406 protein-coding genes and 11 pseudogenes (1 of these 417 cut by a window edge) are annotated in these 456,565 nt (G+C 71.9%); 241 read left to right on the forward strand and 176 right to left on the reverse strand.

Annotated features, from left to right (window positions below):
- Positions 1-491 (forward strand): hypothetical protein (locus ACFYPS_RS00005; RefSeq protein ID WP_387321908.1); only part of this gene is annotated, 491 nt, incomplete at its 5' end.
- A gap of 152 nt (positions 492-643) precedes the next feature.
- Complete coding sequence (locus ACFYPS_RS00010) at positions 644-919, forward strand: hypothetical protein (RefSeq protein WP_387321909.1); 276 nt, start codon at positions 644-646, stop codon at positions 917-919.
- A gap of 62 nt (positions 920-981) precedes the next feature.
- On the opposite strand, the gene ACFYPS_RS00015 is transcribed toward ACFYPS_RS00010, so the two are convergent.
- The 3 genes from ACFYPS_RS00015 to ACFYPS_RS00025 form a co-directional block, all read right to left on the reverse strand.
- On the reverse strand, positions 982-1,116 hold the full coding sequence (locus tag ACFYPS_RS00015; protein ID WP_387321911.1) for a hypothetical protein: 135 nt from the start codon (positions 1,114-1,116) through the stop codon (positions 982-984).
- Positions 1,117-1,238: 122 nt separating this feature from the next.
- Positions 1,239-2,168: a hypothetical protein gene (locus tag ACFYPS_RS00020; protein WP_387321913.1), complete on the reverse strand. Its 930-nt coding sequence runs from the start codon at positions 2,166-2,168 to the stop codon at positions 1,239-1,241.
- A 118-nt stretch (positions 2,169-2,286) separates the two neighbouring features.
- The gene (locus ACFYPS_RS00025; RefSeq protein ID WP_387321916.1) at positions 2,287-4,815 is read right to left on the reverse strand and encodes a DUF262 domain-containing protein; all 2,529 of its coding nucleotides are present in this window, start codon (positions 4,813-4,815) and stop codon (positions 2,287-2,289) included.
- Positions 4,816-5,073: 258 nt separating this feature from the next.
- Here ACFYPS_RS00025 and ACFYPS_RS00030 point away from each other — a divergent pair, with 258 nt between their 5' ends.
- From ACFYPS_RS00030 to ACFYPS_RS00040, 3 genes are read left to right on the forward strand one after another with little or no spacing between them, the layout of a single operon-like run.
- The gene (locus ACFYPS_RS00030) at positions 5,074-11,502 is read left to right on the forward strand and encodes a DEAD/DEAH box helicase (RefSeq protein ID WP_387321919.1); all 6,429 of its coding nucleotides are present in this window, start codon (positions 5,074-5,076) and stop codon (positions 11,500-11,502) included.
- Positions 11,499-13,682: a UvrD-helicase domain-containing protein gene (locus ACFYPS_RS00035; protein WP_387321921.1), complete on the forward strand. Its 2,184-nt coding sequence runs from the start codon at positions 11,499-11,501 to the stop codon at positions 13,680-13,682. Before ACFYPS_RS00030 ends, ACFYPS_RS00035 begins: the two co-directional genes overlap by 4 nt.
- Before the next feature lie 51 nt (positions 13,683-13,733).
- Complete coding sequence (locus ACFYPS_RS00040) at positions 13,734-15,008, forward strand: protein kinase (protein WP_387321923.1); 1,275 nt, start codon at positions 13,734-13,736, stop codon at positions 15,006-15,008.
- 127 nt (positions 15,009-15,135) lie between these two features.
- On the opposite strand, the gene ACFYPS_RS00045 is transcribed toward ACFYPS_RS00040, so the two are convergent.
- Both ACFYPS_RS00045 and ACFYPS_RS00050 read right to left on the reverse strand, forming a co-directional pair.
- A complete protein-coding gene (locus ACFYPS_RS00045) occupies positions 15,136-15,333 on the reverse strand; it encodes a DUF397 domain-containing protein (protein ID WP_387321925.1) in 198 nt (65 codons plus the stop codon).
- Positions 15,326-16,216: a helix-turn-helix domain-containing protein gene (locus ACFYPS_RS00050; protein ID WP_387321927.1), complete on the reverse strand. Its 891-nt coding sequence runs from the start codon at positions 16,214-16,216 to the stop codon at positions 15,326-15,328. Before ACFYPS_RS00050 ends, ACFYPS_RS00045 begins: the two co-directional genes overlap by 8 nt.
- 296 nt (positions 16,217-16,512) lie before the next feature.
- Here ACFYPS_RS00050 and ACFYPS_RS00055 point away from each other — a divergent pair, with 296 nt between their 5' ends.
- From ACFYPS_RS00055 to ACFYPS_RS00065, 3 genes are all read left to right on the forward strand, one after another.
- Positions 16,513-16,815 (forward strand): DivIVA domain-containing protein, encoded by a 303-nt coding sequence (locus ACFYPS_RS00055; protein ID WP_387321929.1) that lies wholly within the window; start codon positions 16,513-16,515, stop codon positions 16,813-16,815.
- Complete coding sequence (locus tag ACFYPS_RS00060; protein ID WP_387321931.1) at positions 16,812-17,063, forward strand: hypothetical protein; 252 nt, start codon at positions 16,812-16,814, stop codon at positions 17,061-17,063. The genes ACFYPS_RS00055 and ACFYPS_RS00060 overlap by 4 nt, the downstream gene beginning before the upstream one ends.
- A gap of 95 nt (positions 17,064-17,158) precedes the next feature.
- Entirely contained in the window at positions 17,159-18,001 is an 843-nt protein-coding gene (locus ACFYPS_RS00065; RefSeq protein WP_387321934.1) for a hypothetical protein, read from the forward strand.
- Positions 18,002-18,088: 87 nt separating this feature from the next.
- On the opposite strand, the gene ACFYPS_RS00070 is transcribed toward ACFYPS_RS00065, so the two are convergent.
- Complete coding sequence (locus tag ACFYPS_RS00070; protein ID WP_387321936.1) at positions 18,089-18,568, reverse strand: hypothetical protein; 480 nt, start codon at positions 18,566-18,568, stop codon at positions 18,089-18,091.
- 183 nt (positions 18,569-18,751) lie between these two features.
- Between ACFYPS_RS00070 and ACFYPS_RS00075 the strand changes: the two genes are divergently transcribed.
- Positions 18,752-19,222 carry a hypothetical protein gene (locus ACFYPS_RS00075; RefSeq protein ID WP_387321938.1) on the forward strand — a complete coding sequence of 157 codons (471 nt, stop codon included), beginning with the start codon at positions 18,752-18,754 and terminating at the stop codon, positions 19,220-19,222.
- A 6-nt stretch (positions 19,223-19,228) separates the two neighbouring features.
- On the opposite strand, the gene ACFYPS_RS00080 is transcribed toward ACFYPS_RS00075, so the two are convergent.
- Positions 19,229-19,408, reverse strand: coding sequence for a hypothetical protein (locus tag ACFYPS_RS00080; protein ID WP_387321940.1), 180 nt, complete (start codon positions 19,406-19,408; stop codon positions 19,229-19,231).
- Positions 19,409-19,608: 200 nt separating this feature from the next.
- Here ACFYPS_RS00080 and ACFYPS_RS00085 point away from each other — a divergent pair, with 200 nt between their 5' ends.
- Genes ACFYPS_RS00085 through ACFYPS_RS00095 form a run of 3 tightly spaced genes read left to right on the forward strand, consistent with a single transcriptional unit; the run spans position 19,609 to position 21,415 of the window.
- The gene (locus ACFYPS_RS00085) at positions 19,609-20,022 is read left to right on the forward strand and encodes a DUF2267 domain-containing protein (RefSeq protein WP_387321942.1); all 414 of its coding nucleotides are present in this window, start codon (positions 19,609-19,611) and stop codon (positions 20,020-20,022) included.
- Between the two features lie 48 nt (positions 20,023-20,070).
- Positions 20,071-20,463, forward strand: a complete 393-nt coding sequence (locus ACFYPS_RS00090) for a DUF2267 domain-containing protein (protein ID WP_387321944.1) — start codon at positions 20,071-20,073, stop codon at positions 20,461-20,463.
- Positions 20,464-20,503: 40 nt separating this feature from the next.
- A complete protein-coding gene (locus ACFYPS_RS00095; RefSeq protein WP_387321946.1) occupies positions 20,504-21,415 on the forward strand; it encodes a TIGR03619 family F420-dependent LLM class oxidoreductase in 912 nt (303 codons plus the stop codon).
- 8 nt (positions 21,416-21,423) lie between these two features.
- Here ACFYPS_RS00095 and ACFYPS_RS00100 read toward each other — a convergent pair whose 3' ends face one another.
- Positions 21,424-21,858: a TIGR03668 family PPOX class F420-dependent oxidoreductase gene (locus ACFYPS_RS00100; protein WP_387321948.1), complete on the reverse strand. Its 435-nt coding sequence runs from the start codon at positions 21,856-21,858 to the stop codon at positions 21,424-21,426.
- 126 nt (positions 21,859-21,984) lie between these two features.
- On the opposite strand from ACFYPS_RS00100, the gene ACFYPS_RS00105 reads away from it, so the two are divergent.
- Positions 21,985-22,434, forward strand: coding sequence for a VOC family protein (locus tag ACFYPS_RS00105; RefSeq protein ID WP_387321951.1), 450 nt, complete (start codon positions 21,985-21,987; stop codon positions 22,432-22,434).
- A 70-nt stretch (positions 22,435-22,504) separates the two neighbouring features.
- Here ACFYPS_RS00105 and ACFYPS_RS00110 read toward each other — a convergent pair whose 3' ends face one another.
- The 7 genes from ACFYPS_RS00110 to ACFYPS_RS00140 form a co-directional block, all read right to left on the reverse strand.
- Positions 22,505-23,650, reverse strand: a complete 1,146-nt coding sequence (locus ACFYPS_RS00110) for a hypothetical protein (RefSeq protein WP_387321953.1) — start codon at positions 23,648-23,650, stop codon at positions 22,505-22,507.
- A gap of 153 nt (positions 23,651-23,803) precedes the next feature.
- Positions 23,804-24,049 (reverse strand): hypothetical protein, encoded by a 246-nt coding sequence (locus ACFYPS_RS00115; RefSeq protein WP_387321955.1) that lies wholly within the window; start codon positions 24,047-24,049, stop codon positions 23,804-23,806.
- 63 nt (positions 24,050-24,112) lie between these two features.
- The gene (locus ACFYPS_RS00120) at positions 24,113-25,105 is read right to left on the reverse strand and encodes a TIGR03842 family LLM class F420-dependent oxidoreductase (RefSeq protein ID WP_387321958.1); all 993 of its coding nucleotides are present in this window, start codon (positions 25,103-25,105) and stop codon (positions 24,113-24,115) included.
- A gap of 12 nt (positions 25,106-25,117) precedes the next feature.
- The gene (gene hydA / locus ACFYPS_RS00125) at positions 25,118-26,521 is read right to left on the reverse strand and encodes a dihydropyrimidinase (RefSeq protein ID WP_387321960.1); all 1,404 of its coding nucleotides are present in this window, start codon (positions 26,519-26,521) and stop codon (positions 25,118-25,120) included.
- A complete protein-coding gene (locus ACFYPS_RS00130; RefSeq protein WP_387321963.1) occupies positions 26,518-27,360 on the reverse strand; it encodes a nitrilase-related carbon-nitrogen hydrolase in 843 nt (280 codons plus the stop codon). Before ACFYPS_RS00130 ends, hydA begins: the two co-directional genes overlap by 4 nt.
- A complete protein-coding gene (locus ACFYPS_RS00135; RefSeq protein WP_387321965.1) occupies positions 27,357-28,913 on the reverse strand; it encodes an NCS1 family nucleobase:cation symporter-1 in 1,557 nt (518 codons plus the stop codon). The genes ACFYPS_RS00130 and ACFYPS_RS00135 overlap by 4 nt, the downstream gene beginning before the upstream one ends.
- A 240-nt stretch (positions 28,914-29,153) precedes the next feature.
- Positions 29,154-30,758, reverse strand: coding sequence for a PucR family transcriptional regulator (locus ACFYPS_RS00140; RefSeq protein WP_387321967.1), 1,605 nt, complete (start codon positions 30,756-30,758; stop codon positions 29,154-29,156).
- Positions 30,759-30,886: 128 nt separating this feature from the next.
- Here ACFYPS_RS00140 and ACFYPS_RS00145 point away from each other — a divergent pair, with 128 nt between their 5' ends.
- Positions 30,887-32,191, forward strand: a complete 1,305-nt coding sequence (locus ACFYPS_RS00145; RefSeq protein WP_387321969.1) for an aspartate aminotransferase family protein — start codon at positions 30,887-30,889, stop codon at positions 32,189-32,191.
- The gene (locus ACFYPS_RS00150) at positions 32,188-33,678 is read left to right on the forward strand and encodes a CoA-acylating methylmalonate-semialdehyde dehydrogenase (protein ID WP_387321971.1); all 1,491 of its coding nucleotides are present in this window, start codon (positions 32,188-32,190) and stop codon (positions 33,676-33,678) included. Before ACFYPS_RS00145 ends, ACFYPS_RS00150 begins: the two co-directional genes overlap by 4 nt.
- Here ACFYPS_RS00150 and ACFYPS_RS00155 read toward each other — a convergent pair.
- From ACFYPS_RS00155 to ccsA, 6 genes are read right to left on the reverse strand one after another with little or no spacing between them, the layout of a single operon-like run.
- Positions 33,564-33,929, reverse strand: coding sequence for a hypothetical protein (locus tag ACFYPS_RS00155; RefSeq protein WP_387321973.1), 366 nt, complete (start codon positions 33,927-33,929; stop codon positions 33,564-33,566). The two genes, ACFYPS_RS00150 and ACFYPS_RS00155, sit on opposite strands and share 115 nt — an antisense overlap.
- A gap of 27 nt (positions 33,930-33,956) precedes the next feature.
- The gene (locus ACFYPS_RS00160; protein ID WP_387321975.1) at positions 33,957-34,853 is read right to left on the reverse strand and encodes a cytochrome c-type biogenesis protein CcmH; all 897 of its coding nucleotides are present in this window, start codon (positions 34,851-34,853) and stop codon (positions 33,957-33,959) included.
- On the reverse strand, positions 34,850-35,401 hold the full coding sequence (locus tag ACFYPS_RS00165) for a TlpA family protein disulfide reductase (RefSeq protein ID WP_387321977.1): 552 nt from the start codon (positions 35,399-35,401) through the stop codon (positions 34,850-34,852). Before ACFYPS_RS00165 ends, ACFYPS_RS00160 begins: the two co-directional genes overlap by 4 nt.
- Entirely contained in the window at positions 35,401-37,332 is a 1,932-nt protein-coding gene (locus tag ACFYPS_RS00170) for a heme lyase CcmF/NrfE family subunit (protein WP_387321979.1), read from the reverse strand. Before ACFYPS_RS00170 ends, ACFYPS_RS00165 begins: the two co-directional genes overlap by 1 nt.
- Positions 37,322-37,732 carry a cytochrome c maturation protein CcmE gene (locus ACFYPS_RS00175; RefSeq protein ID WP_387321981.1) on the reverse strand — a complete coding sequence of 137 codons (411 nt, stop codon included), beginning with the start codon at positions 37,730-37,732 and terminating at the stop codon, positions 37,322-37,324. Before ACFYPS_RS00175 ends, ACFYPS_RS00170 begins: the two co-directional genes overlap by 11 nt.
- The gene (gene ccsA / locus ACFYPS_RS00180; RefSeq protein WP_387321984.1) at positions 37,729-38,481 is read right to left on the reverse strand and encodes a cytochrome c biogenesis protein CcsA; all 753 of its coding nucleotides are present in this window, start codon (positions 38,479-38,481) and stop codon (positions 37,729-37,731) included. The genes ACFYPS_RS00175 and ccsA overlap by 4 nt, the downstream gene beginning before the upstream one ends.
- Positions 38,482-38,617: 136 nt before the next feature.
- Between ccsA and coxB the strand changes: the two genes are divergently transcribed.
- The 9 genes from coxB to ACFYPS_RS00225 are packed head-to-tail and all read left to right on the forward strand — an operon-like array spanning position 38,618 to position 47,343.
- Positions 38,618-39,661 (forward strand): cytochrome c oxidase subunit II, encoded by a 1,044-nt coding sequence (gene coxB / locus ACFYPS_RS00185; protein WP_387321986.1) that lies wholly within the window; start codon positions 38,618-38,620, stop codon positions 39,659-39,661.
- Between the two features lie 17 nt (positions 39,662-39,678).
- A complete protein-coding gene (ctaD, locus tag ACFYPS_RS00190; protein WP_387321988.1) occupies positions 39,679-41,604 on the forward strand; it encodes a cytochrome c oxidase subunit I in 1,926 nt (641 codons plus the stop codon).
- On the forward strand, positions 41,601-42,227 hold the full coding sequence (locus ACFYPS_RS00195; protein ID WP_387321990.1) for a heme-copper oxidase subunit III: 627 nt from the start codon (positions 41,601-41,603) through the stop codon (positions 42,225-42,227). The genes ctaD and ACFYPS_RS00195 overlap by 4 nt, the downstream gene beginning before the upstream one ends.
- Positions 42,224-42,628, forward strand: coding sequence for a hypothetical protein (locus ACFYPS_RS00200; protein WP_354967398.1), 405 nt, complete (start codon positions 42,224-42,226; stop codon positions 42,626-42,628). The genes ACFYPS_RS00195 and ACFYPS_RS00200 overlap by 4 nt, the downstream gene beginning before the upstream one ends.
- Entirely contained in the window at positions 42,616-43,530 is a 915-nt protein-coding gene (locus ACFYPS_RS00205; protein ID WP_387321992.1) for a cytochrome c oxidase assembly protein, read from the forward strand. The genes ACFYPS_RS00200 and ACFYPS_RS00205 overlap by 13 nt, the downstream gene beginning before the upstream one ends.
- The gene (locus ACFYPS_RS00210; RefSeq protein ID WP_387321994.1) at positions 43,527-43,919 is read left to right on the forward strand and encodes a c-type cytochrome; all 393 of its coding nucleotides are present in this window, start codon (positions 43,527-43,529) and stop codon (positions 43,917-43,919) included. The genes ACFYPS_RS00205 and ACFYPS_RS00210 overlap by 4 nt, the downstream gene beginning before the upstream one ends.
- A gap of 3 nt (positions 43,920-43,922) precedes the next feature.
- Positions 43,923-44,723, forward strand: a complete 801-nt coding sequence (locus tag ACFYPS_RS00215; RefSeq protein ID WP_387321996.1) for a c-type cytochrome — start codon at positions 43,923-43,925, stop codon at positions 44,721-44,723.
- Positions 44,720-45,583 (forward strand): ubiquinol-cytochrome c reductase iron-sulfur subunit, encoded by an 864-nt coding sequence (locus tag ACFYPS_RS00220; protein WP_387321998.1) that lies wholly within the window; start codon positions 44,720-44,722, stop codon positions 45,581-45,583. The genes ACFYPS_RS00215 and ACFYPS_RS00220 overlap by 4 nt, the downstream gene beginning before the upstream one ends.
- The gene (locus ACFYPS_RS00225) at positions 45,580-47,343 is read left to right on the forward strand and encodes a cytochrome bc complex cytochrome b subunit (RefSeq protein ID WP_387322000.1); all 1,764 of its coding nucleotides are present in this window, start codon (positions 45,580-45,582) and stop codon (positions 47,341-47,343) included. Before ACFYPS_RS00220 ends, ACFYPS_RS00225 begins: the two co-directional genes overlap by 4 nt.
- Positions 47,344-47,433: 90 nt before the next feature.
- Here the strand turns inward: ACFYPS_RS00225 and ACFYPS_RS00230 are convergent, their stop codons facing one another.
- Entirely contained in the window at positions 47,434-47,940 is a 507-nt protein-coding gene (locus ACFYPS_RS00230) for a hypothetical protein (RefSeq protein WP_387322002.1), read from the reverse strand.
- A gap of 224 nt (positions 47,941-48,164) precedes the next feature.
- On the opposite strand from ACFYPS_RS00230, the pseudogene ACFYPS_RS00235 reads away from it, so the two are divergent.
- From ACFYPS_RS00235 to ACFYPS_RS00245, 3 genes and pseudogenes are all read left to right on the forward strand, one after another.
- Positions 48,165-48,944 (forward strand): annotated as a pseudogene (locus ACFYPS_RS00235) (aldehyde dehydrogenase family protein); the annotation flags it as partial.
- Positions 48,945-48,963: 19 nt separating this feature from the next.
- The gene (locus ACFYPS_RS00240; protein WP_387322004.1) at positions 48,964-50,139 is read left to right on the forward strand and encodes an RNA-guided endonuclease InsQ/TnpB family protein; all 1,176 of its coding nucleotides are present in this window, start codon (positions 48,964-48,966) and stop codon (positions 50,137-50,139) included.
- Positions 50,140-50,239: 100 nt separating this feature from the next.
- On the forward strand, positions 50,240-51,430 hold the full coding sequence (locus tag ACFYPS_RS00245; protein ID WP_387322006.1) for an MFS transporter: 1,191 nt from the start codon (positions 50,240-50,242) through the stop codon (positions 51,428-51,430).
- Positions 51,431-51,541: 111 nt separating this feature from the next.
- Here ACFYPS_RS00245 and ACFYPS_RS00250 read toward each other — a convergent pair whose 3' ends face one another.
- Together ACFYPS_RS00250 and ACFYPS_RS00255 are read right to left on the reverse strand one after the other, a co-directional pair.
- Positions 51,542-53,170 carry an isovaleryl-CoA dehydrogenase gene (locus tag ACFYPS_RS00250; protein WP_387322008.1) on the reverse strand — a complete coding sequence of 543 codons (1,629 nt, stop codon included), beginning with the start codon at positions 53,168-53,170 and terminating at the stop codon, positions 51,542-51,544.
- Positions 53,167-53,766 carry a TetR/AcrR family transcriptional regulator gene (locus ACFYPS_RS00255; protein ID WP_354967408.1) on the reverse strand — a complete coding sequence of 200 codons (600 nt, stop codon included), beginning with the start codon at positions 53,764-53,766 and terminating at the stop codon, positions 53,167-53,169. The genes ACFYPS_RS00250 and ACFYPS_RS00255 overlap by 4 nt, the downstream gene beginning before the upstream one ends.
- A 248-nt stretch (positions 53,767-54,014) precedes the next feature.
- On the opposite strand from ACFYPS_RS00255, the gene ACFYPS_RS00260 reads away from it, so the two are divergent.
- Together ACFYPS_RS00260 and ACFYPS_RS00265 are read left to right on the forward strand one after the other, a co-directional pair.
- Positions 54,015-55,961, forward strand: coding sequence for a beta-propeller domain-containing protein (locus tag ACFYPS_RS00260; RefSeq protein ID WP_387322010.1), 1,947 nt, complete (start codon positions 54,015-54,017; stop codon positions 55,959-55,961).
- Between the two features lie 99 nt (positions 55,962-56,060).
- On the forward strand, positions 56,061-56,411 hold the full coding sequence (locus ACFYPS_RS00265) for a hypothetical protein (RefSeq protein WP_387322012.1): 351 nt from the start codon (positions 56,061-56,063) through the stop codon (positions 56,409-56,411).
- Between the two features lie 79 nt (positions 56,412-56,490).
- Here ACFYPS_RS00265 and ACFYPS_RS00270 read toward each other — a convergent pair whose 3' ends face one another.
- Together ACFYPS_RS00270 and ACFYPS_RS00275 are read right to left on the reverse strand one after the other, a co-directional pair.
- On the reverse strand, positions 56,491-57,360 hold the full coding sequence (locus tag ACFYPS_RS00270) for an NAD(P)-dependent oxidoreductase (RefSeq protein WP_387322014.1): 870 nt from the start codon (positions 57,358-57,360) through the stop codon (positions 56,491-56,493).
- A gap of 166 nt (positions 57,361-57,526) precedes the next feature.
- A complete protein-coding gene (locus ACFYPS_RS00275) occupies positions 57,527-58,021 on the reverse strand; it encodes a hypothetical protein (protein WP_387322016.1) in 495 nt (164 codons plus the stop codon).
- Positions 58,022-58,632: 611 nt separating this feature from the next.
- Here ACFYPS_RS00275 and ACFYPS_RS00280 point away from each other — a divergent pair.
- From ACFYPS_RS00280 to ACFYPS_RS00305, 6 genes are all read left to right on the forward strand, one after another.
- The gene (locus tag ACFYPS_RS00280) at positions 58,633-59,610 is read left to right on the forward strand and encodes a Fic family protein (RefSeq protein WP_387322017.1); all 978 of its coding nucleotides are present in this window, start codon (positions 58,633-58,635) and stop codon (positions 59,608-59,610) included.
- 186 nt (positions 59,611-59,796) lie between these two features.
- Positions 59,797-61,377, forward strand: coding sequence for a TIGR02677 family protein (locus ACFYPS_RS00285; RefSeq protein WP_387322019.1), 1,581 nt, complete (start codon positions 59,797-59,799; stop codon positions 61,375-61,377).
- Entirely contained in the window at positions 61,374-62,597 is a 1,224-nt protein-coding gene (locus ACFYPS_RS00290; RefSeq protein ID WP_387322020.1) for a TIGR02678 family protein, read from the forward strand. The genes ACFYPS_RS00285 and ACFYPS_RS00290 overlap by 4 nt, the downstream gene beginning before the upstream one ends.
- Positions 62,594-66,634 (forward strand): TIGR02680 family protein, encoded by a 4,041-nt coding sequence (locus tag ACFYPS_RS00295; protein ID WP_387322022.1) that lies wholly within the window; start codon positions 62,594-62,596, stop codon positions 66,632-66,634. The genes ACFYPS_RS00290 and ACFYPS_RS00295 overlap by 4 nt, the downstream gene beginning before the upstream one ends.
- Positions 66,631-67,860: a TIGR02679 family protein gene (locus tag ACFYPS_RS00300; protein ID WP_354967417.1), complete on the forward strand. Its 1,230-nt coding sequence runs from the start codon at positions 66,631-66,633 to the stop codon at positions 67,858-67,860. The genes ACFYPS_RS00295 and ACFYPS_RS00300 overlap by 4 nt, the downstream gene beginning before the upstream one ends.
- A gap of 85 nt (positions 67,861-67,945) precedes the next feature.
- Positions 67,946-68,845 (forward strand): NAD(P)-dependent oxidoreductase, encoded by a 900-nt coding sequence (locus tag ACFYPS_RS00305; RefSeq protein WP_354967418.1) that lies wholly within the window; start codon positions 67,946-67,948, stop codon positions 68,843-68,845.
- Here the strand turns inward: ACFYPS_RS00305 and ACFYPS_RS00310 are convergent.
- Positions 68,810-69,178 (reverse strand): hypothetical protein, encoded by a 369-nt coding sequence (locus ACFYPS_RS00310; protein WP_354967419.1) that lies wholly within the window; start codon positions 69,176-69,178, stop codon positions 68,810-68,812. The genes ACFYPS_RS00305 and ACFYPS_RS00310 overlap by 36 nt on opposite strands.
- A gap of 101 nt (positions 69,179-69,279) precedes the next feature.
- On the opposite strand from ACFYPS_RS00310, the gene ACFYPS_RS00315 reads away from it, so the two are divergent.
- A complete protein-coding gene (locus ACFYPS_RS00315; protein ID WP_354967420.1) occupies positions 69,280-70,392 on the forward strand; it encodes an RNA-guided endonuclease TnpB family protein in 1,113 nt (370 codons plus the stop codon).
- A 302-nt stretch (positions 70,393-70,694) separates the two neighbouring features.
- On the opposite strand, the pseudogene ACFYPS_RS00320 reads toward ACFYPS_RS00315, so the two are convergent.
- Positions 70,695-71,021, reverse strand: a pseudogene (locus ACFYPS_RS00320) (NAD(P)-binding domain-containing protein); the annotation flags it as partial.
- Between the two features lie 198 nt (positions 71,022-71,219).
- Positions 71,220-73,103: a sigma-70 family RNA polymerase sigma factor gene (locus ACFYPS_RS00325; protein ID WP_354967421.1), complete on the reverse strand. Its 1,884-nt coding sequence runs from the start codon at positions 73,101-73,103 to the stop codon at positions 71,220-71,222.
- Between the two features lie 251 nt (positions 73,104-73,354).
- On the opposite strand from ACFYPS_RS00325, the gene ACFYPS_RS00330 reads away from it, so the two are divergent.
- Together ACFYPS_RS00330 and ACFYPS_RS00335 are read left to right on the forward strand one after the other, a co-directional pair.
- Positions 73,355-76,165, forward strand: coding sequence for a family 78 glycoside hydrolase catalytic domain (locus tag ACFYPS_RS00330; protein WP_387322026.1), 2,811 nt, complete (start codon positions 73,355-73,357; stop codon positions 76,163-76,165).
- Between the two features lie 65 nt (positions 76,166-76,230).
- Positions 76,231-80,871: a family 78 glycoside hydrolase catalytic domain gene (locus ACFYPS_RS00335; protein ID WP_387322028.1), complete on the forward strand. Its 4,641-nt coding sequence runs from the start codon at positions 76,231-76,233 to the stop codon at positions 80,869-80,871.
- Between the two features lie 258 nt (positions 80,872-81,129).
- Here the strand turns inward: ACFYPS_RS00335 and ACFYPS_RS00340 are convergent, their stop codons facing one another.
- Positions 81,130-82,161 (reverse strand): LacI family DNA-binding transcriptional regulator, encoded by a 1,032-nt coding sequence (locus tag ACFYPS_RS00340; RefSeq protein ID WP_387322031.1) that lies wholly within the window; start codon positions 82,159-82,161, stop codon positions 81,130-81,132.
- 309 nt (positions 82,162-82,470) lie between these two features.
- Here ACFYPS_RS00340 and ACFYPS_RS00345 point away from each other — a divergent pair, with 309 nt between their 5' ends.
- The 19 genes and pseudogenes from ACFYPS_RS00345 to ACFYPS_RS00435 all read left to right on the forward strand — a co-directional run bounded on the left by ACFYPS_RS00345 (position 82,471) and on the right by ACFYPS_RS00435 (position 103,200).
- Complete coding sequence (locus tag ACFYPS_RS00345) at positions 82,471-83,994, forward strand: sugar ABC transporter ATP-binding protein (RefSeq protein ID WP_387322033.1); 1,524 nt, start codon at positions 82,471-82,473, stop codon at positions 83,992-83,994.
- Positions 83,991-85,052: an ABC transporter permease gene (locus ACFYPS_RS00350; RefSeq protein WP_354967426.1), complete on the forward strand. Its 1,062-nt coding sequence runs from the start codon at positions 83,991-83,993 to the stop codon at positions 85,050-85,052. The genes ACFYPS_RS00345 and ACFYPS_RS00350 overlap by 4 nt, the downstream gene beginning before the upstream one ends.
- Positions 85,042-86,097, forward strand: a complete 1,056-nt coding sequence (locus ACFYPS_RS00355; protein ID WP_354967427.1) for an ABC transporter permease — start codon at positions 85,042-85,044, stop codon at positions 86,095-86,097. Before ACFYPS_RS00350 ends, ACFYPS_RS00355 begins: the two co-directional genes overlap by 11 nt.
- A gap of 31 nt (positions 86,098-86,128) precedes the next feature.
- Positions 86,129-87,220, forward strand: a complete 1,092-nt coding sequence (gene rhaS / locus ACFYPS_RS00360) for a rhamnose ABC transporter substrate-binding protein (protein WP_387322036.1) — start codon at positions 86,129-86,131, stop codon at positions 87,218-87,220.
- A gap of 64 nt (positions 87,221-87,284) precedes the next feature.
- Entirely contained in the window at positions 87,285-87,662 is a 378-nt protein-coding gene (locus ACFYPS_RS00365) for an L-rhamnose mutarotase (protein ID WP_354967429.1), read from the forward strand.
- Positions 87,659-88,840 (forward strand): L-rhamnose isomerase, encoded by a 1,182-nt coding sequence (rhaI, locus tag ACFYPS_RS00370; protein WP_354967430.1) that lies wholly within the window; start codon positions 87,659-87,661, stop codon positions 88,838-88,840. Before ACFYPS_RS00365 ends, rhaI begins: the two co-directional genes overlap by 4 nt.
- Positions 88,841-88,877: 37 nt before the next feature.
- A complete protein-coding gene (locus ACFYPS_RS00375) occupies positions 88,878-90,911 on the forward strand; it encodes a bifunctional aldolase/short-chain dehydrogenase (protein WP_354967478.1) in 2,034 nt (677 codons plus the stop codon).
- 34 nt (positions 90,912-90,945) lie between these two features.
- Positions 90,946-91,146 (forward strand): helix-turn-helix domain-containing protein, encoded by a 201-nt coding sequence (locus ACFYPS_RS00380; protein ID WP_354967431.1) that lies wholly within the window; start codon positions 90,946-90,948, stop codon positions 91,144-91,146.
- Positions 91,143-92,573: a rhamnulokinase family protein gene (locus ACFYPS_RS00385; protein ID WP_354967432.1), complete on the forward strand. Its 1,431-nt coding sequence runs from the start codon at positions 91,143-91,145 to the stop codon at positions 92,571-92,573. The genes ACFYPS_RS00380 and ACFYPS_RS00385 overlap by 4 nt, the downstream gene beginning before the upstream one ends.
- A gap of 2 nt (positions 92,574-92,575) precedes the next feature.
- Positions 92,576-92,830: pseudogene (locus ACFYPS_RS00390) on the forward strand (heterodisulfide reductase-related iron-sulfur binding cluster); the annotation flags it as partial.
- Between the two features lie 877 nt (positions 92,831-93,707).
- A complete protein-coding gene (locus ACFYPS_RS00395) occupies positions 93,708-93,896 on the forward strand; it encodes a hypothetical protein (RefSeq protein ID WP_354967433.1) in 189 nt (62 codons plus the stop codon).
- A gap of 124 nt (positions 93,897-94,020) precedes the next feature.
- Positions 94,021-97,092, forward strand: coding sequence for an alpha-L-rhamnosidase C-terminal domain-containing protein (locus tag ACFYPS_RS00400; protein WP_387322039.1), 3,072 nt, complete (start codon positions 94,021-94,023; stop codon positions 97,090-97,092).
- Between the two features lie 84 nt (positions 97,093-97,176).
- The gene (locus ACFYPS_RS00405; RefSeq protein WP_354967435.1) at positions 97,177-97,626 is read left to right on the forward strand and encodes an FGGY-family carbohydrate kinase; all 450 of its coding nucleotides are present in this window, start codon (positions 97,177-97,179) and stop codon (positions 97,624-97,626) included.
- Positions 97,627-97,628: 2 nt separating this feature from the next.
- Complete coding sequence (locus ACFYPS_RS00410) at positions 97,629-98,405, forward strand: (Fe-S)-binding protein (RefSeq protein WP_387322041.1); 777 nt, start codon at positions 97,629-97,631, stop codon at positions 98,403-98,405.
- 17 nt (positions 98,406-98,422) lie between these two features.
- On the forward strand, positions 98,423-99,856 hold the full coding sequence (locus tag ACFYPS_RS00415) for a lactate utilization protein B (RefSeq protein ID WP_354967479.1): 1,434 nt from the start codon (positions 98,423-98,425) through the stop codon (positions 99,854-99,856).
- On the forward strand, positions 99,853-100,455 hold the full coding sequence (locus ACFYPS_RS00420; RefSeq protein WP_387322043.1) for a lactate utilization protein C: 603 nt from the start codon (positions 99,853-99,855) through the stop codon (positions 100,453-100,455). Before ACFYPS_RS00415 ends, ACFYPS_RS00420 begins: the two co-directional genes overlap by 4 nt.
- A gap of 210 nt (positions 100,456-100,665) precedes the next feature.
- Entirely contained in the window at positions 100,666-101,484 is an 819-nt protein-coding gene (locus ACFYPS_RS00425) for a basic amino acid ABC transporter substrate-binding protein (protein WP_354967438.1), read from the forward strand.
- 76 nt (positions 101,485-101,560) lie between these two features.
- The gene (locus ACFYPS_RS00430) at positions 101,561-102,355 is read left to right on the forward strand and encodes an amino acid ABC transporter permease (RefSeq protein WP_074311141.1); all 795 of its coding nucleotides are present in this window, start codon (positions 101,561-101,563) and stop codon (positions 102,353-102,355) included.
- A 5-nt stretch (positions 102,356-102,360) separates the two neighbouring features.
- A complete protein-coding gene (locus ACFYPS_RS00435) occupies positions 102,361-103,200 on the forward strand; it encodes an amino acid ABC transporter ATP-binding protein (RefSeq protein WP_354967439.1) in 840 nt (279 codons plus the stop codon).
- 35 nt (positions 103,201-103,235) lie between these two features.
- On the opposite strand, the gene ACFYPS_RS00440 is transcribed toward ACFYPS_RS00435, so the two are convergent.
- The 3 genes from ACFYPS_RS00440 to shbA form a co-directional block, all read right to left on the reverse strand.
- Positions 103,236-104,402: a D-alanyl-D-alanine carboxypeptidase family protein gene (locus tag ACFYPS_RS00440; protein WP_387322794.1), complete on the reverse strand. Its 1,167-nt coding sequence runs from the start codon at positions 104,400-104,402 to the stop codon at positions 103,236-103,238.
- Between the two features lie 356 nt (positions 104,403-104,758).
- Positions 104,759-105,643: an anti-sigma-D factor RsdA gene (locus tag ACFYPS_RS00445; RefSeq protein WP_387322046.1), complete on the reverse strand. Its 885-nt coding sequence runs from the start codon at positions 105,641-105,643 to the stop codon at positions 104,759-104,761.
- Positions 105,640-106,212, reverse strand: a complete 573-nt coding sequence (gene shbA / locus ACFYPS_RS00450; protein WP_387322048.1) for an RNA polymerase sigma factor ShbA — start codon at positions 106,210-106,212, stop codon at positions 105,640-105,642. Before shbA ends, ACFYPS_RS00445 begins: the two co-directional genes overlap by 4 nt.
- Before the next feature lie 163 nt (positions 106,213-106,375).
- On the opposite strand from shbA, the gene ACFYPS_RS00455 reads away from it, so the two are divergent.
- From ACFYPS_RS00455 to ACFYPS_RS00515, 13 genes are all read left to right on the forward strand, one after another.
- Positions 106,376-107,362 carry an ABC transporter ATP-binding protein gene (locus ACFYPS_RS00455; protein WP_354967442.1) on the forward strand — a complete coding sequence of 329 codons (987 nt, stop codon included), beginning with the start codon at positions 106,376-106,378 and terminating at the stop codon, positions 107,360-107,362.
- A gap of 5 nt (positions 107,363-107,367) precedes the next feature.
- Positions 107,368-108,138, forward strand: coding sequence for an ABC transporter permease (locus ACFYPS_RS00460; protein ID WP_354967443.1), 771 nt, complete (start codon positions 107,368-107,370; stop codon positions 108,136-108,138).
- Between the two features lie 10 nt (positions 108,139-108,148).
- Positions 108,149-108,943, forward strand: coding sequence for an MlaE family ABC transporter permease (locus ACFYPS_RS00465; RefSeq protein WP_387322796.1), 795 nt, complete (start codon positions 108,149-108,151; stop codon positions 108,941-108,943).
- 2 nt (positions 108,944-108,945) lie between these two features.
- On the forward strand, positions 108,946-110,229 hold the full coding sequence (locus ACFYPS_RS00470) for an MCE family protein (RefSeq protein WP_387322051.1): 1,284 nt from the start codon (positions 108,946-108,948) through the stop codon (positions 110,227-110,229).
- The gene (locus ACFYPS_RS00475; protein ID WP_354967446.1) at positions 110,226-111,257 is read left to right on the forward strand and encodes an MCE family protein; all 1,032 of its coding nucleotides are present in this window, start codon (positions 110,226-110,228) and stop codon (positions 111,255-111,257) included. Before ACFYPS_RS00470 ends, ACFYPS_RS00475 begins: the two co-directional genes overlap by 4 nt.
- Positions 111,254-112,234 carry an MCE family protein gene (locus tag ACFYPS_RS00480; protein ID WP_387322053.1) on the forward strand — a complete coding sequence of 327 codons (981 nt, stop codon included), beginning with the start codon at positions 111,254-111,256 and terminating at the stop codon, positions 112,232-112,234. Before ACFYPS_RS00475 ends, ACFYPS_RS00480 begins: the two co-directional genes overlap by 4 nt.
- Positions 112,234-113,484 (forward strand): MCE family protein, encoded by a 1,251-nt coding sequence (locus tag ACFYPS_RS00485; RefSeq protein ID WP_387322055.1) that lies wholly within the window; start codon positions 112,234-112,236, stop codon positions 113,482-113,484. The genes ACFYPS_RS00480 and ACFYPS_RS00485 overlap by 1 nt, the downstream gene beginning before the upstream one ends.
- The gene (locus tag ACFYPS_RS00490) at positions 113,481-114,899 is read left to right on the forward strand and encodes an MCE family protein (RefSeq protein ID WP_354967449.1); all 1,419 of its coding nucleotides are present in this window, start codon (positions 113,481-113,483) and stop codon (positions 114,897-114,899) included. The genes ACFYPS_RS00485 and ACFYPS_RS00490 overlap by 4 nt, the downstream gene beginning before the upstream one ends.
- Entirely contained in the window at positions 114,896-116,149 is a 1,254-nt protein-coding gene (locus tag ACFYPS_RS00495; RefSeq protein ID WP_387322058.1) for an MCE family protein, read from the forward strand. The genes ACFYPS_RS00490 and ACFYPS_RS00495 overlap by 4 nt, the downstream gene beginning before the upstream one ends.
- Complete coding sequence (locus ACFYPS_RS00500) at positions 116,146-116,928, forward strand: hypothetical protein (RefSeq protein ID WP_387322060.1); 783 nt, start codon at positions 116,146-116,148, stop codon at positions 116,926-116,928. The genes ACFYPS_RS00495 and ACFYPS_RS00500 overlap by 4 nt, the downstream gene beginning before the upstream one ends.
- A gap of 14 nt (positions 116,929-116,942) precedes the next feature.
- The gene (locus ACFYPS_RS00505; protein ID WP_387322061.1) at positions 116,943-117,470 is read left to right on the forward strand and encodes a hypothetical protein; all 528 of its coding nucleotides are present in this window, start codon (positions 116,943-116,945) and stop codon (positions 117,468-117,470) included.
- Positions 117,471-117,679: 209 nt separating this feature from the next.
- Positions 117,680-118,897, forward strand: coding sequence for a GAF domain-containing SpoIIE family protein phosphatase (locus ACFYPS_RS00510; protein WP_354967453.1), 1,218 nt, complete (start codon positions 117,680-117,682; stop codon positions 118,895-118,897).
- A 127-nt stretch (positions 118,898-119,024) separates the two neighbouring features.
- On the forward strand, positions 119,025-119,966 hold the full coding sequence (locus ACFYPS_RS00515; RefSeq protein WP_354967454.1) for a sensor histidine kinase: 942 nt from the start codon (positions 119,025-119,027) through the stop codon (positions 119,964-119,966).
- A gap of 28 nt (positions 119,967-119,994) precedes the next feature.
- Here the strand turns inward: ACFYPS_RS00515 and ACFYPS_RS00520 are convergent, their stop codons facing one another.
- On the reverse strand, positions 119,995-120,948 hold the full coding sequence (locus tag ACFYPS_RS00520) for an AraC family transcriptional regulator (RefSeq protein WP_354967455.1): 954 nt from the start codon (positions 120,946-120,948) through the stop codon (positions 119,995-119,997).
- Positions 120,949-121,193: 245 nt separating this feature from the next.
- On the opposite strand from ACFYPS_RS00520, the gene ACFYPS_RS00525 reads away from it, so the two are divergent.
- The 4 genes from ACFYPS_RS00525 to ACFYPS_RS00540 all read left to right on the forward strand — a co-directional run bounded on the left by ACFYPS_RS00525 (position 121,194) and on the right by ACFYPS_RS00540 (position 126,423).
- Complete coding sequence (locus tag ACFYPS_RS00525; RefSeq protein ID WP_387322064.1) at positions 121,194-122,729, forward strand: flavin-containing monooxygenase; 1,536 nt, start codon at positions 121,194-121,196, stop codon at positions 122,727-122,729.
- Between the two features lie 216 nt (positions 122,730-122,945).
- Entirely contained in the window at positions 122,946-124,145 is a 1,200-nt protein-coding gene (locus ACFYPS_RS00530; RefSeq protein WP_354967457.1) for a low temperature requirement protein A, read from the forward strand.
- Positions 124,146-124,344: 199 nt separating this feature from the next.
- On the forward strand, positions 124,345-125,277 hold the full coding sequence (locus ACFYPS_RS00535) for an acetyltransferase (protein ID WP_354967458.1): 933 nt from the start codon (positions 124,345-124,347) through the stop codon (positions 125,275-125,277).
- Between the two features lie 129 nt (positions 125,278-125,406).
- A complete protein-coding gene (locus tag ACFYPS_RS00540; RefSeq protein WP_387322067.1) occupies positions 125,407-126,423 on the forward strand; it encodes an alpha/beta hydrolase in 1,017 nt (338 codons plus the stop codon).
- Between the two features lie 93 nt (positions 126,424-126,516).
- Here ACFYPS_RS00540 and ACFYPS_RS00545 read toward each other — a convergent pair whose 3' ends face one another.
- A complete protein-coding gene (locus ACFYPS_RS00545; protein ID WP_354967460.1) occupies positions 126,517-127,194 on the reverse strand; it encodes a TetR/AcrR family transcriptional regulator C-terminal domain-containing protein in 678 nt (225 codons plus the stop codon).
- Positions 127,195-127,316: 122 nt separating this feature from the next.
- Between ACFYPS_RS00545 and ACFYPS_RS00550 the strand changes: the two genes are divergently transcribed.
- Positions 127,317-127,835: a hypothetical protein gene (locus ACFYPS_RS00550; protein ID WP_387322069.1), complete on the forward strand. Its 519-nt coding sequence runs from the start codon at positions 127,317-127,319 to the stop codon at positions 127,833-127,835.
- Between the two features lie 103 nt (positions 127,836-127,938).
- Here the strand turns inward: ACFYPS_RS00550 and ACFYPS_RS00555 are convergent, their stop codons facing one another.
- On the reverse strand, positions 127,939-129,042 hold the full coding sequence (locus ACFYPS_RS00555) for an aldo/keto reductase (RefSeq protein ID WP_387322071.1): 1,104 nt from the start codon (positions 129,040-129,042) through the stop codon (positions 127,939-127,941).
- Positions 129,043-129,185: 143 nt separating this feature from the next.
- On the opposite strand from ACFYPS_RS00555, the gene ACFYPS_RS00560 reads away from it, so the two are divergent.
- From ACFYPS_RS00560 to ACFYPS_RS00620, 13 genes are all read left to right on the forward strand, one after another.
- Positions 129,186-129,791: a TetR/AcrR family transcriptional regulator gene (locus ACFYPS_RS00560; RefSeq protein ID WP_354967463.1), complete on the forward strand. Its 606-nt coding sequence runs from the start codon at positions 129,186-129,188 to the stop codon at positions 129,789-129,791.
- Positions 129,792-129,850: 59 nt separating this feature from the next.
- Positions 129,851-130,030: a hypothetical protein gene (locus ACFYPS_RS00565; protein WP_387322073.1), complete on the forward strand. Its 180-nt coding sequence runs from the start codon at positions 129,851-129,853 to the stop codon at positions 130,028-130,030.
- 231 nt (positions 130,031-130,261) lie between these two features.
- A complete protein-coding gene (locus ACFYPS_RS00570; protein ID WP_387322075.1) occupies positions 130,262-131,896 on the forward strand; it encodes an ABC-F family ATP-binding cassette domain-containing protein in 1,635 nt (544 codons plus the stop codon).
- Between the two features lie 173 nt (positions 131,897-132,069).
- Positions 132,070-133,161, forward strand: a complete 1,092-nt coding sequence (locus ACFYPS_RS00575; RefSeq protein ID WP_387322078.1) for a LacI family DNA-binding transcriptional regulator — start codon at positions 132,070-132,072, stop codon at positions 133,159-133,161.
- Complete coding sequence (locus ACFYPS_RS00580; RefSeq protein WP_387322080.1) at positions 133,158-134,093, forward strand: carbohydrate ABC transporter permease; 936 nt, start codon at positions 133,158-133,160, stop codon at positions 134,091-134,093. The genes ACFYPS_RS00575 and ACFYPS_RS00580 overlap by 4 nt, the downstream gene beginning before the upstream one ends.
- Position 134,094: 1 nt before the next feature.
- On the forward strand, positions 134,095-134,934 hold the full coding sequence (locus tag ACFYPS_RS00585) for a carbohydrate ABC transporter permease (protein WP_387322082.1): 840 nt from the start codon (positions 134,095-134,097) through the stop codon (positions 134,932-134,934).
- A 34-nt stretch (positions 134,935-134,968) separates the two neighbouring features.
- A complete protein-coding gene (locus ACFYPS_RS00590) occupies positions 134,969-136,261 on the forward strand; it encodes an ABC transporter substrate-binding protein (RefSeq protein WP_387322084.1) in 1,293 nt (430 codons plus the stop codon).
- Positions 136,262-136,263: 2 nt separating this feature from the next.
- On the forward strand, positions 136,264-137,448 hold the full coding sequence (locus ACFYPS_RS00595) for an ADP-ribosylglycohydrolase family protein (protein WP_387322086.1): 1,185 nt from the start codon (positions 136,264-136,266) through the stop codon (positions 137,446-137,448).
- Complete coding sequence (locus ACFYPS_RS00600) at positions 137,445-138,803, forward strand: ADP-ribosylglycohydrolase family protein (RefSeq protein ID WP_387322088.1); 1,359 nt, start codon at positions 137,445-137,447, stop codon at positions 138,801-138,803. The genes ACFYPS_RS00595 and ACFYPS_RS00600 overlap by 4 nt, the downstream gene beginning before the upstream one ends.
- 31 nt (positions 138,804-138,834) lie before the next feature.
- Positions 138,835-139,773 (forward strand): ribokinase, encoded by a 939-nt coding sequence (locus ACFYPS_RS00605; protein WP_387322090.1) that lies wholly within the window; start codon positions 138,835-138,837, stop codon positions 139,771-139,773.
- Positions 139,770-141,749, forward strand: a complete 1,980-nt coding sequence (locus ACFYPS_RS00610) for a formylglycine-generating enzyme family protein (RefSeq protein WP_387322092.1) — start codon at positions 139,770-139,772, stop codon at positions 141,747-141,749. Before ACFYPS_RS00605 ends, ACFYPS_RS00610 begins: the two co-directional genes overlap by 4 nt.
- Positions 141,746-142,933: a CaiB/BaiF CoA transferase family protein gene (locus ACFYPS_RS00615; RefSeq protein WP_387322094.1), complete on the forward strand. Its 1,188-nt coding sequence runs from the start codon at positions 141,746-141,748 to the stop codon at positions 142,931-142,933. Before ACFYPS_RS00610 ends, ACFYPS_RS00615 begins: the two co-directional genes overlap by 4 nt.
- The gene (locus ACFYPS_RS00620) at positions 142,933-143,754 is read left to right on the forward strand and encodes an HpcH/HpaI aldolase/citrate lyase family protein (protein ID WP_387322095.1); all 822 of its coding nucleotides are present in this window, start codon (positions 142,933-142,935) and stop codon (positions 143,752-143,754) included. Before ACFYPS_RS00615 ends, ACFYPS_RS00620 begins: the two co-directional genes overlap by 1 nt.
- Here the strand turns inward: ACFYPS_RS00620 and ACFYPS_RS00625 are convergent.
- The 3 genes from ACFYPS_RS00625 to ACFYPS_RS00635 form a co-directional block, all read right to left on the reverse strand.
- Entirely contained in the window at positions 143,742-144,389 is a 648-nt protein-coding gene (locus tag ACFYPS_RS00625) for a DUF305 domain-containing protein (protein ID WP_387322098.1), read from the reverse strand. The genes ACFYPS_RS00620 and ACFYPS_RS00625 overlap by 13 nt on opposite strands.
- A gap of 70 nt (positions 144,390-144,459) precedes the next feature.
- A complete protein-coding gene (locus ACFYPS_RS00630) occupies positions 144,460-145,263 on the reverse strand; it encodes a DUF1996 domain-containing protein (RefSeq protein ID WP_387322100.1) in 804 nt (267 codons plus the stop codon).
- Positions 145,264-145,594: 331 nt separating this feature from the next.
- Positions 145,595-146,254, reverse strand: a complete 660-nt coding sequence (locus ACFYPS_RS00635; protein ID WP_387322102.1) for a C39 family peptidase — start codon at positions 146,252-146,254, stop codon at positions 145,595-145,597.
- An 866-nt stretch (positions 146,255-147,120) separates the two neighbouring features.
- Here ACFYPS_RS00635 and ACFYPS_RS00640 point away from each other — a divergent pair.
- Positions 147,121-148,053 carry a diacylglycerol/lipid kinase family protein gene (locus tag ACFYPS_RS00640; RefSeq protein ID WP_387322104.1) on the forward strand — a complete coding sequence of 311 codons (933 nt, stop codon included), beginning with the start codon at positions 147,121-147,123 and terminating at the stop codon, positions 148,051-148,053.
- Between the two features lie 40 nt (positions 148,054-148,093).
- On the opposite strand, the gene ACFYPS_RS00645 is transcribed toward ACFYPS_RS00640, so the two are convergent.
- Positions 148,094-148,501, reverse strand: coding sequence for a hypothetical protein (locus ACFYPS_RS00645; protein ID WP_387322106.1), 408 nt, complete (start codon positions 148,499-148,501; stop codon positions 148,094-148,096).
- 141 nt (positions 148,502-148,642) lie between these two features.
- Positions 148,643-150,523 carry a Xaa-Pro dipeptidyl-peptidase gene (locus tag ACFYPS_RS00650; RefSeq protein WP_387322108.1) on the reverse strand — a complete coding sequence of 627 codons (1,881 nt, stop codon included), beginning with the start codon at positions 150,521-150,523 and terminating at the stop codon, positions 148,643-148,645.
- Between the two features lie 162 nt (positions 150,524-150,685).
- On the opposite strand from ACFYPS_RS00650, the gene ACFYPS_RS00655 reads away from it, so the two are divergent.
- From ACFYPS_RS00655 to ACFYPS_RS00665, 3 genes are all read left to right on the forward strand, one after another.
- On the forward strand, positions 150,686-154,039 hold the full coding sequence (locus ACFYPS_RS00655; protein ID WP_387322110.1) for a S8 family serine peptidase: 3,354 nt from the start codon (positions 150,686-150,688) through the stop codon (positions 154,037-154,039).
- A 139-nt stretch (positions 154,040-154,178) separates the two neighbouring features.
- On the forward strand, positions 154,179-154,844 hold the full coding sequence (locus ACFYPS_RS00660) for a DUF998 domain-containing protein (RefSeq protein ID WP_354962573.1): 666 nt from the start codon (positions 154,179-154,181) through the stop codon (positions 154,842-154,844).
- Positions 154,845-154,889: 45 nt separating this feature from the next.
- Complete coding sequence (locus tag ACFYPS_RS00665) at positions 154,890-155,330, forward strand: DUF1801 domain-containing protein (RefSeq protein ID WP_354962572.1); 441 nt, start codon at positions 154,890-154,892, stop codon at positions 155,328-155,330.
- A gap of 20 nt (positions 155,331-155,350) precedes the next feature.
- On the opposite strand, the gene ACFYPS_RS00670 is transcribed toward ACFYPS_RS00665, so the two are convergent.
- The gene (locus tag ACFYPS_RS00670) at positions 155,351-155,848 is read right to left on the reverse strand and encodes a DUF2231 domain-containing protein (RefSeq protein WP_354962571.1); all 498 of its coding nucleotides are present in this window, start codon (positions 155,846-155,848) and stop codon (positions 155,351-155,353) included.
- Positions 155,849-155,970: 122 nt separating this feature from the next.
- On the opposite strand from ACFYPS_RS00670, the gene ACFYPS_RS00675 reads away from it, so the two are divergent.
- Positions 155,971-156,438 (forward strand): HAD family hydrolase, encoded by a 468-nt coding sequence (locus ACFYPS_RS00675; RefSeq protein WP_387322115.1) that lies wholly within the window; start codon positions 155,971-155,973, stop codon positions 156,436-156,438.
- A gap of 66 nt (positions 156,439-156,504) precedes the next feature.
- Here ACFYPS_RS00675 and ACFYPS_RS00680 read toward each other — a convergent pair whose 3' ends face one another.
- Positions 156,505-157,197 (reverse strand): LysE family translocator, encoded by a 693-nt coding sequence (locus ACFYPS_RS00680; protein ID WP_354962569.1) that lies wholly within the window; start codon positions 157,195-157,197, stop codon positions 156,505-156,507.
- A complete protein-coding gene (locus ACFYPS_RS00685) occupies positions 157,194-157,940 on the reverse strand; it encodes a metallophosphoesterase (RefSeq protein ID WP_354962568.1) in 747 nt (248 codons plus the stop codon). The genes ACFYPS_RS00680 and ACFYPS_RS00685 overlap by 4 nt, the downstream gene beginning before the upstream one ends.
- Before the next feature lie 89 nt (positions 157,941-158,029).
- On the opposite strand from ACFYPS_RS00685, the gene ACFYPS_RS00690 reads away from it, so the two are divergent.
- The gene (locus ACFYPS_RS00690) at positions 158,030-158,635 is read left to right on the forward strand and encodes an ABATE domain-containing protein (RefSeq protein WP_354962567.1); all 606 of its coding nucleotides are present in this window, start codon (positions 158,030-158,032) and stop codon (positions 158,633-158,635) included.
- 9 nt (positions 158,636-158,644) lie between these two features.
- Here the strand turns inward: ACFYPS_RS00690 and ACFYPS_RS00695 are convergent, their stop codons facing one another.
- From ACFYPS_RS00695 to ACFYPS_RS00705, 3 genes are all read right to left on the reverse strand, one after another.
- Positions 158,645-159,694 carry an SEC-C domain-containing protein gene (locus ACFYPS_RS00695; protein WP_354962566.1) on the reverse strand — a complete coding sequence of 350 codons (1,050 nt, stop codon included), beginning with the start codon at positions 159,692-159,694 and terminating at the stop codon, positions 158,645-158,647.
- A gap of 79 nt (positions 159,695-159,773) precedes the next feature.
- A complete protein-coding gene (locus tag ACFYPS_RS00700; protein ID WP_354962565.1) occupies positions 159,774-160,178 on the reverse strand; it encodes a hypothetical protein in 405 nt (134 codons plus the stop codon).
- A gap of 101 nt (positions 160,179-160,279) precedes the next feature.
- On the reverse strand, positions 160,280-160,723 hold the full coding sequence (locus ACFYPS_RS00705) for a GNAT family N-acetyltransferase (protein WP_354962564.1): 444 nt from the start codon (positions 160,721-160,723) through the stop codon (positions 160,280-160,282).
- Between the two features lie 98 nt (positions 160,724-160,821).
- On the opposite strand from ACFYPS_RS00705, the gene ACFYPS_RS00710 reads away from it, so the two are divergent.
- Complete coding sequence (locus ACFYPS_RS00710; RefSeq protein ID WP_387322120.1) at positions 160,822-162,759, forward strand: Na+/H+ antiporter NhaA; 1,938 nt, start codon at positions 160,822-160,824, stop codon at positions 162,757-162,759.
- 196 nt (positions 162,760-162,955) lie between these two features.
- A complete protein-coding gene (locus tag ACFYPS_RS00715) occupies positions 162,956-163,648 on the forward strand; it encodes a glycoside hydrolase family 2 protein (protein WP_354962563.1) in 693 nt (230 codons plus the stop codon).
- Positions 163,649-163,846: 198 nt separating this feature from the next.
- Here ACFYPS_RS00715 and ACFYPS_RS00720 read toward each other — a convergent pair whose 3' ends face one another.
- The gene (locus ACFYPS_RS00720) at positions 163,847-164,599 is read right to left on the reverse strand and encodes an NAD(P)H-binding protein (protein WP_354962562.1); all 753 of its coding nucleotides are present in this window, start codon (positions 164,597-164,599) and stop codon (positions 163,847-163,849) included.
- Between the two features lie 9 nt (positions 164,600-164,608).
- On the opposite strand from ACFYPS_RS00720, the gene ACFYPS_RS00725 reads away from it, so the two are divergent.
- The 7 genes from ACFYPS_RS00725 to ACFYPS_RS00755 all read left to right on the forward strand — a co-directional run bounded on the left by ACFYPS_RS00725 (position 164,609) and on the right by ACFYPS_RS00755 (position 172,632).
- Positions 164,609-165,193, forward strand: a complete 585-nt coding sequence (locus ACFYPS_RS00725; RefSeq protein WP_354962561.1) for a TetR family transcriptional regulator — start codon at positions 164,609-164,611, stop codon at positions 165,191-165,193.
- An 87-nt stretch (positions 165,194-165,280) separates the two neighbouring features.
- The gene (locus ACFYPS_RS00730) at positions 165,281-166,957 is read left to right on the forward strand and encodes an ABC transporter substrate-binding protein (protein ID WP_354962560.1); all 1,677 of its coding nucleotides are present in this window, start codon (positions 165,281-165,283) and stop codon (positions 166,955-166,957) included.
- Positions 166,958-166,963: 6 nt separating this feature from the next.
- Positions 166,964-167,920, forward strand: a complete 957-nt coding sequence (locus ACFYPS_RS00735; RefSeq protein WP_354962559.1) for an ABC transporter permease — start codon at positions 166,964-166,966, stop codon at positions 167,918-167,920.
- Positions 167,917-168,804 carry an ABC transporter permease gene (locus ACFYPS_RS00740; RefSeq protein ID WP_354962558.1) on the forward strand — a complete coding sequence of 296 codons (888 nt, stop codon included), beginning with the start codon at positions 167,917-167,919 and terminating at the stop codon, positions 168,802-168,804. The genes ACFYPS_RS00735 and ACFYPS_RS00740 overlap by 4 nt, the downstream gene beginning before the upstream one ends.
- On the forward strand, positions 168,801-169,847 hold the full coding sequence (locus ACFYPS_RS00745; RefSeq protein WP_354962557.1) for an ABC transporter ATP-binding protein: 1,047 nt from the start codon (positions 168,801-168,803) through the stop codon (positions 169,845-169,847). Before ACFYPS_RS00740 ends, ACFYPS_RS00745 begins: the two co-directional genes overlap by 4 nt.
- Complete coding sequence (locus ACFYPS_RS00750) at positions 169,844-170,845, forward strand: oligopeptide/dipeptide ABC transporter ATP-binding protein (RefSeq protein ID WP_354962556.1); 1,002 nt, start codon at positions 169,844-169,846, stop codon at positions 170,843-170,845. Before ACFYPS_RS00745 ends, ACFYPS_RS00750 begins: the two co-directional genes overlap by 4 nt.
- Positions 170,842-172,632 carry a gamma-glutamyltransferase family protein gene (locus tag ACFYPS_RS00755; RefSeq protein WP_354962555.1) on the forward strand — a complete coding sequence of 597 codons (1,791 nt, stop codon included), beginning with the start codon at positions 170,842-170,844 and terminating at the stop codon, positions 172,630-172,632. Before ACFYPS_RS00750 ends, ACFYPS_RS00755 begins: the two co-directional genes overlap by 4 nt.
- Here the strand turns inward: ACFYPS_RS00755 and ACFYPS_RS00760 are convergent.
- Complete coding sequence (locus tag ACFYPS_RS00760) at positions 172,629-173,339, reverse strand: GntR family transcriptional regulator (protein ID WP_354962554.1); 711 nt, start codon at positions 173,337-173,339, stop codon at positions 172,629-172,631. The two genes, ACFYPS_RS00755 and ACFYPS_RS00760, sit on opposite strands and share 4 nt — an antisense overlap.
- A gap of 46 nt (positions 173,340-173,385) precedes the next feature.
- Here ACFYPS_RS00760 and ACFYPS_RS00765 point away from each other — a divergent pair, with 46 nt between their 5' ends.
- The gene (locus ACFYPS_RS00765) at positions 173,386-174,102 is read left to right on the forward strand and encodes a YoaK family protein (RefSeq protein WP_354962553.1); all 717 of its coding nucleotides are present in this window, start codon (positions 173,386-173,388) and stop codon (positions 174,100-174,102) included.
- 177 nt (positions 174,103-174,279) lie between these two features.
- Complete coding sequence (locus tag ACFYPS_RS00770) at positions 174,280-178,152, forward strand: S8 family serine peptidase (protein WP_387322127.1); 3,873 nt, start codon at positions 174,280-174,282, stop codon at positions 178,150-178,152.
- Positions 178,153-178,201: 49 nt separating this feature from the next.
- Here ACFYPS_RS00770 and ACFYPS_RS00775 read toward each other — a convergent pair whose 3' ends face one another.
- From ACFYPS_RS00775 to ACFYPS_RS00800, 6 genes are all read right to left on the reverse strand, one after another.
- Positions 178,202-178,462 carry a helix-turn-helix transcriptional regulator gene (locus ACFYPS_RS00775; RefSeq protein ID WP_387322130.1) on the reverse strand — a complete coding sequence of 87 codons (261 nt, stop codon included), beginning with the start codon at positions 178,460-178,462 and terminating at the stop codon, positions 178,202-178,204.
- Positions 178,414-179,169 carry a TrmB family transcriptional regulator gene (locus tag ACFYPS_RS00780; protein ID WP_387322132.1) on the reverse strand — a complete coding sequence of 252 codons (756 nt, stop codon included), beginning with the start codon at positions 179,167-179,169 and terminating at the stop codon, positions 178,414-178,416. Before ACFYPS_RS00780 ends, ACFYPS_RS00775 begins: the two co-directional genes overlap by 49 nt.
- Positions 179,170-179,292: 123 nt before the next feature.
- Positions 179,293-179,919: a response regulator transcription factor gene (locus tag ACFYPS_RS00785; protein ID WP_354962550.1), complete on the reverse strand. Its 627-nt coding sequence runs from the start codon at positions 179,917-179,919 to the stop codon at positions 179,293-179,295.
- Positions 179,916-181,121 carry a histidine kinase gene (locus ACFYPS_RS00790; RefSeq protein WP_354962549.1) on the reverse strand — a complete coding sequence of 402 codons (1,206 nt, stop codon included), beginning with the start codon at positions 181,119-181,121 and terminating at the stop codon, positions 179,916-179,918. The genes ACFYPS_RS00785 and ACFYPS_RS00790 overlap by 4 nt, the downstream gene beginning before the upstream one ends.
- Before the next feature lie 53 nt (positions 181,122-181,174).
- The gene (locus ACFYPS_RS00795) at positions 181,175-181,630 is read right to left on the reverse strand and encodes an ABA4-like family protein (RefSeq protein WP_354962548.1); all 456 of its coding nucleotides are present in this window, start codon (positions 181,628-181,630) and stop codon (positions 181,175-181,177) included.
- The gene (locus tag ACFYPS_RS00800; RefSeq protein ID WP_387322135.1) at positions 181,627-182,556 is read right to left on the reverse strand and encodes a hypothetical protein; all 930 of its coding nucleotides are present in this window, start codon (positions 182,554-182,556) and stop codon (positions 181,627-181,629) included. Before ACFYPS_RS00800 ends, ACFYPS_RS00795 begins: the two co-directional genes overlap by 4 nt.
- 168 nt (positions 182,557-182,724) lie before the next feature.
- Here ACFYPS_RS00800 and ACFYPS_RS00805 point away from each other — a divergent pair, with 168 nt between their 5' ends.
- Positions 182,725-183,474: a glyoxalase gene (locus tag ACFYPS_RS00805; RefSeq protein WP_354962546.1), complete on the forward strand. Its 750-nt coding sequence runs from the start codon at positions 182,725-182,727 to the stop codon at positions 183,472-183,474.
- Positions 183,475-183,508: 34 nt separating this feature from the next.
- Here ACFYPS_RS00805 and ACFYPS_RS00810 read toward each other — a convergent pair whose 3' ends face one another.
- Positions 183,509-184,162 carry a hypothetical protein gene (locus tag ACFYPS_RS00810; protein ID WP_354962545.1) on the reverse strand — a complete coding sequence of 218 codons (654 nt, stop codon included), beginning with the start codon at positions 184,160-184,162 and terminating at the stop codon, positions 183,509-183,511.
- A gap of 92 nt (positions 184,163-184,254) precedes the next feature.
- Between ACFYPS_RS00810 and ACFYPS_RS00815 the strand changes: the two genes are divergently transcribed.
- Positions 184,255-185,022 carry a hypothetical protein gene (locus ACFYPS_RS00815; RefSeq protein WP_354962544.1) on the forward strand — a complete coding sequence of 256 codons (768 nt, stop codon included), beginning with the start codon at positions 184,255-184,257 and terminating at the stop codon, positions 185,020-185,022.
- 49 nt (positions 185,023-185,071) lie between these two features.
- Here the strand turns inward: ACFYPS_RS00815 and ACFYPS_RS00820 are convergent, their stop codons facing one another.
- Entirely contained in the window at positions 185,072-185,779 is a 708-nt protein-coding gene (locus tag ACFYPS_RS00820) for a permease-like cell division protein FtsX (protein WP_354962543.1), read from the reverse strand.
- Between the two features lie 87 nt (positions 185,780-185,866).
- Between ACFYPS_RS00820 and ACFYPS_RS00825 the strand changes: the two genes are divergently transcribed.
- Positions 185,867-186,289 (forward strand): ASCH domain-containing protein, encoded by a 423-nt coding sequence (locus ACFYPS_RS00825; RefSeq protein WP_354962542.1) that lies wholly within the window; start codon positions 185,867-185,869, stop codon positions 186,287-186,289.
- 272 nt (positions 186,290-186,561) lie between these two features.
- Here ACFYPS_RS00825 and ACFYPS_RS00830 read toward each other — a convergent pair whose 3' ends face one another.
- From ACFYPS_RS00830 to ACFYPS_RS00840, 3 genes are all read right to left on the reverse strand, one after another.
- Positions 186,562-188,124: a TROVE domain-containing protein gene (locus tag ACFYPS_RS00830; protein ID WP_387322139.1), complete on the reverse strand. Its 1,563-nt coding sequence runs from the start codon at positions 188,122-188,124 to the stop codon at positions 186,562-186,564.
- A 649-nt stretch (positions 188,125-188,773) separates the two neighbouring features.
- Positions 188,774-189,355, reverse strand: a complete 582-nt coding sequence (locus ACFYPS_RS00835; RefSeq protein ID WP_354962540.1) for an HD domain-containing protein — start codon at positions 189,353-189,355, stop codon at positions 188,774-188,776.
- On the reverse strand, positions 189,352-190,482 hold the full coding sequence (locus tag ACFYPS_RS00840) for a helix-turn-helix transcriptional regulator (RefSeq protein ID WP_387322142.1): 1,131 nt from the start codon (positions 190,480-190,482) through the stop codon (positions 189,352-189,354). The genes ACFYPS_RS00835 and ACFYPS_RS00840 overlap by 4 nt, the downstream gene beginning before the upstream one ends.
- 579 nt (positions 190,483-191,061) lie before the next feature.
- Between ACFYPS_RS00840 and ACFYPS_RS00845 the strand changes: the two genes are divergently transcribed.
- The 3 genes from ACFYPS_RS00845 (at position 191,062) to ACFYPS_RS00855 (ending at position 192,539) form a co-directional block, all read left to right on the forward strand.
- A complete protein-coding gene (locus ACFYPS_RS00845; protein WP_354962538.1) occupies positions 191,062-191,280 on the forward strand; it encodes a hypothetical protein in 219 nt (72 codons plus the stop codon).
- The gene (locus ACFYPS_RS00850) at positions 191,277-191,450 is read left to right on the forward strand and encodes a hypothetical protein (RefSeq protein ID WP_354962537.1); all 174 of its coding nucleotides are present in this window, start codon (positions 191,277-191,279) and stop codon (positions 191,448-191,450) included. Before ACFYPS_RS00845 ends, ACFYPS_RS00850 begins: the two co-directional genes overlap by 4 nt.
- A gap of 132 nt (positions 191,451-191,582) precedes the next feature.
- Entirely contained in the window at positions 191,583-192,539 is a 957-nt protein-coding gene (locus ACFYPS_RS00855; protein WP_354962536.1) for a LysR family transcriptional regulator, read from the forward strand.
- On the opposite strand, the gene ACFYPS_RS00860 is transcribed toward ACFYPS_RS00855, so the two are convergent.
- The 8 genes from ACFYPS_RS00860 to ACFYPS_RS00895 are packed head-to-tail and all read right to left on the reverse strand — an operon-like array spanning position 192,500 to position 200,642.
- Positions 192,500-193,702 (reverse strand): VWA domain-containing protein, encoded by a 1,203-nt coding sequence (locus ACFYPS_RS00860; RefSeq protein ID WP_354962535.1) that lies wholly within the window; start codon positions 193,700-193,702, stop codon positions 192,500-192,502. The genes ACFYPS_RS00855 and ACFYPS_RS00860 overlap by 40 nt on opposite strands.
- Positions 193,699-194,514, reverse strand: coding sequence for an SRPBCC family protein (locus tag ACFYPS_RS00865; RefSeq protein ID WP_354962534.1), 816 nt, complete (start codon positions 194,512-194,514; stop codon positions 193,699-193,701). Before ACFYPS_RS00865 ends, ACFYPS_RS00860 begins: the two co-directional genes overlap by 4 nt.
- Complete coding sequence (locus ACFYPS_RS00870) at positions 194,511-195,380, reverse strand: MoxR family ATPase (RefSeq protein ID WP_354962533.1); 870 nt, start codon at positions 195,378-195,380, stop codon at positions 194,511-194,513. Before ACFYPS_RS00870 ends, ACFYPS_RS00865 begins: the two co-directional genes overlap by 4 nt.
- Positions 195,377-195,952: a nucleotidyltransferase family protein gene (locus ACFYPS_RS00875; RefSeq protein ID WP_354962532.1), complete on the reverse strand. Its 576-nt coding sequence runs from the start codon at positions 195,950-195,952 to the stop codon at positions 195,377-195,379. Before ACFYPS_RS00875 ends, ACFYPS_RS00870 begins: the two co-directional genes overlap by 4 nt.
- A gap of 3 nt (positions 195,953-195,955) precedes the next feature.
- Positions 195,956-196,822 (reverse strand): XdhC family protein, encoded by an 867-nt coding sequence (locus tag ACFYPS_RS00880; protein ID WP_354962531.1) that lies wholly within the window; start codon positions 196,820-196,822, stop codon positions 195,956-195,958.
- A gap of 9 nt (positions 196,823-196,831) precedes the next feature.
- Positions 196,832-199,222 (reverse strand): aerobic carbon-monoxide dehydrogenase large subunit, encoded by a 2,391-nt coding sequence (locus ACFYPS_RS00885; RefSeq protein ID WP_354962530.1) that lies wholly within the window; start codon positions 199,220-199,222, stop codon positions 196,832-196,834.
- Positions 199,219-199,767 (reverse strand): (2Fe-2S)-binding protein, encoded by a 549-nt coding sequence (locus ACFYPS_RS00890; RefSeq protein ID WP_354962529.1) that lies wholly within the window; start codon positions 199,765-199,767, stop codon positions 199,219-199,221. Before ACFYPS_RS00890 ends, ACFYPS_RS00885 begins: the two co-directional genes overlap by 4 nt.
- A gap of 2 nt (positions 199,768-199,769) precedes the next feature.
- Positions 199,770-200,642 carry a xanthine dehydrogenase family protein subunit M gene (locus ACFYPS_RS00895; RefSeq protein WP_354962528.1) on the reverse strand — a complete coding sequence of 291 codons (873 nt, stop codon included), beginning with the start codon at positions 200,640-200,642 and terminating at the stop codon, positions 199,770-199,772.
- 118 nt (positions 200,643-200,760) lie between these two features.
- Between ACFYPS_RS00895 and ACFYPS_RS00900 the strand changes: the two genes are divergently transcribed.
- The 4 genes from ACFYPS_RS00900 to nrfD all read left to right on the forward strand — a co-directional run bounded on the left by ACFYPS_RS00900 (position 200,761) and on the right by nrfD (position 207,238).
- Positions 200,761-201,834, forward strand: a complete 1,074-nt coding sequence (locus tag ACFYPS_RS00900) for an XdhC/CoxI family protein (protein ID WP_354962527.1) — start codon at positions 200,761-200,763, stop codon at positions 201,832-201,834.
- A gap of 90 nt (positions 201,835-201,924) precedes the next feature.
- Positions 201,925-205,200, forward strand: a complete 3,276-nt coding sequence (gene fdh, locus ACFYPS_RS00905; protein WP_354962526.1) for a formate dehydrogenase — start codon at positions 201,925-201,927, stop codon at positions 205,198-205,200.
- Positions 205,201-205,202: 2 nt separating this feature from the next.
- Positions 205,203-206,246, forward strand: a complete 1,044-nt coding sequence (locus ACFYPS_RS00910; RefSeq protein WP_354962525.1) for a 4Fe-4S dicluster domain-containing protein — start codon at positions 205,203-205,205, stop codon at positions 206,244-206,246.
- Positions 206,243-207,238 (forward strand): NrfD/PsrC family molybdoenzyme membrane anchor subunit, encoded by a 996-nt coding sequence (gene nrfD, locus ACFYPS_RS00915; protein ID WP_354962524.1) that lies wholly within the window; start codon positions 206,243-206,245, stop codon positions 207,236-207,238. Before ACFYPS_RS00910 ends, nrfD begins: the two co-directional genes overlap by 4 nt.
- Before the next feature lie 131 nt (positions 207,239-207,369).
- Here nrfD and ACFYPS_RS00920 read toward each other — a convergent pair whose 3' ends face one another.
- From ACFYPS_RS00920 to ACFYPS_RS00945, 6 genes are all read right to left on the reverse strand, one after another.
- Complete coding sequence (locus ACFYPS_RS00920; RefSeq protein WP_354962594.1) at positions 207,370-208,926, reverse strand: OFA family MFS transporter; 1,557 nt, start codon at positions 208,924-208,926, stop codon at positions 207,370-207,372.
- 703 nt (positions 208,927-209,629) lie between these two features.
- Positions 209,630-211,207, reverse strand: a complete 1,578-nt coding sequence (locus ACFYPS_RS00925; protein ID WP_354962523.1) for an MDR family MFS transporter — start codon at positions 211,205-211,207, stop codon at positions 209,630-209,632.
- Positions 211,208-211,277: 70 nt separating this feature from the next.
- Complete coding sequence (locus tag ACFYPS_RS00930; protein ID WP_354962522.1) at positions 211,278-211,895, reverse strand: TetR family transcriptional regulator; 618 nt, start codon at positions 211,893-211,895, stop codon at positions 211,278-211,280.
- A gap of 40 nt (positions 211,896-211,935) precedes the next feature.
- On the reverse strand, positions 211,936-212,778 hold the full coding sequence (locus tag ACFYPS_RS00935) for an alpha/beta fold hydrolase (protein ID WP_354962521.1): 843 nt from the start codon (positions 212,776-212,778) through the stop codon (positions 211,936-211,938).
- Positions 212,744-213,106, reverse strand: a complete 363-nt coding sequence (locus ACFYPS_RS00940) for a DUF4873 domain-containing protein (protein ID WP_354962520.1) — start codon at positions 213,104-213,106, stop codon at positions 212,744-212,746. The genes ACFYPS_RS00935 and ACFYPS_RS00940 overlap by 35 nt, the downstream gene beginning before the upstream one ends.
- A 40-nt stretch (positions 213,107-213,146) precedes the next feature.
- A complete protein-coding gene (locus ACFYPS_RS00945) occupies positions 213,147-213,875 on the reverse strand; it encodes a TetR family transcriptional regulator (RefSeq protein ID WP_387322150.1) in 729 nt (242 codons plus the stop codon).
- A gap of 48 nt (positions 213,876-213,923) precedes the next feature.
- Between ACFYPS_RS00945 and ACFYPS_RS00950 the strand changes: the two genes are divergently transcribed.
- Positions 213,924-214,820, forward strand: coding sequence for a diiron oxygenase (locus ACFYPS_RS00950; protein WP_354962518.1), 897 nt, complete (start codon positions 213,924-213,926; stop codon positions 214,818-214,820).
- A 51-nt stretch (positions 214,821-214,871) separates the two neighbouring features.
- Here the strand turns inward: ACFYPS_RS00950 and ACFYPS_RS00955 are convergent, their stop codons facing one another.
- A complete protein-coding gene (locus ACFYPS_RS00955) occupies positions 214,872-215,423 on the reverse strand; it encodes a winged helix-turn-helix domain-containing protein (protein WP_354962517.1) in 552 nt (183 codons plus the stop codon).
- 324 nt (positions 215,424-215,747) lie between these two features.
- Between ACFYPS_RS00955 and ACFYPS_RS00960 the strand changes: the two genes are divergently transcribed.
- Entirely contained in the window at positions 215,748-220,118 is a 4,371-nt protein-coding gene (locus ACFYPS_RS00960) for a S8 family serine peptidase (RefSeq protein WP_387322152.1), read from the forward strand.
- Positions 220,119-220,192: 74 nt separating this feature from the next.
- On the opposite strand, the gene ACFYPS_RS00965 is transcribed toward ACFYPS_RS00960, so the two are convergent.
- A complete protein-coding gene (locus ACFYPS_RS00965) occupies positions 220,193-220,708 on the reverse strand; it encodes a winged helix-turn-helix domain-containing protein (protein ID WP_387322154.1) in 516 nt (171 codons plus the stop codon).
- A 348-nt stretch (positions 220,709-221,056) separates the two neighbouring features.
- Here ACFYPS_RS00965 and ACFYPS_RS00970 point away from each other — a divergent pair, with 348 nt between their 5' ends.
- The 4 genes from ACFYPS_RS00970 (at position 221,057) to ACFYPS_RS00985 (ending at position 224,784) form a co-directional block, all read left to right on the forward strand.
- Entirely contained in the window at positions 221,057-222,058 is a 1,002-nt protein-coding gene (locus ACFYPS_RS00970; RefSeq protein ID WP_387322156.1) for a phosphatase PAP2 family protein, read from the forward strand.
- Positions 222,059-222,119: 61 nt separating this feature from the next.
- Positions 222,120-222,815, forward strand: coding sequence for a response regulator transcription factor (locus ACFYPS_RS00975; protein ID WP_354962513.1), 696 nt, complete (start codon positions 222,120-222,122; stop codon positions 222,813-222,815).
- Positions 222,812-224,278: an ATP-binding protein gene (locus ACFYPS_RS00980; protein ID WP_387322159.1), complete on the forward strand. Its 1,467-nt coding sequence runs from the start codon at positions 222,812-222,814 to the stop codon at positions 224,276-224,278. The genes ACFYPS_RS00975 and ACFYPS_RS00980 overlap by 4 nt, the downstream gene beginning before the upstream one ends.
- Entirely contained in the window at positions 224,275-224,784 is a 510-nt protein-coding gene (locus ACFYPS_RS00985; RefSeq protein ID WP_387322161.1) for a hypothetical protein, read from the forward strand. Before ACFYPS_RS00980 ends, ACFYPS_RS00985 begins: the two co-directional genes overlap by 4 nt.
- A 16-nt stretch (positions 224,785-224,800) precedes the next feature.
- Here ACFYPS_RS00985 and ACFYPS_RS00990 read toward each other — a convergent pair whose 3' ends face one another.
- From ACFYPS_RS00990 to ACFYPS_RS01000, 3 genes are read right to left on the reverse strand one after another with little or no spacing between them, the layout of a single operon-like run.
- Positions 224,801-225,823: a D-alanine--D-alanine ligase family protein gene (locus ACFYPS_RS00990; RefSeq protein WP_387322163.1), complete on the reverse strand. Its 1,023-nt coding sequence runs from the start codon at positions 225,821-225,823 to the stop codon at positions 224,801-224,803.
- Positions 225,820-226,962 (reverse strand): alanine racemase, encoded by a 1,143-nt coding sequence (alr, locus tag ACFYPS_RS00995; RefSeq protein ID WP_387322165.1) that lies wholly within the window; start codon positions 226,960-226,962, stop codon positions 225,820-225,822. Before alr ends, ACFYPS_RS00990 begins: the two co-directional genes overlap by 4 nt.
- A complete protein-coding gene (locus tag ACFYPS_RS01000; protein ID WP_387322167.1) occupies positions 226,959-228,110 on the reverse strand; it encodes an acyltransferase family protein in 1,152 nt (383 codons plus the stop codon). The genes alr and ACFYPS_RS01000 overlap by 4 nt, the downstream gene beginning before the upstream one ends.
- Positions 228,111-228,297: 187 nt before the next feature.
- Here ACFYPS_RS01000 and ACFYPS_RS01005 point away from each other — a divergent pair, with 187 nt between their 5' ends.
- Complete coding sequence (locus ACFYPS_RS01005; RefSeq protein ID WP_354962507.1) at positions 228,298-229,173, forward strand: LLM class F420-dependent oxidoreductase; 876 nt, start codon at positions 228,298-228,300, stop codon at positions 229,171-229,173.
- A gap of 119 nt (positions 229,174-229,292) precedes the next feature.
- Here the strand turns inward: ACFYPS_RS01005 and ACFYPS_RS01010 are convergent.
- Positions 229,293-230,429 (reverse strand): annotated as a pseudogene (locus ACFYPS_RS01010) (catalase); the annotation flags it as partial.
- A gap of 186 nt (positions 230,430-230,615) precedes the next feature.
- Positions 230,616-230,894 (reverse strand): hypothetical protein, encoded by a 279-nt coding sequence (locus ACFYPS_RS01015; RefSeq protein ID WP_387322841.1) that lies wholly within the window; start codon positions 230,892-230,894, stop codon positions 230,616-230,618.
- On the opposite strand from ACFYPS_RS01015, the pseudogene ACFYPS_RS01020 reads away from it, so the two are divergent.
- From ACFYPS_RS01020 to ACFYPS_RS01080, 13 genes and pseudogenes are all read left to right on the forward strand, one after another.
- Positions 230,839-231,547 (forward strand): annotated as a pseudogene (locus tag ACFYPS_RS01020) (alpha/beta hydrolase family protein). The gene ACFYPS_RS01015 and the pseudogene ACFYPS_RS01020 overlap by 56 nt on opposite strands.
- A gap of 139 nt (positions 231,548-231,686) precedes the next feature.
- Positions 231,687-232,472 carry an ATP-binding cassette domain-containing protein gene (locus ACFYPS_RS01025; protein WP_354962506.1) on the forward strand — a complete coding sequence of 262 codons (786 nt, stop codon included), beginning with the start codon at positions 231,687-231,689 and terminating at the stop codon, positions 232,470-232,472.
- Positions 232,473-232,543: 71 nt separating this feature from the next.
- Complete coding sequence (locus ACFYPS_RS01030) at positions 232,544-233,251, forward strand: ABC transporter ATP-binding protein (protein WP_387322798.1); 708 nt, start codon at positions 232,544-232,546, stop codon at positions 233,249-233,251.
- A gap of 30 nt (positions 233,252-233,281) precedes the next feature.
- Positions 233,282-234,160: a branched-chain amino acid ABC transporter permease gene (locus ACFYPS_RS01035; RefSeq protein ID WP_354962505.1), complete on the forward strand. Its 879-nt coding sequence runs from the start codon at positions 233,282-233,284 to the stop codon at positions 234,158-234,160.
- The gene (locus tag ACFYPS_RS01040) at positions 234,157-235,269 is read left to right on the forward strand and encodes a branched-chain amino acid ABC transporter permease (RefSeq protein ID WP_387322170.1); all 1,113 of its coding nucleotides are present in this window, start codon (positions 234,157-234,159) and stop codon (positions 235,267-235,269) included. The genes ACFYPS_RS01035 and ACFYPS_RS01040 overlap by 4 nt, the downstream gene beginning before the upstream one ends.
- 84 nt (positions 235,270-235,353) lie before the next feature.
- Positions 235,354-236,640, forward strand: coding sequence for an ABC transporter substrate-binding protein (locus ACFYPS_RS01045; protein WP_387322172.1), 1,287 nt, complete (start codon positions 235,354-235,356; stop codon positions 236,638-236,640).
- A gap of 199 nt (positions 236,641-236,839) precedes the next feature.
- On the forward strand, positions 236,840-237,607 hold the full coding sequence (locus tag ACFYPS_RS01050) for an SDR family oxidoreductase (RefSeq protein ID WP_387322174.1): 768 nt from the start codon (positions 236,840-236,842) through the stop codon (positions 237,605-237,607).
- Positions 237,608-237,692: 85 nt separating this feature from the next.
- Entirely contained in the window at positions 237,693-238,304 is a 612-nt protein-coding gene (locus ACFYPS_RS01055; RefSeq protein WP_387322800.1) for a TetR/AcrR family transcriptional regulator, read from the forward strand.
- Between the two features lie 64 nt (positions 238,305-238,368).
- Positions 238,369-238,623 (forward strand): annotated as a pseudogene (locus ACFYPS_RS01060) (AAA family ATPase); the annotation flags it as partial.
- 10 nt (positions 238,624-238,633) lie between these two features.
- Positions 238,634-238,807, forward strand: coding sequence for a Beta-galactosidase C-terminal domain (locus ACFYPS_RS01065; RefSeq protein ID WP_354962500.1), 174 nt, complete (start codon positions 238,634-238,636; stop codon positions 238,805-238,807).
- The gene (locus ACFYPS_RS01070) at positions 238,804-240,888 is read left to right on the forward strand and encodes an alpha-glucuronidase (protein ID WP_387322176.1); all 2,085 of its coding nucleotides are present in this window, start codon (positions 238,804-238,806) and stop codon (positions 240,886-240,888) included. The genes ACFYPS_RS01065 and ACFYPS_RS01070 overlap by 4 nt, the downstream gene beginning before the upstream one ends.
- Before the next feature lie 245 nt (positions 240,889-241,133).
- Positions 241,134-242,442 (forward strand): annotated as a pseudogene (locus tag ACFYPS_RS01075) (PHB depolymerase family esterase).
- A gap of 38 nt (positions 242,443-242,480) precedes the next feature.
- Positions 242,481-243,866, forward strand: coding sequence for an endo-1,4-beta-xylanase (locus ACFYPS_RS01080; protein ID WP_387322178.1), 1,386 nt, complete (start codon positions 242,481-242,483; stop codon positions 243,864-243,866).
- A 55-nt stretch (positions 243,867-243,921) separates the two neighbouring features.
- Here the strand turns inward: ACFYPS_RS01080 and ACFYPS_RS01085 are convergent, their stop codons facing one another.
- From ACFYPS_RS01085 to ACFYPS_RS01135, 11 genes and pseudogenes are all read right to left on the reverse strand, one after another.
- On the reverse strand, positions 243,922-245,358 hold the full coding sequence (locus ACFYPS_RS01085) for a hypothetical protein (RefSeq protein ID WP_387322180.1): 1,437 nt from the start codon (positions 245,356-245,358) through the stop codon (positions 243,922-243,924).
- 17 nt (positions 245,359-245,375) lie between these two features.
- A complete protein-coding gene (locus ACFYPS_RS01090) occupies positions 245,376-245,942 on the reverse strand; it encodes a hypothetical protein (RefSeq protein WP_387322182.1) in 567 nt (188 codons plus the stop codon).
- Between the two features lie 14 nt (positions 245,943-245,956).
- Positions 245,957-246,217, reverse strand: coding sequence for a hypothetical protein (locus ACFYPS_RS01095; protein ID WP_387322184.1), 261 nt, complete (start codon positions 246,215-246,217; stop codon positions 245,957-245,959).
- A 47-nt stretch (positions 246,218-246,264) separates the two neighbouring features.
- Entirely contained in the window at positions 246,265-249,015 is a 2,751-nt protein-coding gene (locus ACFYPS_RS01100; RefSeq protein ID WP_387322186.1) for an AAA family ATPase, read from the reverse strand.
- Between the two features lie 515 nt (positions 249,016-249,530).
- Complete coding sequence (locus ACFYPS_RS01105; protein WP_334624357.1) at positions 249,531-249,986, reverse strand: NUDIX domain-containing protein; 456 nt, start codon at positions 249,984-249,986, stop codon at positions 249,531-249,533.
- A 63-nt stretch (positions 249,987-250,049) separates the two neighbouring features.
- Positions 250,050-250,202: pseudogene (locus tag ACFYPS_RS01110) on the reverse strand (GNAT family N-acetyltransferase); the annotation flags it as partial.
- A 140-nt stretch (positions 250,203-250,342) separates the two neighbouring features.
- On the reverse strand, positions 250,343-251,017 hold the full coding sequence (locus tag ACFYPS_RS01115; RefSeq protein WP_387322188.1) for a cytidylate kinase family protein: 675 nt from the start codon (positions 251,015-251,017) through the stop codon (positions 250,343-250,345).
- A gap of 442 nt (positions 251,018-251,459) precedes the next feature.
- Positions 251,460-251,999 (reverse strand): GNAT family protein, encoded by a 540-nt coding sequence (locus ACFYPS_RS01120; protein ID WP_354962492.1) that lies wholly within the window; start codon positions 251,997-251,999, stop codon positions 251,460-251,462.
- A gap of 136 nt (positions 252,000-252,135) precedes the next feature.
- A complete protein-coding gene (locus tag ACFYPS_RS01125) occupies positions 252,136-253,131 on the reverse strand; it encodes a WGR domain-containing protein (RefSeq protein ID WP_387322190.1) in 996 nt (331 codons plus the stop codon).
- A 91-nt stretch (positions 253,132-253,222) separates the two neighbouring features.
- Positions 253,223-254,467, reverse strand: a complete 1,245-nt coding sequence (locus ACFYPS_RS01130) for an RNA polymerase sigma factor (protein WP_387322192.1) — start codon at positions 254,465-254,467, stop codon at positions 253,223-253,225.
- Positions 254,468-254,522: 55 nt separating this feature from the next.
- Positions 254,523-254,903: a YciI family protein gene (locus ACFYPS_RS01135; RefSeq protein WP_387322194.1), complete on the reverse strand. Its 381-nt coding sequence runs from the start codon at positions 254,901-254,903 to the stop codon at positions 254,523-254,525.
- A 200-nt stretch (positions 254,904-255,103) separates the two neighbouring features.
- Between ACFYPS_RS01135 and ACFYPS_RS01140 the strand changes: the two genes are divergently transcribed.
- Positions 255,104-255,496 (forward strand): MmcQ/YjbR family DNA-binding protein, encoded by a 393-nt coding sequence (locus ACFYPS_RS01140; RefSeq protein ID WP_387322196.1) that lies wholly within the window; start codon positions 255,104-255,106, stop codon positions 255,494-255,496.
- Here the strand turns inward: ACFYPS_RS01140 and ACFYPS_RS01145 are convergent.
- The 4 genes from ACFYPS_RS01145 to ACFYPS_RS01160 are packed head-to-tail and all read right to left on the reverse strand — an operon-like array spanning position 255,452 to position 258,970.
- Positions 255,452-256,012 carry a hypothetical protein gene (locus tag ACFYPS_RS01145; RefSeq protein ID WP_387322198.1) on the reverse strand — a complete coding sequence of 187 codons (561 nt, stop codon included), beginning with the start codon at positions 256,010-256,012 and terminating at the stop codon, positions 255,452-255,454. The two genes, ACFYPS_RS01140 and ACFYPS_RS01145, sit on opposite strands and share 45 nt — an antisense overlap.
- A 23-nt stretch (positions 256,013-256,035) precedes the next feature.
- Positions 256,036-257,439, reverse strand: coding sequence for a Si-specific NAD(P)(+) transhydrogenase (gene sthA / locus ACFYPS_RS01150; RefSeq protein ID WP_387322200.1), 1,404 nt, complete (start codon positions 257,437-257,439; stop codon positions 256,036-256,038).
- A 44-nt stretch (positions 257,440-257,483) separates the two neighbouring features.
- A complete protein-coding gene (locus tag ACFYPS_RS01155) occupies positions 257,484-258,122 on the reverse strand; it encodes a response regulator (protein ID WP_387322202.1) in 639 nt (212 codons plus the stop codon).
- Positions 258,119-258,970, reverse strand: a complete 852-nt coding sequence (locus ACFYPS_RS01160) for a sensor histidine kinase (RefSeq protein ID WP_387322204.1) — start codon at positions 258,968-258,970, stop codon at positions 258,119-258,121. Before ACFYPS_RS01160 ends, ACFYPS_RS01155 begins: the two co-directional genes overlap by 4 nt.
- Before the next feature lie 8 nt (positions 258,971-258,978).
- Here ACFYPS_RS01160 and ACFYPS_RS01165 point away from each other — a divergent pair.
- Positions 258,979-259,464 (forward strand): annotated as a pseudogene (locus ACFYPS_RS01165) (ABC transporter ATP-binding protein); the annotation flags it as partial.
- Positions 259,461-261,983, forward strand: coding sequence for an ABC transporter permease (locus ACFYPS_RS01170; RefSeq protein ID WP_387322206.1), 2,523 nt, complete (start codon positions 259,461-259,463; stop codon positions 261,981-261,983). The pseudogene ACFYPS_RS01165 and the gene ACFYPS_RS01170, both read left to right, overlap by 4 nt.
- A gap of 52 nt (positions 261,984-262,035) precedes the next feature.
- Here ACFYPS_RS01170 and ACFYPS_RS01175 read toward each other — a convergent pair whose 3' ends face one another.
- Positions 262,036-262,458, reverse strand: coding sequence for a DUF2000 family protein (locus ACFYPS_RS01175; RefSeq protein ID WP_387322208.1), 423 nt, complete (start codon positions 262,456-262,458; stop codon positions 262,036-262,038).
- Between the two features lie 50 nt (positions 262,459-262,508).
- On the opposite strand from ACFYPS_RS01175, the gene ACFYPS_RS01180 reads away from it, so the two are divergent.
- On the forward strand, positions 262,509-263,366 hold the full coding sequence (locus tag ACFYPS_RS01180; protein ID WP_354962480.1) for an AraC family transcriptional regulator: 858 nt from the start codon (positions 262,509-262,511) through the stop codon (positions 263,364-263,366).
- Between the two features lie 117 nt (positions 263,367-263,483).
- On the forward strand, positions 263,484-264,305 hold the full coding sequence (locus ACFYPS_RS01185; protein ID WP_354962479.1) for an alpha/beta hydrolase: 822 nt from the start codon (positions 263,484-263,486) through the stop codon (positions 264,303-264,305).
- A gap of 6 nt (positions 264,306-264,311) precedes the next feature.
- Here ACFYPS_RS01185 and ACFYPS_RS01190 read toward each other — a convergent pair whose 3' ends face one another.
- From ACFYPS_RS01190 to ACFYPS_RS01220, 7 genes are all read right to left on the reverse strand, one after another.
- On the reverse strand, positions 264,312-265,145 hold the full coding sequence (locus ACFYPS_RS01190; protein WP_387322211.1) for a helix-turn-helix transcriptional regulator: 834 nt from the start codon (positions 265,143-265,145) through the stop codon (positions 264,312-264,314).
- 292 nt (positions 265,146-265,437) lie between these two features.
- Positions 265,438-266,862 carry an aldehyde dehydrogenase family protein gene (locus ACFYPS_RS01195; RefSeq protein WP_354962477.1) on the reverse strand — a complete coding sequence of 475 codons (1,425 nt, stop codon included), beginning with the start codon at positions 266,860-266,862 and terminating at the stop codon, positions 265,438-265,440.
- Positions 266,863-266,946: 84 nt separating this feature from the next.
- A complete protein-coding gene (locus ACFYPS_RS01200) occupies positions 266,947-267,912 on the reverse strand; it encodes a zinc-binding dehydrogenase (RefSeq protein ID WP_354962476.1) in 966 nt (321 codons plus the stop codon).
- Entirely contained in the window at positions 267,909-268,271 is a 363-nt protein-coding gene (locus ACFYPS_RS01205; RefSeq protein ID WP_354962475.1) for a hypothetical protein, read from the reverse strand. The genes ACFYPS_RS01200 and ACFYPS_RS01205 overlap by 4 nt, the downstream gene beginning before the upstream one ends.
- Positions 268,268-269,134: an extradiol ring-cleavage dioxygenase gene (locus ACFYPS_RS01210; protein ID WP_354962474.1), complete on the reverse strand. Its 867-nt coding sequence runs from the start codon at positions 269,132-269,134 to the stop codon at positions 268,268-268,270. The genes ACFYPS_RS01205 and ACFYPS_RS01210 overlap by 4 nt, the downstream gene beginning before the upstream one ends.
- 31 nt (positions 269,135-269,165) lie before the next feature.
- Positions 269,166-269,936, reverse strand: coding sequence for a citryl-CoA lyase (locus tag ACFYPS_RS01215; RefSeq protein ID WP_354962473.1), 771 nt, complete (start codon positions 269,934-269,936; stop codon positions 269,166-269,168).
- Positions 269,921-271,057, reverse strand: a complete 1,137-nt coding sequence (locus ACFYPS_RS01220) for a CoA transferase (RefSeq protein WP_354962472.1) — start codon at positions 271,055-271,057, stop codon at positions 269,921-269,923. The genes ACFYPS_RS01215 and ACFYPS_RS01220 overlap by 16 nt, the downstream gene beginning before the upstream one ends.
- A gap of 198 nt (positions 271,058-271,255) precedes the next feature.
- Between ACFYPS_RS01220 and ACFYPS_RS01225 the strand changes: the two genes are divergently transcribed.
- The 3 genes from ACFYPS_RS01225 to ACFYPS_RS01235 all read left to right on the forward strand — a co-directional run bounded on the left by ACFYPS_RS01225 (position 271,256) and on the right by ACFYPS_RS01235 (position 275,379).
- Complete coding sequence (locus ACFYPS_RS01225) at positions 271,256-272,692, forward strand: amidohydrolase family protein (protein ID WP_387322214.1); 1,437 nt, start codon at positions 271,256-271,258, stop codon at positions 272,690-272,692.
- Between the two features lie 3 nt (positions 272,693-272,695).
- Positions 272,696-273,499 (forward strand): IclR family transcriptional regulator C-terminal domain-containing protein, encoded by an 804-nt coding sequence (locus tag ACFYPS_RS01230; protein WP_354962470.1) that lies wholly within the window; start codon positions 272,696-272,698, stop codon positions 273,497-273,499.
- A gap of 299 nt (positions 273,500-273,798) precedes the next feature.
- Positions 273,799-275,379 carry a DHA2 family efflux MFS transporter permease subunit gene (locus ACFYPS_RS01235; protein ID WP_354962469.1) on the forward strand — a complete coding sequence of 527 codons (1,581 nt, stop codon included), beginning with the start codon at positions 273,799-273,801 and terminating at the stop codon, positions 275,377-275,379.
- A gap of 57 nt (positions 275,380-275,436) precedes the next feature.
- On the opposite strand, the gene ACFYPS_RS01240 is transcribed toward ACFYPS_RS01235, so the two are convergent.
- From ACFYPS_RS01240 to ACFYPS_RS01255, 4 genes are all read right to left on the reverse strand, one after another.
- Positions 275,437-275,898 carry a DUF5709 domain-containing protein gene (locus ACFYPS_RS01240; RefSeq protein WP_354962468.1) on the reverse strand — a complete coding sequence of 154 codons (462 nt, stop codon included), beginning with the start codon at positions 275,896-275,898 and terminating at the stop codon, positions 275,437-275,439.
- A gap of 120 nt (positions 275,899-276,018) precedes the next feature.
- Positions 276,019-276,903: an alpha/beta fold hydrolase gene (locus ACFYPS_RS01245; protein ID WP_387322217.1), complete on the reverse strand. Its 885-nt coding sequence runs from the start codon at positions 276,901-276,903 to the stop codon at positions 276,019-276,021.
- A 113-nt stretch (positions 276,904-277,016) separates the two neighbouring features.
- Positions 277,017-277,940, reverse strand: a complete 924-nt coding sequence (locus tag ACFYPS_RS01250; RefSeq protein WP_387322219.1) for an RNA polymerase sigma factor — start codon at positions 277,938-277,940, stop codon at positions 277,017-277,019.
- Between the two features lie 96 nt (positions 277,941-278,036).
- The gene (locus ACFYPS_RS01255) at positions 278,037-279,005 is read right to left on the reverse strand and encodes a YafY family protein (protein WP_354962465.1); all 969 of its coding nucleotides are present in this window, start codon (positions 279,003-279,005) and stop codon (positions 278,037-278,039) included.
- 62 nt (positions 279,006-279,067) lie between these two features.
- On the opposite strand from ACFYPS_RS01255, the gene ACFYPS_RS01260 reads away from it, so the two are divergent.
- The 3 genes from ACFYPS_RS01260 to ACFYPS_RS01270 are packed head-to-tail and all read left to right on the forward strand — an operon-like array spanning position 279,068 to position 282,121.
- Positions 279,068-280,201, forward strand: coding sequence for an epoxide hydrolase (locus ACFYPS_RS01260; protein ID WP_354962464.1), 1,134 nt, complete (start codon positions 279,068-279,070; stop codon positions 280,199-280,201).
- Positions 280,198-281,358, forward strand: a complete 1,161-nt coding sequence (locus ACFYPS_RS01265; RefSeq protein ID WP_354962463.1) for a winged helix DNA-binding domain-containing protein — start codon at positions 280,198-280,200, stop codon at positions 281,356-281,358. Before ACFYPS_RS01260 ends, ACFYPS_RS01265 begins: the two co-directional genes overlap by 4 nt.
- 19 nt (positions 281,359-281,377) lie before the next feature.
- On the forward strand, positions 281,378-282,121 hold the full coding sequence (locus tag ACFYPS_RS01270) for a DUF2071 domain-containing protein (RefSeq protein ID WP_354962462.1): 744 nt from the start codon (positions 281,378-281,380) through the stop codon (positions 282,119-282,121).
- Positions 282,122-282,167: 46 nt separating this feature from the next.
- On the opposite strand, the gene ACFYPS_RS01275 is transcribed toward ACFYPS_RS01270, so the two are convergent.
- Entirely contained in the window at positions 282,168-283,145 is a 978-nt protein-coding gene (locus tag ACFYPS_RS01275) for an aldo/keto reductase (protein ID WP_354962461.1), read from the reverse strand.
- Between the two features lie 85 nt (positions 283,146-283,230).
- Between ACFYPS_RS01275 and ACFYPS_RS01280 the strand changes: the two genes are divergently transcribed.
- The 5 genes from ACFYPS_RS01280 (at position 283,231) to ACFYPS_RS01300 (ending at position 287,752) form a co-directional block, all read left to right on the forward strand.
- Positions 283,231-283,992 (forward strand): maleylpyruvate isomerase family mycothiol-dependent enzyme, encoded by a 762-nt coding sequence (locus ACFYPS_RS01280; protein ID WP_387322222.1) that lies wholly within the window; start codon positions 283,231-283,233, stop codon positions 283,990-283,992.
- Between the two features lie 102 nt (positions 283,993-284,094).
- Positions 284,095-284,958 (forward strand): hypothetical protein, encoded by an 864-nt coding sequence (locus ACFYPS_RS01285; protein WP_354962459.1) that lies wholly within the window; start codon positions 284,095-284,097, stop codon positions 284,956-284,958.
- Positions 284,959-285,080: 122 nt separating this feature from the next.
- Positions 285,081-286,445 carry a cellulase family glycosylhydrolase gene (locus tag ACFYPS_RS01290; protein ID WP_387322224.1) on the forward strand — a complete coding sequence of 455 codons (1,365 nt, stop codon included), beginning with the start codon at positions 285,081-285,083 and terminating at the stop codon, positions 286,443-286,445.
- An 83-nt stretch (positions 286,446-286,528) separates the two neighbouring features.
- Entirely contained in the window at positions 286,529-287,071 is a 543-nt protein-coding gene (locus ACFYPS_RS01295) for a hypothetical protein (RefSeq protein WP_354962457.1), read from the forward strand.
- A gap of 126 nt (positions 287,072-287,197) precedes the next feature.
- Positions 287,198-287,752, forward strand: a complete 555-nt coding sequence (locus ACFYPS_RS01300; protein WP_354962456.1) for a dihydrofolate reductase family protein — start codon at positions 287,198-287,200, stop codon at positions 287,750-287,752.
- 7 nt (positions 287,753-287,759) lie between these two features.
- Here the strand turns inward: ACFYPS_RS01300 and ACFYPS_RS01305 are convergent, their stop codons facing one another.
- Positions 287,760-290,801 carry a BTAD domain-containing putative transcriptional regulator gene (locus ACFYPS_RS01305; protein ID WP_387322227.1) on the reverse strand — a complete coding sequence of 1,014 codons (3,042 nt, stop codon included), beginning with the start codon at positions 290,799-290,801 and terminating at the stop codon, positions 287,760-287,762.
- Positions 290,802-290,867: 66 nt separating this feature from the next.
- Here ACFYPS_RS01305 and ACFYPS_RS01310 point away from each other — a divergent pair, with 66 nt between their 5' ends.
- Entirely contained in the window at positions 290,868-291,623 is a 756-nt protein-coding gene (locus ACFYPS_RS01310) for an alpha/beta fold hydrolase (protein ID WP_354962454.1), read from the forward strand.
- A 10-nt stretch (positions 291,624-291,633) separates the two neighbouring features.
- On the opposite strand, the gene ACFYPS_RS01315 is transcribed toward ACFYPS_RS01310, so the two are convergent.
- The gene (locus ACFYPS_RS01315) at positions 291,634-292,083 is read right to left on the reverse strand and encodes a hypothetical protein (protein WP_354962453.1); all 450 of its coding nucleotides are present in this window, start codon (positions 292,081-292,083) and stop codon (positions 291,634-291,636) included.
- A 205-nt stretch (positions 292,084-292,288) separates the two neighbouring features.
- On the opposite strand from ACFYPS_RS01315, the gene ACFYPS_RS01320 reads away from it, so the two are divergent.
- Positions 292,289-294,163, forward strand: coding sequence for an adenylyl cyclase (locus ACFYPS_RS01320; RefSeq protein ID WP_354962452.1), 1,875 nt, complete (start codon positions 292,289-292,291; stop codon positions 294,161-294,163).
- 201 nt (positions 294,164-294,364) lie between these two features.
- Positions 294,365-296,752 carry a discoidin domain-containing protein gene (locus ACFYPS_RS01325; RefSeq protein ID WP_387322230.1) on the forward strand — a complete coding sequence of 796 codons (2,388 nt, stop codon included), beginning with the start codon at positions 294,365-294,367 and terminating at the stop codon, positions 296,750-296,752.
- A gap of 56 nt (positions 296,753-296,808) precedes the next feature.
- Here the strand turns inward: ACFYPS_RS01325 and ACFYPS_RS01330 are convergent, their stop codons facing one another.
- Positions 296,809-297,675 (reverse strand): metallophosphoesterase family protein, encoded by an 867-nt coding sequence (locus tag ACFYPS_RS01330; protein ID WP_387322232.1) that lies wholly within the window; start codon positions 297,673-297,675, stop codon positions 296,809-296,811.
- 124 nt (positions 297,676-297,799) lie between these two features.
- On the opposite strand from ACFYPS_RS01330, the gene ACFYPS_RS01335 reads away from it, so the two are divergent.
- Complete coding sequence (locus ACFYPS_RS01335; RefSeq protein ID WP_354962449.1) at positions 297,800-298,651, forward strand: alpha/beta hydrolase; 852 nt, start codon at positions 297,800-297,802, stop codon at positions 298,649-298,651.
- Between the two features lie 99 nt (positions 298,652-298,750).
- On the opposite strand, the pseudogene ACFYPS_RS01340 reads toward ACFYPS_RS01335, so the two are convergent.
- The 3 genes and pseudogenes from ACFYPS_RS01340 to ACFYPS_RS01350 form a co-directional block, all read right to left on the reverse strand.
- Positions 298,751-299,596, reverse strand: a pseudogene (locus tag ACFYPS_RS01340) (methyltransferase); the annotation flags it as partial.
- A gap of 16 nt (positions 299,597-299,612) precedes the next feature.
- Positions 299,613-300,017, reverse strand: a complete 405-nt coding sequence (locus tag ACFYPS_RS01345; protein WP_354962448.1) for a hypothetical protein — start codon at positions 300,015-300,017, stop codon at positions 299,613-299,615.
- Between the two features lie 63 nt (positions 300,018-300,080).
- Positions 300,081-301,115 carry a LacI family DNA-binding transcriptional regulator gene (locus ACFYPS_RS01350; RefSeq protein ID WP_387322235.1) on the reverse strand — a complete coding sequence of 345 codons (1,035 nt, stop codon included), beginning with the start codon at positions 301,113-301,115 and terminating at the stop codon, positions 300,081-300,083.
- A gap of 131 nt (positions 301,116-301,246) precedes the next feature.
- Between ACFYPS_RS01350 and ACFYPS_RS01355 the strand changes: the two genes are divergently transcribed.
- From ACFYPS_RS01355 to ACFYPS_RS01405, 11 genes are all read left to right on the forward strand, one after another.
- A complete protein-coding gene (locus tag ACFYPS_RS01355; RefSeq protein WP_354962446.1) occupies positions 301,247-302,203 on the forward strand; it encodes a LamG-like jellyroll fold domain-containing protein in 957 nt (318 codons plus the stop codon).
- 37 nt (positions 302,204-302,240) lie between these two features.
- Positions 302,241-304,346: a PQQ-dependent sugar dehydrogenase gene (locus ACFYPS_RS01360; protein ID WP_387322237.1), complete on the forward strand. Its 2,106-nt coding sequence runs from the start codon at positions 302,241-302,243 to the stop codon at positions 304,344-304,346.
- Positions 304,347-304,470: 124 nt separating this feature from the next.
- The gene (locus tag ACFYPS_RS01365) at positions 304,471-304,941 is read left to right on the forward strand and encodes a molybdenum cofactor biosysynthesis protein (RefSeq protein ID WP_354962444.1); all 471 of its coding nucleotides are present in this window, start codon (positions 304,471-304,473) and stop codon (positions 304,939-304,941) included.
- 95 nt (positions 304,942-305,036) lie between these two features.
- Positions 305,037-305,735 carry a DNA polymerase beta superfamily protein gene (locus ACFYPS_RS01370; protein WP_354962443.1) on the forward strand — a complete coding sequence of 233 codons (699 nt, stop codon included), beginning with the start codon at positions 305,037-305,039 and terminating at the stop codon, positions 305,733-305,735.
- Between the two features lie 20 nt (positions 305,736-305,755).
- Positions 305,756-306,562, forward strand: coding sequence for a DNA polymerase beta superfamily protein (locus ACFYPS_RS01375; protein ID WP_354962591.1), 807 nt, complete (start codon positions 305,756-305,758; stop codon positions 306,560-306,562).
- 30 nt (positions 306,563-306,592) lie between these two features.
- Positions 306,593-307,015 carry a YbaB/EbfC family nucleoid-associated protein gene (locus ACFYPS_RS01380; RefSeq protein WP_354962442.1) on the forward strand — a complete coding sequence of 141 codons (423 nt, stop codon included), beginning with the start codon at positions 306,593-306,595 and terminating at the stop codon, positions 307,013-307,015.
- The gene (locus ACFYPS_RS01385; RefSeq protein WP_354962441.1) at positions 307,012-307,341 is read left to right on the forward strand and encodes a hypothetical protein; all 330 of its coding nucleotides are present in this window, start codon (positions 307,012-307,014) and stop codon (positions 307,339-307,341) included. The genes ACFYPS_RS01380 and ACFYPS_RS01385 overlap by 4 nt, the downstream gene beginning before the upstream one ends.
- Positions 307,342-307,345: 4 nt before the next feature.
- A complete protein-coding gene (locus ACFYPS_RS01390) occupies positions 307,346-307,840 on the forward strand; it encodes a hypothetical protein (RefSeq protein ID WP_354962440.1) in 495 nt (164 codons plus the stop codon).
- Complete coding sequence (locus ACFYPS_RS01395; protein WP_354962439.1) at positions 307,833-308,363, forward strand: endonuclease; 531 nt, start codon at positions 307,833-307,835, stop codon at positions 308,361-308,363. The genes ACFYPS_RS01390 and ACFYPS_RS01395 overlap by 8 nt, the downstream gene beginning before the upstream one ends.
- On the forward strand, positions 308,360-308,920 hold the full coding sequence (locus tag ACFYPS_RS01400) for an SUKH-4 family immunity protein (protein WP_354962438.1): 561 nt from the start codon (positions 308,360-308,362) through the stop codon (positions 308,918-308,920). The genes ACFYPS_RS01395 and ACFYPS_RS01400 overlap by 4 nt, the downstream gene beginning before the upstream one ends.
- Positions 308,917-309,453, forward strand: a complete 537-nt coding sequence (locus tag ACFYPS_RS01405) for an SUKH-4 family immunity protein (RefSeq protein WP_354962437.1) — start codon at positions 308,917-308,919, stop codon at positions 309,451-309,453. The genes ACFYPS_RS01400 and ACFYPS_RS01405 overlap by 4 nt, the downstream gene beginning before the upstream one ends.
- A gap of 33 nt (positions 309,454-309,486) precedes the next feature.
- Here the strand turns inward: ACFYPS_RS01405 and ACFYPS_RS01410 are convergent, their stop codons facing one another.
- Positions 309,487-309,891: a nuclear transport factor 2 family protein gene (locus ACFYPS_RS01410; RefSeq protein WP_354962436.1), complete on the reverse strand. Its 405-nt coding sequence runs from the start codon at positions 309,889-309,891 to the stop codon at positions 309,487-309,489.
- A gap of 158 nt (positions 309,892-310,049) precedes the next feature.
- On the opposite strand from ACFYPS_RS01410, the gene ACFYPS_RS01415 reads away from it, so the two are divergent.
- Both ACFYPS_RS01415 and ACFYPS_RS01420 read left to right on the forward strand, forming a co-directional pair.
- Positions 310,050-311,030, forward strand: a complete 981-nt coding sequence (locus ACFYPS_RS01415; RefSeq protein WP_387322241.1) for a hypothetical protein — start codon at positions 310,050-310,052, stop codon at positions 311,028-311,030.
- A gap of 3 nt (positions 311,031-311,033) precedes the next feature.
- Positions 311,034-311,594: a PP2C family protein-serine/threonine phosphatase gene (locus tag ACFYPS_RS01420; RefSeq protein ID WP_387322803.1), complete on the forward strand. Its 561-nt coding sequence runs from the start codon at positions 311,034-311,036 to the stop codon at positions 311,592-311,594.
- A gap of 10 nt (positions 311,595-311,604) precedes the next feature.
- Here ACFYPS_RS01420 and ACFYPS_RS01425 read toward each other — a convergent pair whose 3' ends face one another.
- Positions 311,605-312,003 carry an ATP-binding protein gene (locus ACFYPS_RS01425; protein WP_354962433.1) on the reverse strand — a complete coding sequence of 133 codons (399 nt, stop codon included), beginning with the start codon at positions 312,001-312,003 and terminating at the stop codon, positions 311,605-311,607.
- Between the two features lie 29 nt (positions 312,004-312,032).
- Complete coding sequence (locus tag ACFYPS_RS01430) at positions 312,033-312,365, reverse strand: STAS domain-containing protein (RefSeq protein ID WP_354962432.1); 333 nt, start codon at positions 312,363-312,365, stop codon at positions 312,033-312,035.
- A gap of 197 nt (positions 312,366-312,562) precedes the next feature.
- Between ACFYPS_RS01430 and ACFYPS_RS01435 the strand changes: the two genes are divergently transcribed.
- Complete coding sequence (locus tag ACFYPS_RS01435) at positions 312,563-313,198, forward strand: fasciclin domain-containing protein (protein ID WP_387322243.1); 636 nt, start codon at positions 312,563-312,565, stop codon at positions 313,196-313,198.
- 30 nt (positions 313,199-313,228) lie between these two features.
- Positions 313,229-314,779: a molybdopterin-dependent oxidoreductase gene (locus tag ACFYPS_RS01440; RefSeq protein ID WP_354962590.1), complete on the forward strand. Its 1,551-nt coding sequence runs from the start codon at positions 313,229-313,231 to the stop codon at positions 314,777-314,779.
- A gap of 96 nt (positions 314,780-314,875) precedes the next feature.
- On the opposite strand, the gene ACFYPS_RS01445 is transcribed toward ACFYPS_RS01440, so the two are convergent.
- From ACFYPS_RS01445 to ACFYPS_RS01455, 3 genes are all read right to left on the reverse strand, one after another.
- Entirely contained in the window at positions 314,876-315,712 is an 837-nt protein-coding gene (locus ACFYPS_RS01445; RefSeq protein WP_354962430.1) for an oxidoreductase, read from the reverse strand.
- A gap of 34 nt (positions 315,713-315,746) precedes the next feature.
- On the reverse strand, positions 315,747-316,079 hold the full coding sequence (locus tag ACFYPS_RS01450) for a nuclear transport factor 2 family protein (protein WP_354962429.1): 333 nt from the start codon (positions 316,077-316,079) through the stop codon (positions 315,747-315,749).
- A gap of 173 nt (positions 316,080-316,252) precedes the next feature.
- Positions 316,253-317,059 (reverse strand): SAM-dependent methyltransferase, encoded by an 807-nt coding sequence (locus ACFYPS_RS01455; RefSeq protein WP_387322246.1) that lies wholly within the window; start codon positions 317,057-317,059, stop codon positions 316,253-316,255.
- A 170-nt stretch (positions 317,060-317,229) separates the two neighbouring features.
- Here ACFYPS_RS01455 and ACFYPS_RS01460 point away from each other — a divergent pair, with 170 nt between their 5' ends.
- Positions 317,230-317,616 (forward strand): DUF2267 domain-containing protein, encoded by a 387-nt coding sequence (locus tag ACFYPS_RS01460; RefSeq protein ID WP_354962427.1) that lies wholly within the window; start codon positions 317,230-317,232, stop codon positions 317,614-317,616.
- Positions 317,617-317,693: 77 nt separating this feature from the next.
- Here the strand turns inward: ACFYPS_RS01460 and ACFYPS_RS01465 are convergent, their stop codons facing one another.
- Entirely contained in the window at positions 317,694-319,823 is a 2,130-nt protein-coding gene (locus tag ACFYPS_RS01465) for a ricin-type beta-trefoil lectin domain protein (RefSeq protein ID WP_387322248.1), read from the reverse strand.
- Positions 319,824-319,903: 80 nt separating this feature from the next.
- A complete protein-coding gene (locus ACFYPS_RS01470) occupies positions 319,904-320,755 on the reverse strand; it encodes a copper resistance protein CopC (protein WP_354962425.1) in 852 nt (283 codons plus the stop codon).
- Positions 320,756-320,856: 101 nt separating this feature from the next.
- Between ACFYPS_RS01470 and ACFYPS_RS01475 the strand changes: the two genes are divergently transcribed.
- The 3 genes from ACFYPS_RS01475 to ACFYPS_RS01485 are packed head-to-tail and all read left to right on the forward strand — an operon-like array spanning position 320,857 to position 323,508.
- Positions 320,857-321,330: a hypothetical protein gene (locus ACFYPS_RS01475; protein ID WP_354962424.1), complete on the forward strand. Its 474-nt coding sequence runs from the start codon at positions 320,857-320,859 to the stop codon at positions 321,328-321,330.
- Positions 321,331-321,335: 5 nt separating this feature from the next.
- A complete protein-coding gene (locus ACFYPS_RS01480) occupies positions 321,336-322,676 on the forward strand; it encodes a hypothetical protein (RefSeq protein WP_354962423.1) in 1,341 nt (446 codons plus the stop codon).
- Positions 322,677-322,731: 55 nt separating this feature from the next.
- A complete protein-coding gene (locus ACFYPS_RS01485) occupies positions 322,732-323,508 on the forward strand; it encodes a nucleotidyltransferase domain-containing protein (protein ID WP_354962422.1) in 777 nt (258 codons plus the stop codon).
- Here ACFYPS_RS01485 and ACFYPS_RS01490 read toward each other — a convergent pair.
- The 3 genes from ACFYPS_RS01490 to ACFYPS_RS01500 form a co-directional block, all read right to left on the reverse strand.
- Positions 323,505-324,899, reverse strand: coding sequence for an FAD-dependent oxidoreductase (locus ACFYPS_RS01490; protein WP_354962421.1), 1,395 nt, complete (start codon positions 324,897-324,899; stop codon positions 323,505-323,507). The two genes, ACFYPS_RS01485 and ACFYPS_RS01490, sit on opposite strands and share 4 nt — an antisense overlap.
- A 132-nt stretch (positions 324,900-325,031) precedes the next feature.
- Positions 325,032-326,648, reverse strand: coding sequence for a hypothetical protein (locus ACFYPS_RS01495; RefSeq protein WP_354962420.1), 1,617 nt, complete (start codon positions 326,646-326,648; stop codon positions 325,032-325,034).
- 229 nt (positions 326,649-326,877) lie between these two features.
- The gene (locus tag ACFYPS_RS01500; RefSeq protein WP_354962419.1) at positions 326,878-328,452 is read right to left on the reverse strand and encodes an FAD-dependent oxidoreductase; all 1,575 of its coding nucleotides are present in this window, start codon (positions 328,450-328,452) and stop codon (positions 326,878-326,880) included.
- 73 nt (positions 328,453-328,525) lie between these two features.
- On the opposite strand from ACFYPS_RS01500, the gene ACFYPS_RS01505 reads away from it, so the two are divergent.
- The 5 genes from ACFYPS_RS01505 to ACFYPS_RS01525 all read left to right on the forward strand — a co-directional run bounded on the left by ACFYPS_RS01505 (position 328,526) and on the right by ACFYPS_RS01525 (position 331,525).
- Positions 328,526-329,119: an XRE family transcriptional regulator gene (locus ACFYPS_RS01505; RefSeq protein ID WP_354962418.1), complete on the forward strand. Its 594-nt coding sequence runs from the start codon at positions 328,526-328,528 to the stop codon at positions 329,117-329,119.
- Between the two features lie 71 nt (positions 329,120-329,190).
- The gene (locus tag ACFYPS_RS01510; RefSeq protein WP_354962417.1) at positions 329,191-329,712 is read left to right on the forward strand and encodes a hypothetical protein; all 522 of its coding nucleotides are present in this window, start codon (positions 329,191-329,193) and stop codon (positions 329,710-329,712) included.
- Between the two features lie 81 nt (positions 329,713-329,793).
- On the forward strand, positions 329,794-330,342 hold the full coding sequence (locus tag ACFYPS_RS01515) for a nucleotidyltransferase family protein (RefSeq protein WP_387322252.1): 549 nt from the start codon (positions 329,794-329,796) through the stop codon (positions 330,340-330,342).
- Between the two features lie 146 nt (positions 330,343-330,488).
- Positions 330,489-331,181 carry a hypothetical protein gene (locus ACFYPS_RS01520; RefSeq protein ID WP_354962415.1) on the forward strand — a complete coding sequence of 231 codons (693 nt, stop codon included), beginning with the start codon at positions 330,489-330,491 and terminating at the stop codon, positions 331,179-331,181.
- Between the two features lie 2 nt (positions 331,182-331,183).
- Positions 331,184-331,525 (forward strand): nuclear transport factor 2 family protein, encoded by a 342-nt coding sequence (locus ACFYPS_RS01525; protein WP_354962414.1) that lies wholly within the window; start codon positions 331,184-331,186, stop codon positions 331,523-331,525.
- Positions 331,526-331,853: 328 nt separating this feature from the next.
- Here the strand turns inward: ACFYPS_RS01525 and ACFYPS_RS01530 are convergent, their stop codons facing one another.
- Both ACFYPS_RS01530 and ACFYPS_RS01535 read right to left on the reverse strand, forming a co-directional pair.
- A complete protein-coding gene (locus tag ACFYPS_RS01530; RefSeq protein ID WP_354962413.1) occupies positions 331,854-332,024 on the reverse strand; it encodes a hypothetical protein in 171 nt (56 codons plus the stop codon).
- Positions 332,025-332,183: 159 nt separating this feature from the next.
- A complete protein-coding gene (locus tag ACFYPS_RS01535; protein WP_354962412.1) occupies positions 332,184-332,606 on the reverse strand; it encodes an ATP-binding protein in 423 nt (140 codons plus the stop codon).
- 244 nt (positions 332,607-332,850) lie between these two features.
- On the opposite strand from ACFYPS_RS01535, the gene ACFYPS_RS01540 reads away from it, so the two are divergent.
- Positions 332,851-333,174, forward strand: coding sequence for an STAS domain-containing protein (locus ACFYPS_RS01540; RefSeq protein WP_354962411.1), 324 nt, complete (start codon positions 332,851-332,853; stop codon positions 333,172-333,174).
- Here the strand turns inward: ACFYPS_RS01540 and ACFYPS_RS01545 are convergent, their stop codons facing one another.
- The 3 genes from ACFYPS_RS01545 to ACFYPS_RS01555 form a co-directional block, all read right to left on the reverse strand.
- Positions 333,175-334,398: a PP2C family protein-serine/threonine phosphatase gene (locus tag ACFYPS_RS01545; protein ID WP_354962410.1), complete on the reverse strand. Its 1,224-nt coding sequence runs from the start codon at positions 334,396-334,398 to the stop codon at positions 333,175-333,177.
- A 76-nt stretch (positions 334,399-334,474) separates the two neighbouring features.
- Positions 334,475-336,223, reverse strand: a complete 1,749-nt coding sequence (locus tag ACFYPS_RS01550) for a sulfatase-like hydrolase/transferase (protein ID WP_354962409.1) — start codon at positions 336,221-336,223, stop codon at positions 334,475-334,477.
- Positions 336,223-337,104 carry a CDP-alcohol phosphatidyltransferase family protein gene (locus ACFYPS_RS01555; RefSeq protein WP_387322256.1) on the reverse strand — a complete coding sequence of 294 codons (882 nt, stop codon included), beginning with the start codon at positions 337,102-337,104 and terminating at the stop codon, positions 336,223-336,225. The genes ACFYPS_RS01550 and ACFYPS_RS01555 overlap by 1 nt, the downstream gene beginning before the upstream one ends.
- 117 nt (positions 337,105-337,221) lie before the next feature.
- Between ACFYPS_RS01555 and ACFYPS_RS01560 the strand changes: the two genes are divergently transcribed.
- The 9 genes from ACFYPS_RS01560 (at position 337,222) to ACFYPS_RS01600 (ending at position 346,676) form a co-directional block, all read left to right on the forward strand.
- Positions 337,222-338,205: a dehydrogenase gene (locus tag ACFYPS_RS01560; protein WP_354962408.1), complete on the forward strand. Its 984-nt coding sequence runs from the start codon at positions 337,222-337,224 to the stop codon at positions 338,203-338,205.
- Between the two features lie 2 nt (positions 338,206-338,207).
- Positions 338,208-338,606: a 6-carboxytetrahydropterin synthase gene (locus ACFYPS_RS01565; RefSeq protein ID WP_354962407.1), complete on the forward strand. Its 399-nt coding sequence runs from the start codon at positions 338,208-338,210 to the stop codon at positions 338,604-338,606.
- Positions 338,606-339,685, forward strand: a complete 1,080-nt coding sequence (locus ACFYPS_RS01570) for a glycosyltransferase family 4 protein (RefSeq protein WP_387322806.1) — start codon at positions 338,606-338,608, stop codon at positions 339,683-339,685. Before ACFYPS_RS01565 ends, ACFYPS_RS01570 begins: the two co-directional genes overlap by 1 nt.
- A complete protein-coding gene (locus ACFYPS_RS01575) occupies positions 339,682-340,506 on the forward strand; it encodes a class I SAM-dependent methyltransferase (protein ID WP_354962405.1) in 825 nt (274 codons plus the stop codon). The genes ACFYPS_RS01570 and ACFYPS_RS01575 overlap by 4 nt, the downstream gene beginning before the upstream one ends.
- 64 nt (positions 340,507-340,570) lie before the next feature.
- Positions 340,571-341,509 carry a lysylphosphatidylglycerol synthase transmembrane domain-containing protein gene (locus ACFYPS_RS01580; protein ID WP_354962589.1) on the forward strand — a complete coding sequence of 313 codons (939 nt, stop codon included), beginning with the start codon at positions 340,571-340,573 and terminating at the stop codon, positions 341,507-341,509.
- 58 nt (positions 341,510-341,567) lie between these two features.
- Positions 341,568-342,251 carry a GTP cyclohydrolase II gene (ribA, locus tag ACFYPS_RS01585; protein WP_354962404.1) on the forward strand — a complete coding sequence of 228 codons (684 nt, stop codon included), beginning with the start codon at positions 341,568-341,570 and terminating at the stop codon, positions 342,249-342,251.
- Positions 342,248-342,955 carry a dihydrofolate reductase family protein gene (locus ACFYPS_RS01590; protein WP_354962403.1) on the forward strand — a complete coding sequence of 236 codons (708 nt, stop codon included), beginning with the start codon at positions 342,248-342,250 and terminating at the stop codon, positions 342,953-342,955. The genes ribA and ACFYPS_RS01590 overlap by 4 nt, the downstream gene beginning before the upstream one ends.
- Before the next feature lie 79 nt (positions 342,956-343,034).
- Positions 343,035-343,658, forward strand: coding sequence for a hypothetical protein (locus ACFYPS_RS01595; RefSeq protein ID WP_354962402.1), 624 nt, complete (start codon positions 343,035-343,037; stop codon positions 343,656-343,658).
- Between the two features lie 126 nt (positions 343,659-343,784).
- Entirely contained in the window at positions 343,785-346,676 is a 2,892-nt protein-coding gene (locus tag ACFYPS_RS01600; RefSeq protein WP_354962401.1) for an Hsp70 family protein, read from the forward strand.
- 12 nt (positions 346,677-346,688) lie between these two features.
- On the opposite strand, the gene ACFYPS_RS01605 is transcribed toward ACFYPS_RS01600, so the two are convergent.
- Complete coding sequence (locus ACFYPS_RS01605; protein ID WP_387322258.1) at positions 346,689-347,120, reverse strand: Rieske (2Fe-2S) protein; 432 nt, start codon at positions 347,118-347,120, stop codon at positions 346,689-346,691.
- Positions 347,121-347,332: 212 nt separating this feature from the next.
- Between ACFYPS_RS01605 and ACFYPS_RS01610 the strand changes: the two genes are divergently transcribed.
- The gene (locus ACFYPS_RS01610; RefSeq protein ID WP_354962399.1) at positions 347,333-347,905 is read left to right on the forward strand and encodes a nucleosidase; all 573 of its coding nucleotides are present in this window, start codon (positions 347,333-347,335) and stop codon (positions 347,903-347,905) included.
- A 10-nt stretch (positions 347,906-347,915) separates the two neighbouring features.
- On the opposite strand, the gene ACFYPS_RS01615 is transcribed toward ACFYPS_RS01610, so the two are convergent.
- Positions 347,916-349,094 carry a low temperature requirement protein A gene (locus ACFYPS_RS01615; RefSeq protein ID WP_354962398.1) on the reverse strand — a complete coding sequence of 393 codons (1,179 nt, stop codon included), beginning with the start codon at positions 349,092-349,094 and terminating at the stop codon, positions 347,916-347,918.
- 177 nt (positions 349,095-349,271) lie between these two features.
- Here ACFYPS_RS01615 and ACFYPS_RS01620 point away from each other — a divergent pair, with 177 nt between their 5' ends.
- From ACFYPS_RS01620 to ACFYPS_RS01630, 3 genes are all read left to right on the forward strand, one after another.
- Entirely contained in the window at positions 349,272-350,141 is an 870-nt protein-coding gene (locus ACFYPS_RS01620; protein ID WP_354962397.1) for a S1 family peptidase, read from the forward strand.
- A 77-nt stretch (positions 350,142-350,218) separates the two neighbouring features.
- Positions 350,219-351,262, forward strand: a complete 1,044-nt coding sequence (locus ACFYPS_RS01625) for a sugar kinase (protein ID WP_387322260.1) — start codon at positions 350,219-350,221, stop codon at positions 351,260-351,262.
- On the forward strand, positions 351,259-351,876 hold the full coding sequence (locus ACFYPS_RS01630; RefSeq protein ID WP_354962395.1) for a bifunctional 4-hydroxy-2-oxoglutarate aldolase/2-dehydro-3-deoxy-phosphogluconate aldolase: 618 nt from the start codon (positions 351,259-351,261) through the stop codon (positions 351,874-351,876). Before ACFYPS_RS01625 ends, ACFYPS_RS01630 begins: the two co-directional genes overlap by 4 nt.
- A 20-nt stretch (positions 351,877-351,896) precedes the next feature.
- On the opposite strand, the gene ACFYPS_RS01635 is transcribed toward ACFYPS_RS01630, so the two are convergent.
- From ACFYPS_RS01635 to ACFYPS_RS01655, 5 genes are read right to left on the reverse strand one after another with little or no spacing between them, the layout of a single operon-like run.
- Positions 351,897-352,469 carry a GNAT family N-acetyltransferase gene (locus ACFYPS_RS01635; RefSeq protein ID WP_354962393.1) on the reverse strand — a complete coding sequence of 191 codons (573 nt, stop codon included), beginning with the start codon at positions 352,467-352,469 and terminating at the stop codon, positions 351,897-351,899.
- Positions 352,459-354,513 carry a penicillin acylase family protein gene (locus ACFYPS_RS01640; RefSeq protein ID WP_387322262.1) on the reverse strand — a complete coding sequence of 685 codons (2,055 nt, stop codon included), beginning with the start codon at positions 354,511-354,513 and terminating at the stop codon, positions 352,459-352,461. Before ACFYPS_RS01640 ends, ACFYPS_RS01635 begins: the two co-directional genes overlap by 11 nt.
- Positions 354,510-355,334, reverse strand: coding sequence for an ABC transporter ATP-binding protein (locus ACFYPS_RS01645; RefSeq protein WP_354962390.1), 825 nt, complete (start codon positions 355,332-355,334; stop codon positions 354,510-354,512). Before ACFYPS_RS01645 ends, ACFYPS_RS01640 begins: the two co-directional genes overlap by 4 nt.
- Positions 355,335-355,363: 29 nt before the next feature.
- The gene (locus ACFYPS_RS01650; protein WP_354962389.1) at positions 355,364-356,392 is read right to left on the reverse strand and encodes an iron chelate uptake ABC transporter family permease subunit; all 1,029 of its coding nucleotides are present in this window, start codon (positions 356,390-356,392) and stop codon (positions 355,364-355,366) included.
- Complete coding sequence (locus tag ACFYPS_RS01655) at positions 356,389-357,339, reverse strand: iron chelate uptake ABC transporter family permease subunit (RefSeq protein WP_354962588.1); 951 nt, start codon at positions 357,337-357,339, stop codon at positions 356,389-356,391. Before ACFYPS_RS01655 ends, ACFYPS_RS01650 begins: the two co-directional genes overlap by 4 nt.
- 246 nt (positions 357,340-357,585) lie before the next feature.
- Between ACFYPS_RS01655 and ACFYPS_RS01660 the strand changes: the two genes are divergently transcribed.
- From ACFYPS_RS01660 to ACFYPS_RS01700, 9 genes are all read left to right on the forward strand, one after another.
- Entirely contained in the window at positions 357,586-358,617 is a 1,032-nt protein-coding gene (locus ACFYPS_RS01660; RefSeq protein ID WP_354962388.1) for an ABC transporter substrate-binding protein, read from the forward strand.
- 110 nt (positions 358,618-358,727) lie between these two features.
- Entirely contained in the window at positions 358,728-360,278 is a 1,551-nt protein-coding gene (locus ACFYPS_RS01665) for a pyridoxal phosphate-dependent decarboxylase family protein (protein ID WP_387322265.1), read from the forward strand.
- A gap of 29 nt (positions 360,279-360,307) precedes the next feature.
- Positions 360,308-361,597, forward strand: a complete 1,290-nt coding sequence (locus ACFYPS_RS01670) for a lysine N(6)-hydroxylase/L-ornithine N(5)-oxygenase family protein (protein WP_354962387.1) — start codon at positions 360,308-360,310, stop codon at positions 361,595-361,597.
- A complete protein-coding gene (locus ACFYPS_RS01675) occupies positions 361,594-362,217 on the forward strand; it encodes a GNAT family N-acetyltransferase (RefSeq protein WP_354962386.1) in 624 nt (207 codons plus the stop codon). The genes ACFYPS_RS01670 and ACFYPS_RS01675 overlap by 4 nt, the downstream gene beginning before the upstream one ends.
- A complete protein-coding gene (locus ACFYPS_RS01680) occupies positions 362,214-364,061 on the forward strand; it encodes an IucA/IucC family siderophore biosynthesis protein (protein WP_354962385.1) in 1,848 nt (615 codons plus the stop codon). The genes ACFYPS_RS01675 and ACFYPS_RS01680 overlap by 4 nt, the downstream gene beginning before the upstream one ends.
- A 127-nt stretch (positions 364,062-364,188) precedes the next feature.
- Positions 364,189-365,028 (forward strand): NmrA family transcriptional regulator, encoded by an 840-nt coding sequence (locus ACFYPS_RS01685; protein ID WP_354962384.1) that lies wholly within the window; start codon positions 364,189-364,191, stop codon positions 365,026-365,028.
- A 1-nt stretch (position 365,029) separates the two neighbouring features.
- On the forward strand, positions 365,030-365,530 hold the full coding sequence (locus tag ACFYPS_RS01690) for an anthrone oxygenase family protein (RefSeq protein WP_354962383.1): 501 nt from the start codon (positions 365,030-365,032) through the stop codon (positions 365,528-365,530).
- A gap of 126 nt (positions 365,531-365,656) precedes the next feature.
- A complete protein-coding gene (locus ACFYPS_RS01695) occupies positions 365,657-366,754 on the forward strand; it encodes an LLM class flavin-dependent oxidoreductase (RefSeq protein WP_387322268.1) in 1,098 nt (365 codons plus the stop codon).
- Positions 366,751-367,362, forward strand: a complete 612-nt coding sequence (locus ACFYPS_RS01700; RefSeq protein ID WP_387322270.1) for an FMN reductase — start codon at positions 366,751-366,753, stop codon at positions 367,360-367,362. Before ACFYPS_RS01695 ends, ACFYPS_RS01700 begins: the two co-directional genes overlap by 4 nt.
- Before the next feature lie 11 nt (positions 367,363-367,373).
- Here the strand turns inward: ACFYPS_RS01700 and ACFYPS_RS01705 are convergent, their stop codons facing one another.
- Positions 367,374-367,838 carry a MarR family transcriptional regulator gene (locus ACFYPS_RS01705; protein WP_354962380.1) on the reverse strand — a complete coding sequence of 155 codons (465 nt, stop codon included), beginning with the start codon at positions 367,836-367,838 and terminating at the stop codon, positions 367,374-367,376.
- Positions 367,839-367,974: 136 nt separating this feature from the next.
- Here ACFYPS_RS01705 and ACFYPS_RS01710 point away from each other — a divergent pair, with 136 nt between their 5' ends.
- Complete coding sequence (locus ACFYPS_RS01710) at positions 367,975-368,535, forward strand: NAD(P)H-dependent oxidoreductase (protein ID WP_354962379.1); 561 nt, start codon at positions 367,975-367,977, stop codon at positions 368,533-368,535.
- Positions 368,536-368,588: 53 nt separating this feature from the next.
- Here ACFYPS_RS01710 and ACFYPS_RS01715 read toward each other — a convergent pair whose 3' ends face one another.
- Both ACFYPS_RS01715 and ACFYPS_RS01720 read right to left on the reverse strand, forming a co-directional pair.
- Complete coding sequence (locus ACFYPS_RS01715) at positions 368,589-369,509, reverse strand: RNA polymerase sigma-70 factor (RefSeq protein WP_354962378.1); 921 nt, start codon at positions 369,507-369,509, stop codon at positions 368,589-368,591.
- Positions 369,506-370,711 carry an FAD-dependent oxidoreductase gene (locus tag ACFYPS_RS01720; protein ID WP_354962376.1) on the reverse strand — a complete coding sequence of 402 codons (1,206 nt, stop codon included), beginning with the start codon at positions 370,709-370,711 and terminating at the stop codon, positions 369,506-369,508. The genes ACFYPS_RS01715 and ACFYPS_RS01720 overlap by 4 nt, the downstream gene beginning before the upstream one ends.
- A 122-nt stretch (positions 370,712-370,833) precedes the next feature.
- Between ACFYPS_RS01720 and ACFYPS_RS01725 the strand changes: the two genes are divergently transcribed.
- Positions 370,834-372,108 carry an MFS transporter gene (locus ACFYPS_RS01725; protein ID WP_354962375.1) on the forward strand — a complete coding sequence of 425 codons (1,275 nt, stop codon included), beginning with the start codon at positions 370,834-370,836 and terminating at the stop codon, positions 372,106-372,108.
- A gap of 143 nt (positions 372,109-372,251) precedes the next feature.
- On the opposite strand, the gene ACFYPS_RS01730 is transcribed toward ACFYPS_RS01725, so the two are convergent.
- The 3 genes from ACFYPS_RS01730 to ACFYPS_RS01740 form a co-directional block, all read right to left on the reverse strand.
- A complete protein-coding gene (locus tag ACFYPS_RS01730; protein ID WP_354962374.1) occupies positions 372,252-372,737 on the reverse strand; it encodes a GNAT family N-acetyltransferase in 486 nt (161 codons plus the stop codon).
- 104 nt (positions 372,738-372,841) lie between these two features.
- Positions 372,842-373,825, reverse strand: coding sequence for a phosphotransferase family protein (locus tag ACFYPS_RS01735; RefSeq protein ID WP_387322274.1), 984 nt, complete (start codon positions 373,823-373,825; stop codon positions 372,842-372,844).
- Between the two features lie 32 nt (positions 373,826-373,857).
- Complete coding sequence (locus ACFYPS_RS01740; RefSeq protein ID WP_354962372.1) at positions 373,858-374,931, reverse strand: LacI family DNA-binding transcriptional regulator; 1,074 nt, start codon at positions 374,929-374,931, stop codon at positions 373,858-373,860.
- Positions 374,932-375,023: 92 nt separating this feature from the next.
- Between ACFYPS_RS01740 and ACFYPS_RS01745 the strand changes: the two genes are divergently transcribed.
- The 9 genes from ACFYPS_RS01745 to ACFYPS_RS01785 all read left to right on the forward strand — a co-directional run bounded on the left by ACFYPS_RS01745 (position 375,024) and on the right by ACFYPS_RS01785 (position 386,434).
- Complete coding sequence (locus ACFYPS_RS01745) at positions 375,024-375,746, forward strand: cupin (protein ID WP_354962371.1); 723 nt, start codon at positions 375,024-375,026, stop codon at positions 375,744-375,746.
- 293 nt (positions 375,747-376,039) lie between these two features.
- The gene (locus ACFYPS_RS01750; RefSeq protein ID WP_354962370.1) at positions 376,040-377,020 is read left to right on the forward strand and encodes an ABC transporter permease; all 981 of its coding nucleotides are present in this window, start codon (positions 376,040-376,042) and stop codon (positions 377,018-377,020) included.
- A gap of 23 nt (positions 377,021-377,043) precedes the next feature.
- Entirely contained in the window at positions 377,044-378,045 is a 1,002-nt protein-coding gene (locus ACFYPS_RS01755) for an ABC transporter substrate-binding protein (protein WP_354962369.1), read from the forward strand.
- A gap of 43 nt (positions 378,046-378,088) precedes the next feature.
- On the forward strand, positions 378,089-378,844 hold the full coding sequence (locus tag ACFYPS_RS01760; protein WP_387322808.1) for an ABC transporter ATP-binding protein: 756 nt from the start codon (positions 378,089-378,091) through the stop codon (positions 378,842-378,844).
- 38 nt (positions 378,845-378,882) lie between these two features.
- Positions 378,883-380,034, forward strand: a complete 1,152-nt coding sequence (locus ACFYPS_RS01765) for a Gfo/Idh/MocA family oxidoreductase (RefSeq protein WP_354962367.1) — start codon at positions 378,883-378,885, stop codon at positions 380,032-380,034.
- Positions 380,031-381,182 (forward strand): dihydrodipicolinate synthase family protein, encoded by a 1,152-nt coding sequence (locus tag ACFYPS_RS01770; protein ID WP_354962366.1) that lies wholly within the window; start codon positions 380,031-380,033, stop codon positions 381,180-381,182. Before ACFYPS_RS01765 ends, ACFYPS_RS01770 begins: the two co-directional genes overlap by 4 nt.
- Before the next feature lie 65 nt (positions 381,183-381,247).
- A complete protein-coding gene (locus ACFYPS_RS01775) occupies positions 381,248-382,045 on the forward strand; it encodes a sugar phosphate isomerase/epimerase (protein WP_354962587.1) in 798 nt (265 codons plus the stop codon).
- The gene (locus ACFYPS_RS01780) at positions 382,038-383,222 is read left to right on the forward strand and encodes a hypothetical protein (protein WP_354962365.1); all 1,185 of its coding nucleotides are present in this window, start codon (positions 382,038-382,040) and stop codon (positions 383,220-383,222) included. Before ACFYPS_RS01775 ends, ACFYPS_RS01780 begins: the two co-directional genes overlap by 8 nt.
- A 134-nt stretch (positions 383,223-383,356) precedes the next feature.
- Positions 383,357-386,434 carry a S8 family serine peptidase gene (locus ACFYPS_RS01785; protein ID WP_387322278.1) on the forward strand — a complete coding sequence of 1,026 codons (3,078 nt, stop codon included), beginning with the start codon at positions 383,357-383,359 and terminating at the stop codon, positions 386,432-386,434.
- A gap of 62 nt (positions 386,435-386,496) precedes the next feature.
- On the opposite strand, the gene ACFYPS_RS01790 is transcribed toward ACFYPS_RS01785, so the two are convergent.
- Positions 386,497-389,961: a ThuA domain-containing protein gene (locus ACFYPS_RS01790; protein ID WP_387322280.1), complete on the reverse strand. Its 3,465-nt coding sequence runs from the start codon at positions 389,959-389,961 to the stop codon at positions 386,497-386,499.
- Between the two features lie 217 nt (positions 389,962-390,178).
- Here ACFYPS_RS01790 and ACFYPS_RS01795 point away from each other — a divergent pair, with 217 nt between their 5' ends.
- Positions 390,179-392,425, forward strand: coding sequence for a hypothetical protein (locus ACFYPS_RS01795; RefSeq protein WP_354962362.1), 2,247 nt, complete (start codon positions 390,179-390,181; stop codon positions 392,423-392,425).
- A 15-nt stretch (positions 392,426-392,440) separates the two neighbouring features.
- Here the strand turns inward: ACFYPS_RS01795 and ACFYPS_RS01800 are convergent, their stop codons facing one another.
- Complete coding sequence (locus tag ACFYPS_RS01800) at positions 392,441-394,000, reverse strand: NAD(P)/FAD-dependent oxidoreductase (protein ID WP_354962361.1); 1,560 nt, start codon at positions 393,998-394,000, stop codon at positions 392,441-392,443.
- Positions 394,001-394,189: 189 nt separating this feature from the next.
- On the opposite strand from ACFYPS_RS01800, the gene ACFYPS_RS01805 reads away from it, so the two are divergent.
- The 3 genes from ACFYPS_RS01805 (at position 394,190) to ACFYPS_RS01815 (ending at position 396,547) form a co-directional block, all read left to right on the forward strand.
- Positions 394,190-395,425: a hypothetical protein gene (locus ACFYPS_RS01805; protein WP_354962360.1), complete on the forward strand. Its 1,236-nt coding sequence runs from the start codon at positions 394,190-394,192 to the stop codon at positions 395,423-395,425.
- Between the two features lie 94 nt (positions 395,426-395,519).
- On the forward strand, positions 395,520-396,092 hold the full coding sequence (locus tag ACFYPS_RS01810) for a GNAT family protein (protein ID WP_354962359.1): 573 nt from the start codon (positions 395,520-395,522) through the stop codon (positions 396,090-396,092).
- A 41-nt stretch (positions 396,093-396,133) separates the two neighbouring features.
- Positions 396,134-396,547, forward strand: coding sequence for a type II toxin-antitoxin system Phd/YefM family antitoxin (locus ACFYPS_RS01815; protein WP_354962358.1), 414 nt, complete (start codon positions 396,134-396,136; stop codon positions 396,545-396,547).
- Positions 396,548-396,597: 50 nt separating this feature from the next.
- On the opposite strand, the gene ACFYPS_RS01820 is transcribed toward ACFYPS_RS01815, so the two are convergent.
- The 8 genes from ACFYPS_RS01820 to ACFYPS_RS01855 form a co-directional block, all read right to left on the reverse strand.
- Positions 396,598-397,665 carry an ABC transporter ATP-binding protein gene (locus ACFYPS_RS01820; RefSeq protein ID WP_354962357.1) on the reverse strand — a complete coding sequence of 356 codons (1,068 nt, stop codon included), beginning with the start codon at positions 397,663-397,665 and terminating at the stop codon, positions 396,598-396,600.
- Positions 397,662-398,477 carry an ABC transporter permease gene (locus ACFYPS_RS01825; protein WP_172899115.1) on the reverse strand — a complete coding sequence of 272 codons (816 nt, stop codon included), beginning with the start codon at positions 398,475-398,477 and terminating at the stop codon, positions 397,662-397,664. The genes ACFYPS_RS01820 and ACFYPS_RS01825 overlap by 4 nt, the downstream gene beginning before the upstream one ends.
- Positions 398,474-399,271, reverse strand: a complete 798-nt coding sequence (gene modA, locus ACFYPS_RS01830; RefSeq protein ID WP_354962356.1) for a molybdate ABC transporter substrate-binding protein — start codon at positions 399,269-399,271, stop codon at positions 398,474-398,476. The genes ACFYPS_RS01825 and modA overlap by 4 nt, the downstream gene beginning before the upstream one ends.
- Positions 399,268-399,690, reverse strand: coding sequence for a TOBE domain-containing protein (locus tag ACFYPS_RS01835; RefSeq protein ID WP_354962355.1), 423 nt, complete (start codon positions 399,688-399,690; stop codon positions 399,268-399,270). The genes modA and ACFYPS_RS01835 overlap by 4 nt, the downstream gene beginning before the upstream one ends.
- Before the next feature lie 109 nt (positions 399,691-399,799).
- The gene (locus ACFYPS_RS01840) at positions 399,800-400,729 is read right to left on the reverse strand and encodes an expansin EXLX1 family cellulose-binding protein (protein WP_354962354.1); all 930 of its coding nucleotides are present in this window, start codon (positions 400,727-400,729) and stop codon (positions 399,800-399,802) included.
- Between the two features lie 62 nt (positions 400,730-400,791).
- Positions 400,792-401,637 carry an MOSC N-terminal beta barrel domain-containing protein gene (locus ACFYPS_RS01845; RefSeq protein ID WP_354962353.1) on the reverse strand — a complete coding sequence of 282 codons (846 nt, stop codon included), beginning with the start codon at positions 401,635-401,637 and terminating at the stop codon, positions 400,792-400,794.
- Between the two features lie 62 nt (positions 401,638-401,699).
- Positions 401,700-402,191: an SsrA-binding protein SmpB gene (gene smpB / locus ACFYPS_RS01850; RefSeq protein WP_354962352.1), complete on the reverse strand. Its 492-nt coding sequence runs from the start codon at positions 402,189-402,191 to the stop codon at positions 401,700-401,702.
- 25 nt (positions 402,192-402,216) lie between these two features.
- Entirely contained in the window at positions 402,217-404,457 is a 2,241-nt protein-coding gene (locus tag ACFYPS_RS01855) for a hypothetical protein (protein ID WP_354962351.1), read from the reverse strand.
- 152 nt (positions 404,458-404,609) lie between these two features.
- On the opposite strand from ACFYPS_RS01855, the gene ACFYPS_RS01860 reads away from it, so the two are divergent.
- The 4 genes from ACFYPS_RS01860 (at position 404,610) to ACFYPS_RS01875 (ending at position 410,545) form a co-directional block, all read left to right on the forward strand.
- Complete coding sequence (locus ACFYPS_RS01860) at positions 404,610-406,277, forward strand: FAD-dependent oxidoreductase (protein ID WP_354962350.1); 1,668 nt, start codon at positions 404,610-404,612, stop codon at positions 406,275-406,277.
- Positions 406,278-406,332: 55 nt separating this feature from the next.
- Positions 406,333-407,769 (forward strand): ATP-binding protein, encoded by a 1,437-nt coding sequence (locus ACFYPS_RS01865; RefSeq protein WP_354962349.1) that lies wholly within the window; start codon positions 406,333-406,335, stop codon positions 407,767-407,769.
- Positions 407,770-407,827: 58 nt separating this feature from the next.
- Positions 407,828-408,460 (forward strand): flavin reductase family protein, encoded by a 633-nt coding sequence (locus ACFYPS_RS01870; protein ID WP_354962348.1) that lies wholly within the window; start codon positions 407,828-407,830, stop codon positions 408,458-408,460.
- Positions 408,461-408,610: 150 nt separating this feature from the next.
- Positions 408,611-410,545 carry an ABC transporter ATP-binding protein gene (locus ACFYPS_RS01875; RefSeq protein WP_354962586.1) on the forward strand — a complete coding sequence of 645 codons (1,935 nt, stop codon included), beginning with the start codon at positions 408,611-408,613 and terminating at the stop codon, positions 410,543-410,545.
- An 80-nt stretch (positions 410,546-410,625) separates the two neighbouring features.
- Here ACFYPS_RS01875 and ACFYPS_RS01880 read toward each other — a convergent pair whose 3' ends face one another.
- The 7 genes from ACFYPS_RS01880 to ACFYPS_RS01910 all read right to left on the reverse strand — a co-directional run bounded on the left by ACFYPS_RS01880 (position 410,626) and on the right by ACFYPS_RS01910 (position 416,626).
- Positions 410,626-411,138 (reverse strand): NUDIX domain-containing protein, encoded by a 513-nt coding sequence (locus ACFYPS_RS01880; RefSeq protein WP_387322287.1) that lies wholly within the window; start codon positions 411,136-411,138, stop codon positions 410,626-410,628.
- Between the two features lie 67 nt (positions 411,139-411,205).
- Positions 411,206-411,847: an SRPBCC family protein gene (locus ACFYPS_RS01885; RefSeq protein WP_354962346.1), complete on the reverse strand. Its 642-nt coding sequence runs from the start codon at positions 411,845-411,847 to the stop codon at positions 411,206-411,208.
- Entirely contained in the window at positions 411,844-412,212 is a 369-nt protein-coding gene (locus ACFYPS_RS01890) for a metalloregulator ArsR/SmtB family transcription factor (protein WP_354962345.1), read from the reverse strand. The genes ACFYPS_RS01885 and ACFYPS_RS01890 overlap by 4 nt, the downstream gene beginning before the upstream one ends.
- A 28-nt stretch (positions 412,213-412,240) precedes the next feature.
- The gene (locus ACFYPS_RS01895) at positions 412,241-414,340 is read right to left on the reverse strand and encodes a xanthine dehydrogenase family protein molybdopterin-binding subunit (protein ID WP_354962344.1); all 2,100 of its coding nucleotides are present in this window, start codon (positions 414,338-414,340) and stop codon (positions 412,241-412,243) included.
- Complete coding sequence (locus ACFYPS_RS01900; protein ID WP_354962343.1) at positions 414,337-415,332, reverse strand: xanthine dehydrogenase family protein subunit M; 996 nt, start codon at positions 415,330-415,332, stop codon at positions 414,337-414,339. The genes ACFYPS_RS01895 and ACFYPS_RS01900 overlap by 4 nt, the downstream gene beginning before the upstream one ends.
- Positions 415,329-415,826, reverse strand: a complete 498-nt coding sequence (locus tag ACFYPS_RS01905) for a 2Fe-2S iron-sulfur cluster-binding protein (protein ID WP_354962585.1) — start codon at positions 415,824-415,826, stop codon at positions 415,329-415,331. The genes ACFYPS_RS01900 and ACFYPS_RS01905 overlap by 4 nt, the downstream gene beginning before the upstream one ends.
- 128 nt (positions 415,827-415,954) lie before the next feature.
- A complete protein-coding gene (locus tag ACFYPS_RS01910) occupies positions 415,955-416,626 on the reverse strand; it encodes a TMEM175 family protein (RefSeq protein ID WP_354962342.1) in 672 nt (223 codons plus the stop codon).
- 93 nt (positions 416,627-416,719) lie between these two features.
- On the opposite strand from ACFYPS_RS01910, the gene ACFYPS_RS01915 reads away from it, so the two are divergent.
- From ACFYPS_RS01915 to ACFYPS_RS01925, 3 genes are read left to right on the forward strand one after another with little or no spacing between them, the layout of a single operon-like run.
- The gene (locus ACFYPS_RS01915; RefSeq protein ID WP_354962341.1) at positions 416,720-417,334 is read left to right on the forward strand and encodes a PadR family transcriptional regulator; all 615 of its coding nucleotides are present in this window, start codon (positions 416,720-416,722) and stop codon (positions 417,332-417,334) included.
- Positions 417,331-418,056: an ABC transporter ATP-binding protein gene (locus ACFYPS_RS01920; RefSeq protein WP_354962340.1), complete on the forward strand. Its 726-nt coding sequence runs from the start codon at positions 417,331-417,333 to the stop codon at positions 418,054-418,056. Before ACFYPS_RS01915 ends, ACFYPS_RS01920 begins: the two co-directional genes overlap by 4 nt.
- A complete protein-coding gene (locus tag ACFYPS_RS01925; protein ID WP_354962339.1) occupies positions 418,053-420,512 on the forward strand; it encodes an FtsX-like permease family protein in 2,460 nt (819 codons plus the stop codon). Before ACFYPS_RS01920 ends, ACFYPS_RS01925 begins: the two co-directional genes overlap by 4 nt.
- A 77-nt stretch (positions 420,513-420,589) precedes the next feature.
- Here ACFYPS_RS01925 and ACFYPS_RS01930 read toward each other — a convergent pair.
- Positions 420,590-421,228, reverse strand: a pseudogene (locus tag ACFYPS_RS01930) (family 1 glycosylhydrolase); the annotation flags it as partial.
- Between the two features lie 201 nt (positions 421,229-421,429).
- Between ACFYPS_RS01930 and ACFYPS_RS01935 the strand changes: the two are divergent.
- From ACFYPS_RS01935 to ACFYPS_RS01945, 3 genes are read left to right on the forward strand one after another with little or no spacing between them, the layout of a single operon-like run.
- Positions 421,430-422,671, forward strand: a complete 1,242-nt coding sequence (locus ACFYPS_RS01935) for a TIR-like protein FxsC (protein ID WP_354962338.1) — start codon at positions 421,430-421,432, stop codon at positions 422,669-422,671.
- 12 nt (positions 422,672-422,683) lie between these two features.
- Positions 422,684-426,595, forward strand: coding sequence for an FxSxx-COOH system tetratricopeptide repeat protein (fxsT, locus tag ACFYPS_RS01940; protein ID WP_354962337.1), 3,912 nt, complete (start codon positions 422,684-422,686; stop codon positions 426,593-426,595).
- Positions 426,596-426,642: 47 nt separating this feature from the next.
- Entirely contained in the window at positions 426,643-427,749 is a 1,107-nt protein-coding gene (locus tag ACFYPS_RS01945; RefSeq protein WP_354962336.1) for an IS630 family transposase, read from the forward strand.
- On the opposite strand, the gene ACFYPS_RS01950 is transcribed toward ACFYPS_RS01945, so the two are convergent.
- A complete protein-coding gene (locus ACFYPS_RS01950; RefSeq protein WP_354962335.1) occupies positions 427,746-428,231 on the reverse strand; it encodes an Lrp/AsnC family transcriptional regulator in 486 nt (161 codons plus the stop codon). The genes ACFYPS_RS01945 and ACFYPS_RS01950 overlap by 4 nt on opposite strands.
- A 110-nt stretch (positions 428,232-428,341) precedes the next feature.
- Between ACFYPS_RS01950 and ACFYPS_RS01955 the strand changes: the two genes are divergently transcribed.
- Positions 428,342-429,274 (forward strand): SMP-30/gluconolactonase/LRE family protein, encoded by a 933-nt coding sequence (locus ACFYPS_RS01955; RefSeq protein WP_354962584.1) that lies wholly within the window; start codon positions 428,342-428,344, stop codon positions 429,272-429,274.
- A 24-nt stretch (positions 429,275-429,298) separates the two neighbouring features.
- Here ACFYPS_RS01955 and ACFYPS_RS01960 read toward each other — a convergent pair whose 3' ends face one another.
- The 3 genes from ACFYPS_RS01960 to fxsA are packed head-to-tail and all read right to left on the reverse strand — an operon-like array spanning position 429,299 to position 432,471.
- Positions 429,299-430,945, reverse strand: coding sequence for an aKG-HExxH-type peptide beta-hydroxylase (locus ACFYPS_RS01960; RefSeq protein ID WP_387322293.1), 1,647 nt, complete (start codon positions 430,943-430,945; stop codon positions 429,299-429,301).
- 3 nt (positions 430,946-430,948) lie between these two features.
- Positions 430,949-432,277 (reverse strand): FxsB family cyclophane-forming radical SAM/SPASM peptide maturase, encoded by a 1,329-nt coding sequence (locus ACFYPS_RS01965; RefSeq protein ID WP_354962333.1) that lies wholly within the window; start codon positions 432,275-432,277, stop codon positions 430,949-430,951.
- A 2-nt stretch (positions 432,278-432,279) separates the two neighbouring features.
- Positions 432,280-432,471, reverse strand: a complete 192-nt coding sequence (fxsA, locus tag ACFYPS_RS01970; RefSeq protein WP_387322295.1) for an FxSxx-COOH cyclophane-containing RiPP peptide — start codon at positions 432,469-432,471, stop codon at positions 432,280-432,282.
- Positions 432,472-432,757: 286 nt separating this feature from the next.
- Here fxsA and ACFYPS_RS01975 point away from each other — a divergent pair, with 286 nt between their 5' ends.
- Together ACFYPS_RS01975 and ACFYPS_RS01980 are read left to right on the forward strand one after the other, a co-directional pair.
- Complete coding sequence (locus ACFYPS_RS01975; protein WP_354962332.1) at positions 432,758-433,114, forward strand: YciI family protein; 357 nt, start codon at positions 432,758-432,760, stop codon at positions 433,112-433,114.
- 2 nt (positions 433,115-433,116) lie between these two features.
- Positions 433,117-434,325, forward strand: coding sequence for a sigma-70 family RNA polymerase sigma factor (locus tag ACFYPS_RS01980; RefSeq protein WP_354962331.1), 1,209 nt, complete (start codon positions 433,117-433,119; stop codon positions 434,323-434,325).
- A 22-nt stretch (positions 434,326-434,347) separates the two neighbouring features.
- Here the strand turns inward: ACFYPS_RS01980 and ACFYPS_RS01985 are convergent, their stop codons facing one another.
- Entirely contained in the window at positions 434,348-436,132 is a 1,785-nt protein-coding gene (locus ACFYPS_RS01985) for an N-acetylglutaminylglutamine amidotransferase (protein ID WP_354962330.1), read from the reverse strand.
- Positions 436,133-436,331: 199 nt separating this feature from the next.
- Entirely contained in the window at positions 436,332-436,760 is a 429-nt protein-coding gene (locus tag ACFYPS_RS01990) for a MarR family winged helix-turn-helix transcriptional regulator (protein WP_354962329.1), read from the reverse strand.
- 82 nt (positions 436,761-436,842) lie between these two features.
- On the opposite strand from ACFYPS_RS01990, the gene ACFYPS_RS01995 reads away from it, so the two are divergent.
- Positions 436,843-438,636 (forward strand): ABC transporter ATP-binding protein, encoded by a 1,794-nt coding sequence (locus ACFYPS_RS01995; protein ID WP_354962328.1) that lies wholly within the window; start codon positions 436,843-436,845, stop codon positions 438,634-438,636.
- Between the two features lie 38 nt (positions 438,637-438,674).
- Here the strand turns inward: ACFYPS_RS01995 and ACFYPS_RS02000 are convergent, their stop codons facing one another.
- The gene (locus ACFYPS_RS02000; RefSeq protein ID WP_354962327.1) at positions 438,675-439,457 is read right to left on the reverse strand and encodes a TetR family transcriptional regulator; all 783 of its coding nucleotides are present in this window, start codon (positions 439,455-439,457) and stop codon (positions 438,675-438,677) included.
- Positions 439,458-439,568: 111 nt separating this feature from the next.
- On the opposite strand from ACFYPS_RS02000, the gene ACFYPS_RS02005 reads away from it, so the two are divergent.
- From ACFYPS_RS02005 to ACFYPS_RS02030, 6 genes are all read left to right on the forward strand, one after another.
- Positions 439,569-440,501, forward strand: coding sequence for an ABC transporter ATP-binding protein (locus ACFYPS_RS02005; protein ID WP_354962326.1), 933 nt, complete (start codon positions 439,569-439,571; stop codon positions 440,499-440,501).
- Positions 440,498-442,123, forward strand: coding sequence for an anibiotic ABC transporter (locus tag ACFYPS_RS02010; RefSeq protein WP_354962325.1), 1,626 nt, complete (start codon positions 440,498-440,500; stop codon positions 442,121-442,123). The genes ACFYPS_RS02005 and ACFYPS_RS02010 overlap by 4 nt, the downstream gene beginning before the upstream one ends.
- Before the next feature lie 188 nt (positions 442,124-442,311).
- Positions 442,312-443,259, forward strand: coding sequence for a DUF559 domain-containing protein (locus ACFYPS_RS02015; RefSeq protein ID WP_354962324.1), 948 nt, complete (start codon positions 442,312-442,314; stop codon positions 443,257-443,259).
- Between the two features lie 94 nt (positions 443,260-443,353).
- The gene (locus ACFYPS_RS02020; RefSeq protein WP_387322299.1) at positions 443,354-443,803 is read left to right on the forward strand and encodes a hypothetical protein; all 450 of its coding nucleotides are present in this window, start codon (positions 443,354-443,356) and stop codon (positions 443,801-443,803) included.
- Positions 443,800-444,087 carry a transcriptional regulator gene (locus tag ACFYPS_RS02025; protein WP_354962322.1) on the forward strand — a complete coding sequence of 96 codons (288 nt, stop codon included), beginning with the start codon at positions 443,800-443,802 and terminating at the stop codon, positions 444,085-444,087. The genes ACFYPS_RS02020 and ACFYPS_RS02025 overlap by 4 nt, the downstream gene beginning before the upstream one ends.
- A 65-nt stretch (positions 444,088-444,152) precedes the next feature.
- Positions 444,153-444,719 (forward strand): hypothetical protein, encoded by a 567-nt coding sequence (locus ACFYPS_RS02030; RefSeq protein WP_354962321.1) that lies wholly within the window; start codon positions 444,153-444,155, stop codon positions 444,717-444,719.
- A 122-nt stretch (positions 444,720-444,841) separates the two neighbouring features.
- Here ACFYPS_RS02030 and ACFYPS_RS02035 read toward each other — a convergent pair whose 3' ends face one another.
- Positions 444,842-445,669 carry a hypothetical protein gene (locus tag ACFYPS_RS02035; RefSeq protein WP_354962320.1) on the reverse strand — a complete coding sequence of 276 codons (828 nt, stop codon included), beginning with the start codon at positions 445,667-445,669 and terminating at the stop codon, positions 444,842-444,844.
- A gap of 243 nt (positions 445,670-445,912) precedes the next feature.
- Between ACFYPS_RS02035 and ACFYPS_RS02040 the strand changes: the two genes are divergently transcribed.
- The 4 genes from ACFYPS_RS02040 (at position 445,913) to ACFYPS_RS02055 (ending at position 449,298) form a co-directional block, all read left to right on the forward strand.
- Positions 445,913-446,362, forward strand: coding sequence for a ribonuclease domain-containing protein (locus tag ACFYPS_RS02040; protein ID WP_354962319.1), 450 nt, complete (start codon positions 445,913-445,915; stop codon positions 446,360-446,362).
- Between the two features lie 71 nt (positions 446,363-446,433).
- The gene (locus tag ACFYPS_RS02045; protein ID WP_354962318.1) at positions 446,434-446,799 is read left to right on the forward strand and encodes a barstar family protein; all 366 of its coding nucleotides are present in this window, start codon (positions 446,434-446,436) and stop codon (positions 446,797-446,799) included.
- Between the two features lie 219 nt (positions 446,800-447,018).
- Positions 447,019-448,011, forward strand: a complete 993-nt coding sequence (locus ACFYPS_RS02050; RefSeq protein ID WP_354962316.1) for a hypothetical protein — start codon at positions 447,019-447,021, stop codon at positions 448,009-448,011.
- A 483-nt stretch (positions 448,012-448,494) separates the two neighbouring features.
- Positions 448,495-449,298 (forward strand): BTAD domain-containing putative transcriptional regulator, encoded by an 804-nt coding sequence (locus ACFYPS_RS02055; protein WP_354962315.1) that lies wholly within the window; start codon positions 448,495-448,497, stop codon positions 449,296-449,298.
- Between the two features lie 197 nt (positions 449,299-449,495).
- On the opposite strand, the gene ACFYPS_RS02060 is transcribed toward ACFYPS_RS02055, so the two are convergent.
- The 6 genes from ACFYPS_RS02060 to ACFYPS_RS02085 all read right to left on the reverse strand — a co-directional run.
- Positions 449,496-450,218, reverse strand: a complete 723-nt coding sequence (locus ACFYPS_RS02060) for an HD domain-containing protein (RefSeq protein WP_354962314.1) — start codon at positions 450,216-450,218, stop codon at positions 449,496-449,498.
- Positions 450,219-450,333: 115 nt separating this feature from the next.
- Entirely contained in the window at positions 450,334-451,944 is a 1,611-nt protein-coding gene (locus ACFYPS_RS02065) for a polysaccharide lyase family 1 protein (RefSeq protein ID WP_387322302.1), read from the reverse strand.
- Positions 451,945-451,988: 44 nt separating this feature from the next.
- Entirely contained in the window at positions 451,989-453,347 is a 1,359-nt protein-coding gene (locus ACFYPS_RS02070) for a polysaccharide lyase family 1 protein (protein WP_387322304.1), read from the reverse strand.
- A 213-nt stretch (positions 453,348-453,560) separates the two neighbouring features.
- Positions 453,561-454,739 carry a Gfo/Idh/MocA family oxidoreductase gene (locus ACFYPS_RS02075; RefSeq protein WP_354962311.1) on the reverse strand — a complete coding sequence of 393 codons (1,179 nt, stop codon included), beginning with the start codon at positions 454,737-454,739 and terminating at the stop codon, positions 453,561-453,563.
- Positions 454,740-454,793: 54 nt separating this feature from the next.
- Complete coding sequence (locus ACFYPS_RS02080; protein ID WP_354962310.1) at positions 454,794-456,287, reverse strand: mannitol dehydrogenase family protein; 1,494 nt, start codon at positions 456,285-456,287, stop codon at positions 454,794-454,796.
- Positions 456,278-456,565 carry the final stretch of an enolase C-terminal domain-like protein gene (locus ACFYPS_RS02085; RefSeq protein ID WP_354962309.1) on the reverse strand. The gene runs 1,017 nt beyond the window's last position, so only the last 288 of its 1,305 coding nucleotides appear in the window; its start codon lies off the right edge, out of view; it ends in the stop codon at positions 456,278-456,280. The genes ACFYPS_RS02080 and ACFYPS_RS02085 overlap by 10 nt, the downstream gene beginning before the upstream one ends.

The raw sequence follows: 456,565 nt of genomic DNA on the forward strand, positions 1-456,565 counted from the left end.
TCGATGGCTCCACGTCCATATCCAACACCGTCCGGTATGGACGTTACGCCCGTGTCATCCCCACTCGGCCGCCGAACCTTGCTGAGATCACCTCACTGATCGTAATTGCCCTGCAGGGTGTCGCGCTTCGGCGAATGAGCCGCCCCGCCGAAGCGCGACACGCGTTCGATGACCTCCTGAGGCAAGCCGACATCCGAACGAGACGTTACAAACAAGACTTCGCCGCCTGGGCGCTTCTGGGAATCGCCCAGTGTGCCCGGGCCCTGGAGGCCGGCACGGAATCGACCGCCGCTGCGATCGCTGCCTTCGCGCATGCGCGGCATCCCCAAGCCGAACCAGCGCCCGCCCTCACGAGGCTTATGCTCTTTCTGCTCGAAACCATGGCAGCGGACGATGATGATCGCCAGACATTGCATCCCGCTCTTGACGATCTCCGGGGCGGTCTCGAACAGCAGTTGACCGGCGGTCCAACGAAGACTACCGACGACTAGCGTCGTGTAGAGGCTGTGTCGGGCGTCGCCTCAGCGGTCGCAGCGGCAGTCGGACCAGTGCTGGGCCTGGAGGGTTCCCGTAAGGCAGTGCAAGGCGCGCAGGGGGAACGGAGCGGGGCGCCCAGCCGGTGCCAGCTGTTAAAGATGCCGCGATGCGTTCGCGAAGCGCGACAGCGCGCGTCGTCGAACTCGGAAAGCAGGGAGTGAGCCTCCCGCTGGTGCTGTCCGGCCTCCTCGGAGCGGCCCGCCGCCGCCAGCGCGGCGGCCAGGTGGTCCAGCGTCAGGGCGAGTTGGCAATCGTCCCCGAGCTGCCGGTGAACCGCCGCCGGGCGCAGGTGGAGGACTATCGCCTCGTCCGCCTGCCCAAGCTCCCGGTATGCCTCACCGGCGCCATCGCCTCGCGGCTAGGGTCGCCGAGCTGGCGCTGAATCGTGGCCGCCCGGTGCACGGCCTCCAGCGCCTCGACCTGTCGACCGGAGGCGCGCAGCACTCACCCGTACTCCACCAGCCAGTGCTCCAGCCACAGCTGGCTCTCGCCCTCGGCGATGGCGATGGCCGACGACGGCAGCATCCACCCCGACCAGTGGCTGCTGCTCAGCACCGACGGCAGCAGCGGCTGGGTCATGAGTGACGAGGACGCCGCTGCCGAAGGGGACCTGCGGGTCGTGCACGCTCTCGAACCGATCAGCGGTGAGCTGCAGCTCGCGGTCGTACCGCCACCGGAGTGGGCCCGCGATTGGTGACCAGCTAAGCGCTTGCCGCGCGCCGCCGCAATCGTTCGACGATCGACGCAGTGCGATACCCCGGCAACTCGACCCGCACCACCTGCATGAACTCCTGCCGCAGCGCACCGAGGTCGACAGGGCGCTGGGCGAGTTCTGCGCACAGTTCGGCCAGCGGCCACGCCCTGTAGTGCCCGAAGCGAACGGCGTAGATGGCTACCGAGTGCAGGACGAAGGCATCTGAGTAGTCCAGGAGTACGTATCCCAACAGCTGGTCCAGATCCTCCCGGCGCAGCACCGCCGCCCGACTGCCGTCCGCCCGCGGCCTGGCGCCCTGCCCGGCCTTGAAGTCCACCAGCGTCCCACCGACAATCAGATCCGCGTCGGCGTGGATGTCCGCGCTGCCGTCGAACGTAGATCCAGTCGCGACCGGCCCGCCGGGCAATGCCGGCAGCAGACACTCTAAGGCGACATTTCGCATCGCAACCAGGTCGGCGACCTCGTCGACGTTAGCCAGCGCGAGCAGGTCCGCCGCGCTGCTGTGTGGACCCAGTCGCATCAGACGGGAGCCGTCGACGTGACGCGCCCGGTACAGCTCCGCCAGCAGAGCCAGCGCATACGACACTCGTGCCCACCACTCGTCCGACCGGTCACCGAACCCGGACGGGCGGATCGGCCCGAGGTGATTGCCGCTGTTGTCGACCGCGCCCAGATCGTGCAGCAGTTCCAGGCCAGCCCGTCCGCACGGCGCTCGCCCTGAGCGCAGCCCGGCCACCGCGAGCCTGACCGAAGGGGCCGGGTCGATCAGGAACCGCAACCACCAGTCGATAGCGGCGCCCTGCGTCCCCATCTCTACCGCCGAAGACGGCAGCACCCGGGCCGGGCCGGCCGCCTCCCGGTAATCGGCCTGTACGTCGTGGTGATGCGGGAACGTCGCGCGGAGCCAGCGGGCCACCGGGCTCCTGGCGTTCTTCACCTCATTGGTTAGCGCGGACACGGTGCTACCACCTCAACTGTTGGGAGGGCAGATTGACATATCGGTGAACACGCCACCTCTGCCGTCCCGCTGGCCGCTAGACCGTGAGAGTTTCGTCCTCATCCTCGGACAGATGGGCCTGCTCGTAGAACCACTGCAGGTGCTCCACTAGGCCCGCAGCGGCGGTGCTATCGGCGAGAACGGTCAGGGGGAAGCTCGGGCGCAGGGTGAGCTTCGCGGCGGCGATGCTCACGCCGGGAAGCTGGTTGAGTCGTTGCCGGAGCTGTTCGCGCAGCGTGACGTCGTCGAACGGCAAACGACTGGTCAGGTGTTGGAAGACCACTTCGGCTTTTCCGCTAGGATAGAGCGTCACGGGCCAGATGTCGCCGTCGCGGTGGCCGCGCTCGCGGGCCATGAGGAAGCAGGATGTCTCCGCTCCACCGCCGTAGAGGAGCGTGCCGCCCATCTCGGTCCATCGGTCGAGCAGCGTCAGCGTGGCTCCGGCGACGACCGGGCCCTGCAGCACCCCGAGCTGCTCGGTGAAGCGTTCGGCGCGGGACTGCCCCTCACCGGGTCGAGGTTGGGGCAGCCGTCGTGGCAACTCATCGGGGGCCAGCCCGGTCAGTTGTGCCAGCTCGTCGAGGTCGATGCGTTGGGTCCGGTCGGCCCGACCGTGCTGGTCGAACTCAACCCCTTCGGCACGCAGCGTCGCGACCGGGTCGTCCGTACGTCCATCCGGCCACCGAAAACCGGCAGCCATCGTTCCCTCGGCCTGCAGGACCCGATGGGTGTTCGGTACCGGAACGGCCCGCAGCCGGTTACCGACCGGCTGAGGCGCGGTGCCGATCAAGGCGGCGAGGTCCCCGTAGGTCGTCCAAGACCCGGCGGGCAACGCGGCGAGTGCCGCAGCCATCAGATCCCATCGCACCTCGGACTGATCAAGCGCCGGCCCGGTGGGGCCCGGCCAGAGGTTGATGATCCGCTCGGCGAGGGCGTCTGCGCGGGCGTGGATCTGCGGTCGTCCCCATCGTTCGCAGGCGACGATGTCCCGAGTTAGCCGGACTCCGCTCTTGGCGAGGTCGACCCGCTTGACGGCAAACGGGCTGTTGCCCAGCTCGACGTTGTACCCGGTCAGGGTGAGGTTGCCCAGGGTGTGTTTCAGGGCGTCATGCACCTCGACGACGTTCTCGTGCGGCTCAAGGTCCGCGGCGAGCATGTGCTGCCACTCCGGGCCCATGCTCTGTGGCAGCACGTGTTCGATGGTCAACTTCGCTGGCGAGACCGGCTCCTTACTGCCGTACGACTCCTCCAACCAGCGCAGCACCAGCGAACGCTGCGACGCCCGCCCGTTGGTGTAGAACGGCAGCGACCGGACCGCGTGGCACACGTCGGCGTCCGTCGCGTAGTACTTGCGTCCGTCTGACAGGTAGGCGTGTACCGCCTGGTCGACCGGCAGCTCCTTGTTCATCTCGGTGACGATGGATATCAAGTTGCGGTTGATGTTCGCTGTGGCACGGCCAATCAGCAGCCGCCGGACCAGGAAGCTCTCCAGGTAGCGCATCGCGGACGCGACCTGCTCACTGGTCGCGGTGCCCAGGCTGCGGCGGTCCAACAGGTGCAGCAGCACCGGGTACACGGTGGTGGTGCCCCAGGAATGCAATCGTTCCAGCCGGAACCGGACGTCCTTGTCCTGCTCCTTGTCGGGATGCAGGATTGCGTCCAGCAGCGCGCCGAGGCGGGCGAAGCGGCGCACCTCGGCCTCGATGTCGTCCTCAGTGTCCAGCGAGTCGAGCCGCGCCTGCTGCCGCGCGTACGTCTCGCTTTGCGTTATCCGAGGATCTCGGTGCACCAGGTCCAGCCAGAACAGGGTCTCCAGCTCTGCGGAATTGAGCCGCTTCTGCAACGGCAGCCAGTGCGCGTCGTAGACGGTCTTGCTGCGGTTCGGCAGGCGCATGAACAGGTAGTTGCGCAGCAGGTCGGCCTGGGTCAGCTTGAGGCCGGTGTTGTTCAGCGACTCGAAGATCCGGTAGACGTTGTCCTCGGCATGCGCGATGACCGAGACCAGCGCCAGACCAAAGATCACCGCGTCTTCCAGGCGTTGCACCTGCGCTGCGACCTTCGGTTCCGCCAGCCGGCCCCGGAAGAACTCGTACGCGGCGCCGACCTCGCCGCCGCCGGCCTGCGCCGAGGAATCCACGCAGGCCAGATACGCGTCGAGGTCTGCCTGGGTGGGGACGAGCTTCAACCGCCGCGTGGGCTTGTACCGGTTGATCAGATACTGGTCGTTTAGCCGGTCACGGTGCTCGTCGCCTTCGGTGGACACCCGGTGATCCCGGATGGCGCAGAGCAGGATGGACAACGTCGTCAACCGCTGTTGGCCGTCGACCACCAAGAACTCGCCGACACCGGCGGGACCGTTGTTGGGACTGGGAGCCAGCACCAGCGACCCGATGAAATGGGTCGTCTTTGGGTTTTCGGCCCGGTCCTCGGCGAGCCGGACGATGTCGTCCCACAGCCGTTCCAGCTGATGGTCCTGCCAGGAGTACGTGCGCTGGTAGAGGGGCACCTGGTATTGCTTCGCACCTTCGAGCAGGCCTTGCAGGGTCGTTTCTGCCGCTGCAACCATCGGAAAGCTGTCACCTCATCCGTTCCGGATCCGTTCCGGCACGCGATCATAAGACGGATCACAAAGAGTCGTACACCCTTTCACTGCTGTGCACAGGAGTGGTAAGGGATGCCTGGCCGCAACGTAGGTCGTGGTGGGGCCGCGTTCGGCGCTCGATCCGGCGCGTGTTTGTCGCGAATCTGACTCACCCCGCTGGCGGCGCTGTTGAGCAGGTCAGCGTAGGTAAGGGGTGAAGTAGCATGCGGCAGTGATCCGTTCATGAGGCCGACCATCGCCGCCGACACCCTGCGTCGGACCCTCACCCAGTACCTGACCACCACCTTCGGCCTGACCGAGGACGGCGTACGCCAGGGTCTGGAAGGCTTCCTCTCCCACCCCGAGCAAGGCATCTTCCGCGGCCCTTACCTGCGGATCCGCACCCCCTTCCGCCCGGCGGAGGGGGACTGGCGGGCGAACCTGGACTGGGCGCCGGCCGACTTCACCCCCTACCTGCACCAGGCGAACGCGTTCGCTCGGCTGTCGACGAAGGGCAAGGCCGCCGAGCCGACGCTGATCACCACCGGCACCGGCTCGGGTAAGACGGAGTCGTTCCTGATCCCGGTGCTCGACCACTGCCGGCGGCAGAAGCAGCAGGGCAAGGCCGGGGTCAAGGCGATCCTGCTCTACCCGATGAACGCCCTGGCGACGGACCAGACGCAGCGCATCAACGAGCTGCTCTCCGATCCGGCGCTCAGCCAGGTCACCGCCGGTCTCTACATCGGCGACGTCGCGGCCATCGAGTACCCGCATGTGTTCACCAAGCGGTCGGAGATGCGGCGCACGCCGCCGGACATCCTGATCACCAACTACAAGATGCTGGACCTGCTGCTCCAGCGCGCCGACGACCTGCCGCTCTGGGAGGGGGCCGAGCCGGCGTACGTGGTGCTGGACGAATTCCATACGTACGACGGCGCGCAGGGCACGGACGTGGCGATGCTGCTGCGCCGGCTCGCCGCCGCGCTCGACCTCGACGAGCCGGAGCGGCCGCTCGGGCCGATCTGTCCGGTGGCGACCTCGGCCACGCTCGGGGAGGGCGGCGGCCGGGACGGTCGTACCGCGATCCGTGAGGTCGCCGAGCAGGTCTTCGGCGTCGCCTTCGACGCCGGGTCCCTGGTGGGGGAGGACCGGTACGAGGCCGGCGAGTTCATCGCCCGCCAGGACTTCAGCCTGCCGCTTCCCACCCCGGAGCAGCTCGCGGCCGTCGACGACCGCGACCCCGAGCAGATGATGGCCGAAGTCGCCGAGCTGGTCCTCGGCGAGCAGTGTCTCGATGACCCGACGCGCCTCGGCGATCTGCTCCGCCAGCATCCGTTGACGAAGGCGGTGCTCGACTCGCTCCAGGCGAGGCCGTGCACCCTCGACGAGATCATCGATGTGCTGCCTCGCAAGAACGCCACCGGCTGGGGCAGCGTGATGAAGACCCCGCCCGAGATCACGGCGAAGGCTCTCGCCCGTTTCGTCGGCCTGCTCTCCGTGGCGCAGAACCCGGAGGCCCCCGGCCGCCCGCTACTGAACATTGAAACCCACCTGTGGGTACGCGCCGTCTCCCGCCTGCTGCGCGGCACCTCTCACCAGGCCGCCTTCGGCTGGTACGGCGAAGCGCCGCGTGAGCTGGACCCGTACGCCACCGACGCCGACGTGGTCGTGGCCGACAACCGCTACCCCCGGCTACCGGCCATCTACTGCCGGCACTGCGGCCGCTCCGGCTGGATGGCGTTGTCGCCGGAGAAGGACCCGCAGGAGCTGGAGACCGACCCGGACAAGATTTACCGAGCCAGCGTCGGTCGGGACAAGCGCCGGGTTCGCGCGCTGATCGCCGCGACCGAGGATGAGGTACGCCAGCGCTCCCGTGGCCTGTTGGTTCTGGAGTACGGCCGTCGGGTGCGCCCCTTCGACGAGCAGCGCGACCGAGAGCCCACCGACGACGCGATCGTCGTGCTCGGCGACGTTCTCGACATCGACGGTGCCGAGAAGGACCGCTGCCCGTCCTGCGAGCTGGACCACGGCATCCGCTTCCTCGGCGCCGGGCTGGCCACCCTCGCCTCGGTGGCGATCACGCAGCTCTTCACCGGTGGGGAGCTCGACGAGGCCGAGAAGAAGACGCTGCTCTTCAACGACTCGGTCCAGGACGCCGCGCACCGCGCCGGTTTCGTCGCCAACCGGTCCTACTCGTTCTCGCTGCGCTCCCTGCTCGCCAGCCGGCTGGAGGCCGGTGAGTCGATCGGGCTCGACGACCTCTTCGCCAGGATGATCGAGGCGGCGGCGCAGCCGGAGATCCTCTCCACGGTCGTGCCGCCGGACCTGCACGACCAGCCTGGTGTCGACAGCCTGCTCGCCGGCGAGCACACCGGCAGTCGGCAGACCTGGGAGCTCATCAGCGAGCGGCTTGTCTTCGCCACCGTGATGGAGACCGGGCTGCGCTCCCGCCAGGGCCGCACCCTGGAGTTGACCCGCAGTGTCGCCGTCGAGGTTGCCCTCGACGACCCGGCGCGAGCCGCCGCGATCTGCCGGGACGTTCACCTGACCGGCCCCGGCCACCTCGCCGGGACGCCGCCGGATGACGCCCGCTACCTAGCTTTCCTCCGTGGTCTGCTGGAACGGCTGCGTACTCGTGGTGCGGTTTACCACGAGTGGCTGGTGCCGTACCTGAAGCGCGGTGGAACCCGGTGGCAGGTCTGGGGCGGTCGCCCCGCCGGCATGCCCGCGTTCCCGAAGGGTCTGTCCGCGCCTGCATTCCTGCTCGCGACGCCGAAGTCCCGCTCGGAGTTCGACGTGATCACCGCGCGTGGCAACTGGTACCAGGACTGGACGTCCCGCTGTCTTGGCCTCGACCACGGCGACGCCGCCGGCTTCCTCACTCGCCTGCTGCCGGCACTCGCCGCCGCCGATGTGGTCGCCGTCGGCGACACCGAGGACGGCAACACGGTGTACGGGCTGATGCCCGGCCACCTGCGGGTGACCCGACTCGACGACGCGTCCGCCGCGGCGGCCGGGGTCGGCTGCGACACCTGCCACTGGCAGCAGACGGAGCACCCCGACCGGGTGGCGGACTGGATCGGCCAGCCGTGCCGGCAGTACCGCTGCCGCGGTCAGCTCCAGGCCGCCCACGACGACACCGCTGCCGACGACTACTACCGGCGGCTCTACCTCGACAGCCCGGTGTTCCGGGTAGTCACCGGCGAACACACCGGCATGCTCACCCGCGCCCAGCGGGAGACGGTGGAGAAGCAGTTCCGCGACGGCGAGCGCTACACCGACCCGAACGTCCTCTCCTGCACGCCCACCCTAGAAATGGGCATCGACATCGGAGCCCTCTCGGCTGTCGTACTCGCGTCGCTACCGCACGGCCCGGCCAACTACGTCCAGCGGGCGGGCCGCGCCGGCCGTAAGAGCGGCAACGCGCTCGTGCTGACCCTGGTCGGGCGGTCCGAGCGTGACCGCTACTACCTCACCGACCCGCGGGACATGATCGCCGGACAGATCGTCCCGCCCGGTTGTTTCCTCTCCGCCGTGGAGATCCTCCGTCGCCAGTACCTCGCCCACCTGATCGACCTGGCCGCCCGCGGCCGCCTGACCGGAGTGCTGCCGATGCCACGGCGGGCGCACGTGCTGTTCGGCCCGACCGGGTGGCTGACCGGCCTCGCTGAGGCTGGCCGACGCGACGGTGGCCGGCTGGTGGAGGAGTTCCTGACCCTCTTCGGGGACAAGGTCCTGCGGGCTGCCGCCGACCAGCTGCGTGAGTTCGCGGTGGACGGCATCGTCCACCGGGTCAAGGAAGCCGACGAGGTCTGGGAGTCTCGGCTGGCCGACCTGCGTCGCCGGATGCAGGAACTCGCCACGGCCCGGGGCACGCTGGTGCCCAGCGACCCGGACCACGCCCGCGAGATCAAGATGTTGAAGGCGGAGGAGAGTGCGGTCCGTCGCCGTCTCCGGGAGGTCAGCGCGGCCGCCGCGCACGGCACCCTGGTCGAGTTCGGTCTGCTGCCGAACTACGCGCTCATCGACACCCGGACCGACCTGGAAGCCACCCTGACCTGGGAGGACAAGACCGACGGCGACCGCCGGTTCCACAGCGAACTCCGCGAGTACGCGCGCCCCGCCCGCCAGGCGCTGGTCGAGATCGCCCCTGGCAACAGCTACTACGTGCGGGGCTACAAGCATGAGATCTCAGGGCTCGACGTCGGCCCGGCGGACCGGCCGGCGTACGAACAGTGGCGCGTCTGCGCCCAGTGCGGCTACGTCCGCACCCACCTGGCCAAGGAGGACACCAGCGCCTGCCCGCGTTGCGCGGACCCGGGCATCGCCGATCACGGGCGACTGTTCCAGGTCCTCCAACCGACCCGGGTGCTCAGCCGGGACAAGCGCGACGACGCCCGCATCCGTGACGACAGCGACGACCGGGACCGGCGCTTCTACGCCACCACAGTCGCCGTCGACGTCGACCCGGCGAAGGTCGATTCGTCCTGGCGACACGCCCATGACACCTTCGGTGTCGACTACAGCCGGCACGCAATGGTCCGTCACTTCAACCTGGGTGCGCAGCGCTACGACCGGGCAGCTGAACTCTTCGCGGGCGAAGAGGTGCGGATCAACCGGTTCCACGCCTGTACCTCCTGCGGCGGGACCACTGTTGATGGTGCCCCCGCGGTGAGCCAACAACTCGCCGCGCAGGCCTCCGGTTCGACCGTCGTGCAGGGCGCCGAACACCACCGCCCCTGGTGCCCGTACCGACGATCGCCGGCTGTCCCGGACACCCACGTGGATCTGATCCTGGCCCACGAGTTGGAGACCGAGGCCTTGCGCATCCTGATCCCCGCGGCGACCGCCGTGGTGCAGGAGCGCGTCGCGTCGTTCGCCGCCGCGATCCGCCTCGGTATCGCCGCACAGTACGGCGGCGACCCCGCGCACCTTCAGGCTGTGTCGGCGACCATGCCGGACGGGCAGAGCGACGGGACGCGCAACTTCGTGGTCGTCTACGACACCCAGCCGCAAGGCACCGGCTATCTGCACCGCCTGGCCAAGCCGGAGGAGTTCCGCGCGATCCTGGAGCTGGCGCGCCAGCGGATCGCCGACTGCGTCTGTCGACACGAAGGCAAGGCGGTGTGTCACCGCTGCCTCCTGCGTCACGCGCGCAACGAACACTTCGCCCTGATGAGCCGTGACGAGGCGTTGGGCATGCTGGACAAGCTCCTCGACAGCTGGGACGTCCAGGAGGGCACCCGCACGGACGAGATCTCGCTGATCCACCAGGTGGAGAGCGAGCTGGAGATGCGTTTCCTCACCAAGCTGCTGGCGCTTGGCGAGGCACCCAACTCAGGTCTGCGAATCGACCGGCGCACCGACCATGACGGTGCACGCATCGCCGACCTGCGGTTCGTCCGCGACAACGGTCAGAGCGTCACCCACTGGCAGATGAAGCTGCAGAACACGGTGCGAGGCACCCGGCCCGACGTGCACTTCAAACGCCTCGACGCGCCGTCCCCCGAGGTAGCGGTCTATCTCGACGGTTTCAAGTACCACGCCTCGTCCCAGTACAACCGGCTCGCCGACGACGCCGAGAAGCGTGCCCGACTGCGCGCCCACGGCTACCTGGTCTTCGCCGCCACCTGGGATGACGTCAAGACCTGGGGCAGCACCGACGGGCAGGGGCGGTGGACCCCGTACGGCGGGGTGAGCACGCAGTTCGCCCGAGACAAATACCGGCAGTCTCTGCCCGGCGTCGACCCGGATGAGCTCAAGGAGACCATCTGGGTCAACCCCATCGAACAGCTCATGCGCTTCCTCGCCGATCCGGATCTCACCCGCTGGCAGCGGCGGGCGGAAGCGGCTCTGTGGGGCATGCTCAAGCAGGCGCGGGACAACAGCACCACCGATTCCGCTGGCGTCGCGGAAAGGTTGACCGCCGCTCTGCGTGGAGGATCTCTGCCCCCGCCGACCGCGCGGCACATCATGGTCGCCCGAGCTCAGGACAACGCGGACTGTCCGGTGACAATCGTCCTCGATGCGCGCCCTAAGCCGTTGCCGGTCATGTCGGCCGTCGCCGTCGTCAACGATCTGCCGGCCGCGATCGCCGAGGAGGGGCACAAGGACCGCTGGGCCGCATGGCTTACCTGGGGCAATGTCATCCAGTTCCTCACCAACGGCGGCGGTGACGCCGGTCAGCTCGCCGTGTCCGCCCTCGACGAATTCGAGCCGGCCTCGATGGCGGTCACCGAGGGCACCGGACTCGTGCTGGCTCAACGCGCGCTGCCGCTCGATGAGGAGACGGCAACGTGGCTCGGCGTCGTGGCGCAGCCGGCAGCCGCCGAGCCCGAAACGCTCGACAAGGAATCCCCGTGGCGGGACATTCTGCGCTACCTGGACCCGGACGAGAACACCCTGGACCAGCTCGTCCAGCAACTTGCCCGGCAGGATCTGCCCGCACCGGTCGTCGGCTACGAGCTGGGTGATCAGGGCTGGCAGGCCGAACTCGCCTGGCCCGATCGACGAATCGCCATTGTGCTCACCGGCCGGTCCGACGACCCGGAGACGGAAGACCGCGATCGGGCTTACGCGGAGGCGGGCTGGCACGCCCGTACCGCTCGGGAATGGTCGGTTGACAAGTTGGTGGCAGAGATCAGGGCGACGAGCGGGGGAGAACGTCGATGAGCACCGGAGCAACAACCCTGCGGATGCTGGACCGCGCCGACAAGGAGGTCATGAAGCTCACCCGCGCCGACATCGGAGCGGTCTACGAGTTCATGCACAAGTTCCGGCACAATCCGGAGAATCCCGGGCTCAATCTCAAGGCGCTCAACAGGGAATCCCGGCTGATGTCCGCTCGGGTCAACAAGGACTACCGCGCCCTGCTGCTGCACATCGCCGAGCGCGACTACCTGCTCGTCGCGGTCAAGCACCGCGGCGAGGTGTACGACGACCTGACCCGATACGCGTACCGCATCAACCGGGTCACCGGCGGCATCGAGGTCATCGACATGGCACCCGTCGGTGACAGCATCATCGGCCGGGTCGTGCCGCCCGAGCCTGAGCCCGAGCCTGCGCAGAAGCCGCTTTTCGACGCGTACACCGACGCCCAGTTGCTGGAACTCGGCGTCTCCGAGCCGTTGCTGCCGCAGATCCGGGAGTTGACGACCGAGGCGCAACTTCTGGAACTGCTCGACCGGGCGCCGCAGCTCACCACCGATGTGCTCTTCGCGCTCTTCGACGGCACTCCCTACGACGAAGTACTCCAACAGGTCACCGACCCGGTCCGCGCCGATGAGCCGGTCGATCCCGAGGACTTCGAGGCGGCGGTGGAACGCCCCGCCACGCAGGTGACCTCTGACGACGAGGCGTTGCAGGCGATGCTCGGCGAGGCTTTCGAGCGGTGGCAGATCTTCCTGCACCCCACCCAGCGGAAGCTGGTCGAACGCCGTTACAACGGCCCTGCGCGGGTCGGAGGCGGTCCGGGTACCGGTAAGACGATCGTCGCCCTGCATCGGGTGGCGCACCTCGCCCGGCAGCTACCACCGGGGGTCGACAAGCCGATCCTGCTCACCACATTCAACCGGAACCTGGCAGCCGACCTGCGTACCCGACTGATGGCGTTGGGCGGGCAGGAGTTGGTGTCGCGCGTCGACATCGTCAACATCGACCGGTTGGCCAGCCGGGTCGTGGCCGAAGCCAAGGCAGGCGGCAGCCGTCGCGTCGTGGACGACAATCGCGTCCTTGAGCTCTGGGACGAGTTCCTCATCGAGACCGGGGAGACCGCCTGGGAGGCTGAGTTCCTTGCCGCTGAGTGGACCCAGGTGATCCTCGGTCAGGTACTCAACTCGCGGACCGACTACTTCAAGGCCCGCCGCCCCAACCGTGGCCGCACTCTCTCCCGGATCGAGCGGGACCAGATCTGGCAGCTGACCGAGCGCTTCACCACCTGGCTGGAAAACCGCGGCGTCTGGACCTGGCGCCAGGTGGCGCAACGGGCTGCCCGCCTCGAGATGGACCGCACAGCCCAGAACACCGGCGTCGCCGCCGAATCGTCCGGCGGGTTCTACCGCCCGCGCTACCGCCACGTCGTGGTCGACGAGGCGCAGGACCTCAGCGCCGCGCACTGGAAGATGCTGCGCGCCATGGTCGCGCCAGGCTCGGACGACATGTTCCTCACCGGCGACACCCACCAGCGCATCTACGACAACCACGTCACGTTGAGCAGCCTCGGCGTCAACATCCGCGGTCGATCGTCCCGGCTCACCCTGAGCTATCGCACCACCCGGCAGATCCTCGCCGATGCTCTGCAGATCATGACCGGCGAGGTGTACGACGACCTCGACGGCGGTGAGGAGGACCTGGCGGGCTACCGGTCGCTGCTACGTGGCGGCCGCCCGATCTTCCATGGTGCCCCGACCTGGGCGCAGGAACGGGACCTGATCGTCGAGCAGCTCCGCAGTTGGGGCAACCCGACCGACGGCTCGGTGGCCATCTGCGTACCGACCAAGGACCTGGCGGCGGACGTCATCAGCCGGTTGGAGGCTGACGGGTTGTCGGTGGTCGAGATTGGCCCTGACGGCCCGAAGCGGCCTGACGGCGTGCACATCGGCACGATGCACCGGTTCAAGGGGCTCGAGTACCAGCGCATGATTATCGCTGGGGTCAGCGACGGCTTGATGCCTCGACAGATGATCAACAGGTACCGGGACACTGACCCGAAACGCTACCAGCGTGAACGTCAGCGCGACCGTTCGCTGCTCTTCGTCGCCGCCACCCGTTCGCGCGACGAGCTTGCGGTGTTCTGGCACGGCACACCCAGCCCGTTCCTGACCGGGCGACTCGTACAGCGACAGCTAACCTGATGGCCGGCCCGTGCTCAGGCGGGGTCGACGCGCGATTCGTGGAGGCTGTGGGTGCAGGCGGGGGAGCGTATCGGTGACCGGTACGAGTTGACGTATCCGGTCGGTCGCGGAGGAATGGGTCAGGTCTGGGCCGGCTTCGACGAGCGACTCGACCGGCCGGTGGCGATCAAGTTTCTCCGGCAGTTGGACGTGCCGGAGGAGGAGCGCGAGACGGCGGGCAAGCGTTTCCGGCGGGAGGCGAGAGCGACCGCCAGGCTCGACCATCCCGGCGTGCCGGCCGTACACGACCTGGGCGTACACGGTGAGGATCTTTACCTTGTCATGCAGCTCGTGCCGGGGATCGTCCTCGCCGATCACATCGCCGAGCAGGAACAACTGCCTGTCGGCGAGGCGGCTTCCATCGCCGTGCAGGTCTGTTCGGTGCTCATGGCCGCCCACGCAGCCTCCCTCGTGCACCGTGACCTCAAGCCCCAGAACCTCATGATCACCCCATCCGGGGTAGTCAAGGTGCTCGACTTCGGCGTTGCCGCGCTGCTCGGGCCGGCCGAAGCGTCACGCCTCACCGCGACCGGCCGAACGCTCGGCACCCCCGCCTACATCGCACCCGAACAAGCCCAGGGTGGCCCGGTAGGGCCTGCGGCCGATCTCTACGCCCTGGGCTGCATCTTTTTCGAGATGCTCGGCGGTAACCCTCCCTATGAAGCGGCGAACGCCCCAGACCTGATGCGCCGTCATATCGATTCGCCAATCCCCATCATCACTGAGTATCGATCGGACGTGCCCGACGACCTGGCCCACCTCATCTACTGCCTGCTAGCCAAGGACCCAGCGGAACGGCCAGCGTCGGCTGACGAGGTTCGCCAGCTCGTCACGCCCTTCCTCGATAGCGGCGAATCTCCAGGGCTGGTGGCCGCCCGAACGGACATCAGGTTCTCCAGCGTTGCACCGCTCACCGCTCCCGTCTCGGTGCCGCCGCAGAGATCCCCGCAGAACCTGGTGGAGGTGCGGGCGCAGGCAAGGGAACTCGCCGAGAGCGAGCGTTTCGTGCAGGCTGCCGAGATGTTGGAGCGGGCTCTCCACGTGGTGCCGCAAGGCGGTGAGCGGCTCACCACCGAGATTGTGGCGCTACGAGTGGATCTCGCGAACCTCTTGATGCTCGCAGGTGACTTCCGGCAGGCCCGTCACGCCTTCGAGGCATTGGCCCGAGACCTGGACCAGCCCGGCGGGGAGCAGGATCTTGTCGAGGAGTGCCGACATCAGGCGATCGCCTGCCAGCTTGAGATGGGCGAGGCCACCGACGCCATCGATCCGCTCTCGATCCGCTAATTCATCCGAGACAGGCTATGCCCCTAGCCTGAAATCCTCCGCCACCTGCTGCTTACCAGCTCGCCCGCATCGGTGGTGTCGGTGTTGACCGGATGCACGCCCAACCCAAACCAAACCGGGGGCAGCCTCAACGTCCCTCGCGCTTGGCAGCCCCGATAAAGTCGGTCCATTCCTGAGCGGTGAAGGTAAGTAGCGGTCCCGTGACGTCCTTGGAATCGCGGACGGCAACGACGCCGGGGATGTTGGTGGCAACCTCGACACAGTTGCCGCCGTTGCCGCCGCTGCGGGTGCTCTTGCGCCAGACGGCGCCGGTCAGGTCAGTCATGCCGCATCTCCGCTATGACGCTTTTGATCATGTCCGTCGATTGTGCCTCATCGAGAGCCAGCCGCTCCAGACCACGCCATACGTCCCGGTAAGCAGCCAGTTCGTCAGGCTTGTCGAGGTAGAGCCCGCCAGTCAACGATTCGCTGTACGCCACCGACGGCTCTGGCGCAGTTCGTCCGCCGTTGGTCGCCGGGAAGTCGAGGATCACGAACGAGCCCGCGACCGCGCCGGAGTGTGGTCCGGCGGCGAAGGGCAGCACCCGCACGGACATGTTCGGCATCTCTCCGGCGTCCAGGAGCCGAGTGAGCTGCTCGACCATGACGTTCCGGCTGCCGACGGCCCGACGCAGCACCGCCTCTGAGAGCACGGCATCCAACCGGGGTGGCTGCGGCAGCCGCCGACTCAGCAAGCCCTGTCGTTGCAGCCGCACCTCCACCGACCTCTCGCGATCCTCTTCACCAACAGACGGTTGATCCAGTCGAGCGAGGCTGAGCGCATACTCCCGTGTCTGCAGCAGGCCGGGGATCAGCGTTTCCTCGTACTCCCGGAGGTGGGCGGCGGCAGACTCCAGCCCCACGTACAGCTCAAACCAGCTCGGCACCGCGTCCCCGTACGCGTGCCACCAGCCCTTCGACTTCGTCTCCGCGGCCAGCCCGCGCATCGCCTCGGTCATCTCGGGCGACACCCCGTACAGCTCGCACATCGCCTTGACGTCGAGCACCCGGACCGAGCCTTGGCCGCATTCGAGGCGCCAGATCTTCTGCCGGCTGTATTCGAGGGCCTCGGCGGCGGCGTCGAGCGTCACCCCGGCCTCGTTGCGGAACTGTCGCAGCAGCCGGCCGAGTTGCCGGCGCGGCACGGTCGATCCGATGTCTTCGGGCATCCGCACACTCCCTGGTTCCATCACGCAACACTGCGCGACCCGCTCCTGCAACTCCTACGGGTTTCAAAAAAGAAAGTCAATGCACAACGGCGAAATTGCGGTCTGGAACGTTGCGCTTCCACTGCGGACTGTCGCAGGCTAATCACAACGCGGCGGCCGGCCGGTCCCCCCGAGCGGCCGCCGTGCTCTCCCGAACACAACAGCCCCGATGCCGTACCGCTGATTGGAGCTGCGGTGCCAAGGCGCCACGGGATGGGTGGGCAAGCCCGCCTCCACGATCAGGAAGGCCGACGGACATGAACGCTCGCAACCAGCGACCAACCCCAGTTGGCGGTGGCGTGACCTACCGCTCCGCCGCGTACACCAGCCTGCTGCCGTGGCAGGTCCGCGAGCGCCGCTTCTCACCGACCGGGCTCGGGCGCCGCGGTCTGAACCCCGACGACGTGTACGCCTTCCTCGACCGGGTCGCCGTCGACATGGCCGCCGTCTACGCCGCTCTCGCCGAGAGTCGCCTCGAGACTGCCCGGATCAAGAACGCGCTGCGCCATTGGCAGACCGACCAGGCCCGTGCCCGCAACGAACGGGACAACACCCGATGAGCCAGCGGTACGTCATCCACCTGCCCGTCGTTGCCAGTGACCTGTCTGCCGCACAACGCCTGGCCCGGGTCATCGGCCGTTGGATGCTGGTGCTGCCGATGGTTGACACAGGGGAGACCACCGTCTCCGAAGAGGACCAGCAGTTCCTCCGGCACCGGGTCTTCTGCGACCTGCCGCTGCCTGCTGGCCGGCGCTGCGTCCTCCGCGACGGCCACGACGGCCCCTGCGCCCGCCGCCTGCACCGCTGACAGAGCCAGATGATCCGTCATCTCAACTGCCCGTTGAGCCGCGTGCGGTCGTGATCATCAGGCCGCTAACGTGCGCAGCACGGGAGGTGACGGGGATGGTCGTTCAGCGTTGGGACGCCTGGTTCGAGGAGGAGCACCTTGTCCTCCGGCGATGGCGGTTGCTGCCGTGGCCGAGGACCTACGTCAGGCGGATACCGCTGGCCGCGATCCTCGATATCGGGTCACTCACCGCGGCCGACCATGCGAAGCGACGCGCGCAACTCACCGTTCAGGACACGTCGGCACCACACCTGACCGAGGCCATCCCGGTCCGGTTCACGTCGGAGCAGTGGGCATTCGCCGGCTGGTTCGTGGGGGAACGGCAAGCGGTCCCGACCGAGCCGCCGCAACCCGGCGCGGGGATGTCGTCGCGAGGGGCGACCTCGCCCAGCCCGACTGTCGACGTGCCGGCACAGTCGCGGCGACGAGTGCAGCCGCCGGCCGCTCTGCAAGCCCATCTCTCTGCCAAGCCGGCGTCGTTCACGCCGTCGTCTAGACCAGCTACCCCGTCGACAACTCCAGTGATGCGAGCCGGCGATGGCAAGCGGCCGGTGTGGCTGTGGTCCCAGAACGGGAAGATCCACGCCTCCCTCGTGCCGGTAGCCAACGCCTCGCAACACCGGCTGGGCCCCGCCGATGTCGCCCATCTCCTGCTTGCTGACCCATTCAGGGCTATGCCGGCCATCCGTGCGTTGACCGGCGCGGCCGACAGCCAGCAAGCTCTGGCTCACCTAAGGAGCTGGCAGCGGTCAGACCGGGTCGTGGTTGACCTGAGTGCGTCCGACGTCGCGGGGCGGCGGGTCACGGAGGCGCTGCAAAAGCCGGGCCGGAGCAACCCGGACGGCAGCGTGCGGACCGTGTCCGGCGGCCTTCCGAGTCTGAACAAGCGCCGCCGATGAGCCTGAGCCAATGAGACGCCGGTCGCACATGGATAGCGGAGCCGGTCCTCGGAAGCGATGCCGGCGTCTCCGTCGTTCCTCAGGCGGTCACCAGCCGACGCCGATGCCGTCGAGGAGGTTGACGAGTTCGTCGTCGCGGGTCACCTCGTAACCACGCTCGCGCAGCTCCGCGACCAGTTCAGCCTCGCCGTCGAGCGGAACCTTCAGGTACTCACCGTCGTGAACCGTGAGCACGACTTCGCCGTACCTGTCCTGCAGGTCCTGCGGCAGTACGTCGAGCGCCCGCACCGTGACCATCTTGGGCCAGTCCCCGTCAACGATCGCACCCAGCTCGGTGATGTCGAAGGGCTTGTCGTCGGCGTGGTCGTCCTTAGGCTCGTAGTAGTCAGGGCCGGCCGGGTTCCACAGGTGGGTCATCTGAACCTGCCGGGCCTCGCCCCAGGTCCGCGCTGAGGCAAGCGCCCTGATCTCCGCGGCCTCCCCGGCGGCGGTAGGGGCGTCGATGAAGGCGAGGCAGTCGTGATTGGTGGCGTGGCCGTAGACCAGGTGCTGGTGGTGCGTTGTCATGGCGCACATCCTGCCTCAGGCGTACGACAACCAAGATCGTCTTACGGCCGGGGCCCTCTCCGCCGGTCGGGTGACCGCTAGGCTGGCCCTCCCTGGTCTCCCCACCTGGAGAAACGCCCATGTCCGACAGCGTCTTCGCGCAGTTCACCGCCGCCGACGACCAACTCGCCGTCGCGTTGCCTGATGCGAAACGCGCTCCGCGAGATCATCGACGTTGAGGGACCAGTGGAACAGCACAGGTTCGCACGCCTCGCCCTCGCGCGGTTCGGCTTCCTCCGAACACGCGAGGACCGACGTACCGCCGTGCTCGCGCTCGTGGTCTCCCGCCGCCTGTACACACACACGACCCTGGGCCGGTACGCCTGGCCCGATGGCGTCGACCCGCAGACGTACCGGGCGTACCGGGTCACTCAGGCAAGCAACGACCGGGCGTTCGAGGAGGTGCCACCCGAGGAGGTGGCCAACGCCTTCGTACACGTGCTGGAGAGCATGTCGAGCATGGACGAGGAGCGGCTGCTGCGCGCCGACCTGGAGCGGCTCGGCTACCGTCGGCGCACCGACAAGATCGACAAGCTGCTCCGGTACGGGCTGCACGTCGCCGTGACCAGCGGTCGCCTTCGCTTCGACCAGGAGGGGCGCCTGACCCTCGGCTGATGAGCATCACCAGGCGATGGCGTCGCGGACCAGCAGCCTGACGGCGGCCACCAGACCCGCCGATCCCTCGGTGATCGCGGCCAGCGTGCCCGCGCCCTGGGCGAGGCCGGTAAAGGCCTGCTGTTGCTCGCCCGCCCAAGCCCGACAGGCGGGGCCAACGCTGCCGCGCCCGCTGGTGCCGTCCATCGGAATGTCGAGGATGTCGCCGGAACGCCCTTGGTGATTCGCCCGATGGGGATGAGGCAGCCTCACCCCCTGTCCCGGGAGGCTGTCGAGGTACCAGTTCGCTCGGCACTCGAGACGCGATGTGTGCGATCGCGGCGCCTTGAGGTCAGGGGCTCGTAACCGGCAGTTCGACGGCGATCGGGCCGGAGAGGAGAATTCAGGTGGAATACGAGGATTTCATCAACGCAGTGGCCACGCGGGCGAAGGTGTCGACCGATCAGGCGGCGACACTCAGCCGCGCGACGTTGGAGACGTTGGCAGACCGGATCAGCGCCGGCCAGGCTGAGAACCTTGCCTATCAGCTTCCCGGAGGGCTTGACGATTCCCTGCGTAATCCGCCACCACGTAGAGCGGAACATGCCAAGCCGTTCGGGCTCGACGAGTTCGTGCGGCGGGTGGCGGACCGCCCGTCCGTCGACCGTGCGCTCGCCGCTGCCGGCGTCGGCGCGGTGCTCACCACGCTCCGTGAGGCTGTTTCCCGTGACCAGTTCGAGGACGCGGTGGCCCAACTTCCGAAGGAGTTCCAGCAGGTGATCGAACCGGTGGGAGCCGGTGGCGGGCAGCGCCCCGGGTAGCACGGACGGACGCCGCGACGCACCCCGACTGGTCCGGAAGGAGAACTGGTGAACTACGCCGAGTTTCTCGAAGCGGTGGGGAAGCGGGCGCGAATGCCGGCGACGGAGGCGGCGAACGTCGTCGGAGCCACCCTGACGACCTTGGCGGAAGGGGTCAGTGGCGGCGAGGCGCGGCACCTGGCCACGCAGCTCCCCGAGGAGTTGCGGGGGTACCTGCACAAGGACGTGGACTTCGCCGAACGGATCGACCTCGTGGAGTTCCTCAATGAGGTGGGGGCGCGCGCGGGAACGGATGGCGACCGGACCGCTGAGGTTGCCCGCGCCGTGTTGACGACCCTGCGCGAGGTGGTGAGTGCGGAAGACCTTGGGAACCTGGAATCCGAGCTGCCAATGGACTTCCGGCGGCTGCTGCGTCCGGTGGATCGCAGCGTCGGGGCCTGAACCGAGCCACTTCCTGGCCCGATCCGGGTACGGTGCGCGGGTGGAGGTTGGATTCGCCCCGCCCGTCTCCGGCTCGTGGGCCACACCAGAGTGCATGATCCACGTCGCCCGCCGCGCCGAGCAGCTCGGATACCACTCGCTCTGGACGTTCCAGCGCCTCCTGGTCCCCGCCGACCTCGGCTGGAGCGAGACCTACCACAGCGTCCAGGATCCGCTGACCACGCTGGCGTTCCTGGCGGCCCACACCACGCGGGTGAGGCTCGGCGTCGCGGTGCTCAACATGCCGTTCATCTCTCCGGTGCTGCTGGCCAAGCAGACCGCGACCCTCGACATCCTCGCCGGCGGACGGCTCGACGTGGGACTGGGCCTCGGCTGGGCGGATGAGGAGTATCAGGCGACGGGGGTGAGCAAGCATCGGCGGGGCCAGCGGGCCGAGGAGTTCCTCGCCGTTCTTCGTACCCTCTGGCAGGACGACGTCGCCGAGCATCGCGGCGAGTTCTACCAGGTCCCGCCGACGCGCCTGGAGCCGAAACCGGTGCAGCGGCCACACCCGCCGATTCTGCTCGGCGGCCAGGCGCCCGCCGCGCTGCGCCGGGCCGGCCGGCTCGCTGACGGCTGGGTCAGTGGCAGCCAGGCGGACCTGACGGGCATCGGCGAGGCGGTCGCGACCGTCAAGGCCGCCGCCGCGGAGGCCGGCCGCGATCCCGGCTCACTGCGATTCGTCTGCCGCGGCGCGGTCCGCGTACGCCCGACTGGCCTGCCCGATCGTGAGCCGCTCACCGGCACGCTCGAGCAGATCCGGTCGGATTTGGGCAGGCTTGCCGAAGCCGGCATCACGGAAGTGTTCGTCGATCTCAACTTCGATCCGGAGATCGGCTCACCTCGCGCTGACGCGCAGGCGTCGCTTCGTCGGGCCGACGAGGTGCTCGACGCCCTCGCTCCGACCCGCTGATCGGGCGCTCACCCGGCCGGGTTGGCTGCCGCGTCCGCCGCGGACCACGCCGACCAGCCGGTCACCTGGATCGCGATCATCGGTCCGGCTGGTGGCTGCTGGACGTACTGCGGGTACTTGTCGGCCAGCGCCGCGCGGGCCGCGGCCTCCTCCGCGCGGTCCTGCACCAGACGGCCGTGCCCGTCCAGCCGGACCCACCACAGCCGCGACCAGTCCTCGTCGTACTCGTCGACCAGCAGGCAGGCGTGCCCCGTCGCCCGGATGTTCTCCAGCCGGCGTAGCCGCCGGTGGCGCTTGGGCTTCTCATCCACCGCGTGGTAGACGACCTCGTCGAGCAGCACGAAGCACACGGGCACCAGATGGGGACGCCCATCCGCTGCGACGGTGGCCAGCCGGGCCACCCTGGCCGACCGGACCCGATGCCGGATCTCGTCGGCAGGCACAGGCCCGACGGTAACAGCCGACACCGGTCGTGATGACTCGTTGTGGTCACCGGGCGTCGTCGAGCCGGTGGGTGTGCCGGCGCCGCACGTGGGTACGCCCTGCCGATCGGACCCGGAGGAGGCGTGATGGCGAGCGAGGCGCCCGACTACTTCCAGCCTGAGGCTGGGCTGGTGCTAACGCATCTCCTGATCGTGCGGGATGTGGACCGGTCACGGGAGTTCTACCAGCGGGTGCTGGGAGCGACGGTGGTGCGGGAACGCCAGCCGGCGATCCTGCGGTTCCACAACAGCTACATCGTGATCAACGACGAGGGTGGTCCGACCGACGACAAGCCGGGTGTGCAGGCGCAGGCGCCGCCGGATTCGCGGACGCTCAGCAGCGCGATGAACATCCGGGTCACCGACGTCCGGGCGGTCTATGAGCAGTGGCGGTCACGGGGTGGGGAGTTCCTGACCGAGCCGAAGGACCATGGCGTCGAGATCCGGTGCTACCTGCGTGATCCGGACGGCTACCTGATCGAGCTCGGCCAGGGCACCGGGATCCTCGCCGAGATGGGTCGCGCAGCCACTGCCTGAGCCTGACGACAGGCGCCGCCGGCACCCCTGGTCACGGCCAGACCAACCATCGTGATCGGGCCCCCGGTGATCAGGGCGAGACTCGTACCTCTACCGAGCTGATGAACCACCGGAAGTCGGACGTGCTGTCAATGGACACGTCGTTTGTGCCGCTGATGTCGAACGAACGCGTCCCGGCGCACACGATGACGGACTGACCCGCGGGCACCGGTCCCGCGCTGAACAGCTGCGCGAAGTAGTGGGCGCCACGGGTCAACTTCACCTGCAGGAAGCTCTCGTCATCGTCGGTCTCCTCGTCGAGGACCGACATCTGGGCATATGAGGGCTCGGACACGTTGGGATGCAGGACGTCGAGCATCAGGAAGTTCCGCTGGCCTGTGCTGGAGTTCGACCATCCCCATTCGTCTTCTGTTTCCAAGCGGTGCGTTGCCTCGACGCACTGCGCGTCGATGAGGACCTCGACCAGGCCGGTGGTGGGCGGCACGAAGGCGAACGCGATGGCGCTGAATGCGTCACCGGACGCGTAGTCGAAGTCGCCGGCGTCGCTGTTGTCCATCGTGATCGAGATGCCCACGTCTCCGACCGACGGGTTCAGCGTGTGAATCCGATCAACGACGAAGTTGTCGTTGTGCACCGGGATGAAGCCGAAGTTGAACCCGAAGAACGGCGGCCGGAACACTTCCCACCGGTGCGGGTCCTGGCTGTCGTCGGGTTCGAAGACTCCCCAGGGGAGCGCGCGATCGTGGAACGGAGACAGGCTCAACCATTTGTCGAGGTTGTTCGAGAGGTGGAATCCGTTGCTGATGTTGTCGTCGACCGTGAAGGCGTCGGTTAGTGAATCGTGGTATTCCGTCGCTATTGCGGCAATGGCCTCGCGCCTGACGTCTCGACTTCGCAGGAATGCGTCGGCCTTGTGTTTCCTGGCTTTGTTGAGTTTCGCGTAGGGCGACCTCAACCCTTGGGGCGGCTGAAGCAGGTCACGAAAAGTCAACCGTTCCTGCCGCATCAGTTGCCTCAAGTCCGCCCAGTTGTCGTCTCCGAGCAGGCGCTGCAGCCGCTGGCTTGCCTGAGCCGACAGTTTCGCGGCCTTGCTACTGCGCTTTTTGGTGATCGTCTGGAGGCGCTGCTCACGCTCCTGCGTTGCCCCGTCCGCCGATCGCTGGGCTTCCACGGGAAACTGGCGAAAATTGCGAACTATTTTATAGGTACTGACCACGTGAACCACCCCACTAAAACGTTGCCTACATGCTGCGTCACATTTGTCTGGCTGGCCATACGGGTTCTGCTATGTATGCAACGCCGCATATGCTGCCAATGGCATTAATCGGTCTATTGCTCCTGATGGCCCTGCGTCGCCGCTGGCCTCGCGTCACCTGCGCGACGAGGGATCCGCGCGACGCGCCCGTCGAACCGCCCAGAGGATGCCTTGGCAGGCCACGACACCGGAGCCGGCGTTCAGCACGGCCAGCCCGGACGCGGCAGCGATCGAGCCCGGCTCGATGGTCATCGTGCCCGTGACGACGAGCAGTATCGGCCAACCAACGGCGGCGATCAGGAGCGGCAGCCACCACCAGCGCCCGAGGAGCAGGCCAACGAGGACCAGGGTCGGGATCATGGCACGGCCCCCTCCACCGATCACGCTCAGGGAACGTGCGAGGCGTACGTCGACTGGCCCGGATCAGACCTGCGTGATGACGTTCTTGCCGTACGAGGAGAGGGTCTTCTCCTTGTCGTCATGCATGAGGTAGAGGGCGAAGTTGTGCACCCCGATCTCCTTGAGCTCCTGCAGCCGGTCGACATGGGCTGACTCGGGGCCGACGAGGCAGAACCGGTCGACGATCTCGTCGGGCACGAAGTCGGTGGACGGATTGCCGGCGCGGCCGTGGTGCGCGTAGTCGTAGCCCTCGCGCCCCCTGATGTAGTCGGTGAGCGCCTTCGGCACGACCCCGGAGTCACCGTAGCGGGCGACCAAGTCGGCCACGTGGTTGCCGACCATGCCGCCGAACCAGCGCAGCTGATCCCGCTGGTGCGCGAGGTTGGTGCCCACGTAAGCCGGCGCGGCCACGCACATCGTGATCGAGTCGGGATCTCGACCTGCTGCGGTGGCCGCGTCGCGTACCGAGCCGATCGTCCAGCGGGCGATGTCGGGGTCGGCCGTCTGCAGGATGAAGCCGTCGGCCTGTTCGCCGACCAGCCGCAGCGCTTTCGGGCCGTAGGCGGCCATCCAGATCTCCAGCCTGCCGTTACGCACCCATGGGATGCGTACCGGCGTGCCGTGGTGTTCGACGTCGCGTCCCTCGGCCAGTTCCTTGATCACGCGCATGGCGCTTGCGAGGGTGGCCAGGCTCGCCGGCGGTTGGCCGATGACTCGGCGGGCCGAATCGCCGCGGCCGATCCCGCAGACGGTGCGGTTGCCGAACATGTCGTTGAGCGTGGCGAAGAGCGACGCGGTGACCGACCAGTCGCGGGTGCTCGGGTTTGTCACCATCGGCCCGACGATCAGGTGTTTGGTTGCGGCGAGGACCTGCGAGTAGATGACGAAGGGCTCCTGCCACAGCACGCAGGAGTCGAACGTCCACCCGTAGCGGAACCCGTTGTCCTCGGCGGCGGTGAGGCCGGCCACGACGTCGCGCGCCGGCGGGTCGGTCTGGAGTACGACACCGAAGTCCACGGCTTCTCCTTTTCAGACCAGGTATTGACTGAGATCGCGCTTCAGGAACCTGCCGTGCCCGGCCGCGCCGTGGAAGGCGTTGTCGTCGACCACGACTCGACCACGGGACAGCACGGTGGAGACCTTCCCGGTCAGCTCCATGCCCTCGTACGCGGAATAGTCCACGTTCATGTGGTGCGTGCTGGCCGAGATGGTCTGCTGGGCCGTCGGGTCGTACACCGTGATGTCCGCGTCGGCGCCCGGTGCGATGACGCCCTTACGCGGGTAGAGCCCGAACATCCTGGCGGGCGTGGTCGAGCTGATCTCCACCCAGCGCGCCAGGGTGATCTCGCCTTTCACGACGCCCTGATAGAGCAGGTCCATCCGGTGCTCGACGCCGGGCATCCCGTTCGGGATCTTGGAGAAGTCTCCCCGGCCCAGCTCCTTCTGGTCCTTGAAGCAGAAGGGGCAGTGGTCGGTGGACACCAGCGACAGGTCGTTGGTGCGCAGGCCCCGCCACAGTTCCGCCTGGTGCTCCTTGGGGCGCAGCGGGGGAGAGGCGACGTACTTCGCGCCCTCGAAGTCGGGCTTGGCCAGATCCTCCAGCGACAGGAACAGGTACTGCGGGCAGGTCTCGGCGAACACGTTCTGCCCGGTGTCACGCGCCTGGGTGACCGCGTCCAGGGCGTGCGCGGCGGAGAGGTGCACGATGTACAGCGGCGAGCCGGTGACCTTGGCCAGCGCGATCGCCCGCGAGGTTGCCTCGCCCTCCAGCTCGGGCGGCCGGGTCAGGCCGTGCTGCACCGGGTCCGTCTGACCGTTAGCCAGCGCCTGGAGGACGAGCTGGTCGATGGCGATGCCGTTCTCCGCGTGCATCATGATCATCGACCCAGTGTCCCGGGCCTTCTGCATCGCCCGCAGGATCTCCCCGTCGGTGGCGTAGAAGACCCCCGGATAGGCCATGAACATCTTGAACGTGTTGACGCCCGCGTCGATGCAGGCCTCCATCTCCTTCAGAGACGTGTCGTTGACGTCTGAGACGATCATGTGGAACCCGTAGTCGATCGCGCAGTTGCCGTCGGCCTTGCCGTGCCACTTGTCCAGCGCGGACAGCACGGACGTGCCCTTGCCCTGTACGGCGAAGTCGACGATGGTCGTCGTGCCGCCCCAGGCTGCCGCGATTGTCCCGGTCTCGAAATTGTCCGCCGAGAACGTGCCACCGAACGGCATCTCCATGTGGGTGTGGCCGTCGATGCCGCCCGGCACCACGTACTTCCCGGTGGCGTCGATCACGCGCTCGGCACCGGACGCCCACTGCTCGGCCAGACCCGAGTCGGGCGCGGCGAGCGCCGCTATCCGTTCACCCTCTACCAGCACGTCCGCCGGGGACGCCCCGGTGGCGTTGACGATGGTTCCGTTGCGGATGACGATGCTCACGGCTGCACCAGCGATTCGTACGTCTCGGGACGCCGGTCGCGGTAGAAGGCCCACAGGTCACGGACCTCGGCCAGCTTGTCCATGTCCAGGTCGCGGACGACGACCTCCTCCTCGGTGTCCGACGCCGCGTCGCCGACGAGCTGCCCGCGCGGGTCCACGAAGTACGACTGGCCGTAGAAGTCGTTGTCGCCCAAGGGTTCCACGCCGACCCGGTTGATCGCGCCGACGTAGTACTCGTTGGCGACCGCGGCTGCGGGCTGCTCGAGGCGCCACAGGTACTCCGACAGGCCGCGGCTCGTCGCCGACGGGTTGAAAACGATCTTCGCGCCGGCCAGGCCGAGCGCCCGCCAGCCCTCGGGGAAGTGCCGCTCGTAGCAGATGTAGACGCCGATGCGCCCCACGGCGGTGTCGAACACCGGATAGCCGAGGTTCCCCGGCCGGAAGTAAAACTTTTCCCAGAACCCCTTCACCTGCGGAATGTGGTTCTTCCGGTGCTTACCGAGGTAGGTGCCGTCGGCGTCGATCACCGCGGCGGTGTTGTAGTAGACACCGGGCTGCTCCTGCTCGTACATCGGCACGATCAGCACCACGCCGTGCTGCTCGGCGACCTCGCGCATCAGCGCGGTCGTCGGCCCGTCCGGGATGGCCTCGGTGTACGAGTAGTAGTCCGCGTCCTGGATCTGGCAGAAGTACGGGCCGTAGAACAACTCCTGCAGGCAGACCACCTGTGCGCCCTGCGAGGCGGCGCTGCGGATGGCCTCGACCGCGTTGGCGATCATCGACTCCTTGTCGCCGGTCCACTTCTGCTGCACCAGCCCGGCTCGGATGATGGTGCTCATTTCTTCCCCTTCGCGTGCGCGGTGCGCGGCATCGACAGCGCCAGGTAGACGAGGAACCCGGCGACCAGCCCGACCACCCAGCTGTAGTCGTAGAGCGGCTTGAGGAACGGGATGAGCCCGTCGGACGGGAACGGCCCCTTGCCGGGTGCGGAGTAGGCGCCACCCACCGCGAGGACCGCGCCGACGACGGTGGCGACGATGGCGGGCCAGTTCCACCCGCCGGAGAACCAGTACCTGCCCTCGGGGCGGTAGAGGGCCGGCAGTTGGAGCCTGGTGCGGTTGCGGACCCAGTACCCGGCGACGAGTACGCCGGCGACCGCGCCGAGCAGGCCGCCGTAGAACCCGAGCCAGACGAAGATGTAGATGTTGGGGTCCTGCACCAGGCGCCACGGCTGGATCAGGATGCCGAGCACGCCGGTGATCAGCCCTCCGGTCCGGAAGCTCACCAGTCGGGGCGCGGCGTTGGAGAAGTCGTACGCCGGGCTGACCGTGTTCGCCGCGACGTTCACCGACAGCGTGGCGACCACGACGGTGAACAGGCCGAGCGCGACGACCAGCGGGTTCTCGAACTTGGCCGCGAGCTGGATGGGGTCCCAGATGGCCTCGCCGTAGATCACGGCCGTGCCCGAGGTGATCAGGATGGACAGGATGGCGAAGAACGACATCGTGGTCGGCAGGCCGAGGACCTGGCCGGTCGCCTGCTGACGCTGGCTGCCGCCGAACCGGGTGAAGTCGGGGATGTTCAGCGACAGCGTCGCCCAGAAGGCGATCATCCCCATCAGTGACGGCGCGAACAGCTTCCAGAAGTCGGCGCCCCAGCCCAGCTTCGACGGCTGGGACAGGATCGGGCCGAGGCCGCCCGCCTCGACCAGCACCCAGATCAGCAGGGCGACGGCGACCACGATGACGAACGGCGCGGCCCAGTTCTCGAAGCGCCGCAGGGTGTCCATGCCCCGCCAGATGATCGCCATCTCGATCGCCCAGAACAGGAAGAACGAGGCCCACAGCGTCCACGGGTAGTCCATCACCGTCGCCGCGTCGACCCACCAGGAGCCGAGCAGCTTGCCGGCGATCGCGTAGATCGCCTCGCCGCCGATCCAGGTCTGGATGCCGAACCAGCCGCACGCGATGAAGGCGCGGAGCAGGGCCGGGAGGTTCGCGCCGCGGACTCCGTAGAACGCGCGGGCGAAGACCGGGAACGGGATCCCGTACTTCGTGCCCGCGTGGCTGTTCAACAGCATCGGGATCAGGACGAGCAGATTGCCCAGCGTGATCGTGAGGAACGCCTGCACCCAGTTCATGCCGAGCTGGATGAGCCCGGCGGCGAGCAGGTAGGTGGGGATGTTGTGCGCCATGCCGATCCACAGCGCCGCGAAGTTGTACGTGGTCCAGGTGCGCTTCTCGATGGGCACCGGGGCGAGCTCTTCGTTGAAGTACGGGCTGTCGGCGATCGTGGAGAAGTCACGCAGCTCGACTCGGCCATCCGGATGCGTGATCTGTGTGCCCGGCTCGACCGCGGTGGTTTCGGCGGGGGGCAGGGGTTCAACGGCCATCGCTCACCTCGCTGTTACGCTGCCGCAACAGTGGCCGGCCAACCGGCGCGGGTGCTGCGGGTGGGGGCGGATCAGCTCGATCTTTATCTCGGAATGGTGGGTGTCCCGGACCCGCCACGGGCAGCGGCAAAGTGTCCACGCTTGGCATGATCGGGGCACACTCTGTCCACGGCATGCCCACGCCGGGCTGTCAATCGGCGCGGCGGATGGATTGGGGCCTCCTGCTGGCCCCTTGACCCGTCAGGCGTCGTCGAGTTCGTGCACCAGCAGCGCGACGTACAGCGACAGCATCGATTCCGGGTCTTCCAGCGACACCCCGAGCACCTGCGCGATCCGCGACAGCTGTTGGTAGTAGGCCGTACGCGACAGATGCGCGGCGGCGGCCGCCGCCGACTTGTTCCCGCCCTGCTCGCAGAAGCAGCGCAGCAGCTCCACGAGCCGGGTGCGCTGGTTGGCGTCCCGCGCCAACAGCGGACCCAACTCGCGGTCCGCGAATGCCCGGACCCGCTCGTCCTCCCGCAACAGATGTAGGAGGCCGCGCAGGCGCACGTTGTCGAGCTTGTGGTAGAGCTGCGTGCCGGGGGAGCGTAGGGCCGCCCCCGCGACGTGGGCGGCCTCGCTCAGGCTGCGGCGCACCTCGGCGACGTGTGAAACTGTGGTGCCGACCGCCACAAGCACCGGACCGGACGCGGAGCGGTGCACCTCTCTTGCCAACCGGCGCAGTACCCCTTCCACTCCAGTCTGCGCGGGCAGTGACAACAACGCGCGAACGCTCGTGTCGTCCACGATGCCCACCAGGGCGGGCACGGCCAGCCGCCGCGCGGCCAACGCGGTCGCCTCCGCGAGGTCGCGCAACACCTCCTGCGTGGCCAGTGCAGGGGCGCGTGGCGTCACGGTCGCGGGCCGGATCGCGACCCCGATCAGCTGCCGCCGATCGAGGCCGACGCCCAGCGCGGCCGCCCGGGCGGCGAGATCCGGGGGCGGTACTGCCTGACCGAGCAGTTGCGCGAGCAACATGCGGTGCGTCTGCCGCTCCAGACTCTCCCGATCGCGCGCCACGAGCCGATGCACCGCCAGCGCCGACGCGGCCCGCTCGGCAACCACGACGTGCCGATGCGGTGGAGGATCCGGCGAGAGCAGGACCAGGCGCCCCCAGTCGGCGCCCTGCGCGCCGACCATCGTGACCAGCCAGCCGGCCTCCTCGTCGTGGGCGGTCCGCTCGGGCGCCGCCACGGACCGGGACCGCTGACCCCAGTCGGCCAGCAGCTCGGCGGGATCCTGCCCGGCCGCGTCGTAGGCGAGCACCTCGTGCCCCAGCGTCTCCAGCACGACCGGCAGTCCGGAGATCCTGGCCACCTCGCGCAGCACTTCCGCCGGCTCCGCTCCGGCCACGGTGAGCGAGGTGAACGTCTCGTGCACCTGCTCGGCAGCCCGCAGCTCGGCGAGCTGCGCGTCGACGATCAACGCCACCACCGCCTCGGTGACGGACACGAACCGCGTCTCCTCCGCCAGCGTGATCAGGGGGAGTCGGTGCCGGTCGGCCGCTGTCACGAGCGCCTCTGGTATCCCGTCACTCCAGCGCCGGACCAACTCGATCACTAGTCCCGCCGCGCGGACCGCCGCCAGGTCGTCGACGTACCGGGTGAGCGCCGCCGCGTCGTCCGGCAGCGCGATTCCGGTGGTCAGCACCAGTTCTCCGCCGCGCAGCAGGTGCGCGATGTCGGCGACCTCCGCCACGTGGACCCAGCGGACTCGGTCCTGCATGCCGGCCGATCCGGCCACGACGTGCGGCTTCGCGCGCCGGATCACCGGTAGCGCGATGGCTTCTGCGACGGAGGGATACATCGCAGCCTCTCCTCGGGCGGGAATGCACACAACGTAGTGCCCTAGCGACCAGGGCGGTACAGGTTGTGCATAGCGGTTGGACAACGAATGCGTCCACACTCGCCGTAGGGACGAGATAGGGGGACGAGATGGCGCACCGCGAGCTGCTGGCCAGGCACCGGTCCGTGATGCCGAGATGGCTGGCGCTGTACTACGAGCAGCCGATCGAGATCGCCACCGCGCAGGGCCGCCGGGTGACCGATCGCGAGGGACGGACCTACCTCGACTTCTTCGCCGGCATCCTCACGAACGCGATCGGCTACGACGTGGCCGAGATCAGCGACGCCATCCGCTCGCAGCTCGACACCGGCGTGCTGCACTCCTCCACGCTGTACCTGATCAAGTCGCAGGTCGAGCTCGCCGAGAAGATCGCGCAACTGTCCGGCATCCCGGACGCCCGGGTGTTCTTCACCAACTCGGGCACCGAGGCGAACGAGACCGCCCTGATGCTCGCCACCCAGTACCGCCGCAGCGAGCAGGTGCTCGCCCTGCGCAACTCCTACCACGGCCGCGCATTCGCCACGGTCGCGATCACCGGCATCCGCGGCTGGTCGGCCAGCGCCCTCAGCCCGATCAAGGTGAGCTGGGTGCACGGCGGCTACCGCTACCGCAGCCCGTTCCGGGATCTGTCCGACCCGGACTACATCAAGGCCTGCGTCGCCGACCTGCGCGAGATCATTGAAACGACGACGGCGGGAGACGTCGCATGCATGATCGTTGAGCCGATCCAAGGCGTCGGTGGCTTCACCACCCCACCCGACGGGCTGTTCGGCGAGTTCAAGAAGGTGCTCGACGAGTACGGCATCCTCCTCGTCTCCGACGAGGTGCAGACCGGCTGGGGCCGCACCGGCGAGCACTTCTGGGGCATCCAGGCGCACGACGTCGTGCCCGATGCGATCACCTTCGCCAAGGGTCTGGGCAACGGCCTGGCGATCGGGGGCGTGGTCGCCCGTCCTGACCTCATGGACTGCCTGCGGGCCAACTCGATCTCCACTTTCGGTGGCAACCCGCTCGCCACCGCCGGCGCTCTCGCCTCGCTGAACTATCTGCTGGAGCACGACCTCCAGGCCAACGCCGCGAAGCTGGGCAGCCGCCTGCTCGACGGCCTGCGCGCCGTCGCCGCGGCGCACCCCGTGGTCGGCGACGTCCGCGGCAAGGGCCTGATGATCGCGCTGGAGCTCGTCGGACCCGACGGCGCAGCCGACCCGGCGGCCGCTGCCGCCCTGCTCGAGGAAACGCGGGAACGTGGGTTGCTCGTCGGCAAGGGCGGCCTGTACGGCAACGTCATCCGCCTGGCACCGCCGATGACCCTGACCCAGGCCGAGGCCGAGGAAGCCCTCGAGATCCTCACCTCGTCGATCGAGGCCGTGGCCAAAGAGGTGCAGCAGCGATGACGACCACGCACTGGATCGGCGGCAAGCCATGGAACGGTGTCGCCGAGCGCACCGGTGACATCTACGACCCCGCCACCGGCCAGGTCTCCGGACAGGTCGACTTCGCAACCGCCTCGGTCGTCGATGAGGCGGTCGCCGCCGCCGACGAGGCGTTCACCCGATGGCGTAGCGCATCCCTCGCTCGGCGGATGAGCGTCATGTTCTCCCTCCGGGAACTGCTCAACGCCCGAAAGTCCGACCTCGCCCAGATCATCACCGCCGAGCATGGCAAGGTGCTCTCCGACGCCGCGGGGGAGATCCAGCGTGCGCTGGAGGCGGTCGAGTTCGCCTGCGGGATCCCGCAACTGCTGAAGGGCGGGTTCAGCGAGAACGCCTCGGCCCAGGTGGACGTGTACTCCATCCGGCAGCCGCTCGGCGTGGTCGGGGTGATCACCCCCTTCAACTTCCCGGCCATGGTCCCGCTGTGGTTCGTGCCGAACGCCATCGCGTGCGGCAACACGGTGGTGCTCAAGCCGAGCGAGAAGGACCCCTCCGCGTCGAACTTCCTGGCGGAGCTGTTCGCGGAGGCCGGGCTGCCGGACGGCGTTCTCAACGTCGTGCACGGCGACAAGGAGGCGGTCGACCGGATTCTCGAACACCCGACGGTCAAGGCCATCTCGTTTGTCGGCTCCACTCCGGTCGCCCGCTACGTCTATGAAACGGGCACCCGTAACGGCAAGCGGGTGCAGGCGCTCGGCGGCGCGAAGAACCACATGGTCGTACTGCCCGACGCCGACCTCGACCTCGCCGCCGACGCCGCCGTCTCGGCCGGCTTCGGCTCGGCCGGCGAGCGCTGCATGGCCATCTCCGTCGTCGTGGCCGTCGACCCGGTCGGTGACGAGCTCGTCGGCAAGATCAGCGAACGGATCGCGGCACTCCACGTCGGCGACGGCCGTCGCCCGGGCTGCGAGATGGGGCCGCTGGTCACCGGCGCTCACCGCGACCGGGTGATGTCATACCTGGACGCTGGTCGGTCCGCGGGGGCGCAGCTGGTGGTCGACGGGCGGAGCCACCCGATCGACGGTGAGCAAGCCGGCTTCTGGCTCGGACCGACTCTCTTCGACCATGTCGACAGCGACATGTCCATATACACCGACGAGATCTTCGGACCGGTCCTCTCGGTGCTCCGGCTGCCCAGCTACGACGCCGCCGTCGAACTCGTCAACGCCAACCGGTACGGCAACGGTACGGCGATCTTCACCAACGACGGTGGCGCAGCTCGCCGGTTCCAGAATGAGGTCGAAATCGGCATGATCGGGGTGAACGTCCCGATCCCGGTCCCGGTCTCGTACTACTCCTTCGGGGGTTGGAAGGACTCACTGTTCGGTGACACTCACGCGTACGGGCCAGAGGGAGTGAACTTCTTCGTCAGATCCAAGGTCGTCACCAGCCGGTGGCTCGACCCGTCCCACGGTGGCGTGAACCTCGGCTTCCCACAGAACAGCTGAGCGCCGGCCTGAATCAACTGCGCCAGGGGACGGCCATCTCGCCGGCATCGGGGCGGCCTGCTGACCTCCAGGCCGGTGTAGCAGCGTTGCAGGATGTCCAGCGTTCCGGCAGTGGCGCCGAGGTGTATGCCGTTCCGCGTCGAGCTGTGCTCCGGATTCGCGAGGTCGGTGCCGAGTGCGGTCAGCAGCATCTCGAAGGATCGGCCGCGATCGGTGCGGGCCAGCACCCTGGCGTGCGCGACCCGGCTCAACGTGGATCCATGGGGTTCGGGTGGGTGTCACGGGCCGGTGGCCAACAGCCGGCTGATCTCTCCGGCGGCCGGATGCTCCGGAGCGATGGTCAGGAAGCGTCGCAGGGTGCGCGCCGCCTCGGCGGACCGGCTGTCGCGCTGCGCCAGCCCGAGCACGAGCAGGCCGTCCGGGGAGTCTGGGGAGCGGGTCAGCACCTCCCGCGCCGACTGCTCCGCGCCGGCGTTGTCGCCGGCCCGCAGCAGCGCGAAGGCGAGCCGCAGCTGGATCGCATCGTCGGGGCGGTCCCGCAGGGCCTCCCGGTACATCCCCGCTGCGGCGTCGTAGCGGGCCTGCCCCTCGAGGTCGCGGGCCAGCTGCACGGCGACCGTCACGGGATCGGCCGGTTCCGGATCCTGGCCCGGCCGGTCCAGACGGCTGGCGGCCACCGTGACCGACGCGACGAGGCTCACCATTCCCACCGACACCGCGCGCCACGCCCGGCGCGCGGCCCGACCGGTGGGCGCCGCCCGCACCGCCGTGGCCCGCGCGGACGGGGTCGGGCGGGGACGCAGCGTGCGCAGGGCCGCGTAGCCGCCGGCCAGCAAGGTCAGCGCGGGTACGGCCCAGAGCAGCAGCTCCGCCCGGCGGGTCGGCGGGTCGGTCAGCACCTCCGGGCCGTAGCGCTGGACGAACCAGCGGCGGATCTCGTCGCGGTCCCGCCCCTGGGCCAGCTGGTCCGCCACCACCTGCCGCATGGCCGCCGCGATCGGCGACCGGGAGTCCGCCACCGACTCACCCTGGCAGGCCGGGCAGCGTAGACCCACTGCCACGGCGCGTACGGGGTCCTCCCGACCGATGCCGCCGGTCGACCGGACCAACCCCGCGCCCGCTGCGGCGATCAGCGCCGTGAGGACGAGTGCCCCAACGGCCGCGCGCCACCTCATCGGGCCAGCAACGGCGCCACCCGCTGCTCAAGCCACTGCCGGGTGACCACACCCGGCTGCCGGTCGACGATCCGGCCGTCCCGGTCCACCACGAACGTCTCCGGCACTGCCCGGACGCCCCAGTCGACCGCCCGGGTGCCCTCCGGGTCTGGCAGCACGGTCAACTCCCGTGCGCCGGTCTCGTCAAGTAGCGCCCGGACCGCCTCGGCGCCGTCCCGGACGTTCAACCCCACCAGCCGCAGCCCACGGGGCGACCACTGCCGTTCCGTCTCGACCAGTAGCGGCAGCTCGTCCCGGCACGGGCCGCACCAGGAGGCGAACACGTTGACCAGCAGCACGTGACCACGGGCTTCGGTCAGGTCGAACCGGCCACCATCCAGGGTGGCGCCCGTGAGCGCCGGGGCCGGCGCGGGGGTGACGCCGTTGGCGGCGCCGGCGTCGAGCGGCGTCAACGGTGACCGCAGGCCGAGGGCGACCACGGTGCCAACGGCGACGATGAGCACCAGCACCAGCGCCGGGCCAGGTCGCAGCAGGCGGCGGGCGGTCATCACCGGGCCCCGGCGGCGACCGGGTCAGGCGACGCCGCGACGACGTCCGGGCGTCGCGGACGGGCGGTGCGGATCGCCGCCAGGAGTCCCCCCGCGGCCGTCAGCGTGCCGCCGGCCCAGAGCAGCCCGACGAGCGGGTTCACCGCGAGCCGTACGGTCGCGCTGCCGCTGTCCGGGGCGACCGCGATCAGGGTGACGTACGTGTCCCGCAGCAGTCCGGTCTGGATCGCCGGCACCGTGACAGCGGTGTCCCGGGCGGGGTTGTAGCGTAGGGCGGGCCGGACCGTTCGTTCCCCGCCGCCCGCCTCGGTGAGCCGGAGCCGCGCCCGTACGGTCATACCCCCGCTGGCGCCGCTGCGGTCCACGCCGACCAGGCGCACGGACACGTCGCCCACCCGCAGCGCCTCCCCGGTGTGGATGGTTCGCTCCGCGTCGCGGCCGTACGCGGAGGATCCCGCGACACCCACCGCAACCAGGGCGATCCCGGCGTGCGCGACCAGTCCGGCAGCCCTGCCCGGTCTCCGGTTCCGGCCGGAGCGCGGCCGCCGGTCGGCCAGCTCTCCGGCCACGCCGGTGAGCACGAACGCCGCCGCTCCGAACGCGGTGAGCGCGGGCAGGCCGGGCCGGCTGAGCAGCCCCACCACGGCGACGGTGGCGAGCGCCACGGCGCCGGGTAGGGCGAGTCGCCGCAGCGCCTGCGCCCGGTCGCGGACCCGCAGGGCCGGCGTCACGCCCATCATCAGCAGCACCGCGATCGCCAGCGGTACCGCCGTCCGCTGGTAGTAGCCGGGTCCGACCGAGGTGCGCACCCCGCCGAGCGGTTCGGAGAGCAGCGGGAAGATCGTGCCGATCAGCACCACCGCCGCGATCGTCACCAGAAGCACGCCGTTGACCAGCACGGCCGTCATCCGGGACAGCAGCGGTGTGCTCCTGCCGTGGGCGGGTTCGGGATCGCGCCATCCGGTCAGGACCGTCGACACGACGACCGTCAGCAGCACGAAGCCGAGCAGCATCGGCCCCAACGGTGAGTCGGTGAAGGCGTGCACGCTGGCCACCGCGCCGGACCGGGTAAGGAACGTGCCGAGCAGCACCAGCACGAAGCTCGCGCATGCCAGGGCCAGGTTCCAGCCGGCCCGGCCGGCGGCGCGGCCCAGGGTGGCGTGCAGGAAGGCGGTGGCGGTCAGCCAGGGCAGCAGCGACGCGTTCTCCACCGGGTCCCACGCCCAGTAGCCGCCCCAGCCCAGCACCGCGTACGACCACCAGGCCCCGAGCCCGATGCCGGCGGTCAGCGCCGCCCACGCCGCCAGGGCCCAGGGTCGGGCGGACCGTAGCCAGCCCCGCCCCTGCTGGCCGGCCAGTGGTGCGGCGATCGCGAAGGCGAACGGCACGACCAGGCCGATGTAGCCGGCGTAGAGCAGGGGAGGGTGCACGCCCATCGCCGGGTGCTGCTGCAGCAGCGGGTTCGGCCCCGGGCCGTCGGCGGGTACCGGGTTCACCTCGCGGAACGGGTTCGCGGCGAAGGCGGACAGCGCGAAGAAGAACATGGTTACCGTGCTGACGACCACCATCGCGTAGGCGTGCAGCCGAGGCGGGTGCCTGCGGTGGGCCAGCAGTGCCGCGTACCCGGCGAGGATCAGCAGCCAGAGCAGCAGCGACCCGTCCAGGGCGGACCAGAGGCTCGTCAGCGTGTAGTACAACGGCACCTGGCGTCCGCCGTTTTCCGCCACGAATCGGACGCTGAAGTCGTGCCGGAGCAGGGCCGCCTCCAGCAGCGCGCAGGCGAGGGCGGCGGTCGTCAGGGTCGCGGCGGTCCCGAGGCGGGCCGCTCGGGTGGGCGTGGCGAACAGGGCCACCCGCAGCCAGAGCAGGGCGGTCAGGGTGGCGCAGAGCAGACCGACCGTGAGGTTGGCGGTGCCGAGGTCAGCGAGCATCGACCGACCCCGGCGGGGCGGTGGACGGGCGGTATTCGTTGCCGTGCCGGACCACGACGTGGTCGGAGCGGAACACCCCGTCCGCCGAGAGCGTGCCCTCGACGACCGCTCCCTCGCCCTCCCGGAAGGTCTCCGGCGGCACGCCCCGCTGCTCGACGGTGATCTCGCGACCGTCTTCGGTGAGGCGGAACACCACGAGGTCGCCGGTGCGCCGCAGCGACCCGGGCACCACGTCGCCGCCAAGGCGTACCCGTTCCCAGGTCGCGTCCGGATCGCCGAGCACCTCGCCCGGAGTGCGGTAATAGGTCAGGGTCTCCCGGAGCGCGCTGGTGACCAGCAGCGCGCCGGCGGCGAGGAGCACGGCGACGACGGCGGTCCGGCCCGCCCGGCGACGGATCATCCGACCCGGACCGGGACGCGGTCGGGGGCCGTGTCGGGGGTCAGTCGGCGTTCCAGCCGGACCACCCGGTGCAGCAGGACGCAGAGCGCGGCGAGCGTCGCGGCGGCGACGGCGAGCAGCAGGGCGGCGCCCATCCTGGGGTCGATGGGCGGGCGCTGCGGGGCGAGCACGGTCGCCTGCTGGTGCAGCGACCGCCACCAGACGACGGAGAAGTGCACCACCGGGACGAGCAGGAAGCTGGCCATCCCGACGACCGCGGCGGGCCGCGCCACCCGGTGGTCGCCTCCGTCTCGGGCGCCGGTCCGCTCTGCCAGCGAGCGGCGCAGGGCCAGGTAGCCGGTGTACGCCAGCAGCAGCAGGACGGTGCTGACCAGCCGGGGGTCCCACGCCCACCAGGCACCCCAGGCCAGCTTCCCCCACAGTGACCCGGTGGCGATCGCGACGGCGGTCAGGGCCGCGCCGATCTCGGCGCCCGCCCGCGCGAACCGGTCCCAGCGAAGGTCGCCCCCGATCAGGTACGCCCCGCTGGCGGTCAGCACGACGGCGAACGCAGCGTAGGCAACCCAGGCCGCGGGGACGTGGAGGTACATCAGTCGCTGCGCCTGGCCCTGCACCTCGTCGGGGGGTGCCAGCCATCCGCCGGCCACCGTCGCCGCCGCGGTGAGCCCGCCGGCGAGCCAGGCCATGGTCCGGCGGCCGGCGGCCGCTCTGCCGGTGTCCGCGACAAGGTCCACGGTGGAGGCTCGCATGATCTCCCTGTCCGCGCCCCCGGGGCGCTTGCGGATCGAGTTGCGACATCACCATAAATCGGTCCGGTCGTACTCGTCGGGTTATCAGCCGCAAACGGGGACGAACGGGGTCCGGAAGGGCCTAGTGTCGCTCTCGGTGGACACGACAGCAGGGATGACCATGAGCGCCGCCGGACCGGCCGGGCGGCGCCGGCAACCGCGCCCGCTCCCGGTGCTGACGGCCCTGTGCGGCCTGGCCCTGCTCGCCGGATGCGGTGGTGACCCGCCGTCCACCCTCAACCCCGCCGGCACGGGCGCCGCCCGGGTCGCCAACCTGTGGTGGCTGCTCTTCTGGATCTCGCTGGCGGTGGTCGCCGAGGTCATGGCGCTGCTGATCTGGGCGCTGGTGTTCCGGCGGGGCAACGTCCGGGTGCGCCACGGGCAGCCGCTCCGCTTCGTCGCGATCGCCGGAGCCGGGCTGCCGTTCGTCATTCTCGTCGCCGTCTACGGGGTGGGGCTGCGGGACCTCGCCGCGCTCGCCGCCGATCCCGACCCCGACGCCCCGACGGTGGAGGTGACCGGCCACAAGTGGTGGTGGGAGGTGCGCTATCCGGGGGCGTCCGGGGCGACCGCGAACGAGATCCACATTCCGGTGGGCGAGCGGGTGAAGGTCCGGCTGCGCACGGACGACGTGCTGCACAGCTTCTGGGTGCCGCAGCTCATGCCGAAGACGGACCTGATCGCCGGTGAGACCCGTGAGACCTGGTTGCGGGCGGAGCGGGCCGGCCGCTACCGCGGCCAGTGCGCCGAGTACTGCGGCACCCAGCACGCTCACATGGCCTTCCTGGTCGTGGCGGAACCCCGCGCCGACTTCGACACGTGGCTGACCCGCCTGAACGCCCCGGCCCGTCAGCCGCGCACGGAGGCCGAGCGCCGCGGCCAGCAGGCGTTCGTGCAGGGCACCTGCGCCGCCTGCCACGCGGTGCGGGGCACCGGCGCCCAGGGCCAGGTGGGGCCCGACCTGTCGAACGTGGGCTCCCGATGGAGCCTCGGCGCCGGGGCGGTACCGAATGACGCCGGACACCTCGGCGGCTGGATCGTCAACTCCCAGACGGTCAAGCCCGGCAACGCGATGCCCCCACAGCCGGTCGGCGCGGCCGCGCTGCCCGACCTGATCACGTACCTGCGGTCGCTCGAGTAGGTCGGGGAGGGGGAACTATGTCCACGACCAGCACGCCGCCCGGAGTCAGCCGGGTGGACCTGGCCCGGCTGACGGAACACTGGGCGGAGTCGCGCTCGCTACGCGGCTGGTTCAGCACGGTCGACCACAAGAGGATCGGCCGGCGCTACCTGGTCACCGCCGGGGTCTTCTTCGTCCTCGCCGGACTCAGCGCCCTGGCCATGCGCACCCAGCTCGCCCGACCCGAGGCGGGACTGCTGTCGCCCGAGGAGTACAACCAGCTCTTCACCATGCACGGCACGGCGATGATCTTCCTGTTCGCCACACCGATGCTCTTCGGCTTCGGGAACTACCTCGTACCCCTGATGATCGGCGCCCGGGACATGGCGTTCCCGAGACTGAACGCCTTCGGCTACTGGGTCTTCCTGTTCGCCGGCCTGTTCATGTGGGCGAGCCTGCCCTTCGGCGCCGCCCCCAACAACGGCTGGTTCGCGTACGCGCCGCTGAGCTCCGAGCAGCACAACCCCGGCCTGCACATGGACGTCTACGCCCTCGGTCTGCTCTTCCTCGGCATATCCACGACCGCCGCCTCGATCAACTTCATCGTCACCGCGCTCAAGCTGCGCGCACCGGGAATGTCGCTCAACCGGGTACCGCTGTTCGTCTGGGCGATCGTCGCTACCGCGTTCATGGTGATCTTCGCGCTGCCGGCGCTGAACCTCGACAACGCGATGCTGTTTTTCGACCGCCGGTTCGACACCCACTTCTTCGACCCGTCGGCCGGCGGAAACGTCCTGCTCTGGCAGCACCTGTTCTGGATCTTCGGACACCCCGACGTGTACATCATCGTCATGCCGGGGCTGGGCATCGTTTCGGCGGTGCTACCCGCATTCACCCGGCGGGGCGTGGTCGGCTACCCGCTGATCGTGCTGTCCATCGTGGCGATCGCGATCATCTCGTTCGGGGTCTGGGTGCACCACATGTTCGCCACCGGGCTGCCGCAACTGTCGTACAGCTTCTTCAGCGCGGCCAGCACGATCATCACCATTCCGTCCGGGCTGCAGATCTTCGCCTGGCTGGCCACCATGCTGCTCGGCCGGCTGGTCATCCGGGTGCCGCTACTGTTCGTCGTCGGTTTCATCGTGACCTTCGTGCTCGGCGGCGTCACTGGCACGATGTTCGCCCTGACCGCGTTCGACCAGCAGGTCACCGACACCTACTTCGTGGTGGCGCACTTCCACTACGTGCTGATCGGCGGCGCGGTCTTCCCGATGCTCGCCGGCATCTACTACTGGCTGCCCAAGATCACCGGGCGGATGTACCACGAAGGGCTGGGGCGCTGGGCGTTCTGGCTGATCTTCGCGGGCATGCACGTCACCTTCTTCCCCATGCACCTCTACGGGCTGTTCGGGATGCCCCGCCGGGTCTACACCTACGCCAGCGAGCCGGGCTGGGGCGGATGGAACCTGGTCAGCACCATCGGCTCCTACGTGCTCGCTCTCGGACTGCTGCTCGTGCTCGTCGGCGTGGTGCACGCCGTCCGACGGGGTCGGCCCGCCCCGCCGGACCCCTGGGGCGCCGACACCCTGGAATGGGCCACCACGTCACCGCCCGAGCCGTACAACTTCCCCGTCCTGCCTCGCGTGCACAGCCTGCACCCGGTGTGGGACGAACGGACCGCCGACTCGATTGGCGAGGGGGCGACCGCGGACCGCATCCTCAGCGAGGGACGCGACACACTGCTCACCAGCGAACTGGACGCCCGCGTCGAACGCCCGGTGCCGATGCCGGAGTCAACGCTCAAGCCCCTCGTGCTCGCCGCCGCGTTGCTGGTCTTCTTCGCCGCTCTGCTCGTCGCCTGGTACCCGGTGGCGGCCGTCGCCGCGGTGGTGGTGGCCGCGACGATCGCGGTCTGGCTCTGGCCAGCTGGACCGAGCCGGACGAGCGGGGTGGCGACACCATGACGGATCGGGGCGGGATCATGGCGGCCACCGGCGCTGAGGCGCTGAGCACCGAGCTGCCAGCCGGTCGATCGACCGGCTGGTGGGGCATGGTGATGTTCGTGGCCACCGAGGCCACCCTCTTCGCCTGCCTGCTCGGCAGCTACTTCTACCTCCGCTTCCAGTACGGCCCCCAGTGGCCGCCGGGCGCCATCGGGGCCCCGGAGCTGCTCAAGCCGTTGATCATGACCGCCGTGCTGCTGCCCAGCAGTCTGCCCATGGTGTGGGCCGAACGCGGCAGCCGGCACGGCCGGCGGTGGCAGCTGCGGTGCGGCCTGGGCGCCACCATGGTGCTCGGGCTGACCTTCCTGGCCCTGCAGGCCACCGAGTACGCCGAGAAGCTCCGGCACTTCACCCTGACCACCGACGTGTACGGGTCGCTGTTCTACCTGATCACCGGTTTCCACGGGCTGCACGTCCTGGTCGGCCTGACCATGATCGGCTGGCTGCTCGCCGCCGCCCTGAGCGGCGGCACCATCGACGCCCACCGGCGCGAGCGGGTCCGCAACACCGCCATCTACTGGCACTTCGTCGACGCGGTGTGGGCCGCCATCCTGTTCACCATCTACCTCTCCCCACGACTATGACCACCACACCACCCGGGCCACGGGCCCGTCTGACCGGCGGGGTGCTGCTCTGGTACGGCGTCCTCGGCGGCGGCGTCGCTTGGGCCGTACACGTGCTCGCCGCCTGGGGCCTCGACGAACTCGCCTGCGCCGCCGGCTCCGACCGCGTCCTCGCCATGCCGCTCGGGCGGGTCGTCGGGCTCGCGGTGATCGTCCCGGCCCTGGTCACCGCGGGCTCGCTGGCGGTCGCCGCCCTGGCGTGGCGACGCACCGCCCGCGCGCAGGCCACGGGCACCCAGGACCGGGCGTACGGCCGGTCCCGGATGCTCGCCGTGGTGGGCGTCTGGGTCAACCTGCTGTTCCTGACGATCATCGTGCTCGGCGGGGTCGCCGTGCTGGTGCTGCCGCCATGTCAGCTCTGAGCATCCACCAGGCACACGGGCCCGGCCAGAGCCCGCTGGCCGAGAGCCTGCTGGCGATGCTCGTCGTCGTCACGGTCTGCCTGCTGGCAGCCGGCTACGGGCGGGGCGTCCAGGAGCTGTGGTCGCGCCGCGGCGCGGGGCACGTGGTCCCCCGCTGGCGGGTGGCCGCGTTCGGCGCCGGACTGCTGGTGGTGCTCGGCACTGAGCACGGGCCGGCGCACGAGATGGCGGAGTCCTCGTTGGCCGGGCACATGGCTCAGCACATGCTGCTCCTGCTGGTGGCCGGGCCGTTGCTCGCGGCCGGCGCGGCGGGGCTGCCGCTGAACATGGCCGTGCCGCTCCCGCTGCGCCGGCTGCTCGCCCGCTGCCGGGTGGCGCCGCCGATGCGCCGGCTGCGCCACCCGGGCACGTACGCCCTGCTGGCCGGTGGCGGGCAGACCGTCGTGCTCTGGTTCTGGCACCTGCCCGGGCCGTACGCGGCCGCGGTCGACCGTCCCGTCGTGCACGCCACCGAGCATCTGTGCTTCCTGGCCACGGCCTGGCTGTTCTGGGCCCCGGTGCTCGGCTCGCCACGGCACCGCGCCCCCGCCCCGGTGACGGTGCTGCTGCTGGCCGGCACCATGCTGCCCGCCTCGGCCCTCGGCGCCGTGCTCACCTTCGCCCCGCAACCGATCTATCCGCGGCGGGTGTTCGGCGCCGACCCGCTGGCCGACCAGCAACTCGCCGGCCTGTTGATGTGGGCGCCGATGGACCTGGCCGTGCTGGTCGTGACGCTGACCGTGTTCCTGGGCTGGCTGCTGCGGATGGACCGCGACCGGCCCGACGGCCTGCGCGGGGGGCCGCCAGCCGGAGGGACCCGCCCGATGGTGACCACAGCTGAAGCGGAAGGGATGGTGCCATGATGCTGCCTCGCCGGCTCGGGGCACTCGGTGCGGCCCTCATGATCCTGCCGATGGTCGCGGTCACCGCTTGCGCCTCGACGGCCCCACCGCCACCACCGGAGTCGCTCAACGGACGGCCCGACCGCGGCGCGGAGCTGATCGCCCAGTACGGCTGCGGGTCGTGCCACACCATCCCCGGCATCAACCGCGCCGAAGGCCTGGTCGGCCCGCCCCTGACCCGGTTCGGCGCCCGCTCCTACATCGCCGGTCAACTGCCCAACAACGCCGACAACCTCCGGCGCTGGATCGCCGATCCCCAGGCCGTGGAGCCCGGGACCGCCATGCCGAACCTCGGTATCAGTGCCATTGACGCCCAGGACATCGCCGCCTACCTCTACACGCTGGACTGACCGATGCGGCACTCACGAGCCGCGGCCCGGCGGCTCACCCTGCATCCCCGCCGGATGCTCGCGGTCGGAGCCGTGCTGGTGCTCGCCGCCGGTCCGGTGGCGCTCGCCCCCGAGCCGACCCCCGGGGCGACGACCCCGGCCGTGTCCGCGCCGTCGTCCAACCCGGCGGACCGGGGCACCGAGCTCTACCTGCAGCAGTGCGCGAGTTGCCACGGTGAGCAGGGGCGGGGCACGCAGCGGGGCCCGTCGCTGATCGGCGTCGGCCCCGCCTCGGTCGACTTCCAGGTCTCCACCGGACGGATGCCGCTGTCGCGGGAGCAGCAGCAGGCCCGGCGCGCGGAACCGGTGTTCTCGGCCGACGACATCCGCGCACTGGTGGGCCACGTCGGCAGCTTCGGCGGGGGTGGTCCGCAGATACCCCGGGTCGCCCCGGGCAACCTGGCCTCCGGTCAGGAGATCTTCGCCGCCAACTGCGCACCCTGCCATGGGGCCACCGGCGCGGGCACCGCGCTGACCGACGGCTTGACCGCCCCGCCGCTGTACGACGCCACAGCGACGGAGGTCGCCGAGGCGGTCCGGGTCGGCCCCGGGCTGATGCCGGTCTTTCCCAGCCAGGTGCTCGACGACCAGCAGGTCAACGACCTCACCGCGTACGTGCAGCGGCTCCGCGGCGAGCGGCTGGACCGGGGCGGCAACCCCCTCGGTCGGCTCGGCCCGCTGGCCGAGGGACTGGTCGCCTGGGTGGCCGTCCTGGGTCTGCTGGTGGCAGCCGCGCGGTGGCTGGGCAGGAGGGCGGGGGAGTGAGCGCGCGGCGTCCCTCGGCGAGCGAGCGGGCGGCCAGTCGCCGGACCGTCGTCGCGTTTCTGGTTAGCGCCGCCGGGGCGGTGGGCTTCGCGGTGACGTACGCGGTGGGCGGCGACACCCGCTGGGAGGGGGTCTGTCTCGCGGTGGCCTTCGCCGGGCTGGCCGTGGGCCTCGCCATCTGGGGCCGGCGGCTCGTGCCGGTCGACGGGTACGTCGAGGAGCACGAGGGCTTCGCGCCGCCTCCGACCGAGCAGGCGATGACCGCCGCGGTGCTCGCCGCGCCGGACAGCCCGGTGCGGCGGCGGGGCCTGCTCGCCGCGCTCGGGCTCGCGCTGAGCGCGCTCGGCGCCGCCGCGCTGTTCCCGCTGCGCTCCCTGCTGCCCTCCGGACGGGCCCACCCGCTCCAGGCACGTAGAGACACCCCGTGGGGACCCGGCGTGCGGCTGGTCACCGCGGACGGACGGCCACTGCGGCTGCAGGACGTGCCCGCCGGCACCGCGGTCGGGATCTTTCCCGAGGGCCACCTCGACACCGGGGACGGCCCCGCTTTCGCGGTCCGCCTTGATCCGGAACGCTTCTCCCGCCCGCCCTCCGCCGGTCACCTGAACGGGCTGGTCGTCCACTCGCTGCTCTGCACGCACGCAGGGTGCCCGGTCCGGATCTACCTCAAGGGCACCGGGCAGGTGCTCTGTCCCTGCCATCAGTCCTCCTTCGACCTGCTGGCAGATGCCCGGCCGGTGGCCGGTCCGGCGGCCCGGGCGCTACCAGGGCTGCCGATCGAGGTCGGACCGGACGGCTTCCTCCGCGCGACCGGTGACTTCACCGTGCCGCCCGGCGCGGGCTTCTGGAGCTCACCATGATCACCGACCGGCTGGCCCGGGCCCTGGACGACCGGCTACGGCTCTCGCCGATCACCCGCCGGGCGCTGGTGAAGGTCTTTCCCGACCACTGGTCGTTCATGCTCGGCGAGATCGCGCTCTACTCGTTCATCGCGCTGATCCTCACCGGCGTCTACCTGACCTTCTTCTTCGACGCCAGCTCCGCCGACCGGGTCTACCGCGGTGCGTACGCCCCGCTGGACGGCGCCACCACCTCCGCGGCGTACGCCTCGACCGTGCGGCTCAGCTGGGACGTCCGGGCCGGCCTGCTGATCCGGCAGACCCACCACTGGGCCGCGCTGGTCTTCGTCGCGGCCATCGTGCTGCACCTGGCGCGGATCTTCTTCACCGGAGCGTTCCGCAAACCCCGTGAGGTCAACTGGCTGATCGGCGTGACCATGCTGACCCTCGCCCTCGCCAACGGCTTCACCGGCTACTCCCTGCCAGACGACCTGCTCTCCGGGCTGGGCCTGCGGATCATCACCTCGGTGGTGGAGTCGATCCCCCTGGTCGGGGCGTGGCTGGTTTCCCTGGCCCTGGGCGGGGAGTTCCCCTCCGACGAGATGATCCCCCGGATGTTCGTCGCCCACGTGCTGCTGGTGCCGGCCGTCCTCGTCGCCCTCGTGTCGCTGCACATGGGCATCCTGGTGCGGCAGAAGCACACCCAGTTCCCCGGTCCGGGGCGGACCGAGCACAACGTCGTCGGCTCCCGGCTGTGGCCGAGCTACACCCTGCGCACGCTCGCCCTGTTCGCCTGGGTGCTGGCGGTACTGTTCGCCCTCGGCGGCCTGATCCAGATCAACCCGGTCTGGCTCTACGGGCCCTTCGAACCGGCCCAGTCCACCGCGCCGGCCCAGCCCGACTGGTACGTCGCCTGGGGTGATGGGGCCCTGCGGCTGTTCCCGCCGCTCGAGTTCCGCGTCGCCGGGCATCTGGTGCCCGCGCCGTTCTTCCCCGGCGTGGTGCTCGGCGGGTTGACCTTCCTCGTCCTCTACGCGTGGCCGTTCGTCGAACGGCTGCGTACCGGCGATCGCCGGCAGCACCACCTGCTCGACCGGCCCCGCGACCATCCCTTCCGGATGGGCATCGGCGTGGCCGCGCTGACCTTCTACGCGGTACTCACGGTGGCGGCCGGCGACGACATCATCGCCCGCCTGCTGCGGGTGCCGATCTACGACCTGCTGTCGGTGTTCCAGGTGCTGGTGCTCGTCCTACCGATCCTGGCCGGGGCGCTCGCCTTCCTGACCGCGCGGGCGCTGCACCGCGGCGGAGCAGCCGGCGTCGGCGAACTCACCCGCGCGGACCTGCGGCGGGCCGCCCACCGCTCGCCTCACCCGCCCGAAGGCGAGGGTGAACCGGAAACACCCGCCCTGGACAGGCCGGGGGAGCGAATCGAGCTGTGGCCGGAGGGCGATCTGTGGCATTGGCGTTACCGCGACGAGGCCCGGCACCTCGTCATCGGCGGGAACCGGGCCCTGCGCTCGGAGGAGGAAGCGATCTCGGCCTCCCGGCTCGCGTACCCGGGGGTCGACCGGGTGGTGGTGCCCGGACCGCCGCCGGCGCCACCGCCCGGGCCGATCCGCGCCGCCCTGCGCCGTTGGGGCCGGGCGGCGGCCGTCGGGTCGCTGCTGCTCGCAGCCCTCGTCGAGAAACGGCGGGACCGCCGGGAGCGGGAACGGGTGGACGGCCCGACGCCGCCGGAGCCGGCGGAAGAGGCGCCGACCGGGGATGGGCGGACATGACACACCTGGTGGGGCGCGTGGAGGGAAAGGGCCGATGAAGGCTCCGCCGTCGCCGAGGGTGGCGCGACCGGTGATGTATCACCGATGGAGCTAGACGCTAGCCTCGGCGACGGTGCCGATCGCCTCGTCGCCGAGGAGCGCCCGAACCGCCGCCAGGACCTCCTGCGGATCGTTGGCCATCGCCATACCCGCCTGGGCGAGCAGCGCCGCGGTATCGGCCTGCCGCTGCCGGTCGAGGTCGGCCAGCAACTGGTCCACCTCCGGCACCGACCGCTCTCCGGACAGCGCGCGGGTGGGCGGCTGGAGGTCCATGAAGTGGCAGAGCAGCCGCAACGGCCGGTGACCGTATACCCGGGTGCCGCTCGGCAGGGTGGACCAACCGTAGGTGAGCAGCCGCGCCACGGCGCCGTCGAGCAGCGGCGTGGCCCAGTGGGCGTTGTCGAACAGGCTGTTCGAGGACGCCTCAGGCAGCCCGAGCCCGGCGACGACCCGGTCGACCTCCTTCGCGGCGTCCTCGGCGACGACGAACACGTAGGGCGAGATGCGGCTGCGGCGAAAGACCTCCGACCAGGCCCGGCGCGGCTTCGATGATGTCACGCGGGAAGTATCCGAACCGGTGGTCGGGGCGTTCACGCGGGCGGCGAACCCAATCCCGCGGCCGCAGCCGCCCTGCTGGAGGAAGCGCGCAGTCGCGGACTGCTGGTCGGCAAGGGCGGCCCGCACGGCAACGTGATCCGGCTGGCGCCGCCGATGACGCTCACCGAGGACGAGGCCGACGAGGCGCTGGGCATCCTCGCTGAGGCAATTGAGGCGGTGTCGGCATGAGGATCACGCACTGGATCGGCGGCAAGGCATGGACCGGCATCGCCCAGCGCACGGGTGACGTGTACGACCCCGCGACGGGTCAGGTCGGCGGGAAGGTCGATTTCGCCAGCGCCTCGGACGTCGACGAGGCGGTCACCGCCGCCCGCGAAGCCTTCTCCCGGTGACGCAACGCCTCCCTCGCCCAACGCGCGAACGTGATGTTCGCGTTCCGCGAACTGCTCAACGCCCGGAAGTCCGACCTCGCCGAGATCATCACCGCCGAGCACGGCAAGGTGCTCTCCGACGCGGCGGGCGAGATACAGCGTGCGCTGGAGGCGGTGGAGTTCGCCTGCGGCAGCCCGCAGTTGCTCAAGGGCGGGTTCAGCGAGAACGCCTCGACCAAGGTGGACGTGCACTCGATCCAGCAGCCGCTCGGCGTGGTCGGGGTGATCTCCCCATTCAATTTCCCGGCGATGGTGCCGCTGTGGTTCGTGCCCAACGCCATCGCCTGCGGCAACACCGTGGTGCTGAAGCCGAGCGAGAAGGACCCCTCCGCGGCGAACTTCCTGGCGGAGCTCTTCGCCGAGGCCGGGCTACCGGATGGCGTGTTCAACGTCGTGCACGGCGACAAGGAGGCGGTTGACCGGATCCTCGAGCATCCGGAGGTCAAGGCGGTCTCGTTCGTCGGGTCGACGCCGATCGCCCGGTACATCTACGAAACCGGAACGCACAACGGCAAGCGGGTGCAGGCGCTCGGCGGCGCGAAGAACCACATGGTCCATCGAGGTGACATGGACCAGTTGCTACTGTGATCGCATGAAGCTGGTTGTGCAGGTGAAACTCCTGCCGACGCCCGGGCATGCGGCAGCGCTGGGGGCGACCCTGCGCGCGTGTAACCAGGCGGCCAGCGACGTGGCGATCGTGGCCCGCGAGTCGGCCGTGTACCGCAACTACGACCTGCGCAAGCACGTCTACGCCGGGATCAAGGCCGACTACGGGTTGGGTGCCCAGGCGGCACAGCACGTCATCAAGAAGGTCGCCGACGCCTACACCACCCTGACGGCGAACCTCAAGGCCGGGCGGTACGGCAAGCCCGGCTCGAATCGGCGCAGGCGGGTCGAGGCCAACCCGATCCGGTTTCGGTGGGACGCCGCCCAGCCTTACGACGCCCGGATGCTGTCCTGGCAGCACGACGCTCGGACGGTGTCCATCTGGACCACCACCGGCCGGCTCAGAGGCATGGCATACACCGGCTCGCCGGCCCAGCTCAAGGCTGTCGCCACCAGCGTGATCGGCGAGTCCGACCTGGTGCACCGCGACGGGATGTGGTTCCTGTACGCCTCGATCGAGGTGCCCGAGGCGCCGCCGTACGAACCGGACGGCTTCCTCGGCGTGGACATGGGCATCGTCAACATCGCCTACAACTCCGACGGCACCCGCTACGCCGGCACCCGGCTCAACGGCTACCGCCGCCGCCAGATGCGGCTGCGGGCTCGGCTGCAACAGAAGGGCAGCACTTCGGCCAAGCGGCTTCTGGCCCGACGTAACAAGAAGGAAGCGCGGCACGCCGCGAACGTCAACCATCGCATCGCCAAGACCATTGTGACCGAGGCTGCACGCACCGGTCGCGGTATCGCCGTCGAAGAACTGACGGGGATCCGTGAGCGGGTCCGGCTGAGAAAGCCCCAACGGGTCACGCTCCACTCGTGGTCGTTTCACCAGCTCGGCGGGTTCCTTACCTACAAGGCCCGCCGAGCTGGTGTACCGCTGGTCCAGGTCGACCCGCGGTATACCTCCCAGACCTGCCACGGCTGCAAGCACCGCGACAAGCGGAACCGGCCTAACCAGGAAACCTTCACCTGTCGGTCGTGCGGGGTCGTTGCCCACGCCGATCACAATGCGGCTCTCAACATCGCCGAGCGCGGTGTCGAGGGCTGGGGCGCAGTCAACCGCCCGCACGTGGCATCACCTCGCAGCCAGCGAGAGGCTTGATCTACAAGCCCGCCCATTCATGGGCGGGTAGTTGACTATGGCGCGGGTCGGCGTTGCAGATCCACGCCCGGCCAGCTTGCCGGTAGGCCAGACTGCACGGGTGAGAGTCACCGCGCTCACCATCAGGTGGACGCCGTGGCGGTTCGTGACCGCCTTCGGTGTTGTCAGCCTGCTGTCGGACGTGGTGTACGAGGGCGCCCGGTCGGTCATCGGCCCCTACCTGGCCACCGTCGGCGCATCCGCGACCGTCGTCGGGCTGGTCACCGGCGCTGGCGAGGCGACCGCCCTGACCGGGCGGCTGGCCACCGGACCCCTCGCGGACCGGACCCGCGCCTACTGGCCGCTCGTCCTGGTCGGCTATGCCGTGACCATGGTCGCCGTGCCCGCTCTCGGGCTGACCACCGCACTGTGGCTGGCTGCGGCGCTGTTCGTCGCGGAGCGCGCCGGCAAGGCGATCCGCGGCCCGGCGAGAGATGTCATGCTCTCGCACGCCGCTGCGGCAGTCGGCCGCGGCAAGGGCTTCGCCGTCCATGAGGCGCTCGACCAGGCCGGCGGCGTGGCGGGGCCGCTGCTGGTCGCCGCCGTACTGGCCGCGACCGCTCACAACTACCGGCCCGCGTTCCTCGCCTTGGCCGTACCCGCTGTGGCGGCGATGCTCGTGCTGCTGTGGCTACGCGCCGGCGTGCCCGATCCGCGTCGCTTCGAACCGGAACCTCGACCCGGCGCGCCGCCCGCCCCGCCGGGCGGCCGGCTACCCCGCGTGTTCTGGACCTATCTGGCGTTCACGGCGGTGACCACGGCCGGCTACGCCACCTTCGGGGTGCTCAGCTTCCACCTCGCCACCCGGCACGTCGTACCCGTGGCGGTGGTCCCGGTCGTGTACGCCGCCGCGATGGGCGTCGACGCGCTCGCCGCGCTGGCCTCCGGGTGGCTGTACGACCGGGCCGGCGTCCGGGTACTGGCCGCCGTACCTGTGCTGACCGCCCTGATCCCGCTGGCTGCCTTCACGACCACCCCGGCGACCGCGGTCGCCGGGGTCCTGGCCTGGGGCGCCGTGCTCGGCATTCAGGAATCGACCATGCGTGCGACCATCGCCGACATCGTCCCCGCCGCTCGGCGGGGCACCGCCTACGGCATCTTCGCCGCCGGGTTGGGCGGGGCGACCCTGGTCGGTGGGCTGCTCACCGGCGCCCTCTACGACTACTCGATCACCGCGTTGATCATCACCGTGGCCGGCATCCAGGCCGTCGCCCTGGCCCTGTTCCTTGCCATCGTTCGACCGGCGACCTGACGTTGGGTACCGAGAGCCGGCGGCGGACGTCCGGCTGACCAGCCGGCACCCCGCCGCGTCTGGTGTGGCCGACACCGGTCCGGACGGTGGTGGCCACCGGGGAGGTTTCTGTCAGCTCACCTTCGGGGTGGCGCGGGAGATGATCGCGGCGAAGTCGACGCCGCTCGGCAGGGTGCCGTACGCCTGGCCGTGGTCGCCGCCGAGCCGGGACGCGCAGAAGGCGTCGGCGACGGCGGGGTGGCCGTGCCGCACCAGCAGGGAGCCCTGCAGCACCAGGGCGAGCCGTTCGACGACGCGCCGCGCCCGCAGTTCGAGGTCGTCGAGGTCGGACAGGTCGGCCCGCACCTGGCGGACCGCGGCGTCGAGCCGTGCGTCGGTGCCGGCAGCGGCGCTCAGCTCGGCCTGGAACGCCTCCATGACCTGGGGTTCCTTGACGAGAACGCGCAGGACGTCCAGTGCGGCGACGTTGCCGGAGCCCTCCCAGATCGAGTTCAGCGGCGACTCGCGGAACAGCCGCGGCATGCCCGACTCCTCGATGTAGCCGTTGCCGCCCAGGCATTCGAGGGCCTCTGCGGCGTGTGCCGGCCAGCGCTTGCAGACCCAGTACTTGCCGACGGCGAGGGCGAGCCGTTTGAACGCGGTCTCGCTGGCGTCGCCGCGCGCGGATCGGTCGGTCGCTCCGGCGAGGCGCATCATGAGGACGGTGGCGGCCTCGGACTCGACCGCGAGGTCGGCGAGCACGTTGCGCATCAGTGGCTGGTCGATGAGGTACCGGCCGAAGGTCTGCCGGTGGGTGGCGTGGTGGACGGCGGTGATCACGCCTTGGCGCATCCCGGCCGCCGCGCCGATCACGCAGTCGAGGCGGGTCAGGTTGACCATGTCGATGATCGTGCGCACGCCACGGCCCTCGTCTCCGACGCGCCAGGCGACCGCCTGCTCGTATTCGACCTCCGCCGAGGCGTTGGACCGGTTGCCGAGCTTGTCCTTCAGGCGCATCAGCCGCATCGGGTTGCGGGTGCCGTCGGGAAGGACACGCGGGACGAGGAAGCAGGTGATTCCGTCCGGTGCCTGGGCGAGGGTGAGGAAGATGTCGCACATCGGCGCCGACGTGAACCACTTGTGCCCGACGAGCCGGTAGGTTCCGTCCGGCTCAGGGCGGGCGGTGGTGGTGTTGGCGCGCACGTCCGAGCCGCCCTGCTTCTCCGTCATCGACATGCCCGCCAGCAGCCCCTGCTTGGCCAGCGGCGGACGCAGCCCGAAGTCGTACGTCGTGGCGGTGAGCAGCGGCTCGTACCGCGCGGCCAGCTCCGGGTTGTGCCGCAGCGCCGGCACTGCCGCGTAGGTCATCGAGATCGGGCAGCCGTGGCCGGCGTCGGGCCGCCATGTGTAGAACTTGGCGGCCCGGGCCACGTGTGCGCCCGGTCGGGCATCCGCCCACGGTGCGGCGTGCAGGCCGTGCGTGACCGCGGTGCGCATCAGCTCGTGCCAGGCGGGATGGAACTCCACCTCGTCGATGCGATGGCCGTAGCGGTCGTGGGTGCGTAGGACCGGCGGATGCTCGTTGGCCAGCCGCCCGTACTCGCTGGCCTGCTCGGCGCCGCCCAGGCGGCCGAGCTCGTGCAGCTCGGCGGTGGCCCAGCCGGCGCCCTCCCGCTCGAGCCCGTCGAGCAGTGCCGGGTCGTCCGCCGCGTCGTAGCCGGCGAGCGGGGGAACCTGGTTGAAGACCTCGTGTGTCGTCACGGCGATACTCCCAGCGCGCGGTGGATGAAGGCGATCAGGGCGGGGATGGTCTCCGGGCCGGCGACCCCGGCGGCCAGCGGACCGACCATGGCCTCGGCCAGGGCGCCGACCAGCGCGGTCGCGGTCAGCTCTGGATCTTGTGGAGGTAGTTCGCCGCTCGCCACACCGGCCGCGACGTACCCGGCGATCAGTTCGGCGTACGCGCGGCGGAAGACGAGCCGCTCGGCGTCGACCGCCGGGTCGACCGGCTCGGCGAGCAGGGCATACGCCAACCGTGGGGACTGCAGGGCGCGGCCGGAGAACGTCTCGACGACGGCGGCCATCTGCTCGGCGGCGGAGGTCTCCAGCGCTGCGGCGCGCGCGACCGCGTCCACCTCGCGCTGGGAGGCCGTGCGGAACACCTCGGCGAACAGGTCGGCCTTGGTCGGGAAGTGGCGGTAGACGCTGCCGGTCGCCACGCCGGCCCGCTCGGCGACGGCGGCGACCGAGCAGCCGGCGTACCCGTGCTCGGCCATGATTCCCAATGCCGCGGCGATGATCCGTTCCCGGGAGGCGCTCAGCCGAGCCTTCACCCGCTCGGTGCTTCGGTACGCCACGCAAGGATTGAACCATCATTCAATCCTTCGCGACAAGGTGCCGTGCCGGCCGGGCCGGCCTCGCCGGGCCCACGCGGTGGTGCGACCGACACTCGCACCCCCGGGTCAATTGCTCGGCGTGAGGTCTGCATGCCGGGAACCCAGGCCGGGGCGACCACGTCGTAGGGGGCATGACGCGTAGCAGCGCCCACGTACCCCAGCCAACGGCCGTCACCGGCGTCCCCCGAGTCATGACCCCAGCTCGTGTCATGGGACTGGCCCTGGTCGCCGGCCTGGCGCTGGTCACCGGCTGTACGGCGGAGCCGGTCCCCGTGCCGCCACGTGACCGGCCGGCGCCGGCCGGCGGGTTCCGGCTCGTCGCGTTCGACTCCTGCCCGGAGGCGCTGCGGCAGCTGAAGACGGCTGCCAGGGCGTCCGTCGGGCCCTGGGGGTTCGGGCCGAACGGGCACATCCGTACCCTCGGCGGCGCCGAACAGGCTGCTGGGCCCGCCGCGGCGGGGCGGGCGGATGCGACGTCCAAAGCTGCTGCCCCCGGCTACTCAGGCACCAACACGCACGAGGCCGGGGCCGATGAACCGGACCTGGTCAAGACCGACGGCAAGCGGATCGTCACCGTGCAGCACGGCAAGCTGTACGTGGTCGACCCGGCCACCCGCCGGCTGACCGGAGAGCTGGAACTGGCACCGGGTGCCGACGGGTTCCGCGGGGCCGAAGACGGCCTGCTGCTGCACGGCGACCGGGCGCTGGTGCTGCTCCGCGACGGGTGGGCCGGGATCGCGAAACCGGCCGTCAGCGGGGGAGACGGGCGCGTCGCGGACGCCCCGACGCCGGACGGCATCGTCGGCCCCCGGCTGATCATGGTCGATCTGTCCGGCGAGCCGAAGATCCTCGGCGAGTACCGGATCGACGGCAATCTGGTGGATGCCCGCCAGGTGGGCACGACGGTCCGGGTCGTGGTCCGATCCGCGCCCCGGCTGAACTTCCCGTACCGGCAACGGGCCACCGATGAGCAGCGCACCGCCGCCAACCGCGAGATCATCGACAATGCCACCGTCGACGACTGGCTGCCCCGGTACGAGGTCACCTCCGACGGGCGAACCAGCGCCGGAAGGGTCGGCTGCGAACGGGTGAGCCGGCCGACCGCCTACTCCGGCGCGTCGCTGGTGACCGTGCTCAGCTTTGACATCGGTGCGGCAGCGCTCGGTGCCGGCGACCCGGTCACCATGATCGCCGACGGCGACACCGTCTACAGCAACGGACCCCGGCTGTACGTCGCCAACGACCAGCGCTGGCGGGTGCTGCCGATGCTGACCGCGCGGAACATCGCCCCCGATCCCGAAGACGAGACCACCGAGATCTACCAGTTCGACATCTCGGGCGCGGGTGCCCCGCGGTACGTCGCCGCCGCGTCCGTACCGGGCTGGCTCATCAACCACTACGCCATGTCCGAGTGGGACGGTCACCTGAGAGTGGCCACCACCAGTGGCCGTACCTGGGGCAACAAGCCGAAGTCGACGTCCAGCGTGTACGTCTTGCGCGCCGACGGCACGGCCCTGACCCAGGTCGGCAAGGTCACCGGGCTGGGCAAGGGGGAGCGGATATACGCGGTACGGTTCGTCGGCGGCACCGGGTACGTCGTCACCTTCCGGCGGACCGACCCGCTCTACACCGTCGATCTGCGTAATCCGAGGGCGCCGAAGGTGACCGGCGAACTGAAGATCAACGGGTATTCGGCGTACCTGCACCCGGCCGGTGAAGGACGGCTGCTCGGCGTCGGTCAGGAGGCGTCCGACCAGGGCCGTGTCCAGGGGACCCAGCTCTCACTCTTCGACGTCGCCGATCCGGCCAGGCCGACCCGGATCGCCCAGTATCACGTCAAGCAGGGACACTCCGAGGTGGAGTTCGACCCGCATGCGTTCCTCTACTGGCCGGCCGAACGCCTGGTCGTGGTCCCACTGACCGTCTACGGCACGGGCCTACCGAGCAATGTGGCGCTGGCCCTGCGAGCCGGCGACGGCGGGTTCACCGAGGTCGGCACGGTCGACCACACGCTGGGCACGGGGCGTCCCGAGGACCGGACGCCCATCCGCCGGTCACTGGTGGTCGACGGAGTGCTCTGGACCGTCTCCGACGCTGGCCTCAAGGCGACCAGCCTCTCCACCATGAAGACCCTCGACTGGCTGCGTACGACGTGAACGGGACGGTGGTGTGGGCCGGCCGCGCATTGCCCTGGCGTCCGCTCGACTACGAGTGATCAGGCCCGTGGTGATCAGGCGGCGGGTACCGTGAACGCCGTGGAGGATCTCGGCGCGAAGGTCTCGTACCTTGCGCTCGCCGTCGGCACCCGGGTCTACGACGTCGACTCGGCACCCGTTGGCGTGGTCGAGCACGTGCTCGCCGACGAACGCTCCGACATCTTCCACGGCGTGATCGTGGCGCCGCCACAGCCGTCCGGTTCCCACCGCTTCGCCGAGCGGGAGCAGATCGCTGACCTGTACGAGCGGGGGGTCGTGCTGTCGGTGCCCGGTGGCGAGATGCACGAGCCGGGCGAGGACACGCCGGCCAGAGAGGTCGAGGGCGCGGGTGACGACCCGGTGCAGGTGGGCCTCCGCCGCGCCTGGGAGTGGCTGAGTCGACCACGCTGAACCTGGCGGCTCGATCTGGCATTGCCTGCTGCCCCGCGAGTTCAACGGTCACCGGACGGGCCTGCCGCACGGCCAGGTCTCAGGCTGATCGGGCAGCGTCGGTGATGTGCGCGATCACGGCCGAGTAGTCCCGGTCGCCAAGGCCGGCCTCCTGGGCTGACGCGACCCACTGCCGCGCGGCCGCCGCGACCGGCATTTCGACTCCTGCCGACTCGGCGGCCGACACGACCAGGTTGGCGTCCTTACGGGCGAGTGACAGCGCGAACCGGAGTGGAAACTGGTCGGACTCGATTGCCGGTCGTCGCCGATCCGCTTGCGAGCCGACGGGGGTCGCGGACAAGACCTCGAACGCCGTGTCACGCGGCAGTCCAAGCCCATCGGCGAGGGCGAGCGCCTCACCGAGAACAGCGAGCACTCCGAAGAGCGTCGAATTGGCGACCAGTTTGGCCGCAGCGCCGGCACCGAGCGGCCCGACATGTATCGGCGAGCCAAGCGCGCCCAACACGGGCATCCACCGTTGGGCGAGCGGCTCCGGCCCACCGACGAAGATCCGCAGTGAACCCGACTCGGCCTCCGAGACGCTGCCCAGCACCGGCGCATCGAGCAGGCCAACGCCATCCGGCAGCATCGCGGCCAACCGTCGCACCGCGGACGGCCCGACCGTGGACATCTCAGCGAGCGTCGTCCACGCGGTAGCACCGGCGAGGATGCCCTGCGGGCCCTCGGCCACCTCTTGCAGCGCGGCCGGGTCGGACAGCATGGTGATGACCAAATCGGCCCGGCGGGCAGCTTGTTCCGGACTGTCGGCAGCGACCGCGCCACGCGCCACAAGATCGCTGGTCCTCTGCGGCGTGCGGTTCCAGACAACGAGGTCATGGCCGGCATCGAGCAGCCGGCCCGCCATCCGGGTACCCATCTCACCCAGACCGATCACAGCGACCGTGGCCATGGCGCCATCCTGCCAATTCCCCCAGGGCAATGCCCACAAAGCGCCGACTCGTCTACATTCGATCATCAGCTCCGTGGCCCTGAGGCGCCGCAGCCCGGCCGAGGTCGAAACTGCCTCGACCGGGCGCAGGGTGCCTGGCCGCTGCGGTGTCCCTGCCTGGGCCGCTTCAGCCGAGGGGGCTGAAGCTGCGGCCGTCGAGGACGTTGATGAGATCGTCGTCGCGGGTCACCTCGTAGCCGCGCTGGCGCAAGTCGGCCACCAGCTCGGCTTCGTGGTCGAGCGGGATCTCGAGGATGTCGCCGTTGAGGGCCGTGAACTCGCGTCCTCCGAACCGGGCCTGCAGGTCCTGCGGTAGCAGCTCGAACGCCCGCTCCGTGACCATCGGGGGCCAGTCTCCCTCCGCAACCGCACCAACTTCGTTGATGCTGAAGGGCTTGTCGTCGGCGAACCCGTCCTCGGGGTCGTGGTACTCCGGGCCCGCGGGGTTCCACAGGTGGGTGGTCTGAACCTGCCGGGCTTCGCCCCAGGTGCGGGCGGAGGCCAGCGCCTTGATCTCCTCGGCCTCCGCGGGGGCAGTGTCGGCGTCGGCGAAGGCGAGGCAGTCGTGCATCTGTGCGTGGCCGTACACCAGGCGCCGGGGGTTCGGGTGGTGCGTCGTCATGGCGCACATCGTGCCGCAGGGGTACGACATTCAAGATCAAGGGGGTCAGGGCCCAGCCTGAAGATCGAATGGGTAGAGCGTCGGCGCCTGCGGCGGTGACGATTCCGCCGCTTGACCGGTGCCCGTTCCCCTCCGAAGCGGATCCAGGTGGTCCCGTCACCCCGTCTAAAGTCTCAGTCGTGGAGCGAGCCCACTGGATCCTCAGATCATCGGGCTCCGGCTGGACCTGGCCAACCTCCACGAGATGGCCGGCGCCTACCGCGAGGCCCTGGCCGAGTTCATCGCGTTGACCCGAGACCTTGAGCAACCGGGCGGCGACCGCGAGCTGGCACGACACTGCCGCCGGCAGATTGCTGTCTGCAAGGCAGAGCTGGGTCAGTCTGCGAGAACTTGAATCGATGACCTTGGCGAAGTGGGTGGGGGAAAGGTCCACTCCTGCTGCGCGCCTTCGCTCACCGACTCGCAGAACTTGATAAGTTTAATTAGCCGCCGAAATCCTATGACAAGTTTCGTTCATCGATATCGGAACGGCGGATAGCTGAGAAGAGGTGTGCGTGGTCGGTAGAGGGCGTCCAAGCCGGTCCACCGTCTACCTGCGTCTCGATCAGGCGTTGGGCGAACTGAACCAGCGTCTCGGTGGCCTCCCGAGCCCGAAGGAGGCCCAGACGATCTGGGAAGACATCTGGCACCAGGAGGCCCACCACTCCACCGCACTGGAGGGCAACACGCTCGTGTTGCGTGAGGTGCAGGCGCTGCTCGAACGGGGCCGGGCCGTCGGGTCGAAGCCGCTGAGGGAGTACAACGAGGTCCGCGGCTATGCGGACGCCGCCCGTTGGGTCTACAGCCAGGCGCTCGAACCCGACGGATGGCACGATGGTCGCCTGGTCAGCGTCACAGAGGTCCGCCAGGTCCATCACACCGCCATGACTCCCGTCTGGGACGTTGAACCTCACCCCGAGGCTACCGGCAGCGAAGGGCCGGGAAGCTTCAGGCAGCACGATATCCATCCGTTCTCCGCCGGGATGGCCCCGCCAGCATGGCCCCTGGTGCCGGCGCAGGTCGACCAATGGGTCGAGGACGCCTGCACGACCGGGGAGCGTCTCGCGGCCGGCGGTCCGCTGCATCGGCCGTTGCCGGAGGAACTCGCCCGGCTGCACAACGACTTCGAGCGGGCGCACCCCTTCATCGACGGAAACGGGCGTGCGGGGCGGCTGCTGCTCAACCTGATCCTCGTACGCCTCGGCTACCCGCCCGTGATCATCTTCAAGCGCCAGCGTGACGCCTACCTCGCCGCGATGCAGAGGGCAGACGTCGGAGACTACGGTGCGCTGGGAGAACTCATCGCTCGTGCCATGTATGACAACCTGAACCGCTTCATCGTGCCGAACGTCGCCGGCCCTGCCCGCCTCGTGCCGCTCGCGGCCCTGGTCACAAAGGAGTTCAGCCTTCCGGCGTTGCGACAGGCTGCGCAGCGCGGGCGTCTGGACGCAGTACAGGGATCGGACGGCATCTGGCGAAGTTCCCGCAAGGCGGTCGAGGCGTACCGGGCGACGAAGAACCAGAAGCGGCAGCGCTCCGAGGGAACCTGACCCAGTTGCCTCGCATCGCTTCGATGGCAACCGCCGGCAGCAGCTCGGTGGCGACCTGGGGGGCGACAATCACCTCCGCTGGCCGCTGTAGGTCTCCCTTGGAGCGGCCGGTGACGTGCGGTGGTTTGTCGGCGGCGCCGGGTAGCCTGCGAGGGGCGTCCGCAAGCGTGAGCACGGGAGGGGTAAGTGGTCGACGATCCGCGCCCACGGCCGGTCTTCCGCCAAGTGCCGGCGGACATGTTCGCCTTCACCACCACCGACCGGGCCGAGCTGCACACCGCGGTCATGCAGGTCTTCGGCGACGCCCACGAGCGGCTGGTCGCCGCGCTGACGTTCGACGAGGTCCTCGCCGCGCTGCCCGGCGTCGGTTGGTACGAGCCGGTCACTGACAGCTCGCTGGACTACACGCTCGGTGCGCTGCACAAGTACGGGCTGGTCGAGCGCACCCAGAACCACACCGCCCACTACGCCTCGGCGGAGGAGTACGAGCGACGCAACCTGCACTACTCGTTGAGCCGCAAGGGTGAGGCGGCCTACGAGGGTGTGCTGCACGCCGTTCAGCTGTTGTCGTCGACCGGGGCGCTGCAGACCGCGGTGCTCGACGCGATCCTCGACCGCCTCGGCGAGCTGCACGATCTGCTCGTCGCCGACGACAGCGCCGACCGGCGGGTCTACGCAGCCCTGATGGAGCTGGAGGGCCACCTCGCCGGGCTGCGCGCCAGCACCAAGCAGTTCAACGGCCAGTTGCAGCGGCTGTTGCGCGCGGAGGGCGCCGATCCCGCGACGTTCGCCGAGGTCAAGCAGGCGACGATCGCCTATTTGTCGGAGTTCGTGACGAACCTCGACGCCCGCCGGCAGAGGATCGCGCAGGGCGTGGCCCGGGTGGAGGCGCGGGGGGTCACCGTCCTGCACCATCGGGCGCTGCGTGGCGCCGACCTGCCGGCGCTGCCAGGTGAGGCTGACCCGGCCCCGCGCTGGCTGCAGCAGCGTGCCGCCCGGTGGGACGGTCTGTGCGCCTGGTTCCGGCCCGCCGATGGCGGCCGTCCGCGCATCGACCAGCTCGCCGACGTGGCGCGGCGGGCCATCATCGCCCTGATGCGGGCGCTGGAGCGGCTCAGCGACAGCCGGCGCCGGGGCACCAGCACGGCGGCCGACTTCCGCGTCCTCGCCCGTTGGTTCTCCGCCTGCGAATCGGACGACGCGGCGCACGAGTTGTGGTCGGCGGCGTTCGGGCTGTGGCCGGCCCGGCACACCCACCTCGCGCCGGACGACCCGACCGCGGTGCCGGCCACCACATCCTGGTGGCAGGCACCGGCGGTGCCCGTGTCACCGCTGCTGCGGACCAGTGGCCAGGTGGACAAGGTCGCCCGCACCGCCCGGGTGCGGGACACCGGAGAGGTGCGGCGGCTGCGGCGCGAACGGGTGCTCGCCGAGCGGGCCGAGCTGGAGCGGGCGTGGCGCCGTCTGGCCACCCCCGGCCCGGTGCGGCTGTCGGCCTTCGGCACCCTGGACCCGGGCAGCTTCGGTCGGCTGCTGGAGCTGCTGTCGCGGGCACTGTCCGCCGTGCCGCAGGATGGAGTACGGCGGGCGGCGACGGCTGACGGCCGCCTGATCGTGGCGCTCACCGGCCCGCAGGGTGCCGGCCGGGCCTGGTTGCGGACACCGCACGGCGTTCTCTCGGCACCGGACTTCCTGGTGTCGATCACCGAGGCCCGACCGCACGACCTCGAGGCCCGAGCGGCCGATGCCCGGGAGGCCAGCGCATGAGTGACCTGCGTAGCGAACTCGACCGTCAGCGGGCCACCGAGCGTGCCCAGGCGATCCGGGCGCTGCTCGTGCGTCCTCTGCTCACCCGGGACGCCGGGCCGGACGACTTCGCCCTCGTGGTGCGACACCGCGGTGAGCTGATCACCTGGTTCGACACGCACACCGGCTGGCGGTTGGTCATCGAACCCCGCGCCGGGTACGCCCGGCTGCTGAAGTCCTCGCCGCAGCCGCCAGCCGACCGCCCCGCCCGCCGCCCGCGCGGGGCGCGGGTCCCGTTCGACCGCCGCCGTTACGCCCTGTTCTGCCTGGTCGCCGCCGAGCTGCTCGCCGGGCCGGTGACCACCATCGGCATCATCGCCGAGCGGCTGGCGCAGGCGTCCGCGGTCGAACCCGACATCCTCGGGTTCGACAGCACCCGGCACGACGACCGCCGCGCCTACGTCGACGCCCTGCTCGTTCTCGAGGAGTTGGGCGTGCTCACCGCCGTGGACGGCAGCACCGACGCCTTCCTGCAGCAGACCGATGCCAAGGTGCTCTACCGGGTCGACAGCGGTCGTTTGGTCCGGTTGCTCGCCGCGCGGCAGGCGCCGTCGCGGCTGCCGGCCTTCGACCTGGGTGCCCTGGTGTACGAGCCGCGCTACGGCGGCGCCGACGACCCGGGCGCCGACGTCTCCGACGAGCAACGCAACCGCTGGCTGCGGCACTCCATCGTGCGTCGGCTCCTGGACGATCCGGTCGTCTACCTCGCCGACCTGTCGGACGCGCAGCGGGGCTACGCCGCCAGTATCACCGGCCGGCGGATGCTGCGCACCGCGGTGGCCGAGGCTGGGATGCTGCTGGAGGAGCGGGCCGAGGGCCTGCTCGCGGTCGACCCGGATGCTGCAGCAACGGACGAGAAGTTCCCGGCCGGTGGCAGCGTCGCCGGGCAGGCGGCGCTGCTGCTGCTCGACACCCTCCTCGCGGCCCATCCCGCCCCGGTCGCCGAGGAGCAGCTCATCCGGCAGCTCGCCGACCGGTTCGCGGCGGTGCCAGCGTGGGCGCGTACCTACCGCTCCGACGGCGGGCCGGAGCGGCTCACCGGCGAGGCGCTGGCGCTGCTCGGCCGCTTCGGTCTGATCGAGCGCGCGGGCGGCAGCGTGCGCGCGCTGCCCGCCGCGGCCCGGTACACCGTCGGCGCGGCCACCGTCACCACCCCACGAGCAGCCAGGAGCAACCGGTGACCGTCCTGTCCCTACCCGGCGCGGCCACCGTCGCCGCCGCGCTGCGCGTCGACCGGTGGCAGCCCACCCGAGCCGGCGTGCTCAACGTCTGGCGCTACTACGACGAGGAGTTCGGCTTCCACCGAGGTCGGCTGCTGCTGCGCGGGCCCAACGGCACCGGCAAGTCCAAGGCCCTGGAGCTGCTGCTGCCGTACCTGCTCGACGCCAACCTGCGCCCGTCGCGACTGTCGACCTTCGGCGGCTCCGAGCGCACCATGCACTGGAATTTGATGGGCGACGGCTACCCACACACCACCCGGGTGGGCTATGTGTGGCTGGAGTTCGGCCACGGCGGCGACGATGCGCCGCGCTGGTTCACCTGCGGTGCCCGACTCGCCGCGTCCACCAACACCCGCACCGTCGACGCCACCTACTTCACCACCGAGCTGCGCGTCGGCGGCGCCGATGGCCTGTCGCTGGTCAAGGACGGCAATGTGCCCTTGACCCGTCAGGATCTGGTCCAGGCGCTCGGCGACCGGGGCGTCGTGCATCCGGCAGCCGAGTCCTACCGGCGCACGGTGCGCGAGACGCTGTTCCGGGGGTTGAGCGAGACGCAGTACGAGGCGTTGATCGCGACGCTGCTGCAACTGCGTACCCCGAAGCTGTCCGAGCACCTGAATCCCGACGCGCTCTCGGAGGTGCTGTCCAAAGCGCTCCCCCCGCTGGACGCGGCCGACCTGGCCGAGATTGCCGAGGGTTTCGAGCAGCTGGACCGGCGCCGCGAGCGGCTCGCCCGACTCGATGAGGAGGTGCTCGCCGCGCAGCGGCTAACCGAGCGGCAGCGGCGCTACGCCCGGCGGGCCCTGCGCCGGGGCGCCGGTGAGATCATCGCCGCCACCACCGGGCTGGACAACGTCACCCGGGACGCGCGGCAGCGCCGGCAGGAGCACGCCACGGCCGCCGACGAGCTGACGCAGGTGCGGACGGCCATCACCGGCAACGAGCGCGACCAGGGCGTCACCGAAGAGGCGATCGGCGGCCTGCGCGACAGTGACGCCTACCGCGAGGGGCAGCAGCTCGACCAGCTGCGCTCGCAGACGCGCGCGGCCCGGCGCAGCGCCCAGGACGTGGCCGCCACGGCGGAGAGTCGACGCGCGGAGGCAGCGGGCACCGCTGAGCGAGCGGAACGTCTCGCCGCTGACGAGGCGGCGACCGTCGCACAAACCGCCCGATCCTGGCGGGACACGACGGCCGCGGCGCTGGAGGCCGGTCTGGCGACGCTCGTCGAGCCGCTCGCCGCCGAATCCGTGGAGCGGGCCCGGCAGTTGCTACGCGGCCTCGTGCGCGGCCGGGAAGACGAGGTCACCACGGTCCGGGCCGCAATGACCGGCCACGAGCGGGCGGTGGCCGAGCGAGAGCGGGCGCAGGGCCGCCGGGAGCGGCGTGCGGCAGAGCGCGACGCAGCCGACGCCGCACTGCGACAGACCACCCGGGGGTACGAGGACGAGCTGGCCAGACTGCGCGACGACATCGTGGGATGGGCATCAGGCTGCCGCGTCCTGCCCGTCGGCGACCGTGGCACGGACCTGGCCGACCTGGCCGGCGACGAGGTCTCCCTCGGCGCCGTGGTCAGTGACCTCGACGCCGCGGTACGCGAACAACTCGCCACCACCGAGGCCCGCGAGCAGGCCCGCGGCGCCGACCTGCAGCGGCGTCGGATCGCGCCGGCGGCGGAACGCGAGGCGCTGGCGGCGGCCGTGACCCGGGAGCCAGCCGCACCACGGCATCGCACGGCGCCCCGGGCGGACCGGCCGGGCGGCCCACTGTGGCGGCTGGTCGACTGGCGGGCCGACGTACCCCCGCATGTCCAGGCCGCCGTGGAGGCCGCGCTCGAGGTCTCCGGCCTGCTCGACGCCTGGATCTGGCCCGACGGTTCGGTGACGTCGGACCGGCGTGGCCATGACACCTACCTGGCGGCGACTGCCGCGCTGCCCGCGCCGCACCGGTCCCTGCTCGACGTACTCGACGTCGACAACCGGGCGACGGTGCCGGCACCGCTGGTGACCGCCGTCCTCGCCGGGGTGGCCTTCGGGCCCGCCGCACCCCACCACAGCGCGGCGATCGGCGCGGACGGCACGTGGCGGCTCGGTCCGTTGTACGGCAGCTGGAGCAAGCCGGACGTGGAGTTCCTGGGCGCTGCGGCCCGGGACCGGGCTCGGCAGCGCCGGTTGGCCGAACTTGCGGCACAGCTCGCGGAAATCGACGCGGAGCGCAGCGTGGTGGCCGACCGGCTGCGGCAGTTGGCTGAGCGGCGGTCCCTGCTGCGCGCCGAGTTGGCCGCCCGGCCGGATCATCGCGAGGTGGTGCGCGCCGCAGAATGGGTCGGGCGGGCCGAGCTGAAGCTCGCCGGGCTCCAGGACCTGCTCGATGAGGCAGCCCGCGAGGCGCTCGCCGGCGACGAGGACGCCCGAGCCGCGCTGCGCGAGTTGACCCTCGTCGGCTCCCGGTACGGCCTGCCAACCACCGCGGCGGACCTCGATCTGCTGACCGCCGCGCTGCGCACCCTCGGCCAGGCGGCGGACGGATGGCTGACCGACCGGGGCCGGCAGGCCCACGCCGCCGCCCGGCTCGACGACGCCCGCGAGACCGCCGGTCATGCCGTGACACTGGCCGAGGAGGAGGCGCTGCGGGCAGAGACCGCCGAGGAGGCCGCAGCCGGCCTCGAAGCCCGCCTCGACGCCGTCGAGCGCACCGTGGGCGTCGAGTACCGCGCGGTCCTCGACGAGGTGCAACGGCTGCGTACCCATGCGGAAGCCCTGAAACAGGAACTGCGCCGGCTGCGGCCCCGCCACGACACGCTCATCGGGCGCCTGCACGAGCTCAACGCCCGCGCCGAGCGGGCGGAACAGGACCGGGACGCCGCCGCCGGCACCCGCGACGCGGCGGTGGCCCGGCTGGCCCGGCTCGTCGACCTCCTCGGCCCGGACGCGGCGCTCGCCACCGACCTGTCCGGCGTCGGTCCCCTCACCGCGACCCTGCAGGCCGCGCGTCAGCTCGCGGAGGAGCTCGGCAGCCTTCCGCACGGCCCCCGGCACCTCCGTCAGGACGAGGGCGAGCTGAGCAACGTGCTGCACGTCATCAGCGCCTCGCTGGCCGGGTACGCCGATCTGGCGATGAACGCCGATGAGGAGTGCGACGTACAGGTCGTCACCGCCACGGTAGACGGACTGCGGACCACCCCAACGGCTCTGGTGCACCGGCTGACGACGGAGCGCGACGAGATGCGGGCCCACCTGACCGAGGAGGAGCGGCAGTTGTTCGACCGCACCCTCACCGGCGACACCCGTCGCCACGTGGCCCACCGCACCCGGCAGGCCGCTGACCTGGTTCGGCAGGTCAGTGCCCAGCTGGAGCAGGTACGTACCGTCTCCGGCCTCGGCGTCCGGCTGCTCTGGGAGGTCAACAGCGAGCTCGATCCGCGGTTGAGGCAGGCCCGGGAGCTGTTGTTGCAGGATCCGGCGCGGCTGACCGAGGCCCAGCGCACCGCGCTGCACGACTTCTTCCGCGCCCGCATCGATGACGTCCGCGGCGCCGGTTCGACCGACGGGTGGGAACAGCAGCTCGGCGAGGTTCTCGACTACCGACGGTGGCACCGGTTCGTGGTGCAGGTCCGTTCCGCCGCTGGCGACTGGTCTGCGGTTACTCGACGCCAGCACGGCGCCAAATCGGGTGGCGAGAAGGCCATCGTGCTGCACCTGCCGCTGTTCGCCGCGGCCGGCGCGCACTACCGGGCCGCACCCTCGGCGCCCCGGCTCATCCTGCTCGACGAGGTCTTCGTCGGCGTCGACCAGACCAACCGTGGACAGTTGATGGCCGTGTTGAGCGCCCTCGACCTCGACCTGCTGCTGACCTCCGATCAGGAGTGGTGCACCTACGCCGAGGTGGACGGCATCGCCATCCACCAACTGATCGCCGGCGCGGAGGACGGCGATGACGCCGTCACCACCGCCCGTTTCGTCTGGACCGGCCGCGACGTCGTGGCGGCAGACGTGACATGACGGCTGCTCGATTCGACCGCCCGGAACTCGCGCCGCTGTGGGCGGAGGCACGCCGTCGACTGGCGGCCACCGACGGAACGGTGAGTCGCGTGCACCTGCGCGGGCTGCGTCCGGCCGAGCGAGCCGCCCTGGCAGATCTGCTCGGCCTCGCGTACACCCCCGATCCGGAGGTCACGGTCGCGCTGCGGGGACTGGACGCGATCCTGCGTGCCGCCACCGGCGGGCTGGACACCCGAGGTGTGGTGGAGGCGATCGGTGGGCCGATCGCCGACCGGGCGGGTGACCGGCGCCGGCAGGCAGCCGACCGGGCCGAGTTGTGGCGCTGGGCGCGTGAGCACCCCGTCGTCGCCGCCGAACCGGCACTGCAGCCCTGGCTCGACGGCGTACGCGCCGGCGGCCTCGTTTCCGGCGACGCGCTCGTCACCCGCGCCCTGCTGGATCAGGTGTTTCATGTCCTCGCGGCATTGCCGGTGTTGGGGGAACCGCTGCCGGTGCTGGCCGCACGGCTCATCGGCGACTCGCATGCCCTCGACGACGATGGTCGACTCGGCAAGCTGGTGCTCCGTGCCCTGGCAGCCCTGCACGACGAAGAACCGCCAGCCGACGCCGAGCACCGCCGACGGCTCTGGGAACACGCGGGCGTCGCCTGCGACGAGCTTTCCACCACCGTCTTGGTCGCCGGGCTGCGACCACCCGGCGACGATCCGCTCGCCAGCGGACTGCGGGCATGGGCTGACGCCGGTCAGGCCACAGTGGTCACCCTGGCGCAGCTGAAGCATTACCCCGTCAGTCGGCTGGACGGGCCGGTGTTCGTCGTCGAGAACCCGGCAGTGTTGACGGTCGCTCTGCGGCACTTCGGTGCTGCGTGTCCGCCGCTGGTCTGCGTCGCCGGGTGGCCGAGCACGGCGGCCGTGGTGCTGTTGCGCGGTATCGCCGCGACCGGGGCGGAGCTGCACTATCACGGAGACATCGACGGTGAGGGTCTGCGGATCGCCGCGCACGTGATGACCAAGACGGGCGCGCGGCCGTGGCTGTTACAGGCTGAGGACTATCTCGATGCCGCACCGGGTGTCGGCCCGGTCGCTGGCCGGATCGACGACACGCCGTGGGACCCACGGCTGGCTGAGGTCGTCCGCGGACACGATGTCGCACTGCTCGAGGAGGTCGTGCTCGAGTCCCTGCTCGTCGACATGGCCGCACGGGCTGGTGTCGAACGGGCCGTGTGACTGCGGTCAGGTGAGTGCGTGGCCGCTGACACCCAGGGTCGCACCCGCCGGTGGGGCGCGTCGCGCCGCCGGAGAAGATGTCAGCATGAGCGATCCCACACTTCCCAGGCGCGTCGTCGTCACCGGGGCCACCGGCAAACTCGGTCGCGCCGTGGTCGCGCACCTGCGCGCCATAGGCGTCGACGTGCTCGCCGTCGACCGCGCGGGCGGACGCGACCCCCGCGACGTCAACGGCGAGTTCCTCCTCGTCGACCTCACCGACTACGGGCAGGTGGTGGAGGCGTTCACCGGCGGCGCCGACGAGCACGCCGGCGGCGTCGACGCCATCGTGCACCTGGCAGCGGTCCCGGCCCCCGGCCTGATGTCGAACGCGACCACCTTCGCGAACAACTCGGCGGCGACGTACAACGTGTTCGCCGCAGCCAGGGCTGCAGGGATCAAGCGGGTGGTGTGGGCGTCGAGCGAGACGGTGCTGGGGCTGCCGTTCGACACCCCGCCGCCGTACGCGCCGGTCGACGAGGAGTACGCGCCGCGACCGGAGTCCACGTACTCGCTGAACAAGGCGCTCGAGGAGGAGATGGCCCGGCACTTCTGCCGGTGGGACCCCGAGCTGGTTATGGTGGGCCTGCGGTTCTCCAACGTCATGGACGTCGAGGACTACGCGCCGTTCCCCTCGTTCGACGCGGACCCGGCGCTGCGCCGGTGGAACCTGTGGGGCTACATCGACGCCCGCGACGGCGCCCAGGCGGTCGAGCGGGCCCTCGCCCACGACCAGCCGGGCGCCGAGGTCTTCATCATCGCCAACGCCGACACGGTCATGAGCAGGTCCAGCGCCAGCCTGATGGCCGAGGTCTACCCGGGTGTCGAGATCCGCAAGGAGCTCGGCGAGCACGAGACGCTGCTCAGCATCGACAAGGCGCGACGGGTGCTGGGCTACGAGCCGCGGCACTCATGGCGAGACCACGTGGACACCGCGGGCCGCTGACGCCTCTACCTCGGCGTAGGCCTGGGTCATCCGGGAGAAGTCGTCGGCGCCGTGCCCGGCGCTGATCGCCCGCAGGGCCGCCGCGCGGGCCGCCCGTAGCACGTCCGCGTCGATTCGGTGCTCCTCGGCGGCGTCGATGATGTGGGCCATGCTGGCGGCGGTGGAGGCGATGGCGGAGACGTCGGCGGCATGGTCGTCGGCGCCCAGCCGGCGGGCCATGTCGTCGATGAGGTCCGGCAGCAGGCCCCCGATGCCCTTGGCGTACGGGGCGAGCGCGGTCGGGCTGATCTGTTCGGCCCGGGCCAGTGCGAAGGCGTGGGCGACGCCGCTCATCAGGATCGCGGCGTGGAAACCCGGCCGTTTAGGGCCGGGAGGTAACGCCGCTCCCTCCCCTCGATGCTCGTCTTGCATGATGGGTGGATAGAATGTGAGGCGTGGGTGAGGTGGTGAAGCGGGCATACAAGTACCGCTTCTATCCGACCCCCGAGCAGGCCGATCAGCTCAACCGCACCTTCGGGTGCGTGCGCAAGGTTTACAACCTCGCCTTGGAGGCGCGCACCCGTGCGTGGGCCGTTGACCGGCAGCGCAGCACCTATGTGCAGTCCTCGGCGTGGCTGACCGAGTGGAAGCGCACCGAGGAGCTGGCGTTCCTTAACGAGGTCAGCTCGGTGCCGTTGCAGCAGACGCTGCGGCACCTGCAAGCCGGGTTCGCCGCGTTTTGGGGCAAGCGGTCGCGCTACCCGCGTTTCAAGGCCAAGCGCAAGTCCCGGGCGTCGGCGGAATACACCCGCTCGGCGTTTCGCTGGCGTCACGGGCAACTCACCCTGGCCAAGATGGACGCCCCGCTGGGCATCGTGTGGTCGCGGCCCCTGCCCGAAGGGGCCGAACCGTCGACGGTCACGGTGTCCCGCGACGCGGCCGGTCGGTGGTTCGTGTCCCTGCTGGTCGATGACCCCACCGTCAAGGCACTGCCGCCGCTGTCCACGGCGGTCGGGGTGGACGCGGGCATCACCAGTCTGCTCACCTTGTCCACCGGGGAGAAGATCACCAACCCGCGCCACGAGCGCGCCGACCGGCGCAAGCTGGCCAAGGCGCAACGCAACCTGTCCCGTAAGGGCAAGGACACCAAGAACCGGGCGAAAGCCCGGCTTGCGGTGGCCCGCATCCATGCCCGCATCGCCGACCGGCGGCGGGATCACCTGCACAAGCTGTCGACTCGACTCGTCCGTGAGAACCAAACGGTCGTGATCGAAGACCTCAGCGTGCGCAACATGCTGCGCAACCACTCGCTGGCCCGCGCCATCTCCGACGCGGCGTGGACACAACTGCGCAGCATGATCGAGTACAAGGCCGCCTGGTACGGGCGGCAGGTGATCGCCGTCGACCGCTGGCATCCGAGCACGAAGACCTGCTCGGCGTGCGGTCGGATCAACACCGCCATGACCCTCGGCGTTCGCGTCTGGACGTGCCCCGGCTGCGATGCCGTGCACGACCGGGACGTCAACGCCGCCAGGAACCTTCTCGCCGCCGGGCTGGCGGAGAGGTGAAACGCCTGTGGAGGGCCGGTGAGACCCGACCCGCGAAAGCGGTGAAGGCGCGGCCCGGTGAAACAGGAACCCCCTCGGGTGACCGAGGGAATCCCCGCCCTTCAGGGCGGTGGAGGATGTCAACGCGGTCCAGAACATGTCGAGCAGTGCGATGTCGTGGGCGGCGGCGCGGCCGGGCTCCGGTCCGAGCCAGTCGGCGGCTCCGCCGATGCTGGCCAGGGTCGCCCGGTGGGTCTGCCAGATGTCCTCCGGGCCGCTGTACAGCACGAGCGCGGCAGGTCCGCCGATGGTGAGGGCCGGGGTCATGATCGCGCCGTCGAGGTATAGTCCACGCCGCGCGAGCCCGCCCACTCGCTCATGTCGCGAGTGCTACGTGGCGTGTCGGCGGTGAGGTTCACCAGGGTGTGGCCCTTCAACGCGGCAGCGGCCGGTTCGACGATCGCGCGAACCGCCGCATTGTCGATGACGCAGGCGAGCGTCAGTGGGCTGGCGCGTACCGCCTCGTCCACGGTGGTCGCTCGTCGCGCGCCTCGGGCGACGAGTGGGTCGGCCCGGGCGGCGGTCCGGTTCCAGACGGTGGTGGGGTGCCCGGCGGCCAGCATGGCGCCGGCCAGCGCCTGACCCATCGGCCCGAGTCCGAGATCGTGACGGGGGGACGGACGTGCTCGGACATGGAGGTGCTCCTCAAAGAGACGGGATGGCGCCGCAACGTGTGTGGACCGTTCGGCAGGGCCGGTCCCATCCTGCGTCCGTCAGGTTCGGGGCATCAAGTACGCACTATTTCCTCAGGTACTTACCTTTTGGTGGGTGGCACACCCTGGAAGGTTTCAGCGTGCGGCCTGGTAGGCGCGGCCGACGGCGGTCGCCGTGCTGCCGGTACGGAAGAGCCCGGTCTGGTCCTTGTCGGTAGCGGGCAGGCCGAACCAGGCGTACCGGTGCAGCCAGCTCAGCCAGCTGAGCATCCGGGTCGCCGCGGTGAGGAACGCGGCCTGCTGGGCCTGGCTGGGGAAGCGGACGCCGTTGGAGAAGTCGATCAGGGCGAACTCGGTGAGCCAGATCGGCAGCTTGTAGCGGTCGTGGACCGCCTGGAGGTACGACTTGAGCTGGTTGACCGCGTTGGCGGTGGTGAAGTCGCCGCCGTACCAGTGCAGGGCGATGAAGTCGACCCGGTAGCCGCGCTCCTTCGCGCCGGTCATGAAGCGGTCGAGCCATTCGCCCGGTCGGTCCCCGCCCCAGGCTACGGCAGGGCTGCCCAGTGGGAGGCCGGTTGACTCCAGTTGCGGCCACAGGTCCAGCGCCTGTTCCACGCTCATGTTCGCCTGACCGCCCATGTCCGGCTCGTTGAAGCCGAGCAGCTGTCGCCCGTTCTTCTTGGCCTGTTGCAGGCTATTGGCGGTGACGCTTTTCGCGCCCCAGATCATGGGGACGAACTCGCTGCCCTTCGGGCTGGTGACGCCCGGGTGGCCCACGTTCCAGGTGTAGTACCAACGAGCCGTGGAGTTGGCCAGCGCCTCGCTGACGCCGTTGAAGGTCCAGACGCCGACGCCCTTCTTCTTCGAGGTCACCGCGGGCGCCGGCGCGGCCGGGCGGGCCGTCGTCGGCTTCGGCTTCGGGGTCGCCGCTGAGGGCGTGGTGGTGGCTGGCGTGGTCGCGGCGGGCGCGCTGGCCGGTGGGGTGGTGGCCGGCAGCGCCTCGACCGCCGGGGCCGCCGCGGGGGCGGGGGTTGATCCGGTCGGTTGTGCCACGACGATCGCCCCGATCACCAGTGCGGCGACCGCGGCGGCTGCGGAGATCGGCCCCAGTACGCCCTTCGACCCGAACGAGAAGCGGTTGCGCAGCCCGCCGGTGCCCCGGAGCGCACCGCCGGCAAGGGGCTCGGCGGGCGTGGGCAGGGCGGTCGCCGCCGGGATGCCGGCCGCGAGGTTCTCGGCCATTCCGGGTGGGATCGGCAGTAGCGGAAGCCCGGCGAGCGGGCGTTCGACCGGGAGCAGATCGCGGGCCCAGGAGCCGCAGGCACCGCATTCCCGTACGTGGCGGGCAAGGCGCTTGCGCCACAGCGGGCTCGGTCGGCCGTCCCACGTCTGGGTCACGTCGCGCAGGGCGGGGCAGGCGGCGGTGGCGCGCAGCGCGCGGACCACGCTCCGGGACACCTCCAGCTGTTCTTTCATTCGCTGGATCCGTACCGCCGCGTGGCCCTCGGTCAGGCCGAGTGCCGAGGCGAGGTCGGCTCGGTCGAGGTTGCCGGTGGCCTCCAGCCACCAGAGGGCGAGCAGCGTCTGGTCGTCGTCGTCGAGCCAGCGGGTCGCCTCGGCCACCTCGCGGCGCTGGTCGGTCAGGCCGAGCCGGAGGATCGTGATCCCGGCGAAGTCCGCGGCCGGGTCGGGCACCCCGTACGCGGTGTCGAGGTCGGCGGTGTGGGTCAGCGCGTCGCGGCGCTGCTGCTCGCGGTCGCGCACCTGCCGCACGGTGATGGCGATCAGCCAGGACCGGTACGCGGTCGGATCTCGCAGGTCGGGCAGGTGCCGGACGACGCGTAGCAGGGTCTCCTGGACCACGTCGTCGACGTCGGCGTGCCCCCGCAGCGCCCGGCCGACCACGTTGTAGACGAGGGGGAGCGACGCTGCCACCAGGGCGTCGAGCGCCTGCGGATCGCCGTTGCGGGCGGCCACCACCAGGTCGGTGTCGGCTTCACCTCGACCGGTTCCGCGCATCGTTTCCACTCCTTCGTGTGGTCGCATCGCTACCCAGTGGAAGACCGTGGTGGTTCACCACCAATGCCTCCCCTCAGGAGACCGGCGGGCCGCAGCGGGATAACAGTTTCCACGGCCGGGCCGGACGGAACCAGGCGCGGCGGTCGCTCTCCCGCCCGTCCGTCGATTTCGGATCCATCACAGTGAACGTCTTCACTTGGCCACAACGAGCGCGTAGCCTGCCTGAAACGATTCATAGAGCGGAGGCCCGCGTGACTCGTCGTACTCTCGGATTCTGGCCGGCTGCCCGGCGGCGCCGGACAGCGGTGCTCCTGGCGGCGACGACCGTCGTCGCGGTGGTCCTCGGCGGGGCGCCGCCGGCGCTGGCCGCACGGGGGCACGCGCCGGGCGCACCGGCCTCGCTGACGGTCGGCGACCGGAGTCGCCCGCTCAACGTCGAGGGCGTCCCGCGGTTCGGTTGGCTGCCCCGCGACGCCGACCCCGGTGAGGCGCAGACCGCCTACCGGATCACCGTCACCGCGACCGGCGGCGACCGGGTCTGGGACTCCGGCAAGGTCGCCTCCGGCCAGCAGTCCTACGTGCCGTACGTCGGACCGGCCCTGCGTGCGGGCACGGCGTACGAGTGGACGGTCCGCACCTGGGACCGCACCGGCCGGCAGTCCCCGCCCGCCGCTGGCGCGTTCGAGACCGGCATCGACGACAGCCAGTGGGAGGGCGCCAGCTGGATCCGGCGCGCCACCACCGAGGCCGACGACTACACCCTGGCCCGCACCGAGGTACGCCCCAACGCCAGCCGCGTGGTCCGGGCCCGCGCCTACACCGCCGCCGACCACACCTACGAGCTCTACCTCAACGGCACCCGCGCCGACCGGGGCACGTCCTTCGGCTACCCGGGGGAGGACTACTACCAGGCTGCCGACGTCACCAGGCTGGTGAAAGCCGGTGCGCCGCTGGTCATCGGGGTGCGTTACCACTGGTACGGCAGCGGTCAGGGCCGCCCCGCCGGTGCCCGTGGCCTGCTGGTGAAGCTGGTCGTCGAGCACGCCGACGGCTCCCGGGAGGTGTACGGCACGGACGGCTCCTGGCGGGTCGCCCGGGACACCCAGTTCGTCGCGAACGCCGAGCGCCGCAACGGCGAGGGCGACCGGGTCGAGCGGCAGGACGCCCGCGCCGAGGTCGCCGGCTGGATGCGGCCCGGCTACGACGACAGCGCCGCCGGGTTCGCCGCCGCCGAGGTGCTCGGCGCGCATCCGACCGCGTCGTCTCCGCATCTGATCGGGCAGGAGACCCGGCTGGTCGAGACCTCCGTCGAGCCGGTCGCGCTGCGTACCGCCGCCGACGGCACGGTCGTCGCCGACTTCGGCGTGGTCATCCCCGCGCGCCCGGTCGTCCGGTTCGACGCCGGTGTCGCCGGGCGCACGGTCGACCTGCGGGCCGGATACACCCTCACCGACACCGGCCGGGTCGACACGTCCACCCTCCAGTCGCAGGGCACCACCATGAGCTTCCCGTACCTTCAGAAGGACGGGCCGCAGGAGTTCCACGCCTTCACCCACCTCGGCTTCCGCTACCTGGAGATCCCCGGCGCCGGCGAGCAGATCTCGGCGCACGACGTCTCCGCCGTCGTGGTGCACACCGACGTCCCGTCCGGCCGGGAGGCGAGCTTCACCAGCTCGAACGCCACCCTCGACGCGGTGTGGACGATGATGAAACGGTCCGCGATCTACTCCGTCCAAGAGGCGTTCGTCGACACTCCCACCCGGGAGAAGGGCCAGTTCCTCGGCGACGCCGCGAACATCTCGTACGCCACGATGTCCGCCTTCGGCGAGCGCGACGCCACCCAGCAGGCCATCCGCGAGTTCCTCCGCTCGGCCGCCCGCTACTGGACCGCCGAGGGCGACCGTGGCCGCTACAACGCCGTCTACCCCAACGGCGACGGCAAGCGGGACATCCCCGACTACTCGCTGATGTTCGTCGACTGGGTGTGGCGGTACTGGACCGAGACCGGTGACCGGGAGTTGCTGGCCGAGGCGTACCCGGCCATCCGGGACACCGCCGAGTACGTGCTGCGCCACATTCCGGCCACCGGCCCCACCGCCGGCCTGGTCACGGACCTGTCCGGCGGCAGCGGCGCCTACCGCTTCGGCATCATCGACTGGCCCGAGCCCGGCCGCTTCGGCTACGACATGACCGCCGCCGCGCGGACCACCATCAACGCCCAGAGCGTCGACGTGCTGCGGACCACCGCCCGGATGGCCGAGGCGCTCGGTCGACCCGCCGCCGAGGTGACCGCGTATGACGGGCGGGCCGACGGCCTCACCGGCGCGGTCAACGCCACGCTGCGCGCCGCCGACGGCAGCTACGTCGACGGGTTGTCGGCCACCGGTGCGCGCAGCGGCCACGCCGGGCAGCACGCCACGTCGTACGCCATCGCGCACGGGCTGGCCCCGCGGGCCGACCTGCCCGCGCTGGCCGACCACGTCGCGTCGATGGGCATGAAGCAGGGGCCGATGACCGCGCACTGGCTGCTGCGGGCGCTCGCCGACGCCGGCCGGCCCGAGGCGGTGCTGCGGCTGCTGACCAACCCGGACGACCTGGGTTGGGCGAACATCCTCGCTCAGGGCGGCACCTTCACCTGGGAGGCCTGGACCCTCGATCCCGGCAGCAACTTCAGCCAGTCGCACGGCTGGGGAGCGCAGGCGGTGGTCGACGTGCAGGAGACCCTGCTCGGCGTCCGCACCGCCAGCCCGGGTGCCGCCGTGGTCGACGTCGTGCCGCCCGCCGCCGGGCTCGACCGGGCGAGCGGCACGGTGCCCACCCAGCGTGGACCGGTCCGCCTCGACTGGCGGCGTACCGAGGGCGGCCTGCGCGTCGACCTCGACGTGCCGGTCAACGTCACCGCCCGGGTTGCCCTGCCGGTCGTGCCCGGAAAGTCCTACCGGGCGGCCGGTCCGAGCAAGGCGACCTTCGTCGGCATCGAGGACGGTCGCGCCGTCTTCCAGGTCGGCTCCGGCCGGTCCAGCTTCCACCCGGTCGCCGGTCCGGCGGCCCAGCCCCGCTGACGTCCCGTTCGGGGCCGGTCACCGGTCCGCCACCACCGGAAGGATGAGGACCAGGAATGATGCGCATGACGCGGCGCCGCGCCGCACCCTCCGCGCTTCTCGTGCTGCTGCTCGGCCTGACGCCGACGGTGGTGCCGGGCCCGGCCGCGGCCGCCGCGCCGGCGGCCCCCGCGCTGACGGTGACCGGACTGACCACCGAACGGGCCGCCGAGCCGATCGGGCTGGACGTGGACAAGCCCCGCCTCGGCTGGCGCATCGAGGCCACCACCCGGGGCGTGCTCCAGGAGTCGTACCAGGTGCGCGTCGCCACCAGCGCGGACCGGCTGGACGACGCGGACGTCTGGGACAGCGGCCGGGTCCGATCGCGACAGAGCACCCTCGTCCCGTACGCCGGCCCGCAACTGCAGCCGCGCACCCGGTACGCCTGGCAGGTCCGGGTCTGGGACACCGCGGGGCGTGACTCCGGGTGGAGCGCGCCGGCGTCCTGGGAGACCGGCGTACGGGGCGGCGACGGCTGGGGGGCCGACTGGGTCGGCATGCCGTCGCCCACCGAGTCCTGGGCCGACTACACGGTGCAGACGACGGTCCGGCTCGAACGCGACGCGGCCGGGATCTTCCTGCGGGCCCGTGGCGCGGGCAACGCGTACATGTGGCAGTTCTCCAGCACCGGCGGCAGCGCGAAACTGCGCCCGCACGTACGGGTCGACGGCGCCTGGACCCTGCTCAAGGAGGTGCCGCTCGGTGCGGTCGTACCGGCCGACAAGCTGACCGCGCCGCACATCCTGCGCATCACCGCGGCCGGCGACACCATCACCACCTGGGTCGACGGCACCCAGGTCGACGTCACCCGCAGCACCGCGCACCGGGCCGGGTCGGTGGGCCTGCGCACCAACGGGGTGGAAAGCGGGGTCTTCTCCGACTTCTCGGTGACCAGCGGCAGCGACACCCTCTACGCGGCCCCGCTCACCGACGGCGCGAACCCGTTCGGGGCGGGCACGGCCACCCCGGGCGGCCTGCGGGTCAGCGGCGACGCCGAGGCCATGCTCACCGCGCTGGACGCGAACCCGCTGCTGCGCCGGGGCTTCCGGGTCGACGGTACGGTCTCCCGGGCCCGGGTCTACGCCACCGCACTCGGGGTCTACCAGCTGTCACTCAACGGCCAGCGGGTCGGCGACCACGAGTTGGCACCCGGCTGGACGGACTACGACAAGCGGGTGCAGTACCAGACGTACGACGTCACCCGCCAGCTCCGCGCGGGCGACAACGCCCTCGGCGCCCTGCTCGGCGACGGCTGGTACGCCGGCAGCATCGCCTGGTTCGGCACCGACAACTACGGCTCCCGGCCGCACCTCAGCGCGCAGCTGGTCATCGACTACACCGACGGGCGCAGCGAGACGATCGGCACCGACGGCTCGTGGCGCGCCACCGCCGGGCCCTTCCTGCAGAGCGACCTCATCCATGGTGAGACCTACGACGCGCGGCGACTGCCGGCCGGCTGGGACCGGCCCGGGTTCGACGACTCCGCCTGGTCGCCCGCCACCGTCGACGACGTCGACGCCACCGACCGGATCGTCGCCCAGGTCGACCCGCCGGTGCGGGTCACGCAGGAGCTGCCGGCCAAGGCGCTGACCCAGCCCACCCCCGGCACCTGGATCGTCGACCTCGGCCAGAACATGGTGGGCAAGGTCCGGCTGAAGGTCGACGGCCCGGCCGGCGCGACGGTCCGCGTCCGGCACGCCGAGGTGCTCAACCCGGACGGCACCGCGTACACCGCCAACCTGCGCACGGCCCGGGCCACCGACCACTACACGCTGCGCGGCGGCGGGGCCGAGGTCTACCAGCCCACGTTCACCTTCCACGGCTTCCGCTACGTCGAGCTGACCGGCTATCCGGGCACACCCGACCTGTCCACCATCACCGGCCTGGTCATGCACACCGACGGGGAGCTCACCAGCGAGTTCGAGACCTCCAACGCGATGGTCAACAAGCTGCACAGCAACATCACCTGGGGGCAGCGCGGCAACTTCCTGTCCATCCCGACCGACACCCCGGCCCGGGACGAGCGGCTCGGCTGGACCGGCGACATCAACGTCTTCGCCAACACCGCCACGTTCAACATGGACAGCCTGACGTTCCTCACCAAGTGGTTGCAGGACCTGCGGGACGCGCAGTCGGCCAACGGCGCCTACCCCGACGTCGCGCCCCGGGCCTGCTGCGGGGACGGCGCGACCGGATGGGCCGACGCCGGGATCACCGTGCCGTACGCCCTCTGGCAGCGCTACGGCGACACCCGGGTCGTCGAGGAGCACTACGCGTCGATGGTGCGGTACGCGTCCTGGCTGGAGAGCACCAGCTCGGGTCACCTGCGTACCAACGCCGGCCCGTACCTCGACTGGCTCAACCTCGACGATCCGACGCCCGCCGGCGTCGTCGGAACGGCCTACTACGCCTACAGCATCCGGCTGCTGGGCCAGCTGGCCGGCGCCATCGGCAAGGACGCCGACGCGGCCCGCTACGCGGCGCTGTCCAAGGACATCGCGCAGGCGTTCGTCGACGCGTACGTCTCCACCGACGGCACGGTGCAGGGCGACAGCCAGACCGGGTACGTGCTGGCCATCGGCATGGGCCTGCTGCCCGACACGCTGCGGGCCAAGGCCGCCGACCGGCTGGTCGCCAACGTGCAACGGCACGACTGGCACCTCTCCACCGGCTTCCTCGGCACCCCGGACCTGCTGCCGGCGCTCAGTGAGACCGGGCATCTGGACGTCGCGTACCGGCTGCTGCTCAACGACACATATCCGTCGTGGGGTTACGAGATCGCCAAGGGCGCGACCACGATCTGGGAGCGTTGGGACTCGATCAAACCCGACGGCAGCTTCGGCGACGTGGGGATGAACTCCTTCAACCACTACGCGTACGGCGCGGTGGGCGACTGGATGTACCGGACCGTGGCCGGCATCCAACCCGACGCCGGCAATCCCGGGTACGCGCACCTCACGTTCGCCCCGCAGCCGGGTGGAGACCTCACCTCGGCCAGGGCGTCGTACCGCTCGGCGTACGGGACGATCGGCAGCGACTGGGATCTCGACGCGCGCGGGGACATGCGGCTGCGGCTCACCGTGCCGGCGAACACCACCGCGACCGTACGCCTGCCGGCACCGGGGCGGAACGCGGTCACCGAGGGCGGCCGGCCGGCGGATCAGGCCGACGGCGTGCGGTTCGTCCGGATGGACGGCACGGTCGCCGTCTACGAGATCGGCTCCGGTTCGTACTCCTTCGCGATCGACCGGGTGCTCGGCGACCTGGGCGACGCCGGCGACACGGTGCGGGAGCTGGTGACGCTCACCGACCAGCTCGCCGCTGAGCTGGGCCGACCGGTGGCCGAGTACCTGCGCGGCCGGTTCAGCCGACTCGCCGCGGAGACGACGGCGGCGCGCACGGCGTACCTGGCGGGCAATTCCCGTTCCGCCGCCGGTGACGTGCACCGAGCCCTGGCGAGCGCCGCCGACACGGCCCGGTGGCTGCGCACCCAGGTCGCCGCGGGTCGCCTCGACCAGGCCCACGCGGACCGGTTCACCGTGCTGCTCACCCGGGTCGATCAGCGGCTCTCCGCGGCGTCGTCGACCCTGGTCGGCGCCGTGGTCAGACTCGACCTGCCGGTGGGGGAGCGGCTGCCCGGCGCGGTCGTACGCGCCACCGTCACGGTGACCAACGGCGGGCGGGACCCGCTGACCGGCGTGACCTCCGATCTGCGGGCACCCGACGGCTGGACGGTCACGCCGGTCGGCAGGCGGGCCACCACGGTCGCACCGGGCGGCACCGTCAGCCACGGCTACGACCTGCGGATCCCCGCCGGTCAGGCGCCGGTGAGCGGGGCCATCGACGGCTCCGCCAGCTACCGCCACCGGGGTGGCGCCGCCACACTGCCCGTCGCGGGAACGGTCACCGTCGCGCCGGCGGTGCAGGTCGTGTCGGCGGTCCCGGTCCCGGCCGACGTCGCGCCGGGCGCCGCGACGACGGTCGGCACGGTGCTGCGCAACCGGGCCGCCGTGCGGGTGACGGGGCAGCTGACCGTCATCGCGCCGGACGGCTGGCGGGTGGCGCCGGCCACCGCCGGGTACGACCTCGCCCCCGGCGCGCAGACCACCGTGTCGACCGTCCTCACCGCGCCGGTGTCCGTGACGCAGGGGCCGGTGGAAATCACGGTGGCCACCGGCGACACGGCGGCCGAACGGCGTACGCTCGCGATCCCGGTCCGGTTCGACAATCCGCCGCCGGGCGCGTACGACCACGTCGACCTCGGCGATCCGGCCTCCGAGCAGGCCCACGGCCTCACCGCCTCGACCTACTCGGCCACCAGCACCGAGGCCGGCCTGACCCGCCGGTACACCGACACGACCCGCCCCGGTGGCTGGTTCGAGTTCGACCTCGCCGTCGAGCCCGGCGAGCCGTTCGTGTTGCGCTCGATCGAGACCTACGACGGGCCGCAGCTGAAGGACTACGAGGTGGTCGTGGACGGGGTGGTGGCGTACAGCCGCTCGTGGCGACGGACGGTGGGTGGAGCCGGCACGGTCAGCTACCAGTTCGTGGTCGACCTGCCGGACGCGACCCGCGACGGGGCGGTGCGGGTGCGCTTCCGGGACACGGGTGACGGCTACGACCCGTCGGTCGCCGACGTCTGGGCTACGCCGGTCCCGGCGGCCTGACGCACCCGCGCCGCTGTCGTCCTCCCGACGCCAGACCCGTTGCCTCTCGCCGTCCCCATGCCCGGGTTGGCCCAGACGCCCTTTGCTCTGCTTCAATCGGCGCAACACCGGCGGTGCCTTGTCGTTGCGCCCGTTGAAGCAGAGCAAGGGGCGGCCAGCTCGGCCACCCGGCCAGCTCGGCCACCCGGCCAGCTCGGCCACCCGGCCAGCCCGGCTACCGGAGGCCGCCGCGCCAGCCAACTGGTGCGGTTCGGGCGGTCAGCGCCGGGCCCGCCGGGGGTGGTCGCTGGAGCGGCGGACGACCAACTCCGGCTGGAAGACCACGTGCCGGTGCCGGTGCGTGTCGCCGGGCTCGGCCTCCTCCAGCAGCAGCTGAGCCGCGGTGCGGCCGAGCTGGTCGCGGGGCTGGCGTACCGATGACAGCGGCACCGCCGCCGCGTCGGCGAACTCGATGTCGTCGTAGCCGACGATGGCCACGTCGGCCGGCACCCGCAGGCCGCGCGCGGTCAGCTCCTGGAGTACGCCGAGTGCGATCAGATCGTTGGCGCAGAAGACGGCGGTGGGGCGCTGCCGGGCCGGCAGCGTCAGCAACTCCTCGGCGGCGCGCCGGCCGGCGGCGACGGTCAGGCTGGTGGTCACCGCCACCCGGAGTTCGGCGCCGTTGCCGCGTTCCTCCAGGGCCGCTGCGGCACCGGCGTGCCGGTCGGCGACCTGGGCGAGGGAGAGCGGGCCGCCGAGGTAGGCGATGCGGTGGTGGCCCTGGTCCAGCAGGTGGTCCATGGCGAGCCGGCCGCCGAGGACGTCGTCGACCGCCACCGAGCAACGGTTCGCCCGGCCCGTGCCCCGGTCCACCAGCACCACCGGGATGCCCCGGTCGATGAGCTTGTCCAGGTTGGGCTGGGGGCCGTGGCCGACCGGGGTGATGAGGACGCCGCGGACCCGCTGTTCCTCCAGCAGCTCCAGGTGGCGGCGCTCGCGGGCGCTGTCCTCGCCGCTGTTGCAGACGACGAGCATGGCGCCGGCCTCCTCGACCACCTGTTCGGCGCCGCGCACGACGTCGGTGAAGAACGGGTTGGCCACGTCCAGGACGACGATGGCGACGGTGCGGCTGTGCCCGGCGCGTAGTTGGCGCGCGGAGTCGTTGCGGACGTAGCCGAGCGTGCTGATGGCGTCGAGCACCCGCTGTCGGGTGGCGGGGGCGACCGTGTCGGGCCGGTTGAGCACGTTGCTCACCGTGCCGAGGGAGACGCCGGCGTGCCGGGCGACCTCCTTGATGTTCGCCGTTGCCATGACTCCCTCGACGTTCCGTGCGGTGGTCGCGGCCCCGAGCCCGGCGCGGGTCGCGGTCGCGGTGATCCCCGGAAAGCCCGTCGCGGGGACGGCTGGACCGGGTAGTTCCGGCAGTGTATAGCGGCTAAAACGTTTCATCCAGCCGCCCGGCGGCCCCGCGCGTCGCGTCGCCAAGCGACGGCACGGGTCGGATGGGGCCTGGAGCCCGCATCAGCAACAGGGAGGAAATCATGGCGAAACCCTTGACGCTCGCGAATGCCTCCCCCTACGGTCCATGCACGACTCATGAAACGATTCAGGAGGGATCGAATGACCGCCGACGCACCGGGCACGGACGGCGTTCCGCTGCTGGTACTCGACGGCGTGACGAAGTCCTTCGGGGCCGTCGCCGCGCTGCGTGGGGTGCACCTGGCGCTGCACGCCGGCGAGGCCCACGCCCTGGTCGGCGAGAACGGGGCGGGCAAGTCCACCCTGGTGAAGATCCTGGCCGGTGCGCACCCGCCGGACGCCGGCGAGATGACCCTGGACGGGCAACCACTGCGGCTGCGCGGTCCCGCCGACGCCCGGGCCGCCGGCATCGCCGTCATCTACCAGGAGCCGACGCTCTTTCCGGATCTGTCCGTGGCGGAGAACATCTTCATGGGCCGGCAACCGCTTCGCGGCCTGCGCCGCATCGACAGCGCGGCGATGCACCGCGACGCCGAGCGGCTGTTCCAGCGGCTCGGGGTCCGGATCGACCCGACCCGCCCCGCCCGAGGGCTCTCCATCGCCGACCAGCAGCTCGTCGAGATCGCCAAGGCGATCTCCTTCGACGCCCGCGTCCTGGTCATGGACGAACCCACCGCCGCGCTCTCCGGTGTGGAGGTCGAGCGGCTCTTCGCGGTCGCCCGGTCGCTCTGCGAACGCGGCGCGGCGGTGCTGTTCATCTCGCACCGCTTCGACGAGGTGTTCGACCTCTGCCACCGCGTCACCGTGCTGCGCGACGGCGCCTGGGTCTCCAGCGACCGGGCCGCCGACCTCACCGTCGACGAGGTGGTGCGGCGCATGGTGGGCCGGGACGTCTCCTCGCTCTACCCCAAGCAGGCCGCCGAGCCGCGCGACACGCTTCTCGAGGTCCGTGGGCTGACCCGGGCCGGCGTCTTCACCGACGTGTCGTTCTCCGTCCGGGGTGGGGAGATCGTCGCGCTCGCCGGCCTGGTCGGCGCCGGCCGCAGCGAGGTCGCCCGCGCCGTCTTCGGCGTCGACCGCTACGACGCGGGCGAGGTGCTGGTGGCCGGGCGAGGTGTCCCGGCGGGCAGGCCGGGCCGGGCGATCGCCGCCGGCATGGCGCTGGTCCCCGAGGACCGGCGGCAGCAGGGCCTGGTCATGGAGCTGTCGGTGGAGCGCAACGCGACGCTGGCCCGCCGCCGGGCGCTGAGCCGCCTCGGCCTCCTGCTCGGCGGCGCGGAGCGCGCCGAGGCCCGCAGCTGGACGCGGCGGCTGCAGGTGAAGGCCGCCCGGCTCGGCGCCCCGGTGGCGACCCTCTCCGGCGGCAACCAGCAGAAGGTCGTGCTCGCCAAGTGGCTGGCCACCGAACCACGGATCCTGATCGTCGACGAGCCCACCCGTGGCATCGACGTCGGCACCAAGGCCGAGGTGCACCGGCTGCTCTCGGAGCTGGCCGGCGAGGGCCTGGCCATCCTCATGATCAGCAGCGAACTGCCCGAGGTGCTCGGCATGGCCGACCGGGTCCTGGTCATGCACGAGGGGCGACTGGTCCGTGAGCTGTCCCGGGCCGAGGCGGACGAGACCTCCATCATGTTCGCCGCCACCGGTCAAGGAGTGCCCGCATGAGCCGCACCGACGCCGCCGCGCCCGAGCAGGTCGCCGGGAACGCCCCGACCGACCGCGGTCGGCAGCGCCGCGGCCTCGCCGAGCGGCTGCTCGCCGTACGCGAGCTGAGCCTCCTGATCGCGCTCGGGCTGCTGATCCTGGTGACCACCGTGCGCAACGACCGGTTCCTGAGCGGCCAGAGCGTCAAGGACCTGCTGCTGGGCTGCGCGATCCTGGTGATCCTGGCGGTCGGGCAGACCCTGGTCATCGTCACCCGCAACGTCGACCTCTCCGTCAGCTCGATCCTCGGTCTGGTCGCCTTCGCCACCGGCTCGCTGTTCCTCTCCGCGCCCGGCACCCCGTGGCCGGTGGCGCTCGTCCTGGGTATCGCGCTGGGCGCGTTCTGCGGCGTGGTCAACGGCGGCCTGATCGCGGTGGCCCGGGTGCCCGCCCTGGTCATCACCCTGGGCACCCTCTACGCCTTCCGCGGCGTCGACTACTACTGGGCGTCCGGGCGGCAGATCAACGCCGCCGACATGCCCTCGTCGTTCCTGCAGCTGGGCAACCAGACCGTGCTCGGCGTACCCGTGCTGTTCCTCATCGCGTTGGTCGTCGTCGCCGTCGTCGGGTTCTACCTGCGCTCCTACCGCAGCGGCCGCGAGCTCTACGCGATCGGCTCGGAACCGGCCGCCGCGCGGCTCTCCGGCATCCCGGTGGGCCGCCGGGTGTTCGCCGTCTTCGTCGCCAACGGCGCGCTCGCCGGCCTCGCCGGCGTGCTGTACGCGGCCCGGTTCGGCACCCTCGACGCGGCCGCCGGCACCGGCCTGGAACTCCAGGTCGTCGCCGCCGCCGTGGTCGGCGGGGTGGCGATCTTCGGCGGCAGCGGCAGCGCCTACGGCGCGGCGCTCGGCGCCGTGCTGCTGACCACGATCGGCAGCTCGCTCGCCGTCCTGCGCATCGACCCGTTCTGGCAGCAGGCCGTGGTCGGCGCGCTCATCCTCGCCGCCATCGGGCTGGACCGGCTCCTGGCCCTGCGGGTGGCGGCCCGCCTCCGAGGGAGAAGCGCCCATGGCGCATGACAGCCTGTACGCCGCACCACCCACCGTCGAGGCCGAGCCCGGCGCGGGCCGACTCGCCACCCTGCGCGGGCTGTTCGGCTCCTGGGACGCGGTGATCGTCGGCGCCCTCGTGGTGGCAGTGCTGGTCGCCGGGTTGACCGTGGAGAACTTCGCCACCGGCCGCAACGCCCAGTTCCTGCTGCTCGACCTGGTGCCGCTGGCGTTCATCGCGCTGCCGATGACGCTGATCGTGATCACCGGCGAGATCGACCTGTCCGTGGCCAGCATGGTGGGCCTGTGCAGCACGTTGATGGGACAGCTCTGGCTCTCCAGTGGACTGTCGCTGGAGCTGATCTGCGTCCTCGTGGTGCTGCTCGGGGCGGCGCTCGGCGCGGTGAACGGTCTCTTCGTCACCGGTTTCGGCCTGCCGTCCCTGGCGGTCACCATCGGCACGCTCGCCCTCTACCGGGGGCTGTCCTTCGTCGTGCTCGGCGACCAGGCGGTCGCGGACTTCCCGGCCGACTGGACGGCCGCCGTGGTGCGGAACATCCCCGGCACGTCGATCCCGGTCGTGCTGGTGCCGCTGCTGCTGCTCGCCCTGGTCTTCGGGGTCGTGCTGCACGCCACCCCAGCCGGCCGGGCGCTCTACGCCATGGGCAACAACGACCAGGCCGCCACGTTCACCGGCGTCTCGGTGGCCCGGACGAAGTTCTGGCTCTTCGTGGTCTCCGGCGCCGTGTGCGGGCTGGTCGGCATCTTCTGGACCCTGCGGTACGCCAGCGCCCGCGGCGACAACGCCACCGGCCTGGAGCTGACCGTCGTCACCGCTGTGCTGCTCGGCGGGGTCTCGATCTTCGGCGGCCGGGGCGCCCTGCTCGGTGTGCTGGCCGGCGTCCTGCTCCTCGGCGTCCTGCGCAACGCGTTGCAGCTCGCCGACGTCGACGCCAACGCCCTGACGATCGTCACCGGCACCCTGCTCATCGCATCCGTGGTGCTGCCCAACGCCGTCGCGGACATCCGCGCCCGGCTGCACCGTCGACGACAGCGGCACTCCGTCGCTTCGTGAGGTCCCCCGCTCACCAACCACCCCCGGAAGGATGACGATGTCCGCATACCGCAGAGGCCTCCGTGTCGGGGCCACCAGCCTCGCCCTGGCCGCACTGCTGCTCAGCGCCGCAGCGTGCGGCGGCACCACCCGTGACAACTCCGGTAACGACGCCGGCGCCGGCAACCAGGCGAGCGGCGCCGCCAACCCCGACGCCGCCATCAAGGAAGGTCTCAAGATCGCCTTCCTGCCGAAGCAGCTGAACAACCCCTACTTCACCGTCTCGGACAACGGCGGCAAGGACGCGGTCACCGAGTTCAAGGGTGAGTTCAAGGAGGTCGGCCCGTCCGAGGCGAGCGCCTCGTCGCAGGTCAGCTACATCAACACCCTGTCCCAGCAGGGCATGGACGTGATCGTCACCTCGGCCAACGACCCGAACGCCATCTGCGGCGCGCTCAACCAGGCGAAGGCGGCCGGCGCGAAGATCGTCACCTTCGACTCCGACACCAAGCCGGAGTGCCGGCAGATCTTCGTCAACCAGGTCACCGCCGAAGGCATCGCGGAGAACCAGGTCAAGCTGATCTCGCAGCAGATCGGCGGCGAGGGCGAGATCGCGATCCTCTCCGCGACCGCCAACGCGACCAACCAGAACGCCTGGATCGCGCTGATGAAGGAGGAGCTGAAGAAGCCCGAGTACAGCAAGATCAAGCTGGTCACCGTGGCGTACGGCAACGACGACGACCAGAAGTCCTTCCAGGAGACCCAGGGTCTGCTCCAGTCGTACCCGAACCTCAAGGGCATCATCTCCCCGACCACCGTCGGCGTCGCGGCTGCCGGGCGCTACCTCAGCGGATCGCAGTACAAGGGCAAGGTCAAGCTGACCGGTCTGGGCACCCCCAACCAGATGCGCCAGTACGTCAAGGACGGCACCGTCGACGCGTTCGCCCTGTGGAGCCCGGCCGACCTCGGCTACCTCGCGGCGTACGCCGGCGCGGCGCTGGCCTCCGGCCAGATCACCGGCGCCGAGGGCGACAAGTTCAAGGCCGGCAAGCTCGGCGAGTTCACCGTCGGCAAGGAGGGGGTGGTCATCCTCGGCCCGCCCACCGTCTTCGACAAGAGCAACATCGACCAGTTCCAGTTCTGATCGCCCTCCCGGTCGGTGCGGCGTACACCGCGCCGCACCGACCGGGGGAGCCGACGGGAGAACCATGCCCCGCGTCTGCTTCACCCTCCAGGTAGACCCCGACCGACTGGACGAGTACCGCGCCCGCCATGCACGGGTCTGGCCGGAGATGCTCGCCGCCCTGGCCGAGAGCGGTTGGCACGACTACTCGCTCTTCCTCCGCGACGACGGCCTGCTCGTGGGCTACCTGGTCACCGACGACTTCGCGGCGGCCCAGGCCGCCATGCAGACCAGCGACGTCAACACCCGCTGGCAGGCGGAGATGGCGCCCTACTTCGTCGGCCTCGACCACGGCGCCGCCGACCGGGCCATCCGGCCGCTGGACGAGGTCTTCAACCTTGAGGCGCAGCTCAGCGCAGAGCGTGAGACGCGGCTCGCCGCACAGACGGGAGAAACCCCATGACGCAGTTCGACGCGCAGACCCTTGAGCGGGTCCGGTCAGCCCTGCGCGCGCAGCGCATCGAGACCCCGTCCTGGGCGTACGCCAACTCCGGCACCCGGTTCAAGGTGTTCCCCCAGGAGGGCGTGCCGCGCGACCCGTACGAGAAGATCGCCGACGCGGCGGTGGTGCACCGGCTCACCGGCGTCGCGCCGACGGTCGCCCTGCACATTCCGTGGGACCGCGTCGACGACTACGCCGACCTGGCCGCGTACGCGACCGACCAGGGAGTCAGCCTGGGCGCGATCAACGCCAACGTCTTCCAGGACAACGACTACAAGCTGGGCAGCGTCACCAACCCGGATCCGGGTGTACGACGCAAGGCGATCGACCACCTGCTCGAGTGCGTGGACATCATGGACCGCACCGGCTCCCGGGACCTGAAGCTCTGGTTCTCCGACGGGACGAACTATCCCGGCCAGGACGACCTTCGCGCCCGGCAGGACCGGCTGGCGACGGCGCTGCGGGAGACCTACGACCGGCTCGGTGACGGCCAACGGCTGCTGCTGGAGTACAAGCTGTTCGAGCCGGCCTTCTACGCCACGGACGTGCCGGACTGGGGCACCGCGTACGCGCACTGCCTGGAGTTGGGCCCGAAGGCGCAGGTGGTCATCGACACCGGGCACCACGCGCCGGGCACGAACATCGAGTTCATCGTGGCGTTCCTGCTGCGCGTCGGGAAGCTCGGCGCCTTCGACTTCAACTCCCGCTTCTACGCCGACGACGACCTGATGGTCGGCTCCGCGGACCCGTTCCAGCTGTTCCGGATCATGCATGAGATCGTCCGGGGCGACGCGTTGGCGCCGGAGGCCGGCATCGCCTTCATGCTCGACCAGTGCCACAACATCGAGCCGAAGATCCCGGCCATCATCCGTTCGGTGCTCAACGTGCAGGAGGCGACGGCGAAGGCGCTGCTCGTCGACCCGGACGCGCTGGCCGCCGCGCAGCGGACCGGCGACGTGCTCGCCGCCAACGCGGTGCTGATGGACGCGTACAACACCGACGTCCGGCCGCTGCTCGCCGAGCTGCGTACGGACCTGGGCCTGGACCCGGACCCGATGGCCGCGTACGCCCGCTCCGGCTACTTCGACAAGATCCGCGCCGAACGTGCCGACGGCCAGCAGGCCGGCTGGGGCGCCTGACCACCACCGAAGAACGCAGACTGGGGACGTGAGGACGATGCAACCCGAGGTTCAGGCGCTGATCGCGCGCAGCAACCGGCTCGGCGCCGACCCGACCACCACGAACTACGCCGGGGGCAACACCTCCGCCAAGGGCGCGGACACCGATCCGGTCACCGGTGGGCCCGTCGAACTGCTGTGGGTCAAGGGTTCGGGCGGCGATCTCGGCACCCTGACCCGGTCCGGTCTGGCCGCGCTGCGGCTGGACCGGCTCCGCGCTCTCGTCGACGTGTACCCCGGGATCGAGCGCGAGGACGAGATGGTCGGCGCGTTCGACTACTGCCTGCACGGCCGCGGCGGCGCCGCACCGTCCATCGACACGGCGATGCACGGCCTGGTCGACGCGGCGCACGTCGACCACCTGCACCCCGACGCGGGCATCGCGATCGCCGCCGCCGCCGACGGGCCCGAACTGACCAAGGAGATCTTCGGCGAGCGGGTGCTGTGGGTCCCCTGGCGGCGGCCCGGCTTCCAGCTCGGTCTGGACATCGCCGCCGTGGCGCGGGCCAACCCGCAGGCGATCGGCGTGATCCTCGGTGGGCACGGCATCACCGCGTGGGGCGCGACGAGCGACGAGTGCGAGCGCAACTCGTTGGAGATCATCCGCAGTGCGCAGGCCTTCCTCGACGAGCGGGGTCGGGCCGAGCCGCTCGGCCCGGTCATCGACGGCTACGAGCCGCTGCCGGCCGACGACCGTCGACGTCGGGCGGCGGCGCTGTTCCCGGTGCTGCGGGGCCTCGCGTCCACCGACCGGCCGCAGGTCGGCCACTTCACCGACAGCGACGTGGTGCTCGACTTCGTCGCCCGGGAGAAGCACCCCGCGCTCGCGGCCCTCGGCACCTCGTGCCCGGACCACTTCCTGCGTACCAAGGTCCGCCCGATGGTGCTCGACCTGCCACCCACCGCCCCGATCGAGGCCGTGATCGCCCGCCTCAAGGAACTGCACGCCTCCTACCGCGACGACTACCGCGCCTACTACGAGCGGCACTTCGGCCCGGACAGCCCTCCGATGCGCGGCGCCGACCCGGCCGTCGTCCTGGTGCCGGGTGTGGGCATGTTCAGCTTCGGGGCCAACAAGCAGACCGCCCGTGTCGCCGGGGAGTTCTACGTCAACGCCATCAACGTGATGCGCGGCGCGGAGTCCGTCTCGCGGTACGCGCCGATCAACGAGGCCGAGAAGTTCCGGATCGAGTACTGGGCCCTGGAGGAGGCGAAGCTCCAGCGCATGCCGAAGCCGAAGGCTCTCGCCACTCGGATCGCGTTCGTCACCGGCGGTGGCTCCGGCATCGGCCGGGCGATCGCCCACCGGCTCGCCGTGGAGGGCGCCTGCGTCGTCGTCGCCGACCGTGACGCGGAGGCGGCCGCCGCCGTCGCCGCGGAGATCGGCACCACCGACGTGGCGGTCGCCGTCGCCGCCGACGTCAGTGACGGCGACGCGGTCGCCGGCGCCCTGCGCGACGCGGTGCTCGCCTTCGGCGGGGTGGACCTGGTGGTGAACAACGCCGGGCTGTCGCTGTCCAAGTCGCTGCTGGAGACGACCGAGGCGGACTGGGACATCCAGCACGACGTGATGGCCAAGGGCTCCTTCCTCGTCTCCCGCGAGGCCGCGCGGGTGCTGCTGGCACAGGGGATGGGCGGGGACATCGTCTACATCTCCAGCAAGAACTCCCTGTTCGCCGGCCCGAACAACGTGGCCTACGGCGCGGCCAAGGCCGACCAGGCGCACCAGGTCCGGCTGCTCGCCGCGGAGCTGGGCGGCCACGGCATCCGGGTCAACGGCGTCAACCCGGACGGCGTGGTCCGCGGTTCCGGCATCTTCGCCGGCGGCTGGGGCGCCAAGCGGGCCGCCGTCTACGGCGTGCCGGAGGAGAAGCTCGGCGAGTTCTACGCCCAGCGCACGCTGCTCAAGCGTGAGGTGCTGCCCGAGCACGTCGCCAACGCCGTCTTCGTGCTCACCGGCGGAGACCTGTCCCACACGACGGGTCTGCACGTGCCCGTGGACGCCGGCGTCGCCGCGGCCTTTCTCCGGTGATCCGCGGCGGTGCCGGGTGAGGACGACGATTCCCGTGGAGAATCCCGTGCTCGACGAGGCGGACCTGCGGCTGCTGCGGCTGCTCGCCACGGGCCTGCCGCTCGAGACGGTGGCCCGCCGGTCGGGCCTGTCCGAGCGGACCGTGCGGCGGCGGATCCGCGCCATCTGCGACCGCCTCGGCGTGACCGCCCCGATCCAGGCGGTCGTGTGGGCAGTCCGGCGGGGGATGCTGTGAGCCGCGTCCAGCTCGCCGCCGTGGACCTGGGCGCGTCCAGCGGCCGGGTCATGCTCGGACAGGTCGGACCGGGCCGCCTGGACCTGACCGAGGTGCACCGGTTCGCCAACGAACCCGTGCGCGTCGGGAACACCCTGCACTGGGACATCCTCGCCCTCTGGCGGGGCGTCCTCGACGGCCTGCGGGCCGCCGGGCCGGTGACCAGCATCGGCGTCGACTCATGGGCGGTCGACTACGGGCTGGTCGACGCCTCCGGGACGCTGCTCGGCAACCCGGTGCACTACCGGGACGGCCGCACCGACGGGGTCGCCGAGCGGGTCGCCAAACAGCTGGGCGAGGAGCGGCTCTACACGACCACGGGCCTGCAGCAGCTGCCGTTCAACACGCTCTACCAGCTCGCCGCGGCCGCCGGCACGCCGCAGCTGGACGTCGCCCACCGGCTGCTGCTGATCCCGGACCTCATCGCGTACTGGCTCACCGGCCAGCTCGGCGCCGAGCTCACCAACGCCTCCACGACCCAGCTGTACGACCTACGGCGGCGGGCCTGGGCCACCGGCCTGATGGCCGACGCGGGCATCCGCAGCGAGCTGTTCCCGCCGCTGCGCGAGCCGGGCACCCGGATCGGCCCGGTCCGGCCCGACCTGGCCCTGCCGGGCTCACCGCAGGTGGTGGCCGTCGGCTCGCACGACACGGCATCGGCGGTGGTGGGCGTGCCGGCGGCGGGGCACCACTTCGCCTACATCTCGTGCGGAACCTGGTCTCTCGTGGGCGTCGAACTCGACGCCCCGGTACTCAGCGAGGCGAGCCGCCGGGCCAACTTCACCAACGAGTCTGGCGTCGACGGCACGTTCCGATACCTGCGCAACGTGATGGGCCTGTGGCTGCTGCAGGAAGCGCTGCGCGCCTGGGGCGGCGGTGACCTGACCGACCTGCTGCGCCGGGCGGCCCGTGAACCGGCCTTCCGCTCCGTCGTGGACCCGGACGACCCGGCGTTCCTGCCGCCCGGCGACATGCCCACGCGTATCGCCGACGCCTGCCGGCGCGCCGGCGAGCCGGTGCCCGCAGGCCCAGCGGCTACCGTCCGCTGCATCATGGACAGCCTCGCGCTGGCGCACCGGCGGGCCGTCCGACAGGCCCAGCAGCTCTCCGGCCGGCACGTCGACGCCGTGCACATCGTCGGCGGCGGCGCCCGCAACGAACTGCTGTGCCAGCTCACCGCCGACGCCTGCGGACTGCCGGTGCTCGCCGGTCCCGTCGAGGCCACCGCGCTGGGCAACATCCTGGTACAGGCCCGCGCCGCCGGTGTGATCAACGGTGACCTGGCTGCCCTGCGGACCGTTCTGCGCGAAACTGAGCAGATCGTGAGGTACGAGCCGTGCGGTGACGAGGTGGCCTGGCGGGCCGCCGAGGACCGGATGGGTGGTTGAAGATGCGCGTCGCGCTGTTCGTCACCTGCCTTGCCGACACGCTCTTTCCCGAGGCGGCGAAGGCGATCGTACGGCTGTTGGAGCGCCTCGGCCACGAGGTGGTGTTCCCCGCCGACCAGACCTGCTGCGGGCAGATGCACGTGAACACCGGCTACCCGGACGAGGCGGTGCGGCTGGTACGCCGGCACGTGCGCGTCTTCGCCCCGTACGACGTGGTGGCCCCGTCCGGCTCATGCGTCGGGTCGGTGCGGCACCAGCGTGGTGCAGGATCTTCCATACGGTGCTGGCCGCGATCTGGTAGCCCAGACGAGCCAGCTCGCCCTGCACGCGGCGGTGGCCCAAGGTCGGATTCTCAGCTGCCGGGCGCAGCACCAACTCACGAAGACCCTTACCGACCGGTGGCCGGCCGGGTCGCGTGTTCGGATAGGTCCAATGTCGGGCGATCAACTGCCGGTGCCAGCGCAGCAGGGTCGCGGGGGTGACGAAGAACGCCGTCCAGCGTTGCCGGGGCAGCAGCCGCGACAGCGCCGCCAACACCACCTGGTCAGCGGGCTGCAGGTCGGGGCGGTGCACCTGCCGGCGCAGCACGGCCACCTGATGCCGTAGCACCAGCAGCTCGACGTCCTTTGCGCCACCGTCCCGGCGAGCTGTGTCAACATCGGCAGAATCTGACGCAGGAGCAGGTACACCAGCGACGCACTCATGGTCCGGACTTTCGTCGACGTCGTTTGGTGGACCTCGTACAAAACCGCACGTCACAGCCTACGGACCAGATTTACGAGCCCCACACGTCGAGGTTGAACACAGGCTCGTCCTCGAACGGGGCACTGGATCATGAAGTTGGAAAAGGCTCAATGCTTAACCGAGTATTCGAGCCCTTCACGCCTGGCGACTCGGCGCGTGTGACCGGATCCGGCCACTCGCCACGTCTTCACCGGCATGATCCCGGCACGTAACATGCATGAAACGATTCAGGCCGATGCAAGAGGTCACCGGAGGAGGCGCCGCGCCACGGGGTAGCCATCCGTACCACCTGCCCACAGCGATCGCGGTTGTCACGGCCGCCCATCGGGTGAACGGCGGGCTCGCCGACTGGGCCGCCGTCGACTTGCGTACCAGCGGACTTCTCACGGAATGGCCGGCTACTACACCATGGCCGACAAGCTGGCCGGGCTCGCGGAGGCGTTGGGCAAGCATGAGGATGCGGCCGAGTTGCGAGAGTTCGCTGATGCCAGCAGGGATGCGTTGAACGCACGGTTCTTCAACCCGACCCTGCACCGCTACACCAACGGTGGGGGCAGCCGAGCAACGCCCACCCACTGACCGGCTCCTAACAGGACCCAAGAATGAATCCATTCAACTCAGTTCAACCACAATCCGAGCCGGTGGGAGATCGACCCTGCAGCTCCGTGCGGCGAACTTCCAGCCGTCTCAAGGGAGAGAAAACATGCGATCGAACAGCAAGTCGACTCGACCAACGGTCGAGCGGCCACCCTCGACAGGTATTCGCTTCGGGCGTCTGTGCACCGCGGGAACCGTTGCCGCGGCCATGGCGTTCACGACGCTCGCCGCTCTGCCGGCACACGCAGCCGACGCTCTGCCGGCACACGCAGCCGAGGAGCCAGAATGGCAAGGCGAGGTCCTCGGTACCGGGGAGACCGATCTCCGACCCGAAGTCGTCGCCGGCGCGTTCGGAGATGTGGCCAACGCTGAGGCGCTCACCGCCGGAGGAAGCGGCTCCGCGACCCTGACCTGGGATGGCACCGGCGTCGCCCCGTACGTCATCCTCGACTACGGGCCGGTCGTCGGCGGGTTGCCGTACTTCACGGTCGAATCGACGTCGGGCGACGTCGGCGTTCGCACCGCGTACAGCGAGAGCCTCAAATACGTGATTCGCAAGAACGAATCACAGTTGGTGAAGGCCGCCTCCGCAGGAGCGGAGACGGTCTACGTGACCAACACCACCCAGATGACCGTCGGCCAGTCGCTCCTGATCGGCACTGGCGAGAACCAAGAGTCTGCGACGGTTCTCGCCGTCGGACAGGCCGCCGTCACGACGACGGCATTCGCGCCGATCGCTGCAGGTGCGACCAACGTCGAGGTGACCACAACGGCCAACCTCCCGGTGGGGGCCGAGCTGCTCATCGGCACCGGCGCTGCCCAGCAGTCGGTCACCATCACGGCAGTGGGCCGGACTTCGAGCCAGACCACGCTGGTCGCGGATGCCTCGGCTGGCGCGACCAACATCAAGGTTGCATCGGTTGTCGGCCGTCAGGTCGGCGACGTCCTGGATGTGGGCGGAGAGAACGTGACGGTCACCAGTGTGGGGACCGCCGGTGCCGCAGGCACCGGGCTCGGGGTGACCGCGCTGACCGCGAACCACGTCGCCACGTCACCGGTCATCTTCCACGGCTCGGGCCTCTCGTTCACCCCTGCCGTCACTGCGGCGTTCGACGCCGGCACCACGCTCCGGAACCCGCGGACCGGCGTCACGGTCAGCCCGCTCACCAAAGACCACGCCACGGACAGCGCGGTGACCAGTTCGCCCGGGAACGTCGTCGGCGACAACGCCGGCTATCTCGGCGCCGGAGTGGGGTCGCCGCGCAACCGCGTCACGCAGGTGTCGGGTGCAGGGACCTACACGACACCGGCGAACGCGCTTCAGGGCGGCATCCGCTTCCACGCCGTGACGCTGACGACGCCCGGCACGGTGTCGATCTCTGACGTCGGCGTGGTCTCGAAGTTCCCGAATTACGGACCGGACGACTACAAGGGATGGTTCCTCTCCAGCGACGAGGTCCTGAACGACATCTGGTACACGGGCGCGTACACGGTCGACACCAACATGGTGCCGGCGGGCGCGCAGAACAACAGCACCCTCCCCGTGATCCTTGATGGCGCGAAGCGGGACCGGCGCATCTGGGCCGGCGACCTTTTCAACGCAGGGCGGTCGACCTACACGGCATTCGGGTACGGTCCTCAGGGATCGGAGTACATCAGCAACTCGATCGGGGTCCTCGGATCGCGCCAGGCGGCGAACGGATCGGTGCCGGGTGAGTCGGCCAACTGGACCTCGGTCCCGGCGGTCGCACAGTTCTACTCGACGGCCTACTCGATCTACTTCCCGGTCGGACTCGTCGACAACTACCGCTACACGGGAGATCTCGACTTCGCGATCTCCCAGTACGGCAGGCTCAGGGCGCAGATGGATTACAACCTGAGCCTGACGAACGCGGATGGTCTCATCGTCACAACCTCGGGCAGCGACGGTCGCGATTGGGACTTCTACGACGGCGGTCGTGCGGGAACGGTGACCGCGACGAACGTGCTGTACTACCGCGCGCTCTCGGAGGCGGCATGGCTTGCCGGTCACATGATCGAGGACGTTCCGACGAACGCCGAAGCAGCCACTTGGGCAGCTGACAAGGCCGCCTGGGAAGCGCGTGCGAATCAGGTGAAGGCCTCGATCAATGCGACCCTCTTCGATGCCGAACGCGGCGTTTACAGGATGTCCAACGTCAATACGGGTAACAGGTCGGGGAACGCAGTGCCGCAGGACGCGAACTCTATGGCCGTGCTCTGGGGCGTCGCGCCCGAGGAGAAGGTCTCGGGCATCCTCGACTACCTCAAGAACAACCTGTGGGGTGAGCAGGGTCCGCAACCGTTCTCACCGGATGCGAACAACTCGACCTTAATCAGCACCCACATCTCCGGGTTCGAGCTCGCCGCGCGCTACGAGGCCGGGAACACTGAGGACGCCCTGGCGCTGACCAAGACGCTCTGGGCGCGGATGGCGAATCCGAGCGACCCGTTCTACACCGGCGCCTTCTGGGAGAACCACCAGCAGAACGGCGACCTGACCGATGCGAACAAGAGCCTCGCGCACAGCTGGGCGAGCGGCCCGACCTGGAACATGTCGGCGTACCTTCTCGGCGTGAAGCCGGTCGAGCCCGGGTTCGCGACTTGGACGGTCAAGCCGCATCTCTCGGACCTCGAGTGGAGCGAAGGCCAGGTGCCCACGCCGAGTGGCGACATCAAGGTCAAGTGGTCTCAGGACGACGACGAAGTAGTCGAGCTCGACGTCACCGTTCCCGACGGGACGAGCGGAGAGATCTGGGTGCCGTTGGCGGCCGAGAACAGCGTCAGCGTGGGTTCCGAAGGCGCGACCTTCAAGGGCCGTGAGGGCGGATATGACGTCTACGAGGTCGCGCACGGCGGAGACTACTCGTTCACGTCGGCGGTCACGATCAAGGCCGACACGCCCGTGATCGAGGGTGACCTCAAGGTCGGAGGCACCTTGACCGTGACAGGTGACTGGTCGCCGAACAGCACCCAGCTCACCTACGACTGGTACCGGATCGGCGCGCCGACTCCGATCCAGTCGGGTACGTCGGACAGCTACGTGCTCACCGACCGGGACAAGAACCGCCGGATCTACGTCGAAGTCACCGGTTCCTTCGGGACCCGTCCGCCGCTGACGGTCCAGACCGACACGACGGGCAAGGTGGCCAAGGAGTAGGAACATCCTCGTCCATGTAAGAGGTGGGCCCGTCCTCGGGGAGGGACCCACCTCTTGCATCTCCTCAGCCACCGAGGTCATCACATGCTTGATTGCCGCGGCCGACGCGACATGCCCGCGCACATCGCCGACGCCTGCCGCCGCACCGCAGAGCCGGTGCCGGCCACCCCGGAGGCCACCGTGCGGTGCATCCTCGACAGCCTCGCGCTGGCGCACCGGCGCGCCGTCAACCAGGCGCAACTGCTCGCCGGTCGGCACGTCGACGCCGTGCACGTCGTCGGCGGCGGCGCGCGCAACGACCTGCTGTGCCAGCTCACCGCCGATGCCTGCGGACTGCCCGTGCTCGCGGGGCCCGTCGAGGCCACCGCGCTGGGTAACGTTCTGGTGCAGGCCCGCGCCCTCGGCGTGGTCGGCGGCGACCTGGCGGCGTTGCGGGCCGTGCTTCGCGACACCCAACAGATCGTCCGGTACGAGCCACGCGCCACCCAGGCGGCCTGGCGGGCCGCTGCCCGGCGCCTCGGATGGGAGGACTGAGTATGCGAATAGCCCTGTTCGTCACCTGTCTGGCCGACACCCTGTTCCCCGAGGCGGCCAAGGCGACGGTGCGGCTGCTGGAACGGCTCGGTCACGAGGTCGTCTTTCCGCAGGATCAGACCTGCTGCGGGCAGATGCACATCAACACCGGCTATCCGGATGACGCGGTGCGCCTGGTTCGCCGGCACGTACGGACCTTCGCGCCGTACGACGTGGTGGTGGCCCCGTCCGGCTCGTGCGTAGGTTCCGTGCGGCACCAGCACGCCATGGTGGCCCGGGGGGCCGGCGACGAGCGCCTGGCCAGCCGCGCCGAGGAGGTCGCCCGACGCACGTACGAGCTGTCGGAGCTGCTCGTCGACGTGCTCGGGGTGACCGACGTGGGCGCCTTCTATCCGCACCGCGTGACGTACCACCCGACCTGCCACTCACTGCGGATGATCCGGGTGGGGGACAGGCCGCTGCGGCTGCTGCGCCAGGTGCGCGGCCTGGACCTGGTGGAGCTGCCGCAGGCCGAGCAGTGCTGCGGCTTCGGCGGCACGTTCGCCGTGAAGAACGCGGACACGTCGACGGCGATGCTGGCCGACAAGATGCGCCACGTGCTGTCCACCCGGGCCGACGTCTGCACCGCCGGGGACGCCTCCTGCCTGATGCACATCGGCGGTGGACTGTCCCGGCTCCGGGCCGGCGTACGGACCGTGCACCTCGCGGAGATCCTGGCCAGCACCGAGCCCGCCGGCAACGCGGCCGAGCAGGCGCAGCGGGACGGGGTGACGGCGTGAGCGAGATCTTCCTCGGCATGCCGGCCACCGCGCCGCGCGGCGTCGGGCATCTGCGCGGAGACGAGCCCTTCCCCGTCGCGGCCCGGCGCAGCCTCGCCGACGCCCAACTGCGCCGCAACCTCGGCCACGCCACCGCCACGATCCGCGCGAAGTCGGCGGCGGTGATCGACGAGGTCCCCGACTGGCAGGAGCTGCGCGAGGCCGGCCGGGCCATCAAGACCGACGTGATGGCCCGCCTGCCCGAGCTGCTCGAACAACTGGAGGCGGCGGTCACCGCCGCCGGTGGCACCGTGCACTGGGCCGCCGACGCCGTCGAGGCCAACCGGATCGTCACCGACCTGGTCCGGGCCACCGGCAGCGACCGGGTCATGAAGGTCAAGTCGATGGCCACCCAGGAGATCGGCCTCAACGAGGCGCTGGAGGCCGCCGGCATCGAACCGGTGGAGACCGACCTCGCCGAGCTGATCGTCCAGCTCGGGCGGGACAAGCCCAGCCACATTCTGGTACCGGCGATCCACCGCAACCGGGCGGAGATCCGGGAGATCTTCCTGCGCGAGATGCCCGGCGTCGACCCGGCGCTGACCGACGAGCCGGCGATCCTGGCGGCGGCCGCCCGGCGTCACCTGCGCCGCACGTTCCTCAGCACCCGGGTCGCCGTCTCCGGTGCGAACTTCGCGGTAGCCGAGACCGGCACCCTCGCGGTGGTCGAATCGGAGGGCAACGGCCGGATGTGCCTCACCCTGCCGGACACCCTGATCACGGTGATGGGCATCGAGAAGGTCATCCCCACCTGGGCGGACCTTGAAGTGTTCCTGCAACTGCTGCCCCGGGCCTCCACCGGGGAGCGGATGAACCCGTACACCTCCATGTGGACCGGTGTCACGCCCGGCGACGGGCCGCAGGCGTTCCACCTCGTGCTGCTGGACAACGGCCGCAGCGCGGTCCTCGCCGACGAGGTCGGCCGTCAGGCGCTGCACTGCATCCGCTGCTCCGCCTGCCTGAACGTCTGTCCCGTCTACGAGCGCACCGGCGGGCACGCGTACGGTTCGGTCTATCCCGGGCCGATCGGCGCCGTGCTCTCACCGCAGCTGACCGGCGTGGAGGACAACGCCTCCCTGCCCTTCGCCTCCTCGCTCTGCGGCGCGTGCTTCGACGCCTGCCCCGTGATGATCGACATCCCGTCGATCCTGGTGCACCTTCGTGCCCAGCACACGGCGGCCTACCGGAGCGAGCACCGCCTGCCGAGCGCCGAGGCGGTCACCATGGCCGCGGCCGCGTACACCATGGACCACCTGCCGTTGTACGAGGCTGCCCAGCGCGCCGCGCGGGTCAGCCGCTTCGCCGGCCGGCGAGGTGGCGGCCTTCCCCCGCCGCTGTCCGGCTGGACCATCGGCCGGGACCTACCGCAGCCGCCGCCGCAGACCTTCCGGGAATGGTGGGCCCAACGATGACCTCCCGCGAGTTGATCCTCGGCCGCCTCCGCGCCACTCTCGGCCCTTCCCCGACCACCCCTGCCGAGGTGGCGCGGGACTACCGGCCGGCCGGCGGCGCGGTCGACCTCGACGTCCTGGTGCACCGGCTCACCGACTACCGGGCCACCGTGCACCGGTGTTCCGACGACGAGGTGGCTCAGGTCGTCGACGCGGTCCTCGGCGGCCGACGTGTCGTGGTTCCGCCGGGGCTGCCCCGGCACTGGCTGCCCGACACCGTCGAGGTGCTGACCGACGACGATCTTCCGAGGGACCAGGTCGACGCGGCCGACGGGGTGGTCACCGCGGCGGCGGTGGCCGTCGCCGAGACCGGGACCGTCATCCTCGACGCAGGTCCGGCCCAGGGGAGGCGGGTCATCACGCTCCTGCCCGACGTGCACATCTGCGTGCTCCGTACCGATCAGGTCGTCGGCGGGGTGCCGGACGCCCTCGCGCGTCTGGACCCGGACCGCCCGCTCACCTGGGTCAGCGGCCCGTCCGCCACCAGCGACATCGAACTCAACCGGGTCGAGGGCGTCCACGGCCCCCGGCGCCTGCACGTGGTCATCGTTCCCGGCTGACCAGTCACCGTGGGTGGCGGATCCGGCACCGCCGTCCCGTTACGGACCGACTGTCGGGTGTACTGACCGTGACGGGTGCCGCACTGCTCACAACGGCTCGACGTGATCTAGGTACGGCTTGGCCGATCAGGTAGCGTCGCCTGTCACACCGTCTTCGCACCAACCCTGGCTGCCCGCCCGCACGGGGAGCCGAACCGGAGGGACACAGCCGTGAGGTTTCACAGCGCAGCCCGCAAGGCCGGCCTCGTCGCGGCGATTGCCGCCCTGTCGCTGAGCGCTGGATGCGCCAAGAAGGACGAGGGCCAGGTCCAGGCGAACGGGGTCAAGCTCGTCCAGGCCGGCAAGCTGACCGTCTGCACCCACCTGCCGTACCCGCCGTTCCAGTCGAAGGACGCCAGCAGCAAGGTCGTCGGGTTCGACGTCGACCTGATGGACCTGGTCGCCAAGGAACTGGGCGTCGAGCAGACGATCGTCGACACCCCGTTCGAGGGGATCAAGTCCGGCCAGGACCTCAACACGGGCAAGTGCGACGCTGCCGCCGCCGGCATGACGATCACCGAGGAACGGCAGAAGGTCATGAACTTCTCCGATCCCTACTTCGACGCCACGCAGGCGATGCTGGTCAAGACCGGCAAGCCCTACAAGTCGCTCGACGACCTCAGGGGTAAGAAGCTCGGCGTCCAGGCGGCGACCACCGGCCGTGACTACGCCCGCAAGTTCGAGAAGGAGAAGGGCCTCCAACTCGTCGAGTTCGAGGACCTCGCCGCCCTGCAGCAGGCCGTCTCCAACGGTCAGGTCGAGGCCGCCATCAACGACCTGCCGGTCTGGACCGAGTACCTCAAGGAGAACCCGGGCGGCTTCGCGGTCGCGGCCGAGTTCGACACCGGCGAGCAGTACGGGTTCTCGGTGAAGAAGGACGAGAACCCGGAACTGCTCAAGAAGATCAACGAGGCGCTGAGCAAGGCCAAGCAGGACGGCACGTACGACACGATCTACGAGAAGTGGATCGGCAAGCGGCCGAGCGCGTGATCGAAGCTGATGGCAGGAGGGCGCGCGACTCGCGCGCCCTCCGTGTAGGCACCCCCCGGGAACGCAAGGAGCGAACGTGAAGCTGCGACGCCGCCAGCGAGAGCGGCTGTCCCTCTGGCTCCAGTACCTGGCCTTCATCGCCGTCATCGCCGTGGCGATCTACGCCGCGGACTGGGGCAGGCTCAGAGCGGCGTTCTTCCGCGTCGACATCATCGAGTCGATGTTCCCGACGATCATCACCGTCGCGCTGCGCAACACGATCCTCTACACGCTGGGCGCCTTCGCCTTCGGCCTCGTGTTCGGCACGATCCTCGCGTTGATGCGGCTGTCCCGGGTGGCTCCGTACCGGTGGGTGGCGACGGCGTACATCGAGCTGTTCCGGGGTCTGCCCGCCCTGCTGGTGCTCTTCCTCGTCGGGTACGGCATCCCCATCGCCTTCCCCGAGCGGGAGATTCCCGGTGGCGTGTTCGGTTCGATCGCGATCGGTCTCGGGTTGACCGCCGCGGCGTACATGGCCGAGACCATCCGGGCGGGCATCCAGGCGGTGCCGAAGGGACAGATGGAGGCGGCGCGCACCCTCGGCATGTCGCACTTCACCGCGATGCGCACCATCGTCATTCCGCAGGCGTTCCGGATCGTCATCCCGCCGCTGACGAACGAGCTCATCCTGCTGACCAAGGACTCGTCGCTCGCCTACGTGCTCGGCGTGACGGCGCAGACCATCGAGGTCACCAAGTTCGGCCGGGACATGCTGAACGACCGGGTCAACGCCACCCCGCTGCTGGTGGCCGGCCTCGCCTACCTGGCCATCACCCTGCCCCTGTCCCAGGTGGTACGACGCCTCGAACTCCGCTACGCCAAGGCCCGGTGACCCGCATGACGACCACTCAACCCCGGCCCGCCGTCGAGATCCGCGACCTGCACAAGTCGTTCGGGCCGCTCGAAGTGCTCAAGGGCATCGACTTCGAGGTCGGCCACGGCGAGGTGGTCTGCGTCATCGGGCCGTCCGGGTCCGGCAAGTCGACGCTGCTGCGCTGCGTCAACCTGCTGGAGGAGCCGACCGCCGGCAAGATCTGGGTGAACGGTGTCGAGATGACCGACCCGGATGTCGAGATCGACACCGTACGCCGCGGCATCGGCATGGTCTTCCAGTCGTTCAACCTCTTCCCGCACCTGACCGTGCTGGACAACCTCACCATCGCCCAACGCCGGGTCCTGCGCCGCGGCCGTGGCGAGGCCGAGCGGATCGCGCGGGACAACCTCGAGCGGGTCGGCCTGACCGACAAGGCCGCCGCGTTCCCCGCCCAGCTCTCCGGCGGGCAGCAGCAGCGCGCGGCGATCGCCCGGTCGCTGTCGATGGAGCCCAAGCTGATGCTCTTCGACGAGCCGACCTCCGCCCTCGACCCGGAACTGGTCGGCGACGTGCTCACCGTCATGCGCAAGCTGGCCGAGGACGGCATGACGATGTTGGTGGTCACCCACGAGATGGCGTTCGCCCGGGACGTCGCCGACCGGGTCGTGTTCATGGACGGCGGCGTGGTGGTCGAGCAGGGGCCGCCGCGGGAGGTGCTCGGCGCGCCGCAGCACGAACGCACCCGCTCGTTCCTCTCCCGGGTCCTCGATCCGACCCACGTCGCGCAGCTTGGTCAGCCCGACCAGGCCCCGGAGCCCCCGGAGCCGCCACACCTGCCGGCTGACGACCGTCACAACGTGTGACCGCCGTTTGGTCGACGGTCGGCGGTGCCCGCTCCCTACCGTCGGCCGGCTTCCTGCCGCACACCCCTGCGCCGCCACGGGGCCGCCAGGAACAGGACGGCCAGCACGACGGCAGCGCCGACACCGAGCCCGGTGTGCAGCGGGATTGAGGATCCGCCGGTCGAGGCGGGGCGCTCGCCCTTGACGGGAACGACGGGGCTGTCGTGCTTCTTCTCCTCGGGCGTGACCAGGCGGCCGACGGAGGCGTCACGAGGCAGGGCGAAGCCCCAGTTGAGCAGCGCCGCGGCCTCTCCCAAGCTCCCCAGCGGCGCGGTCTCCGCGCCGAGCAGGGTCACTGCGAGCCGTCGACCGTCGCGTTCGGCCACACCGACGTACGTCTGGCGGGCCAGGTCGGTGAAGCCCGTCTTCCCCCCGAGCGTCCCAGGATAGTGGCCCAGCAGCGTGTTGTCGTGAGTGATGGCGAATGCCGGGTTTCCCGGCTGCGCCGGTATCTGGGCCACCGTGGTGGCGATGTACCGCCGGAAGTCCTCCCTGGCGAAGGTGGCCCGTGCGATCAGCGCGAGGTCGTACGCGCTGGTGTACTGACCGGGGCCGTCCAGGCCCGAGGGCGTCGCGGCGTGGGTCTGGTTGGCGCGCATCCGGCGTGCCTCGTCGTTCATCGCCTCGACTCCGCCCGGCCTGCCCGCACTGCCGCCGCCGACCCGAGCCAGCACGTTGGCCGCGTCGTTTCCGGACTTGAGCAGCAGCCCCAGCCACAGGCTCTCGACGGAGTAACGGCCACCCGCGACCGCGCCCATCAGCGAACTGGCCGGGTCGAGATCGCGCAGATCGGCCCTGGTCACCTCAACCATCTGGGTCGGGTCCAGGCGGGGCATCAGGGACGCCGCCAGCAGCAGCTTCTGGACGCTCGCCGGCGTTCGGCGCTCGTGGGGGCCGCACCCGCCCAAGACCTCGCCACTGTTGAGGTCCGCCACGAGCCAGGAGGTGGCGGTCACTGCCGGCGCCGTCGGCGCGCGCGCCGGAATGGCCAGACCTGTCGTCGCCAGCGCCGCCCCGCCGATCGCCCGGTCAGCGGGGTCGACCGGTGGCGGGGACGGCATGGCGGGCGGTGGAGTCGGCGGCTTCACGGCCGGGCACGGCACGTACGGCGCGGCTGAGGCCCGCACTGGTAGTGGTATCGCCACAGCGGGCATGACCAGCATGGCGCTGAGCGTCACGGCGGCAAACCGAAAGTCGGTCACGTCAACGAACGTAATCGTCAGCAGGGCTGGCGCCGGTCAGATTGGCGAAAGCACGTCGGGTCCTCGCGTTCGGGCAGGCTGTCTTCGCCGTTAGCGTCCTCGGTGACTCGTCTACGTGTCTTTTCGCGAGACGGTATCGGTTGTTCACAAAAGTGCCATCGCTGCTTGGAATGGGAGAGAGTGCCGCCGTTGGTCGACGGCGCCAACAACTGGGGGCAACGGCGGGTGGCCAAGGTCGTCGCGACGCTGCTCGACCTGGATGCCCAGCGCGGCGGCTAGCTGGACGAGCAGCAGGGCTGACCGGACTCGTGGTTCGGTCAACCGAGCAGATCGCCGGTCGGCAGTGGCAGCGGCAGTGGCAGTCCGGGTAGCGACGGCAGCACCGACGGGAGCGGCACCGACGGCAGCGGAAGTCGGGGCAGCGTCGGGTTGGCGCCGGATGTCGGCGAGTCCGTCGGCGCGGGACGCTGTGGCGCTGGTGCCGTCCCGCCCGGTGGCGCGGCGCCGGAGGGCTCGGTGGCGGCGGCCGTCGACATCGCGGGCGACGGCGCCGGAGCCACCGGGGACGTCGCACAGCGAGGCCAGCCGGGGCACAGGTGCGCGGCCAGGTCTCGCAGGACGGCATCGATGTCGGCGCGCAGGCGAGTGGCGTCGGCTGGATCGGTGACTCGGCCCAGGTCCCGCTGGGCCTGGTCGATCAGCTCCCGGGCCTCGTCGTACCGTCCCGCCGCGACGGCCGCGCGGGCACGGGCGGTGCTGTGTTCGACGCCGAGCACCTCGGCCCGCTCAGGATGGAGCACCTTGGTCAGCGACCACAGAGGACTGGTCGGCCCGGCGTCGTGGCTGGCCACCCCCAGCCCCGTCGCCAGCATGAGCACGGCGAGCACGGCGGCGGCCAACCCGAGGGCTCGCCGTCCGGACGCTTCCCACCGGGGTGGGCCGGGAACGGGGGCGGTGGGGGCGCCGGTCCGGAGCGTGCGGGCCCAACCTTCGGGACGTGGCGGGACGACGTGGAGTTCGCCGTCGACCACGGTGTCCGGCTGGTCCGGGGTGACGTCGGCACGCCAGGCGGCCAGCATCGCCGTGAGGCCGTCGGCGTCGGCCTCCTGCTCGCCGCGGCCGAGCGCGTCGAGGAGCAGGTCGTCGCGGTCGATCGCGGCGAGGTCCAGGTCCTCGCCACCGTCCGGTCGGGGCTCGCTCATGCCGCCACCTCGTCAAGTCCGTCGCCGGCAAGGGTACGGAGCCGGGCCAGGGCGCGGGACTGGGCCACCCGTACGGCCGGCGCCGACATTCCGAGGATCGAGCCGACCTCCTCGGCGGTGAGACCAACCGCCACGCGGAGGGTGATTATCTCCCGCTGGACGTCGGGGAGGCGGTGCAGCAGCACCGAGAGACGTCGGGCCAGATCGGTGGCGACGGCCTGCTGCTCCGGCCCGGGTGTGGTGTCCACCTGCTCCAGGTCGGCGTCGGTGACGGCCGCGCCGCGGACCGCCGCGCGCTGGGCGTCGGCCACCTTGTTCGCCGCAATTGCGTAGACGAACGCGGAGAACGGCCGGCCCTGGTCGCGATAGCGGGGAAGCGCCTTCAACACCGCCAGGCAGACCTCCTGGGCTACGTCGTCGGCGGTGGTGTACGCCCCACCGACGCGGCCCAGCCGCGCCCGGCAGTACCGGACCAGCCCCGGCCGCACACTGGTGAGCAGGGCAGCGACCGCCGCCCGGTCGCCGTTGGCGGCCAGGTGGACGAGCTCTGGCTCGATCGCTGTGGTCATGGGGGATGCAGGCACCTTCGTTACCGGCCGGTTAACCGCACGCTATCGAGACGTACGCCACTTTGCCTAGTTCACCTTGTGTGCCGAAGAGGTAGCCCAAAGAAGTTGTTACGCCCGGCCGGATCGCCGCGATGTCACAGGTAGCGAGGCGAGAGGGGGGTGGATGGGCGTCGAGGTGGCGGTGCAGGGTCTGACCAAGTCCTTCGGTGGCCAGCCGGTCTGGTCGGACGTCAACCTGACCCTGCCGGCCGGCGAGATATCCGTGCTGCTGGGTCCGTCCGGCACCGGCAAGTCGGTGTTCCTCAAGACACTGGTGGGCCTGCTCCGCCCGGATGCCGGGTCGATCTGGATCGAGGACAAGGATCTGCCCCGGCTCTCCGAGCGGGAGTTGTACGAGGTGCGCAAGCTGTTCGGGGTGCTGTTCCAGGACGGCGCGCTGTTCGGCTCGATGACGATCTACGACAACGTCGCCTTCCCGCTGCGGGAGCACACCCGCAAGTCCGAGTCCCAGATTCGCGAGGTCGTCACCGAGAAGCTCGACATGGTCGGCATGGTCGGCGCCGAGCGGAAACTGCCGGGGGAGATCTCCGGTGGGATGCGCAAACGAGCCGGCCTGGCCCGCGCGCTCGTGCTCGACCCCCGCATCGTGCTCTTCGACGAGCCCGATTCCGGGCTGGACCCGGTGCGCACCGCGTACCTGAATCAGCTGATCATCGACCTCAACCAGCGGACCGGGGCGACCTTCCTGATCGTCACGCACGACATCAACACCGCGCGCACGGTGCCGGACAACATCGGCCTGATCTACCACGGGCACCTGGCCATGTTCGGGTCGCGGGAGTTGCTGCTGTCCAGCACGGAGCCGGTGGTGCGGCAGTTCCTCAACGCCCAGCGCTTCGGACCGATCGGCATGGCCGAGGAGAAGGACGCCGAGGAATTGCAGGCCGAGGCGGACGCCGGCGTGGAGCTGCCACCGCTGCCGCCCATCCCGCTGCAACTGCCGCCGTCGGACGGGTTGCCCCGCGCCGCCGAGCGGCCCCCGGGGCAGTGGTGCCGGGAGCACGGCGTCACGCCGCCCCCCGGCTCGTTCGCTCGGCTGGCCGACACCGGGGCGCCCACCGTCACGCCGGCCGGAAACGGGCGGCGGTGACCCCGATGAGCGGACCCGTCACCGCCGTACGCCACACCGGCGAGTTCTTCGCGTTCTGCCTGGACACCCTGCGCGGCCTCGGCCGGCGACCGGTGCAGGTCCGCGAGTTCGTCCAGCAGGCCTGGTTCATCAGCTCGGTGTCGATCCTGCCCGCCGCGCTCGTCTCCATCCCCTTCGGCGCGGTCATCGCGTTGCAGCTCGGCTCGCTGGTGCGCCAGCTCGGCGCGCAGTCGTTCACCGGCGCGGCGTCGGTGCTCGCGGTGGTCCGCGAGGCGGGGCCGATCGTCACCGCGCTGATCATCGCCGGCGCGGGTGGCTCGGCGATCTGCGCCGATCTCGGCGCCCGGAAGATCCGCGAGGAGCTCGACGCCATGCAGGTGCTGGGCATCGACCCCATCCACCGCCTCGTGGTGCCCCGCGTACTCGCCTCGATGCTGGTCGCCGTGCTGCTCAACGGCCTGGTCAGTGTGGTCGGGGTGACCGGTGGCTACCTGTTCAACGTGGTCCTGCAGGGCGGCACACCCGGCGCGTACCTGGCCAGCTTTCAGGCCCTGGGACAACTGCCCGACCTGCTGGTCGGCGAGGTCAAGGCGCTGCTCTTCGGCGCCGCCGCCGCGCTGGTCGCGTCGTACAAGGGGATGACCGCCAAGGGCGGGCCGAAGGGGGTCGGCGACGCGGTCAACCAGAGCGTGGTGATCACCTTCATGCTGCTGTTCGCGCTGAACTTCATCGTCACGGCCGTGTACTTCCAGGTCGTACCGCAGAAGGGAAGCTGACGTGCCGGCGCTGCGCCACCTCGACAACCTGGGCGGACAGCTCGCCTTCTACCTGCGGGCGTTCGCCTGGGCGCCGCGCACCGTAAGCCGCTACAAGCGCGAGGTGATCCGCCTCCTGGCGGAGGTGAGCTTCGGCTCCGGCGCGCTCGCCGTGCTCGGCGGCACCGTCGGTGTCATCTGCTTCCTGACCTTCTTCACCGGCACCGAGGTCGGCCTCCAGGGCTACCAGGCGCTCAACCAGCTCGGCAGCAGCGCGTTCACCGGTTTCGTCTCGGCGTACTTCAACACCCGGGAGATCTCTCCGCTGGTCGCGGCTCTGGCCCTGTCGGCCACCGTCGGCTGCGGGTTCACCGCCCAGCTCGGGGCGATGCGGATCTCCGAGGAGGTGGACGCCCTTGAGGTGATGGGGATCCCCTCGCTGCCGTTCCTGGTCACCACCCGCATGATCGCCGGGTTCGTCGCGGTCATCCCGCTGTACGTGGTGGGGCTGCTCGCCAGCTACCTGGCCACCCGCACTATCGCGGTCTTCTACTTCGGACAGTCTGCCGGCACGTACGACTACTACTTTCACCTGTTCCTGCCGCCGGAGGACGTGCTGTGGTCCTTCGGCAAGGTGCTGGTGTTCAGCGTGATCGTGGTGCTGGTGCACTGCTACTACGGCTACACCGCCAGTGGTGGGCCCGCCGGCGTCGGCGTCGCGGTCGGACGGGCCGTGCGGCTCGCCATCGTCGCGGTCAACATCGTCGACTTCTTCCTGTCGCTGGCCATCTGGGGCGCCACCACCACCGTCCGGATCGCGGGGTGACCATGAGACATCGCATTCTCGGCATCGTCTTCATCGCCGTGCTGACCGCGGCGTTGACCGCCTCCGTGCTGCAGTACCGCAAGGCGTTCACGCCGGTCACCTGGGTCACCCTGCAGGCCGGCCGGTCCGGCCTGCAGCTCAGCCCGGGCGCCGACGTCAAGGTCCGCGGGGTCGTCGTCGGCGAGGTGCGCTCGGTCGGCAGCGAGGGCGCGGGCGCGAGCATCCGGCTGGCCCTGGACCCGGCCACCACGCCGCGGATCCCCGCCGATGTCAGTGCGCGGCTGCTGCCCAAGACGCTCTTCGGCGAGCGGTACGTCGAACTCGTGCCGCCGGCCGGCGGCAACGGCGTACCGATCCGTGACGGCGCGGTCATCACCCAGGACCGCAGCCGCACCGCCGTCGAGCTGGAACGCGTCCTCGACGAGGCGCTGCCGCTGCTCCAGGCGGTGCGGCCCGAACAGCTCGCCGCGACGCTGGGCGCGATCGCCACCGCCCTCGACGGACGCGGCGAGCAGCTCGGCGCGAACATCGAGCGGCTCGGTGCGTACCTGCGGCAGCTGAACTCGGCGATGCCGGCCATCGCCGAGGACGTCCGCAAGCTCGCCGTCGTGCTGGACAGCTACGACGCCGCCCTGCCCGACCTGCTCGCCCTGCTGCGGGACGTCACCGTCACCGCCCGCACCGTCACCGACCAACGTGCACAGCTGGCGGCGTTCCTCGCCGACACCACCGACACCGCCGACGCCACCCGCGGCTTCCTCGACCGACACGGCGATCAGATCATCGAGCTCGGCCAGGTGAGCCGCCCGGTGCTGGAACTGCTCGCCACGTACGCCCCCGAGTACCCGTGCCTGATGAGCGGGCTGGTCGCCCTGCAACCCCAGGTCGAGGAGGTCTTCGCCGGCGGGCGGATGCACGTCACCCTGGAGGTCACCCGCGACGGCGGCAGGTACGAGAAGGGCCGCGACGAGCCCGTCTACGGCGCGCACGACGGGCCGCAGTGCCGTGGCCTGCCCCAACCGGGGCGGCCGGCGCCCAGCGTGCCGGTCGCCGACGGTTACGACCACGGCGGCGCCCGCCCGCATGACCCCTTGCCGGTCGGCCTGGCGGCGGCCGTGCCCGCCGCCGGTTCCCCGGCGATGGGCCGGGCCGCCACCGGCGAGGAGCGCGCGCTGGTCAAGCCGCTGGTCGGTGCCGTCACCGGCATCCTGCCCGCGGAGGTCCCCGACATCGCGGTCCTGCTCTGGGGGCCGTTGCTGAGAGGAGGGGTGGTGAACGCGCGATGAGTAACAAGGCCATGGCACCCCTGCTGAAGCTGGTGGTCTTCGCCGCGGTGACCCTGCTGCTGACGGCGCTGCTCGCGCAGACCCTCGGTGCCTTCCCACCGGGCGGGGTCACCTACCGGGCCCGGTTCACCGACGTCACCGGCCTGCTCCCCGGCGACGACGTCCGCGTCGCCGGTGTGCAGGTCGGTCGGGTCCGCGGCATCACGGTGGTCGACGACACGCTCGCCGAGGTGGCCTTCACGGTCACCTCCGACGTTCCGGTGGCCACCAGCGTCCGCGCCAAGATCCGCTACCGCAACCTGGTGGGCCAGCGGTACGTGGCGCTGAGCGAGGGGCCGGGGGAGGGGCGTCCACTGCGGCCTGACGGCCTCATCCCCCTCGGCCAGACGACACCGGCCCTGGACCTCACGGTGCTGTTCAACGGGTTCCGGCCCCTGTTCACGGCGCTCAGTCCCGAGGACGTCAACAAACTCGCCTACGAGATCATCCAGGTGCTGCAGGGCGAGGGCGGCACGGTCAGCAGCCTGCTGCAACGCACCGCGTCGCTGACCAACACCCTCGCCGACCGGGACGCCGTCATCGGGCGGGTCATCACCAACCTCAACGGCGTCCTGGGCACGCTGGCCGACCGGGACCAGAACCTGGACCAGAGCATCAGCCAGCTCCAGCAGTTCGTCTCCGGGCTGTCCGCCGACCGCACGGCCATCGGCGAGTCCCTGGTCAGCATCGGTGAGCTCACCACCGCGACGTCGTCGCTGCTGCGCGACGTACGACCACCGCTCGCCGCGGACGTGCGCGCCCTGGACGAGCTCTCCGGCACCCTCAACCGCAACGCGGCCGTCATCGACGGCACCCTCGGGCGGCTGCCGGAGCGGTACGAGTCCCTGACCCGCGTCGCGTCCTCCGGCTCGTGGTTCAACTTCTACCTCTGCGACTTCGACGGCAACGTGGCGGTGTCGGGCCGGGCACCGCTCGACCTGCCCACCTTCAGCGCCCCGGCCGCCCGATGCGCCGGAGGCAGCCAGTGACACCGTTTCGGGAACGCAACCCGGTGATCGTCGGCACGCTCGGGCTGGCGCTGATCGTCGCCGTGCTGCTGGGCGCCTTCCAGCTCGACCGGCTGGCCGACCTCACCGGACGCGGCTACCAGGCGGCCTTCCACGACGCCAGCGGCCTCGTCACCGGCAACGAGGTGCGGGTCGCCGGGGTGCGGGTCGGCAAGGTGACCGCCGTGGAACTCGCCCGCGACAGCGCGGCGTACGTACGGGTCGGGTTCCGGGTGGACGACGACAGCGTGCGGCTCGGCACCGACACCGGCGCCACGATCAGGATCAAGACGGTGCTCGGCCAGAAGTATCTGGCCCTCTCGCCCGCCGGACCGGGTCGGCTGCGCGAGGGCGGGCAGATCCCCCTCGCCCGCACCGCGGCGCCGTTCGACGTGGTGCAGGCGGTCACCGGGCTGGCCGACACGCTCGACCGGGTCGACACCGACCAGCTCGCCGCCGCCTTCACCACCCTGTCCGAGACCTTCGCCGACACCCCCGGGAGCGTCAACGCCTCCCTGGTCGGCCTTTCCCGGCTCTCCCGGACCGTCGCCGGGCGCGACGCCGAACTGCGGGCGCTGCTCGACCGTGCCCGCCAGGTGACCGCCGTGCTCGCCACCCGGGACGAGGAGTTCCGCGAACTGGTCACCGACGGCGAGGCGCTGCTGAGCGAGGTGAGTCGGCGTCGGGACGCCATCCACAAGCTGCTCGTCGGCACCGACGAACTGGCCACCCAACTGTCCGGCCTGGTCAGCGACAACCGCGCCCAGCTCGCCCCCGCGCTGCACAAGCTGCGGGAGGTCGTCGCCATCCTGCAACGCAACCGGGACGACCTGGAGAAGACCATCCAGCGGATGGGGCCGTTCGTGACCGCGTTCGCCAACGTGGTGGGCAACGGCCGCTGGTTCGACTCGTACGTTTCCGGTCTGCTCCAGCCGTACCAGCCCACGGGAGGCCGCTGATGCCCGGTCCCATCCAGCGGCGGCGACGGCCGATCGCCGTCACCACCGCCCTCCTGGTAGCCGTCGCCGGCGGCGTGGTCGTTCTCCGCGACGGCACACCCACACGGCGGGTCGTCGCCCACTTCACCCGCGCCGTCGGCGTGTACCCCGGATCGGACGTCCGGGTGCTGGGCGTCCGCGTCGGGGAAGTGGTCGCGGTGACCCCGCAGGGCCGCACCGTCCAGGTGACCATGTCCTACGACCCGGGGATCACGGTTCCCGCCGACGCGCAGGCGCTCATCGTGCCGCCCAGCGTGGTCAGCGACCGCTACGTCCAGCTCACTCCCGCCTACGCTGGCGGCGCAGCCCTGGCCGACAGGGCCGAGATCCCGCTGGAGCGGACCGCCGCTCCGATGGAGATCGACGACATCTACCAGGCGCTCGACGACTTCAACCGCACCCTCGGCCCGGAGGGCGCCAACCGCGACGGCGCTCTGTCCGACCTGGTCGCCACCGGCCGCGCCAACCTTGAGGGCAACGGCCAGAACCTGCACGACACCCTCGACGGCCTGTCCCGGGCACTGGCCACCCTCTCTGACGGGCGGCAGGACCTCTTCGGTTCGGTCGCCAACCTGCAGCGCTTCACCACCGCGCTGGTCCGCAGCGACCGGGAGGTGCGCACCTTCAACCAGCAGTTGGCCGACGTCGCCCAACAACTGGCCGGGGAGCGTGACGAACTGGCCGCCGCGCTGCGCAACCTCTCCACCGCGCTGGCCGACGTGACCACGTTCGTGCGGCAGAACCGCGACGCGTTGACGTCCAACGTCGCCGCGCTGGCGGACATCACCGGCATCCTGGTCCGCCAGCAACAGGCCGTCATCGACATCCTCGACGTCGCCCCGCTGGCCCTGAACAACCTCAACCTGGCCTACAACCCGCGTTCCGGCACCCTGGACACCCGCGACAACGTGATGGGTCCCTACGACCCCGCCGGTTTCGCCTGCTCGCTGATAGTGGACCAGCTCCCCGGGGCGCAGGTGCCCGCCAAGTGCCGGGCACTCGCGCAGACCCTGCACTCCCGCGGGCTGCCCATGACCGACCAACTCCGCAAGCTCCTCAAGCTGCCGCCCGGCGCCCCGGCGACCGGCGGGTCCTCACCGGGGAAACCTCCCCTCAGTTCCCCCGGTGCGCCGATCCCCGACCAGGCGCCGGGCGGCCCCGGCATCACCAGCGACCCCACCCTCGGCGGCATCCTGCGGGGTGTGTCATGAGCGCACGCATCCTGCGGACCCTGGCGTGCGCGATCGTGGTGGTGATCCTGCCGGCCGGGTGCGGCCTGCCCGACCTCGCCGACCTGCCGCTGCCCGGCGGCGCCCCCAGGGGCGACGGGTACGCCGTCACCGCCGAGTTCAGCGACGTGCTCGACCTGGTGCCGCAGGCCGCCGTGAAGGTCGACGACGTGACGGTCGGCAGCGTGGAGAAGATCTCCCTGGCCGGCTGGACCGCCCGGGTCACCCTGCGCATCGGCGCAGACGTCCATCTGCCGTCCAACGCGACAGCCGCCGTCCGGCAGAGCAGTCTGCTGGGCGAGAAGTACGTGACGGTCGCGCCGCCGCCCACCGGCGCCGCCGCCGGTCGACTCGCCGACGGTGACCTCATCCCGCTGTCGCGGACCGCTCGCGGTGCCGAGGTGGAGGAGGTCCTCGCCGCCCTCGGGCTGCTGCTCAACGGAGGTGGTCTGGCGCAGCTGAGAACCATCAACCAGGAGCTCGGCGCCGCACTCGACGGACGGGAGCCCGCCGTCCGGGACGCGCTGGACGAGCTGGACACGTTCATTGGCGGGCTGGACAAGCAGAAGGCCGACCTGGTCCGCGCCCTCGACGCCCTGGACCGGCTCAGCGGCCGGCTCGATCGTCAGAAGCAGGTGCTCGGCGATGCCGTGGACTCCCTCGCCCCGGGCCTGACCGTGCTGGCCGGGCAGCGCGCCCAACTGACCCGGGCGCTGACCGCACTGGACCGGTTGGGCGACGTCGGCACCCGGGTGGTCAACCGGAGCCGCGACGACACGCTGGCCGACGTACGGGCGCTGCAACCGATCCTGGAGCAGCTGACACGTGCCGGGAACGACCTGCCGAAGTCGCTGGACTTCATGCTGTCGTTCCCGTTCCCACCCAATGTCACCGGCGCGATCGTCGGCGACTTCGTCAATCTCTCCATGACCGCCGACCTCGACTCGGCGTCGATCCTGGCGAACCTGGTCGCCGCCGCCCCCACCGCGCCGGCCCGTTCGCGCACACCGGCAAAGGGGGCCACCCACGGCGGGGCACCGGCTGCCGGTGGCGCCGCACCGACCGTGCCGCGGCCCGGCGGCGGGTCCCGCCCGCTGCCCGACCTGCCGATCCTCAAGTGCCTGCCCGACCCGCTCAACTTCCCCGCGACCTGGACGCCGCCGAAGGACTGTCTGCTGCCGGAGGGCTGCGTCCTGCTCAAGCCCGGCTCGAAGGTGCCCATCGGCGGGCTGATCCTGCCGAAGGGCCTCGTGCCACCGGGCACGGTCTTTCCCGTCGGGACCGAACTGCCCGCCGGCACGGTCCTGGCGGCACAGTGCATCCTGCCGCTGACCGGCGCGGTGATCGGACAGATCGGTACCCTGCCGGACCTGCTGTCCGAAGGGTTGAAGCCATGATCGGACGTACCGCGAAGGTGCAGGTGCTGGCGTTCCTGCTGGTGAGCGTGCTCGGCGTCAGCTACGTCGGCGTCGGCTACGTCGGGCTGGGCGACCGACTGCTCGGCGGAAGCTACGTCGTCCACCTGGACCTCGCCCGGGCGGGCGGCATCTTCCCCAACGCCCCGGTCACCTACCGTGGCGTGCCCGTCGGCCGGGTCGCCGCGGTCGCCCTGCGCGGTGACGGGGTCCGGGCCGACCTACGGTTGCAGCGCGACGTCCGGGTACCGGACGACCTGCGGGCCGTGGTGGCGCACCGCTCCGCCGTCGGCGAGCAGTACGTGGACCTGCGTCCGGAGCGCGACAGCGGGCCGTACCTCACCGACGGCGCGGTGATCCCGGTCGAGCGGACCGGTGTCCCGCTCGCGCCGGAGGTCCTGCTGAGCAACCTCGACGCCCTGGTGCGCTCCGTCGGGCCGGAGGATCTCACCGTCCTGATCACCGAACTCGGCGCCGCGTTCGAGGGCAACGAGCTGGCCCTGGCCCGGATCCTGAACGACGGGGACGCGCTGCTGACCGATGCGACCACCCGCCTGCCAGAGACCCTCGCGCTGATCAACGACGGGCGAACCGTGCTCACCACCCAGGCCGAGTCGGCGCAGGCGCTGCGCCGGTGGGCGGCGGGCCTTGCCCAGTTGGCGGCCACCGTCCGCGCCGCCGACCCCGACCTGCGGCGGCTGCTCGCCGCCGGGCCTCCCGCCGGTCGGGAACTGGTCGCGTTGCTGCGGGGGCTGGAACCGACGGTCGGCGCCCTGCTCGGCAACCTGGTGACCGTCAACGGCATCGCCGCCCGGCGGCTGCCCGGCATCGAGCAACTGCTGGTGGTGTACCCGATCGCCGTCGCCGGCGGTTTCACCGTCACCCCGGGCGACGGCACCGCCCACCTCGGCCTGGTCCTCAACGTCGACGATCCGCCGTGCTGCGTTTACGGGGGGCGAACCACCTGCGACGCGGGGGAGCGGGCGGCCGGCGCCAGCGTGCGCGGCGCGGCCAACGCCCCCCGACCGGGCGGCCGGGAGCCAGCTCCCGACCCGGGGCGGTCCGGCGGCGCCCCGACCGCCGGGGCCGCGACCGCCGGGTACGACCCGACGACCGGCCTGGTGCTCGGCTCGGACGGCCGGCCGTTGCAGTTCGGCGGCACCGGGGGCCAGTCCCGGACGGCCGGGGACCAGTCGTGGAAGCAGTTGCTGCTGGCCGGGGTGACGCCGTGAGCGACGCGAAGAAGGAGGCGCAGATGCGGGCCCGGAGGGACCACACGCTGAAAGTCATCAAGGGGGCGAAGCCCGGGGTGCCCGGCCGCGCGTCGCAGCGCCGGATCGTGCCCCGCCAGTTCCCCCGACCGGTCGAGCCGATCGAGGACCTGCTGAAGCGGCTCGACCAGGAGCCGGTCGAGGACCCGGCGGATGCCGCGGACCCGGCGAGAGGAGACGACCCCGCGAGCGCGGACAGCTCGCCGGAGGACAGCTCGGGCGACCGTCGCACGGGCGAGCGGGCTCCGTCGGCGCCCCGGCGACGGTCGCTGATCATCCTGCTCGTGGCCGTGCTCGCCGCCACGGTCGTGGCCGGCGGCGTGACCGGGCACCGCTGGTACGTCGACCGGGCGACGGACCAGGCCCGGCAGCAGGCCCTCGCCGCCGCCAAACAGGCCAGCGTCAACTTTGTCTCGGTCAGCGCGGCCAGCGTCGACCGGGACATCCAGCGGATCACCGCCGGAGCCACCGGCGACTTCAAGGACGAGTTCACCCGAGGTCAGTCGCAGGTCCGCGCCGCGGTCGTGGAGAACAAGGTCGACTCGCGCGGAACGGTGCTGCGGGCCGGGCTGGTCTCTGGAGATCGCCGTCGAGCGGTCGTACTGGTCGCCGTCGACGCCACCGTCAAGAACATCAAGGCACCCGAGGGACGGCCGTCGCACTACCGGATCCAGCTGGACATCGTCCACGACAAGGCCTCCGGGCGGTGGCTCGTGTCGCGGCTGCAGTTCGTCGGATGAGAGAGGGAGGACACGTGCGTACCCTGGTCCGATTCCCGCGACGGCCGCGCGTTCCTCGGCTGCGCCCCACCCGGATCCGGCTCGTCCCGGCGCTGGTCGTCGCGATCGTGCTCGCGGCCGCCGTCGCCGGCGCCGGCTGGTGGGGCGACCACCGCGCCGAGCGGCGGGACAGCGCCGTACGCCAGGCGCTGGCCACGGCGCCCGCCGCCGCCAAAGCGATCTTCTCCTACGACTACCGCACGTTCGACGACAGCGTCACCAACGGCCGCGCCTTCGCCACCGGACAGTTCGGCACGGAGTACGAGCAGACCACGACGGCGTTGAAGCAGACCGCGGCCACCCAGCAGGCGATCGTGGCGGCGGAGGTGTCCGCGACGGGCGTGGTGACCGCGACCGCCGAACGGGTCGAGTTGCTCGTCTACCTCAACCAGTACCGGCGCAACGTGAACACGGCCGGGGAGAAGGTCGACCAGAACCGGGTGGTGCTCACCCTGGTCCCGGTGGACGGGGAGTGGAAGGTGGCCAAGGCAGCGGCCATCTGACGTGCGCCGGTGCGGCTGACGTGGGCCGGGGCGGCTCTCGGCGTACCAGGCATCGGTCAAAAACGGTGAAAAGCGTCAAATGGTCGTGATGATCGACCCGGTGGGTCAGTTCCGTCTCCCAGGGTGACTGATGGGCGCTCGACGGGCCGGACCGATACGGGACGTCCTCATGACCTGCTCCTGGCCGGGCAAGGGTTAGGCTTCCTGCCGTGATTGACGTGCAGGGGAGCGGGAGCGACGAGCGGCTGCGTCGCATCGAGGCGGTTACCGACGCCGCGCTGTCCCAGCTCGACGTCAACGACCTTCTGGAAGAGCTGGTTGATCGTATCCGCGAGGTGCTGGGCGTTGACACCGCGGCCATCCTGCTGCTGGACCTGCACGCCCAGCAGTTGGTGACCACCGCGACGAAGGGCCTGGGGGACGACGTCCGCGAAGGTGCGCGGATCCCCGTCGGCAGCGGCTTCGCCGGCCGGATCGCCCAGGAGAAGCAGCCCGTCCTGGTGGAGAACGTCACCGCCGCGGACGACCCGGCTCTGTTCGGTCGCGGAGTCCGCTCGTTGTTGGGTGTGCCGATGTTCGCCGGCGGCGAGCTGATCGGCGTCCTGCATGTCGGCTGCCTGCGGCGGCACCAATTCACCGGTGACGACGTGCAGTTGCTGCAACTCACCGCCGACCGGGCGAGCCTCGCCAGCCGGACCCGGGCCAGTGGCCTCGACCGCAGCGCCGCCCTCGCACTGCAACGAAGCCTGCTACCCACCCACCTGCCCGACGCGCCAGGTGTGGACATGGCAGCCCGCTACGTGCCCGGCCACGACGCCGGCGTCGGCGGCGACTGGTACGACGTGTTCACCCTGCCCTCCGGTTGGCTGGGTGTCGTCATCGGCGACGTGTCCGGGCACGGCCTGCGCTCGGCGGTCGTCATGGGGCGTCTCCGCAGCGCACTGCGCGCCTACGCGCTGGTCTGCGACGACCCGGCCACTGCGTTGACCCTGCTCGACCGCAAGATCCAGCATTTCGAGACCGGCAACCTCGCCACGGTCCTCTACGCCATGATTTCCCCGGACCGCACCGTCATCCGGGTTTCCCTCGCCGGCCACCTGCAACCCGTCCTGGCCGGGCCAGGACACCCCGCCGAGACGCTGCAGATTCCCGTCGATCTTCCCCTGGGTGTCGGCTCACGTCAGCCGGCCCGCCGGTGCACCGACGTCGCGTTCCCCTCCGACGCCCTGCTGATCTGCTACACCGATGGGCTCGTCGAACGCCGCGGCGAGGTCATCGACGTCGGCATCGACCGGCTCTGTGCAGCCGTTGAACCAGGTCTCGCCGAGGAAGTCTGCGCCCGTGTCATGACCACACTCGCCGGCGAGCAGGCCACCGACGACATCGCCCTGCTCGCCATCCACTCGGCCAACAGACGTGTCCCGTGAACGACTCTGACCGGCTGTTCCAGAGCTGTCGCCCATACAGTGCACCTGACCGGTGCCACGCAGGTCCCCGGACTGATCCTGCCGGAGCCGACGCGGCGGCCGGATCACGCACCTCGGAGGCCGCAGCTTGAGTATCTCCGTCGCCACCAGGACCGACAGCTTCGCGCACCCCGCTCTCTTCTACGCCTACCGCGATGACTACCTGGCCGGCACGCTGCCGTTCATCCAGGCCGGCCTCGCCGCCGACGAGCCGGTCATGGTCGCCGTCCCGGGGGACAACCTCGACCACATCCGCGCCGCGCTCGGCACCGACGCGGGCAGGGTGCAGCTGCACGACATGAGCGTGGCCGGGCGCAACCCGGGCCGGATCATTCCGGGTGTCCTGCTCGCCTTCGCCGCCGCCCACGCCGGGAAGCGGGTGCGCATCATCGGCGAACCGATCTGGGCCGGCCGTACCGCGACCGAGTACCCCGCCTGCGCCCAGCACGAGGCACTGATCAACGCCGCGTTCGCCGGCCGGCCGGCCACCATCCTCTGCCCCTACGACACCCGTCACCTGGACCGACGCTGGCTCGACGACGCCCACCGCACCCATCCCGTCGTCCAGCTGGGCAGCGTGGTGCGGGAGAGCCCGCACTACGCCGACCCGGTCGCGGTGGCCGCGGGGTTCAATCTGCCGCTGCAGGACCCGCCCGCCCAGGCGACCACCATCACCATCGACCTGCACGCCCTCTCGGCCATCCGTCGGGTGGTGACCGCCGAGGCCACCGCGGCCGGCCTGCCCCCCGACCGGGTCTCCGACCTCACCCTGGCGGTCAGCGAACTGGCCGCGAACACGATCAAGCACACCGCCGGCGGCGGCACCCTCGCGGTCTGGACCGACGACACCCGGCTGGTCTGCCAGCTCACCGACACCGGGCACATCACGAATCCACTCGCCGGCCGGATCCCGGTGCCGCCGCAGCAGCCCGGCAGCCGCGGGCTCCTCCTGGTCAACCAGCTCTGCGATCTCGTGCGCGTCCACACCGTGCCGGGTGCCACCACGATCCGCCTGCACATGCACCGCTGACGGCCGAGCGACCCGGCAGCCGGAGACCTCAGCCGCGCAGGGTCGTGGACGGCGACTCGCCGAAGCGCACCCGGTAGTCGCCGGCAAAGCGGCCAAGATGGACGAACCCGTGGTGCAGGGCAACGGTCGTCACGGACGCGCCGGGGCCGGCCGCGCGCAGCGCACGGTGGACCGCATCGAGCCGGCATGCGCGCAGGTACGCCGTCGGCGTCGTCTGCAACTCGCGGCGGAAGCAGTCCTGCAGCGTTCGTACGCTCACCCGGAGCGCCTCCGCGACATCCCCGACCGTCAGCGCCTCGCCGTGGTGGTCCGCGATCAGGGCGCAGGCCCGGCGCACGAGGCGCCCGGCGGCCGTGTGGTGTGCCGGCTCGGCGAGCTGGTCGGAATGGGTGTGCCGGTGGGCCAGCAACAACTTGCCGATGAGTCCCTGCTGGAACCGAGCGGCGACCTGAGGGTGGTCGAGCAGGGAGGCGTCCATCGGCTGCGACAGCTCGTCGGCGAGGAAGTCCACACCGCGTGCCCACGCCATCGCGGCGGCCGTGGTCATGGTCATGCCGATGTCGAAGCGGACCGGGCCGTCCACCGGCCGGCCCAGCAGGCGGGCGAGTTCCCGGTCGACGGTGCGCCGGTCGGCGTAGAAGATCCGGTGCGGCGAACCCGCGGACCAGTGCATGTCGGACGCGTCGTAGGGGGAGAGGACGGAGGCGACGTCGGGCGTCGAGGTCACGCTATGGCCGGCGTGCCGCACCATCGTGCTGCCGCTGCGGGGGATCTGCACGAGGTAGAAGGTCTCCAGCGGGCCGGGTTGGATCCGGACCGCCTGGCCGTAGTCGAGGTCGATGACGCCCACGCCTCCCGCGCGACGGGCCGCCATCCGCAGTCGAACGTCGCGGACACCCGCCTGTGGTGTGAGCCGGTGCGGGCAGAAGACGCGACCCACCTCGGCACGAGCGTGCTCGACGTCGTCGGTCCTGACCGTCACGGCATCCATCCGACACCTCCCGGGCGTCCCGCTGCGCTGACCCTAGGACGCGACCCGGGCGGGCAGCACGGGAAAGCCGCCGACCCGACAAGGAACGGCTCGGGTGCCGGCTGCGCGCGGCGGACACACCTCGCGCACGGCGGATAGCGGCCCGTCCGCCGTGCCCGTTAGCGTGCTGACACCGCCAGCGCCTCTGCTGCCGCGGTACCTCGCCAGCGGGTCACACACACTCTCCGGAGGCTGCCATGAGGATCGCCGTCGTCGGCGCTGGATTCGCCGGCCTGAGCGCAGCGAAGGTGCTGCGGCAGAGTGGCTTCGACGTCACCGTGTTCGAGAAGGCGCCCGACGTCGGCGGAGTGTGGAGCCGTACCCGTCGGTATCCCGGCCTTCGTACCCAGAACGACAAGGGCACCTACCACCTCTCCGACCTCCCCATGCCCGCGCACTACCCGCAGTGGCCGACGGGCGAGCAGGTCCAGCAGTACCTGGAAAGCTACGTGGAGATGTTCGGGCTCGACGCTGTCCTGCGTCTCTCCACGGAGGTCGTCTCCGCGGCACTCCTGGACGACGAGACCGGGTGGCTGCTCGCGTCGCGCCCGACGGGTCAGGACCCGGTGACCGTGGAGCGGTACGACCACCTCATCGTCGCCAACGGCATCTTCTCCGATCCTCTCGTCCCGTCCTTCGACGGACGCGAGGACTTCACCGCCGCCGGAGGACGGGTCCTGGCCGCGGGCGATTTCCACGACCTCGCGGCGGCCCGGGGAAAGAACGTCCTCGTCGTCGGCTACGGCAAGTCCTCCTGCGACGTGGCGGTCCCGCTGAGCGACGTCGCCGCCCAGACCCACCTCGTCGCCCGCGAGCTGCTCTGGAAGATGCCCAGGAAGCTCGGCAACTTACTCAACTACAAGTACCTCCTGCTCACCAGGATGGGTGAGGCGCTGTTCCGCTACCTCAGCCTGAAGGGCGTCGAGCGGTTCCTGCACGGTCCGGGAGACGGTCTGCGCCGTACCATGCTCGACAGCGTCGGGTCGGTCGCGACCAGGCAGCTCAAGCTGCGCGAGCTGGGCCTCGTGCCGAACGGCACCTTCCAGGACATCGCCCGCAGCACCGTCAGCCTCGCGACGGAGGGCTTCTTCGAGCGCGTCGCGGACGGCCACATCACCGTCCACCGGGACCGGACGATCAGAGAACTCCTGGTCGACGACGGTCGACCGGCCGCCCGCCTCGACGACGGCACGGTGCTCGCCGCGGACCTGGTGATCTGTGGCACCGGTTTCCGGCAGCACGTTCCGTTCTTCGATGACGCGCTGCACGCCCGGCTCCAGGACGCCGCCGGCAACTTCATGCTCTACCGGCAGATCCTGCCGATCGACGTCCCACGCCTGACCTTCGCCGGCTACAACTCCTCGTTCTTCAGTCCGCTGAGCGCGGAGATGGCCGCGGTCTGGACCGCCGCCCACCTGCGGGGCGGGATCGCACTGCCGCCCCGGGAGCGGATGCGCGAGGAGGTTCGCACGCGGGTGGCCTGGATGGCGGCGCGGACCAGCGGGCGGCACGCCCGGGGCACGAACGTCATCCCGTTCTCGATGCACAACATCGACGAGGTGCTCGATGAGCTGGGGCTCAACCTCGGCCGGTTGGCACGGGCCCGACAGTGGCTGTTGCCCGTCGACCCGCGCTCCTACCGGAGGGTGACGACCCGCATGATCCGGCGTACCGCCGAGGGCCGCGCGACGGACCGGGTCGAACCGACCCCGGCCCCTCGCGCAGCGCGGTGAGGGGGCTGGACCGTCACCGAAGGCGTATTCGCGATAACCGTCAAGGCGGGGTAAATACCGGGATAAAATGCCTCATCACAGATGAGGCTGGACCGGTCGGCGAGGAGGCGCGGGGGCGATGGCGGCGGGGCAGAGCACCGAGCATCGCCACCAGGCTTGGAAGCTGGACGTCCCGGTGCCCGTGCCGGCGGCCCTGGCCGGTAGCTGAACCCCTCCGTGCTGACGGGCGCGGCGTTCCGAGGGCTCGGGGACAGCAGGAGCCCGCAACGGGCAACCGTCCTGGAGTTGCTCTTCGACATCGTCTACGTCTTCGCGCTCGCCCGTCTCGCCGGACGGGTCGCCGACGACCTGACCATCGTCCGGCACTCGCTGCTGTCGGAGGCGGGTCAGACGCTGCTGTTCTTCGCGGCGATGTGGATGATCTGGTCGCTGAACGCCCTGATGGCGAGCACCTACGACCCGCGCCGAACCGACATCCAGATCCTCCTGCTCGCGACGATGTTCGGCACGCTGGTGTTGTCGGTCACCCTGCCCCAGGCGTTCGGGCAGCGCGGTGTGATCTTCGCGTGCGCGTACGTCCTCATTCAGGTCGGCCGCCCGCTCTACCTGACGTGGGCCCTGCGAGGCCATCCGATACGGGAGGTCTCGGCCCGGGTGCTGAGCTGGCACGCGGTGTCCGGCGTGCTGTGGATCGGCGGCGGCATCAGCGGAGGGCTCGGCCGCGGCGTCTTCTGGACCGTCGCCCTCTCCATCGAGGTCGTCGGGGCGGCCACCAACTGGCCCGCCCTCGGGATTGCCGGGGCACGCCGCAACGCCCTGTCCGGGGTCTCCTACATGCACCTCGCCGAGCGGTACAACCAGTTCTTCATGATCGCGCTCGCCGAGGTGGTGCTCGAAGCCGGCCTCACCATCAGTTTCCCGGGCTTCTCGACCCTGCGGACCATCACCCTTGTCGCCGCGTTCGTGGCGGTGGTGGCGTTCTGGCGGATCTACTTCTACCACGCGGGCCCGGGTCGGGACACGACCGCCAGCTCGGCCGGGGAGGGGATGCAACTGTCCCGGTGGGCGAGCTTCAGCCTGCTGCTCATCGTCGGCGGCATCATCTGCCTCGCGGTCGGCTTCGGACAGATCATGGAGGACCCGGATCCGCCGATCGACTGGGCCCTGGTGGTCGTCATCTTCGGCGGCCCGGCGCTGTTCCTGATCGGGCGGACCTACCTGGAGCAACTGTCCCGCACCGGGGCGCGCTGCCGGGTGCTGTTGCTCGGGGCGCTGGCGCTGGTCGTGGCCGCGCCGCCGATGGTGTTCCTTCCGCCGATCGCGGCGGTTGTCACCGCCGGGTCGATCCTGGCCGGGATCGCCATCTCCGACGGGTTCGCCCACCGGCGCGGACCGGAAACCAATCCGCAGCTGTAGCCGGCCTCGGGGTACACCTCTCCGCGCGGGCACGGCAGCCCGAGCGCGTCTTGCCGCCGGCGAGAACCTCGGATAGGTTCTGGGGCACGCCGTCGAGCCGGGAGGAGGTCAGAACAATGTCCGATGTTCTGCGCCCCCTCCGCGCCCCGGCGTCCACGCGGATCTGACCCGGGGCGCTCGCTTTCCGGAGGATCAACCTATGACCGACCTGGTCATCCGTCCGCTCGTCGCGGGCGAGGAACACATGTTCGACTCCATGCCCGATCCGCTGCCCCAACTGCGCAAGGTCGGCTACGCCGACGGGATCGCCGGCGGCGGCTACCGACCCGAGACCACCTGGGTCGCCCTCCGAAGCGGCCGGGTGGTCGCCCGGGCGGCCTGGCTCCTTCCGCCGGGTGCCGTCGGTGCGCCCTGGTTGGAGCGGTTCGACCTGGACGCCGAGCCGGAGGTGGGCGCGGCACTGCTGCGCGCCGCCCACGAGGCGCTGGGCGGTCCCGGCCTGTACTTCGCCGCCATGCCGGCGCACTGGCGGCGGCGGCCCGAGGTGCTGGCCGTGGTGGAGGCGCCGATGGCGGCGGCTCGGCTCGCCGGGCTGGTCGAGCGGGGGGAGCGGCTGAGATGCTCCTGGACGGGCACGCCGTTGCCGGCCACCTCCGGGCGGTACGCCTTCCGCCCGGCCGCCGACCCGACCGAGATCAACGCACTGGTCGCCCGGATCGCCGAGCCGGACGTGCTGACCGGTGTGGAGATAGCGCGGGCGGTCGGCGGCGTCGACCTGGCCACCGACCCGCTGGCCTGGCTGCGGGGTCCGGCGGGGGACTGGCGGGTCGCGCTGGACGACGGCGTGCCGGTCGGGCTTGTCGGACCAGCGGGCGACGCCTGTTACCCGCTCATCGCCTACCTCGGTCTGCTCGACGAGGCCGTCCGGAGTGAGCTGCTGGTCGAGGCGGTCCGGGTGCTGGCAGCCGGTGGCGCGCGGGAGGTGATCGCCGACGTGGACGCCCACCGGGTGGCGGTGCTGGCGGAGTTGGAACGGACCGGGTTCCGACAGCTGCGCTCGCGGGTCCTCTTCGCGCCGGCGACCGGCACGCCGCCCGATCCGGCGGTCGCCGCCGCCGGCCGCCTGGGCTGACCGACCGGGGGTACGCCCTGGCGCCACCAGGGCGTACCCCTACCCACCGCCGCATCGACCGAACGGCCGGTGGGAGGATCTGGCCGTGTCCAAGATCGTTGTCAACCCCTGCCACCAGGCCTGACGTCGATGGACCTGTTCGGTGGGCACCACACCTTCCTCGACTACTGGGTCGCGCTCATCGGCGACGGGCTGACGCTCGTCGTGGCGGCAGTCGTCGGGCGCCTTCTCTGGCCGTCGCGCCGCCGTGAGCCGCGTAGCGCGCCCGCGGACGCGCTCGACTTCGCCGCCGCCACCCGCGTCGCCGAGACCATCGTCTCGGCCGAGGCCGCGGATCCGCTGCTCCGGCCGGAGTCGCGCAGCCGGTTGCTGAGCCACGGCTCCCGTACCGACCGGGCGGTGCTGCTGCTGCACGGATACACCCACGCGCCGGACCAGTTCGACGAGATGGCCGAGGAGTTCTTCGCCCGTGGTTACAACGTCTGGGTTCCGCGCGCTCCCCACCACGGCACGGTGGACCGGCGGGCCCATCATCAGGTCGAGGCCGGTGACCTGACCGCGTACGCCGCCGAGGCGCTGACCGTCGCGGCGGGTCTCGGGGACGAGGTCGGTGTCGTGGGGATCTCCGGCGGCGGGGTTCTGGCCGCCTGGTTGGCCCAGGTCCGCGGCGACGTCGTGCGGCGTCTGCTGCTGCTGTCGCCGTTCTTCGGCCCTGACCCGCGTCAGGCGCCGGCGTTCGCCGTCAAGCCGCTCATCCTGCTGTACGGGCGCCGCATCCTGCCCGACCGTGTCACCTCGCGCGGCTACTCCCTGTCCGCGGTCGCGCAGTACCTGGCGATCGCGCGCGATTTCCCGCGCCCACCACGACGGACCGGTCTGCTGACCGCGGCGGTCGCGATCAGTCCCCTCGACGGGGTGGTGGACCGGCGTGCGGCGGTGACGGTGCCGGCCCGGATCGCCGAGGCGAACGCGATCCCACTGCGGGTCTGCGAACTGCCGGAGTCGTTGGGCGTCCGCCACGACGTGCTGGACCTCGGCGCGCTCGGCACCGACGGATCCGACCTGCGCCGGCGGTACGTCGCGCTGTACGAGGGAGACCCGGTGCCGACGTCCGGACTCGCCCGGACGACCGGCGCGGCCGAGTAGCCGTCGGACGACGGCGGCACTGGGCGCCTGCTGGCCCACGGTCGTGGGGACACGCTGGAAAAACCGGCCGGCGAGGTCGCGTCTGGGCCTTGTTCAACTCCCAGCCCGTTGCCGCTCCAGGCCGTCGAGGAGGGCCTGGAGACCGAACTCGAAGGCCCGGTCGGGAGCGGCGGCATAGGTGGCCGCCGCCGGGGTCTCCAGGCGCGCGCGCAGGCGGGGATAGCGCATGGCGATCTCCTGGGCCCTGGTCATGGCGTCCTGGAACTGTTCCTCGGCGGTGGTGTCGTCCCGGGCGAGTTTCCGGGTGAGCGAGGCGGTCGCGGCGGCGCCGGCCGCGTTGCCGAGGGCGTAGGTGAAGACCGTGGAGGCGGCCTGGTCGGCCTGGGCGCCGCGGAAGCCGGCGGCCTCGTAGACGGCGAGCGTGTGGTCGTCGTGCCGTGCCTTGCCCTCCCCGTAGAGGACGTGTGCGGCGAAGGCCTGCACCAGCCAGGGGTGCCGGGTGAACATTTCGTACAGGTCGACGGCCATGGCGGTGGCCGCGGTCCGCCAGTCGACCGCGTCCAGGTCGGGCAGCGTGAGCTCGCCCCACACCCGGTCGGTGGCGAGAAGCACGAGGTTGTCCTTGTTCTTGACGTGCCAGTACATGGCCGTGGCAGCCGAGTCGAGGCGTTTGCCCAGGGCGCGCATGTTCAGGCCTTCGAGGCCCTCGTCGTCGAGGAGTTCGACGGCGGTGCGGACGATCTGGTCTCGGGTGAGGGTGTCGCGTGCCATGCCCCTCACGGTACGCACTCGCTTGCACAAAGTTCAACGACCGTCTTGCACATTGTTCAAGTCGTCCGCTACCGTCATCACCGCCAGCTACTTGAACAATGTGCAACTCAAGGGAGGCCCCCGTGAACACCCTCGCCGCCGTGATGCAACTGCTCGTCGCCGCAGCCTTCGTCAGCATCCCGCTGGTCCGTCACCGCTTCGGCCCGGTCGCGAAGGCCGCCGCGGAGGCCGAGCTCCGCCGCCAGAACGTCCGCCCGGGGATCCTGGAGGAGAACAGGCTCCGGTTCGACGCCGGTGGCCACGAGACCGCCGCCCCGGTGGCCGTCGCCGCGGTGATGACCGCCACCGCGGCCCTGAACCTCGCCGGCGCCGACCCGGCCCAGCTGCTGACCTGGATCTTCTCCTCGCTGGTCGTGCTGATGAACGTGGTGATCGTCTACAGCAACCGCACCGCCGTGAAGTCCGTCCAGGCCGCCTTCCGCCGCAAGGGCGACCCGGAGCTGACCCGCATCCAGGTCGAGCCCTTCCTCGCGGCCGCCGAGGGCGCCTTCCCGCGCTGGGTGCGCGCCCAGACCTACCTCCGCAACACGGTGGTGTTCGCCGGATCCGCCGTCGCCCTGGTCGCCGTCTCCGTCGTCTGACCCTTCGCTCCCGATCCTGCGGCGGCGAGCCGGCGGGTGCACGCAACAGGGCCTTCGCGGCGATGCTGTCGCCGCGAAGGCCCTGCGCCATTGTCGTGCTCCGTCAGTTGACGGGCGGGGTGGCGCCGTTGAACACCGGCGGGGCATATCCCGCTGGCTTGTCGCCGATGCCGAGGCCGGGGCTCACGACCCAGGACTGGTACTGCGGGGTGAACATCCCGTAGGGCATCCCGACCTGCGGTGCGCTGGCCTCCTCGAGCCGGCGACGCGCGTCCGCCGGGATCTCGAAGTCGAGCGCGCCGAGGTTGCTGTCCAGCTGCTCCGGGCTGCTCGCCCCGATGACCACCGAGGCGACCGCCGGCTGGGTCGCCACCCAGTTGATCGCGACCTGGGCCATGCTGCGGCCCAGCTCCGCCGCCACGCCCTCGAGCGCCTCGATCACCTGCCAGTCCCTGGGGTTGATCTCTCGACCCGGGGCGTCGGGATTGGTCAACCGGCCGGTCCCGCTCATGCCCTCGCCGGTCCGCCGGTACTTGCCGCTGAGCAGACCGCCGCCGATCGGGCTCCACGCCGTGAGGCCCATGCCGAGGGTCTGGGCCATCGACACGTACTCCGCCTCGATGTCGCGCGCGACCAGGGAGTACGGAAGCTGCACGGTGATCATCGGGGCCAGCCCGTGCGCCTCGGCGTAGCTCTGCGCCCGTGCCGCGTACCAGGCCGGTACGTCGGAGAGCCCGGCGTACCGGATCTTGCCGGCGCGTACCAGGTCGTCGAGGGTGTGCACGACCTCCTCGACCGGTGTGATCCGGTCCCAGGTGTGCAGCAGGTGCAGGTCGATGTAGTCGGTGCCGAGCCGGCGCAGCGAGGCCTCCACGGCCCGCACGATGTGCTTGCGACCGTTGCCGCTGGCGTTCGGGTCGGTCGGGTCGATGGTGTTGGTGGCCTTGCTGGTGAGCACGAGCCGATCCCGGACACCGGCCCGGTCGATCAGGCGGCCGAGGATGCGTTCGCTCTCACCGGCGGTGTAGAAGTCCGCCGTGTCGATGAGGTTCCCGCCCGCCTCCAGGTAACGGCGGAAGATCGGTTCCGCCTCCTCCTCGGTCCTGCCGTACGCGGCGTGGAACCCATCCACGCCGAAGTTCATCGTGCCCAGCGCCAGTCGGCTCACCCGCAGACCGGACCGCCCGAGCAGGTAGTACTGGTTCATCGTTGCGTCCTCCCGATCGCTCGCCGGCCCGGAGCGGACCGCGCGGCCCAGACTTTTGCTCGGCAAAAATGGACCCGCAAGTCCAAAGAGCGAGCTACGGTTGAACCGCCAGGTCCAGACGAGGAGGCGGTGACGGAGGTTTCATGACGCGCGCGTTGACCCGCAAGGGCGAGGCGACCCGGGCGCGGATCGTCGCCGGCGCCGCCGCCGAGATCCGCGAGCGCGGCGTCGACGAGACACGCCTCGAGGACGTGATGGCCCGCACCGGCACCAGCAAGGGCCAGCTCTTCCACTACTTCCCGGAGGGCAAGGACGAGCTGCTGCTCGCCGTGGCCCAGCACGAGGCCGACCAGGTGCTCATCGACCAGGAGCCGATGCTCAGCAACCTGACGTCCTGGCCGGCGTGGCTGGCATGGCGCGACCGGCTCATCGAGCGCTACCTCGCGCAGGGCGTGAAGTGCCCGCTCAACGGTCTGCTCGGCCAGGCGGGCCGGCGTGGGCCGGGCGCGCAGGCGGTGGTGGCCGGGCTCATGCGGCGCTGGCAGAAGGCGATCACCGAGGGCATCCGGCACATGCAGTCGACCGGGGACATCGCCCCCGAGGTCGACGCCGACCGTGCCGCCGCGGCGCTGCTGGCCGGCATCCAGGGCGGCGTCCTGCTGCTGCTCGCCACCGGGAAGATCGACCACCTTGAGGCCGCCCTGGACCTCACCATCGACTCCCTGCGGGCGGGTTCCCGCACCGCCTGACCGTGTCAGGATCTCCTTTCCGGCCGCACGGGAGCTGGCCCGGAGAAGGGTGGTCGACCATGTCGGTGGGAATGATCGCAACGCTGCTGGGCGGTTCGATCCTGCTCTTCGCCGCGCTGCTGCTGACGATCATCAGCGTGCTGGGACGCCGTGCGCGGTCTGGGCGGCGGGCGGGCCGGTACACGTCGAGGCCGGGCAACTCGTCGGACAACAGCTCGTCGAGCATCGGCGCAGGGTGAGGTCGTGCCGCGCCACACCGAGAGCTGAGCGTCCGCGCTGAGCTATCCTTTCGCCCGAGTTGTTGGAGATCGGAGCAAGCGTGGCAGGTGACGACGACATCTCCGGGTGAGAGCCCGGACCGGCCGCCGACGGGCGCGTGATCGCGCTGCCGTCGCCGCGGCCTCTGTCGTCATGCCCTGCTCCCGCCGGGCCACCTGTGTGCGCCCGGATCTTCCTTCTCCGAGGTCTTCATGTCTGCTCGACCCGCCCTCATCGCCCATGACCTTCTCCGTATCCGGGGTACGCGCCGGGTGCTCGACGGTGTCTCCCTAACCGCCGCGCCCGGCGACCGGATCGGCCTGATCGGTGAGAACGGCACCGGCAAGACCACCCTGTTGCGGGTCCTGGCCGGCGTCGACGAACCGGACTCCGGCACCGTCGCGCGCCCACCGGATCTCGGCTTCCTGCACCAGGAGATGCCCTACGCCGCGTCCGCGACGGTCGCCACGGTCCTGGACGACGCGCTGCGCGAGGCCCGGGCGGACCTCGCCGAGCTGGACCGGCTCGGCGCCGCGCTGGCCGACGCACCGGAGGGCGCCGAGCGGCACGCCGAGCTGCTGGCGGCGTACGGTGCGGCCCTGCAGCGGGCGCAGGACCGGGACGCCTGGGACGCCGACCGGCGTGCCGAGACCGTGCTCGCCGGCCTCGGCCTCGGCGGGATCGCGCACGATCGGCGGCTCGCGGAGCTGTCCGGCGGGCAGCGGGGCCGCCTCGCGCTGGCCGCGATGCTGGTCCGCCGGCCGGATGCGCTGCTGCTCGACGAGCCCACCAACCACCTCGACGACGCGGCGGCGGCGTTCTGCGAGGACCAACTCCGCGCGATGCCCGGGGTGGTCGTGCTGGCGAGCCACGACCGGGCGTTTCTGGACGCGGTGTGTACCGACGTCATCGATCTGGACCCGGCGGTCGAGGGCCCGGTCCGCTACGGCGGTGGCTACAGCGCATACCTGGCGGCCAAGCGGGCCGAGGCCGACCGTTGGCGCCGGCGCTACGACGACGAGCAGGCGCTCCTCGCCGAACTGCGCGAGGCCGCCGCGGTGACCGGGCACCAGGTCGCCCACGGCCGTGGCCCCCGCGACAGCGAGAAGATGGGGTACGGGCACACCGCCGGCCGGGTGCAGAACCAGATCTCCCGCCGTGTCCGCGACGCCACCCGCCGACTGGAGACACTGGAGCGTCACCAGGTCGCCGCGCCACCGGAGCCGCTGCGCTTCCAGGCACCCGTTCTCGCCACCGGCGCCGGCGATGACATCGTCGCCACGATGCGCCAGGTGCGGATACCCGATCGGCTGTGGATGGCGCACCTCGAGGTCGCCGCCAGCGACCGGCTGTTGGTGAGCGGCCCGAACGGTGCGGGCAAGTCCACTCTGCTCGCCGTCCTCGCCGGACGCGTCAGTGGCACCGGAGCCGTCTGGAGGCGGCCGGACCTGCGCGTCGGTCTGCTCACCCAGGACACCACCTTCGAGGATCCGTCGCGGACCGCCCGGGACGTCTTCGGTCGTGCCGTCGGTGCCGAGCGCGCCGAAGCGGTGCCGCTGTCGTCACTCGGGCTGCTCGTGCCCAGGGATCTCGACCGATCGGCGGCGGACCTGTCGGTCGGCCAGCGCCGTCGGCTCGCTCTCGCGGTGCTCGTCGCCAACCCGCCGGACCTGCTCCTGCTGGACGAGCCGACCAACCATCTCTCCCCACGGCTCTGCGACGAGCTGGAGGACGCCCTGGGCACCGGACCGGGCGCCATCATCGTCGCCAGCCACGACCGACGCCTCCGCTCCCGGTGGCCGGGCCGCGAGATCACCCTCACCGTCGGGCCGTCCACCCGCCGTTGACCAAGAGGTTTGCGTCAGGACACGCCGGGCGGGATGACGCAAATCTCTTGATCAACGAGGCGGGTCCGCCCGTCGACTGTTGGAAACGTTTTCGTAACGAGCCCTTGACCTCTCCGCCAAGGGCGGCGCAGACTCCCGGAAACGTTTACAGCAACCGGCTGGAGGTGTCGAACGTGGGTCGTAAACGTTTACAGGAACCGGCTGACGGCCGGCCCACGGTGCACACGGTCGCCGCCCGCGCCGGTGTCTCCATCGCGTCCGCCTCGCGCGTGCTCAACGGCGTCGGCGGCAGCCCGGAGACGATCCGCAAGGTACGCGCCGCGGCGGCCGAGGTGGGCTACGTGCCGAACGCGATCGCCCGGTCGCTGCAGTCCCAGCGCACCGGCCTCGTCGCGCTCGCCGTCGAGGACATCGGCAACCCGGTCTACGTCGAGATGATGCGCGCCATCGAGTCCGTGGTCGCCTCCTCCGGGCGGCAGCTGCTGGTGCACGCCACCGGCGGACGGATCGACAACGAGACCGCCCTGCTGCGCCGGCTGGCCAACCGCTACGTGGACGGGATGATCGTCTCGCCGATCCGGGTCACCGACGACCACCTGACCGCGCTGTTGGACAGCCCGGTGCCGGTGGTGGTGGTCGGCCAGCTCGGCGCGGACGCCGCGGTCGACAACGTGCGTACCGACTCCCGGCAGGGTGTGGCGCTGGCCGTGGACCACCTCATCGCCAGCGGCCGGCGCCGGATCGGCTTCGTCAACGGCCCGCTCGACACCGTCCCGGGCACCGCGCGCGACGCCGGCTTCCGGGCAGCGCTGGCGCGACACGACATCCGGCTCGACGAGGACCTGATCGAGGTCGGCGACTTCCAGTACGCCGCCGGCCGGGCCGCCACCGAGCGGCTGCTCGCCCGTGCCGACCCGGACGCCCTGGTCTGCGCCAACGACCTCATCGCGGTCGGGGCGCTGCACGCCCTGCTCGCCGCCGGGCGCCAGGTGCCGCAGGACGTCGCCGTCGTCGGCATGGACGACACCGAGCTGGCCCGGATGATGTTTCCCCAGCTCTCCAGCGTCTCGCTCGGCTCGGCCGAGCGCGGTCGCCGGGCCGCCGAGCTGCTCCTGCAACGCATCGCCGACCCGACCCTGCCGCCCCGGCGCGAGCAGGTGCCACCCAGCCTCGCCATCCGGGCGTCCAGTGGCACGCCGCTGCCGGCACCCCGGCTGGCCGCCCCGCCGACCACCCACCCGACCAGCGAAGGGGTGACCTCATGACCACGCTGGCCGAGCGGCCGGACGTCGAACGGGCCGGACCGGCCCGCCGGCCGAGCCGGTTCCGTTCCGACCGGACCACCATCTACCTGCTGCTCCTGCCGTCGCTGCTGCCGATCCTGGTGCTGTCGGTGTTTCCGCTGCTGCGCGGCATCTACCTCGGCTTCACCGACGCCCGGGCCGGGCGCAACGTCGAGGTGTCCTTCACCGGCCTGGCCAACTACCGCGAACTCCTCGGCGACGAGCTGTTCTGGAACTCGTTCAAGATCGGGCTGCTCTGGGCGGTCGGGGTGACGGTGCTCCAGTTCCTGCTCGCCCTCGGGCTGGCCCTGCTGCTCAACCAGCAGCTGCGGTTCCGGGGCGTGGCCCGGGTGCTGGCCGTGGTGCCGTGGGCGATGCCGCCGGTCGTGGTCGGCATCCTCTGGAAGCTCGTCTACCACCCGGACGCCGGCCTGCTCAACGAGTTCTTCCACCGGATCGGCGCCGACGGGCTGCGGACCAACTGGCTCGGCGACTTCAGCACGGCACTGCCCGCCGTGATCCTCGTCGGGGTCTGGGCCGGCATGCCACAGACCACCGTCGTCCTGCTCGCCGGCCTCCAGGGGGTGGGCCGCGAGCTGCACGAGGCGGCCGCGGTGGACGGGGCCAGCACGTGGCACCGGTTCCGGCACGTCACGCTGCCCGCCCTGGCGCCGGTGATCGTGGCGATCACGTCGCTGGACTTCATCTGGAACTTCAACTCGTTCGGGCTGGTGTACGTGCTGACCGCGGGCGGGCCGGGCGGCAAGACCATGCTGCCGATGCTCTTCGCCTACGAGGAGGCGTTCCGTTACGGCAACTACGGCTACGCCGCCGCGCTCGGCAACGTGATGGTCGTGCTCATCATCGCGCTGCTCGCGGTCTATCTCCGGCGCCGGCTGAGGGAGGCGAACTGACATGTTCGGAAAGCCGAGCCGTACCGGGCGGGCGCTGCAGTACCTGGCGCTCCTCGGCTACCTGATCTTCCTCGGGTTCCCGCTGATCTGGCTGCTCTCGACGGCCTTCAAGCCGCCGCGGGAGCTGGTGCGGCTGCACCCCACGCTGATCCCGAGCGACCCGACCGTGCAGAACTTCGTCCAGGCCTTCACCGAGCAGGAGCTGGGCAGGGCGGCACTGAACAGCCTCCAGGTCTCGCTGGCCTCGGCGGTGCTGACCGTGCTGGTCGCCATGCCGGCCTCGTACGCGCTGGCCCGGTTCCGCTCCAAGCTCGGCACCGCGGCGTTGGGCTGGGTGTTGCTGTCGCAGCTCTTCCCGTTCGTGCTGCTGATCATCCCGATCTTCCTGGTGCTGCGGCAGGTCGGACTGGCCAACACACACGCCGGGCTGGTGCTGATCTACGTGGTCTGGGCGCTGCCGTTCGCTCTCTGGATGCTCCAGGGCTTCGTCCGCAACATTCCTCGCGAGCTGGAGGAGGCCGCCTCGGTGGACGGGGCGAGCCGGGTGCAGGTCCTGCGCCGGGTGGTCTTCCCGTTGCTGGCCCCGGGCCTGGTCGCGACCGCGCTCTTCTCCTTCATCTCGGCCTGGAACGAGTTCTTCTTCGCCCTGGTGCTGATCAAGACGCCCGAGCTGGCCACCCTGCCGGTGGCGCTGGCCCGTTTCGTCGGCATCGAGGGCACCGCCCGACTCGGGCCGCTCGCGGCCGGCTCGCTGCTGGCCACGCTGCCCAGCCTGATCTTTTTCGCGTTCATGCAACGCCGGCTCTCGTCCGGGTCGCTCGCCGGCGCGGTCAAGGGCTGAACCGTCCCCCACCCACCACCAAGGAGGTACCCCCATGCTCCGTACCCGATTCCGTCGACTGGCCGCGGCCACCGCGGTCGCGGTCGTCGGCCTCGGCGCGCTCGCCGCGTGCGGTGACGGCGGCGGCGACGAGGCCACGTCCGGCCCGGTCAAGCTGCGTTTCCTGAGCCTCGCCTGGCAGAAGGAGTCGTTGCAGGTCAACAAGGACCTCGTCGCCAAGTGGAACGCCGAGCACCCCGACATCCAGGTCGAGTACGTCCAGGGTGACTGGAACTCGGTGCACGACCAGTTGCTGACCTCCTTCGAGGGCGGCGACGCACCGGACATCGTGCACTACGAGGCGTCCTCGATCGGCGAGTTCAGCAAGCAGGGCTACCTGGCCGATCTCTCCGGGCTCGTCTCCGACGACCTGAAGGGCCAGATCGACAAGGGCGTCTGGGACACCGCGACGTTCGACGGCAAGGTCGCCGGTGTGCCGTTCCTGCTGGAGTCGCAGGTCGTCATCGCCAACAAGAAGCTGCTCGACGCCGCCGGCGTCGCGGTGCCGCCGGCCGACGGCGGCTGGACCTGGGACGAGTTCCAGGGCAACGCGCAGAAGCTCACCAAGCCGGGCCAGTACGGCGTGGCCTGGGCGTTGAAGTCGCCGACCAACCGGGTGCTCAACCTGGCGCTCAACTACGACGGGAAGTTCTTCTACACCGACGGCGGGCGCACCGAGGTCCGGGTCGGTGACGCGGAGAAGGAGATCCCGAAGCGGATCCACGACATGATCTACGCGACGAAGTCCGCGTCCCCGGAGGCGCTCGGCATGAGCGGCGCGGACACCCTGCCCGGCTTCTTCGGTGGCAAGTACGCCATGCTGCCCGGCTCGGTGTCGCTGCGGCAGCAGATGGTCGAGCAGGCGCCGGCCGGCTTCGAGTGGGTCACCCTGCCGCCAGTCAAGGGGCTCTCCACCAAGCAGGCGGCCAACCCGCAGACGCTGTCGGTCTCCGAGGACTCCAAGCACAAGAAGCAGGCCGCGCAGTTCCTCGAGTACTTCCTGAACCCGACCAACATGTCCGCCCTGGCCAAGGGTGACTGGCTGGTTCCGACCGGCAAGCAGGCCAACGAGGAGCTGGTCAAGGTCACCACCGGCAAGCAGGGCTGGGACGTCGCCGCGGACAGCGCCGCGGACCTGACCGTCGCCCCGTTCCAGCAGGCCGACGGCTACCCGGAGTGGAAGACCAAGTACGCCACCCCGGCTCTCCAGCAGTACTTCGCCAACAAGATCACCCTCGATCAGCTCGGCACGCAGCTGGTCGACGGTGGCAAGCAGGTTCTGAGGTAGACATGTCACTCTTGCTCGACACATCGGTCGGCTGCCTGGTCGGCGCCGCGGTCGGAGACGCCCTCGGGGGCGCCACCGAGACGGCACTACCGGAGCAGATTCGCGCACGGTTCGGCGGTTGGGTCGAGGGCATCGTGCCCCCGTACCACGCCGACTGGGCCACCGCGCGACCGCTCGCGCCGTACCACAAGGGCGACGGGCACATCACCGACGACACGTTGATGACCCACGCCCTGGTCCGCGCCTACGCGGCCAAACGCGACCACCTCGACGCGTACGACGTGGTGGAGCTGCTGGTCCCCGACCTGATCGAGCGGGTGGTCTACATACCCGACCTGGAGCGGGAGGGGGTGACCTTCCACCGGCTCGCGGCCGCCGAGCGGTGGCTGGTCACCCGCCTGCACCACGCCCACGCGGACCCGCGCGAGGCAGGGGTCGGCAACATCGTCAACTGTGGAGCGGCCATGTACATGGCTCCGGTCGGCATCGTCAACGCGGGCGATCCGGCCGGGGCGTACGCCGAGGCGGTCGAGATCGCCGGGGCGCACCAGCACAGCTACGGGCGGGAGGCCGCCGCCGTCTTCGCGGCGGCGGTCGCCGCGGCGGCCACCCCCGGCGCGGGCGTCGAGGATGTCGTCACCGCGGCGCTGGACCTGGCCCGCGACGGCACCCGGGCGGCCATCGACGCGGTGGTCAAGGAGGCCCGGAGCCACCACGACTGGAAGCAGGCGATCCCGGCGCTGCGCGCCGCGGTCGCCCCCTATGACACGGTGGGGGAGGAGTACCGGAGCCCGGGCCTCGGTGCGCGGCGGCCCAGCCGGCTGCACGCCATCGAGGAGCTACCGGTGGCCATCGGCATGCTCGTGGTGGCCGGCGGCGAGTTCCGCCCGGCGGTGCTCGGCGCGGTCAACTACGGCCGGGACGCCGACTCGACCGCGACCATGGCCGCTGCCATCGCCGGGGCGCTCGGCGGTGCCGCCGCGGTGCCCACGGAGTGGTCCGAGGTGGTCGGGACCGCCTCCCAGACCGACCTGGTGGAGCCGGCCCGGATCCTCGCGGCGGTGGCTGGCGAGGTGTTCGAGCGGGACCGGGCCCGGTTCACCCGGCGTGCGGAGCGCTTCGCCGGCCTGGCCGGTGGCGCCGGTCGGGCCGTGCCGGACGCACCGGACGGGGAGCCGACCCGGTGAGGATCACCTGGGTCCAGCCGGAGGACCTGCTGCCCCACGAGTTGGCGGCCAGCCGGGACGAGGGCCGCGACGTGGCGGCCCTCGCCCGGCGGTGGACGGAGGCCGGCGGCGACCTGACTCCGCCTGTCAGCGGAGCGTCGCCCACCCCGGCCTCGCCCGCGCTGCGGGCGCTCGCGGTCGAACTGCTGGACGCCGCCGACGCGCTGCCCGCCGTCGCTGTCGCCGCCGCCGACGAGCCGGACGACCTGGCCGCGCTCCGGGCCGAATGGCCGGCCGCCTGGTCGCTGCCGACCGACGTGACGTACGACCGGCTGCACGGCGCGTGGCTCGGCCGGGCGGCCGGCTGCCTGCTCGGCAAGCCGGTGGAGAAGATCCCCCGGGAGGGGATCCGGGAGATCCTCACCGCCACCGGCCGGTGGCCGCTGCGCGACTGGTTCACCGCGAAGGGACTGCCGGCCGACGTCGCCGCCCGCTGGCCCTGGAACCGGCGCAGCGCGCCGACCAGCCTCGCCGAGAACATCGACGGTATGCCCGAGGACGACGATCTGAACTACGCGCTGCTGGCCCTGCGGGTGCTGGAGACCCACGGACGGGACTTCACCAGCGCCGACGTGGCGCAGGCGTGGCTGGACTGGCTGCCCGGTGGGCGGGTCTTCACCGCCGAACGGGTGGCGTACCGGAACCTGCTGCTCGGGCTCGCGCCACCGCAGAGCGCCCGCCGGCACAACCCGTTCCGCGAGTGGATCGGCGCGCAGATCCGCACCGACGTGTACGGCTGGGTCAACCCCGGCCGGCCGGACCGGGCCGCCGAGCTGGCCCTGCGGGACGCCACCGTCAGCCACGTCCGGGGTGGCGTGCACGGCGCGCTCTGGGCCGCCGCCCTGGCCGCCGCCGCGCCGGTCGCCGACACCGTCGACGAGGTGCTGGACGCGGCCGAGGCGGTGCTGCCGCCGCGCAGTCGGTTCGCGGCCACGGTGCGCGAGGCGCGCGCCCTCGGCGTGGGCACCGACGACTGGGAACGCGTGGTCGACGAGCTGTACGCCCGCCACGGTCACCTGCACTGGGTGCACGTGCGCAACAACGCCGCGCTGGTGGCCGCCGCGCTGGCGTACGGCCGTGGCGACCTGGAACGGTCCATCACCGCGGTGGTCAGCGGCGGCTGGGACACCGATTCGACCGGCGCGACGGTCGGTGCGGTGACCGGGGCGCTCGCCGGGGCATCCGGGCTGCCGGCGCGCTGGGTCGCCCCGCTGCGCAACCGGCTGGCCAGCAGCATCGGCGGTTTCGACGGGATCGGCTTCGACGAGCTGGCCGAGCGGACCCGGGCCCTGGCCCAGGCGGGGAGCGGGTCATGACGCGGCACGGGTGGACGGAAAGGAGCACGGCATGAGCGCGCGCGTGGCGGTGGTGGGCAGCAGCAACCTGGATCTGGTGGTGACCGCGTCGCGGCTGCCCCGCCCCGGCGAGACGGTGCTGGGCGAGAACTTCCGGACCGTGCCGGGCGGCAAGGGCGCCAACCAGGCGGTCGCCGCCGCGCGGGCCGGTGCCGCCTGCGACTTCGTGGGCGCGGTCGGCGACGACGAGTTCGGTACGCAGATGCGGGCCAGCCTGGTCGGCGCGGGGGTGGGCGTCGACGGCCTGCGGACCGTCGCCGGTGCCTCCGGCATCGCGCTGATCGCCGTCGACCGGGACGCGGAGAACTTCATCGTCGTCGCGCCCGGCGCCAACGGCACGTTGACCGAGCTGGACGCCGACGACCGGGCGAGGATCGCCGTGGCGGACGTGCTGCTGCTCCAGCTGGAGGTGCCGCTGGCCGCGGTGCTCCAGGCGGCCGACTGGGCCCGGACGGAGGGCACCACCGTCGTGTTGAACGCCGCACCGGCCGCGGTCCTGCCGACGGAGCTGCTCGACCTGGTCGACGTGCTGGTCGTCAACGAACACGAGGCGGCGGTCGTGGCCGGGGTCTTCTCCGGTGATCCGTCGGTGCTGCTCGACGCCCTGCTGGAGCTGGTGCCCCGGGTGGTGCTGACCCGCGGCGCGCGCGGTGCCGCGTACGCCGACCGGCGCGGTCTGCGCCTGGCGGTCCCCGCCCCGAGCATCGACGCGGTGGACACCACCGCCGCGGGCGACGCCTTCACCGGGGCGCTCGCCGTTGGCTGGGCCGAGCGTGGCGGCGCCACCACCGACGACACCGTCATGGCGAGCCTGCGCTGGGCGTGCGCCGCCGGCGCGGCCTGCGCCCAGCGGCACGGCGCCTCCACCGCCCTGCCCGAGCGGTCCGCCATCGACGCCCTCTACGACGCGACCTACCGAGGTACCCCGTGAGCTTCAACCCGAACGTCCCGCTCCCGATCGACCGGCCGACCGAGGTGCCGCTCGGCGGGCACGCCGACCTGACCACCCTGGACGAGGCGAAGATCTTCGCCGCGCCGACCGAGCCGGCCGACTGGCCGGCCTGGCGGGAGCAGCTCACCCGCTGGCGGGCCGACGCCCGCGAGCGCATCGGCTACAGCGGCGCGCACTACGACGAGATCGGCGGCGACTGCTTCAGCGTCTGCCTGGCGTGGCTCTGGGACGAGGCGCTCTACGACCACGAGCGCGGTGTCTTCACCGTCGACGAGTTCCTCGACGCGGCCGGACGGGACTTCGGCGGCTTCGACGGGGTGGTGCTCTGGCACGCGTACCCGGTCATCGGCCTGGACGACCGCAACCAGTTCGACTGGTACCGGGACGTGCCGGAGCTGCCCGAGGTGGTGCGGGCGTTCCAGGAGCGGGGGGTGCGGGTCTTCATCGACTACAACCCGTGGGACACCGGCACCCGCCGGGAGCCGGGTAGCGACGCCGAGGAGGTCGCGGCCCTGGCCGGCAAGCTCGGCGTCGACGGGGTCTTCCTGGACACCCTGAAGGAGGGCGCCGGGGAGCTGCGCGCCGCGTTGGACGCCGTCCGCCCCGGCATGGTCCTCGAAGGCGAGAGCCGGGTCCCGCTGGCCCGGATCGCCGACCACGCGATGTCGTGGGCGCAGTGGTTCGCCGACTCCGAGGTCCCCGGAGTGCTGCGGGCGAAGTGGTTCGAGCGGCGGCACGTGCTGCACCACACCCGGCGCTGGCACCGCGACCACCTCGACGAGCTGCACTCCGCGTGGCTCAACGGCGTCGGGCTGCTGGTGTGGGAGAGCGTCTTCGGTGTCTGGGTCGGCTGGAACGTCCGGGACCGGGCGGTGCTGCGCGCGATGCGCCGGGTGCAGACCAGCCACGCCGCGTGGTTGCGCGCCGAGGACTGGGTCCCGCTCGCCGACCATCCCGGCACGGGCCAGGTGTACGCGTCCCGCTGGACGCACGAGGACAAGCCACTGTGGACAGTGGTGAACCGGGGCGCGGACCACGACGGACCGTGGCTGATCACCGAGGCCCGGACCGGCCGGCGCTTCGTGGACCTGATCACCGGCGCCGAGCTGAGCGTCACCGAGACCGGTGACGGGCGGCTGGCGGTGGGCGGCCCGCTGCCCGCCGGCGCCATCGCCGCCGTGGCGGTGACCGACGCCGCCGTGCGGCGGCACGAGCCACCCACCGGCGACCCGTCCTTCCCCGCCCGCGCCGCGGTGCGCGTGCGGACCCCGTGGGCGCCCCGGCAGCACCTGCCGCAAGGCATGGCGGCCGTCGAGGCCGGCCGGCGGGACCTCGTCGTCCGGCACCGGGTACGGGAGACCGGACTGTACGGCGAGGCGCCCTACGTCGACGAGTGGAAGCCACTGCCGCCCCGGCTGCACCACACCGGCACGCTGCGGCGCAGTGTCCGGCTCGGCCGGTACGCCATCGCCACCCACGAGGTCACCCACGGTGAGTACGCCGAGTTCCTGCGGGCCACCGGCTACCGACCGGTGCGCCCCGAGCGGTTCACCGCGGGGCAGGGCCCGGTCGACGCCCCGGTCACCGGGGTGGAGTTGGCCGACGCCCGGGCGTACGCGACGTGGGCCGGGCTGCGGCTGCCCACCGAGGACGAGTGGCAGGTGGCCGCCGAGGCGGGACTGCTCGTACGCCGGGAACCGCTGGTGTGGAACCTGACCGAGAGCGAGCACTCCGACGGGCGCACCCGGTTCGCCATCCTCAAGGGCGGCGCGGACCACCGGGCGGACGGCTCCGACTGGTACCTCGACGGCGGCCCCCAGCCGGCGGACGTCTCGGTGAAACTGCTGCTGACCGGCGCCGGGCTCACCCGCTCCGACCAGGTGGGCTTCCGCTGCGCCGCGGACCTGGTGCCCGACCCTGCTGTGGCGCCCGACGCGGCGGAGGTGACCCGGTGACCGCGCCCCTGGACGGGATCAAGGTCGTCGACCTGGCCACCCTCTTCGCCGGACCGCTCGCCGCCGCGTTCCTCGGTGACTTCGGCGCCGACGTCGTCAAGGTGGAGCATCCCGCCAAGCCAGACCCGTCGCGGGGGCACGGCCCGGCCAGGGACGGCGTCGGCCTGTGGTGGAAGGTGCTCGGCCGCAACAAGCGGACCGTCACCCTCAACCTGTCCGACCCGGACGGCGCCGCGCTGCTGCGCCGGCTGCTCGCCGACGCCGACGTGCTGGTGGAGAACTTCCGCCCCGGCACGCTGGAGCGGTGGGGGCTCGGCCCGGCCGAACTGCACGCGGTCAACCCCCGGCTGGTCATCACCCGGATCAGCGGCTTCGGGCAGATCGGCCCGTACGCCCGCCGGCCCGGCTTCGGCACCCTCGCCGAGGCGATGAGCGGCTTCGCCGCGGCCACCGGGGAACCGGACGGCCCACCGACCCTGCCCCCGTTCGGCCTGGCCGACTCGGTGACCGCGCTCGCCGCCGCGTACGCGGTGATGCTGGCCCTGCGGGCCCGGGACGCCACCGGCACCGGGCAGGTGGTGGACCTCGCCATCATCGAGCCGATCATGGCGATGCTCGGCCCGCAGATCACCTGGTACGACCAGCTCGGCTACATCCAGCCCCGGCTCGGCAACCGGTCCAACAACAACGCCCCGCGCAACACGTACCGGTGCACGGACGGGCGCTGGGTGGCCGTCTCCACCAGCGCGCAGAGCATCGCCGAGCGGGTGCTGCGGCTGGTCGGCCGACCCGAGCTGATCGACGAGCCGTGGTTCGCCACCGGCAGCGGCCGGGCCGCCCACGCCGACGAACTGGACGCCGCGGTGAGCGCCTGGGTGGCGAAGCGGGACCGCGACGAGGTGGTGGCCGCGTTCGAGGCGGCGCAGGCGGCGGTCGCGCCGGTCTACGACGTCCGGGACATCCTCGCCGACCCGCAGTACGCGGCGCTGGGCACCGTGCGCAGCGTCCCGGACGAGGAGTTGGGCGAGGTACGGATGCAGAACGTGCCGTTCCGGCTCGTCGACACCCCGGGGGAGATCCGGCACGCCGGCCGGCGGCACGGCCAGGACACCGACGCGGTCTTCGGCGCGCTCGGCCTGAGCGCCGACGAGCTGGCAGCGCTGCGCGAGCGGGGAGTGCTCTGATGCTGCTCAGCTGGCTCTACGTGCCCGGCGACCGCCCGGACCGGTTCGCCAAGGCGGTCGCCTCGGGCGCCGACGCGGTCATCCTCGACCTTGAGGACGCCGTGGTGGCCGGGCGCAAGGCGTACGCCCGGGACGCGGTCGCGGAGTTCCTCGCCGAGACGCACCCGGTGCCGGTGCAGGTCCGGGTCAACGAGCTGACCGGGCCGGACGTCGACGCCGACCTGGCCGCGGTCTCCGGTCGGCCGGGGCTGGCCGGGCTGCGGCTGCCCAAGGTGGAGTCGGCCGAGACGGTGGCGGCGCTCGCCGACCGGGTCGACGTGCCGCTGCACCCGCTGGTCGAGTCGGCGCTCGGGCTGGAGGCCGCGTACCCGATCGCGTCCGCCCACCCCGCGGTGGCCTCGATCGGTCTCGGCGAGGCCGACCTGCGTTCCGACCTCGGGGTGAGCGACGACGAGGGGCTGCTCTGGGCGCGCGGCCGGGTGGTGGTGGCGGCCAGGGCCGCCGGCCTGGCCCCGCCGGCGATGTCGGTGTTCGCCGACGTCACCGACGTCGCCGGTCTGGCCGCCTCCTGCGCCGTCGGGCGGCGGCTCGGCTTCCTCGGCCGTGCGGCGATCCACCCGCGCCAGCTGCCGGTGATCGTCGAGGCGTTCCGGCCCGCCGACCGGGAGGTGGCCCGCGCCGCGGAGCTGTTGGCCGCTGTGGCCGAGGCGCAGCGACGGGATTCGGGAACGGCGGTGCTGCCCGACGGCCGCTTCGCCGACCGGGCGATGGTCGCCGCCGCCCGGCGCACCGTGGACCTGGCTGCCCGCTACGCCGCCTGACCCGCACGCCGCCCATCTGGCCCCGCGGGGTCGAGCCGGTCGAGCCGCGCGAGGTCGGCGGTGCCGCCCCGGACCACGGCCGCGGCCAACGCGATGGTCGCCGGGTGGACGCCGCCCCGCTGCTCCGCGGCGGCGATCCGGACCGCCTGCGTCAGGTGCGCACGCAGGTGCCCGGCGAGCAGCCGGTGGAACGCCTTCCCGGTGGCCGACCGCAGCGCGGCCAGCTCGTCGGGGCTGATCATGCCCGGCATGTCGTGGCCCTCGTGCGGGTTGGTCGCCGGCGCACCGGAGTCGCCCAGCAGCCGGCACGACACGACCAGGTCGGCGCGGTGGGTCGCCTCGATCTGGGCGGCCAGGCGCCGCCAGGCCGGGTCGGTGGTCCGGGCCGGCACCAGTTCGAGCACCGGCAGCACCCGTTCGGCCATCGCCACCGTGAGCTGGAGCCAGGCGGTGTCGGTCGGGCTGAACGGTCCGGCCGTACCCGTGGGTGCCGCGACGCTCGGCGGTGCGACTGCCGTCGGCGCATCCGCGGCCGGCGCGGTGGTACCGGGCGGGTCCGATGACCCGGCAGCGCAGCCGGCGACGAGCAGGACGGCGATGAGCAGCGTGGGCGGCGCGGCGACGACGGCCCGCATCCGACCTCCTTTCCGCGCGGGTGGGCGGGCCCGGCACGACCAGGCCCGCCCTCTGGTTGACCGTCTCGACTCAGATCGGTCGACCGTCGTGCCCGCATTTGATCACCGGACGGATGCAGTCCTGGACGCGGCGTGCCATCTCCGTCACCGGCCAGGCGTTGAAGAAGTCGCCGTGCATGGTGTAGCCCGGCCCGGAGGCCAACCGGAACTGCGCGGGGTTGCCGTTGACCGGGTATCGCAGCACCTGGCGCAGCTTCGGCACGTGCACCGGGTGCGTCGCCGGGCAGGCCTGATTCACCGGGTACGCCATGTGGCTCTTGTGGTCGGGCGAGTCCAGGTCGCGGCCGTTCCAGCACTGCGGGAAGTCCAGGTACGACTCCATCATCGTCCCAGCCGGGCAGGTGACGAAGTTCTTCGACGGCGGCACCTGCCCCGCGTGCAGACAGGACCAGCGGGCGATGCTCTCGTTCGGCCCGGCCGCCTTGGCGTTGCCCGCCACGATCCGCAGCCCCTGCGGGATGGGCTGGGTGGCCGCGACGACGTCGGCGCGGACGCCCTCACCCAGGTAGTAGAACGTGGAGATGGCCGGCTCGACCGGAACGTTGTTGTTGTACAGGGTGGGCACCCAGTACGACGAGACGTCCGTCCGCGGATTGCAGGTGGTCGGAGAGTTGACCAGGTCGGGGAGCGTGGTGTGGGCGTTCGTCACCGTGCTGCCGAAGAAGCTGTGCATGTGCGACGCCCCGGGCAGCCCGGGGAAGATGATCGGGTCGTCCGGCAGCCGGTGGCTGTACGTGCAGTCGGCCGGGAACTCCGCGACCCGGATGACGTTGACGCCCGGGGCGGCGTCGGCCCGGACCGTGGTGGAGACCATGTACGTGCCGAGTAGCGCCAGCAGGGCACCGATCGCCGTGGCGAGGCGCAGCCGGCGGTGGATGCCGGAGAGGGGGTGCGGCCCTGTCCATCTCGTGACTCCTGTCGGGGACGGGTCAGGGACAGCTCCGGCGCCGCCGCCGAAGACATCGGAGTTTCCCGGGCCAGACTGGTGGTGGTCTGTTGAGCCGGGACGCGAGAGAGCGCTCTCACAGATCCAGCCTCACCCTGGAGTCGACGCTTGTCAATACGTTCCGCAGTTGGCGGCAATGACGACGCGAAAGGGCCGGACCCCTGGTTGGGGTCCGGCCCTTGTCGTGGTGTTGCTTGGGTCAGCTGGTGGCGTAGCCGCGGGTGGCGATCCAGTCGGCGAGGTGCTCGACGGTGACCTCGTAGGAGGCGGTGTTCGCATCGGCGGAGTCGGCGATCTTGACCACGTTCCCGCCGTCGCGGTAGCCGACCACGCTGATGTAGTGCCCGCCCTCGAAGGAGTGCACCGCACCGTCGGTGTCGACGCTGGTGCCGGCGATGTTCGCGACCACGGCCCGGCCGTCGTCGACGGTGCGCACGACGTCGGCGCGCAGCTTGTCGGTCTGCTTGCCGTCAGCGTTCGGGTTGCTGATCTCGACCGAGTGGTAGGCGTCGGTCTTGCCGGTTTCCTTGTTCAGTACCGGGGTGATGTCGTTGATCGAGTTGGTGCCGGCCTCGGTGGTGCCCATCTCCTTGGCCATGGCGTCCACGCTGATGTCCTTGCCCTGCACGGACAGGGCGTTACGCGTGGCGGCGGGGCCGCAGTAGTAGAAGTTCGGCTGCGCCTCGTACCGCACGCCGAGCTGACGCTCACCGGCGGGCTTACGGTCGGTCTGCGTCTGGGTGGTGGGCTTGGCGTCCGACGCGGCGTACGCGGCGGTCACCGGTCCGGCGATGGCGCCGCCGGTGAACGCGAGTCCAGCAGCGGTCAGAGCGGTCTTACGAATCAGATCGGTACGCATGATGGCGTGCTCCTCTGCATCGGGGGGTGCATGCGACACACAACGGGGGGCGTGCGCCGCACGAGAAAGTTCACGGGGGGACGGCCCGGCGATCGGGGGGGACCTGCTCGGGTGTCCGGGGGATGTAACCGTGGCGGCCCGGCGGGTGTTCCCGGCGGTCGGCGGCTACGGGGGATGTAACCGTGGCGGCCTGGCGGGTGTTCCCGGCGTCCGGCGGCTACGGGGGATGTAACCGTGGCGGCCTGGCGGGTGTTCCCGGCGGTCGGCGGCTACGGGGGATGTAACCGTGGCGGCCTGGCGGGTGTTCCCGGCGGCCTGCGGCTACCGGGCCCGGGGGCCGCGGTGATCTGCCAGGTATAACCACCCCGGCCGGCCCCCGATTCCACCCTGCGGGTGCCCCCGACCACGGGACGCCCACGGCGAAACCGGACACCCACCCCCAGCCGCGCCGATCACGAACCGGACATTGGCGCCGTCAAGGTCCTCAACCCGCCGGATCCACGATCCGCGCAATCTCCGGGACACTGCTGCCTGCCAATGCGCCGAGGCCACGACCTCCCCAAGTCGCGCGGATTGCAGGACCGCGTTCCGAACGGGCGGGACAGTCGGCATGGAGCGCTATACCTGTGAGGCATAAATATGACTCTGAGGTATAACGCGCCTTGGTGCGGATGCCGCCGTGACCGGCCCATCACAGACCTTTCAGGCGGCGGCCAGCAATGGCAGGTGCGGCAGCATCCGCGTGATTCCCGGACCGGACATCGGGCCCATCCGGCTACGGCCCGCGCGACAGTGCCGCGACCAAGGCCGACACCCGTGCGGTGCCGAGGCGTAGTCAGTCAGCCGGCTGGGTAACACCGGCGGCCATGAGCACGAGCGCCGCAGCCCCCGCCACGTGTGTGACCGCCGGCCGGCTGGGCGCGGTCGCGGTGGTCGCGCACCGTCGCAAGACCCTCGGTGGCGGGCTTGACGAGCTGCGGGCGACCCTCGTCGGCGCCGGCGTCGACGACCTGCTCTGGTACGAGGTGCCGAAGAGCCGCAAGGCGCCGAAGAAGGTCCGCAAGGCGCTGAAGAAGGGCGCCGGTCTGGTCTTCGTGTGGGGTGGGGACGGCATGGTGCAACGCTGCGCGGACACGCTGGCCCGCTCGCGGACCCCGATGGCCATCCTGCCCGCCGGCACCGCGAACCTCTTCGCCGCCAACCTCGGCATCCCGGAGGACCTGGCGGAGGCGGTACGCATCGGCCTGCACGGCCGGCGGCGCCGGCTGGACCTGGGCCGCCTCAACGGCGAGCATTTCGCGGTGATGGCCGGTGCCGGGTTCGACGGCGACCTGATTCGGGAGGCGGACCGGCACCTCAAGAGCCGGCTCGGTCGGCTGGCGTACGTCTGGACGGGGCTGCGGCACGTTCGGGGCGAGCTGGTGCACACGCGGATCCAGGTGGACGGGGTGACCTGGTTCGACGGCGAGGCGAGCTGCGTGCTCTTCGGCAACGTCGGCACGATCACCGGTGGCATCCCCGCCTTCGACGACGCCCAGCCGGACGACGGGTGCCTGGAGGTGGGCGTGTCAACCGCGAACGGGGCGATCGACTGGGCCCGCACCCTCGGCCGGATGGCCGCAGGGCGCTCGACCGACTCGCCCTTCGTCCGGATCACCCGCGGCCGCCGCGTTCGGGTCCGCTTCGCCGCGCCGCGGACGTACGAGCTCGATGGCGGCGCGCGTACCGCGGTCGCGAAGCTCAAGGTGCGCTCGGTGCCCGGTGCGCTCACGGTCTGCTGCCCCGACCCGCACGCCTGACCAACCGGGGCCGGCTCCCAATGCCCCGCGCCGTTGGGAATCAAGCCTTCCGGGGCGTACGCCGGTTGCCGAACGACTCCATGGTGGTCGCCTTCTTGGCCGGCGCCCTGGTCGCTGACGTGGTGCGGGCCCGGGCCGCCGCGGCCTTCTTCGCGGGCGACTTCTTCGCCGCGGCCTTCGTCGCGGGTGCCTTCTTCGGTGGGGCGTTCTTGGCGGCGGCCGCCTTCGCTGTCGGCCTGCGGGTGGGCGTGGCCGTGGTGGCGGAGGTGTCCTTCTTTCGCGCCACCCGGGTCGTGGTCGGCGTGGGCTTCTCGCCGGGCGTCTTGGCCGCGCTCGCGCCGGTGGCCCGCTTCGTCGCGGCGGCGACCTTCTTCGCCGCCACCTTCCGGCTCGGCGGCATCGTCTTCGTCTTCGCACCGGTTGCCTTGCGGGTGCTGCCTGCGGCCATCCTCACTCCTCCTCTGATCTCGCCGGCACCGCCGGACAACGGCCGGGCCCGATCGGCGAGGTCTTCCCGTGCGTCCGCACGCCAAACACGGGTGGGGCAGCCCGACGTGTCGGACTGCCCCACCCGTTCGGAAAAACTGGCTCAGAACCCGAGTACGGCCCGCCCGCCGACCACCGGCAGCCGCAGTTCGCTGTCGTTCGGCGCGACCCGCAGCTCGGTGCCACCCAGCGGCAGCAGGGTGTACTCCTGGTCGCTGGAGAAGACGACCACGCCGATCCGGTGCCCCGCCGGGAAGATGTAGTCCTTCGGCTCCATGGTCCACCGGTAGTCGTACAGCTTGCCCTGCTTCACCGGCTCGGTGCGGGCCGGGCCCTTGCGGTTCTGCGGGTCCATCCAACCCCGGGTCACCACGGTCGGCGCGGCGGTCGAGCCGGCCGGGCCGTAGTCGACCAGGTACGCGGTGAGGTTCGCGTCCGGCTTGTTGTCGATCGCCATCCGCAGCCGCATCTCCGGGCGTCCGGAGATGCGCACGTTCTGCGTCAGCGCGGGGGAGCGGTACGCGAGCCGGTTCTCACTCGCCGTGTCCGGGTTGGACACCAGGGTGTCCGGGTGGATGGTCCGACCCTCGTCGACGAAGCTCTGCTCGACCCTGGCCTTCGGCGGCTTGCCCGTGGTGAGCGTGCCCGGGGCGGTGGCGTCGGTGGCGGCGAACCGCAACCCGACCTCACGCGCTGCCGGGTCGGGCCAGTTGGCGTACGTGGTGTAGGCCCGGTCCTCCCGCTGCAGCACCGCGGTCGGCTCGTCCATGATCCCGTTGCGCACGTTCCACAGCCAGAAGTCGAACCAGCGGTTCTCGGTCTGCTTGTACGTCCACGTCCGCCCGTCCGGCAGGGTCACCGACGCGTTGCTGCCCGGGCCGCCGTGCCCGCCCTGGTGCAGCCAGATCTTGCGCGGTACGTGGCGCTTGGCGAGCTCGTCCCACCAGCCGGCGAAGTGCTCGGTCTTCACGTTCCAGTCGTTGAGGCCGTGCACGACGAAGACGCTCGCCTCCACGTCCCGGGCGTCAAGGTAGTCACGGTCCTTCCAGAACTTCGAGTAGTCGCCGGTGACCCGGTCCTGCTCCTCGGTGATCTTCGCGATCTCGTCGGCGCAGGGCCCCTCGGCCCGTGCCTGCCCGGCGGTGTACTGGGCCAGGATGTCGGTGTCCTCGCCCTGGAACGTCCCGGGGGCGACGACCAGACCGTTGGCGCGGTAGTAGTCGTACCAGCTGCTGATCGCGGAGACCGGGACGATGGTCTTGAGGCCCCGGACGCCGGTGGTGGCCACCTGGTTGGGGAGCGTCCCGTTGTAGGAGACGCCGGTCATGCCGACCGCGCCGGTGGTCCAGCCGGCGGTGATCGGGGCGCCGTTCGCGTCGTACCCCTTCGCCCGGCCGTTCAGCCAGTCGATGACCGCCTTGGTGCCGAGCGTCTCGGCCTGGTCGCCGCTGGTCGGGCAGCCGTCGGAGTCGCCGGTGCCGACGCTCTGACCGAGCACCACCGCGTACCCCCGCGGCACGTAGTAGTCGTCGAGCGAACCGGGCAGGTTGGCCTTCGCCTGCGCCCGCTGGGCTCCCGCGTCGAGAGCCCGGCGCCCGGAACGGTCGGTCAAGCCGTTCTGCGGCAGGTCGTCCACCAGCACGCTCGGGTAGGGCACGTCGCCCCAGGTGCCCTTGCGGTACGGGCTGTGCTCGAAGATGACCGGCACCTTGAAGCCCTGGGTGGCGGTCTCCCGGGGCCGGGAGATGTCGATCGCCACCCGGTCGAGGCGGCCGTCGTGGTCGGTGTCGACCGGGGTCTGGACGAACACCCGCTCCTCGATCGCGTCGGCGAGCGAGAACACCGGCTGCGTCATGCCGTCACTGACGACGATGCCGGTCGGTGCGGGCGCCGCGGGCGGGGTCGCCGCCGCTGCCGGGGCTGCGCTCAACAGCAGTGCGCCGGAGACACCGACGCCGAGTAGTGCCAAGGGGGTTCGACGCACGCGCGTTTCCCTTCGGTCGGGCTGGTCGCCGGGGATCGGCCGAGTTGGATCCGAAAGATCCATTCAGCCCATGCTAGGACCGCGTCGACGTTCCGTCGATCCTATGATCTTGCGAGAAGTCGCCCGAGAGGGTGCGTTTGTCTACATAAGACAGGGAGTAAGATGCTCAGGAAAACGCGATGGCTGCTGGCCGTCGCCGTCACGGCCACGGCGCTGAGCGCCGTACCGGGCGGCGCTGCCACAGCCGGGCCCAGCGGCATTGGTCTGACGGGCACACCCGATGCCGCTGGCGACGGGAAGACGCACACCGTCACCCTGCTCACCGGGGACGTGGTGACCGTACGGAGCACCGGAGCGGGATGCCCGCGGGCCACGGTGCGACCGGCCGACCCGAACGCGGTGCTCCGACAGACCTGCGGGCCGGACGGCCACCTGCACGTCATCCCCGCGCGCGTCGCGTCCCAGATCGGCTCGACCCTCGACCCCGACCTCTTCGACGTCACCGCGCTGATCGCGGACGGCTACGACGATGAGAGCACCTCGCAGCTGCCGGTCATCGTGCAGCCCTCCACCGCGTCCGCCCGGGTGGCCGCGCTCGGTGACGTGCTGTCGCTGCCCAGCATCGGCGCGGTGGCCGGCCACGTACCCAAGAAGAGCCCGGCCACCGCGAAGCTGGCGACGAACTCGCTGCTCGCCGGGGCCAAGAAGGTCTGGCTCGACCGTAAGGTCCGCGCCACCGCGCTGACCGGCGGGAGCCAGCATGGTGACCTCGACCGCAACCTGGGCCAGGTCTCCGCGCCCGATGCCTGGAAGGCCGGGTACACCGGCAAGGGGGTCCGGGTCGCGGTGCTCGACACCGGTGCTGACTTCACCCACCCGGACCTGGTCGGCCGCGTCGCCGACCGCGCTGACTTCACCGTCGAGGGTGGCGACGCCGTCGACCACAATGGCCACGGTACGCATGTCGCGTCGACCATCGCCGGCACCGGCGCGGCCGCCCACGGCCAGCGTCGCGGCGTGGCGCCGGACGCCAAACTGGTGATCGGCAAGGTCCTCGACGACCACGGCTCCGGTGCGGACTCCGGGATCATCGCCGGCATGGAGTGGGCCGCCAGCCGGGCCGATGTCATCAACATGAGCCTCGGCGGCAGCGACCCGGACGACGGCAACGACCCGCTCTCGCTCGCCGTCGACGGCCTGAGCAGGCAGACCGGGGCGCTCTTCGTCATCGCCGCCGGCAACAGCGGCGGTGCCATCTCCTCGCCCGGCTCCGCCGCCAGCGCGCTGACTGTCGGCGCTGTCGACCGCAACGACAAGCTCGCCGACTTCTCCAGCCGCGGACCGCTGGTCAGCAGCAACGTGGCCAAGCCGGAACTGGTCGCGCCCGGCGTCGACATCGTCGCCGCCCGGGCCGACGGCACCAACCTGCAGGACCCGATCGACAGGTACTACGAGGGCATCTCCGGCACCTCGATGGCCAGCCCGCACGTGGCGGGCGCGGCCGCGCTGCTCGCCCAGCGGCACCCGGACTGGACGGGGGAGCAGATCAAGTCCGCGCTCGTCGGTGCCGCCGATCCGCTGGCCGGCGTCGACCCTTACGCCGTCGGGGCCGGTCGGCTCAACGCGGCCAGGGCGCTCGGCGGCCCGGTCAGCAACCAGCCGGTGGTCAACCTCGGCACCTTCGCGTACCCGCAGTCCGGGACCAGCGAGGCGAAGCTGAGCTGGACCGGTGCGCCGACCTCGGCGACGGCGGTCCTCGACCTGGACGTGGCGGTCGTCAACCACGACGGCCAGCCGGTGCCGCGCGGCACGGCGTCACTGTCGACGAGCCGGTTGACGCTCAAGCGCGGCGCCACCGCCGGCGTTACCGTCCGGATCAACCGTGCGGCGCTGGCAGCCCGGCCGGGCTTCTACCTGGCCACCGTCACCGCCCGCACCGCCGGACGGAAGCTGGTCGCGACCACCCCGGTGAGCTTCCACGTCGAGCAGCCCAGCTACGACCTGACGATCCACACGAAGCCGATGCCCGGCCTCAAGGAGGGCGCGGAGAGCTGGATCAACATCCTGGTCACCAACCTCGCCGACCCCGTCATCTACTACGGCGGGCCCAGCGGTACGCCCGGAGAAACCTTCACCACGCGGGTGCCGGCCGGCCGGTACGCGATCCTCGGCTCCTCGGTCGCCTACTACGTCGACAGTGACGTGCTGGAGACGACGCTCAACGGTGAGACCGACCTGAACGTCACCGGCAACCGGAGCCTGACGCTCGACCCGGCGCTGGCCAGGCCGGTGACGGCGATGGTCGACGGCGTCGCCACCACGCCCACCCGGGTCGACCTCACCAGCCTCCAGACCGCGCCGAACGGCCAGTCCTGGTGGAACCAGATCAATGGGTACGGGAGCGCGACGACCATCCGCACCTCCCCACTGCCGAAGCCCGGCATCGGATCACGGCGCACCTGGGCGGCCGTCAACCTGGACTCGCCGGCCGGCACGGCCAAGCCGTACCGCTACAACCTTGTTCACGAGTACGCGAGCGGCGTGCCGGCCGATCCCGCGTACCGGGTGACCGCTGCGGAACAGGCGAAGCTGGCCCGGATCGACGAGCGGTTCCACCAGATGGACTCGCCGGGGATGGTCACCCAGTTGGTCCGCACCGGCCTCACCCCGGACGGGCTGGGTGTGACCCAGACCCACGAGGGGAACCTGCCGCCGTACCGCACCGACTACCTCTCGCCCGGCATCCTCTGGGCCGACGAGGGCGTCTACGGCGGACTGTCGGCCCAGGAGGCACCCCGCAGTTACCAGCCGGGCAGTCGGCAGAGCAAGGTCTGGGCGCGGCAGCCGCTGCACTCCGGCTGGTACGACGACCCGGCCGGTGCCGGCTGGAGCTGCGCGACCCCGCCGTCGCGGACCCGGGGCAACCTGCACATCGACCTGGCGTCGCTGGTGGACCAGCACCAGCGGGCCGACTGCCTGCAGGGCAACTCGATCGGGGTGAACCGCAAGCTGTCGCTGTACCGCAACGGCAAGCTCGTCGAGGAGCGGGACCGCCCACTCGCTGACTTCACCGTGCCGCAACAGACGGCGGACTACCGGCTGACCCTCGACGTCGACACGAGTCTGATCCTGCCGATCTCGACCAAGGTCACCACCTCGTGGACGTTCCGGTCCGCCGGGCCGGACGGCACCGGAAGCGTGCCGCTGCCGCTGCTCGCGGTCGACTACGCCCTGCCGATGGACACCAACAACCACGCCACCGGCGGAACGGCCGAACTGGCCGTCCGGCAGGCGCGCGGCGTCAAGGCGCAGAAGGTGACCGCGTTCCAGGTGTGGACCTCGACCGATGACGGTGCCACCTGGAAGACGGCCCGGGTCGCCCGCGACGGGGACAGCTATCGGGTCGAGCTGCCGAAGGCGGCCGCCGGGAAGCCCGTCTCGCTGCGGGTGAAGGCCGACGCCAACGGCGGTAGCGGTATCGACCAGACCATCATCCGGGCGTACATCGCCGGCTGATCGTCCGCGGAGCTGGTGCGGCCCGGCCCTGAGCCGGGCCGCACCAGCATGCCGACTTCCTTCGCCGGTGGTGTCGATCCGGCCGGGTCTCGTTCGTCGTGACGGTAGAACACGTGACGCCGACACGAGAGGTATCCACATGACGTCCTTGACCCCTGCCCCCGAGCGGGTCGTGTCCGTCCAACGCCGCACCCGACTCCTCCTGAGCTGCGGCACGGTCGCCGGTGTCCTCTTCCCGGCCCTGTCGTTCGGGCAGGCCTTCACCAGATCCGGGTTCGACCTGCGCCGCCACGCGTTGAGCTCGCTCACCCTCGGTGACCTCGGTTGGTTGCAGTTCGTCGCGTTCGTGGGCACCGGCCTGCTGGCTCTCGCCTTCGCGGTGGGCCTGTGGTGGGTGCTGCGTCCGGGCCGGGCCGGCACGGTGGGGCCGGTGCTGGTCGGCGTCTACGGGGCGGCGATGGTCGGTGGCGGCATCTTCGTGCCCGACCCAGCGCTCGGCTGGCCGCCGGGCGCCCCGGCGGGGCTTGCCGCCCACGCCAGCACGGGCAGCGTCCTGCACACGGTCTGTGGCGCCGCGGCGTTCCTGTCGCTGATCGCGGCGGGTCTGCTGTTCGCCCGGCGGTTCGCCGGCCAGGGGCGGCGGGGTTGGGCGGTCCACAGCGCCGCCAGCGGGGTCGTCGCGTTCGTGCTCACCGCCCTGCCGTGGAGCGAGGAGAGCGCGAGCATCCGCTTCGCCGTTGGAGCGGTGATCATTTCGGGGTGGCTCGTCGCTCTCTCCTGGCGAGCGCGCCAGGATGTGGCCTGACCTGTGCGTCGGCGCCTCGTCGTACGGGCGTGAGAGCATCCCGTCATGGCGGCATCGAAAGAGCCGGTGACAGCTCCGACCGAGGTCAGCGTCGATGATTTCCTGGCGGCGGTTCCCGACGAGCGTAGGCGGGCCGACGCGGGGCGGCTCCGCGCGCTCATGGGCGAGGTGACCGGCGAGCCGGCGGTGCTGTGGGGTCCGAGCATCGTCGGCTTCGGCAGCTACCACTACACCTACGACAGCGGGCGTACGGGCGACGCGCCGCTGGTGGGTTTCTCACCGCGCAAGCAGCACCTCGTCGTCTACCTCGTGGGCGGTTTCGAGGATCGGTACGGCCCGATCCTCGAACGCCTCGGCCCCCACCGCACCGGAAAGGGCTGCCTCTACCTGAAACGGCTCGACACCGTCGACGAGAGCGCGCTGCGCGAGCTGATCGACCGCACCGCGCGGGTGCACCAGGGCATCGACCGGGCCAGCCGACGCTGACCCCGCACCGCCTGGTCAGGTCATTGACCCGTCCATACCACCTTCGCGCCGGAGTCGCCGGTGCGGATCACGTAGTACAGGGCGACGCCCGCGGCCACCAGCGACAGCACCTGCAACGCCAGGGTCAGCGCCCGACCCGTGCCACCGCCTCCGGTCTCGCTCGCCTCGGCTCGGGGCGGGACGAACCGAACCAGTGCCAGCGCAATGATCGCCAGCCCGATGGTGGCCCAGAGCGTGATGTCGCCGAACTGCTGGTGGGCCTCGATCTTCGGCACGAACTCGGGGGTGACCCGGTTGGCGGACCGCATGCGGGCGAAGAAGGCGTCACCGGAGAGCTTCGCGAGCAGCGCGGCGAGCGGCGCGCCCAGCGCGAGCAGCCCCAGCACCCAGCGGGTGTGTGGCCGGACAGGCGCGACGAGCGCATACGCCACGGTCAGGAGGGCCAGCAGCGGCACGAACACGACCGCGGCGTGCAACACGAGAGGGTGGGCGGGGATGCCCATGAACTCCTCGAACATCGGCGTCTCCTCCGGCGGTGGCGGGCGGACCGTGATCGTCCAGGGAAGGACGCTATCGGTACGCGCGGGGTGTGTCAGCCCCCAATGTGCGAGCGCGGTTCCGCTCGTTGCGGGACAGCGCGATGACGAGTCTGGCTTCGGTGATGGCCGACGCCGGCCGCGCGGCTGACCCGGCCGCCCTGTGCGCGGCGCAGTTCAGGTACTGGCGCTCGCCACCGCTGCGGCCCGGCACCCGTGAGTTCCTGTCCCGCGTCACCGTGCCGATCTGCCTGGTGTCCGATGTGGACACGGACGACGTGCGTGCCGCGATGGCTCACCACGGCCTGGCCTCCACGGCCGTGGTGACCAGCGAGGCCACCGGCGCGTACAAGCCGGACCGGGCCATGTTCGATTGGGCGCTCGCCGCCCTCGGGTTGGAGGCGCACGAGGTGCTGCATGTCGGTGACTCGCTCACCGCCGACGTGGGCGGGGCGCACGCGGCGGGCATCCGGGCCGTCTGGGTCAACCACCGGGGGCAGACCGCGCCGCGCGATGCCCCGGTCGCGTACGAGATTGCCGACCTGTCCGAGCTGGCCGAGATCCTCCGATAACGGCCCGGCCGGCCAGCCACCGTCGTGGCCGCCGCGGGCGGCGCGCACCCGGGCGGGCACTCGGGCTCAGGCCACCACGGACCGCACACCGAGGCCGAGCAGGATCACGCCGGTCAGCCGATCGAGCATGCGTCGAACGCTGGCCGTGCGGAGCAGCCGGGCGGCGGCACCGGAGACGGCGGTCCATCCCGCGAGCCAGCAGCTGTGCAGCGCGGCGTGCGCCGTGGCGAGAAGCAACATCGGCACCAGCACCGGTCGGCCCGGTTCGAGGAACTGCGGCGCGAGGGTGAGGTAGATGGCGGCCGCCTTGGGATTCAGGACGTTGCTCAGCAGCCCCTGGAGGTAGGGGTGGTGGACGCGCCACGGAAGCCTCCGGATGCGGACCGGAGCGGGCCGGCCCGTGGTCGTCGGCGTCTCCTCCGCCGCGGCCACGCCCGACGCCCCTGACCTGGCCGCTGTGCGGCGGTAGGTCGCGGACCAGAGAAGCCAGAGCCCGAGCCCGACCAGGTAGGCGGCACCCACCAGCTTGACGACCCAGAACGCCTGCGACGAGCGAAGCACCAGCGCGGCCAGGCCGACGGCGGCCAGGGTGGCGTGCACGTACAGCCCGGTGACCGTACCGAGGATCACCCACCACCCCTGCCACCGCCCGCCGGTGGCCACGCGCGAGACGACCAGCGTCAGGCTCGCTCCCGGCGTGGTGGTGATCGGCGCGACGGCGACCAGAAAGCCGAGCACGGCGACCCCATGCGTGCTCATACCACGACCCGGTAGTGGGTCGTGAGCAGGCCGGTGTCGTCGTACACGTGGAATGCGACGCCGGGTGGCTGGGCCTGGGTGGTCAACCGTCCCTCGCCCTCCCAGGGCATCCGAAGGGTGGAGACCACCCCCGGCGCGATTCGCAGTGGGCGGCCGGCGAAGGTGCTCGCGGCGGCGGTGTGGAAATGCCCGGTCAGCACGGCGACGACCTGCGGGTGGGCGGTGACCAGGTCGGCCAGGGGGTCGGCGGGCAGCAGTCGCATGGGGTCGATGACCGGGTGGTGCAGCACGACCGGCGGGTGATGGAGGGCGATGAACGTCGGCGTCTCGGCCGGCACCGAACCCAGTTCGTCGGCGAGCCACGTCACGGTCTCCTCGTCCAGGTGGCCGTCGTCCTCGCCGGGCACGGAGGAGTCGGCAAGGAGGAAGACCGCACCGGCCACGTCGTACCGGGTGTTGATCGGGCCGGTGCCGCCACGGTCGTCGCCGAGTAGACCCTTGCGGTACGCGTCGCGCACATCGTGGTTGCCGGGACAGATCATGACCGGCAGCGGGGAGTCGAAGAGCTTGGCGGCGGTCTCGTATTCGGCCACCTCGCCATGGTCGGCGATGTCCCCGGTGATCAGGATCGCGTCGACCGGTCGTGGCAGGGCGTGCAGGTGGTCCATCACCCGGGCGGTCCGCTCGGCCGATCGGGGGTGGCTGTCGATGTGAGTGTCACTGAGGTGCGCGATGACCAACACGACGGCCCCTAATGGTTATCTACGGAAAAGGCATTAGGGAAGCTACACTGGCCGGCGTCGGCCACACAAGCCGGAACAGGAGGGGTCCGATGTCAGCCCAGCTCGCGCTCGCCCTGGTCAGCACGATTCGACATGACGGCAACGGCGGCGTCGCCGATGACCTCGCCGACCTCGCCGGCTTGACCGCCTGGCTCCGAGAGCAGGCCGAGCCACTGCGGGAGTACGTAGGCGGGTTCGAGATTCCTGGCGGCGTGGTCGACGAGCGGACCCGGCTCGACGTGGTCGCGGTGCGCCGCGCCGCGCGAACCCTCTTCGCGGTGGCGGTCCGCCCAGGCCCGCCGAGCCGGGCCGACTCCGCCTCGCTGCTCTCTCCACAGGAGGCGGTCGCCCGGCTCAACCAGGCCGCTGGGGCGTTGCCGGTCCGGCCGGTGCTGACCTGGGCGGAGGAGGACACGCCGTCCCTCGCCTGGCACGGCGAGGCGGCTGACACGCGGCTGGCGATCACCGCGGGGCTGGCACGTGCCGCCATCGAGTTCATCGCCGGTCCGACCCGCGACCTGTTGCGCGCCTGCCCCGCGCCACGCTGCGTACGCTACTTCGTCAAGGACCACCCGCGTCAGGAATGGTGCAAGCCCTCCTGCGGCAACCGTGCCCGCGTCGCCCGCCACTACCAGCGGCACACCCCGGCTCGATAGCTGCCCCGTTCAGCTCCGGGAGCGTGGCAGGCAGTCCTTCTTGTACTTCAGACCCGAGCCGCACCAACACGCGTCGTTGCGCTCCGGTGGCCAGGGAATCCGCACACTCGGTCGAGCCGCGAGCTCGCCCGCGTAGCCGGCCCGGATCTGCGGGTCGGCCGGATCGCCGTTCCGTCGGCTGGCATGGGCGTCCAGGCCGGCCACCGTCGCGCTGAGCACGCCCAGACCGGTCCCGCCCGCGTTCGCCAGCCGGACCAGCTCCTTCTCCAGTCGGGCCCGGTGCGCGTCCCAGTCCGGCCCGTACGCCTCGGTCAGGTCGGGGTGTTCGGCCAGCAGGCGGTCGAACTCGGGGCGGGGCCAGAAGATCAGGTCCTGCTGGCCGCCCTCGCGCTGCGCCGCCCGACGGACGAGCTGGGTCTCCAGCCGGTCCGCCAGATCGTCGTGCCGGTCGTGCGGCAGGTTGAGATTCCGGCGTACCCGGTGTCGCTGTTGCAGCAGGAAGAAGAGGACACCGGGCGCTTCCGGGGGGCCGACCTCGACCGGGGGCTCGACGGCGGTGATGGCCTGCGCCGCCCCTCCGGCGGCGGTGGCGCGCTCGCCGAGCAGCGTGTCCACCGCCTCGCTCAGCCACGTCTCGGCGATCGCCGAACGACCACCGGAGTCCAGCGCCGCGCTCACGTAGGCGGGGGCGTCGGGCTGGACGAGCAGGAGCGGGCGAAGGGCGGTCAGCTCCGCCATCGCCTCGTCCTCCCGGCCGGCGGCCTGGAACAGGGTCCGGGCCCGCAACGCCCGGGCGAACCCGGCCCGGGGGTCGTCCCCGGACGGGTACACCTTTAGGGCCCGCTCCGCGTACCGGAGCGCGGCATCTGACTTCCCCCGGATCTCGGCGATCTCGGCGGCCAGGGTCAGCGCGTCGCCGGCGTCGTCCGGGTCCTCCAGCCGGTCCTGTCGCACCGCGTCGGACAGGTCGGCGGCGACACCGAGCGGGTCGGCCATCCCGAGCGCCGAGCGGCGAAGTTCGGCGAGGTCAGCCTTGGTGAGTACGTCTTTCGTCGGCACGATCTCACGCTACGTCGGGGCGCTCCCGGTGTGCCGGCAGATCCGCTGTAACGCCGCTCTCACGTCGGTGCCCACGTCGCTAGATCTGGAGGAAGCTCTGCACCCCGGCCAGCTTGAGCACCTCGGTGCGGACGTCCGCGCACTGCTCCCGGCTGAGCTTGTCGATCTCGCTGCCGTCGGGTACTCCGCCCCGCTCGTCGTACCATCCGCTGAGTCCCGTGGCGAGCCGCCCCATCACCTCGATCTCGCCGGGTGCCTTGCGCAACGCCGGCAGCTCAACCCGCAGGTAGTCACAGAGGGCGCTCGCCGTGACCCCACCCGACCCGGAGCCCGTGCCGGTGGTGGCGGACGCGGCCGCTGCGGCGCTCGGCTCGGCGCTCGGGCCGGACGGCGACGAGCCGGTGGTACTGGCGGTGCCGCCTCCGCAGGCGGTGAGCGTCATGGCCGACAGGCAGGCCAACGCGAGGAGCCGCACCCTGTTCATTCGTGACTTCTCCGATCATGCCGCTGCTGCAACAAGTGTTCATTCGTGGCGGACCGGATCGACGCTATGCCAGATTCCCGGGTGGGGAATCGGGCGTTTCCCTATCCACCGACCTCGCGCACCATGAACACGTCCACCGGATCCTCGGTCTCGAGTCTGAATCCGTGCCGCTCGTACAGCCGCCGCGCCGGACTGCCCTGCAGCACGTTGAGCCGGACCAGGGTTCCATCGCGGTCGCACCGCTCCAGCAGCCCGCGCAGCACCGCCGAACCGATGCCGCTGCCCTGCAGGTGCGGGGCCAGGTAGAAGTGCTCCAGCCAGTGGGCGTCCTCGGCCGGTCGCAGCGACACGCAGCCGCCGAACGCGCCGCCCACCTCGATCACCCAGGTGTGCGCCGGCGTGAACCCGTCCCGCAGTCGCTGCCGCACCCGCTGTTCGTCGTACCGCCCGAGCCGCTCCAGATCCGCCCGCAGCACCACGGCCCGCAACTCAGCCACCGCGTCGACGTCCGCCGCCGAAGCCGGCCGGATCTTCCAGTCCGCCATGATCGGCAGGCTACTGCGGCGGTCACGTCACCCTGACCGGCGGTCGCCGCGTGTCCGAATCCGAACCACGGGGCGATCAGGTCGACGAGGATTGTCCCGTGACGAGCGACGACCGGCACCGACGATGGTCCACCCGGACCGCCTGGGTCGGCCGGTTCAACTCGCCACTGCGCGCGTTCCTGCACACCGAGACCGGCGGCGCACGAGTGGTGCTGGTCGCTGCGGTGGTGGCGCTCCTGTGGGCCAACATCCACATGTCGTCCTACGAGTCGCTCTGGAGCACGTCCCTCTCCGTCCAGCTCGGCGACTGGCACGTGTCCCACGACCTGCGTACCTGGGTCAACAGCGGACTCATGACGTTCTTCTTCCTGGTCGCCGGGCTGGAGCTGCGCCGCGAGTTCGACATCGGCGAGCTGCGGGAGCGGCGCCGGCTGGCGTTGCCGCTGCTGGCCGGGCTCGGCGGCATGCTCGTGCCGATCGTGATCTATCTCGTGATCAATGCCGGGCGCACCACCGCCGCGGGCTGGGGCGCGGTGATGGCCACGGACACGGCGCTCGCACTCGGCGCGCTGGCCGTCTTCGGGCCGCGCTTCTCGGATCGGTTGCGGGGTTTCCTGCTGACGGTCTCCGTCATCGACGACCTGGTAGCGATCGCGGTGCTGGCGGTCGCCTACCCGAAACATCCTTCGGCGACGGCGCTGCTCGCCGCGGCGGGGATCTTCGGCCTCGTCCTGGTCGTCCAGGCCTCGGGCGTGCGGTTCGGGCCGGTCTACGCGCTGCTGGGGGTGGCGGCCTGGCTCGCGGTCTCGGAGTCCGGTGTCGATCCGGTCGTGGTGGGCCTGGTGATGGGGCTGCTGTCCTACGCCTACGCCCCCGGTCGCAGCGAACTGCAGCGGGCGAGCGACCAGTTCCGCCTCTTCCGGGAACAGCCCACCCCGCAGCTCGCCCGTTCGGCCCGGGCCGGGCTCACCTCTGCGTTGTCGCCGAACGAGCGGCTGCAGATCCTCTACCACCCGTGGGCGAGCTACGTGGTCGTGCCGCTCTTCGCGCTGGCGAACGTCGGGATCATGATCGACGGCGAACTGCTGGGCAGGGCCGTGGCCTCCCCGGTCACGCTCGGCGTCGTGGCGGCGTACGTCGTCGGCAAGCCGGCCGGGATCGTGGTCACCTCGTGGTTGGTGGCGCGGCTGAGCGGCAACCGGTTCCGGCCACCGGTCGGCTGGGTCGCCGTCGCCGGGGTCGGCACGGTGTCCGGCATCGGGTTCACCGTCGCTCTCCTGATTGCCACCCACGCGCTGCACGGCCCGGCTCTGGAGGAGGCGAAGCTCGGCATCCTCGTCGCGACGGTTGGCTCGTCCGTCATCACCTGGCTGGTGTTCCGCTCTGCTGCCCGGCTCCCGCCGGCGCGGCGTGCCCGCGCGCTGCTGGGCGTCGCCGAGGCCATCGTCGACCTGATGCCTCCGGTCGATCTGGAGCGCGACCACGTGCGCGGGCCGCGCGAAGCACCGGTGACGGTCGTGGAGTACGGCGACTTTGAATGCCCCTACTGCGGGCAGGCCGAGCCGGTGGTCCGGGAACTGCTGGCCGACTTCGCCAACATCCGGTACGTCTGGCGGCACCTGCCGCTGACCGACGTCCACCCGCATGCCCAACTCGCCGCCGAGACCGCCGAGGCGGCGAGTGAGCAGGGCGCGTTCTGGGAGATGCACGACCTGCTTCTCGCGCACCAGGACGCCCTCAATCCCACCGATGTGCTCGGCTATGCCGAACAGATCGGCCTGGACCTCGACCAGTTCCGGGAGCACATGGTCAAGTTGAAGAGCGTCGACCGAATTGCCGCCGACATCGAGTCCGCCGACATCAGCGGCGTCACCGGCACCCCGACCTTCTTCATCAACGGCCGGCGCCACCACGGCGCGTACGACATCACCGCGCTCTCCGCGGCGGTGGAGGCGGCGTTCGCGAGCGCCAAGCTTCGCCCCGAGTACCGCCGGCGGGATCGCCGGCGCCGCAGCGAGGGCGGATCAGCGAGCTGACCGACACCTGCGCACGGCGGCTCGTCCCGTTCGGCCTTGTGGACCGCCGCCCCCACGCGCTCTACGATCTTGGGCATGCGGACCGAGCCTCCCGGCGTGGCATCTGCCCCTGAGTTGGGATCGCTCCCACTCACGCCGGACGCCGCGGACGTGGAACGCCAACCTCTGGCAGGACGCCACCGGCCTGCTGCTGTGGATGTCGCACCCGGCGTGGCACAGCACGGTCTGGCAGACCTACGACTACGACCTCGACGTGAACGGCGCCTACTACGGAGCCCGCAAGGGCTGCGAGCCGCTGCACGTCCAGGCCGACCCCGGCACCTGGCAGGTGCGGGTGGTCAACCACACCACCACCGCGGTCAACGATGCCACCGTCACCGCCCGGCGCTACGACCTGAACGGCCGGTCACTGGGCACGCCCCAGCGTCAACGGGTGGACGTCGCCCGGTCGTCCACGTCGGCGGTCTTCCCGCTCGCCACGCCGGACGGTGGCGGGCTGCACCTGGTCCGGCTGGAGCTGCGGGACGGCCGCGACCGGCTGCTCGCGGAGAACACCTACTGGCGGTACGACGAGGCCGAGCAGATGCGGGCGCTCAACGATCTGCCCACGGCCCGACTGTCGACGTCGACCGGCGTCGTACGCGTCGTCGACGGCCGGTCCACCGTCACCACGACGGTCCGCAACCAGGGCCGCACGGTCGCCGCCCTGGTCCGGCTCGCCGTGCGTGACCAGCACGGCAAGCGGGTTCTTCCGGCCCGCTACGACGACAACTACTTCTGGCTCCTGCCGGGAGAGACCCGTCAGGTGCAGATCTCCTGGCCCGCGCGGTCCGGTCTCGCCCGTCAGGTCAAGGTGACGGCTCAGGCGTACAACTCGGCCGGCCACTAGGAGTACGCGGTGGGAGGCGGCCCGGGGGCCCGCTTCCCACCGCGACTTGGCCGACTCGTGCCGCATTGAAAGCGGGCCGCGGCCAGCCCGGTCGGTGTTGTGGGCGCTATACCGCACAGGCATAGATCTACCTGTGCGGTATAGCGCACGTTGGCGAGATCGTCGCGCGTCCACCGCACGGACGAACGGACCGGCGCGTCACTTCTTCCTCAGCACGGCCTCGCGCCAGATCAGACCGGCGATACTCGGCCGGGTCTCGGTGGTGATCACCGCCATCGCCCGGCGGACGAACCGGTCGTCGGTCAACTGCGCCACCATGCTCGCCGCCAGATCGGCGCGTGCCGTGAACAGGCCGTCCGCGACGTTCTCCGCCACCTGGTAACGCGTGACGGCCGGGTGGTCGAACAGCCCGGAAGGCCGGGCGATGGTCCAGTCCAGGTCGCTGTCGCGTACGAGGGACTCCATGCGGCGCATGTCGTCGTGCGCGGTGCGGCCCACCCTGCGGTTGAACAGCGGATCCAGCACGTTGTTGAAGAAGAACTCGCCGGTCGGCCGCCAGGTTGGATCCATGACGCTGGAGCTGACCGTGACAAGGCGCTTCACACCGTGTCGGTGCATCGCGGCCAGGATGTTCGCGTTGCCCCGCGAGTACACGGTGATCGGCTTCGGGGTGAGCGGGACACCCAGGCTGGACAGGACCGCGTCGCTGCCGGCGACGGCCCGGTGGACGGCGTCCGGGTCCGCGACGTCGGCGCCGACCACGGTGAGGCCGGTGCGCGGCTGGACGGTGTGTGGGCGGCGGGTGACGGCGACGACCTCGTGGCCCGCGGCCAGGGCCTGCTCGGTGATGTGGCGGCCGGTGGGTCCGGTGGCGCCGAAGACGACGGTGCGCATGTGCTCGCTCCTCGTTGCGGGGTTGATGGCGTTGACCGTGCCAGCGGGGAGGAGCATTATTCAACTGTGTTGAATAAAACCCGGGGTCGACCCCGCGGCAACCCGGATACCAAGGCCCGCATCGCCGAGGTCGCCCGCGAGCTGTTCCTGAAGCACGGCTATCCGGGTACGACGGTCCGGGCGGTCGCCGCCGCGGCGGGCGTCGACTCGGCGCTCATCAGCTACCACTTCGGCTCCAAGCAGGGCCTCTTCAGCCAGTCGCTGACCCTGCTGTGCGTCGATCCCACCGCGCTCGACCAGGCTCTGCGGGGTGACCGGGCCGGCCTGGCCGACCGCCTGCTCGACTCGGTCACCGGCCTGTGGGACGCCGCATCGCCCGACGAGAACCGGATGGCGGTGCAGGACGACGACACGATGCGCGCCCTGCGCGACTACCTGGACGGTGAGCTGCGCCTCCGCGTCGCTGAATTTCTCGGCGGGCCCGACGCGACGCGACGCGCCACCGCGGCGGTCGGCGTGCTGGGTGGGCTGATCTTCACGCGGTACCTGAACCCGATCCGTTCGATCGGTGTGCTGTCCCCGGCCGACGTCCGGCGCGTCTTCGGGCCGGCGCTGCGGGCCGCCCTGCATGGCCGACCCCGCCAGCCGTGAACCCCGGCGAGAGGCATCCCCGGAGGTCTTGCGTGGAACATCGTATACAACATACGCTCCCCGAATCGTCCACTCGAGGAGCTCCCCATGACGAACCTCTCCCTCAGCGAAACAAGCCTGCCCCGGCGCCGTTCACTCCGCGCCGCGGTGGCGGCGGTCGCTGTTGCCTGCGCGGTCGTTGCCTGCTCACCGGTGTCGAACGGCGGGGATGACAACCAGTCCGGCGACAACCAGTCGGCAGGCCAGGATTCCTTCGGTACGCCGGCAGACCCCGCTGCCGTGAAGCAGGGCGGCAAGCTGGTCATCGCCCTCTCGGCAGAACCCGACGCGCTGGACCCGACACTGTCGCGCAGCCTCTACTCCCGCTACGTCTTCCAGGCGATGTGCCAGAAGCTCTACGACGTGAACGAACAGGCGCAGGTCGTACCGCAGCTCGCGACCGCCCTGCCCACCACGAGCAGCGACGGCAAGACGGTCACCATCCCGCTGCGCCAGGGCGCCCGCTTCGCGGACGGGACGCCGTTCGACTCCGCCGCGGTCAAGGCCACCATCCAGCGACACCTGACCCACGACCGGTCGGCGCGCAAGAGCGAACTCGGTCCCATCGACGGCGTCGACACCCCCGACGCGCAGACCGTCGTCCTCCGGCTCAAGCAGCCGTTCGCGCCCCTGCTCGGCGCCCTCGCCGACCGCGCCGGCATGATCATGAGCGCCAAGGCGTTGCAGGGCCTCGGAGACGACTTCGCCTCGGCGCCGGTCTGCGTCGGCCCGTTCAAGTTCGCCAAGCGGGTGCCGCAGAACTCCATCGACGTCGTGAAGGACCCGAACTACTACGAGGCCGACAAGGTCCACCTCGACGCCATCTCGTGGCGCATCCTCAGCGACGCCAGCATCCGCGCGGCCAACCTGCGCTCCGGCGACGCCCAGGTCGCCGACAGCGTCTCCACCCAGGACGTCGCCTCCCTGCGGCAGGACTCGGCGGTCTCCGTCCTGCAGTCGCAGTCCCTCGGCTACCAGGGCCTCACCATCAACATCGGCAACGTCGACGGGGTCCGCACCCCGCCCAAGCCGATCAACCGTCCTATCGCCCAGAACGCCAAGGTCCGGCAGGCCTTCGAGCACGCGATCGACCGCAAGGCCCTGGTCGACGCGGTCTTCAACGGCATCCACACCGCCGCCTGCTCACCCATCTCTCCCGCCAGCCCGTTCTCGTCGCCCGAGGCGCAGACCTGCCCGGCGCACGACCCCGCCAAGGCCAAGCAGCTCCTCGCCGAGGCGGGCGTGCAGACCCCGTACACCGTCACGCTCCTCGCGTCGAACACGCCCGACACGCTGCGGCTCGCGCAGGCGCTCCAGTCCATGCTCAAGGACGGCGGGTTCGATCTGAAGATCAACCCGGTGGAGTACTCCTCGCTCCTCGACGAGCAGGACCGCGGCAACTTCGAGCTGCTGCAGCTCGGCTGGAGCGGGCGGATCGACCCGGACGCCAACATCACGAACTTCGTCGGCACCGGCGCGAGCCAGAACGTCGCCGGCTACAGCAACCCCCAGCTCGACGCCCTGCTGACCCAGGCCCGCCAGTCCGGTGACATCGAGGAGCGCAAGAAGCTGTACGGGCAGGTGGTCACGCTGCTCCAGCAGGACGACGCGCTGATCTACCTCTACCGGCAGCGGAACCTCACCGCCGTCAGCAAGCAGATCCAGGGCCTGCAGGTCTTCCCGGACGGCGTGATCCGCGCGGCCTTCGCCGGTTTCGCCAAGTAGGTCTCCGTGGCCCGGTATCTCCTCACCCGCGCCTGGCAGTCGGCGCTGACCCTGCTGTTGTCGACGATCGTGGTGTTCTTCGGCGTACGGGCGCTCCCCGGTGATCCGGCCCTCGCGTTGGCCGGGGAGGACCGTTCGCCGGAGGCGCTGGAGGCCATCCGTCGGCACTACGGGCTCGATCAGCCGCTGCCACTGCAGTTCGCGCAGTACGTGGAACGCATGGTGCAGGGCGACTTCGGGGTGTCGATCCGGACCGGTACGCCGGTCTCGTCGATGCTCACGACCGCCCTGCCGGTGACCGTTGAACTCTCCGTCCTGGCGATTCTTCTCGCCACGGCGCTCGGCGTCGGCGCCGGGGTGCTCGCGGCGGTACGCCGCGGGCGCCCGGCGGAGTGGGTGGCCAACGGCATGGCCCTGATCGGCCTGTCGGTGCCGCACTTCTGGCTCGGGCTGCTCGCGATCCTGTACCTCTCCGTGGCGACGGGGCTGTTCCCCGCCTCCGGCTTCGTGCCGATCCTGGAGGACCCGCTGGACAACCTGCACCACATCGTCCTGCCGGCGGTGATCCTCGGGACCGGCCTCGCCGCCATCATCATGCGGCAGACCCGGTCGGCGATGCTGGACTCGCTCTCCTCCGACTACGTACGGACAGCGAAGGCGAAGGGCCTGCGGCCGCGAGCCGTCATCACCCAGCACGCCCTGCGGAACAGCCTCATCGTGGTGGTGACCGTGGTGGGCCTCCAACTCGGGGGCCTGATCTCGGGCGCGGTGGTCACCGAACAGATCTTCGGGCTGCCGGGCTTCGGCAAGATGACCATCGACGCGGTGTTCCAGCGGGACTACCCGGTGATCCAGGCCGTCGTCCTGCTGACCGCGACGGCGTACATCGTGATCAACTTCTTCGTTGACCTGCTGTACTCGGTCATCGACCCACGAATCAGGGTGACGGGAGATCCGGCATGACCGTCCTCACCGTTCCCATGGCGGAGACCGGTTCCGTCAGCATCAGCCGACGTACGCGCGTTCTGCGGCGGTTGCGACGCAACCCGCTCGCCGTCGTGAGTTTCGTCGTGCTCGCGCTGGCAGCCGTCATCGCGCTGCTCTCGCCCTGGATCGCGCCGTACTCCGTCGACCAGACCGACTTCGCCCGCACGTTCGCACCCCCCGGCAGCCCCGGCCACCTGCTCGGCACCGACGACCTCGGGCGGGACGTGCTGTCCCGGATCATGCTCGGGGCGCGGGCGTCGCTCCAGGTGGGGCTCCTGGCGGTGGCCACCTCCCTGGTCATCGGTGTTCCGCTCGGGCTAGCGGCCGGCTACTTCCGGGCCTGGGACGCCGTCATCTCGCGCTTCACCGACCTGCTGCTCGCGTTCCCGTTCCTGATCATGGCGGTCGGGTTGGCGGCCATCCGGGGCGCCAGCCTCGGCAACGCCGCCGTGGCCATCGGCATCGCCCAGATCCCCGGCGTGATCCGGGTGGTGCGCTCGGACACGTTGCGGCTCAAGTCGCTGGACTTCGTCGCCGCCGCCGTCGTGGACGGCGCGAGCGACCTGTGGGTGCTGGCCCGGCACATCCTGCCGAACGCGACATCGGTGATCCTGGTGCAGGCGACGGTCGCGATCCCGGCCGCGATCCTCGGCGAGGCGGTGCTCTCGTTCCTCGGCCTCGGCATCCAACCCCCGGCCCCCAGCCTGGGCACGATGCTGGCCACCGCCCAGCAGTTCGCCGCCCGAGCCCCGTGGGCGGCGGTCCTTCCCGGAGTCGTCATCATGGGGCTGGCGCTCGCGTTCAACGTCTTCGGCGACGCCCTCCGGGACGCCCTCGACCCGAAGGGAGACCGGGGATGACCACAGCCGAACGGGCGGGACCCGCCGCCGCGGTCGCCACACCCGTCCTGGCGGTACGCGACCTCTCGGTCTCGTTCCCCACCGAGACCGGGACCGTCTCGGCGGTCGACGGGGTCAGCCTGGATCTCGCACCCGGAGAGATCGTCGGGATGGTGGGCGAGTCGGGATGCGGAAAGAGCGTCACCGCGATGAGCATCGCGGGACTGCTCCCCGGCAGCGCCCGGATCTCCGGGTCGGTGCGGCTGAACGGCACCGAGCTCGTCGGCACCCGGGAGTCGGCGCTCCGCCGCGTACGCGGCAAGGAGATCGCCTACATCTTCCAGGAGCCCATGACGTCGCTCAATCCCGTGCTCACCGTCGGGCGGCAGATCGGCGAGGTGCTCCAGATCCACGAACGGATGTCCCGACGAGCCGCCCGGGCTCGCGCGGTCGAGCTGTTGACGCTCGTCGGGATCCCGTCCGCCGCGAAACGCGTCGACAACTATCCGCATCAGCTCTCGGGAGGCATGCGCCAGCGCGTGATGATCGCGATGGCGGTGGCCTGCGGCCCCAAGGTGCTGGTGGCCGACGAACCGACCACCGCGCTGGACGTCACGGTCCAGGCCGGCATCCTGCAGGTGCTCCGGGACCTGCGCGACCGGCTCGGCACGAGCATCCTGGTCATCACGCACGACCTCGGCGTGATCGCCGACATCGCGGACCGCGTCGTCGTCATGTACGCCGGGCGGGTGGTGGAGCGGGCACCGGTCACCGACCTGTTCGCGCACCCGTACCACCGGTACACCGCCGGGCTCCTGTCGGCGTCACCGACGCCGGGGAGGCACGCGGGCACCGACCGGTTGCAGGAGATCCCCGGTCTGGTGCCCGTCCTGTCGGTCCAGCCGGACGCGTGTACCTTCGCGGACCGGTGCCCCGCCGCCGACGAGCGGTGCCGCGAATCCGCGCCGCCCCTGGAGGTGGCGGGGGCCGGCGGCACGGACCACCTCGCGGCCTGCTGGCACCCCTGCCCGACGCCCCGCGAGCGCGAGGAGGCGAACCGATGACGGCCCAGCCGGACGCCCTGGTCATCGAGGACCTGGTGATGCACTTCGGCCCGGTACGCGCCGTGGACGGCGTGTCCCTCACGATTCCGAGGGGCCGGGTCACGGCCCTGGTGGGGGAGAGCGGCTCCGGAAAATCGACGGTGGGTCGCTGCGTGGTGCGGCTCGTGGAACCGACCGCGGGTGTGGTCCGGATCGCCGGTACGGACGTCACGCACCTGTCCCGGGGACAGCTACGCCCGCACCGCAGTGAGGTGTCGATCGTCTTCCAGGACCCCGCCGCCTCACTGGACCCGCGCATGCTGGTGGGCGAGGTCGTGGCGGAGCCGTTGCGACTGTCCGGGAAGCGGATCCCGCGGCGTGACCGGGAGGCCCGGGTCGCCACGGAGCTCGAGCGGGTGGGTCTGCGTGCCGAGGTCGCGCGCCGCTATCCGCATGAGCTCTCCGGCGGGCAGCGCCAGCGGGTCAGCATCGCGCGGGCCCTGATCTCCGAGCCCCGGTTGCTCATCGCGGACGAACCGACGAGCGCGCTCGACGTGTCCGTGCAGGCGTCGGTGCTCAACCTCCTCGCCGACCTGCAACGCGACATCGGGTTCGCCTGCCTCTTCATCACCCACGACCTGTCCGCCGTCGAGTACCTGGCGGACGACATCGCCGTCATGTACCTGGGCCAGCTTGTCGAGAAGGGTTCGCGCGAGCGGATCTTCGCTCGGCCCGCCCACCCCTACACGCAGGCGCTGCTGTCGGCCGCGCCGGTGGCCGACCCGGTCCGTCAACGGCAGCGCCAGCCGGTGCTGCTCGGCGACGACCTTCCGTCCGCCCTGGATCCGCCGTCCGGCTGCCGGTTCCGCACCCGGTGCCCGCTCGCGTTCGACCGGTGCGCGACGGAGGTGCCGGCGCAGGTGGGGATCGGCGACGGCATGGCCGCGTGCCACCTGGTCCAACCGGACGGCAGTGGGCCCGACGTCCGGGCCGCAGATACGAGTGAGGTGTTGTCATGACGTTCACCACCAGACCGACGCTGCAGGGAACCTTCGGCATGGTGTCCTCGACGCACTGGCTCGCCAGCCAGGCGGCCATGGGGATCCTCGAACGCGGCGGGAACGCCTTCGACGCCGCGGTCACCGCCGGGTTCGTCCTGCACGTCGTCGAACCACACCTCAACGGGCCGGGTGGCGAGGTGCCGGCCATCGTGGCGACCGCCCAGGACCCGACCCCGAAGGTGCTGTGCGGGCAGGGTCCGGCGCCGGCCGGGGCCACCATCGCGCACTTCCGGAACCTCGGGATGGACCTCATCCCCGGATCCGGCCCGCTCGCGGCGGCCGTGCCCGGCGCCGTGGACGCCTGGCTCCTCCTGCTGCGCGACCACGGCACGCTCTCCCTCGACGAGGTGCTGGAGCCGGCGATCGGCTACGCCGGGGCGGGCCACCCACTGCTGGGTCGGGTCGGGGACACCGTGGCCACCGTCCGGTCACTGTTCGAGGAGCACTGGCCCACCTCCGCCCAGCTCTGGCTGCGCGATGGCCGGCCTCCGGCGGCGGGGGAGCTGTTCGCCAACCCGGCCTACGCGCGCACCCTGCAGAAACTGGTTCAGGCCGGGCAGGCCGCCGGCGCGGACCGGGAGGCGCAGATCGAGGCCGCACGGCGGGCCTGGAGTACGGGTTTCGTCGCCGAGGCGATCGACCGGTTCAGCAGGGAGCCGTTCCAGGACTCCAGCGGGAGCCCGCACGCCGGGCTCGTCACCGGCGCCGACCTGGCCGCCTTCTCGGCGACCTGGGAGGAACCGGCCACCCTGGACTGGCACGGCTACTCGGTGGCGAAGACCGGGTTCTGGGGTCAGGGCCCGGTGCTGCTGGAGACGCTGTCCGTCCTCGACGCGCTCGACGACCCCGGCGCGTACGACCCGTCGACCGCGGCCGGCATCCACGCCCAGGTCGAAGCGCTCAAGCTCGCCTTCGCCGACCGCGAGGCCTGGTACGGCGACGACGCCGACGTGCCCGCCAAGGCGCTGCTCTCCCGGGAGTACGCGCGTGAGCGGGCAGCCCTGATCGGCGCCCGAGCGTCGGCGGAGCTGCGACCGGGGCGGCCGGACGGGGCGGAACCGCACCTCCCGGCGCACGTCCGACCCGGTGTCGTCCGCCGGGCCGACTCGACGGACCCGACGACGGGGGAGCCGACGGTGCAGGCGGACGGGGTGACCCGCGGCGACACCTGCCACGTGGACGTGGTCGACCGCTGGGGCAACATGATCTCCGCTACCCCGAGTGGTGGCTGGTTGCAGAGTTCGCCCACCATTCCGGACCTCGGCTTCCCGCTGGGCAGCCGGTTGCAGATGTTCTGGCTTGAGGAGGGTCTCGCCTCCTCGCTCGCTCCGGGCCGGCGCCCGCGTACCACGTTGAGCCCGACGATGGTGCACCGCGACGGGGAGCCGGTGCTGGCCTGTGGCACACCCGGCGGCGATCAGCAGGACCAGTGGCAGTTGCCGTTCCTGCTGCGTCACCTCGCCGGCGGTCAGTCCCTTCAGGAGGCCATCGACGCGCCCGCGTGGCACACCGTCAGCCTGCCGGGGTCGTTCTACCCGCGCGCGATGGAGCCCGGTGTCCTGGTGGTGGAGGACCGCGTCGACGAGGACGTGCTGGCGGCGCTGCGGGCGTACGGGCACGAGGTGCGGCTCTCCGACGCGTGGAGCCTCGGTCGGCTCTGCGCGGTGACCCGCGACCCGGCCACCGGCGTGCTCGCTGCCGGCGCGAACCCGCGGGGCATGCAGGGCTACGCGTGCGGGCGTTAGCGGGTGCCGGTGCCGTAGCCGCCCTCGGCGTTCTCGTAGGCGGCCGCGGACGCCGCGTCGAGATGGGCGAGGGCGGCCCGCTCGGCGCGGTCGCCGTCGCCTGACTCGATGGCGTCGACCAACTGGATGTGCTCGGCCCACGAGTGTGGTGCGCGTTCCGCGGCCCCCAGCCGAAAGACCCACTGGACATGGAGGTACAGCGCCTTGGCGATCGACGACAGCCAGGGGTTGCCGCTGATCTGGAGGATCCGCAGGTGCAGGGCGCTGTTCAACTCGGCGACCCGGCGCAGGTCCTGGCGCTCCGTCGCCTCCCGGCCCTGCTCCAGCAGCAGCCGCAGGGCGGCCACGTCCGCCTTGGTCGCCCGCTCGGCCGCCAGCCGGGCGGCCAGTGCCTCCAGGCGCTCGCGGACGACGAACATGTCCGAGATGGTGCCGCTGCTCGGGGAGGCGACGACCGCGCCGCGGCGGGGGAGGATCACGACGAAGCCCTCCGCCTCCGCGACGCGCAGCGCCTCGCGGACCGGGTTGCGGGAGACGCCGAAGTCCTCGGCCAGCCGGTCCTCGGTCAGCCGCTCCCCGGGCAGGTAGTCGCCGTCGATGATGGCGGTCCGCAGGGCGGTGAGGACCTGGTCGCGTAGCGGCAGGTGTTGAGTGCCGAGCTTGTCCCGCAGATCTTCAGCCACCTGGATCGCCTCTCCGTGAATCATCCGGGGCAAAGTGTATACGAAGAACAATCTTTGGAGGTAGCCGACAGTGTCGAGCACAGCGCCCCACGTCACCCGCCCCTCCAGCACCCCGTACGGACGGCAGCGCCTCCTGCGGCGACGGCAGGCCCTCGTCGTCGTCCTCACCTTCCTCACCGGGAGTGCCGACGCCATCGGCTTCCTCTCCCTGGGCGGAGCCTTCTCCAGCGTCATGACCGGCAACATGGTCCTGCTCGGACTCTCGGCCGGTAGAGGTGACGCCGAGCTCGCCCTGACCTCGGGGTGCGCCATCGTCGCCTTCATCGTCGGTGTCCTCGCGGGCGCCCGCCTCGTCGGCTCGGCCCAGCCGGACGACCCCGTCTGGCCACGGCGGGTCACCTGGGCGCTCGTCCTGGAACTCCTGGTGTTCGTCGTGTTCCTCATCGTCTGGGAGGTCAACCTCCCGCACCACGACGACCACGTGGACCTCGCGCTCCTGTTGCTGTCGGCAGCGGCGCTGGGCGTGCAGAGCAGTGCGATTCAGCGCTTCGGCGTGCCGGGCCTGTCCTCCACGTACCTGACCGGGACCCTGACGAGCCTGATCGCCGGCGTGGCGGCGCGCAGCCCGTGGGACAGCCTGCGGCCCAAGGCCCAGGTCCTGCTGGCCCTGATCACCGGCGCGGCGGTCGGAGCCCTGGTCGCCCTGCACCTGCCGGTGGTCGCGCCGGCGCTGCTGATCGTGCCGCTCGTGCTCGTCATCGTCGTGTCCACGCGGCTGCGGGACTGAACGTCCACCCCTTCGCAGTGGCGCGCCGGTGTCGGTGGGGCCAACGCCCGATGGCGGAGACCCGCCATGTCCGTGCTTCGCCAGCGATCATGCCGCTACACCGGGCGCTCCGCGGCTGAGAATCGGCGACGGCGGTGTCGGCCTTCCCGGGCGACCGCCCGAGGGAGGAACGTCTTCATGCTCAGATCCAGACACCGGGCACCCCGGGCCATGAGCGCCATCGGCGCCGCTCTGGCCGTCGTGCTGACCCTGCCCACCGGCGTCGCCGTGGCCGCACCCACGCCCGCGCCCACCGGTGGCGCGGTCGACCCGCTGCGCAAGGTGGACCCGCGCGTGCTCGGGCCGGCCCGCACCGGCGCCAGCACCAGCTTCTTCGTCGAGCTGACCGACGAGGCCAAACTGGACCAGGGCGACCTGGACCGTGTCGAGCGGTCCGTCGGCGGCCGCGCCGGACGTGTCGCTCGCACCAAGCGGGTCTACGAGACCAAGGTGGCGCACGCCGAGAAGACCCAACGCGGGCTCCGCTCACTGCTGCGGGACCGGCACGCCGACTTCACCCCGTACTGGATCGCGAACGTCATCGAGGTCAGCGGTGACCTGAACCTGCTGACCGAGGTGGCCCGCCGGGCGGACGTCGAGCGGATCACCGCGATCGGCGGGACCCGACTGGAGGAGCCGGTCCGCACCGCCGGAGCGTCCGCCGACACCACCCAACTGCCGTGGAACCTGGGCGCGGTCGGCGCCGACAAGGTCTGGCGCGAGTACGGCACGCGCGGCGAGGGCGTCGTCGTCGGCAGCATCGACTCCGGCGTGCAGTACGACCACCCGGCGCTGGTCCGGCAGTACCGCGGCAACAACGACGACGGCACCTTCACCTCCGACTACAACTGGTTCGATCCGACCGGGATCTGCCTGCCCTCGACGCCCTGCGACAACTACGGGCACGGCACCCACACCGTCGGGTCGATGCTCGGCGACGACGGCGAGGGCCGGATCACGGGGGTGGCCCCGGGCGCCACCTGGATCGCGGCCAAGGGCTGCGAGGCCAACTACTGCAGCAACAGCTCGCTGCTCGCCGCCGGCCAGTGGATGCTCGCGCCCACCGACCACAACGGCGAGAACCCCCGCCCCGACCTCGCGCCGGACATCATCAACAACTCCTGGGGCGGCCACGACGGTGACCCCAGCTTCTACGACACGATCATCGACTCCTGGGTCGCCGCCGGCATCTTCCCGGTGTTCGCGGTCGGCAACGAGGCCGAAGAGATGCCCGAGCCGTGCGGCACGGCCGGCCATCCGGCGATCAACCCCTTGGCGTACGCGGTCGGCGCGACCGACGCCGGCGGCACGATCGCCCCGTTCTCCAGCCGTGGGCCGGGCCCGGACGGCATGGTCCGGCCCGACATCACCGCCCCCGGCGTCGGCATCCTCTCCACGATCCCGGGCAACGACTGGGGCCTGAGCGACGGCAGCTCGATGGCCGCCCCGCACGTCGCGGGAGCGGTCGCGTTGGCCTGGTCGGCGGTGCCCAACCTGCGCCGTGACCTGGTGACCACCCGCGAGCTGCTGGACCGCACCGCACACGACGTCAACGACCTGCAGTGCGGCGGAACCCCCGCCGACAACAACGTCTACGGCGAGGGCCGGCTCGACGCGTACGACCTGGTGACCCAGGCCTCGACCGAGCAGCTCGGCGGTGTCGTGGTGCACGCGAGGGTGGGCGGGGTCGCCCTGTCCGGGGCGCGGATCACCCTCACCTCCGCGCTGGTCACCCGCGGCGCCCGCACCGACGCACACGGCACCGTCCAGCTGGGTCGTGTCCCGGCCGGCGAGTACACGCTGACCGCGTCGTTCTTCGCGCGCAAGACCGTGCGGCAGACGATCACCGTGCCGGCCAGCGGCACGACCAACACGACGCTGGACCTGTCCGAGCCCGCCGCCTGGCAGCCCATCCAGGGCCGGGTCACCGACCCGGCCGGTGAGCCGGTCGTGGGTGCCCGGCTGGCGCTCGTCGGGGAGACGTTCCCGGCGTTCGTCACCGACGCCAAGGGCCGCTACAGCGGGCTGCTGCCCGAGGCCGACTACGACGTGCTGGTCGAGTACGGCCGGTGGCTGGCACCGAAGACGGTGGCGTTGACCGTGGACGGGCCGGAGACGGTGGACGTGGCGCTCGCCGCGAAGGCCGACCGGCACGGTTACCGGGCCGGGACCGCCGCCGCCGGTTGGACCGATGGCGGCAGCGTGCTCGCCCTCACCGGCGACACCGCGAGCCGGGGCCTCGACCTGCCGTTCCCGATGACGTTCTACGGCAGCACCTACCGCCGGATCACCGTGCACACCGACGGCTACCTGACCTTCGGCGCGGACGCGACCACCTCGGTCGGCGACAACGGGCCGCTGCCCGCGCCGGCGGTCTCCGCCCCGGCCGTCTACGCGTTCTGGGACGACCTGGTCCTGGACCACGCCTCGACCGTGCGCACCCGGGTCTCCGGGGCCGGTATGAACCGGCAGTTCGTGGTCAGCTGGACCCGGGCCGCGCTCAAGAGCGCGCCGAAGACCCGGGTCGACGTGCAGGTGCGTCTCGGTGAGAACGGCAACGTCACCATCGAGTACCGCAAGCTCGGCGCCACCGGGGCGGCGACCGGCGGTTCGGCGACCGTCGGCATCGAGGACGCCACCGGCCGGGACGCGCTGACGTACTCCCGTGACGAGCAGGTGCTCGACGCCGCACGCGCGGTCACCTTCCGGCTTCCCGGCCGCGGTCTGCTGCGGGGCACGGTGAGCGACGCCAACGACCGCCAGCCGCTGGCCGGCGCGACGGTACGGGTCGAGTCACCGGACGCGCCGCAGCCGATCACCGCGACCACCGACCCGGACGGCTTCTACCAGTTGGAGGCGCCGGTCGGACCGGTCACCGTGACCGCCCTGCAACCGGGCTACGACCTGCCGAGCACGTCGGTCGCCGTGGCGGAGGCCAAGGTGGTCAAGCGCGACCTGGCACTGCGTACGCCGCTGCTGCTGACCAACCGGAACGCGGTCGCGCTGACCGCGCGGGCCGGGGTGACCCGGACCGCGACGGTGACCCTGAACAACCAGGGTGACCTGCCGGCCACCTGGTTGGCCCGGGAAATCAACTCGCCCACCCCGCCGTCCGGCATCCCCGGTCGAGTGCTCAGCTCGTTCCCGGTGAAGGAGCTCTACAACGCGTTCGGCGTCGGGTACCGCAACGGCGAGTTGATCGTCTCCAACTCGTACCTGTTCGGGCAGCTGCAGCGCTTCACCACCGACGGCCGCTCGCTGGGCAAGGGCGTGCTGCCGATCGGCGGCTGGCCGTCGGACATGGCGTACGTGCCGAACCGGGACCTGATGTGCGCGCCGAAGATGTCGTTCGTCGGGGACCTGCCGATCGTGTGCTTCGACCCGGACACCTTGGAGGTGAAGGAGACCATCACCGGGCCGTGGGCCGGCAAGCTCTACTACGGGCTGGCCCACCGCGCGTCGGACGACACCTTCTACCTCAGCGGCGACGGGGTCATCCGGCACCTCGCCGGCCTGTCCCACCCGCAGCCCGGGTCGGTGCTGGGCGAGTGCACCCCGCCCATCCCATGGATGACCGGGCTGGCCCTCAACGAGGAACACAACGTGTTGTGGGGCATCAACCAGGATTCCAAGGAGTCGATCTGGGCACTCGACCCGGCCACCTGCCAGCCGCTCGCCTCGCTGCCCGACCCGGACCCGAACCCGCTCAGCGGCGCCGGGCTCGACCTGGACGAGCGGGGTGACCTGTGGGTGCTCGGTAACGCGACCGGCCGGCCGTACGGCAGCAAGGTCTACCACGTCGACGGTTCGCTTCCGGCGTACAGCGACGTGCCGTGGCTGTCCGCGGCCGGGTCCGGTCAGGTGGAGCCGGGGGCGAAGGTCGGCCTGACCGTCACCGTCGACACCACCGGCCTGGCTCCGGGTACGCACGTCGCCACGCTGCTGGTGACCAACAACGGTGCGAAGGGGGCGGCGACCCCGATCACCGTGTCGGTCACGGTCACGAAGTGAGGACCGGGGCCTGCCGACACCTCCAGGGTCGGCAGGCCCCGCCTCGGGCTCAGAGCCAGCCGTTGCGGGCGACGAACCACCCGAGCTGCATCCGGGTGGCGCTGCCGGTCGCGTCCATCAACTGTCGCAGCCGCCGCTGCACGGTACGCAGGGAGATGCCCAGCTGGGAGGCGACCGCCTTGTCGGGCAGGCCGGTCATCAGCAACGACAGGATCTGCCGGTCGGTCGGGGTGGGTGCGCCCTGCCGGTCGACGTCGTCGATCAGGGCCGTGGCGGGGGCGAGCCGCAGCGGCGTGGCCCGGTCCCACACACCTCGGTGAACAGCGCCACGAGCACCTCGACCCAGGTGACACCGCGGACCACCAGCGCCCAGGGTTCGACGCTCTGGTCCTGGGTCGGGAAGGAGAGCAGCGCCACCCGACGGTCGGCGACGGCGAGCTTCGCCGGCACGTTCGTGGCGACCCGTGCCTGCTCCCCGGCCGCGACGAACCGGCCGATGTGGGCCGCGGCGCCCGGCCGTTCCAGCCCGTGTCGGTCGTAGACGACGCGGAAGCGGACGCCCCGGTCGAGCAGTTCCACCTCGGTCGGGTTGTCGTGCAGCACAGCTGCGTACGGCGGGCGGTCGAAGCCGAGCACCTCGTCCTGGGCGCCGCGCAGGAACTGGTCGAACGCCTGCATGATCGCGGGCACGCCGACCACCAGTTGGACGCCCTGGTCCATCGGGTCCGCGGCGCGTTGCTCCCGCAGCCACTCCGACAGGCCGACGCGCGCCTCCTGAAGTTCGCGCATCCGCTGATTGAGCAGCGACTCGATGGCCAAATCGGGGGGAGCGGCGCCGGCGCGGCCGGCGACCAGGCGTACCAGGCCGGCCCGGGCGAGCGCGTCGAGCGCCTGCTCCGCCTCGGCCACGGTGACCGCGACGCGTTGGGCCAGCTCGGTCGCGGTACCCGCCCGGCCGCGAACCAGCTCCAGGTAGACCGTCTCCTCCAGCTCGGTCAGACCGAATGCGCTCAGCAACTGTCCACCAGACCCGACTAGGGCGGCCCACCGTGCGCGCGGGTCCGCTGTAGTCGATCTTGGAGCGCTCCCAGCGGTACGTCAAGGGGCACGACCACGCCGATGTCGCGTCTCTTCCCGCCCTCAGGCGCCGCGGGCGAACAGGGCCAGGCGTACCCGGTTGGGGCTGTCGGTCTTCGTCATCAGGTTGGTGATGTGCGTCTTGACCGTGGTCACGCCGATGTGCAGCCGGTCGGCGATCTCGGTGTTGGACAGACCCTCGGCGACCAGGTTCAGCACGTCCTGCTCGCGGGCGGTCAGGCCCTGCACCGGCCGGGGCGTCTCGGCGCGGGCGTGCACCGCGCGCTGGACGAGGCGTTGCAGCACCTCGGGGCTGAACGGGCTGTCACCCACGGCGGCCCGGCGGATGCCGTCCACCAGCTCGGCGGGTGGTGCGTCCTTGAGCAGGAATCCGCAGGCGCCGGCGGTCAGGGCGGGATAGAGGTGGTCGTCGTCGCCGAAGGTGGTCAGCACCAGGACGCGGGTGGCGGGGCGCTCGGCGAGGATGCGGCTGGTCGCCGTGATTCCGTCGACGCCGGGCATGCGCAGGTCCATGACGACGACGTCGGGGATCAGCCGCGCGGCCAGCGGGATCGCGTCGCGGCCGTTGTCGGCCTCGCCGACCACCTCGATGTCGGGTTGGGCGTCGCAGAGCATGCGCAGACCCGCCCGGATGAGGTGCTGGTCGTCGACCAGCAGGACGCGGATCACGCCGGCTCCGGCGCGGGTGACCCGGCGGGTGCCTCGCGGTCACGGGGCACCGACACGGCCGGCGTCCCGGCGGCGGGTGCGGAGGCCACGGCCGGGAGGACGGTGCGCACCCGCCATCCGGCGCCGGTCCGGCCCGCCTCCAGCCGACCGCCGAGGACCTCGACGCGCTCGCGCATGCCGGTGATGCCGTGCCCGCCTCCGGACGGCACCGCCACCGGCACCGCGCCGCGCCCGTTGTCCGAGACCTCCCAGTGCACCGCCCCGTCGCGGACGGCGACCACGAGGTGCGCCAACGCGGACGTCCCGACGTGCCTGGCCACGTTGGTCAGCGCCTCCTGGGTCAGGCGCAGCACGGCCAGGCCGCGTACCGCGTCGAGTGAGCCGACCGCCGGGTCGATGTCGGCCTCCACGGTGATTCCCGCCTGGCGAGCCCGGTCGACCGTAGCACCGAGTGCCGCCGGGAGCGCGGACGGCTCGATCGCGGTCAGCGCCGCGTCACCGCGTACCCCGTCGGGGTCGCGCAGGACCGTGACCAGCCGGCGCATCTCGGCCAGCGCGGCGGTCCCCGTGCCGTGCACGTCGTCGAACACCTCGCCCACCCGGGGATCCAGGTCCGTGAGCACGTGCCGGGCCACACCGACCCGCAGGACCATCGACGCCACGTGATGCGCGACGACGTCGTGCAGCTCGCGGGCGATGGCGCTGCGTTCGTCGGCGCGCGCGGCGCGACTCTCCGACTCGTGCCGGCGCTGCTCCGCCGTCGCCCGCTCCACGGCCTGCCGACCGAGCTCCCGGTTGGTCCGGATGACCAGGCCGAGCAGCACCGGCACGCCGACCTCCAGAGTCAGCCCGAAGACACCGGAGGCGAACCGGCCGATCGGATCACCGATCGAGTCGGTCAGATCGACTACGGCCAGCAGCACGGCGGCGAGCCAGATGCGGCGCGCTCGACGCGCCCGCATCGTCACCTCGAGCAACGCCCAGCTGGCGCCCACCTGGTTGATCGTGGTGTCGTCGATCAGGGGGATCGCGACCGCCAGCAGCCCGGCCTGCACCACCAGGTTGACCAGCGGCCGACGGTGGAACACCAGCCCGAGGGCGAACGCGACCACCGCGAGGACCCACTGCGTGGCCGTCGGCGGCCGGGCGGCGTGCGTGCCGACGACCAGGTAGCCCACACCGCTGAGGTTGAGCAGCACCATCCGCACGAGCGTGTCGCGCGTGCCAAACAGTCGTCCCGCCCACCTCACGGTGGTCAGCCTAGGCGCTGCGGCTCGGGGGCACGAACGTCCGCCGTCCGCCCCCACCGGGTACGAACCGCGAGATAGGCGGCCAGGCCGAGCGGTCCGAGCAGAATGGTCAGCACCAGCACCGGAGCCATGACCAGCGCCGGTACCCCCCGTTCCCGGCTGTCCAGCCACGCCCACCGCCCGACGAACAGATCAAACGCGATCATGTGCGCCCACCCCGCCGCCGCGCCGTCGGAGGTGCCGAGCAGGTCGCGCACGCCGTCCAGGGTCGGTGACGCCACGGCCGGCAGCACGTCACCGAACGCCGGGATCACCAGCAGCGCGTAGATCACCACGACCGGCAGCACGATCAGCGGCGAGGAGATGATCCGGACGGTCCACGACCAGCGGGGCAGCAGGATCATCAGCGCCCAGAACGGCGCGGCCACCGCGAACGTCAGGGTGAACAGGGTCCCGGTCATGCGGCCAGCGCCAGTTCCGGGCTGCGCCGGCGAGCCAGCACCAGGCCGGTGGCGGTCGCGGTCGCGACCACCAGGGCCACGACGGCGGCCAGCGTGAGCGCGTCCGGGCGCAGCAGCGGCTGCCCGCGCAGGGCCTGCCAGGTCAACAACACCGTGAGTACGCCGTACGCCGCGCCCGCCACGACCACCAGCCGTGCCCGGGTGCGCTCGTCCAACCGTGTCCCGAGGAACCGGCTCAGCAGGATCGCCAGGATCGGCAGTGCCTGCAGCGCGTGCAGCCCCACGAAGTGCCCTATCCGCAGATCCCCGCCGGTGGTGCTCCACCCGACCAGCGGCAGCCCCTGCCCGCCGTCGAGTACGCCGACCGCGTGCGCCCCGGAGACCCCGTCGATCCCCGGATCCTGCATCGGCAGCACCATCGGCACCGCCGCGAGCATGCCCAGCAGCGACAGGCCGAGCCCCCACCCGACGGCGCGGGCGGCGGCCCGATCGGTGATCCGCCGGATCAGCACCACGAGCCCGATGACGAAGTGTGCGGCGAACAGGACCATGATCGCCGCACCCATCGCCGTGAAGAGGGCGGCGTTCAGTGGGCTGGTTCCGTTGAAGTGGCTGGTCGTGCCGCGGAGCACCTGCCCGACGATCACCACCATCTCGATCACCGCCATCGAGACGATGACCGTGCCCGCCCACTCCGCGACCCGGCTGCGGCGCGGCAGCAGGGAGAGCATCCAGGCGAGGGTCGTGCCGTACACCACGAAGGACACGGCGAACTTGAACGGCTTGAGCCAGATCGGCGACCCGGTGAGGACGCGCGAGTCGACGAGGATGCCGACCGCGGAGATGACGGTGAGCACCGCCATCGCGTAGACGAAAACCATCAGGGGGCGGTGCCAGTGTGCCGCCCGGCGCAGCGCGGTAGTCATGCCTGTAGATACTTCCGACCGCGTCCGCCCATCGCGTCCGACCGCGAGCCCCGGTTGCGGCCGCCGGTCGGAGCGGCGCCTCCTCCCTGGGTAGGAGACGAAACCTGGTCGGGGTCCTTCGCCGACGCTGGCAGAATGGCCGGCCTGTCGACCGGACCGGGAGTGGCGATGACGACGAACGAGGACCGTGTCCAGCCGAACGAGACCACGGTGCCGCTGCTGCACTGCGTGTCACCCGAGGAGACCCTGGCGTTCTGGCGTGCCCTGGGGTTCGAGGTGACCTACGAGCAGACGAAGCCGTACGTCTACCTGGCCTTGCGGTGGAGCGGGTTCGAGCTGCACTACGGCCGCGCGCCACTTGGGTTGGACCCGTCGGCGGAGAACACCGGCGGCTGCCTGGTGATGGTCGACGCGGTCGCTCCGTACCACGCGTCGTTCACCGAGGCGATGCGCCGCACCTACGGCAAGGTGCTCGCCAAGGGACTGCCCCGGATGACCCGCTACCGGCCCGGCGCGTCGCGGTTCAGCATCGTCGACCCGTCGGGCAACACCATCGTCTTCATCCAGCGGGACGAGCCCGTGGAGTTGGAGTACGGCGGGTCGAAGACGTTGCAGGGGTTGTCCCGGGTGCTCGACAACGCGCGGATCCTGCGCGAGTTCAAGTCCGACGACCGGGCGGCGTACCGGGCGCTCAACTCGGGGCTGCGCCGGCACGGCGACAGCGCGTCGGCCGTCGAACAGGGGTTGGCGCTCGCTGGGCTGATCGAACTGTCGGTGGCGCTGGGGGAGCCGGAGCGCGTGCCGGACTGGGGGACCCGGCTCCGGGCGCTGTCGCTGACCACCGAGGAGCGTGCGCTGGTGGACAAGGCCGTCGCCGACCCCGCGGTGCTCGGACCGTGGATGCCCGACGCGAGCTGACCTTGTCGGCGGGTCAGCGAACCACTCGGCCTATTCAGCCGACGGGCTGGCACTCGCGGGTCGTCGGGTCATCCGGTGCGCAGAGCGCGATGCTGTAGCGCAGCGAGAACTCGTAGGGGTGGCCCCCGGACGTGTAGCGCAGGACCAGTTGGTCGGCGATGGCCGTCTGGTGACCGACCTTTCGCACCCGCAGCGACAGCCCGGCCATGGCCTCGGGGTCGTTCCTGACCTGCGGGTCGTCAGCGACGCAAGCTGCGGCTCTGTCGAGGACAACCGGACCGCCAGACAGAGGAGTGGCACTGCGGTCGACGGAACTGCGCAACGGTGAGAGCGCGAAGGCTTCAACCCGGATTTCGCCCTTGGACGGCTCGGCCTCGACCTCGTTGATGGTCACTCGACCCGGCCGGTCGAGGCAGATCCCTGCGCTGCCTGTGGTGCTGAGAACGTGAACGGTGTCCGGGCCGACGTTGTGAAGCCTCTGCCCCGCCCCCTTGTAGGAGGCCTTGACGGTGATGCGCGCGTCGTTCGCGTCCTGCCGTGCGTCGCTGGCGTCTGGCCCGGCTGCGGCGGTCGCGTCGTGCGCCGGCACGGCACCAGCGTCTCGCTGACCTGTTCCGCAGGAGCTGAGCAGCACCGCGACGAGCGCGGCCACGGCGACGCGCCCAGCCCCACGCGAGTAGGCGGTCACCGCAACAGCGTGGCACGACGGGCATGTCAGGCGCTGCCCCTGAAGATGGCTTCACCACGGGGAATGCCCGAGCAGAGACGACGAGGTGAAAAATGAGCCACTACACACCGCTGGCGACCGCCCGAGCACGAAGGATGCTCGCGCTGACCCTGCCGATACTCGGCGCCGTCGCGCTCACCACCGCCTGCACCGTTCGCGAGGACCAGCCCGACCCGGCTTCGTCGACCGCACCGCCGACGACCGCGTCGGCACCGACGAACCAGGTCGACCAACCATCTCCGAGCGCGAGCACCCGGGTGACGATCCCGACGTCGGCCTTCGTCGAACTGCCACCCGAACTGCGCAAGTCCCCCCGACGGGCGACGCCCGTCGCGGACGCCCTGCCGACGATGTGCGGCAACGAGTTCGGCACCGGAGGCCGACAGGTCACCGCGAGTGCCTCGATGACCGTCACCTACATGACGCCCGACGAACCAGCCAGTAACGTGCCGCAAGGCATGATCCATCAAACGATCTTCACCTTCGACGGCGACGGCTCCGCGGACTACATGCGACGGCTCCGCAGTGCCGTGCAGGCGTGTCCCTCCTACAAGGAGGCCGGAAACGCCGTCGACGTCGAGGGGCGAGCTCTGCCCGGCGTCGGGGACGAGGCGTTGCTGCTGACCAGAACGTGGGCCGAGACGAGCATGAACGGAGAACGCACCGGCGGCACCGCGTCCAGCCAGATCGCCGTGGCACGCGTCGACGGCACCGTGACCGTGCTCAACGATCAGGGCTGGGAAGGCACCAGTGGCAACCCCGCCATCATGAACCGGGTCGTGCGCGACAGCGTCCAGACCATCGACACCTGGCAGCGGTAGCCCTCGACAGGATCGGCAGGGCCGGCCCGATTCGGCGGGAAGAACGCACCTACACCATCGTCACCGGGACCAGCCGCACAACATCGACCCCGTCGAGCTTCAGAAGCTCGGACAGCCCCGGTCCCTTCGGTTCCAGGGGCGCCCGGAAGCGTAACGACGCGCGCGTCATCTGTGGGTCGAGCTGCGCGGCCAACTCATCCTTGCCCCGGCATTGCTTGCGCAGGCGCTCGTACGCGGCGTCGCGGTCCTCGAACGCAACCGACTCCGCGTGCGGCAGCGCACGGACGGCTTTCTCCACGGCGGCTCGTTGCTCGCCGGTCACCCCCGACTCCAGCCGGACGATGACCCCGATGTGCGACGGAAGAGGGTCGTCGGTCTCTGCGATCCTGAGCGCCACGTCCTCGACGCCGTCAACCTCAGCCATCACCAGCTCGACCGCCTCGGCGAGCGAGGCATCGGTGACGATGGCGCGAAACGACTCCGGCAAAATCTCCGGCCTCAGATCCGCCAGCAGGTCAGGGCTGTCCTTCAGCGACTCCTTCAAGCTCTCGTACGCCTGCTCGCGGGTTTCGAGGGCGACGTCCTCGACACTGGGCATCGACCGTAGACGCTGCTCCACAGCATCCTTCTTCGCTGCCGTCACGTCGTTGTCCAGGAAGACGGCCAACGTGCTGCGTCCGATCTCCTCCGGCTCCGAGGTGCAGGCGGTCAGAGCCAGCAGAAGCACAAATGCCAGTATCGGCGCGACTCGACGCATGGGGCTAGATCGTAGGTGATCGCCGCCGTGCGCGTGTGCATGAAGCGAGAGTCACTCGCGGCTCGTTGTTCCGCGTACCCTCCCCGCATGGGCGTCGTCGATGATCTGCCGCGTGCCGAGTTCGCGTTCCCCGGGCCGCTGAGGGACAAGCTGGTGGCCGCGATCCTGTCCGGCGCGAAGACCTCGACGTCGGCCCTGTTGGTCGGATACGAGCGCGCGAATGAGCCGCTGCCCGAGGCTGGCCAGCGATCTGCGGTGGTGGACTCCGACGACCGACGGGTCGCGGTGATCGAGCTGACCGAGGTGCGGGTGCTCCGGCTCGCCGACGTCGACCTGCAACACGCCTTGGACGAGGGCGAGGGCGACGAGTCGGTGGCGCAGTGGCGAGCGGGGCACGAGACGTTCTGGCACAGCGCGGAGGTGCGCGAGGAGTTGGGCGACCCGGGCTTCACGGTCGACGACGACACCCTGGTGGTGACCCAGCGCTTCCGGCTGGTGCACACCATCTGAGCAGCCCTGCTCGCGGCCTGCCGGCTCCGGTGACAGCATGCTCGGCCCTGCCGGGGCAGCGGTGGTGGTCAACGATGCCTACCCTCACAGCCGTGGGAGCGATCAAGCCGTGGCACCTGTCCATCCTGACCCTCTGCTGCCTCCTGCCGACGGCGGCGGCGATCGTCGCTGGAATCTGGGCGGTGCGTCGAGGCCGATCCCGCCGCTGAACGGTCGACGGGGCGAGCGGCGGCCGACCCCGCCGCGGGGCAGTTCCAGCCCCGCAGCGGGGATCAGAAGGGCCACCGGTTGCGGGAGCCGGCCTCGATGAGCGGGATCATCGCGAACGCGGCGTCGGACAGACCGCCGAACGTGTGTCGGTTGCCAACGGTCGGCGTGTGCCCGACCCGGTAACCAGCCAGGTTCCAGGTGTACACCGGCACCGCTGCGGGCACCGCCGCGGTGACGTCCGCCGCACCGTGCCAGTGGGCCTGCTCGTCGGTGAGGATGACCACCCGGTCGTGCCCGTCGTAGTGCCCGCGTACCGCCTTCTCGGTGTCCGTTCCCATGCCGTAGAAGTAGCCGCCGTCCTTGAACCGGCGCACCGCCGCCAGTACCGACTCGCCCGCCACCACCGGGAACACCCGGCTGGCATTGGAGAACGACACCACCGTCGCCGCCCGCCCCCGGGCGGCCAGCGCGAGGCCGAACACCGTGGCGGCGTCCCAGCAGCGCAGCGCGCCGTCCTTGCTGAACGAACTCTGCATCGAACCGGACGTGTCGATGAGGATCAGGGTCCGCCCGTCCAGAGCCGGCACGTTCACCAGGGCGTGCTGCAACGCCTTCTCCAGCGGGTACGCCCACCGCAGGCTCGGTGCCGCGTTGTACGCCGACAGGAAACGCATCGGCAACACCTGCGAGCTGGCGACCTCGCCCGGGTCGGAGAGCTTGGCCGCCACCGTCTCCGCGACGGCGTCGCCGACTCCGGCCTGGTCGAAGTTGCGCAGGTTGCGCAGCAACGCCAGGTAGCCCATGGTCGGGATGACGGACTCCCACGCCGCGGCGTCCATCGCGCCCTGTCGCCAGCCGGCCAGGGCCTCCCACGTCATACCGGCCGCGCCCAGCACCGCTGGATCGGTGACCTCCCGGCGCTGCTCGACCGGCAACGCCATGAGCGCGTCCCGCGCCGCCAGCATCCGCAGCGACGCCGGCAGCGGGTTGTTACGCCGGTGACGTCGATCCAGCGCGTGCCGGAACAGGTCACCCTGCCGCTCGTCCTTCGCGGTGGGGTGGGTCAGGTCGATGACGTCACCGAAGCGCACCTGGCTCCCGACGGAGTCGTACTTGAGCAGACTCCGCTCGGTGTACAGCCGGACCGCCGCGTCGGCGATGCCCCGCTTCACCGGCTTCGGCAGAGCCCGGCCATGGCGAGCCAGCCAGTACGCTAGAGCCTCTCCCGGCTCGTCCGCACGCTGCAACGCGGCGTCCACGACCGCCCGCGAACCCGGAATCTCTGCGGCAACTTGGGCGCGAGCGCCCTCCAGAGCCGCCACCACGGACGCCGAGCGCATCATCGCGCCGGACCGGAGCCACGGCACGAAACGGGAGAACCAGTCGGGATCGGCGACGGCCACGGCGGCGACCAGGTCCCGGAAGCGAGCGTCCCGGTCCGTGGCGCCCTCGTAGAACGTGTCCTCGCCGACCATGTTCGACACACCGAGCAGGAACAGCTCGGTGCGCGGCTCACGGGTGAAGCCCCGCGCGCCCTCGGCGGTCGTCGGCTGGTGTCGGCTCTTGCGCAGCTTGATGTTGAACTTGGCCATGACGTCCCCCACGTCGGTCGGCCGGGAAGGCACGACCGCACTGCACACCCGAGATCAGAATCGGCCACGGACTAGTCCGCCGTTCTGTCCGTTGAACCATCCACCCGAAGGCGGCGAGGGACTCGAACCCCCATCTGCGGAACCCTGAAGTAACCGTTGCCTGCGCACCGGGTGTGTGGCGTGGTCGCGCGCCCCCGAGATCGAGGTCGACGACGGGCGGTCCTTCGCCGGGGCGTGAACCCCCACCAGATGTAACCGTCGCCTATGCACCGGGAAGTGCGGTCACGACCGTAGCGGCGGCGGCGCTGGCCGGGCAACGGAGTTTGCGATCTTTAGGCGATGGGATGTGGTCACGCCACACGCCTGAGATCATAAGTGGACACGGCGTTTGCGGGTTCGAACCGCGAGGCCCTTGCAGGGCCTTCACCAGAAGTAGCCGTGTCCGTCGCACCGGGCGTGCGGCGTGAGCGCACCTCCCGAGATCGGAGCGGCGACGGCGACCGGCCCTTGCGGGCCAAGGTGACCTGGGCCGCTGGTCGACGCCACCCAAAGTGGCGGTGGGATTCGAACCCACGTCTCCCCTCTTAGAGAGGAAGTAGCCGTTGCCTGCGCACCGGGAGGTGCCCCACGACGGTAGGCAAGCATCCCGGAGCAGGCAAGCCGATTCCGTACGGCCGATGTCCTAAGTTGTCGACGGCGGCGGGGTGAGCCAGGCGAGTGGCTGTCCCGCGAGGGCGGCGTCGGCGAGGCGGTGCGCGGAGGCGGTCTTGAGGGCCGCTCGTGAACTGTCGATCCAGCGCTGGACGTTGTCGATGCCTTGGTGGCGGTACTCGACGGCTTGCACGAGGCATTCCAGTTTGTCGGCGTCGCGGGCGACGACGGCTTCCAAGCTCTCGCCGGCCTCGTACTCGGTGACGGCAGTGGTGATGGCGTCGGCGACGGCTGGTGGGCAGGCGGCGACTTGGTCGGCGGTCACGGCGGTGTTGGGTACGGCGGTGAGGTAGCGCTTGGCGATATGCGGGATGTCGGTGATCCGGGACTCCTGGGTGTCATGCAGGACGCACATCATCGACACCCGGGCGGGGTCGGCGCCTTCCATGGCAGCGAGCATGATCCCGATCAGAGCGGTCCGGAACGAGTGGTCGGCGATCGACTCGGGGTCCTTGACGCCGGCGAACCACCATCCGGTGCGTGCGGCGCGTTTGAGGACGCCCGCTTCGAAGATGAAGCTCATCGCGCCTGCGGCGTCGTGGTCGTCAGTCATCTGCCCGTCCCTGTGCCGGTGAGTCCGTCGGTGCGCAGGCTGTAGACGATAGACGCCAGTTTCCTCCGGGACTGCTCTGAGACCGCGTCACCGTCGAGAAGACTGGCGCTACGGTCGGCGAGTGCGTTTCCGATGGTTGGGTCGTCGAGGGCGAGGCCGCGTCGTGCGGTGAGTAGGGCCCACGTGTTGTGGATGTTGAGGTCCACGAAGGGATGCCCTCCGTCGAGGCGTTCGAACGGGTGTCGGAGGAGGCGGGAGCCCCGCCAGTCGGAGTGGGCGGCGGGCATGAAGGAGTCGTCGCGCTGGCGGTATGGGATTTCGCCGACCCAGTAGGCCGAGTAGTTGAGAGCGGCCCGCTCGCAGGCGTCGTCCGGGTGGGCGCGTGCGATGAAGTCTCGGAGCGGTTCCGGGTCGCCCTGGTTGGCGAGGGAGGTCGCTACGGAGCGGGCGTCGGTCCACAGCGGTGACCAGGTGTGGAAGACGGCTGCGCGATGGGTGCTTCTGACACTGTTCTGTGCAAGCCATTGGGCGGATGCTCCGGTGGGGTCCGTGCCGGCGAGGATGCAGGCTTGCCGGTGCAGAAGGACGTCCGGGTTCCGTCGACTGGCAGCGCGGTCAGCGAGCACGTGGAGTTGTGTGAAGAACGCGGCCCGCTCGTCGGCGAGTAGCAGCGGGCCGGAGGACACGGGTCCGCGGCGGGGGCCGTAGATCGCGAGCCTTTTCAGGAACGTGGGTGGTTGTCCGAGGACGGCCCAGAGGATCAGGTCGGTCAGACGATGGGTGAGCACTGACCAGCCCAACGGCTGCTCGGTGACATCGGTCCGTTCGACCTTTGCGTCAAGTACCGCAGCGAGGGTGACGTCCGCCTCTGCGGCGTCGTCGAGAGCGGCCAGCAGAAGGGCATTCGCGCCGAGCATCGCCAGCTTCTGTCGGGTAGCGATCGCTTGGCCGAATGCGACCGCAGTGAAGGGCCGGCGTCCCGATTCCCAACTCTGGACCGTGGCCCGGTCTACGCCCAGCTCGATCGCAAGTTGCTCCTGAGTCAGCGGGATGAACTCACGGAGCAGTTTCAGCAGGTACCCGGTCACGCCACCTCGATGACAGCGCGAGCGCCCCTGACTGGCCATCCGACACCCCTACGTTGACCGGTGGTCGACGTTCTGCCTCCGACCGACCGTCGGTGAGCAGGGTCTGGCCTGGTCACTCGTACTGGTGGTGAGTTCAACGGCCGCCGTCGTGATCGTAGCGTCGTAGTTACCGAACGTTCCGTAACCGGTCCCGTCCGAGGGTGTCGGCCATGTCGTGCTGCCCGCCGAAGGGAGACAGCGATGGGGGACAGCTCACCGCCGTGGCGACGAGTCTCCTACGACCAGTACCTGATCGCAGTCGCGATGACCCTGGCACGGCGGCACCGGCCCGGGTGGTCGTGGCGTAAGTGGCGCTGGGTCTGCCGGTGCGGCGGAGACCTTCCCTGCCGAGTCCGGCACCGGATCCCGATCAGGCGGGGGCATTGGCGGGAGAGGAGGAGCAGTGAACGACGACCGGGTACAGCGCATCAAGAGCGTGCATCTTCGCGGGCTCGACGGGATGTGCACGAGATGCCGGACGTGGTGCTCGCTGTTGGCTCCGTCCCCGTTCTGGCAGGTGGAGTGGGCGATCAGGCGGCAGGCGCGGTCGCTCACAGCGTCGCTGCTCGGAGGCTCGCGGTGACCAGGCACGGCCCGGTGTTGCCGATCTGGAGCTGTGGCGGGTGCGACGCGCCGTGGCCGTGCCGGATCCGACGGCGGGAGCTGAGCGCGGAGTTCGAGGAGGCGCCGGTGTCGCTTGCCCTCTACCTGGGTGCTCAACTGGTCCGCGCGTCGGCGGACCTGACCTGGGTACCGGCCGGCGCGCTGCACCGGCTGTTTCTTGGATGGGTGCGGTGAGCATCCTGCGGGCAGGCGATGAGAAGTTCCACTACAGCGACGGGTCGCACAAGTGGATCCCGCCCGACCCGGACTACGACCAGGAGGTCTGGAACGAGCAGGTCCGCCAGCACAAGCACGCCCACCGGAGAAACGAGCGGCCGAAGGCGCGCATCCAGCGTCTCGTTTGATGCATCTCCGGCACGGGCGTGGCTGCGGCCAAGTGAACTGGAGCTGGTGGCGAGGTGCATCGGCGGGGGATGATCGTGGTTCGTCTCGACGGAGAGCCGAACCACGCGATCGGGCGGGGAGGTGGGGCGCCGATGACCCCGACGCAGCTGCGCGCGTACGTCGCCGTGGTCCGGTTGGGGTCCGTCAAGCAGGCCGCCGCCGAGCTTGAGGTGTCCGAGTCGGCCGTGTCGCTCCACGTCGCACAGTTGCGCAGGGAGTTCGGGGACAAGCTGTTCAGCAAGACGGCGGCGGGCCTCGCGTTCACCCCGGGTGGGCTCCGGCTGGCCAGTCGGGCGGCGGAGCTGTTGGGTCTGCAGGATCGGACGATGCTCGAGGTGAGCGCCGCGAAACGCGGTCGACGGTTGCTGCGGGTGGCCGCGTCCAGCCTGTTCGCCGAGTTCGCCGCGCCGGGGCTGATCGAGCTGTTCGCGAAGCGGGCCGCCGACCTCGATGTGGAGCTGAGCGTGCGCAACCCGGGCTCGTTCGAGTCGCTGTTGCTGACCCGGGCCGCGGACATCGCGGTCGGGCCGCAGCCGCCGGTCGTCGACGGGGCGATCGCCTGCCGGCCGATGATGAACTACCGGCTCGTGCTTGTGGTCGGCCCGGATCATCCGCTGGCCGGTGTGCCGGCGTCCCCGGGGCAGTTGCGGGAGCAGACCTGGCTGCTCGGCCCGTCGGCGGCCGCCGACCTGGGCGCGGTCCCCATGATGCTGCGCCGGCTGGCCGTGCCCGACGACCGGCAGCAGATCTTCCAGAGCCACGCCGCGGCACTGGGGGAGGCCAAGCGGGGCAGGGGCGTCTCGCCGGCGCTCTCGTTCACCGTCGCGCCGGACGTGCGCGAGGGCCAGCTCCAGCAGGTGGTGGGGCCACACGCCACCGTCGAGGCGGTGTGGCATTCGCAGGTGCTGGCCGGTCCGGGCCCCCTGTCGGCGGCCGCCGAGCTGTCGCGGTTCTCGTCGACTCCTCGGGCGATTCAGGCGATGATGCGCGGCGCGGGCGTCAGCATCGGTCACTTCAAGCCGTCGGTGCACGTGACGCTCTGGAGCTGACGGGCGGCGAGCAGCAGGTCCCCGAACGTGCCGGCCGGCAGCAGCCGGTCGCAGTAGGGGAGCGCGGCGGCCATGCCGCCGGCCCGGGGAGCGAAGCCGGGGGCGCCGGCGCGCGGATTCAACCAGACGATCCGGTATGCGCGGCGGCGCAGTCGGGCCATCACGGCGGCGAGTTCGTCGGGCGGGTCGCTGTCCCAGCCATCCGAGCCGATCACCAGCACGGCCCCGCGGACGGCGTCCGCGTGCCGGGAGCTGAGCAGGGCGCGCAGGTTCGTGGCGATCCGGGTGCCGCCGTACCGGTCGGTCACGGCCGCGCTGGCTCGCGCGACCGCCTCGGCGGCCGAGGTGTGTCGCAGCACCACCGTGAGCCGGGTCAGCGTCGTCGCGAACGCGAACGTCTCCGCCTCGGCGACGACCGCGAACGCCCGCATCAGGTGCAGGTACGCGGTCGCCTGCGCCCGCATCGACTCGCTGACGTCGCAGAGCAGCACGACCCGGCGTGGTCGCCGGACCGGCCGCTCGCGGACGACCTGGACGGGTTCCCACCCGGTGCGGCGGGCCCGGGTGATCGTGGGCCGCAGCGCGATCCGCCGTCCGGTCGGGCTGACGGCGTGCCGCCGGGCGCGGCGGGTCGGCCAGCCGTCGACGGCCGCGCGGAGGGCGTCACCGAGCTGCGTGACCTGCGCGGCGTCGAGTTCGTCGAACGGCCGGTCGGCGAGCCCGGCGAGGGCGCTGGGGCGTCGCTCGGGCAGCCGCAGCGCGGTGTCGCATTCCGCCGACTCGGCGACGGCCGGCGGCAGCGTCGCCCACGGCAGTCCGCCGCCCGGACCATCGTCGGCAGCGCCGGTGGGCACCGGCACGTGTACGTCGTCGCGGTCGCCCGCCGGCGTGGCGGATCGGTTCGGTGGTGGCAGCGGTGGCGCGTCCGCGAAGACGGCTGCGAAGACGCTGTCGAACGCGGCCAGGTCGGCGTGCCGCCGGACCAGGCTGATTCGGGCGGTCCAGTAGAGCGTGGACATCGAGTCGGGTGGGCTGGCGTCGAGCGCCCGGACGAAGTCGTCGATGTCGGTGAGCCCGGCGGGGACGCCGGCGTGCCGCAGCCGGCCGGCGAACGCCACCGCGAACGCGGCCCGGTCGATCCCGCGCAGCAGGGCCGGACTCACCGGCGCGCGACCAGCCAGGCGATCACCGCGCCGACCGCGACGAGACCGACGAGCACCGGTACGAGCCGCTTGGTGATCGAACCGCCCGCGATGCTGAGCAGGTCGAGTGCCTCCGGTTCGGCGGCCGGCGTGGCGCGCAGGGTGCCGGTCGAAGGCTCGGCAGCCGACGGCTCCAGCGGTGGCGGCTCGACCGGCGACGGCTCGACCGGCGAGGGCGCGACGGCGGCGGTGACGGGTGTGGCCGCGACCGCTGCGGCGGACGCGGCCGGGAGGGGGCCGGGTTCGGGCTGCGCGGTCGACGTGGCGTGCTCGGACTCGGGTCGGGGTGCCGGCACGGTCGCTGCGCCGTCGGCGGCCGTCGGCGTCTCCTCGGCCGCCAGCGTGGCTTCCAGGTTGCTGACGAACTGGGCCAGTAGCTTGCCGGACACCTCCTTGATCATGCCGCTGCCGAACTGGGCCAGCTTCCCCGAGATCTTCAGGTCGGTGTCCACGCTGACCAGCGTCCGGTCGCCCTCCGGCCGGAGGTGGGCGGTGACCAGAGCTGAGGCGTTCCCCGTCGACCGGGCGTCGCGGCCCTTCGCGTCGATCACCCCGCGGTACGCCGCCTCGTCCTTCTCGACGAACCGCGCGGTGCCCGCGAACTCCGAGACGACCGGCCCGACCTTGACCTTCACCCTGCCGCGGTAGATGTCACCGTCGACGCCGGTCAGTTGGGCGCCCGGCAGGCACGGCGCGATCCCTTCGAGGTCGGTGAGCACGGCCCAGGCCCGCTCGATTGGAACGGCGACCGCGAACTCATTGGTGATCTTCATACCTGACTCTCCTGGTGGGGGCCGAGCGCGGCGGCGACGACGGCACGGTCGTCAGCGGTCTTGGCGATGGCGCCGATGGTCCGGGAAACCTCGGCGGTGGCCAGGTCGGCGGCGCCCAGCACGGACAGCGCGGACACCCAGTCGATGGTCTCCGCCATCCCTGGCGCCTTCTCCAACCCCAGGCCCCGCACGTCGCCGATGAACTGCACCGCTGTACGGATCAGCGGTTCGGTCGCGCCCGGCACGGCCCGGCGGACGATCTCCACGGCCCGGTCCGGTTCGGGGAAGTCGATCCAGTGGTACAGGCAGCGGCGACGCAGCGCGTCGTGCAGTTCCCGGCTGCGGTTGGAGGTGAGCACCACGACGGGCGGCGTACGAGCGGTGAACGTGCCGAGTTCGGGGATCGTCACCCCGGCCTCGCCGAGGAACTCGAACAGCAGCGCCTCGAACTCGTCGTCGGCGCGATCGATCTCGTCGATCAGCAGGACCGGCGGGACCGGTCCCTGATGGCGTACGGCCCGCAGGATCGGCCGTTCCTGGAGGAACTCGGCGCTGAACAGGTCCGCGTCGGTGAGCCGGGCGTGCTGCGCCTCGGCGAGCCGGATCGCCAGCAGTTGCCGCTGGTAGTTCCACTCGTAGAGCGCCTCGCCGGCGGTCAGCCCCTCGTAGCACTGCAGCCGGATCAGTGGTGTCTCCAGCGCCCGGGCCAGCGCCTTCGCGGCGGCGGTCTTGCCGACACCGGGTTCGCCCTCCAGCAGCAGCGGCCGGCCGAGCCGCAACGCCAGGAACAGGGCCATCGCCATGCCGTCGTCGACCAGGTAGTCGACGGCGTCGAGGCGGTGCCGGACGGTCAGCGCGTCCTTCACGGCTCTCCCGCCAGCAGCCGCTCGTAGTCCGCGCGGGTGTCCACGTCGATCGGCACCGGCCCGTCGACGGGTACCTCGGTCACCGGGTGGCGACCGGACTGCAGCAGCTTCCACACGGCCCGGTCGCCGTGCAGGTCGTACAGCTCGGGAAGGACCTCGCGGTCGAAGCGGAACGGATGGCCCAGCCCGTCGGCGTACCGGCTCACGGCTAGCGGGGTGGCCGCCGCGGCGACCCGACGGACGTCGGCGGCGCGTACCCCGGGCTGGTCGCCGAGGAGCAGCACGAGCGCGTCGGCGCGCGGGTCCACCGCGCGGGCGGCCGTGCTGACCGACGACCCGCAGCCGCTGCCGAACGCCGGGTTCTCGACGACCTGGCACCCGGTGAGGTCCACCCGGTCGCGGATTCCGCTCGCCGCGCCGCCGAGGGTCACGAGCAGTTGGTCGAAGCCGCACGAGCGGGCCAGGTCAAGGGTCGCGTCGAGCAGCGTTCGCCCCCGGTACGGGAGCAGTTGCTTCGCCTCGCCCAGGCGGACCGACGCCCCGGCGGCGAGCACCAGGCCGGTCGTGAACACGGGCTACGCCGCCGTGTAACGCGCGAGGCAGCCGGGGCAGCAGAACCAGACGTCCTGCCCGTCGACTCGCGCGTACGGCGTTTCCGGCCCGACCAGCACGGTCATCCCGCACACCGGGTCGACGGCCTGCTGTGGCCTCGCCGCCGGCGTACCGGAGGACGGGCTCAGACCCTGCACCCGGATCGCCCGGACCACCTCGGACATGATGGCCAGCGCGATCTCCGGCGGCGTACGCGCGCCGATGTCCAGCCCGGCCGGCGAGTGGACGCGGGCCCGCTCGGGGTCGGTCAACCCCAGCTCGTCGAGCACGACCTCGCCGCGTGTGTGGCTGGCGACCAGCGCGATGAACCGCACGCCGGCGTCCAGCGCGGCCCGGATCGCGTCCTGCTCGCCCCTGCCCAGCCCGGCAACCACGACGGCGGTGCAGCCGGCGTGGTCGTCGGAGGTGACGACGTCGAAGTCCAGGAACGCCGCCAACGTCGCCACCGCGGCGGCGATCGGCGTGTCACCGACCACCCGCAGCGTTGGGGCCGGCAGCATCGGCCGAAGGAAGATCTCGACGGCGCCACCGGAGTGGCACGGGTTCACCACCACCCGCGCTCCCGGCGCCTCGGGGAACGGGGCCGCGCCGTCCGGCAGCACCCGCAGCAGCAGGGCGTCGCCGTCGCGCAGGGCGTCGAGCGCGGCGGCCCGCACCGAACTCTCGGCGCACACCCCGCCCACGAAGCCCTCGATCGAGCCGTCCGCCCGGATCACCGCGGCGTCGCCCGGCCGGGCCGACGTCGGCTCCTGCGCGCGGACCACGGTGGCGTGCACGAACGGCTCGCGGGAGGTGGTCAGCTCCCGGGCGCGGTCCCCGATCGTGGTCATCCTGGCCCCTCAGACCGGCGGCCGGGCCTGGCCGCGCATCGCGTCCCAGACCCGCGACGGCGTCAGCGGCATGTCGGCGTGCCGTACGCCGAAGGGCTTGAGGGCGTCCACGACCGCGTTGACGATCGCCGGGGGAGAACCGACCGTCGCCGACTCGCCGACGCCCTTCGCGCCGATCGGGTGGTGCGGCGACGGGGTGACGGTGAAGCCGGTCTCCCAGTCGGGCACCTCCAGTGACGTCGGGATCAGGTAGTCCATCAGCGACGCGCCGAGGCAGTTGCCGTCCTCGTCGAACGCGATCATCTCCATCAGCGCCATGCCGACCCCGTCGGTCAGCCCGCCGTGCACCTGCCCCTCGATGATCATCGGGTTGATCCGGGTGCCACAGTCGTCCACCGCGATGAACCGTCGCACCTTCACCTGCGCGGTGCCGGGATCGATGTCCACCACGCAGATGTACGCGCCGTGCGGGTACGTCAGGTTCGACGGGTTGTAGCAGATCTGCGCCTCCAGCCCGCCCTCGATGCCCTCGGGCAGGTCACCCGCGCCGTGCGCGCGCATGGCGATGTCCTGGATTGTGACGGACGTGCCCGGGTCGCCCTTGACGTGGAACGCGCCCTTCTCCCACTCCAGGTCCGCCACCGAGACCTCGAGCATGCCCGAGGCGATGATCCGGGCCTTGTCGCGGACCTTGCGCGCCACCAGGGCGGCCGCCGCGCCGGACACGGGCGTCGAGCGGCTGCCGTACGTGCCGAGGCCGAACGGGGTGTTGTCGGTGTCGCCGTGCAGCACCTCGATGTCGGCCGGCGGGATCCCGATCTCCTCGGCGACGATCTGCGCGAACGTGGTCTCGTGCCCCTGGCCCTGGGACTGCACGCTCAGGCGTACCACGGCCTTGCCGGTCGGGTGGACGCGCAGCTCGCAGCCGTCGGCCATGCCCAGCCCGAGAATGTCCATGTTCTTGCGGGGGCCGGCGCCGACCGCCTCGGTGAAGAACGCGATGCCGATGCCCATCAGCTCGCCCCGGGCGCGCTTCTCCTCCTGCTCACGGCGCAGCTCGGCGTAGCCGGCCATGTCCATCGCGAGCCGCATGGTCGGCTCGTAGTTGCCGGAGTCGTACACCCAGCCGGTCTTCGTCGTGTACGGGAACTGCTCCGGCTGGATGAAGTTCTTCAGCCGCAGTTCGGCCGGGTCCATGCCCAGTTCGTCGGCGAGACAGTCGACGATCCGCTCGACCAGGTAGACCGCCTCGGTGATCCGGAACGAGCAGGCGTACGCGACGCCGCCGGGCGCCTTGTTGGTGTAGACCGCCGTCATGCTGCAGTAGGCGGCCTCGATGTCGTAGCTGCCGGTGAAGACTCCGAAGAAGCCGGCCGGGTACTTCACCGGCGCGGCGGTGCCGTTGAACGCGCCGTGGTCGGCCAGCACGTTGGTCCGGATGCCGAGGATCCGGCCGTCCCGGGTCGCCGCGATCTCACCGCGCATGATGTAGTCGCGGGCGAAGCCGGTACTGATCAGGTTCTCCGACCGGTCCTCCATCCACTTCACCGGTTTGCCCGTGACGATCGAGGCGACGATCGCGCAGACGTACCCGGGGTAGATGGGGACCTTGTTGCCGAATCCGCCGCCGATGTCCGGCGCGATCACCTGGATCTTGTGCTCGGGCAGGCCCGCGACGATGGCGTAGAGGGTGCGGTGCGCGTGCGGCGCCTGGGTGGTGGACCAGAGCCGCAGCTTGCCCTCGACGGCGTCGAAGTCGGCGACCGCCCCACACGTCTCCATCGGCGCCGGGTGCACCCGGGGGTAGACGAGATCCTGGCTGACCACGACGTCCGCGCGTGCGAACACCGCCTCGGTGGCCGCCGCGTCGCCGGTCTCCCAGTCGAAGCAGTGGTTGTTCGTCTTGCCTTCCAGGTCGTCGCGGATCAGCGGGGCGTCCGGCTCCAACGCCCGGCGGGCGTCGATCACCGGGTCGAGGACGTCGTACTCGACGTCGATCAACTCCAAAGCGTCGCGCGCCGCGTAGCGGTCCTCGGCGACGACGAACGCGACCTCCTGGCCCTGGAAGCGCACCTTGTCGGTGGCGAGCACGGCCTGCACGTCGTTGGAGAGGGTCGGCATCCAGGCCAGGCCCTGCTGTGCCAGCATCGCCCCGGTCACCACCGCCATCACCCCGGGCGACGCCTCGGCGGCGCTCGTGTCGATGCTGAGGATCCGGGCGTGCGCCACCGGCGACCGGAGAATCGCCAGGTGCAGCATGCCGGGCAGTTGGACGTCGTCGACGTACCGGCCGCGACCGCGGAGGAACCGGGGGTCCTCCTTGCGCAGCATCCGGCCGTACCCGACGGGTTTCTGGTCGTTGTCGTGGAACGTGTCCACGCGCTCGTGCACGGTGGTCATGCGGCGGCCTCCGCGGTCTGGCCGGCGTCGGCGATCTCGCCGGCCGCACTCGATTCGGTGGTCTCGGCGACCTGGGCGGCGGCCTGCGCCTCGGCCACGGCGGCCCAGCGGACCGAGCGGACGATGGTCGCGTAACCCGTGCACCGGCAGATCTGACCCGAGATCGCCTCCCGGATCTCCGACTCGCTCGGGTCGGGGTTGCGGTCGAGCAGCGCTCGGGCGGTCATCATCATCCCTGGTGTGCAGAAGCCGCACTGCAGGCCGTGGCACTGCATGAAACCCTCTTGGATCGGGTCGAGCTGGGCGCCCTTGGCGAGGCCCTCGACGGTACGCACCTGGTGGCCGCCGGCCATCGCGGCGAGCACCGTGCACGACTTCACCGGCTCGCCGTCCAACCAGACCACGCAGGTGCCGCAGTTGCTGGTGTCGCAGCCCCAGTGCGTGCCGGTCAGGCCCAGCACGTCCCGCAGGAAGTGCACCAGCAGCAGCCGGGCCTCGATCTCCCGGGTGACCTCGACGTCGTTGACGGTCATCGTGACCTGCATGCTCAACTCCTCGCCCGTTCGACGGCCCGGCGCAGGGTCCGTCTGGTCAGCTCGGCGGCCAGATGCCGCTTGTAGTCGGCGCTGCCGCGCTGGTCGGTCGCCGGCTCGCAGCTGGCCGCGGCGATCGCCCCGGCCTGCTCGTACAGGCTCTCGGAGGGCTCCCGCCCACGCAGCGCCGCCGAGATCTCCGGGATGCCCGTCGTGTTCGGGCCGACCGCCGCGAGCCCGACCCGGGCGTCCACGATCGCGCCGCCGTCGAGCCACACCGCCGCGCCGGCCGACACGACAGCCCAGTCGCCGGCCCGGCGCTCAACCTTCTGGTACGCGCTGCCGCATCCGGGCCGCACCGGCAGCCGCACCTCGACCAGCATCTCGTCGTCCCCGACTGCTGTCTCGTACGGCCCGACGTGGAACTCCTCCATGGACACGACCCGTTCTGCGCCACCCGGGCCGCGGATCACGCACCGCGCGTCCAGGGTCGTGCAGACCGCCGAGAGGTCCTCGGACGGGTCGGCCTGGCAGAGCGAGCCGCCCAGCGTGCCCCGGTTGCGCACCACCGGGTCCGCGATCACCCGTTCGGCGTCGGCGAAGATGGGGAACGCCGCGGCCAGTTGGGCGGACTCGAGCAGCTCCCGATGTCGGGTGAGCGCGCCGATCCGTACCTCGTTCGGGCCCGTTTCGATGTAGCCGAGCTCGGGGTGCAGGTCGTTGATGTCGATGAGATAGTCGAAGTTGGCCAGCCGGAGCTTCATCATCGGCAGCAGGCTGTGCCCTCCGGCGATCAGCCGTGCGGTGCTGCCCAGCCGCTCCAGCAGGCCGATGGCATGGTCCACACTGGTGGCTCGCTCGTACTCGAACGGTGCCGGCACCTGCATGTCGCACCTCCGTGGTTGCGGAGAATCTCATCCCGGCGCCGGCCGAAGTCAACGGCGACCTAAGCAGTTGCTTAGGTCGCCGTTGACGGTGCCGCCGACGCTCGCGGATCGTGCGGTCATGAGGGACATCGTCGACGGACTGACCGGCTGGCGCGCCGCTGGTGTTCCGTTCGCCGTCGCGACCGTCGTCCGAACCTGGCAGTCGGCGCCCCGGCAGCCCGGCGCGGCCATGGCCGTCTCCGCCGGCGGCGAGGTCCTGGGCAGCATCTCGGGCGGGTGTGTCGAGGGCGCCGTCTACGAGCTCTGCCGGGCTGCGGTCGAGACCGGCAAGGCCCGCACCCAGACCTATGGCGTCAGCGACGACGACGCGTTCGACGTCGGCCTGACCTGCGGCGGCACGATCGAGATCCTGGTCCAGCCGGATGTCGCGATGACCGAGCCCGACGAGGTGTTCGCGGCGGTCCGGGACGGCCGGCCGGTCGCCACGGCATCGGTCGAGAACGCGCAGCTGGTGGTCTGGCCCGACCGGGTCGCGGGCAGCCTCGGCGCGTCCGAGCTGGACGACGCGGCGGCCCGCCACGCCGCCGGCATGCTTGCCCTGGGCGCAACGGGCATGGTCCACCTGGGCCGGCGGGGGGAGGAGCGGCTCGACGACGTGTCCGTGTTCGTCCAGTCGTACGTGCCCCCACCCCGGATGATCATTTTCGGCGCGATCGACTTCGCCGCCGCGATGGCCCGGATCGGCGGGTTCCTCGGCTACCACGTCACGGTCTGCGACGCCCGCCCGGTGTTCGCCACTCGCACACGCTTCCCGGACGTCGACGACCTCGTCGTCCAGTGGCCGCACAAGTACCTGGAGTCGACGACGGTCGACGACCGCACGGTGCTCTGCGTCCTGACCCACGACCCGAAGTTCGACGTGCCGCTGCTCGAGGTCGCCCTGCACACCCCAGCCCGCTACATCGGTGCGATGGGCAGCCGCCGTACGCACTCGGACCGGCTGCGACGGCTGCGCGAGGCGGGCGTGAGCGACGCCGCCCTGGCCCGGCTCTCCTCGCCGATCGGGCTGGACCTCGGCGCGCGCACGCCGGAGGAGACGGCCGTGGCGATCGCCGCCGAGATCATCGCTCAGGCCTGGGGTGGCTCGGGTCGCCCGCTCACCGACCTTGAGACCCCGATCCACCGCCCCTGACCCAGCTGCGGGATCCCCTGCGCGCCGGTCGGCCGCTCATCTATTGTCAGTCTGTTCACTTTTTATCGCTTTCGTCGGAAAGGTGCAGTGATGGGAGTGCGCCGCTGGGTCGAAAGCTGGCCGCTCTACCGTCAGCTCACCGGCACCGACCCGCTGGGCCGGGGCGCCGCGGCCAAGTCCGCCCGCTCCCTGTCGCTCACCGCCCGCACCGACACCGCCGACTCGGTGGCCAAGTCCGTCTGTCCCTACTGCGCCGTCGGCTGCGCGCAGCGGGTGTACGTCAAGGACGGGCAGGTCACCCAGATCGAAGGCGACCCGGACAGCCCGATCTCCCAGGGTCGGCTCTGTCCGAAGGGTTCAGCCAGCAAGAGCCTGGTGACCAGCCCGTTGCGCCAGACGACGATCCGCTACCGCCGGCCGTACGGCACCGAGTGGGAGGATCTCGACCTCGACACGGCGATGAACATGATCGCTGATCGGGTGCTGGCCGCCCGGGACGAGACGTGGGAGGACGTCGACGGCGAGGGCCGGCCGCTCAACCGGACGCTGGGGATCTCCAGTCTGGGTGGGGCGACGCTGGACAACGAGGAGAACTACCTCATCAAGAAGTTGTTCACCGCGATGGGGGCGCTCCAGATCGAGAACCAGGCCCGTATTTGACACTCCGCCACCGTCCCCGGTCTGGGGACCAGCTTCGGTCGTGGCGGCGCCACCCAGTTCCAGCAGGACCTGGCCAACTCCGACGTGATCATCATTCAGGGTTCGAACATGGCCGAGGCGCACCCGGTGGGCTTCCAGTGGGTGATGGAGGCCAAGCGCCGGGGTGCGAAGGTCTTCCACGTCGATCCCCGGTTCACCCGGACCAGCGCGCTGGCTGACTCGTACCTGCCGATCCGGGCGGGCACCGACATCGCCCTGCTGGGCGGGGTGGTGCGCTACATCCTGGAGAACGAACTCGACTTCCGCGAGTACGTCGTCTCCTACACCAACGCCGCCACCATCGTGACCGAGGAGTACCTCGACACCGAGGATCTGCACGGCCTCTTCTCCGGCTTCAAGGAGGAGAACGCCAGCTACGACCAGAAGAGCTGGCGGTACGAGGGGTACGGGCAGAACGCCGCGACACGGGACACCGAGACACAGCGGGAAACCGCTGCCGGGCTGGAGCACGAGTCGCACGGCGCGCCGCTGAATGGGCAGACCGAGCGGGACGAGACGTTGCAGCACCCGCGCTGCGTCTACCAGATCCTCAAGCGGCACTATGCCCGCTACACGCCGGAGATGGTCGAGCAGGTCTGCGGCATCTCCCAGGAGAAGTTCCTCGAGCTGGCCCAGGCCTGGACGCGGAACTCGGGCCGGGAACGCACCGGCATGCTCGTGTACTCGGTGGGCTGGACGCAGCACAGCGTGGGCGTGCAGTACATCCGCACGGGCGCGATCATTCAGTTGCTCCTGGGCAACATGGGTCGCCCGGGCGGCGGGGTGATGGCGCTGCGGGGGCATGCCAGCATCCAGGGCTCGACGGACATCCCGACGCTGTTCAACCTGCTGCCGGGTTACCTGCCGATGCCGCACCACGCCGACCACCCGACGCTGGACGAGTGGGTGGAAAGCATCCGCCACCCGGGTCAGAAGGGCTTCTGGGGCAACGCGCGCACCTACGGGGTGAACCTCCTCAAGGCGTACTGGGGGGACGCGGCCACCGCCGAGAACGACTACTGCTACGGCTACCTGCCGCGGATGACCGGCGATCACGGCACGTACCAGCAGGTCCTGGACATGATCGACGGGAAGGTCAAGGGGTACTTCCTGCTGGGGCAGAACCCGGCGGTCGGTTCGGCGCACGGGCGGGCGCAGCGCCTCGGTATGGCGAACCTGGACTGGCTGGTGGTCCGGGATCTGTTCATGATCGAGAGCGCCACGTTCTGGCAGCACGCCCCGGAGATCGAGACCGGCGAGATCGTGCCAGAGGAGTGCCGCACCGAAGTGTTCTTCCTGCCCGCGGCCTCCCATGTGGAGAAGGAGGGGACCTTCACCCAGACGCAGCGGTTGCTGCAGTGGCGGGAGAAGGCCGTCGAACCGCCAGGCGACGCCCGTTCCGAGCTGTGGTTCTTCTACCACCTCGGCCGCATCATCCGGGAACGGTTGGCCAAGTCGACCCGACCCCGCGACCGGGCGCTGCTCGACCTGAACTGGCGCTACCCCACGCACGGGCCGACGGCCGAGCCGAGCGCCGAGGCGGTGCTGTACGAGATCAACGGTTACGAGGTGGCCAGCGGACGACCGCTGTCGACGTTCACCGAGATGAAGGACGATGGCTCCACCGCCGGTGGGTGCTGGATCTACACGGGCGTGTACGCGGACGGGGTGAACCAGGCGGCCCGGCGCAAGTCCCGCCACGAGCAGGACTGGGTGGCCGCGGAGTGGGGCTGGGCCTGGCCGGCGAACCGGCGCATCCTCTACAACCGGGCGTCCGCCGACCCGGACGGCAGGCCGTGGAGCGAGCGCAAGAAGTACGTCTGGTGGGACCCGGAGAAGGCCCAGTGGACCGGCTACGACGTGCCGGACTTCGAGAAGACCAAACCACCTTCCTATCGGCCGCCCCCGGGCTCCTCGGGCGTGGCGGGGCTCGCCGGCGACGACCCGTTCGTCCTCCAGAGCGACGGCAAGGGCTGGCTGTACGCGCCCACCGGCGTACTCGACGGGCCGTTGCCCACGCACTACGAGCCGGTCGAGTCGCCGGTGCGCAATCCGCTCTACCGGCAGCAGGCCAACCCGACCCGCAAGGTCTACACACACCCGATCAACACGCTCAACCCGAGCCCGCCGGAGCCACACAGCCAGGTCTTCCCGTACGTGTTCACGGCCAGCCGACTCACCGAACACCACACCGCGGGTGCGATGAGCCGCATGGTCCGCCCGCTGGCCGAGCTGCAACCGGAGATGTTCGTCGAGGTGTCCCCGGAGCTGGCCGCCGAGGTCGGGCTGAACCACCTGGGCTGGGCCCACCTGATCAGCACCCGCGCCGCCATCGAGGCAAAGGTGCTGGTAACCGACCGGCTCACGCCGCTGCGGGTGGACGGCCGCATCATCCACCAGCTCTGGCTGCCGTACCACTTCGGCTTCGAGGGCCTGGTGACCGGCGACTCGGCGAACGACCTGTTCGGGATCAGCCTCGACCCCAACGTCCTGATCCAGGAGAGCAAGGTCGGCACCTGCGACGTCCGGCCCGGTCGGCGCCCGAGAGGCCAGGACCTGTTGGACCTCCTCGTCGACTACCGGCGGCGGTCCGGGGATCTCGGCCCGCACTATCCACCGCAGGTCACGACCGACGCCCCCGACAGCGGCCGCGACCCGGAGGTCTGACCATGCCCCATGTCAACAGCCTGTACGGCCCGCTCGACCCGGCGCCGGACGCCGGCTACGTCGATGCCCCGCCGCGGATGGGCTTCTTCACCGACACCAGCGTCTGCATCGGCTGCAAGGCCTGCGAGGTGGCCTGTAAGGAATGGAACCTCGTTCCGGAGAGCGGCCTCGACCTGCTGGGCATGTCGTACGACAACACCGGGGCCTTGACCGCGAACTCGTGGCGGCACGTCGCGTTCGTCGAGCAGCCCCGTTCGGCCGGCTGGGCGACACCGGCGTTCGAGCAGGATCCGGACGGGCCGTCGATCAGCCCGATGACGGCGGCGGTCGGCGCGCGTACCAGCACCGACACCGGGACGATTCCGGGTCTGCCGCCCGGCTCGCCGGCAGCGGCGGCCCGGATGTCGGGCGGGCCGGAGTTCCTCGGGATGCCGGGGGCGCAGCCGCCGGGTCGGGGTACGGGTGTGGAGCAGCGGACGGATTTTCGGTGGTTGATGATGTCGGATGTGTGCAAGCACTGCACGCATGCGGCGTGTCTGGATGTGTGTCCGACGGGTTCGTTGTTCCGTACGGAGTTCGGCACGGTGGTGGTGCAGGAGGACATCTGCAATGGGTGTGGTTACTGCATTTCCGCGTGCCCGTACGGGGTGATCGATCAGCGTAAGGATGATGGTCGGGCGTGGAAGTGCACGTTGTGTTATGACCGGCTTGGTGCGGGGATGACGCCGGCGTGTGCGCAGGCGTGTCCGACGGAGTCGATTCAGTACGGGCCTCTGGACGAGTTGCGGGAGCGGGCCGCGGCGCGGGTGGCGACTTTGCATGAGCAGGGTGTGCCGGAGGCGCGGTTGTATGGGCATGATCCGAACGACGGGGTGGGTGGTGATGGTGCGTTCTTCCTGTTGTTGGATGAGCCGGAGGTGTACGGGCTGCCACCGGACCCGATCGTGACGACCCGCGACCTGCCGGCCATGTGGAAACGCGCCGGCCTGGCCGCACTGGTCATGACCGCCGCCGCGACGGTCGCGTTCCTGGGCGGGCGGCCATGACGGACGCGATGCCGCCCGGTCGAGGGCGGGGCCACGGCGGCGAGCAGCTCACCGTGCCGCCGGCCGACTTCAGCTCCTACTACGGCCGGCCGGTCCTCAAGCCGCCCGTGTGGAAACACGACATCGCTGGCTACCTGTTCACCGGCGGCCTCGCCGCCGGAAGTGCGCTGATCGGAGCTGGCGCCCAACTGACCGGGCGACCCGGGCTGCGTACGGTGGGCCGCTGGGCCGCCCTCGGCGGCGTCGCCGCCAGCACGTACCTGCTGGTTCACGACCTCGGGCGGCCGGACCGGTTCCACCACATGCTCCGGGTCGCCAAGCTGACGTCGCCGATGTCGGTCGGCACCTGGATCCTCGCCGCATTCGGGCCGATGGCCGGCGTGGCGGCGGTCGCCGAACTGGCGCCGCTGCTCCCGCAGCACGGTGCGCTCGGCCTCGCCCGCCGGTTGGCGCCCCCCATCGGCGACGTCGCCGGCCTGGCAGCCGCGGCCACCGCGCCGGCGCTGGCCACGTACACCGGGGTACTGCTCGCCGACACCGCCGTGCCGGCCTGGCACGACGCGTACCCCTCGTTGCCGTTCGTCTTCGCGGGCAGCGCTCTCGCCGCCGCGTCCGGGGTCGGCCTGATCGCGGCGCCGGCCGCGGAGACCGCCCCGCTACGGCGGCTCGCCCTGGCCGCCGCGACCATCGAACTTGTCGGCGGTCGCCGGTTGGAGCGGCTGGGCCTGACCGGCGAGCCCTATGCGCACGGACGCAGCGGCCGAATGGTCCGGGCGGGCCGCGCGCTACTCGCCGTGGGCACCGCCGCCGCACTGGTCAGCCGGCGCAGCAAAATCCTGTCAGCGGTCTCCGGCGCGGCCCTCGTGGCATCCTCCGTCGCCACCCGGTTCGGCGTCTTCGAGGCCGGCAGGGTTTCCGCGCGCGATCCGAAGTACACGGTCGTGCCGCAACGCGAGCGGCTCGGCCGGGACGGGTCGACGGCCGGCCGTTAGCGATTAGCGCTCACTGAGCGCATCGGTGGCCGAACCGAGACCGGGGCGCGTCGGCGGTGCGCCGGCAGGCCACCGCTCGACCGCCCGGGGACAGGCACGCTCCGCGAGCCTGTCCCCGGGCGCGGATGACGTCAGCCGGTGAACAACTTCGCGGCGGTGATGGCGGTCTGGACGATGCCGTACCCGAGCAGCACCGTGACGAGCAGCCACGACAGCCAGAGCCGACCGGTCTGGTTGCCGACCTGCTTCGGCACCGAGGGTTGGCTTTCCGGACCGAGGGCTACCGGCTCGGTGACGGTGGCGCGCGCCACGGGCGAGGTTGGCCCCCGGTCGGGCTCGTGGAACCGTTTCGGCACGGCACGGACCAGCAGGTTGGCGATGAAACCGATGGCGAGGACGCCGACCATGGTGAACAGCGCGGGCCGGTACGCCGACGCGGTGAGGGTGCCGGGCTTGCCCTGCGCGTCGAGGATCCCGTTGACGATCAGCGGCCCGGCGATGCCCGCCGCCGACCAGGCGGTCAGAAGCCGGCCGTGGATGGCGCCGACCTGGAAGGTGCCGAACAGGTCCCGCAGGTACGCGGGGGCGGTGGAGAAGCCGCCGCCGTAGAACGAGATGATCGCGGCGGCGATCAGCACGAAGACCGCCGTCGCGGCGTGGCCGGCCACGGCGAGCAGCGCGTAGAGCACCATGCCGACGCCGAGGTAGACCATGTAAATGGGCTTGCGGCCGATGAGGTCGGACGTCGTCGACCAGACGAACCGCCCGGCCATGTTGAACAACGACAGCACTCCCACGAAGCCGGCCGCCGCTGACACCGAGACTTCGCTGACCCCGTTTTCCCGGAAGAAGTCCTGGATCATCGGGCTGGCCTGTTCCAGGATGCCGATGCCCGCGGTGACGTTGCAGAACAGCACGATCCACAGCAACCAGAATGTACGGGTGCGCACGGCGTTCGACGCGGACACGCTCGCCCGTGTCACCAGCGGCTTGCTGGCGACGCGCGCGGGGTCGAACCCGGCGGGCCGCCAGTCCGGCGCGGGAACGCGGACGTTGAACGGCCCGAACATCATGATCACGAAGTATCCGATGGCGAACGTGACGAAGAGTGCCACCAGGGCGTGCCCGGACGCCACCGCAGCCGGATTGGCGGGGTTGTAGCCGGGGTCGTACAGGGAGAGCAGTTGGCGCGCGAGCGGGCCGGCGACCAGGGCGCCGCCGCCGAAACCCATGATTGCCAGCCCGGTCGCGAGGCCGGGCCGGTCCGGGAACCACTTGATCAGCGTGGAGACCGGCGAGATGTAGCCGATGCCGAGCCCGATGCCGCCGATGACGCCGTACCCGAGGTAGAGGAGCCACAGTTGCTGGGTCGCGATGCCGAGCGCACCGACCAGGAACCCGGCGGCCCAGAAACAGGCGGAGACGAACATCGCCCGGCGCGGTCCGTTGCGCTCCACCCACCTGCCGCCCACAGCGGCGGACGAACCCAGCATGACGATGGCGATGCTGAAGATCGCCCCGATCGCCGTCTGGCTGGTGTCGAAGTGCGCGATGAGGGAGTTCTTGTAGACGCTCGTCGCGTAGACCTGCCCGATGCAGACATGTACGGCCAGCGCTGCGGTCGGGATGAGCCAGCGGCTGTATCCCGGTGGAGCGACCGTGTGCCGAGGATCGAGTAACGAGAGCATGGGCATCGTCCGCACCTCCTGCGGCTGAGTAGGCCGGGTGCGCGGCGCAGAGCTCTCCGGAGCCTCGCACCGTCGCATTGCCTACTGGGCAGAATCCGCGCATACCCGGCTCACCGCCGGGTCGGGAATCTCGCCGGACTCACGGCAGTTGGCCGAGCGGCTCCGCCACGGTGGCGGCCCGGCGCACGTCTGGCGTCAGCCGTTGACCGGCTGCACTTCACGTTACGTGGCAACCGCTTCGCAACTCGTCGTTACCGAAAAACGCGGCCACCGCACCGACGGCCAGCGACGCGGCCGAGGGGCTCGCTCCGCTGCCACCTGGCTCCGCGGGCCGCCTGGCGCCACGGGCCACCTGGCTCCGCGGGGCAGGGCGCGGCGACGTCCGCTCGCGCGGCTCGCCAGCGACGTCGGCTCGCGAGCGGAGGAGCCAGTAGTCAGCTCGCGCCCTTTGCTCTGCTCCAACCGACGCAACACTTACGGCCCGAAACTGTTGCGTGGGTTGAAGCAGAGCAAAGGCGGCAGAGGGAGTGCCGGCCCCCGCCCCGGCCCGCCGCGCCCGGCCCTCGGCCCGCCGCGCCCGGCCCTGATCCCCTCGCCCGGGCCCGGCCCTCGCGCCCGGCCCGAGCGGTCCGGCGGGGGGCAGGGGTGTGGGCGCAGTGCGGGGGCGGGCCGATCGGCCCGCCCCCGCCTGCTGTAGTACGGCTCAGTGAATCGCGGCGTTTGCGGCCGCCTCCTCCTGGGCGCGTCGTTCGTCCCCGCTGAGGGTGTGCAGGGGCTTTTCCTTGATGAACAGCACGACGATCAGCGCGATCAGCGCGATCGGCGCGCCGATCAGGAACAGGTCGGCGGTGGCGGTGCCGTAGACGTCCTGCACGATGCGCAGCACCGGCTCGGGCAGGGTGGACAGGTCGGGCACCTCGGCGGAGCCGCCACCGGCCGCGGCCGGGCCGAGTCGCTCGGTCGTCAGCGAGGTAACCCGGCTCGCCAGGACGGCACCCAGGGCGCTGACCCCGATGGCGCCGCCCATGCTGCGGAAGAACGTCAGCACGGAGGTGGTGGCGCCGAGTTCCTGAGCGGGCACGTCGTTCTGCGCGGCGAGCACGAGGTTCTGCATGAGCATGCCGACGCCGATGCCCAGCACGGCCATGTAGACCGACAGGACGACGACGCTGGTGTTGGCGTCGATGGTGCCCAGGAGCAGCATCCCGACGGTCATCACGGCGGCGCCGGCCACGAGGTAGGCCTTCCACCGGCCGAACTTCGTGATGAGCTGGCCGGCCACCGTCGACGAGACGAGCAAACCGAAGATCATCGGAAGGCTCATCAGGCCCGCGACGGTCGGCGACTTGCCCAGCGAGATCTGGAAGTACTGGGACAGGAAGACGGTGCCACCGAACATCGCGACACCGACCAGCACGCTGGCGGCGGTGGCCAGCGAGACCGTGCGATTGCGGAAGATGCCCAGCGGAACGATCGGCTCCGCCGCCCGCGATTCGACGAGAACGGCCAGCGCCAGCAGGACCAGACCGCCCAGGACCATGACGGCCGTCCAGCCCGATGCCCAGGGGAACTTGTTCCCGGCGAGGGACGACCAGATCAGCAGCGTGCACACGCCCGCGGTGATGAGGACGGCGCCCAGCCAGTCGATCTTGAACTTGCGGCGAGCCACCGGGAGGTGCAGGGTGCGCTGCAGCAGGACGATGGACAGGATGGTGAACGGGACCCCGATCAGGAAGCACCACCGCCAGCCCAGCCACGACGTGTCGACGAGCAGACCGCCGATCAGCGGACCGGCGATGGTGCCGACACCGAAGACCGCGCCGAAGATACCGGCGTAGCGGCCCAGCTCGCGCGGCGGGATCATCGCCGCCATGACGATCGTGGCCAGCGCCGTCATGCCGCCGGCGCCGATGCCCTGCACGACCCGGCTGATCAGCAGCACCTCGACGTTCGGCGTGAAGCCCGCGATCAGCGAACCCACCACGAACAGCCCCAGCGACAGTTGGATCAGCAGTTTCTTGCTGTAGAGGTCGGCCATCTTGCCCCACAGCGGCACCGTCGCCGTCATGGCGAGCAGTTCGCTGGTGACGATCCAGGTGTAGACGGTCTGGCTGCCGTTCAGGTCGGCGATGATCCGCGGCAAGGCGTTCGCCACCACCGTGGAGGCGAGGATGGACACGAACATGCCGACCATCAGGCCGGAGAGGGCCTGGAGAACCTCCCGACGCGACATGCGCGTGCCGACGTCGGCAACGTCAGCGGGCGGGGCGGTGGTGGTCATTGACGCTCCCTTTTCGGGGTCTTGATCGGAGTGGCTGCCCCCGGAACCTGATGCACCGGGGGACTGGTGGTCAGGACTGGTGTGGTGGATCCGGCAGGCCGGCGGCGACCGTGGCGAACGCCTCGTCCACGAAGTCGCGCAGGGGCCGGCTGTCGTCGGCGGCCCAGCGCAGCATCGCGGTGCGGAAGGTGGCACCGGCCACCGCGGTGACCAGCGCCGGGTGGCCGTGCTCGGGGTCGACGCCGAGGCGGGCGGCGAGGGCGGTGACCATGCCCCGCTCGGTCTCGATGTTCCCGGTCATCAGCCGGGGCACCAGCGCGGGGTTCTGTGTGATGACGGCCAGCCGCAGCCGCCACAACTCCCGGTCGGCCTGCATCGTGTCGATCGCCTCGTCGAGGGCGAGTCGAACGGCCTGCAACGCGGGCACGTGCGGTGGGGCGGCGGCCAGTCGCGCCACCACCGGTGTGCCGTCGAGCGCCGGGTCGTCGGTGAGCGCCTCGTCCTTGCAGGTGAAGTAGTTGAAGAAGGTGCGCGAGGAGACGTCGGCGGCTTCGCTGATCTCCTCGACCGTCACGTGCTCCAGGCCCCGTTCGGCGACCAGGCGCAGCGCGGCGGCGGTCAGCGCGGCCCGCGTCTGCCGCTTCTTGCGGTCGCGACGCCCGGTGGCGGCCTGGTCGGTATCGGTCACCCGGGGAGGCTAGAAGGCAAGTTGCGTACCGTGCAAGTTTTTATTCTGTGAAGTGATGTTCGTGACCCGCCCGATCCGCTCGACCGGTGCGGGGCACGGCGCCGGTGGTCTCCAGGATGAGCGCGGCGACCAGATCCGGGTCGTCGCTCATCGGTACGTGCCCGCAGCCGGGCATCGTCACCACCCGGGCCGCCGGCAGGCCGGCCCGGGCACGCTCGGCCTGGTGTACGCCGAAGATGCGGTCGCAGTCACCCCAGCCGATGGTCACCGGCACCGCCGCGTCGGCCAGCCGGAGACCGTCGAAGCGGTAGTCGCGGGCGGCCCGGGCCACGGCGCTGAAGCCGAGCCCACGCCGCAGGGCGAGCGCGTCGCCCAGCGCGCGGTCGGCGTCCAGCAGCCGTGGGCGGGCCACCAGCGGCGCGAAGCACATCGCCCGCAGGTACGCCGACCGCAACGCGACCCGCATGATCGGGGTGGGCAGGTACGAATTGGCCCGCAACATCGTGAGGATGGCCAGTGCCCGCCGGCGCTCAGCGGTGGTGAAGAACCCGGCGGGGGAGAAGGCGGTGGCCGAGGCGACCGCCCCGGTCGCGGCGAGTTCCAGGCCGATCGCCCCACCGAGGCTGTAGCCGGCCACGTGCGGGCGCTCCAGCCCCCACCCGGTCAGGATCGGCAGTATCCCGGCGACGGTGGCCGCCATGTCGGCGGGCATGCCCGCGTCGGGCACCGGAGAGTTCCCGAAGCCGGGCAGGTCGAGCGCGATCACCTCGTGGTGGGCGGTGAGCAGGTCGAAAACCGGCTCCCAGGCCTGGTGGCGGTGACCGATGCCGTGGATGAGCACGAGCGGTTCACCGCTGCCCGCGCGGCGAAAGTGAACTGTCATGACTACCCTTCCACGGAGGTCTGGCTCCATCACTTCTCCGGTAGCTCGGGCACGGAACCGGTTCGGCTGCCGGTGGCCAGGGTGGATCGCCCACGCCGGTGATCCGTACGCCGCCCCACGGGTCGACCTCGGCCAGCCGGGTGGGCCGGACCCGGTCGGCGATGCGCAGCTCGACGTCACGCCGGCCGGAGCGCAGCAGTTGCGCCACCTGCGGGTCGGGCTCGATTCGTCCACCCCAGTGGTAGCGGCCGTCGACCGGCTCCCACCGCCCGCTGAGGTGCACCCGGACGGTGGTGCCCGCGAGGCTCGCCGGGCCGTGGTAACTCACGCCGCCACCCGGTGCTGATGATTCGCTCGCTGACGCACGCTCATGGCGTGATCCGTTCGTGGGCGCGGGTGAGCTCGCGGGGCAGGTCGGCGCTGGCCCGTACGCCCTCGATCCCGTTCCACAGCAGAGCGGTCAGGTAGTCGGTGAGGGCTGCCCGGCTGATCGGCTGACCGTGCGTGGTCCACCAGTCGCCGACCGCCTGCACGAAGCCCACCAGGCCGTACGCCCACGGCTCGGCGGGGCCGGCGTCCAGCCCCAGCGCGCGCAGCCGGTCGCCGATCACGCGGGCCAGCCCGGCGGCGACCTGCTGGCTGGTCCCGGCGACGACCTGGTGGATGCCGGGATGACCGGACTGGTGCATCAGGAACCGGTAGAGCGTGGGCTGCGCCTCGATCACCCCCAGGTAGGCGTCGATCGTCGCCTGCACCAGGCCGCGTTCCTCGCGGACCTGCTCCACCGCGGGCGCCACGGTGTCGATGATCCGGGCCGCCACCACCTCGCTCACGGCGACCCAGAGTTGCGACTTGTCGGCGAAGTAGCGGTAGAGGACCGGCTTGCTGACGCCGGCGGTGGCGGCCACCTGGTCCATGTCGACCTCCGGCCCGTACCGCAGCAACGCCTGCACAGCGGCCCCGATCAGTTCCCGCCGTCGTTGCTCACGATGGTCGGCCCACCGGTCCCGGCGGCCGTTGCCCTTCGCCTTCCGGCCCTCGTCGGCGGCCGGGGCTGCCGGATTGGATCCATTGACATCTTTGAGCGGCGATTGCATGCTACTACTCGTAACAGTTACCTGACGTCACGTCAATATGGAGGGGCCATGGACGCGACACCGGCGGAATCGGAGCGCACCGCCGTCGCCGAGCGACTGCTCACGTCCTCGCTCCGCACCAGCTACGACCCGGTCGTCGAGATCGACTGGGACGCTCCGCACACTCCGGGCGCCTACTGGCTCCCGCCGCACCGCAGCAGCCTCTACGGCACGCCGCTGTGGGAGCAGCTCAGCGAGGAGCAGCGCGTCGAGCTGACCAAGCACGAGGTGGCCAGCGCGGCCAGCGCCGGGCTGTGGTTCGAGACGATCCTCATGCAGATGCTGATCCGGGAGTACTACGGCGCCGACCCGACCAGCCGGCAGGCCCAGTACGCGCTGACCGAGGTCGCCGACGAGTGCCGGCACTCCATCATGTTCGGCCGGCTGATCGAGGCGATGGGCTGCCCGGTCTACCGGGCGAGCACGGTGGACCATCACCTCGGGCGCTTCCTCAAGGCCACCGCCAGCGGCCCCCGGATGTACGCCGCGATCCTCATCGCGGAGGAGATCCTCGACGCGTTCCAGCGCGAGATCATGGCCGACGAGTCGCTCCAGCTGCTCATCCGGATGGTCTCGCGCATCCACGTGGTGGAGGAGGCGAGACACGTCCGGTTCGCCCGCGAGGAACTGGCCGCCGCGGTCGCGGCCACCGGCCCGGTGGGCATGGCGTACGCCCGCCTGCTGGTCGGTCGTGCCGCCGGCACGATCGCCAACCGCCTGGTCCATCCAGACGCGTACGCGGCGGTGGGCATCCCACCGGCGGTCGGCCGGGCCGCCGCGCGCGCCAACCCGCACTGGCGCGCCACCCTGCGCTGGTCGGCGGAGCGGGTGCACACCCATCTCGCGGGCGTGGGTCTGGTGGCCGGGCCGGGCCGTCTGCTGTGGACCCGCGCCGGGCTGATCTGACCGATCGACACCCGATGGTCACCGGGGCGCTGCCCACATCAGGCAGCCGCGTCAGGCCCGTCCGATCCGCGGCTCCTGGCGATCGGTCAGCCGCAGCCCGACGCCGCGTACGGCCTCGATCGTGGCGCCGGTGCCGAGCTCGTGCAGCTTGCGTCGTAACCGCTTCACCAGCGACTGTACGTCCGCCTTGCGCTCGCGCCCTTCGTCGCGCCAGACCGACCGGTGTAGCTCGGCGTAGCTCCAGACCCGAATCGGCACGGTGGTCAGGCAGATCAGCAGGTCGTGTTCGAGTCGGGTCAGGTCGACCTCGCGGTCCTGACAGCGGGCGGTGGACCGGTGCGAGTCGATGACCAGGGCGGAGCCGGCCGCGACGGCGGGCGCTGGCGGGGGCGGTGTGCCGGCGGGCTGCTGTGGAGTCGCGATCAGCCGGCGCAGCTCGTCGAGGTCGGCCACCAGCAGCAGCGGTGCGATGCCCTCGAGCTGCTCCGCGAGCCGGATCCGCTCGGTCGGCGACGAGGTCACCGCGATCAGCAGCGGGAACGGCTCGTCGACCGGCTCGGACCCGTCCAACGCCGCCTCGTCGTCCTCGGCCACAGCACCCACCCGGGATCCATGGGCATCATCCTGCCCACCTCGCGTCATGGTCCTGACAGTGTTGGGCAAGCGTGCCGCCAGCCTGGCAACCGTTAGCGACAAGTTGCTCACGGCAAGTTCTTGATCGTCCGTTCTTCTCGATCATAGTGTCCACTCGGGCAACCGGCGTGACCCGCGCGGTGTATGGGGAGGCATGAAGGGTTCGTCCGCTCGGTTCCATCGAGGCGGATCTCCCGCACCCTCACCATGGCCCATTTTTCACCCTGGGTTGTTCTGAGGGACGCAGCACCGATGTTCAGACGTCCACAATGGAGGCGCACAGCCAGATCAGTGGTGAGCGCTGGTGCGGCGATGATCCTCGCCGCGACATGTCTGGCCAGTATCGGCTCGGGCGCGCAGGCGGCGCCCGGCGGGACGGGGGCCGGCGCCGCTCCGGGGGACAAGATCCGACCGGAGCTCGCGAAGCAGCTCCAGGCCAAGAGTGCAGGGGACTTCTGGATCCGGTTCAAGGACCGGGCGGACTTGAGCAAGGCCAGCGCCATCAAGGACTGGTCCAAGCGCGGCACGGCGGTCGCGGAGGCACTGCGCAAGACGGCCGCCGACAGCCAGGGCAAGATCCGGGCCGAACTCGACGGATCGGGCACCAAGTACCAGACCTTCTGGGCGACCAACGCCATCAAGGTGAGCAGCGGCTCACTGGCGATGGTGCAGAAGTTCGCCGCCCACTCGGAGGTGGAGGGTCTCTACGCCCCGGTCGCCTACAAGGTGCCCGAGGTCACCAAGGGCACCGACGAGAAGACCGTGAACGCCCTCGAGTGGGGCATCGCGAACATCAACGCCGACGACGTCTGGAGCCAGTACGGCGTCACGGGCGAGGGCATCACCATCGCGAACATCGACACCGGGGTCCAGTTCGACCACCCGGCGTTGGTCGGCTCCTACCGCGGCAACAACGGCGACGGCACGTTCGACCACAACTACAACTGGTTCAACGCCGCCGGGACGTGCGCGACCGCGCCCTGTGACAGCAATGGCCACGGTACGCACACGATGGGCACCATGGCCGGCTCCGACGGCGCGAACCAGATCGGTGTCGCTCCCGGGGTCAAGTGGATCGCGGCGAACGGCTGCTGCCCCAGCGACGCGGCGCTGATCGAGTCGGGTCAGTGGATGCTCGAGCCGATGGACCTCAACGGCCAGAACGCGGACGCGAGCAAGCGACCGAACATCATCAACAACTCGTGGGGCAGCCAGAACCCGTCCAACGAGCCCTTCATGGAGGACGTGACGCTGGCCTGGGCCGCCTCCGGGATCTTCGGGGTCTGGTCCAACGGCAACAGCGGACCGGCGTGCCAGACCAGTGGTTCGCCGGGCAGCCTCGTCAGCAACTACTCGACCGGCGCGTACGACATCAACAACAACGTCGCTGGCTTCTCGGGCCGGGGTGTCGGACAGAACGGCGAGATCAAGCCCAACATCTCGGCGCCGGGCGTGAACGTCCGGTCGAGCATTCCGGGCAACGCCTACGGCAGCATCAGTGGCACGTCGATGGCCGCTCCGCACCTCGCGGGCGCGATCGCCCTGCTGTACTCGGCGGCCCCGTCGCTGGTCGGTGACATCAACGCGACCCGTGCGCTGCTCAACGGCGCCGCGATCGACAAGGCCGACGACCAGTGCGGTGGCACCCCGGCGGACAACAACGTCTACGGCGAAGGCCGACTGGACGCCCTCGCCCTGCTCAACGCCGCCCCGACCGGCGACACCGGCACCCTGGCCGGCACGGTCACCGACGCGGCCACCGGCAGCCCGATCGCCGGTGCCACCCTGACGCTCACCGGACCGACCGGCCGCGAGGTGTCCACCGGCGCCGACGGCAAGTACTCGACCACGCTTCCGGTCGGTGACTACCAGGTCGCCGTGGCGGCGTTCGGGTACGGCAGCACGACCAAGCCGGCGACCGTCACCGACGGCGCGACCACGACGCTCAACGTCGCGCTGACGGCGGTGGCGAGCGTCAACGTCACCGGAGCGGTCACCGACGGTTCCGGACACGGCTGGCCGCTGTACGCCAAGGTCACCGTGACCGGCGTGTCGGGCGTGTACGACTACACCACGCCGGCGAACGGCCGCTACAGCATCAAGCTGCCGGCCGGGCAGACCTACACCCTGACGTACGAGTCGCAGTACCCGGGCTACCAGACCGTCACCAAGGAGGTGGTGGTCGGCTCGCGCAACGTGACCGCCAACGTCGCGGTGCCGGTGAACACCAACACCTGCACGACGGCGCCCGGCTACACGTTCGGTTCCGACGGTGAGTACGAGACCTTCGACGGCGCCACCGTGCCGGCCGGCTGGTCCGTGGTGGACAACAAGGGCAACGGCCAGGTCTGGAAGTTCACCGACGACGGCAACCGCGGCAACCTGACCGGTGGCACCGGCAACTTCGCGGTGGTCGACAGCGACGCGTACGGCGCCGGCGGGAGCCAGGACACCTCCCTGGTCAGCCCGGTGGTCAACCTGACCGACGTCACGGCCCCGGTCATCCGGTTCAACCAGGACCTCAACCAACTGGCCGACGACACCGGCGATGTCGATCTGAGCATCGACGGCGGTGCCACCTGGACCAACGTGCTCCGGCAGGAGACGGACGTCCGGGGTCCGAAGGTCACCGAGATCCCGATCCCGCAGGCGGCCGGTAAGGCGCAGGTCCAGGTGCGGTTCCACTACTACGACGCCTCGTACGAGTGGTGGTGGGAGGTCGACAACGTACTGATCGGCAGCCAGGTCACCTGCGTGCCGGTCGACGGCGGTCTGGTCGTCGGTCACGTCCGTGACAAGAACGACAGCAGCTACGTCAACGGCGCCACCGTCACCAGTGCCGACCGGCCCGCCGAGAGTGCCGTCACCGTGGCGACCCCGGACGACCCAGGGCTGCCCGACGGCTTCTACTGGCTCTACTCGACCCTGACCGACACGCACAAGTTCACCGCGAAGGCCGGCAACTACGTCAGCCAGAGCAAGCAGGTCGACGTCCAGGCCGACTGGGCGACCGCCGCGAACTTCCAGCTCGCGGCCGGCCGGCTGTCGGTGGCGCCGGACCAGGTGAGCGCGACGGTGCAGATGCCCAACGGCAAGGCCAGCAAGACGTTCACGGTGACCAACACCGGCGGGGCGCCGGTCGAGGTCGAGTTCAGTGAGCGCGACAACGGGTTCGAACTCCTCCGGGCGGACGGGTCCCGGATGACCAGGCAGCAGGTGCTCGGAGCCACCGGCGCACCGGAGCAGCGGCTCACCGTCCCGACGTCGTTCGCCGCCAAGGCGTCCGGCAAGGCGGCCATGGCGGTCCCCGCCGCGGTCACCCCGCAGGCCGCACCGTGGACGGACATCACCGACTACCCGGCCAACATCATGGACAACCGGGTGGTGACGCTGGACGGCAAGGTCTACTCGATCGGCGGTGGTGACGGGTCCAGCTCGACCACGAAGAACTACGCCTACGACGCGGTTGCCCAGACCTGGACGGCGATCGCCGATCTGCCCGGCGCCCGCAACGCCCTGGCGGTGGGCGTCGTGGACGGAAAGATCATCGCGACCGGCGGCTGGGCGGACGGCGGCCCGGACGCGGCCACCTGGTCGTACGACCCGGCGGCCAACACCTGGACGGATCTGGCCGACAACCCGGCGCCGAGAGCTGCCGCCGGGCAGGCTGTCGTCGACGGCAAGCTGTACGCCATCGGTGGCTGCACCACGGCGGCCTGTACGCCGATGTCGAACACCGTCGTCCGGTACGACCCGGGCAGCAACACCTGGGAGACGATGGCGAACTACCCGAAGTCGGTGGCCTTCGCCTCCTGCGGCGGGATCGACGGCACCATCTACTGCACCGGCGGCAACGACGGGGCCGCCGCGCAGAAGGCCAGCTACTCCTTCGACCCGGGTGCCAACACCTGGACCGCCATCGCCGACGCGCCGGTCGACAACTGGGCCAGCTCGTTCGCTGTCGCCAGCGGCAAGCTCCTCGTCGTCGGCGGTTCGCAGGGCGGGGCCATCAGCAACGCCGGCTTCGCCTACGACCCGGGCACCAGCTCGTGGTCCAACCTGCCGAACTCCAACACCGCGCGGTACCGCGGTGGCGCGGCGTGCGGCTTCTACAAGATCGGCGGCTCGTCCGGCAGCTTCAGCGCGGCGCCGGACAGCGAGGTGCTGCCGGGCTTCGAGGGTTGCGCCGAGGCGGCGGCCGATGTCAGCTGGATGACGATCGACAAGTCGGCGGTCACCCTGACGCCGGGTCAGAACGTCACGGTCACCGTCGGGATGACGGCGAACGTGGACCAGCCGGGCACCTACTCCGGCTCGGTCGGCATCAAGGAGAACACGCCGTACACGGTGGCGCCGGTGGCGGTGACCATGACCGCGACGCCTCCGAAGACCTGGGGCAAGCTCATGGGCACGGTGACCGGGACCAGCTGCCAGGGTGCGACCTCGCCGATTGCCGGCGCGGTGGTCCAGGTCGACTCGTGGGCGATGTCGTGGACCTTCGCCACCGACACCCAGGGCAAGTACGCCTACTGGGTGGACCGTCGCAACAACCCGCTCACGATGATCGTCGCCAAGGACGGCTGGAAGCCGCAGACCCGTCAGACGAGGATCGACACCACCACGCCCACGGTGGAGAACTTCGGGTTGTCGCCGATCCGGTGCTGAACGCCTGACCGGTAAGTGACAGATCCGGCCCGCCTCGTCGCTGACCAGGCGGGCCGGACCATGTTCGTCGGCGGTCAGACCGGGGCGAGCCGGAAGCCGACGCCGCGGACCGCGTGGATCGTCGCCGCGGCGTTGAGCCGGACGAGTTTGCGGCGTACCCGGCGGATCACGGAGTGGATGTCCGAGCCGCGGCCGAGGTGCCGGTTGCCCCAGACCTCGAGATGCAGTCGCTCGTAGGTCCAGACCTGCCCGGGCGCGTCGACCAGGCAGAGCAGGACGTCATGCTCCAACCGGGTCAGGTCGATCTCCCGGTCGCGCCACCGCAGCACCCGGCGGTCGGAATCGACGGCCAGGTCCGGCGGTGGCGGCGCCTGCGGGCTCTGCGCCACGTCGGGCACCACGCTCTGGGCGGTGGGTATCACCGTGGTGGCGGCCGGCATCTCGACCACCCCGAGAAACTCCCGAGCCTGATCGACATTCGAGACGATCAGGAAGGCGTCACTCCCGCCGAGCAGCCGGGCCAGTTGCCTGCGCTCGGCCGGCGTGGACGCGATGCCGATGACCAGGGAGGCGACCGGAATCCCCTGCATTTTCCCCAACCCCTTCCGGTTCCCCAACGTGCTCCGGATGGTTTTCGCACCGCCGACCGAAACATTGCTTGATCGGCGTCCTGACCTTAGTGGTATTGCGTCTCGGCAGGGTAAAACATAGTTGCATGCAAGCATATGAATGACCCTTCACGCTTTGCATAAGTCATTCGAGATGACTTGGCCGGGTTTGCTGGTGAATTTGGGAAATCGACGCGTTGCGGCGTCCGTTGGCCGGTCGCCGTGCCCGGCGCGGTCCACCCGTTCTCCTCTGGCCCTGGCCGGGAACTGTGACAGAACGAAGACAATCCGCGGACGGCGTCCGGATCTGGCGGCACGACGATGGCCGGTATGTCCCTCGGATCGTCATACATCGGACGGTCGGCGCCCGCCCCGCGGCCGGCGCCACCGCTGCCACATGTCCGCGCAGCCGCGCCGCTGGGCCGGCTGCTGCTCGGGGCGGCCGTCGGCCACCTGCTCGCCCTGGGCCTCACCTACGCCGTGTTCGTGCGCACCCACCCCGGTCAGTGGCTGGACGGTCTGCTCCTGCCGCGTGCCGAGCGGGGCGGGGGCTACGAGCAGCAGACCGTCCTGGTCGGTCCGGCCCGGACCGTGCTGGCCACCTTCGGCAGCCCGACGCTGCTGGCCGCCATGCTCGGCACGGTGCTGCTGGTGGGAGTGCTCTGCCGACGGATGCTGGCGGGAGTGGTGGGCGTCGGCATGGTCCTCTGCGCGGTGGTGGTGGCCGGCCCGGCGAAGTCGGCCCTTGCCCGCCCGGACTTCCAGATCGTCAGTTCCAGCACCCACAACAGCTTCCCCAGTGGTCACGTCGCGGCCGCGACGGCCCTGCTGCTGGCGTTCATGCTGGTCGTGCCCGGGTGGGCCCGAGGCTGGCTGGCGGTGCCGGGCGCGGCAGGTGTCTCGGTGATCGCCTCGGCCACCATGATCGCTGGCTGGCACCGGTTCAGTGACGCTCTCGGCGGCGTCCTGCTGGGTGTGACGCTGTTCTGCCTGGCCGCGGCGGCGTTGGCGGGTCGGCGCGGTGACGCCGGTCCGGGCGCCGGTCCGCGCCGCGAACCGGGCGGCGCGGTGGGGCGCGGGCTGGTCGGGGGAGCGGTGGGGCTGGCCGTGCTGCTCTGGGTGCTTCTGGTGGTGCTGCCCGGTCTGGCCGCATCGGTGCAGCCCGGGCTGCTGGTCGCCATCGTGGCGGTGACCGCGGCGACGATGGTGGCGGTGGGCTCGGTGGTGTTCCTGGTGCGGTCGGCGAATTTCGTCGTCCCGCCCCGCCTGTGGCAGCGCGCCCAGCGGCACGCGACGGCGACCAGCCGGGACGGCGGGGCCCCGCAGGGGTGAGACGCGACCGTCCGGCCATCGACCGAACGCTAAACCTATTCATGATGGGATACTTGCCGACATGTCTCAGGTCCTGCTGATCGAAGACCACCAGACGGTGCGCGACGGGTTGCAACTGGCGCTCACCCGACAGGGCCACACCGTCGACGCCGTGGCCACCGGTGAGCAGGGGTTGGCGCGGCTGCGGGTGGCCTCGTCCGACGTCGTGGTCCTCGATCTCATGCTGCCCGGAATGGACGGGTTCGAGGTCTGTCGCCGAATCCGGCAGCTCGGCGACCTTCCGATCATCATGCTCACCGCCCGCAACGACGACATGGACGTGGTGGCGGGGCTGGAAGCCGGCGCCGACGACTACGTGGTCAAGCCCGTGCAGGCCCGGGTGCTCGAGGCGCGGATCCGGGCGGTGCTGCGGCGGACCGCTGGCGAGTCGCGGCGCACCGGCGGCGAGCGGTCCGGCCTGGAACAGCACGGTGCCCTCACCATCGACCGGGCCGCGCTCGTGGTCAGCAAGGAAGGGCTGCCGGTCAGCCTCGCCCCGACGGAGCTGCGCCTGCTGCTCGAGCTCGCGCAGACTCCTGGCCAGGTGCTGAGCCGTCAGCAACTGCTGGAGGCCGTGTGGGAGCACGGTTACCTCGGCGACTCGCGGCTGGTGGACGCCTGTGTGCAGAGGCTGCGCGCCAAGATCGAGGACGACTCGTCGGCGCCGGTCTTCATCCAGACGGTCCGCGGTTTCGGGTACCGGTTCGGGCCGCTGTGACGCCGTGGCGCTGGACCGGTGGCCGAGCGTCGGGCCTGCGGGTCCGGCTGCTGCTGGCCTTCGTGTTGCTGGGCGTGACCACCACCGCGGTGGTGGCCAGCGGAAGCTACTTCCAGGCCCGGACGGTCATCCTCCAGCAGGCGCAGGACGCCGCGGTGGCGTCGCTGACCGATCAGCTCAGGCAGGCCTACCCGGTACGCCGACTCCCGCCGTCCCAGGGGGAACTCGACACGATGGCCCAGCTCCTCTCCGACCGGGAGGGGTACGCGGTGGTCCTCTACGGTGACATGCGGGCGCAGGGCGCTCAGGTGCCCGAGCCGCTCACCCCGGAGCTGCGGCAGGCGGTCGGGGATGGCGTCATCGCCTGGCAACGCGTCTCGCGAGGCGGAGAACCCGTGCTGCTCATCGGGACCCAGCTGAAGATCGACCGGACCGATGGCGGGTCGGTGCCGTCCGGCGTGGAGGTCTACTCGGTGCGCAGCCTCGCCTCCGAACAGCGGAGCATCGACCGGCTCGCCACCCTGGCGTGGCTCACCGGCGGGCTCTCCCTGGTCCTCGCGGTCCTGCTGGCCCTGCTGGCCGCCCGGGGAGTGCTGCGCCCGGTCCGCGAGCTGGGCCGGGCGGCGCGCCGGCTCGGTGAGGGCGACCTGACCACCCGGCTGGCGGTGCGGGGCGTCGACGAACTGGCCGACGTGGCGCGGACCTTCAACGACACCGCGGGGACGCTGGAGCGGCAGGTCGGTGAGCTGCGGCGGATGGAGGCCGACGCCCGACGCTTCGTGGCCGACGTGTCGCACGAGCTCCGCACGCCACTGGCCGCGATGACGGCGGTCACCGACGTGCTCGACGAGGAGGCGGACCGGCTGCCCGGGGATGCCGGCCGGGCCGCCCGGCTCGTCAGTCAGGAGACGCAGAACCTCACCCAGCTGGTCAACGACCTCATCGAGGTCAGCAGGTTCGACTCCGGCACCGCGCGGCTCGCCCTCGACGACATCGACGTGGCCGCGGCGGTGACCGCGACCCTCCGCGTCCGGCGCTGGGCCGATCGGGTGCGGGCGGAGCTGCCGTCCGGAGTCTTCGCCCGCCTGGACCCCCGCCGGCTGGACGTCATCGTCGCCAACCTGGTCGGCAACGCGTTCCGGCACGGCGCCGAGCCGGTGTCCGTGCGCCTGCGCGCCGAGCCGGACTGGATCACGATCGAGGTCCGCGACCAGGGGCCCGGCCTGGACCCGGAGGTGCTGCCGCACGTCTTCGACCGCTTCTACAAGGCGGACACCGCCCGGACCCGCTCGGAGGGCAGCGGCCTCGGCCTCGCCATCGCGTGGGAGAACGCGCGCCTGCACCAGCACGCCGGGCAGGCCGGAAGTCTCGTCGCGGGCAACAATCCGATGGGCGGCGCGGTGTTCACGCTCCGGCTGCCGCGCGTGGCCACGGACGTGGCGGACGCCGGAGGCGTACGGTGACCGGCCGCCGGGCCGGCCGGGCCTTGCTCGCCGGCGGGCTCCTGGTCACGCTGCTCGCGACGGGCTGCGGGGTTCGGCCCAGCGACGTCATCACCGGCCGCTCCGCGACGACCGGCCCAGCCGCGGGCGCCGCCCTCTACCTGCTCTCGCACGGACGACCCACGCTGGTCATCCGGGACACCAAGGCACGCAGCGGCGTCTCGCCGGAGAAGACGCTCGGCATGCTGGCGGCGGGCCCGGACGAGTCGGAACGGAGCCAGGGCTTCGTCAGCGAGGTGCCGGCCGGTCTGGTCCCGGCCTCCCTGGTGACGTCGAACGCCGACGGATCCGGCGGCACGGTGACGATGACGGGTGCCGTGCTGCCGCTGTCGGCGGCCGCGGCCGACCAGATCATCTGCACCCTGGCCGGTGCCGTGGCGCTCACCGGCCAGGGAAACAGCTTCTCCCCGGTCACCATCGCCGGGCCGGACGGCGCCCGGCCGCCCCGGCCCTGTCCGATCAAGTGACCGGGGCGACGGCCGCTCAGACCAGGTCCACCGCCCGTGCCGGCCGGGGCAACCCACTGGACCGGATCCGAGCCTGGTTGGCCAGCGCGCCGGAGATCAGGATGTCGAGCAGGGTGGCGAACCCGATCCCGGCCTGCTGCCAGATCTGGGGGAACTGCGAGGCGGTGGTGAATCCGGGAAAGGTGTTCACCTCGTTCACGATCGGCTCGGCGAACCCCTGCGTGGGCAGGAAGAAGTCGACGCGGAGCAGCCCGCGGCAGTCGAGGGCGTGGAAGGCGCGAATCGCGCGGTCCTGGAGCACCTGGGTGGTGGCCGGGTCGAGCGCGGCGGGGATCTGGAAGACCGCCCCGCCGTCGTACTTCGCGTCGTAGTCGAAGAAGCCGGCACCGGTCACCCGTATCTCCAGGGGCGGACCGGCCTGCACCCGGCCGTCGGGATGCTGCAGGACGGCCACGTCGATCTCCCGTCCGCGCGCCCCCTGCTCGACGAGCACCTTCGGGTCGACCTCCCGCGCCTGCCGCAGCGCGGCGGGAAGTCCGGCCCAGTCGGTCACCCTGACCACGCCCAGGCTGGAGCCGGCCCGGGCGGGCTTGACGAACACCGGCAGGCCCAGCCTCCGCTGCTCGGCCGGGGACAGCTCCTCGCCGGGACGCAGGGTCACCCCGGGGCTGACCCGCAGGCCCTCCGCGGCGAGCAGTCTCTTGGTGACGCCCTTGTCCATGCCGGCCGCGCTGGCGAAGACACCGTTGCCGACGTACGGCACCCCGAGCCATTCCAGCAGCGACGCGACGGTGCCGTCCTCGCCGTACGGGCCGTGCAGGGCTGGGAACACCACGTCCTGGGCGCGCAACACGCGCAGCGCCAGGGGGAGTGGCACCGGACGGCCGTCGACGTGCCACCCGCCGTCCCGACCGATGAGCACCTCGGTGACCCGGTACCTCTCCCGGTCCAGGCCGGCGAGGATGCTCTCCGCCGAGCGGCGGGACACCTCGTGCTCGCCGCTCTGCCCGCCGTAGAGCACTGCCAGTCGGATCGTCATGACGTTGCCGCCCTTTCGTGGAGGTGGTCGCGGGCCACCCGGGCCCCGACACCGGTCAGGATCTCGTGCGGGTTCGTGCCTGCCCACCGCGCCCACTCGGCGACCGTCGGTGGGGCGTGGTCGCCCCGGTCGGGGCCGAACACCACGACCGGGTCCCCGATGGCCACGGGAAGGTCGCCTGCGTCGATGACGCACTGGTCCATCGCGATGCGACCGACGATCGGGCGACGCCGGCCGCCCAGCCACACCTCGGCGCGACCCTCGGCGGCCCGGGTCAGGCCGTCCGCGTAGCCGAGCGGCAGCAGAGCCAGGGTGGTCGGCGCGCCGGTCACGTACTCGGGCCCGTAGGAGACCGCGGTGCCGGCCGGTACCCGCTTCACGTTGACCACGGTCGTGCGCAGCGTCATGGCGGCGCGTAGTCCGACCTGGCCCGGCCCGGTCCCGCCGAACGGATCCACGCCGTACAGCGCGAGCCCGATCCGGCAGAGGTCGAAGCGGGTCCGGGGCGCCGCCAGCGCGGCGGCCGAGTTCGCCAGGTGCACCAGGTCCGGGTCGAGGCCGGCGGACCGGGCGACCCGTAGCGCCTCATCGAAGACCGCCACCTGCCGGGCGAGCCCGGGGCTGCCCGGTACGTCGGCGTCGGTCAGGTGTGACCACACGCCGCGCACCCGAACCCCGCCCTCCACCTCGTACTTGCGGGCCCAGCCGACCAGCTCGGGCCAGTCGTCGCCCGCGGCGCCGTTGCGGGACAGCCCGGTGTCCGCCTTGAGCTGCACCGTCGCCGGCACGCCGAGTCGGTGGGCGGCGTCGGCGACAGCGTGCAGGTGGATCGTGGTCGACACGCCGACGTCGACGCCGGCGGCGATCAACCGGTCGAAGTCGTCGTCGGGGCGGTGCAGCCAGCTCAGCGTGGGCGCGGTGATGCCCGCCGACCGCAGCGCCAGCGCCTCGGACGCCGAGGTCACACCCAGCCAGCTCGCGCCGGCACGCAGCGCGGCCCGCGCGACCGGCACCGCCCCATGGCCGAACCCGTCCGCCTTCACCACGGCCATCAGCTCGGTGCCGGTGACCGACGCGATCATCCGTACGTTGCTGGCGATCGCGTCGAGGTCGACCACCGCCTCGCCGAGGGCGCTCATCCGGCCGCCTCCACCCGCCGGACGCCGGGAAGGGCGAACAGCCAGCGTGCGTGCAGCGCCAGGAGCCCCCGGTGGACGGCCAGGCTCACGCCGATCACGAGCCCGGTCAGCAGGACCGGGTACCCGAGCACGAGCAGTCCCTGACCGACCTGGTCCAGCCCGGAGATCGGCCCGAGCAGCAGCCGGTGCAGCAGCGCCAGCACCGGCATGTGGATGACGTAGATGGGCAGGGTGATGCGGCCGAGGGTGGCGAGCCGGTTGCTGACGGCCGGCCAGCGGCCCAGCCGGGCGGCGGCGGTGACGCCGAAGGCGACCGCCACGACGGAGACCACCGGCCACACGCCGAACCACTGCTGCGCGCCGACCGCCGCCATCGCGGCGAGCACGAGGACGTACGCGCCCGAGGTCACCGCGAGTCGGCGCCCGGTGGCGGTGGCCGCCCACCGTTCGATCTGCGGTCGCAGGTACAGGCCGGCGAGAAAGAAGACCAGGTTCTGGTACAGGCCGGCGCGGTTGCCCGGCGTGTCGAGCAGCCCGGCGGCGGCGACGGCGGACAGCACCGCGGCGGGCGCCAGAACCAGCACGCGGGAGACCCGGCGAACAGCCTTGGCGAGCGTGAAGTAGAGCGCCAGGGCGTACAGGTACCAGAGGTTGGAGGGCGTGATGGTGAGCTGTTCCAGCAGACCGAGGGCGGACGTGGCCCGGTCGGTCGGGAAGTCCGGGGCCGCGGCGAGGACCGCGGTGTGGATCAGCAGCCAGACGGCGTACAGGTAGAGGAACCGCGCGATCCGGCCGCGGGCGACGACCCGCCAGGGCCGCTGGACGGCGTTCGCCGCGAAGACGCCGGAGATGGTGAAGAACAGCGGCATCCGCAGCGGCAGGAACTGCTCACCCAGCGCCCCCCACAGGCCCGGCACCGGTACGCCGATGTGCCAGTCGATCTGCAGGTAGTCCTTGACGACGACGTGCCACAGGACGACCAGGATGATGCAGACGCCCTTCGCGGCGTCGGCCCACTCCGCTCGGCGTGGCCGTCCCGCTGCGGGGCCGGACAGCGTCCGGTGCCTCCGGTGACGGAACCGGACGTGCGTCACGTCGGGCTCGTGCTCGGGGGGCCGGGCGTCGGTGGATGTCGGCTGTCGGATCACCCGACCGAAGGTGTCAGCCGGATATCCCGGAGTGATCCGCGAACTGTCATGAACCGGTAATGGAACCCGCCGCTGGCGTCCGTCGCGATCCGCTGCCCGCGGGGGCGGACTCGCCGCCGTTGTCGATCAACAGGCCCGTCGCTGGCGTCCAGGACCACTAGGCTTGGTTCCGGAGGTGTCGCGAGGCATGAAACTCGGACTGCACTACTGGAGTTACTCGACCCCGGCCGAGGCGGGGGCGATCGCACCGACCCTGACCGAGGCGGCGACCACCGCCGAGCAGGCCGGCGTCGCGTCCTTCACGGTCATGGACCACTTCTTCCAGATGGAGGCCGTGGCCCCGGCCGAGGAGCCGATGCTGGAGGCGTACACCACGCTGGGCTTCGTCGCGGCCAAGACCCAGCGGATGACGCTGGGCGTGCTGGTCACCGGCGTGATGTACCGGTACCCGGGGCTGCTCGCCAAGACCGTGACGACGCTCGACGTGCTCTCCGGCGGCCGGGCCCGGCTGGGCATCGGCGCGTCCTGGTACGAGCGGGAGCAGCGCGGGTTGGGCGTGCCCGTGGTGCCGGTGGCCGAGCGGTTCGAGCGGCTGGAGGAGACGCTGCGCATCGTCCAGCAGATGTGGAGTGACGACAACGGGCCGTTCGCGGGGCGGCACTACCAGCTCGCCGAGACGATCAACTCGCCGCAGCCGTTGAGCCGTCCGCACCCGCCCATCATGATCGGCGGCGGCGGCGAGAAGAAGACCCTGCTCCTGGTCGCCCGGTACGCCGACGCCTGCAACCTGTTCGGCACGGCCGCCGGCGCCGACGACGTGGCGCGGAAGCTGGACGTGCTGCGGGGGCACTGCGCCGCGGAGGGCCGCGACTACGACACCATCGAGAAGACGGTCGTCGCCCACCGGCCGCCCCTGGCCGACGTCGACGCGTTCCTCGCCGAGGTGTCCTCGTACGCCGCGCTCGGCGTCAGCGAGGTGCAGGTCACGCCAGATCGCCACCCGGTGGAGTTCGCCCAACGGCTCGGCGACGAGGTGCTGCCCCGGCTGGCCGACATCGGCTGACGCCGTTGCGCTGGCACGGGCACTGTGAACAGAAGCCCCGACAACGCCGGGTGAACCGTGCTGCCGAGAGCTGACCTCCTGGAGAACCGGAGGACAGCCCTCGGCAGTGCTTTGTCGTGTCAGGCGACCGAGGCGGGGAACCGTTCCCACACCCGGTGCGCAGCCATCAACCGCTGCACCGCGGTCAGGGCCTCGACTCCGGAGCCGGCCGAGACGACGCCGGGAGTGCCGGTCACGCCCGCCTGCTCCAACACGCTGACGCCGCCGTCCCAGGCGCCGACCGCCTTGGCGTGCCGCCAGCACTCCTGAACGAGGAGCAGCACGCGGGGGTCCACGGAGGCTCGGTCCGTCGTACCCGCCCTCTCGTCGCGGGCGGGAAGCGCATCCGGGGCGGGCACCGGTGCGCCGGCCAGCAGGAGCGCGTCGAACTCGACAGATCGACCTGTGGCGAAGGTGCGCTGGACGGGCAGGTGACCCACCGTGCCACCGTGCGGGGCGACGAGGAGCGGCACCATCCCGGCCGCGAAGACGGCTTCGCATACCTGGTCGACACCGTCGAGGTCGGTGTCGGGGTCGACGACGATTCCGATCGTGCGGCCGTCGGCCGGCCACTCCCCGCCGACCTGCGACAGCGCGGGGCTCGGGGCGACGTCGGCGAGCGGCACGGTCGGCGCCGGCGCGGGCAGGCCCAGACCGGTGGCGACCTGCGCGCACAGCACCGGATCGATGTTGGCGAGGCACCGGAGCTGACGTTCCTTGATCGCCTGGTGGTAGCACTTGCCGAGCTCGAAGGTGTAGGCGCGGATGATGTGCTCCTTCTCCACCGGCGACATGCTCAGCCAGAACAGGCGTGCCTGGCTGAAGTGGTCGTCGAACGAGACGGGGTTCGCGCGGACCTTCGGTGCCTCCGCGACCCGCACCGGCACGTCGAGGAACGCGTGGTCCTCGTCGCCCGCGGGGAAGGGGTTGCCGCCGTCGAGTGAGTTCGGCCGGTACGGCGCGACCCCCGCGTGGACGGCGTGCTGGTGGAAGCCGTCGCGCAACATGTCGTTGACCGCGGCGTGCGGACGATTGATCGGGACCTGGGGGAAGTTGGGCCCGCCCAGCCGGGTGAGCTGCGTGTCGACGTACGAGAACAGCCGGCCCTGCAGCAGCGGGTCGTTCGTGACGTCGATGCCCGGCGGGAGGTGGCCGAGGTGGAAGGCGACCTGCTCGGTCTCCGCGAAGAAGATCGTCGGCGTCCGGTTAAGCCCCAGGTCAGGTGGTCAAAACGCCGCGAATGTCCGCACCCCGGTCACCCGGGTGCGGATGCCGACGGTGAGCACGGCGTCGCGGTGGTCGCGCCGGGCTCGCTGGCGGGCCCACCGCCGGGACTGGTGATTTCACCGATGCGGGGACCGGGTGGTGACGCCAAAACTGACGCACGTCGATATCCCTCGACTCTAGGGAGTGCCCGACGTGTCGTCACCAACCACCACCCGTCCCCGTTCCATGGCCGTCCGAGCCGTTCGGCTCGCGCTGGCCGCCGCCCTGGTCGCCGGCGGCGTCCTGGCCGGACCCTCCGGCGCCGTGCAGGCGGCGGAGAACCCGTACGAGCGGGGCCCGGCCCCGACCACCGCGATCCTGGAGGCCAGCCGCGGTCCGTTCGCCACGTCCTCGCAGAACGTGTCCTCGCAGAACGTGTCCTCGCTGAGCATGACCGGCTTCGGCGGCGGCGTCATCTACTATCCGACCAGCACCAGCGAGGGCACCTTCGGCGCCATCGCGATCTCGCCGGGCTTCACCGCCGCGTGGTCCAGCATCAGCTGGCTCGGGCCACGGCTCGCCTCGCACGGCTTCGTGGTGATCGGCATCGAGACCAACACCCGGCTGGACCAGCCGGACAGCCGCGGCCGGCAACTGCTCGCCGCGTTGGACTACCTGGTCGAGCGCAGCTCGGTGCGTACCCGGATCGACAGCAGTCGACTCGCGGTGGCCGGCCACTCGATGGGCGGCGGCGGGAGCCTGGAGGCGGCGTCGGCACGGCCGTCGCTGCAGGCCGCGGTGCCGCTCGCCGTGGAACACCGACAAGAGCTGGTCCGAGCTCCGGGTGCCCACGCTGATCATCGGCGGCGAGAGCGACACCGTCGCGCCGGTCTCGTCGCACTCGGAGCCCTTCTACAACAGCATCCCGGCGTCCGCCGAGAAGGCGTACCTGGAGCTGAACGGGGCGAGCCACTTCTTCCCGCAGACGGTGAACACCCCGACCGCACGGCAGATGGTCGCCTGGCTGAAGCGGTTCGTCGACAACGACACCCGCTACGAGCAGTTCCTCTGCCCCGGCCCGAGCGGCTCGCAGATCCAGGAGTACCGCAACACCTGCCCCAGTTCCTGATCGCGATCCCGGGGCGGTCGCCGGTGGCGGCCGCCCCGTCCGCGTGCCGGCGACAGGGGGCATTGAAGGTCTTGACGCGGTACCCGAGAAACGTACACTGCGAGTGTAAATAACACCCGCCACAACAGAGGGATGGGTGATGGATCGCGGTCTCGAACTGCACCACATCGGCGTACGTTTCGGCGGCCTCACCGCCCTCGACGACGTCTCGCTGCGGGTGGCACCCAACCAGGTGGTGGGCGTCATCGGGCCCAACGGCGCCGGCAAGACCACGCTGTTCAACGTGATCTGCGGCTTCGTCGCGCCGGAGACGGGATCGCTCACCCTCGACGGCCGACCGCTGCGGCCACGGCCGCACCGGCTGACCCGGCTCGGCATCGCCCGGACCCTGCAGGGAACCGGCCTCTTCGCCGGGCTCACCGTGCTGGAGAACGTGATGACCGGCGCCTCGCACACCGCGCGGGCCGGTTTCGTCCCGGCGCTGCTCGGCCTGCCCAGCAGCGACCGCGACGAGCGGCGGCTGCGCCAGCACGCCCTGGACATCCTGGACGGCCTGGGCATCGCCGGGCACGCCGACGCCGCGCCGACCACGCTGCCCTTCGCCGTACGCCAGCGGGTCGCCCTGGCCCGCGCGCTCGCCGCCCGACCCCGGCTGCTTCTGCTCGACGAACCCGCCGGTGGCCTCGGGCCCGACGACATCACCGAGCTGGCGGAGCTGGTCCGGCAGCTGCCCCGGCGGGACGCCGACCCCTGCGCGGTGCTGCTGGTCGAGCACCACATGGACCTGGTGATGGCCGTCTGCGACGAGATCGTGGTGCTGGACTTCGGCCGGGTGATCGCCGCCGGCACACCCGACGAGATCCGCGACGACCCGGCGGTCACCGACGCCTATCTCGGAGCCGCCGTCGACGAGGTCACCACGTGAGCGCGAGGAGTGAGCCGGGTTTGCGAGCCCCGCAGTCGCGAACGAAAGACGGTGCGGGGAGTGCCTCCGACCTGCTCGTGGTGCGCGGGTTGGTGGCCGGCTACGGTGCCGCGCCCGTGCTGCAGGCGGTCGATCTCACCGTTCCGGCCGGCACGATCGCCGCGGTCGTCGGGGCGAACGGCGCCGGCAAGACCACCCTGCTGCGCGCGCTCTCCGGCATGATCCGTCCGACATCCGGGCAGGTCGTCCTCGCCGGGGAGGACCTGCGCGGCACGCCCGTGGAGCAGCTCGCCCGGCGCGGCATGGCGCACGTGCCGGAGGGGCGGGGCGTGATCAGCGAACTCACCGTCGACGAGAACCTGCGGCTCGGCGGGCTGTGGCGCCGCGACCGGGCCGACGCCGGCCGCGCTCTCGACGAGGTCTATCAGCTCTTCGAGCCGCTGGCCCGGCGCCGTCGGCACCTCGGCCACCAGCTCTCCGGTGGGGAACGGCAGATGCTCGCGCTCGGTCGGGCGCTGGTCGGCCGGCCCCGCCTGCTGCTGCTCGACGAGCCGTCGCTCGGCCTGGCGCCTCGGGTGGTCGCCCGGACGATGGCTCTGCTGCGTCAACTGCGCGACCAGACCGGCCTGACCGTGCTGCTGGTCGAGCAGAACGTGCGCAGCGCGCTCGCCGTCGCCGACCAGGGCGTGGTGATGTCCCTCGGCCGGGTGGTGACCGCCGCCCCGGCCGCCACGCTCCGCGACGACACCGACCTACGGCACGCGTACCTCGGTTTCTGACCATCACCTCGTCCCCAGGAGGGAGGACTGTTGGACCGCTTCGTCTTCCTCACCGTCGACGGCCTGTCCCGGGGCGCGGTGTACGCCGCGTTCGCGCTGGCCCTGGTGCTCATCTGGCGGGCGGCGCGGGTCGTCAACTTCGCCCAGGGGGCGATGGCCGTCGCCGCCGCGTACGTCGCCTACACCGTGTCCGCGCATACCGGGTCGTACTGGCTGGGTTTCGTGGTCGCGATAGTCGCCGGGCTGCTGCTCGGCGCGCTGGTCGACCGCGCCGTGATGCGCTTCGTCGACCACACGTCACCGCTCAACCCGGTGATCGTCGCGCTCGGGCTGGTGCTGCTGATCCAGGCCGTCCTGGGCATGGTGTACGGCAGTGAGTTCCGGCCGGCCGAGGCGCCGTTCAGCCGGTCCGCTCTCAGCCTGGGCGGGGTCGCCGTGCTCTCGCCGTACGACCTGTTCGTCTTCGCGACGATCGGGGTGGTGGTCTGCGCGCTGGCCTGGATGTTCGCCCGGACCCCGGTCGGGCTGCGGATGCGCGCGGCGGCCTTCGCTCCCGAGGTTTCCCGCCTGCTCGGGGTCAACGTCGGCGGCATGCTGACCCTCGGCTGGGCGCTCGCCTCCGGGGTGGGCGCGCTGGCCGCGATGCTGGTCATCCCCACCGAGCTCGGGCTGCACCCGCACGCGATGGACCTGGTCTTCGTCTCGGCGTTCACCGCGGCGGTGGTCGGCGGTCTGGACAGTCCACCAGGGGCGGTCGTCGGCGGCCTCGTGGTGGGGCTGCTGCTCTCCTATGTCAGCGGCTATGCCGGCAGCGACCTCACCCCGCTGGCGGTGCTGGTCCTGCTGCTGGCGGTGCTGCTGGTCCGGCCCGGTGGGCTGTTCGCCCCGGTCGCGGCGAGGCGGGTGTGAGCGCCACCCGGGCGGCCCTGCCGCGCAAGCGGGCGCTGGCCGACGCCGGTGAGCGTCCGGTCGACCGGCGACGCGGCTCCACCCTGCTGCGCCACCTCGCCTTCACGCTCGCCGGCGGGTTGCTGCTGGTCGGGGTCAGCTACGCCGTCGAGCCGTTCCGCAACTTTCAGCTCGCCACCGTGGCGGCCTACCTCTGCGCCACCGCCGGGCTGACCCTCCTCACCGGGCTCAACGGCCAGCTCTCGCTCGGGCACGGCGCGTTGATGGCGACCGGCGCGTACACCGTGGCCTTCTGCCAGAACGCGTTCGCCGATCGGGGGATGACGGGTGGTTGGCTGCTGCCGCTCTCGCTCGGTGCGGCGATCCTCAGCACGGTCGTTGTCGGCGCGGTGGTCGGCGTCGCCGCGGCCCGGCTGCGCGGCCCCTACCTGGCCGGGGTCACCCTCGCCGTGGCCGTCGTCGTCCCGGCGCTCGCCGTCACCTTCGACGGCGTCTTCAACGGTGAGCAGGGGCTGTCGGTGCCGGTGGAGCCGCCGCCGGTGTCGCTCGGCCCCTTCTTCCCCTATGAGCGGTGGCAGCTCTGGCTGGCCGGCGCGGCCACCTTGCTGGCCCTGTTGCTGCTGGCCAATCTCATCCGGAGTCGTTTCGGGCGCACCTTCCGGGCGGTCCGCGACGACGAGGTGGCCGCCCGTCTCGCCGGCATCCACGTGGCCCGCACCCAGGTCCTCGCGTTCGTGGTCAGCGCCGCCACCGCCGGCCTCGGCGGCGCCCTGCTGGCGGTGCTCGCGCAGAGCGTCTCGCCCGGCGCGTTCTCGCTGACCCTGTCGCTCTTCCTGCTGATGGCCGTGGTGATCGGCGGTCTGGGCAGTCTCACCGGTGCAATGTGGGGCGCCGTCCTGCTCGTCGCCCTGCCCGATCTCACCCACTCCGTGACCGAGCTGTTCACACTCTCGCCCGCGGTGGCGCAGCGGCTGGAGGGCAACCTCCCGCTGGCGATCTTCGGAGTGACCCTGATCGTCGTCATGATCGCCGCACCCGGCGGCGTGCAGGGTCTGCTGTCGCGTCTCGGCCGGGCACTGCTGGCCCGGTGGCCGGCCCGGCCTTCCTGAGCTGTCCCTGTCCGGCCTCGGCCGGGCGCCCCACCACCACCGAAGTTCGATTGAGAACCGGACCGAGAAAGGTCGGTGTTTCCCATGCACCGTACGGCACGACGCGGTCTTGCGATCGCCAGCACCATCGCCTTGCTGATCACCACCGTCGGTTGCAGCGGCGACGACGGTTCCGGTCCCGGCGGGGGATCGGTGCCGGGCGTCACCGACACCGAGATCGTCGTTGGCACCCACATGCCGCTCACCGGACCGGCCTCGGCCGGGTACTCGAAGATCGCCCCGGCCACGAAGGCGTACTTCGACTACGTCAACGCCAACGGCGGCGTGCACGGTCGGAAGATCACCTACAAGATCATGGACGACGGCTACAACCCGGCGAACACGCAGCAGGTGGTTCGTCAGCTCGTCCTGCAGGACAAGGTCTTCGCCATCCTCAACGGCCTCGGCACGCCGACGCACACCGGCGTGCTCGACTTCCTCAAGAGCAACCGGGTGCCCGATCTCTTCGTCGCCTCCGGCAGCCGCAGCTGGGACCAGCCGGACAAGTATCCCGGCACGTTCGGCTTCAACCCGGACTACACGGTCGAGGGCAAGATCCTCGCCAACTACGCCAAGGCGAACCTGGCCGGCCAGAAACTCTGCTTCCTCGGCCAGGACGACGACTTCGGCCGCGACAGCCTGGCCGGCGTGGAGAAGGTGCTCGGCGCCGGGGGCGTGGCGGTGAAGCAGACCTACGTCACCAGCAACACCAACGTGGCGCCGCAGATCGGCGCGTTCAAGGCGGCCGGATGCCGGGTCGTCGTGCTTGCCACCGTGCCCGGCTTCACCGCGCTCTCCATCGGCACCGCCGCGCGGCTGGGCTTCAAGACGCAGTGGCTGGTCTCCAACGTCGGCGCCGATCAGCCGACCCTGGCCAAGCAGCTCGGAGCCGCCGCGCCGCTGCTGGAGGGCGTGGTCGGCACCAACTACCTGCCGATGCAGAACGACACCGCGAACCCGTGGATCCAGCTCTACACGAGGATCAACAAGTCGCACAACGGGGACGCGCCGTTCGACGGCAACATCGTTTACGGCATGTCGGTCGGCTATCTCTTCGTGCAGGCGCTGCTGGCCGCGGGCAAGGACCTCACCCGGGAGAAGGTGCTCGAGGCCGTGCAGAAGGGCGGGTTCCAAGGCCCCGGGCTGGTGCCGCTGCGCTTCTCGGCGACCGACCACTCCGGTTACGGCGGGCAGCGGCTGAGCCGGGTGAGCGGGGGAGTGCAGAGCTACTTCGGGCCGGCGTACGAGACGGACGAGGCGGACGGGCCGGTCAAGGAGTACACCGCCACCCCGGTGGCGCCGCCGGCGAACGGGGTGCCGACCGTCTCCTGACGACCCGTACGCCCGGCAGTCGACCGGGTGTGGTCGCGCGGCACACCGCCGTGACCACGCCCGGTCGTCCGGCTGCCCGGACGTCGTGACCGCATCTGATCGCCGCCGGCCGGCGGTTGGCGAGTGCGGGCTGCCCGAGAGTCGACGCTGCTTCCCCCGACGTTGACCGACACCGATCGCTGCTCATAGTATCTGCACCGTGAATGCAGATTCAGGTCGGCTCGTGGGTCAGGTCGCCATCGTCACCGGTGCGAGTCGAGGGATCGGCCTGGCCATCGCCCAACGGCTGGTGGCCGAGGGCGCGCGCGTGAGTCTGACCGCCCGACGGCCGGAGGCGCTGGCCGACGCGGTCGCCACCCTCGGCGGGCCGGCGTACGCCGTGGCCGTGCCCGGTCGGGCCGACGACGCCGCGCACCGGGCCGCCGCGGTGGGAGAGGTCACCGCGGCGTTCGGGCCGGTGGACCTCCTGGTCAACAACACCGGCATCAACCCGGTGCACGGCCCGCTGCTGGGGCTGGACCTGGCGGCCGCGCGCAAGATCCTCGACGTCAACCTGGTCGGCGCGCTCGGCTGGGTGCAGGAGGTGTGCGCCGCCGGCATGACCGACCGGGGTGGCTGCGTGGTCAACGTCTCGTCGATCGCCGGCCTCGGTCCGTCGCCCGGCATCGCCTTCTACGGGGTGAGCAAGGCGGCGCTCAACCACCTCACCGCGAGCCTCGCCGCGGAGCTGGGGCCGACCGTCCGGGTCAACGCCGTCGCCCCCGGGGTGGTGAAGACCCGTTTCGCCGCCGCGCTGTACGAGGGCCGCGAGGACGAGGTCGCCGCGCGGTACCCGCTCGGGCGGCTCGGCCTGCCGCAGGACGTGTCCGGCGCGGTCGCCTTCCTGGCCTCCGCCGACGCCGCCTGGATCACCGGGCAGACCATCGTGTGCGACGGCGGGGTCACGCTGACCGGCCGCGCCGGATGACGGCGGCCCGGGTGCCGATGATCACCGCCTGTCTAGACTCGGCGGTGCGTCGGGGGACGTCATGGCGGTGAAGGGGCGGGGGCGGATGGGCGGGGTCGAGGTCGCGGGCCGGGTCGACGGGCGGACCGCCCGGGCCGAGCGCACCCGTGTGGCCATTGTCGAGGCGCACCTGGCGCTCATCTCCGAGGGGGACTTCCGGCCGACCGGGGAGCGCATCGCCGAGCGGGCCGGCATCTCGCTGCGGACCCTCTGGACCAACTTCAAGGACATGGAGACGCTCTTCGAGGCGAGCGGCGCGGAGGTGCTCCGCCAGCAGGACGCGGCCTACCGGCCGGTCTCAGCCGGGCTGCCGCTGGCGAAGCGGGTCGACGCGTACTGCCGGCAACGGGCCCGACTGCTCCAGCTCATCGCGCCTTCGGCGCGGGCCGCGCAGATGCGCGAGCCGGTCTCCGACCAGTTGCACCGCAACCGCCTCAAGCACATCGACCGGGTCCGGGACGAGGTCGAGCAGCTCTTCGCCGCCGAGCTGGCGCAGGCCGGGCGGGGCCGGGAGCAGCTGCTGAACGCGCTGGTGGCGGCGAGCATGTGGCCGGCCTGGTCGATGCTGCGCGACGGCCTGGGGTTGGGCGTGGACCAGGCCCGTGGGGTGATGGCCCGCACCGTGGGCGCGCTGCTGGCCGAGGTGACGGCCGGCTGACGCCGGCCCCGGACGATACCGCCCGCCTCTTTCCATCCGGTTACCAATAGGTGACACTGAATGCATGGTTACTGCATTAAGAGTGCAAATAACCGTGCTGCGCGGCCGGGACGACGAGTGCCGGGCTGTCCGGAACCTGCTCGACGGCGTGACCGACGGCGGTGGCGCCCTGCTGCTGCGCGGCGAGCCGGGGTCGGGCCGCACCGCGCTGGTCGACTACGCCCACCGGTCCGCCGAGCACTGCACCGTGCTGGCTGCGACCGGCCTGGCCGAGGAGGCCGCGCTGCCGTACGCCGGCCTGCAACGCCTGCTCGATCCGGTGCTCGGCCGTGCCACCGCCCTGCCCGACGCGGCTGCTGTTCCTGCTCAACCACCGCACCGAGCCGGTCGAGGTCACCGCCCGGGCCGGCGGCGTCGACCTGCTCACCGGTGACCGGGCGGAGACCGGGCAGCCGCTGCGGCTGCCGGCGTACGGGGTCGTGGTGCTGCGGGAGGACCGGTGAGCGCCGACGAAGCGCGGGTGCACGCCGCCTGGCTCCCGCCGGAGGCGTTCCGGGCGCTCGGCTCGCGCCGCGTGCTGGTGCAAGGCGACGGGATGCTCGTCGACACCGTGCTCGACGAGGTCGCCCGCGCCTGCGCCCGGTACGGCGGGCGGATGTGGCATTCCCCGTCCTGGGACGTGGACGTCGATCTGGTGCTCGCGCTCCGCGGCGCCGACGAGTTGCCGAGCGCGGCGGTGGAGGCGGCGCGGGCAGCGGGGGAGGCGGCGCTGGCGAAGGCGGGCAACGACGCGGTGCTCGGTGCCGAGGGGTTCGTGCTGGCCCGGGCGGGCGACGTGACCGCCGTGCTGGCCGACGCGCCCGCCGGCCTGCTGTACGGGCTGTTCCACCTGGTCCGGCTCGGCGCGGCGGCGTTCGACACCACCCGCCAGGCGGAACGGCACCGGCCCGCACTGCGCCGGCGGATGCTGAACCACTGGGACAACGTGGCCGTGCACCCGGTGATGGGCCAGGTGGAGCGGGGGTACGCCGGCGGCTCGATCTTCTGGCGGGTCGGACGGTCGCGCGGCGACCTGGCCCGGGTCCGGGAGTACGCGCGGCTGCTGGCCGCCTGCGGCATCAACGCGATCTCGGTGAACAACGTCAACGTGGGCCGGACCGAGGCGCGGCTGCTCACCGACCGGCTCGGCGAGGTGGCTGAGATCGCGGACGTGCTGCGCCCGTACGGCATCCGGGTGCACCTGTCGGTCACCTTCGCCGCGCCGGTGGTCCTGGGCGGCCTGCCGAACGCCGACCCGAGGGACGAGGCGGTACGGGCCTGGTGGGCCGTGACGACCCGGCAGGTGTACGAGCGCATCCCGGACTTCGGCGGCTACGTGGTGAAGGCCGACTCCGAGGGGCAACCCGGCCAGTTCACCTACGGTCGCGACCACGCCGACGGGGCGAACCTGCTCGCCGAGGCCCTCGCCCCGCACGGGGGAGTGGTGCACTGGCGGGCGTTCGTCTACAACCATCACCATGATTGGCGGGACCGGTCCACCGACCGGGCGCGTGCCGCGTACGACCACTTCGTCCCGCTCGACGGGCGGTTCGCTGCCAACGTGGTCCTGCAGGTGAAGTTCGGTCCGGTGGACTTCCAGGCACGCGAGCCGGTCTCCCCGGTGCTCGCCGCGATGCCGGCCACCCGGCTGGCGGTGGAGTTGCAGGTCACCCAGGAGTACACCGGCCAGCAGCGCCACGTCTGCCACCTCGGCCCGTGGTGGAGCGAGGTGTTGCGGTTCGCGCCGTGGGGTCCGGGCGGGCGGACAGTCGCCGACGTGGCCGCGGGGGAGGCGGGCGAGGGTGGTGGCCTGGTCGCGGTCGCCAACGTCGGCGACGACCTCTTCTGGACCGGGCACCCGCTGGCGCAGGCGAACCTGTACACCGTCGGCCGGCTCGCCTGGGATCCCCGGCTGGATCCCCGGGCGGTCCTCGACGAGTGGATCGCGCTGACCTTCCCGCCGTCGGCGATGGCCGACCCGGAGCTGGTTGGGCGGACGCTGCACGAGGTCATGGACGACTCCTGGCGCACCTATGAGCGGTACACCGCCCCGCTGGGCGTCGGCTTCATGGTTCATCCCGGTGACCACTACGGCCCCGACGTGGACGGGTACGAGTACACCCGGTGGGGCACGTACCACTTCGCGGATCGCGATGGCGTGGGTGTGGACCGCAGCCGCGCGTCGGGCACCGGCTTCGCCGGTCAGTACCCGCCGTACTGGGACCAGGTGTTCGAGTCGCCCGAGCGGTGCCCGGACGAGCTGCTGCTCTTCTTCCACCACGTCCCGTACGGGCACGTCCTGCACAACGGTTCCACGGTCATCCAGCACATCTACGACACCCACTTCGCGGGCGTCGAGGAGGTGGCGGCGATGCGGGGGCGGTGGCGGACGTTGAAGGGGTTGATCGACCCCGCCGTGTACGAGCGGGTGGAGCAGCGCCTCGACGAGCAGGTGCGCAGCGCCACCGAGTGGCGGGATCAGATCAACACCTACTTCTTCCGCAAGTCCGGCGTGCCGGACGCGCGCGGGCGTCGCATCCACTGACCCGGCGGCTTCCGGAAGCATCCCGATAACACCTCGCCGGGCAGGTCCGTCGATGGTTCGGTCGGTGCCCGTCGATGCACAGGTCACAGCCGGCCCCGGCCACCGAAAGGCTTCCGGAAGTCTTGACAATCGAGTTCTCTCGATTGAAGCTGACAAGGTCACGCGAGCCGCGGTCAGGGTCGGGCGAAGGGCAGTCCTCGACTTACTCCCCTTCCATGCGCCATTCTGCTGAGGAATCGCGAACGATGACACTGAAAACAAGAACGCTCGGCGTCGTCACGGCCGTGGTCACACTGGCCGCCGCCGCGTTGACGTTCGCCGCGCCGGCGTCGGCGGCGACGCTTACCCAGGTGACCGGCTTCGGCACCAACCCCACCAATCTCCGGATGCACCTGTACGTCCCGGACCGGGTGGCCACCCGGCCGGCGGTCCTGCTCGCCCTGCGCTACTGCACCGGATCGGGTCCGGCGTACCACTCCGGCACCCAGTACGCGTCCCTCGCCGACCGGTACGGGTTCATCGTGATCTACCCGTCGGTGACCCGCAGCAGCCTGTGCTGGGACGTGTCCTCCCCGCAGGCACTGCGCCGGGGCGGCGGCAGCGACCCCGTCGGGCTCATGTCGATGGTCGACTACGTACGGCAGCGGTTCGCCGCCGACCCGGCGCGGATCTTCGCCACCGGCACCTCGTCCGAGGCTATGATGACGAACGTCCTGCTGGGCGACTACCCGGACGTGTTCGCGGCCGGCGCGTCCTTCGCCGGGGTGCCGTTCGGCTGCTTCGCCACCGGGGGCGGCTCGGAGTGGAACAGCGAGTGCGCGAACGGACAGCTCATCAGAACCCCGCAGCAGTGGGGTGATCTGGTCCGCGAGGCCTATCCCGGTTACACGGGTCGTCGCCCACGCATGCAGATCTGGCACGGCACCAACGACGAGACGCTGCGCTACCCGAACTTCGGCGAGCAGGTCAAACAGTGGACCAACGTGCACGGGCTGAGCCAGACCCCGACGTACACCGACTCGCCGCAGTCCGGCTACACCCGCACCCGCTACGGGAGCAGTGGCGGAACGGCCCCGGTCGAGGCGATCATCATGCAGGGCGTCTCGCACAACCTGCCGGTCGACGCGGCGCAGGTGATCCGCTTCTTCGGGCTGGACACCGGCACCCCGCCCACCACCCCGCCACCGACGACCCCGCCGCCGACGACCCCGCCCCCGACCACTCCGCCGCCGACCGGCGGTGGTTGCCGGATCGGGTACGCGGTCAACGCCTGGAACACCGGCCTCACCGCCAGCGTGACCATCACCAACACCGGTGCGACGGCGGTGAACGGATGGGCCCTGACGTTCGCGCTGCACCGGCCAGCGCATCACCAACGGCTGGAACGCGCAGTACTCCATGACGAGCGGTGCGGTGACCGCCCGCAACGTCTCCTACAACGCCGCCATCGCCCCGAACGCGTCGGTCGACATCGGCTTTCAGGCCACCCACGAGGGCGGCACCGGTAAGCCCTCGTCCTTCGCTCTGAACGGCATCGCCTGCTCGGTGGCCTGACCCCTCGGGACACCACCACCATCGATTGGAGTTGCACGATGAGAAACGCGCAATGGAAGGCGGTATCGAGAGCCGCCCTCGCGCTGACCGGGGTGAGCGCCCTCGCCGCCGGCGTGGCGATGGTCCTGGCTGCTCCCGCCGCCGCCGGCACCACGCTCGGTGCGTCCGCCGCCGAGCAGGGTCGGTATTTCGGCGCCGCGGTGGCCGCCAACAAGCTGAACGACAGCGCCTACACGACGATCCTGAACCGCGAGTTCAACTCGGTGACGCCCGAGAACGAGATGAAGATCGACGCCACCGAGCCGCAGCAGGGCCAGTTCAGCTACGGCGCGGCGGACCAGATCGTCAACCACGCGCGCACCCGCGGGATGCAGGTGCGTGGTCACGCCCTGGCCTGGCACTCGCAGCAGCCCGGCTGGATGCAGAACATGAGCGGCACCGCGCTGCGCCAGGCGATGCTCAACCACGTCACGCAGGTGGCGACGCACTTCCGGGGACAGGTCGTCGCGTGGGACGTGGTGAACGAGGCGTTCGCCGACGGTGGCTCCGGCGCCCGGCGGGACTCCAACCTCCAGCGGACCGGCAACGACTGGATCGAGGCGGCCTTCCGGGCCGCCCGGGCGGCCGACCCCGGCGCGAAGCTCTGCTACAACGACTACAACACCGACGACTGGTCACACGCCAAGACCCAGGCCGTGTACACGATGGTGCGCGACTTCAAGCAGCGTGGCGTACCCATCGACTGCGTCGGTCTCCAGTCGCACTTCAACAGCGGCTCGCCGTACCCCGGCAACTACCGCACCACGCTGTCCAGCTTCGCGGCGCTCGGCGTCGATGTGCAGATCACCGAGCTGGACATCGAGGGGGCGTCGGCGGCCACGTACCGCAGCGTCGTGCAGGACTGCCTCGCCGTGACCCGCTGTAACGGCATCACCTTCTGGGGCATCCGGGACAGCGACTCGTGGCGGGCCTCGCAGACCCCGCTGCTGTTCACCAGCGGCGGCGCCAAGAAGCCGGCGTACGACGCGGTACTCGCCGCGCTGAACAACGGGACGACCCCACCGCCGACCACCCCGCCGCCGACCACTCCGCCGCCGACGACTCCGCCCCCGACGACTCCGCCCCCGGGACCCGGTGGCTGCACCGCGACGGTGGCGGTGAACCAGTGGACGGGTGGCTTCGTGGCGACGGTGCGGGTGACGGCCGGATCAGCGGCGATCAGCTCCTGGGCGGTGACGATCACGTTGCCGTCGGGCGCGACGGTCACCAACGCCTGGAACGCCAACCGCAGCGCTGACGCCGGAACGACGCGCTGGACGAATGTGGCTTACAACGGCCGGGTCAGCGCCGGGCAGTCCACCGAGTTCGGATTCCAGGCCAACGGCACCGCCGGCGGCCTGACCCCGGCCTGCGCCGCGGGCTGACGCACACCGGCCGGTGTGGAGGATGGCCCCGAATCCTCCACACCGGCCAGGGCGGTCAGGTTCGGCAGATCTTCACGTTCGGCTGGACGTCCAGCTTGTTGAACACGTTGTCCACCCGACCGATACCCGCCTTCTCCTCGATCGAGCCGGCGTTGAACAGCCTCAGGAAGGTGTTGACCGCCTTCACCAGGCCGGCTGGGATGCTGTAGCCGACGCCGTACTCCAGGAACACGCCGAGCTGGGTGCTGCGGCACAGCTCGATCGGCGCGCCCAGGGCGGAGCCGACGGTCAACCCCACCGAGGCGGTGACCGTCGCGTACAGCCCGGCGGTGAACCCGAAGACGCCCAGGCCGGCGCGGAAAAAGGCCTGGTAGTGGACGATGATCCCGCTGACGCCGACTGATGGCCCGTAGATCGAGTCGGTGATGCTGTTGCGGACGGTGAGGTTCCACGGCTTCGTGACGCCGAAGGCGCCGTCGGCGTAGCCGAACCCGACTGAGCCGCCGAGCGACCACTCGCCGGCCGCCTTGATGTTGCCGTCCTTGGAACTGAACGCCGTCTGCACCCCGATGAGCTGGTTGGCGGTGATGGCGAACGGAACGCCGAGGATCTGACCGACCGGCACGCTGAAGTCCAGGGGGATCGGAATGCGCTTGTTGACGTTGTGCCCGGCGTCGGTGGCGCCTGCGATCTCGATCCGCAGCCCGGACATGCCGTCGATCCGCAGTTCCGCCCGACGGACCGTGCCACCCCGGATCTCCAGGTGGAACCGGGCCGACGGGCTCTTCATCAGCAGGGTGACCGTACCGGTGATGCGGATCCCGCCGCCGTTGTAGCTGAAATGTGCGCCGACCCCGTTCGCGCAGCAGATCGGGGTGACCGGAAACCCGGCGATCCCTCGTGCATCGGCCGCGGTCGCCGGTGCCACGGCGAAGGGCACGCCGACGACCGGCGTCATCGATCCGCCGCCGCCGCTGCCGGCTCCGGCCTCGGCGTCGTACTCGGCCCAGAACGGCGTGCCGGCGTCGTAGCGGATCGGATTCTCCAGGGAGACCGGACCGTCGGTGGCGAAGGTGCCGTCGCGGATCACCTGGGTGATGTCCACCGGCCCCAGGGTCACCGCCAGATCGTTCCCGTCGCGGCGGACGTCGAGCACCCGCCCGACCGACCGCCCGGTGAGGAACATGATCTTCCCCCGGGCGAGCCGGTCGGCGCCGCTGGCGTCGGGGTCGATGCGCCAGGTGAGTGCGTCGTCGGAGAGCCCGCGCACCGACCCGCCCCCGCCGCCAACGAACACCACGTCGGGCTGGTAGGTCACGTGTCGATCCGGCGCGGGCGCCGCCCCGTACCGCTGGTCTGCGCCACTGCCCCCGGCCGGTGGAACCGGTGACGTCGGGCCCGCCCCACCCCGGTCGCAGGCCGCGAGAAGCAACAGCGTCACCGCGACCAGCGCTGTCATGGCCCGGCGACCCCGGGACCCGGCTGCCAGCATGTCGCCTCCTCGCGAGCTCAGAGCCGGCCGGCGGCCGTACGGGCCACGGCTGTCAGGGCGGTGCGGTACTTCGCCGGGTCGTCGGTGCGGACCAGCCGGATGGAGACCCACACCCCGCCCTTGCTGAAGAAGACCGTGCCGTCCTCGGCGTACGCCTCGTCGCCCGCGCCGCTGACCGGGGTCAGTTCGTGCCCGAGTTCGCGCTCGATGTCGAGGAACTTCTTCGCGCCGGGGCCGACGAACACCTCGACCTGGGCGGTCGGGCCGCTGACCGGACCGGTGTAGGTGCAGGTGTCCCGGTCTGGCGCCGGCTTCTCCAGTGGGTCGTCCAACGGGGTGCCGGCCAGCTTCTCGGCGTCCTTCTTGGACACGAGGGCGCAGGCGTCGACGGTGGACGCGGCGGGCGACTCCTCGTCCGGCGTGGCGGCCGGCGGGTCGCCGTCGACCGTGGTGGCGATGCTCGGCTCGGCACCGGCCACCGGGCCGGCTGGGTCCGCGCCGCCGGCGTCGTCGGGGCCGCAGGCGACCAGCGGCAGGAGCAGCAGTGAACACCACAGGGGTGCGATCAGACGGCGCACAGTCATGCTTCCTTCGCCACTCAGGGGAGTTCCGGGTTGGTGAGGCCCGGTGGAAAGAGCCACTGGGCCGGGATCAGCCGGTCGATCCGCCAGGCGGCGGCCGCGGCGGCCGCGGCCACCACCTCCGCGTCGGGCCCCTCGACCAGCGCGATCACGACGTCGTCGGTCGGCAACCGGATGGCCGCGACCAGCCGGCAGTCCGGGGTGCCGAACACCGGCACCGTCCCGCCCGCGCTGGGGGAGCAGTCGTACTGCTCGAGTGCGAACAGGTAGCCGGCCATGAACCCGAGGCTAGGTCGCCGCGGGCGGCGAGGAATCGGGCGTTTCCCTATGCTTGCGCGTCGGCCCTGGTCATCGCGGCACCCAGCTCCGCCCGGGTGGAGATGCCGAGCTTGCGGTAGATCCGAGCGAGGTTCGCCTCGACGGTCTTCGGGCTGACGAACAGCTCGTCGGCGATGGCCCGGTTGGTCCGCCCGCGGGCGGCGAGCTGGGCCACCCGTTCCTCGGTGGGGGTGAGGTGCCGGGGCGTCGGCGGGCGTCCACCGACGCGGGCCAACTCGGCGCGGGCGCGATCCGCGAACGCGGCCGCGCCGATCACGGTGAACTCCGCGACCGCCGCCTCCAGCGCCTGCCGGGCCGGCAGCTTGCGGCGGGCCCGGCGATGCACGATGCCGGCCACGAACAGGCAGCGGGCGCGGTCCAACGGCAACACCTCCGGCGGTACGGCGTCCCGTGCCGCCGTCAGCGCGTCGAGCGCCGCGCCGGGGTCGACACCGGTGGCGCTGTCCAGCAGCGCGCGGGCCCGAGCAGCGCCCAACATCGTCCAGGGACGCGGCAACCGACGGTGTCGGGCGGTCAGCCGGGCCAGCACGGTCGCCGCCAGGTCGAGGTCGCCCACCCCGACGCACGCCTCGATCCAGTCCGGCTCGAACCGCATGGCCAGCGGCTCCACCAGCCCGTTCGCGTCGATCGTCGCGGCCAGGCCGGTGTACGCGGCGGCCGCCTCCGCCATCCGGCCGGCGGAGAGCGCCACGAATCCGGCCAACTGCTGGTGGATCCGTCGGCACCAGTCGTCGTCCAGTTCGTCGGCGAGCCGCAGGCCGGACTCGGCCACCCGGCTCGCGTCGGCCAGCCGGCCCCGGTGCGCGTCGAGCAGCGCGGCAAGCCAGGCCTCACCGACCAGGCCCGTGCCGAGCTGGTCACCCAGCTCCCGGGCCGCGCTGATGTGCCGTTCGGCGTCTTCCCACCGCCCGGCCAGCAACTCGGCCTCGCCGAGGTGGGAGAGCAGCTCGTGTTGCAGCGGCTCGTCGCCCCTCGCCTCGGCGCGGCCCAGCATCCGGTGCAGCCGCAGTCGGGCCCGCTGCGCGTCGTCGATCGACTTCCACCAGATCGCGGGCACCGTGCTCGCCAGCCACGCCGGTTCGTCGCCCTCCAGGGTGAGGGCCCGGTCCAGCAGGTCGGTACGCGGTGGCCGTCCGAGCCGTACCTCCTGGAAGAAGAGCAGGACCAGGGCGGCGGCGAGCAGGTCGTGTTCGTCGTCGCGTCCGTCCAGCAGTGCGGCGGCCGCCTCGGCGTGCTTCCGGGCCGACTCGGTGTGGTCCTGAAAGACGGCAAGGTGGGCATGGATGCGGCCGGCCAGGGCCGAGCCGGCCGGAGCCGCCGCCAACGCCCGGGTGCCGTTGTCCACCGCGACCCGGCTGGCCTCACCGGCGGACCAGGCGACGACGGCCCGCAGCAGGAGCGACTCCGCCCGTACCTCGCCGGTGAACTCGGCCGCGACCGCCTCGGCCGCCTCCCGGGCCGCCGGGAAGTCGCCGCTGTCGAACCGGCAGCGGGCCGCGGCCAGTCGCCGCCGGCCCAGGCGTGGCCGGTCGTCGACCGGGGTGAGTTGGCCCGCGCGGTCGTGCAGATCGGCGGCGAGGTCGGGCGCGCCCCGGCTGTGCCAGCGTTCGGCCGCGGCGGCGAGGGTGTCCGCGACCACCGGGTCCGGGTCCGTCGCGCAGAGCGCGAGGTGCCGGGCCCGCTCGTCCGGATCGGCGAGCAGGTCGGCGAGCTGGCGGTGCAGGCGGCGGCGGACCCCGGGCGGGATACTGGCCCGGACGGCCGCCGCGTACACCGGGTGGGTGAACCGCACGCCGTTCGGCGTCACCACGATCAGCCCGGCCTCCTCGGGCGCGTCCAGCTCGGCGGTGGACACCCCCGCCGCCGCCAGGTCGGCCAGGGTGGGCACGGTCAGCAGCGCGGCGAGCCGCACCGCGGTGCGGCTGGCCAGGGGCAGCCCGGCGAGGACGTCCGCGAGCAGGTGGTGCATGGACGCGGCCACCGGCAGGTCGTCGCCGGGTGCGGGCTGGCGCGGGAGGCGTTGCACGGCGCGGACCACCTCGATGGCCAGCAGCGGATTGCCCTCGGCCTCCCGTGCCACCCGCACGAGCATAGGCCGGCTGAGCGTGACCCCGAGCTGCCCGCGCAGGACGTGGTGTAGCGCGCCGACGTCCAGGGGAGGCACCTCGACCCGTCCGACCGGGCCGCCGACGTGACCCGCACCGAGACCGAGCGGTACGTCGTCGGGTGTGCCCTGGCCACGTCGGCGGCTCAGCAGGGTCGCCAGGCCGGTCACCCGGCGCAGGGCGTACCGCAGCGCGCGTTCGCTGGGCCGGTCCAGCCAGGGCGCGTCGTCGACCGCGAGGAGCACCGTCGGATGGGTGCTCGCCGCCGTCGCGGCCTCCAGCAATGAGCGGGTGGCCGCCCCGACCACCCGTACGTCGACCGCCTCGTGGGCGTCGCCGGAGAGGAGCACCACCTCGGCGGCGATCCGCTGTGGCCGGGGCAGCTCGGCGACCCGGTCGGCGAGCGGGCGGAGCAGGTCGGCCAGGGCAGCGTACGGGAGCTCGGATTCGGCCTCGGTCGGCGCGCAGCTCAACACCAGCCACCCGGCCTGCGTCGCGTGCGCGACCAGCGCCCGCCACAGCTCGGTCTTGCCGATGCCGGCAGGCCCTTCCAACAGCACCGGCCCAGGCTGGCTCAGGAGGCGCCAGGCCTGGTCGAACACCTCGTCCCGCCCGACGATGGCGCGTCGCATGCGGGAATTCTGGCATCGAGCAGGTCGACGGACCATCCCGCCAACGGGTGACCGGGCTGGCTCGTCGGTCGGGCCGTTGAGCAGGCGTACGGTGCCGTCCGCCCAGCACCGGTGTGCCGTGCCATTTCAGCGTGCCTGGCCTGCGGCGTCCGTGCCGCGGTTGGCTGCGCCCGGCGGCAGCACCTTGGATCGGGTCGGCTGTGCTGGACGCTCAGGCTGTGCTGGTTCGTGCCTGTCGAGCTGCCCCAGATGTGGGCCCGTGACCGTACGTCCCCGTCCCCGTCTCGGGCGCGACGCGTGCCGAACGCCGCCCCCAGCCCGGACGGTCGTAGAGCCACGTCGGTGTCGGCATTGGGACGAGCGTGTTCGTGCGGGGTGAGCTCTTCCTCCGCACGCCGGCAGCCACCGGAGCGCGTCACGGACCGTCGCCGAAGCGGGCTAGCGCCGACAACCGGATCTGTCGATGACCGGATGCAGGGGATTCAACCGGACGGAGGTGCCGAGCAGCGATGGATCTACGGGCCGCTCGGCGATGCGGTTGTCCGTGCTTCGTCGCGACGAGGCAGCCGGTCAGGCTCAGGCAGGGAACGAAGCAATGCCGGCAGGGCGCCAAACACGAGGGGAAGGCCGCCCAGCTCGCTGATCCCGACCCATGCGATGTCGTCATGCTCCTCAGGTGCACGGTTGGTGGGAGAGCCGACCCAGTCTCTGATTTGCCAGACGCCCACGTGGACGGCGTCCTCGCCACTGCCGGCATGCAGGTCGCCCAACCGTGACGAGGACTCCGCCACAATGTGAACCCCTAGCTCCTCGTGCATCTCACGCGCGAGGGCCTGTAGTTCCGACTCACCCGCTTCGACGTGCCCCCCGGGCAGATCCCAGAGATCCGGGTATGCCCGGCGGGTCGGGCTGCGGTGTACCAGCAGGACCGCGCCGTTCTCCACGAGTGCGCCGCAGACGACGACATGCATGACGGGATTAGAGCACAGGGATAGGACAAGCTCGCTCCAGCCAGAGGGCACGCGCTGGCGGAATCCCAGCGCCCGCGCCACTCGGCGCGACGGTTCCGGTCGAGCCCGCCACTGCGGCAGCAGATGGTTCGCCAAACCGTCCGCGGCTGCGACGGAGGCAACGGCACGTGCCAGCCCGCGCCCACGGTGATTCGGCTTTGTAGGCCATGGAGGCATCCTCACGCCTGGCCCAGTGTTCACGCCACCGAGTTCGCAGCTGTCAGGGTCGGCACCCACATTGGCCGCAGACCGTACGCTACGCAGCCGTCGCCATAACTGCACCAAGCCCGCACCCGGTCGTGCCGAACTGAGTGCGGTCAGTGTGTTCGGGTTTCCCAGGCCGGCTGCTGGGGCTCGTCGTTGTGCACGATGATGTCGACGTGATCGGTTGGGCGGACCGTAGCGAAGTAGAGCTGTTGGGAGGGGATGTATCGCTCGCGCCAGCGCCGTTCGACGTCCGCCCGAGATGACACCCGGCGCTCTCGGGTCACGGCACGATCCACGGTCTTCTCGAGCGCGGTCGACACGAAGATGCGCAGGTCCCACCGATCAATCAGTTCCGGGCGCATGAGGAAGACGCCGTCGAAGACCAGCACCGCGTCGGCGGGCGCAGTCGTGACCGGCGGGGACAACGCGGTATCCGCGGTGCGGTCGTAGACCGCGTTTTGGAAGCGTCGATCTCCGCCCGGACCGAGCGGATCGAGCAGAACCCGGTTCAGCGCATCGTAGTCGTGGGCGTCGAAGTAGCAGCCTTCAGCCGAGTACTCGCCGCGCGGATAGCGCCGCGCCCGGGGGAAGAGGAAATCGTCGATCGTCGCGCGGATGACGTCGCGGCCCTGTGTGCGCAAGACGAGGGCCAGCTCGTCGGCGAGGGTGGTCTTGCCTGCGGCGGGCGGTCCGTCGATGGCAACCCGCGTCGGGTGTGCGGCTGTGACGGACCCGACTGCCTCAGCCAAGCGGCCGAGCACCTCGTCGCGGGTGCCTTGGTCCATGTCCTGCCCCGTCCTGGTCTGGCGAAGGTCGCCGTGTCGCGCCGACCTTCTGTCTGACAGCCCCTTCGCGAGCGCGCCACTCCCCGAGCCAGCGGGAATGCCCCGATGCGGAAGTGGCTTCGGTCGCGGCGCAAACGGTCTGTCATGCCGCGGCTTCGTCATCCTCGACGCTGACGACGGCGGGCGCTGGTCGCTCAGTACAGCGTGACCGCTCATACCGGCGACCGTGCGCACAGCACGGCAACGGGTGGACGTCGCCTCGCCGCGGATGGACGTGCGGTGGCGCCCGACGCACGATCGCGCCGATGAGCGCAATGTGCCCTATGTGGTGTAGCCAGGGCCCCGAGGAAGATGCGAATCGCTCCCAGGGTGGACGGCAACCCCGACGTGCCTCGGACGCCTGAGCCGCCCGATCACGACCGGACGTCGCCGCGCCGGCCGGCTACGGCGTCCAGTCGCGTCGGAGCAGACCGTAGATCACCATGTCTACGAAGCCGTCGCCGTCGTACTCGCGCTCCCGCTGGGTGCCTTCGTGCGTGAAGCCGCACGTCTCCGCGGTCCGCCGCATGGCCGTGTTGCTGGCCAGCGTCTCCAATTCCAGACGGCGTAGGTTGCGGTTGCGGAAACCGTACCGGCAGAGCAGCCGGATCACCTCGGTCCCGTACCCCTGGCCACGCGCCTCGGGTAGCAGCGAGATGCCGAGGTGGGCGTACTGATTGAACGCGTTGATCCCCCACAGCACGCTGCCACCGAGGAAAGTGCCGTCGGCCACGGTTTCGGCCAGCAGCGACACCGTGGTCTGGCCGTCGGGCGGCTCGGTGACCTGCTTCTCCAGCCGGGCCCGAACCTGGCCGACGTGGCGCGGCAGGAACGGCTCGCCGTCTGTGATCAGGTGCAACTCGGGATCACCGTACAGGCGGAACATGTTCGGCGCGTCGTCGGGCGTAGGCGGGCGCAGTCGGACCCGGTCGGTGGCGAACATGCCGCGACGCTAACAGCCGGCATGGAGATCCACGACCGGGTTAGACCGGGGCATCCGGACCGCGAGAGGGTGCTGGTCTCCGAGCCGCGGCGTACCAATATGACGAGATGAGTGCGTTGCTTATCCCGCCGAGCAGCTATACCGCAGGGTGGGAGTCGAGCAGGAATTGGTGCAGGTCGCCGGGGGCAGCGAGATTGGTTGGGGTCAGCCGACGGACCTCGCCGCGGAAGGACCGGAGTTCCAGCCAGCTGTCAGATGCGGCTGCCGCGAGCTTGGGCAGCAGGGTGTCCAGGCGGGGGCGTGGGTACACCTTGAACGTGCGATCGCGCTCGGGGTAGGGGCCTTGGATGTCGAAGCGCAGGTCGACGACCGGATGCGGTCGACGCGCCCAGTCGCTGTAGGGCAGCGCCCCGTGCCCGTGGATCCGGGCGTCGACGAAGGCCTCCGCATCGGCGTCGCCGATCTCGCAGTCGTAGATCGGAAAGACGGTGGCCACCTTGGCTGCGATCGTCGGGTGAGCGACGGCGGCTTGACCCAGCGCGGGCGAGCACAGCAGCGCGTGGCTGAACGGCCCTGCCGGGCGCGACAGGGCGATCTTGTGATGCGATTGCCCGTCGAAGGGAAGGTCGCGAACGGTGACGACCGTCTCCAGGAACTCCGCGACGGACTCCGGTCGATGCGACGATTCGCGGACGTTGAACGCGAGAGCGCCGAGGCCCTGGTCACGCAAGATCAGGTAGCGGTAGAACCCTTTACCCGGAGACTTCGGATAGATCTGTGCGTGGCAAACCACGTCACGGAATTCCTCCACGGGCCGATAATGCGGTCGCGGAAGCCCGTAAGCCCGCTTCGCTACCGCGTCGGCGATAGTCTCTACCACGAGCGCGTCCGGGTCGCCGATCGGTGCGGGTAGGCCGGCTACCTCGAGGAAGCCCTTGCGAAGCTGCCCCCTGATCTTCTTCTCGACGTGCGACTTCGCGTGACGCTCATCCAGCAATGCCACGGTCGTCGACCCGCCACGACGGCTACCGTCACGGCCCCAACTTATGAAGCAGCGGATGTCTTCCTGACGAATCTGCCAGAACTCACAGGCACCGCCTTGGACCCGCTCGAACCGCCGCCAATGGCCCACCCAACGCCCACCTTCCTGCCGCGGCGACCCTACCAACGACGCCCGCTCATCCCGCGAACCGGTGCTGGAACGGGCTGGCTCCACGTGTCGGTCAGCCGGCGAGCTGGTCGCGGCGACGGGTGAGGTAGGCCCGCTCGGCGGGGTTGCCGGCGAGACCGATGGCCCGGTCGTACGCCGCCCGCGACTCGCCGCCGCGCCGGAGTCGCCGCAGCAGGTCGGCGCGGGCGGCGTGGAAGGCGTGATAGCCGTCGAGGATCTCGGCGAGCCGGTCGATCTCGGCGAGCCCGACCTCGGGTCCGTCGACCTCGGCGACCGCGACCGCCCGGTTGAGCCGCACGATCGGTGAGGGGTCGAGCAGCATCATGCGGCCGTAGAGGGCGGCGATGGTGGACCAGTCGGTGTCTCGGGCGGATGGGGCATCCATGTGGACCACGTTGATCGCGGCCTGCAGTTGGTAGCGCCCCGCTGGGTCACCGCCGGCCGCCACCGCCTCGACCCGCTCGCGGATCAAGGCTCTGCCCTCGGCGATGAGGGTGCGGTCCCAGGCGCCGCGGTCCTGCTCGTCGAGGGTCACCAGTTCCCCGGTGCGGGACACGCGCGCCGGCCGCCGGGCGTCGGTGAGGAGCATCAGGGCAAGCAGGCCGGCTACCTCGCCGTCGTCCGGCAGGAGAGTTCGGAGCAGGCGGCCAAGGCGGATCGCCTCGTCGGTGAGGTCGACGCGCACCGGCTCTTCCCCCTCGGTGGCGAGATAGCCCTCGTTGAAGACGAGGTAGACGACCGCGAGCACACCGGCGAGCCGCTCGCGGATGTCGTCGTCCCTGGGCACCCGGTAGGGAATGTGTGCTGCCTTGATCTTTGCCTTGGCGCGGGTGATCCGTCGCGCCATCGTGGTCTCCTGCACCAGAAAGGCGCGGGCGATCTCGGGGACGGTGAGGCCGCCGAGCAGGCGCAGGGTGAGCGCCACCCGGGCCTCCAACGCGAGCGCAGGGTGGCAGCAGGTGAAGACCAGTCTGAGCCGGTCGTCCTCGACCGGGCCGGTCGGCTCATGAGGGGTGTCGTCGTACACGATCCGGGCCGCCTCGTGCTTGGCGTCGCGCTGCGATTCGCGACGGAGCCGATCGATCGCCTTGCGGGTCGCGGTGGTGGCGAGCCAACCGCCGGGACTGGGCGGTACGCCGTCACGCGGCCACCGCTCCGCCGCCGCTACGAACGCCTCGGCCGTCGCTTCCTCGGCGACGTCGAGGTCGCCGAAACGGCGCGCGAGGCCGGCGACCACCCGCGCCCACTCCTCGTGGTGGACACGGGTGATCGCCTGCTCGACGGTGGGATCGGTCACGGCTCCGGCAGCGCTCGGACGGATTTCTCGGACAGCAGGTGCCTGGGCGCCGCGTTCACTCCTTCCCGGAGCCGTCACGCCGGGCCTCCCCGGGACCTCGGAACCGGTGCACCTCCTGCGGCCAGTCGAGCACGGTCGCGAGCCGGCCGGCCCAGTATCGCGCCCCTGCGTCGTCGGGCACGTCCACGACGGCGAAGCCGCCGAGGTGCTCCTTGGTCTCGACGTACGGGCCGTCGGTGAAGACGGGCTTGCCGTCAACCCGCTCGACACTGCACACCGCGGTGGACCGGTCGAGCCCGCCGTTGCTGAAGATCAGGACACCCTCGGCCTGCATCTCCTCGATCACGACCCGGGCGGCCGTGCCCTTCTCGCGTATCTCCTCCGCCGTGTGGTCGGGCACCCACTCGTCGTTGAAGGTGATCAGGTACTCCGTCATGGTCGTCTCCTCTCAGTCCCCGGACGAGGGCCTTTCTCGACTCCTCGTGTCCGTCGGCCCAGCCGGCCGCCGCACCACTGGTTCCACGAACGGCTGCGCCTCGATACGACACCATCCCGGAAACTCATCTTCAAGGCAGCCCTGGCGGCAGGACACCACTGCGGTCCACCGTGTGTTTACCTTCCGATATGCCGCACCCCATGATGTTTGACGAGGCAGACCCACTCCTGAGCCGGCTGCGGGCGCTCGCCCTGGCCTTCCCCGACGCGGCCGAGAAGATCTCCCACGGCCATCCCGCCTTCTTCACCACCAAGGTCTTCGCCTACTACGGGGGATCGGTGAAAGTCGACGGGGTCCATCGGCAGCATGAACATTCGTTGCTCGTGCTGGTTGATCCCGACGAGCGAGTGGCGCTGTTGGACGAGGAGCGCTGCTTCGTGCCGGCCTACCTGGGTCCCTACGGGTGGATCGGGGTAGACCTGGCCGGAGACACCGACTGGGACGAAGTCGACGAGTTACTCGACGCCAGCTACCGACGTACGGCCGGGCTACGCAGGGTTGCCGTGCTCGACTCCCGGCGTTCCCGACCGTGATGCTGTGTGCGTGATCTCAGTGGCGCCGTGGGCCCACGACCCCTCGAACCAGGATTCGTGTTCCGTGCCGTAGAGCGACTCATACTGCACCCGAATTGTGATTCGCTGCGTCACCGCCGTCCAGAAATCGGCGTCTCTCGCGGGGTCATACGCCTCAAGAGCAAAGATCATCATCTCGTGACCGACCGGGATGTGCCTGCCGGGACGGAGTGACACGAAGTGCGGCCAGAGCGGGAAGGTGCCGCGCAGGGGGTCGACGACGTGCTTCTCCCATGGGCCGACGGCTTCGCCGTCAAGGAACAGCATGGTGGTTTTGATGATGGCTGGCCCGAGGCCGGCATTGGTGATTTTGATGCCTGCCGTATGCCCGTCGTGTCGTAGGCATTCGAAGCCCAACAAAGGTCGGACGGACTGCCAGTTGTGTCGCCGCGTCGCCCTCATCTCCCCGATCGACACCACCAGGGAAGCGATAGCGATCGTCGTCGCGCAAGCCGCGATGATTGAGCTTGCATCCATGCGTTCTCCCGACCTGGAGGGGTTCAGCCGTCGATGCGGGTGATGTTGCGGATCTTGTTGGACGCGTCCAGGGCGGCCACCTTGTACGCCTCGGCCAGCGTCGGGTAGTTGAACACCGCGTCGACCAGGTAGTCGATCGTGCCGCCGCAGCCGATCACGACCTGCCCGATGTGGACGATCTCGGTGGCGGCCGTCCCGAACACGTGCACGCCGAGCAGCCGGCCGTCGTCGGGTGAGACGAGCAGCTTCAGCATCCCGTACGAGTCACCCACGATCTGGCCGCGAGCCAGCTCGCGGTAGCGCGCGATGCCCACCTCGAACGGCGTCGACGTGTCGGTCAACTGCGCCTCGGTCTGCCCCACGAAGCTGATCTCCGGAATCGTGTAGATGCCGATCGGCTGAAGGCCGTGCATCTCCCGGATCGGCTCGCCGCAGGCGTGCTGCGCGGCCAGCCGGCCCTGCTCCATCGACGTGGACGCGAGGGCCGGGAAGCCGATCACGTCACCGACCGCGTAGATGTTCTCCACCGAGGTGCGGTAGTTGGCGTCCACCTTGATCCGGCCGCGCCGGTCCGCCTCCAGCCCGGCTGCCTCCAGAGCGAGGTCGTCGGTCTGGCCCTGCCGACCGGCCGAGTACATGACCGTGTCCGCGACGATCTTCTTGCCGCTCTTCAGGATGCACAGCGCCGCAGTCTGGTGTTTCTCGACGGCGGCGACCTCCTCGCCGAAGCGGAACGCCACGGACAGGTCGCGCAGGTGGTACTTGAGCGACTCGACGATCTCCTCGTCGCAGAATTCGAGCATCCGGTCCCGGCGTTCCACCACGGTCACCTTGGTGCCGAGGGCGGCGAACATGGACGCGTACTCCATGCCGATGACACCGGCGCCGACCACGACCATGCTGCGGGGTACGGCCTGGAGGTTGATGACGCCGTCGGAGTCCACGATGGTCCGATCGTCGAAGTCGACGCTGTCCGGGCGGGCCGGGCGAGTGCCCGCCGCGATGATGATTTTGTCGAACGTCACCCTGGACTCGCGGCCGGAGCCGCCGTCGACCCAGATCGAGTGCGCGTCCGCGAACCTGCCGGTGCCGGTGATCATCGCGACCCGGTTGCGGGCGAGCTGGTTGCGGATGACGTCGGTCTGCCGGGTGATCACGTGCTGGGTCCGGGCGGCCAGGTCGCTGACCGTGATCTCCTCCTTGACCCGGTAGCTGCTGCCGTAGAGGTCCCGCTGGCTGAGCCCGGTCAGATAGAGCACAGCCTCGCGCAGCGTCTTGGACGGGACGGTGCCGGTGTTGATGCACACCCCACCGATCATGTCGCGGCGGTCCACGATGCCGACCCGCCTGCCGAGCTTGGCGGCGGCGATCGCGGCCTTCTGCCCGCTGGGTCCGGAGCCCAGCACCACCAGGTCGTAGTCATACACAACCGTTAGCGTCGCAAGATGTCGGCACCCGCGCCAGACCCGGATCAGCCGATGAGGCGGCGTTCCCAGGCCCAGGCGGCGATCTCGACCCGGTTGCGGGCCTTGAGCTTCATCTGCACGCTGGCCAGGTGGGTCTTGACCGTGCCGACCGCGATGAAGAGCTGCGTGGCGATCTCGGCGTTGGTCAGGCCCCGGGCGACGAGCTTCACGACGTCGAGTTCCCGCGGGGACAGGCCGGCGTCGTCGCGCGCCGGAGCGGGTGAGCTGAGGTGCTCCAGCAGTCGTACCGTGATCGACGGGCTGATCAGCGCGTCACCGGAGACGGCCGCGCGGACCGCTTCCACCAGCAGCGCCGGGCCGGAGTCCTTGAGCAGGAAACCGCAGGCGCCGTTGGAGAGCGCGGTGTGCACGTACTCGTCCAGGTCGAAGGTCGTCACCACGACCACCCGGACCGGGTCGGCGACGCCCGGCCCGGCGAGCAGCCGCAACGCTTCGAGGCCGTCGAGGCGGGGCATCCGGATGTCCAGCAGCACCACGTCCGGGCGGAGTCGCCGGGCCAGCTCGACGGCGACGACCCCGTCGGCGGCCTCGCCGATCACCTCCATGTCCGGCTGTGCCCCGATGATCATTCCGAAGCCGGTGCGGACCATCGCCTGGTCGTCGGCGATCAGCACCCGGATCATCGGCTCACCGCCGTGCGCAGCGGGAACGCCGCATCGAGCACCCAGCCGCCGGTGACGCCAGGCCCGGCGGAGATCGTGCCGCCGAGGGCGCGTACCCGTTCGGTGAGGCCGATCAGGCCGAAGCCGTGTCCCCGGGTCGGCGTGGTGCGCGCCGATGCGCCGTCGTCGGCCACCCGGACCAGCAACCAGTCGGGGGTACGTCGCACCGCCACGTCCACGGACCGGGCGTCCGGCGCGTGCTGACGGGTGTTGGTCAGCCCCTCCATCACCACCCGGTACGCCGAGGTCGAGACCTCCACCGGCAGCCCGTCCAGGTCGCCGTCGACGTGTAGCCGTGCCGGTGCGCTCGCCGTGCCGTTGAACCCCGTCAGCAGCGGCGCCAGGTCCGCCACACCGGCCAGCGGGGCCAGCGGCGCGTCCGGCGGGGCGTCCGGGTTGCGCAGGATCCCCACCATCCGCCGCATCGACGCCATCGTCTCCGCGCCGGCCCGCTCGATCTGCTCCAGGGCGACGATCACCCGCTGCGGGTCCTGCTCGGCGACGAACCGGGCACCCTGCGCCTGCACCACGATGCCGGTCACGTGGTGGGCGATGAAGTCGTGCAGGTCACGGGCGAACTCGGCGCGCTGCTCGGCCCGGACCAGCGCGATCGCCCGCTCCCGACCGGCGGCGATGATCCGCAGGTAGAGCCCCACCCCGGCGGCGCCGGCCGCGGCGAGCACCTGAAGCAGACCGAAGATCACGAGCAGGCTGTCGGTGCCGGTGCGCAGCGGCACCGCGGCGACGGCCAGTCCGGCGGCCACCGCCGCCCACGGGGCGAGACGGGGCGCGCCCCAGCGGGTCACCACGAAAACGACCCCGCCGCGAGCGGATCGGGTTCGTCTTCCAGTCCTTCAACCTGCTGCCGCAGCTCACCGCCGCGCAGAACATCACCCTGCCGCTGGATCTCGCCGGCCGGCAGCCCGACGCGGAACTCTTCGCACACCTGGTCGGCGTGCTGGGGCTCGGCCAGCGGCTCCGGCACCGCCCCAGCGAGCTCTCCGGTGGCCAGCAGCAGCGGGTCGCGCTGGCCCGGGCGCTGGTGGCGCGCCCCGAGGTGGTCTTCGCCGACGAGCCGACCGGCAACCTCGACTCCCGCTCCGGCGCGGAGGTGCTCACCATCCTGCGCGACTCGGTACGCGACCTCGGCCAGACCGTCGTCATGGTCACCCACGACCCGATCGCCGCCGCGTACGCCGACCGGGTGGTGCTGCTCGCCGACGGCCGGGTCGCCGGGAAGATCGACAAGCCGGACCAGATGTCGGTCACCGACGCGCTGCGTGATCTGGCGGCCGGCGCGTGAGGGCGACGGTGCTGCGTACCCAGACGAGCGCCGCGGCCCGGCGCCCCGGCCGGCTGGTCCTGACCGGGCTGGCGATCCTGGTCGCGTCGTTCGTCGTCTTCGGCACCGTGCTGGTGCAGCAGATCACCGAACGGACCGTGCGGGACAACCTCAGCGGCACCCCGGCCGCCACCGACCTGGTGATCGGCGACTCCGAGCAGCCGCCACCCACCGTGACGGACCTGCAGCACGTTCGCGCCGTGCCCGGTGTGGCCGAGGCGGTGGGCCGGGTGGCGATCGGGGTCTCCCTCGGCGAGGGATACCTCAACCTGCAGGCCGACCCCGGCACCGGCCCGCTGGCCACGGTCCAGGTGGTCGAGGGCAGCTATCCCGAGGGCCCCGGCGAGATCGCGATCACCCCGCGTACCGCCGAGCGGCTCGGGCTCCGGGTCGGCAGCACGACCAACGGCACGGCCGGTGAACTCACCACGCCGACCCGGCTCACCGTGACCGGCGTGGTCGAAACCGCAGTCGACGCCGGCTCCGACGCGTACGCCCCGGACCGTCTCGTGATCTCCTGGGCGACCGTGGAGCGCGTCGATGTGCGGGCGGCCCCGGGCGAGTCGGAGGCCGTCCGTCAACGGGTGACCGAGGTGGTCGCGGCAGGCCAGCCGGTCCGCTCCGGCGCGGAGGTACGCCAGGCGGAGGCCGACGCGGCGGCCCAGGAGATCGGGAGGCTCTTCATCCTGGTCGGCATGTTCGTCTCGATCGCGGTCGTCGCGGCCGCGCTGGTGGTCACCTCGACCTTCCGCATCGTCTTCGCCCAGCGGATGCGGCAGCTGGCGCTGCTGCGCGCGGTCGGCGCGAACCGGGGCACCCTGGTCGGGGCGTTGACCGCCGAGGGAGCCCTGACCGGGTTCGTCGCCGGCGTCGTCGGCGTCGCCAGCGCCCTCGCCCTCGGGTACGCGCTGCCGGCGGTCCTGCGCTCCACCGGCCACGCGGTCTCGTCGCCGGGCCTGCCACTGGCGGCGGCGGTCGCGGTGGTGATCGGCGCCGTCGTGATCACCGTGCTGGCCGTTCTGGCGCCGGCACTCTCGGCCGCCCGCGTCTCCCCCCTGGAGGCACTGCGCACGGCGAGCACCACCGCCGGTCGGCGCGGCATCGGCGTACTGCGCCTGGTGTTCGGGTTGCTCCTGGTCGCCGGCGCGGCCCTGGCCGCTGTCGCGACGATCAGCCAGTTGCCGGAGCCGGAGCAGCGGTCGTACGACCCGACGGAGCCGCTGCTCCTGCTGGTCGGGTCCGGTGCGCTGGCGTTCTTCGCGTTGGTCGCGCTCGGGCCGCTGCTGGTGCGTCCGGTGCTGGCCGTGGTGGGTTGGCCGCTGCGCCAGCTCGGGTCGCTCGGGCGGATGTCGGTCGGCGGGATCGGCGGGGCGCCGCGCCGGGCGGCAGCGGTCTCCGTCGTGGTCGCGCTCGGCGTGACCCTGATCTCCGGGGTGGTCATCGGCGGCGCGTCGCTGCAGGTGCTCGCCGAGCGCGAGATGGCGCTCTCGGCACCGAGCGACTTCGAGGTCACCAGCAACGGTGGGACACTGCCGGCCGCTGTCGTGACCCGGGCCGAGGCAGCGCGGGGCGCGCTGTCCCGAGTGGTGCCCTACCGGCGCATCGACGACGTCACGCTGATGCGCGGTGCCGACAGGCTCGGCGACGCCGAGTTCGGGTACCCGACGAACGACCTGGACCTGGCGGTGTTGCCGAGCACCGGCGATCTGGACGTGGCGGAGGGCACGCTGGCCGACCGCGGCCCCGGCCGGATCGTGCTGAACAGCTGGGTCGCCGGGAACGCCGGTCTTCGGGCCGGCGACGCCGTCACGCTCGCCATCGCCGCGCGCAGGGTCGACGTGCGGGTGGCCGCGGTCCTGCCCGGCGACGGCCCGCTGCACGCGGGCATCCTCACCGACCGGGCTGACCTGGACCGGCTCGGCGTGCCGACGGCGTACACCGGTCTGCTGGCCGACGCGGCCGGCTCCGGCGAGGACGGCCGCACCGCCGGCGTGCGGGCGCTGCGGCAGGCGATCGGGGGCAGCGAGGGGGTGGGCCTCGCGGTGCTCGCCGACGAACGGGACCGCAACGACGAGGTGGTGAGCACCCTGGTCTGGATCGCGGTCGGCCTGGTCGGCCTGACCGTGCTGATCGCGGTCGTCGGCGTCGGCTCCACGACCGCGCTCTCGGTGGTGGAGCGGGTACGCGAGTCCGGGTTGCTTCGGGCGATCGGCCTGTCCCGGCCCGGCCTGCGCACGATGCTGACCGTCGAGTCCGGCCTCTACGGGGTGATCGGTGCGACCATCGGTCTGCTGCTCGGCGTCCCGTACGCCTGGTTGGCGGTCCAGACCCTCGGAATCAACGCGCCGCTGACCGTGCCGGTGCTGCCGCTGGTCGGGCTCTTCGTGGCGCTGATCGTCCTGACCGCGTTGGCCGGGGTACTGCCGGCCCGGCGGGCGTCGCGGGTCAGCCCGGTGGTGGCGCTGGGGGCCGATGGCTGAGCACCGCCGCGGGTCGGCGCCGGAAGCCCGGCGCCGACCCGCGGCGACCCGGTCAGGGATGCATGGTGGCACCCTTGAGCACCTTGTCCACCACGTTGCGCGGGGCGTGCAGCGCCAACCCCACGAGGTCGATCTTCTCCCGACCCGCCGCCCGCACGGCGGCCCGGTTGTCCCGGTCGTTACCGGTGGCGAACAGCTCCTGCGTGAAGATCGAGAGGCGTAACCCACGGCTGAGCGCACGCGAGTGCGCGCCGGCCAGCACGGCCCGGTCGCCAGCGAAGACCAGCACCGGCTGGCGGAACATCGGCAGGTACGTGGTGCCGTCCGCGTCGCGGTACTCCTCGCCGAGCAACTCCGGCTCGGCGTTCGCGACGCCGCTGATCAGGAAGGCGGTGACGTTCAGCTGTTGCCAGCCCGCCAGGTCGTTGCGGAGCAGCACGGCAATCTTGGTGGGAAAGCGGATCGGTTCGGTCATGGCGTCGAACCTGCCCGAACCGGTACCGGCAGGTCTTGTACGTTCTTAGCGTGGTCACCCGGCCAGCGGGCTCGCACGTCAGCGCGTGGCGACCCTCGGTAGCCGGGGTCGCCGAGGTCTTCCACGCCCACTTCGTGGATCACGCGTACCCGCCGCACACCCACGACGCGTGGACGCTGCTGATCGTCGACGATGGCGCGGTCCGGTTCGACCTCGACCGGCACCGGCACGGCGCGCTGCGGACGTCCGTCACCCTGCTGCCGCCGTACGTACCGCACGACGGCCGCGCCGCCACGCCGCACGGCTTCCGCAAGCGGGTCCTGTATCTCGACACCTCGACGCTCGGTGCGGAGCTGGTCGGCCGCGCGGTCGACCAGCCGAACCTGGCCGATCCGCGACTGCGGCACCGGATCCACCACCTGCATCAGGTGCTCGCCGTACCCGGCGACGAGTTCGAGGCCGACAGCCAGCTCGCGCTCATCCTGGACCGGCTCCGCCAGCAGCTCAGGCAGCCGGCCCGAGCCAGCGTCCAGCCGGCCGCGCGCGGCCTCGCCGTCCAACTGCGTGAGCTGCTGGACGCCCGCACCGTCGAGGGCGTCCCGCTGCGGGAGGCCGCCGCCCTGCTGCACGCCCACCCGACCCATCTGGTCCGGGCGTTCACCCACGTGCACGGGCTGCCGCCGCACTCGTACCTGACCGGTCGCCGGGTCGAGCTCGCGCGTCGCCTGCTCCTCGAGGGGCGGCGTCCCGCCGAGGTCGCCGCCGCGGCGGGGTTCTTCGACCAGGCTCATCTGACCCGCCACTTCCGGCGTCACCTGGGCGTCAGCCCGGCCCGCTACCCGGCCGCGCAGCGCTGGCACGGACCGCGTTCGGGCGAAGCGGCCGTCCCGCCCGCCGGCCGCACCTAGCATCGGGGGAGGACCGTCCCGGACCCGTTCAATGGTGTCCGCAGGTACGGCGCCGGCACGGGGTGCCCGCCGTGGCCCGTCCGTCCGATTCCCGACCCGCGACCAGGAGGCATCGGCATGAGCTACGTCAAGGCCAAGGACGGCACCAAGCTCTACTACAAGGACTGGGGCGAGGGGCCTGTCGTCACCTTCTCCCACGGCTGGCCGTTGAGCGCCGACGCCTGGGACGGGCAGATGCTCTTCCTCGTCCAGAACGGGTTCCGGGTGGTCGCGCACGACCGTCGCGGGCACGGCCGGTCGAGCCAGGCCCGCAGCGGCAACGACATGAACGGGTACGCCGACGACCTGGCCGCCGTCATCGAGGCACTGGACCTGCGGGACGCCACCCTGGTCGGTCATTCCACCGGCGGGGGAGAGGTGGCCCGCTACATCGGCCGGCACGGGACGGAGCGGGTCGCCAAGGCCGTGCTCATGTCCGCCGTACCGCCGATCATGGTGCAGAGCGCGGACAACCCGGAGGGGCTGCCGATCAGCGTCTTCGACGACCTGCGGGCCCAGCTCTTCGCCGACCGGTCGCAGTTCTACCAGGACCTGGCGCAGATGTTCTACGGCGCCAACCGGCCGGGTGCGAAGGTGTCGAAGGGGATCCTCGACCAGTTCTGGCTGTGGAGCATGCAGTCCGGCATGTGGAACGCCTACGAGAGCATCAAGGCGTTCTCCGAGACGGACTTCCGGGACGACCTGGCGAAGTTCGACATCCCGACGCTGGTGATGCACGGCGAGGACGACCAGATCGTGCCCGTGAAGGACTCGGCGCACAAGACCGCGAAGCTCGTCGCGAATGCCAAGGAGATCTACTACCCGGGCGCACCGCACGGCATGACGGCGACGATCCAGGACCAGGTCAACAAGGATCTGCTCGCGTTCCTGCGGAGCTGACCGGGGTCAGACGAGCTGGGCGCCGATGACGGTGAGCAGCCGCAGCTTCTCGTCGCTCTCCGACCCGGGCACGGCGGTGAAGACCAGCAGCGTCTGGGACTGGTCGGGATCCACCAGCGTCTGGCAGTGCAGCTCCAGCGGCCCCACCTCCGGGTGGACGAAGCGCTTCGGAGGGCAGTAGCCGGCCTGCACCGGGTGCTCCCGCCACAGCTGGGCGAACTCCGGGCTCGTGGCCAGCAGGGAGTCGACGATCGTCGCCGCCCGCGAGCCCCGGCCGTCGCGGGTGTACGCCGCGTGCAGGTGCGCCACGAGGAGCCGGCTCTGCGTCTGGTGGTCCTCCGCCGGGTGTAGCTGCCGGGTCTGCGGGTCGGTGAACCAGCGGTGGTGCAGGCTGCGCGCCAGCCCGGTGTGCCGGGTCTCGTCGCCGAGCAGCGCGATCGCCGGCACGGTCTGCGCCAGGGTCTCGCCGAGGTGGTTCACCACCTGGGCGGGGGTGTCGTGCAGCCGGTCGAGGATCCGCATCATGCCCGGGTTGACGTGGTCGGCCCGGACCGTACGGTGCGGGACGGCGTGACCGGCGAGCTGGAACAGGTGGTCCCGCTCGGCCAGGGAGAGTCGCAGGCCACGGGCAAGGGCGGCGAGCATCTGCTCCGAGGGGTGTGGCCCCCGCTGCTGCTCCAGCCGGCTGTAGTAGTCGGTGGACATTCCGCTCAGTGCGGCGACTTCCTCGCGTCGTAGCCCTCCGGTCCGCCGGCGCCGGCCCCGGGGCAGCCCCACGTCCTCGGGCTGGAGCGCCTCGCGTCGGGTACGCAGGAAGCTGGCGAGTTGGGCGCGGTCCACGGTGGCTCCTCGATCGGTGGGTGCCGGTGGGGGACCGGCACAGTGACTGCAACAGGCGAACCGGGGCGGGGTGTTCCGCTCCGGCGCCCCGAGGATGCCGGGGGCGGCGGCCTTGCATCAGTCCTTTGCTGTGCTTCACCCCACGCAACACCAGACGTCCGCTATCCGGACAACCGGTGTTGCGCCGGTTGAAGCAGAGCAAAAAGCGCGCGGAGGGCGGGACCGGGCGGCCCGGCCCCGACGGCGCGGGACAGCCCCGGCCCGACGGCGCGGGCCGGGACGCCGGGCGCGATCAGCGCTGGATGGACTTGGTCTCCAGGAACTCCTCCAGGCCGAAGCGGCCGAACTCGCGGCCGTTGCCGGACCGCTTGTAGCCGCCGAAGGGGGCGAGCGGGTTCCAGTGACCGCCGTTCACGTCGACCTGGCCCACGTGCAGCCGCTTCGCGACCGCGAGGGCGTGCTCCGGCTCGCCGAAGACGCCGCTGGTCAGGCCGTACAGCGTGCCGTTGGCGATGGTTACGGCCTCATCCTCGTCGGCGTACGGGATGATCGTCAGCACCGGGCCGAAGATCTCCTCCTGGGCGATCGCGGAGTTCGGGTCGACGTCCGCGAAGATCGTCGGCTGCACGTAGGCGCCCTTCGCCAGGCCCTCCGGCCGACCTGGGCCACCGAACACGAGCCGGGCGCCGTCGGCGACCCCCCGCTCGATGTACCCGACGACCTTCTGCCGGTGGGCCTCCGAGGCCATCGGGCCGATCCGGGTCGCCTCGTCGGCGGGGTCGCCGACGGTGAACTGCTTCGCCGCCTCGACGGCGAGCGACACGACCTCGTCCTGCCGGGAGGCGGGCACCAGCATCCGCGGCCATGCGCCGCAGACCTGGCCGCCGTTGGCGAAGGACATCATCACCCCGGCGGTGACCGCCTTCGGCAGGTCGGCGTCGTCGAGGATGATGTTCGCGCCCTTGCCGCCCAACTCCAGCGCGACCCGCTTCACGGTCGCCGCGGCCACCGCCCCGATTCGCTGCCCGGCCCGGGTGGAGCCGGTGAAGGAGATCATGTCGATGTCCGGGTGGGCGGAGATGGCCTCGCCGACGACCGCGCCGGTGCCGTACACCACGTTGAACACGCCCGCCGGTACGCCGGCCTCGGCGGCGACCTCGGCGAGGATCCGCGCGGTCAGCGGGGCGTTCTCGGACGGCTTGAACACCATCGTGTTTCCCGCGAGCAGCGCCGGCGCCAGCTTGGAGACGATCTGCTGCAGCGGGAAGTTCCACGGCGTGATCGCGCCGACCACGCCGATCGGCTCGCGGACGATCAGCGAGTTGCCGACCTCCTCGGTCCAGGCGAAGTCGTCGGCGAGGCCGGCGACCGATTCGATCACGGCGGCGGGGAAGGCGACCTGGGCGGTCCGGGACATGCCGATCGGGGAGCCCATCTCGGCGGTGATCGCCCCGGCGATCTCCTCCTGCCGGGCGGCGAGGCCCGCGCCGAGGCGGCGCAGCACATCCGCCCGGTGCTGCGGGGTGGTCGCCGCCCAGGCGGGGAAGGCCGCCCGGGCGGTGGCGACGGCCCGGTCGACGTCGGCGGCGGTGCCGGCCGGCGTCTCGGCGACGATGTCACCGGTCGCCGGGTTCACGACGGGAAGGGTGCCGGCCGAGCCGGCGACGATCTCGCCACCGATCCAGTGGCCGGTGACGGTGTGGGTGGAAGGTGTCATGCACCGACCGTGGCACCGGCGCCGAGCCCCAACCAGGTGCGGTCTATCCAGGGTTTCGCGATCCCTGGCTGGGGCCGGGCCTGGTCAGAGCGCGAGGACGACGCGGCCGGCCGCGGTGCCGTTGTCCTGCCGGGACCAGGCGTCCGCGACCGAGGCGAACGGCACGATCTCATGGTCGACGGTGAGCCGACCGGCGGCCGCGTGCCCGGCCACCACGGCCAGCGACGCCGCCCGCTGCTCGGTCGACAACCCGTTGTTGGTGTAGCCGATCATGCGCAAGGAGCCACTGCGCAACACGGCGGACTCGATCGGCGCGGTGGCGCCCGCGGCGCTGCCCAGGTTGACCAGGCGGCCACCCGGGCGCAGCACCCGCAGCGCCGCCGCGGCCGGAACGCCGAAGACCGGATCGAGGACGAGATCGATCGGACCGTTGGCGGCGTCGCGCAGTCGGTCGGCCATCGACGCGACGTCGTCATCCGGCAGCAGCGGGAGGGCGGCCGCCGCCCCGAGCTCCTCGGCGCGGGCCCGCGCCGAAGCGGAGCGGGCCACCGCGATCACACGCCGCGCCCCGCCGAGCAGGGCCAGCTGCACGGCCGCCTGGCCGACCACGCCGCCGGCGCCGAGCACGATGACCTGCTCGCCGGCCACCAGGCCGCCGGCGCGGGTCAGGGCCGCGTGCGCGGCGACCGCGGAGAGGCCCAGGGCGGCGAGCAGGGTCAGCGGTACGTCGGGCGGCAGCGCCACCACGTCGGCGGTGGGCACCGCGACCGTGGTCGCCATGCTGCCGTCGACTCCGGGCCGCATGCCGGCCGAGGTCCCGAACCAGACGGGGGTGCCGTCGGCGAGCCGGCCGACACCCTGCACGCCCGGCACGTACGGCGTCGCCGGCGTGCCGAAGTAGCTGGTGCCGGTGGCGCAGAGCACGTCGAGCGGGGTGATCGGCACCGCCTCGACGGTGACCACCACCTCGCCGTCGGCCGGCACGGGGGCCGGCCGCTCGGAGACCGTCGGCGGAGTGCCGCAGGCGGTGAGCTGGGCCGCGCGGATCACGTCGCGATGTCCGGGTAGGGCATCGCGAAGTGAGCCAGCCGCGCGCCGTAGGACTTCTGGTACTCCAGCGGCTCGGTGTTGTCCCGCTCGAAGACGGCGATGAAGAGGGTCAGCGTCAGGAACGGGTGGGCGCCCAGCTCGAACAGCTTCACGTGGTCGTGGGCGGCCAGCGCCTCGCGCTCGACGTCGTCGAAGCGCAGCCAGGTGCTCGCCTCCCCGCCGTGGCAGTTGAGCACCGCGTTGGCGCGTTCAGCCTCCCACCAGGCGACCAGCTCGCGCGGCTCGCTCCGGTAGCGCTCGACCAGCTCCGGATCGCGGTCGACGGTGTAGAGGAACTTGTTCAGCAGGTACTTGCTCATGCCGCCGGCGCTCCGTTCGGGTACCAGGTGAAGTACGCCTCCATGGTGTGGAACAGGTCGAGGGTGTCGACGTAGTCGGCCTTCACGCCGGCACCGGCCACGCCCATCATGAGCATGAAGTCCATGAAGCCGTGGGTGGCGTTGCCCGGTGAGTGCAGGCTGTCCAGCGTGACCTCGCGCAGGCACCCGTCCAGGTCGCCGTTGGCGATCCACTCGACGGCCCGCTGGTCGAACTCCGGGTCCGGGCCGTGCGGGCCGAACTGCCGGGGCCCACCGAGCTCGAGCGAGAGGTGGCCGGTGCCGATGACGGCGACCCGCAGGTGCGACGGCCACGACTCGACGATCTCCCGGATCGCCTCGCCGAGCTGGACGAAGCGCTTCGGCTGCGGCAGCGGCGGCGCGAAGATGTTCGTGTAGATCGGCACGATCGGCAGGTCGGCCTCGGGCCGCAGCGTGATGATCGGGCAGGTGATGCTGTGGTCGATGCGCAGCTCGTTGCTGAACGCGAGGTCGAAGCCGGCGTCGAGCCCCGCCCGCAGCACATGCGCGGACAGGTCCTCCTGACCCTTCAGCAGCATGCGGGGCAGGCCGAACTCACGCTCCTCGTTGTACCAGTTGGCGTCGTAGAAGGGCGCCTTGCCGACCAGGAACTGCGGCATGTTGTCCAGCCAGAGCTGGTGGAAGTGGTCGGAGCCGACCATCACCAGCACGTCGGGCCGGGCCCGGGTCAGCGTCTCCCGGAAGGCCAGGATCTTGCTGGTCCACTCGTCGGCGAACGGTGGCCGATCCTCGCCCGTGGCCGTGCTGGCGCGGTAGTAGAAGGGGTGATGGGTGGAGGCGATGACCGCGACGATGGAGGCCATTCCCACTCCTCTCGGGGGCTGAAAAGGGGGATCAGGGTTCGTACACGGCGTTGCGGTCGACGGTGCGGTAGATGTCCATGCCGAGCGGTCGGCGCCGCTCCTCAGCGAGGTGCCCGAGCAGCCCGGCCGCGCGGGCCAGCAGGGCGAACCCGCGCAACATCTCGACGGGGAGCCCGAGGTCGGCGAGCGCCGCGCCGCAGACCCCGGCGCCGTTGAGCGGCAGGGTCCGGCCGAGCACCTGCGGGTGGACCCGTCCGATTGCCTCGAACAGTCGCAGGTGCGGGCCGTGCAGACCCTCCTCGGTGGCGATCCGGATCAGGACGGGGGTGCGCGGGTCCTGCTCCTTGTGCACGGGGTGCCCGAGCCCCGGGACCAGCCGGCGCTCCTGCCGGGCACGGGTGACGGCGTCGAGCGCCACGGCGTCGTAATCGGTCACCTCTCCTGCCTGCGCGAGCGTGTCGGCGAGGAAGCGTCCACAGTCCTCGGTGACGCCGAGGAAGCGCGAGCCGCCACCGAGCAGGCCGGCGGCGAGCGCGCCCTGAAGCGACTCCGGGGCGGACAGGTAGGTGAGTCGGGCGGCGATCGCCGTCGGGGTGAAGCCGTGGTCGGCGAGCGCCACCAGTACCGCCTCGAAGACCCGCACCTCGCCCCGGGTGGGCCGGCGGCCGGCGACCAGCCAGTACGCCAGCTCGCCGAAGCCGACCTGGCCCATCAGGTCGGCGGCCAGGTCCTGCCCGAGCAGCGAGATGGTGGTCGGGTCGGACGTGCCGATCCCGGTCGGGAAGCTCAGCTCTTCAGCCACGCGCGGATCTCCTCGCCGTGTTCGTCGAGCCCGGGCGGCGGCAGCTCGTACCGGGCGGGGGTGTCGGAGAAGGTGATGGGGTTGCGGACCCCCGGCACGTCGCCGACGGCCACCACCGGGTCGAGCCCCAGCTCCTGGGCGAGCGCCACGCCGCCGTCGATGGTGTTGATCGGTGCGCACGGTACGCCCGCGGCGAGCAGGTCGCGGAACCACTCGTCCTTGGTCCGCTTGGCGAGTCGTTCGACGAGCAGGGGTCGCAGCTGTTCGCGGTTGGCGGTGCGATCCTGGTTGCGCCCGAAGCGCGGGTCGTCGGGCAGGTCGGGCAGGTCGAGTACCTGGCAGAGCTTGCGGAACTGCCCGTCGTTGCCGGCGATGACGATCAGCTCGCCGTCCGCCGTGGGCAACGGCTCGTACGGGAAGAGGCTCGGGTGCGCGTTGCCCATCCGGAACGGGACGGTGCCATCGGCGACGTAGCCGCTGGAGTGGTTGACCAGGCCGGACAGCGCGGAGCTGAGCAGGTTGACCTCGACGTGCTGCCCCTTGCCGGTCGCGCCACGGTGGTGCAGCGCGGCGAGGATGCCGATGCTCGCGTGCAGCCCGGCCATCACGTCGAACACGGAGATGCCGGCCCGGTACGGCGGGCCGTCCGGGTCGCCGGTGAGACTCATCAGGCCCGAGATCGCCTGCACCATCAGGTCGTAGCCGGGGAAGTCCGCTCCGGCGCCGGTGCCGAAACCGCTGATGCTCGCGTACACGACCTTCTCGTTGCCGGCGGTGACGGTGTCGTAGTCCAGGCCGAAGCGGGCCAGGCCGCCGGGCCGGAAATTCTCGATCATCACGTCGGCGCGGCGGGCGAGTTCCTGCGCGGCCGCCAGGTCGTCCGGCTTCTTCAGGTCGAGGGCGATCGACCGCTTGTTGCGGTTGATGCCGAGGTAGTACGTCGAGACGCCGTCGCGGGTGGGTGGCATCCAGGTGCGGGTGTCGTCGCCACCGGGGCTCTCCACCTTGATCACCTGGGCGCCCAGGTCGGCCAGGAGCATCGTGGCGTACGGCCCGGCGAGGATCCGGGAGAAGTCCGCGACGAGCAGGCCGGCTAGTGGCCCCGTCGAATGCTGCACCATGTTTCCGCCCGTTCTGCGGACACCTGTCCGCAGAAATAGCTTGCGTCACCGGCTGGGAGCTGTCAACGGTCAGCTCATCGTACCGAAACGGGTCCTTGACACGACTTCGTGACCGGGACCACACTGGCGCCACTCGGGGCTGGCCGCACAGCGGACAACGGTCCGGAACCCCTCGTACCCGGAAAGGAATGGGTGGCGATGAGCGCAACCTCCCGGCCGGTGGTCTTCCGCAACGGCCTGGTTCTCACCATGGACGACGCACACACGGTGCTGCCGGGCGCCGACGTGCTGGTCATCGGCGACCGGATCGCGGAGGTGGGCGTCGGCCTCACCGCTCCCGACGACGCCCTGGAGATCGACGCCGCCGGCGGCATCCTCATGCCGGGAATGGTCGACACCCACCGGCACATGTGGCAGACCGCCATGCGCGGGTACGGCGCCGACTGGACCCTGACGCAGTACTTCGTCTGGTACTACCTGGAATCCGGCAAGCTGTTCCGGCCCGAGGACGTGTACGCGGGCAACCTGCTCGCCGCGATCGAAGCGGTCGACGCGGGCGTCACCACCACCGTCGACTGGTCGCACGGCCTCCAGACACCCGATCACGCCGACGCGGCCGTCGACGCCCTCGAGGCGGTCGACGGACGGTTCGTGCTCGCCTACGGCAACATCCAGCAGGGCCCGTGGGAGTGGGCCACCTCGCCGGAGTTCCGCGACTTCCACCGGCGCCGGATCGACGGCGGCAAGCTGGCCGGTTTCCAGATGGCGTTCGACGTCACCGGCGATCCCGCCTTCCCCGAACGCGCCGCCTTCGAGGTGGCCCGGGAACTGGGCGCCGCGGTGACCACCCACGCCGGCGTCTGGGGCGCCACCAACGACGACGGCATCCGGCTGATGCACGAGCACGGCTTCATGAACCCCTCGACCGTCTACGTGCACGCGGCGACGCTCACCCACGACTCGTACAACCGGATCGCCGCCACCGGCGGCTCCGTCTCCGTCTCCACCGAGAGTGAGCAGAGCGCCGGGCAGGGTTACCCGCCCACCTGGCAACTGCGCCACCACGACATCCCGGTGTCGCTCTCCATGGACACCAGCGTCTGGTGGAGCGGCGATCTCTTCTCGGCGATGCGGACCACGCTCGGCGCCGACCGCTCCCGCGAGCACCTGGAGGCGCACGCCAAGCAGGACACCATCACCCACTGCCACCTGCGGGCCGAGCAGGTCGTCGAGTGGGCCACCCGGGGCGGCGCCCGCGCCCTCGGCATGGACTCCACGATCGGCGCCCTCACCCCCGGCCGGCAGGCCGACATCGTCCTGATCAAGAACGACGCCTCACCGGTGATGTTCCCGATCCTCAACCCGCACGGTCACGTCGTCTTCCAGGCCCAGCGCGGCGACGTGCACACCGTGCTGGTGGGCGGCCGGGTCGTCAAGCGGGACGGCCGGCTGGTCGACGTCGACCTCGCCGCCGCGCGGGCCAGGGTGGCGGCCACGATCGACCACCTCCGCGAGACCATGGGGGAGGAGGCGTGGCTGCGGGGCATGAACCCGGACGTCCCGGAGACCGCGATCCTGGAGAACCCGTACCAGTACACCGAGTGGGACGCCGGCTCGGCGCAGTGGAAGCATTAGGACATGAGTGACACCGGAAGGGGCGCCGGGCCCGACTTCATCGAGGCTCTCGCCCGGGGTCTCGACGTCCTGCGCTCCTTCCGTCCGGCCTGCCCGTCGATGACGCTCAGTGAGATCGCCGCCGCCACCGGCCTGGCCCGGCCCACGGTCCGGCGCATCCTCATCACACTCGAGTCGCTGGGCTACGTCCGCGCGGTCGGCCGTGGCCACGCCCTCACCCCGCGCGTCCTGGAACTGGGGATGGCGTACGTCAACGCGCTGAATATGTGGGACGTCGCCCGCCCGCACATGGAGAAGCTCGTCGCGCAGACGAACGAGTCCACCTCGATGGCCCAGCTCGACGGCAGCGACATCGTCTACGTCGCCCGCGTCGCCGTACCGAAGATCGTCACGCTCGCCGTGACCATCGGCACCCGCTTCCCGGCCCCCGCGACGTCGATGGGCAAGGTGCTGCTCGCGGGGCTGCCGCCGGAGACGCTGGCCGCCGTGCTCGCCGAGCCGACCCGCTCCGGGATCACGCCCCGCTGGCAGCCCTCGCCCGGTGAGTTGGACGCCGTGCTGCGCGAGGTGCGTGCGAAGGGTTGGGCGCTCGCCGACCAGGATCTCGCTCCGGGGATCCGGTCCGTCGCCACCGGGGTCCGCGACGGCGACGGTCGGGTCATCGCCGCGATCAACGTCACCGTGCACGCCGCGGAGACGTCGTTGGAGACGCTGGTCGACGACCACCTGCCGCGGTTGTTGCGCGCGGCCGCCGACATCGGGCACGACTGGGCGCTGACCGCCGCGGTGCCGGTGTCCACCGCCTGAAGGTCCACCTCCCCGGCTGCCCCTTGTGGGACCCGCTCGGCGCCGGCCGGGGCGGACCGCGTCGACGGCGGGCTCGGCCGTTTCGGCTGGCTGATCGACACCCCGACAACCGGCTGCAATCGGACGGCCGAACGGATGCGCCGCCGCGCGGTCACGAAATCCGGCGGCGGACCGTCACAGGGGACAGATAGTCTGCCTGCGCGCGTCGTCGCCTCGGTACGTCGCGTCCTGCGCCTGGTAGGCGCGGCACCGCCGCCACCGCCCACCATTCGCCGGTTCAACCGACTTCAGGAGAGTTTGTGACCCAGCAATCTGTCGCGACATCGGACAAACTCGACGCCGCGGTGCTCAAGGTGGCGGGCGTCGTCGTCCTCGGCGCGATCATGTCGATCCTCGACGTGACGGTGGTCAGCGTCGCGCTGCCGACGTTCCAGAGCGAGTTCGACGCGTCCTACGCCCGTGTCGCGTGGACGATGACCGCCTACACCCTCGCCCTGGCCACGGTGATCCCGCTGAGCGGGTGGGCAGCCGACCGGTTCGGCACCAAACGCCTCTACATGGTGGCGCTGGCCCTGTTCACGATCGGGTCCGGGCTCTGCGCCACGGCCGACACGATCGGCGAGCTCATCGGTTACCGCGTCCTGCAGGGCCTCGGCGGCGGCATGCTCATGCCGCTGGGCATGACCATCATGACCCGGGCCGCCGGTCCGCACCGGATCGGCCGGTTGATGGCGGTCCTCGGCGTCCCGATGCTGCTCGGGCCGATCGGCGGCCCGATCCTGGGTGGCTGGCTGATCGACACCGCGAGCTGGCACTGGATCTTCCTGATCAACCTGCCGATCGGCGTGGTCGCGCTGGTCTACGCGCAGATGGCGCTTCCGAAGGACGCGCCCGAGCCGTCGGAGTCGTTCGACTTCATCGGCATGCTGATGCTCTCACCGGGGCTCGCGCTGTTCCTCTACGGCGTCTCGTCACTGCCGGAGACGGGCACCTTCGCCGAGACCAAGGTGTGGGCGCCAATGCTGGTCGGCGCCGCGCTGGTGGTGGCGTTCGTGCTCTACTCCTTCAAGCCTCGGCACCCGCTGCTCGACCTGCGGCTGTTCACCAACCGCAACCTGACCATCGCCTCGGTGACGCTGTTCGTGTTCATCATCGCGTTCATGGGCGCCGGCCTGCTGTTCCCGAGCTACTTCCTTCAGGTGCGCGGCGAGTCGACGCTGGCCGCCGGTCTGCTGATGGCGCCGCAGGGCATCGGCGCGATGATCACCATGCCGATCGCCGGCACGCTGGCCGACCGGGTGCCCATCGGTCGCACGGTCCCGTTCGCGCTGGCGCTCATCGTCGTCGGGTTCTTCAGCTTCACCCAGGTCGACCCGCAGACCTCGTACTGGCTGCTCGGCGGGTCCTTGTTCGTGATGGGCCTGGGCATGGGCGGCACGATGATGCCGATCATGACGTCGGCGCTGCGGACGTTGCAGGCCCACGACGTGGCGCGCGGCTCCACGCTGGTCAACATCCTCCAGCAGATCGGCGGGTCGATCGGCGCCGCGGTGATGTCGGTGATCCTCACCAACGAGCTGAACGGCTCCCGGCCGATCCCCGGCCTGGTCGACCCGAGCGGCAAGCCGGTCACCGAGGCCGGGCTGGCCATCGCCGCCCAGCAGCGGCCGGAGCTGCTCCAGCAGACGCCGGTGGACCCGTCGCTCATCGAGCGCGGGCTCGACTTCGCCGCCAAGTCGTTCGCCACCACGTTCTGGGTGGCGTTCGCGCTGGTGCTGCTCACCTTCATCCCGGCTGCCCTGCTGCCACGCCGGCGGAAGCCGGCGCAGCCGCTCGACGACCAGGGTGAGCTGGCCAAGGCCCCCGTCGTCATCCACTGAGCGACCCGCTCGCCGCGCTCGGCACCCCTCGTGGTGCCGAGCGCGGCGGCGCGGCGTTCAGCGAAGCGGGCCGTCCCCGGGCCCGTTCGGGTCCTCGACCAGGTGGATCGCAGCCTCCTCGGCGCTGGCGGCGCCTCCATCGATCCCGACGTCCCACGCCACCGACTCGGCCTCGTCGTCCTCGCTGAGCCCCTCGTCGTCGGCGACGAGCCGCCCCGCCCGCGCCTCGCGCTCGTATCCCCGCCGGGTCAGCTCATCCTCGTCGTCGACGCTCTCCGCGTACGGGTCGGTGTCCGGTTCCTCCTCGGCGAGGAGCTGCGCCAGAGACTCGCCCGCCCGCTCCTCGGCCGGCGTGGTGCCGAACCGGTTCGCCGCCGTCCAGTGGTCCTCGGCGATGATGCCGGTGTCGAGGGGGTCGCCGACCCGGTCGTCGTCGAGGGTGTCGGAGGCGTCCAGGACCCCGTCGTCCTCGGCCACGTTCCACTCGTCGACGGAATCCATCCGTTCGGTCTGGCTCACGGCGGTCTCCTCTTTGTCACGGTGCAGCAAAGTGCTCAGCCTATGACCGTGCAACGCGCCTGTACGCCGAGGCCTGCCCGCTGTGACGAACGACCTCGGGACGCGCTGTGCCGGGGTGGGTCACCGCTTCAGCAGCTCCGCCACGGCGTCGGTGAACTCCACCGGCTGCTCGATGTGCGCGAAGTGCCCGCTTCGCTCCAGCGTCACCAGCCGCGAGTCCGGAAGCCCCGCGTGCAGCTGCTCGGCCCAGCGGGGGCCGCAGATGAAGTCGTACGTCCCGACGATCACCACGACGGGCACGGTGATCTCACCGAGGTTGTCCCGCACGTCGAAGGGCGTGGGGTCCTGCGCGTCGGCCGGCGTCGACCAGATCCGGACGGCCGCCTGAAACGGGGCGAACTCGTCCCGTCGACCCCAGAAGTCCGCGAAGTACACCGGCAGGGCGGCGCGCAGCGCGGCCCCCAACGACTCGTCGTCCGTCGCGCCGCCGATCTGCGCGAAGGCGGCCGGGACCGCCGTCGCCTCCGGCCGGTCCGGGTGCCGCTGCGGGTAGGCGGCGAGGCTGGCCATGGCCTCGGCCCAGAACTCGGCGCCGGTGACGGGTGAGGTGTCGTACAGTGCGAGGCCGGCGATCCGGTCCTGGTGGGTGAGCGCGTACCGCTGGGCGACGAAACCGCCGTGCGAGTGCCCGAGGAGGTAGACCCTGGGTTCGCCGAGGTGCTCGACGACGGCGTGCAGGAACCGGACATACGTGTCGAGACGGTAATCGTCGGGGTTGTCGAGCTGTCCCGACGCGCCCGTGCCCACCGGCTCGACGTAGACCATGGTGAAGTGCGCCTCAAGGCTGGGCGTCCGCAGGTACGTCCACTCGATGCCCGGGCCGCCGGAGTGCGCCACGCACACCGGGCCGGCGCCGGCGACGTGGTAGACCTGCCGAACGCCGTCGACGGTGAACGTGTGGGCACCGGGTGTGAGGGCGCTGACGTCGTGGCGGGTGGAACCCATGAACTATCTCCCGATCCGAGACCCGCGCGGCGTCCGCCGACACGGCAACTGGTGCATGACGCGGACCAGATGCGCGGGCCGAGGGGAAAGTTCGCTCGGTCGGGAAAGTTTTTTCAGACCAGCGCGGGGACGGGGTGGAAGAGGGTGAGTTGGCGTACCCGGCCCTCGCGCAGCACCTGCATCCACAGCGCCCCGGGCGGGCAGTGCTCCGGGTCGTCGGGCGGGCTGATCAGGTCGGTTTCCCAGATCAGCACGTCACCGCTGGCCACGACGTTGCGCAGCCGCTGTCGTACCCCGTTCGTCAGGTCCTTCGTCATGCCCTGGACCGCCAGGTCGGTGCCGCCGCGCAGGCCACCCGGCGCGAGCATCTCCGCGTCCGGCCACCAGCTCTCGCGCACCACCCGGTCGAAGTCACCGCGCATCGCCGTCGTGATCATGTCGCGGCCCTCGCGCCACCGGGCGTCGCTGGACGCGGTGACGTCGACGTGCGCCGCGGCCGCCGACGCCCGCAGGCCGCCGGCGAGGGCGCGGTGGGCGTGGCTGAGCCGGCTGCGGACGGTGCCGACCGGCACGCCGCAGACGGCGGCGATCTGCTCGTACGAGGAGGCGTCGCTGAAGTACCGCAGCAGGGTCACCAGCCGGTCGGGCTCGGACAGCGCCCCGATGGCGTGCCACACCCAGTCACGCAGCGCGCCCCGGTCCAGCGCCTCCTCGGGGGTGGGGGTGGTGGCCGGCTGCGCGAACCACTCGGGTTCGGCGACCGGGACGGGCCGGGGCCGGCGCAGGGTCGTCCGACTGTTGTTACGGACGATGGCCCGCAGCCACGGGCCGATCGAGGCCGGGTCGCGAACCTCGCCGATGCGGCGCAACGCCACCACCATCGCGTCCTGGACCGCGTCCTCGGCGTCCGGACCGTAGCCGAGCAGGCTCAGCGCGACCGCCCGCATCTCTGCCTCGTGCCGGGCCAGCAGCACACCGAGCGCCGCCGCGTCGCCCGCCTGCGCGAGCAGGACCAGCTCCGCGTCACCACGCGTCACGCCCGCTTCCCCCCACTATGTGGCCTTTCAGTCGTTTCGGCCACGCCATCGGCCGTTCGAGCCTAGGCCGGGCGGTCGTGCCACCGCCCGCGCTGCCTACCCGGTTGTCGGGCCGGCAGCCCGGGTGGCCCGCGCGCCGATCTCGCGGAGGTACGCGATCAGCTCCGGCGGCTCGTGCACCTCGAAATCGCAGCCGAGGGTCAGCAGGCGCCACGCCAGCCACTCCAGGGTGTCGGCGTGACTGCGCAACCGGCAGGAGGTGGCGTCGATCGGCTCCAGGTCGACCGAGGCGCCACCGAGCGGGCCGGTCATCCGCTCCACCGGTGCGTGCAGGGTCACCACCGCCCGGTAGACCGGGGTCAGTTCGAGCAGCTTCTCCGTCACGAACGCCGCTGCGTCGGGGGCCGGCAGCGAACGAGGTGCGACACGGGTCCGGGTGGATCGCAGCTCGCCCATCCGGTCCACCCGGAAGATCCGCCAGTCGCCCCGGTCGTTGTCGTATCCCACCAGATACCACCGGCGGCCCGCCGACACCAGCTTGTAGGGCTCGACCAGCCGCTCGCCGGCCGCGCCGTCGCGCCGCCGGTAGGTGAACCGGAGCTGCTCGCGGTTGGTGACGGCGGCGGCCAGCGCGGTCAGCTGCTCGGGGTCGACCGTCGGCCCGCCCCAGGTGAGCAGCGGTTCGGTGGCGGCACCCAGCGCGCCGAGCCGGTGGCGCAGCCGGGCGGGCAGCACCTGTTCCAGCTTCGCCAGCGCTCGCACCGAGGCCTCCTCGATCCCGGCCACCGCATGACCGGCGGCGGTACGAAGACCGACCGCGATCGCCACCGCCTCCTCGTCGTCCAACAGCAGCGGCGGCATCGCCTTGCCGGCGACGAGGCGGTATCCGCCGATCGCGCCCATCGTCGCCCGCACCGGATAGCCCAGGTCGCGCAGCCGTTCCACGTCCCGGCGGACGGTGCGCAGGCTGACGCCGAGCCGGGTGGCCAGCTCGTTGCCGGGCCACTCGCGCGGGGTCTGCAGCAGAGAGAGCAGATTCAGCAGCCGGGCGGGGGTGTCGGACATGGCTCCAGAATGCCAGCGATGTGTGACAGGACCTGACCTATATAGGTCGTAGCGTGGCCGACATGACGCCATTTCGCATCGACATCCCGCAATCGGAGCTCGACGACCTGCGTGACCGGCTCTCGCGGACCCGGTGGCCCCGCTCGTTGCCCGGCGCCGACTGGACGCGCGGAGTGCCGGTGGACTACCTGCGCGAGATGGCCGACCACTGGGCGACCGGCTACGACTGGCGGCTGCACGAGGCGCGGTTGAACGAGTTCCCGCAGTTCGTCACCGAGATCGACGGGCTGGAGGTGCACCTGCTGCACGTACGCTCGCCGGAGCCGGACGCGCTGCCGTTGCTGCTGACGCACGGCTGGCCGAACTCGGTGGTCGAGTTCACCGAGTTGATCGGCCCGCTGACCAATCCGCGCGCCCACGGTGGGGACCCCGGGCAGGCCCTTCACGTGGTGGTGCCGTCGGTGCCCGGCTACGGCTTCTCGCAGGCGCCACCGGCCGGGTTCACGGTCAACCGGGTCGCCCGGATGTGGGCCGAGCTGATGCGTCGCCTCGGCTACGACCGGTACGGCACCCAGGGCGGCGACCTCGGCGCGTACGTCGCGCCGGAGGTGGCGACCGTGGCGCCCGAGCAGGTGGTGGGCGTACACATCGACGGAGGGTTCGGCTTCCCGACCGCCGCCGACGTGCCGGGCATGACCGAGGCGGAACGCGCCGAGTGGGAGCAGATGCAGCAGTGGATGAGCGGCGGCGTGGACCATCACGCGCTGCTGCGGGCCGCGCCGATGACCCTCTCGTACGCCTGGAACGACTCGCCGGTCGGGCTGCTGGCCTGGATGATGCACAAGTTCAAGGAGTTCACCATGACGGTGCCGACGCCGGAGCAGGCCATCGACCGGGACCACCTGCTCACCAACGTGAGCCTGTACTGGTTCACCGGCACGTCGGGATCGTCCTCGTGGCCGATGTACGAGCGCGTCACGATCGCGGACGACGGCGGTTTCGCCTGGCCGAAGGGGCAGCGGCGGGTGCCGTCCGGCGTGTACGGCGGAGGGTCCGCGCTGATGCGGCGCCTCGCCGAGCGGGACAACGCGATCGTCCACTGGCCGGAGGGCAACCCGGGTAGCCACTTCGTGGCGATGGATGAGCCGCTGGCGCACGCGGCGGACATCCGCGCGTTCTTCGGGAGCCTGCGGTGATCAACCTGAGCTGGGGTCAGGTGTGCGCCCGGCGCATGGACCGGCACGGGCTCTCCGCGCCGACCGCGACGGGTTCCGCCCCGGAGGCCGACACCGTCGCCGCCGTGGTGTCCGCGATGTGCGGCGCGCACGCCCAGGTCGCCTCCGCCGCCGAACTGTCCGTCGGGCTGCGGGTCCCGGGCGCCACCCGTGCGCTGGTGCGCCAGGCGCTGTGGACGGACCGGATCCTGGTCAAGAGCCGCGGGCCGCGCGGCACCGTGCACCTGCTCGCCACCGCCGACCTGCCGATGTGGACGGGCGCGCTCTCCGCGCTGCCGGTCCCGTCGTGGGAGCAGGGCCGCGACCTGCTGACCCCGGCGCAGACCGAGCAGGTCCTCGCGGCCCTCGCGGACGCGCTGGCCGAGGCCGAGCTGACCACCGACGAGCTGACGGAGCAGGTGGTCGCCCGCACCGGCCCCTGGGCCGGCGAGCGGGTCATGGACGCGTTCCAGGACAAATGGCCGCGCTGGATCTCCGCGATGACGGCCGCCACCCGGGGCGGCGTGATCTGCTTCGGCCCGAACCGGGGCCGCTCCACCACCCACACCAGCCCAACCCGCTGGCTGCCCGGGTTCGCGCCGATGGACGGCACGGCCGCGCTGGCCGCCCTCGTCCGGAGCTACCTGTACGCGTACGGGCCGGCCACCCCGGCGCAGTTCGCCCGGTGGCTGTCGGTACCCGCGACCTGGGCGGCGACGCTGTTCGAGTCGCTGGACCTGGCACCCGTCACGGTGGAGGGCACGCGGGCGTGGGTGGCGGCCGGCGACACCGACTTCCCGGACGACGGGCCGTCGGGGGTGCGCCTGCTGCCCTACTTCGACGCGTATACGGTCGGCTGCCACCCGCGTGACCTGCTCTTCCCCGGGGCTGCCGCCGACCGGGCGCTGGCCCGTGGGCAGGCCGGCAACTACCCGGTGCTGCTGGTCGACGGAACGGTCGCCGGGGTGTGGCACCAGCGTCGCTGCGGTCGCACGATCCACGTGACGGTCGAGCCGTTGATGGCACTCGGCGCCGGTCGGCGGCGGGCGTTGGAGGAGCAGGTCGAGCGGGTCGGTCAGGTCCTGGAAGGAACAGCATCGCTGACCATCGGCCCGGTGCAGGTCGGTCCGCACGCGTGAGCCGGGGCAGGATGGGGGTGTGGACATCGAGCCCGTCGACGCCGCGCCCCGGCGCGCGTTCCCCTGGGCGATGCTGCGGCAGCGTTGGCAGGATCTGACCTTCCTGCACTGGCCTGTCGCACCGGACCTCGTCGCGCCGCTGCTGCCGGCCGGGACCCGCCCGGACACCCTGGACGGGGTCAGTCACGTCGGGCTGATCGGCTTCCGGATGGTCGGGCTGGGCCTCGGCCGCGGGCCGGGGGTGCCCTACTTCGGCACCTTCTGGGAGACCAACGTCCGGCTCTACTCGGTCGACGGCACCGGCCGGCGCGCCGTGGTGTTCCGGTCGCTCGACGCGTCCCGGCTGGTGCCGGTGCTCGTCGCCCGTGCGACGCTGCGGCTGCCGTACCTCTGGTCGTCGATGCGGTTGGACCGCGACGGCGACCGGCTCACCTACCGGTGCCGGCGTCGCTGGCCGGGCCCGGCCGGCGCGACGAGCCGCATGGTGGTCCGGGTGGGGGAGCGGATCGCCGACCCGACCCCGCTGGAGCACTTCGTCACCGCCCGCTGGGGGCTGCACACCCGGGCGTACGGGCGCACGCGGCACCTGCCGAACTGGCACCCGCGCTGGCCGCTGCACCGTGCCGAGCTGCTGCACCTGGACGACGAGCTGATCGCCGCCGCGGGGCTGCCGGCGCCGACCGGGCCGCCGGTCAGCGTGCTGTATTCCCCCGGGGTCGGGGTGCGCTTCGGTCCGCCGGTCACCGTGCGCCGGCCCGGCTGACCCGCTGGTACGGGTCGCCGGGCCGGTCGCGGTGGTGCGTCGAGCGTCAGTAGCGACCGCCCTCGGGCGCGGGCAGGGCGTCGAGGTCGGCCAGATTCTCGGCGCTGAGCCGCACGTCGCCCGCCGCGCAGTTGTCCACCAGGTACTTCGGGGTCTTGGTGCCGGGGATCGGAATGACCTGGTCACCCTGGGCGACCACCCACGCGAGCGCGACCTGTGCGGGGCTGACGGCGGCCCGGTCGGCGATCTCGCGGACCCGGCCGACGATGGCGAGGTTGGCGCGCAGCGCGTCCTGCTGGAAGCGCGGCAGGCCACGCCGGAAGTCGTCGGTGGGCAGATCGTCGAACGAGGTGAACCGGCCGGCGAGGAAGCCCCGGCCCAGCGGGGAGAACGGCAGGAAGGCGATGCCCTGCTCGGCGCAGTACGGCAGCACCTCGGTCAACGGGTCGCGGGTCCACAGTGACAGCTCGGACTGCACCGACGCCACCGGGTGCACCGCCTGGGCCCGCACGATCTGGGCCACCGTCACCTCGGACAGACCGATCTGCCGCGCCTTGCCCGCCGCGATGACCTCCGCCATCGCGCCCCAGGACTCCTCGATGGGCACCTCGGGGTCGACCCGGTGCAGCTGGTAGAGGTCGACGTGGTCGGTGCCGAGCCGGCGCAGGCTGTCGTCGATCGCCGCGCGGATGTGCTCGGGGCGCCCGTTGTTGCCGAGGACCGGCGAGTTGCCGGGGCCGCCGGTCGGGGACGTGACCACCAGCCCCACCTTGGTCGCCAGGACCGCCTGCTCCCGGTGGCCGCCGGCCAGGGCCCGGCCGACCAGCTCCTCATTGGTGTACGGCCCGTACACGTCCGACGTGTCGATCAGGGTGGCTCCCAGGTCGAGCGCCTGATGGATGACCGAGATCGACGTCTCGTCGTCGCGGGGGCCGGTGATGTCGTATCCGTGGCTCATGCCCATGCACCCGAGCCCGATGACGCCGACCTCGGGACCCGTACTGCCCAGCGTGGTGGTTCTCATGCGCCCCACGCTACGGCGGGCTCCGGCGTTCGGCGAACGCGTTGCGGCACCCCCGGCGACCGTCGACCTGTGGTCGACTGTCCGCATGGAGCTCTCCCGATTCCTCGACTGCCTCGGGGACGACTTCGCCCGGTTGCGGGCTGTCGCACCGACCAACCTCAGGGCAGCGGTGCCCAGCTGCCCCGGCTGGAGTGTCGCCGACCTGACCCGCCACGTTGGCGAGGTCTATCTCCACAAGACCCTGGCCATCCGCGACGGCGCCGAGCCCGAGCCCTGGCCGCCGGCGGAGCTGGCGAGCGAGGAGCCGCTGGCGTTGCTCGACCGGACGTACGCCGGGTTGCTGGCCGAGTTCGCGGCCCACGACCCGAAGGACCCGGCCGGCTCCTGGTACGCGCCGGGCCAGACCGTGGGCTTCTGGATACGGCGGATGGCGCAGGAGACCGTCATCCACCGCATCGACGCCGAGTTGGGCGTCGGTGTCCCGGTCGCGCCCGTCCCGGACGACCTCGCCGTCGACGGCGTCGACGAGCTGCTCAAGGTGTTCGTGGAGTATTCGGCGGCCGAGTGGGCCGACGACTTCAACAAGATCCTGGCCGATTCGCCGAGCTGGACGTGCGCGATCCGTACCGATGACGCGGCGTGGACGGTGCGTACCGAGCCGGGGCTGTTCCGCGTGACCGACGGCGTGGCCGACGCCGCCGACGTGACGGTGACCGGCCCGCCGGCGGCGATGCTGCGCTGGGCGTGGGGCCGGAACCTGACCGGTGAGCCGGGCGGCGTCACCGTCGAGGGTCCGGTCGAGGCGTTGACGCCGATGCGCCGCTGCATCGTCACCGCGACCCAGTGAGCTGTGCCGGCGGCTCCGCGCCGCGACCACCATAGAATCGATGGTGTTCACTGCCTTTGTCGGCGGTGTCGCTGGTGGCCAGCGCGGAGGGCGGTGCGGGAGATGGGACCGGACGAGCGGGAACGGCTGTTCGAAGGGGCGCGGGAGGCGTCGACGCGGCAGGACACCTGGGCGGAGGCGGACCGACTCTGGGTGCGGGTGATCGACGCCTACCGGCAGGCCGCGCAGGGCTCGGGCCGGGTCGACCGTCGCGACCAGCAGCAGCTGGCCCGGGCGCTGTGGCGGCGTGGGATGCTGCTGTCCGCTCATGGCAGGGCCGCGGACGGGATGGCGCCCGGCGGTGCGGCGGTCGCCCTCTTCGAGCGGGTGCATGACGCGGTGACGGCCGAGGGTGGCGACGTGACCGCTCCGGCGCGGGACGAGGCGCTCGCGGAGCTGATCACCGCACTGGTCGACCTGGCGGAGGTCGCGTTCGCCGCCGGTCAGCCCGTCACCCGGCTGGAGCTGGTGGAGCGGGCCGTGTCCGTGGGTCTGCGCACCGTCGCATCGCCGCCGGCCGCCGGCCCCCGGACCAGGGAGGCGATGGGCACCGCCTACCACAACCAGGCCGTCGCCCTGCTGCACCGGTCGGTCACGCGACCCGCCTCGGACGACTCCGTCCGGGAGGCGGCGCTGGCCGCGTCCCGGGCCTGCGAGCTGCGTCAGGGGCTGCTCGATCCGCTCCGCCCGCTGAGCCTGTGGGAGATGGCCAACACGTACGGGGTGTACGCGCAGTGCCTGGCGCTGATCCGGGATTTCGACCGCGCCGCGATGGTGCTGGGCCTCGGCAATCGGCTGGTGGAGCTGCTGGGGCCGGCCGGCGCGCAGCCCGCCCAGGCCCTGCGTGTGGCGGCCGAGATGGTGGCCCGGGAGAGGTCGGCGTCGGGCGCGACCGCCTCGCGCCGCTGGGGATGGCGGCGGCGCTGACCTCCCGGCCAGCGGGAATCCGCTCGCCCCGCCTTGCCATGCATCGTCATTGATCGATACTGTGCGCCCAGGCGCCGCCCCGCCTCAGGCCATCACAGTCGATCGACCGAAGCGGGTTCAGCATGCGCACACTGAGACTTGTCACGGCCCTGGCCGTCGCCGGCCTGCTCGCCGGTGCGGTGGCGATCACCGCCACACCGGCCAGCGCGGCGACCGCCGTGTTCTCCGTGACGAACAACTGGGGCAGCGGCTATCAGGGCCAGGTCACCGTCACCAACAACACCTCCGCACAGATCACCAGTTGGCGGGTCGAGTTCGACCTGCCGTCCGGGTCGAGCATCAGCCAGTCGTGGAACGCGCAGCAGGCCACCGCCGGTGGCCACTACACGTTCATCAACCTCTCCTGGAACGGGACCCTCGCCGCCGGCGCCTCGACCTCGTTCGGCTTCCTCGTCGCCGGCTCCGGCACCCCGGTCAACTGCACGGTGAACGGCGCGTCCTGCGCGGGCGGGCCGGCCCCGACGCCCACCCCGACGACCCCGACGCCCACACCGACGCCCACCCCGACCGTTCCGCCGCCGACCCCCGGCACCCCCGTCGAGCGGTACGGGCAGCTGCGGGTCTGCGGCACCGGAATGTGCGACAGGAACGGCGCGCGGGTGCAGCTGCGCGGCATCAGCAGCATGTGGCTCAACTGGGAGACGGCCCCCTACGCCGAGAACCTGTCCGCGCTGACCTGGATGCGGGACAACTGGAACCTCCAGGTGATCCGCGCGGCGATGGGCGTGGAGCCGGCGGGCGCGTACCTGAGTGACCCGGTCAAGGCCCGTACGCAGGTCGAGACGATCATCAACAACGCCGTCAGCGCCGGCGTGTACGTGATTGTCGACTGGCACGCGCACGAGGCGCAGCACAATCAGTCCGAGGCGGTCGCGTTCTTCGCCGACCTGGCGCGCCGCTACGGCAACCTGCCCAACGTCATCTGGGAGCCGTGGAACGAGCCGCTCCAGGTGAGCTGGACGGGCGTCATCAAGCCGTACCACCAGCCTGTGGTGGCCGCGATCCGCGCCGCCGACCCGGACAACATCGTCGTGCTGGGCACCCCGACGTGGTCGCAGGATGTGGATGCGGCAGCGGCCAGCCCGGTCGCCGGCACCAACCTGATGTACACGCTGCACTTCTACTCGTGCACCCACGGCGCGTCGCTGCGCGCGAAGGGCGACGCGGCGATCCGGGCCGGTCTGGCGCTGTTCGTCACCGAGTGGGGTGCCAGTCACGCCGACGGAGGCCTCGACGGCCGGGCCTGCCTTCCCGAGGCGCAGACCTGGGTGGACTGGATGAAGGCGAACGGCATCTCCTGGACCGCGTGGAAGCTCGACGTCGGCACCGACACCACCAACCTGCTCAGCGCCGGCGCGCCGGTGACCGGCGGGTGGAACAACTACCTGCACGGCCACGCGCCGTTCGTGGTCGCCAACATGAGATGACGACGTTCGGGCCCAGCTCCGACCGGGAGCTGGGCCCGCGCCGCGACTGCGACCAGCGGCGGCGAAGGCGTTATCCTGCGCCGGTGGAGGTCACGGCGGAGGGTGAGCGGCTGGCCGCCGACCTGGGCCGCTGGCTGGACGACCTGACCTTCGTCGACCTGGACGCCGACGAGGTCACCGCACGGGTGATCGACTCGGTGGTGGGGTGGGCCGAGGCTCAGGGCTGGCGGGTCTACCGGCGGGCACCCAGTGTCCTGCCGTTGCCACCGCCGCTGGAGCAGCGACACTCGGTCCTCGACGTGGCGTGCGCCCGCCCCGGCGGCCCGCCGGTGGTCGTGGAGGTCGACCACACCGACCGGGCGCGGACGGTGCAGAAGCTGCGGGCGGAGGCGGCCGCCGGCCGCATCCCGATCTGGGTGCGCTGGGGCGTCGGCCGTTTCACCGCGCCGCCACCGCCGGTGCGGATGGTGACCTGCGAGGTGACCCGGCGCGCCGGGCCGGCGGGGCGGGGTCGGCTGCACAGCCGGACCGGCGACCGCCCCCCGCCGGCGCACTCCATCGGTGGCGGCACGGCGGACGCGCAGGCGCTGCCCATCCCGCTGACCGACCCGGAGCAGCCGATCTGACCGACGCGCTTCCTGGACCGACACGGTTACGGACGCGGGTAAGGGCAAACTGAAGCGAATCGTAAGCGGGACCCGACAGAGTTCTGGGTGTCACCGAGAGCACCGCCGACAACCAGGAGACCCCCGATGCGCAAGCTCATCAACTCGACCTACATCACCCTCGACGGCGTCATCGAGAACCCCATGTGGACCTCGCCGTACTTCGAAGAGGAGGCCGCCAGCCTCGCCGGCGAACAGACCAACGCCGCGGACGCGATGCTGATGGGCCGGGCCACCTACGACGGCATGTCCGTCGCCTGGCCGAGCATGGACGAGAACGACCCGAGCACCGGCGCGGCGTACTTCAACAACGTCAAGAAGTACGTCGCCTCGACCACCCTGACCAACCCCACCTGGAACAACACGGAGGTGCTCCAGGGCGACCTGGTCGAGGCGGTCACCAAGCTCAAGGCCCAGGAGGGCAAGGACATCATCCAGTACGGGTACGGCTCGGTCACCGCGCAGCTGGTCCGGGCGGGCCTGGTGGACGAGGTCCGGTTCTGGATCCACCCCGTGCTGGAGGGCGGCCCGAGCCTGACGACGCCGCTGACGGACGTCAAGGCGTCGTTCGAGCTGATCGACACCCGGGTGCACAAGAACGGCGTGATCATCGCCTCGTACCGGCCGAAGACGGCCAGCTGACCACTGATCAGAGCTGAGCCCGGGCCTGGCCCGGGCTCAGCTTCGCGCCCTCGGCGACCAGCGCGTCGAAGCGTTCCCGCCCCAGGGCGGCCAGAACGCGGACGCTCACCCGGTCGGTGTCGTCGCGTTCCGCCGGGGCGGCCGGGGCCTGCGCGGCGACCCGGGCGGCCGCCGCCGCGCCCAGGAGTCGGGCGGCGACCTCGGGGGAGCGCACCGCCGACGCCATCCCCTCCAGCGGGGTGACCGCGTCCCGTGAGGTCCCTATCGCCTCGGCGGCCTCGAACGCCTCGATGTGCAGGGCCAGCGCCGCATCCGGGTCACCGGCCTGCTCGACCGCGTAGCCCAGCTCGACCAGGCTCATCGGCAGGTAGAGCGCGGGCTGGATCTCCGCGCGACCCTGCTCGGCGAGGTGCGTGAGGTGGGCGACGGCCACGTCGAGCTTGCCGTCGCGGCGGGCGGCCAGCCCGAGGCTCATCTCCGCGAAGACCAGCGCACTGGGCATGGCCTGCTCCACCGCCAGCTGGTACGCGCGCTCGGCCAGCTCCCGGCCCTGCGCGTAGTCGCGGGTCTGCACCGCGAGCCAGGCCAGCCACGACAGCTCGGCGCACACCTGCGGCCACAGCGCCAGCTCCTCGGCCCAGCGCAGCCCCTCCTGGTGCAGGGTGGCGGCGCGCTCGTGCTCACCGCGCATGTCAGCCAGCCCACCCACCCACTCGGTCGCCTGGAGCCGGCCCCACCGGTCACCGAGGTCCGCGAACAGCGCGGCGCTACGGGTTGCGGTGTACTCCAGCGTGACCTGGTCCCCGTTGGCGTGCGCGATCATCGCCCGGGAGCTGAGCACCGCGGCCTCGGTCCACGGATCGGCGGAGGCAGCGGGTAGCAGCTCCGACGCCAGGGCCAGGTCGCTGTGGCCGAGCACCGCGTGGGCCGCGAACCAGGCACCGCGGCCGTCCGGGTCACCGGCCAGCGCGGCGCGGACACCGGCCGGGTCGATCGGGTCGCCCTGCACCAGCGCGAAACCGACGCGCCAGGGCGCGGCGCGGGACTCCTGCGTCGGGTCACCCGGCACCGCCAGCGCCCGCCGCGCCTCGGTGAGCCGGCCGCGCAGATACCAGTACCAGCTCAACGCGATCGCCAGTCGCAGCCCGCCGCCGTGGGCCAGCGCCGATCGCAGGTTCGCCGCCTCCGCGTCGAGCAGCGCCAGCCACCGTTGCTGGTCGGCGCCGCGCAGCTGCGGGTCGGCGCGTTCGGCCAGCTCGGTGTAGTACGCGGCGTGCCGCGCGCGTACCTCGTCGGCGTCGGTCAGGCGGTCCAGGCAGAACGCGGCGACCGATTCGAGCAGCCGGTAGCGCGGCACGACGCCGGCGTCGTCGAGCACCACCAGCGACCGGTCCACCAGCCGGGCCAGCGTGTCCAGATCGGTGTGGCAGACCCGCTCGGCGGCCTCCGGGGTGCAGCCGTCATTGAACACCGCGAGCCCGGCGAGCACCGCCCGTTCGCCCTCGTCGAGCAGGTCCCAGCTCCAGCCGATCACCGCGGTGAGCGTCCGCTGTCGCGGCGGCACGTCCCGTTGCTGGGTGGTGAGCAGCCGGAACCGGTCGTCCAGCCGGTCCACCACGCCGTGCACACCGAGCGCGCGGACCCGGGTCGCCGCCAATTCCAGCGCCAGTGGCAGGCCGTCAAGGCGGCGGCAGAGCTGGGCCACCGCGGGAGCGGTCCGGTCGTCGAGGCGGAAGCCGCGCTGCTGCGCGGTGGCGCGGGCGGCGAACAACCGGGCCGCCGCCGAGCGCCGGACCGCATCCAGGTCGCCGTCCTCCGGCACGGACAGCGGGGGTACCTCCCAGAGCAGTTCCCCGGTGAGGCCGAGCGGCTCCCGGCTGGTGGCGAGCACGCTCACCTCGGGCGCGTCGCGCAGGACCCGGGCCACCAGGTCGGCGACCGGCTCGATCACGTGTTCGCAGTTGTCCAGCACCAGCAGCAGGTGTCGGTGTCGCAGCGCGGCGGTGAGCCGGTCGGCGGGGGACAGGCTCGTACCGGCGGTCTCGCGGGTGTCCAGCGCGCCCAGTATCTGCTCGGCGATGCGTGGGTCACCGGCGGGCAGCGGCGCCAGCTCGACCAGGTGCACACCGTCCGGAAGGGCCTGTGTACGGGCCGCCTCGGTGGCCAGCCGGGTCTTGCCGACGCCGCCCGGGCCGACCAGCGTGACCAGCCGCTGCCGCGGCAGCAGGGCCCGCAGCTCGGCCAGCGCCTCGGCCCGCCCGACCAGCTCGTCCAGCTGCGCCGGCAGGCTGTTGCGGATGATCGCGGCCTTCGGTGGCGGGCTGAGACCGGCGTCCTGTTCGAGGATCCTGCGGTGCAGGGCGACCAGCTCCGGCCCGGGGTCGAGACCCAGCTCGTCGGCGAGCCGGTCGCGCAGCTCGGCGTAGCTGTCCAGCGCTTCGGACTGGCGGCCGGCCGCGTACAGGGCGCGGAGCTGCACCGCTCGCAGGCCCTCGCGCAGCGGGTGCCGGGCGACCAGCTCCGCCAGATCGGCCGCGACGAGGTCGTGCTCGCCCCGGAGCACCCGAGCCTCGGCCAGCCGCTCGTGCACGGTGAGGCGCTGCTCCGCGAGCCGGGTCGCCTCCGCGTGGACGAACCCGGCGTCGGCCATGTCGGCGTACGCCTCGCCGCGCCAGAGCGCGAGGGCCTCGGTCAGCCGCTCGACGTCGGTGCACCGGGCCAGTTCGGCGAACCGGTCGGCGTCGACCGCGCCGGCCCGCAGCAGGTACCCGGGCGGCCGGGACTCGATCATCTCGCGGGCACCCGGCTCGGCGTCGTTGAGCGCCTTGCGCAACTGCGACACCCGCACCTGGAGGGCGCCAGCGGGATTGGCGGGCGCGTCGTCGCCCCACAGGTCGTCGATGAGGCGGTCCGCCGAAACCACCTGGTTGCGGTTGGTCAGCAGGTCGGCCAGCAGCGCCCGGACCTTGGTGCCGGGCACCACCACCGGCTCGCCGGCGTCCGTGGTGACGGCGAGTGGTCCGAGCACCCCGAACTGCACGGCGGTCATCCTAGGCCCTAGCCGCGGTAAGGCCACCTGAAGCCGACCGTAAGCGCTCCGGCGCATCGTGTGGGCATGGACATCCACCACGAAGAGCACGGCAGCGGCGATGGCCGCCCGCTGGTGCTGATCCACGGTGCGCTCTCCGGCATCGGCACCTCGTTCGGCGCGATCCTGCCGCTCCTGGCGAAGACCCGGCGGGTGATCGCGGTCGAGTTGCAGGCACACGGTCACACGCCGGATGTCGACCGTCCGCTGACCGTGGAGCACTTCGCCGCCGACGTGGTCGAGTTGCTGGACCGGCTCGGCATCGCGCGGGCGGACGTGTTCGGCTGGAGCATGGGCGCGGCGGTGGCCCTGCGCCTGGGCACCGACCACGCGGCCCGGGTCGGCCGGTTGGTGCTCGCCTCGGTGAGTTTCGACGACGCGGGCCTGCATCCCGGGCTGCTCGACGGGATCCAGGACCTGCGACCGGAGCACCTGCACGGCTCGGAGTTCCACGAGGAGTACCTGCGGACTGCGCCGGACCCGGCGGGCTGGGCCAATCTGGTCACGAAGATGACGGTGCTGGACGCGAACCTGCCGCAGTGGGCCCCGGAGCGGATCGCCGAGCTGGCCGCGCCGACCATGATCGTGCTGGCCGACGCGGACATCGTCCAGCCCGAGCACGCGGTGCGGATGTTCCGACTGCTCGGCGGCGCGGTGCCCGGCGACCTGACCGGTCTGCCGGCCTGCCGGTTGGCCATCCTGCCCGGCACCACCCACACGTCGATCCCGCAGCGCGCCTGCTGGCTGGCCCCGATGATCGACGAGTTCCTGGACGACGTCTAGCCGATGCCCTCTATTCGGCTCTGCGGCGGACCGCCGCGAGCATGCGCCGCATGCCGATCACATGGCCGCCCGATCTCAGGAGGAGTTGTCGGTACAGGCCGCCGGCCAGGCCGGGGAAGGCGGCTCGCGTCTCGGCCCGCAGCTGTGACCGGCCCCGACCGATGGGCTCGAGGCGGAAGATCAGCGCGTAGGTTGAGAACCGATGGCTGCCGCGCAGAGCCAGTTCCCGACCGGGGATCGCGGTGACCACCCGGAAGCCGGGGAACGTCGAGCCTTCGGCGAGCGGCCGTGGCCCGGATGTGTCCGGGTCGGCGGCACCCACCAGGCGCGCGTAGCCGGCCATGCCGGGCCGGGAGAAGGACCCTTCGACGATGTCCGCCAGGTGGGGCCAGACCTCGACGGTCTCCGCCGCGATGACCGTGGCGTGCTCGTCCACGTAGGGCAATGAGTCGATCCGCATCAGCACCTCCCCCGCTGCACCGTCCATTCTCGCCCGCCCAGACCGAAGTTCGCCGTCTCTGGTCATAGCGTGCGGCCGATTTGCCAGGTAGAAACATGCCTATCCCTTCGACTCGGCTCAACCTTCGGTCGGAGGGCCCAGAGAGCGCTCTCACCGCCCCCAGCTGTGCCGGAGGTACGGTCCGGCCACGGAGAGGACGAACCGCATGACAACCCAGCCCCGACGGGTGCGCCGGCGAATTGGTCGCACCCTCTTTCTCGCGGTCGTGCTGATCACCGCGGTCACGGCGACCAGCACCGCCGCTGCCGCCGGCCGGCCGACGCACGGCGCCCCGGACTTCGGGCCCAACGTCACGATCTTCGACCCCAGTATGCCGGTCAGCGAGATCCAGCAGACGCTGGACGCGGCGCACGCCCGGCAGGTCGACAATGAGATGGGCGCCGCGCGGCACGCCTACCTGTTCAAACCGGGCACGTACGGGACGGCCGAGCAGCCGTTGCAGGCCAAGGTCGGCTACTACACCGAGGTGTCCGGCCTGGGCGCCTCGCCCACCGACGTCACCGTCAACGGCAAGATCGAGGTGTACAACCGTTGCCTGGCCGACGGCGGCGCCGGCAACTGCCTCGCGTTGGTCAACTTCTGGCGCACCCTGTCCAACCTCTCGCTCACCATCAACGCGGCCGGCCAGGACGGCTGCCGGTCCTCGGCGAACTTCTGGGCGGTGTCCCAGGCGGTGTCGATGCGCCGCCTGAACATCAGCGGCGGTGGCCTGTCCCTGATGGACTACTGCACCGCGGGCCCGCAGTACGCCAGCGGCGGGTTCATCGCCGACTCCCGGCTGCCGGCCACCACCAACGGCTCGCAGCAGCAGTGGCTGACCCGCAACAGCGAGGTCGGCAGCTGGTCCAACGCGGTGTGGAACCAGGTCTTCGCGGGCGTCGAGGGCGCGCCGGACGACGCCTCCTTCCCGGACCCGCCCTACACGACGCTGGAGACCACCCCGCTGAGCCGGGAGAAGCCCTACCTCTTTGTCGACGGCAAGGGCCGCTACAACGTCCGCGTGCCCGCCGCGCAGCACGACAGCCGGGGGGTCTCCTGGGCCGACGGCCTGACGCCGGGGCGGACCATCGGAATCGGTGACTTCTTCATCGCCAAGCCGTCCGACCCGGTGCACGTCATCAACAGCCAGCTCGCGCGCGGCAAGCACCTGCTGCTCACCCCGGGCACGTACGACATCGCGCGCAGCATCGAGGTCCGGCGCGCCAACACGGTGGTGCTCGGCATCGGGCACGCCACGCTCACCGCGGTGAACGGCGCCATCCCGCTGGACGTCGCCGGTGTCCCCGGTGTCGTCGTCGCCGGCGTCACGATCGACGCCGGCCGGGTCGAGTCGCCGGTCCTGCTACGGGTGGGTCAGCAGCACGGCCGCAACGTCAGCACGCCGGGCAACCCGACCACGCTGTCCGACGTGTACTTCCGGGTCGGCGGCCCGCACATCGGCCGGACGAACACGGCGCTGGAGGTCAACAGCGACAACGTGCTCATCGACCACACCTGGGTGTGGCGCGGCGACCACGGCGTCGAGGGCTTCACCGAGGGCGTCAACGGCGACACGGACCGCTGGCGGACCAACACCGGTCGCTACGGCGCGGTCATCAACGGCGACCACGTGACCGCGACCGGCCTGTTCGTCGAGCACTTCCAGCGGTACAACACCGTCTGGAACGGCGAGCACGGCACGACGATCCTCTACCAGAACGAGCTGCCGTACGACCCGCCGACGCAGGCCGACTGGATGCACGGTGCCGTCGAGGGTTGGGCCGGCTACAAGGTCGGTGACCGGGTGCGGCACCACACCCTGTACGGCGGCGGGGTCTACGTCTTCAACCAGAACAATCCGTCGATCCACACCGAGAACGGCTTCGAGGTCCCGGTCACTCCGGGGGTACGGCTGCACCACATCATGACCGTCAACCTCAGCGCCGGCACGATCGACCACGTGGTCAACGGCGTCGGTGACGCGGCCGACATGACCAAGGTCGGCGCACCGGTCTACGTCACGCAGTACCCGACTCCGTAGGTATCCCGGGCGTACCGAACGGGGGCCGGAGCCAGCGCGGCTCCGGCCCCCGCCGTCTCCTGGTGTTCCGCAACTTCTCGGCACTCAGTTACTTGCGATTCGTTAGCGGACAATTTCATCGATCAGTCGAAGTCTTGCGGGCTGGCGACCGCTACTGCCACGATGACCGTCAATGCCTTCCGTCCCGAAGGAGTGGTCGTCATGGCGGTCTCCCGCCGCAGGTTCGTCACATCGGTGCTGGCAGGGTCCGCCCTCGCCGCCGCCTCCACCACCGAACTGCTCGCCACCGGCACCGGCCCGGCCCGCGCCGCGAGTCCCCCCGGGGACGTGGTCGGCAAGGTGACGGTCGGCTACCAGGGCTGGTTCAGCTGCCCCGGCGACTCGGCGCCGATCGGCGGCTGGTGGCACTGGAGCCGCGACCGGTTCCAGCCGCCCTCGCCCGGCAACACCACCATCGTGTCCTGGCCGGACACCCGCGAGTACACGCACACATACCCCACCGCCTACCCCAACCTCGGCAACGGGTCGCCGGCCACCCTCTTCTCCTCGTACGACCAGCAGACCGTGGACACCCACTTCCGCTGGATGCAGGAGTACGGCTGTGACACCGCCGCGTTGCAGCGGTTCAACCCGTTCGACGACGAGGGGCCGACCCGCGACGCGACGACGCAGAAGGTGCGTTCCGCCGCCGAGCGCCACGGCCGCAAGTTCTACATCATGTACGACGTCACCGACTGGCTGAACATGCAGTCGGAGCTGAAGACCGACTGGACGACGAAGATGTCCGCGCACACCGTGTCCAGCGCGTACGCCCGGCAGAACGGCAAGCCGGTCGTCTGCATCTGGGGCTTCGGCTTCAGCGAACCCAGCCGGCCCTTCGCGCCGGCGCCCTGCCTCGAGGTCGTCAACTGGTTCAAGGCGCAGGGCTGTTACGTCATCGGTGGGGTGCCGACCTGGTGGCGACAGGGGATCGAGGACTCCCGCCCCGGCTTTCTCGACGTCTACCACGCGTTCAACATGATCTCGCCGTGGATGGTCTACCGGACCACCACCCTGGAGGGCCTCGACTCGTACTACAACAACGTCAACATTCCGGACCTGGCCGACTGCGCGGCGCGCGGCATCGACTACCAGCCCTGCGTGATGCCCGGTGACCTCGCCGGGGGGCATCGCCGCCACGGCGACTTCTACTGGCGGCACATCTACAACATGGTCCGACTCGGCTCGCAGGGGCTCTACGTGTCCATGTTCGACGAATACAACGAGGGCAACCAGATCGCCAGGACGTCCGAGACCCAGGCCACCACCCCGGCCGGCGCGAACATCCGGGCCCTGGACGAGGACGGAGTGGCTTGCTCCTCCGACTACTACCTGCGGATCACCGCCGACGGCGGTCGGATGCTCAAGGGGCAGCTCGCCCTCACCCCGGTGCGTCCCACGCCACCGATGGTCGGTGGGCCCCCGCCGACCGGTGGAAACCTGGCCGCCGGCCGACCCACCTCGGCGAGCAGCCAGAACGGCCCGTACCCGGCGTCGAACGCGGTGGACTCCGACGCCGGCAGCTACTGGGAGAGCGGCAACGGCGCCTTCCCGCAGTGGTGGCAGGTCGACCTCGGCGCCAGTCACCAGGTCGGACGGCTCGTGGTGCGGCTGCCCGCCGGCTGGGGGGAGCGTACCCAGACCATCACCGTGCTGGGCAGCGTCGACGGCAACTCCTTCGGCACCATCGCCCCGGCCGCCGGCTTCACCTTCGACCCGGCGACCGGCAACAGCGTCACCCGTACGCTGCCGGCCACCGCCGCCCGGTACGTCCGGCTCAGCATCGGCGGCAACACCGGCTGGCCGGCCGGGCAGCTCGCCCAGGTCGAGGTGTACGCCGCGACCGGCACGCCGGACACCCCGCCCACCGCGCCGACCGGGCTCACCGTGACCGGCCGGACGGCGACCAGCGTGTCGCTGGCCTGGACGGCGTCCACCGACGACGCCGGGGTCAGCGGTTACCAGGTGCGCCAGGGCGGCACGGTCGTCGCCACCGTCACGGGCACCACGGCGACCGTGAACGGGCTCAGCCCGACCACCGGTTACAGCTTCACCGTCACGGCGCGGGACACCGCGGGCAACACCTCCGCGCCGTCGAACGCCGTCACGGTCACCACGGACGCGCCGGCCAACGCGGACCTCGCCCGTGGCCGACCCACCGCCGAGAGCAGCCACACCCAGAGCTACGGATCAGGCAACGTGGTCGACGGCGACCCGAACAGCTACTGGGAGAGCGTCAACAGCGCCTTTCCACAGTGGGTGCAGGTCGACCTGGGCGCATCGCGCACCGTCGGGCGGGTGGTGCTCAAACTGCCGCCGGCGGCGGCCTGGGCGACCCGGACGCAGACCCTCGCGGTGCAGGGCAGCGCCGACGGGACCAGCTTCGGCACGCTGGTCGCTGCCGCCGGGCGCACGTTCAACCCGGCCACCGGCAACCAGGTGGCCCTCACGTTCACCGCCGCGCAGACCCGCTACCTGCGGATCACCGTCACCGGCAACACCGGCTGGCCGGCGGGGCAACTGGCGGCGCTGGAGGTGTACGCGAGCTGACCGCGAGCTGACCGCGAGCGGGCGGCCATCGGAGAGGACGGGTGGCCGCCCCCGTGTCAGCCCGTCGGCTGCTGCATCCGGCGCAGGTCGTCCGCCGGATGGATGGTGCGTACCGGGTCCGGCACCGGCCCGCGCCGTCGCCACTCGCGCGGGTAGCCGAGGGAAACCTCCTCGAAGCGCACCCCGTCATGGAACGTCGTACGAGGAATGTGCAGGTGCCCGTAGACCACGGTGGCCGCACCGAAGCGCAGGTGCCAGTCCCGGGTCCGCACGGTGCCACACCACTGGGCGAACTGCGGATACCACAGGACGTCGGTGGGTGCGCGCACCAGTGGATAGTGGTTGACCAGCACGGTCGGCAGGTCCGGGTCGCGCTCGGCCAGCCGGCGCTCGGTCTCGGTGACCCGGGCCTCGCACCACGCCTCCCGGCTCGGGTAGGGGTCGGGGTGCAGCAGGGCCTCGTCGGTGCACACCACCCCGGCCTCGTACGCCAGGTCCAGCGACTGCTGCTTGGTGCTCGCCTCGGGCACCCGGAACGTGTAGTCGTACAGCACGAAGAGCGGGGCGACCGTGGCCGGACCACCCTCGCCTTCCCACACCGGGTACGGATCCTCCGGCGTGACGACCCCCAGCCGCCGACACAGCCGCACCAGCTCGCGGTAGCGCTCCTCGCCGCGCAGCCGCACCGGGTCGTCGGGCGGTGTCCACAGTTCGTGGTTGCCCGGCGCCCAGAGCACCCGCGCGAACCGGCTGCTGAGCAGCCCGAGCGCCCACTCGATGTCGGCGTACCGCTCGGCCACGTCGCCGGCGACGAGCAGCCAGTCACAGTCGTTGCCCGGGCGCAACTCCCGCACGAACGAGCGGTTCTCGGGATAGCCGATGTGCAGGTCGCTGACGGCCCGCAGCCGGGGCGGAAGGCTCACGCCCCGAGACTAGGTGTTCTGTCCAGAGAGGTTGGGGACGCGGCTGGCAGGTGGGCCGGCATATCCGGCGATCCGGCGGGAAAGCGCTGACGTCCGACAGCCCGAACCGGAGCAGGAGAAGAACATGCCTTTCATCACCGTGGGTACGGAGAACTCCGCGCCCATCGACCTGTACTACGAGGACCACGGATCCGGTCAGCCGGTGGTCCTGATCCACGGCTTCCCGTTCAACGGGGCGACCTGGGAGAAGGAGACCACGGCGCTGCTCAACGCCGGATACCGGACGATCACCTACGACCGTCGCGGCAACGGCAACTCCGCCCAGCCGGCGTTCGGGTACGACTACAACACGTTCGCCGCGGACCTCGACATCCTGATGAACGAACTGGACCTGCGCGACGCGATCCTGGTGGGTCACTCGATGGGCACCGGTGAGGTGGTCCGCTACCTGGGCAACTACGGCTCGCAGCGGGTGAGCAAGGCGGTGCTGCTCAGCCCGCTGCAACCGATGCTGGCCAAGGCCCAGGACAACCCGGAGGGCGTCGAGAGGAGCCTCTTCCAGGGTTTCCAGCAGGCCATCATCAAGGACCGCTTCGCCTACCTGACCCAGTTTTGCGACGCGTTCTTCAACTACAGCGAGAACAAGGGCAAGCTGGTCAGCGAGGAGGCGTACCACGCGCACTGGCAGATCGGCACGATGGCCTCCGGCAAGGCCACCCACGACTCCGTAACCGCCTGGCAGGAGGACTTCCGGCCCGACCTGCCGAAGATCGACGTGCCGGTCCTGATCATCCAGGGCGACAAGGACAACGTGCTGCCCTTCCCGGTGACCGGCCAGCGGCTCGGGCCGATGCTGCCGACCGGTCAGCTCATCACGCTCAAGGGCGCGCCGCACGGCATCCCGTGGACACACGCCGACGACATCAACAAGGCGGTGTTGAACTTCATCAAGCAGCCGGCCAAGGCTCGGGCCTGATCCGTACCGGCATCTGATCGGACGCCAGCGCGGCGGTCCCGCCGCCACACCCGGCCCACGCAGGCCCTCGGGCTCGCGTGGGCCGGGCGGCGTCGACGGTCAGGGCCGGCGGGCCACCACCGCGCCGTTGGCGCCCGGGGCGTCGAACGGCACCGTGTGGACGTCCACGAAGCCGGCGTCGGCGAGCCAGGCGACGTACTCGGCGCCCGAGTAGTTCCGGCCGCCCTCGGTCTCGACCAGCATGTTCATGCCCATCAGAGCGGCTTCCGGCGGCCCGGTGCGCTCATCGTTGAGCAGCAGCTCGCAGATGACGACCGTCCCACCGGGCGGGAGCGCCGCGTGGCACCGGGCCAGCAACGCGCGATTCGTCGGTTCGTCCCAGTCGTGCAGGATCATGCTGAGCAGGATGACGTCGTGCCCGCCCGGCAGCGCCGGGTCGGCGAGGAAGTCGCCGGGCAGCGTGTCGATCCGCCCGGTCAGGCCGGCCGCGGCGATCCGCTCCTCGGCCCGCGCGCAGACGTGCGGCAGGTCCAGGATGGTCGCCCGCAGTCCCGGCAGGCGGCGGCAGAACTCGATCGGGAACGCTCCGGCACCGCCGCCGACGTCGAGCAGCCGGCGGTGCGCGGAGAAGTCGTACGCGTCGGCCAGCGCACCGGCGGTGAAGCTGGACGTGGAGTACATGGCGTCCCAGAACTGCGCCAGCATCTCCGGGTCGGTGGTGTCGAACATCGACTGCTGGGCCTGCGGGTCCCAGGTCAGTGGCCGGTCGGTGCGCAGCGCCTCCCCGATGCGGTGCCAGGGCAGGTAGGTACGCAGGTCGGAGTAGCGGACCTGGGCTCCGAAGTAGTACGGGCCACCCTTGACCAGGAACTGCTCGGCCAGCGCCGAGTTGCGGTAGCCGTCGCCGGCCTTCTCCAGCAGGCCGAGCGAGGCGGTCGCGGCCAGCGCACGTCGGCGCCGGCTAGCTGGGTCGGCGGGCCAGCCGCCGACTGGCCCAGCGTGCGCCGAGGCTCACCGCCGTGCTGCCGATCGCCATCCCGACCAGCACCAGGACCGCCCCGACGGCCCACAACCCGCTGTCGTCGGACGACAACGCCCCCCACGACCAGGCCGCCGTGAAGGCCACCGTCATCACCGGCGCCACCAGCCACGGGCTCAGCCGCGTGCCGGCGAGCACGGCGAGCAGCGCGAGCGTCAGCACGCAGCCGATCACCTGCCACGCCTCGTACGGGCCGCTGCGCGAACCGGTCTGCGGGTCGACGTCGTACTCGGTGTCCCAGCCCAGCCAGAGCAACCACACCCCGACCGTGGCCGCCGCCAGGAACAGAGCCCCGCGCAGTGGTTGTGTACCCCTCGTCGCTGTCATCCGGAGATCATCCCCTGCGGTGGCGCGGTTCGAACAGACTCCGACCGAGCGTGCCCCGCCGCCTCACAGCGTCGGGGCGGGACCGGTCGAGTCGCGGACGACCAGCAGGTGCCCGGTGGAGCGCCGCCGGGGACGCGTCGAGCGGGGCTTGAGCGCCAGGCTGAGCGCGGTACGACCCATCTCGGTCATCGGCAGCCGGATGGTGGTGAGGCTGGGCGCGAGGTCGGCCGCCACGGAGACGTCGTCGAAGCCGACGACCGACATCCGCCCGGGGACCGGGACGCGGCGGGACCGCAGCGCCGACAGCACCCCCATCGCCATCGCGTCGTTGAGCGCGATGATCGCGGTCGTCTCCGGGTGTTCGTTCAGGATCTGCTCGGTGACCGCCCGCCCGCCGCCCCGGGTGAAGTCGCCGTGCACGACGGCGAGGTCGGCCGGGGTCAGCCCGCGCTGCCGCAGTGCCGACGAGACGCCGGCGAGCCGGTCGGCGACCGTGGTGAGACCGGCGCTGCCCGCGGCGACCGTGATCCGCCCGTGGCCGAGATCTATCAGGTGGTGGGCGAGCGCGTTGCCGCCGGCCTCGTTGTCGGGCAGGACGGCGTCGACGCCGAGCGCGTGCCGCCCGATCGCGGCCACCCGGCCGCCGTGGTCCTGGAACGCCGCCAGCTCGGCCCTGGCCTCGGCCTCCACCCGGGGGTCGTCGTACCCCGAACCGCTGATCAGGATGATGCCGACCCGCTGGGCGATGAGGTGGCGGAGTTGTTGCAGCTCGTAGTCGGGGTCCCGGCCGGACTGACAGATCTGCACCAGCAGCCCCTGCTCGGCGGCGAGCTGGATGACCCCGCCGGCGATCTCGGAGAAGTAGGGGTCGTCGACCTGGTGGACGATCAGGCCCACGGTGGAGCTGGCGCCGCCGGCGAGCGTGCGGGCGTACGGGTTGGCGACGTACCCCAGCTCGCGGGCGACCCGACGGACCCGGTCGGCCACCTCGGCGCTGACGCCGTCGCGGCCGGCGAGGGCCCGGGAGGCGGTCGCCAGCGAGACGTCGGCGCGATCGGCCACGTCGACGAGGCGCGGCCGCTGGCCAGCCCTGGGCATCCGCGACTCCCCGGAAACATCCATGTCACCCGATCTATTGCCAGTGACGCTGATCGAAGCCTAGGGTACGTAAGCGCTTACGTAAGCGCTTACGTACCCGGCACCGGCGTGCCGTGAAATGAGGTGAACCGATGTCCAGGGCCAGACGAGCGGCCGTCGCCACCGTCTCCCTCCTGGCGATCGGCGCGCTCACCGGAGCGGGGGCGCCCCCGGCGCAGGCGGACCGGCATCGCCCGTCCGACGTCCACCCCGCCCTGCGAGCGCACCTGGTCGCCGCCTACGACTTCGACCACCCGGTGCCGGGCGACGCCGCGCTGGAGCGCGACCAGGGCCGCTCCGGCACCGAGATCGAGCTGGTCAACGGCGGCGCCGCCATGCGGGTACGGGACCACGCCTACCGGGGCAGCGGCAACGCGGTGCGGACCCGGCAGGTCGACCCGGCGGTGGCCGGCAACGACGACTGGAAGGCCGGCACCTGGTCAGCCAGCGGGGTGCGCACCCTCCGCGCCTTCAGCGCGACCGCGGGCACCACCGTGATGGGCTGGTTCAAGCTGGAGATGGACAACCCCCTGCCCAACTCCACCACCGCCGACCCGAACGACCGGTACAACGCCATCGGCCTGGCCGGGGTGCTGACCGGCGACTCCGACGGCCACGGCGTCCGGGCCCTGCTCGAGCTGATCGACGTCGACGGTGAGCTGCGCCTCGTCGCGCTCGGCCGGCGCCTCGACGGCGGCAACTCGCAGACGTTCGCGGCGAGCCAGGACTGGCGTGACCTGCTGCCGGCGGGGGAGTGGGTGCACCTCGCCGCCACCTTCGACTTCGGCACCGGCGCCCTTGCCCTCTACCGCAACGGCGAACCGGTCAGCGGCTTCTACACCCGCACCGACGACCCGTGGCTCGTGTCCGGGCCGGGCCCGCACGTGACCACCGCGTCCGACCCCCGGGGCATCAAGATCGGCGGAAGCTTCCCCCAGGACACGGTGGAGCGGAACCCGTGTGACTGCCGCATGGACGGCCTGATGTTCCTCGACAGCGTGGTCTCCGCGAGCGATGTGCGGAGGCAGTACCGCCACCTGGCCCGCTGACCACCCTCGGCACCGTCCCACCGAGAAGGAGACACGCGTGCTCATCCTCCACGACAGCGCCCACGGTATCCGCAGGTCCGTGTTGACGGCCGGCCTCACCGCCGTGGTGCTGATCCTGTCCACCGTGCTCGCGACGCCCGCCCGGGCCGCGGCCGACGCGGTGTACGACCCGGTCCCCGAGATGCCGATCCAGTCCCGGCTCGGGCTGGTCCTCAGCGAGTACGCCAGCTTCCCGCAGTCGCAGCCGAACCCGGCACCGACCGATCAGCGGCTCATGCGTACCGCCCGGATCAACACCATCATGGAGGTGCCCGACGGCTCCGGCCGGCGCGCGGTGCCCGACCTGAACGGCAGCCTCTACCTGGTCGAAGATGGCGTGCCGCACGTCTACCTCGACGTGGCGGCGACCTTCGCGCCGCAGTTCTTCTCCGGCCGCGGCCTGGGCCAGGGCTTCGGGTACGTCGCCTTCCACCCCGAGTTCGGCGCCAACGGCCGGTTCTACACCATCCACACCGAGCAGGCGTCGGCGACGACCACCACGCCGGACTACGCCCAGGCCGGCACGATCTACCACGGTGTCATCACCGAGTGGACGGCGACCGACCCGAGCGCCGACACGTTCGCCGGCACCCGCCGGGAGGTCCTGCGCATCGGGTTCGGCGGCCAGGTGCACGGCATCCAGGAAATCAACTTCAATCCCACCGCGAAGCGCCACGATCCCGACTACGGCCTGCTGTACCTGGCGGTCGGCGACGGCGGTCTGGGCGTGCGCAACACCGACCCGCAGAACCTGGGCATGCCGCACGGCAAGCTGCTGCGGATCGGCCCCCGGGGCACCAACGCCGCCAACGGGCGCTACGGCATCCCACCCAGGAACCCGTTCGTCGGCCGCGCCGGCGCGCTCGGCGAGATCTACGCCCTGGGCTTCCGCGACCCGCACCGCTTCAGCTGGGACCGCGCGACCGGCCGCATGTACCTCGGGCACATCGGTGAACACGCCATCGAGGCGATCTACGAGGTCCGCGCCGGCGACAACTTCGGCTGGAGCGAGCGCGAAGGATCCTTCGTCTTCGACAAGGCGGCCACCAATCCCTGCGACCGGCTCTTCCCGCTGCCCGCCGACGACGACCGGTACGGATACACGTACCCCGTCGCCGCGTACGACCACGACCCCGCCGCGGACTGGAACTGCACCGCGGACGTCGGCGTCGCGGTGGCCGGCGGGTTCGTCTACCGGGGACGCGCGGTGCCGGCGCTGCGCGGCAAGTACGTGTTCGGTGACCTGGTCGACGGTCGGGTGCTCTACACCGAGGCGAACGAGATGCGCCGCGGGCGGGGCCTGGCCCCGATCCACCAGCTCGCCCTCTTCGACGCCGAGGGAACCCCGGTCCGTATGCGGGACCTCTCTGGGCCCGGCGCGCCCGGCGATCCCAACCGCGTCGACCTGCGCTTCGGCACCGACGCCGCCGGTGAGCTCTACGTGCTCGCCAAGGCCAACGGGAAGATCTGGAAGGTCACCGGCACCCGGGTCTTCGCCAGCGGAGACGTCGGGAACACCACCCTGCGGCGCACCGCGGGAGCATCGAACTGGGCGCCGGTCACCCCGGCCAAGTGGCAGTTCACCCACGACCAGGTCATCCTCGCCGAGGCCGGGGTCAGCCGGCCGGGCCCGCGCCGGCCGTTCGAGTACGCCGTCCTGACCGCCGGACCGGCCTGGTCGTCGGTCGAGGTCGAGGCGCGGGTACGGCTCGACACGCCGGTGGAGGTCACCAACCGGGACGTGATCATCGTCTTCGGCTGGCGCTCGGACACGGAGTTCTACTACGCCCACCTCTCCACCGACAACACGATCTACCCGCACAACGGCATCTTCAAGGTCGACAACGCCGACCGGGAACGCATCGACCACCAGTGGAACGGCCGGTCGCGCGGCGCCAACCCGGCGATCACCGACGCCGACTGGCACCGCGTACGGGTCGTGCACCTGCCGGCGACCGGCGAGATCGCGGTCTACGTCGACGGGCGACGGGACCCGCTGATGACCGCGAAGGACAGCACGTTCGGCTCCGGGCGGGTGGGCTTCGGCTCGTTCGACAACGTGGGCCGACTGCGCAACCTGACCGTCACCGGCACGCCGGCCTGAGCACCGGTGGGGCCGGCGGCACGATCACCGCCGTCCCCACTGGCTGCCGGATGCGCGAATCGCCCGCCGGCCGGGAACGCAGAGCCGGCCCGGAGGGGGTCATCCGGTTCGTAGAATCCGTGCCATGCCGCAGATCGTCGAGTTGCTGGCCTCGCCCGTGCACCGCTTCCTGGGCCGGCCCGCCGACGGCCCGGTTCCGGCCCCGCCCGGTGAGCTGGTCGACGTGGTGCGTATCCGGGCCGGTCTCGGCATCGTCGGCGACCGGTACTTCGGCCAGCCCGCACACCGCGACGCCAGCGTGACGGTGATCGCCCAGGAGTCACTGCCAGCCGGCATCGGGTTGGCGGAGGTCCGCCGCAACGTCCTCACCACCGGCATCGCGGTGGACGAGCTGATCGGCAAGGTGCTGGTGCTGGACTCCGGCGACGGCCCGGTCAGCCTGCGGGTGAACCGGGCCGCCCGCCCCTGCGCCTGGATGGACGTCACGGTCGGCCCGGGTACGTGGAAGGCGCTGCGCACCACCGGAGGCATCCGCTGCACCCCGCTCAACGACGGCGTGCTGCGCGTCGGCCCGGTCGACGCCACCGTGAGTTGACGAAACGGGCTCGACGGCGCGCCGCGAAACAGGCATGGTGTGCACCGGATGTCGACCGGCCGGAGCCGCCGACCCGACGCTCGGGGGAGGCGGCGATGGAGCACGCGCTGACGGATCAACTGGTCGACGACCGGACGATCCTGCAGGTGGTCGTCGGCTCCCGCGCGTTCGGCCTGTCCGGCGCCGCCTCGGACACCGACCGACGCGGGGTGTACGCCCTGCCCGCCTCGGCGTTCTGGGGTCTACGCAAGCCAGCGTGGCACCACGACGGCCCGCTGCCGGAGCAGATGCGCTGGGAGGTGGAGCGGGTCTGCGTGCTCGGGCTGGCGGCGAACCCCACCGTCCTGGAGGTGCTGCACTCCCCGCTGGTCGAGACGTGCACCCCGGTGGGCGAGGAACTGCGGGCGCTCGCGCCGGCGTTCCTGTCCCGGCGGGTGGCGGACACCTACCTGCGCTACGCCACCGCACAGTTCGGCAAGGCCGAGCGCGGCATCGCCCGCTCCGGCACCCCGACCTGGCGGCACGTGATGCATCTGATCCGGCTGCTGGCCGCCGGCGGTCACCTGGTCCGCACCGGGCGGTTGGTGCTGGACGTCGGCGCCGACCGGGACCGACTGCTGGCGGTGAAGGCCGGTGAGGTGCCCTGGGAGGACATCGTCGCCTGGCGGGACCGGCTGGTCGCCCGGTTGACGGCGGACCTGGCCACCAGTCCGCTGCCCGACCGGCCCGACGAGGCGCGGGTCGAGCAGTGGCTGATCTCGGTCCGCGACCGCTCCGTGCGGTGCCCGTCGTGACCGCGTGGGAGGGCGCTGGCCTGCCGGCCGGCGTCGACCTGGCGGGCATCGTCGCCGAGCAGCCGCACCCGCTGGTCTTCGCCACCGTCTCCGGCGCCCACCTGTACGGGTTCCCGTCCACCGACTCCGACGTCGACCTGCGCGGCGCGCACCTGCTGCCCGTCGAGCAGGTGATCGGGCTGGCGGAGCCGGCGGAGACCCGCACGGTCATGACCGACCGCGACGGGGTGGAGCTGGACCTGGTCACGCACGACCTGCGCAAGTTCGTACGGCTGATGCTGCGTCGGAACGGCTACGTGCTCGAACAGTTGCTGTCACCCCTGGTGGTGCACACCACGGCGGTGCACGCGGCGCTGATCGAGCTGGCGCCGCTCACGGTGACCCGGCACCACGGTCATCACTACCGTGGCTTCGCCGCGGGCCAGCGGCGGCTGTTCGATGCCACCGGTGAACTCAAGCCGCTGCTGTACACCTTCCGGTCGCTGCTCACCGGCGTTCACCTGCTGCGTACCGGCCGGATGCAGGCGAACCTGCCGGCCCTGCTCGACACCGAACCCGCGCCGGCCTACCTGCCCGACCTGATCGCCGCGAAGCGGGCCGCCGAGCACGGCGTACTGGACGACCTCGTCCCGGGCGCGACCCTCGACCGCGACCTGGCCGAGTTGGCCGCCCGGCTCGACCAGGCACAGCACGACAGTAGGCTGCCCGAACAGCCCGCCGGGTCGGTTGAGCTCAACGACCTCGTGGTCGCGGCCCGACTGCCGTCCACGCGGGACGGTGTTCGAACGCCGGCTGGGCGTGGTGAAGTCGTGGTACCCGTCCGTTAGGCTCGGCCCGTTCGGCCTTGGGGAGGGCAGATGGCGGCGGATCCGGTCAGTGGCGATTTCACCCGCATGTTGGACGCGACGATGCAGGCGTTGGGGGCGGTCAGCGCACCGGCCGCCGGCGCCGACGGGGAGCCGGCCGAGCCGCCGGCCGGCGAGGCCGCGGACGGTCAGGTCCGCGCCGAGCTGGGCCCGGACGGGCGGTTGCGGTCGCTCTGGGTGGAGCCCCGGCTGATGCGGCTCGGTTCGGAGGAGCTGACCGAGCACATCACCACGGCCGTCAACGCGGCGATCGACGCCATGCGGGGCGCCACGACCCCGCCGCAGGCCGGTGACCTGTCGCAGCTGCGGGAGCAGTTGGCGGAGGTCCGGGACACCGCGGTGCCGCGGCTCGGGTCGTTCCTGGCGGCACTGACCGAGGCGCAGGACCGGCTGGCCCGAGGTGGCCCGCGATGAGCGGCAACGGGTTCGAGGTGGAGCCGCAGACGCTGCGCGACGCCGGCACGACGGTCTCCGACCTCGCGGGCCGCTTCCTCGACGAGTTGGACGGCTTCGAGGCGCAGATGGCCGGTCACGGCCAGCCCTGGGGCGCCGACGACATTGGCTCGCTGATCGGGGTGGCCTACACCGAGGTCGCCGCGTACGTCTTCGACTGCCTCGGGCTCGCGGTGGAGGAGATCGGTTCGGCCGGTGGCGACCTGAGCTCCATGGCCGACGCGTACGACCGGGTCGACGAGGACGGCGCGGGCACGATGCGCTCGCTGGCCGGCGGGCTGGGGTAGCGCGATGGGTCTGCAGCTGCCTGGTGAGCTGGTCACCGCGCTCGGCTGGATCGGCTACACCTGGCCGGAGGGCGACGAGGAGAAGCTCTTCGAGATGGGCCAGGCCTGGATCGAGTTCGCCGGTCGGATCGGCGCCACGGCCGGCGAGGCGGACGCCGGCGCGGCCCAGGTGTGGTCGCAGAACGTCGGCCCGGCGGTGCAGGCGTTCCAGGGCTGGTGGACCGGTGAGCAGCACGGTCCGCTGGTGCTCCGGGACGGCGCCCAGGCGGCCGTCATCCTCGGCGCCGGCCTGATCGTCTGTGCGGTGATCGTCCTGGCGTTGAAGATCCAGCTGATCGTGCAGCTGGCCATCCTCGCGTTTCAGGTGGCGCAGGCGATCGTGACCGCGGTGGCCACTTTCGGCGCCTCGCTGGCCGAGATCCCGATCTTCCAGATGATCACCCGGGAGATCGTGGGTCTGCTGATCGACCAGGTCATCGGGCAGCTGCTCGATGCCTAGCAAGCCGAGGAAGGCGCGCGGCGTCGCCGCGAAGCCGGCGGCCGGCAAGATCGTCCGCAAGGCGGTCGAGAAGCTGGAGAAGCCCATCGTCCGGGTCACCGGGCCGGATCACAGCCTGCCGACGAAGGTGATCCGGGTCCAGCGCAAGGACTTCCACGCGACCTCGCAGTTCCGGCGCAAGATGGCGGCGCTGAAGAAGCTCAGCGACGAGGGCAAGCTCTACAAGGCCACCAACCCCGTCGAGCGGGACAAGAGCCTCACCGACGGCTACAAGGAGCGGATCCGCCAGAAGATCTGGGACAAGTACTGGCCGCACGACAAGGATCTGGCCAACCGGCTCAGCCAACGCCTCAGCAGCTACCACCCGGACCACGTATGGGAACTCCAGCTCGGCGGCCCGGACACCGTCGACAACCTCAAGTTGCTGCATGGTAGAACCAACACGGACATCGGTTCGCAGATCTGGGGGCAGATCCAGACCTTGCCGGACGGGACCCCGATCCGAATAGAGGTGGTGGATTGACCCCCGAGCTGCACCAGCTCATCGAGGAGCTGCGGGCCGACCTGGCCGAGGACCAGCCGGCGAGCCTGGGGTATGCCCAGTTCGGCGACGGCGCGGCCACCGACGCCGTGCCGGCGGACCTCCCGGCCGACCTGCGGGATCTCCTGCTGGTGGCCGACGGGCTGCGCGCCGGCCGGATCGAGCTGGCGTCCACGTCCACCCTCACCGGCATCCAGTACCACCTGGACTACGCGCCGGACTTCTCCGCCATCCCGGAGGACCGGGCGGGCTGGCTGGTGATCGGCACCCGCAGCGACGAGCCGATCTTCATGGACCGGGGCACCGGCGCCATCTGGTACTTCCCGCCGACCGGCACCGAGTGGTTCATGGCGGACGCCTTCGAGGAGCTCGCCCCCGACCTGGATTCCTTCGTGCACTACTACCTGCTCGGCCCGGGCTACGCCGACCTGACCCCCGCCGACGACCAGTGGCACGCCTTCCTCGACCAGCAGGGCCTGCTCGACGACGAGGACGACGACGAGCCGGACGACGACGCCGACGCGAGGGACGGGCGGTGACCGTCACCCGCGAGGAGTTGGTCGCGCTGTGGGGCGAGCGGGGCGTCATCTACTTCCCGGACCAGCGCTTCGAGGCGATCCTCGGCCCGTTGGGGCCGGAGGTGTTCCCGCCGTACGGCGCCCTGCCGGTCGAGGTGCCCATCCTGTTCACGGTCGACGTGTCGGCGCCCGACGTGGAGCTCTTCTCCACCCTGCGCATCGAGGTGGGCGACGAGGCGCCGCGCGCGTACATCGTGCTGGGCAGTTCGCCCGAGGACCCGATGCTGCTGTTCTGCCTGGACGCGGCGACCGGCGAGGTGCTGCTGCTGGATCTCCAGACGCCGAACCTGGAGACGGTCAACAGCAGCTTCGCCGCGTTCGTGGAGTTCCTGTACCGGCTGGGCCAGCTCATCGCCACCGACCCGGGCGGGCGGGAGCGGGCGGCCCGCGCCGCACGGATTCGCGCCGGCCTGCGGGAGGTCGACCCGACGGCGTTCGCCGAGCCGGAGTCCTGGTGGACCCTGGCGTTCGACGAGCTGGAGTCCACCACCTGAGCTGGTCGCGCCAGCGGTCACCCGGCCTGCGGGTCAGACCGGGCTGATGTGCGCGGCGAGCACCCGCCAACCGTGCGCGTCGTCATGGATCCAGGTACGGGTGTACCGCAGGCGAGCCGCGAACGGCGTGCCGTCGAACACTCCAGCCACCCGGCCGAGGAAGAACGTCACGCCGGTCGTCCCGGCGACGAGCAGCTCCAGCTCCTCCTCGACGAGTTCCTCGATGACCGAGGTCCGGTCCCGGTGCGCGGTCAGGTCGTCCCGTTTGGTGTGCCTGCCGCCCTCCGGGCCGATGGCGATCAGCTCGTCGACGAGCAACTGGTCGAGGGCCGCCACGTCGCCGGCCCGCTGCGCCGCCTGCAGGGTGCGCTCGGCATCGAGCAGTTCCGCCTCGCGTTCGCTGTCCGGCATGGTGCCGTCCTCCTGATCGGGGTTCACCCGGCGCCACCGTCCACCGGGGCTGTCCGCATTGTGGCAGCCGGCGCGGTCCGAACGGGTGCGGATCGGCCGGCGGCGGGTCGCGTCCGGCGGCGGACGCGCGTCGCATGAACGCGGTGGCTGTGGGCCGCGGGGCGGCCGGTGGCTAGGCTGCTGGCATGGCGGACCAGGGCGGGCGTGCCACGCACGCCGCCGGGGCGGCGCGGCCGGTCGAGGAGGTCGTGCGGGAGATCCTGGCGGTCGTTCCGGCCGGCTGCACGTGGCTGCTGCCGGTGCCGGACGACGGTCGGGCGGTCGCGGACTTCCGGATCGCGGCCACCAGCGGCGACGGCCACGACATCTACGGCCGGGGGACCGACCGGGTGGGCGCGCGGCTCACCGAGCTGTACCCCAGCATGGTCGACGGTCCGCTCTGGCGGCTGTACCTCGACGTGCTGGCCACCGGGGCGCCCGGCCGGCTGGCCGACTTCCGGTACGTGGAGAAGCGCAGCGGCGTCGTCGCCGACTCGCTGTTCGACGTGCACGTGCACCGGGTGTTGGGCGGCCTGCTGGTGACCTGGCAACGGCTCGACGAGGACCTGCGTCGACTGGAGCGCACCGAGTTGCTGGGCAGCCTCGGCTGGGCGGAGTACGACCTGGCGAGCGGGGTCAGCCAGTGGTCACCCGGGATGTACCGGATCTTCGAGCGTGACCCGGCGCTGGGCCCGCTGTCGCGAGCCGAGCAGTCGGCCGCCCTGCTGCCGGACGACCACATGCTGCGCGAGGCGGCCTGGCAGACGCTGGACAGTGGAGCCTCCTCGGACGTGACGGTCCGGTTCCGGGCGGCGGGCTTGGTGAAGTACCTACGGATTCTGTCCGACGTTTCGCGGGACGCGGACGGCACACCGTTGAAGATCCACGCCGTGGTGCAGGACGTGACGGCCAGGGTGGACTCGCGGACCGCCATCGAGCAGCTCAGCGACCAGTTGCGCACCCGGGAGATGACGGCGCTGGCCGAGCACCGGCTGGCCGGTCAGTTGCAGAACCTGATCCAGCCGGTGCCCCGCGAGCCGTTTCCGCTGGCCGGCCTGGAGGCGATGGTCAACTACCTGCCGGCGGAGAGCGCGGTGCGGGTGGGCGGTGACTGGTACCACGCGTAGACCCTGCCGGACGGGTCGGTCGTGCTCGCGGTCGGTGACGTGGCGGGCCACGGCCTCAGCGCCGCCAGCGGGATGGCCCATCTGCGCTTCGCGCTGGTGGCCTGGCTGTCGATCGGCATCCGGGACTCGGCGGTGCTGCTCGGGCACCTCAACCGACTCTGCGGTCAGCTCGCGATCACCGGGACCGCGGTGGTCGCGGTCTACGACCCGGTGACTCGGTTGCTCTGCTGGGGACGCGCCGGGCACCTGGCGCCACTGCTGTCCCGCGACGGCGGGACCGGCCCGCTGGACCGGCCGCCGGGCCTGCTGCTCGGCGCCGCCGACGACTCGGTGTACCCGGTGCTCACCCCGCGACTGCGTCCGGGCGACCTGGTGCTGTTCTACACCGACGGGCTGGTGGAGCGGCGCGCGCCCGAGGAGGACCGGCTGGAACAGGTGCGGTCGGTGCTCTCGGCGCTCTCCGCCGAGCCGGGGGAGCAGACCCTCGGCCGTCTGCGCGACCTGCTGCACCAGCCCAGCCCGGACGACGACACCTGCGCGCTGGCCGTACGCGTGCTGCCCTGAGCCGCCCGGCTCACAGGCCCAGCCGGAGCCGCACCACCGTTCCCTCCGGCTCGGTCAGCACGGCGACCTCGTCGCAGACCTGCTCGACGATCGCCCGCCCCCGCCCCCGTACCGCGTCGGCCGGCGGCATGTCCCGGCCGAACGCGCGCACCGGCGGCCCCTGGTCGATGACGTCGCAGAACAACTGGTCCGCCTCGGCCCACACCCGGACCCGGCCGCCGCCGGTGGTGTGCTGCAACGTGTTGGTGGCGAGCTCACTGACGGCCAACATCAGCAGCTCCACCCGGTGCGGGGGCAGGCCCCGGGCCAGGGCCGCGGTGCAGACGAACGCGCGCAGCGCTCGCAGGTCGGTCGCCACCTGGTACGCCATCGTGTCCGGGGCGCGGGTGGACACCGACTGCTCGGCCACGATCCGGGTCTCCCTCCGGCCGGCCGCCATCAGCCCGCCAGCCGCGGGTCGTCGGCGGGCGGTTGCAGCAGGGTGCCGACGCCGGTGATGTCCAGCACGGCGGCGACCGGCCCGCTGGCGTTGACGGCGTACAACCGCCGACCGGCGGCGCGGGCGGTCTGGTGGGCGGTCACCAGACCGTGCAGGCCGCTGGGGTCGAGGAAGCGCAACCCGCCCACGTCGACCACGACCACGGGCGCGCCGCGGACCGCCGCGGACAGCACGGTGGTCAGCTCCTCCCGGGTGGCCAGGTCGCACTCGCCGGACAGCGTGACGACGATCTGGCCGGGCGCCGTGGACGTCCGGGCCTCGAAGTGCGCCATCGGGCAGCAGCACCTTCCTCGTCGTGACAGCCGTTGTCGGCACATCATGTCACCCACCAGCCTGCCGGCCGTGTCCTCCGTTCGGCGGCGATCGGGGGCGTGCCGTCAGCTTGTCGACGATCCGACCCATCCGCCGGCTCGACCGCACCGAATCACCGGTACGAGCACCACCGCGGTCACCTACCTGAGGAGTTCGAATGAACCGGCGTCTGTTCGTCACCATCGGCGCGATCGCCATCCTGACCCTCGCCGCCGGCTGCGGCGACAGCGACACCGACAGCACCGCCAGCGGCGGGACCGCTGCCAGCGCCTCGGCCGACGCACCGATGCCGTCGGCTACTTCGTCGATGATGACCGCGCAGTTCGGGCCGGGCTGCGCCGTGGTGCCGACCGATCCCGCCGACGCGGGCAGCTGCCAGGCCATGGCGAAGGTGCCGGTGGCCGCCGCCGCCTCCGGTAACCCGCTGCTGTCCACCCTGGTCTCCGCCGTGCAGAAGGCGAATCTGGTGGACTCGCTCAACGGTGCGCAGGGGGTGACGGTGTTCGCGCCGACCAACGACGCGTTCGCCAAGATCCCCAAGGCGGACCTCGGCAAGGTCCTCGCCGACGACGCCATGCTGAAGAAGGTCCTCACCCACCACGTGGTGCCGACCCACCTCTCCCCGGACACCCTGGCCGGCACGCACAAGACCCTCCAGGGCGACGAGATCACGGTGACCGGCAGCGGTAACTCGTTCACGGTCGACGGCGCCTCGATGGTGGTCTGCGGCAACGTCTCCACCGCCAACGCCACCGTCTACATCGTGGACACCGTGCTGATGCCGAAGAGCTGAACCGTGCCGACCACGACCACGCCTCGGCCGGTGGACCCCCGGCCGGGGCGGCCCCCCGTCCCGCGCCCCAACCGCACCGGCGCCCTCGTCGGCCTGCTCACCGCCGCCGTCACGCTGGGCGTCGCCCACCTCGCCGCCGCGCTCACCGACCCGGTGGGAGATCCGGTCCTCGCCGTCGGCGCCACCGCCATCGACCTGGCACCCCAGCCGGTCAAGGCGTTCGCCATCCGCACCTTCGGCACCGCCGACAAGATCGTCCTACTCGGTGGTGTGCTCGCCGTCCTGGTGCTGGTCGCGGTCGTGCTCGGCATCGCCGCGATCCGCCGGACCGGAGCCGGTCTGACCGGCCTCGTCGGGCTGGGCGCTGTCCTCGTCGCCGCCGTACTCGCCCGCCCCGCCGCGACCGTGGCGGACGCCGTCCCCGCCCTCGTCGGCGTCGCCGCCGGCGCGGGTGCCCTGCTCGCGCTGCTGCGCGACGCCCGACCCGGGCCAGCCGTCGCCTCCGGACGGCCCCACTTACTCAACCGCCGGCAGTTCCTCACCACCGCCGCCGCCGCCACCCTCACCGCCGTGGCGGCGACCACCGGCGGGCAGGCCGTCGGCGGGCGCCGGGCCGCCGGCACACGGTCCCGGTCGGCGGTACGCATCCCGCCCCCGGCCACCCCGGCCCCGCCACTGCCACCCGATGTCGCGGTTGAGGGCGGTCCGGCGTTCGTTACCGCCAACCGCGACTTCTACCGGGTGGACACCGCGCTCACCGTCCCGCAGATCGACGTCGACACCTGGCGGCTGCGGCTCGCCGGCGCGGTCGAGCGGCCCCGCACCTGGAGCTTCGCCGACCTGCTCGCCCGCGACCTGGTCGAGCGCGACATCACCCTCAACTGCGTGTCCAACGAGGTCGGCGGCCCGTACGTGGGCACCGCCCGGTGGACGGGAGTGCCGCTCGCCCCGCTGCTGCGCGAGGCCGGCCTGCGGCCTGGGCAGGACCAGCTGCTCAGCCGCTCGGTCGACGGCATGACGATCGGCACCCCGCTGACCGCGATCCTCGACGGCCGCGACGCCATGCTGGTCGTCGCCATGAACAGTGAGCCCCTGCCGGTGGAGCACGGCTTCCCGGTCCGGATGCTCGTGCCCGGCCTGTACGGCTACGTCGGCGCCTGCAAGTGGCTCACCGAGCTGCGGGTGACCACGTTCGACGAGGTCGACCCGTATTGGGTGCGGCGCGGGTGGGCCGCCGACGCGCCGGTGAAGACGGCCTCGCGCATCGACACCCCGAAGCCGTTCGCGCGTCGCCCGGCCGGCCCGCTGATGATCGCCGGTGTCGCCTGGGCGCAGCGGCGCGGCATCAGCGCGGTCGAGGTCCAGGTCGACGACGGCCGCTGGCAGCCGGCCCGGCTCGGCGCGGGCCCGTCGGCGGACCTGTGGCGGCAGTGGACCTACCGGTGGGACGCCCGACCGGGCAGCCACACCGTCCGGGTCCGCGCCGTCGACGGCATCGGGGCGATGCAGACCGAGGCCCGCGCCACGCCCTTTCCGGACGGGGCCACCGGCTGGCACAGCGTCACCGTCACGGTCACCTGAGCCGTCGCCCCGCCCCGGTGACCCGGCCAGAGCCAGGCATCGGCAGAGTCGGCGGCGATCGTGCCCACCGCGTCGCCGTCGCCGGGTCGGGCAGGGTCACGGAGCCGGGTCGAAGACGATCGACTCGCTCAGCTCGCGCCACCGCGCGTCGGACGCGGCGAGGGACTCGGCGGCCGCCGAGGCGACCGCCACGGCGTCGGCGCCGAGCAGCAACCGCGCGGGCGGGTCGTCGACCCGGGTGATGCGGATGATCGCCTGGGCGGCCCGGACGGGATCGCCCGGCTGGCTGCCGCTGGCCTGGCGCAGCCGCTCGACGACCGGCTCGATGACCGGCCGGTACGGTTCGCTGATCGGCAGCGTGCGCATCGAGGAGCCGGCCCATTCGGTCCGCAGCCCGCCCGGCTCGACGGTGGTGACGCGGATCCCGAACGGCGCGACCTCCTTGGCAAGCACCTCCGAGAAGCCGCCGACCGCCCACTTGGCGGGCTGGTACGCGCCCAGCCCGGGCCCGCCGACCCGCCCGCCGACGCTGGAGACCTGGACGATGTGCCCGCGCCCCTGCTCGCGCATCACCGGCAGGGCGGCGCGGGTCAGGTTGACCACCCCGTAGAAGTTGGCCTCGATCTGGGCCCGGAAGTCGTCCTCCGGCATGTCCTCGATCGCGGCGACGTCGGCGTACCCGGCGTTGTTGACGAGGATGTCCAGGCTCCCGAACGCGTCCACAGCGCTGTGCACGGCGGTGCGGGCGGCGGCGGGGTCGGTGACGTCGAGGGCCACCGTCCGGATCTGGTCGCCGTGCCGGTCGGCCAGGTCGCCGAGCTGCGCCGGATCGCGGGCGGTGGCGACCAGCCGGTCGCCGTCGGCCAGCACCGCCTCGGCGAGCGACCGGCCGAGACCCCGGGAACTGCCGGTGATGAGCCAGACACGCGGCACGTCGTCTCCTCCTGCCGGCTCAATCAGACGGTCGCTACGGGCGGATGTTCAGGGCACCGATCAGGTCGTCGCGCAGCGTGAACCGGTACCGTAGCTCGACCGGGCTGCCGGGAAAGCTGCCCGACACCCGGGCGAGGACCAGGTACGAGTCGCCCGCCTGCGGCGTGACGGTCACCGGCTCCGCGGTGTACGAGTAGGTCGCCATCGTCCGCTGCCGCCAGGCGCGGATCGCGGCCCGTCCCTCGTGCACCCGGTCCTCGTCGGCCACGCTCGCGGTGTCCGCGAAGCAGGCGACGAAGGCCTCCAGGTCACCGTCGCCGACGGCCCGGAAGTACCGGTCGATCACCTCGGGCAGGTCGACTCCCATCGGCTCCTCCTGCGGCGCGGGCCGCCCTCGGGCAGCCGGATTCCCCGTCCGACCTCACGGTACGAGACGGTGCCGGTGCTTCGCGGACCAACCGACAGAACCCGTCGTCGACCCATCGTCGCGGGTGTCCGGCGGCAGCCCGCCCGCCGGACACCGCTCAGGGTCGGCGCGGGTCAGGGCTTGCGGCCGACGGCGCAGTAGCCGTCCAGGTCCGCCGGCGGGCCATCCTGCTCGGGCCGCCAGTGGGTGAACCGCACCAGGCCGGGCTCGACCAGTTCCAGGCCGTCGAAGAACCGGGCGATCCGCTCCGGGCTGCGCAGGTGGTACGGCAGCGCGCCACTCTCGTTGTACTGCCGGTGCGACTCGACGACCGCCGCGCTGGTGTCGGTGCCGTCGGACAGCGCCAGATAGCTGCCGGACGGGACCGCGTCGAGCAGGGCGCGGATGATGGCGACCGCCTCGTCGTCGTCGCCGACGTGGCCCAGCACCCCGAACAGCAGGACCGCGACGGGCTGGCTGAGGTCGAGGTGCTCGTCGGCCTGCCGGAGCACCGCCTGCGGGTCACGCAGGTCGGCGTGGATGTACCGGGTCAGCCCGTCCGGGCTGCCGACCAGCAGCGCTCGCGCGTGTGCCAGCACCATCGGGTCGTTGTCGACGTAGACGACCCGGCTCTGCGGGTTGACCCGCTGGGCAACCTGGTGGGTGTTGTCGGCGGTGGGCAGCCCGGTGCCGACGTCGAGGAACTGCCGGATCCCGGCCTCGCCGGCGAGGAAGCGCACCGCGCGGGACAGGAACGCGCGGGATTCGCGTGCCGTCTCGATCATCGCGGGAAAGAGTTCGTGGACCTGCTCGCCGGCCAGCCGGTCGACCTCGAAGTTGTCCTTGCCACCGAGCCAGTAGTTCCAGATCCGGGCGGAGTGCGGGACGCTCGTGTCGATCTTGGTGCCGTCGGTGGCCGGGTCAGGGGCGGTTTCTGCCACGGGCGTCCTTCCGCTGAGGGGTGGGGGAAGACACAGAGGACACTCATGCTCGCACAGCGCTCCCGTCCGCAAAACGGACACCCCTGCCGTCGGATCGCACCGGGACCGGTCCCGGGTTTGCCGTCGGTCGGCCCGGGTAGCCATGCATCTCCGGAACGAAGGGCGGGGGCATGGCTGAGCTGGCGTTCGTCGACAAGGTTGCGGCACGGGCGGGTGTCCCGCCCGAGCAGGCGCGACCGCTGACCGAGGCGGTTCTGCGTACCCTCACCGAGCGGCTCAGCGGCGGCGAGGCGGCCACGCTGGCACCCCACCTGGCCACAGAGTTGAGCCCGCTGCTGGTGAAGGTCGCCGAGGCGCCCGAGGTGTTCGGCTACGACGAGTTCCTGCGGCGTGTCGCCGAGCGCGCGGGGACCGACCGACCCACCGCGGAGCGGGGCTCCCGGGCCGTGCTCCAGACCATGCACCGGGTGGTCGGCCACCGGGAGTTCGAGGACGCGCTGTCCCAGCTCCCGGCGGATCTGAAGGAGCTGGCCCAGCCGCTGCCGCAGGGCCCCTGACCGACGCCGCGGCCGTACGAGGGGCCTGGGGCGGCGCCTGACCGGGTTGCCGGTCAGACCCCGCCCCACGTCCAGCGTCAGCTGACCACCCACCTCTGGTGGGCGCCGCCCGCGTACGTGCCGATCTGGATCTGGGTGCCGTCGGCGGTGCCGGCGCCGGCGGCCTCCAGCACCTTGCCCGACTGCGGGTTGCGGATCGACCCGTCCGGCTCCGGCTGCCACACCTGGGAACCGGTGCCGTTGCAGGTCCAGAGCTGCACCTTGGTGCCGTCGGCGGTGCCGGCGTTGTCCACGTCCAGGCACTTGCCCAGGGCCCGGTAGGTGTCCCCGACGCGGCTCCACGACTGGGCGCCGGTGCCGTTGCAGGTCCAGAGCTGCACCTTGGTGCCGTCGGCGGTGCCCGCGTTGTCCACGTCCAGGCACTTGCCGCCGACGCCGGTGATGCGGCCCGACCCGCCAGCGGTGCCCGCGTACACCTCCAGCTCGTAGATCCGCGCGGCCGGATCGCCGGTGCTGGTCGGCGCGGTGATGGCCAACCGCACGTAGCGTGTTCCGGGCGCGGTGACGTCGTGCGTGGTGGTGCTCGCCGTGTTGCCGGTGACCGTGGCCCGGGTCGTCCAGGCGGTGCCGTCGGCACTGGAGGCGACCGTGAAGTCCCGGGTGTTCCAGGCGGTGTTCTCGCCGCCGGCGCCGGCATGCTTGACCACCACCCGGTTCACCGCGTAGCTGGCACCGAGGTCCACCTGGAGGTACTTCGCCGTGCCCTTCGAGCACCACTTGTCGCCGTTGCCGCCGGCGACGCTGCCGTTGACGGCCTTGGCCGGGCCCTCGGTCGCCGAGCAGGAGCTGTCCGCGGTGGCCGGCTTGTTGAGCGCCAGGTTGATCCCGCCGGTCGGCGGCGGGGTGACGCCCGGGATGGCGTTGAGCGTGTACCACGCCTCGGTGCTCCACAGCGACTGCCCGCTGGTCGAGGTGAACGGGCGTGGCGAGCGCAGGTGGACGACGTGGCCGGCCTTGCGCCCGTTGACCGCGAGGGTGACCTTCTTCCCGTCCGTCGACAGGGTCGCCGAGGTGACGGTCAGCGTCTCCTCGTCGATCTTCGGGCCGCCGTAGCTGGCCGTCGGCTGGTACCGCCACTGCTTGATCTTGTAGTGCGCGGCCAGGTTGGCGGCGGTCTCCGCGGAGACCGGCTGGGTGTACTCCACCTCGAACCCGGCGGTGGTGGCCCGCATGGCCAGCATCTCGAAGGTGGTGGTGCTGGTCGGGGTCAGCTTCTGCAGGCCGTACGGCAGCTTGCCGGTCTGGCCCCAGTTGCCGCCCGCGCCGAGCCCACCCACGTAGATCGCGCCGTCCGGGCCGACGTTGACCTCGGAGACGCCCGCCTCCAGGCCCTGGGTGAGCCGGAACAGGGCGCCCTGGTACTCGCCGTTGACCTTCTCCACACTGGCCCTCTGCAGGCCGCCGTAGGTCACGTCGCCGATGACGAACTGACCGGCGTACCGGCCGCTGGTGAGGTACAGCGGCGTGCTGGGCGAGTTGGAGATCTCGTTCTGCGGCATCCAGAGCACCGGCGGGGTGACCGGGTTGGCGTCGAACGGGCCGGCCGGGTTCAGGTAGTGGTTGAAGAACCGGCCCTGCTTGATGTGCACCAGCTTGGACGAGGGCAGCCAGCCGCCCTGGTTGTCGGTGACGAAGATGCCGCCCTCCGGGCCCCAGCCGATGCCGTGCGGGGTCCGCAGCCCGCCGGCGACGTGGCTGACCGCGCCGGTGTCCTTGTTGACCTTGAGGGTGGTGCCGCGGTTGGCGGCCGGCTGCGGGTTGGTGGTGGCGCCGCCGGAGTTGATCGACACCGACAGGTTCAGGTAGAAGAATCCGTCCTGGTAGAGCAGGCCGAACGCGAACTCGTGGAAGTTCCCGCCGTACGGCCAGGTGGCGACCGTCTGGAGCTGGTCGGCCACCTCGTCGCCGGTGGTGTCCACCAGCCGGGTCAGCCGTTGCTTCTCCGAGACGTAGACCACCCCGTCGACGATCTTGAGTCCCATCGGTTCCTTGAGGCCGCCGGCGATCTTCTTGGTGGTCACGGTGCCCGGCCCGGTCGCGCCGCCGGTGTTGCCCATGATCCAGACCTCGCCGTCCTGGGAGGTGCCGGACTGGTCGCTGCCGCCCCAGGTGGAGATGACGAATCGGCCGTCGGCCAGCCAGTCCATTCCGGTGACCTTCGGCTGGAAGCCGGTGGGCCGCAGGTTGGTCAGCGTGTAGCGGAATGCCCGGTGCGAAGGTGCCCGGCCTACCGCCGTCCGCGCCGGGCTGGACCACCGCCCCGGTTGCCGGGTTTGCGGGCCGCGGTACCGGATCTGCGGGCCGGACCGGTGGTCCGGCGGGTCGAGGTGGACGTGCCACGCGCGGCGGGCCGGCGGCGGGCCGCCACCAGCACGACGGCGGCGACCACCACGACGATCAAGGCCGGTACCAGCCAGGGTGGCCACCCGCCGCCTCGCGTCTCCTCCGTGGCGCCGCTCGGCGCGCTCGCCGGGGCGGCGGTCGCGCCCGCGTCGGCGCTCGCGCCGGCCACGCCGGGGCTCGCCGACGGGTTGCCCTCGACCAGGGCGAGCAGGGCCGGCGCCGGCCCGTCCGTGGGTGGCGTCCATCCGGCCGGCGCCGCCGTACTGGCCCCCTGGTAGTTGAAGGTGACGGTGCCACGCACCGCCTCGCCGTCGGAGGCGACGGAGAGATAACTCGCCGTGTACCGCCCCTTCGCCGGCCAGTGCGCGACGGACACCATGGCGGGGAAACCGGTGTGGTACAACCGCGGCTCGAAGACGCCGTTGACCATGAAGTACTCCTGAACCGGCTTGTCCAGCCGCTTCGGCTCGCCGTAGGACCAGCCGCTGTCCACCCGGGACCCGTTCGGCCCGGTGACGGTGAAGTGGGCGTTGGAGGCCGGCTTCTCGGTGAAGTACAACCCCAGCTGTGTCAGCGGCTCGCGGACCACGGTGCCGGTCAACGGGGTGGACGTCGCCAACTGGCCGTGCGCGGACGCCGGAGCGGCGGGCAGCAGCAGCGACACCGCCAGGGTCGCGGCCAGCGCCGCCGCCGCTCGGCTCCAGAGGTGACGGGCAGTGACCAGCCTCGATCGCATCCGTTCATCATGGTCATTTCCCCGCCGCCGAACAAGACGTAGAGTTCTCCTCCCCGACGATCAGTTCGACACCCGTCCCCCGCGTCGTTCGGAGTCCGCCCGTGTTCGTCCGTGCCCCCGGTTCCCGCGTTCCCGTCGTCCTCACCGTCGTCCTCGTCACCGCCCTGCTCGCCACCGGTTGCGGGCGGGACGACGACCCGTCCGTGGCCACCCCCTCGACGCCGGCGACGGCCGCCGTGCCGCCCAGCGCCACGACGGCGCCGACCTCGTCGGGCAGTCCGACACCCAGCGCCAGCGCCAGCACACCGGCGGTGGACCGGCAGATCACCGTGACGATCGCGAAGCGGCGGGTCGACCCGCCCACCGGGCGGGTCACCGTGGGTAAGGGCGAGCTGGTCCGGATCACGGTCACCTCGGACGTCTCCGACGAGCTGCACGTGCACGGCTACGACCTGGGCGCCCGGCTGCCGGCCGGCACGCCCGGTTCGGTGGAGTTCCGCGCCGAGAAGACCGGGCTGTTCGAGGTGGAGACGCACGAGACCGAGCTGGTGCTGTTCCAGCTCGTCGTCCGCTGAGCACCATGACCGGCGCCCCGGTGGTGCTGGCGCACGGCGTCGGTGGCCGCCAGGACCTGCCGATCACGCTGCCGCAGCTCGTCGTCGCCGCGGCCCTGGCCCTGGTCGTCACGTTCCTCGCGCTGGGCCTGCTGTGGCGCGAGCCGCGGCTCGACCGGGACGCGACCGGCGGACGGCCGGTGCCGGAGCCGCTGGCCCGGCTCGTCGACGCGCCCGCGTTCCGGTGGGCACTGCGCGGGCTGGGTCTGCTCGCCGCCGGCTGGTTCTGCGTGGGCCTGCTGGCCGGGCCGGACACCCCGGACAACCCGACGACGGGGGCGCTCTACGTGCTGCTCTGGGTCGGGCTGGTGCCCGTGTCGCTGCTGCTCGGCCCCGTCTGGCGGGCCGTCAACCCGCTGCGCACCGTTCATCTGCTCGCCGCGCTGGCGGCACGCCGGGACCCGGAGCGTGGCCTCCGCGAGCTGCCGGTCGGCCTGGGGCTCTGGCCAGCGGCCGTCGCCCTGTTCGGGTTCGTCTGGCTGGAGCTGGTCGCACCTGACCGGGCCACGCTGCCGGTCATCACCGCCTGGCTCGGCGGGTACGCCGTGGTCATGCTGGCCGGGGCGGCGCTGTTCGGCGCGGGCTGGTTCGACCGGGCCGACCCGTTCGAGGTGTACAGCGGGCTCGTCGGCCACCTCGCGCCGGTCGGCCGGGCGGCGGACGGCGTGCTGGTGTGGCGCAACCCGCTCGACGGGATCGCCGGGCTGCGGCCCCGCCCCGGGCTGGTCGCCGTCGTGATCGTGCTGCTCGGCTCGACCATGTTCGACAGCCTCTCCAACGCGCCGGCCTGGCTGCGCTTCACCCAGGAGAACGGCCTGCCCCCGGCGGTCACCGGCAGCGCCGGGCTGCTCCTGGTCATCGCCGCCGTCGCCGCGGCGTACCTCGCCGCCACCGGGGCGGCGACCCGGATCGGCCGCGCCGGGCCCGCCGACGCCCCCGGGCTGCCCGGCGAACTCGCCCACTCGATCGTGCCGATCGCGGTGGGCTACCTCGTGGCCCACTACTACTCGCTGCTGATCCTGGAAGGCCAGCGCACCGTCGCGCTGCTCTCCGACCCCCTGGACACCGGCGCGAACTGGCTGGGCACCGCCGACTGGGAACCGCACACCGGTCTGGTCACCCCGTCCGGGGTGGCCACCCTCCAGATCACCGTCATCATCCTCGGGCACCTGCTCGGCACGCTGCTCGCCCACGACCGCGCCCTGTACCTGTTCCCCCGGGCCCGGGCCGTGGCCGGCCAGCTCCCGCTACTGGCGCTGATGGTCGCCTACACCGTCGCCGGCCTGCTGCTGCTCTACGCCGGCTAGGGCCAACCCGGGACCCAGATCGGAGGTGCCACGGGCCACCGGGTGAGGATGGGGCGTGGATTCCGATCTTCGGCGCTATCTCGACGAGTTGGTCGACGCCGCCCGCGACGTATTCGGCGACGACCTGGTGGGCGCGTACGGGGCCGGCTCGGTGGGGCTCGGCGCGTACCAGGCCGGCCGCAGCGACGTGGACGTGGCGCTGCTCTGCGCCGGGCCGTTGACCGAGGCCGACAAGCGGGCGCTGGTGGCGCGTCTGCGGCACGAGGCGCTGCCCTGCCCGACGCGCGGGCTGGAGCTGGTCGCCTACCGGCGGGAGGTGGCCGCCTCCGGCAGCCCCGAGCCCGGCTTCGAGGTCGAGCTGAACACCGGCTCCGGGATGCCGTTCCGGTGCACCCTCGACCCCGCCGACCGCCCGGCGACCGACGGCCGGTTCTGGTACGGGTTGGACCGCAGCATCCTGCACCAGAGCGGGCTGCCGCTGCTCGGGCCGCCGGCGGGGGAGGTCTTCGCCGATCTGGCCCCTGCCGACCTGCGCCGCCTGCTGATCGAGGCGCTGTCGTGGTGGCTGGCGCTGCCCACGCCGCCGGACGACCGACCCGCGCCCGGCGCGGAGGACGCGGTGCTCGGCGCCTGCCGGTCCCTGGTGCGGCACCGCGACGGCGTCTGGCTGTCCAAGGTGGCGGCCGGGCAGCGGCTGATCGACGCCGGCGACCCGGCCGAGGTGATCGGCCGGGCCGTCGCCGCGCGGCACGGGGGGCCGCCGCCCACCGGCGCCCAGGCGCGCGCCTTCCAGCACCGGGTCCGCGCCGAGATCGCCGGCCAGCCCGACTAGCGGACCGGGCGGGGTTGGAGCGAGGCGAAGAGCAGGTTGAGCCCCTCGGTCATGGTCGGGTGGGTGATGACTGCGTCCCGCAGGGCGGTCCACGGCATCCCGGCGAGCATGGCCAGCTGCACCGAGGTGATCACCTCACCCGCCTCGGCGCCGAGCAGCGCCGCGCCGAGGATCTGGTCGGTCCCGGCGTCGACCACCGCCTTCCACGTTCCCTCGGTCTGGCGCAGGGTGCGGGCCCGGGGGATCGCGGCGACCGGCAGGCTGGCCACCTGGACGTCGTACCCGGCGCGGCGCGCCTCGGTTTCGGTGAGACCGACCCGGGCCAGCTCCGGGGTGGTGAACACGGTGTACGGGATGAGCCGGCCGGCGGTGCTGCGCAGCTCACCCGCCAGGTTCGCCCGGATGATCCGGTAGTCGTCGAGCGAGGCGTGGGTGAACTGCGGGGTGCCGGCGACGTCCCCGGCCGCCCACGTCCGCTCGGCGCTGGTCCGCAGGTACTCGTCGACCGCCACGAAGCCGCGGTCGTTCAGCTGCACGCCGGCGGCGTCCAGGCCGAGCCCGTCGGTGACCGGCTCCCGGCCGACCGCGACCAGCACGTCGTCCCCGGTCACCAGGCTGCCGTCGTCCAGCGTCACCCGGACCGTGCCGTCGGCGTTGCGGTCGATCCGGGCGACCGTCATGCCGGCGCGCACGTCGATGCCGTCGTCGAGCAGGACCCGCAGCACCGCGTCGCCGACGTCGGGATCCTCGCGGGTGAGCAGCCGCGGGCCGCCTTCGATCAGGGTCACCGCACTGCCGAACGACGCGAACATCTGCGCGAACTCCACCCCGACGGTGCCACCGCCGAGCACCACCAGTCGGGCCGGCAGCCGGTCCAGGTGCAGCAGGGTGTCACTGGTCAGCACCGAGGCCTCGGCCATCCCGGGGACCGGCGGCAGGTGCGGGCGGGTACCAGTGTTGATCACCACGTCGGCGCCACGCAGGAACCGTTCGCCGCCGTCGGCCAGCGACACCCGTACGGTCCGGGGACCGACGAACCGGGCCTCCCCGATCACCAGGTGCAGGCCGGAGTCGAGGAACTGCTGCCGGTTGGCGGCCACCATCCCCTCGACGACGTCCTGCTTGTGGGCGCGCAGCAGGTCCACGTCGACCCGGCCGCCCTCGACCACCAGGCCGAGCGCGGCCGCGCCGCGTAACTGGCGAGCCGCCCGCGCGCTCGTCACCAGCGCCTTGGTCGGGATGCACGCGACGTTGATGCAGCTGCCGCCGATCATGCCGCGTTCGACCATCGCCACCCGCCGGCCGGACCGGGCCACGTCCATGCTCAACGTCTTGCCGGCCTTGCCGCCGCCCACGACGAGCAGGTCGAACTCCTCCGCTCGGTCGGTCACCGGGTGCTCCTCTCGGTCGCCGGGCCGATGCGGCCGCCTCTGTCGTGGCGGCCAGACCAGCCTGTCAGCTCCGGTGCGCCATCGGCCCGGTTCCGAGCAGAACCGCCAACGCCGGCCGGGCCCGCCTCGAGCTCAGTGCCGGGCGGCACCGTTCTCGCTGACCGGCTGCCCGAAGGGCAGGAACGGCACAGGCGTCGGTTCGGCGGTGTCGCCGGGGCGCGTGAAGGTCGGGTCGGCGTCGCCGGTGGGCACCTCCGCAGCGGCCGTACGGTCGGCAGCCGCTGCCGCCTCGTCCGTAGTGGACGAGGTGCCGACCCGCTCCGCGCCGGACTGGCCGCCACCGGACTGGTCGCCACCGGTGTGGTCGCCACCGGGCCGGTCCACGCGCTCGCCGTGCCGCCCGCCGCTCGGCCGCTCACCACCCGCCGGCTCCACGTCAATCCGATCGGCAACCGGTCGCTCGGCGCTGGAGCGGGCGCCCACCATCGGGTACTCGGCGGTCTCCGTACCGCCCGCGGCGGCGGCCATGACGGCGGCGGCGGCCAGGTCGGCCACCCGCTTCGCCTCCCGCTGCACCCGGGCGCGGACGTCCTTGGCGTGCCGCTCGGCGGAGTCTCCGGCCCGCCGGGCCTCGTCCAGCCGGGCGCTCTCGGCGGTGAGGTCCCGACGGACCTCGCCCAGCCGCTGCTGCAACCGGGACAGCTCGTTCTCCAGGGTCTCGCCCTCCTCGCGCACCTCGGCGAGTTGCTGCTGGGCGGTCTCCAGCTCCGCGTGCAGCTGGGTCGACTCCTGCCGGCGCTCCTCGATCTCCTGCCGCAGGGCGGCGAGCTGCTCCTGGTGCGTGGCGGCCTGCTCGTCGGCGCGGTTGCGCAGGTCGGTCACGTGCTGCTGCGCCTCGGCCAGCAGCGCGGCGATCTGCTGCTCGATCGCGCTGCGCTGCTCCGCCAGCTCCCGCTCAGCGGCCGCCTGCTGCTCGGCGATCTCCTGCTCGGCCGCGCTCCGGCGGTCGTTGACGTCGCGTTCGATCCCGGCCTGCCACTGGGCCAGCTCCTGCTGGCTCTTGGCCCGGGCCGCCTGGAGCTCCTGCTGGATCTGGGTACGCGCCGACTTCATCAGTGCGTCGGCGGCGACCCGGGTCTGGTTGAGCTGCTGCGCGCTCTGCTCGGTGATCCGCTTCGCCTCGTTCTGCGCGCGCTCGTGCGCGGCCTCACTGTCGGCGCGCAGCTGCTCCGCGTGCTCCCGGATCGCGGTCAGCTCGGCCTCGGCCACGCCGCGCCGCTCCTCGTGCGCCTGTTCCTGCTCGGCGCGCCGGGCCGTCAGCTCCTCGGCCAGGTCCTGGCGTGCCTGGGCGGCCCGCTCGCGAGTGTCGGCGAGGATCCGCTCCGCCTCGGCGCGCAGCTCGTTGGCCAGGTCGGTGGCCGAGTCGCTGATCATGGCGGCCTGCTTCTCCGCGAGGGTCAGGATCTCGCCGACCATCGGGCCCAGATCCTGGAACGAGGCGCGGTCCACCTGCACCGGCTGGTCGTGCAGCTCGGCCAGCTCGGCGCGCAGCCGATGCACCTCGGCGGTCAACTCACGGACCCGGACGGCGGAACGCCCGTGCTCCCCGCTCAGCATCGCGATCTGACCGTCGAGCTGCTCCAGGTGCCGGTCGACCTGGCGTTTGTCGTAGCCGCGCAGCGTGAGCTCGAAGCTCGGCCGCGAGGCCGCGTCGTCGCGTGCTGCGAGCGGCTCAGCGCCGATGGACATGCGCCATCCTCCGTACGATCGGGGCGCCAGGGCCGGCGGTCTACCGCCCCGCGGGCCGTGAGTGTGGCGCAACGCTACCGCCGAGGCGGCCCGGTGCGAAGTCCCGCCCCGTCTCTGCCCGCCCGACCCTCCCTTCCTCGGTCGATCATGGAGTCATGGTGCCCGGAAGACCCTGATCCGCGGCTCTTGTCACCCAGCACAACTCCATGATCGACGCGGGTTGGGTGGTTCAGCGGCGGCGGGCGACGAGGACCGCGTCGTGCAGGGTGATGTTCCTGCCTTCCGGGTCGGTGGCTGGGCGGGGGCGGGCCTCGGCGGTGCGCACCTCCCAGTGCGCCGGGTCCAGTGCGGCGGCCACGTCCTCGGCGGTGTACATCATGTCCGGCAGGTGCATCCGGTGCGCCGACGTCCACAGGTCCGACGGGTGGTGCCCGACGATCAGCAGGGTGCCGCCCGGAGCCACCGCGGCGGCCAGCCGGGCGAACAGCTCCCGCCGCTGCACCGGTGGCAGGTGCATGAACTGCGCGGACACCAGGTCGTACGCCTCCTCGACGGGTGGCTTCTCGCGCAGGTCGGCGTGCGTCCACTCGATGCGCTCGCCGACGCCGGCAGCCTCGGCGTGCCCGGCGGCCCTACCCAGCGCGGTGGTGGAGATGTCCACCGCGGTCACCCGCCAGCCACGGTCGGCCAACCACACCGCGTCGGCGCCCTCGCCGCTGCCCACGTCGAGTGCCCGTCCCGGGGTCAGGTCGGTGGCCTCGGTGACCAGCTGCGGGTTCGGCCGGCCGCTCCACACTGCCGGTCGGGACCGGTAGCGCTCCTCCCACGCCGGCTCCTCGAAGGCCGTGGCCAGCATTTGCCGGTACGCGGTCACCGCGTCGCGGGTCTCCTCGGCGATCAGATCGGCGTTGATCGCCGCCCCGGCGGTGAGGCCGGCCGCGGCGGCCGCGATGACCTGGCCGCGGACGTCGGCCACGTTGCCGGCCACCCACACGCCCGGGACGGTCGTCGCCCCGGTGGCGTCGGCCGGGATCTGGGTGCCGATCACGTGCCCGCCCATCGTCACCTCCTCCGGAGCCAGACCCAGCCCGACCAGCATTCCCGCGCGGGGGACCGGCCGCGCCGCGACCACCACCGCGTCGAGCGCCACCACCCGGCCGGAGGCGAGGCGGACGCCGGTCAGCGCATCCCCGGTGACCTCCAGCCCGGCCACCGGCCCAGGCACCACGGCGATGCTCCGAGCGGCGAGCCGCTCGGCGGTCTCCTCGTCGGGCGCCGGGGCGTCGTGCAGCAGGAGCAGCACGTCCGAACTCCACTGCCGCCACATCTCGGCCTGGTGCACGGCCAGCGGACCGGTGGCCAGGATCCCGATCCGCCGGTCCTGGACCTCCCACCCGTGGCAGTACGGGCAGTGCAGCACGTCGCGCCCCCACCGCTGCGCCACCCCGGGCACGTCGGGCAGCTCGTCGCTGAGCCCGGTGGCCACCAGCAGCCGACGGGCCCGCACCGCGCGCCCGTCGTCGAGGCCGAGGCGGAACCCGTCGTCGTCCCGGGTCGCCGCCGCCACCCGCCCGTCCAGGAACTTTCCGCCATACCCGGCGACCTCGGCGCGCCCGGTCGCGACCAGCTCGGCCGGCGGCGTCCCCTCACGTGCCAGGTAGTTGTGCACGTGGTCGGCCGGCGCGTTGCGCGGTTCACCGGAGTCGATCACCAGCACGGACCGTCGGGCTCGGCTCAGCGCCAGGGCTCCGCTGAGCCCCGCCGCGCCGCCGCCCACCACCACCACGTCATATGTCTCGTCCACCGGAGTCTCCCCTTGTTGTCGGCTGAGCCCACCATCCGTCGCCGTCGGCCAGGTGGCAACTATCCTTGCCGTTATGGCAAACGACGACAGCGCGGCGTTGGCCGCGGTCGGCCCACGGCTGCGCGCCCTACGCCAGCAGCGCGGGACCACCCTGGCCCAGCTCGCCGACCTGACCGGCATCTCGGTGAGCACCCTGTCCCGGCTGGAATCCGGTGGCCGCCGGCCCACCCTGGAGCTGCTGCTCCCGCTGGCCCGCGCCTACCAGGTCCCGCTGGACGAGCTGGTGGACGCCCCGGCCACCGGCGACCCACGGGTCCGTCCCAAGCCGATCGTCCAGCACGGCGTGACGTTCCTGCCGCTGACCCGCCGACCGGGCGGTCTGCAGGCGTTCAAGCAGATCCTCCCGCCGAACACGCCCACCGGGGAGTTGACCCAGCAGACCCACGAGGGGTACGAGTGGATCTACGTGCTCTCCGGCCAGTTGCGCCTGCTGCTCGGCGAGCACGACCTGACGCTGACCCCCGGCGAGGTTGCCGAGTTCGACACGCGTACGCCACACCGGGTGATCAACCCCGGCCCCGGCACCACCGAGGTCCTCAACCTCTTCGGGCCGCAGGGGGAGCGGCTGCACGTCCGCGCCCGCCCCGCCGCGTCCGCCAGGGAATAGTCAGCGAGCCGTCAGAGGCATGAGCGGGATATCGGCTGGCGAGACGTGTGGCCGTGGGCCATGGTTTGGGCGTGATCATCATCCAGCGGGTGCGCGTGCGATGGAGCCCGGCTGGGCGCGGCGCTCCACAGACCAACGCCCGTCGAGGGCTCAACCGCCCGGTGATACTTCCTGCGCCGCTGCCAGCAGGCGATGTCGTGGTCCACGACGTCCTGGCTGATGAGGCCGCCAGCTACCAACGCCGTGGCGAGGTACGGACCGGTGGCGTGAGCATCTCCCGCGGTCTCGCTCTATGGCTCACCTTCGACGGCTCGGCGGTAACCGTCGAGCGTCTGCCCGGCGGGGCGGCGTTTCCCCGGGCGGGAGTGTCGACCCGCCTGTTCACCCTCGCCCACGGGCAGGTCGGCCGGTATAGGGCCAATTTCCGGTTGACCGGCTGCGCGTGCGACCCCAGCTGGTACTACGAGGACTGGGTGGTCCATGTCAGCAACGGCGATGTTGCATGCGACCGGTTCCTGCGCGGCGAACCGGACTGCGTTGTCGATAACCGTGTCCATCTTTACGGTGGCCCCGCGCGCCGTGGTAACCGCTAGCGAACGTGACCTCGCTCTGCCCTCAGCCCTCGCCTCGCAAGCGGTGTGCACGTCCGCTGGTTTAGGGTCCCTGCGATGGTCATGAGCGCGCAGGACGTTGTGGGCGTGATCGAGTCGGACCCGGGAGCAATGAGAGTCCTTCGGGCTACGGCCGAGCTTGGATTACCGGACTGGTGGATCGGTGCCGGCTTCGTACGCAACCGCGTCTGGGACGCGATCAGCGGCCTCCCAGTCTCGCCGGAGCGCGACGTGGATGTCGCCTACTTCGACCCGGAAAAGCCGGACCCACGCGAGGATGCACGCGCCGAAGCCCAAGCCATAGTGGCCCTGCCTGGGGTGCCGTGGGAGATTCGTAATCAAGCACGGATGCATCTGCGCAACGGCGATGAGCCCTACACGTCCGCCCTGGACGCGATATCGCGCTGGCCCGAAACGGCGACGTGCGTCGCGGTGACTCTGAGGGGCGACTCTGTTCGCCTGGTGTCCTGCCACGGTCTGACCGACCTTGTGGGAATGGTTGTCCGCCCCTCTCCAGCCTTCAACAACGCAGCGGGCCGCGCGAAGGTACAGCGCCGCGTGGAGGTCAAGGGATGGCTCCACCGATGGGCCGGGCTGCGGCTGGAGATCTAACGGTCACGCCAAGCGAAGGACTTCGCGGCACGGGCGGACAACCGACACCACAACCTCCGTCATGGTCGGTAGCGAGCGGTTCGCGGCACATGAGTGCGGGCGGCGAACCGCGGGCGCCGCACCGAACGGCGGACGATACTGGCACGGTGGAGGAGGACCTCGTCGAACTACTGGCCTCGACCGGAGTCACCTGCCGGTTGTTCGTCGAGCAGACACGGGGCCCATACCACCGAGCTGTGCATCCCGAGCGTCGGGAGATCACCGAGGACCGCGATGGTCTCCCGCTGCGCCTCGGGCTACGCCTACTGGCGGCGGACGCCACCACCCCCCTCGCGGATGTCCTCGTCGAGGTCTGGCAGGCCGACCACGTGGGCCGATACTCCGGCTTCCAGCCATTCGAAGCGAGGCCGGGACAGGTGGTCACCTCGGAGTCGGTGCCGCACGATGTGATCGCCGCCGGTGAGACGTACCTGCGGGGCAGCCAGCGCACCGACGAGCGCGGGATGTGCGGGTTCAACACGATCTACCCGGGCTGGTACGCCAGCCGCACCGTGCACATCCACCTCATCGCGCACCTCGGCGACGGCTCGGTGACCACGCAGGTCTATTTTCCCGACACGGTCACCGACGAGGTTTTCAGTCGCCCGCCCTATCGGGGCCGGCCGCAGCGCGACACCACCAACGCCACCGACAGCATCTTCGCCGAAGGCGGCGAGCAGATGATCCTGGACCTGCAGGGAGATCCGACGACCGGCTACACCGGGGTCCTCTGCGTCGTCCTCGACCAGCAAGCGCGACCTGCCTCGGCTGCGGGTCCTTCGGCGGAAAGCGACGGTTGATCGTGGCCAGCACGGAGCAGATCAGGGCCACCATCGAGGCTCACCTCGCCGCCGTCGGCGCCGCCGATGCTACCGCACTGGCAGATCTCTACACACCGGATGCCCGCCTGCATGACCCCGCTGGCGGACCCCCGGTCACCGGCCGAACGGCCATCGAGCAGCACTTTGCCGGCGTGCTCACCGAGCAACGGACAATGGAACTCGTGATGGTGGCGATCGCCGACCACCACGCCGCGTTCCACTTCCGCGCCACACCAGCCGAGGGCCCCACCAGAGAGGTCATCGACACCATGACCTTCGACGACCAGGCCATGATCACTTCAATGCGGGCGTACGCGAGCTAGAACCAAACCGGGCGGAGTGACCTCGTGGCCTGCCGTCCGGCTACCTGCGAGGAGTCGCTCCGCCGAGGCCGTGAATGCTGAGGTGTCGTCCACCCAGGGGAAATGCGCGGCCCGTGGCTGCTCCGCGCCGCCGAAGAAGCCGTCCGTGGCGGGCTGGGCGAACTGGTCCGGCTCGGCGGCGGCCTGCACCCGCGCTGCAACATCCACTCGCTTGGCTGGCATCCGCGCATCGGCACGACCCGCCGCCGGCGCGGTCCGCTTGCCGCGACTTGCCGTAGCGAGCGGTTCGCGGCATGTGCGTGCGTCCGCAGGGCTGGGTCGTCTCGTCTCAGGTTAGGGCCAGCATCGACTCCACGCCGTAGCGGGCGGCCGCGATGCCAGGCTCGCGAGACTGCGCGGTGATGACGAGTACTCGGCCACCCTTGCGCGGGTACAGGTACACGGCCTGCCGCCACGGTTCACCCTCGTGCTCCCATGGTTTCCCAGCCTCCGCATTCACGGGGAGTACGGCACCTGACACGGGTTGGGACGCCCGTCGAGGGCCCGGCCCGCTTCCTTTCAGCTTTGACTACACATCATCGCGATGTCCGATCGGACTCCCTCAAGCCCAACGAGGCGATCCACCGCGCTGCCCTCGACTGCCGGCGTGGCGTTCCGGTCATCGGACCGGTGCTGTGCGTACCTCGCTGAGGTGTTTGGTGATGCGTAGCAGCACCTGGTTCGGTGGCCCGGCGACGAAGGCCGCCGTGTCGGCGAGGGCGGCGATCAAGGGCAGCCCGCGACCACCGACGGTGAGCGGGGCGGGGAGCTCGGCGTCGAGTCCGGCGCCGTTGGGGGTACTGCCGCGGTTGCTGACCTCGAGCAGGCAGACGTCGTCCTCGATGATGATGGTGATGTCGACGGTGCTGTCCGGGTCGGCGTGCATCACCGCGTTGGCGCAAGCCTCGGTGATCAGCACGGCCAGGCGGTCAACGGAGTCCTCAGCGGCGTCGGTGAGGCTCAGCAGGGTGGTCAGCACATGGCGGGCGCGGGTCACCGAGGACGGTTGTCGCGGGAGTGACAGCGTCATGGTCACGCGCATCGCGCAGTTCCTCCTCAGCCCGCGCGTGGCCCGCGCCGGACTCCTGTGTCACACCCTGGGGCAGGATGCTCCCGCCGTGATCGGCACTACCCGGGTGTTGCCGAGGTGAAACGGTCAGGATGCCGGCTCGGCGACGCCGGCGGCGGCGTTTCGCCCGCCGGCAGAATAGGGTAAGCGGGGATCATCGGCTTGGGGGGTTGTTGTGGATCTGCTGTTGTCGGACCGGCCGGGCCGGGGTTGCACCGTGCTCGAGGTGCGCGGCGAGCTCGACATGGCGACGGCCCCCCAGTTGCGCGATGGTCTGCGACGGCTGATCGACGCCGGTGACCGCCAGGTGGTGGTGGATCTGGCCGGGGTGGGTTTCCTGGACTCCAGCGCGCTGGGCGCGTTGGTGGTGATGTTCAAGGCGTTGCGTGACCTCGGCGGTCGGTTGTGCCTCGCCGCGGTGCAGCCCGCCGTGCACAGCGTGCTGACGGTCACCTCGGTGGATCGAGCCATCCAGGTCTATGACAGTGTCCCGGCGGCGGAAGCCGATCTGCCGTCAAGGGACGACGCGGCGGGCGGGTAGTCAGTCGGGCAGCGCGGTGCTGGCACGCGCCTGGTCGGCGCCGGCGCTGGTACGCCGGTCCTCGCTGTGGCCGCCGTGCCAGTCGAGGATGAGCAGGGTCGCGTCATCGGCCAGAGTCGGGCCGCTGACCTCGAGCACGGCATCGGCCAACGCCCGGACAGCCTCCCGCGGGTGCAGACCGGCGATCGACCGCAACATGGCCGGCAGATCCAGGCTGGCGGCGTTGCGCTCCCGCATGCCATCGGTGACCACCACCAGACGGTCGCCTGGTCGCAGCGTGATCTCGCCAGCGTGGTGATCGGTCTCGGCGAACATTCCCAGCGGGAAGTTGGCCGGTAGCGCCAGCGTCCGGGTGTCCCCGTCGCGCACCAGCAGCGGCGGCACGTGCCCGGCGTTGAGCAGCGCGCACACCCCGGTGCGCAGGTCGAGACAGCCGAGGACCGCGGTGATGTAGCTGCCGGGCACCGCGGCGTGTTGGGCCACGTCGGCGTTCGCGGCCTCGGCCTGCTCCGCCAGACCAACCCCGCGGCGGCGGCTGTTGCGCAGGCTGCCCACGCCCAGGGTGGCCGTCAGCGCGCTGGCTACCCCGTGGCCCATCGCGTCGGTGACGCTGAAGTGCAGCACGTCCCGGCCGAGGCTGTAGTCGAAGGTGTCCCCGCCGATGCTGGCGGCGGGTTCGAGCCAGCCGGACAGGGTGAACGCACTGGCCTCACACGTGAACGAGCTGGGGAGAAGGCGGCGCTGGATCTCCCCGGACAGGGTGAACGGCGTCGTCCGTTGCCCCCACTCGAAGAGGTCGGTGTACCGCCGGTTGGCAATCACCACGAACGCCAACACGTGCGCCGTGCGGGCGGTCTCCTCCAGTGCCCGCGCATCGGGCTCGTCCGGCAGGATCATCTCCAGCAGGCCGATCGCCTCACCGCGGTCGGTCACCGGCGCCAGCACCGTCCACCGATCGGGCCGCGCGACAACCTGCACCACCTGGGTGCGTAGCGCCTGCTCGGCGGGGCCGCCGTCGAACGGCATCACGGTGGCGACCTCAGCACCGTCGCGGCGCCCGTCGCCGGCACCATCGAGCGGCACGTGGGCCAACCGGACCAGCGCCCGGCCGCTGAGGTCCGCGATCAGGAACGCGACGGTACGTGCCCCCAGCGCCGCACCGAGTTCCCGGGTGACCGCCTCGACCGGCGAGGCGTTCTCCGCCGCGTCCAACAAATGGTCCATGTCGCCCTCGACTGCTTTCCACTGTCGGAGCCTACGAGAACAGGCTGGTCATCGCCGAGCACGCTGGTCCCCGGGTTCAGCGGGGCGCGGCGATCGGCGGTGCCGACGGCCCGAAGGTGGTCAGGAACCGGTCCCGGAAGGTGTCCATCGGCCACACCGGGGCCTGCGGACCGGGCCGCAGGCCGTCCTGCCACCCCCAGTCCGCCACCCGGTCCAGCACGGCCGGATCGTGGGCGACGATGGTGATCGGCACGTCCCGGCTGGCACCCTCGCCGGTGACCACCGGGGCGGGCTGGTGGTCGCCGAGGAAGACCAGCACCAGGTCGTCGTCGCCGTAGGTCCGCACGTAGGAGATCAGGGTCTCCAGCGAGTACGCGATGGCCTTCCGGTACCCGCCGCGGATCTGGCCGGCGTCCCGGTCGTCAGGGTCGCCGCTGTCCTCGCCGACCGCGGAGCCGCGGTAGATCGAGCCGTCGCCCACCTCGTCCCACCCGATCATCTCGGGCACCGCCGTCCACGGCGAGTGGCTGGAGATCAGCGGGATCTCCGCCATCAGCGGGCGGTCCGCGTCGGCCCGGACCCGCCGCTGGAAGAACGACAACGTGTACTGGTCGGGCATCGGGGCGTAGCCGAACTTCGGTCCCCGGTAGCCGAGCGCCTCCGTGTCGTAGTAGCGGTCGTAGTCGAAGAACCCCTGCTCCGGCCACGGTTCAGTGGCCGCCGGCAGCACCCCGACGGTCTGCCATCCGGCCCGGCGGAATGCGCCGTTGAGGGTGAGCCGATCGCTAGCCAGCAGGGTGCGGTGCCGCCCCTCGTTGTCCGTCCACAGGCCGGACAACAGCGTGTCGTGCGCCAACCAGCTACCGCCGCCGAAGGTGGGGGAGGTGAGGAAGCCACTGCGGGCGTGGTAACCGGCCGCGCGCAGCCGCTCCGTTCCGGCATCCAGCACCGCGTTGACCTGCGGCGCCAGCTCCGGGTCCTCCACCGCGTCGCGGCCGTAGCTCTCCACGAACGCGACGATGACGTCCTTACCGCGCAGCCCGGTCAGCAGTTGGTCGCCCGGCGTGTCGTGGAACGGGTCGGCGTTGATCTGCGCACCGAACGTCTCCCGGTCGTGCAGCCGTGCGTCCACCTGGGTGGCGTGCGCGCCGACCAGCGCGGTGGTCCCGGCGTCGGCCACCGGCACGCCCGGTACGACGCGCACCCCGACGACGGCGCAGGCCACCCACGCGACGGTCAGCGCGGCCACCGCCCGGGTCGCCACCCGCTCGTGCCGGACCAGCAGCGACGCCAGCCGCCGCAGCGCCAGCGTGAGCACCACCAGCAGCGCTCCGACCAGCAGCAGGATGCCGATCGCCGTGCCGACCGCGCCGGCCTGACCGGCCGAGTCACGGACGAAGCCGAACGCGTCGTCCAGCAGCAGCCAGTCCAGCACCAGGTCGAACGGCCGGTCGAGAGCCGTACGGAAGCCCAGGTCGGCGAGCTTCACGATGGCGAGCAGGCCGAGCAGCGGCCCGACCACGGCCACCACCACCCGCCGGGGCCGCGCCGGCAGGGCCAGCAGCAGAGCGGCGACGAGCAGCCCCTCCAGCGGGATGCGCAGGAGGGCGCCCGGCGTGAGCAGGCCGAGCCGGTCCGGGCCGACCAGCACGGCGAACACCAGCAACACGGCCAGCGCGCTGCCCACCCCGCCCGCCACCCGCCGCGCCGGGCCGCGTCCGGCCGCGGCCAACGACCCGGGAGTACGCGCCGACACCTCGCCCACAGCAGGAGGGCGCGAACGGAACCGGCCGGCCAGCCGGCGTACCTGGGTGGGAAGGGTCATCACAGCCTCCAGTCGGAGTGGACCGTACCGCCCGAGCGGACCGCCATCGCCCGCGCGGGAGCGGGCACCGGCAGCAGGGGCGGCAGCGTCACCGTGGACGGCGCGACCACCGGCAGCGGAGTCGGCAGCGCCACCGGCGCGGGAACCGGCGGGACGGTCGGCGCCAGCGCGGCGGCCGGCGCCGGCGCGGCCGGCACCGGGAGGCCCCGCCGGGACACCGGCCGACGCTGCCACAACCACGCCACGTCCCGGCCGAACGACTCGACCAGCAGAGCCAACGCCACCACCAGCACCAGCGTGGTCCACGGCTCGGGCAGCACCCCTGCCGCGGCCACCGCCAGCAGCACCCCCTGCGCGGCGGCCACCACCTTGCGCCAGAAGCGCGGCGGCAGCGACCCGCCCAGCCAGGGCAGCACCGCGCTCGCCGCGACGAACGCGTACCGCATCACGCCGATGGCCAGCACCCACCCGCCGGCGACCGGCGCGACGTGCACGCTGAGCACCAGGATCAGGAACGCGTCGACCTCCATGTCGAAGCGGGCGCCGAGCGCGCTCACCGTGCCGGTGCGCCGCGCCACCTGCCCGTCCACCGCGTCCAGCAGCAACGCCACCGCGCTCACCGCGACCAGCAACCCCACCGGCGCGGGCCGGCCGAACGAGTCCGCCACCAGCGCGGTGACCGCGCCGACCAGGACGGCCCGGGTCAGCGTCACCCGGTCGGCCGGGCCCAGGCGGGACGCGCCGGCCCGGTGCAGGCCCCGGCTCAACGCGAGACAGGTGACCACCGCGTAGCCGGTACCGACCAGCCAGCCGGCGCCACCCAGCCCCACCGTGGCGGCCAGCACCGCCAACACGACCAGTTGCGCGCTCAGCCCGATCATCGGACCACTTCGAACCGTGGGCACCGTACCTCCGTGTTTATGATCGACGACCCCGACAGGGAACACGGAAAACGTGGCCGTTCGGTTCGGCCGGGAGCAAAGGTGAGGTGCGCGACGGTGATCCGCGAGGCGTACGCCTGCTGGGTGCGCGAGCCCGGCGCGGCGGAGATCCGGCCGGTGTCGTTGCCCGTCCCGGGCCCCGACGAGGTGCTGGTCCGGGCACGCTACTCGGGGGTCAGCCGGGGCACCGAGACACTCGTCTTCACCGGCCGGGTGCCCGCCGACCAGCACGCCGCGATGCGCGCGCCCTTCCAGGAGGGCGACTTCCCGGGCCCGGTGAAGTACGGCTACCTCAGCGTCGGGGTGGTCGAGCAGGGCCCACCGGAGCTGCTCGGGCGCACGGTCTTCTGCCTGCACCCGCACCAGAGCGCGTACGTCGTGCCGGCCACCGCGGTGGTGCCGGTGCCGGACGACGTGCCGCCCGCCCGCGCGGTGCTCGCCGGCACGGTGGAGACCGCCGTGAACGCGCTGTGGGACGCCGCGCCGCTGGTCGGCGACCGGGTCAGCGTGATCGGTGCGGGCATGGTGGGCTGCTGCGTCGCGGCATTGCTCGCCCGCTTTCCCGGCGTGCAGGTCGAACTGGTCGACACCGACGCCCGCCGCGCCGGGGTGGCGGGCGCCCTCGGCGTGGGGTTCGCCCAACCGGCCGACGCGGCCGGCGACCGGGACCTGATCGTGCACGCCAGCGCCACCGCCGACGGTCTGCAACGCTCGCTGGACCTGCTCGCGCCGGAGGGCACGGTGATCGAGCTGAGCTGGTACGGCGACCGCCCGGTGCAGGTGTCGCTCGGTGGGGCGTTCCACTCGGGGCGGCTGACCGTGCGCAGCAGCCAGGTCGGCATGGTCGCGCCCGCACGGCGGGGGCGGCGCAGCTACGCCGACCGACTGGCGCTCGCCCTGGACCTGCTCGACGATCCGGCCTTCGACGCGTTGATCACCGGCGCGTCCCGGTTCGAGGAGCTGCCCGACGTCCTCGCTCGACTGAGCACGGGTGACCTTCCCGCGCTCTGCCACCTCATCACCTACGACGACGGGGAGTGACCGTGTTCAGCGTGACCGTTCGGGATCACATGATGATCGCCCACAGTTTCCGGGGCGAGGTGTTCGGCCCGGCCCAGCGCCTGCACGGCGCGACCTTCGTGGTGGACGCGACGTTCCGCCGGCTCGACCTGGACGCCGACGGCATCGTGGTCGACATCGGCCTGGCCACCGAGCAACTGCGCGCCGTGGTCGGCGAGCTGTCCTACCGCAACCTCGACGACGAGCCGGCGTTCGCCGGGGTGAACACCACCACCGAGGTGCTGGCCCGTACGGTCGCCGACCGGCTGGCCGAGCGGGTGCACGCCGGTGAGCTGGGCGCCGGGGCGCGTGAGCTGGCCGGCATCACCGTCACCCTGCACGAGTCGCACGTCGCCTGGGCCAGCTACGAGCGGTCGCTGTGATCGGGGCGGGCCGGGCGACGCCGGTCGACCGGCCCGCTTCGCCCGGCCCTGCCGTGCACGTCGTCCTGCCCGGCGACATCGACGACCCGGCCACGCCCAGCGGCGGCAACGTCTACGACCGGCGGATCTGCGCCGGCCTCGGCGGGCGGGGCTGGTCGGTGCACGAACACGCGGTGCCCGGCGCATGGCCGTACCCCGACCCCACCGACCGGGCGGAGCTGGCTCGGCTGCTGGCCGCCGCGCCGGATGACGCCGTGGTGCTGCTCGACGGCCTGATCGCCTCGACCGTCCCGGACCTGCTCGCCCCGCACGCCCGGCGGCTGCGCCTCGTGGTCCTGGTGCACCTGCCGTTGAACGACGAGGCCGAGGCCCTCGCGCTGGCCACCGCCCGGGCCGTCGTCACCACCAGCGAGTGGACGCGCCGCCGGCTGCTGGCCCGCCACCCGCTGCCGCCCGACCGGGTCCGGGCCGCGCCGCCGGGGGTGACGCCCGCGCCGCCGGCGCCCGGTTCGGTCACCGGCAACCGGCTGCTCTGCGTGGCGGCCGTCACCCGCCACAAGGGACACGACGTGCTGATGGCCGCGCTGTCCACGCTCGCCGGGCTGTCGTGGACGCTGGTCTGCGCCGGCACGCTCGCCCGGGAGCCGGAGCTGGTGCACCGGCTGCGTGAGCGGCTCGGCGGGGCGGGCGTCGCCGACCGGGTCCGCCTGGCCGGCCCGTTGACCGGCGCCGCGCTGGACGTCGCCTACGACGCCGCCGACCTGCTGGTGTTGCCGTCGCGGGGCGAGACGTACGGGATGGTCGTCACCGAGGCCCTGGCCCGCGCCCTGCCGGTGCTGGGTACCGAGGTGGGCGGCCTGCCCGAGGCGCTCGGTCAGGCGCCCGGCGGTGACCGGCCCGGGCTGCTGGTTCCGCCGGGCGACCCGGCCGCGCTGGCCGGCGCGCTGACCCGCTGGTTGAGTGACGACGCCCTGCGGGCCCGGCTGCGGCGTGCCGCTCTGGCCCGGCGGGACACCCTGACCGACTGGACGGTGACCACGGCGCTGCTGGCCGCCGTGCTGGAGGAGGTGGCGGCATGACCGTCGAGGAGACCCTGTCGTTCGCCGACTGGCTGCGGCTGCGCGAGCCCGCCGACGCGGCGGCCCGCGCCGAGGACCTGGTGGACGTGGTCCGTCCCCGGCTGGCCGGCGAGGCGCCGACCGTGATCCACGACCTGGGCAGCGGCACCGGCTCGATGAGCCGGTGGCTGGCGGCCCGACTGACCGGCCCGCAGCACTGGGTGCTGCACGACCGGGACGCCGACCTGCTGGCCCGGGCCGCCGAGGGCATGGCCGGGGTCACCGCCGCCGACGGCGCACCGGTCACGGTCAGAACCCGTTGCGGCGATCTCACCCGGCTGACCGCCGCCGATCTGGCCGACGGCGCGCTGGTCACCGCGTCCGCGCTGCTGGACATGCTGACCGCCGAGGAGGTCGAGCGGGTGGTCGCCGCCTGCGCCGACGCCGGCCGGCCCACCCTGTTCGCGATCTCGGTCACCGGGCGGGTCCGACTCACCCCGGCCGACCCGCTGGACCCGCTGGTCGAGGCCGCGTTCAACGACCACCAGCGGCGCACCGTCGACGGCCGACGGCTGCTCGGCCCGGACGCCGTCGCCGCCACCGTCGTCGCGTTCGCCCGTCGGGGCGTCCCGGTCCGGGAGCGGCCCAGCCCGTGGCGGCTCGGTCCGGACCAGGCCGACCTGACCGCCGAGTGGTTCCGGGGCTGGCTGGGCGCTGCCTGCGAGGAGCGCCCGGAACTGGCCGGCCCGGCCCGGGCGTACGCCGAGCGCCGGCTGACCGACGCGGCGGCCGGGCGGCTCGGCGTACTGGTCGAACACCGGGACCTCCTGGCCGGCGGATGAACCGCTCGCGCCCCGGGTACGTGCACTAGGGCAAGTGGACGATCTTCAGGGAGGACCGGCGCCGATGTTCTGGGCCTGGGCACGAGTGGTCGGCGGGGTGGGCCTGCTCGCCGCCCTGCTGTGGCAGGTGGGCGCCGGCCCGTTCCTGGCCGGAGTGCGGTTGATCGACGCGCCGGCGCTGACCGCGGCGCTGCTCATCGGTGTCCTCACCACGGTCTGCGCGGCCTGGCGGTGGAGCCTGGTCGCCGGTGGCCTGGGCGTACGGCTGCCGCTGACGACCGCGGTCGCGCACTGCTACCGCGCGGTGTTCCTCAACGCCACCCTGCCCGGCGGTGTGCTCGGCGACGTGCACCGGGCGGTACGCCACGGCCGGGACGCCGGTGACGTCAGCCGGGGCATCCGCGCGGTGGTCTGGGAACGTGCCGCCGGTCAGGTGGTTCTGGTGGTCGTCGCCCTGGTGGTGCTGGCCGCCTTCCCGTCGCCGGTGCGGCCGTACCTGCCGGCCGCCGTCGCGTTGCTGGTCGCCGCTGGGCTGGCAGCCGTGCTGCTGGCGCGGGTCCTGCCGCAGGCCGGCCGGTCGCGCTCGGCACGAGGACTGCGCACCGCCGTGGCGGACGTCCGCGCCGGGCTGCTGGCCCGGCGGACCTGGTTCGGGGTGCTGGTCGCCTCCACCGTGATGGTCGCCGGTCACCTGGCCACCTTCCTGGTGGCGGCGCGTACCGCCGGCTCGGACGCCCCGCTGTCCCGGCTGCTGCCGCTCACCCTGCTCGCGCTGCTCGCCATGGGCCTGCCCTTGAACATCGCCGGCTTCGGCCCGCGTGAGGGGGTGGCGGCGTGGGCGTTCGGCGCGGCCGGGCTCAGCGCCGCCGAGGGGGTCGCCACCGCCACCGTCTACGGTGGACTGGTGCTGGTGGCCAGCCTGCCGGGTGCCGCCGTGCTGCTCGCCCGGCGTGCTCGGACTCCGGCCCCCGGTCGGGAAGCCGCCTCCGGTAGCGGCTGTTGAGCCGGTTGTGAGACGGTACGCGTCACCGCACGGTGGTGGCGCCGGACAAAGGAGTCCCATGCCCAAAGCATTGCCGGTCGCCACGGTCCGTACGCAGGTCACGGTGCCGCTGACCTTTCCCGACGGCTACGCCACGACCACCCGGGTGTTCTCGTTCAAGGGCCTGGTGGACGGCCGCGAACACCTGGCCCTTGGCCTCGGCGACTGGGCCGGCGCGCTGGACCGGCTCGCCGACGGTGGCGAGCCGCCACTGGTCCGCCCGCACAGCGAGTGTCTGACCGGCGACGTGTTCGGCAGCCAGCGCTGCGACTGCGGGCCGCAGTTGCGCGAGGCGGTGCAGCGGATCGCCGAGGCCGGCGGTTTCCTGCTCTACCTGCGCCAGGAGGGCCGGGGCATCGGCCTGTACGCCAAGCTCGACGCGTATGCCCTGCAGGACGCCGGGCTGGACACGTACCAGGCCAACGTCGCGCTCGGCCGGGGCGAGGACGAGCGGGACTACACCGCCGCCGCGCAGATGCTGGCCACCCTGGGTGTGCCTCGGATCCGGCTGCTCAGCAACAACCCGGACAAGGCGGAGCAGCTGACCCGCCTGGGTGTGGCGGTCGCCGAACGGGTGCCCACCGGCATCTTCCTCTCCCCGGCCAACGCCGACTACCTTGCCGCGAAGGCGGCCAAGGCTGCGGAGACCGAGGCGGACGCGGCTCCCGCTGGGCGTACCCCCGATCGGCCCGTCGCCCCATGAGCTGCCGGCCGGCGCTGGCGCGGCCGTACGTGCTGCTGAGCTGCGCCACCTCGATCGACGGGTACATCGACGACGCCTCCGACCAGCGGCTCCTGTTGTCCAACGCGGACGACCTGGACCGGGTCGACGCCGTCCGGGCCAGTTGCGACGCGATCCTGGTCGGTGCCGGCACCGTCCGCCGCGACGATCCCCGGTTGCTGGTGCGCGCGGCGGAGCGGCGGGCCGAGCGGGTGGCGGGCGGGCGGCCGGCCTCGCCCATCAAGGTCACCCTGACCGCCCGGGGCGACCTCGACCCGACGGCTCGGTTCTTCACCGCGGGCGACGCGCCCCGGCTCGTCTACTGCGCCAGCGACGCGCTGGAGAAGACCCGGGAACGGCTCGGCCGACTGGCCACCGTGGTGGACGCGGGCGAGCCGGTCGACCCCGGTTGGCTGCTGGCCGACCTGGCCGCCCGGGGCGTACGGCGGTTGATGGTGGAGGGGGGTGGGACGGTGCACGCCCAGTTCCTCACCGCCGGCCTCGCCGACGAACTGCACCTGGTGGTCGCCCCGTTCTTCGTCGGCGACGGCCGGGCGCCCCGGTTCGTCGGCGAGGGCAGCTTCCCCTGGCACCCGGGCCGCCGGGCCCGGCTGGCCGAGGCCCGCCAGATCGGCGACGTGGTCCTGCTCCGCTACGCCCTCTCCGACCGCTGCCCCGGCGACTGACGCCACGCCGGACCGGCCCACACCAGGTGGTTCGCCGCGAGTGCGGTGGCCGCCTCTCGGCCCGGTAGGGTCCCGGCGCATGGCTTCACGAGCGGTTCGGTCGGGTGTCGTTGCCGCGCTGTGCCTGCTCGCCATGCTGGCTGGCTGTAGCGGTGACCCGAGTGCGACTCCGCTCGCCAAGGGCTGTCATCCACCTGCCCACGAAGATGAACTACTCGCCGCCTACCTCGCTGAACCGGTCTTCGCCTTCCGCCCGCCGGAGGCGCTCGCGGTCGGCCCACCAGCGGTCGAGAAGGGTTGCCGGCAGGTAGGTGAACGCGAGAGCACCCGGATCAAGGGACAGCCCGTCGACGCGGGTCCCGGCGTCACCACCACCAGGGTCAGCCTGTTCTTCGCGCTCGACGTGGGCTTCGCCCAGGACAAGCTGGCCGAGATGTACGAGCCGGCCATCCTGGCCGCGGGCTGGAAGACGCAGCCGTTGGACCTGGCGCCCGTGCACAGCAGCGGCGACGGACAGGCCGGTCTGTACTACTGCAAGGACGTCAACGGCGTGCCAAGTTTCCTCTCGGTGTACGAGCGCTGGGTGGGCACGACCGACGGGCGGGCTTTTCCGGTCTCCCCGTCGCCGGAAGACTGGCCCGAGGCCGGGAGCCTGGAGGTCACCGTCACCGCCGTACGCGGGGTCCGCTGTACGACCCCCTGAGCGCTGGTGAACAGGCACCCGGGTAGGCCGGACCGACGCGACTCCGACCGACTGATCAGCCCGCCAGCACCGGATGCGTACCATGCGGGGCTGGGTTTCCCTCGTCGTGGCGGAGGTATCGGGTAGATGGCAGGCCAGCACGAGGGCTTCGCCCTCGGCGTCGACCTCGGTACGTCCAACACGGTCGCGGTGCTGCGCTGGCCGGACGGGCGGACCCGTCCGCTGCTGATGGACGGTCAGCCGGTCAGTCCGTCCGCCGTGTACGCCGACCCGGACGGCACGCTGCACGCCGGTTGGGACGCCCGCCGGTTGGCGCAGGCCGATCCGGCCCGGTTCGAGGCGAACCCGAAGCGTCGGGTGGACGAGCCGGGTGTGCTGCTCGGGGACCGCTCGTACCCGCCGGCCGAGCTGCTCGCCGCGGTGCTGGCGGCGGTCGCGCGGGCCGCGGTGGGCACCGTCGGCTTCCTGCCCCCGGCTGTGGTCACCTGCCCGGCGGCATGGGACGCCACGCGGCGCCAGGTGCTCGGCGACGCGCTCATGCGGGCCGGCTGGCCGCAGGCGGCCGAGCACACGCTCGCCGGGCCGACGCCGCCGGGCACCCGGCTGCTGCGCGAGCCGGTGGCCGCGGCCCGCTACTACACGCAGGTGCTGCACCGGCCGGTGCCGGTCGGCGGCGCGATCACGGTGTTCGACTTCGGCGGCGGGACGCTCGACGTCGCGGTGCTGCGCAACGAGGGCGCCGACCCGTGGGGTGACTCCGGCTTCCGCGTGGTGGCCGATGGTGGCCTGCCGGATCTCGGTGGCCTGGATCTGGACGCCGCGTTGGTGCGGCGGGTCGGCGAGCTGGTCGGTGACCGGCACGCCGCGCAGTGGGCCCGGCTGATTCACCCGACGGACCCGGCGCAGCGCCGCGACCAGGTCCGGCTCTGGGACGAGGTCCGGGGCGCCAAGGAGACGCTGTCCCGCTCGACGGTGGCGCCGGTCGCCGTGCCCGGCGTGGCCGAGGCGGTGCGGCTGACCCGGGCGGACGTCGAACGGGTGGCCACGCCGTTGCTGCGCCGCGCGGTCGACCGGGCCCGGGAGGTGATCGCCGCCGCGGGCCTCAGCCCCGAGCAGCTCGCCGGGTTGTTCCTGGTCGGCGGCTCGTCGCGGATCCCGCTGGTGGCCCGGATGCTGCACGCCGAGCTGGGGGTGGCGCCGACGGTGCTGGACCAGCCGGAGTTGCCGGTGGCCGAGGGAGCGCTGACCGACCTGCCGCTGCTCCGGCAACTGTCCGCGCCGGCGTACGCCGGACCGCCGCTCGCCCCGCCGAGCGCCCCGGCCGGACCGGCGCAGGCACCAGCCTCGCCAGCCGTACCGACGCAGGCCCCTGCGTCACCGGCCGGACCACCGTTCGCGCCGACCTCGCCCGCCGCGCCCGGTTCGACCGCGCCGACCATCCCGGCTGGGGCCGGTTCGACCGCGCCCACCGTCCCCGCCGAGGCCGCCCCGACCGTGCCGTCGCAGCACGGGTCGGTGTCGACGCTGCCGTCGGGGCCGTCCGGGTCAGGTTGGCCGGGGTTGCCGACGCCGACCGAACCAGAGCCGGCGGGCGTACCGGCGACCCTGGTCGGTGGCCACGGTGCCACCCCGCCGCCGACGCCCAACCGCGTCCCCGGGACGCGTTGGCGGCGGGCCCACTGGGTGGTGCTCGCCGCGGTGCTCGCCCTGGCCGGGGTGGCCACCGCGTCGACGCTCTACTTCCTCCGCGACCGCTACCCGGACCTGGAGTTCCGACCGCTGAGTGTGCTGTCCCGGCCGCATGCCGGCGCCGAGCGGCCGAGCGGCATGTGGACGGCGGTGCTCGAGGATCGGGCCTACCTCGGGTACCCGCTGCCGGACAAACGGCTCGAGGTGGTCGCCGTCGACACCGGCACCGGCGACGAGCTGTGGCGCAAGCCGACCAACGTCAGCGCCGACGACTGGACGGGGCTGGTGGCCGTCCCGGGGGCGGTCGCGGTCATCGCCGACGCGCCGGGCGACAGCACCCCCCGCCAGCTGGCCGTCCTCGACGGTCGCTTGGGCACGCAGCGCTGGAACCGCGCCATCCGTGGCGACGACAGCGTGTACTTCGCCGACGGCGTGGCGGTGCTGGTGGACCGGGCCGGCGACCGGCTGGTCGGCCTGCGGCTGAGCGACGGCCACGAGACGTGGACCGAGGCCAACCCCCGCGACCAGTACGGCGGCGGTCGCACCGTCGTCCGGCCGGTCAGCACCGATGGGGCGGCCGGCGGGCCGGCCTTCCTCGACGGCACGCCCCGCAACCCGTGGACGAGCAAGGGGCGGCGACTCGTGCAGATCGGTGCGGACCGGTCGGCGCGGTTGCTCGACATGGCCTCCGGCTCGGTGCTGCGTCAGTGGGGCAACGTCGCGGACCTCGACGACCTGGTGGTGGCACACGAGGACCGGCTCTACGTGGCGGCCAACGACGGCGGATACCAGCTGCTGGCGTACGACCTGAACTCCGACGCCACGCCCGTGGTTCTCTACCGGGCCGGGAACGACCAGCGCCGGCCGAAGGAGCTGGTGGCCTGCGGTGAGCGGCGGGCGTGCCTGCTGGAGGTGCCGAACAGCGAGGCCGAGCGCACCGAGGTGGTGGCGGCGACCGAGGGTAAGAGCCCGGTTCGGTGGGCGGCGCCGGGCGCGACCGGCCTGGTCCCGCTCGGCGCCCAACTGCTCGCCCAGCGGGAGAGCCCGGAGTCGACGGTCACTGTCTTCGACGCCGAGGGCAAGGCGGTGCTGCGCGACCGCCGCGGCGTGGCGGTCCGCCTCGACGAGGGCAACCTGCTGGTCTTCGCCAAGGCGCCCAGCACGGTGGCGGACAACCGGGTCCTGGCCGGCGTGTGGGCCGAGCCGGGCGCGGTCGACGAACTGGGCGAACTCCAGGACGTCCGCAGCGCGTCCTGCTCGTGGAACACCCGGGTGATCGCCTGCGGCGCCGACAAGGACTTCGTCCTGTACAGCTTCGTGGACGAGTAACCGCCGCGATCTTCAGGTGCGGACGATGTTCGTGCCCTCGACCCGGACCGGGATCTCGGTGAGCCCCCGCGTGGCGGGGCCGGCGAGGCGGGCGCCGTCGCTGGCCGAGAAGGTGGAGTTGTGCGCGGGGCAGGTGATCACCCCGTCCCGGGGTGCGCCGACCCGCGCGCCCTGGTGCGGGCAGGTCGCGTCGTACGCGGTGAAGGTGCCGGCCTCGGGCTGGACGACCAGCACACCGTCGACGACCGTGCCGCCGCCGACCGGCACGTCGCCGGTGCGGGCCAGCACGGTGCCGGGTGTGGCAGCCGCCTGACCGGTGGGGGAGTCGCCGGCGCCGCAGGCGCTCAGCAGTCCGGCCGCGCCGACCGCGCCGACACCGCTCAGCAGCGCTCGCCTGCTCAGGCACCAGCGGTCGTCGCGGAGGAACTCCTGCCCGTCGTACACCGTCGTCACCTCTCCGTCGGCGGACCGGACCGCCGTCGGTCCGCGCGCGGTCGCCGGTGTCGGCGGTGGCGCACCCGGACGGGTCCGGTGGCTCGCCGGGCCAGCCTGCCCCATCCGGCTGGGCGCGCGTTGCGAGCCAGCTGAATGATGGCTGGGCGCACGCCCGCCGAGGCCGAAACGCCCGCCTCCGGGACGGCCCGTACGATGCTGCGGTGATTCTTCGGGGTACGGTCCGGCTCGATCGTCCGCTGGTGGTGCTCGCCGTCGAGGAGGAGGCCCGGTACCTCCCGCCGGAGCTGCCGGTGCTGTTCACCGGGATGGGCAAGGTGAACGCCGCCAGCGCCGTGGCGGCGGTGCTGGCCGCCGGCCCGCGCCCCGCCCTGCTGCTGAACCTGGGCACGGCGGGGGCGTTGCGCCCAGGCTGGACCGGCATCCACGAGGTCGCCACGGTGCTCCAGCACGACCTGGACACCGCCCTGTTGCGCACGCTCACCGGCCAGACGTACGGCGCGCCGCTCCCGCTGGCCGCGGAGGGCGCCGTGCTGGCCACCGGCGACACGTTCGTGGCCGACGACGGCGCACGGGACCGGTTGGCGCAGCGCGCAGACCTGGTGGACATGGAGGGGTACGCGATCGCCTGGGCCGCCAACCAGGCTGGCGTGCCATGCCGGCTGGTCAAGCAGGTCAGCGACGAGGCGGGGGATGGTGCGGCCCGGACGTGGCGGGAGTCGGTCGACGCCTGCGCCCGGGACCTCGCCGAGTGGGCCACCCGACACCTCGCCTGACGGTCGCGGGTCAGTCGTTGCTTCGCCGCCACTCCAGCCCCGGCTTGGTCTCCCGACCCCCGCCGGGGGTCAGGATGTGACCGGCCAGCCCGGCCGCCACGACCACGGTGACCAGCAGCGGCGGCCAGCCGCCGGCCCACGGCAGCACCAGCAGCGGCAGGAGCTGCCAGGCCAACCGCCGCCACGGCACGTTGTTGGTCACCAACCAGGTGAACAGGACGCGCCCGAGCACGAACAGCAGCGGACCACCGACGATCAGCATGAGCCACCGCACCGGCGTCTCTCCCGTGGGCCGGGCGGCGACCAGGTCGAACGACGCCGCCGTGCCGACCACGCCGGTCAGCATCACCAGATGGGTGTACGGAGCCAGTCGGGACGCCTGCCTCGCTTCGACCCCGGCCAACAGGAACTGGCCGGCCCGGAAGACGTAGACCTGCCAGAGCAGCAGCATGATGGCGAAGGCGCAGAAGAGGGCGGTGAGCCGGAAGCGGTCGAACTGTGTCCGGCTGACCTCCAGGGTGGGCACCAGGATGATATCGCCGAGGGCCAGGATGATGAACTGCTGGTACCGCTCGCCCAGGTGCCCGGTGGTCCGGTCGTACTGCTCCATGGGCACCTGACCCAGCCAGGGCGTCGGGTACCGGACCGCCGCGAAGAACAGGTCGATCGCTATCGCCACGGCCCAGAGTCCCCAGTCCGGCGCGCCGGTCACCGCCCCGGCGATCCAGAAGACGCCGGAGACCACGAACCAGAACAGGAACCGCGTGGCCCGTTTCTTGGCCGCCTCATGCCGCTGCCGGTGCAACGAGGTGATCAGGACGACGCCGCGCACCACGTGCGTGGTGACGTACGCGATCGCGAAGACCATCGCGTGCCCTGCCGAGAGCATCGGCAGCGCCGCCGCCATCCCCACCGACCCCACCATGGCGACCATCAGGATGACCTGGATCGGGCGCTGATCAGGGTCGTAGAACTCGGTCGTGGTCGAGGTGACCGACCAGGTCCACCAGATGGCCGTCAGCGTCAGCAGCACCTCCGCGGCGCCGGTCCAGGATTCACGTTCGGCGATCAGCTTCGAGACCAAGGCGAGGGCGGCCACGAAGACCACGTCGAAGAGCAGCTCCAGCAGGGTGGCCCGGGCCGATCCGTCCGGGCGGCGCACCAGCGCCGCAGTGCCTCCGGTGGTCATGCCCGGCCTCCCGCCGCATCCTTCGAGGATTATCGGCGGCGACGGCGTGGCCCGTCCCCGGATCGACGATTCCCGCCGACCCCTGGTCAAGCGCGCGACCGGGCGTGGTTGCCATGGCGACAGCCGCCGGGCGATGCTTGACGGCATCCATATATCTCGATCTCTTTGGAGGTTCGGATGCTCCGCAGCCCGCTCGTCGCCCTCGTCCTGACCGCCCTCCTGCTCGTTGCGCCCGGCGCGGCGCAGGCCGCCGTCCCCGACCGCGCCGCCCCCGCCGCGCCCGTCGCCGACCCGGTGGCCGCGCTGGCCGGTGTACGCACACCCGGCACCGCCTGGGGCCTCGACCCGGCCACCGGCCGGATGACCCTCACCGTCGACGACACCGTGACTCCTGCCCAGGTGGCGGCGCTGCGGACGGTGGCCGACCGGGCCGGCGCGCTGCTGCGTCGGGAACCCGGAACGCTGCGCACCCTGATCGCCGCCGGACAGGGCGTCTACGGCGGTGGCAGCCGCTGCTCGCTCGGCGCGAACGTGCGCAGCGGCAGCACCTACTACGTGATCACTGCCGGCCACTGCACCACCGTCGCCAGCGCCTGGTACGCCGACAGCGCGCAGACCACCGTGCTCGGCACCCGTACCGCCACCAGCTTCCCCGGCAACGACTACGGCCTGATCCGCTACACCGGCCGGATCGCCCATCCCAGCGCGGTCTACACCTACCCTGGGCTGCTGACGATCTACGGCGCCGGCGGCGCGTACGTCGGTCAGGCGGTGTGCCGCAGCGGCGTCACCACCGGCGTGCGCTGCGGCACCGTCACCGGCCTCAACCAGACCGTCAACTACGCCGGCGGCAACGTGGTCTACGGCCTGATCCGTACCAACATCTGCGCGGAGCCGGGGGACAGCGGCGGCCCGCTCTACGTGGCCGCCACCGGCATGATCATCGGCATCCTCTCCGGCGGCAGCGGCAACTGCACCTCCGGCGGCACCACCTATTACCAGCCGATCGGGGAGGTGCTGGCCGCGTACGGGCTGACGCTGCCCTGACCTCGTCGCGATGCAGTTGCTCGTCCCGCGCGACGCGCCTAGGCTCGGCGCACCCCGAACCCTCGCCCGGAGGACGTGTGCCGACCCCCGACGCCCGACCCGACTCCGCGACCGCTCCGGCCGGTTCCCCGTCGGTCGAGGTCGCCACGGTGGGGGAGACCATGGTCGTGCTGTGCCCCGCGCCGGGCGAGCCACTGGAGCACGCCGAGCGGGTCGCCGTCTCGGTCGGCGGCGCGGAGTCCAACGTGGCCGGTTACCTCGCCCGGCTCGGGCACCGGGCGGCCTGGGTCAGCCGGGTCGGCGACGACCCCTTCGGCCGGGCCGTCGTCCGACACGTCGCCGCCGCCGGCGTCCGGGTGGATCTGGTGACTGTGGATCCGGCGGCCCCCACCGGGCTGTACGTCAAGGACCCGGGCGCGACGGCGACCGAGGTGCACTACTACCGGGCCGGCTCGGCCGCCTCCCGAATGGGCCCCAGCACCTTGGCCGACCAGCGGCTGGCCGGCGCCCGGGTGCTGCACCTGTCCGGGATCACCCCCGCGCTCTCCGCCCCCTGTCGAGCACTGGCCGAGCACGCGGTGACCGACCGGCCGCTGCCGGGCGCGCTGGTCAGCTTCGACGTCAACCACCGGGCCCGGCTCTGGCCGGCCGACCGGGCCGCGTCGGTGCTGCGCGACCTCGCCGACCGCAGCGACCTGGTTTTCGTCGGTCAGGACGAGGCGGACGCGCTGTGGGGCACGGACGATCCGGCGGCGGTGCGCCGCCTGCTGCCCGGGCCGGAGACGGTGGTGGTCAAGGATGGCGCGGTGGGGGCCATCGCGCTGTGCCGCGACGCCGAGCCGGTCTTCGTCCCGGCGCCGCGGGTGGCGGTGGTGGAGCCGGTCGGCGCCGGAGACGCGTTCGCCGCCGGCTACCTCGCCGGGCTGCTGCGCGGCCTCGACACGGTACGGCGGCTGCGTCTCGGGCATCTGGTCGCGGCCCAGGCGTTGGGCAGCAGCGGCGACAACGCGCCGGTGCCGCCGTGGGCCTGGTTCGACCAGCTGCTGGACGCCCCCGCCGAGGCCTGGTCGCCGCTGGACCTGGCCCGGCTTCCAAGCGATCTCGGATGGAGTGGATCATGAGCACAGCGGACTTCGGCGACGTCTTCGGCACGGCCCGGGTGATGGCGATCCTGCGCGGCCTGCCGGTGGCGGAGACCGTCCGGCTCGCCGGCCGCGCCTGGGACCTTGGCATCGACGTGGTCGAGGTGCCGGTGGCGACCGCCGACGCGGTGCCGGCGCTGCGCGCGGCCGTCGAGGCGGGCGCCGAGCGCGGCCGGATCGTCGGCGCCGGCACCGTGCTCGACGTGGAGCAGGTCGCGGCCGCGGCCGACGCCGGGGCCGCGTTCACCGTCGCGCCCGGCCTGGATCTCGCGGTCGCCGACGCCGCTGCCGCGCGCGGCCTGCCGCACCTGCCGGGCGTGGCCACGCCGACCGAGGCACAGCAGGCGTTGCGACACGGCCTCACCTGGCTCAAGGCGTTCCCCGCGATCTCCCTCGGACCGGGCTGGTTCCGGGCGGTCGCCGGCCCGCTGCCGCAGCTACGGTTCGTCGCCACCGGTGGCCTCGACGCGGGCAACGCCGGTGCGTTCCTCGACGCCGGCGTACGGGTCGTGGCGGTCGGCTCGGCGCTGGCCGATCCCGATCAGCTGGACCGGCTGTCCGAGCTGGTCGCCCTCGGAACCTCCGCCCGCTGATCCCGGTTCGCCGCCCGGCGTCAGCCGGTGGCCGCCGGTCGGTCGAGAAAGAGCAGCCGGGCGCGCTTCTCCGGCAGGTCGATCAGCGGGCCGGGCCGGAAGCCGGCGCGCACGAACCGGTCGACGGCCTTGTCGTTGCGGGCGTCCGGCTCCATGACGACCCGCAGGCGGCCGGGGTCGGCGAGGACGAAATCCAGGATCGCGCCGAACAGCGTGCCGGTGAAGCCGCGCTCGACCGTCACCGGTGGCCCGATCAGCAGGTGGACGCCGACGTCGCCGGGAAGCACGTCGTAGCGCTCGCCGACCGGGTCGGCCTCCGGCTGGTAGGTCTGCGCCAGCGCCACCGGCACGCCGTCGCGGTGCACCAGGTACGCGTGGTGGGTGGCCAGCGAGTCCAGGTACGCGTAGATCTCGTGCACCCGCTCACGGCTCGCCTCGCGCATCCCCCAGAACCGGGCCCGCTCCTGGGTCACCCAGGCGTGCAACAGGTCGGCGTCCTCGTCGGGCCGCACCGGCCGGATGGTCACCAGCCCAAAAGCGGGGATGTCCCGCCGGTGGCGGTGTCGATCGGCGGTCCTGGTGTCAGTGCTCATCACGCTCCTCGGTGAGCTTCTCCCAGCCCGTGGTCACCGGCAACAGCTCCCCGGCCAGCCAGGCCGGGCTCTGGTCGTCGTGGTGCGGGTCGCCGGGCACCCCGCAGGCGCCCAGCGGGACCACCCAGCGGCTGTCGTCCCGCCGGGCCAGGTCCCACACGAAACGCGCGGCCGGTCCCCGGAAGCACCAATGGGTCACCCCGGGCACGCTGGAGGTGGACAGCACGCAGTCGTGGTCGCCGCCGAGGCGGGGGCCGGGGCCGGCGTCCGGGTCGGGCAGCGCCCGCCACGGCGCCAACCGGTGCAGGTCTCCCCAGCGCACCTGCCCGTCCGCCGCGCCCGCGACCTCCTCGGCCGCCGTGCGGACCAGCGCCGCCACGTCCACGCCGGGCAGCCGGGCGCCGCCGAGCAGGTGCGACAGCGCGTAGCCGACCCGCGGCGTCAGTGCCAGCCAGGGCGCGAACACCTCCGGGTACGCCGGCGGCTCGGCCAGCGCGGCCAGCGCCGGGTGGGCAGCCAGCCGGCGTACGACGGCCGACCGCAGCACGGCGAAGTCCGCGGCGTCGGTGCTGTCGGCGGCCATCCGCCGGTCCCAGCGCAGCAGGCGTTCACGCAGCGCGTCGGCATCCGGACCGAGCCCGGTCACCCCGGCCAGGATCGCCAGCAGCGGACCGGCCGACGCCAGGTACGTGTCGGTGTGCACGGCGGCCAGGCGCTCGGCCGTCCAGGCGTGGCCGGCGTCGAGCAGCTCGGCGATCCGGTGCGCCCGGTGCGGCGGGGCGAACTCGACACCCAGCGGCGCCGCCAGCCCCCGCTCGTTGGCCATCACCGCACGGCCGGCCACGTCGGCCCGGGGCAGCGGCGCGTACCAGCCGCGCCAGGCGTACTCGGCCCGCCAGGCCGGGACCACCCCCCGGCCGTTCTCCGGATTCCGCACCGGCACCGCGCCGGCGACCCGGTGCAGCAGCCCGCCGGCGGTGTCCGCCGCCTGCACCACGTTGACCGGCTCCACCCAGTGCCGCAGTGCCCGGTCCACGTCCGCCACGCTCCGGGCGCGCAGCAGCTCCGGCAACGCCGCGAACCCCAGCTCGGCGCGGACGCGGGGAGGGTAGCGGAGGCTGATGGCGCTGGACTCGTCCGGCCCGCCGACGATCACCGGGCCTCGCTCGGTCTCCACCACCTCGACCTCGACCGGGTCCGCCCCAGCCACCTCGATCGTCTCGACGTGGGTGTGTGCCGGTCGCCAGCCGTCCGGGCCGAGCGCTTCGACCACCGGGCGCTGCCGGCGCAGCCGCTCGGCGTACAGGTCCTGGTAGTCGGCCATCGCGTTGGTGATCGCCCAGGCCACTGCGCCGGCGTGCGCGAAGTGCGCGATGCCCGGCACACCCGGCATCGCCAGCCCGACCACGTCGTACTCCGGGCAGGCCAACCGGATCTGCTGGTAGACGCCGGGATCCTCGATGAACCGGTGCGGGTCGCCGGCGAGCAGCGCCGCCCCGGTGCCGGTCCGTTCGGCCGCGAGCAGCCATCCGTTGCTGCCGGCGACGGCCGGCCCGTCGGTGGCGAACAGGTCCCGCGCGTCCGGGCCGAGCCGGCGCGCCACGTGCTCGCGCCAGAGCTTGCTGGGGAACCCCGCGAACAGGATGTGGTGACCCAGCCAGATGGCCAGCGGCGTCCACGGCTGCCACCGGCCCGGGCTCAGCCCTGTGGCGGCGAACTCGGGAGCGCGGGCCGCCCCGGCGGCGAGGCCGGCGTTCACCCCGGCCACGTACGCGCCCACCCAGGCGGCGGTCGCCGGGTCGAGCGCGGCGTGGCAGCGGCGGGCGGTGTCGTCGAGCCGGACCTGCCGGGCGAACCGGTCCCAGCCGAGCGCGTCAGCGCCGAGGAAGGCGGCGCTGGTGCCCTGCGCCCGGTGCCGTTCCACCTCGATCTGCCACGCCCGGTCGTACGCGGTCACCCGGCCCTGCGCCGTCGCCAGGGCGAGCGGGTCGCCGGCCCGCAGGTGCGGCACACCCCACCGGTCGCGGAACCGCTCAGCGTTCACGCCGGCTCCGGGGCGGGCACGGTGGCCCGGCGCCGGGCGGCGGGGATGACCAGCGGGGTGCCGGTCTCCGGGTCGTCGATCACCCGGCAGGGCAGCCCGAACACCTCGGCCACCAGGTCCGCGGTGACCACCGAGGCCGGCTCGCCGGCGGCCACCACCCGCCCGTCGCGCATGGCGATGAGGTGGGTGGCGTAGCGGGCGGCGTGGTTGAGGTCGTGCAGCACAGCGACCAGCGTGCGCCCCTGCTCCTCGTGCAGCCGGGCGCAGAGGTCCAGGATCTCGATCTGGTGGGCGATGTCGAGATAGGTGGTCGGCTCGTCGAGCAGCAGCAGGGGGGTCTGCTGGGCCAGCGCCATGGCGATCCACACCCGTTGCCGCTGCCCGCCGGAGAGCTCGTCCACCGACCGGTCGGCGAGGTCGGCGACCCCGGTGGCGGCCATCGACTCCTCGACGACCCGCTCGTCCTCCCGGGACCACTGCCGCAGCAGCCCCTGGTGTGGGTACCGGCCCCGGGCGACCAGTTCGGCGACGCTGATCCCGTCCGGCGCGATCGACGTCTGCGGCAGCAGGCCGAGGGTGCGGGCCACCTTCCGGGCGGGCACGTCGTGGATGTCCCGCCCGTCCAGCAGCACCGCGCCGGTGGTCGGGCGCAGCATCCGGGACAGGGCGCGCAGCAGGGTCGACTTGCCGCAGGCGTTCGGGCCGATGATCACCGTGAACGACCGGTCGGGCACCGCCACGGTCAGGTCCTCGGTGATGGTGCGCCGATCGTAGGCGAGGGTCAGCGCGGTGCCGCCGAGCCGTGAACTGCCGGGGTGCATGGATGCTCCTTCGAAGGCGTCGCGGGTGTTCACAGCCGACCCGCCCGGCGTTCCATGGCCAGCAGCCACACCAGGTAGCCGCCGCCGATCACCCCGGTCACCACACCGACCGGAAGCTGGTGCCCGGTGAAGGCACGCTGGGCCAGCAGGTCGGCACCGACCAGCAGCGCCGCGCCGACCGCCATCGACGGCACCAGGTTCGGGCCCGGCGCGCGGGTCAACCGCTTCGCCACGTGCGGCGCGACCAGCGCCACGAAGGACACCGGCCCGGCGGCGGCCGCGGCGAACGAGACCAGCAGCACCGCGGCGGCGAGCAGCACCAGGCGCAGCAGCCGCACCGGCACGCCGAGGGCGCTGGCCGTGTCGTCGCCCAGTTCCATCATTCGCAGCGCCGGGGCGCAGCCGATGAGCACCAGCGGTGCCAGCACGGCCACGACGGCGAGCAGCGGCCCGGCGTTGGCCCAGCCCCGGCCGTCCAGGCTGCCGGTGAGCCAGAGCACGGCGCGGGCGGCGTCCATCAGTGGCGCCCGGGTCAGCAGGTAGCCGTTGACCCCGGTGAGGATCGCGGCGACGCCGATGCCGACCAGGATCAGCCGGTGACCGTGCACCCCGCGCCGCCAGGCGAGCGCGTAGATCAGCACGCCGGTGCCGAGCCCGCCGGCCACCGCCGCGCCGGCCAGCGCCAGGCTGCCGCCGCCGAGGACGACCACCACCAGCGCGCCGGTCGCCGCGCCCTGGGTGAAGCCGAGCACGTCGGGGCTGCCCAGCGGGTTGCGTACCAGGGACTGGAACACGGTGCCGGCCAGCGCCAGCGCCGCGCCGACCAGCAGGGCGGTGACCAACCGGGGCAGCCGCAGCTCCCCGACGATGAACTGCTCGGCCGGTGTGCCGCCGCCGGTCAACGTGCGCAGCACGTCGGCCGCGCCCATCGGGTAGTCGCCGCTGCCCAGGGCGACCAGACCCAGCCCGGCGGCGAGCAGCGCGGCACCGGCGCCGACGATCAGCGCGCGGGGGCGGAAGCGCAGCGAGAGCCCGCCCGGGGTACGGAGGACGGTCATGGGTGGGCCACCCGTCCGCGGGTGACCAGCCAGAGGAAGAGGGGGCCGCCCAGCACGGCGGTGACCATGCCGACCTGGAGTTCACCCGGCCGGCCCAGCACCCGGCCCAGCACGTCGGCGCCGAGCAGCAGCACCGGTGCGAGCACCGCGCAGTACGGCAGCAGCCAGCGCAGGTCGGGGCCGATCAGGGCGCGGACCAGATGCGGCACCAGCAGCCCGACGAAGACGATCGGGCCGCAGGCCGCGGTCGCCGCGCCGCAGAGCAGGGTCACCGCGACGATCACGGCGGCCCGGATCAGCGCGGGTCGGGCGCCCAGGGCGCGCGCGGCGTCGTCGCCGAGCGCGAGGGCGTTCAGCGGGCGGGCGGCGCCGAGCGCGACCAGCAGGCCGACCAGGATGAACGGCAGCACCCGGGTCACGGTCGCGGAGTCCGCACTGGCCAGTGAGCCGACCGTCCAGAACCGCAGCCGCTCCAGCGAGGCGGTGTCCAGCAGCATCACCGCGCTCACGTACGAGTAGAGGGTGGCGTTCAGCGCCGCGCCCGCCAGCGCGAGGCGGGCCGGAGTGGCCCCGCGTCCGCCACCCACGGCGTAGACCAGCGCGGTGACCACCGCCGCGCCGAGCAGCGCGAACCAGACGTACCCGCCGATGGCCGTGACGCCCAGGAAGGCGGCGGCGGAGGCGACGGCGGCGGAGGCGCCGGCGTTGATGCCGAGCAGCCCGGGGTCGGCGAGCGGGTTGCGGGTGAGGGCCTGCATCACCGCGCCGGCGACCCCGAGCGCCGCGCCGGCGATCAGCCCGAGCAGGGTGCGTGGCAGGCGCATCCGGTGCACCACGGCGTACTCGGTGGCGTCGCGGTGCAGCAACCCGGACCAGACGTCGCCGAGTGACATGGACTTCGCGCCGACCGCGATGCTGAGCAGCAGGACCACGCCGAGCAGCGCCACGGCGCCGATCAGGCCGGTGGCGCGGGCCGCGTCGCGACCGCGCCGCACCGGCGGTGGTGCGAGGGGTGGTGCCGCCAGGTCAGCTGGCACGGTTGGTGCCGGTCTGGTGACGGAGGGTGTGGCGTCCAGTGTGGGCTCCGGGGTGTGGCGACACGACGTACCGATGTTGACAACGAACGAGGTTAGGCTAACCTAACCCCGCCGTCCTGGTCGACCCCGGCCGTCCCCTGATCGAAAGACAACACCATGCCCGATGCCCTGTCCGCCCGTCGCCTCTCCCGTCGTGGCCTGCTGGCCGCCGGTGGCGCCGCCACGCTGGCCGCCCTGCTCGCCGGCTGTGGCAAGGACGACGCCCAGAAGCCCGACGCCAGCAACGGAAGTGGCCCCTGGTCGTTCACCGACGACCGCAACCAGAAGATCGAGGTGGCGGCTCGTCCGACCCGCGTGGTGGCCTTCACGGGGGTAGCGGCCGCACTGATCGATTTCGGTCTCGACAAGCAGCTCGTCGGCGTGTTCGGCGAGACCAAGCGCGCCGACGGCACGGCCGAACCGCAGGCCGGCGACCTGAACATCGAGGCCGTGGAGATCCTCGGCAACGTGTGGGGCGAGTTCAGCCTGGAGAAGTACGCGGCGCTGCGCCCCGAGCTGCTGGTCACGCACATGTACGACCCGGACGCCCTCTGGTACGTGCCGGACGAGAGCAAGACCAAGATCCTGCCGCTGGCGCCGAGCGTGGCGATCACCACCGCCCGGGTGCCGATGACCAAGCCCATCGAGCGGTACGCCGCGCTGGCCGAGTCGCTCGGCGCGGACCTGTCCGCGAAGAAGGTCACCGACGCAAAGGCCCGCTTCGAGGCCGGCGCCGAGGCGGTCCGCCAGGCCGTCAAGGCCAACCCGGCGATCAAGGTCATGGCCTGCTCCGGCAGCCCCGACCTGTTCTACGTCTCCAACCCCAAGGTGAGCACCGACCTGATGTACTTCGCCGAGCTGGGCGTGGACATCGTGGTCCCCACCAAGCTCGAAGCCGGCGACTACTTCGAGGCGCTGAGCTGGGAGAACGCCGGCAAGTTCCCGGCCGACCTGATCCTGCTGGACAACCGCAGCACCGCCCTGCAGCCCAAGGACCTCACCGCCAAGCCCACCTGGCAGCAGCTGCCGGCGGTCAAGGCCAACCAGGTGACCCCGTGGGACACGGTGCCCCGCTTCTCGTACGCCGGCTCCGCGCCGCTGCTGGAGAACCTCGCCACCGCCATCCGGAACGCGAAGAAGATCAGCTGACGCCATGACCGCCTGACCGGCGACCCAATCGAAGGCAGCACGGCCCCCGGCGCTCGACCGCGCCGGGGGACGGTTCCGGCTGCCCATCGTCGAGAACGTGGAGGACATCCGTGACCCTGCCGACGTACCCCGTCGAGACCACCGCGCCGCCATCGGCACCGGCCACCGCGCCGGCAGTCGCGCGGGCCCAGCTGCTGCACGGCGACTCGGTCGAGCAGTACCGGCGGACACTCGCCGACGGCGTCGACCGGGTCGCCCGCCGGGTGGCCACCGTGGACCGGCCCGGCACCGGGATCACCCCGGCCGAGCTGGCGCCCGTGGTCGATGGCGTCGACCTGGACCGACCCCTGGGCGACGCGGACGCCGCGCTGGACGAGCTGGAGGACGTCTACCTGCGCGACGCCGTCTGGTTCCACCACCCCCGCTACCTCGCCCACCTCAACTGCCCGGTGGCCATCCCGGCACTGCTCGGCGAGGCGGTGCTCACCGCCGTGAACTCCTCCCTGGACACCTGGGACCAGAGCGCCGGGGCCACCCTCATCGAACGGCGCCTGATCGACTGGACCGCCGCGCGGGTCGGCCTCGGCCCCACCGCCGACGGCGTCTTCACCACCGGGGGCAGCCAGTCCAACCTCCATGCGCTGCTGCTGGCCCGGGAGGAGGCGTGCGCCGCCGCGACCACTCCGGCGGCCCGCGCCGACCTGCTGCCCCGCCTGCGTGTCCTCACCTCCGCGGCCGGTCACTTCAGCGTGCAGAAGTCCGCCAAGCTGCTCGGCCTGGCCCCGGACGCGGTGCTCGCGGTGCCCACCGACCCGCAGCGCCGCATCCGCCCGACCGCCGTCCGCGACGAGATCGCCCGGTGCCGGCAGGCCGGGCTGGTGGTCATGGCGGTCGTCGGCACCGCCGGCACCACCGACTTCGGCTCCATCGACCCGCTCGCCGACCTGGCCGGGGTCTGCGCGGCAGCCGGGGTGTGGCTGCACGTCGACGCCGCGTACGGCTGCGGCCTGCTGGTCTCGCGGACCCGGCGGCACCTGCTCGACGGCATCGATCGGGCCGACTCGGTGACCGTCGACTACCACAAGTCGTTCTTCCAGCCGGTCAGCTCCAGCGCGCTGCTGGTGCGCGACCGGCGGGTGCTGCGGCACGCCACCTACCACGCCGACTACCTCAACCCGGCGCGGATGGTGGAGCAGCGGATCCCCAACCAGGTCGACAAGAGCCTGCAGACCACCCGCCGCTTCGACGCGCTGAAGCTCTGGCTGACCCTGCGGGTGATGGGCCCGGACGCGCTCGGCGCGCTCTTCGACGAGGTGGTCGACCGGGCCGCCGACGCCTGGGAGTTGGTCAGCGAGGATCCCCGCTTCGAGGTCGTGACCCGCTCGGAGCTGAGCACGGTGGTGTTCCGTTACCTGCCCACCGGCCCTGCCCGGGAGTTCGCCGACGCGGCCAACCTGCACGCCCGGGAGGCGCTGGCCGCCTCCGGCGCCGCGCTCGTCGCCGGGACCCGGGTGGACGGCCGGCACTTCCTGAAGTTCACCCTGCTGAACCCGGCCACGACTCTCGACGACGTCGGGCACGTGCTCGAACTGATCGCCACCCACGCCGGCCGGTACGTGCACGACCGTACCGCCGCCGACCTGACCTGCCACGTCGGCTGATGCCGGCGAACCCGCGCCTGGAGGGCCGGATGTCCACCCACGACTTCATCGCCATCGGGCTGGGCCCGTACAACCTGGGCCTGGCCTGCCTCACCGCGCCGATCGACGAGCTGGACGGGGTGTTCCTGGAGGCCCGGCCGAGCCTGGCCTGGCACCCCGGCATGCTGCTGGAGTCGGCCCGGTTGCAGACCCCGTTCTTCGCGGACCTGGTCAGCCTCGCGGACCCCACCTCGCCGTACTCCTTCCTCAACTACCTGAAGGAGATCGGCCGGCTCTACCCGTTCTACATCCGGGAGAGCTTCTACCCGCTGCGCAGCGAGTACGACGCCTACTGCCGGTGGGCTGCGGCGAAGCTGCCGAGCCTGCGCTTCGGCCAGACGGTCACCACCGTGGAGTACGACCCCGCCGACGAGGGGTACGTGGTGCGGGCCAGCACCGCCGCGGGGGAGACGGTCGAATACCGGGCCCGGCACCTGGTGCTCGGCACCGGCACCCCGCCGCACCTGCCGCCCGCCGTCGCCGCGCTGCCCGGCGACGCGGTGCACAACTCGCGCTACCTGGAGCACCGGGACGCGCTGCGCACCAAACGCAGCATCACCGTGGTGGGCAGCGGGCAGAGCGCCGCCGAGATCTACCACGACCTGCTCGGCGACCTCGACCGGTACGGCTACCAACTGAACTGGGTGACCCGCTCGCCGCGGTTCTTCCCCCTCGAATACACCAAGCTGACTCTGGAGATGACGTCACCGGACTACGTGGACTACTTCCACGCGCTGCCCGAGGCGACCCGCTACCGGCTGGAGTCCGAGCAGAAGGGGCTGTTCAAGGGGATCAACGCGGACCTGATCAACGACATCTTCGACCTGCTCTACGCGCACAGCGTCGACGGGCCGGTGAACACCCGGCTGCTCACCAACACCGAGCTGACCGGCGCCGACCACCACGACGGGGCGTACACGCTCGGGTTGCGTCAGGTGGAGCAGGAGCGCGACTTCACCCTGCGGACCGAGGGCCTGGTGCTGGCGACCGGTTACCACTACCGGGTGCCGGAGTTCCTCACGCCGGTGCGCGACCGGATCCGCTGGGACGCGCGCGGCCGATTCGACGTGGCCCGCAACTACAGCATCGACCACACCGGCCGGGGCATCTTCCTGCAGAACGCGGGCACCCACACGCACAGCATCACCTCACCGGACCTGGGCATGGGCGCGTACCGCAACTCGTGGATCATCCGGGAGCTGCTCGGCCGGGAGCACTACCCGATCGAGAAGAGCATCACCTTCCAGGAGTTCGGCGCGCCCGCCGGGGTGGCGTCGTGACCGTCGTCTACACCCGCGTCGACGACCGGCTCGGTGAGTTCACGCTGCGTACCCTCGACCCGGACGCCGACGCCGCGCTGCTGCACGCCTGGGTGACCCACCCGAAGGCGGCGTTCTGGCTGATGCAGGACGCCGACCCGGCCGGGGTGGCCGAGGAGTACCGGCGGATCGCCGCCCACCCGCACCACGACGCGTACCTCGGCCTGTGCGACGGACGTCCGGCCTTCCTGGCCGAACGCTACGACCCGGCGCGCGTCGAGCTGGTCGGCCTGTACGACGCCCAGCCCGGCGACGTGGGCATGCACTTCCTCTGCGCGCCCACCGGCACCCCCGTGCACGGCTTCACCCGGGCGGTCATCACCACCGTCATGGCCTGGCTCTTCGCCGACCCGGCGACCCGCCGGGTGGTGGTCGAGCCGGACGTGCGCAACACCGCCGTGCACGCGCTGAACGCCGCCGTCGGTTTCGAGGTCGTCGGCGCCATCGCCAAGCCCGAGAAGGAGGCGCTGCTGAGCGTCTGCACCCGGGCCCGGTTCCACGCCGCGACCGACCAGGCAGCGGCCGACCGGGCCGCCACAGACCGCGCAGCCGCCACCCGAACCGAAGGAGCCCCGGCGTGACCGCCACCGCCGTCCCCACCCAGCCGTCCTCCGCCGCCGCCTCGGCCGCCGTCGACCCGGTCGGGCATCTCACCCCGCAGCGCTGGGCCCGGGCCAACCGGCTGCTGGTCCGCAAGGCGCTCGCCGAGTTCACCCACGAACGGCTGATCACCCCGGAGCCCGTCCCGGTCACCACCGACGACCGGCAGTGGTACGAGGTCCGCAGCGACGACGGCGCGGTCACCTACCGGTTCGCCGCGCGGGTGTTCGCCCTGGCGCACTGGCAGATCGACCCGGACAGCATCACCCGGCACCGCGACGGGGTCGCCCTGCCGCCCGACGCGGTCGACCTCATCGTCGAGCTGCGCGACACTCTCGGGCTCTCCGCGCGGGTGCTTCCGGTCTACCTGGAGGAGATCACCTCCACCCTCGCCGGCACCGCGTACAAGCTGGCCCGCCCCGCGCCGGACGCCGCCGAGCTGGCCGGGGCGGACTTCCAGACCATCGAGACGTCGATGACCGAGGGCCACCCCTGCTTCGTGGCCAACAACGGCCGGCTCGGCTTCGGCGTCGACGAGTACCACCGGTACGCCCCGGAGGCCGCCGCGCCGGTCCGACTGGAGTGGCTGGCCGCACACCGGGACCACTCGACGTTCAGCAGCGCCGCCGACCTCGACTACGACACGCTGATCGAGGGTGAGCTGGACGTCGACACCCGGGCCCGGTTCGCCGCGACGATGGCCGGCCTGGGGCTGGATCTCGCCGACTACCACCTGATCCCGGCGCACCCGTGGCAGTGGTGGAACAAGCTGGCGGTCACCTTCGCCGGCGAGCTGGCCGAGCGGCGGCTCGTGCACCTCGGCCCCGGGTCGGACGAGTACCTCGCCCAGCAGTCCATCCGCACCTTCTTCAACGTCACCGAGCCGGGCCGGCACTACGTGAAGACCGCGCTGTCGGTGCTGAACATGGGCTTCATGCGCGGTCTGTCGGCCGCGTACATGGCGGCCACGCCGGCCATCAACGACTGGCTGGCGGACCTGATCGCGGGGGACGAGGTGCTGGCCGGCACCGGGCTGACGGTCATCCGGGAGCGGGCCGCGGTGGGCTACCGGCACCGGCAGTACGAGGCGGCCACCGACCGCACCTCCCCGTACCGGAAGATGCTGGCCGCGCTGTGGCGGGAGAGTCCGGTCCCCGGCCTGGCGCCGGGCCGGCGACTGACCACCATGGCCGCGCTGCTGCACGTGGACAGTGACGGCGGCTCGCTGGCCGCGGAGCTGATCGCCCGGTCCGGGCTGGCGCCCGAGGTGTGGCTTCGCCGCTACCTGGACGCCTACCTGACCCCGCTGCTGCACAGCTTCTACGCCCACGATCTGGCGTTCATGCCGCACGGCGAGAACGTCATCCTGGTCCTCGACGAGCGGGACACCGTCGAGCGGGTGATCTTCAAGGACATCGCCGAGGAGATCGCGGTGATGAGCACCGAGGTCGAGCTGCCGCCCGCGGTGGAGCGGATCCGGGTCGAGGTGCCCGACGACACCAAACTGCTGACCATCTTCACCGACGTGGTCGACTGCTTCCTGCGCCACCTCAACGCGGTGCTGGTCGAGGCCGGAGTGCTGGCCGAGGACGCCTTCTGGCGTACGGTCGCGGCCTGCGCCGCCGACTACCTGGACCGGGTGCCGCACCTGGCCGAGCGTGCCCGCCGCTACGACCTGTTCGCCCCGGAGTTCGCGCTGTCCTGCCTCAACCGGCTGCAACTGCGCGACAACCAGCAGATGATCGACCTGGCCGACCCGTCGGCCGCCCTCCAGTTCGTCGGCACGCTGACCAATCCGCTGGCCCGCTACGCGCCGGCCCGGTGACACCGGTCGCGCTCCGGCCGGGTCGGCGAGGCTGACACCCGGCCGGGGCGCGACCGCGAGACGATTGCGTATGCACCCGACGGTGTGACGCATGGTCGAAGCGTTCGCCGGCCAGTGCAATGGAGGCGTGACTGAAACCTCCCCCGTACTCGTCCTGGGTGGCACCGGCAAGACCGGCCGCCGGGTCGCCGCCCGGCTCGCCGCCCGAGGGCTGCCGGTCCGGCTCGGCTCCCGCGCCGGCGCTCTGCCCTTCGACTGGACCGACCGGGCCACCTGGCCGGCCGCGTTGGCCGGCGTCCGGTCGGTGTACCTGAGCTACCAGCCCGACCTCGCGGTGCCCGGGGCGGTGCCGGCGGTCGACGCGTTCACCCGGCTCGCCGTCGCCGGGGGAGTGGACCGCGTGGTCCTGCTCTCCGGGCGCGGCGAGGCCGAGGCCGAGCAGGCCGAACAGGCCGTCCGGAAGGTGCTCGACGACGCCGGTGGCACCTGGACGGTGGTCCGGGCGAGCTGGTTCCAACAGAACTTCAGCGAGGGGGACCTGACCGACGCGGTGCGCTCGGGCACCGTGGCGCTGCCCATCGGTGACGTGCCGGAGCCGTTCGTGGACGTCGACGACATCGCCGACATCGCGGTGGCCGCGCTGACCGCCGAGGGCCACGCTGGCGAGGTGTACGAGGTGACCGGACCGCGTCTGCTGACCTTCGCCGACGCGATCGCGGAGATCGCCCAGGCCAGCGGCCGACCGATCCGGTTCGTCCCGGTCGACCCGGCGGAGTACGCCGACGCGCTGCGCGGTGCCGGCGTGCCGGCGGAGACGGTGGCGTTGCTGGCGTACCTCTTCGGCACGGTGCTCGACGGTCGCAACGCGAGCCTGACCGACGGCGTGCGGCGGGCTCTCGGCCGCGACCCAGCTGACTTCAGCGGGTACGCCCGGGCCGCCGCCGCGACCAGCGTCTGGGCGGTGTGAGATGAGTGTCCTGCGAACCGCGAGCCTGCTCGCCGCCACCGTGACCACCGGTCTGACCGCTGGGCTGTTCACCGCGTTCTCGTACGCGGTCATGCCGGGCCTGGCCCGCACCGACGACCGGACGCTGGTGCTCGCCATGCAGCGGATCAACGAGTCCATCCTCAACGGGTGGTTCGCCGTCTGCTTCGGCGGTGCGTTGGTGTTCACGCTGCTGGCGGCGGCACTGCACCTGGACGCCGGGCACCGCGCGGTGCTGCCGTGGATCGTCGCCGCGCTGCTGCTGTACCTGGTGGTGCTCGGCGTCACGGCCGTCGTCAACGTGCCCCTCAACAACGTGCTGGCGCAGGCCGGCGACGTCGACCGGGTCGCCGACCTGGCCGGCTTGCGGGAGGGCTTCGAGGCTGCCTGGGTGCGCGGCAACGTGGTCCGGGCCGTCGCCTCGACCGGCGCGTTCGGGCTGCTCACCTGGGCCCTGGTCGCGCTCGGCCGACTGCCCGGCTGAGCCGCCCGCTCGCTCCACGTGACCGCCGTCACGTAAGTACTTGACTGGTCAAGGAATCTGCCGCGTGTGTCCCGGGTTGCTGACGAGCGTCAGGCACAACCGGTACGAGTGAGGCGGCGACTTCAGATGCAGTTCGGAATCTTCGGCGTGGGGGATCTGGCACGGGACCCGGTGGCCGGGCGGATGCCGTCGGAGCACGAGCGGATCAAGGCCGTGCTGGAGTACGCCACGTTGGCCGAGGACGTCGGGTTGGATGTCTTCGCCATCGGCGAGCACCACAACCCGCCGTTCGTGCCCTCGTCGCCGACCACCATGCTCGGTTACATCGCGGCGCGTACCGAGCGGCTGTTGCTGTCGACCTCGACCACGCTGATCACCACGAACGACCCGGTGAAGATCGCCGAGGACTACGCGATGCTCCAGCACCTCGCCGACGGCCGGGTAGACCTGATGATGGGCCGTGGCAACACCGGCCCGGTCTACCCGTGGTTCGGCAAGGACATCCGCGCCGGCATCCCTCTCGCCATCGAGAACTACGACCTGCTGCGCCGGCTGTGGCGCGAGGACGTGGTCGACTGGGAGGGCCGCTACCGCACTCCGCTGCAGTCGTTCACCTCCACGCCGCGCCCGCTCGACGGGGTGCCCCCGTTCGTCTGGCACGGCTCGATCCGCAGCCCGGAGATCGCCGAGCAGGCCGCCTACTACGGCGACGGGTTCCTGCACAACAACCTGCTCTGGCCCAAGGCGCACGTCCAGCGGATGGTCGAGCTCTACCGCCGACGGTTCGAGCACTACGGGCACGGCCCGGCGGATCAGGCGATCGTGGGCCTGGGCGCGCAGGTGTTCATGCGGCGCAACTCCCAGGACGCGGTCCGCGAGTTTCGTCCGTACTTCGACAACTCCGCCGCGTACGGGCACGGGCCGTCCCTGGAGGAGACGATGAGGCAGACGGCGCTCCTGGTCGGCAGCCCGCAGGAGGTGATCGACCGAACCCTGACCTTCCGGGAGTACGCCGGCGGCGACTACCAGCGCCAACTCTTCAACGTCGACGGCATTGGCGTCCCCCGCAAGACCGTGCTGGAGCAGATCGAGATGCTGGGCGAGGTCGTGCAGGTGCTGCGCAAGGAGTTCGCGGTGGGCCGTCCCGCCCACGTCCCGGACGCCCCGACCCACGCCTCGCTCAAGGCGGCGACGGTTGCCGCTGCGGGGGAGGAGCTTCGATGAAGCGCACCATCGCCGTCGTGTCCGCCGGCCTGCGGCAGCCGTCGTCGACCCGGATGCTCGCCGACCGGCTGGCCGACGCGGTCCGCCGCGAGCTGGAGCGGCTCGGCGCCGAGGTCGACGTGGAGCTGATCGAGGTGCGCGACCACGGGCACGACCTGGTCAACAATCTGCTGGCCGGGTACCCGTCGGAGGAGCTGGAACGGGTGCAGGACACCGTCCGGCGTGCCCACGCGCTGGTCGCGGTGACCCCGACGTTCTCCGGTTCGTACAACGGGATCTTCAAGATGTTCGTCGACGTCCTCGACGACACGGCCCTGATCGACAAGCCGGTCCTGATCGCCGCCACCGGGGGGACGGGCCGGCACTCGCTGGTGCTGGAACACGCGCTGCGACCGCTCTTCAGCTACCTGCGCGCGGTCGTGGTGCCGACCGTGGTGTTCGCGGCGCCGGAGGACTGGGGTGCCGGCGACGCGGCCCAGGGCTCCCTGGTGCAACGGATCGACCGGGCGGCCGGCGAGCTGGCCCGCGAGGTCCAGCGGCGCGACTCGCCCGCTCCCGCCGACCCGTACGACGACCCGACGCCGTTCGCGCGGCTGCTCGGCGGGTGAGCGCACCCGGCTCAGTCAGCCGTGCCGATCTGCCGGAACGCACGGGCCAGCTGGACGAGATCGACGCCCTCGAGGTGGTCCAGGAACCGCCGCCGCACGGCGGTCAGGTGGCTCGGCCAGGACTCTTCCAACCGGGCGAAGCCGGCGTCGGTGAGGACGGCGTTCCAGCCGCGGGCGTCCTGCTCGCTGCGGACCCGCTCGACCAGGCCCTGCGTCTCCAGCCGGATGATGGTGCGCGTCATCCCGCTGAGCGAGAGCTGGCATTCCGCGGCGAGTTCGTGCATCCGCAGCTGCCGGCCCGGCGCCTCGGAGAGGACCCGGAGGGCCGTGTACTCGGTCAGCGGCAGCTGACGGTCGCCGGTCATGTCGGCGTCGATGGCCCGGGGCAGGACGAACATCAGCTGGCCCAGGGAGCGGACCAGGGCTTCCTCGTCGGGGTTGAGGGGGCGAAGGGGTTCTGCGGAGTTGCCGGACATGCCCCCATCCTAGTTGCTTGACCGAGCAACTGCTCGCCCTCGCTGTGATGCTCGACATGGATCAGGAGGTTGCTTGACGAAGCAACAAATGGCTAGCGTTCTCGTCGCCAGGCAAGGACTTCTGAAAGGCGCAACCATGACCAGGATCGGGATCATCCTCGGGAGCACCCGCCCGGGCCGTAACGGCGAAGCCGTCGCCCGCTGGGTCCTCGAGGTCGCCAAGCAGCGCTCCGACGCGGAGTTCGAGCTGATCGACCTGCTCGACCACAACCTGCCGCACCTCGACGAGGCGTACCCGCCGGCGATGGGCCAGTACACCCAGCCGCACACGCTGCGCTGGGCCGAGACCATCGCGTCGTTCGACGGGTTCGTGATGGTCACGCCCGAGTACAACCACTCCACCTCGGGCGCCCTGAAGAACGCCATCGACTTCCTCTACGCCGAGTGGAACAACAAGGCCGTCGGCTTCGTCAGCTACGGCTCGGTCGGCGGTGCGCGGGCCGTCGAGCACCTGCGGCTGATCTCCGCTGAGCTCCAGATGGCCGACGTGCGGTCCCAGGTCGCGCTGTCGCTCTTCACCGACTTCGAGAACTTCAGCGTCTTCAAGCCCAACGAGCACCAGCGGGACGCGCTCGGCGTCACCCTCGACCAGGTCGTGGCCTGGAGCACCGCGCTCGCACCCCTGCGCCAGCGCTGACCACGTCTCACACCGATCCGGGGCCGGCCGCCGGGATCCTTCCCGCGGCCGGCTCAGCTCGTCGTGAGGTCGCGGGTGGCGCCGTCGCCGACGGCCCGGAGCTTGTCGGGGTTGGCGACGTTGTGAATGGTGGTGATGCGGCCGTCAGCGCCGATGTCGAAGGTGACGGTGGCGATCACCCGGCCCGCACCGCTGAACACCACGCCCGGCCCGTTGTTGATTTCGACCAGGGCGGCGCGCATGTCATCGGGTCGGACACCCTGGTAGGTGACGGTGCCGATGGCCGCGAACCAGGCGGCGACCGTCTCCGCGCCCACGATCGGGCGCAGGGCCTGGCGGACCTTGCCGCCGCCGTCGGTCCACAACGTGACGTCCGGCGACAGCAACTCCAGCAGGGTGTTGATGTCGCCGCCGGTCGCGGCGGCGAGGAACCGCTCGGTGACTCCGCGCTGCTGCGACCGGTCCGCGGTGAAGCGTGGTCGCCGGGCGCGCACGTGCTCCCGAGCGCGGTGCGCGGCCTGGCGTACGGCGGCCTCGGAGCGTTCCACCGCCACCGCGATCTCGGCGTGGCTGAAGTCGAAGACCTCCTTCAGGACGAACACCGCGCGTTCCAGCGGGCTGAGCGTCTCCAGCACCACCAGCATCGCCATCGACACCGACTCGGCGTCGGTGACGGCATCGGCGGTGTCGCCCTCGGTCAGGACGGGTTCGGGAAGCCAAGGACCCACGTAGGTCTCACGTTGGTGCTGGCTGGAGCGCAGGCGCTGCAACGCCAGATTCGCGACGATGCGCGCCAGGTACGCCTTGGGGTCGGCCACCTGGGCGCGGTCGGCCCCGGACCATTTGATCCACGCGTCCTGGACGGCGTCCTCGGCGTCGGCCGCGGAGCCGAGGATGCGGTAGGCGACCGAGAACAGCAGGTTGCGATGGCGGTGGAACACCTGCTGGTCGACGTCCGAGTAGGGGCGGGTCACCGCGCGTCCCGGAGGCGGGTGAAGCGACCACCGCGCGGCCAGAACGCGCCGGAGGAGGGCAGCTTCACCATGCGGCGGTACGTCGGCCAGGGGGATGCGCTCACCGTCTCCTTGTACCAGATGGCCGCGCGGCCGGTCAGACACGCCCGTCGGGGGCTGTCGTCGGGGTGGGTGAACTGCACGACCGCGTCATGCCGTCCCAGGCTCACCGGGGTGTGGTAGTAACCGAACCGGAACGGCCTGGGCAGCTTGCCGTCCAGCGCGCGGACGATCGACACCGCCGCGTGCACGCCGGTCGGCATGCCGCTCTGGCAGGTGCCGTGCATGACGCCGTAACCCTGCCGGATCGCGGCCGCGTCGCCGATCGCGTACACGTCCGGGTGCGACACCGACCGCAGTGTGGCGTCGGTGACGACACGACCGCCCTGGTCGACGGTCAGGCCCGCGGCGGCCGCCAGCGGTGACACCCGCGTACCGCCGGTCCACAGGACGACGTCGGCCGCGATGGTCGCCTCGCCCGCCAGCTCGACCGAATCGGGCAGCACCTTCGTCACCGCCGTCCCGCTGCGCACCTGGACACCGAGACGTTCGAGCGCCGCCCGCTGATACGCCCGGGCCCTGGGGTTCATGGTGGCGCCCGGTTCCTGCCGGCCCACCAGCACGACGTTCAGCTGCGGGTGCCACTCGGCGATCTCCGCGGCCGACTCGACACCGGTCAGGCCGCTGCCAGCGACCACGACCGTGCCGCTGGCGAGCCGCGCCAGCCGGTCGGCCAGCGACGCCGCGTCGTCGGCGCTGTCCAGGGTGTACGCGTATTCCTCGACCCCCGGCACCAGCGCCGTGTCGGCCACGCTGCCCAACCCGTACACCAGCGTGTCGTAGTGCAGCACCCGACTGTCGTCGATCCGGACGGTCTTCGCGTTCGGGTCCACCGCCGTGACCCAGCCGCGGACGAACTGCGCGCCCGTGTCGGCCAGGAGCGCCGGAATGTTCATCTCGAGCAGGTGCTGCCCGGTCGCCACCATGTGCAGCCGCAACCGTTCGGTGAACCGCTCCTGCGCGTTCACCAGGGTGACCTGCACGTCGGCGCGTCCCCTGGTGCGGGCCGCGAGCTGGATCGCCGCGGCCATGCCCGCGTACCCCGCGCCCAGGACCAGCACGCGGTGCGTGGTGGCCGTGCCTGCGTCGTGCGATGTGCTCATCGTCTGGCCTCTCTCGTTGGGTGACGACCACGAGATGCGTGTCGCCCGACGATTCGTGACATGGGTTGGTGTGACGCCCGGCACAGCCGATGCGGGCGGCCGCGCCCACTACCCTCGTCGCCATGAGCCGACCTGCCGGTGCGGTCCGGCCTCCGTTGTGGCGGGACCGCACATTCGGTACGTACTGGATCGCGCAGTCGCTCTCCGCGGCCGGCGACTCGTTCGCGTTCCTCGCGGTGCCGCTGCTGGTGCTCCAGGCGACCGGGTCGGTGGCCCGGATGGGCCTGCTCACCGCCGTCGCGGGCGCGGCGTCCGTCGTCGCCGGGATCTTCGGCGGCGTGCTGGTCGACCGGTACGACCGGCGGACCCTGATGATCGTGGCCGACCTCACCCGCCTGGTGCTCTACGGCCTGGTGCCACTGGCCTGGCTCGCCGGGCCGCAGGTCTGGCTGCTCTTCGTCGTGCTGCCGATCTGCGAGGCGGCCGGGATGATGTTCCAGGTCGCCGCGGTGACCGCGGTCCGCAACCTGGTCGACCGGGACCGGATCACCGAGGCCAACGGCCGGTTGCAGGCGACGTACGCGGCAGCGGCCGTGCTCGGGCCGCTGCTCGCCGGCGTGGTGTCGGCCCGGTTCGGTCCGGCGGTGGCGATCGCCGTCAACGCGGCGAGCTTCGCGGCCTCCGCGGTCGGCCTGTGGCTGATCCGGCTGCGACCCGTCCAGGCCGACGACGCCGCCCCGCTGACCCGGCAGCGACCGCTGGTCGAGTTCCTGGCCGGGGCGCGGTTCCTGTGGCGCCAACCCGTGCTCCGTGCGCTGACGGTGCTGCTGTCGGTCTTCATCTTCCTGACCTACGGCTTCACCGACGTGCTGATCTACCACGTCACGCACGACCTCGGCGGATCCGAGGGCACCGTCGGCACGGTGCTCGGCCTGGCGGCGGTGGGCACCATCGCCGGGGCGCTCCTGGTGGCCCCGCTGCGCCGCCGGCGCGGCTTCGGCGTCACCTGGATCAGCGCGCACGCGATCTGCGGTCTCGCCGTGGCGGGCGTCGGCCTCGCGACGTCGGTGCCGACGGTCACCGCGCTCACCGCCGTGTACCTGTGCTGCCTGAGCGTGGGCGGGATCTGCTCGATGTCCCTGCGCCAGGAGATCACTCCTGATCATCTGCTCGGCCGGGTCACCTCGGCGTTCTGGAGCACGCACTACGCCCTCGGGCCGGCCGGTGCGGTCGCGTTGACCTGGGCCGCCGCCCGGTACGGCGTCGCGGCGGTCGCCATCGTGTCGGGGGCGGGATGTCTGCTGGTCGCGATCGGTGGCCTGTTCACGCCGATCCGCCGAGCCGGCGCGGAGCCGCATCGGTCGCCCGTCGCCGTCCCGGTAGGAGGGGCCGGTTAGCCCCGGCTCCACCCCGGGTCGTCGTCCTCCGAGTCGGCCTGTTCCACGGCTGCCTGTCGAGCTGCCCCAGTTGTGGGGCAGCTCGACAGGCACCTGGCAGGGCCACGCACCCGCCAGCGTTTCCGCCGCACCCGCAGGCCCGGTCACCGCTCCTGGTACATGACGTGCAGGCCGACCCGGCCGAGGGTGGGGTGACGGAACGCGCCCGGCACCGTGCCGACCACCTCGAAGCCCTCCCGGCGGTACAGCTCGACCGCCGATCGGTTGCTCTCCACCACGGCGTTGAACTGCATCCCGACGTACCCCTGGTGGCGCGCCCAAACCACGGCGTCTCGGCACAAGGCGGTGCCCACGCCCCGCCCGCGCGCGTCGGCGGCGACCATGAAGCTCGCGGTGGACACGTGCGAGCCCGGCCCGGGTCGGTTGGTGCCCATCTTCGCGGTGCCGAGCACCCGCGTGCCGTCGACCGCCACGACGGTCCGCCCCGGCGCCGCCTCCGCCCACATGCCATACGACTGCTCGGCGGTCATCGCGGGATCGTAGGGGAAGGTCTCCTGTGCCCGGATCACCTCCTCGATGATCGGCCACACCTGCGACCAGTCCTGGTCGACGAACTCCCGAATCTGCACCGGGGGAGGTTAAGCCCGGGACGGGCCCGGGACAATCCGTTGTGCCGAGGCGCATCCGTGCGGCACACCCGGTGCGAAGCATGGGTAGTGACGAGACCCGCGCGTCAGTCCCGGACGAGCGCGGCGATCTCCTCGTCCAGCAGGGCCGCCAGCCGGGCATGCCGGCCAGGATGGCTCCGCGCGGTCATGCCCCGGCTCGGCATCTCCACCGTCATCAGCAGGTACAGATGCAGCCGGTAGAGACCGAGCCGGCGGCGGGCCGCCGCGTCCAGCACCAGCGGCTCGGCGGCCGCGGCACGGTAGCCGCGCAGCAGTGGATGCTCCGGCTCGTCCTCGATCCGCCGGTAGAGCAGCGGAGAGACCAGATCCAGCAGCGGATCGCCGTGCAGGAACCGTTCGCCGTCCACCAGCCCGCTCAACTGCAGCCGGCCGTCCGGGCCGGGCACGGTCAGCACGTTGCCGTCCCAGCAGTCGAAGTGCAGCAGCGCCGGCCGGCGTACCTCGTCCAGCGCGCCGGCGTGCCGCCCGACCAGCGCGCGCAACCGGTCCGGGGTGACCGGCAGCCGGACGTCCCAGTCGGCGGCGTCGGCGAGGAGCGCGTCGAGCATCCCGGTGAACGCCGCTCGCCAGGTCGCCCCGCTGGCCCGGTCGCCGTCATAACCGAACCGGTCGCCGGTGACCCGGTGCAGCGCGGCGAGGGCCGCGCCGAGGTCGTACCGCGCCGAGCCGTCGTCGACCGCCGCGCCGGCCTCGGCCAACTGGCGCAGTGACCGGCCGGGCAGCATTCCGGTGACCAGCCACTCGCCGTACGCCGGGTCGGCGCCGTGGTGCAGCACCGGAGGAACGGGCACCCCCGGTGCCCGCTCGGTGACCAGCCGGAAGTACCGCGCCTCGGCCGTGCAGAGCCCGCGCTCGTAGCGCAGCAGCCGCGTACCGGCCGGCGGGGCCAGCTTCAGCACCACCCTGCGGTCGTCGTCGAGCAGCGCCCACCAGACCGTGGCGTAGCCGCCGCCGGTCAGTGGGCCGCCGTCGCGTACCCGCGTGTGCGGGCCGAACGACGCACGGACCAGGTACGTCACGTCGTCCATCGTGAGCGGACGCTGGGTCGGGCTCGCCACGGTCACGAGCCGGCGTCACCCCGACGCGCGCGCGGCGCCGCGCCGGTCGCGTCCAACGTGGACCGAAGGGCGGGGCCGGCGGTGTCCCGGCGGATCAGCTCGGCGGGAAGCACCTCGACGCGGGGCGCCGGCGCCTCCGCGCCGAGCACCAGGGACATCGCCCGGACCCCCATGGCGACCAACGGCAGCCGCACGGTGGTCAACGCCGGAGTCACGTCCCGGGCGATCGGCATGTCGTCGAAGCCCACCACGGAGACCCGCTGCGGCACCGCCAGCGATCGGGCCCGGAGGGTGGCGAGCGCGCCGATGGCCATCGAGTCGTTGAGCGCCACGATCGCGGTCAGCTCCGGGTCGGCGTCGAGCAGCCGGGCGGTGGCCTCGGCGCCGCCGTCGCGGTCGAACTCGGCGTACCGGATCCGCCGCTCGGGCAGGTCACGGCCCTGCTCGGCGAGGGCCTGCCGGAGCCCGGCCAGCCGGTCGGTGGTGGTGGTGAGGATGCGCGGACCGGCCACCACGCCGATCGCCCGGTGGCCCAGCTCGCACAGCTCCCGCCCGGCCAGGTAGCCGCCGGCCCGGTTGTCCGGCATCACCGCGTCGCCGGAGTGCTCGTGCCGGCCGATCACCGCGACCCGCCCGCCCGTCGCCTCGTACGCGGCGAGCTTCTCGTTGAGCTGCCGGGTGAACGCGTCGTCGTGGTAGCCGGAACCGGCCAGGATCAGCGCCGCCACCTGGTGGCCGCGCAGCAGCTCCACGTACTCCAACTCGCGGTCCGGGTCGCGGTAGCTGTTGCAGATCATCAGCAGCCGGCCCTGGTCGGTGGCGACGCGTTGCAGCCCACGGGTGATCTCGGCGAAGTACGGGTCGGAGACGTCGTGCACGATCACGCCGACCGCGCTGCGGTGCGAGCGGGCCAGCAACTGGGCGTGCGCGTTCGGCACGTACTGCAACTCGGCGACGGCGGCGAGCACCCGCTCGCGCAGCTCGTCGGTGACGGGTTTACTGCTGCCGTTGATCACGCGGGAGGCGGTGGCGGGCGAGACGCCCGCGCGCCGCGCCACGTCGGACAGGGTGGCCATGGCCCGCCCCCTCGGTCTGTTGACGGCGTTTCGCCGCGCCGGCTAGCGTCACGGTACCGCAGAGAAAGCCCTTTCCCGCAGGGAGGCCCGCCGTGTCGGAACGCTTCGCCGCCCCGCTGCCCGGCGGGGTTGGGCTCTCCCGGCTACGCGTCTACGACACCCCCGCGCCGGACGGCGTGGTCGGCGGCACCCCGCACGTGCACCTGTGCTGCACCGAGGGGTACGTGGTGACCGGCGGCGAGGGCGCGGTGCAGACCCTCACCGCCGCCGGCGGCTACCGGGAGACCCCGCTGCGGCCGGGTGCGGTGGTCTGGTTCGAGCCGGGCACCGTGCACCGCCTCGTCAACGGCGGGGGTCTGACCATCGTGGTGCTCATGCAGAACAGCGGCCTGCCCGAGGCCGGCGATGCCGTGCTCACCTTCCCGCCTGAGGTGCTGGCCGACCCGGCCGCGTACGCCGCCGCCGCGGCGCTGCCCGACGGGGGAGCGCCGGGCGCCGACGTGACCGCCGCGTACCGGCGGCGGGATCTGGCGGTGACCGGCTTCCAGGCGCTGCGGGCGGGCGGACCTGCGGCGCTCGCCGCCTTCCACTCCGCCGCGGTGGCGCTGCGTCAGCCGTTGCTGGCGCGCTGGCGGGAGCGCTGGGCGGCCGGCGCGGGCCGGGCCGCCGCCGGGACCGGCGAGCAGCTCGACGCCCTCGGCCGGGGCGATGCCGGGCACCTGGGCGAGGCCGGGGTGTACGCGGTGGACGAGCCGGTCGAGCGGGGCCGGCTGGGCATGTGCGGCCTGCTCGACACCTATCCGGCGGCCATCTGACGGCGCGGTTAGCTGGCCGTCCTTCTCGGACGGTCCGCGCTACGTCGTGGTTGATCGGCTCGGTTTCCTTGAAGCCGGGGTGATCGAGGGCAGACGATGGCCCGGTTCCCTGGAAGTCGAGTCGATCTCGGAGGCCACGATCGCGGGCGGACCTGGCGTAGCGGCGAACAGACCCAGGAAAGGCCTTGCCTGGTGTCGGGGAGCCGCCTACGCTCCTGGAAAGCGTTTGCCTGATACGCCGACCGGCCCGGTCCGTCGGTGCCATGCCATGCCGGGCTTCGAGGAGGTTCCGCGTGACCGACAACGCTCTGGACGCGGCGGGTCAGCAAGCCGCCACCGAGGCGGCGAGCGGCGAACAAATTGCCGCTTCCTCGCTCCCGCCCGGGTCCGTCGGTGGGCCGGCTTCCGTCGACGGCGCGACTCCGTCCGCAGTGGGCGGTCCGCCACCGGGCACCGGCGGCCGCCCGCCACGACCGACGCTCGGCCGGCGTGCACTGGCCCTCGCCGACTCGCTCTGGCGCCCGGCGCTGGTGCTGGCGGCGTTCTTCGCCGCCTGGTGGTTCGTGGCCGCCCGGGAGTACGTGCCCAACTATCTGGTGCCGACCCCCGGCCAGGTCTGGACCACGATGACGCAGCAGTGGTCCGAGCTGGCCCGGCACACCATGGTCACCCTCTACGAGACGGTGCTCGGCTTCGTGCTGGCCGCCGCGCTGGGGCTGGCCACCGCGGTCGCCATCGCCTACTCGCGCACCCTGGACAAGGCGCTCTATCCGATCGTCCTGTTCGCGCAGGTCATCCCGAAGATCGCCATCGCACCACTACTGGTGGTCTGGTTCGGTCTCGGCCTCACCCCGAAGATCATTTTGGCGGTGCTCATCGCGTTCTTCCCGGTGGTCATCTCCGGCGTGGCCGGGCTGCGCTCCACCGACCCGGAGCTGCTCGACCTCGCCGCCACGATGGGCGCCGGGCCGTGGCGCACCTTCCGCAAGATCCGTTTCCCGAACGCGCTGCCACACCTGATGGCCGGCCTCAAGGTGGCGGTCACCCTCGCGGTGGTCGGCGCCGTGGTCGGTGAGTTCGTCGGCGCCAGCGAAGGGCTCGGCTACGTCCTGTTGCTGGCCAACGGCAACCTCGACGCCCCGCTGCTGTTCGCCGACCTGATCCTGATGTCCGCCATCGGCATCGTCCTGTTCGTCCTGGTCGAGATCGCCGAGGCACTGCTCATTCCCTGGCACGCCAGCCGTCGGGCCGGCGTACCGCTCACCACCTCCTGACCGACCCCATCACGGAGGCACCGATGAAACGCACCGCCACCACCATCCTGGCCACCGTCGCCCTGCTGTTCGCCGCCACCGGCTGCGGCGGGGACGACTCCTCCGACGGCGGCACCGACGGCAGCAAGCAGGTCACCCTCACCCTCAACTGGGTGCCGTACGGCGAGCACGCCCCGTTCTACTACGGGCTCCAGAAGGGCTTCTTCTCCGCCGAGGGCATCGACCTGAAGATCCTGCCGGGCAACGGCTCCGGCAACACCGTCAAGCAGGTCGCCCAGAAGCAGACCGACTTCGGCTGGGCGGACAGCCCGGTGCTGCTCAAGTCCGTGGCCAGCGGGATGCCGGTGCGCAGCCTCGGCGCGTACCTGGAGAAGGGCCCCTCCTCGGTGGAGTTCTTCGCGGAGGAGAACATCAAGAGCCCAGCCGACCTCAAGGGCAAGACCGTCGGCGGCACCCCCGGCGACGCCCTCTACGCGACCTTCCCGGCCTGGCTGGAGAAGAACGGCCTGAAGCAGAGCGACGTCAAGGTGGTCAACGTGGACGCCGCCGGCAAGATCGCGGCGTTGGCCGAGGGCAGGGTCGACGCCATCATGGGCTTCTTCCACGACCAGGCGCCCACCATCGAGAGCAAGACCGGCAAGAAGGTCGACGTGCTGCTCTTCGCCGACTACGGGATGAACCTGCTCGGCACCGGCCTGATCGCCAACACCCAGACCCTGCAGAAGGACCCCGAGCTGGCCCGCAAGTTCGTCCGGGCCACGCAGAAGTCCTGGGCCGAGGCCGCCCGCGACCCGGCCGGTGCGGTGAGCGCGATGACCGCTCTGGCCGAGAACGAGCCCGCGCCCGAGGTCCTCACCAAGCAGCTCACCCTCAACCTGCCGCTGATCGGCTCCGACGGCCCGCCCGGCGTGAACACCGACGCCCAGTGGAGCGAGACCATCGACCTGATGTCCCGCTACGCGGAGCTGAAGGACCCGGGCGCGCCCAACGCGTACTGGGACGCCTCGTACGCGGCCCAGGGGTGACCCGGTGACCGCCGCGCCGGCCCGGGCCGGCACCGCCATCGGGATGTCCGGGCTGACCGTGCGGTTCAGCTCGCGGCGGTCGCAGACCACCGCGCTGGACGACGTGTCGCTGGACATCCAGCCGGGGGAGTTCGTCACCATCGTCGGTCCGTCCGGCTGCGGCAAGTCCACCCTGCTGAAGATCGTCGCCGGGCTGGTCCGGCCGACCAGCGGCGAGGTGTCGCTGCTGGACCGCCCGGTAGCCGGCCCGCAGAAGGAGATCGGCTTCGTCTTCCAGAAGGCCGCGCTGCTCGAGTGGCGCGGCGCGCGGGCCAACATCCTGCTCCAGGCCGAGATGCGCGGCATGGACCGGGCGCAGGCGGCCCGCCGGGCGGACGAGCTGATCGAGATGACCGGCCTGACCGGCTTCGAGAAGGCGCTGCCGCACGAGCTCTCCGGCGGCATGCAGCAGCGGGTGGCACTCTGCCGCGCGCTGCTGCACTCCCCGCCGGTGCTGCTCATGGACGAGCCCTTCGGTGCCCTGGACGCGCTGACCCGCGAGCAGATGAACGCCGAGCTGCACCGGATCTGGCGGGAGACCGGCACCACGGTGGTGCTGGTGACCCACTCCATCGCCGAGGCGGTCTTCCTCGGCACCCGGGTCGTGGTGATGAGCGCCCGACCCGGCCGGATCATCCGCACCTTCCCGGTCGACCTGCCGGCGCACCGCGACTACGCGCAGGTGATGTCGGATCCCCGCTTCGACCGGCTCGCCACCGACCTGCGCGGGTTGCTCGGCAGCGCGGCCGCCAACCACTGAGCCCGCATCGGTACGACCAGCACGACGGAAGGAACATCATGACCCGCAGGTCGATCGGCATCATCGTCAACGGCGTGACCGGACGGATGGGCTACCGGCAGCACCTCGTCCGCTCGCTGCTGGCCATCCGCGAAGCCGGCGGCGTGACGTTGGCCGACGGCACGACCATCTGGCCGGAACCGGTCCTGGTCGGGCGCAACGAGACGAAGCTCCGTGAGCTCGCCGAACGGCACGGGCTGACCGACTGGACCACCGACCTGACCGCGGCGCTGGCCCGGGACGACGTCGAGATCTACTTCGACGCCCAGGTCACCCAGCAGCGGGAGAAGGCGATCCGGCAGGCCATCGACGCCGGCAAGCACATCTACACGGAGAAGCCCCTGGCTGAGGACACCGCGGGCGCGCTCGACCTGGCCCGTGCCGCCGACGCCGCCGGGGTACGCACCGGCGTGGTGCAGGACAAACTCTTCCTGCCCGGGCTGCGCAAGCTCAAGCGGCTCATCGACGGCGGCTTCTTCGGCCGGATCCTCTCGGTGCGCGGCGAGTTCGGCTACTGGGTCTTCGAGGGCGACTGGCAGCCGGCCCAGCGTCCGTCCTGGAACTACCGGGCCGAGGACGGCGGCGGCATCACGGTCGACATGTTCCCGCACTGGCACTACGTGCTGGAGGAGCTGTTCGGCCGGGTCAACGCCGTCTCCTGCGTGACCGCCACCCACGTGCCCGAGCGGGTCGACGAGGCGGGCCGCAGCTACCCGGCGACCGCCGACGACGCCGCGTACGGCATCTTCGAACTCGACGGTGGGGTGATCGCGCAGCTCAACTCGTCCTGGTGCGTGCGGGTGTACCGCGACGAGCTGGTGGAGTTCCAGGTCGACGGCACCGAGGGCAGCGCGGTGGCGGGGCTGCGCCGCTGCCGGGCGCAGCACCGGGCGGTCACCCCGAAGCCGGTGTGGAACCCGGACCTCCCAGTCACCGAGGACTTCCGGGCACAGTGGACGGAGGTACCCGACAACGAGGAGTTCGACAACGGCTTCAAGGTGCAGTGGGAGGCGTTCCTGCGGCACGTGGTGGCCGGTGAGCCGTTCCGCTGGGACTTCCTAGCCGGCGCACGCGGCGTGCAGCTCGCCGAGTTGGGGCTGCGCTCGGCCCGTGAGGGCGTCCGGGTCGAGGTGCCGGAGCTGACCTCATGACGGCGGAGGTGGTGCTGCCCGGGGGCCGGCGGCACCGGCTGGCCGGAGGGCGCGGATTCCCCCGTCCGGCCGCCCCGGCGACCAGCCGGATCGCGTACGCCGCCGCGCACGTCGTGGCCGACCCGAGCGCGGAGAACGTGCCGGGCGCACCGGCGGCGGTGGACTGGGACACCACCCTCGCCTTCCGGCGGCACCTCTGGTCGTACGGGCTGGGCGTCGCCGAGGCGATGGACACCGCCCAGCGGGGGATGGGGCTGGACTACCCGGCCACCCGGGAGTTGATCCGGCGCAGCGCCGCCGAGGCCCGCGCGGTGGGCGGGCGGATCGTCGCCGGGGTCGGCACCGACCAGCTGCCGGCCGGCCCGGCCACCCTGACGGCGGTCACCGTGGCCTACCGGGAGCAGCTGGACGACGTGCGGGCGGCCGGCGCCCAACCGGTGCTGATGTGCAGCCGGCACCTTGCGGCCGCGGCCCGCGGCCCGGAGGACTACCTACGGGTGTACGACGACCTGCTGACCGCCGCCGAGGAGCCGGTGGTGCTGCACTGGCTGGGCCCGATGTTCGACCCGGCGCTGACCGGCTACTGGGGTGCGGTCGACCTGGACCTGGCCGCCGACACGGTGGTCGAGCTGATCAAGGCGCACCAGTCCAAGGTGGACCGAATCAAGGTGTCGCTGCTCGACCCCGGGCGGGAGGTCGCGCTGCGCCGCCGGCTGCCGGCCGGGGTACGGCTCTACACCGGCGACGACTTCCACTACCCGGAATTGATCCGCGGTGACGAGGTGGGCCACTCCGACGCGCTGCTCGGGGTGTTCGCGGCCATCGCGCCAGCCGCCGCCGCCGCGTTGGCCGCCCTGGACCGGGGCGACCTGGCCGCGTACGACGAGATCTTCGCGCCGACCGTGCCGCTGGCGCGGCACCTGTTCGCGGCGCCGACCTGGCACTACAAGACGGGGATCGTGTTCCTGGCCTGGCTGGCCGGGCACCAGGGCCACTTCACCATGGTCGGCGGCGCGCAGTCCGGCCGGTCGCCGGCCCACCTGGCCACCCTGCTCACCCTGGCCGACGCCGCCGGGCTGCTGCCCGACGCCGAGCTGGCCGCCACCCGCGCCCGGGCGCTGTTCACCGTGGCGGGAGTTGCCCAGTGAGCGCGAGGAGTGAGCCGGTGTTGCGAGCCCCGCAGTCGCGAACGGAAGCCAGCTCAGTGAGCGGGCTGGAGCGTTTCTCGTTCAACCAGGCCACCGCCCAGCACTGGCCGTTGCCCGAGGTGGTGGCCGGCTGCGTCGCGGCCGGGGTGCCGGGCATCGGGCTGTGGCGGGAGCCGGTCGCCGAGTACGGGCTGGCCCGCTCGGCGAAGCTGGTCCGTGACGCCGGCCTCGCCGTCACGTCGCTGTGCCGGGGTGGCTTCTTCCAGGCCGACGACTGGAGCGCGGAGAACCTGCGGGCCATCGAGGAGGCGGCCACCCTGGGCGCCCCCGAGCTGGTGCTGGTGTCCGGAGGGCTGCCGGAGGGCAGCCGGGACATCGACGGCGCCCGGCGCCGGGTCGCCGACGCGATCGGCGAACTGGCCCCACACGCGGCGGCGGCCGGCGTACGGCTGGCCATCGAGCCGCTGCACCCGATGTTCTGCGCCGACCGCTGCGTGATCGCCACACTCGGCCAGGCGCTGGCCATCGCCGAGCGCTTCGACCCGGCGGTGGTGGGCGTGGTCGTGGACGCGTACCACGTCTGGTGGGACGACACCGTGTACGCGCAGATCGACCGGGCCGGCGCCCGGATCGCCATTTTCCAGGTCTGCGACTGGGTGACCCCGCTGCCGGAGGGGGTGCTGCTCGGTCGGGCCCTGCCCGGCGACGGGTGCATCGAGCTGCGCCGGCTGCGCGAGGCGGTGGACGCGGCCGGCTACCTCGGCCCGATCGAGGTGGAGGTCTTCTCCGCCGAGGTGTGGGCACGTCCCGGCGCGGAGGTGCTGGACGCGGCGATCGCCGGCTACCTGCACCACGTTGCCTGAGGCTCCGCAACGCCGGTGGCCGGCGGCGATCGGGGCGTGGCTCGGCATCGGCACCGCCCCGGCGACACTGGTGCTCGGCGCGGCGATGGCCGCCCGGCACGGTGGCGCGGTGCCGGTGGCCGGGCTGCTGGTCGGTGGCGCCCTGATGGCGGCGCTGCTCTGGGGGCAGGGCCGGATCGGGCTGCGCCGGCCGCTCGGCGACGGCGGAACGTTGACCGCGGTGCTGCCCGCGTACCTGGGGAACACCTCGCGGATGCTGCTGGCGGCCGTGCTGACCGTGTCGATGGTCGGCTGGAACGGCTTCAACGTCGGGCTCGGCGGCGCGTCCCTGGCGGCGCTGACACACCTGCCCGGCTGGGTCGGGCCGGCGTTGCTGGAGGTCGCCGTCCTCGTCGTCTCCTGGGCGCCGGCCCGGTTCGGCAACCGGGTCGCGGTGCTCACCACGCTCAGCGCGGTGGTGCTGGTCGGCTGGTGCCTGATCGTCCTGCCGCCGCCGGGCGCGCCGGTCCGCGTCGCCGCCGGTGGTCTCGCCGACGCCGCCGCGATGATCGGCTACGTGGCGGTCTTCGCGTTGCGCGCGCCGGACTTCAGCGTCGGCCTGGCCCGGCGGCGGGACCTGGCCTGGTGTGTGGGGCTGCTGCTCGGGCCGGCGCTGCTCGGGGTGGTGGCCGGTGCGGGCCTGTGGCTGCGGACCGGTTCGGCGGACGTGGTCGCGCTGCTCGCCGCCGGCTCGGGGCTGGCCGCGTACGCGAATCTCTTCGTCGCCGTGGCGGTCTTCGCCGCCGCGCTGACCACCACGTACTCCGGGGCGCTGGCGTTGCGTGGCCTGACGCCGCGGGTGCCGGCGCGCACGGCGATGCTCGGCGTCGCGGTGCTCGGCGGGCTGCTCGCGGTGGCGCGCTTCGACCGCCTCGTGCTGCCCTGGCTGACGCTCCTGGCCGCTGCGCTGCCGGTGCTGGTGGTGCCGATAGCCGTGGAAGCGGCGGCACGTCGGCGCGGTCGCGCGCCGCGTACCGTGCCCGCCTGGTGTTGGGTGCCGCCGGCGTTGCTGGCGGTGGCCTGCACGCTCGCCGGGGTCGGCGTCGCTCCGCTGCTCGGACTGGCCCTCGCCGGGGTGTGCACTGTGCTCTGGCGGCACCGAGGAAACGCGCATCTGGTCTCGGCTGACGGATCATGATCTTATACGCACCAGCGATCCGTACCACTCCCCAAACCGCCGATCAACTCTCGGCGGCCTAGGCGGGGGAGCGCTCCCAGGCGCGGGTCGTGATCGTAAGAACGCTCCACAAGGGAGTCATCGAAAGGAGCCTCGTGGCTACAAGCACGAGCGGAGACAGGCTGCGAAGACTGGCGCTACCGACGCTGGTCCTCGCCGTGATCGCCGGCACCACCGGTGTCGCGGGATCGGCGTCGGCGGCCCCGGTAGGGCCGACGGGCAGCGGCAGCAGCGCCGCCGGATACTTCACCCCCGGTTCCGACAAGAGAGTCACCCTGACCGACGGCGCCGATCGCCGGCCCGACGGCAAGAACGCGGCCAGCCAGCGAGCCACGGTGGACGAGACCCGTCCGGGCATGTACATCGTCGAACTGGCCGAGGATCCCTTGACCTCGTACGCCGGTGGCGTGTCCGGGCTGGCGCGAACCCGTCCGGAGGCGGGTGACCGGCTGGACGTGACGTCGGCACCGTCACGCGCCTACCGCGGACACCTCGACGCGCAGCGCAACGCCGTCGCTGCCGCGGCCGGGGTCCAGGTCACCGCCGCGTACACCACCGCCTTCAACGGGTTCTCGGCGAAGCTGACCGCCCAGCAGGTGACCACGTTGCGGGCGGACAAGCGGGTGCGCGCCGTCACCGCCTCGCGGGCGCTCGGCACCCGAACGGCTCTGCCGGCCGCGACGCCGACCAACCCGACCGCCGGCACCCCGACCGCCACCGCTCCTGGCGAGCCGGACCAGCCGGTGGCATCAGGCGTCGCCGGCAAACCGGTCAAGCCCGGCCCCGGCACGGGCGCGGGCATGGTGATCGGCGTCCTGGACACCGGCATCTGGCCGGAGAGCGCGTCGTTCGCCAAGCGGATGACCGCCCCGGCGACCTGGCGCGGCACCTGCCAGACTGGCGTCGCCTTCGTGGCCGAGCACTGCAACGGCAAGATCGTCGGCGCTCGGTACTTCGCCGATTCGTGGCTCGCCTACGGTGGCTCAATCCCGGAGGGTGAGGTCCTGTCCGCCCGCGACATGGCCGGTCACGGCACGCACACCGCGTCCACGGCGGCGGGTCTGCCGCTGTCGAACGTCACGATCGACGGCCGCCGCTTCGGTCCCGTCTCCGGGGTCGCGCCGGACGCCCAGATCGCTGTCTACAAGGTGCTGTGGGGCGGGATGGGCTACGACGCCGACATCATCGCCGGCATCGACGCGGCCGTCTCCGACGGTGTGCAGGTGCTGAACTTCTCGATCGGCTCCGATCTCGGCGACTGGGAAGCCAACACCCCCATCGGCGTCGCGTTCCTCAACGCGTCGCTGGCCGGAGTTTTCGTGGCGGCGTCGGCGGGAAACACCGGCATCGTCAGCGGGGCGATCAGCAACGCGGCGCCCTGGGTGACCACGGTCGGCGCGGCGGTGACGAACCTCGACGAAGCGACCGTCAAACTGGGTGACGGCACGAAGCTCGTCGGCGGCTCGCTGGACGCTCTGCCCGGTGGCAACTCGCTGCCGATGGTCTTCGGTGAGCAGGCCGGATCGGCGGAGGGCTCGGTGTACTGCGAACCGGGCAGCCTCGACCCTGCCAAGATCAAGGGCAAAGTGGTCGCCTGCGCGCTGTCCGACACGTTCGGTTCCGCCGCCGAGATCAAGGCCAAGGGCGGGGCGGCGATGGTGCTGTTCGACCCCGTCGGCAACTACCGGATCAACTCGATCTTCAACTTCCCGGTCGTCTACCTGCCGACCGAGAAGCAGGCCGGCACGTTGTTCAACTATCTGATGCGCCACCCCACCGACGCGAAGGTGTCTCTGCGCAGCGGCGGCGACGGCTCCAGCGTGCCGGGCGTACCCAGCGTCGCGGACTTCTCCTCCACCGGTCCGGACAAGGTGGCCACCGGCATCCTCAAGCCGGACCTGGTCGCGCCGGGTTCGGACATCATCGCCGCGGTCGCACCGCCCGGCAACTTCGGGCGGAACTACGACGCGTACTCCGGCACCTCGATGGCCTCGCCGTACGTGGCCGGCGCGGCGGCGATCCTGCGCGCCACGCATCCGACCTGGTCACCGGGCGCGGTCTCCTCGGCACTGCGGACCACCGCCACCGACACCGTCGGCACCAGCAGTCCGTTGGACCAGGGCAGCGGTTTCATCAACCTGGCCGGAGCCACCGACCCGGGACTGGTCATCGAGCCGACCGCGGCAGACCTGATCGAGTTCAGCGAGACGGCCCAGCCCGACGGTAAGGCGCTCAACCTGCCGGCCATCTCGTTGCGCGAGTACGACGGGACCCGGCCGGTGACCCTCACCCGCACCCTGACCAACGTGAGCAAGGCGCGGGAGACCTACCGCTCGTCGGTGTCCGGACTGGACGGTATGAAGGTCACCGTGACGCCGGCATCGGTGACGCTAGAGCCGGGCCGGTCCGCGACGGTGACCGTCACCCTGCGTCGGGGCAGCGCGCCCTGGGACCGGTACGTGACCGGGTCGATCGCCTGGCGCGGCAAGGCCCACGACGCCCGGATCCCGGTCACCGCCCGCCCGTGGGGAATCACCCCCCGACCGTACGGTGACGACGGGGAGGAATTCGGCCGGATGACCAACGGCGCGTTCGGCTCGCTCCAGCCGGGCTTCACCGGACCACTCGACGGTCGCAGCACCGGTTACACGCCGATGCAGCGGAAGTCGTACTCGATGCCGGCCGGCGTCTACGGCGGCGTCTTCGACCCAACCGCGACCGGAGTGAGGAAGTTCGACTTCACCGTGCCGGCGAACACCGCCGGCATCGTTGTCGAAGCCAACACCGACGACCCGAACACGAACCTCGACCTCTACCTGTACAAGGGCGACACCCTGATCTACAGCAGTGACAGGTTCTGGACCAGCGCGGAGCAGGCCTACAAGTTCCTGCCCGAGCCGGGGCGCTACACCGCCTACGTGTTCGCCCAGCTGCCCGGCGGCCCGGTCGTCGACTTCCAGCTGAGCCACGCCATCATCGGTCGGAACGCCAAGTATTCGGGTGCGACGCTGACGCTGCCCAGCACGGTGGAGCGCGGTTCGACGGTCGGATTCACGCTGAAGCCGAACAAGCCGCTGCCCGAGGGTGACTTCTGGGCCTACACCGAGTTGAGCACCGACGGCACGGTCATTCCCGGCAACCTCGTCTACACGCAGCAGAGTTCCTGGCAGTAAACCGCACCTGTCCGTGGGGCGGTGGCGGGCGGGATGGACGTTTGCCCGCCACCGCTCGACGGTCAGTTGACCGTGATGGTCAGGTTGGCTGAGCGGGTCTCCCCGCTGGTGTAGGTGGTCGTGACCCGGGCGGTGAAGGTCCCCTTGCGCGGGTAGCTGTGGCCGGTCGACCGCAGCGTCGCTCCGTGCGTGACGGCGCTGTTGTCGCCGAAGTCCCACGCGTAGTCGGTGATGCTCCGCCCGGACGGCGCCGTCGCGGTGGCGGTCAGGGTGGTGGTCAGCGGCGCGGTGCCGCTGCCGGGGCTGGCCGCGAGGGAGAGCGACCCGCCGGGCTCCTGCTTGACACCGGCCCCGTTGAACCGCAGCCAGTCCAGCGAGAGCAGGTCCGGGGTGCCGCCGACCTGGGCGGCGTTGACGAACCTCGCGTACAGGGTGGTGGTGCCGGCGGGTTTGTTGGTCAGCGTGACGGTGGGCGAGACCAGGTTGTCCCATCCGCCGGTCGATCCGATGGTGGCCCTGCCGATCAGCGTGCCGGTGGGTGAGCCGGTTCGCAGCTCGATGTCGCCGCCGACTCCGCCGTTGGTCACCCCGAGCGTCGCCGAGCCGATGTTGCGCAGGTCCACCGGTCCGTACGCCGCCCAGTCGTTGTGGTCGACGTCGCCGAGTCGCTTGCCGGCGCGGGCGGTGGGCCGGTCGTTCACCGTGATGCCGGACTGGCCGCTGAGGTGTTCGGCCTCCTTGCTCTTGGGCTGCAACTGCGCCCGGGTCGAGCCGGTCAGGGCCGGTACGCCGCCGGCCGCGCCGCCGTCGGTGTACTGCGCGGTGACCACCGTGTAGAGGTTCTGCCCGGGTCCGTGCCCGTCACCGGCGTCCGCCTCGGTGGCCAGCAGGCCCGAGCGGCCGGTGTAGTTGTCCAGCGGGTGGGCGTGCGAGTCGTGGCCGAGCTGGGTCTGCACGGTCACCTTCGCGCAGTCGATGGTGGCGTCCTCCGGGTCGGTGACCGTCACCGTGTACGGAATCTTGTCGCCGAAGTCGAAGAAGCCACCGTCGGGCACCGTGATGGTCACCGTGGGCCGGGTGTTGCCGACCACCACGTCGGTGACCGCGCTGGCGGTCAACCCGTTGCCGCTGTTGCGTACGGTCAGCCGGGCGGTGAACGTCCCCGCCGACGGGTAGGTGTGGCTCGGGTTGGCGGCGGTGGAGTCGGTGGTGCCGTCGTTGGTGAAGTCCCAGGCGTAGCTGAGCGCCGAGCGGTCGCCAGCGGTCGAGCCGGCCGAGGAGAAGGCCACGGTCAGCGGAGGGCGCCCGCTGTCCGGGTTGGAGGCGATCTTCGCGGTCGGCGGCCTCCCGTTCGCCACGTAGTCGATGCGGTAGATGCCCGCCCCGGCGTTGCTGCCGCCGCGGCCGCTGCCGGTTCCCTCGCCGAAGTCGATGACGTAGAGCGACCCGTCCGGGCCGAACTCCGCCTCGAAGGGCTGGATCCAGGTCATGTTGCCGAAGATTCCGTTGATCGACTGGAGGTCGCCCACGGCGGTGGGCCCGAAGCGCGCGTTGGTGAACGTCTGCGCCGTCCTGTGGATCGAGAGCGTCTTGAACCACTTGCGGGTGAACTCGTAGGTGATCCACTTGCCGTCGAAGTACTCCGGGAACTTCGTCGTCCGGGTGTTGGCCGGGTCGTGGTCGTAGACCGGACCGCTCATCGGCCCGCCCCCGCCGGTGCCCACCTCCGGGAACTGGCTGGAGGCGGAGTACGCGTACCAGACCAGCGCTGGCTTCGCCGCCGGCAGGGTGGTCAGGCCGGTGTTGTTGGGGGAGTTGTTCACCGGCGCGGCGCAGTTGAACTTCGCCCCAGGGGTGCTGGTGGCGAAGTTGTAGTCGTTGAACGGGATGTTGTTGCCCACGCAGTACGGCCAGCCGTAGTTGCCGGCGGCGGTGATCCGGTTGAACTCGACCATCCCCTCCGGACCGCGGTTGGGATCGGCGGCGCGGGCGTCCGGGCCGTAGTCGCCGACCAGCAGCGCGTTGGTGTGCGGGTCGATGGTGATCCGGAACGGGTTGCGCATGCCCATCGCGTAGACCTCCGGGCGGGTCCTCGCGGTGCCGGCCGGGAACAGGTTGCCGCTCGGGATGGTGTACGTCCCGTCCGCCTGCGGGGTGATCCGCAGGATCTTGCCGCGCAGGTCGTTGGTGTTGCCGGCGGTGCCCTGGGCGTCCCAGGCGGCCCGTCCGGCCTGCTCGTCGATCGGCGTGTATCCGCTGGAGGCGAACGGATCGGTGTTGTCGCCGATGGCGGCGTAGAGCCGCCCGGCGGCGTCCATGGTGAGCGAGCCGCCCATGTGCGAGTTCGCCCGGCCCACGCCACGGTAGGTGGGGATCGTCAGCAGCCGCTTCTCGGAGGAGAGCGCCACGCTGTTGTTGGCGACCGTGAACCGGGACAGGTTGAGCTGTTTCAGGGTCTTGTCGGACCAGAGCAGGTAGATCCAGCCGTTGCTGGCGAAGTTGCGGTCCAGGGTCATGCCGAGCAGACCGTCGGACTGGTCGGTCATCGCCGAGGTGTACGCGAGGTCCAGCAGCGTGGTGACCTGGAGGGTGTCCTGGTTGACGACCTTCAGCGCGCCGGTGCGCTGGATGTAGTAGACCTTCCGGTCGGGGGCGACGGCCAGCTCGAACGGGTCGGCGAGGTTCTCGGTGACCAGTCCCACCCGCTCGAAGGTGCCGGTCTCGGAGGCCGAGCAGTCGCCGGCGACCGCGCCGGCGGCCCACTCGATGCCATAGCGGAGGTGCTCCAGGAACGCCGGTTCACTGAACCGGGAGCTGGCGTGCCCGCCGGCGGTGAACCAGGAACGGCCGCCGTCGTAGCGCTGACACCAGGAGTACGCGTGGTCGACGCCCTCGTCCAGCCCGCTGATCCCGTCCCGCACCTTGATCTGCGCGAGGGTGTGCACGTTGCCGGTCGGGTTGGTCCGCCAGTTGTACCACTCCTCGCTCTGCTCCCACAGCTCCGGCAGGTTCCGCGTCGAGGGGTGCGCCCGGTCGAGGACCTTCACCCGGCCGGGGTAGGTGCCGCCGGTGGCGGAGAAGTCGGGGTGGAAGTCGAAGATCGTGCCGACCAGGCCCTCGTACCAGGGCCAGTCGCGTTCACTGGCCGAGGCGGCGTGCAGGCCGGCCCAACCGCCGCCGTTGCGGACGAATGTCTGCAGGGCCGCCCGCTGGCCGGCGTTGAGCAGGTCACCGGAGGCGGGTGTGGAGTTGGTGTTGTTGAACACCAGGGCGTCGAAGGTGGCGAGGTTGGCGTCGGTGAACGCGCCCGCGTCGGTGGTGGCCACGACCTCGAAGTTGTGGGCGGTGCCGAGCTGCTGGATCGCGGCGATGCCGGCCGGGATCGAGTCGTGGTAGAAGTTGGTGATCTTGGAAAAGACCAGGACCCGGAAGCGGGGGGCGGCCTCGGCGGGCAGGGGGGCGGTAGTGCTCAGCACGGTGGCGACGGCGAGCAGGGCCAGGCAGAACGCGCGCAGGGTTTTGGGCATGGGGGCGCTCCCTGTCGGACGGTGAGGGTCGGAAAGCGCTTTCTCGCTGCCCGCATCACGGTACTGACAGCCAGTGATGACCGTCAATAGCCTAGAGGTAAGCGGTTTCCTGCCTCCGAGACCGGACGCCGGGGTGCCGTGGCACCGGGCCCATCCGGGCCCCCGCCCGAAGGGCGTCCCGGTCGATACTGTTGGCTCCGCTGACCGGGAGATGTGCATGCGGCGATTCCGTTACTCTCTGGCCACGGCCGCGCTGACGGCCGCGCTCGCCGTCGTCATCAACCTGACCACCGCCCCGGTCCACCTGCCGTCCTGGGTGTACACGGCCATGTGGATCCCGTGTGCCCTACTCGTGTTCGCGGCGGCGGTGGTGGAGTGGCGGCGCGGCTCAGAAGAGCCGCAGCTTTCGGCGGCGGAGCAGCTCACGGCGGCAGCCGACGTACTGGCCCAGGCCACCCTGTCGCTGTGGTCGAAGCAGTCTGCGGCCTGGGGCATCGAAACGACCGCCGACCCGGTGCGGGTCACCTGGCACTGGGACCACCAACGGTCGCTGCCGATTCACGAAGTGTTCGACCGCCCCGGTGGGAAAGCTCGCCGGGCTCCCCGCCGTCGAAGCGCCGATCGCCGGAACCAGGTCGAGGACGGTCGCGGCGAACAGGGCGTGGTCAGCGACCTGCATGCGGACCTCTACCGGCGGATCCAGCGCCAGCAACTGCTCCTGCTCGGCCCGGCCGGTAGCGGGAAGACCGCGGCGATGCTGATGCTGCTGGTCAGGGCGGCCGAGGAGTGCGTCCAACCGATCATGACAGGGGGGCACGCCGGCACGCCGGTGCCGGTATGGGTGACCCTGGGCAGTTGGCACCCGGGCGAGAGGTCGCTGCTCGACCACGTGGTCAGGGAGATGGAGACGAACTTCCGGGCTCTTCGGCACCCGCGTTACGGCGCGGACGTCGCACGCCGCCTGATCGAGAAAGGACAGGTGGCGCTCTTCCTCGACGGCCTCGACGAGATGCCGGCGGCGGGGCAGCGGGCCGCGCTCACCGCGATCGCCCGTGAGGCTGCTGGGCTGCGGGTCGTACTCACCTCCCAGATCGAGGGGTACGACCGTGCGCGCGCCGGCGGACGGCTGCCCCGCCCGGTCGTCCTCCAGCTCGACCCGGTCGAGCCAGACACCGCCGCCGAGTACCTGCGCCGTGGCCACGACAGCGACCGGCAACGTCGGCTCTGGCGGCAGTTGACCGACCATCTGCGCAACCACCCCGACTCGCCGGTAGCGGAAGCCTTCGCCAACCCCCTGATCCTGAGTTTGGCCCGGGACGCGTTCGACGGGCCGGACGGTGGGGCATCCGACCCAGCTGAGCTGGCCGAGCTGTCGTCGGTGGCGGAGGTGAAGGCCCGCGTGATCGGCCAGTTCCTGAAGCGGGCCTACCCGGCCGGTTCCGGCCCGCGCGGCCGACGCGAGCGGCGGCGGAACCGGCGTCACCTGTTCTACCTGTCCTGGTTCGCCCACCACCTCCAGGGACGCCGCGACCTGCGCTGGTGGGAGATCCCGACCTGGATTCCCTTCGGGCCTCTGTCGATCGTTGTCGGCTTCGGAATCGGACTGCCGACGGCCGTGCTGGCTGGGACATGCGTGGCGTTGGCCAACGGCACCAGGGCCGACATACTGCTGGCTGTGCTCGGCGTGATCTTCGGCGCCGCCGCCACCGCAGGCGCGTGTGTTCTGGGATCTAAGCCCCCCGGCCCGGCACCAACCCCCGCTGACCCGATCGGCATGGACCCGCGGTGGCCGACCAGGGCGGAACTGCGCACGCTGTGGCTGCTCGGATCGGGTCCACCGCTGACCATCGGCGTAGCCACCGGACTTGTCCTCGGCCCGTTCGCCGGGGTGCTGCTCGGGTTGACGCTGATGGGCCTCTCAATCGTCGGCACGTCGATCGGTCGATCCAACGTGACATTCGGCCTGCTGGGCATCTGGCTGAAGCCGTTGGCCGACTCGCCGGCGAGCACCCCGGACGGCATTTACCGGGCCGACCGCCGCCGCACCGTGGTGACCGTGACTTCTGGCATCGTCCTCGGCGGAGTCCTGTTCGCGCTGTTCAATATCGTGGATCCGCCTCGACCCGGGATGGTGTCGGTCGGACCGGAGCTCGGCATCCTGCTCGGGATGTCGTACGGCATCTTCAGCGGCCTCGGCCCGGCGGTCCTGACCGGGTTCGCTCAGATCGTGTTGCTGCTGCGTGGGCGTCCGCCGGTTCGGTTCCCCGTACTGTTTCGAGAGGCGCTGCGACGGCAGGTGCTGCGCCAGGCCGGTGTGGTGTACCAGTTCCGGCACGCCGAACTCCAGGACCACCTGGCCGCCGCCTACCAGCGACGGCAGGATCCAGGCACGATACGCCGGCCGCCGGCGCCGGGGGCCGGCGGCGAAACCGCGGCGAGCCCCGGTGTCCGCGTCAGGCGGTGAGCCGACAGCCCACGGTCAGGCCAGCGGCACCTGGGCTGGCCGGTCCTCGTCGCCGACGTGGCGGGTACCCGCCGGCGCGGTGATCGGGGCCGTGACGATCCGGCTCGGCACCACCGGCGCGTCCCGGCCCGTGCCCCGCCGTCCGTCGCCGCCGGACGACTGCTCGTGGTAGTCCTGCTCCACGTTGACCGACCAGACGTCGTGCGTACTGCCCGTGGCGATGTTCTCCGCCGTCAGCATCGCGGTGAGCATCGAGTGGTCCTGGTTGTTGTAGCGGTGCATGCCGTTGCGACCCACCGGGTGCACGTTCGGCACCTCCTCGGCCAGCCAGGCCCGGATCACGTCCACGTTGTGCTCGTATCGCTCGTCGTACACCGGGTACGCCTTCGGCATCCGCACCACGTAGCCGGCCTCCACCACGCCCGGCCGGGCCAACCCCAGCCGCTCCAGCTCGGCGGTGGCCAGCGCCACCAGCTCGGCGTCGGGGGTACGCCACATCTCGTCGTCCTCGAAGACGAAGTACTCCAGACCCAGGCAGGTGCGGCCGTCCTTGACCAGGTACGGCGACCAGGAACCGAAGTTTTGGATCCGGCCCACCCGCGCTCCCGGGTCGTGCACGTAGATCCAGTTGTCCGGGAACGAGAACTCGGCCGGCACCACCAGCGCGACCGTCAGGAAGTCGCGGTAGCGCAGGTCGGCGGCGCAGGCCAGCACCTCCGTCGGCGGCGCCGGCCGCAACGCGGTCACCAGCTCGGAGATCGGCATCGACGAGATCACGTGGTCGGCGGCCTCAGTGCGCTGCCCGCCCGCCCCGTTGACCGTCACGCTGACCGCCCGCCGTCGCGCCGGGTCGCGGTGCACCGCGGTGACCCAGGTGCCGGTCGACACCTCGCCGCCACGGTGGCGGACCTGCTCGGCGCACCGCTCCCACATCATCCCCGGCCCGTACTTCGGGTACTGGAACTGCTCGATCAGGCTGGTCACGTCCGTGCGGAACCGCCGGGGCAGCACGGCGTTGCGGATGGCCTTCGCCAGTGACAGGTTCTTGATCCGCTGCGCGGCCCAGTCCGCCTGGAGCCGATCGGCCGGCATTCCCCAGACCTTCTCGGTGTACGTCTTGAAGAAGATCGAGTACAGCCGCCAGCCGAACCGGGCCGACACCCAGCCCTCGAAGTGCGACTGGTCCCGGGGCGGGCGCAGCCGGGCCCGGGCGTACGAGCCCAGGCAGCGGGCCGCCTCCGGCAGCCCCAGGTTGCGCAGCGCGTTCGCCGCGCTGAGCGGGTAGTTGAACAGCGCCCCCCGGTAGAAGATCCGGCTCATCCGGGGCCGGGTCAGGAAGTCCTCGTCCGGCAGGATCTCGTGCCAGAACGCCTCCACCCGGGGCACCTTGGTGAAGAACCGGTGCCCGCCGATGTCGAACCGCCACCCGTCGCGCTCCACGGTCCGGCTGATCCCGCCGACCACCTCGTCCGCCTCGAACACCCGGACCGGCAGGCCGTGCCGGAGCAGCTCGTACGCCGCCGTGAGGCCCGCCGGCCCCGCGCCGATGACCACCGTGCCGTGCTGCTCGCTCATGCCGCCGCGCTCCCTGCTCACCGCTGTGGTTGAGGCGCGGCGCGTACCCGTTCTGCGGCGGACTTCACCCGCGCGACCGCACCGGTATGTGACGGTTTCGGCTCCGGCGGCGCGCGCGGCGGCGTACAACGGGAAGAGTGGCGCCCCCGCGCGGAGGGTGGGCCGGGGCGGACCGGGGGAGCGGGGCGGATGCGCCGGTGGCGGAGCGGCCGGGGGCGCGCGAGGGCGCTCGCCCCCCGGCTGGCCGCGACGGCCCGGGCCGGGGCACGGCTGGCCCGCCGGGTGCCGGCCCCCTGGCCGTACCTGCTGGGCCTGTTCCTCGGCGCGAAGCTGCTGCTCACCCTGGTCGGGCTCCTGGTCCTGCACGCCTGGGACGGCGTTCCCGGCGCGCCGCCGGCCGACGAGGCGTTGATGTGGGCGCAGCAGCGGGAGATCTCCGGGCACCGGTGGATCTCCTTCTGGTTCGCCTGGGACGCGCTGCTCTACCTACGGCTCAGTGAGCTGCCGCTGACCGGGCCGTGGCGGGACTTCGGCTTCCCCCTGCTCTACCCGTTCCTGGCCCGGCCGGTCGGCGCGCTGCTCGGCGGCGACAACGCGCTGGCCCTGCTGCTGATCAGCAACGTCGCGTTCCTGCTGGCCCTCTGGTACGGCTACCGACTGGCCGAGCTGCTGCTCGGCGACCCGGACGGGGCCCGCCGGTTCACCCGCTACCTGGTGCTGCTGCCCACCGCGTTCCTGTTCCAGGCCGCGCTGACCGAGTCGCTCTTCGTCTGCCTCGCGCTGGCCGCGTTCTACTACGCCGAGCGCCGTCGGTGGCTCCTGGTCGGCGTACTCGGCTACTTCCTGGCGATGAGCCGGTCGGTCGGCCTGCTCGTCGCGCTGCCGCTGGCCCTGGTGCTGCTCCGCCAGCACGATTGGCGGCTCGGCCCGCGCGCCCTGCTCGGTTACCTGCGGATCGGCTGGCCGTTGCTGCTGCTGCCCACCGGGTGGTTCACCTTCATGGCGTTCTGCCGGTGGCGGGGCGGGGACTGGTTCGCCTACCAGCACGCCCAGCAGGTCGGCTGGGGGATCGAGGTGCAGAACCCGCTGCCGGTGCTGCTGGACGGGCTGGCCGGGGAGCCCCGCGACGCCGCCCGGGTCTGGTTCGCCGTGGCCGTGCTGGCCGTGCTGATCGCCGGGTTCCGCCGACGGGAGCTGCCGTACCTGGTGTACGGCGTGCTCATGGTCCTGGTGCCGCTGTCGATGGGCCCGGCGGTCTACAAGAGCCTGCTGCGCTACCTGCTCGCCGCCTTCCCGGTCGCCCTGGTGCTGGCCCGCTGGGCACGCCGCGCCACCGTCGACGTGTGGCTGACCGCGGCCCTCGCCCTGGTGCAGGGCGCGCTGTTCGTGCTCTGGCTCAGCTACTGGACCCACATGATCATTTGAGTGGCGCCCGAGCGCGCCCCGCGCTGGGTCCGGCCGGCCGGCCTGTGCGAACCTGCATCCCGACGACGTCCGAACCGCACCCCGTGGAGGCACCGTGTTCGCCCTGCCGCTGACCGAGGAGGTCGAGCTGCGCCCGCTGGACCCGTGGCGGGCCGAGGAGTTCCTCGCCAACCTGGACCGGGCCCGGGAGCACATCCAGCCCTGGGTGTCGCCGTCCTTCGTCGCCACCGACCTGCCCTCGGCCCGGGCGGTGCTCCAGCGGTACGCGGACCGCTGGGCCCGCGACGCCGGCGGCATCTGGGGCCTGTGGTGGCGCGGCACGCTGGTCGGCGGGGTCATGTTCGTGTCGTTCGACGCGGCGCTGGGCGTCTGCGAGGTGGGCTGCTGGGTGGAGCCGTCGGCGCAGGGTCGGGGCATCGTCGCGCCGGCGGTCCGCCGGATCGTCGACTGGGCGGTTCGCGAGCGCGGCATCCAGCGGGTGGAGTGGCGCACCAACGCCGACAACGCCCGCAGCATCGCGCTCGCCCGCCGTCTCGGCCTGCGCCACGACGGCACGCTGCGGCAGGTCTACCCGGGGCCGCAGGGGCGGATCGACCTCGAAGTCTGGTCGGTGCTGGCCGACGAGTGGCTGGTCGGGCCGGCCGTTGCGCAGTCCACCGTCCACTGACGACGGCGGGTTCTGTCGTACCCGGACGGCACCATGCATCCATGGCCGTCCCCGCGCTCACCCCGCACCCCGATCCGCCGCGCTCCGTGCCGCTGCGCGAGGCGCGCACCCGGTTCAGCCAGCTCGTCGCGCTGGCCGAGCTGACCGACGCGGTCACCGTCGTCACCCGCGACGGCGATCACCGCCCGGTCGCCGCGATCGTCCCGGCCGCTGCCGCCCGCAGCGGCGCACAGGCCCGCGCCGACGCCGACCGGCTCGCCGCGGTCACCGCGGGCTGGGCCCGTCGCCTCGACGAGCAGCACCGGCGCAGCAGTCACCGGCACGCGGCCGAGCTCGGTGCCGTTCGCGCGGCACTGGCCGAGGTGTGGGCCGAGCTGGACCGCCGTGTCGTCCCGGGCAGCGACCCGGCGCTGGCACGGCTGCGCGCCGCGCACGCCGACCTCCTCGCCGGCTGAGCCGTCCCCGCCGGGCCGCCCGGCGGACGACGGGGCACCGCGACCAGGTGTCAGCCGGTGGCCGGGTAGGCGTGCGTCTCGGTCGCCTTGACCGCCACCCAGACCTGCTGGCCGGGGATCAGCCGCAGCTGGGCGGCGGCGGCCGGGGTGACGTCCGCGGCCACCCCGATCGGCCCGTCCAGCTGCACCCGCACGTTGTCGCCGTGCCGCTGGACCCCGGCCACGGTGCCCGCCCAGGTGTTGCGGGGGCTGCCCTCCGGTCGGCGCGGGTGCAGGGCCACCGCCGCCGGGCGGAAGGCGACGAACGCCTCCCCGTCGAGGCGGTCGGCGACGGTGAGGGTCAGCTCCGGTGCGACCCGCACCCCGTGCCCCTCGGCCCGCCCCCGATAGAGGTTCAGCCCGACCAGGCGGGCCACGTAGTCGGTGCGCGGGCGGGCCGTGACGCTGGGGCCGTCGCCCTCCTGCACCACCCGTCCGCCCTCCACGATGACCAGACGGTCGGCCAGCGCCAGCGCGTCCAGCGGGTCGTGGGTGACCAGCACCGTCGCCCCCGGATGCGCGGACAGGTGGCGGTGCAGCTCCGCGCGGGTGTCCAGCCGGGTGCGGGCGTCCAGTGCGGCGAGCGGCTCGTCGAGCAGCAACAGCGATGGCGTGACGGCCAGCGCGCGGGCCAGCGCCACCCGCTGCGCCTGCCCGCCGGAGAGCTGCCGGGGCCGGCGGTGCGCCTGCTCGGCCAGCCCCACCCGGCCGAGCCAGTCCCGGGCGGTGGCCCGCGCCGCCCGACGGTCGACGCCGTGCCTACGCGGCCCGAAGGCCACGTTGTCCAATGCGCTGAGGTGCGGAAAGAGCAGATAGTCCTGGAAGACTACGCCGATCGGCCGGCGTTCGGTGGGCACCCAGCGCCGGCTCGCCGGCCGGTCCAGGTCGGCGCCGCCGAGCGTGACGTGCCCGGCGCTGAGCGGGTGCAGCCCGGCCAGCGCGCGCAGCGCGGTGGTCTTGCCGGCGCCGTTCGGCCCGAGCAGCGCGACCACCTCGCCGGGCGCGACCCGCAGCGGCACATCCAGCCGGAAGGCGCCCCGGTCGACGACGAGCCGGGCGTCGAGCAGTGACGCGGTCACGGGCTGGTCATCCAGCGGTCACGTAACGCGGCCAGGATGACCACCGAGACGGTGAGCAGCACCAGGCTGAGCACGATCGCGGACTCCAGGTCGGTCTCCAACGCCAGGTAGACGGCGAGTGGCATGGTCTGCGTCCGGCCGGGATAGTTGCCGGCGAAGGTGATCGTGGCGCCGAACTCGCCGAGCGCCCGGGCCCAGCAGAGCACCGCGCCGGCGGCCAGCCCCGGTGCCACCAGCGGCAGCGTGACGTGGGTGAAGGTGGTCCACCGGCCGGCGCCCAGCGTCGCGGCGGCCTCCTCGTAGCGGTGGTCGGCAGCGCGCAGCGCCCCCTCCACGGCGATGACCAGGAACGGCATGGCGACGAACGACTCGGCCAGCACGACACCCGCGGTGGTGAACGGCAGGGTGACGCCGAACGTGGCGTCGAGCCACCCGCCGAGCAGCCCGCGCCGGCCGAAGACCAACAGCAGCGCCACCCCACCGACCACCGGCGGGAGCACCAGCGGCACGGTGACCAGGGCGCGGACCAGTCGCCGGCCGGGGAACTCGACCCGGGCCAGCAGCCAGGCCAGTGGCACCCCGAGCAGCAGGCAGAGCATGGTGGCCAGGGTCGCGGTCTGCACCGACAGCCGTAGTGCGGTCAGCGCCCCCGGCTCGGTGAGCCGCTGCGGCAGCGTCGTCCACGGTGCCCGCACGACCAGCCCGGCCAGCGGCAGGACGAGGAAGAGCAGCCCCAACCCGGCCGGGATCAGCAGCGCCGCCGGCACCCGGCCGCGCCGCCGGGGCACGGCGGTGTCGAGGACCCGGCTCACGGGGCCTGGAAGCCCGCTTCGGCGAGCACCGCCTGCGCCGGCGCCGAGCGCACGTACGCGACGAAGGCCTGCGCGCCCGCCCGGTTCGGCGCGTCCTTCAGCGCCACGATCGGGTAGTCGTTGACCGCCCGCGCCGACTCGGGGAACTCGACGCCGGTCACGTCGGCGGTCGCCGCGCTGGCGTCCGTGCGGTAGACCAGTGCAGCGTCGACCTCGCCCAGCTTCACCTTGGCCAGCGCTCCCTTGACGTCCTGCTCCAGGGTGACCGGCGTCAACGCGACCCCAGCCGCCTCCAGCGCCGACCGGGCAGCCGCGCCGCAGGGCACCTGGTCGGCGCAGAGCGCCACCTTCACGCCCGGCCGGGTCAGGTCGGCCAGCCCGGTCACCCCCCTCGGGTTGCCCCGGGGCACCGCGATCACCAGCTGGTTGCGGGCGAAGGTGCTCGGCGTGCCGTCGGCGTTGCCCGCCTCGGTCACCGTGGTCATGTTCCGCGAAGCGGCCGAGGCGAACACGTCGGCCGGTGCGCCCTGGTTGATCTGGTTGGCCAGGGCGGAGCTGCCCGCGAAGTTGAACGTCACGGTGCTGCCCGGGTACGCGGCCTCGAAGTCCTCGCCGATGCGCGTGAACGACTCGGTCAGCGATGCGGCGGCGAACACGGTCACCGCGCCGGTGACCCGATCGTCCCCGGTGGTGCCGTCCGGCGTCGGGTCGTCGCCTCCGCCGCAACCGGCCACCGCCAGCCCGGCCACCGCCACCAGTACGGCCACCGCCGTACGCACCGCCCGCGCCCTCATCCGCCCGACCTTCCCCTGGCCGGGGCGGGTGCGGCCCGCTCCACCACCACCGTGGTCGACTTGATCACCGCGACGGCCACCGAGCCGACCCGCAGGTCAAGCTCGTCGACGGCCTCCCGGCTCATCAGCGACACGATCCGGAACGGGCCCGCCTGGATGTCGACCTGCGCCATCACGGTGTCCTTGCGTACGTCGATGACGATGCCGCGCAGCCGGTTGCGGGCGGAGGAGAGCTCGGCGCCCACGGCCGGATCGGCGGCCTGGGCGCGGGCCAGACCCGCCAGGTCCGCGCCGTCGATGACCCGATGGCCGTGCGCGTCGCGCCCGGCGGTCAGTCGCCCGGCGTCCACCCAGCGGCGCATCGTGTCGGCGCTGACGCCCAGCAGCTCGGCCGCCTCGCCGATGCGAAACATCGTCACCGGCCCACCCTAGCCCTCGCATCTGCGAGCGGAAAGACCGGAAGGGGTTGCGTTTTACGTCTCCCTGTCCCCGCTCGCCGGGAGGCGGACGGGCCCGGCGTGGGTGGGGTCAGCAGCCGGGGACGCCGAGCGGGGCGGCGCCGGCGAGGGCTTCGAGGGTCGCCGTCGGGGCGACCGACTCCGTCGGGACGGGGCTCGCCGTCGGGGTCGGTCCGGCCGAGGGCGAACCGCTGGGCGTACGGGCCGGGGCGCCGGGGTCGGCGAGGGAGGCCGCGCTGCGTTGGACCCGCTTCGCGACCATCCGGATGGTGGTGGCGGTTGCCTGGCGCCCGTACACGTCGGTGACCCTGATGCTGTAGGGCCCGGGGCCGATCCCGCGCTCGACGGTCCAGTAGTTGTCGTTCTGGCGGACCGCCGCGCGGAAGCCGCCGCCCGGCCCCTTCGCCTCGACCGAGCGGAGCGGGTTGCCGTGGTTGCCCACCTGCACCGCGAACCACCACTGCGAGGCGCCGTTCTTCATCCGGAAGGTGAGGCCCCCGTCGAGCGGCGGGCTCACCACCGCCCGGTACGTCACCGGCACGACGCCCTGCGCCCGGTCGGCGATCCGGGCGAACGCCTCCTCGGAGAGGTCGATGCGGCCGGGCGTGCACCCGGCGCACTGATCCATGACCACGACCCGGACCGTGCCCTTCGGGCCGCTCACGTCCAGGTAACCGCCGCAGGCCGCCGCCCCCGCGTACTCCGACGGGCCGAGTGCCACGTAGAGCCGGTCCGCCGGAGGGCTCGGAAAGGAGCAGTTGCCGCCCGAGCCGCCCGCGTCGTAGAAGGAGGCCTTTCCCTTGTGGACGGTGGCGCCCGTCGGTGGCGCGGCACAGGCCGGGGCGGAGCCGGAGCGTACGGCGAGGGTGATGCCGACCACGGCGGCCAGGGCGGTGACCCCGGCGCCGGCCATCCAGTGTCTGACCCGCCGATTCCACCGGTGCGTGCCGCTGTCGCCGGCCTGGGTGTCGTTCTCGAGGTCCCTGCCTGGTGCGGTCACGGCGCCTGATGTTGCCCCACCTCCGGTGGCAGCGCAACAACGTCCGAGGCGGGCCGCCCCGATCAGTCCAGCACCTCCACGGTGTCACCGACGCTGACCGTACGACCGTCGCGGGAAGGCCCGCCCGGTTCGGCCCGCACCGTCATCTGGAGACCGAAGCGGAGCTTCCGGCCGATGTTCCGCCGTGCGGCGAGCATCCACAGCGGCTCCCGCCCCCGCTCCCCGGTCTCCTGGTCGATCGTCGCGACCAGACAGCGGCCACACTCGTCGACGCCGTGGAGCACCGCCCCGCCGATCCTGATCCGCCGGCCGACCCACTCACCCTCGGCCCACGGCGCGGCACCGCTGACCACCAGGTTGGGGCGGAACTGGATCATCGGCAGCGGCCCCTCGGAGCTGCCCGACTCCAGCAGCCAGTCGTTGAACGCGTCCAGCGACGCGGTGTTGGCCAGCAGCAGCGGAGTGCCGTCGGCGAAGCTCACCTCGGCGCCGGAGCCGGCCGGATCCGGCCAGGGAACGCGGTTGCCGGCGGGGTCACCGAGCCAGACCAGCCGAGCGGTGCGCCCCAACAGCCGGTTGAGCCAGTCGTCCGCCTCGCGGCCGGCGGCGCGTACCGGTGCGGGCGGCCGCCCCCGGAACACCCGGACCTGGATCGCCTCGCCGCCGGTCGGTTCGGCCAGATCGAGCGGAGCCAGGCCCGGCGCGTCCAGGGTCAGCCCGCCCGGCCGGGACACCGCCCGCACCGTCACCAGTTCCCGGTGCTGGCGCTGGGTCAGGCCGAGCCCGTGTCCGTCCACGATCAGCCAGCGCCGGTCGCCGTCCAGGCCCCACGGCTCGACCCGCGCCGTGTCGCGGTCCATTCGGCGGCACCCCTTCACCGGATAGGTGTGGATCGAGGCGACTCGCATCCGGCCAGGATGACACGACGTGGCGTGACGCGGGCGCCCTCGCTCCGGCAGCCCGGGTGGGGTCAGCCCCGGCGCGGGTGGCCCTTGAGATGCCGGCCCAGCTCGCGGGCGATCTCCCGGTTGGCGTCCCGCTCGGCCAGCGTCTGCCGCTTGTCGTAGGTGCGCTTGCCCTTGGCCAGGGCCAGCTCGACCTTGGCCCAGCCGTTGTCGAAGTACATCGACAGCGGGACCAGGGTCACGCCACCCTCGCGGACCTTCTCCAGGATCCGGTCGATCTCGGCCCGGCGCAGCAGCAGCTTGCGGTTGCGCCGGGGGGCGTGGTTGGTCCACGTGCCGTAGGCGTACTCGGCGATGTGCAGGCCGTACAGCATGATCTCGCCGTCCCGCTCGTGGGCGAACGCGTCCACCAGCGACGCCCGCCCCTCGCGCAGCGACTTCACCTCGGTGCCCACCAGCACGATGCCCGCCTCGTACGTCCGGAGCACGGTGTAGTCGTGCCGGGCCTTCTTGTTCGAGGCGATCAGCCGGCGTTCGGGCTGCTTGGACGGGCTCACCCCGCGACGATATCCGGCCCGCCGCTCAACCCGTCCGCCGCAGGTCCGCGCGCAGCCGCTCGGTCAGGTCCCGCTCCGCCGCCGCGAACGCCTCATCCGACTCGCACGGCCAGTGCCCCAGGATCGGCGGCGGCACGCTGTCGTACGGCGGTGGCACCACGTCGTGCGGGTCGACCAACCGGCGGTCCACGGAGGCCTCCGGCCCGGTGACCGTCCCGGGGTCCCCGGGACGGTGCGGAGCGAAGATCCAACCTCCGATGGGGTCGGTTTCCCGCCACAGGTTCACCCAGCGCCAGCCGACCCGCTCGCCGATCTCGCGCAGCACCTCGTCGTCGACGTAGGCGGGAAACAGCTGCGAGTACAACCGCTGCAGCGGCGTCCCGTAGGTCAGCAGGGCGACCCGGTCGGTGGTCCGGGGCGGCAGTTGCAGCACCGTGGCGGCGAGCAGCACCGAGCCGTGACTGTGCCCGGCCAGCAGCACCGCCTCGCCCTGGTCGACCAGATAGGTGATCCGCCGGGTCAGCTCCGGTACGGCCCGCTCGGCGTAGCAGGGCGGGGCGAAGGGGTGCGCCGCCCGGGGCCAGAACGTCCCCAGGTCCCAGAGCACGCCCACGTACCGGCGGAACTGCGCCGTCCGGTACGCGAAGATGCCGCCGACCACCAGCCCGAGCACGATCGCGGCGATCGCGTAGCTGCCCATCCCGATCAGAAAGTTGACCATGTCGGCGGGCAGCCGGACGTAGCGCTGGATCACGTCACCGGGATAGAGCTGGAGCAGGCCGAGCACGCTGGCGGCCAGGCCGACCGCGGCCAGCCCGGCGTAGACCACGGTGAGCGGGGGCAGCCGCTCGGTGAACCGGGCCCGGGCCACCGCCTGCTCGACCTGACGCAGCCGCTGCGCCGCGTCCGGCGGCGCGTGCGGGAAGTCGGCGGCCACGATCGCGGCCGCGGCCCGCCTCCGCTCGCGCCAGCTCAGCACCGTGACCACGCCGCCGAACAGCAGTGCGGTCAGCACCGCGATGAAGAACCCGAAGATCGCCCACTTGTACGCCAGTGGCGGGCTGGTGGCCAGTCGGTCCGCGGTCTCGCCGTCGCGGTCCAGCAGGTCCGACACCCGGTAGACCAGCTCGGCGGAGAACGCCACGGCGAGGCCGGCGCCCACCGTGACGAAGGCCGGCGCGCCCAGCGCGCGCAGCGGTGATGCCCCCGGCGGCCCGCCCCGTCGCCAGATCACCAACGCGGCGAGTACGAGCAGCAGCGCGGTCTGGCTGGCGAACAGCCAGGCGACGAGCGCGCCGTACCCGGGCAGCTCGCGGCCGTGCGGCCACGGCTTCGGGCTGATGATCGTGTACACGATCACCAGGATGGTCAGGCCGCAGGCGATCGTGCGTAGGCCGCGGGTGAGCCCGTCGAGCCGGGCCGACGGGCCGGGCCGGTCGATGCTCTGCACCACGGTGAGCAGGACGAGGCAGGCGAGCAGCACCGCCCCGGTGGCCACGACCAGCACCCCCATCACCCAGGACGCACCCTCGCTGATCCGGGCGGCCAGCAGGCTGCCGTCCAGGGTGGCGAACGCGGCGGCGACGTGCACCGAGCGCAGCCTGCCCACCAGCGGCGTGCCGTCCCACTGGCCGACCGCGCTCAACCGGTGCGCGGCGGCGGCGGAGGAGGGCTCCCGGGTCCGGAACGCGTCGAACGAGTGGCTGGGGCGGGCGCCCAGCCACCAGACGACTCCGATGGCGGCGACCGGCACCAGCGCCAACACGCCGAGGCGCAACCCGGCCGAGCGCCCGCCGAGCCAGGACAGCCAGGTCCGCCCGGCCATGCAGGACGGGGTGCCCATGCAACGCCAGGCGATCAGGTCCAGCGCCACCCCGACGATGGAGAGCACGTAGAGCATGGTGAGGGTGAGCGCGAGCACCCGGCACAGCGCGACGATGCCGTGCTTCGAGGCGTAACCCGCCGGGCGCATCCAGAGCGCCACGTTGCAGAGCATGAACGGCAGCAGGAACACCAGCGACAGCGTCCGCACGGCCGTGCCGGACGGCAGGTCGCTCCAGCGGTACGCCTCCAGCATGATCCCGTCGGTGCCCTTGGTGTCGGGATAGCCCTCACGTGGGCGGTAGAACCCGCCGCTGCGGTCCCCGGCGACCTGGTGGACGTGCGGCCGGTCCAGCACCTGGTCGGCCCCCGCCCCCGAGACGCCGTGCACCCGCAGCTCCACGACCCGGTCCGACGTCGTTCCGGTCGTCGACGCGTCCGCCATGGGCCCCCCGAGGTGTGCGCGGCAGTCGGGCGGGTCGTCGGTGTGCGGCCACCCGCGCGGCGACCCGGCTTACCCGCCTCGCGCCCGACCAACCGTGAACCGCGTCCCGTACCGACCCGGCCCGGTGCGGCGTACCCCTGGTAGGTGGTTTTATGGGCGCCATGGCGAACCCGGTGATCCTGACCGTCGACGACGACCCGGTGGTGTCCCGGGCGGTGGCCCGGGACATCCGTCGCCGGTACGGCGACCGCTACCGGGTGCTGCGGGCCGCCTCGGGCCCGGAGGCGCTGGACGCGCTGCGGGAGGTCAAGCTGCGTGGCGAGCAGGTGGCGCTGCTGCTGGCCGATCACCGGATGCCGGAGATGACCGGAGTCGAGTTCCTGGAGGCCGCGATGGACATCTTCCCGGCCGCCCGCCGGGTGCTGCTCACCGCGTACGCGGACACCGACGCCGCGATCGAGGCGATCAACGTGGTCGACCTGGACCACTACCTGCTCAAGCCCTGGCATCCGCCGGAGGAGAAGCTGTACCCGGTGGTGGACGGCCTGCTGGAGGCGTGGGCGGTCACCCCGGACGCGGCGACCACCGAGATCCGGGTCGTCGGGCACCGCTGGTCGGCGCCGTCGTTCAAGGTCCGCGACTTCCTGGCGCGCAACCTGGTGCCGTACCGCTGGTTGCTGGCCGACGACCCGGAGGGCGCCCGACTGCTCGACGCCGCCGGGGCCACCGCGGCGGACGTGCCGCTGGTGGTGACCGCCGAGGGCAAGGCACTGATCGCTCCGAGCGAGGCCGAGCTGGCCGGGCTGGCCGGGTTGACCGTGGTGCCCGCCTCCGACTTCTACGACCTGGTGGTGATCGGCGGTGGCCCGGCCGGCCTGGGCTCCGCGGTGTACGGCGCCTCGGAGGGGTTGCGCACCGTGCTGGTCGAGCGGCGGGCGACCGGCGGGCAGGCCGGCCAGAGCAGCCGAATCGAGAACTACCTGGGCTTTCCGGACGGCGTCTCCGGGGCGCAGCTGACCGACCGGGCTCGGCGGCAGGCGGTGAAGTTCGGCGCCGAGCTGCTCAGCGCCCGGGAGGTCGTCGGTCTGAGCGAGGCGGGCGGCGCCCGGCTGCTGCGCTTCGGAGACGGCACCGAGATCGCCGCGCACACCGTGGTGCTGGCCACCGGGGTCTCCTACCGGGTGCTCGACGCCCCGGGGCTGGCCGATTTCACCGGCCGGGGGGTGTTCTACGGCTCCACGGCCACCGAGGCGCCGAGCTGCGTCGACCAGGACGTCTACATCGTCGGCGGGGCGAACTCGGCCGGCCAGGCCGCCGTGCACTTCTCCCGGTACGCGGCCCGCGTGCACCTGCTGATCCGGGGCGCCGACCTGACCGCCTCGATGTCCCGATACCTGATCGACCAGCTGGAGCGCATCGACCGGATCACCGTGCACCCGCACACCGCGGTGGTCGGTGGCGCCGGGCAGGATCACCTGCAACGGCTCACCCTGTGCGACACGCGTACCGGCGAGGCCCGCTCGGTGGACACGTCCTGGCTGTTCATCTTCATCGGCGCCGAGCCTCGGACCGACTGGCTGGACGGGGTGCTGGTCCGCGACGGGCGCGGCTTCATCGTGACCGGTCCGGATCTGCTCGCCGGTGGGCGGCGTCCGGCCGGCTGGTCGCTGTCGCGCGATCCGTACCACCTGGAGACCAGCCTGCCGGGGGTGTTCGCCGCGGGTGACGTGCGAGCCGAATCGGTCAAGAGGGTCGCCTCGGCCGTCGGCGAGGGCGCCATGGCCGTGTCGCTCGTGCACCGTTACCTGGAGGCCCAGTGAGCGCGAGGAGTGAGCCGGGTTTGCGAGCCCCGCAGTCGCGAACGAAGGAGGCCCAGTGACCACCGAGAGCGACCGGCTGACACCCGCGCAGCTGCGTACCCTGTTCCTGTTCGAGGCCCTCGACGACGGGCAGTTGGACTGGCTGGCCGAGCACGGCCGGGTGGAGCAGCGCGCGGGCGGCACCCTGGTGTACGCCGAGGGCGAGGACGCCACCTGCTTCTTCGTCCTGCTGCGTGGCGCGGTGGCGTTGAGCCGGCAGGTACGCGGCGACGACATCGAGGTCAGCCGCACCGAGCAGCGCGGGGTGTACGGCGGCGCCACCCAGGCGTACCTGGGCGACCAGGTCGAGCAGACCTACCGCAACAGCCTGCGGGCGGTGACCGACGCGGAGTTCTTCGTGCTGCCGGCCGAGGATTTCGCGTACGCCCTGCGGTCCTGGTTCCCGATGCCGATGCACCTGCTGGAGGGCCTGTTCTTCGGGATGCGGAACAGCCAGACCATCGTCGGCGAACGGGAGCGGCTGCTCGCGCTGGGCTCGCTCTCGGCGGGGCTGACCCACGAGCTGAACAACCCGGCCGCGGCGGCGGTGCGGGCCACGTCGGTGCTGGGCGACCGGGTCGCCGGGATGCGGCACAAGCTCGCGATGATCGCCGACGGCCGGCTGGACGGTCGGGCGCTGCACGGCCTCGTCGCGTTGCAGGAGGAGGCGGTGGCCCGGGTGGCCACCGCGCCGAAGCTGACCCCGATGGCGACCGCCGACGCCGAGGACGCGCTCACCGACTGGCTGGAGGAGCACGGGGTGAGCGGCGCCTGGGATCTGGCGCCGATCCTGGTCGGTGGCGGGCTCGACGCGGCCTGGTTGGGGCGGGTGAAGGCGGCGGTCGGCCCGGCGGACCTGGAGGCGGCGGTGCGGTGGCTCACCTACACCGTCGACACCGAGCTGCTGATGCGTGAGATCGGCGACGCGGTGACCCGCATCTCCGGGCTGGTCGGTGCCGCCAAGCAGTACTCCCAGTTGGATCGCGCGCCGCACCGGGTGGTGGACGTGCACGACCTGCTCGACGCGACGCTGGTGATGTTCAAGGGGAAGATCCCCGCGCAGGTCAAGCTGGTCCGCGAGTACGACCGCGGCCTCCCGCCGGTCCCGGCGTACGCCGCGGAGCTGAACCAGGTGTGGACCAACCTGATCGACAACGCGCTGGGCGCGATGGGAGAGAAGGGCACGCTGACCGTCCACACCGGACGCGTCGGCGACCTGCTGGCGGTGGAGATCACCGACACCGGCCCCGGCATCCCGCCCGAGGTGCGTCCGCGCATCTTCGAGCCGTTCTTCACCACCAAGCCGGTGGGGGCGGGCACCGGGCTGGGGCTGGACATCTCGTACCGGATCGTGGTGCACAAGCACCACGGCGACATCCGGGTGGAGACCGAACCGGGGCGGACCACTTTCCGGGTCCTGCTGCCGGTCAACGAGGGCACGCCGCCGTCCTGACCTGCGGACCGGTCGTTTCGGCGAGGGCCGAACGATGACGGCCGTACGGTCAGCGACCATGACGATCAGCCACTCACCACCCGTCGCCGAGCACCTGACGATCAACCCGAGCATCCTGTACTTCGGTACCCCGGTGGTGCTGCTGAGCACCGAGAACGACGACGGCAGCGCCAACCTGGCACCGATCTCCTCTGCGTGGGCCCTCGACCACGTCGTCGTGCTCGGCCTCGGCGGCGAGGGGCAGACCGCGTACAACCTCGCCGCCCGCCCCGATGTGGTGATCAATCTTCCCGCTGCTGATCAGTGGGAGGCCGTCGAGCGGCTCGCGCCGCTGACCGGACGGCACCCGGTGCCGGACTCCAAGCGCGACCGGTTCCGGCACGAGTCGGCGAAGTTCGAGGCCGCCGGCCTGCGGCCGCAGCCGTCGTACCGCGTCCGACCGCCCCGGGTGACCGAGTGCCCGCTGCACCTGGAGGCCCGGGTCTCCCGGATCCACGCCGACGCCACTGACTCGTTCCTCATCGTCGAGGCCCACGTACTGGCGGTGCACGCCGACGCCCGCATCGTCGTGCCGGGCACCGACCATGTCGACCCGGGGGCCTGGCATCCGTTGATCTACAACTTCCGCCACTACTTCGGGCTCGGCGCCGAGATGGGTCACAGCTTCCGCTCGGAGACGCCGGCCGGCTGACCTGGCCGGCTCGGGATCATCCGGATGGGGTGACGACACGCCATTGGCACACTCGTGCGACGCGCCGGTCACCTGGAGACATCGGGCAGTTGCACACAGTAGGGTCGGGCGGCATTGGTGATCCCGCCCCGAGGAGGGTACGTGGAGTCGATGGCCCGCCAGCGTACCGCCTCATTGGACGACGATCGGCCAGGCGACCCGCCGGTGCTGCCGGAGCTGGAGGACGCCGTCTGGATGCACCACGCGAGGGAGGTCGCCCACACCAGCTTCTGGGCGGTGGCCCGGCGGCTGCCCCGGCTGGTCCGGGAGGCGGTCGGGCTGGCCTGGGCCACCAACCGCCGGGACACCGTCGCCTCCATCGGGCTCAACGTCGCGGCCGGGGTGATGACCACGTTCGGCCTGCTCGCCACGACCAGCGTGCTGCGCGAGCTGTTCGCCGCAGGTCCCACCCCGGACCGGGTCCGCTCGGCCCTGCCGGCGCTGATCGTGGCCGCCACGGCGGTGTCGGCCCGCGGTGGTCTGACGATCGCCGCCGGTTGGGCTCAGGCCCGGTTGACCCCGCAGATCAACTACCAGGTGGAGCTGCGGCTGTTCGAGGCGACCACGGCGGTGGACCTGGCCGCGTTCGACGACGCGGGGTTCGCCGAGGAGATGGACCGCGTGCGGGACCGGGGGATGGGCGAAGCGGCGTACATCGTCGATCACACCGTCAACCTGGTAACCGGTGTGGTCGGAATCCTCGCCACCGCGGTCGCGGTGACCGTCATCCAGCCGCTGCTACTGCCCTGCCTGCTGCTCGCGGCGATACCCCAGGCGATCACGGCGGTGCGGATGGCCCGCCGGGAGTACCTGGCCATGCTGGCGCGGATCACCCGGCGACGTCGGATGTGGATGCTGGCCCATCTGATGGCCAACCGGCGCACCGCCGCCGAGGTGCGCGCCTATCAGATGCGCGACTTCCTGCTGGCCGAGTACCGCGCTGTGATGGCCGTCGAGACCCGGGCCCAGTTGCGACTGGTCCGCTCGCAGACGGGCACCCGGGTGGTGGGCGCGTCCGTCGCGGGGCTGGCCACCTTCGGGGTGTACGCGGTCCTCGGCGGTCTGCTGCTGGGCGGAATGGTCGCCCTCGCCGCCGCGGCGACCGCCATGCTCGCCCTGCAGTCGGCGCGGACCAGCCTGGGGGTGGCCGTCGTCGCCACCAACTCGCTCTACGAGGACGCCCTCTACTACCAGGACTACCGGGACTTCCTGGACCGTGCCGGCAGCCGGGTGCCGATCGGCGGTGAGCGGGCGGCCGACGGCGTCGACGCGGTCGAGCTGGACGAGGTGAGCCTGCGCTATCCGGACACTGACGCGCCAGCGGTGGACCGGGTCAGCCTGACCGTCCGGCGGGGCGAGGTGATCGCGCTGGTCGGCGAGAACGGCTCCGGCAAGACCACCCTGGCCAAGCTGATCGCGGGGCTCTACCAGCCGACCGGCGGGGTGATCCGCTGGGACGGCGTCGACGCCGCCGAACTGGACCCGCGTACCGTCGGCGCGCAGGTGGCCGTGATGACCCAGGATTGGTGGAGGTTTCCGTTCACCGCCGGGCAGAACATCCGGGTCGGGCGGCACGACCGGCCGCCGGATCGACCGGGCCCCAGCGTGCAGGATGCCGCCGCCGCGGCCGCCGCCCACGACATGATCGTCGGTTTGCCGCACGGCTACGACACCCTGCTCGACCGGGAGTTCAAGGATGGCCACGAGCTGTCCGGCGGGCAGTGGCAGCGGCTGGTCGCCGCTCGGGGCCTCTACCGGGACGCCGCCCTGCTGATCTGTGACGAGCCGTCGGCAGCCCTGGACGCCCGCGCCGAACACGCTCTGTTCCAACATCTGCGTCGCCGACCGGACCGCGCCGTCGTCCTGATCACCCACCGGCTCGCCAACGTCCGGCACGCCGACCGGATCTTCGTCATGGACCGGGGTCGACTCGTCCAGCAGGGCAGTCACGACGAGCTGATGGCGGCCGGCGGCCTCTACCGCGAGCTGTTCGACCTCCAGGCCAGCGGCTACCTCGCCGGCACCGACGACGCGCTACCCCGCTGAGCACCGGGCAGCTCGCGCGGCTGAGGCCGACCCACCTGGCCCAAGGTCGGGCCGGGCCGGGGCGGCCGGGGGAGGGGAGGTCAGGCGCGGCGGTCGCGGGTGAGGAAGTCGGCGAGCACCCGGGTGTGGGTCGAGAACGCCAGCTCCACCGGCTCGGTGAGCACCAACCACTCAGTCGCCTCCTCGGTCGGCGCCGACGGCGGCAGCTCCTCGGCCCGCCGCTCGGGCAGCACCCCGAAGATCATCATCGTGCCGCCCGCCGGGGCGCCGTGCACCGCGAACAGCCGGGCGTCCTCGGCGCCCGCCACCAGCCCGGTCTCCTCCCGCAGTTCGCGGACCAGCGCGTCGGACCACTCCTCGCCGTACTCGATGAAACCGCCGGGCAGCGCGAGCAGCCCGCGGGCCGGCTCGATGTCCCGGCGGACCACCACCACACCCAGGCCCTCGGCGGTGCGGACCGGCAGCACGGCCACCGCGACGGGCAGCGGGTTGCGCCAGACGGTCTCGGCGCAGGCCGCACAGACCCGCGGCCAGCCCGCCGCCGGGTAGGCGGTGCCGCAGTAGGAGCAGTGCGAGTACGGCGTACCGGTCATGCCGCAGCACGTTACCCGCACCGCCGTCGCGGTCCTCGGGCCGGCGGCGGCGGTGCGGATGCGCTGCTCAGGCGGCGGGGGTGCCGGTGTAGAAGGCGGTGGTGCGTTCGGCGGCGGCCTTGGCCTCGTCGGCGTCGGTGCCGCCGGCGATGCTCGCCTGACCCCACAGTTCGCTGCTCAGCTCCGTGAACCGCCGGCCCTCGTCGGAGACGCTCCACTCGGCTGCCTGCTCCGGCGAAACCCCGCTGCCGTCGGCGGACAGGTACGAGGCGAGACCGAGCAGGCCCAGGTCCCAGCCGACGCCGACGGCGCCCGGCCCGAACTGGGCCCACCGGTCCTGGTCGACGTGCGCGATGTGGTCCAGCTCGAATCGGGTCCGCTCGTCGTCGACCGGGGTGAGCCGCACCTCGATCCAGCTCACCTCGCCGCCGAACTCCCAGGTGGCGGTGAAGCGGTGCGGCGGGTCGCAGCTCTCGACGGTGCCGCTGGCGTTGTCCTGGAGCTGGTACCGCCCGTGCAGCCGCAGGTCGCCGCTGATCGGCAGGAACCAGCGCGGGATGCGCTCGGCGCTGGTGCAGGCGTCCCAGAGATCCTCGACCGTCGTGTGGTACGTCTGGCTGATCGTGGTCACCCGGGCCTCGCCGGCCTCCAGGGTGCGGCTGCCGACATGGCGCTGGACCGCGTTGATCTGCTCGATCGCGTTGATCATTGTGGGTTCCTCTCCTCGGGTGGGTCGGCGGGCCCGCGCAGCCGGCGTTCGCGTCGGCCCCGGGCCAGCTCGGTGGCGAGTGCCGCCAGGGGCGGCGTCCAGAACCGGCGGAAGTGCTCCAGCCAGCCGTCCACCTCGCGCAGTGGGCGCGGGTCGACCGCGTAGAGCCGCCGGGCGCCCTCCGGCCGCACGGTGGCGAAGCCGTTGTCCCGCAGCACCTTGAGGTGCTGGGACACGGCGGGCTGGGAGATGCCGAACTCCTCGCGGATCACCGCGCTGACCGCGCCGGCGGTCTGCTCGCCACCGGCGAGCAGCTCCAGGATGCGGCGCCGGACCGGATCGCCCAGCACGTCGAAGGCGTGCACGACGACCTTTATATCAGGACGAGCTTATTTAAGCCAACGGTGATATGCCGATCAGCTTGTCGAGTCGGATCGGCAGGTCGCGGATTCGTACGCCGGTCGCGTGGTGCACCGCGTTGGTGATCGCCGCCGCGGTGCCGACGATGCCGATCTCGCCGATGCCCTTCACCCCGGCCGGGTTCAGCTCGCCGTCCTGCTCGTCCAGCCAGTGCGCCTCGATCCGCTCCACGTCCGCGCAACCCGTGATGTGGTAGGTGGCCAGGTCGTGGTTGACCCAGTCGCCGTACCGCTCGTCGAGCACGCCCTCCTCGTGCAGCGCCATCGACAGGCCCATCGTCATGCCGCCGATGAGCTGGCTGCGCGCGGTCGTCGGGTTCACCACCCGCCCGGCGGCGAACACCCCGAGCAGCCGGTTCACCCGCACCTCGCCGGTGTCCGCGTCCACCCGGACCTCGGCGAAGTGCGCCCCGTACGCGTACCGCGGCAGCGCGGGCTGTTCCCGCACCTCGTCGGCGGTGCTCACCTCCGCGGTCACCTCCCGGTCGGACGGCACCCCGCCTGGGGTGTCCCGAAGCTTCTCCCGCAGCGCCTCACACGCGCGGATCACCGCCCAGCTCCACGAGGAGGTGCCCATCGAGCCGCCCGCCACCCCGGCCGGCGGCAGGTCGCTGTCGCCGATCTGGATCTCCACCCGCTCCGGCGACACCCCCAGCGCGTCGGCCGCCACCTGCCAGAGCGCCGTCCGGGCGCCGGTGCCGATGTCGGTGGCGTCGATCCGGACCAGGAAACCGCCGTCGGGGCGCGCGGTGGCCGTCGCGGCGGAAGCCCGCGCCCGCGCCGGGTAGCTCGCGCCGGCCACCCCGGTGCCGACCAGCCAGCGCCCATCGCGCCGGGCCCGGGGTGCGGGGTCCCGGTCGGCCCAGCCGAACCGGCGGGCCCCCTCGCGCAGACAGGCAACCAGGTTGCGGCTGGTGAACGGCTGTCCCAGCTCGGGGTCGACCGCGGGGTCGTTGCGGATCCGCAGCTCCACCGGGTCGATGCCGGCCTCGGTGGCCAGCTCGTCCATCGCCGACTCCAGGGCGTACGCGCCGGGGCACTCGCCCGGGGCGCGCATCCAGAACGGCGTGGGCACGTCGAGGCGGGCCAGCCGGTGCGTGGTGCGCCGGTGCGGCGCGGCGTACATGCTGCGCGTGTAGACGGCGACCTGCTCGGCGAACTCCTGAAGGGTCGAGGTCTGGGTGATCGAATCGTGGCAGATCGCGGTGAGTCGCCCGTCGGCGTCGGCGGCGAGCCGGACCCGCTGGATGGTGGGAGTGCGGTAGCCGACCGGCCCGAACAACTGCTGCCGGGTCAGCGCCAGCCGAACCGGCCGGTCCACCTGCCGCGCCGCCAGCGCGGCCAGCACCACGGCCGCTTTGGGGTATCCCTTGCTGCCGAAGCCGCCGCCAACGTGCTGCGCGATCACCCGGACCGACTCGCGGGGCAGCTCGAACAGTTCGGCCAGGACTGCCTGCACCGGCGTGGCGCCCTGGTTGGAGTCGTGCACCAGCAGTCGCCCGTCCCGCCACTGCGCGGTGGTGGCGTGCGGCTCCATCGGGTTGTTGTGGTACGCCGGCGTCCGGTACGTGGCGTCCAGCCGTACCGGCGCGGCCGCGTACCCAGCGTCGAAGTCGCCCTCCGCCGTGTCCGTCGGGTAGCTGGGGTTGACCTGGTCCGGCCGGTACAGGCCGGGGTGGTCGGCGGTGAGCACCGTGCTGTGCGGCCCGGCGTCGTAGTCGATCCGGACCAGCCGGGCGCCCTCCCGGGCCGCCTCCAGGCTGGTGGCGACCACCACCGCGATCAGCTGCCCCCGGTAGTGCACGGCCGGCTCCTGCAACAGCCACAGGTCCGGCTCCGGCCCGGGCGCTAGTCGGGGCGCGTTGCCGTGGTGCACCACGGCGAGCACGCCGGGCAGCGCGAGCGCCGGCGCGGCGTCGACCCGGGTGATGCGTCCCCGGACCACCGCCGCCGGCACCGCCCAGCCGTAGGTGACCCCGTCCACCGGGTACTCCACCGCGTACCGTGCCGTGCCGGTGACCTTCTCCCGACCCTCCAACCGGGGATACGCCCGCCCCACCGCGCCGGTGGTCATGGTGCGGAGGTCCCCTCGGCCAGCTCGGTCAGGGCCCGCACCGTGATCGCCCGGGTCAGCGGCAGCTTGAAGCCGTTGTGCCGCAGCGGGCGGGCCTCGGCCAGCTCGGCATCGGCGGCCCGCGCCGCCAGCTGCGGGCTGAACGGCCGCCCGCGCAGCTCCTCCTCGGCCCGGTACGCCCGCCACGGCCGGTGTGCCACCGCCCCGTACGCCAGCCGGACGTCGCGGACCACGTCGCCGTCGAGGTCCAGCACCGCGGCCACCGAGCCGACGGCGAAGGCGAACGACGCCCGGTCGCGCACCTTGAGGTACGCCGAGCGGCGCGCGGCCGGCAGGTGCGGCAGCCGGACAGCGGTGATCAGCGCACCTCGGGCCAGGGTGGTCTCCCGTTCCGGGTGCTCGCCGGGTGAGCGGTGCAGCGCCGCCAGCGGAACGTCCCGCGGACCGTCGGGCTCGTGCACCTCCACCACGGCGTCCAGCGCGGCGAGCGCGACCGCCAGGTCCGACGGGTGGGTCGCCACGCACAGGTCGGACCAGTCCAGCACGGCCAGGTCGCGGTTCTGGCCGTGCCGGGCGGCGCAGCCGCTGCCCGGCTCGCGCTTGTTGCAGGCCTTGCCGGTGTCCTGGAAGTAGACGCAGCGGGTGCGCTGCAACAGGTTGCCGCCGGTGGTGGCCAGGTTGCGCAGCTGCCCGGAGGCGGCGGCGAGCAGCGCGCGGGCCAGCACCGGGTAGTCGCGCCGGACCACCGGGTGGGCGGCCAGGTCGCTGTTGCGGACCGTCGCGCCGATCCGCAGCCCGCCGCCGGGCAGCTCCTCGACGGCGTCCAGCGGCAGCCGGGTCACGTCCACCAGCAGGTCGGGCCGCTGCACCCCGAGCTTCATCAGGTCCACCAGGTTGGTCCCGCCGGCCAGGTACGCCGCCTGCGGCTCGACGGCCAGCACGGCGACCGCCTCGGCCACGCCGGCGGGCCGGTGGTAGCGGAACGGTCTCACCTCGTCGTCGCCGTCTCGCGAACGGCCGCGACGATGTGCGGGTACGCGGCGCAGCGGCACAGGTTGCCGGCCATCCGCTCGCGGATCTCCGCGTCGGTCAGCTCGGGCGGGGCGGTGAGGTCGCCGGTGACCGCGCTGGGCCAGCCACGGGCGACCTCGTCGAGCATGCCACGGGCGGAGCAGAGCTGGCCGGGGGTGCAGTAGCCGCACTGGAACGCGTCGTGCGCGACGAAGGCGGCCTGGAGCGGGGACAGCTCGTCCGGGCCGGCCAGCCCCTCCACGGTGACCACCGACCGGCCGTCCAGAGTGACCGCGAGGAGCAGGCAGCTCTTCACCCGCCGGCCGTCCAGCAGCACCGTGCACGAGCCGCACTGGCCGTGGTCGCAGCCCTTCTTCGCCCCGGTCAGGCCGAGCTGTTCGCGCAGCGTGTCCAGCAGGGTGGTGCGGTTGTCCAGGGTCAGCTCGCGGTGCGCGTCGTTGACGTCGAACGCCACCCGGGACGAGTGCCGCTCGTCGGTGGTCGTCTCGCTCTCCGGTCCGCCCCGCACCGGCTCAGACTAGCTTTGCCAGTACATATCCGGGCGAACAACCCATAGACCCTCGCACGGAAGGATTCGGCGGGTCAGCGACCCGCGGTCCGTCGGCGGCGCAGCCCTTCGCTGGTGAACGCGTGATACACGATCATGACGATGACGCCGATCAGGCCCAGCATCGGATTGACGAACCAGCCGAGCAGGCCGCTGAGCCCGTAGAGGACCAGGCCGGTGACCGGTCGCAGCCGCTGCGTCCGCACGTACCCGGGACTGACCCCGCGCTGAAGCAGCTCCGGGTGGCGGTGCAGATAGCCGAAGAACACCAGCCACGGCGCCGACATCAGCGCGGCGGCCAGCGCGTACAGGGCGACGGCGGCCCGACGGTCGGCGGTGTCGCCGTGGGTGAGCACGGACGCCAGCACGGCGGTCGGAAACGGGATGATCACCGCGCCGAAGAGGATGCCGAGGTTGATCCAACTCAGCGCGAGGGTGGTGGCGCGGATCAGCCGGACCAGCGCGTGGTGGTTGAGCCAGAGCACGCCGACGTAGACGAAGGACACCACGAAGGCCAGGTAGGACGCTCCTTCGTCGAGCAGCCCGGCCAGCAACTCACCCGCGTGGTACTCCGGCACCCGCAGCTCGATGACCAGCAGCGTGATGACGATGGCGAAGACGCCGTCGCTGAACGCGGTCAACCGGTCCGTCTCGGACATCCGTGGCCCGGTGTCGGGCTGCTCGACCTCGTCGGCTGCTGCGGCCATTGGCGCAGGCTAACCGCCCGGTGCGGTTTATCGAGGCGTCAGCTCGAGAATACTGTGTATTATACCGAGTATGTTAACCGTAGGTGATGGATCGTGAGCATCCGTCACGCCATGCTGGCGCTGCTCACCGAGGCACCGAAGTACGGTCTCCAACTCCGCCAGGAGTTCGAGGCGCGAACCGGCGAGGTCTGGCCGCTCAACGTCGGGCAGGTCTACACCACGCTGCAACGCCTGGAGCGCGAGGGGCACGTCGAGTCCGACGACGCCGGCCGCGACGGCGCCCAGAAGCGCTACCGGCTCACCGCCGACGGCGAGCGCGAGCTGCACAGCTGGCTGCGTACGCCGCCGCAGGCCGGGCCGCCGCCCCGGGACGAGCTCGTCATGAAGGTGCAGGTGGCGATGCGCCTGCCCCAGGTGGACGTGACCGGGATCCTCCAGGCCCACCGGCGGCGGATCGTCGAGGAGATGCAGCACTACACGCATCTCAAGGCCGACGCGTCGCCGGAGGACGTCGGCCTGGGCCTCGTCGTCGACGCCGAGTTGTTCCGGCTGGAAGCGGTCGTCCGGTGGCTGGACGCCGCGGACGCGCGCCTGCGTACCCGTCCGACGCCGCCCGCCGACCAGGCCGCCGCACCGCCTGCCGCCGACGCTCCCGCCGGGCGTACGACGCGGCCGGACCGCGACCGGACGTCAGGAGCCCGGCGATGAGCGTCGTGTTGAGCCTGCGACAGGTGTCCAAGGTGTACGGCGCCGGTGCCGCCGCCGTGCACGCCCTGCGCGCGGTGGACCTCGACGTGGTCGCCGGTGAACTGGTCGCCGTGATGGGCCCCAGCGGCTCGGGCAAGAGCACCCTGCTGACCATCGCGGGCACCCTGGAGGAGCCCACCGACGGCCAGGTCACGGTGTGCGGGTCGGACCTCGCCACGCTCTCCGCCGACGCCACCGCCCGCCTGCGTCGCCGGTCGCTCGGCTTCGTCTTCCAGGATCTGAACCTGCTCGCCGGCCTCTCCGCCGCCGAGAACGTGGCCCTGCCCCTGGAGCTCGACGGCATGGCCGCGCGTCCGGCGCGAGCCGCCGCCCTGCGGGTGCTCGACGAGCTGGGGTTGACCGACCGCGCCGGGCACTTCCCCGACGACCTCTCCGGCGGCGAGCGCCAACGTGTCGCGATCGCCCGCGCCGTGGTGGGGGACCGGCGGTTGCTGCTCGCCGACGAGCCCACCGGCGCCCTCGACGCGGCCAACGGCGAAGCCGTCCTGCGGATGCTCCGCTCGGCCTGCAAGCGCGGCATCGCGGGAGTGATGGTCACCCACGACGCCCAGCTCGCCTCCTGGGCCGATCGGGTGATCTTCATACGGGACGGCCGGGTCGTCGACCAGACCGCGCCGTCGGCCGGCCCGGACGCTCTGCTCGCCCCGGACCCGGCGCTGTGACCGCCACCGCGAATCCGAGCCGGACGGCCACCCGGCCCACGGGCGGCGGGCTTGCGGCCCGCCGCGCGGTGATCCGCTGGGCGGTACGACTGTTCCGCCGCGAGTGGCGGCAGCAACTGCTGGCCATCGCGCTGCTCACCGTCGCGGTCACCGGCGCCACCTTCGGTCTGGCGGCGACCTGGAACCTCCCCCCGTCGAGCGACGCCACGTTCGGCCGCGCCGACCAGCTCATCCGGATCCCCGGCGACGACCCCGCCGCGCTGGACAACCGGGTCACCGCCGCTCGGGCGTGGTTCGGCACGATCGACGTGATCGGTCACCGGCGAGTGCCGGTGCCGGGACTGTTCGACCCGGTGGACGTCCGGGCCCAGGACCCCGCCGGGGCGTACGGCGGCCCGATGCTCGCCCTGCGGCAGGGCCGCTACCCGTCCGGGCCCGACGAGCTGGCGGTGACCGACGGGGTGGCGGAAGCCCTGCGCGCCGGGCTCGGCGCCCGGGTCCCGCTCGGTGACGCCGACCGCCTGATCGTCGGGGTGGTCGAGAATCCGGCGGACCTGCACGACGAGTTCGCCCTCACCGACCCCGCCCACGCCGAGCGGCCGCAGTCGGTGACCGTGCTGGTGGCCGGCGACCGCGACACCATGGAGGCCTTCCGCCGGACTGTCGACGGCCCGCTGGTGCGCGAGTCCCGGCCGGCGGCCGAGCGCACCGTGCTCACCCTTGCCGCCCTGGCGCTGGCAACCGTCGGCCTGCTACTCGTGTCGCTCGTGGCCGCCGCGGGATTCGTGGTGCTGGCGCAGCGCCGGCTGCGTCAGCTCGGCATGCTGGCGGCGATGGGCGCCACCCGCCGACATCTGCGGCTGGTGCTGCTGGTCAACGGCGCGGCTGTCGGGGTGGTCGCCGCGGTCTGCGGCACCGCCATCGGGGTCGCCGCCTGGCTGGTCACCGCCGGTCTCGTCGAGACCGCCGCCGGGCACCGCATCGGCCGCTTCGACCTGCCCTGGCTCACCGTCGGCGTGGGCATGCTGCTGGCCGTGGTCACCGCGACCGCCGCCGCCTGGTGGCCGGCCCGCGCGGTGGCGCGTACCCCGATCATGAGCGCGCTGTCGGCACGGCCACCGGCCCCGCCGGCGGCGCGACGGACCGCCGTGGCCGCGGCCGCGCTGCTCGCCGCCGGCCTCACCGCCCTGGTGCTCTCCGACGGGTCGAACCCGCTGCTCATCGTCGTGGGCAGCGTCGGCACCGTGCTCGGCGTGCTGCTCGCCAGCCCGCTGACCATCCCGGCTCTGGCGGCGGCCCGGGGCGGCCTTCCGGTGGCCGTTCGGCTCGCGCTGGCCGACCTGGCCCGGTATCGCGTTCGGGCCGGTGCGGCGCTCGCCGCCATCAGTCTCGCGGTGGGCCTGTCGGCGGCGATCGTGGTGGGCTCCGCCGCGGCGGAGTACCGCAGCCGGGAGGCCGCCGGGCTGGGCAACCTGGCGGACAGCCAGTTGCTGATCCGGATCGGGCAGCCGGATCCGGTGATTCCGGAGCGTACGGCGGCCGAGATCGCCGCTCTCCAGGCCCGGACCGACACCATCGCGGCCGGCGTTGGCGCGGCCACCGTCATTCCGCTCGACATGGCGGTGGTGGCCTCGCACACCGACCCGGGTCGGGAGGGGGGACCGACCGGCCACCCGGCCGTCGAGATCGGCGTTCCGGCAGCGGCCGGCGAGTCGACCCCCTCCCATCCGCTCTACGTGGTCAGTCCCGGACTGCTCCGGCTGAACGGGGCGGACGGGATGGCGGTCGAGGCCGACACCGACGTGCTCACCGCCCGCACCGGTGAGCTGGAGCTGGTGAACATCCCGGCCCGGGGCGTGCGGCCGAGCGTGCGCACCCTGCCCCGGTCTGGCTACACCGGGCTGCCCGACTCGTTGATCACTCCCGCCGCGCTCGCCCGGCACGGCTGGCAGCCGGCCCGGGTCGGCTGGTTCCTCGCGGCCGACCACCCCCTCACCGGCGCGCAGCTGGCCACGGCCCAGGAGCTGGCCGCCACCGCCGGGCTCACCATCGAGTCACGTCGGTCGCAGAGTTCGCTGACCGCGCTGCGGACCGGCGCGACCGTCGCCGGCGTGCTGCTCGCGCTCGGGGTGCTCGCGACAACCGTCGGGCTCATCCGGGGCGAGGCGGCGGCGGACCTGCGCACCCTGACCGCGACCGGTGCGTCGAGGCGGGTACGGCGGACCCTCACCGCCACCACCGCCGGGGCCCTCGCCCTGCTCGGTGCCGTGCTGGGTGTGGCCGGCGCGTACCTGGCGTTGGCCGCTGCTCTGCACCGTGACCTCGACCCGCTCGGCGCCGTGCCCGTCGCGCACCTCGTGGCGATCGTCAGCGGGCTGCTGGTGGTCGCCACCGGCGCCGGATGGCTGCTCGCCGGCCGGCCGCCGCCGTCGCTGGCCCGTCGCGTCCTGGACTGAGCGCCGGGCGAGACCAGGGCACCCTGGGCGCCGATCGGCGCGGCGCCCAGGGTGCCTCGGTCTCGCCCACCCCCGTTTCAGGCCACCGGCGTGGCGGTCCCGGTCGTGCGGGCGAGGCGCTGGTGGGCGCGGATCAGCTCGGCGTAGCGCAGGCCGCTCGCCTTCACCGTCCGGCGCTGGGTGGCGTAGTCCACGTGCACCAATCCGAAGCGCTTGTCATAGCCGTACGCCCACTCGAAGTTGTCCAGCAGCGACCAGACGAAGTAGCCGTCCAGCGGCACACCCCGGGCCACCGCCGACGCGCAGGCCGCCAGGTGCTGCTCCAGATGGTCGGTGCGCTCCTTGTCCTCCACCGTGCCGTCCGCGGTGACCTCGTCCGGCCACGCCGAGCCGCTCTCGGTGACGATGATCCGGCCCGGCCGGTACTCCCGGCTCACCTCGACCAGCAGCCGCTCCAGCCCCGTCGGGTACACCTCCCAGCCCATCGCAGTCTCCACCGAGCCGGGCACCGGCACCTGCCGGGCGTACGGCGGCGGCCCGGCCGGGTCGTCGACCACGAGTTGCCGGAAGTAGTAGTTCACGCCGAGGAAGTCGGTGGGCGTGGCGATCACCGCCAGGTCGTCGCCGCGTACCGGCGGTTCGACTCCGTAGGTGGCGATCATGTCGGCGGGGTAGCCGCGCCCGTGCACCGGGTCCAGCCACCAGCGGTTGACGTGCCCGTCGGCCCGCCGGCCGGGCCGGCCCGGTCGCGCCGACGAACCGGGCCGGCCCGGCCGCCTCCGCGCCTCCGCTCAGCCGCGAAACGTCGGGCATGTGACTCCCGGCGCGCCCAATGCGATGATCGCGTGACGGCTGGGCTGGCATCGACGGTCCTATACTGGGCGCACCGGTCGTGGGACCCGTGAGCGGAGGCGGGCGTGCCACTCTTCTTCCTGAGCTACGCCCAAGAGGACAACCGCAACGGTCAGGTGCAGGCGTTCTTCGGCGATCTCAGCGAGGCGGTGGCCGGGCTGGCCGGGGTCCGCTGGCACGAGGCCGGGTTCATCGACGGGCAGATGCTGCTGGGCACCACCTGGACGGACGCCCTGGCCGGCGCTCTCTCCACCAGCGCCTGCCTGATCGCGCTCACCTCCCCCCGGTACGTCGTCAGTGACTACTGTGGCCGGGAGTTCCGGGTCTTCGCCGACCGGATCGACGAGCACGAGCGGCAGTTCCAGGTCCGCCCGCCAGCGCTGGTGCCGGTGCAGTGGATCCCCTGCGACCGGCTGCCCGAGGTGGTCGGCACCTACCAGTACCGCAACTTCCCGACCGGCACGGTCTACGCCCAGGACGGGCTGCTCACCCTCAAGCAACGCCGCCGGCACGAGGACGAGTACCGCGACTTCGTCGACGCGCTGGCCAAGCACATCGTGCAGACCGCGCGCGACCACACCCTGCACCAGCCGGCGCAGCGCCCGACCTTGGCCAAGGTGACCAGCGCGTTCGGTCAGCCGGCCCGCCCGCAGGCGCAGACCGGGCCGGCCGTGGCCGGCGTCGTGCAGCGGGCCACCAGCGCGCGGCACGTGCACATCGTGCTGGTCGCCGGCAGCTCCGCCGAGCTGGCCGACAGCCGTCCCGGCGCCGAGGAGCGCTACGGCGCGGTCTCCCGGGACTGGCGGCCGTACCGGCCCGAGCTGGAGGTGCCGATCGGCAGCTGGGCCGGCGCCATCGCAACCACCAAGAGCTACGGCTGGACGGTGGAGGATGCGGAGGAGTTGGCCGCGGTCCGGGAATGGGCCCGGGCCCACAACCAGATCGTCGTGCTGGTGGTCGACGTCTGGTCGGCCGACCTGCCGCGCTACCAGCTCAGTCTGATCCGCTACGACCGCGACGTGGCCTCGCCGCGGGCGCCGGTGCTCGTACCCTGGACGGCAGCCGACGACGCCGCGTCCGGTGGTAACCGCAAGATGTGGGACACGCTGGCCCGGGTGCTCCCGCATCACGTGCTGCACAACACCCGCGACCTGTGGCGCACCGAGATCGCGACCTCCGCCCGCTTCCAGGAGGAGCTGGAGGACGTGCTGGTGGTCGAACAGGGCCGGATCTACCGCACGGGCACGGTCTACCAGGAGCCACCCACGGACGGCTCCGGCCAACGCCCGATCCTCGAAGGTCCCTAGGGGAGGCAGGCCATGGCGGTGAACGAGACGGCACGCGGCCAGATCGTGACCTTCTACTCGTACAAGGGCGGCACCGGCCGGACGATGGCGCTCGCCAACGTGGCCTGGATCCTCGCCAGTCAGGGCCTGCAGGTGCTGGTGGTCGACTGGGATCTGGAATCCCCGGGCCTGCACCGCTACTTCCACCCGTTCCTGCGGGACAAGGAGCTGCGGGCCACCCCGGGCGTGATCGAGATGATCTGGGATTACTCGATCGCCACCATGCAACGCAACCGGGACGAGGACTCCCAGGAGCTGCTCACCGGGCACGGCAAGATCCAGCGACGGGCGGTCTCCCTGAACTGGGACTTCAGCCACGGCGGCGTCATCGACTTCGTGGCCGCCGGGCAGCAGGACTCGGCGTACTCCCGGCTGGTGAGCACGTTCGACTGGGCCAACTTCTACGAGCGGCAGGGCGGCGCGTCGTTCATCGACGCGGTCCGCGCGCAGATGCGCGCCGAGTACGACGTGGTGCTGATCGACAGCCGCACCGGCCTCAGCGACGTGGCCGGCATCTGCACCGTGCAACTGCCCGACCTGGTGGTCAACTGCTTCACCATGTCCACCCAGAGCATCCGCGGCGCGGCGGCGGTGGCCCGCTCCATCCGCGGCCAGCGCCTGGACGACCCGCCGCTGCTGCTGCCGGTGCCGATGCGGGTGGAGGACGCCGAACTGCGCAAGCTGGAGACCGGCCGCGACCTGGTCCGGGCCGAGTTCGCACCCTTCCTCGACCACCTCTCCGACTCGGCGGCGGCCCGCTACTGGAACACCATCGAGGTGCCGTACCGCGCCTTCTACGCCTACGAGGAGATCCTCGCCGCCTTCGGCGACCGGCCCGAGCAGGTCGGCACCCTGCTAGCCGCGTACGAGCAGCTCGCCTCGGTGATCACCGGGGGCCGGGTCACCACGATGCACCCGATGCCCGAGGAGGACCGGCGCCGCTCGCTGACCGAGTTCGAGCGCAGCCGGCTCACCGCCGAGCAGGCCGTGCTGGTCAGCTACGCGTCCGCCGACCGGCTCTGGGCCGAGTGGATCACCGACCAGTTGGAGGAGGCCGGGCTGCGGGTGGACCGCCGGGCGGTGGACGTCCCGCTGCGTGCCGGAGGGCGGGCCGAGTTCGACCGGGCCGTCGGCGGCGCCAGCCGGGTGCTGGCCGTGCTCACCCGGCACTACGCGGGCACCTCGCTCGCCGCCGAGGTGTGGAAGACCGCCTCCGGCCGGGACCAGCTCGGCGGCGGTGGCCTGCTGGTGCCGCTGCGGGTGGACGAGTCGCGGCTGCCCGTCCCGTACAGCGACCGCAGCCCCGTGGACCTCACCGACGTCGATCCGTCCACCGCCCGGACCCGGCTGCTGGAGGCGGCCGGCGCCTCGGCGGTCGCGGTCGGCGGGCGCGCGGTCGGCCGGTTCCCCGGCCCGTTCCCGGCGGTGTCCAACGTCCGCCAGCACGGCACCCCGTTCGTCGGCAGGGCCGCCCAGCTGGAGGCGCTGCGCGACCGGCTCACCGCCGCACCGGACTCGGCGACACAGGTGGTGCACGGCCTGGGCGGAGTCGGCAAGACCCAGCTCGCCGCCGAGTACGCGCTGCGCTTCGGCCGCGACTACGACCTGGTCTGGTGGATCCCGGCGGACAGCGAGGACCGCATCCGTGGCGGCCTCGCCGACCTCGGCCAGGCGATGGGGCTGGGCACCGGCGGCGGCGCCGACGCGGTCCGCCGGGTGCTCGACGCGCTGCGCCGGGGCGGCCCGGACCGGCGCTGGCTGATCATCATGGACAACGCCAACGAACCCACCCGGGGCACCAGGGCGCTTCTGCCGCAGGGCCCGGGCCATGTGCTGCTCACCACCCGCGACCAGAGCTGGAGCGAGTACGCCACCGCGACCGAGTTGAGCGTCTTCGACCGCGCCGAGAGCGTCCAGCTGTTGCGTGACCGGGTCCGCGGGCTCACCGACGGCGAGGCGACGCAGGTGGCCGAGAAACTCGGGGACCTGCCGCTCGCGGTCGAGCAGGGTGCGGCGTACCTGCGGGCCACCGCGATGCAGGTCGACCGGTACCTCGCCTCGCTGGACACGCCAGGGCTGCTGCGGATCCTCGACGGCCGGCAGTCCGCCGGCTACTCCAAGACGCTCGCCGCCACCTGGCTGGTCACCTTGGCCCAGCTCCGCTCCGAGAAGCCGGCGGCCGCCCGGCTGTTGGAACTCTGCTCGTTCTACGCGCCGGAGCCCATCCCGGTCGCCATGCTCACCGGCGAGCGCTTCGCGAGCTTCATGGCCCCGTTCGACCCGACGTTGACCGACCCGATCCTGCAGGGCCTGGTCACCGCCGAGCTGGGTCGCTACGGGCTGGCCCAGGTGGACGCGGAGAACAACTCCGTCCGCATCCACCGGCTGGTCCAACTGGTCATCCAGGATCAGCTCGACGACGCGGAGGAGGCCCGCCGGCAGGCCCAGTCGCTGCTCGCGGCGGCCAGCCCACGGGACCCGGACAAGCCGGTCAACTGGCCCCGGTACGCCGAGCTGTGGCCGCACGTGCGCCCCAGCGGGCTGCATCTGTCCACCATGGACGAGGCGCGGCAACTGGTCGTGGACATCGTGCGCTACCTCTACCGGCGCGGCGACTACGACACCAGCCGGGCGTTGGCGCAGGAGTCGCTGGCCGGTTGGCGCGACACCGACGATGACGACCCGACCAAGCTGCGGATGCGCTTCCACCTGGCGAACGTGCTGCGCGCGCAGAGCCATTTCGACCAGGCGTACGAGATCGACCGGGACGTGTACGACCGGCAGCGGCGGATCTTCGGCGAGGAGCACCTCTACACCCTGATGACCGCCCGCAGCCTCGGCGCCGACCTGCGTGCCCAGGGCCTCTACCACGATGCCGAGGCGCAGGACCGGCGCACCCTGGAGCTGAGCGTGCGCACCTTCGGCGACGACAGCGGCCGGACCCTCACCGCGGAGAACAACCTCGCCGTGTCGCTGCGGCTGGTCGGCGACTTTCGCGGTGCCGCCCTGCTGGACCAGCACATCCATGAGCGGCGGCGGGCCCGCTTCGGCGAGGAGGACCCGTCCACCCTGGCCTCGGCCAGCAACTATGGGCGGGGGCTACGGGACACGGGCGAGCTGTGGCGCTCGCACAGCGTGCTGCAACGCACCTACACCGTCCAGCAGAAGGTGATCGGCGCGGACCACCCGGAGACCCTCCGGACGGCCAAGGAGCTGGCGCTCACCCTGCGCCAGCTCGGCCGCTTCGCCGACGCGCACCGGCTGATCGAACGGACCGTGGTCCGCTACCAGCGCATCCTCGGTGGCGAGCACGCCGACACGTTGTCCGCCGAGATGGCGCTGGCCACCACCTGGTCGGCGGTCGGCGACAACCAGACCGCGCTCCGGGTGGCCCGGCGGCTGCGGGACGGCTACAACGAGGTGCTCGGCGAGACACACGCCATCACCCTGGCCTGCCTGAACAACCTCGGCGTGCTGCTGCGCAAGCAGGGCGACCACGTCCAGGCCCGGGACCTCGCCCAGCGGGTCCGCGACCAGTTGCTGGCCACCCTCGGCGAGCGGCACCCGCACACCCTGTTGGCCACCCTCAACCTCGCCAACGACCTGTTCGCCCTCGGCGACCGGGACGCCGCGCTGCTGCTGGACACCACGGCGTACGTGGAGTTGACCCGGGCGCTGGACGCCGAGCACCCGGACACCCTCTCCGCGTCGGTCAACCTGGCGTTGAGCCGGCTCGCCACGGAGAGCGAGGCGGACGCCGGGCGCGCCCTCTACGACGAGGCGTTCGGGCAGCTGGTGCAGCTCTTCGGCGGGGACAACCCGCGGGTGGTGCAGGCCCGCCAGCGGGAGCGCGCGAACGCCTACATCGAACCGGCCCTGCTCTAGTGTCCTGAGTCGGTGATTAGCTGCTGAATTCGGGTAGGCTTCGTGGTATGCCGCGAACAGGGCGCCCGAAGGCCGAGCTGGTTTTGTCCGATGTGGAGCGTCAGACTCTGATGTCCTGGTCTCGTCGGGCGAAGACCGCGCAGGCGTTGGCATTGCGGGCGCGGATCGTGTTGGCGTGTGCGCAAGGCGCGACGAACAAGGACGTTGCTGCGGCGTTGGGGGTGTGGCCGCAGACGGTGAACAAGTGGCGGGCCCGCTTCGTGCGTGACCGGCTGGAGGGTTTGGCGGACGAGCCTCGTCCGGGCGCTGCCCGCAAGATCACTGATGAGCAGGTCGAGGCGGTGATCGTGAAGACTCTGGAAGAGGCACCGATCAACAACGACACACACTGGTCAACTCGGTCGATGGCCAAGGCCGTGGGGTTGAACCAGACGGCGGTCTCTCGGATCTGGCGGGCGTTCGGCCTCAAGCCGCATCTGGTGGACACGTGGAAGCTGTCCAAGGATCCGCAGTTCATCGAGAAGGTCCGTGACGTGGTCGGGTTGTACCTCGACCCGCCGGACAAGGCCATGGTCCTCGCGGTCGACGAGAAGTCGCAGATGCAGGCGTTGGACCGTAGCGCGCCGGTCCTGCCGATGATGCCGGGTGTGCCCGGCCGGCAAACCCACGACTATGTCCGGTACGGCACCACCAGCCTCTTCGCCGCCCTGGATGTGGCCACCGGCAAGGTGATCGGCCAGCACCAGCGCCGCCACCGGCATCAGGAGTTCCTGCGATTCCTCAAGACCATCGACGCGAACACCCCGCCCGAGCTGGACCTGCATCTGATCTGCGACAACTACGCCACCCACAAGACCCCCGCGATCAAGACCTGGCTCGCCGCGCACCCCCGCTTCCACCTGCACTTCACCCCCACCTCGGGCAGCTGGCTCAACCTCGTCGAACGCTGGTTCGCCGAACTGACCCGCCGCAAGCTACGCCGCAGCAGCCACCGCAGCGTCAAAGACCTCGAAACCGACGTCAACACCTGGATCGCTGCCTGGAACGAAGACCCGAAACCCTTCGTCTGGACCAAGACCGCCGACGAGATTCTCGACAGCCTCGCCAACTACTGCACCCGACTTAACCAACTAACCAACGACTCAGGACACTAGGGGGTTGTCCGCACACCCGGCGGGGACGGCGGGGTGGCCTGGTCGAGCACGCTCACCGGACGTTCGAAGAACGTCTCGAGCACGACGATGGTCTGGGTGCCGGTGACTCCGTCGATGTCGAAGATGCCGCGCAGCACCGCCTGAAGGTCTTCGGTTGTCGCGGTGCGGATCTTCACCAGCAGCGAGGCCGCGCCGGCGATGACATGAGCTTCCTGGATGCCGGGCATGGCCGCGAGGGCGGCACAGGTGTCGCCCATCCACGTGTTGCCGTCGACCATCACGAAGGCCGACACGCCGCGGTCCACGGCGGCCGGATCGACGTCGATGGTGGTGCGGCGGATCACGCCGCGTTCGCGGAGCTTGCGCACCCGGTCGTGCGCCGAGCCCGCCGACAGACCCACCGCCTTCCCCAGCGCCGCGTAGGACTGGGTGGCGTCGTCCTGCAGGCGCGCCAACAACGCACGGTCGATGTCGTCTACCACCCAGCCGCTCCTTCAAAACATAATCCTGCAAACCAGCCTGTTGACCATACCAGGTTCGGTCCGAGTAGGCTTGGCCCGAACGTGATCGGCGAAATCTGGGAGGCATGGCGATGGTCGAGACTGTTCCGGCGGAGTTTCACCTGCTCGACGAGCGTTTCCGCTACCTGGACGGCGACTTCGTCGTCGAACGGCTGCACACGGGCGCACGCAAGACCGAGGGCCCGGCGTACTTCCCAGCCGGCCGGTACCTGGTGTGGAGCGACATCCCCAACGATCGACTGCTGCGCTGGGACGAGACCACCGGCGCGGTCGGCGTCTACCGCCACGCTTCGGGCTACGCCAACGGCAACACCGTGGACCGCCAGGGCCGGCTGGTCACGTGCGAACAGGGCAACCGGCGAGTCACCCGCACCGAACATGACGGCACGATCACCGTGCTCGCCGACCGCTACGAGGGTCGGCGGCTCAACAGCCCCAACGACGTCGTGGTACGCGCCGACGGCACGATCTGGTTCACCGATCCGAGCTACGGCATCCACTCCGACTACGAGGGCAACAAGGGCGAGAACGAGTTCGGCGGCGCGTGCCACGTGTTCCGCCTCGACCCGGCCACCGGCGACCTGCGGATCGTCGCCGACGATTTCTGCCGCCCCAACGGCCTGGCCTTCTCCGGCGACGAGCAGCAGGTCTACATCGTCGACACCCGGCAGGAACCGAGCCACATCCGCGTTTTCGACGTCACCGCCGACGGCTCCCTGACCGGCGGGAGGGTCTTCGCCGAATGCGATTTCGGCCGCTTCGACGGCCTCCGCGTCGACGACGCCGGGCGCGTGTGGGCCGCGTCCTGGGACGGCCTGCACTGCTTCGACCCCGACGGCACCCTCATCGGCAAGCTCCTGCTGCCCGAATCGGTCGCCAACCTCACCTTCGGTGGGCCGAAACGCAACCACCTGTTCATCACCGCCGGCGCTTCCGTGTACGCGCTGCGAGTCACCTTCAACGGCGCCCGCTACCCGGCGGCCACCGGAGGCGAGGCGAGATGAGCGACGACCGGCGCACGGCGCGGGTCATGGAGAAGCCGGGGCGTCGAGGCACCACGTCGCCAACGCCAGCAGGTCGGCGTCGGGCACCGCCCGGTGGACCGCGCGAACCAGGTCCGGGCGGGTCGCCAGGGCAACGGCCGCGGCCGGATGCCCGGTTCGCCGGGCGGCGAGCGCCAGTCCCACCCAGGCGTCGGTGTCCCCGGGATCGCCGCTCAATCGTCGTCGGTACCCATCCAGTGCCCGCACCGGATCGCCTTCCGCGTAAGCCCGGTCAGACGGGTCCCGCATGGACGGACCAGTGTCGCCGGTCAGTAGTCGCCCACGTACCGCAGCCTCCGGTCCGGTCTCCACGGCGAGCGCCGGGGCGGCCGGGCGTGGCGCGACCATCGGCGGCGGCCCGTCGTCCGGGCGTGGCTGCTCGCGCCGCCAGGCCCGCACCGCGCGGTCGACCTCATCTGGGTGGGGGGTCAGGTTGGCCAGGCCCCAGCGCACCGCGCCGCCGTCGGCGATGTCCCGCACCGCCGCCTCGACCCGTTCGTCGACCGGCTCGCGCCAGCCGCGCAGGGTGCCCGCCATGCCGGCCACGAAGCTCCGCCCGGCGTCGGTCAGCTCCACCGCGTCGGTGAGCTGCCGGACCGCGCGGGCGGTCTGCTCCCGCCGGTACGCGAACTCGAACGCGGCGGTCACGCCCTCCGCCCGCCGGCAGCGCCACACCTCGGCCACCCCCAGGTGCGCGTACGCGCCCTGGAGTAGGGCGCCGACCGGGCGGGGGTCGAGCCGCCACGGCGCCCGGTAGCGGGCCGGCCCGCCGGGGCCGTGCAGCGGCACCAGGTCCAGCAGCGCACCGAGTTTGGTGTGTTGCAGCTCGTGCACCAGCAGCAGGGCGAGGGTCTTCGGGTCGGCCGGCACGGACAGCGCGATGGCGCCCAGCGCGTCGCGACTGGTCGCGCTCACCGCGTGCCCGGACGGCGGCGGCCGCAGCGGCACCAGCGAGCGCAGCAACCCGGCCAGCCCGTCGGCGTGGGCCGGCAGGTTGACGTGCAGCCACCGCCACGCCTGCCCGGTCAGCCGGCTCAGGTCGGCGGCAGCGTCGTCGGCGAGTCGGGGCGCGGGCGGGTGGTGGTACCGGCGCCGCCACGGGTCCTGGTCGTCGATGGTGACCTCGACGCCGGCGGCCGGGGCGATCCGCCGCGCCGGCAGCCAGCGCGCCGGCCCGTCCCGAGGGACGATCCGCACGGTGCCGTGCCGGGCGCTCACCACCGTCGGGCCGGGGGTGAGATCCACCGCGCCGCCGAGGGTGGGCAGCAGCAGCGTGCCGTCCGGGCAGGGCAGCGTCAGCTCGAAGGCGAGACCCGCCCGGGTCGCCGCGGCAGCGGCGAGCGCGGCCAGGTAGCCGGCGTCGGCGGGCCGGCCGATGGCCGCGCGCGCCCAGCCGGTGAGCGGCGGGTGCGCCAGCACCTCGGCGACCGCCGCCGGGTCGGCTCGCTCGGCCCGGGTGAGCAGCTCCAGGCCGCGCCGGGCCAGCGGGTCGTCGCCGTACGCGCGGGCGGCGGCGACCGTCAGCAGCCTGCGCCGGCCCAACTGCCCGCCGCGCAGCACGTCGAGGGCGGTGGGGTCACCGTGCCCGCCGGCCAGCCCGGCGAACTGCGTCCCGGACAGCGGCCCCGACACGGCTCACCGCCCCGCAAGCACGATCGCCCCGGCACCCACCGCCTCCGCCGCGCGGCCCGCGACCGGTGTCTGGACCGTGTCGCGCGGTGCCGCCTCGGCCGGGCCGGGCTGGGCGGCGACGCGGCGGCGCAGCGCCTCCAGGTCGGCGGCGACCACCGACCGCACGTGCCGGATCAACCGGAACAGGTCGGGGCAGTAGACCGACGGGTGGGCGAAGCCGGCGCCGTCGCGGAAGCGGTGCGCGTACAGGCCACCGCCGCAGGCGCCGACGACCGGACAGGCCCGGCAGGCCGCCCCGAGAGCCGCCAACCCGGTCGGCCGCCCCGCCAGCGACGGGTGGCGCAGCGCCTCGTCGAAGCTGTGCCGGAAGACGTCCAACCCGGTACGCATCGCCGACGTGGTGGTCGTCTTGAGGGTGTCGGTGCCCTCGATGGTGCCGTCGGTCTCGATCGTCATGATGTCCGGCTCGGCAACGCCCAGCGCCTGGGTGCCGCTGCGCCCGCCGAGCAGCACCGCGATGAGCGACTCGAACAGCCGGATCCCGGTGCGCCGGGGCGTCTCCCGGTACCAGGTGTCGAAGACGGCGATCAGCCAGTCCGCGTACGGGGTGGCGGGGTCGTCGGGGTGGCGGCCGGGCGGGGGAGTGCTCCAGTTGCCGTGCGGCAGCAACAGGTCCAGCAGGGGCGGATCGAACTCCAGCAGGCTCCGGTAGACGCTGACCGGATCGTTGGCGAGGTCGACGGTGCAGAGCAGGCCGGCGTACCGGGCCCGGTGCTCGGGTCGGGCCAGCAGGCGCAGCGCGGCGGCCACCTCGGTGAAGCTGCCCCGCCCGTCGGCGTGCCGGCGGTGCCGGTCGTTGGCCGTCCGGCCGCCGTCCACGCTCACCCCGACGTCGACGCCGTGCGTGTGGCAGAAGGCGAGCACCGCCTCGTCCAGCAGCAGCCCGTTGGTCTGCATCGTGACGTCGAGGGTGGTGCCGGCGGGCATCGCGGCGCGCAGCGTACGCACCGTCCGGTCGAGCACGGCGACGCCGGCCAGCAGCGGCTCCCCGCCGTGCAGGACCACGCGGACCCGGTCGGTGCGGTGCCGGGCGACGTGGGCGGCCAGCCGGTCGGCCACCCGGGCCACGGTGGCCGGCGCGATCACCCGGGGCCGGTCCCGCCAGCCCTGGTCGGCGTGCCGGTAGACGTAGCAGTAGTCGCAGGCCAGGTTGCAGCGCGAGTGCACCTTCAGCACCAGTTGGCGTACCCGGGGCGCGGTCGGGGCAGCCGCCGGTGCCACCTCCGCGGCAGGGCGGCGTTGGTCGGCCGACGGCGAGGCGTCGGCCGACACGGTCAGAAGCTCGACTCGAACGCGGACACGTCGCCGGGCCGGGCCGGGTCACCCTCGGTGACCAGCGTGGCCAGCACGTGGGCCAGCACACCGTCACCGGCGCCGGCCAGCAGATCCGCCAACGGCACGTCGCCGAGCCGCACCAGGGCGGCGCCGGCGGTGACGGGCGTGGGCGGTTGGGCGTGCTCAGCCACCGTGGACCGCCCCACGGTCAACGACCGGCACCTGCGTCACCGCTGCGCTCACTCCGCCTTTCTACACCATCGCGCCCGGCCCGGGATGGCGCGACACCGCAGCTCGCACACGCTGGCCACCCCGCCGTCACCTGGCGTACCACCGCCGCCGTCGTGCCGCCCCGCGACCTCGGCCGACGCGGCCGGCGTTCGGATTTCTTCCGGGCGGTCTGTCGATCCGGCCGGCGGCCGTTCGTGTGGAGGATGAGAGGTCGGCGACGGGCCGGCCGCCCCGCGAGGAGGAACGATGACTCTCTACCTGCTCAGCATCCACCAGCCGCAGGGTGAGCTGCCGCCGGAGCCGGAGTTCCTGGCCGGGGTGATGCGCCAGCTCGGCGAGTTGCGTGACGAGCTGACCGCCACCGGGTCATGGGTCTTCGGGCAGGGCCTGCACAGCCCGGAATCCGCCACCGTGCTGCGCCCCCGCGACGGCGAGGTGCTCGTCACCGACGGGCCGTTCGTCGAGGGCAAGGAGTACCTGGGCGGCATCACCATCATCGACGTTCCGGACCTGGACGCCGCCCTGGACTGGGGCCGCCGCTACGCGCTGGCCACCACCCTGCCGGTCGAGGTCCGCCCGTTCCAGGGTGGAGCCGGCGACTGACCGTGGAGAACGTGGAGTCGGTGTTCCGCGCGGAGTACGGCCGCGCGGTCGCCGTCCTGGTCCGCCTCCTCGGCGACATCGACCTCGCCGAGGAGGCCGTCCAGGACGCCTTCACCATCGCGCTGCGACGGTGGCCGCAGACCGGCCCGCCACCCAGCCCGGCCGGCCGGATCATCACCACCGCCCGGAACCGGGCCATCGACCGGCTGCGCCGGGAAGCGTCCCGGGCCGACCGGCACGCCCAGGCGGCCCTGCTGTACGCCGCCGACCCACCCGTCGAGGAGACACCGGTGAGCGACGACCGGCTACGTCTGATCTTCACCTGCTGCCATCCGGCGTTGGCCCCGGCCGCCCGGGTCGCGCTCACTCTCCGCCTGCTCGGCGGTCTGAGCACCGCCGAGATCGCCCGCGCCTTCCTGGTGCCCGAGCCGACGATGGCGCAGCGGCTGGTCCGGGCCAAGTCGAAGATCCGCGACGCGCGGATCCCGTACCGCGTTCCGCGCGACGCCGACCTGCCCGACCGGCTGCACGCCGTGCTCGCGGTTCTCTACCTGATCTTCAACGAGGGGTACACGGCCAGCACCGGACGGCGACTGGTCCGCACGGAGCTGTGCGCCGAGGCGGTCCGGCTGGCCCGACTGCTGGTCGAGCTGATGCCGGACGAGCCGGAGGCGCTCGGCCTACTCGCTCTGATGCTGCTCACCGAGTCCCGTCGGGACGCGCGGACCACCCCCGACGGCGACCTCGTTCCGCTGCCCCGGCAGGACCGGGCCCGGTGGGACGCCGCGCTGGTCGCCGAGGGACAGTCGCTGGTCCGCCGCTGTCTGCGCCGCGACCAGCCGGGGCCGTACCAGATCCAGGCCGCGATCGCCGCCGTGCACAGCGCCGCGCCGCGCGCCACCGACACCGACTGGGGGCAGATCCTCCAGCTGTACGACCACCTGCTGGCGGTGGCCCCCGGCCCGGTGGTGGCGCTGAACCGGGCGGTCGCGCTCGCCGAGGTGGCCGGACCGGCGGTGGCGTTGGCCGAGGTGGACCGGCTCGACCTGGACGGCTACCACGTACGGCACGCGGTCCGCGCCGACCTGCTGGCTCGGCTCGGCCGGGGCGGGGAGGCCGCCGTGGCGTACCGGAGGGCAGCCGCGCTGACCGACAACGCGGCCGAACAGGCATTCCTCAGCGGGCGGGCGGCGGCTCTGTCGACCGACTGACCACACCGCGCCGGCTGACAGCTCAGCGGATGCCGTGCGTCTGGATCCAGAGTTCCAGCAGCCCGAGCTGCCACAGCTTGTTGCTGCCGGCCGCAGCCTCGGCGCGGTCCGGCTCGGCGAGCAGCCGTGCCACGTACTCCGGGCGGAACAGCCCCCGCTCCCGCGCGGCCGGCGCCTGCAACGCCTCGGCCACCAGCTCCCGCACCGGCCCGTCCACGTTGCGCAGCGCCGGCACCGGGAAGTAGCCCTTCGGCCGGTCGATGACCTCGGCCGGCACCACCTCCCGCGCGACCTCCTTGAGCACGCCCTTGCCGCCCTGGGCCACCTTGTGCTCCGGCGGGCAGTGCGCGGCCAGGGTGACCAGGTCCTGGTCGAGGAAGGGGGTGCGCACCTCCAGGCCCCACGCCATGCTCATGTTGTCCACCCGCTTGACCGGGTCGTCCGGCAGCATCAGGTGGGTGTCCAGGCGCAGCACCGCGTCCAGCGCGGTCTGCGCACCGGGGGCGGCGAGGTGCTCGGTCAGCAGGTCGCGGCTGGCGTCGTGGTCCAGCGCGTACGCCGGGCCGACGATCCGGCGCAGCTCGTCGTGGTCGCGGTCGAAGAACGCGGTGGCGAACGTCTCGGCGGCGCCGTGCCGGGGCGCCTCGGTCAGTGGCTGGTGGTAGCCGTAGCCGGCGAACACCTCGTCGGCGCCCTGCCCGGACTGGGCCACCTTCACGTGCTGGGCCACCTGCTCGGAGAGCAGGTGGAAGGCGACGACGTCGTGGCTGCCCATCGGCTCGGCCATCGCCTGAACGGCGCGCCGCACGGCGGGCACCAGGTCGTCGTTGGACAGCCGGATCCGGTCGTGGTCGGTGTCGTACGCGCGGGCCACCAGGTCGGAGTAGTGGAACTCGTCGCCGGACTCGCCGCCGCGGCTGTCGAAACCGATGCTGAACGTGCGCAGGTGCCGCTGGCCGGCCTCGGCGAGCAGCGCCACGATGAGGCTGGAGTCCAGCCCACCGGAGAGCAGCACCCCGACCGGCACGTCGGCGACCAACCGCCGGCGTACCGCCGTGCGCAGCGCGTCCCCCACGGCGGCCCGCCAGTCGGCGGCGTCCATGCCGGCGTCGGCCGGCTCCCGCACGTAGTCCGGCCGCCAGTACACCTCCTCCCGGTTGCGCCCGTCCGCCTCGATCACCCGCATGGTGGCCGGCGGCAGCTTGCGTACGCCGCGCAGCACGGTCCGTGGCGCGGGCACGATGGAGTGCCAGGACAGGTAGTGGTGCAGCGCCACCGGGTCGACGCTGGTGTCCACGTCGCCGGCACGCAGCAACGCCGGCAGGGTGGAGGCGAACCGCAGCCGCCCGGGGGTCTCGGCGAGGTAGAGCGGTTTGATGCCGAGCCGGTCACGGGCCAGCACCAGCCGCCGCCGGGCCCGGTCGACCAGCCCGATCGCGAACATGCCGACCAGGTGGTCGACGAAGCGGTCACCCCAGTGCGCGTACGCCACCAGGATCACCTCGGTGTCGCTGGTGGAGTGGAAGGCGTACCCGGCGTGGGTCAATTCCTCGCGCAGCTCGGGATAGTTGTAGATGCAGCCGTTGAAGACCAGCGCCAGGCCCAGGTCCTCGCGCACCATCGGCTGGCCGCCCGCGTCGGACAGGTCGATGATGGTCAGCCGGCGGTGCCCCAGCGTCACCCAGCCGTCGGTGAACAGGCCCTCGCCGTCCGGGCCGCGTGACCGCATCGCCTCGGTCATCCGGGTGACCGCCGCCGCATCGGGCGGCCTGCCGTCGAACCGAGCCTCGCCGCTGATCCCGCACATCAGGCGGGGTGGTGAGTCAGATGGGACACCAGCGGCACGGACATCCTCCTGTCACCTCGCCCGACCGTGTCGTGGCCGGTCCCGCCTACCGGACGGGCCGCGCTGGCTACCCGGGCGCGGGGTGGGCAAACACGGCTTCATTGTTAGGAAGGGCCCCTTCCTCTACACCAGGCGTTAACAAGGTGCCCTTCCTTGCAGCTCAGCCGAGCAGGGTGCGCAGGATGCGGGCGAGCTGGTCGCGATCGGCGTCGTCCAGGTGGCCGAAGAAGCGGTCGGCCTCGGCCCGGCGGGCGGCCCGGATGGCGGCGCTGACCCGGTTGCCCTCCCCGGTGAGCGCGACCAGGGTCGCCCGCCGGTCGGCCGGGTCGGGCCGGCGTTCGACGAGCCCCCGGGTCTGGAGGTCGTCGATGACCTCGGTGGCGGAGCGGGGCGCGATGCGCAGGTGCTCGGCGATGGCGCCCGGGCGAAGCTCACCGTGCCGCGCCAGCACCCCGAGCGCCCGGGACTGGCTGGGGGTGACGTCCCATGGCGCCAACGACTCCCGCGCCTGCCGACGCAGTCGCCCGGCCACCGCCCAGAACGTCTCCGCCAGGCTCTCGTCGTCGCCGTCCGCCGTGCGCTCCGTCACGGGGAATACGGTAGCAGGGGATGCGGTTGCTACCTCATGATGAGGTAACCTCAGCAATATTCCCGACGAGAGGCAGTGCCCCTTGGAATCCACCCCCACCGGCCGCGACCGCGGCCACCGCACCGTCAGCGCCGACGAGAAGGCGCAGGCCCGCCAGGTGTCACTGCGCCGCATCGGCCGGCTCTTCACCGCCCACCGGCCCGCGCTGGCCGCCGTGACCGCGATCATCGTGGCCTCCTCGATCATCGCGATGGCCACCCCGTTCCTGCTGCGTGCCGTCATCGACCGGGCCCTGCCGCAGGGCGACGTGACCCTGCTGGTCTGGCTGGTCCTCGGCATGGTCGCGGTCGCCGCGGTGACCGCCGCCCTCGGCGTCATCCAGACCTGGATCTCCACCCGAGTCGGGCAGCAGATCATGCACCGACTGCGCACCGACGTCTTCAGCCACCTCCAGCGGCAGTCGCTGGGCTTCTTCACCCGGACCCGCACCGGCGAGGTGCAGTCCCGCATCACCAACGACATCGGCGGCATGCAGTCGGTGGTCACCTCGACCGCCACCGCCGTCGCGGCCAACCTCACCACCGTGATCGCCACCGCCGTCGCCATGGTCGCGCTCTCCTGGCAGCTCTCCCTGGTCTCCCTCGTGGTGCTGCCACCGGCGATCTGGCTGACCCGCCGGGTCGCCCGCATGCGCCGGGAGATCACCGCCCAGCGCCAGCGGGAGCTCGCCGACCTCAACGTCACCGTGGAGGAGGGGCTGTCGATCAGCGGCGTCCAACTGGCCAAGACCCTCGGCACCGGGCCCGCGCTGATCGACCGGTTCACCGCCTCGTCGGCCCGCCTGGTCGACCTGGAACTGCGCAGCGAACTGGCCGGTCGCTGGCGGATGGCCTCGATGAGCATCATCTTCGCCGCCGTACCGGCGGTCATCTACCTCGCCGCCGGCCTGCCCGGCACCGCCGGCACGCTGAGCATCGGCACCCTGGTCGCCTTCACCGCATTGCAGGGCGGCCTGTTCCGGCCGCTGATGGGCCTGCTCAACGTGGGCGTGTCGCTGACCGCCTCGCTGGCGCTGTTCGCCCGCATCTTCGAATACCTCGACCTGCCGATCGACGTGGCCGACCCGGCCGAGCCGGTCCGACTCGACCCCGCCCGGGTCCGCGGCCACCTGCGCCTGGAGGACGTCACCTTCGGCTACCCGGGTAGCGACACCGCCGCCCTCGCCGGGGTCACCCTGGACGTGCCCGCCGGCACCAGCCTCGCCCTCGTGGGCGAGACCGGCTCCGGCAAGAGCACCCTCGCCGGGCTGGTCAGCCGGCTGCACGACCCGACCGCCGGCCGGGTCACCGTCGACGGGGTCGACCTGCGTGACCTGCGCCTGGCCGACCTGGCCGCCATCGTCGGCGTGGTCAGCCAGGAGACGTACCTGCTGCACACCACCGTCCGGGAGAACCTGCGTTACGCCCGGCCGGACGCCACCGACGCCGACATCGAGGACGCCGCCCGCGCCGCCCAGATCCACGACCTGATCGCCGGCCTTCCCGACGGGTACGACACGGTGGTCGGCTCGCGCGGCCACCGGTTCTCCGGCGGTGAGAAGCAGCGGCTGGCCATCGCCCGCACGCTGCTGCGGGACCCGCGCATCCTGGTCCTCGACGAGGCCACCAGCGCGCTGGACACCGAAACCGAACGGGCCGTGCAGCGGGCGTTCGACGTGCTCGCCGAGGGGCGCACCACGATCACCATCGCGCACCGGCTCTCCACAGTGCGCGACGCCGACCAGATCGCGGTGCTGGACCACGGGCGGATCGTCGAGGCTGGCACCCACGACAGCCTGCTGCACCGCAACGGCCGCTACGCCACCCTGGCCGCCTGACTCACAACCGTCTCGAAACCGTCGCTAAAACCGTCTCGTTATTCGGCGTCCAGGTGGCGGTAGACGGTGGCCCGCGAGACGCCCAGGGCGGCGGCGATGGCGTCCACCGAGTGGGTGCCCGCCGCGTGCATCCGCCGGGCCACCTCGACCTGCTCCCGGCCCATCGCCCGCGGCCGGCCCGGTCTCCGCCGACGGTCACCCGCGTCGGTGCCAAGGGTCGCATCCGGCGAGCGCCCGGACCCTGAGGCCGCGCCCGCCGGGACCGCAGCGGCCGCCGCCGGCCCCGCCAGCAGGCGGCGTACGCCGTCGAGCATGTCGGCGCGCAGCACCTCGTCGGGCACGTCGGTGAAGAAGACGATCGGGTCGCTGCACGTGGCGACCGCCTGCACCGCCCGGACCCGCTCCCGGCGCCCGGCGTCCGGTCCGGCGATGAGGTCGTTGGCCCGCATCGCGATCCCCATCAACCGGTGGTACGTGTCGTTCCGCCCGACCAGCGCGATGTCGTGGAAGAGCATGCCGAGCGGCCGGCGGTGGGCGAGCATGGTGTCCACCCAGCCCTCCAGCACCGTCCACCGGGCCTGCTCCGTGGGCTGCGCCTGGGCCGCGTCGAGCAGCGCCTCCAGGTCGGCCAGCAGCGGCTCGACCAGCGCCGCCAGCAGGTGCTCCTTGGCCGGGAAGTGGTACAGGATCGCGGCTTTGGTCAACCGCAGCCGTTCGCCGATCTGCCGCAGCGAGGTGCGCTGGTAGCCGTGTTCGGCGAAGAGGTCGAGCGCGGCGCGCAGGATCCGGCTGCGGGTGTCGTCCGCGGGATCGGCGGTCATGCCGGCCAGCCTAACCGGCGTCCTGACCCGGTGGCTGACGTCACCGTTGATTGTGCTGACCGACGGTCAGTACAGTGGGGACGGTCGACGCATCCAATAGTTGGAGGGGCGATGCCCGTCATCTCGATCGACAACCTGGTCAAGACGTTCGGCGGCATCCGGGCACTCGACGGGCTCGACCTGCGGGTCGAGGCGGGGGAGGTGCACGGCTTCCTCGGGCCCAACGGATCCGGGAAGTCCACCACCATCCGGATCCTGCTCGGGCTGCTCCGCCGCGACTCCGGCGAGGCGCGGGTGCTCGGCGCCGACCCCTGGCGCGACGCGGTGCGCCTGCACCGCCGGTTGGCGTACGTGCCGGGCGACGTCAGCCTCTGGCCGAACCTCTCCGGCGGGGAGGCGATCGACCTGCTCGGCGAGCTGCGCGGCGGCCTCGACCGTCGTCGCCGCGACGAGCTGCTGCAACGCTTCGATCTGGACCCGACCCGCGGGTGCCGCACGTACTCCAAGGGCAACCGGCAGAAGGTCGCCATCGTCGCCGCGTTCTCCTCCGACGTGGAGCTGTACGTGCTCGACGAGCCGACCTCCGGCCTCGACCCCCTCATGGAGGCGGTGTTCCAGGACGAGGTGCGGCGGATCAAGCAGGCCGGCGCCACCGTGCTGCTCTCCAGCCACGTGCTCGCCGAGGTCGAGGCGCTCTGCGACCGGGTCAGCATCATCCGCGAGGGTCGCACCGTCGAGTCCGGCAGCCTGGCCGAGCTGCGCCACCTCACCCGCACGGCGGTGATCGTCGAGACGGCCCGCCCGGTGACCGGCCTGGACGCGCTGCCCGGCGTGCACGACGTACGCGAGGTCGACGGGCGTACCCACCTGGAGGTCGAGCCGGCGCACCTCGACCAGCTGCTCGGGCAGCTCATCCACTTCGGCGTCCGCGCCCTCACGAGCACCCCGCCCACCCTGGAGCAGCTGTTCCTGCGCCACTACGGCGACGGCCGCGCCACCGCCGACCCCGAGTCGGCGCAAGTCCAGCAGGCCGGTGTCCGGTGACCGCCCTCACCGGCACCCGCCGGCTGGCCCGGCTCGTGCTGCGCCGCGACCGGATCCGCCTCGCGATCTGGGTGCTCGGCACGCCCCTGCTCGGCTATGCCCTCGCCGGCAGCGTCGCCGGCATCTACCCCGACGAGGCGGCCCGTCAGGGCTACGCCGCCACGTCCGCGTCCAGCCTGGTCGCCCGGGCCTTCAACGGCCCCATCGCCGGCACCGACGTCGGTGCGGTGGTGGTCGCCGAGACGTACGTGACGCTGGCCCTGATCATCGCGCTGCTGAGCACCTTCGCGGTGATCCGGCACACCCGGCAGAACGAGGAGACCGGGCGCGCCGAGCTGCTCGGTGCCTCGGTGGTCGGCCGGTACGCGCCGCTCACCGCCGCGCTGCTGGTCGTGGTCGCGGCGAACGTGGCGGCCGCGGCGCTGCTCGCCGTCGCCCTCACCGGCGCAGGTCTGCCGCTGGCCGGTTCCGTCGCGGCGGCCGGCGCGGTCGGCGGCGTCGGGGTGGCCTTCACCGGCGTCGCCGCGGTCACCGCGCAGGTCTCGGTCAGCTCCCGGGGCGCCAACGCGCTCGCCGCCGCCGTCGTCGGGCTCTCCTTCGTGCTGCGCGCCGCCGGCGACGTGCTCGGCGACACCAGCGCCGACGGCACCCGGGTGGAGAGCGCCTGGCCGTCCTGGCTCTCCCCGCTCGGCTGGGGCAACCAGGTGCGGGCCTTCGGCGGGGAACGCTGGTGGGTGCTCGCCCTGCCCGTCGCGCTGCTGCTCGCCGGGGTGGCGCTGGCGTACGCCCTCGCGGAGCAGCGGGACCAGGGCGCCGGGCTGGTCGCCCCCCGGCGCAAGCCCGCGAACGGTGCGGCGTGGCTGCTCAGCCCGGCCGGGCTGGCCTGGCGGATGCAGCGCGGCACCCTGCTCGGCTGGGCGGTCGGCATCGCCGTGCTCGGCGTCTCGATGGGCGTCGCCGCCGACGAGTTCAACGCCATGATCGAGCAGAATCCGGCCGCCGCCGAGGCGATCAACGCGATGGGCGGGGGAGCCGACCTGGTCGACGCGTACCTGGCCGCGATGCTCGGGCTCTTCGCCCTGACCATCGGGGCGTACGTGGTGCAGGCCCTGCTCCGGGTACGCGGCGACGAAGCCGACGGGGTGCTGGAGGCCGCCCTCGCCACGGCGGTCAGCCGTACCCGATGGCTCGGCACCCAGGTCCTCGCCGCGGCGCTCGGCGCGCTCGCCCTGCTGCTGCTCGCCGGCCTGACCACCGGGCTCGGCTACGGCCTGGTCACCGGCGACCCGCTCGGCGAGGCCATCGCGCTGGGTGGTGCCGCGCTGCTGCGGCTGCCGGCCCTGCTCGTGGTGGCCGGGGTGGTGACCGCGCTCTTCGGCCTGCTGCCCCGCCTGTCGGTGGTGCTCTCCTGGACGGCGTTGCTGGTCTTCCTACTCCTGGGGCAGCTCGGCGCGGTGCTGGAGCTGCCGCAGGTCGCGCTCAACGTCTCGCCGTACACCCATGTGCCGTCCGTGCCCGCGGTCGACCCGGCGGTGCTGCCTCTCGTGGTGCTCGCCGCGGTGGCGGCGGCGCTGCTCGCCGTCGGCGTCGCCGCCTTCCGCCACCGCGACGTCCCGAGTTGACCTGCTCTTCGTGATCGTTGGCAGCTGAGCAACTCGACACGCCGACGCCTTCCCCGCTGAGCTGCCACCGATCGGTGCGGCTAGCAGAAATCGAGCGGCGAGGGGCGTCGTCCACAGGTTGGTGGGTGTGCACAGGGGCAGGGGTGACTGGTTGCGGGAGGTTGGCGTGGGGCTGCACGGTTCGTGGCGTGAACTCGGTGCTTCGGGAACTGGTGGAGTTGGGCGCAGGGCTGGTGACGCGTGGAGCGGCCACGCAGGTGGTGCCACAGTGGACGCTGGATCAGGCGTGCCGTAACGGTGACCTGGTGCGGGTGTTGCCCGAGGTCTTCGTGGCGGTGCACCTGGTCGATGGTCGCTCCGATGGTCCTGCCCTGAGTCGGCTCGACCCTGCCCTGGGGCAGCGTGCGGCTCTCGCCTGGGCTGACGGCCGCGGCGCACTCAGTCATCTCAGCGCGCTGGGCGCGTGGGGACTGTGCCCGCAGGCTGTCGGTGACCTGGTGCACCTGAGCACACCGGCGAGCGCCAGCCTGCGCACCCGACCCGGACTGGTCGTGCATCGGCGCCGGGATTTCGTCATCAGCCCGCCGCACGTGGTGATCCGACGCGGACTGACGGTCACCCGGCTCGAGCAGGCCCTCATCGACTCATGGCCGGCGTTGCCGCACAGCGAGCGGCGGGCACCGGTGATCCAGGCGGTCAACAATTGGTTGACCACGCCCGAGCGGTTGGCCGAGGCCCTGGATGGTGCGCCGAAGCTGGTCGATCGGGCAGCGCTGCGAAGGCTGCTGACCAGGCTCGCCGACGGCTGCCGCAGCCCGCTGGAGATCTGGGGGCACGAGCACGTCTTCACCGGCCCGGGCATGCCGGCGTTCCGCCGACAGGTGCCCATGCGCCTCGGGCGACGCACCATCTACCTCGACATGTTCGCCGAGCGGGAGCGGGTCAACATCGAACTCGACGGGGCCGCCACCCACGGCGACCCCCACCAGCGGGAGATCGACCTGCGCCGGGACGCCTTGCTGGCGACCACCGGGATCCTGGTGGTCCGCTTCGCCCACCGTCGCCTGGTGCGCGAGGTCGCCGCGGTACGCCGCGAAACCTTGGCCATCCTCGCGACCCGCATCTTCCGGGGCTGATGACTCGGGCATCCGCGCCGGCCAGCGCGTTGGACCCATAACTTGCACAAGTGGAAAGTGTTCGCCTATGCTTTCCGCCATGGAAAGTATTGGTGTGGAGGAGCAGCTCACAGCGGCCGAGCGCGGTGCCGCCGCGCCCTACGTGAACTATCCGCCCACCCCCTGGTGGTACGCGCCCTCCGTTGGCGCCTGGGCCGCCGCCATGATCGGCACGTTCGTCTGGTGGCGTGAGAATGCTGTCCTGTTCGTGGCGTCGCTCGCCGTCCTGATCGCCGTCGAGGCCCTGTTCGTCGTCTGGATGCGGCGTCGGCACGGCGCGCTCCCGATGCCGGGCAAGGGAACGCCGCCCACCGAGATCGCCGCAGTGTGGCGCGAATACGTTGCTGCCCTACCCGTGGTCACTCTCGTCGTCGGGCTCGTCTGGTGGCTGGTCGGCGTCCCGGCTGCCGCCGGGGCGGCATTCGTCCTCGTGACGGTAGGCCTGGCCGTCTACGAGCGGCGGTATGCCGCGGCTGCCGCCAGGACGCGGGCACGCCTGCGATGATCGACGGACTGGACCCGATCATCCACGTGCCCAAGCGCCTAGCGGCCATGGCCGTCCTGGCCAACGCCCCTTCGGTCTCGTTCCGGTTCCTGAAGGACCACCTGCAGATCACTGAGTCGGATCTGTCCAAGCAGATGTCAACGTTGGAGGCGGCTGGTTATGTCGCCTCGACGAAGGTCGGTCGTGGCCGTGGGGGCAGTACCACCTATCGGATAGTCGAGGCCGGGCAGAAGGCCTACGAACAGCACTGCGCGGCACTGAGAGCACTGATCGGCGACGCATAGCGTTCGTGTGCGGCACACCGGGTAGGGGCTGGCGGGGCTTGTTCCGTGCTGGCAGCCTCGGCGGCGTGGGCACCCTTCTGACGCAGCTTCCGGCGCTCCTCGGCGTACTGGTCGGCACCCTGGGCACGATCCTCGCCACCTCGTTGGCCGACCGGGCGCGGTGGCGGCGGAGCCAGAGCGTCCGCTGGGACGAGCGGCGGCTGGACGCGTACGTTGACTACGCGCACGCCATCAAGGAGAGTCACGCCATCGCGCTGCGGATGACGGCCGACCACCGGCCGGGATCGCACAGCCACCCCATCGACCGCGAGGACGGCCTGGCTCGGCTGGCCGAGGCGGACGCCCGACGCACGATCGTCTGGGAGAACCTGCTGCTGCTCGGCGACGAGCCGACGGTCGTCGCTGCCGCCGGTTGGCGGGACGCGGTCTGGCAGGTCGAACGGCTCGCGAGGGGGATCGTCGATGCGCCGCAGGACATCTCCGAGCTGCTCACCCGGGTCAACGAGGCCCGCGACGGCTACTACCGGGCGGCCCGGCAGAGTCTCGGCGTCCGGGGTGGATCGGTGGAGCAGTCAGCGGCACTGCGGAAGGCACTGCTTGGCAGCTCGGGTCGTGACGTCCGAGCCGCCTGAAACGGCTGCCAACTGGCTGCACCGTCGACGAGGCGGCGGCGTCATGGCGCCCGGCAAGGCCACCCCGAGGACGCAAGGCCGAGGGATGAGATGGGCCAGTCAGGGTCGGGAAGGGCGGCGGATCAGGGGCTGGGGCGGTTCGGCTGGGGTGGGATGAAGGGGGAGGGGATCGGGTCGGTGGGGTGTGTGGAGCGGTGGTGAAGGAGTTCGCTGATCCAGCGTGCGGCCTCCTTCTGCGCGGTGAGCATGTGGTCGCGGGCGTCGGCGAAGTCCTGGTCGCCGGTTACGTTGGCGTGTTGGGCCAGGATCTCCGCCCAGCGCCGGCTCAGCTCCTCGGCGTATCGGGCCCGCCGAAGCTGCTCGTCGAACTGGTACTCGAGTTTGACCAGCCGGTCGATGTGCGGCTGGAGCGCCGGCATGATCCGCTCGTCGAGCCGGACGGATGCGTCGGGTTGGCAGGTGATGACGATGTCGCCCCGCTGGTAGCGCCAGACAGGGTCGTCGGCGAGCGCCCGCTGCAATGCCAGTTCGAGGTCTCCTGCCCGGTTCGGCGCCAGGTCCCGGGCAGCGTCGGCGGCGAGCCGGGTCAGCCGCTGGATCGCGTTCGGCTGGAAGTACCGCACGTACCAGCTCAGCACCTCGGCCCGCAGGCTCTTCGGCGACGACCAGGCGAAGGTGGCGCGGACGTAGAAGGAGTACACGTACCCGCGGGCTGGAACCGCGATCAGCCGCGGCACGTGGCGCTGCTCGACGAGCGGGCCGGATGGCGCCGTTGCTGCGCCGGGCCCCACGGGCGCCTCGTCCTGGAGCGCGGCGACCAGTCGGTCCCAGGTCCGCGTCCACCAGCGCCAACCGGTGACGCTCGCGTCCCGGGTGACGATCAGCCCGCGGGTACCCCATTGTCGCCACCGATCCGCGGGCTTCGGCGTCCCGTCGGGGGCGTCCGTCATGCCACCCCTCCATCGTCACGGATCTCCATCTCACGCTAACAACCCGTGACCGATATGTCCGCCGCCACGCCGCCACGAGCCCGCACCGCTGCGCCAGCGAAAAGACGGATTGCCCGGGGGTTCACCGAACATTGTGGAGCAGTTTGCGCGCCGAGGACTGTTGCCGGGGGACTGTCAACGATGAGACTGGTTCCGATCCGACAGTGATGCGGATCGATGGATCGGATGGTCTGGAGGCAGCCTGTGTCCACCCTCGTGTCCCCGCTGGCCACGCTCGGCGCGATCCGCCGGCGTACCACCACCCTCGCCCTGCTCCTCGCCATGGTCGCGGCCGCTCTGGTCGGCCCGTCCGTGGTGGCCCCCCAACTGACCGACTCCGCCTCGGCGGCGGTCTACAGCTCCTGCACCATCAGCCGCTGCGCGGATGCCCGTACCGCCCGTTCGGGATGGTCCGCCAAGGGCTTCCCGACCATCCGCGCCTGGTATTCCTGGAGTGGCGGCAAATCCAACTTCGCCGGCGGCCGGTTCTACAACTACGAGGGTCAACTGCCCACCAACGCCACCTATTACGAGTACGACGTGTACCCGCGGACCCAGGGCGCCGCCCGGGACGCGTACCGGATCGTGGTGAACCGCAGCACTGGGGTCACCTGGTTCTCGCCCAACCACTACACCGACTTCTACCGGCTCTGACCGACCCGGGGCCGGCTGGTCACCGCGGCCGGTCCCGCCGTCAGCTCAGGCCAGATCAGGAGGTACGGGAGATGGTCGACCAGGACGGTGGTCGGACGCCCGATTGGCTGACCGTGTGCCGGGGCGGCGCCCCGGAGGTACCCGGCGCGTCGGTGCTGGCCGGTGGGGCGAGCCGGACCCGGCCCGCGTTCTTCGCCGCGTTGACCGACGCGCTGGCCCTGCCGGCCCACCTGGGCAGCACCTGGGACGCCCTCGCCGATGTGCTCCGGGACCGGCTGGACGCCGGCCCGCTCACCCTGTTGATCAACGACGCCGGCCAGCTGCTCGCCGACGAGCCGGCCGGCCAGTACGCCCTGCTGCTCGCCGTTCTCGGCGACGTCGCCACCACCGCACCGCATCCGCTACGCGTCGTCCTGCACGAAGCCTCGCTCTCCTGACCACCACCTCACGGAGGGCGGCCGGGTCGGGGTGCGTATGGCCCAACGAGCGTTATGACTCAGAGGTATAAGAATGACTCTGAGTCATAACGCTTCTCGGCAACACCGCGGCCCGGTCACGCCGCCCCGCTGTGCGGCTGCGTACATCCCGACAGTCGGGGTCGCTCCGGGGCGCGACGGTGGCGGTGACGGTCGGGTGACGCGCCCTTCGCGATCCTCGTGCCGAGCCGGGCACTGTGCACCGGCGCGGGCAGCGGGGAGGCCGGTGCGGTGGACTTCGTCGACGGGGTGCTGGTGCGGTTGGCCGATCCGGGCACCCGCGCCGCGGTCTTCGACGACGCGTCGCTGGCCCACCTGGTGGAGGCCGCGTACGACACCGAGGCGATGCCGGTCGGGCCTCCGTACGCGGCGGTCTTCGACGAGCTGACCCTCGGTTTCGCCGCCGCCCCGGTCACCCTGGCCGAGGGGGAGTGGCTGGGCTCCGGCGGCACCACCCGGACCGAGCTGCGGGTAAGCCTGCACGGTCTCGGTGGCTCGGCGCTGCGCATCGACGCGCTCTGGCGGGGCAGCCTCGTGGTGCGGACCAGCGCCGCCCGGGACCGGGTCGAGGACCTCGACGTCGCGGTTCCCGCCTTCGACGTCGACCCGCAGATCATCGCCGACCTTGGCGCGCTGCCGGCCGACCCGGCGCAGCTGGAGACCGAGCGCCGGACCCGGCTGGTGACCCGGCTGCGGGCCGGGCTGCACCAGCCCGCCGCGTTCACCGACGTGCACCTGGACCGGCTGCTCGCCGGCGTGGGCGCCGCCAACGCCGGTGACCTGGTGGCGCGGATGCGCGGTCAGGCCGCCGGCGCCACGGTCAAGCTGCGCTACGCGGCCCCGCCGGCCGCCCCACCGACCCCGCGCCCGCTGCCGTTCGCCGCCGCCGTACTGGTCCGCGACCGGGGCTTCTCCCTGGCCGACCTGCTCGTCGAGACCCGCCTGGTGCGGGCGCGCGCCGAGGAGTTGGGGCTGGACGTGCCCGCCCCGGACGCCGTCCGGCGGCGGCACCGGGTCGTCGCCGTCTGGGTGGTTCCCATCGAGACGTTCGACGACGACGGCTGGCCCGGCGGCGACAGCGGCACCGACGCGCAGCGGCGGGCCGCCCGGTTCGCGCGGGCCGGCCAGTGGCTCGCCCGCAGTGGCATCGGACTGGCCGCCGTGAACACCTGAGACTCCCGGCCGCAGGACGCCGCAGCGGCCGGGAGCCGCCTACCGACCGCAGCAGCAACTCCGTCCGGGAGGACCCGTGGCACCGACAGCAGCATTCCCGTTCATCGAGGTCCGGATCGTGCCGCCACCGGCGCCGCTGGCCCAGCGCTCGCCGGGCGTCATCGCCGTGGTGGGCAAGACGCCCGGGCGGCGCTGGCCCGCGCCGGGATCAGCACGCTCGGCAAGCTGGCCGAAGCGCCGACCGAGCAGGTCCTCGCCATCATGAAGGAGGCCCAGGTGCGCGCCGACGTCGGAGACGCCGCGGAGTGGACCGGCTACGCCCAGACGCTGAGCAAGCTGCGCTGAACGGCCGGTACCGACTCCGGCGAACGGTTGCTCCACGCCGCTCGCCGGGTCGGTGTGACGACACAGCGCTGGCGCGTCGACCGTCCACACCCGAGCGTGGAACTGCCACGGTACGATCGGGTGCGAAAGGGCGCAGGCATGGTTGTTCACGAGGTAACACACGACCTCCGCGCCGGCGCACCCGAGGCCGACGCGGGGCCGCCTCCCCGGTACGCGTTGCGCCTGCTCGGCGGGTTCGGGTTGGAACGCGAGGGTCGGCCGGTGGCGGTGCCGCAGGGCGCCCGTCGGCTGCTGGCCTACCTAGGGGTACGCCAGCGGTGCGCCCGCGCGGAGGCCGCCGGCACGCTCTGGCCCGGCTCGCACGAGGAGCGGGCCCGGGCCAACCTGCGCACCATGCTGTGGCGACTGCACCGGGTCACCCCCGAGCCGCTGCTGGAGGAGGACGACCGGCTGTCCCTGGCCGCCGGGGTGACCAGCGACGTGGCCGCCCTGGGTGCGGCGGCGGCCGCGCTGCTGGCCGGCGGGTCGCCGGTGAGCGCCGGCGACGGAGTGCCGGCGTTGGCGACCGGCGAGCTGCTGCCGGGTTGGTACGACGACTGGGTCCTGACCGAGCGGGAACGGCTGCGCCAGACGCAGCTGCACGCGCTGGAGGCGCTCGCCGAGCGGCTCACCGCGCAGGGCCGGTTCAGCGAGGCCGTGCAGGTGGCGTTGACCGCCGTGCAGTTGGAGCCGCTGCGGGAGAGCGCCACCCGGACGCTGATCGCCGTACACCTGGCCGAGCGGAACATCAACGAGGCGGTACGCCGATTCGAGCTGTTCCGTGCGGACCTGGGCCGGGAGCTCGGCGTCGCCCCGACACCCTGGCTGGCGCACCTGGTGCGGAGCGGTCTGCACTCGGATGAGGGCGCATCAGTGGAGCCAGCCGGGCGGGTCGCACGGTAGTCGATCACCCGGACCACGCGGTCCGCAGACGGACGAGGCGGGGACTCGCGGCAGACCGATATACCTCACGGGTATATCTATGACTCAGAGGTATATCGCCATCGGGCGCACCCCGCCCCGGATTCGACGCTGATCCGCCGGCCGCGAGGTGGTGCACCGCGAGCCCCGACCGGGCCGATGAAGGCGATGCCGGCCGGTCAGTTCGGGTGGACGGGCTGGTCCAGGATCGCGCTGAACCGCTCCTCGGCCAGGTCGAGCTGACTGAAGATGTGTCGCTTCACCGCTTGTGAGAGCGGCGTGTCGGGCCGGCCGATCAGGTCGCGGAAGAGCGGCACCAGTGGCCGGTACTTGATCGCCGAGGAGACGACCTTCGGCCCGACGGTGTGGATCACGCCCACCCCGTTGTCGGTGAAGTCCGACACCTTGATCACCCGCGCCCAGGGCTCCCGGTCCAGGCTGACCCTCAGGTGCTCGCGGTACTGCGTGTTGCGGTCGCGCTGCGGGTCGTACACCGGGTTGGTGACGGCGGCGACCAGCGTCGCCACCCGCGGCCCGAACCGGGTGGCCAGCGTGGCCAGCGCTCCCGCGCGCGGGTCGCCGCCCCCGTCGGCCAACTCGGCCGGGTGGTCCTCGACGGCGTCGTGCAGCAACCCGGCGACGATCACGTCGACGTCGCGCACCTGGTAGTGGTGCATCAACCGGATGGCCACCCGCAGCAGGTGGTTGAGGTACGGCTCGCGAACCCGCCGGTCGTCGCGGTGCAGGTCGGCGGCCAGGTCGAGCGCGGCGGTCAGCCGGGCCCGGGCGGCGTCGTCGAACTGGTGGATCTCCAACCGGAAGCGTTCCAGCAGGCCCGGTTCGCCGTGGATCTCGGTGATCGCGTGCATCGGCATGCTGCCCAGGTGCGGCGGGAAGTCCATGCGTCACTTATAGCCGATCTTCACCAGGTTGATGGTCCCGTGCGTCGCCGACCCGACCGCACCGGACCGGGCCGACGCCGTGCGGGCGTCGACCCGGTCGTGGGGGCGGTCGGGGTCAGCCGGTGATCCGTCCGGTGCCGGCGCCGGCGGTCACCGTCGCCTTGACGCCGCTCGCGGCGTCCATCGTGTACGGGTAGGGAATGACGGCCACCGAGCCGGCCGTCTGCGGGGTGCCCGAGTTGACGAACTGGTTGTTGCGGGCCACCAGGTTGCCGGTGGGGGAGGAGCCCTCGCCGACGTGCGTGGGGTCGGTCATGTTCTCGAAGTAGTTCCCCTCGACCAGCACGCCGGCGCCGTTCGTGGTGGCGATGCCGTAGCTGTAGGACGGGTTGGCCGTGTTCACGTAGTAGTTGTTGTACACGTGCACCGGGTTGCCGAAGCGCACCCGCGGGTTGCGCTGGAAGCAGTTGCTGAACGCGTTGTGGTGGTAGGTCACCTTCAGCCGGCCGGTGTCCTCGCCGGAGTTGCTGTCGCTGTGCCCGACGAGCGAGCACTTGACGTGGTCGTGCAGCCTGTTCCAGGAGACGGTCACGTAGTTCGAGCCGTGCGTGATGTCCAGCAGACCGTCGTAGTAGTCGGTGCCGCTGGTGGTGTCGCTGGACAGGTCGTTGTGGTCGATCCAGACGTTGGTGGCGTTGTCCATGTGGATGGCGTCACCGTTGCCGACCCCGGCCCGCACCCTGGAGATGTTCAGGTTGCGGACGATGACGTTGCTGACGTCGCGCAGGTTGAGCCCGCAGCCGGACCATCCGGAGCTGGCACCCACTCCGATGATCGTCTTGTTCGAGCCGCTGCGGATCTCCGTCGAGCAGCTGAAGGTGCCGTTCACCCGAACGGTCGCCGGCGCGTCGCCCTGCACCGCGCTGGCCAGCGCCGTCGCGCTGGTGACGGTCACCGTGCCGCCGCCGGCACCACCGGTGGTGCCGCCGTTCTGGGTGGCCCATCCGGCCAGTCCGGTCTGCGGCGGGGTGGTGGGCGGCGGGTCGGTCGGTGGCGGGTCGGTGGGCGGTGGCGTGGTGGTGGGCGGGGTGGTCGGTCCGCCGCCGGCGCCGTCCACCGCGACGTCGTCGAAGACCGCGCTGGCGTACGCGGTGACCAGCGCGATCCGGCCGGCCGCGTACGCGGTGTCCGTGCCGGCGCCGACCTGCGCGCCGTTGACGAAGCCGCGCACGGTGCTGCCGGCGGTCTCCAGGCGCAGCGTGTACCAGGTGCCGGTGGTGACGGTGAGCGCGGTCGAGCCGAGCACGGTGATGGAGCTTCCGTTGACCACCTGGAGTTCGGCCCGGTTGGCGTTGGTCAGCGCGAGCCGGTACATCTTCGTGGCGCTGCCGGAGCGGGCGGCCAGCGCGACCAGCCGGTTGGCGCCGCTGAACGACAGGGGCTTGACCCGCGCCTGGACCTGGTAGTCGGTCCAGCTCGTCTGCCCGGCGAACGCCCGGGCCAGTTCGCTGCCGGTGTTGGCCTGTCGGTAGGCCGGCGTGCCGTCGGTGACCACCGACCAGTCGCCGCCGGACTTGGACCAGCCGTCGGCGTTGCCGTCGTCGAAGGTGTCGCCGAACAGGGTGGCCGCCCGGGCGCCGGTGGTCACGCCGGCGGCGAGCGCGACGGCCGTGAGGCCGGCGCCGGCCGCGGCCAGCGCCGCTCGGGGTAGGTGCGGGATGCGCACGGGATCTCCTCGGGGTGGGGTGGGGTGGGGTGGCGGCCGGTCGGTCAGACCGGCAGCCGGTCCGCGCCGGCGAGCGGGCCGACCAGGAGCGGGACGAGCGGCGCCGGCAGGACCGGGCCGCGGCGCAGGGTGGGCGTCCAGCCGGCGTCGGCGCCCAGGTCGGGGTCGTGGCCCGCGTTGTACGCCGCCAGCAGGTCGACCGGCCGGGCCGGGCCGCCGCCCTGGCGGACCCAGGTGCCCCGCTCGGTGAGCGCGGTGCCGCCCCAGTCGTACAGCAGGTCGCCCGGGTCGACCGCCGCGTCCAGGGTGAAGAAGTTGTCCTGGGCGTACAGCGCGGACTGCACGCCGACGCCGAGCGCGTACTGGAAGTCGTCCCCGCCGAGCCGGTAGTGGTTGTTGTAGACGTCGACCTGGCCGAAGCGCACCCGCGGCAGCCGTTGCAGGACGCCGTCGAACAGGTTGTGGTGCAGGGTGACCTTCAGCCGACCCACGTCCGGGCCGACCGTGTTGGACGACCCGATCAGCATCAGCTTGTCGCGCCCGATGAAGCGGTTCCAGGAGGCGGTGACCAGGCTGGCCGTGTGCGTGACGTCCAGCGAACCGTCGTGCACCTGGTACGGCCGTCCGAAGTGGGTAGGCTGGGCGCTGTCCGGGTTGTCGCCGTCGGTGAAGGTGTTGTGGTCGACCCAGACGTGCTCGCTGCGGCGTACCGAGATCTGGTCGTACTGGCTGTTCCAGTTGCCGGCCTCGCCGTCGGTCGGTGACCAGGCGGGGAAGCAGTCCCGGGCGTCCACGAAGGTCAGGTTGCGGACGATGACGTTCGACGCCCGGTCGATCATGAGGGTGAGCCCGGTCAACCGGGCGCCGCGCAGCCCGACGATCGTGGTGTTGGAGCCGACGTTGAGCTGGGTCTGCCGGGTCTGGCTGGCCACCGAGCGCACCCGGGCCTCCTCCAGTGGCCCGGCCGGCGGCACCCGGCCCCACACCGCCGGGTCGTACGCGGCCAGGTAGGCGTCCAGCCGGTACTCCGGGTCGGCCAGGTCCGCGCAGCTCAGGGGCGTGCCGTCGGGCCCCTCGAAGCCGTCGACAGCGCCGTCCACGTAGATGAGTTTCGGGGTGGCGTCGGTGGCGTTGCTGGCGTTGTCGCCACCGAGCGCGGCGACCAGCTCGGCCCGGCTGCGGACCACCCGGGTCCGCTCGGGGGTCGCCGCCGAGCCGCCGGTGGTCCCGGTGCCCTCGGCCGCCCAGCCGTCGCGTTCGGGCAGCACCTGCCGGCCCAGGTGGTGGGCCGCCCGGGACAGCCGGTCGGCGGCGCCTGAGGGGTCGGGGCGGGGGGCGGCGCCGGCCGGAGCGGCACCGAGCAGGAGGGCGGTCACCGTAGCGGCGGTGAGGACTCTGCGCATCGATTCTTCCCGTTCGCTGGTGGTGGTTCGGCAGTCACCAGGAACGGTAGGTTCATAGATTTATGAGAGTCAATATGTGATGTGTGCAGGAATGTTGCAGTTGTCGGGCTCGACCGGCATTGCCCCGACCGTCGCGGGTCGGGTATCCGGGGATCCGTCCGATGCGGCCCGAACGAGTCCGGGCGGTGTTTGCACTCCGGTTGCCGTCGCCTCCTATCCCGCCAGCTCCGCGCGGTACGCCGGCACCGCCCACGGCACCGCCAGCTCACCCGGCAGCAACCCCCGCTCGGCCGCCCGGCGCAGCACGTCGACCACGTCCCGCAGGTGGCGTACCCGCTCCCCGCCGTCGCCCACCACGGAGACGAGTTCGCCGTCGAGCAGTCGGGGCTCCGGCGCGGCCCGCAGCGCGTCCAGCAGCGCGGTGAACGGGGCGGTACGGGTCAGCGGCGCGATCAGCGGCACCCCCACCGGGTCGGCCCGGTGGGCGAGCAGGTTCTCCAGCAGCCCCCGCCGTCCGGGGACCCGGCGGGTCACCACGTCCCCGGGCAGGCGCAACCGGTCCGTCGGATACTCCAGCACCGCCCGGCCCGCCGTGCCGGTGACCACCACCTCGCCCGCCACGAACTCCTCCGCCGCCAGGGTGACCGCGGCCAGCACCGGCGGCCCGGCGCGGAACCGGACCCGCAGCACCGCGGTGTCCTCCACCTCGATCGGTCGTACCCGATAGCGCTCCACCTCGATCGCGACCGGCCACGGCGGCGCACCGCCGAGCGCCTCGGCGACCGCCAGGCACTGCATCACCGCGTGCGCGAGTGGATTGGCCAGGGCGCCGTCCAGCACCGGACGGCCGTCCACGCTCCGGCGACCGGCCCACGGGGAGCGGGCGTAGTAGCCGTCCGGCCGCTGCCACGCGGCGACGGTGGCGATGCCGGTGACCGTGCCCAGCCGGCCGGCGGCCAGCGCGTCGGTCAGCGCCGTGAGCGCCGCCGAGCCGAGGGCCTGGAAACCGACCTGGGCCACCCGACCGGCCGCCGCCAGCGCCGTGGTCAGCTCCTCGTGCTCGGTCAGCGACAGCACCGGCGGCTTCTCCAGCAGCAGGTCCGCGCCGGCGGCCAGGGCGTCCCGGGCGATCGGCAGGTGGGTGTGTGGCGGGGTGCAGATCACCACCACCTCCGGGCGCGTCGCGGCGAGCATCGCGCGGTGGTCGATGAACACGTCCACCCCGGGCGGCACCGGCGCGTCCGGGTCTACCTCCACCGGCCGGACGTCGACCAGGGCGACCAGCCGCAGCCGACCGGCGGCGTGCAGCGGCGCGATGACCCGCCGGTGCCACCGGCCGTGCCCGTTCGCCCCGATCACCGCTACCCGGGTCGGCGCTGCCGCCCCGTTCACGGGGCACCTGCCAGTGCCGGGCCGTTCACCGGGCGCCTGCCAGCGCCGGCCCGTTCACCGGGCACCTGCCAGCGTCGCCTCGACGCCGTGCCGCGACAGTGCGGTCAGCCAGCCGGTCACCTCGGCCCGTACCTCGTCGTCCTCGGCCACCTCGGCCGGGACGACCTCGCGCAGCGCGAAGACCGCGTCCACCGCGCCGGCCGCGCTCTGCGCGCCGGCGGCCAGCGCGGCCCGGATCGGCTCGGCCAGAGGATCCTGGAACGGCAGCGGCCGGCCGTCGTCGGCGTGGCCCAGCGCGAAACGTAACCAGGCGGCCACCACCAGCGCGGCCCAGCGTGCGGACCGCCCGGCCGCGCGCAGGTCGGCGATGGTGTGCAGGACCCGCTGCGGCAGCTTCTGCGAGCCCTCCATCGCCACCTGGAGGGTGCGGTGCCGGATCGCCGGGTTGCCGAACCGGGCCAGGACCTGCTCGCCGTAGTCGACCACCCGCACCCCGTCCGGTGGGGTGAAGCTGGCCGCCACCTCCTCGGCGATCAGCCGGCGCAGCACGTCGGTCAGGTGCGGGATCTCCAGCGCGTCGGCGATCGTCTCCCGGCCGGCCAGCGCCCCCAGGTACGCGACGGCCGAGTGCACGCCGTTGAGGGTGCGCAGCTTCAACCGCTCCCACGGGCCGGCGTCGCCGGTCAGCACCGCCCCGGCGTGCTCCCAACCCGGCCGCCCGCCCGGGAAGTCGTCCTCGATCACCCACTGCGCGTACGGCTCGGCAGCCACCGCCGCCAGGTCGGTCACGCCGAGCGCCCGGCGGGCCGCGTCGATCGTCTCCGGAGTGCTGGCGGGCACGATCCGGTCCACCATGGTGCCCGGGCAGGTGACGTTGCCGGCCACCCAGTCGACCAGCCCGGCGGGCACCCCGACGGCCCGGCCGACCGCCTGGTCGACGAGGCCACGCAGCCGCCGCCCGTTGGCCGGCAGGTTGTCGCAGCTGACCAGCGCCACCGGCCCGGCGTCCGCGGCGGCCCGGGCGGCCAGCCCGCGCAGCAGCAGCCCCGGCACGGTGCTCGGCGGGCGGCCGCCGGCCAGGTCCGCGGCGAGCGCCGAGTCGGGGCACAGGTGGCCGGTCACCGGGTCGAGTTGGTACGCCTTCTCGGTGACGGTCAGCGTCACCACCCGCACCGCCGGGTCGGCCAAGAGCGCCACTACGGCGTCCGGGTCGCTGGCCGCGTGTCGTACCCCGCTCAGCGCGCCAATCACGCGGGTGGCGCTGCCGCCGGCGGACAGGGCACTGACGCTGAACAGGTTGTCCTGCGCGGCGAGCGCCTCGACCAGGGCGGTGCTGCGTGGGGCGACCGCCAGGATGCCCCAGTCGCCACCGGCCGCGCCGATCGCGGCCTCGGTGTAGACCGCCTGGTGCGCCCGGTGGAACGCACCGAGACCGAGGTGTACGACACCGGTCGGCACGGTGCCCGGACGCACCAGCGGTCGGGCCGCGGCGGGCAGCCGGCGCAGCACTCCCAGGCCGAGCCGGGAGGCGCCGTCGGTCACCGCCACGCCGGGCCGTCCGGGAAGCGGAACTCGGCGATCGACGCCGGCTTCATGGTGGCGCTGTAGCCGGGCCGCTCGGGCAGCAGGTAGCGGCCGCCACGGGTGCGTACCGGGTCGACGAAGTGCTCGTGCAGATGGTCGACGTACTCGATCATCCGCCCGTCCAGGCCGGTGCCCACCCGCAGGTAGTCGAAGATCGCCAGGTGCTGGACGTACTCGCAGAGGCCGACGCCGCCGGCGTGCGGGCAGACCGGCACCCCGAACTTCGCCGCCAGCAGCAGCTC

The sequence above is a fragment of the Micromonospora sp. NPDC005087 genome (genome assembly GCF_042872965.1).
Classification (GTDB): domain Bacteria; phylum Actinomycetota; class Actinomycetes; order Mycobacteriales; family Micromonosporaceae; genus Micromonospora.

Excerpts from the sequence above, each read along its gene's own strand:
- ACFYPS_RS01800 (WP_354962361.1), bottom strand. The coding sequence starts at position 394,000 with ATGAGCGAGCAGCACGGCACGGTGGTCATCGGCGCGGGGCCGGCGGGC.
- ACFYPS_RS00200 (WP_354967398.1), top strand. The coding sequence starts at position 42,224 with ATGACCACCACACCACCCGGGCCACGGGCCCGTCTGACCGGCGGGGTG.
- ACFYPS_RS00585 (WP_387322082.1), top strand. The coding sequence starts at position 134,095 with ATGTTCGGAAAGCCGAGCCGTACCGGGCGGGCGCTGCAGTACCTGGCG.
- ACFYPS_RS01230 (WP_354962470.1), top strand. The coding sequence starts at position 272,696 with ATGAGTGACACCGGAAGGGGCGCCGGGCCCGACTTCATCGAGGCTCTC.
- ACFYPS_RS01630 (WP_354962395.1), top strand. The coding sequence starts at position 351,259 with ATGAGCACAGCGGACTTCGGCGACGTCTTCGGCACGGCCCGGGTGATG.
- ACFYPS_RS01580 (WP_354962589.1), top strand. The coding sequence starts at position 340,571 with ATGTTCTGGGCCTGGGCACGAGTGGTCGGCGGGGTGGGCCTGCTCGCC.
- ACFYPS_RS00150 (WP_387321971.1), top strand. The coding sequence starts at position 32,188 with ATGACGACCACGCACTGGATCGGCGGCAAGCCATGGAACGGTGTCGCC.
- ACFYPS_RS01770 (WP_354962366.1), top strand. The coding sequence starts at position 380,031 with ATGACGGCGGAGGTGGTGCTGCCCGGGGGCCGGCGGCACCGGCTGGCC.
- ACFYPS_RS01430 (WP_354962432.1), bottom strand. The coding sequence starts at position 312,365 with ATGGCGCACTTCGAGGCCCGGACGTCCACGGCGCCCGGCCAGATCGTC.
- ACFYPS_RS01325 (WP_387322230.1), top strand. The coding sequence starts at position 294,365 with ATGGCGGTCTCCCGCCGCAGGTTCGTCACATCGGTGCTGGCAGGGTCC.
- ACFYPS_RS01720 (WP_354962376.1), bottom strand. The coding sequence starts at position 370,711 with ATGAGCACATCGCACGACGCAGGCACGGCCACCACGCACCGCGTGCTG.
- ACFYPS_RS00415 (WP_354967479.1), top strand. The coding sequence starts at position 98,423 with ATGCCGGCCACCGCGCCGCGCGGCGTCGGGCATCTGCGCGGAGACGAG.
- ACFYPS_RS01690 (WP_354962383.1), top strand. The coding sequence starts at position 365,030 with ATGAGTGTCCTGCGAACCGCGAGCCTGCTCGCCGCCACCGTGACCACC.
- ACFYPS_RS00355 (WP_354967427.1), top strand. The coding sequence starts at position 85,042 with ATGGCGCATGACAGCCTGTACGCCGCACCACCCACCGTCGAGGCCGAG.
- ACFYPS_RS00305 (WP_354967418.1), top strand. The coding sequence starts at position 67,946 with ATGAGCGATCCCACACTTCCCAGGCGCGTCGTCGTCACCGGGGCCACC.
- ACFYPS_RS01275 (WP_354962461.1), bottom strand. The coding sequence starts at position 283,145 with ATGAGAACCACCACGCTGGGCAGTACGGGTCCCGAGGTCGGCGTCATC.
- ACFYPS_RS00730 (WP_354962560.1), top strand. The coding sequence starts at position 165,281 with ATGACGAACCTCTCCCTCAGCGAAACAAGCCTGCCCCGGCGCCGTTCA.
- ACFYPS_RS00670 (WP_354962571.1), bottom strand. The coding sequence starts at position 155,848 with ATGTTCGAGGAGTTCATGGGCATCCCCGCCCACCCTCTCGTGTTGCAC.
- ACFYPS_RS01945 (WP_354962336.1), top strand. The coding sequence starts at position 426,643 with ATGCCGCGAACAGGGCGCCCGAAGGCCGAGCTGGTTTTGTCCGATGTG.
- ACFYPS_RS00045 (WP_387321925.1), bottom strand. The coding sequence starts at position 15,333 with ATGACTGACCTGACCGGCGCCGTCTGGCGCAAGAGCACCCGCAGCGGC.
- ACFYPS_RS00335 (WP_387322028.1), top strand. The coding sequence starts at position 76,231 with ATGACGCGGCGCCGCGCCGCACCCTCCGCGCTTCTCGTGCTGCTGCTC.
- ACFYPS_RS02000 (WP_354962327.1), bottom strand. The coding sequence starts at position 439,457 with ATGACCGCCGATCCCGCGGACGACACCCGCAGCCGGATCCTGCGCGCC.
- ACFYPS_RS01140 (WP_387322196.1), top strand. The coding sequence starts at position 255,104 with ATGATGTTTGACGAGGCAGACCCACTCCTGAGCCGGCTGCGGGCGCTC.
- modA (WP_354962356.1), bottom strand. The coding sequence starts at position 399,271 with ATGAGGGCGCGGGCGGTGCGTACGGCGGTGGCCGTACTGGTGGCGGTG.
- ACFYPS_RS01025 (WP_354962506.1), top strand. The coding sequence starts at position 231,687 with ATGGATCGCGGTCTCGAACTGCACCACATCGGCGTACGTTTCGGCGGC.
- ACFYPS_RS01245 (WP_387322217.1), bottom strand. The coding sequence starts at position 276,903 with ATGGGTTCCACCCGCCACGACGTCAGCGCCCTCACACCCGGTGCCCAC.
- ACFYPS_RS00770 (WP_387322127.1), top strand. The coding sequence starts at position 174,280 with ATGCTCAGATCCAGACACCGGGCACCCCGGGCCATGAGCGCCATCGGC.
- ACFYPS_RS01055 (WP_387322800.1), top strand. The coding sequence starts at position 237,693 with ATGGGCGGGGTCGAGGTCGCGGGCCGGGTCGACGGGCGGACCGCCCGG.
- ACFYPS_RS00895 (WP_354962528.1), bottom strand. The coding sequence starts at position 200,642 with ATGCAGGTGCCGGCACCGTTCGAGTACGAGCGAGCCACCAGTGTGGAC.
- ACFYPS_RS00310 (WP_354967419.1), bottom strand. The coding sequence starts at position 69,178 with ATGAGCGGCGTCGCCCACGCCTTCGCACTGGCCCGGGCCGAACAGATC.
- ACFYPS_RS01310 (WP_354962454.1), top strand. The coding sequence starts at position 290,868 with ATGGACATCCACCACGAAGAGCACGGCAGCGGCGATGGCCGCCCGCTG.
- ACFYPS_RS00950 (WP_354962518.1), top strand. The coding sequence starts at position 213,924 with ATGGACGCGACACCGGCGGAATCGGAGCGCACCGCCGTCGCCGAGCGA.
- ACFYPS_RS01545 (WP_354962410.1), bottom strand. The coding sequence starts at position 334,398 with ATGGACCATTTGTTGGACGCGGCGGAGAACGCCTCGCCGGTCGAGGCG.
- ACFYPS_RS01080 (WP_387322178.1), top strand. The coding sequence starts at position 242,481 with ATGAGAAACGCGCAATGGAAGGCGGTATCGAGAGCCGCCCTCGCGCTG.
- ACFYPS_RS00700 (WP_354962565.1), bottom strand. The coding sequence starts at position 160,178 with ATGAACAGGGTGCGGCTCCTCGCGTTGGCCTGCCTGTCGGCCATGACG.
- ACFYPS_RS00420 (WP_387322043.1), top strand. The coding sequence starts at position 99,853 with ATGACCTCCCGCGAGTTGATCCTCGGCCGCCTCCGCGCCACTCTCGGC.
- ACFYPS_RS01725 (WP_354962375.1), top strand. The coding sequence starts at position 370,834 with ATGAGCCGACCTGCCGGTGCGGTCCGGCCTCCGTTGTGGCGGGACCGC.
- ACFYPS_RS00205 (WP_387321992.1), top strand. The coding sequence starts at position 42,616 with ATGTCAGCTCTGAGCATCCACCAGGCACACGGGCCCGGCCAGAGCCCG.
- ACFYPS_RS01255 (WP_354962465.1), bottom strand. The coding sequence starts at position 279,005 with ATGTCCGACACCCCCGCCCGGCTGCTGAATCTGCTCTCTCTGCTGCAG.
- ACFYPS_RS01045 (WP_387322172.1), top strand. The coding sequence starts at position 235,354 with ATGCACCGTACGGCACGACGCGGTCTTGCGATCGCCAGCACCATCGCC.
- ACFYPS_RS01845 (WP_354962353.1), bottom strand. The coding sequence starts at position 401,637 with ATGCGAGTCGCCTCGATCCACACCTATCCGGTGAAGGGGTGCCGCCGA.
- ACFYPS_RS01870 (WP_354962348.1), top strand. The coding sequence starts at position 407,828 with ATGACGATCAGCCACTCACCACCCGTCGCCGAGCACCTGACGATCAAC.
- ACFYPS_RS00715 (WP_354962563.1), top strand. The coding sequence starts at position 162,956 with ATGTCGCACCCGGCGTGGCACAGCACGGTCTGGCAGACCTACGACTAC.
- ACFYPS_RS01305 (WP_387322227.1), bottom strand. The coding sequence starts at position 290,801 with ATGACCGCCGTGCAGTTCGGGGTGCTCGGACCACTCGCCGTCACCACG.
- rhaS (WP_387322036.1), top strand. The coding sequence starts at position 86,129 with ATGACGATGTCCGCATACCGCAGAGGCCTCCGTGTCGGGGCCACCAGC.
- ACFYPS_RS01175 (WP_387322208.1), bottom strand. The coding sequence starts at position 262,458 with ATGACCGAACCGATCCGCTTTCCCACCAAGATTGCCGTGCTGCTCCGC.
- ACFYPS_RS00540 (WP_387322067.1), top strand. The coding sequence starts at position 125,407 with ATGGACCTGTTCGGTGGGCACCACACCTTCCTCGACTACTGGGTCGCG.
- ACFYPS_RS01290 (WP_387322224.1), top strand. The coding sequence starts at position 285,081 with ATGCGCACACTGAGACTTGTCACGGCCCTGGCCGTCGCCGGCCTGCTC.
- ACFYPS_RS01765 (WP_354962367.1), top strand. The coding sequence starts at position 378,883 with ATGACCCGCAGGTCGATCGGCATCATCGTCAACGGCGTGACCGGACGG.
- ACFYPS_RS00170 (WP_387321979.1), bottom strand. The coding sequence starts at position 37,332 with ATGCTCGCTGACCTCGGCACCGCCAACCTCACGGTCGGTCTGCTCTGC.
- ACFYPS_RS01385 (WP_354962441.1), top strand. The coding sequence starts at position 307,012 with ATGAGCGGCAACGGGTTCGAGGTGGAGCCGCAGACGCTGCGCGACGCC.
- ACFYPS_RS00565 (WP_387322073.1), top strand. The coding sequence starts at position 129,851 with ATGTCGGTGGGAATGATCGCAACGCTGCTGGGCGGTTCGATCCTGCTC.
- ACFYPS_RS01465 (WP_387322248.1), bottom strand. The coding sequence starts at position 319,823 with ATGGACTGGCTGGCCGACGGCCGATTCGTCATCTCCACCTGGGGCGGC.
- ACFYPS_RS00070 (WP_387321936.1), bottom strand. The coding sequence starts at position 18,568 with ATGACAACGCACCACCAGCACCTGGTCTACGGCCACGCCACCAATCAC.
- ACFYPS_RS00545 (WP_354967460.1), bottom strand. The coding sequence starts at position 127,194 with ATGGCACGCGACACCCTCACCCGAGACCAGATCGTCCGCACCGCCGTC.
- ACFYPS_RS01260 (WP_354962464.1), top strand. The coding sequence starts at position 279,068 with ATGACGCCATTTCGCATCGACATCCCGCAATCGGAGCTCGACGACCTG.
- ACFYPS_RS00460 (WP_354967443.1), top strand. The coding sequence starts at position 107,368 with ATGAGCGGACCCGTCACCGCCGTACGCCACACCGGCGAGTTCTTCGCG.
- ACFYPS_RS01895 (WP_354962344.1), bottom strand. The coding sequence starts at position 414,340 with ATGACCACCGGCGCGGTGGGGCGGGCGTATCCCCGGTTGGAGGGTCGG.
- ACFYPS_RS01280 (WP_387322222.1), top strand. The coding sequence starts at position 283,231 with ATGGAGCTCTCCCGATTCCTCGACTGCCTCGGGGACGACTTCGCCCGG.
- ACFYPS_RS00075 (WP_387321938.1), top strand. The coding sequence starts at position 18,752 with ATGCGAAACGCGCTCCGCGAGATCATCGACGTTGAGGGACCAGTGGAA.
- ACFYPS_RS00795 (WP_354962548.1), bottom strand. The coding sequence starts at position 181,630 with ATGACCGGGACCCTGTTCACCCTGACGTTCGCGGTGGCCGCGCCGTTC.
- ACFYPS_RS00030 (WP_387321919.1), top strand. The coding sequence starts at position 5,074 with ATGAGGCCGACCATCGCCGCCGACACCCTGCGTCGGACCCTCACCCAG.
- ACFYPS_RS00555 (WP_387322071.1), bottom strand. The coding sequence starts at position 129,042 with ATGAACCAGTACTACCTGCTCGGGCGGTCCGGTCTGCGGGTGAGCCGA.
- ACFYPS_RS01910 (WP_354962342.1), bottom strand. The coding sequence starts at position 416,626 with ATGGCCGCAGCAGCCGACGAGGTCGAGCAGCCCGACACCGGGCCACGG.
- ACFYPS_RS01860 (WP_354962350.1), top strand. The coding sequence starts at position 404,610 with ATGGGCGCCATGGCGAACCCGGTGATCCTGACCGTCGACGACGACCCG.
- rhaI (WP_354967430.1), top strand. The coding sequence starts at position 87,659 with ATGACGCAGTTCGACGCGCAGACCCTTGAGCGGGTCCGGTCAGCCCTG.
- ACFYPS_RS01815 (WP_354962358.1), top strand. The coding sequence starts at position 396,134 with ATGGCCGTCCCCGCGCTCACCCCGCACCCCGATCCGCCGCGCTCCGTG.
- ACFYPS_RS01015 (WP_387322841.1), bottom strand. The coding sequence starts at position 230,894 with ATGACGCCGCCGCCGAAGCCGGTCATGCTCAGCGAGGACACGTTCTGC.
- ACFYPS_RS01480 (WP_354962423.1), top strand. The coding sequence starts at position 321,336 with ATGACCGGCGCCCCGGTGGTGCTGGCGCACGGCGTCGGTGGCCGCCAG.
- ACFYPS_RS01115 (WP_387322188.1), bottom strand. The coding sequence starts at position 251,017 with ATGGACCAAGGCACCCGCGACGAGGTGCTCGGCCGCTTGGCTGAGGCA.
- ACFYPS_RS01470 (WP_354962425.1), bottom strand. The coding sequence starts at position 320,755 with ATGCGATCGAGGCTGGTCACTGCCCGTCACCTCTGGAGCCGAGCGGCG.
- ACFYPS_RS00175 (WP_387321981.1), bottom strand. The coding sequence starts at position 37,732 with ATGATCCGTCGCCGGGCGGGCCGGACCGCCGTCGTCGCCGTGCTCCTC.
- ACFYPS_RS01105 (WP_334624357.1), bottom strand. The coding sequence starts at position 249,986 with ATGCATGTCGTCGTCTGCGGCGCACTCGTGGAGAACGGCGCGGTCCTG.
- ACFYPS_RS01975 (WP_354962332.1), top strand. The coding sequence starts at position 432,758 with ATGACTCTCTACCTGCTCAGCATCCACCAGCCGCAGGGTGAGCTGCCG.
- ACFYPS_RS00820 (WP_354962543.1), bottom strand. The coding sequence starts at position 185,779 with ATGCGTCGAGTCGCGCCGATACTGGCATTTGTGCTTCTGCTGGCTCTG.
- ACFYPS_RS01145 (WP_387322198.1), bottom strand. The coding sequence starts at position 256,012 with ATGGATGCAAGCTCAATCATCGCGGCTTGCGCGACGACGATCGCTATC.
- ACFYPS_RS01920 (WP_354962340.1), top strand. The coding sequence starts at position 417,331 with ATGAGCGTCGTGTTGAGCCTGCGACAGGTGTCCAAGGTGTACGGCGCC.
- fxsT (WP_354962337.1), top strand. The coding sequence starts at position 422,684 with ATGGCGGTGAACGAGACGGCACGCGGCCAGATCGTGACCTTCTACTCG.
- ACFYPS_RS01620 (WP_354962397.1), top strand. The coding sequence starts at position 349,272 with ATGCTCCGCAGCCCGCTCGTCGCCCTCGTCCTGACCGCCCTCCTGCTC.
- ACFYPS_RS00880 (WP_354962531.1), bottom strand. The coding sequence starts at position 196,822 with ATGACCACGATCGGGGACCGCGCCCGGGAGCTGACCACCTCCCGCGAG.
- ACFYPS_RS00935 (WP_354962521.1), bottom strand. The coding sequence starts at position 212,778 with ATGACAGTTCACTTTCGCCGCGCGGGCAGCGGTGAACCGCTCGTGCTC.
- ACFYPS_RS01740 (WP_354962372.1), bottom strand. The coding sequence starts at position 374,931 with ATGGCCACCCTGTCCGACGTGGCGCGGCGCGCGGGCGTCTCGCCCGCC.
- ACFYPS_RS01155 (WP_387322202.1), bottom strand. The coding sequence starts at position 258,122 with ATGATCCGGGTGCTGATCGCCGACGACCAGGCGATGGTCCGCACCGGC.
- ACFYPS_RS00015 (WP_387321911.1), bottom strand. The coding sequence starts at position 1,116 with ATGACCCAGCCGCTGCTGCCGTCGGTGCTGAGCAGCAGCCACTGGTCG.
- ACFYPS_RS00890 (WP_354962529.1), bottom strand. The coding sequence starts at position 199,767 with ATGCAGGTCACGATGACCGTCAACGACGTCGAGGTCACCCGGGAGATC.
- ACFYPS_RS00745 (WP_354962557.1), top strand. The coding sequence starts at position 168,801 with ATGACCACAGCCGAACGGGCGGGACCCGCCGCCGCGGTCGCCACACCC.
- ACFYPS_RS00365 (WP_354967429.1), top strand. The coding sequence starts at position 87,285 with ATGCCCCGCGTCTGCTTCACCCTCCAGGTAGACCCCGACCGACTGGAC.
- ACFYPS_RS01450 (WP_354962429.1), bottom strand. The coding sequence starts at position 316,079 with ATGGGAGTCGACCTGCCCGAGGTGATCGACCGGTACTTCCGGGCCGTC.
- ACFYPS_RS00470 (WP_387322051.1), top strand. The coding sequence starts at position 108,946 with ATGAGACATCGCATTCTCGGCATCGTCTTCATCGCCGTGCTGACCGCG.
- ACFYPS_RS00855 (WP_354962536.1), top strand. The coding sequence starts at position 191,583 with ATGACCCCGACGCAGCTGCGCGCGTACGTCGCCGTGGTCCGGTTGGGG.
- nrfD (WP_354962524.1), top strand. The coding sequence starts at position 206,243 with ATGACGGACGCGATGCCGCCCGGTCGAGGGCGGGGCCACGGCGGCGAG.
- ACFYPS_RS00675 (WP_387322115.1), top strand. The coding sequence starts at position 155,971 with ATGACGAGTCTGGCTTCGGTGATGGCCGACGCCGGCCGCGCGGCTGAC.
- ACFYPS_RS00340 (WP_387322031.1), bottom strand. The coding sequence starts at position 82,161 with ATGGCAACGGCGAACATCAAGGAGGTCGCCCGGCACGCCGGCGTCTCC.
- ACFYPS_RS00035 (WP_387321921.1), top strand. The coding sequence starts at position 11,499 with ATGAGCACCGGAGCAACAACCCTGCGGATGCTGGACCGCGCCGACAAG.
- ACFYPS_RS00055 (WP_387321929.1), top strand. The coding sequence starts at position 16,513 with ATGAACGCTCGCAACCAGCGACCAACCCCAGTTGGCGGTGGCGTGACC.
- ACFYPS_RS00920 (WP_354962594.1), bottom strand. The coding sequence starts at position 208,926 with ATGCTCTCGTTACTCGATCCTCGGCACACGGTCGCTCCACCGGGATAC.
- ACFYPS_RS00400 (WP_387322039.1), top strand. The coding sequence starts at position 94,021 with ATGCGATCGAACAGCAAGTCGACTCGACCAACGGTCGAGCGGCCACCC.
- ACFYPS_RS00395 (WP_354967433.1), top strand. The coding sequence starts at position 93,708 with ATGGCCGGCTACTACACCATGGCCGACAAGCTGGCCGGGCTCGCGGAG.
- ACFYPS_RS01615 (WP_354962398.1), bottom strand. The coding sequence starts at position 349,094 with ATGACCACCGGAGGCACTGCGGCGCTGGTGCGCCGCCCGGACGGATCG.
- ACFYPS_RS00495 (WP_387322058.1), top strand. The coding sequence starts at position 114,896 with ATGATCGGACGTACCGCGAAGGTGCAGGTGCTGGCGTTCCTGCTGGTG.
- ACFYPS_RS00560 (WP_354967463.1), top strand. The coding sequence starts at position 129,186 with ATGACGCGCGCGTTGACCCGCAAGGGCGAGGCGACCCGGGCGCGGATC.
- ACFYPS_RS01350 (WP_387322235.1), bottom strand. The coding sequence starts at position 301,115 with ATGCCCAGGGCTGGCCAGCGGCCGCGCCTCGTCGACGTGGCCGATCGC.
- ACFYPS_RS02055 (WP_354962315.1), top strand. The coding sequence starts at position 448,495 with ATGGTTGTTCACGAGGTAACACACGACCTCCGCGCCGGCGCACCCGAG.
- ACFYPS_RS00325 (WP_354967421.1), bottom strand. The coding sequence starts at position 73,103 with ATGCGCGGAACCGGTCGAGGTGAAGCCGACACCGACCTGGTGGTGGCC.
- ACFYPS_RS00595 (WP_387322086.1), top strand. The coding sequence starts at position 136,264 with ATGTCACTCTTGCTCGACACATCGGTCGGCTGCCTGGTCGGCGCCGCG.
- ACFYPS_RS00405 (WP_354967435.1), top strand. The coding sequence starts at position 97,177 with ATGCTTGATTGCCGCGGCCGACGCGACATGCCCGCGCACATCGCCGAC.
- ACFYPS_RS00445 (WP_387322046.1), bottom strand. The coding sequence starts at position 105,643 with ATGAGCGAGCCCCGACCGGACGGTGGCGAGGACCTGGACCTCGCCGCG.
- ACFYPS_RS00705 (WP_354962564.1), bottom strand. The coding sequence starts at position 160,723 with ATGGCGGACTGGAAGATCCGGCCGGCTTCGGCGGCGGACGTCGACGCG.
- ACFYPS_RS00655 (WP_387322110.1), top strand. The coding sequence starts at position 150,686 with ATGCTCAGGAAAACGCGATGGCTGCTGGCCGTCGCCGTCACGGCCACG.
- ACFYPS_RS01805 (WP_354962360.1), top strand. The coding sequence starts at position 394,190 with ATGCGCCGGTGGCGGAGCGGCCGGGGGCGCGCGAGGGCGCTCGCCCCC.
- ACFYPS_RS01795 (WP_354962362.1), top strand. The coding sequence starts at position 390,179 with ATGCGGCGATTCCGTTACTCTCTGGCCACGGCCGCGCTGACGGCCGCG.
- ACFYPS_RS01315 (WP_354962453.1), bottom strand. The coding sequence starts at position 292,083 with ATGCGGATCGACTCATTGCCCTACGTGGACGAGCACGCCACGGTCATC.
- ACFYPS_RS00455 (WP_354967442.1), top strand. The coding sequence starts at position 106,376 with ATGGGCGTCGAGGTGGCGGTGCAGGGTCTGACCAAGTCCTTCGGTGGC.
- ACFYPS_RS01590 (WP_354962403.1), top strand. The coding sequence starts at position 342,248 with ATGAGCTGCCGGCCGGCGCTGGCGCGGCCGTACGTGCTGCTGAGCTGC.
- ACFYPS_RS01555 (WP_387322256.1), bottom strand. The coding sequence starts at position 337,104 with ATGATCGGGCTGAGCGCGCAACTGGTCGTGTTGGCGGTGCTGGCCGCC.
- ACFYPS_RS00490 (WP_354967449.1), top strand. The coding sequence starts at position 113,481 with ATGAGCGCACGCATCCTGCGGACCCTGGCGTGCGCGATCGTGGTGGTG.
- ACFYPS_RS01460 (WP_354962427.1), top strand. The coding sequence starts at position 317,230 with ATGGCTGAGCTGGCGTTCGTCGACAAGGTTGCGGCACGGGCGGGTGTC.
- ACFYPS_RS00570 (WP_387322075.1), top strand. The coding sequence starts at position 130,262 with ATGTCTGCTCGACCCGCCCTCATCGCCCATGACCTTCTCCGTATCCGG.
- ACFYPS_RS01100 (WP_387322186.1), bottom strand. The coding sequence starts at position 249,015 with ATGCGACGCGCCATCGTCGGGCGGGACGAGGTGTTCGACCAGGCCTGG.
- ACFYPS_RS00925 (WP_354962523.1), bottom strand. The coding sequence starts at position 211,207 with ATGACCACCACCGCCCCGCCCGCTGACGTTGCCGACGTCGGCACGCGC.
- ACFYPS_RS02005 (WP_354962326.1), top strand. The coding sequence starts at position 439,569 with ATGCCCGTCATCTCGATCGACAACCTGGTCAAGACGTTCGGCGGCATC.
- ACFYPS_RS00645 (WP_387322106.1), bottom strand. The coding sequence starts at position 148,501 with ATGGCCGCAGGCAGCACCCGCAAGGCAACCGGTGCGAAGACGAAGACG.
- ACFYPS_RS01645 (WP_354962390.1), bottom strand. The coding sequence starts at position 355,334 with ATGCACCCCGGCAGTTCACGGCTCGGCGGCACCGCGCTGACCCTCGCC.
- ACFYPS_RS00965 (WP_387322154.1), bottom strand. The coding sequence starts at position 220,708 with ATGCAGGGGATTCCGGTCGCCTCCCTGGTCATCGGCATCGCGTCCACG.
- ACFYPS_RS01085 (WP_387322180.1), bottom strand. The coding sequence starts at position 245,358 with ATGCTGGCAGCCGGGTCCCGGGGTCGCCGGGCCATGACAGCGCTGGTC.
- ACFYPS_RS01095 (WP_387322184.1), bottom strand. The coding sequence starts at position 246,217 with ATGGCCGGCTACCTGTTCGCACTCGAGCAGTACGACTGCTCCCCCAGC.
- ACFYPS_RS00350 (WP_354967426.1), top strand. The coding sequence starts at position 83,991 with ATGAGCCGCACCGACGCCGCCGCGCCCGAGCAGGTCGCCGGGAACGCC.
- ACFYPS_RS00410 (WP_387322041.1), top strand. The coding sequence starts at position 97,629 with ATGCGAATAGCCCTGTTCGTCACCTGTCTGGCCGACACCCTGTTCCCC.
- ACFYPS_RS00275 (WP_387322016.1), bottom strand. The coding sequence starts at position 58,021 with ATGACGACGCACCACCCGAACCCCCGGCGCCTGGTGTACGGCCACGCA.
- ACFYPS_RS01635 (WP_354962393.1), bottom strand. The coding sequence starts at position 352,469 with ATGAGCACTGACACCAGGACCGCCGATCGACACCGCCACCGGCGGGAC.
- ACFYPS_RS01660 (WP_354962388.1), top strand. The coding sequence starts at position 357,586 with ATGCCCGATGCCCTGTCCGCCCGTCGCCTCTCCCGTCGTGGCCTGCTG.
- ACFYPS_RS01380 (WP_354962442.1), top strand. The coding sequence starts at position 306,593 with ATGGCGGCGGATCCGGTCAGTGGCGATTTCACCCGCATGTTGGACGCG.
- ACFYPS_RS00865 (WP_354962534.1), bottom strand. The coding sequence starts at position 194,514 with ATGAAGATCACCAATGAGTTCGCGGTCGCCGTTCCAATCGAGCGGGCC.
- ACFYPS_RS00080 (WP_387321940.1), bottom strand. The coding sequence starts at position 19,408 with ATGGACGGCACCAGCGGGCGCGGCAGCGTTGGCCCCGCCTGTCGGGCT.
- ACFYPS_RS01755 (WP_354962369.1), top strand. The coding sequence starts at position 377,044 with ATGAAACGCACCGCCACCACCATCCTGGCCACCGTCGCCCTGCTGTTC.
- ACFYPS_RS00485 (WP_387322055.1), top strand. The coding sequence starts at position 112,234 with ATGCCCGGTCCCATCCAGCGGCGGCGACGGCCGATCGCCGTCACCACC.
- ACFYPS_RS00050 (WP_387321927.1), bottom strand. The coding sequence starts at position 16,216 with ATGCCCGAAGACATCGGATCGACCGTGCCGCGCCGGCAACTCGGCCGG.
- ACFYPS_RS02035 (WP_354962320.1), bottom strand. The coding sequence starts at position 445,669 with ATGACGGACGCCCCCGACGGGACGCCGAAGCCCGCGGATCGGTGGCGA.
- alr (WP_387322165.1), bottom strand. The coding sequence starts at position 226,962 with ATGAGCGCCCTCGGCGAGGCGGTGGTCGACCTCGACGCGATCGCCAGC.
- ACFYPS_RS01880 (WP_387322287.1), bottom strand. The coding sequence starts at position 411,138 with ATGACCGGTACGCCGTACTCGCACTGCTCCTACTGCGGCACCGCCTAC.
- ACFYPS_RS01595 (WP_354962402.1), top strand. The coding sequence starts at position 343,035 with ATGGCTTCACGAGCGGTTCGGTCGGGTGTCGTTGCCGCGCTGTGCCTG.
- ACFYPS_RS01875 (WP_354962586.1), top strand. The coding sequence starts at position 408,611 with ATGGCCCGCCAGCGTACCGCCTCATTGGACGACGATCGGCCAGGCGAC.
- ACFYPS_RS01885 (WP_354962346.1), bottom strand. The coding sequence starts at position 411,847 with ATGATCAACGCGATCGAGCAGATCAACGCGGTCCAGCGCCATGTCGGC.
- ACFYPS_RS01300 (WP_354962456.1), top strand. The coding sequence starts at position 287,198 with ATGCGCAAGCTCATCAACTCGACCTACATCACCCTCGACGGCGTCATC.
- ACFYPS_RS01505 (WP_354962418.1), top strand. The coding sequence starts at position 328,526 with ATGGCAAACGACGACAGCGCGGCGTTGGCCGCGGTCGGCCCACGGCTG.
- ACFYPS_RS00900 (WP_354962527.1), top strand. The coding sequence starts at position 200,761 with ATGAGGGACATCGTCGACGGACTGACCGGCTGGCGCGCCGCTGGTGTT.
- ACFYPS_RS00790 (WP_354962549.1), bottom strand. The coding sequence starts at position 181,121 with ATGGTGCTGCTCAACCTCAGCGGTGTGGGCTACCTGGTCGTCGGCACG.
- ACFYPS_RS01390 (WP_354962440.1), top strand. The coding sequence starts at position 307,346 with ATGGGTCTGCAGCTGCCTGGTGAGCTGGTCACCGCGCTCGGCTGGATC.
- ACFYPS_RS01695 (WP_387322268.1), top strand. The coding sequence starts at position 365,657 with ATGCAGTTCGGAATCTTCGGCGTGGGGGATCTGGCACGGGACCCGGTG.
- ACFYPS_RS00640 (WP_387322104.1), top strand. The coding sequence starts at position 147,121 with ATGAGCACGAGCGCCGCAGCCCCCGCCACGTGTGTGACCGCCGGCCGG.
- ACFYPS_RS01205 (WP_354962475.1), bottom strand. The coding sequence starts at position 268,271 with ATGAGCAAGTACCTGCTGAACAAGTTCCTCTACACCGTCGACCGCGAT.
- ACFYPS_RS01985 (WP_354962330.1), bottom strand. The coding sequence starts at position 436,132 with ATGTGCGGGATCAGCGGCGAGGCTCGGTTCGACGGCAGGCCGCCCGAT.
- ACFYPS_RS02060 (WP_354962314.1), bottom strand. The coding sequence starts at position 450,218 with ATGGACTTCCCGCCGCACCTGGGCAGCATGCCGATGCACGCGATCACC.
- ACFYPS_RS00165 (WP_387321977.1), bottom strand. The coding sequence starts at position 35,401 with ATGACCGCCCGCCGCCTGCTGCGACCTGGCCCGGCGCTGGTGCTGGTG.
- ACFYPS_RS00060 (WP_387321931.1), top strand. The coding sequence starts at position 16,812 with ATGAGCCAGCGGTACGTCATCCACCTGCCCGTCGTTGCCAGTGACCTG.
- ACFYPS_RS00755 (WP_354962555.1), top strand. The coding sequence starts at position 170,842 with ATGACGTTCACCACCAGACCGACGCTGCAGGGAACCTTCGGCATGGTG.
- ACFYPS_RS00625 (WP_387322098.1), bottom strand. The coding sequence starts at position 144,389 with ATGCGGGCCGTCGTCGCCGCGCCGCCCACGCTGCTCATCGCCGTCCTG.
- ACFYPS_RS01955 (WP_354962584.1), top strand. The coding sequence starts at position 428,342 with ATGGTCGAGACTGTTCCGGCGGAGTTTCACCTGCTCGACGAGCGTTTC.
- ACFYPS_RS01335 (WP_354962449.1), top strand. The coding sequence starts at position 297,800 with ATGCCTTTCATCACCGTGGGTACGGAGAACTCCGCGCCCATCGACCTG.
- ACFYPS_RS01355 (WP_354962446.1), top strand. The coding sequence starts at position 301,247 with ATGTCCAGGGCCAGACGAGCGGCCGTCGCCACCGTCTCCCTCCTGGCG.
- ACFYPS_RS00605 (WP_387322090.1), top strand. The coding sequence starts at position 138,835 with ATGAGCGCGCGCGTGGCGGTGGTGGGCAGCAGCAACCTGGATCTGGTG.
- ACFYPS_RS00215 (WP_387321996.1), top strand. The coding sequence starts at position 43,923 with ATGCGGCACTCACGAGCCGCGGCCCGGCGGCTCACCCTGCATCCCCGC.
- ACFYPS_RS00800 (WP_387322135.1), bottom strand. The coding sequence starts at position 182,556 with ATGACTACCGCGCTGCGCCGGGCGGCACACTGGCACCGCCCCCTGATG.
- ACFYPS_RS00835 (WP_354962540.1), bottom strand. The coding sequence starts at position 189,355 with ATGACTGACGACCACGACGCCGCAGGCGCGATGAGCTTCATCTTCGAA.
- ACFYPS_RS00145 (WP_387321969.1), top strand. The coding sequence starts at position 30,887 with ATGGCGCACCGCGAGCTGCTGGCCAGGCACCGGTCCGTGATGCCGAGA.
- ACFYPS_RS00240 (WP_387322004.1), top strand. The coding sequence starts at position 48,964 with ATGAAGCTGGTTGTGCAGGTGAAACTCCTGCCGACGCCCGGGCATGCG.
- ACFYPS_RS01120 (WP_354962492.1), bottom strand. The coding sequence starts at position 251,999 with ATGTTCGCCACCGACCGGGTCCGACTGCGCCCGCCTACGCCCGACGAC.
- ACFYPS_RS01005 (WP_354962507.1), top strand. The coding sequence starts at position 228,298 with ATGAAACTCGGACTGCACTACTGGAGTTACTCGACCCCGGCCGAGGCG.
- ACFYPS_RS00750 (WP_354962556.1), top strand. The coding sequence starts at position 169,844 with ATGACGGCCCAGCCGGACGCCCTGGTCATCGAGGACCTGGTGATGCAC.
- ACFYPS_RS00440 (WP_387322794.1), bottom strand. The coding sequence starts at position 104,402 with ATGCTGGTCATGCCCGCTGTGGCGATACCACTACCAGTGCGGGCCTCA.
- ACFYPS_RS00140 (WP_387321967.1), bottom strand. The coding sequence starts at position 30,758 with ATGTATCCCTCCGTCGCAGAAGCCATCGCGCTACCGGTGATCCGGCGC.
- ACFYPS_RS01185 (WP_354962479.1), top strand. The coding sequence starts at position 263,484 with ATGAGCTACGTCAAGGCCAAGGACGGCACCAAGCTCTACTACAAGGAC.
- ACFYPS_RS01735 (WP_387322274.1), bottom strand. The coding sequence starts at position 373,825 with ATGGACGACGTGACGTACCTGGTCCGTGCGTCGTTCGGCCCGCACACG.
- ACFYPS_RS01705 (WP_354962380.1), bottom strand. The coding sequence starts at position 367,838 with ATGTCCGGCAACTCCGCAGAACCCCTTCGCCCCCTCAACCCCGACGAG.
- ACFYPS_RS00210 (WP_387321994.1), top strand. The coding sequence starts at position 43,527 with ATGATGCTGCCTCGCCGGCTCGGGGCACTCGGTGCGGCCCTCATGATC.
- ACFYPS_RS00435 (WP_354967439.1), top strand. The coding sequence starts at position 102,361 with ATGACGACCACTCAACCCCGGCCCGCCGTCGAGATCCGCGACCTGCAC.
- ACFYPS_RS01855 (WP_354962351.1), bottom strand. The coding sequence starts at position 404,457 with ATGGCGGACGCGTCGACGACCGGAACGACGTCGGACCGGGTCGTGGAG.
- ACFYPS_RS01345 (WP_354962448.1), bottom strand. The coding sequence starts at position 300,017 with ATGACAGCGACGAGGGGTACACAACCACTGCGCGGGGCTCTGTTCCTG.
- ACFYPS_RS00135 (WP_387321965.1), bottom strand. The coding sequence starts at position 28,913 with ATGGCCGTTGAACCCCTGCCCCCCGCCGAAACCACCGCGGTCGAGCCG.
- ACFYPS_RS00620 (WP_387322095.1), top strand. The coding sequence starts at position 142,933 with ATGCTGCTCAGCTGGCTCTACGTGCCCGGCGACCGCCCGGACCGGTTC.
- ACFYPS_RS00740 (WP_354962558.1), top strand. The coding sequence starts at position 167,917 with ATGACCGTCCTCACCGTTCCCATGGCGGAGACCGGTTCCGTCAGCATC.
- ACFYPS_RS01760 (WP_387322808.1), top strand. The coding sequence starts at position 378,089 with ATGTCCGGGCTGACCGTGCGGTTCAGCTCGCGGCGGTCGCAGACCACC.
- ACFYPS_RS00300 (WP_354967417.1), top strand. The coding sequence starts at position 66,631 with ATGACGGCTGCTCGATTCGACCGCCCGGAACTCGCGCCGCTGTGGGCG.
- ACFYPS_RS01320 (WP_354962452.1), top strand. The coding sequence starts at position 292,289 with ATGACAACCCAGCCCCGACGGGTGCGCCGGCGAATTGGTCGCACCCTC.
- ctaD (WP_387321988.1), top strand. The coding sequence starts at position 39,679 with ATGTCCACGACCAGCACGCCGCCCGGAGTCAGCCGGGTGGACCTGGCC.
- ACFYPS_RS01495 (WP_354962420.1), bottom strand. The coding sequence starts at position 326,648 with ATGTCCATCGGCGCTGAGCCGCTCGCAGCACGCGACGACGCGGCCTCG.
- ACFYPS_RS00760 (WP_354962554.1), bottom strand. The coding sequence starts at position 173,339 with ATGATTCACGGAGAGGCGATCCAGGTGGCTGAAGATCTGCGGGACAAG.
- ACFYPS_RS00945 (WP_387322150.1), bottom strand. The coding sequence starts at position 213,875 with ATGCAATCGCCGCTCAAAGATGTCAATGGATCCAATCCGGCAGCCCCG.
- ACFYPS_RS00290 (WP_387322020.1), top strand. The coding sequence starts at position 61,374 with ATGAGTGACCTGCGTAGCGAACTCGACCGTCAGCGGGCCACCGAGCGT.
- ACFYPS_RS01415 (WP_387322241.1), top strand. The coding sequence starts at position 310,050 with ATGGCGGACCAGGGCGGGCGTGCCACGCACGCCGCCGGGGCGGCGCGG.
- ACFYPS_RS01220 (WP_354962472.1), bottom strand. The coding sequence starts at position 271,057 with ATGGTGCAGCATTCGACGGGGCCACTAGCCGGCCTGCTCGTCGCGGAC.
- ACFYPS_RS00680 (WP_354962569.1), bottom strand. The coding sequence starts at position 157,197 with ATGAGCACGCATGGGGTCGCCGTGCTCGGCTTTCTGGTCGCCGTCGCG.
- ACFYPS_RS01550 (WP_354962409.1), bottom strand. The coding sequence starts at position 336,223 with ATGACCCTTCCCACCCAGGTACGCCGGCTGGCCGGCCGGTTCCGTTCG.
- ACFYPS_RS00160 (WP_387321975.1), bottom strand. The coding sequence starts at position 34,853 with ATGAGGTGGCGCGCGGCCGTTGGGGCACTCGTCCTCACGGCGCTGATC.
- ACFYPS_RS00815 (WP_354962544.1), top strand. The coding sequence starts at position 184,255 with ATGAGCCACTACACACCGCTGGCGACCGCCCGAGCACGAAGGATGCTC.
- ACFYPS_RS01790 (WP_387322280.1), bottom strand. The coding sequence starts at position 389,961 with ATGCCCAAAACCCTGCGCGCGTTCTGCCTGGCCCTGCTCGCCGTCGCC.
- ACFYPS_RS01395 (WP_354962439.1), top strand. The coding sequence starts at position 307,833 with ATGCCTAGCAAGCCGAGGAAGGCGCGCGGCGTCGCCGCGAAGCCGGCG.
- ACFYPS_RS00375 (WP_354967478.1), top strand. The coding sequence starts at position 88,878 with ATGCAACCCGAGGTTCAGGCGCTGATCGCGCGCAGCAACCGGCTCGGC.
- ACFYPS_RS02025 (WP_354962322.1), top strand. The coding sequence starts at position 443,800 with ATGATCGACGGACTGGACCCGATCATCCACGTGCCCAAGCGCCTAGCG.
- ACFYPS_RS00990 (WP_387322163.1), bottom strand. The coding sequence starts at position 225,823 with ATGACGATCCGACTGGCAGTGCTCTACGGCGGGCAGAGCGGCGAGCAC.
- ACFYPS_RS00105 (WP_387321951.1), top strand. The coding sequence starts at position 21,985 with ATGGCGAGCGAGGCGCCCGACTACTTCCAGCCTGAGGCTGGGCTGGTG.
- ACFYPS_RS01700 (WP_387322270.1), top strand. The coding sequence starts at position 366,751 with ATGAAGCGCACCATCGCCGTCGTGTCCGCCGGCCTGCGGCAGCCGTCG.
- ACFYPS_RS01370 (WP_354962443.1), top strand. The coding sequence starts at position 305,037 with ATGGAGCACGCGCTGACGGATCAACTGGTCGACGACCGGACGATCCTG.
- ACFYPS_RS00690 (WP_354962567.1), top strand. The coding sequence starts at position 158,030 with ATGTCAGCCCAGCTCGCGCTCGCCCTGGTCAGCACGATTCGACATGAC.
- ACFYPS_RS00660 (WP_354962573.1), top strand. The coding sequence starts at position 154,179 with ATGACGTCCTTGACCCCTGCCCCCGAGCGGGTCGTGTCCGTCCAACGC.
- ACFYPS_RS01650 (WP_354962389.1), bottom strand. The coding sequence starts at position 356,392 with ATGACCGTCCTCCGTACCCCGGGCGGGCTCTCGCTGCGCTTCCGCCCC.
- ACFYPS_RS00590 (WP_387322084.1), top strand. The coding sequence starts at position 134,969 with ATGCTCCGTACCCGATTCCGTCGACTGGCCGCGGCCACCGCGGTCGCG.
- ACFYPS_RS00630 (WP_387322100.1), bottom strand. The coding sequence starts at position 145,263 with ATGGTCTCCACCACGGTCCGGGCCGACGCCGCCCCGGGCGTCAACGTC.
- ccsA (WP_387321984.1), bottom strand. The coding sequence starts at position 38,481 with ATGCGAGCCTCCACCGTGGACCTTGTCGCGGACACCGGCAGAGCGGCC.
- ACFYPS_RS00065 (WP_387321934.1), top strand. The coding sequence starts at position 17,159 with ATGGTCGTTCAGCGTTGGGACGCCTGGTTCGAGGAGGAGCACCTTGTC.
- ACFYPS_RS00535 (WP_354967458.1), top strand. The coding sequence starts at position 124,345 with ATGACCGACCTGGTCATCCGTCCGCTCGTCGCGGGCGAGGAACACATG.
- ACFYPS_RS00825 (WP_354962542.1), top strand. The coding sequence starts at position 185,867 with ATGGGCGTCGTCGATGATCTGCCGCGTGCCGAGTTCGCGTTCCCCGGG.
- ACFYPS_RS00525 (WP_387322064.1), top strand. The coding sequence starts at position 121,194 with ATGAGGATCGCCGTCGTCGGCGCTGGATTCGCCGGCCTGAGCGCAGCG.
- ACFYPS_RS01670 (WP_354962387.1), top strand. The coding sequence starts at position 360,308 with ATGTCCACCCACGACTTCATCGCCATCGGGCTGGGCCCGTACAACCTG.
- ACFYPS_RS00970 (WP_387322156.1), top strand. The coding sequence starts at position 221,057 with ATGTCCCTCGGATCGTCATACATCGGACGGTCGGCGCCCGCCCCGCGG.
- ACFYPS_RS00115 (WP_387321955.1), bottom strand. The coding sequence starts at position 24,049 with ATGATCCCGACCCTGGTCCTCGTTGGCCTGCTCCTCGGGCGCTGGTGG.
- ACFYPS_RS01090 (WP_387322182.1), bottom strand. The coding sequence starts at position 245,942 with ATGACTGTGCGCCGTCTGATCGCACCCCTGTGGTGTTCACTGCTGCTC.
- ACFYPS_RS01600 (WP_354962401.1), top strand. The coding sequence starts at position 343,785 with ATGGCAGGCCAGCACGAGGGCTTCGCCCTCGGCGTCGACCTCGGTACG.
- ACFYPS_RS00475 (WP_354967446.1), top strand. The coding sequence starts at position 110,226 with ATGAGTAACAAGGCCATGGCACCCCTGCTGAAGCTGGTGGTCTTCGCC.
- ACFYPS_RS01710 (WP_354962379.1), top strand. The coding sequence starts at position 367,975 with ATGACCAGGATCGGGATCATCCTCGGGAGCACCCGCCCGGGCCGTAAC.
- ACFYPS_RS01225 (WP_387322214.1), top strand. The coding sequence starts at position 271,256 with ATGAGCGCAACCTCCCGGCCGGTGGTCTTCCGCAACGGCCTGGTTCTC.
- ACFYPS_RS00010 (WP_387321909.1), top strand. The coding sequence starts at position 644 with ATGCGTTCGCGAAGCGCGACAGCGCGCGTCGTCGAACTCGGAAAGCAG.
- ACFYPS_RS00635 (WP_387322102.1), bottom strand. The coding sequence starts at position 146,254 with ATGCGTACCGATCTGATTCGTAAGACCGCTCTGACCGCTGCTGGACTC.
- ACFYPS_RS01515 (WP_387322252.1), top strand. The coding sequence starts at position 329,794 with ATGAGCGCGCAGGACGTTGTGGGCGTGATCGAGTCGGACCCGGGAGCA.
- ACFYPS_RS00720 (WP_354962562.1), bottom strand. The coding sequence starts at position 164,599 with ATGCTCCTCCCCGCTGGCACGGTCAACGCCATCAACCCCGCAACGAGG.
- ACFYPS_RS01575 (WP_354962405.1), top strand. The coding sequence starts at position 339,682 with ATGACCGTCGAGGAGACCCTGTCGTTCGCCGACTGGCTGCGGCTGCGC.
- ACFYPS_RS00225 (WP_387322000.1), top strand. The coding sequence starts at position 45,580 with ATGATCACCGACCGGCTGGCCCGGGCCCTGGACGACCGGCTACGGCTC.
- ACFYPS_RS00270 (WP_387322014.1), bottom strand. The coding sequence starts at position 57,360 with ATGGCCACGGTCGCTGTGATCGGTCTGGGTGAGATGGGTACCCGGATG.
- ACFYPS_RS00260 (WP_387322010.1), top strand. The coding sequence starts at position 54,015 with ATGGGACTGGCCCTGGTCGCCGGCCTGGCGCTGGTCACCGGCTGTACG.
- ACFYPS_RS00885 (WP_354962530.1), bottom strand. The coding sequence starts at position 199,222 with ATGACCACCGTGCACGAGCGCGTGGACACGTTCCACGACAACGACCAG.
- ACFYPS_RS00840 (WP_387322142.1), bottom strand. The coding sequence starts at position 190,482 with ATGGCCAGTCAGGGGCGCTCGCGCTGTCATCGAGGTGGCGTGACCGGG.
- shbA (WP_387322048.1), bottom strand. The coding sequence starts at position 106,212 with ATGACCACAGCGATCGAGCCAGAGCTCGTCCACCTGGCCGCCAACGGC.
- ACFYPS_RS00975 (WP_354962513.1), top strand. The coding sequence starts at position 222,120 with ATGTCTCAGGTCCTGCTGATCGAAGACCACCAGACGGTGCGCGACGGG.
- ACFYPS_RS02070 (WP_387322304.1), bottom strand. The coding sequence starts at position 453,347 with ATGCGCAGAGTCCTCACCGCCGCTACGGTGACCGCCCTCCTGCTCGGT.
- ACFYPS_RS01365 (WP_354962444.1), top strand. The coding sequence starts at position 304,471 with ATGCCGCAGATCGTCGAGTTGCTGGCCTCGCCCGTGCACCGCTTCCTG.
- ACFYPS_RS00345 (WP_387322033.1), top strand. The coding sequence starts at position 82,471 with ATGACCGCCGACGCACCGGGCACGGACGGCGTTCCGCTGCTGGTACTC.
- ACFYPS_RS00665 (WP_354962572.1), top strand. The coding sequence starts at position 154,890 with ATGGCGGCATCGAAAGAGCCGGTGACAGCTCCGACCGAGGTCAGCGTC.
- ACFYPS_RS00805 (WP_354962546.1), top strand. The coding sequence starts at position 182,725 with ATGACGACGAACGAGGACCGTGTCCAGCCGAACGAGACCACGGTGCCG.
- ACFYPS_RS01195 (WP_354962477.1), bottom strand. The coding sequence starts at position 266,862 with ATGACACCTTCCACCCACACCGTCACCGGCCACTGGATCGGTGGCGAG.
- ACFYPS_RS00580 (WP_387322080.1), top strand. The coding sequence starts at position 133,158 with ATGACCACGCTGGCCGAGCGGCCGGACGTCGAACGGGCCGGACCGGCC.
- ACFYPS_RS01285 (WP_354962459.1), top strand. The coding sequence starts at position 284,095 with ATGGGACCGGACGAGCGGGAACGGCTGTTCGAAGGGGCGCGGGAGGCG.
- ACFYPS_RS02045 (WP_354962318.1), top strand. The coding sequence starts at position 446,434 with ATGGTCGACCAGGACGGTGGTCGGACGCCCGATTGGCTGACCGTGTGC.
- ribA (WP_354962404.1), top strand. The coding sequence starts at position 341,568 with ATGCCCAAAGCATTGCCGGTCGCCACGGTCCGTACGCAGGTCACGGTG.
- ACFYPS_RS00910 (WP_354962525.1), top strand. The coding sequence starts at position 205,203 with ATGCCCCATGTCAACAGCCTGTACGGCCCGCTCGACCCGGCGCCGGAC.
- ACFYPS_RS01135 (WP_387322194.1), bottom strand. The coding sequence starts at position 254,903 with ATGACGGAGTACCTGATCACCTTCAACGACGAGTGGGTGCCCGACCAC.
- ACFYPS_RS00195 (WP_387321990.1), top strand. The coding sequence starts at position 41,601 with ATGACGGATCGGGGCGGGATCATGGCGGCCACCGGCGCTGAGGCGCTG.
- ACFYPS_RS00025 (WP_387321916.1), bottom strand. The coding sequence starts at position 4,815 with ATGGTTGCAGCGGCAGAAACGACCCTGCAAGGCCTGCTCGAAGGTGCG.
- ACFYPS_RS00130 (WP_387321963.1), bottom strand. The coding sequence starts at position 27,360 with ATGAGCACCATCATCCGAGCCGGGCTGGTGCAGCAGAAGTGGACCGGC.
- ACFYPS_RS01535 (WP_354962412.1), bottom strand. The coding sequence starts at position 332,606 with ATGCGCGTGACCATGACGCTGTCACTCCCGCGACAACCGTCCTCGGTG.
- ACFYPS_RS01210 (WP_354962474.1), bottom strand. The coding sequence starts at position 269,134 with ATGGCCTCCATCGTCGCGGTCATCGCCTCCACCCATCACCCCTTCTAC.
- ACFYPS_RS01435 (WP_387322243.1), top strand. The coding sequence starts at position 312,563 with ATGAACCGGCGTCTGTTCGTCACCATCGGCGCGATCGCCATCCTGACC.